This window comes from Burkholderia sp. R-40 (genome assembly GCF_049942845.1).
In the GTDB taxonomy this organism is placed as follows: domain Bacteria; phylum Pseudomonadota; class Gammaproteobacteria; order Burkholderiales; family Burkholderiaceae; genus Burkholderia; species Burkholderia ambifaria.
Genome location: NZ_CP187968.1, coordinates 56,160 through 512,973 on the forward strand (window position 1 = coordinate 56,160; position 456,814 = coordinate 512,973).

General features: G+C 65.2%; 406 protein-coding genes and 13 pseudogenes (2 of these 419 only partly in view). 218 read left to right on the forward strand and 201 right to left on the reverse strand.

What is annotated here, in order from left to right:
* The 4 genes and pseudogenes from ACP26O_RS16600 to ACP26O_RS16615 all read right to left on the reverse strand — a co-directional run.
* Positions 1-178, reverse strand: the 5' portion of a protein-coding gene (locus ACP26O_RS16600) for a hypothetical protein (protein ID WP_320206266.1). 476 nt of this gene lie to the left of the window's left edge; only the first 178 of its 654 coding nucleotides appear in the window; it begins with the start codon at positions 176-178; the stop codon falls past the left edge of the window.
* Between the two features lie 785 nt (positions 179-963).
* Positions 964-1,986: pseudogene (locus ACP26O_RS16605) on the reverse strand (AMP-binding protein); the annotation flags it as partial.
* Positions 1,985-2,551: pseudogene (locus tag ACP26O_RS16610) on the reverse strand (LLM class flavin-dependent oxidoreductase); the annotation flags it as partial. The pseudogenes ACP26O_RS16610 and ACP26O_RS16605, both read right to left, overlap by 2 nt.
* A 698-nt stretch (positions 2,552-3,249) precedes the next feature.
* Positions 3,250-4,119, reverse strand: a complete 870-nt coding sequence (locus ACP26O_RS16615; protein WP_175663753.1) for a LysR family transcriptional regulator — start codon at positions 4,117-4,119, stop codon at positions 3,250-3,252.
* A gap of 138 nt (positions 4,120-4,257) precedes the next feature.
* Between ACP26O_RS16615 and ACP26O_RS16620 the strand changes: the two genes are divergently transcribed.
* A complete protein-coding gene (locus ACP26O_RS16620; protein WP_175663752.1) occupies positions 4,258-5,646 on the forward strand; it encodes a DHA2 family efflux MFS transporter permease subunit in 1,389 nt (462 codons plus the stop codon).
* Between the two features lie 147 nt (positions 5,647-5,793).
* Here ACP26O_RS16620 and ACP26O_RS16625 read toward each other — a convergent pair whose 3' ends face one another.
* From ACP26O_RS16625 to ACP26O_RS16640, 4 genes are all read right to left on the reverse strand, one after another.
* The gene (locus tag ACP26O_RS16625) at positions 5,794-6,021 is read right to left on the reverse strand and encodes a type II toxin-antitoxin system RelE/ParE family toxin (RefSeq protein ID WP_244098954.1); all 228 of its coding nucleotides are present in this window, start codon (positions 6,019-6,021) and stop codon (positions 5,794-5,796) included.
* A gap of 49 nt (positions 6,022-6,070) precedes the next feature.
* Positions 6,071-6,349, reverse strand: a complete 279-nt coding sequence (locus tag ACP26O_RS16630) for a CopG family ribbon-helix-helix protein (protein WP_126225462.1) — start codon at positions 6,347-6,349, stop codon at positions 6,071-6,073.
* A 198-nt stretch (positions 6,350-6,547) separates the two neighbouring features.
* Positions 6,548-6,928, reverse strand: coding sequence for a DUF4377 domain-containing protein (locus ACP26O_RS16635; RefSeq protein WP_175663751.1), 381 nt, complete (start codon positions 6,926-6,928; stop codon positions 6,548-6,550).
* Positions 6,929-7,032: 104 nt separating this feature from the next.
* The gene (locus ACP26O_RS16640; protein ID WP_011658913.1) at positions 7,033-7,251 is read right to left on the reverse strand and encodes a YXWGXW repeat-containing protein; all 219 of its coding nucleotides are present in this window, start codon (positions 7,249-7,251) and stop codon (positions 7,033-7,035) included.
* A gap of 119 nt (positions 7,252-7,370) precedes the next feature.
* On the opposite strand from ACP26O_RS16640, the gene ACP26O_RS16645 reads away from it, so the two are divergent.
* Positions 7,371-8,423 carry an RNA-guided endonuclease InsQ/TnpB family protein gene (locus ACP26O_RS16645; RefSeq protein ID WP_175663750.1) on the forward strand — a complete coding sequence of 351 codons (1,053 nt, stop codon included), beginning with the start codon at positions 7,371-7,373 and terminating at the stop codon, positions 8,421-8,423.
* Between the two features lie 56 nt (positions 8,424-8,479).
* Here the strand turns inward: ACP26O_RS16645 and ACP26O_RS16650 are convergent, their stop codons facing one another.
* From ACP26O_RS16650 to ACP26O_RS16680, 7 genes are all read right to left on the reverse strand, one after another.
* Complete coding sequence (locus ACP26O_RS16650; protein ID WP_175663749.1) at positions 8,480-9,643, reverse strand: DUF1501 domain-containing protein; 1,164 nt, start codon at positions 9,641-9,643, stop codon at positions 8,480-8,482.
* 2 nt (positions 9,644-9,645) lie between these two features.
* Positions 9,646-11,040: a DUF1800 domain-containing protein gene (locus tag ACP26O_RS16655; RefSeq protein WP_175663748.1), complete on the reverse strand. Its 1,395-nt coding sequence runs from the start codon at positions 11,038-11,040 to the stop codon at positions 9,646-9,648.
* A gap of 202 nt (positions 11,041-11,242) precedes the next feature.
* Positions 11,243-12,088 carry a GNAT family N-acetyltransferase gene (locus tag ACP26O_RS16660; RefSeq protein WP_175663747.1) on the reverse strand — a complete coding sequence of 282 codons (846 nt, stop codon included), beginning with the start codon at positions 12,086-12,088 and terminating at the stop codon, positions 11,243-11,245.
* Between the two features lie 246 nt (positions 12,089-12,334).
* On the reverse strand, positions 12,335-12,817 hold the full coding sequence (locus ACP26O_RS16665; RefSeq protein ID WP_175663746.1) for a periplasmic heavy metal sensor: 483 nt from the start codon (positions 12,815-12,817) through the stop codon (positions 12,335-12,337).
* Positions 12,814-13,233, reverse strand: coding sequence for a hypothetical protein (locus tag ACP26O_RS16670; RefSeq protein ID WP_175663745.1), 420 nt, complete (start codon positions 13,231-13,233; stop codon positions 12,814-12,816). Before ACP26O_RS16670 ends, ACP26O_RS16665 begins: the two co-directional genes overlap by 4 nt.
* Positions 13,230-13,982, reverse strand: coding sequence for an RNA polymerase sigma factor (locus ACP26O_RS16675; protein WP_175663744.1), 753 nt, complete (start codon positions 13,980-13,982; stop codon positions 13,230-13,232). The genes ACP26O_RS16670 and ACP26O_RS16675 overlap by 4 nt, the downstream gene beginning before the upstream one ends.
* Before the next feature lie 216 nt (positions 13,983-14,198).
* Positions 14,199-14,498: a YXWGXW repeat-containing protein gene (locus tag ACP26O_RS16680; protein ID WP_105831124.1), complete on the reverse strand. Its 300-nt coding sequence runs from the start codon at positions 14,496-14,498 to the stop codon at positions 14,199-14,201.
* A 316-nt stretch (positions 14,499-14,814) separates the two neighbouring features.
* Between ACP26O_RS16680 and ACP26O_RS16685 the strand changes: the two genes are divergently transcribed.
* Positions 14,815-16,509: a purple acid phosphatase family protein gene (locus ACP26O_RS16685; RefSeq protein WP_175663743.1), complete on the forward strand. Its 1,695-nt coding sequence runs from the start codon at positions 14,815-14,817 to the stop codon at positions 16,507-16,509.
* 114 nt (positions 16,510-16,623) lie between these two features.
* Here the strand turns inward: ACP26O_RS16685 and ACP26O_RS16690 are convergent, their stop codons facing one another.
* Together ACP26O_RS16690 and ACP26O_RS16695 are read right to left on the reverse strand one after the other, a co-directional pair.
* Positions 16,624-17,256, reverse strand: coding sequence for a LysE family translocator (locus ACP26O_RS16690; protein ID WP_175663742.1), 633 nt, complete (start codon positions 17,254-17,256; stop codon positions 16,624-16,626).
* Positions 17,257-17,386: 130 nt separating this feature from the next.
* Positions 17,387-18,283, reverse strand: coding sequence for a LysR family transcriptional regulator (locus ACP26O_RS16695; protein ID WP_175663741.1), 897 nt, complete (start codon positions 18,281-18,283; stop codon positions 17,387-17,389).
* A 306-nt stretch (positions 18,284-18,589) separates the two neighbouring features.
* Here ACP26O_RS16695 and ACP26O_RS16700 point away from each other — a divergent pair, with 306 nt between their 5' ends.
* Positions 18,590-18,847 (forward strand): hypothetical protein, encoded by a 258-nt coding sequence (locus ACP26O_RS16700; protein WP_006478949.1) that lies wholly within the window; start codon positions 18,590-18,592, stop codon positions 18,845-18,847.
* Positions 18,848-19,121: 274 nt separating this feature from the next.
* Entirely contained in the window at positions 19,122-19,421 is a 300-nt protein-coding gene (locus tag ACP26O_RS16705) for a DUF4148 domain-containing protein (RefSeq protein WP_175663740.1), read from the forward strand.
* A gap of 101 nt (positions 19,422-19,522) precedes the next feature.
* Here ACP26O_RS16705 and ACP26O_RS16710 read toward each other — a convergent pair whose 3' ends face one another.
* The gene (locus tag ACP26O_RS16710) at positions 19,523-21,307 is read right to left on the reverse strand and encodes a sensor domain-containing diguanylate cyclase (protein ID WP_175663739.1); all 1,785 of its coding nucleotides are present in this window, start codon (positions 21,305-21,307) and stop codon (positions 19,523-19,525) included.
* Entirely contained in the window at positions 21,304-22,428 is a 1,125-nt protein-coding gene (locus ACP26O_RS16715; protein ID WP_175663738.1) for an extracellular solute-binding protein, read from the reverse strand. The genes ACP26O_RS16710 and ACP26O_RS16715 overlap by 4 nt, the downstream gene beginning before the upstream one ends.
* A 527-nt stretch (positions 22,429-22,955) precedes the next feature.
* On the opposite strand from ACP26O_RS16715, the gene ACP26O_RS16720 reads away from it, so the two are divergent.
* From ACP26O_RS16720 to ACP26O_RS16735, 4 genes are all read left to right on the forward strand, one after another.
* A complete protein-coding gene (locus ACP26O_RS16720) occupies positions 22,956-24,389 on the forward strand; it encodes a PLP-dependent aminotransferase family protein (RefSeq protein ID WP_175663737.1) in 1,434 nt (477 codons plus the stop codon).
* Positions 24,390-24,483: 94 nt separating this feature from the next.
* Positions 24,484-24,885: a hypothetical protein gene (locus tag ACP26O_RS16725; protein WP_175663736.1), complete on the forward strand. Its 402-nt coding sequence runs from the start codon at positions 24,484-24,486 to the stop codon at positions 24,883-24,885.
* A 194-nt stretch (positions 24,886-25,079) separates the two neighbouring features.
* Positions 25,080-26,864, forward strand: coding sequence for a nitrite/sulfite reductase (locus ACP26O_RS16730; RefSeq protein ID WP_175663735.1), 1,785 nt, complete (start codon positions 25,080-25,082; stop codon positions 26,862-26,864).
* Positions 26,861-27,310, forward strand: a complete 450-nt coding sequence (locus tag ACP26O_RS16735) for a DUF934 domain-containing protein (RefSeq protein ID WP_175663734.1) — start codon at positions 26,861-26,863, stop codon at positions 27,308-27,310. Before ACP26O_RS16730 ends, ACP26O_RS16735 begins: the two co-directional genes overlap by 4 nt.
* A gap of 74 nt (positions 27,311-27,384) precedes the next feature.
* Here ACP26O_RS16735 and ACP26O_RS16740 read toward each other — a convergent pair whose 3' ends face one another.
* The 4 genes from ACP26O_RS16740 to ACP26O_RS16755 all read right to left on the reverse strand — a co-directional run bounded on the left by ACP26O_RS16740 (position 27,385) and on the right by ACP26O_RS16755 (position 33,042).
* Positions 27,385-28,665, reverse strand: a complete 1,281-nt coding sequence (locus tag ACP26O_RS16740) for a virulence factor family protein (RefSeq protein ID WP_175663733.1) — start codon at positions 28,663-28,665, stop codon at positions 27,385-27,387.
* Positions 28,662-31,256, reverse strand: coding sequence for a bifunctional lysylphosphatidylglycerol flippase/synthetase MprF (mprF, locus tag ACP26O_RS16745; RefSeq protein ID WP_175663732.1), 2,595 nt, complete (start codon positions 31,254-31,256; stop codon positions 28,662-28,664). Before mprF ends, ACP26O_RS16740 begins: the two co-directional genes overlap by 4 nt.
* Before the next feature lie 371 nt (positions 31,257-31,627).
* Positions 31,628-32,062: a hypothetical protein gene (locus ACP26O_RS16750; RefSeq protein ID WP_175663731.1), complete on the reverse strand. Its 435-nt coding sequence runs from the start codon at positions 32,060-32,062 to the stop codon at positions 31,628-31,630.
* Between the two features lie 35 nt (positions 32,063-32,097).
* Positions 32,098-33,042, reverse strand: coding sequence for a LysR family transcriptional regulator (locus tag ACP26O_RS16755; protein ID WP_175659744.1), 945 nt, complete (start codon positions 33,040-33,042; stop codon positions 32,098-32,100).
* 99 nt (positions 33,043-33,141) lie between these two features.
* On the opposite strand from ACP26O_RS16755, the gene ACP26O_RS16760 reads away from it, so the two are divergent.
* Positions 33,142-33,579 (forward strand): GlcG/HbpS family heme-binding protein, encoded by a 438-nt coding sequence (locus ACP26O_RS16760; protein WP_175663730.1) that lies wholly within the window; start codon positions 33,142-33,144, stop codon positions 33,577-33,579.
* 4 nt (positions 33,580-33,583) lie between these two features.
* Positions 33,584-34,360, forward strand: coding sequence for an SDR family oxidoreductase (locus ACP26O_RS16765; protein WP_175663729.1), 777 nt, complete (start codon positions 33,584-33,586; stop codon positions 34,358-34,360).
* A 92-nt stretch (positions 34,361-34,452) separates the two neighbouring features.
* Here ACP26O_RS16765 and ACP26O_RS16770 read toward each other — a convergent pair whose 3' ends face one another.
* Genes ACP26O_RS16770 through ACP26O_RS16785 form a run of 4 tightly spaced genes read right to left on the reverse strand, consistent with a single transcriptional unit; the run spans position 34,453 to position 42,998 of the window.
* Positions 34,453-38,646: a bifunctional nitrate reductase/sulfite reductase flavoprotein subunit alpha gene (locus tag ACP26O_RS16770; RefSeq protein WP_175663728.1), complete on the reverse strand. Its 4,194-nt coding sequence runs from the start codon at positions 38,644-38,646 to the stop codon at positions 34,453-34,455.
* A 16-nt stretch (positions 38,647-38,662) separates the two neighbouring features.
* Positions 38,663-39,010, reverse strand: a complete 348-nt coding sequence (gene nirD / locus ACP26O_RS16775; protein ID WP_006761456.1) for a nitrite reductase small subunit NirD — start codon at positions 39,008-39,010, stop codon at positions 38,663-38,665.
* 38 nt (positions 39,011-39,048) lie between these two features.
* A complete protein-coding gene (nirB, locus tag ACP26O_RS16780) occupies positions 39,049-41,652 on the reverse strand; it encodes a nitrite reductase large subunit NirB (protein ID WP_175663727.1) in 2,604 nt (867 codons plus the stop codon).
* Between the two features lie 20 nt (positions 41,653-41,672).
* Entirely contained in the window at positions 41,673-42,998 is a 1,326-nt protein-coding gene (locus ACP26O_RS16785) for an MFS transporter (protein ID WP_175663726.1), read from the reverse strand.
* 675 nt (positions 42,999-43,673) lie between these two features.
* Here ACP26O_RS16785 and cobA point away from each other — a divergent pair.
* From cobA to ACP26O_RS16820, 7 genes are all read left to right on the forward strand, one after another.
* Complete coding sequence (gene cobA, locus ACP26O_RS16790; protein ID WP_138848951.1) at positions 43,674-44,444, forward strand: uroporphyrinogen-III C-methyltransferase; 771 nt, start codon at positions 43,674-43,676, stop codon at positions 44,442-44,444.
* A 165-nt stretch (positions 44,445-44,609) separates the two neighbouring features.
* Positions 44,610-45,206: an ANTAR domain-containing response regulator gene (locus ACP26O_RS16795; RefSeq protein WP_011658941.1), complete on the forward strand. Its 597-nt coding sequence runs from the start codon at positions 44,610-44,612 to the stop codon at positions 45,204-45,206.
* A gap of 5 nt (positions 45,207-45,211) precedes the next feature.
* Positions 45,212-46,255, forward strand: coding sequence for a CmpA/NrtA family ABC transporter substrate-binding protein (locus ACP26O_RS16800; protein WP_175663725.1), 1,044 nt, complete (start codon positions 45,212-45,214; stop codon positions 46,253-46,255).
* Between the two features lie 182 nt (positions 46,256-46,437).
* Positions 46,438-47,037, forward strand: coding sequence for a uracil-DNA glycosylase family protein (locus tag ACP26O_RS16805; protein ID WP_175663724.1), 600 nt, complete (start codon positions 46,438-46,440; stop codon positions 47,035-47,037).
* Positions 47,038-47,069: 32 nt separating this feature from the next.
* Positions 47,070-47,855, forward strand: a complete 786-nt coding sequence (locus ACP26O_RS16810; RefSeq protein WP_175663723.1) for a YkgJ family cysteine cluster protein — start codon at positions 47,070-47,072, stop codon at positions 47,853-47,855.
* A 125-nt stretch (positions 47,856-47,980) separates the two neighbouring features.
* Entirely contained in the window at positions 47,981-48,922 is a 942-nt protein-coding gene (locus ACP26O_RS16815; RefSeq protein WP_175663722.1) for a helix-turn-helix transcriptional regulator, read from the forward strand.
* A gap of 129 nt (positions 48,923-49,051) precedes the next feature.
* Positions 49,052-49,750, forward strand: a complete 699-nt coding sequence (locus ACP26O_RS16820; protein ID WP_175663721.1) for a fumarylacetoacetate hydrolase family protein — start codon at positions 49,052-49,054, stop codon at positions 49,748-49,750.
* Between the two features lie 118 nt (positions 49,751-49,868).
* Here ACP26O_RS16820 and ACP26O_RS16825 read toward each other — a convergent pair whose 3' ends face one another.
* The 3 genes from ACP26O_RS16825 to ACP26O_RS16835 form a co-directional block, all read right to left on the reverse strand.
* Complete coding sequence (locus ACP26O_RS16825; protein WP_175663720.1) at positions 49,869-51,080, reverse strand: MFS transporter; 1,212 nt, start codon at positions 51,078-51,080, stop codon at positions 49,869-49,871.
* Positions 51,081-51,306: 226 nt separating this feature from the next.
* A complete protein-coding gene (locus tag ACP26O_RS16830) occupies positions 51,307-52,941 on the reverse strand; it encodes a trypsin-like peptidase domain-containing protein (protein WP_175663822.1) in 1,635 nt (544 codons plus the stop codon).
* A 260-nt stretch (positions 52,942-53,201) separates the two neighbouring features.
* On the reverse strand, positions 53,202-54,077 hold the full coding sequence (locus ACP26O_RS16835) for a LysR family transcriptional regulator (protein ID WP_175663719.1): 876 nt from the start codon (positions 54,075-54,077) through the stop codon (positions 53,202-53,204).
* Positions 54,078-54,226: 149 nt separating this feature from the next.
* On the opposite strand from ACP26O_RS16835, the gene ACP26O_RS16840 reads away from it, so the two are divergent.
* On the forward strand, positions 54,227-55,480 hold the full coding sequence (locus ACP26O_RS16840) for an MFS transporter (protein WP_175663718.1): 1,254 nt from the start codon (positions 54,227-54,229) through the stop codon (positions 55,478-55,480).
* Between the two features lie 89 nt (positions 55,481-55,569).
* Positions 55,570-55,677: pseudogene (locus ACP26O_RS16845) on the forward strand (transcriptional regulator); the annotation flags it as partial.
* On the opposite strand, the gene ACP26O_RS16850 reads toward ACP26O_RS16845, so the two are convergent.
* Complete coding sequence (locus ACP26O_RS16850) at positions 55,673-57,145, reverse strand: PLP-dependent aminotransferase family protein (RefSeq protein WP_175663717.1); 1,473 nt, start codon at positions 57,143-57,145, stop codon at positions 55,673-55,675. The pseudogene ACP26O_RS16845 and the gene ACP26O_RS16850 overlap by 5 nt on opposite strands.
* A 313-nt stretch (positions 57,146-57,458) precedes the next feature.
* On the opposite strand from ACP26O_RS16850, the gene ACP26O_RS16855 reads away from it, so the two are divergent.
* Positions 57,459-58,658, forward strand: a complete 1,200-nt coding sequence (locus tag ACP26O_RS16855; RefSeq protein WP_175663716.1) for a GNAT family N-acetyltransferase — start codon at positions 57,459-57,461, stop codon at positions 58,656-58,658.
* Between the two features lie 23 nt (positions 58,659-58,681).
* Here the strand turns inward: ACP26O_RS16855 and ACP26O_RS16860 are convergent, their stop codons facing one another.
* Positions 58,682-59,134: a DUF3331 domain-containing protein gene (locus tag ACP26O_RS16860; RefSeq protein WP_175663821.1), complete on the reverse strand. Its 453-nt coding sequence runs from the start codon at positions 59,132-59,134 to the stop codon at positions 58,682-58,684.
* A 495-nt stretch (positions 59,135-59,629) separates the two neighbouring features.
* Here ACP26O_RS16860 and ACP26O_RS16865 point away from each other — a divergent pair, with 495 nt between their 5' ends.
* The 3 genes from ACP26O_RS16865 (at position 59,630) to ACP26O_RS16875 (ending at position 62,543) form a co-directional block, all read left to right on the forward strand.
* Positions 59,630-60,694: a 2,3-butanediol dehydrogenase gene (locus ACP26O_RS16865; RefSeq protein WP_175663820.1), complete on the forward strand. Its 1,065-nt coding sequence runs from the start codon at positions 59,630-59,632 to the stop codon at positions 60,692-60,694.
* 249 nt (positions 60,695-60,943) lie between these two features.
* Positions 60,944-61,600, forward strand: a complete 657-nt coding sequence (locus tag ACP26O_RS16870) for a VC0807 family protein (protein ID WP_105787853.1) — start codon at positions 60,944-60,946, stop codon at positions 61,598-61,600.
* A 76-nt stretch (positions 61,601-61,676) separates the two neighbouring features.
* Positions 61,677-62,543 (forward strand): CPBP family intramembrane glutamic endopeptidase, encoded by an 867-nt coding sequence (locus ACP26O_RS16875; protein ID WP_175663715.1) that lies wholly within the window; start codon positions 61,677-61,679, stop codon positions 62,541-62,543.
* Between the two features lie 45 nt (positions 62,544-62,588).
* On the opposite strand, the gene ACP26O_RS16880 is transcribed toward ACP26O_RS16875, so the two are convergent.
* From ACP26O_RS16880 to ACP26O_RS16900, 5 genes are all read right to left on the reverse strand, one after another.
* Positions 62,589-63,569 carry an aldo/keto reductase gene (locus ACP26O_RS16880; RefSeq protein ID WP_175663714.1) on the reverse strand — a complete coding sequence of 327 codons (981 nt, stop codon included), beginning with the start codon at positions 63,567-63,569 and terminating at the stop codon, positions 62,589-62,591.
* A 244-nt stretch (positions 63,570-63,813) separates the two neighbouring features.
* Entirely contained in the window at positions 63,814-64,485 is a 672-nt protein-coding gene (locus ACP26O_RS16885) for a MarC family protein (RefSeq protein WP_041491482.1), read from the reverse strand.
* 130 nt (positions 64,486-64,615) lie between these two features.
* The gene (locus ACP26O_RS16890; protein WP_175663713.1) at positions 64,616-65,416 is read right to left on the reverse strand and encodes an enoyl-CoA hydratase-related protein; all 801 of its coding nucleotides are present in this window, start codon (positions 65,414-65,416) and stop codon (positions 64,616-64,618) included.
* A 40-nt stretch (positions 65,417-65,456) separates the two neighbouring features.
* Positions 65,457-66,779 (reverse strand): phenylacetate--CoA ligase PaaK, encoded by a 1,323-nt coding sequence (gene paaK, locus ACP26O_RS16895; protein ID WP_165753208.1) that lies wholly within the window; start codon positions 66,777-66,779, stop codon positions 65,457-65,459.
* Between the two features lie 59 nt (positions 66,780-66,838).
* Positions 66,839-68,392 (reverse strand): 3-hydroxyacyl-CoA dehydrogenase, encoded by a 1,554-nt coding sequence (locus tag ACP26O_RS16900; protein ID WP_175663712.1) that lies wholly within the window; start codon positions 68,390-68,392, stop codon positions 66,839-66,841.
* A gap of 545 nt (positions 68,393-68,937) precedes the next feature.
* Between ACP26O_RS16900 and ACP26O_RS16905 the strand changes: the two genes are divergently transcribed.
* Entirely contained in the window at positions 68,938-70,026 is a 1,089-nt protein-coding gene (locus ACP26O_RS16905) for a calcium:proton antiporter (RefSeq protein WP_126225514.1), read from the forward strand.
* Positions 70,027-70,204: 178 nt separating this feature from the next.
* On the opposite strand, the gene ACP26O_RS16910 is transcribed toward ACP26O_RS16905, so the two are convergent.
* Entirely contained in the window at positions 70,205-71,113 is a 909-nt protein-coding gene (locus tag ACP26O_RS16910; protein ID WP_012366190.1) for a LysR substrate-binding domain-containing protein, read from the reverse strand.
* Between the two features lie 190 nt (positions 71,114-71,303).
* Entirely contained in the window at positions 71,304-72,272 is a 969-nt protein-coding gene (locus ACP26O_RS16915; protein WP_105831161.1) for a LysR family transcriptional regulator, read from the reverse strand.
* A gap of 364 nt (positions 72,273-72,636) precedes the next feature.
* On the opposite strand from ACP26O_RS16915, the gene ACP26O_RS16920 reads away from it, so the two are divergent.
* The 4 genes from ACP26O_RS16920 (at position 72,637) to ACP26O_RS16935 (ending at position 76,975) form a co-directional block, all read left to right on the forward strand.
* A complete protein-coding gene (locus ACP26O_RS16920; protein WP_175663711.1) occupies positions 72,637-73,812 on the forward strand; it encodes an HPP family protein in 1,176 nt (391 codons plus the stop codon).
* A gap of 117 nt (positions 73,813-73,929) precedes the next feature.
* Entirely contained in the window at positions 73,930-74,343 is a 414-nt protein-coding gene (locus ACP26O_RS16925) for a MarR family winged helix-turn-helix transcriptional regulator (RefSeq protein WP_006754165.1), read from the forward strand.
* Positions 74,344-74,373: 30 nt separating this feature from the next.
* On the forward strand, positions 74,374-76,161 hold the full coding sequence (locus ACP26O_RS16930) for a chloride channel protein (RefSeq protein ID WP_175663710.1): 1,788 nt from the start codon (positions 74,374-74,376) through the stop codon (positions 76,159-76,161).
* A gap of 487 nt (positions 76,162-76,648) precedes the next feature.
* Entirely contained in the window at positions 76,649-76,975 is a 327-nt protein-coding gene (locus ACP26O_RS16935) for a hypothetical protein (protein WP_011658969.1), read from the forward strand.
* A 111-nt stretch (positions 76,976-77,086) separates the two neighbouring features.
* Here the strand turns inward: ACP26O_RS16935 and ACP26O_RS16940 are convergent, their stop codons facing one another.
* Both ACP26O_RS16940 and ACP26O_RS16945 read right to left on the reverse strand, forming a co-directional pair.
* On the reverse strand, positions 77,087-77,407 hold the full coding sequence (locus ACP26O_RS16940; RefSeq protein ID WP_012366195.1) for a pyrimidine/purine nucleoside phosphorylase: 321 nt from the start codon (positions 77,405-77,407) through the stop codon (positions 77,087-77,089).
* Positions 77,408-77,584: 177 nt separating this feature from the next.
* Complete coding sequence (locus ACP26O_RS16945; protein ID WP_011658971.1) at positions 77,585-78,487, reverse strand: LysR substrate-binding domain-containing protein; 903 nt, start codon at positions 78,485-78,487, stop codon at positions 77,585-77,587.
* Positions 78,488-78,668: 181 nt separating this feature from the next.
* Here ACP26O_RS16945 and ACP26O_RS16950 point away from each other — a divergent pair, with 181 nt between their 5' ends.
* From ACP26O_RS16950 to tssF, 3 genes are all read left to right on the forward strand, one after another.
* Positions 78,669-79,853: a M20 aminoacylase family protein gene (locus ACP26O_RS16950; RefSeq protein ID WP_175663709.1), complete on the forward strand. Its 1,185-nt coding sequence runs from the start codon at positions 78,669-78,671 to the stop codon at positions 79,851-79,853.
* A 43-nt stretch (positions 79,854-79,896) separates the two neighbouring features.
* Positions 79,897-81,222 carry an MFS transporter gene (locus ACP26O_RS16955; RefSeq protein WP_175663708.1) on the forward strand — a complete coding sequence of 442 codons (1,326 nt, stop codon included), beginning with the start codon at positions 79,897-79,899 and terminating at the stop codon, positions 81,220-81,222.
* A gap of 563 nt (positions 81,223-81,785) precedes the next feature.
* Positions 81,786-83,579, forward strand: a complete 1,794-nt coding sequence (tssF, locus tag ACP26O_RS16960; RefSeq protein ID WP_175663707.1) for a type VI secretion system baseplate subunit TssF — start codon at positions 81,786-81,788, stop codon at positions 83,577-83,579.
* A gap of 2 nt (positions 83,580-83,581) precedes the next feature.
* On the opposite strand, the gene ACP26O_RS16965 is transcribed toward tssF, so the two are convergent.
* The 9 genes and pseudogenes from ACP26O_RS16965 to ACP26O_RS17005 all read right to left on the reverse strand — a co-directional run bounded on the left by ACP26O_RS16965 (position 83,582) and on the right by ACP26O_RS17005 (position 96,038).
* Positions 83,582-83,836 carry a PAAR domain-containing protein gene (locus tag ACP26O_RS16965; RefSeq protein WP_175663706.1) on the reverse strand — a complete coding sequence of 85 codons (255 nt, stop codon included), beginning with the start codon at positions 83,834-83,836 and terminating at the stop codon, positions 83,582-83,584.
* A gap of 51 nt (positions 83,837-83,887) precedes the next feature.
* Complete coding sequence (locus ACP26O_RS16970; protein ID WP_175663705.1) at positions 83,888-84,664, reverse strand: hypothetical protein; 777 nt, start codon at positions 84,662-84,664, stop codon at positions 83,888-83,890.
* Complete coding sequence (locus ACP26O_RS16975) at positions 84,657-87,665, reverse strand: glycoside hydrolase family 19 protein (RefSeq protein WP_244103671.1); 3,009 nt, start codon at positions 87,663-87,665, stop codon at positions 84,657-84,659. Before ACP26O_RS16975 ends, ACP26O_RS16970 begins: the two co-directional genes overlap by 8 nt.
* A 61-nt stretch (positions 87,666-87,726) precedes the next feature.
* Positions 87,727-90,247, reverse strand: a pseudogene (locus tag ACP26O_RS16980) (type VI secretion system Vgr family protein).
* A gap of 611 nt (positions 90,248-90,858) precedes the next feature.
* Complete coding sequence (locus ACP26O_RS16985) at positions 90,859-91,968, reverse strand: porin (RefSeq protein ID WP_175663704.1); 1,110 nt, start codon at positions 91,966-91,968, stop codon at positions 90,859-90,861.
* A gap of 57 nt (positions 91,969-92,025) precedes the next feature.
* Entirely contained in the window at positions 92,026-92,445 is a 420-nt protein-coding gene (locus tag ACP26O_RS16990; protein WP_012366203.1) for a DoxX family protein, read from the reverse strand.
* Positions 92,446-92,632: 187 nt separating this feature from the next.
* Positions 92,633-93,910, reverse strand: coding sequence for a cytochrome c (locus tag ACP26O_RS16995; protein ID WP_175663703.1), 1,278 nt, complete (start codon positions 93,908-93,910; stop codon positions 92,633-92,635).
* A 2-nt stretch (positions 93,911-93,912) separates the two neighbouring features.
* Positions 93,913-95,532 (reverse strand): GMC family oxidoreductase, encoded by a 1,620-nt coding sequence (locus ACP26O_RS17000; protein WP_011658979.1) that lies wholly within the window; start codon positions 95,530-95,532, stop codon positions 93,913-93,915.
* On the reverse strand, positions 95,532-96,038 hold the full coding sequence (locus tag ACP26O_RS17005) for a sugar dehydrogenase complex small subunit (RefSeq protein ID WP_012366206.1): 507 nt from the start codon (positions 96,036-96,038) through the stop codon (positions 95,532-95,534). The genes ACP26O_RS17000 and ACP26O_RS17005 overlap by 1 nt, the downstream gene beginning before the upstream one ends.
* 308 nt (positions 96,039-96,346) lie before the next feature.
* Between ACP26O_RS17005 and ACP26O_RS17010 the strand changes: the two genes are divergently transcribed.
* From ACP26O_RS17010 to ACP26O_RS17020, 3 genes are all read left to right on the forward strand, one after another.
* The gene (locus tag ACP26O_RS17010; RefSeq protein ID WP_175663702.1) at positions 96,347-102,388 is read left to right on the forward strand and encodes an alpha-2-macroglobulin family protein; all 6,042 of its coding nucleotides are present in this window, start codon (positions 96,347-96,349) and stop codon (positions 102,386-102,388) included.
* A gap of 7 nt (positions 102,389-102,395) precedes the next feature.
* A complete protein-coding gene (gene pbpC, locus ACP26O_RS17015; protein ID WP_175663701.1) occupies positions 102,396-104,633 on the forward strand; it encodes a penicillin-binding protein 1C in 2,238 nt (745 codons plus the stop codon).
* A gap of 186 nt (positions 104,634-104,819) precedes the next feature.
* Positions 104,820-105,512 (forward strand): hypothetical protein, encoded by a 693-nt coding sequence (locus tag ACP26O_RS17020; RefSeq protein WP_175663700.1) that lies wholly within the window; start codon positions 104,820-104,822, stop codon positions 105,510-105,512.
* A gap of 35 nt (positions 105,513-105,547) precedes the next feature.
* On the opposite strand, the gene ACP26O_RS17025 is transcribed toward ACP26O_RS17020, so the two are convergent.
* The gene (locus ACP26O_RS17025; RefSeq protein ID WP_105831178.1) at positions 105,548-106,795 is read right to left on the reverse strand and encodes a multidrug effflux MFS transporter; all 1,248 of its coding nucleotides are present in this window, start codon (positions 106,793-106,795) and stop codon (positions 105,548-105,550) included.
* A gap of 356 nt (positions 106,796-107,151) precedes the next feature.
* On the opposite strand from ACP26O_RS17025, the gene ACP26O_RS17030 reads away from it, so the two are divergent.
* The 3 genes from ACP26O_RS17030 to ACP26O_RS17040 all read left to right on the forward strand — a co-directional run bounded on the left by ACP26O_RS17030 (position 107,152) and on the right by ACP26O_RS17040 (position 109,597).
* Complete coding sequence (locus ACP26O_RS17030; protein ID WP_175663699.1) at positions 107,152-107,685, forward strand: hypothetical protein; 534 nt, start codon at positions 107,152-107,154, stop codon at positions 107,683-107,685.
* 291 nt (positions 107,686-107,976) lie between these two features.
* Positions 107,977-108,837: an urea carboxylase-associated family protein gene (locus ACP26O_RS17035; protein WP_105831180.1), complete on the forward strand. Its 861-nt coding sequence runs from the start codon at positions 107,977-107,979 to the stop codon at positions 108,835-108,837.
* An 85-nt stretch (positions 108,838-108,922) separates the two neighbouring features.
* The gene (locus ACP26O_RS17040) at positions 108,923-109,597 is read left to right on the forward strand and encodes a GntR family transcriptional regulator (RefSeq protein ID WP_105831181.1); all 675 of its coding nucleotides are present in this window, start codon (positions 108,923-108,925) and stop codon (positions 109,595-109,597) included.
* Between the two features lie 52 nt (positions 109,598-109,649).
* On the opposite strand, the gene ACP26O_RS17045 is transcribed toward ACP26O_RS17040, so the two are convergent.
* The 4 genes from ACP26O_RS17045 to ACP26O_RS17060 all read right to left on the reverse strand — a co-directional run bounded on the left by ACP26O_RS17045 (position 109,650) and on the right by ACP26O_RS17060 (position 113,909).
* Entirely contained in the window at positions 109,650-110,048 is a 399-nt protein-coding gene (locus ACP26O_RS17045) for an ectoine synthase (protein ID WP_175663698.1), read from the reverse strand.
* A 66-nt stretch (positions 110,049-110,114) separates the two neighbouring features.
* Positions 110,115-111,455, reverse strand: coding sequence for an amidase family protein (locus tag ACP26O_RS17050; protein ID WP_175663697.1), 1,341 nt, complete (start codon positions 111,453-111,455; stop codon positions 110,115-110,117).
* 23 nt (positions 111,456-111,478) lie between these two features.
* A complete protein-coding gene (locus tag ACP26O_RS17055) occupies positions 111,479-112,981 on the reverse strand; it encodes an amino acid ABC transporter permease/ATP-binding protein (RefSeq protein ID WP_175663696.1) in 1,503 nt (500 codons plus the stop codon).
* A gap of 85 nt (positions 112,982-113,066) precedes the next feature.
* Positions 113,067-113,909: an ABC transporter substrate-binding protein gene (locus tag ACP26O_RS17060; RefSeq protein ID WP_175663695.1), complete on the reverse strand. Its 843-nt coding sequence runs from the start codon at positions 113,907-113,909 to the stop codon at positions 113,067-113,069.
* Between ACP26O_RS17060 and ACP26O_RS17065 the strand changes: the two genes are divergently transcribed.
* Entirely contained in the window at positions 113,908-114,045 is a 138-nt protein-coding gene (locus ACP26O_RS17065; protein WP_158380540.1) for a hypothetical protein, read from the forward strand. The two genes, ACP26O_RS17060 and ACP26O_RS17065, sit on opposite strands and share 2 nt — an antisense overlap.
* A gap of 335 nt (positions 114,046-114,380) precedes the next feature.
* On the opposite strand, the gene ACP26O_RS17070 is transcribed toward ACP26O_RS17065, so the two are convergent.
* Positions 114,381-115,277: a glutamate/aspartate ABC transporter substrate-binding protein gene (locus tag ACP26O_RS17070; protein ID WP_105831185.1), complete on the reverse strand. Its 897-nt coding sequence runs from the start codon at positions 115,275-115,277 to the stop codon at positions 114,381-114,383.
* A gap of 413 nt (positions 115,278-115,690) precedes the next feature.
* Here ACP26O_RS17070 and ACP26O_RS17075 point away from each other — a divergent pair, with 413 nt between their 5' ends.
* The 3 genes from ACP26O_RS17075 (at position 115,691) to ACP26O_RS17085 (ending at position 121,679) form a co-directional block, all read left to right on the forward strand.
* On the forward strand, positions 115,691-117,358 hold the full coding sequence (locus ACP26O_RS17075) for a S8 family peptidase (protein WP_175663694.1): 1,668 nt from the start codon (positions 115,691-115,693) through the stop codon (positions 117,356-117,358).
* A gap of 728 nt (positions 117,359-118,086) precedes the next feature.
* Positions 118,087-120,867, forward strand: a complete 2,781-nt coding sequence (gene mgtA, locus ACP26O_RS17080; protein ID WP_175663693.1) for a magnesium-translocating P-type ATPase — start codon at positions 118,087-118,089, stop codon at positions 120,865-120,867.
* A gap of 68 nt (positions 120,868-120,935) precedes the next feature.
* Positions 120,936-121,679, forward strand: a complete 744-nt coding sequence (locus ACP26O_RS17085) for a transporter (protein ID WP_175663692.1) — start codon at positions 120,936-120,938, stop codon at positions 121,677-121,679.
* 72 nt (positions 121,680-121,751) lie between these two features.
* Here ACP26O_RS17085 and ACP26O_RS17090 read toward each other — a convergent pair whose 3' ends face one another.
* On the reverse strand, positions 121,752-122,036 hold the full coding sequence (locus ACP26O_RS17090; RefSeq protein ID WP_175701204.1) for a transcriptional regulator: 285 nt from the start codon (positions 122,034-122,036) through the stop codon (positions 121,752-121,754).
* 72 nt (positions 122,037-122,108) lie between these two features.
* The gene (locus ACP26O_RS17095; RefSeq protein ID WP_012366223.1) at positions 122,109-122,984 is read right to left on the reverse strand and encodes a LysR family transcriptional regulator; all 876 of its coding nucleotides are present in this window, start codon (positions 122,982-122,984) and stop codon (positions 122,109-122,111) included.
* A 93-nt stretch (positions 122,985-123,077) separates the two neighbouring features.
* On the opposite strand from ACP26O_RS17095, the gene ACP26O_RS17100 reads away from it, so the two are divergent.
* The 6 genes from ACP26O_RS17100 to ACP26O_RS17125 all read left to right on the forward strand — a co-directional run bounded on the left by ACP26O_RS17100 (position 123,078) and on the right by ACP26O_RS17125 (position 127,605).
* On the forward strand, positions 123,078-123,323 hold the full coding sequence (locus tag ACP26O_RS17100; protein ID WP_175663690.1) for a hypothetical protein: 246 nt from the start codon (positions 123,078-123,080) through the stop codon (positions 123,321-123,323).
* 205 nt (positions 123,324-123,528) lie between these two features.
* Complete coding sequence (locus ACP26O_RS17105) at positions 123,529-124,608, forward strand: serine hydrolase (protein WP_175663689.1); 1,080 nt, start codon at positions 123,529-123,531, stop codon at positions 124,606-124,608.
* A gap of 46 nt (positions 124,609-124,654) precedes the next feature.
* Entirely contained in the window at positions 124,655-124,897 is a 243-nt protein-coding gene (locus tag ACP26O_RS17110) for a DUF7661 family protein (protein WP_175663688.1), read from the forward strand.
* Between the two features lie 164 nt (positions 124,898-125,061).
* On the forward strand, positions 125,062-125,517 hold the full coding sequence (locus ACP26O_RS17115) for a MarR family winged helix-turn-helix transcriptional regulator (RefSeq protein WP_175663687.1): 456 nt from the start codon (positions 125,062-125,064) through the stop codon (positions 125,515-125,517).
* 70 nt (positions 125,518-125,587) lie between these two features.
* On the forward strand, positions 125,588-126,151 hold the full coding sequence (locus tag ACP26O_RS17120; protein ID WP_175663686.1) for an isochorismatase family protein: 564 nt from the start codon (positions 125,588-125,590) through the stop codon (positions 126,149-126,151).
* Positions 126,148-127,605 carry a DHA2 family efflux MFS transporter permease subunit gene (locus ACP26O_RS17125; RefSeq protein WP_175663685.1) on the forward strand — a complete coding sequence of 486 codons (1,458 nt, stop codon included), beginning with the start codon at positions 126,148-126,150 and terminating at the stop codon, positions 127,603-127,605. The genes ACP26O_RS17120 and ACP26O_RS17125 overlap by 4 nt, the downstream gene beginning before the upstream one ends.
* Positions 127,606-127,695: 90 nt before the next feature.
* Here the strand turns inward: ACP26O_RS17125 and ACP26O_RS17130 are convergent.
* Positions 127,696-127,879 (reverse strand): annotated as a pseudogene (locus ACP26O_RS17130) (SulP family inorganic anion transporter); the annotation flags it as partial.
* 70 nt (positions 127,880-127,949) lie between these two features.
* Between ACP26O_RS17130 and ACP26O_RS17135 the strand changes: the two are divergent.
* Positions 127,950-129,191: a mechanosensitive ion channel family protein gene (locus ACP26O_RS17135; RefSeq protein WP_175659088.1), complete on the forward strand. Its 1,242-nt coding sequence runs from the start codon at positions 127,950-127,952 to the stop codon at positions 129,189-129,191.
* 72 nt (positions 129,192-129,263) lie between these two features.
* Here ACP26O_RS17135 and ACP26O_RS17140 read toward each other — a convergent pair.
* Positions 129,264-130,690: pseudogene (locus tag ACP26O_RS17140) on the reverse strand (PLP-dependent aminotransferase family protein).
* A gap of 153 nt (positions 130,691-130,843) precedes the next feature.
* Here ACP26O_RS17140 and ACP26O_RS17145 point away from each other — a divergent pair.
* Positions 130,844-133,168: an FdhF/YdeP family oxidoreductase gene (locus ACP26O_RS17145; RefSeq protein WP_175663683.1), complete on the forward strand. Its 2,325-nt coding sequence runs from the start codon at positions 130,844-130,846 to the stop codon at positions 133,166-133,168.
* 12 nt (positions 133,169-133,180) lie between these two features.
* On the forward strand, positions 133,181-134,101 hold the full coding sequence (locus tag ACP26O_RS17150) for a bestrophin family protein (RefSeq protein WP_175663682.1): 921 nt from the start codon (positions 133,181-133,183) through the stop codon (positions 134,099-134,101).
* Positions 134,102-134,140: 39 nt separating this feature from the next.
* Here the strand turns inward: ACP26O_RS17150 and ACP26O_RS17155 are convergent, their stop codons facing one another.
* The gene (locus tag ACP26O_RS17155; RefSeq protein WP_175663818.1) at positions 134,141-136,171 is read right to left on the reverse strand and encodes an FUSC family protein; all 2,031 of its coding nucleotides are present in this window, start codon (positions 136,169-136,171) and stop codon (positions 134,141-134,143) included.
* A gap of 149 nt (positions 136,172-136,320) precedes the next feature.
* Between ACP26O_RS17155 and ACP26O_RS17160 the strand changes: the two genes are divergently transcribed.
* Positions 136,321-137,223 carry a LysR family transcriptional regulator gene (locus tag ACP26O_RS17160; protein ID WP_006753494.1) on the forward strand — a complete coding sequence of 301 codons (903 nt, stop codon included), beginning with the start codon at positions 136,321-136,323 and terminating at the stop codon, positions 137,221-137,223.
* 485 nt (positions 137,224-137,708) lie between these two features.
* Positions 137,709-139,192: pseudogene (locus ACP26O_RS17165) on the forward strand (DHA2 family efflux MFS transporter permease subunit).
* A gap of 46 nt (positions 139,193-139,238) precedes the next feature.
* Here ACP26O_RS17165 and ACP26O_RS17170 read toward each other — a convergent pair.
* Positions 139,239-139,541, reverse strand: coding sequence for a hypothetical protein (locus ACP26O_RS17170; RefSeq protein WP_175663680.1), 303 nt, complete (start codon positions 139,539-139,541; stop codon positions 139,239-139,241).
* A gap of 214 nt (positions 139,542-139,755) precedes the next feature.
* Here ACP26O_RS17170 and ACP26O_RS17175 point away from each other — a divergent pair, with 214 nt between their 5' ends.
* Positions 139,756-140,088, forward strand: a complete 333-nt coding sequence (locus ACP26O_RS17175) for a sugar ABC transporter ATPase (RefSeq protein ID WP_105831203.1) — start codon at positions 139,756-139,758, stop codon at positions 140,086-140,088.
* Positions 140,089-140,224: 136 nt separating this feature from the next.
* The gene (locus ACP26O_RS17180; protein ID WP_175663679.1) at positions 140,225-141,814 is read left to right on the forward strand and encodes an ABC transporter substrate-binding protein; all 1,590 of its coding nucleotides are present in this window, start codon (positions 140,225-140,227) and stop codon (positions 141,812-141,814) included.
* A gap of 76 nt (positions 141,815-141,890) precedes the next feature.
* On the opposite strand, the gene ACP26O_RS17185 is transcribed toward ACP26O_RS17180, so the two are convergent.
* Together ACP26O_RS17185 and ACP26O_RS17190 are read right to left on the reverse strand one after the other, a co-directional pair.
* The gene (locus ACP26O_RS17185) at positions 141,891-143,207 is read right to left on the reverse strand and encodes an Nramp family divalent metal transporter (RefSeq protein WP_175663678.1); all 1,317 of its coding nucleotides are present in this window, start codon (positions 143,205-143,207) and stop codon (positions 141,891-141,893) included.
* Positions 143,208-143,288: 81 nt separating this feature from the next.
* A complete protein-coding gene (locus tag ACP26O_RS17190; RefSeq protein WP_244103672.1) occupies positions 143,289-144,521 on the reverse strand; it encodes an oxalate decarboxylase family bicupin in 1,233 nt (410 codons plus the stop codon).
* On the opposite strand from ACP26O_RS17190, the gene ACP26O_RS17195 reads away from it, so the two are divergent.
* The 14 genes from ACP26O_RS17195 (at position 144,406) to ACP26O_RS17260 (ending at position 158,822) form a co-directional block, all read left to right on the forward strand.
* Positions 144,406-144,657, forward strand: a complete 252-nt coding sequence (locus tag ACP26O_RS17195) for a hypothetical protein (protein WP_244101334.1) — start codon at positions 144,406-144,408, stop codon at positions 144,655-144,657. The genes ACP26O_RS17190 and ACP26O_RS17195 overlap by 116 nt on opposite strands.
* A gap of 514 nt (positions 144,658-145,171) precedes the next feature.
* Positions 145,172-146,047, forward strand: a complete 876-nt coding sequence (gene sapR / locus ACP26O_RS17200; protein ID WP_175663676.1) for a sap1 transcriptional regulator SapR — start codon at positions 145,172-145,174, stop codon at positions 146,045-146,047.
* Positions 146,048-146,061: 14 nt separating this feature from the next.
* A complete protein-coding gene (gene ddpX / locus ACP26O_RS17205) occupies positions 146,062-146,625 on the forward strand; it encodes a D-alanyl-D-alanine dipeptidase (RefSeq protein WP_175663675.1) in 564 nt (187 codons plus the stop codon).
* A gap of 82 nt (positions 146,626-146,707) precedes the next feature.
* Positions 146,708-148,309, forward strand: coding sequence for an ABC transporter substrate-binding protein (locus tag ACP26O_RS17210; RefSeq protein WP_175663674.1), 1,602 nt, complete (start codon positions 146,708-146,710; stop codon positions 148,307-148,309).
* 10 nt (positions 148,310-148,319) lie between these two features.
* Entirely contained in the window at positions 148,320-149,390 is a 1,071-nt protein-coding gene (locus tag ACP26O_RS17215; protein ID WP_175663673.1) for an ABC transporter permease, read from the forward strand.
* A 66-nt stretch (positions 149,391-149,456) separates the two neighbouring features.
* Positions 149,457-150,371: a nickel transporter permease gene (nikC, locus tag ACP26O_RS17220; RefSeq protein ID WP_165753340.1), complete on the forward strand. Its 915-nt coding sequence runs from the start codon at positions 149,457-149,459 to the stop codon at positions 150,369-150,371.
* A gap of 1 nt (position 150,372) precedes the next feature.
* The gene (locus tag ACP26O_RS17225) at positions 150,373-151,287 is read left to right on the forward strand and encodes an ABC transporter ATP-binding protein (protein WP_175659077.1); all 915 of its coding nucleotides are present in this window, start codon (positions 150,373-150,375) and stop codon (positions 151,285-151,287) included.
* The gene (locus ACP26O_RS17230; protein WP_105831209.1) at positions 151,284-152,060 is read left to right on the forward strand and encodes an ABC transporter ATP-binding protein; all 777 of its coding nucleotides are present in this window, start codon (positions 151,284-151,286) and stop codon (positions 152,058-152,060) included. Before ACP26O_RS17225 ends, ACP26O_RS17230 begins: the two co-directional genes overlap by 4 nt.
* A 447-nt stretch (positions 152,061-152,507) precedes the next feature.
* Positions 152,508-153,059 (forward strand): fimbrial protein, encoded by a 552-nt coding sequence (locus tag ACP26O_RS17235; protein WP_175659075.1) that lies wholly within the window; start codon positions 152,508-152,510, stop codon positions 153,057-153,059.
* A gap of 112 nt (positions 153,060-153,171) precedes the next feature.
* Entirely contained in the window at positions 153,172-153,912 is a 741-nt protein-coding gene (locus ACP26O_RS17240) for a fimbrial biogenesis chaperone (RefSeq protein WP_175663672.1), read from the forward strand.
* Positions 153,913-154,108: 196 nt separating this feature from the next.
* A complete protein-coding gene (locus ACP26O_RS17245) occupies positions 154,109-156,709 on the forward strand; it encodes a fimbria/pilus outer membrane usher protein (protein ID WP_175663671.1) in 2,601 nt (866 codons plus the stop codon).
* Positions 156,710-156,718: 9 nt separating this feature from the next.
* Positions 156,719-157,723: a fimbrial protein gene (locus ACP26O_RS17250; RefSeq protein WP_175663670.1), complete on the forward strand. Its 1,005-nt coding sequence runs from the start codon at positions 156,719-156,721 to the stop codon at positions 157,721-157,723.
* Between the two features lie 155 nt (positions 157,724-157,878).
* Entirely contained in the window at positions 157,879-158,133 is a 255-nt protein-coding gene (locus ACP26O_RS17255) for a GlsB/YeaQ/YmgE family stress response membrane protein (protein WP_011659025.1), read from the forward strand.
* Between the two features lie 353 nt (positions 158,134-158,486).
* A complete protein-coding gene (locus ACP26O_RS17260) occupies positions 158,487-158,822 on the forward strand; it encodes a type 1 fimbrial protein (RefSeq protein ID WP_175663669.1) in 336 nt (111 codons plus the stop codon).
* A 23-nt stretch (positions 158,823-158,845) separates the two neighbouring features.
* Here the strand turns inward: ACP26O_RS17260 and ACP26O_RS17265 are convergent, their stop codons facing one another.
* The 3 genes from ACP26O_RS17265 to ACP26O_RS17275 all read right to left on the reverse strand — a co-directional run bounded on the left by ACP26O_RS17265 (position 158,846) and on the right by ACP26O_RS17275 (position 161,782).
* Positions 158,846-159,718, reverse strand: coding sequence for a LysR substrate-binding domain-containing protein (locus ACP26O_RS17265; RefSeq protein WP_138848998.1), 873 nt, complete (start codon positions 159,716-159,718; stop codon positions 158,846-158,848).
* 124 nt (positions 159,719-159,842) lie between these two features.
* A complete protein-coding gene (bla, locus tag ACP26O_RS17270; protein ID WP_175663668.1) occupies positions 159,843-160,742 on the reverse strand; it encodes a class A beta-lactamase in 900 nt (299 codons plus the stop codon).
* Between the two features lie 200 nt (positions 160,743-160,942).
* On the reverse strand, positions 160,943-161,782 hold the full coding sequence (locus ACP26O_RS17275) for a peptidoglycan DD-metalloendopeptidase family protein (RefSeq protein ID WP_175663667.1): 840 nt from the start codon (positions 161,780-161,782) through the stop codon (positions 160,943-160,945).
* Between the two features lie 536 nt (positions 161,783-162,318).
* Between ACP26O_RS17275 and ACP26O_RS17280 the strand changes: the two genes are divergently transcribed.
* Together ACP26O_RS17280 and ACP26O_RS17285 are read left to right on the forward strand one after the other, a co-directional pair.
* A complete protein-coding gene (locus ACP26O_RS17280; RefSeq protein ID WP_175663666.1) occupies positions 162,319-163,215 on the forward strand; it encodes a LysR substrate-binding domain-containing protein in 897 nt (298 codons plus the stop codon).
* A 60-nt stretch (positions 163,216-163,275) separates the two neighbouring features.
* A complete protein-coding gene (locus tag ACP26O_RS17285) occupies positions 163,276-163,662 on the forward strand; it encodes an ester cyclase (protein ID WP_175663665.1) in 387 nt (128 codons plus the stop codon).
* Between the two features lie 81 nt (positions 163,663-163,743).
* On the opposite strand, the gene ACP26O_RS17290 is transcribed toward ACP26O_RS17285, so the two are convergent.
* Together ACP26O_RS17290 and ACP26O_RS17295 are read right to left on the reverse strand one after the other, a co-directional pair.
* The gene (locus ACP26O_RS17290; RefSeq protein WP_175663664.1) at positions 163,744-164,484 is read right to left on the reverse strand and encodes a sulfite exporter TauE/SafE family protein; all 741 of its coding nucleotides are present in this window, start codon (positions 164,482-164,484) and stop codon (positions 163,744-163,746) included.
* Positions 164,485-164,615: 131 nt separating this feature from the next.
* Complete coding sequence (locus tag ACP26O_RS17295) at positions 164,616-165,632, reverse strand: aldo/keto reductase (protein ID WP_175663663.1); 1,017 nt, start codon at positions 165,630-165,632, stop codon at positions 164,616-164,618.
* Positions 165,633-165,768: 136 nt separating this feature from the next.
* Between ACP26O_RS17295 and ACP26O_RS17300 the strand changes: the two genes are divergently transcribed.
* A complete protein-coding gene (locus ACP26O_RS17300) occupies positions 165,769-166,680 on the forward strand; it encodes a LysR family transcriptional regulator (RefSeq protein WP_175663662.1) in 912 nt (303 codons plus the stop codon).
* Positions 166,681-166,727: 47 nt separating this feature from the next.
* On the opposite strand, the gene ACP26O_RS17305 is transcribed toward ACP26O_RS17300, so the two are convergent.
* Complete coding sequence (locus ACP26O_RS17305) at positions 166,728-167,882, reverse strand: porin (protein WP_175663661.1); 1,155 nt, start codon at positions 167,880-167,882, stop codon at positions 166,728-166,730.
* A 381-nt stretch (positions 167,883-168,263) separates the two neighbouring features.
* Here ACP26O_RS17305 and ACP26O_RS17310 point away from each other — a divergent pair, with 381 nt between their 5' ends.
* Together ACP26O_RS17310 and ACP26O_RS17315 are read left to right on the forward strand one after the other, a co-directional pair.
* Complete coding sequence (locus ACP26O_RS17310) at positions 168,264-169,367, forward strand: OpgC domain-containing protein (protein WP_175663660.1); 1,104 nt, start codon at positions 168,264-168,266, stop codon at positions 169,365-169,367.
* A gap of 61 nt (positions 169,368-169,428) precedes the next feature.
* Positions 169,429-170,367 carry an alpha/beta hydrolase gene (locus ACP26O_RS17315; RefSeq protein ID WP_175663659.1) on the forward strand — a complete coding sequence of 313 codons (939 nt, stop codon included), beginning with the start codon at positions 169,429-169,431 and terminating at the stop codon, positions 170,365-170,367.
* 240 nt (positions 170,368-170,607) lie between these two features.
* Here the strand turns inward: ACP26O_RS17315 and ACP26O_RS17320 are convergent, their stop codons facing one another.
* Positions 170,608-171,822, reverse strand: a complete 1,215-nt coding sequence (locus ACP26O_RS17320; protein ID WP_175663658.1) for an FAD-dependent monooxygenase — start codon at positions 171,820-171,822, stop codon at positions 170,608-170,610.
* Positions 171,823-172,005: 183 nt separating this feature from the next.
* Between ACP26O_RS17320 and ACP26O_RS17325 the strand changes: the two genes are divergently transcribed.
* The 3 genes from ACP26O_RS17325 to ACP26O_RS17335 all read left to right on the forward strand — a co-directional run bounded on the left by ACP26O_RS17325 (position 172,006) and on the right by ACP26O_RS17335 (position 174,951).
* Positions 172,006-172,950 carry a LysR family transcriptional regulator gene (locus ACP26O_RS17325; RefSeq protein ID WP_165753698.1) on the forward strand — a complete coding sequence of 315 codons (945 nt, stop codon included), beginning with the start codon at positions 172,006-172,008 and terminating at the stop codon, positions 172,948-172,950.
* A 116-nt stretch (positions 172,951-173,066) separates the two neighbouring features.
* Positions 173,067-173,825 carry an SDR family oxidoreductase gene (locus ACP26O_RS17330; RefSeq protein WP_175663657.1) on the forward strand — a complete coding sequence of 253 codons (759 nt, stop codon included), beginning with the start codon at positions 173,067-173,069 and terminating at the stop codon, positions 173,823-173,825.
* Between the two features lie 145 nt (positions 173,826-173,970).
* The gene (locus ACP26O_RS17335) at positions 173,971-174,951 is read left to right on the forward strand and encodes a bifunctional helix-turn-helix transcriptional regulator/GNAT family N-acetyltransferase (protein ID WP_175663656.1); all 981 of its coding nucleotides are present in this window, start codon (positions 173,971-173,973) and stop codon (positions 174,949-174,951) included.
* A gap of 29 nt (positions 174,952-174,980) precedes the next feature.
* Here ACP26O_RS17335 and ACP26O_RS17340 read toward each other — a convergent pair whose 3' ends face one another.
* From ACP26O_RS17340 to ACP26O_RS17350, 3 genes are all read right to left on the reverse strand, one after another.
* Positions 174,981-175,313, reverse strand: a complete 333-nt coding sequence (locus ACP26O_RS17340) for a cupin domain-containing protein (protein WP_006753233.1) — start codon at positions 175,311-175,313, stop codon at positions 174,981-174,983.
* Between the two features lie 226 nt (positions 175,314-175,539).
* Positions 175,540-177,018: a sensor domain-containing diguanylate cyclase gene (locus ACP26O_RS17345; RefSeq protein ID WP_175663655.1), complete on the reverse strand. Its 1,479-nt coding sequence runs from the start codon at positions 177,016-177,018 to the stop codon at positions 175,540-175,542.
* Between the two features lie 234 nt (positions 177,019-177,252).
* Entirely contained in the window at positions 177,253-178,236 is a 984-nt protein-coding gene (locus ACP26O_RS17350) for an NADPH:quinone reductase (RefSeq protein ID WP_175663654.1), read from the reverse strand.
* Positions 178,237-178,367: 131 nt separating this feature from the next.
* Here ACP26O_RS17350 and ACP26O_RS17355 point away from each other — a divergent pair, with 131 nt between their 5' ends.
* Positions 178,368-178,700: a winged helix-turn-helix transcriptional regulator gene (locus ACP26O_RS17355; protein ID WP_081467218.1), complete on the forward strand. Its 333-nt coding sequence runs from the start codon at positions 178,368-178,370 to the stop codon at positions 178,698-178,700.
* Positions 178,701-178,752: 52 nt separating this feature from the next.
* Here ACP26O_RS17355 and ACP26O_RS17360 read toward each other — a convergent pair whose 3' ends face one another.
* Complete coding sequence (locus ACP26O_RS17360) at positions 178,753-180,099, reverse strand: PLP-dependent aminotransferase family protein (protein WP_175663653.1); 1,347 nt, start codon at positions 180,097-180,099, stop codon at positions 178,753-178,755.
* Between the two features lie 133 nt (positions 180,100-180,232).
* Between ACP26O_RS17360 and ACP26O_RS17365 the strand changes: the two genes are divergently transcribed.
* The 4 genes from ACP26O_RS17365 to ACP26O_RS17380 are packed head-to-tail and all read left to right on the forward strand — an operon-like array spanning position 180,233 to position 182,837.
* A complete protein-coding gene (locus ACP26O_RS17365; RefSeq protein ID WP_006753229.1) occupies positions 180,233-180,637 on the forward strand; it encodes a VOC family protein in 405 nt (134 codons plus the stop codon).
* Positions 180,638-180,672: 35 nt separating this feature from the next.
* Positions 180,673-181,302 (forward strand): LysE family translocator, encoded by a 630-nt coding sequence (locus tag ACP26O_RS17370; protein ID WP_175663652.1) that lies wholly within the window; start codon positions 180,673-180,675, stop codon positions 181,300-181,302.
* Positions 181,303-181,356: 54 nt separating this feature from the next.
* Positions 181,357-182,202, forward strand: a complete 846-nt coding sequence (locus tag ACP26O_RS17375) for a PhzF family phenazine biosynthesis protein (RefSeq protein WP_175663651.1) — start codon at positions 181,357-181,359, stop codon at positions 182,200-182,202.
* Positions 182,203-182,261: 59 nt separating this feature from the next.
* Complete coding sequence (locus tag ACP26O_RS17380) at positions 182,262-182,837, forward strand: DinB family protein (protein ID WP_208446704.1); 576 nt, start codon at positions 182,262-182,264, stop codon at positions 182,835-182,837.
* A 142-nt stretch (positions 182,838-182,979) separates the two neighbouring features.
* Here ACP26O_RS17380 and ACP26O_RS17385 read toward each other — a convergent pair whose 3' ends face one another.
* Together ACP26O_RS17385 and ACP26O_RS17390 are read right to left on the reverse strand one after the other, a co-directional pair.
* Positions 182,980-184,074 (reverse strand): potassium channel family protein, encoded by a 1,095-nt coding sequence (locus ACP26O_RS17385; protein WP_165753356.1) that lies wholly within the window; start codon positions 184,072-184,074, stop codon positions 182,980-182,982.
* 126 nt (positions 184,075-184,200) lie between these two features.
* The gene (locus tag ACP26O_RS17390; protein WP_175663650.1) at positions 184,201-185,535 is read right to left on the reverse strand and encodes an NAD(P)/FAD-dependent oxidoreductase; all 1,335 of its coding nucleotides are present in this window, start codon (positions 185,533-185,535) and stop codon (positions 184,201-184,203) included.
* 249 nt (positions 185,536-185,784) lie between these two features.
* On the opposite strand from ACP26O_RS17390, the gene ACP26O_RS17395 reads away from it, so the two are divergent.
* Complete coding sequence (locus ACP26O_RS17395) at positions 185,785-186,432, forward strand: hypothetical protein (RefSeq protein ID WP_175655403.1); 648 nt, start codon at positions 185,785-185,787, stop codon at positions 186,430-186,432.
* 351 nt (positions 186,433-186,783) lie between these two features.
* Here the strand turns inward: ACP26O_RS17395 and ACP26O_RS17400 are convergent, their stop codons facing one another.
* Both ACP26O_RS17400 and ACP26O_RS17405 read right to left on the reverse strand, forming a co-directional pair.
* A complete protein-coding gene (locus tag ACP26O_RS17400; protein ID WP_126225594.1) occupies positions 186,784-187,059 on the reverse strand; it encodes a hypothetical protein in 276 nt (91 codons plus the stop codon).
* A gap of 283 nt (positions 187,060-187,342) precedes the next feature.
* Positions 187,343-187,552, reverse strand: coding sequence for a hypothetical protein (locus tag ACP26O_RS17405; protein WP_006759801.1), 210 nt, complete (start codon positions 187,550-187,552; stop codon positions 187,343-187,345).
* A 537-nt stretch (positions 187,553-188,089) separates the two neighbouring features.
* Between ACP26O_RS17405 and ACP26O_RS17410 the strand changes: the two genes are divergently transcribed.
* Both ACP26O_RS17410 and ACP26O_RS17415 read left to right on the forward strand, forming a co-directional pair.
* Entirely contained in the window at positions 188,090-188,944 is an 855-nt protein-coding gene (locus ACP26O_RS17410; RefSeq protein WP_011659048.1) for a helix-turn-helix domain-containing protein, read from the forward strand.
* Between the two features lie 120 nt (positions 188,945-189,064).
* Positions 189,065-190,732, forward strand: coding sequence for an ATP-binding domain-containing protein (locus ACP26O_RS17415; protein WP_175701202.1), 1,668 nt, complete (start codon positions 189,065-189,067; stop codon positions 190,730-190,732).
* Positions 190,733-190,786: 54 nt separating this feature from the next.
* Here the strand turns inward: ACP26O_RS17415 and ACP26O_RS17420 are convergent, their stop codons facing one another.
* Entirely contained in the window at positions 190,787-192,346 is a 1,560-nt protein-coding gene (locus ACP26O_RS17420; protein WP_175663649.1) for a methyl-accepting chemotaxis protein, read from the reverse strand.
* 228 nt (positions 192,347-192,574) lie between these two features.
* Here ACP26O_RS17420 and ACP26O_RS17425 point away from each other — a divergent pair, with 228 nt between their 5' ends.
* Positions 192,575-194,089, forward strand: coding sequence for an MDR family MFS transporter (locus ACP26O_RS17425; protein WP_175663648.1), 1,515 nt, complete (start codon positions 192,575-192,577; stop codon positions 194,087-194,089).
* Positions 194,090-194,182: 93 nt separating this feature from the next.
* Here ACP26O_RS17425 and ACP26O_RS17430 read toward each other — a convergent pair whose 3' ends face one another.
* Positions 194,183-195,181: a quinone oxidoreductase family protein gene (locus ACP26O_RS17430; protein WP_175663647.1), complete on the reverse strand. Its 999-nt coding sequence runs from the start codon at positions 195,179-195,181 to the stop codon at positions 194,183-194,185.
* Between the two features lie 125 nt (positions 195,182-195,306).
* Here ACP26O_RS17430 and ACP26O_RS17435 point away from each other — a divergent pair, with 125 nt between their 5' ends.
* The 4 genes from ACP26O_RS17435 to ACP26O_RS17450 all read left to right on the forward strand — a co-directional run bounded on the left by ACP26O_RS17435 (position 195,307) and on the right by ACP26O_RS17450 (position 198,846).
* Positions 195,307-196,221 (forward strand): LysR family transcriptional regulator, encoded by a 915-nt coding sequence (locus ACP26O_RS17435; protein WP_175663646.1) that lies wholly within the window; start codon positions 195,307-195,309, stop codon positions 196,219-196,221.
* A gap of 101 nt (positions 196,222-196,322) precedes the next feature.
* The gene (locus ACP26O_RS17440) at positions 196,323-196,883 is read left to right on the forward strand and encodes a GNAT family N-acetyltransferase (RefSeq protein WP_175663645.1); all 561 of its coding nucleotides are present in this window, start codon (positions 196,323-196,325) and stop codon (positions 196,881-196,883) included.
* Between the two features lie 9 nt (positions 196,884-196,892).
* The gene (locus ACP26O_RS17445; RefSeq protein ID WP_175654590.1) at positions 196,893-197,741 is read left to right on the forward strand and encodes a MerR family transcriptional regulator; all 849 of its coding nucleotides are present in this window, start codon (positions 196,893-196,895) and stop codon (positions 197,739-197,741) included.
* 124 nt (positions 197,742-197,865) lie between these two features.
* Positions 197,866-198,846, forward strand: a complete 981-nt coding sequence (locus ACP26O_RS17450) for a sulfonate ABC transporter substrate-binding protein (RefSeq protein ID WP_175663644.1) — start codon at positions 197,866-197,868, stop codon at positions 198,844-198,846.
* A gap of 92 nt (positions 198,847-198,938) precedes the next feature.
* Here the strand turns inward: ACP26O_RS17450 and ACP26O_RS17455 are convergent, their stop codons facing one another.
* Positions 198,939-199,844: a LysR family transcriptional regulator gene (locus tag ACP26O_RS17455; RefSeq protein WP_175663643.1), complete on the reverse strand. Its 906-nt coding sequence runs from the start codon at positions 199,842-199,844 to the stop codon at positions 198,939-198,941.
* Positions 199,845-199,962: 118 nt separating this feature from the next.
* Between ACP26O_RS17455 and ACP26O_RS17460 the strand changes: the two genes are divergently transcribed.
* The 3 genes from ACP26O_RS17460 (at position 199,963) to ACP26O_RS17470 (ending at position 201,576) form a co-directional block, all read left to right on the forward strand.
* Positions 199,963-200,553, forward strand: coding sequence for a flavodoxin family protein (locus tag ACP26O_RS17460; protein ID WP_175663642.1), 591 nt, complete (start codon positions 199,963-199,965; stop codon positions 200,551-200,553).
* Positions 200,554-200,879: 326 nt separating this feature from the next.
* Entirely contained in the window at positions 200,880-201,083 is a 204-nt protein-coding gene (locus ACP26O_RS17465) for a cold-shock protein (protein ID WP_006485974.1), read from the forward strand.
* A 283-nt stretch (positions 201,084-201,366) separates the two neighbouring features.
* Positions 201,367-201,576 carry a hypothetical protein gene (locus tag ACP26O_RS17470; RefSeq protein ID WP_006753082.1) on the forward strand — a complete coding sequence of 70 codons (210 nt, stop codon included), beginning with the start codon at positions 201,367-201,369 and terminating at the stop codon, positions 201,574-201,576.
* A 55-nt stretch (positions 201,577-201,631) separates the two neighbouring features.
* On the opposite strand, the gene speB is transcribed toward ACP26O_RS17470, so the two are convergent.
* Positions 201,632-202,600, reverse strand: a complete 969-nt coding sequence (speB, locus tag ACP26O_RS17475) for an agmatinase (RefSeq protein ID WP_126225604.1) — start codon at positions 202,598-202,600, stop codon at positions 201,632-201,634.
* Between the two features lie 358 nt (positions 202,601-202,958).
* Here speB and ACP26O_RS17480 point away from each other — a divergent pair, with 358 nt between their 5' ends.
* The 5 genes from ACP26O_RS17480 (at position 202,959) to ACP26O_RS17500 (ending at position 208,265) form a co-directional block, all read left to right on the forward strand.
* Entirely contained in the window at positions 202,959-203,630 is a 672-nt protein-coding gene (locus tag ACP26O_RS17480) for a lysoplasmalogenase (RefSeq protein ID WP_175663641.1), read from the forward strand.
* Between the two features lie 246 nt (positions 203,631-203,876).
* The gene (locus ACP26O_RS17485; RefSeq protein ID WP_175663640.1) at positions 203,877-205,466 is read left to right on the forward strand and encodes a flavin-containing monooxygenase; all 1,590 of its coding nucleotides are present in this window, start codon (positions 203,877-203,879) and stop codon (positions 205,464-205,466) included.
* A gap of 21 nt (positions 205,467-205,487) precedes the next feature.
* A complete protein-coding gene (locus tag ACP26O_RS17490) occupies positions 205,488-206,426 on the forward strand; it encodes an SDR family NAD(P)-dependent oxidoreductase (protein ID WP_175663639.1) in 939 nt (312 codons plus the stop codon).
* Positions 206,423-207,328, forward strand: a complete 906-nt coding sequence (locus tag ACP26O_RS17495; protein WP_175663638.1) for a metal-dependent hydrolase — start codon at positions 206,423-206,425, stop codon at positions 207,326-207,328. The genes ACP26O_RS17490 and ACP26O_RS17495 overlap by 4 nt, the downstream gene beginning before the upstream one ends.
* A 4-nt stretch (positions 207,329-207,332) precedes the next feature.
* Positions 207,333-208,265, forward strand: coding sequence for an alpha/beta fold hydrolase (locus ACP26O_RS17500; protein ID WP_426356355.1), 933 nt, complete (start codon positions 207,333-207,335; stop codon positions 208,263-208,265).
* Here ACP26O_RS17500 and ACP26O_RS17505 read toward each other — a convergent pair.
* Positions 208,226-208,780, reverse strand: a complete 555-nt coding sequence (locus ACP26O_RS17505) for a putative glycolipid-binding domain-containing protein (RefSeq protein WP_175659043.1) — start codon at positions 208,778-208,780, stop codon at positions 208,226-208,228. The two genes, ACP26O_RS17500 and ACP26O_RS17505, sit on opposite strands and share 40 nt — an antisense overlap.
* Positions 208,781-208,961: 181 nt before the next feature.
* Between ACP26O_RS17505 and ACP26O_RS17510 the strand changes: the two genes are divergently transcribed.
* From ACP26O_RS17510 to ACP26O_RS17555, 10 genes are all read left to right on the forward strand, one after another.
* Positions 208,962-209,852, forward strand: a complete 891-nt coding sequence (locus tag ACP26O_RS17510; RefSeq protein WP_175663636.1) for an urea transporter — start codon at positions 208,962-208,964, stop codon at positions 209,850-209,852.
* Positions 209,827-210,603 carry a class II aldolase/adducin family protein gene (locus tag ACP26O_RS17515; protein WP_175663635.1) on the forward strand — a complete coding sequence of 259 codons (777 nt, stop codon included), beginning with the start codon at positions 209,827-209,829 and terminating at the stop codon, positions 210,601-210,603. Before ACP26O_RS17510 ends, ACP26O_RS17515 begins: the two co-directional genes overlap by 26 nt.
* Positions 210,604-210,662: 59 nt before the next feature.
* Entirely contained in the window at positions 210,663-210,851 is a 189-nt protein-coding gene (locus ACP26O_RS17520) for a 4-oxalocrotonate tautomerase (RefSeq protein ID WP_012366292.1), read from the forward strand.
* A gap of 386 nt (positions 210,852-211,237) precedes the next feature.
* Positions 211,238-211,570 (forward strand): RNA recognition motif domain-containing protein, encoded by a 333-nt coding sequence (locus tag ACP26O_RS17525; protein WP_105831248.1) that lies wholly within the window; start codon positions 211,238-211,240, stop codon positions 211,568-211,570.
* A gap of 112 nt (positions 211,571-211,682) precedes the next feature.
* A complete protein-coding gene (gene arcD / locus ACP26O_RS17530; RefSeq protein ID WP_175663634.1) occupies positions 211,683-213,140 on the forward strand; it encodes an arginine-ornithine antiporter in 1,458 nt (485 codons plus the stop codon).
* A 17-nt stretch (positions 213,141-213,157) separates the two neighbouring features.
* Positions 213,158-214,414, forward strand: coding sequence for an arginine deiminase (gene arcA / locus ACP26O_RS17535; protein ID WP_175663633.1), 1,257 nt, complete (start codon positions 213,158-213,160; stop codon positions 214,412-214,414).
* Between the two features lie 47 nt (positions 214,415-214,461).
* Positions 214,462-215,472 carry an ornithine carbamoyltransferase gene (locus tag ACP26O_RS17540; protein WP_126225615.1) on the forward strand — a complete coding sequence of 337 codons (1,011 nt, stop codon included), beginning with the start codon at positions 214,462-214,464 and terminating at the stop codon, positions 215,470-215,472.
* 64 nt (positions 215,473-215,536) lie between these two features.
* The gene (gene arcC / locus ACP26O_RS17545; RefSeq protein WP_175663632.1) at positions 215,537-216,475 is read left to right on the forward strand and encodes a carbamate kinase; all 939 of its coding nucleotides are present in this window, start codon (positions 215,537-215,539) and stop codon (positions 216,473-216,475) included.
* Between the two features lie 195 nt (positions 216,476-216,670).
* Positions 216,671-216,892, forward strand: coding sequence for a hypothetical protein (locus ACP26O_RS17550; protein WP_012366298.1), 222 nt, complete (start codon positions 216,671-216,673; stop codon positions 216,890-216,892).
* 151 nt (positions 216,893-217,043) lie between these two features.
* Positions 217,044-221,885 (forward strand): NAD-glutamate dehydrogenase, encoded by a 4,842-nt coding sequence (locus tag ACP26O_RS17555; protein WP_175663631.1) that lies wholly within the window; start codon positions 217,044-217,046, stop codon positions 221,883-221,885.
* A 15-nt stretch (positions 221,886-221,900) separates the two neighbouring features.
* Here ACP26O_RS17555 and ACP26O_RS17560 read toward each other — a convergent pair whose 3' ends face one another.
* The 15 genes and pseudogenes from ACP26O_RS17560 to ACP26O_RS17630 all read right to left on the reverse strand — a co-directional run bounded on the left by ACP26O_RS17560 (position 221,901) and on the right by ACP26O_RS17630 (position 237,052).
* Positions 221,901-222,782 (reverse strand): class I SAM-dependent methyltransferase, encoded by an 882-nt coding sequence (locus tag ACP26O_RS17560; RefSeq protein ID WP_175663630.1) that lies wholly within the window; start codon positions 222,780-222,782, stop codon positions 221,901-221,903.
* Positions 222,783-222,792: 10 nt separating this feature from the next.
* Positions 222,793-223,143, reverse strand: coding sequence for a VOC family protein (locus ACP26O_RS17565; RefSeq protein WP_175663629.1), 351 nt, complete (start codon positions 223,141-223,143; stop codon positions 222,793-222,795).
* 1 nt (position 223,144) lies between these two features.
* Positions 223,145-223,321 (reverse strand): ribbon-helix-helix domain-containing protein, encoded by a 177-nt coding sequence (locus ACP26O_RS17570; RefSeq protein ID WP_041490059.1) that lies wholly within the window; start codon positions 223,319-223,321, stop codon positions 223,145-223,147.
* 107 nt (positions 223,322-223,428) lie between these two features.
* Positions 223,429-224,262 carry an arylamine N-acetyltransferase family protein gene (locus ACP26O_RS17575; RefSeq protein ID WP_011659076.1) on the reverse strand — a complete coding sequence of 278 codons (834 nt, stop codon included), beginning with the start codon at positions 224,260-224,262 and terminating at the stop codon, positions 223,429-223,431.
* 121 nt (positions 224,263-224,383) lie between these two features.
* Complete coding sequence (locus ACP26O_RS17580) at positions 224,384-225,076, reverse strand: hypothetical protein (protein ID WP_175663628.1); 693 nt, start codon at positions 225,074-225,076, stop codon at positions 224,384-224,386.
* Between the two features lie 246 nt (positions 225,077-225,322).
* Positions 225,323-226,807: an amidase gene (locus tag ACP26O_RS17585; RefSeq protein ID WP_175663627.1), complete on the reverse strand. Its 1,485-nt coding sequence runs from the start codon at positions 226,805-226,807 to the stop codon at positions 225,323-225,325.
* 181 nt (positions 226,808-226,988) lie between these two features.
* Positions 226,989-227,390 (reverse strand): hypothetical protein, encoded by a 402-nt coding sequence (locus tag ACP26O_RS17590; protein WP_175663626.1) that lies wholly within the window; start codon positions 227,388-227,390, stop codon positions 226,989-226,991.
* 12 nt (positions 227,391-227,402) lie between these two features.
* Positions 227,403-229,229, reverse strand: a complete 1,827-nt coding sequence (locus ACP26O_RS17595; RefSeq protein ID WP_175663625.1) for a TnsD family Tn7-like transposition protein — start codon at positions 229,227-229,229, stop codon at positions 227,403-227,405.
* A gap of 195 nt (positions 229,230-229,424) precedes the next feature.
* A pseudogene (locus tag ACP26O_RS17600) lies at positions 229,425-229,523 on the reverse strand (hypothetical protein); the annotation flags it as partial.
* 287 nt (positions 229,524-229,810) lie between these two features.
* On the reverse strand, positions 229,811-231,355 hold the full coding sequence (locus ACP26O_RS17605) for an ATP-binding protein (protein ID WP_175663624.1): 1,545 nt from the start codon (positions 231,353-231,355) through the stop codon (positions 229,811-229,813).
* A 9-nt stretch (positions 231,356-231,364) separates the two neighbouring features.
* Positions 231,365-233,791, reverse strand: a complete 2,427-nt coding sequence (locus tag ACP26O_RS17610; protein ID WP_426356356.1) for an integrase — start codon at positions 233,789-233,791, stop codon at positions 231,365-231,367.
* A gap of 33 nt (positions 233,792-233,824) precedes the next feature.
* Positions 233,825-234,589 carry a TnsA endonuclease C-terminal domain-containing protein gene (locus ACP26O_RS17615; protein ID WP_233410226.1) on the reverse strand — a complete coding sequence of 255 codons (765 nt, stop codon included), beginning with the start codon at positions 234,587-234,589 and terminating at the stop codon, positions 233,825-233,827.
* Between the two features lie 366 nt (positions 234,590-234,955).
* On the reverse strand, positions 234,956-235,870 hold the full coding sequence (locus tag ACP26O_RS17620) for a hypothetical protein (protein WP_175663621.1): 915 nt from the start codon (positions 235,868-235,870) through the stop codon (positions 234,956-234,958).
* Positions 235,871-236,430: 560 nt separating this feature from the next.
* On the reverse strand, positions 236,431-236,649 hold the full coding sequence (locus tag ACP26O_RS17625) for a hypothetical protein (RefSeq protein WP_175663620.1): 219 nt from the start codon (positions 236,647-236,649) through the stop codon (positions 236,431-236,433).
* 145 nt (positions 236,650-236,794) lie between these two features.
* Positions 236,795-237,052 carry a hypothetical protein gene (locus ACP26O_RS17630; protein ID WP_175663619.1) on the reverse strand — a complete coding sequence of 86 codons (258 nt, stop codon included), beginning with the start codon at positions 237,050-237,052 and terminating at the stop codon, positions 236,795-236,797.
* A 1,549-nt stretch (positions 237,053-238,601) separates the two neighbouring features.
* Here ACP26O_RS17630 and ACP26O_RS17635 point away from each other — a divergent pair.
* The 6 genes and pseudogenes from ACP26O_RS17635 to ACP26O_RS17660 all read left to right on the forward strand — a co-directional run bounded on the left by ACP26O_RS17635 (position 238,602) and on the right by ACP26O_RS17660 (position 243,303).
* Positions 238,602-239,252: a hypothetical protein gene (locus tag ACP26O_RS17635; RefSeq protein ID WP_175663618.1), complete on the forward strand. Its 651-nt coding sequence runs from the start codon at positions 238,602-238,604 to the stop codon at positions 239,250-239,252.
* Between the two features lie 402 nt (positions 239,253-239,654).
* Positions 239,655-239,876 carry a leucine-rich repeat domain-containing protein gene (locus tag ACP26O_RS17640; protein WP_233410225.1) on the forward strand — a complete coding sequence of 74 codons (222 nt, stop codon included), beginning with the start codon at positions 239,655-239,657 and terminating at the stop codon, positions 239,874-239,876.
* Positions 239,877-239,912: 36 nt separating this feature from the next.
* Positions 239,913-240,134 (forward strand): annotated as a pseudogene (locus ACP26O_RS17645) (pseudouridine-5'-phosphate glycosidase); the annotation flags it as partial.
* Between the two features lie 367 nt (positions 240,135-240,501).
* A complete protein-coding gene (locus ACP26O_RS17650) occupies positions 240,502-241,599 on the forward strand; it encodes a DUF6516 family protein (protein ID WP_175663617.1) in 1,098 nt (365 codons plus the stop codon).
* 32 nt (positions 241,600-241,631) lie between these two features.
* Complete coding sequence (locus ACP26O_RS17655; protein WP_175663616.1) at positions 241,632-242,309, forward strand: TauD/TfdA family dioxygenase; 678 nt, start codon at positions 241,632-241,634, stop codon at positions 242,307-242,309.
* A 4-nt stretch (positions 242,310-242,313) separates the two neighbouring features.
* On the forward strand, positions 242,314-243,303 hold the full coding sequence (locus ACP26O_RS17660; protein WP_175663615.1) for a hypothetical protein: 990 nt from the start codon (positions 242,314-242,316) through the stop codon (positions 243,301-243,303).
* A gap of 127 nt (positions 243,304-243,430) precedes the next feature.
* Here the strand turns inward: ACP26O_RS17660 and ACP26O_RS17665 are convergent, their stop codons facing one another.
* Entirely contained in the window at positions 243,431-243,907 is a 477-nt protein-coding gene (locus tag ACP26O_RS17665; RefSeq protein WP_199569589.1) for a hypothetical protein, read from the reverse strand.
* A gap of 92 nt (positions 243,908-243,999) precedes the next feature.
* Here ACP26O_RS17665 and ACP26O_RS17670 point away from each other — a divergent pair, with 92 nt between their 5' ends.
* The 6 genes from ACP26O_RS17670 (at position 244,000) to ACP26O_RS17695 (ending at position 252,511) form a co-directional block, all read left to right on the forward strand.
* The gene (locus ACP26O_RS17670) at positions 244,000-244,299 is read left to right on the forward strand and encodes an H-NS family nucleoid-associated regulatory protein (RefSeq protein WP_175663614.1); all 300 of its coding nucleotides are present in this window, start codon (positions 244,000-244,002) and stop codon (positions 244,297-244,299) included.
* A 490-nt stretch (positions 244,300-244,789) separates the two neighbouring features.
* Positions 244,790-246,484 carry a VPA1262 family N-terminal domain-containing protein gene (locus tag ACP26O_RS17675; RefSeq protein ID WP_175663613.1) on the forward strand — a complete coding sequence of 565 codons (1,695 nt, stop codon included), beginning with the start codon at positions 244,790-244,792 and terminating at the stop codon, positions 246,482-246,484.
* Complete coding sequence (locus tag ACP26O_RS17680) at positions 246,477-248,267, forward strand: hypothetical protein (protein WP_175663612.1); 1,791 nt, start codon at positions 246,477-246,479, stop codon at positions 248,265-248,267. The genes ACP26O_RS17675 and ACP26O_RS17680 overlap by 8 nt, the downstream gene beginning before the upstream one ends.
* A gap of 140 nt (positions 248,268-248,407) precedes the next feature.
* On the forward strand, positions 248,408-249,247 hold the full coding sequence (locus tag ACP26O_RS17685; RefSeq protein WP_175663611.1) for a DUF6216 family protein: 840 nt from the start codon (positions 248,408-248,410) through the stop codon (positions 249,245-249,247).
* Positions 249,248-250,269: 1,022 nt separating this feature from the next.
* Positions 250,270-252,027 carry a phage integrase family protein gene (locus ACP26O_RS17690; protein ID WP_425102782.1) on the forward strand — a complete coding sequence of 586 codons (1,758 nt, stop codon included), beginning with the start codon at positions 250,270-250,272 and terminating at the stop codon, positions 252,025-252,027.
* A gap of 361 nt (positions 252,028-252,388) precedes the next feature.
* Entirely contained in the window at positions 252,389-252,511 is a 123-nt protein-coding gene (locus ACP26O_RS17695) for a hypothetical protein (protein WP_175663609.1), read from the forward strand.
* Positions 252,512-252,549: 38 nt separating this feature from the next.
* Here the strand turns inward: ACP26O_RS17695 and ACP26O_RS17700 are convergent, their stop codons facing one another.
* Together ACP26O_RS17700 and ACP26O_RS17705 are read right to left on the reverse strand one after the other, a co-directional pair.
* Positions 252,550-252,996 carry a hypothetical protein gene (locus ACP26O_RS17700; protein WP_175663608.1) on the reverse strand — a complete coding sequence of 149 codons (447 nt, stop codon included), beginning with the start codon at positions 252,994-252,996 and terminating at the stop codon, positions 252,550-252,552.
* Positions 252,993-253,286 carry an SPFH domain-containing protein gene (locus ACP26O_RS17705; protein WP_407045216.1) on the reverse strand — a complete coding sequence of 98 codons (294 nt, stop codon included), beginning with the start codon at positions 253,284-253,286 and terminating at the stop codon, positions 252,993-252,995. Before ACP26O_RS17705 ends, ACP26O_RS17700 begins: the two co-directional genes overlap by 4 nt.
* 853 nt (positions 253,287-254,139) lie before the next feature.
* On the opposite strand from ACP26O_RS17705, the gene ACP26O_RS17710 reads away from it, so the two are divergent.
* The 4 genes from ACP26O_RS17710 (at position 254,140) to ACP26O_RS17725 (ending at position 257,703) form a co-directional block, all read left to right on the forward strand.
* Entirely contained in the window at positions 254,140-256,137 is a 1,998-nt protein-coding gene (locus tag ACP26O_RS17710) for an AI-2E family transporter (protein ID WP_175663607.1), read from the forward strand.
* Between the two features lie 130 nt (positions 256,138-256,267).
* Positions 256,268-256,507 (forward strand): hypothetical protein, encoded by a 240-nt coding sequence (locus ACP26O_RS17715; protein ID WP_228909707.1) that lies wholly within the window; start codon positions 256,268-256,270, stop codon positions 256,505-256,507.
* A gap of 73 nt (positions 256,508-256,580) precedes the next feature.
* Positions 256,581-256,880, forward strand: a complete 300-nt coding sequence (locus ACP26O_RS17720) for a hypothetical protein (protein WP_426356357.1) — start codon at positions 256,581-256,583, stop codon at positions 256,878-256,880.
* A 271-nt stretch (positions 256,881-257,151) separates the two neighbouring features.
* Positions 257,152-257,703, forward strand: coding sequence for a DUF1003 domain-containing protein (locus ACP26O_RS17725; RefSeq protein ID WP_012365732.1), 552 nt, complete (start codon positions 257,152-257,154; stop codon positions 257,701-257,703).
* Between the two features lie 227 nt (positions 257,704-257,930).
* Here the strand turns inward: ACP26O_RS17725 and ACP26O_RS17730 are convergent, their stop codons facing one another.
* From ACP26O_RS17730 to ACP26O_RS17740, 3 genes are all read right to left on the reverse strand, one after another.
* On the reverse strand, positions 257,931-260,306 hold the full coding sequence (locus tag ACP26O_RS17730; protein WP_426356358.1) for an EAL domain-containing protein: 2,376 nt from the start codon (positions 260,304-260,306) through the stop codon (positions 257,931-257,933).
* Positions 260,307-260,923: 617 nt separating this feature from the next.
* On the reverse strand, positions 260,924-261,160 hold the full coding sequence (locus ACP26O_RS17735; protein ID WP_175663605.1) for a hypothetical protein: 237 nt from the start codon (positions 261,158-261,160) through the stop codon (positions 260,924-260,926).
* Positions 261,161-261,430: 270 nt separating this feature from the next.
* A complete protein-coding gene (locus ACP26O_RS17740) occupies positions 261,431-261,673 on the reverse strand; it encodes a hypothetical protein (protein ID WP_175663604.1) in 243 nt (80 codons plus the stop codon).
* Positions 261,674-263,037: 1,364 nt separating this feature from the next.
* Here ACP26O_RS17740 and ACP26O_RS17745 point away from each other — a divergent pair.
* The 8 genes and pseudogenes from ACP26O_RS17745 to ACP26O_RS17780 all read left to right on the forward strand — a co-directional run bounded on the left by ACP26O_RS17745 (position 263,038) and on the right by ACP26O_RS17780 (position 269,979).
* On the forward strand, positions 263,038-263,382 hold the full coding sequence (locus tag ACP26O_RS17745; protein WP_175663603.1) for a carboxypeptidase regulatory-like domain-containing protein: 345 nt from the start codon (positions 263,038-263,040) through the stop codon (positions 263,380-263,382).
* A gap of 439 nt (positions 263,383-263,821) precedes the next feature.
* Positions 263,822-264,640: a PRC-barrel domain-containing protein gene (locus ACP26O_RS17750; protein ID WP_175663602.1), complete on the forward strand. Its 819-nt coding sequence runs from the start codon at positions 263,822-263,824 to the stop codon at positions 264,638-264,640.
* Between the two features lie 10 nt (positions 264,641-264,650).
* On the forward strand, positions 264,651-264,896 hold the full coding sequence (locus ACP26O_RS17755; RefSeq protein ID WP_175663601.1) for a hypothetical protein: 246 nt from the start codon (positions 264,651-264,653) through the stop codon (positions 264,894-264,896).
* A 434-nt stretch (positions 264,897-265,330) separates the two neighbouring features.
* Positions 265,331-266,050 (forward strand): Crp/Fnr family transcriptional regulator, encoded by a 720-nt coding sequence (locus tag ACP26O_RS17760; RefSeq protein WP_426356359.1) that lies wholly within the window; start codon positions 265,331-265,333, stop codon positions 266,048-266,050.
* A gap of 751 nt (positions 266,051-266,801) precedes the next feature.
* Positions 266,802-267,047: pseudogene (locus ACP26O_RS17765) on the forward strand (transposase); the annotation flags it as partial.
* Positions 267,048-267,325: 278 nt separating this feature from the next.
* Positions 267,326-268,615: a cation:proton antiporter gene (locus ACP26O_RS17770; RefSeq protein WP_175663599.1), complete on the forward strand. Its 1,290-nt coding sequence runs from the start codon at positions 267,326-267,328 to the stop codon at positions 268,613-268,615.
* 390 nt (positions 268,616-269,005) lie between these two features.
* Positions 269,006-269,185: a hypothetical protein gene (locus ACP26O_RS17775; protein ID WP_006755260.1), complete on the forward strand. Its 180-nt coding sequence runs from the start codon at positions 269,006-269,008 to the stop codon at positions 269,183-269,185.
* Positions 269,186-269,802: 617 nt separating this feature from the next.
* Positions 269,803-269,979: a CsbD family protein gene (locus tag ACP26O_RS17780; protein WP_006755261.1), complete on the forward strand. Its 177-nt coding sequence runs from the start codon at positions 269,803-269,805 to the stop codon at positions 269,977-269,979.
* Between the two features lie 112 nt (positions 269,980-270,091).
* Here ACP26O_RS17780 and ACP26O_RS17785 read toward each other — a convergent pair whose 3' ends face one another.
* Positions 270,092-270,427, reverse strand: coding sequence for a hypothetical protein (locus tag ACP26O_RS17785; protein WP_175663816.1), 336 nt, complete (start codon positions 270,425-270,427; stop codon positions 270,092-270,094).
* A gap of 535 nt (positions 270,428-270,962) precedes the next feature.
* Between ACP26O_RS17785 and ACP26O_RS17790 the strand changes: the two genes are divergently transcribed.
* Positions 270,963-271,235 carry a hypothetical protein gene (locus ACP26O_RS17790; RefSeq protein WP_175663598.1) on the forward strand — a complete coding sequence of 91 codons (273 nt, stop codon included), beginning with the start codon at positions 270,963-270,965 and terminating at the stop codon, positions 271,233-271,235.
* A 67-nt stretch (positions 271,236-271,302) separates the two neighbouring features.
* The gene (locus ACP26O_RS17795; protein WP_006755265.1) at positions 271,303-271,482 is read left to right on the forward strand and encodes a hypothetical protein; all 180 of its coding nucleotides are present in this window, start codon (positions 271,303-271,305) and stop codon (positions 271,480-271,482) included.
* 64 nt (positions 271,483-271,546) lie between these two features.
* Here the strand turns inward: ACP26O_RS17795 and ACP26O_RS17800 are convergent, their stop codons facing one another.
* From ACP26O_RS17800 to ACP26O_RS17815, 4 genes are all read right to left on the reverse strand, one after another.
* Positions 271,547-272,728: a DesA family fatty acid desaturase gene (locus ACP26O_RS17800; RefSeq protein WP_407045215.1), complete on the reverse strand. Its 1,182-nt coding sequence runs from the start codon at positions 272,726-272,728 to the stop codon at positions 271,547-271,549.
* A gap of 103 nt (positions 272,729-272,831) precedes the next feature.
* On the reverse strand, positions 272,832-273,050 hold the full coding sequence (locus tag ACP26O_RS17805) for a glycine zipper 2TM domain-containing protein (protein ID WP_012365720.1): 219 nt from the start codon (positions 273,048-273,050) through the stop codon (positions 272,832-272,834).
* Between the two features lie 181 nt (positions 273,051-273,231).
* Complete coding sequence (locus tag ACP26O_RS17810; protein WP_426356360.1) at positions 273,232-281,859, reverse strand: GH36-type glycosyl hydrolase domain-containing protein; 8,628 nt, start codon at positions 281,857-281,859, stop codon at positions 273,232-273,234.
* A gap of 61 nt (positions 281,860-281,920) precedes the next feature.
* On the reverse strand, positions 281,921-282,370 hold the full coding sequence (locus tag ACP26O_RS17815; protein ID WP_175663595.1) for a type II toxin-antitoxin system HicB family antitoxin: 450 nt from the start codon (positions 282,368-282,370) through the stop codon (positions 281,921-281,923).
* A 343-nt stretch (positions 282,371-282,713) separates the two neighbouring features.
* Here ACP26O_RS17815 and ACP26O_RS17820 point away from each other — a divergent pair, with 343 nt between their 5' ends.
* Entirely contained in the window at positions 282,714-282,917 is a 204-nt protein-coding gene (locus ACP26O_RS17820; RefSeq protein WP_175663594.1) for a hypothetical protein, read from the forward strand.
* A 390-nt stretch (positions 282,918-283,307) separates the two neighbouring features.
* Complete coding sequence (locus ACP26O_RS17825) at positions 283,308-284,180, forward strand: slipin family protein (RefSeq protein WP_175663593.1); 873 nt, start codon at positions 283,308-283,310, stop codon at positions 284,178-284,180.
* Between the two features lie 191 nt (positions 284,181-284,371).
* Here ACP26O_RS17825 and ACP26O_RS17830 read toward each other — a convergent pair whose 3' ends face one another.
* From ACP26O_RS17830 to istA, 3 genes and pseudogenes are all read right to left on the reverse strand, one after another.
* Complete coding sequence (locus ACP26O_RS17830) at positions 284,372-285,238, reverse strand: SDR family oxidoreductase (protein ID WP_228910071.1); 867 nt, start codon at positions 285,236-285,238, stop codon at positions 284,372-284,374.
* A gap of 347 nt (positions 285,239-285,585) precedes the next feature.
* Positions 285,586-286,383 (reverse strand): IS21-like element helper ATPase IstB, encoded by a 798-nt coding sequence (istB, locus tag ACP26O_RS17835; RefSeq protein ID WP_028201690.1) that lies wholly within the window; start codon positions 286,381-286,383, stop codon positions 285,586-285,588.
* Positions 286,376-287,855 (reverse strand): annotated as a pseudogene (istA, locus tag ACP26O_RS17840) (IS21 family transposase). Before istA ends, istB begins: the two are co-directional and overlap by 8 nt.
* Before the next feature lie 853 nt (positions 287,856-288,708).
* On the opposite strand from istA, the gene ACP26O_RS17845 reads away from it, so the two are divergent.
* The 4 genes from ACP26O_RS17845 to ACP26O_RS17860 all read left to right on the forward strand — a co-directional run bounded on the left by ACP26O_RS17845 (position 288,709) and on the right by ACP26O_RS17860 (position 293,110).
* Complete coding sequence (locus ACP26O_RS17845) at positions 288,709-289,143, forward strand: universal stress protein (protein ID WP_011659079.1); 435 nt, start codon at positions 288,709-288,711, stop codon at positions 289,141-289,143.
* Between the two features lie 673 nt (positions 289,144-289,816).
* Positions 289,817-290,065, forward strand: coding sequence for an adhesin (locus ACP26O_RS17850; protein ID WP_105831258.1), 249 nt, complete (start codon positions 289,817-289,819; stop codon positions 290,063-290,065).
* Positions 290,066-290,475: 410 nt separating this feature from the next.
* Positions 290,476-291,765: an NRAMP family divalent metal transporter gene (locus ACP26O_RS17855; RefSeq protein WP_175663591.1), complete on the forward strand. Its 1,290-nt coding sequence runs from the start codon at positions 290,476-290,478 to the stop codon at positions 291,763-291,765.
* Between the two features lie 82 nt (positions 291,766-291,847).
* Positions 291,848-293,110, forward strand: coding sequence for a DUF2252 family protein (locus tag ACP26O_RS17860; protein ID WP_175663590.1), 1,263 nt, complete (start codon positions 291,848-291,850; stop codon positions 293,108-293,110).
* A 39-nt stretch (positions 293,111-293,149) separates the two neighbouring features.
* Here the strand turns inward: ACP26O_RS17860 and ACP26O_RS17865 are convergent, their stop codons facing one another.
* From ACP26O_RS17865 to ACP26O_RS17950, 18 genes are all read right to left on the reverse strand, one after another.
* Positions 293,150-293,551, reverse strand: a complete 402-nt coding sequence (locus ACP26O_RS17865) for a PPC domain-containing DNA-binding protein (RefSeq protein WP_175663589.1) — start codon at positions 293,549-293,551, stop codon at positions 293,150-293,152.
* A gap of 115 nt (positions 293,552-293,666) precedes the next feature.
* On the reverse strand, positions 293,667-294,689 hold the full coding sequence (locus tag ACP26O_RS17870; protein WP_175663588.1) for a 2Fe-2S iron-sulfur cluster-binding protein: 1,023 nt from the start codon (positions 294,687-294,689) through the stop codon (positions 293,667-293,669).
* 13 nt (positions 294,690-294,702) lie between these two features.
* The gene (hcp, locus tag ACP26O_RS17875) at positions 294,703-296,370 is read right to left on the reverse strand and encodes a hydroxylamine reductase (RefSeq protein ID WP_175663587.1); all 1,668 of its coding nucleotides are present in this window, start codon (positions 296,368-296,370) and stop codon (positions 294,703-294,705) included.
* Positions 296,371-296,563: 193 nt separating this feature from the next.
* Positions 296,564-296,800 (reverse strand): DUF3079 domain-containing protein, encoded by a 237-nt coding sequence (locus ACP26O_RS17880; RefSeq protein WP_175663586.1) that lies wholly within the window; start codon positions 296,798-296,800, stop codon positions 296,564-296,566.
* Between the two features lie 176 nt (positions 296,801-296,976).
* The gene (locus ACP26O_RS17885) at positions 296,977-298,377 is read right to left on the reverse strand and encodes an MFS transporter (protein WP_175663585.1); all 1,401 of its coding nucleotides are present in this window, start codon (positions 298,375-298,377) and stop codon (positions 296,977-296,979) included.
* Between the two features lie 29 nt (positions 298,378-298,406).
* Positions 298,407-299,651 carry an NAD(P)/FAD-dependent oxidoreductase gene (locus ACP26O_RS17890; protein WP_175663584.1) on the reverse strand — a complete coding sequence of 415 codons (1,245 nt, stop codon included), beginning with the start codon at positions 299,649-299,651 and terminating at the stop codon, positions 298,407-298,409.
* On the reverse strand, positions 299,648-300,610 hold the full coding sequence (locus ACP26O_RS17895) for a VOC family protein (protein ID WP_175663583.1): 963 nt from the start codon (positions 300,608-300,610) through the stop codon (positions 299,648-299,650). Before ACP26O_RS17895 ends, ACP26O_RS17890 begins: the two co-directional genes overlap by 4 nt.
* Positions 300,611-300,628: 18 nt before the next feature.
* The gene (locus tag ACP26O_RS17900) at positions 300,629-302,119 is read right to left on the reverse strand and encodes an aldehyde dehydrogenase (RefSeq protein ID WP_175663582.1); all 1,491 of its coding nucleotides are present in this window, start codon (positions 302,117-302,119) and stop codon (positions 300,629-300,631) included.
* Between the two features lie 106 nt (positions 302,120-302,225).
* Positions 302,226-303,053, reverse strand: coding sequence for an aspartate dehydrogenase (locus ACP26O_RS17905; protein ID WP_175663581.1), 828 nt, complete (start codon positions 303,051-303,053; stop codon positions 302,226-302,228).
* Positions 303,046-304,713 carry a thiamine pyrophosphate-binding protein gene (locus ACP26O_RS17910; RefSeq protein WP_175654558.1) on the reverse strand — a complete coding sequence of 556 codons (1,668 nt, stop codon included), beginning with the start codon at positions 304,711-304,713 and terminating at the stop codon, positions 303,046-303,048. Before ACP26O_RS17910 ends, ACP26O_RS17905 begins: the two co-directional genes overlap by 8 nt.
* The gene (locus tag ACP26O_RS17915) at positions 304,706-305,503 is read right to left on the reverse strand and encodes an SDR family oxidoreductase (protein ID WP_175663580.1); all 798 of its coding nucleotides are present in this window, start codon (positions 305,501-305,503) and stop codon (positions 304,706-304,708) included. Before ACP26O_RS17915 ends, ACP26O_RS17910 begins: the two co-directional genes overlap by 8 nt.
* Positions 305,500-306,357 carry an IclR family transcriptional regulator gene (locus ACP26O_RS17920; protein WP_105833378.1) on the reverse strand — a complete coding sequence of 286 codons (858 nt, stop codon included), beginning with the start codon at positions 306,355-306,357 and terminating at the stop codon, positions 305,500-305,502. The genes ACP26O_RS17915 and ACP26O_RS17920 overlap by 4 nt, the downstream gene beginning before the upstream one ends.
* Entirely contained in the window at positions 306,354-307,250 is an 897-nt protein-coding gene (locus ACP26O_RS17925; RefSeq protein ID WP_175663579.1) for an alpha/beta fold hydrolase, read from the reverse strand. The genes ACP26O_RS17920 and ACP26O_RS17925 overlap by 4 nt, the downstream gene beginning before the upstream one ends.
* Positions 307,251-307,269: 19 nt before the next feature.
* Positions 307,270-307,797, reverse strand: a complete 528-nt coding sequence (locus ACP26O_RS17930; RefSeq protein WP_006751280.1) for a cupin domain-containing protein — start codon at positions 307,795-307,797, stop codon at positions 307,270-307,272.
* Positions 307,798-307,840: 43 nt separating this feature from the next.
* On the reverse strand, positions 307,841-308,611 hold the full coding sequence (locus ACP26O_RS17935; protein ID WP_105833376.1) for an SDR family oxidoreductase: 771 nt from the start codon (positions 308,609-308,611) through the stop codon (positions 307,841-307,843).
* Positions 308,604-309,674 (reverse strand): aromatic ring-hydroxylating oxygenase subunit alpha, encoded by a 1,071-nt coding sequence (locus ACP26O_RS17940; RefSeq protein ID WP_175663578.1) that lies wholly within the window; start codon positions 309,672-309,674, stop codon positions 308,604-308,606. The genes ACP26O_RS17935 and ACP26O_RS17940 overlap by 8 nt, the downstream gene beginning before the upstream one ends.
* A 54-nt stretch (positions 309,675-309,728) precedes the next feature.
* Entirely contained in the window at positions 309,729-310,040 is a 312-nt protein-coding gene (locus tag ACP26O_RS17945; RefSeq protein WP_011659098.1) for a recombinase-like helix-turn-helix domain-containing protein, read from the reverse strand.
* A gap of 1 nt (position 310,041) precedes the next feature.
* The gene (locus ACP26O_RS17950) at positions 310,042-310,359 is read right to left on the reverse strand and encodes a non-heme iron oxygenase ferredoxin subunit (RefSeq protein ID WP_006751284.1); all 318 of its coding nucleotides are present in this window, start codon (positions 310,357-310,359) and stop codon (positions 310,042-310,044) included.
* 72 nt (positions 310,360-310,431) lie between these two features.
* On the opposite strand from ACP26O_RS17950, the gene ACP26O_RS17955 reads away from it, so the two are divergent.
* The gene (locus ACP26O_RS17955) at positions 310,432-310,827 is read left to right on the forward strand and encodes a hypothetical protein (RefSeq protein WP_175663577.1); all 396 of its coding nucleotides are present in this window, start codon (positions 310,432-310,434) and stop codon (positions 310,825-310,827) included.
* Positions 310,809-311,888 carry a porin gene (locus ACP26O_RS17960; RefSeq protein ID WP_175663576.1) on the forward strand — a complete coding sequence of 360 codons (1,080 nt, stop codon included), beginning with the start codon at positions 310,809-310,811 and terminating at the stop codon, positions 311,886-311,888. The genes ACP26O_RS17955 and ACP26O_RS17960 overlap by 19 nt, the downstream gene beginning before the upstream one ends.
* Before the next feature lie 101 nt (positions 311,889-311,989).
* Here the strand turns inward: ACP26O_RS17960 and ACP26O_RS17965 are convergent, their stop codons facing one another.
* From ACP26O_RS17965 to ACP26O_RS17980, 4 genes are all read right to left on the reverse strand, one after another.
* Positions 311,990-312,934, reverse strand: coding sequence for an IclR family transcriptional regulator (locus tag ACP26O_RS17965; protein WP_175663575.1), 945 nt, complete (start codon positions 312,932-312,934; stop codon positions 311,990-311,992).
* 357 nt (positions 312,935-313,291) lie between these two features.
* Positions 313,292-313,498: a hypothetical protein gene (locus ACP26O_RS17970; protein WP_011659101.1), complete on the reverse strand. Its 207-nt coding sequence runs from the start codon at positions 313,496-313,498 to the stop codon at positions 313,292-313,294.
* A gap of 326 nt (positions 313,499-313,824) precedes the next feature.
* A complete protein-coding gene (locus tag ACP26O_RS17975) occupies positions 313,825-314,430 on the reverse strand; it encodes an alpha-ketoglutarate-dependent dioxygenase AlkB family protein (RefSeq protein ID WP_011659102.1) in 606 nt (201 codons plus the stop codon).
* A gap of 269 nt (positions 314,431-314,699) precedes the next feature.
* On the reverse strand, positions 314,700-315,851 hold the full coding sequence (locus ACP26O_RS17980) for a metallophosphoesterase (protein WP_175663574.1): 1,152 nt from the start codon (positions 315,849-315,851) through the stop codon (positions 314,700-314,702).
* Positions 315,852-316,312: 461 nt separating this feature from the next.
* Between ACP26O_RS17980 and ACP26O_RS17985 the strand changes: the two genes are divergently transcribed.
* The 5 genes from ACP26O_RS17985 to ACP26O_RS18005 all read left to right on the forward strand — a co-directional run bounded on the left by ACP26O_RS17985 (position 316,313) and on the right by ACP26O_RS18005 (position 322,336).
* Positions 316,313-316,606 (forward strand): hypothetical protein, encoded by a 294-nt coding sequence (locus tag ACP26O_RS17985; RefSeq protein ID WP_041491666.1) that lies wholly within the window; start codon positions 316,313-316,315, stop codon positions 316,604-316,606.
* Entirely contained in the window at positions 316,603-317,652 is a 1,050-nt protein-coding gene (gene mdtN, locus ACP26O_RS17990; RefSeq protein WP_175663573.1) for a multidrug transporter subunit MdtN, read from the forward strand. Before ACP26O_RS17985 ends, mdtN begins: the two co-directional genes overlap by 4 nt.
* Positions 317,633-319,729: an FUSC family protein gene (locus tag ACP26O_RS17995; RefSeq protein WP_175663572.1), complete on the forward strand. Its 2,097-nt coding sequence runs from the start codon at positions 317,633-317,635 to the stop codon at positions 319,727-319,729. Before mdtN ends, ACP26O_RS17995 begins: the two co-directional genes overlap by 20 nt.
* Positions 319,716-321,275 (forward strand): TolC family protein, encoded by a 1,560-nt coding sequence (locus tag ACP26O_RS18000; protein WP_175654548.1) that lies wholly within the window; start codon positions 319,716-319,718, stop codon positions 321,273-321,275. The genes ACP26O_RS17995 and ACP26O_RS18000 overlap by 14 nt, the downstream gene beginning before the upstream one ends.
* Positions 321,276-321,628: 353 nt before the next feature.
* A complete protein-coding gene (locus tag ACP26O_RS18005; RefSeq protein WP_011659108.1) occupies positions 321,629-322,336 on the forward strand; it encodes an MgtC/SapB family protein in 708 nt (235 codons plus the stop codon).
* 57 nt (positions 322,337-322,393) lie between these two features.
* Here ACP26O_RS18005 and ACP26O_RS18010 read toward each other — a convergent pair whose 3' ends face one another.
* Positions 322,394-323,113, reverse strand: a complete 720-nt coding sequence (locus ACP26O_RS18010; protein WP_105833366.1) for an autoinducer binding domain-containing protein — start codon at positions 323,111-323,113, stop codon at positions 322,394-322,396.
* A 73-nt stretch (positions 323,114-323,186) separates the two neighbouring features.
* Between ACP26O_RS18010 and ACP26O_RS18015 the strand changes: the two genes are divergently transcribed.
* The 4 genes from ACP26O_RS18015 to ACP26O_RS18030 all read left to right on the forward strand — a co-directional run bounded on the left by ACP26O_RS18015 (position 323,187) and on the right by ACP26O_RS18030 (position 326,015).
* Entirely contained in the window at positions 323,187-323,630 is a 444-nt protein-coding gene (locus tag ACP26O_RS18015; RefSeq protein WP_175663571.1) for a DUF4902 domain-containing protein, read from the forward strand.
* A gap of 206 nt (positions 323,631-323,836) precedes the next feature.
* Complete coding sequence (locus tag ACP26O_RS18020; protein ID WP_105833364.1) at positions 323,837-324,445, forward strand: acyl-homoserine-lactone synthase; 609 nt, start codon at positions 323,837-323,839, stop codon at positions 324,443-324,445.
* A 50-nt stretch (positions 324,446-324,495) separates the two neighbouring features.
* Entirely contained in the window at positions 324,496-325,257 is a 762-nt protein-coding gene (locus ACP26O_RS18025) for a hypothetical protein (RefSeq protein WP_175663570.1), read from the forward strand.
* Positions 325,258-325,628: 371 nt separating this feature from the next.
* A complete protein-coding gene (locus ACP26O_RS18030; RefSeq protein ID WP_175663569.1) occupies positions 325,629-326,015 on the forward strand; it encodes a VOC family protein in 387 nt (128 codons plus the stop codon).
* Positions 326,016-326,570: 555 nt separating this feature from the next.
* On the opposite strand, the gene ribA is transcribed toward ACP26O_RS18030, so the two are convergent.
* Complete coding sequence (gene ribA / locus ACP26O_RS18035; RefSeq protein WP_176307850.1) at positions 326,571-327,215, reverse strand: GTP cyclohydrolase II; 645 nt, start codon at positions 327,213-327,215, stop codon at positions 326,571-326,573.
* Positions 327,216-327,326: 111 nt separating this feature from the next.
* Positions 327,327-327,662 carry a hypothetical protein gene (locus ACP26O_RS18040; protein ID WP_426356361.1) on the reverse strand — a complete coding sequence of 112 codons (336 nt, stop codon included), beginning with the start codon at positions 327,660-327,662 and terminating at the stop codon, positions 327,327-327,329.
* Positions 327,663-327,949: 287 nt separating this feature from the next.
* Here ACP26O_RS18040 and ACP26O_RS18045 point away from each other — a divergent pair, with 287 nt between their 5' ends.
* Positions 327,950-328,768: a hypothetical protein gene (locus tag ACP26O_RS18045; protein WP_176307848.1), complete on the forward strand. Its 819-nt coding sequence runs from the start codon at positions 327,950-327,952 to the stop codon at positions 328,766-328,768.
* A gap of 159 nt (positions 328,769-328,927) precedes the next feature.
* Here ACP26O_RS18045 and ACP26O_RS18050 read toward each other — a convergent pair whose 3' ends face one another.
* Both ACP26O_RS18050 and ACP26O_RS18055 read right to left on the reverse strand, forming a co-directional pair.
* Entirely contained in the window at positions 328,928-329,692 is a 765-nt protein-coding gene (locus tag ACP26O_RS18050) for a DNA-methyltransferase (protein ID WP_176307847.1), read from the reverse strand.
* Positions 329,693-329,702: 10 nt separating this feature from the next.
* A complete protein-coding gene (locus tag ACP26O_RS18055) occupies positions 329,703-329,948 on the reverse strand; it encodes a hypothetical protein (RefSeq protein WP_176307846.1) in 246 nt (81 codons plus the stop codon).
* A gap of 422 nt (positions 329,949-330,370) precedes the next feature.
* On the opposite strand from ACP26O_RS18055, the gene ACP26O_RS18060 reads away from it, so the two are divergent.
* The 6 genes from ACP26O_RS18060 (at position 330,371) to ACP26O_RS18085 (ending at position 334,269) form a co-directional block, all read left to right on the forward strand.
* On the forward strand, positions 330,371-330,565 hold the full coding sequence (locus ACP26O_RS18060) for a hypothetical protein (RefSeq protein ID WP_176307845.1): 195 nt from the start codon (positions 330,371-330,373) through the stop codon (positions 330,563-330,565).
* Positions 330,566-330,616: 51 nt separating this feature from the next.
* Positions 330,617-331,816 carry a helicase RepA family protein gene (locus ACP26O_RS18065; protein ID WP_176307844.1) on the forward strand — a complete coding sequence of 400 codons (1,200 nt, stop codon included), beginning with the start codon at positions 330,617-330,619 and terminating at the stop codon, positions 331,814-331,816.
* A gap of 337 nt (positions 331,817-332,153) precedes the next feature.
* Positions 332,154-332,399: a hypothetical protein gene (locus ACP26O_RS18070; protein ID WP_426356362.1), complete on the forward strand. Its 246-nt coding sequence runs from the start codon at positions 332,154-332,156 to the stop codon at positions 332,397-332,399.
* 103 nt (positions 332,400-332,502) lie between these two features.
* Complete coding sequence (locus tag ACP26O_RS18075; RefSeq protein WP_426356363.1) at positions 332,503-332,769, forward strand: hypothetical protein; 267 nt, start codon at positions 332,503-332,505, stop codon at positions 332,767-332,769.
* A 250-nt stretch (positions 332,770-333,019) separates the two neighbouring features.
* A complete protein-coding gene (locus tag ACP26O_RS18080; protein WP_426356364.1) occupies positions 333,020-333,868 on the forward strand; it encodes a Rha family transcriptional regulator in 849 nt (282 codons plus the stop codon).
* A gap of 71 nt (positions 333,869-333,939) precedes the next feature.
* Entirely contained in the window at positions 333,940-334,269 is a 330-nt protein-coding gene (locus ACP26O_RS18085) for a hypothetical protein (RefSeq protein ID WP_426356365.1), read from the forward strand.
* Between the two features lie 28 nt (positions 334,270-334,297).
* Here the strand turns inward: ACP26O_RS18085 and ACP26O_RS18090 are convergent, their stop codons facing one another.
* From ACP26O_RS18090 to ACP26O_RS18100, 3 genes are all read right to left on the reverse strand, one after another.
* The gene (locus ACP26O_RS18090; protein ID WP_426356366.1) at positions 334,298-335,779 is read right to left on the reverse strand and encodes a DNA/RNA helicase domain-containing protein; all 1,482 of its coding nucleotides are present in this window, start codon (positions 335,777-335,779) and stop codon (positions 334,298-334,300) included.
* A 92-nt stretch (positions 335,780-335,871) separates the two neighbouring features.
* Complete coding sequence (locus ACP26O_RS18095; protein WP_426356367.1) at positions 335,872-337,257, reverse strand: hypothetical protein; 1,386 nt, start codon at positions 337,255-337,257, stop codon at positions 335,872-335,874.
* A gap of 163 nt (positions 337,258-337,420) precedes the next feature.
* Positions 337,421-338,125 (reverse strand): SOS response-associated peptidase family protein, encoded by a 705-nt coding sequence (locus ACP26O_RS18100; protein WP_426356368.1) that lies wholly within the window; start codon positions 338,123-338,125, stop codon positions 337,421-337,423.
* Positions 338,126-338,178: 53 nt separating this feature from the next.
* Here ACP26O_RS18100 and ACP26O_RS18105 point away from each other — a divergent pair, with 53 nt between their 5' ends.
* On the forward strand, positions 338,179-338,670 hold the full coding sequence (locus ACP26O_RS18105) for a hypothetical protein (RefSeq protein WP_426356369.1): 492 nt from the start codon (positions 338,179-338,181) through the stop codon (positions 338,668-338,670).
* 42 nt (positions 338,671-338,712) lie between these two features.
* Positions 338,713-339,153, forward strand: a complete 441-nt coding sequence (locus tag ACP26O_RS18110; protein ID WP_426356370.1) for a hypothetical protein — start codon at positions 338,713-338,715, stop codon at positions 339,151-339,153.
* 816 nt (positions 339,154-339,969) lie between these two features.
* On the opposite strand, the gene ACP26O_RS18115 is transcribed toward ACP26O_RS18110, so the two are convergent.
* Positions 339,970-340,272 carry an H-NS family nucleoid-associated regulatory protein gene (locus ACP26O_RS18115; protein WP_426356371.1) on the reverse strand — a complete coding sequence of 101 codons (303 nt, stop codon included), beginning with the start codon at positions 340,270-340,272 and terminating at the stop codon, positions 339,970-339,972.
* 160 nt (positions 340,273-340,432) lie between these two features.
* Here ACP26O_RS18115 and ACP26O_RS18120 point away from each other — a divergent pair, with 160 nt between their 5' ends.
* The 10 genes from ACP26O_RS18120 (at position 340,433) to ACP26O_RS18165 (ending at position 352,392) form a co-directional block, all read left to right on the forward strand.
* A complete protein-coding gene (locus tag ACP26O_RS18120; RefSeq protein ID WP_426356372.1) occupies positions 340,433-341,311 on the forward strand; it encodes an HNH endonuclease in 879 nt (292 codons plus the stop codon).
* Positions 341,312-341,403: 92 nt separating this feature from the next.
* Complete coding sequence (locus ACP26O_RS18125; protein WP_426356373.1) at positions 341,404-342,105, forward strand: hypothetical protein; 702 nt, start codon at positions 341,404-341,406, stop codon at positions 342,103-342,105.
* 1,004 nt (positions 342,106-343,109) lie between these two features.
* Entirely contained in the window at positions 343,110-344,534 is a 1,425-nt protein-coding gene (locus ACP26O_RS18130; RefSeq protein WP_426356374.1) for a DEAD/DEAH box helicase family protein, read from the forward strand.
* 93 nt (positions 344,535-344,627) lie between these two features.
* On the forward strand, positions 344,628-344,912 hold the full coding sequence (locus tag ACP26O_RS18135; protein ID WP_426356375.1) for a hypothetical protein: 285 nt from the start codon (positions 344,628-344,630) through the stop codon (positions 344,910-344,912).
* Positions 344,913-345,027: 115 nt separating this feature from the next.
* Complete coding sequence (locus tag ACP26O_RS18140; RefSeq protein ID WP_426356376.1) at positions 345,028-345,726, forward strand: portal protein; 699 nt, start codon at positions 345,028-345,030, stop codon at positions 345,724-345,726.
* 106 nt (positions 345,727-345,832) lie between these two features.
* Positions 345,833-346,990, forward strand: coding sequence for a tail fiber domain-containing protein (locus ACP26O_RS18145; protein ID WP_426356377.1), 1,158 nt, complete (start codon positions 345,833-345,835; stop codon positions 346,988-346,990).
* Positions 346,990-347,595 (forward strand): hypothetical protein, encoded by a 606-nt coding sequence (locus tag ACP26O_RS18150; RefSeq protein WP_426356378.1) that lies wholly within the window; start codon positions 346,990-346,992, stop codon positions 347,593-347,595. The genes ACP26O_RS18145 and ACP26O_RS18150 overlap by 1 nt, the downstream gene beginning before the upstream one ends.
* Before the next feature lies 1 nt (position 347,596).
* Positions 347,597-348,364: a hypothetical protein gene (locus tag ACP26O_RS18155; protein WP_426356379.1), complete on the forward strand. Its 768-nt coding sequence runs from the start codon at positions 347,597-347,599 to the stop codon at positions 348,362-348,364.
* Positions 348,364-350,208: a hypothetical protein gene (locus ACP26O_RS18160; RefSeq protein ID WP_426356380.1), complete on the forward strand. Its 1,845-nt coding sequence runs from the start codon at positions 348,364-348,366 to the stop codon at positions 350,206-350,208. Before ACP26O_RS18155 ends, ACP26O_RS18160 begins: the two co-directional genes overlap by 1 nt.
* Positions 350,209-350,217: 9 nt before the next feature.
* Positions 350,218-352,392, forward strand: coding sequence for a transglycosylase SLT domain-containing protein (locus ACP26O_RS18165; RefSeq protein ID WP_426356381.1), 2,175 nt, complete (start codon positions 350,218-350,220; stop codon positions 352,390-352,392).
* Between the two features lie 485 nt (positions 352,393-352,877).
* Here the strand turns inward: ACP26O_RS18165 and ACP26O_RS18170 are convergent, their stop codons facing one another.
* Both ACP26O_RS18170 and ACP26O_RS18175 read right to left on the reverse strand, forming a co-directional pair.
* Positions 352,878-354,128 (reverse strand): DUF6402 family protein, encoded by a 1,251-nt coding sequence (locus tag ACP26O_RS18170; RefSeq protein WP_426356382.1) that lies wholly within the window; start codon positions 354,126-354,128, stop codon positions 352,878-352,880.
* A 250-nt stretch (positions 354,129-354,378) separates the two neighbouring features.
* Positions 354,379-355,536, reverse strand: a complete 1,158-nt coding sequence (locus ACP26O_RS18175; protein ID WP_426356383.1) for a tyrosine-type recombinase/integrase — start codon at positions 355,534-355,536, stop codon at positions 354,379-354,381.
* A gap of 413 nt (positions 355,537-355,949) precedes the next feature.
* Between ACP26O_RS18175 and ACP26O_RS18180 the strand changes: the two genes are divergently transcribed.
* Positions 355,950-356,411, forward strand: a complete 462-nt coding sequence (locus ACP26O_RS18180; protein ID WP_175663568.1) for a CBS domain-containing protein — start codon at positions 355,950-355,952, stop codon at positions 356,409-356,411.
* 152 nt (positions 356,412-356,563) lie between these two features.
* Here the strand turns inward: ACP26O_RS18180 and ACP26O_RS18185 are convergent, their stop codons facing one another.
* Positions 356,564-356,893 carry a DUF4148 domain-containing protein gene (locus ACP26O_RS18185; protein WP_105833350.1) on the reverse strand — a complete coding sequence of 110 codons (330 nt, stop codon included), beginning with the start codon at positions 356,891-356,893 and terminating at the stop codon, positions 356,564-356,566.
* 513 nt (positions 356,894-357,406) lie between these two features.
* On the opposite strand from ACP26O_RS18185, the gene ACP26O_RS18190 reads away from it, so the two are divergent.
* Positions 357,407-357,805 (forward strand): GreA/GreB family elongation factor, encoded by a 399-nt coding sequence (locus ACP26O_RS18190; protein ID WP_006752579.1) that lies wholly within the window; start codon positions 357,407-357,409, stop codon positions 357,803-357,805.
* A 187-nt stretch (positions 357,806-357,992) separates the two neighbouring features.
* Here ACP26O_RS18190 and ACP26O_RS18195 read toward each other — a convergent pair whose 3' ends face one another.
* On the reverse strand, positions 357,993-359,111 hold the full coding sequence (locus tag ACP26O_RS18195; protein ID WP_011659117.1) for a porin: 1,119 nt from the start codon (positions 359,109-359,111) through the stop codon (positions 357,993-357,995).
* Between the two features lie 610 nt (positions 359,112-359,721).
* On the opposite strand from ACP26O_RS18195, the gene ACP26O_RS18200 reads away from it, so the two are divergent.
* Positions 359,722-360,096 carry a YXWGXW repeat-containing protein gene (locus tag ACP26O_RS18200; RefSeq protein WP_124604462.1) on the forward strand — a complete coding sequence of 125 codons (375 nt, stop codon included), beginning with the start codon at positions 359,722-359,724 and terminating at the stop codon, positions 360,094-360,096.
* A 678-nt stretch (positions 360,097-360,774) separates the two neighbouring features.
* Complete coding sequence (locus tag ACP26O_RS18205; RefSeq protein ID WP_175663567.1) at positions 360,775-361,530, forward strand: glucose 1-dehydrogenase; 756 nt, start codon at positions 360,775-360,777, stop codon at positions 361,528-361,530.
* Positions 361,531-361,739: 209 nt separating this feature from the next.
* On the opposite strand, the pseudogene ACP26O_RS18210 reads toward ACP26O_RS18205, so the two are convergent.
* The 4 genes and pseudogenes from ACP26O_RS18210 to ACP26O_RS18225 form a co-directional block, all read right to left on the reverse strand.
* Positions 361,740-361,955, reverse strand: a pseudogene (locus ACP26O_RS18210) (cytosine permease); the annotation flags it as partial.
* 449 nt (positions 361,956-362,404) lie between these two features.
* Positions 362,405-363,886, reverse strand: coding sequence for an efflux transporter outer membrane subunit (locus ACP26O_RS18215; RefSeq protein WP_426356384.1), 1,482 nt, complete (start codon positions 363,884-363,886; stop codon positions 362,405-362,407).
* Positions 363,883-367,056: an efflux RND transporter permease subunit gene (locus ACP26O_RS18220; protein WP_426356385.1), complete on the reverse strand. Its 3,174-nt coding sequence runs from the start codon at positions 367,054-367,056 to the stop codon at positions 363,883-363,885. The genes ACP26O_RS18215 and ACP26O_RS18220 overlap by 4 nt, the downstream gene beginning before the upstream one ends.
* A 13-nt stretch (positions 367,057-367,069) precedes the next feature.
* The gene (locus tag ACP26O_RS18225) at positions 367,070-368,284 is read right to left on the reverse strand and encodes an efflux RND transporter periplasmic adaptor subunit (RefSeq protein ID WP_426356386.1); all 1,215 of its coding nucleotides are present in this window, start codon (positions 368,282-368,284) and stop codon (positions 367,070-367,072) included.
* Between the two features lie 79 nt (positions 368,285-368,363).
* On the opposite strand from ACP26O_RS18225, the gene soxR reads away from it, so the two are divergent.
* Complete coding sequence (gene soxR / locus ACP26O_RS18230) at positions 368,364-368,840, forward strand: redox-sensitive transcriptional activator SoxR (RefSeq protein WP_175663563.1); 477 nt, start codon at positions 368,364-368,366, stop codon at positions 368,838-368,840.
* A 46-nt stretch (positions 368,841-368,886) separates the two neighbouring features.
* Here the strand turns inward: soxR and ACP26O_RS18235 are convergent, their stop codons facing one another.
* Positions 368,887-369,648, reverse strand: coding sequence for an SDR family NAD(P)-dependent oxidoreductase (locus ACP26O_RS18235; RefSeq protein ID WP_175663562.1), 762 nt, complete (start codon positions 369,646-369,648; stop codon positions 368,887-368,889).
* Between the two features lie 114 nt (positions 369,649-369,762).
* Between ACP26O_RS18235 and ACP26O_RS18240 the strand changes: the two genes are divergently transcribed.
* Positions 369,763-370,674, forward strand: a complete 912-nt coding sequence (locus ACP26O_RS18240) for a LysR family transcriptional regulator (protein ID WP_175663561.1) — start codon at positions 369,763-369,765, stop codon at positions 370,672-370,674.
* A 35-nt stretch (positions 370,675-370,709) separates the two neighbouring features.
* On the opposite strand, the gene ACP26O_RS18245 is transcribed toward ACP26O_RS18240, so the two are convergent.
* On the reverse strand, positions 370,710-371,363 hold the full coding sequence (locus tag ACP26O_RS18245; RefSeq protein WP_175663560.1) for a TetR/AcrR family transcriptional regulator: 654 nt from the start codon (positions 371,361-371,363) through the stop codon (positions 370,710-370,712).
* A 149-nt stretch (positions 371,364-371,512) separates the two neighbouring features.
* Between ACP26O_RS18245 and ACP26O_RS18250 the strand changes: the two genes are divergently transcribed.
* Together ACP26O_RS18250 and ACP26O_RS18255 are read left to right on the forward strand one after the other, a co-directional pair.
* Positions 371,513-372,814 carry an NAD(P)/FAD-dependent oxidoreductase gene (locus tag ACP26O_RS18250; RefSeq protein ID WP_175663559.1) on the forward strand — a complete coding sequence of 434 codons (1,302 nt, stop codon included), beginning with the start codon at positions 371,513-371,515 and terminating at the stop codon, positions 372,812-372,814.
* 31 nt (positions 372,815-372,845) lie between these two features.
* Positions 372,846-373,235 (forward strand): DUF3331 domain-containing protein, encoded by a 390-nt coding sequence (locus ACP26O_RS18255; RefSeq protein WP_006752593.1) that lies wholly within the window; start codon positions 372,846-372,848, stop codon positions 373,233-373,235.
* Here the strand turns inward: ACP26O_RS18255 and ACP26O_RS18260 are convergent.
* Both ACP26O_RS18260 and ggt read right to left on the reverse strand, forming a co-directional pair.
* Positions 373,232-374,560, reverse strand: a complete 1,329-nt coding sequence (locus ACP26O_RS18260; RefSeq protein WP_426356387.1) for a dicarboxylate/amino acid:cation symporter — start codon at positions 374,558-374,560, stop codon at positions 373,232-373,234. The genes ACP26O_RS18255 and ACP26O_RS18260 overlap by 4 nt on opposite strands.
* 176 nt (positions 374,561-374,736) lie before the next feature.
* Positions 374,737-376,488 (reverse strand): gamma-glutamyltransferase, encoded by a 1,752-nt coding sequence (gene ggt / locus ACP26O_RS18265; protein WP_175663557.1) that lies wholly within the window; start codon positions 376,486-376,488, stop codon positions 374,737-374,739.
* Between the two features lie 331 nt (positions 376,489-376,819).
* Between ggt and ACP26O_RS18270 the strand changes: the two genes are divergently transcribed.
* The gene (locus ACP26O_RS18270; protein ID WP_175663556.1) at positions 376,820-377,698 is read left to right on the forward strand and encodes a MurR/RpiR family transcriptional regulator; all 879 of its coding nucleotides are present in this window, start codon (positions 376,820-376,822) and stop codon (positions 377,696-377,698) included.
* Positions 377,699-377,772: 74 nt separating this feature from the next.
* Here ACP26O_RS18270 and ACP26O_RS18275 read toward each other — a convergent pair whose 3' ends face one another.
* The 3 genes from ACP26O_RS18275 to ACP26O_RS18285 are packed head-to-tail and all read right to left on the reverse strand — an operon-like array spanning position 377,773 to position 381,075.
* Positions 377,773-379,119 (reverse strand): AAA-associated domain-containing protein, encoded by a 1,347-nt coding sequence (locus tag ACP26O_RS18275; RefSeq protein WP_041491493.1) that lies wholly within the window; start codon positions 379,117-379,119, stop codon positions 377,773-377,775.
* A gap of 11 nt (positions 379,120-379,130) precedes the next feature.
* A complete protein-coding gene (locus tag ACP26O_RS18280) occupies positions 379,131-380,885 on the reverse strand; it encodes an ABC transporter permease (protein ID WP_175663555.1) in 1,755 nt (584 codons plus the stop codon).
* A gap of 52 nt (positions 380,886-380,937) precedes the next feature.
* Complete coding sequence (locus tag ACP26O_RS18285; RefSeq protein WP_175663554.1) at positions 380,938-381,075, reverse strand: hypothetical protein; 138 nt, start codon at positions 381,073-381,075, stop codon at positions 380,938-380,940.
* A gap of 254 nt (positions 381,076-381,329) precedes the next feature.
* On the opposite strand from ACP26O_RS18285, the gene ACP26O_RS18290 reads away from it, so the two are divergent.
* From ACP26O_RS18290 to ACP26O_RS18300, 3 genes are all read left to right on the forward strand, one after another.
* Positions 381,330-382,274: a metallophosphoesterase family protein gene (locus ACP26O_RS18290; RefSeq protein WP_175663553.1), complete on the forward strand. Its 945-nt coding sequence runs from the start codon at positions 381,330-381,332 to the stop codon at positions 382,272-382,274.
* Positions 382,275-382,297: 23 nt separating this feature from the next.
* Positions 382,298-382,639, forward strand: coding sequence for a cupredoxin domain-containing protein (locus ACP26O_RS18295; RefSeq protein WP_165753423.1), 342 nt, complete (start codon positions 382,298-382,300; stop codon positions 382,637-382,639).
* Between the two features lie 105 nt (positions 382,640-382,744).
* Positions 382,745-383,884, forward strand: a complete 1,140-nt coding sequence (locus tag ACP26O_RS18300) for a patatin-like phospholipase family protein (RefSeq protein ID WP_175663552.1) — start codon at positions 382,745-382,747, stop codon at positions 383,882-383,884.
* Between the two features lie 48 nt (positions 383,885-383,932).
* Here the strand turns inward: ACP26O_RS18300 and ACP26O_RS18305 are convergent, their stop codons facing one another.
* Positions 383,933-384,637: an SDR family oxidoreductase gene (locus ACP26O_RS18305; RefSeq protein ID WP_175658997.1), complete on the reverse strand. Its 705-nt coding sequence runs from the start codon at positions 384,635-384,637 to the stop codon at positions 383,933-383,935.
* Between the two features lie 121 nt (positions 384,638-384,758).
* On the opposite strand from ACP26O_RS18305, the gene gcvA reads away from it, so the two are divergent.
* Positions 384,759-385,658, forward strand: a complete 900-nt coding sequence (gene gcvA, locus ACP26O_RS18310) for a transcriptional regulator GcvA (protein WP_175663551.1) — start codon at positions 384,759-384,761, stop codon at positions 385,656-385,658.
* A gap of 88 nt (positions 385,659-385,746) precedes the next feature.
* On the opposite strand, the gene ACP26O_RS18315 is transcribed toward gcvA, so the two are convergent.
* Positions 385,747-386,634, reverse strand: a complete 888-nt coding sequence (locus tag ACP26O_RS18315) for a LysR family transcriptional regulator (protein WP_175663815.1) — start codon at positions 386,632-386,634, stop codon at positions 385,747-385,749.
* A 141-nt stretch (positions 386,635-386,775) separates the two neighbouring features.
* On the opposite strand from ACP26O_RS18315, the gene ACP26O_RS18320 reads away from it, so the two are divergent.
* From ACP26O_RS18320 to ACP26O_RS18335, 4 genes are all read left to right on the forward strand, one after another.
* Entirely contained in the window at positions 386,776-388,047 is a 1,272-nt protein-coding gene (locus ACP26O_RS18320) for an MFS transporter (RefSeq protein WP_175663814.1), read from the forward strand.
* Between the two features lie 64 nt (positions 388,048-388,111).
* Positions 388,112-389,005, forward strand: a complete 894-nt coding sequence (locus ACP26O_RS18325; RefSeq protein ID WP_175663550.1) for an amidohydrolase family protein — start codon at positions 388,112-388,114, stop codon at positions 389,003-389,005.
* A 249-nt stretch (positions 389,006-389,254) separates the two neighbouring features.
* Positions 389,255-389,563, forward strand: a complete 309-nt coding sequence (locus tag ACP26O_RS18330; RefSeq protein ID WP_011659140.1) for an ArsR/SmtB family transcription factor — start codon at positions 389,255-389,257, stop codon at positions 389,561-389,563.
* Between the two features lie 71 nt (positions 389,564-389,634).
* Positions 389,635-390,696 carry an alkene reductase gene (locus ACP26O_RS18335; RefSeq protein WP_175663549.1) on the forward strand — a complete coding sequence of 354 codons (1,062 nt, stop codon included), beginning with the start codon at positions 389,635-389,637 and terminating at the stop codon, positions 390,694-390,696.
* Between the two features lie 15 nt (positions 390,697-390,711).
* Here ACP26O_RS18335 and ACP26O_RS18340 read toward each other — a convergent pair whose 3' ends face one another.
* Positions 390,712-391,239: a GNAT family N-acetyltransferase gene (locus ACP26O_RS18340; protein ID WP_175663813.1), complete on the reverse strand. Its 528-nt coding sequence runs from the start codon at positions 391,237-391,239 to the stop codon at positions 390,712-390,714.
* Between the two features lie 82 nt (positions 391,240-391,321).
* Here ACP26O_RS18340 and ACP26O_RS18345 point away from each other — a divergent pair, with 82 nt between their 5' ends.
* Positions 391,322-391,933 carry a LysE family translocator gene (locus ACP26O_RS18345; protein ID WP_175663548.1) on the forward strand — a complete coding sequence of 204 codons (612 nt, stop codon included), beginning with the start codon at positions 391,322-391,324 and terminating at the stop codon, positions 391,931-391,933.
* A gap of 90 nt (positions 391,934-392,023) precedes the next feature.
* On the opposite strand, the gene ACP26O_RS18350 is transcribed toward ACP26O_RS18345, so the two are convergent.
* Entirely contained in the window at positions 392,024-392,452 is a 429-nt protein-coding gene (locus ACP26O_RS18350; RefSeq protein WP_011659144.1) for a hypothetical protein, read from the reverse strand.
* Positions 392,453-392,721: 269 nt separating this feature from the next.
* Positions 392,722-393,642: a phosphatidylinositol-specific phospholipase C gene (locus ACP26O_RS18355; protein WP_175663547.1), complete on the reverse strand. Its 921-nt coding sequence runs from the start codon at positions 393,640-393,642 to the stop codon at positions 392,722-392,724.
* Between the two features lie 6 nt (positions 393,643-393,648).
* On the opposite strand from ACP26O_RS18355, the gene ACP26O_RS18360 reads away from it, so the two are divergent.
* Complete coding sequence (locus ACP26O_RS18360; RefSeq protein ID WP_175663546.1) at positions 393,649-394,671, forward strand: LacI family DNA-binding transcriptional regulator; 1,023 nt, start codon at positions 393,649-393,651, stop codon at positions 394,669-394,671.
* 9 nt (positions 394,672-394,680) lie between these two features.
* On the opposite strand, the gene ACP26O_RS18365 is transcribed toward ACP26O_RS18360, so the two are convergent.
* The 12 genes from ACP26O_RS18365 to ypfJ form a co-directional block, all read right to left on the reverse strand.
* A complete protein-coding gene (locus tag ACP26O_RS18365; protein ID WP_175663545.1) occupies positions 394,681-395,541 on the reverse strand; it encodes a carbohydrate ABC transporter permease in 861 nt (286 codons plus the stop codon).
* Positions 395,538-396,407, reverse strand: coding sequence for a carbohydrate ABC transporter permease (locus ACP26O_RS18370; RefSeq protein WP_175663544.1), 870 nt, complete (start codon positions 396,405-396,407; stop codon positions 395,538-395,540). Before ACP26O_RS18370 ends, ACP26O_RS18365 begins: the two co-directional genes overlap by 4 nt.
* A 34-nt stretch (positions 396,408-396,441) precedes the next feature.
* The gene (locus ACP26O_RS18375; protein WP_175663543.1) at positions 396,442-397,680 is read right to left on the reverse strand and encodes an ABC transporter substrate-binding protein; all 1,239 of its coding nucleotides are present in this window, start codon (positions 397,678-397,680) and stop codon (positions 396,442-396,444) included.
* Between the two features lie 183 nt (positions 397,681-397,863).
* Positions 397,864-399,072: a porin gene (locus ACP26O_RS18380; protein WP_105786732.1), complete on the reverse strand. Its 1,209-nt coding sequence runs from the start codon at positions 399,070-399,072 to the stop codon at positions 397,864-397,866.
* A gap of 171 nt (positions 399,073-399,243) precedes the next feature.
* The gene (locus ACP26O_RS18385; protein WP_175654523.1) at positions 399,244-400,182 is read right to left on the reverse strand and encodes a helix-turn-helix domain-containing protein; all 939 of its coding nucleotides are present in this window, start codon (positions 400,180-400,182) and stop codon (positions 399,244-399,246) included.
* Between the two features lie 60 nt (positions 400,183-400,242).
* Positions 400,243-400,833, reverse strand: coding sequence for a DUF3156 family protein (locus tag ACP26O_RS18390; RefSeq protein ID WP_175663542.1), 591 nt, complete (start codon positions 400,831-400,833; stop codon positions 400,243-400,245).
* Complete coding sequence (locus ACP26O_RS18395; RefSeq protein ID WP_175663541.1) at positions 400,830-402,332, reverse strand: APC family permease; 1,503 nt, start codon at positions 402,330-402,332, stop codon at positions 400,830-400,832. Before ACP26O_RS18395 ends, ACP26O_RS18390 begins: the two co-directional genes overlap by 4 nt.
* A 273-nt stretch (positions 402,333-402,605) precedes the next feature.
* Complete coding sequence (locus tag ACP26O_RS18400) at positions 402,606-403,946, reverse strand: aspartate aminotransferase family protein (RefSeq protein WP_011659154.1); 1,341 nt, start codon at positions 403,944-403,946, stop codon at positions 402,606-402,608.
* A gap of 72 nt (positions 403,947-404,018) precedes the next feature.
* Entirely contained in the window at positions 404,019-405,521 is a 1,503-nt protein-coding gene (locus ACP26O_RS18405; protein WP_175663540.1) for an aldehyde dehydrogenase family protein, read from the reverse strand.
* 420 nt (positions 405,522-405,941) lie between these two features.
* On the reverse strand, positions 405,942-406,604 hold the full coding sequence (locus ACP26O_RS18410) for a hypothetical protein (RefSeq protein ID WP_175654519.1): 663 nt from the start codon (positions 406,602-406,604) through the stop codon (positions 405,942-405,944).
* A gap of 51 nt (positions 406,605-406,655) precedes the next feature.
* Positions 406,656-407,387, reverse strand: a complete 732-nt coding sequence (locus ACP26O_RS18415; RefSeq protein ID WP_175663539.1) for a helix-turn-helix transcriptional regulator — start codon at positions 407,385-407,387, stop codon at positions 406,656-406,658.
* Positions 407,388-407,544: 157 nt separating this feature from the next.
* A complete protein-coding gene (gene ypfJ / locus ACP26O_RS18420; protein ID WP_126225681.1) occupies positions 407,545-408,420 on the reverse strand; it encodes a KPN_02809 family neutral zinc metallopeptidase in 876 nt (291 codons plus the stop codon).
* 432 nt (positions 408,421-408,852) lie between these two features.
* Between ypfJ and ACP26O_RS18425 the strand changes: the two genes are divergently transcribed.
* From ACP26O_RS18425 to ACP26O_RS18445, 5 genes are all read left to right on the forward strand, one after another.
* Positions 408,853-409,644, forward strand: a complete 792-nt coding sequence (locus ACP26O_RS18425; protein WP_175663538.1) for an SDR family NAD(P)-dependent oxidoreductase — start codon at positions 408,853-408,855, stop codon at positions 409,642-409,644.
* A 201-nt stretch (positions 409,645-409,845) separates the two neighbouring features.
* Entirely contained in the window at positions 409,846-410,886 is a 1,041-nt protein-coding gene (locus ACP26O_RS18430) for a LysR family transcriptional regulator (protein WP_175663537.1), read from the forward strand.
* A gap of 99 nt (positions 410,887-410,985) precedes the next feature.
* Positions 410,986-411,663, forward strand: coding sequence for a DUF4286 family protein (locus tag ACP26O_RS18435; protein ID WP_175663536.1), 678 nt, complete (start codon positions 410,986-410,988; stop codon positions 411,661-411,663).
* 88 nt (positions 411,664-411,751) lie between these two features.
* The gene (locus ACP26O_RS18440; protein WP_175663535.1) at positions 411,752-413,071 is read left to right on the forward strand and encodes an MFS transporter; all 1,320 of its coding nucleotides are present in this window, start codon (positions 411,752-411,754) and stop codon (positions 413,069-413,071) included.
* A gap of 49 nt (positions 413,072-413,120) precedes the next feature.
* Positions 413,121-413,822 carry a DUF2848 domain-containing protein gene (locus tag ACP26O_RS18445; RefSeq protein WP_175663534.1) on the forward strand — a complete coding sequence of 234 codons (702 nt, stop codon included), beginning with the start codon at positions 413,121-413,123 and terminating at the stop codon, positions 413,820-413,822.
* A 76-nt stretch (positions 413,823-413,898) separates the two neighbouring features.
* Here ACP26O_RS18445 and ACP26O_RS18450 read toward each other — a convergent pair whose 3' ends face one another.
* Positions 413,899-414,879: an NAD-dependent epimerase/dehydratase family protein gene (locus ACP26O_RS18450; protein WP_175663533.1), complete on the reverse strand. Its 981-nt coding sequence runs from the start codon at positions 414,877-414,879 to the stop codon at positions 413,899-413,901.
* Positions 414,880-414,977: 98 nt separating this feature from the next.
* Here ACP26O_RS18450 and ACP26O_RS18455 point away from each other — a divergent pair, with 98 nt between their 5' ends.
* Complete coding sequence (locus tag ACP26O_RS18455) at positions 414,978-415,877, forward strand: LysR family transcriptional regulator (RefSeq protein WP_175663532.1); 900 nt, start codon at positions 414,978-414,980, stop codon at positions 415,875-415,877.
* A gap of 40 nt (positions 415,878-415,917) precedes the next feature.
* On the opposite strand, the gene ACP26O_RS18460 is transcribed toward ACP26O_RS18455, so the two are convergent.
* Positions 415,918-416,790, reverse strand: a complete 873-nt coding sequence (locus tag ACP26O_RS18460; protein WP_175663531.1) for a LysR family transcriptional regulator — start codon at positions 416,788-416,790, stop codon at positions 415,918-415,920.
* Between the two features lie 156 nt (positions 416,791-416,946).
* Between ACP26O_RS18460 and ACP26O_RS18465 the strand changes: the two genes are divergently transcribed.
* Positions 416,947-418,407 (forward strand): MFS transporter, encoded by a 1,461-nt coding sequence (locus ACP26O_RS18465; protein ID WP_175663530.1) that lies wholly within the window; start codon positions 416,947-416,949, stop codon positions 418,405-418,407.
* A 75-nt stretch (positions 418,408-418,482) separates the two neighbouring features.
* On the opposite strand, the gene ACP26O_RS18470 is transcribed toward ACP26O_RS18465, so the two are convergent.
* On the reverse strand, positions 418,483-418,680 hold the full coding sequence (locus tag ACP26O_RS18470; protein WP_041491497.1) for an oxidoreductase-like domain-containing protein: 198 nt from the start codon (positions 418,678-418,680) through the stop codon (positions 418,483-418,485).
* A 123-nt stretch (positions 418,681-418,803) separates the two neighbouring features.
* On the opposite strand from ACP26O_RS18470, the gene ACP26O_RS18475 reads away from it, so the two are divergent.
* Positions 418,804-419,214 carry a RidA family protein gene (locus ACP26O_RS18475; protein WP_175663529.1) on the forward strand — a complete coding sequence of 137 codons (411 nt, stop codon included), beginning with the start codon at positions 418,804-418,806 and terminating at the stop codon, positions 419,212-419,214.
* 32 nt (positions 419,215-419,246) lie between these two features.
* Here ACP26O_RS18475 and ACP26O_RS18480 read toward each other — a convergent pair whose 3' ends face one another.
* Positions 419,247-419,960 carry an SDR family NAD(P)-dependent oxidoreductase gene (locus ACP26O_RS18480; RefSeq protein WP_175663528.1) on the reverse strand — a complete coding sequence of 238 codons (714 nt, stop codon included), beginning with the start codon at positions 419,958-419,960 and terminating at the stop codon, positions 419,247-419,249.
* A gap of 309 nt (positions 419,961-420,269) precedes the next feature.
* Here ACP26O_RS18480 and ACP26O_RS18485 point away from each other — a divergent pair, with 309 nt between their 5' ends.
* A complete protein-coding gene (locus ACP26O_RS18485; protein WP_175663527.1) occupies positions 420,270-420,995 on the forward strand; it encodes a dihydrodipicolinate reductase C-terminal domain-containing protein in 726 nt (241 codons plus the stop codon).
* Between the two features lie 90 nt (positions 420,996-421,085).
* Here the strand turns inward: ACP26O_RS18485 and ACP26O_RS18490 are convergent, their stop codons facing one another.
* Together ACP26O_RS18490 and ACP26O_RS18495 are read right to left on the reverse strand one after the other, a co-directional pair.
* Positions 421,086-421,895, reverse strand: a complete 810-nt coding sequence (locus ACP26O_RS18490; protein ID WP_175663526.1) for an SDR family oxidoreductase — start codon at positions 421,893-421,895, stop codon at positions 421,086-421,088.
* Positions 421,892-422,725 carry a molybdenum cofactor biosynthesis F family protein gene (locus ACP26O_RS18495; protein WP_175663812.1) on the reverse strand — a complete coding sequence of 278 codons (834 nt, stop codon included), beginning with the start codon at positions 422,723-422,725 and terminating at the stop codon, positions 421,892-421,894. Before ACP26O_RS18495 ends, ACP26O_RS18490 begins: the two co-directional genes overlap by 4 nt.
* A gap of 170 nt (positions 422,726-422,895) precedes the next feature.
* Between ACP26O_RS18495 and ACP26O_RS18500 the strand changes: the two genes are divergently transcribed.
* The 3 genes from ACP26O_RS18500 to ACP26O_RS18510 all read left to right on the forward strand — a co-directional run bounded on the left by ACP26O_RS18500 (position 422,896) and on the right by ACP26O_RS18510 (position 425,741).
* Entirely contained in the window at positions 422,896-423,690 is a 795-nt protein-coding gene (locus ACP26O_RS18500) for a helix-turn-helix transcriptional regulator (protein WP_175663525.1), read from the forward strand.
* A gap of 393 nt (positions 423,691-424,083) precedes the next feature.
* Positions 424,084-425,043, forward strand: coding sequence for a DMT family transporter (locus ACP26O_RS18505; protein WP_175663524.1), 960 nt, complete (start codon positions 424,084-424,086; stop codon positions 425,041-425,043).
* A 125-nt stretch (positions 425,044-425,168) separates the two neighbouring features.
* Entirely contained in the window at positions 425,169-425,741 is a 573-nt protein-coding gene (locus ACP26O_RS18510; RefSeq protein ID WP_175663523.1) for a permease, read from the forward strand.
* A 99-nt stretch (positions 425,742-425,840) separates the two neighbouring features.
* Here the strand turns inward: ACP26O_RS18510 and ACP26O_RS18515 are convergent, their stop codons facing one another.
* The gene (locus ACP26O_RS18515) at positions 425,841-425,975 is read right to left on the reverse strand and encodes an entericidin A/B family lipoprotein (protein WP_011659177.1); all 135 of its coding nucleotides are present in this window, start codon (positions 425,973-425,975) and stop codon (positions 425,841-425,843) included.
* 236 nt (positions 425,976-426,211) lie between these two features.
* On the opposite strand from ACP26O_RS18515, the gene ACP26O_RS18520 reads away from it, so the two are divergent.
* Positions 426,212-427,507 (forward strand): aspartate carbamoyltransferase, encoded by a 1,296-nt coding sequence (locus tag ACP26O_RS18520; RefSeq protein WP_011659178.1) that lies wholly within the window; start codon positions 426,212-426,214, stop codon positions 427,505-427,507.
* A gap of 141 nt (positions 427,508-427,648) precedes the next feature.
* On the opposite strand, the gene ACP26O_RS18525 is transcribed toward ACP26O_RS18520, so the two are convergent.
* Both ACP26O_RS18525 and ACP26O_RS18530 read right to left on the reverse strand, forming a co-directional pair.
* Positions 427,649-428,068 (reverse strand): type II toxin-antitoxin system VapC family toxin, encoded by a 420-nt coding sequence (locus ACP26O_RS18525; protein WP_175663522.1) that lies wholly within the window; start codon positions 428,066-428,068, stop codon positions 427,649-427,651.
* Positions 428,065-428,304, reverse strand: coding sequence for a FitA-like ribbon-helix-helix domain-containing protein (locus tag ACP26O_RS18530; protein WP_165753705.1), 240 nt, complete (start codon positions 428,302-428,304; stop codon positions 428,065-428,067). The genes ACP26O_RS18525 and ACP26O_RS18530 overlap by 4 nt, the downstream gene beginning before the upstream one ends.
* A 320-nt stretch (positions 428,305-428,624) precedes the next feature.
* Here ACP26O_RS18530 and ACP26O_RS18535 point away from each other — a divergent pair, with 320 nt between their 5' ends.
* The 7 genes from ACP26O_RS18535 to ACP26O_RS18565 all read left to right on the forward strand — a co-directional run bounded on the left by ACP26O_RS18535 (position 428,625) and on the right by ACP26O_RS18565 (position 434,891).
* Positions 428,625-430,868 carry a TonB-dependent receptor gene (locus ACP26O_RS18535; RefSeq protein WP_175663521.1) on the forward strand — a complete coding sequence of 748 codons (2,244 nt, stop codon included), beginning with the start codon at positions 428,625-428,627 and terminating at the stop codon, positions 430,866-430,868.
* 3 nt (positions 430,869-430,871) lie between these two features.
* Entirely contained in the window at positions 430,872-431,627 is a 756-nt protein-coding gene (locus ACP26O_RS18540; protein ID WP_175663520.1) for a tetratricopeptide repeat protein, read from the forward strand.
* The gene (locus ACP26O_RS18545) at positions 431,624-432,307 is read left to right on the forward strand and encodes a Fe2+-dependent dioxygenase (protein WP_175663519.1); all 684 of its coding nucleotides are present in this window, start codon (positions 431,624-431,626) and stop codon (positions 432,305-432,307) included. Before ACP26O_RS18540 ends, ACP26O_RS18545 begins: the two co-directional genes overlap by 4 nt.
* A 159-nt stretch (positions 432,308-432,466) precedes the next feature.
* Positions 432,467-432,907 carry a hypothetical protein gene (locus ACP26O_RS18550; protein ID WP_175663518.1) on the forward strand — a complete coding sequence of 147 codons (441 nt, stop codon included), beginning with the start codon at positions 432,467-432,469 and terminating at the stop codon, positions 432,905-432,907.
* A gap of 934 nt (positions 432,908-433,841) precedes the next feature.
* The gene (locus tag ACP26O_RS18555; RefSeq protein ID WP_175701134.1) at positions 433,842-433,979 is read left to right on the forward strand and encodes a hypothetical protein; all 138 of its coding nucleotides are present in this window, start codon (positions 433,842-433,844) and stop codon (positions 433,977-433,979) included.
* A gap of 83 nt (positions 433,980-434,062) precedes the next feature.
* Positions 434,063-434,593, forward strand: coding sequence for a restriction endonuclease (locus tag ACP26O_RS18560; RefSeq protein ID WP_175701133.1), 531 nt, complete (start codon positions 434,063-434,065; stop codon positions 434,591-434,593).
* A 73-nt stretch (positions 434,594-434,666) separates the two neighbouring features.
* Entirely contained in the window at positions 434,667-434,891 is a 225-nt protein-coding gene (locus ACP26O_RS18565) for a hypothetical protein (protein ID WP_175663515.1), read from the forward strand.
* 25 nt (positions 434,892-434,916) lie between these two features.
* Here the strand turns inward: ACP26O_RS18565 and ACP26O_RS18570 are convergent, their stop codons facing one another.
* From ACP26O_RS18570 to ACP26O_RS18585, 4 genes are all read right to left on the reverse strand, one after another.
* On the reverse strand, positions 434,917-435,114 hold the full coding sequence (locus ACP26O_RS18570) for a hypothetical protein (protein WP_175701132.1): 198 nt from the start codon (positions 435,112-435,114) through the stop codon (positions 434,917-434,919).
* 130 nt (positions 435,115-435,244) lie between these two features.
* Positions 435,245-435,421 (reverse strand): hypothetical protein, encoded by a 177-nt coding sequence (locus ACP26O_RS18575; RefSeq protein WP_175701131.1) that lies wholly within the window; start codon positions 435,419-435,421, stop codon positions 435,245-435,247.
* Positions 435,357-435,599: an RtcB family protein gene (locus ACP26O_RS18580; protein WP_426356388.1), complete on the reverse strand. Its 243-nt coding sequence runs from the start codon at positions 435,597-435,599 to the stop codon at positions 435,357-435,359. The genes ACP26O_RS18575 and ACP26O_RS18580 overlap by 65 nt, the downstream gene beginning before the upstream one ends.
* 60 nt (positions 435,600-435,659) lie before the next feature.
* A complete protein-coding gene (locus ACP26O_RS18585; protein ID WP_175701130.1) occupies positions 435,660-436,046 on the reverse strand; it encodes an ATP cone domain-containing protein in 387 nt (128 codons plus the stop codon).
* Between the two features lie 169 nt (positions 436,047-436,215).
* Between ACP26O_RS18585 and ACP26O_RS18590 the strand changes: the two genes are divergently transcribed.
* Positions 436,216-437,358: a PIN domain-containing protein gene (locus ACP26O_RS18590; protein WP_208449572.1), complete on the forward strand. Its 1,143-nt coding sequence runs from the start codon at positions 436,216-436,218 to the stop codon at positions 437,356-437,358.
* A gap of 701 nt (positions 437,359-438,059) precedes the next feature.
* The gene (locus ACP26O_RS18595) at positions 438,060-439,061 is read left to right on the forward strand and encodes a hypothetical protein (RefSeq protein WP_175663517.1); all 1,002 of its coding nucleotides are present in this window, start codon (positions 438,060-438,062) and stop codon (positions 439,059-439,061) included.
* Between the two features lie 246 nt (positions 439,062-439,307).
* On the opposite strand, the gene ACP26O_RS18600 is transcribed toward ACP26O_RS18595, so the two are convergent.
* Both ACP26O_RS18600 and ACP26O_RS18605 read right to left on the reverse strand, forming a co-directional pair.
* Positions 439,308-439,640 (reverse strand): PAAR domain-containing protein, encoded by a 333-nt coding sequence (locus ACP26O_RS18600; RefSeq protein WP_175701129.1) that lies wholly within the window; start codon positions 439,638-439,640, stop codon positions 439,308-439,310.
* A 110-nt stretch (positions 439,641-439,750) separates the two neighbouring features.
* The gene (locus ACP26O_RS18605) at positions 439,751-439,996 is read right to left on the reverse strand and encodes a hypothetical protein (protein WP_175663513.1); all 246 of its coding nucleotides are present in this window, start codon (positions 439,994-439,996) and stop codon (positions 439,751-439,753) included.
* A gap of 204 nt (positions 439,997-440,200) precedes the next feature.
* Between ACP26O_RS18605 and ACP26O_RS18610 the strand changes: the two are divergent.
* The 5 genes and pseudogenes from ACP26O_RS18610 to ACP26O_RS18630 form a co-directional block, all read left to right on the forward strand.
* Positions 440,201-440,305 (forward strand): annotated as a pseudogene (locus ACP26O_RS18610) (PKHD-type hydroxylase); the annotation flags it as partial.
* 99 nt (positions 440,306-440,404) lie between these two features.
* The gene (locus tag ACP26O_RS18615) at positions 440,405-440,644 is read left to right on the forward strand and encodes a type II toxin-antitoxin system Phd/YefM family antitoxin (RefSeq protein ID WP_011659184.1); all 240 of its coding nucleotides are present in this window, start codon (positions 440,405-440,407) and stop codon (positions 440,642-440,644) included.
* A complete protein-coding gene (locus ACP26O_RS18620) occupies positions 440,641-441,036 on the forward strand; it encodes a type II toxin-antitoxin system VapC family toxin (RefSeq protein WP_012366464.1) in 396 nt (131 codons plus the stop codon). The genes ACP26O_RS18615 and ACP26O_RS18620 overlap by 4 nt, the downstream gene beginning before the upstream one ends.
* 374 nt (positions 441,037-441,410) lie before the next feature.
* Positions 441,411-441,995, forward strand: coding sequence for a nucleotidyltransferase family protein (locus ACP26O_RS18625; protein ID WP_105830427.1), 585 nt, complete (start codon positions 441,411-441,413; stop codon positions 441,993-441,995).
* A gap of 201 nt (positions 441,996-442,196) precedes the next feature.
* Positions 442,197-442,340 (forward strand): hypothetical protein, encoded by a 144-nt coding sequence (locus ACP26O_RS18630; protein WP_006752960.1) that lies wholly within the window; start codon positions 442,197-442,199, stop codon positions 442,338-442,340.
* A 131-nt stretch (positions 442,341-442,471) separates the two neighbouring features.
* Here ACP26O_RS18630 and ACP26O_RS18635 read toward each other — a convergent pair whose 3' ends face one another.
* The 8 genes from ACP26O_RS18635 to panE all read right to left on the reverse strand — a co-directional run bounded on the left by ACP26O_RS18635 (position 442,472) and on the right by panE (position 451,730).
* Complete coding sequence (locus tag ACP26O_RS18635) at positions 442,472-443,230, reverse strand: SDR family oxidoreductase (RefSeq protein ID WP_175701128.1); 759 nt, start codon at positions 443,228-443,230, stop codon at positions 442,472-442,474.
* A complete protein-coding gene (locus tag ACP26O_RS18640; protein WP_175663511.1) occupies positions 443,227-444,774 on the reverse strand; it encodes an FGGY-family carbohydrate kinase in 1,548 nt (515 codons plus the stop codon). Before ACP26O_RS18640 ends, ACP26O_RS18635 begins: the two co-directional genes overlap by 4 nt.
* Positions 444,775-444,787: 13 nt before the next feature.
* Complete coding sequence (locus ACP26O_RS18645) at positions 444,788-445,876, reverse strand: alcohol dehydrogenase catalytic domain-containing protein (protein WP_175663510.1); 1,089 nt, start codon at positions 445,874-445,876, stop codon at positions 444,788-444,790.
* 49 nt (positions 445,877-445,925) lie between these two features.
* Positions 445,926-446,933: an ABC transporter permease gene (locus ACP26O_RS18650; RefSeq protein WP_126225709.1), complete on the reverse strand. Its 1,008-nt coding sequence runs from the start codon at positions 446,931-446,933 to the stop codon at positions 445,926-445,928.
* Positions 446,920-448,440, reverse strand: coding sequence for a sugar ABC transporter ATP-binding protein (locus tag ACP26O_RS18655; protein WP_175663509.1), 1,521 nt, complete (start codon positions 448,438-448,440; stop codon positions 446,920-446,922). The genes ACP26O_RS18650 and ACP26O_RS18655 overlap by 14 nt, the downstream gene beginning before the upstream one ends.
* Positions 448,441-448,502: 62 nt before the next feature.
* Positions 448,503-449,456, reverse strand: a complete 954-nt coding sequence (locus ACP26O_RS18660; protein ID WP_126225711.1) for a substrate-binding domain-containing protein — start codon at positions 449,454-449,456, stop codon at positions 448,503-448,505.
* 116 nt (positions 449,457-449,572) lie between these two features.
* A complete protein-coding gene (locus ACP26O_RS18665; RefSeq protein ID WP_175658958.1) occupies positions 449,573-450,532 on the reverse strand; it encodes an AraC family transcriptional regulator in 960 nt (319 codons plus the stop codon).
* A 250-nt stretch (positions 450,533-450,782) separates the two neighbouring features.
* Entirely contained in the window at positions 450,783-451,730 is a 948-nt protein-coding gene (gene panE / locus ACP26O_RS18670) for a 2-dehydropantoate 2-reductase (RefSeq protein WP_175663508.1), read from the reverse strand.
* Between the two features lie 258 nt (positions 451,731-451,988).
* Here panE and ACP26O_RS18675 point away from each other — a divergent pair, with 258 nt between their 5' ends.
* Complete coding sequence (locus tag ACP26O_RS18675) at positions 451,989-453,542, forward strand: methyl-accepting chemotaxis protein (RefSeq protein WP_165753470.1); 1,554 nt, start codon at positions 451,989-451,991, stop codon at positions 453,540-453,542.
* Between the two features lie 329 nt (positions 453,543-453,871).
* Here the strand turns inward: ACP26O_RS18675 and ACP26O_RS18680 are convergent, their stop codons facing one another.
* Positions 453,872-454,549, reverse strand: coding sequence for a response regulator transcription factor (locus ACP26O_RS18680; protein WP_011659196.1), 678 nt, complete (start codon positions 454,547-454,549; stop codon positions 453,872-453,874).
* A gap of 359 nt (positions 454,550-454,908) precedes the next feature.
* Here ACP26O_RS18680 and ACP26O_RS18685 point away from each other — a divergent pair, with 359 nt between their 5' ends.
* Positions 454,909-455,400: a hypothetical protein gene (locus ACP26O_RS18685; protein WP_175663507.1), complete on the forward strand. Its 492-nt coding sequence runs from the start codon at positions 454,909-454,911 to the stop codon at positions 455,398-455,400.
* Positions 455,401-455,709: 309 nt separating this feature from the next.
* Here ACP26O_RS18685 and ACP26O_RS18690 read toward each other — a convergent pair whose 3' ends face one another.
* A protein-coding gene (locus tag ACP26O_RS18690; protein ID WP_244098971.1) for a sigma-54 dependent transcriptional regulator crosses the window boundary here: on the reverse strand, positions 455,710-456,814 show its 3' portion. 269 nt of this gene lie beyond the right edge of the window; only the last 1,105 of its 1,374 coding nucleotides appear in the window; the start codon falls outside the window, past its right edge; the stop codon is at positions 455,710-455,712.

Sequence of the window (456,814 nt, forward strand, 5' to 3'; positions counted from 1 at the left end):
CCGTGAAGTCATGCGTCAGATTGATCGCATTGAAATCCGCGTGCGCGCCGAGCATCGAATTGAAGCTGACGGCCGCACCGATGCCGACGCCCTGCGTGCCGCCCTGCAGGTAGATTTCCTGCGCGTGCGCGCCGGCCGCGAACACCACCGCCAGCGCTGCCCATTGGTTCATTGTCATTTTCACGGGCGTTCCCCCGACTGTGCCGGGCGCCTCGACCCGCCGCGAGCAGCGCATGCCGCCACGCGCAGCGGGTCCCCCGGCACGACACCTTGCAAGCAAGCTTGCTGTTTGACGGATCGAGCGTGCGGTGCCCGTTCGTGTCGCCGATACGACGCTGCTCGCGTCCGACACGTCGGGCCGCCATCCCGCGGCTCGAGCCGATCCCCGATGTTTCGATGTCGTTGCGTGCCGCTCCCGCGATTTATCGTAAATATCAGTCGCGTTGTCACGAGCGGCACGGGGCTCACCGCAAGGCGTGTGCCATGCGGCGCGAACCCGCGCGGGACAAGCGTCGCCGTCACCTGCCCGGCGTGACGCGTGGGGGAATCGACGGAAATGTTTCAGGAACGCATCTGTTTTCGCGATTCATCGTCGTTCGCGATACGGGTGAGCCACGCATCGCGCGCCGCGACGCGCGTCGGGCAAGCACGCGCGGCTGTGGACGCACGCGAATCGCGACGGCCGGAAAGCGCGTGCGAGTAGTCGGGGGAAGAAAAATGTTTCACTGACGTGACCTCGCGCGCGGCGCGCGAGGTCGGGATGCGGAATCGTGCATCGAGGCTCAGGGTGAATACCGAGGATGATGCGTACACAACCGATCGCGGCTGCGACGGCTGTTCATGCGCGTCGACGCATGCGATACGGGCAGACGATCCCGTGCTCGCTCGATGCGCAGATTCGGGATCGATTCGGCGACGTAAGCGTGTATCCCTCTCTTCGATCGTGCACCGAAGCGACGGCCTTCAGCCCGCCGCTTCAGCACCCGCGCGCAGCCGATACTTCAGCACCTTGCCGGCCGCGCTCGTCGGCAATTGCTCGACGAACGTGTAATGCCGCGGCACCTTGTAGTTCGCCATGTTGCTGCGCGCCCAGTCGTTCAATGCGTCGGCGTCGGCATGCGCGCCGGGGCGCAACACGACGTACGCATGTCCGACCTCGCCGAGCCGAGTATCGGGCACGCCGACCAGCGCGACCTGCGCGATCGCCGGATGCGCGGCCAGCAGCCGCTCGATCTCGGCCGGATAGCAGTTGAAGCCGCCGACGATGAACATGTCCTTGATCCGGTCGGTGATCTTCAGGTTGCCGTTCGCGTCCACGCAGCCGAGGTCGCCCGTGTGCAGCCACCCGGCCGCATCGACGGTGTCGCGCGTCGCCTCCGGCTGGTTGAAGTAGCCGCGCATCACGTTGTAGCCGCGCACCCAGATCTCGCCGGTCTCGTCCGGCCCGAGTGCTGCGCCGTCCGGCCCCACGATCCGCAGCTCGATGTCCGGCATCGGCCGGCCCGACGTATAGGCGACCGTCTCGGCGTCGTCGCCGTGCCGGCACAGCGTCGCGAAGCCGCACGATTCCGTGAGCCCGTAGCCGGTCAGCACGGTCTCGAAGCCGAGCTCCGCGCGTATCCGCTCGATCAGGCTCGGCGCGATCGCGGCCGCGCCGGTCACCGCGATCCGCAGCGACCACAGATCGCGCGCCGCGCGCTCGGGCGCATCGAGCAGCGCGTAGTACAGCGTCGGCGGCCCGGGCAGCACCGACACGCGCTCGTCGGCGACGCGCCGCAACACGTCGTCCGGCTGGAACACGAGATGCGGCAGCACGGTCGCGCCGCTCGACAGCGCGGCGAGCCAGCCGGCCTTGTAGCCGAACGTATGGAAAAACGGATTGACGATCAGGTAGCGGTCGTCCTGGCGCACGCCGGCGATCGTCGCCCATGCCTGCGCGGCGCGCAGGTTCTGTCCGTGCGCGGTCATCACGCCTTTCGGACGGCCCGGCGCGCAGCAGCGCGTCGGTGTTCGTGCACGCGAGGTACATCGGCGGATGCGGATCCTGGAACGGCTTCGGGTGGATCGGATGCTTCGGAATCCTGATGTATTGGCCGTCGTGCTCGATCTCGTCCTGCACGAACATCTTCGGCACCAGGTACATCGACTCGTCGATCATCGGCTGCAGCTCGTTGAGGTCGTAGCCGAACGCGCCTGCTTCCTGCTGGCTGCCACCCTTGCCGACGCCGAAACGCACGCGGCCGCCCGACAGGATGTCGAGCAGCGCGACGCGCTCGGCGACCTTGATCGGATGGTTCATCGCCGGCGGCAGGCACACGACGCCGTGACCGAGCCCGATGCGCGTCGTGCGCCCGGCCAGGTACGCAAGGAAGGTTTCCGGCGCGCTCATGTGCGCATAGTTGGTCAGCGACGTGTGCTCCACGCACCAGATCGTGTCGAAGCCGACCTGCTCGGCCAGCAGCGCCTGTTCGACCGTCTCCTTGAACACCCGGTGGTCGCCCTCGCGCGATGCGTCGGTGGTCTGGGCTTCGTAGATGAGGGAAAACTTCATTGTGTGCGTCTCCATGTATGTTGGACGAGTCGGGCTCGTGCAGCCGCCCGCACGGTACGGACGAATAGCGACGGTCCACGGATGGGAGTGTCGGCGCGCCGGCCCGCACGGGCATCGTCTGTTTGGAGTAACGGCCCGCCCGCGGGGACAGAGGGGCTTCACCGTCATCCGATCGGACTGCGTCGCGCCCGGCACCGCGCGCTAGCATCGAACGACGGTGCGGTGCGCGCCTCACGACAACGGAGAGAGGGAATGAAGGTATCGATGCTGCTGTACCCGGTCGACGACATCGACACGGCCTTGCCGTTGTTCGTCGATGGACTGGGCCTGAACGTGAAATTCCGCGACGGCGACCGCTACTGCGCGCTCGACGGCGGCCCGCTGACGATCGCGCTGGTGGCCGGCGACGAGCAGATCGTCGAGCGCGCGGCGCTCACGCTGCGCGTGGATGAAGGCGACGACCTGTACGCGGCGATGGCGCGGGTCGTGAAGGCCGGCGCGTCGGTGCGCGTGCCGGTGCAGGCCGGGCCGCACGAATTCCGCGCGGTGCTGGAGGACAAGAACGGCGCGCTGCTGGTGATTTCGCAGAAACGCGCGGCGTGAGGCGGCGATGCGTGGGGCGTGGCCCGGCCGGCAAGCGCCCGGCCGGATGCGGCGCGAACTGGCGGTTGTCTGCAGCTGTCAGGTAACGCAGTGCGCTACACGCCCTGATCGGCCGCGCCGGGTGCGCGCAGGTCGCTGGTTTCCAGCAGCTCGAGCAGCGTGCCGGCCGGCTGGCTGATCCGCTTCGCGGCGAGCGCGATGAATTCGACGTCGGGCAGCGCGGGCAGCCCGTCGCCGTTTACCGGCGTCGCCAGGCCGCGCGCCGACAGATACTGCGACGTCGCGGTGAGCCCGAGCCCGGCCCGCGCGGCCGCGATGCAGCCCGGCTGGCTGCTGCTCGAACACACGACTTCCCAGCCGATTCCCTTTTCCGCGAGCGCGTTCAGCACGACCGCGCGCGTGACGCTCGGCTCGGCCACCAGCACGAGCGGCAGCGGCCGCTCCAGGTCGACCACGGTGCCCGGCCGCGCGACCCACTCGAGCCGCGCGCGCAACAGCGGCGTGCCGCGCCGCTCGCCGAGCCGCCGCTTGCCGATCATCAGGTCCAGCGCGCCCGCATCCATCAGTTCGTAGAGCCGGCTCGTCATGCCGGTCGTGATTTCCAGCGCGACGTCGGGGTGCGCGGCGCGAAACGCCGCGAGCACGTCCGGCAGCGCGACCAGCGCGAGATCGTCCGACGCGCCGAGCCGCACGCGGCCCTGCAGCCGCGGCTTGCGAAACTGCGATTCCGCGCGGTTCAGCGCCTGCAGGATCACGTTCGCATGCACGAGCAGCGCCTCGCCGTCGGCCGTCATCGCGATCGAATGGGTATCGCGCACGAACAGCCGCCGGCCGACGCTCTCCTCGAGACGACGGATGTGTTCGCTGACGCTCGACTGGTTAAGCCCGAGCTGCCGGCCCGCTTCGGTGAAGCTGCGGCAGTTCGTGACGGTCGCGAACGTCTTGAGCCAGACGGGATTGAGCATTCCGCATTGTCATCGCCAATTACGATGACAGTCAATGCCATCAGGCAGCTTCCCGATAACCACCGGAATCGATACCATCCAGTGCTTGTAGGCCGGCGTGCACGTCGCCTCGCCGGTCGCCGCACTTCCCACTTCGTCATGTCCCGCGAACCTTCACATACCGCGCTGCTGTGGATCGTCGCCGCCGCGTTCTTCATGCAGTCCCTCGACACGACGATCGTCAACACCGCGCTGCCGTCGATCGCGCAAAGCCTGCATGCGTCGCCGCTCGCGATGCAGCCGGTCGTGGTCGTCTACACGCTGACGATGGCGATGCTCACGCCGGCGTCCGGCTGGTTCGCCGACCGGTTCGGCACGCGCCGCGTGTTTTCGCTCGCGATCCTGGTGTTTTCGCTTGCATCAATCGGCTGTGCCGCGTCGCACACGCTCGGCCAGCTCGTCGTCGCGCGTGCCGTGCAGGGCATCGGCGGCTCGATGCTGCTGCCGATCGGGCGGCTTGCGGTGTTGCGCCGCGTGCCGGGCGAACAGTACGTCGCGGCGATCGCGTTCGTCTCGATCGCCGGGCAGCTCGGCCCGATCGTCGGGCCGACGCTCGGCGGCTGGCTCACGCAGGCGATTTCCTGGCACTGGGTATTCATCGTCAACGTGCCGGTCGGCGTGGTCGGCTTCATCGCGGTGCAGCGCTTTCTGCCGCACGACCAGGCGACGCAGCCGCCGCCATTCGACTTCGTCGGCTGTGCGTTGCTGTCGGCCGCGATGCTCGCGCTGTCGCTCGCGATCGATCCGCCGATGCCCGCGCATCGCACCGGCTGGGCGATCGGGCTCGCCGTGCTCGGCGTGGCGAGTGCCCTTGCGTACCTGCCCCACGCGCGGCGCCGCGCGCAGCCGCTGTTCCGGCTCGGGTTGTTCCGCGAGCCGAACTTCGGCTCGGGGCTGCTCGGCAACCTGCTGTGCCGGATCGGCACAAGCGCGGTGCCGTTCATGCTGCCGCTGCTGATGCAGGTGCAGCTCAGCTATACGCCGCTGCAGTCGGGGATGATGATGCTGCCGGCCGCGATCGCCGGCGTGATCGCGAAGCGCTGGATCGCGCCGCTCGCGAAACGGTTCGGCTATGCGACGTTTCTGGTCGTGAACACGGGGATCGTCGGCTGCGCGATCGCGGGGTTCGCGCTGGTATCGGCGCGGCCCGCGCCGGCGCTGGAGATGGCGTTGCTGATCGTGTTCGGCGCCGCGAACTCGATGCAGTTCGCCGCGATGAACGCCGTGACGCTCAAGGGGCTGTCGCACGCCGACGCCGGCAGCGGCAACAGCCTGTTCACGATGATGCAGATGCTGGCGATGGGGCTCGGCGTGTCGATCGGCGGCGGGCTCGTGAACCTGTTCGCCGCGCATTGGGGCTCGATGGCGAACGGCTTCATGCTGTCGTTCGTCTGCATGGGCTCGGTCACGCTGCTGTCGTCGGTCGTGTTCCGGCGGATCGATACCGCGGGGCCGCCGAGGCCGGTTGTGCCGCGGGCGTCTGCGTAATATTCGCCCGTGTGGTGAAGATGGCAAGCGCCCGTAGTGGACCGAGCCCTACCGGTCCTGGCAGTCCGGTTTATTGTTCGGGGAGCGATTTATGCAGGCGCGTGGATAACGAACGGCGCTTTGGCCTCGTCGTCCGGTCCGTCATGGTCAATACCCCGCTTCCTTCTGGTGTCGGACAGCCAAGATCGTGACGGCATCGCCATCGAACCGGTACCGGGCCAGGTAACCGCTATCCCCGAAATCGATGGTCCACTCCCGATACTGCTCGGGGAAATCTTCTATCAGACGTCCCATTCGAGGGTGAGTACCGAGAGCCTGAACGCATCGTCTAATCGCTTCGCCAGCCCGCCTCGCGGCGTCGGGATTCTTCGACAACAGGAAATCGCGCAGCCGCTACAGTCTCGGATAACCGCCCGTGCGAAGATTACTTGTGGCGTTCCGGCGAGGGCAATTCCTTTTCAGTTCCCCAACTCGCGAGCCACTTGTCCACTTCCTCAGCGGTCGCGTGCAGGCCAGTCGCCTGAAATTCATCCCATGCCTTGAGCGTGTCCTGATTCAACGCCTCGCGCTTTTCCTCGCGTTCGACATACTGCTCAATGGCCTCACGCATGATCCAATGGGCGGTACGCCGACGGGCTTCAGCCAAGTGCTGAACCCGCCGTTTCAATTCATCATCCAGCTTGATGAACGTTGCCGTAACCATGACACGGCCTCCGTAGCAAAAGGTGATGCCTGAGACTGCTATCGATCCAAGAACGGCGCGAGTCCATGCCGCCCCAATATCCAAGCTGGCCCCGTTCCTTCCCCTCATCGCATGCTCGGATGTCGTGCCTCGTACGTCACCGTCGCTGTGGGCGTACATCGATACGTGGGCCCAAGCGGGACCGAGCTCCCTGCTACGTCAGTTCACCTGGCGGCGCTCGACGACACGCTTGAGCACCCAGCGGATCGACGAAGCGTCGGCCGGCGGCTGCGCGACGCGGTACTCATCGACTTCCAGCACGTATTGATAGCCGGGCTGATAGGCGAAGCCTTCGATTCCCGCGTACCACAAGCTCCACGGCTCGGCCGGGCTGCTGCGCACCTGCAGGCAATCCATCGGTGCGACGCCCGTACAGCGCGCTGCCTGCGGCGCGACATAAACCGTCTTGGTCACGGGACGGCCGTCCGCCGGGCGCGCCGCCCGTGGGTCCGTCGCGGTCGCGTTGGTCTGGCATCCGGCGAGCAGCGTGCTGCAGGCAAGCACGGCCGCGCCGAGCAGCGTTCTGGTCTTGCGAATCATCTGGAGGTCCTCAGGAAGCGTTGGCGGGCCGATTAGACGAGCGCCGCGCCGGGAAAGTTCACAAACGGCTTACAGCCGGTGTGCCGGCCCGCCGTTCGCCCGCTTCAATACACGGCCACCCAGTGGCCCGGCACCCACGCCCAGTGGTTGCCGGCCCAGCGGTAATGGCCTTTCACCCAGCGATAGCCGGGCGCGGGCGGCGGCGGCGCCACCTCGACGACCGGCGCGGGCTGCGGCGGCCGCGCCGGTTCGACCACGCACGCGGACATCAGCGCGGCGCTCGCGCTCACCAGTACGGCAAGCGATACGGATCGGATCTTCATCAGAATTTGCTCCGAGAAACCCCGCCATTTCCCCCAAGGGGACTTCCTTCGGGGCGGATGGCGGGAAGGAAAGGAGTGCTGTTGACAGGCAGCTTCTTCCACGGGTTAGGATCACCGGCATGATCCTTGTCTACCGCTACCGGGTGAAGTCGCTCAACGGACTGCTCAACAAGCAGAGCCGTGCGGTGACCTACGTCTGGAACTTCTGCAATGACACGCAGAAGCACGCGCTTAAGTGGAACAAGAAGTGGCCGACGGGTTTTGAACTGAACGTGTTGACCACCGGCAGTAGCAAAGAACTCGGCATCCACTCCGGCACTGTCAATGCAACGTGTGAGCAGTACGCGAAGTCGCGCAGCAAGAACCGACGTCCCTACCTGCGCTATCGCGGCAGGAAATCGCTGGGCTGGGTGCCGCTGAAGGGGCGTGACCTGAAGCGCGAGGGCGATGCGTTCCGTTTCGCCGGCAACACGTTTCGCGTGTTCAACAGCCGGCTGCTTCCCGAAGGCAAGATCAAGGACGGGACCAGCTTTGCGCAGGATGCATGCGGCAACTGGTTTCTGAACATCGTGATCGAGATGCCCGATGTGCAGGCTCGCCCAATCCGTTCCGGTGTTGGCATCGATCTCGGCCTGAAAGACTTCGCCACACTTTCGACGGGCGAGAAGCTGCCTAACGATCGGTTCGGTCGATGCGCGGCCGAGAAGCTTGCGAAAGCGCAACGGGCGCGAAAGCACAAGCGACATATCGCGAAGCTGCACGCCAAGGTGGCGAATGCCCGCGCCGATTTTCAGCACAAGCTCGCCCTCGATCTGGTGCGACGGTTCGATTACATCGCGGTCGGCAACGTGTCGGCCGCCAAACTTGCCAGAACCAGGATGGCGAAGAGCGTCTACGACGCGTCCTGGTCGTCCTTCCGAAACAAGCTCCGTTACAAAGCGATGGCGCACGGGGCCACGTTCGAGGAAGTCGACGAAAGCGGTTCTACCCAGTCCTGTTCGTCGTGCGGATCGAAAGACAGCACGACGCGGCCGAAAGGTATCGCGGGACTGCGAATAAGAGAATGGGCCTGCAGTGATTGTGGTGTCGAGCATGATCGTGATACCAACGCTGCGCTGAACATTCTCCGATGCGGACGTGCATCGCCAGGTGTGGGAATCACCTGCCTTTAGGCGGGTGAGGACGTCAAGTAATCGGTTGGCGGATGCGAACGCACGCACGGCGCGCGTCACGCCGTTGTACGAATGAGGCCCGTCATCGGCCGCGTCGTGCCGCTTTCCGCGAACAGCGTGGACGCGGTACGGCCGGGATCGAGCCGCAGGCTTTCGGCGGCCGCGCCCGCGATCAGCGCGTCGAGCGACGCGGTCGGTCTCAGGTCGCGCCCTTCGTACAGATCACCCGGCCGCAAGCCGGGCCAGTCGGCGATCACGCGGCCGCCCGCGACCGCCCCGCCCGCCAGCATCGCGACCGACGCCTGTCCATGATCGGTGCCGCCCGTGCCGTTCGCGGCGGCCGTGCGCCCGAACTCGGTCGCGACGAGCACCGTGGTCTGCTGCCACACGGGCCCGAGTCCGTCGCGCAACGCGGCGAGCATCGTGTCGAGCGCCTTCAACTGGTTCGCGAGCCGCGCGTTCTGTGCACTGTGCGTGTCCCAGCCGCCCGTCTCGATCATCGCGATCCGCGGGCCATCGTCGCGCGCGAGAAACGTCGCCGCGAGCTTGCCGACGCCTGCCGGGTCCTGACGCGCATGCGCATCCCCGGCGAGGCCGCGCGCGGCCATCGCCGACTGCCACAGCGGCCCGAGCTGCGCGTCGGCCTCGTAAAGCGCCGACACGCGCGCGAGCAGGTCGTCCGGCGCGGCCGGCAAACCGGACGCCGCATACGACGCCGCCTGCACGCCGCCGCGCAATGCGAGCGGCACCGTCGGCGCGAATGCGATCGCGCGCTCGCGCGTCGCCGGCAACATCGCGGCGAGGCGGTTCAGCCAGCCGTCCTTCACCTGGTATGGCGCGCGTCCGCCCGTCTCGAGCACGTTCTGGCCATCGAAATGCGAGCGGTCGCGATACGGCGATGCGATCGCGTGGACGAACAGCGCCTGTTTGTCGCGAACCATCTGTGCGGTCTGCACGAGCGACGGATGCAGCGCGAACGTGCCGTCGATGCGTATCGCCGTGGATGGATCGATCGCCAGCGGGCCGCGCAGCGACGCATACGCGGGTTCCGCATACGGGACGACGATGTTCAGCCCGTCGGCCGCGCCGCGCTGGATCACGAACACGAAGCGCCGGTCGGTTTCGACGTTCGCGAACACGATACGCGGCGCGACGAGCATCGCCCCGGCTCCGGCCGCGGCAATGCTCAGGAAATGCCGACGGGTAATGGATCGAGCCATGTTCATCTCCGTTGGAAATCGGGTGACACGAGCAGCAGCGCGAGCGACGTGGTCGCGCTTTCGGCGCGCGACAGCGCAGTCGCCGTCGGCTCGCTGAGCGAGCCCGCCAGCAGCGTGTTGCCGAGCGTGCGTGGATCGAGCCGGTCGCCCGTGCGTGCGGCGAGCCGCTGCGCGATTTCCACGCGTCGCACCAGCGCGTCGGGCGCGGCCCAGCTCGCGGCCAGATCGTCATAGCCGGCCGGCGACCCGGGCCGCCACACGGGCTGGCCGAGTTGCGCGAGCAGCGGCGCGGCCTTCAGGTCGCTGGCGTCGCGCCAGCCGAGCCCGCGCAGCGACGACACGGCCCACTCCCACGGCGTCTTGAACTTGCGATTGACCGGCGACCATGCGTCCGGCGCATCGACGAGCGCGCGGTAGACGGTCGGCAAATCGCCACCGCTCGTCTCGAATGCGCGGGCGAGCCGGTCGGTGAGCGCGGGCGGCGGGTTGTCGGCGACGAAATGGCGCGCGAGCTGGAACGCGATATGCCGGCCCGTTGCCGGCGAACGTGCGAGGTCACCGAGGATCGCGCGCGCCTGCGCTTCGCCAGGCTGGTCGTAGGTGCGGCCCATTACCGTGCGCGCGCCCGGTTCGTGCAGCTTCGGGCGAAACACGAACGCGCCGGGCGCCGCATCGCCGGGCTGCGGCCCGCGTCCGCCGGCGATGCTCCAGCCGGTCAGCGCACGCGCGAATTCCGTCACGTCCGCTTGCGTATAGCCGGTCCGTACGCCGAGCGTATGCAGCTCCATGATCTCGCGCGCGAGGTTCTCGTTGAGACCACGGCGCGCCGCCGGATCACGGGCTTCGGCGCGCATCGCGGCCGGACTGTCGGGGCCGACCGAGCGTGCCTGGTCGAGGAACAGCTGCATCGCGGGATGCTGCTCGACGGCGACGAGCATGTCCTCGAAGCGGCCGAGCACGTGCGGGCGGATCGCGTCGCGCTCGAATGCGCCCGCGTACGCGGCGACCTGCCCCTTGTCGACCGACACCGCGAAATGGTTCGCCCAGAAATGCACGAGTCGCTCGACGAACGGCGCGGACGTGGTGAGCGCGCTGTTCAACCGTGCGGCGACCGCACTGCGATACGCATCGTAGCCGTCGCGACGGATCGACTGTGCGGTCGCGCGCTTGGCTGCCGCGTCGTCGCTCGTCATCGCGTTGCGGGTGTTCGCGAAGCGCGTCGCGAGCGTGACCGCGTCCGGTTCAGCGGCCCATGCGGCCGGCCGCGCGTCGTAACGGTCGAATTGAGCGATGAGCGCCGCCTTCGGATCCGCAGGCGGCGCTTCGTCGGCCCGCGCGCCGAGACCAAAGCGGTTCAGCGCGATGGCGGCCGGTGAGATGTCGTTCGGATGGTCCATGACGGGGGTTCTCGCGATGCGTACCCGTGTTTAACGGGCGGCGGGGGGAAATCCGTCGGGGGATGTGAGAAATATTTTTTGGGGTGTCAGCGCGTGCGTCTTGCGATCGGCTTTCAAACGCCGGCGGGCAGTCGGGTCGTCGCGCGCTGAATTTTTGTCGTGGATGGCGAAACGATTGCCCTGCCCTGCGCACTCGCGGCTATCACCCCAACTCGAACGACGTCACGCCGAACACGCGATCGATCGCAATCGCGGGCACTTCTTTCGTATACATCCGCGCGGTCTCGAATACGCTCGACATGCCGTGCCGTTCCGCCAGCGCAACGGCCGCAGGATTCGTTTCCGGCACGTCGAGCGTGATCACCTCGCCGGGCATCTGCGCCGCCAGCGCATGAAACAGCTCCGTGGCGATGCCGGCATCATCGGCAAAGAGCGGGCCGATCTTGCAGCCCACCTTGCAGCGGCGTATGACACCATAGCCGGCGACACGGCCGCCATCGATCGTTGCGAGCGCAACGGCATCCGGTTGAGCAATCCAGACCGAGACGAAACGCTCGCGCGCTGCGGGGAAACACCGGCGATCGTAGGCAAGCAGCTGCTCGAACGGTACATCGGCCGCTGCCGCCACATGCGCGCACCCGATGCCGTCGACGCGCCCCTGATAGCGGATGTTGCGATACGCGAGCCGGAACCCGGACTTCGCGTAGCTCGCCTGCCGGGCAACGACACCGTCGAGACCGATGTTACGGTCTCCAAGGTAACGCACACCGTGCTGCCAGATGCGCAAACCGAAGCCTTGACCGCGAAACGCGGGCTTCACGATGTAGAGACCGATGAAGCCGAAGCGCTCGTCATAGGCGACAGCGGCGAGGCAAGCGACCGGCTCGCCACGACAGACGCCGACGAAAAAACCGGCCGGGTCCGCTTCCCTGAAACAATGTGGGTCGTGCAAGCCGGGGTTCCACCCTTCTGCAGCCGCCCATTCAACCGACATGGCCACCTCGTCGGCCGACATGGTGCGCACGATAAAGTCTTCAACTCGATTCATGGTTCGCCCCTGTCGCGGCCCTCGAGCTTGCCGCATCGCGTTGCGGTGGATATATCGGTGAGGCACCGGCCGGCCGACGGACCAGGCTGCAAACCCGGCCTGAACCAAGACGGGCCGGCGAAATCGGTCGCCCCGAAATTCGCATGTCCTCGGACCGCTGCTACCGATCGGGTCATCATAATCCCGCAGACGGGTATCTCGTGGAGCGTCGTCACGCAACGCCGCTCACTACCCCCCCACCGCCCCCTACTTCTTCTGCAACCTCGCCGGCAACCGCCAGTTCCCACTCCGCCGCAATCCGTCGACGAACTTCGCACGCTCATCCGGCGTCAACGTCGCCGCGAAATCGACCACGCTGCGCTCGACCTGCCCGCGCAACGCGCTGTCCGCCGCGCGAGTACGATCGAGCGCCGCATCGATCGCCGGACGATCGAGCTGCGGCGCGGCCAGCAAATCCAGCACCGTAATCCGCCCATCGCGCCCTTCCCGCGCGAAATCGCGACCGTCCTTGCGCGCCGCCTTCAGCGCCGCTTGAAACTCCTGCCGACGCGCATCGGACAATTCGTCCGCGGCGAACCGCAATGCCGTCCGTTGTCCAGGCATCCCGCCTGCATGCAGCTCGCGATGCGTCGAGAACCACTGATACACGCCGCCGCCAATCGCGCCGAGCATGAACACGTTCAGCACGACGGACCCGACGAGAATGAATTTCCAGCCACGTTCGCTCATTCGTCGCCTCCGTCGATGCTCGGGCCGCCGAAGGTCGTCGTCAGGTAGCCCGGTTCGTGTTGCGCGATCGGCGCGCTACCGAGCATCAGCACCGACACGGCCACCGCGCCCGCCAGCGCGCCGGCCAACCCGACGCCCGCGAACGCCGCGCCCGACCACCACACTTTTCCTCGCCGCCGCGCACGTTGCGGCGCGGGCGCCGACGCGACGATGCGTTCGACGAGCGCCGGCGCGAGCGGCGCGACCGTATCCTGCATGAGCCATGCATCGAGCTCGGCGGCATCGTCGAGCGCCGCGAGCGCATCGCTCGGATGCGCTTGCGCCCACGCTTCGGCCGCCGCGCGTTCGTCTTGCGGCCAGCGCCGCGCATCCGAGCCGTACGCGGCGACGATGGTACGGAATCGTTCGGGTGTCATCGCTTGTCCTCGCTAGGTGGGTCGCCGGCCAGTTGCGCGCGCAGGTTGCGCCTCGCGCGCGCGAGCAGGCTTTCCAGCGCATCGACGGTGATGCCCATCAGGTTGGCCGCTTCAACATTCGACATGTCCTGATAGTACTGGAGCACGAGCGCCTCCCGCTGCCGGGGCGGCAACGCGGCGAGCGCCTGACGCACGCGCGCGTCGCGTGAGCGCAACTCCGCTTGCGCGGCCGGCTCGGGTTGCGTGTCGGGCACGTCGGGCAGCATGTCGACCGGCTCCTCGCGTCGTCCGCGCAAGCGGTCGTAGCACAGGTTCAGCACGACGCGATGCAGCCACGTGTCGAAGCGCGCTTCGCCGTCACGCCACCGCGGCGCATGATTCCAGATCCGCAGGAAGGTTTCCTGCGCAACGTCTTCGGCTTCGGTCCGGTCGCCGAGCATGCGCGTCGCGAGCGCGAGCAATCGCGGCAGCTTGCGTGCGACGAGCACGCGCACGGCCGACGCGTCGCGCGCACCGACCCGCGCGACGAGTTCCGCGTCCGGATCGGCGTCGCTCAACGCAGGCCGCTCCGCAACGTGCCGTGCGAACGCCGCATGCTGCAGGCGGGTATCCCCGCCGTCCGGCTGAAGCTCATCGTCGTGCTCTCCTTGCATGCGTCGTGCCGGCACCGGACGGCGCCATGCCGACACGTCGGCAGCGCGTCCGAGATTGACCCGGCCGGTTTCGTCGACATCCGGTTCGAACGGCATATCGATCCTGTCGATCGCCCGCGGCCGGCGCGATCAATATACGACGACCGGCGCGGGCCGGTAATACACCGGACGCGCCGGCACCACGACACAGCCGGCCAGCACGATGGCCGCGGCTGCCAGGATCACGAGGGTTCGAAAAGGCATGGCTCGACGGATGAGATTACGTGGAAGTCCCGCCACACGGGCGCTGCGCGCCGCGCGACACGCTGCGCATCACGCCCAGTGACCCGGCACCCAGCGCCAGTTCGGGCCACGCGCGACCCAATGCCCGGGCACCCAGTGATAACCGGCGCGCACCCCTTGCCAGTGCCCGGGAATCCATACGTAGCGGCCATGCCGCCAGTGCCAGTGGCCCTGATCCCACACGTAGCCCGCGCGCGGCGCCGGCATCACTTCGACGCGCGGCGGCGGCGGTGCGACCGGCGCGACGATGACGGCCTGGGCGAATACGGCGGACGTCGCCAGCGCGGCTGCGCATGCTGCGGCAAACCGTAATGAAATGGAAAGTTTCATGCAAGACTCCGAAGCGTCATGTATCGACCGTTCATACCCGGAAGCGGCCGTTCATGCGTTAAACGACGCATTCGGCAAAATCCGTCGCGACACCGGCAAATAAATTTCCGCCGCGCCGGCAACGAACGAAACGAATGCCACGCCCACCTCGACGCATCGGTCCGTGCAGTGATTAGCGCCTGTCACAACCCGGCAAAACTGCGCTTCGACAATGCGTGTCACCGGGATCCCGCTCGTTTCCGGCCCACGCCCCCGACGCGCTCGCGCACGACCGGGCGGTTCCGCACTTCGCGTGTCATCCATCGAAAATACGATCATGTCGAACCAGGACAACTTCCCCGCCGAGTCGAACGAGTCGAACGAGCCGGCCGCTTCCGTATCGCGTCGCGGCTTCCTGAAACTGGCCGGCGTCTCCGGCCTCGCCACCGCCGCGGGCGGGCTCGCGGCCGCGCGTGCCGCCGCGTCGAACCCGCACGGCACACCCGAGCAGGTGCACCTGACGTGGGGCAACGACCCGGCGTCCGAAGTCGTGATCACGTGGGCGTCGCTCGCGCCGGCCGTCAATCCGCGCGCGCGCATCGTCGCCGACGGCGAGCCGGCACGCAGCGTGCATGGGGTTCAGCGCCTCTACACCGACGGCCTGAACGGCGAAACCGTGTTCACGTATCACGCCCGCGTGCATGGCTTGAAGCCGAACACGCGCTACCGCTACGAACTCACGGCCGACAACGACAGCAACGCCGCGCAGCCGTTTGCCGCCACCTTCACGACCGCGCCGCGCGGGCGCGCACCGTTTCGCTTCACGAGCTACGGCGACCTCGCGACGCCGAACGGCGCGTGGGTACTGTCGTCGCCGCAAAGCCGCTTCGCGGTGCAGGCGGTCGAGCAGTTCCAGCCGCTATTCCACCTGCTGAACGGCGACCTCTGCTATGCGAACCTGAACCCCGCGCATCAGCCGGAAGTGTGGCGCGACTTCGGCAACAACAACCAGACGTCGGCCGCGAATCGCCCGTGGATGCCGTGCCCCGGCAATCACGAGATCGAATTCCACAACGGCCCGCAGGGGCTCGACTCGTATCTCGCGCGCTATACGCTGCCCGAGAACGGCACGCGCTTTCCGGGCCGCTGGTACAGCTTCCGCGTGAGCTCGGTGCTGTTCATCTCGCTCGACGCCGACGATGTCGTGTACCAGGACGCGGCCGCCTTCGTCGGCGGCCCCGATCCGCTGGTGCCGGCCGCGAGCACCGGCCACGCGCCGATCGAACCGGGCACGTCGTTCTACGTGCGCGGCTACAGCAACGGCGAGCAGACGCGCTGGCTCGAACATACGCTGCGGCACGCGTCGCACGACGACGACATCGACTGGATCGTCGTGCAGATGCACCAGGACGCGCTGAGTTCATCGAAAACGGGCAACGGCTCGGACAAGGGCATCCGCGAGGCGTGGCTGCCGCTGTTCGACCGTTACGGCGTCGACCTCGTGCTGTGCGGTCACGATCACGACTACGAGCGCAGCTACCCGGTGCGCGGCTGCAATCACCGCGCGGGCGTCGATGCGTCGACCGGCGAAGTCGTCGAGACGCTGCAGCCGCGTCCGGTCGGGTCGACCGACCCCGACCGCACGACGTTCGACACGAGCCACGGCACGATCCACCTGATCCTCGGCGGCGGCGGCACCAGCGCGCCGCTCGACGTGTACGGCGCGAACCCGGCGACCGGCTATGTGCAGGCCAAGGTCTTCACGAAGCCGAATCGGCCGGTGCCGGGCACGGCGGCGAACACGTTCGTGCGCAAGCCGGCCGATGCGCTGGAGGATGCGATCTGGTCCGCGCGCCGCGATACGGGCACGGGCTACGGGATCGCGGTGTTCGATCACGATCCGGGCAAGCCGGGCGGCCACACGACGATCACGATGCGCTACTACCACGCACCGGGCGCGGATCAGCATCCGAGCGCGCAGTACGAGCTGTTCGAGACGATCGAGCTGAGCAAGAAGCGCGGCGAGCGCTGATGCGGATGCCGGCCGCCGCGCGTCATGGCGCGGCGGCCGGCGGAAAGTTCTGTCATGCGATGCAGCGCACTATCCGCTTGTCCGGTCCCCATCCACCGCAAGCCGCTCCGCGATCTAGCTTCGCGACTCGAGCGCGATGCGCACGGCCAGCCCCGCCAGCACGGTCCCCATCAACCAGCGCTGCCCCCGTGCCCAGGCCGGCCGATCGGCAAGAAACCCCGCGATCGAGCCGGCCATGCTCGCGATCAGCGCGTTGACGCAGACGCTGACCGCGATCTGCACGCAGCCCAGTGCCAGCGATTGCACGAGCACACTGCCGTGCCCCGGCGAAATGAACTGCGGCAGCAGCGACAGATACATCACCGCGATCTTCGGGTTCGCGAGGTTGGTGACGAAGCCCATCGTGAAGAGCCTCGCGTCGCTGTCGTGCGGCAATTGCCGGACCTGAAACGCCGAGCGGCCGCCCGGCTTGAGCGCCTGCCACGCGAGATACGCGAGGTACAGCGCGCCTGCGAAACGCAACGCGTCATACGCGTACGGCACGGTCAGCACCAGCGCGGTGATGCCGAATGCCGCGCAGAACATGTAGAACACGAACCCGAGCGCCACGCCGCCGAGCGACACCAGCCCCGCGCGGCGCCCCTGGCAGATCGAACGGGAAATCAGGTAGATCATGTTCGGGCCGGGCGTCAGGACCATGCCGAGCGACACGAGTCCGAAAGCAATCAGGGTGGGCAAGGCCGGCACAGTGGTCTCCTTCGACGCAATGAAGTCAGGGCGGGTGTCCAGCAATGTATTGCATGTCGATGGCTGCCGGCATGAATAAATTGCAAGCCGCCCATGAGCGCGCTTCATCGCGTCGTTGCCCGCCGATGCGCTAGCCGCCCTTTTTCGTCCGCGCCTGAAGCGCCTTTCCCACCTTCGCGCGTTGCGCGTCGACCAGCTTCACGAATGCGTCGGCGACCGCATTGCCGGTCGCGTTCCACGATAGCCGCACGCTGCGTTGCAGCCTCGGCGACAGCTCCAGCACCCGGCCGCCGAACCGTGTATAGGTGAGCGTGATGCGCGGGACGATCGACACGCCCATTCCCGCCTCGGCCATCGACAGGATGGTCCGCATCTCGACCACGTTGAACGCCGCGCGAAGCGACGCACCGTTGCGAGCGAAATAATCGGCGATGACCGGCCCGCACCCCGCCTTCGAGAAAATGAACGGCATCGCGGACAACAGCTTCGCCGACACGCGCTTGCGGCCGTCGAACATGCCGTCCGCCGCCACCGCGACGAAATCCTCGTCGAGCAGCGGCAGATTGTGCGCGAAGGTTTTCGTGCCGGCGACCACGCCGATGTCGGCGGTGCCGTCCTCGAGCCACCCTTCGACTTCCGCGTCCGTGCCTTCGAGCAGCACCGCCGTCACGCCCTCGTGCGCCGCTTTCAACGCCTCGAGCGCGCGGACGACGAACGCGAGCGATACGCTCGGCAGCGACGCGACGACCAGCCGCCCTTCGAGCTTGCCGCGCGCGAGGCCGAACTGCTGGCGCAGCGCCTGCGCTTCCCGGACGACGTTCTGCACGTATGGCCACAGACGTTCGCCGGCGGCGGTCAGGACGACCGGCTGGCGATCGCGCAACAGCAGCTTGACCTCGGTGAGGTCCTCCAGCTCGGTCAACGCGTGGCTGATCGCCGACTGGCTGCGACTGAGCCGATCGGCCGCGGCCGTGAGCGAGCCGAGTTCGACCACGGCCGCCAGGGCCTGCAATTGCGCGAGCGTCATCGCGCCTCCTTGTTTCGGGTCATGTATTTTTCACATGATAAGGTGACGCATCATGAATTAGTTCGAAGCAGGCTGAGGATCTTCGACGGCGCGCGGTTCCGCGCTCACGACCGATGCGCCGCGCCGCGCTCGGGCAAGAGTCGGCCTCGGATCGTGTCGAACGCGGTCGCCCTGGCTCGCGCCGGCGCGGCAAAGCGTGCTCCTCGGCACCCGATCCGATGCGCTCGCCCGCCTCGCACCCGCTAGTCCAGTCGCCGCACGCTCCCGCCCTCTGCCGCGATCCGCAAGACGCGTTAGACTGTCCGGATGGAACAATGCCGTTATTGCCAGAGAATCCGCGATGAATGGGATTGCCACGGGGACGAATGCCGCCGGGCAATCGCGAAGGCACTGCGCCGACAGCGCGCGGGCCTGCCGATGGTGCCCGATCGCATCCGAAACGAACTGCCGTCGGGCGCGCCGACCCAGCAGGTGATCGCGGTCCTGTCGCGCCAGCGCCTGCGCGCGCGTCGCGGCAACGAGGAACGCCGCGAGCGCAAGGAAATCGACGACGACGGCGTCTGATTCGGCAACGCCTCCATCCTGCCCCTCTTCTGGCGCCACGCCGCGGCCGTTCGCGCCTGCGTGGCATACTTTCTCCTCCCGTGCGCCGCCCCCTTTGCAATCCCCGCAACACACAATGGGGACGGAACGAATTTCCCTCGTGATTATTGCCGCGCCCGCAAGGATCTTTCGCTACAACCCGCGTTTACCGTCCATCCTCCGAAGCCTACGATGTAATCAATCGCTTAAGACATTGTGTCGACAGCGAAGTCAGTAGAGAACATCGGAGGTCATCATGAAATCGCTCGTTTCCGCAGTCGTTGCCGCTGTCGCCCTGTCCGCTTCGTTCGGCGCATTCGCTCAAAGCACCGTCACCCGCGCACAAGTGCGCAACGAACTCGTCCAGCTCGAAAAGGCCGGCTACAAGCCGAGCCAGGCGAGCCCGCACTACCCGAACGACCTCCTGGCAGCCGAAGCACGTGTTCGCGCCGCCGACGGGAGCGGCTACGGCGCGCAAGCGGCCCCGGTCGTCCAGGGTGGCGCACCGGTAGTCAAGCCGCAGAACGCGCGCGACTCGGTCTACTTCGGCCACTAAGCCCGCCGCTGCGCGCATCGCGCGCAGTCCGCGCAAGCTACAACGAGCCCGTCCCGCGACGGGCTCGTCGCGTTTGTGCCGCCCCAACGGCCGGCCTGCCGTCAGCGGCTGCCACCCGCCGCCATGCGGCCGGCCGCATCTGCATCGACGCCACCGACACCGCCACCCAGCAGTTCCTGATAACGCACGCACGCGCACTGCGCGGACGCCTTCGCCGCATACATCGCCGCGTCGGCCTTCACCAGCAGTTCCTCGGCGGACGCGCCGTCGGCCGGATATTCGCTGACGCCGATGCTCGCACCCACGGCCAGGTGCCGGTCGCCGAACTCCAGTTCCTCGGCCATCACGATCTGGATCCGCGACGCGATATCGCCGATCACAGCCGGCGCTCGCACGTCCGACAGCAGCACGATGAATTCGTCGCCGCCGAGCCGCGCGGCCATGTCGCCGCTACGCAGCACCTGGCTCAGCCGTTTCGCGACCGCGACGAGCGTGCGATCGCCGGCAGCGTGTCCATGCTGGTCGTTGATCTGCTTGAAGCGATCGAGATCGACGAACATCACCGCCAGCCCCTCGCCCACCGCGGCCGCATGCCGGATCGCGGCATCGAGATGCTCCATGAACAACAGGCGGTTCGGCAGACCAGTCAGCGGATCGTGACCGGCGAGGTGTGTGAGCTCCAGCTGCTTCGCGCGCAGCATCGCGACCTGCGTGCGGATCTCGACACGCATGCTGTCGAAACAGCGCGCCAGCACGCCGATCTCGTCGGCCCGTGCAACGGGCAGCCGTTCGGCGGCCGGATCGTCGAATACGTGGGTGGCCGCACGCGCGAGCATCTGCAACGGCCGCGTGATCGCGCGCGCGAACAGGATCGCGAGAATCACCGCCGCCACGCTCAGCAACAGCACCATCCGGATGATCCGTTCGCCGAGAATCGCGGCCGGCGCCAGCACGTCCGTGAGCGGACGCGCCATGCCGAGCACGACGAAGCGGTTGCCCTCGCTGTTGCCGAACGGCGTGCGCACGAACGCGAACATCTGGCCCGGCGCATCGTCGGGCTGCGTGAGACCGTCGAGCGTCACGTTCGTGCGCGCGCCGACGAACAGGAGCCGCGTGGCGGGAAAGCTGTCCTGCATCAGCACGCGCCGCCCGCGATCGAAGCCGAACGTCTGCGACGGATCGGGATGCACGATGAAATCGCCCCACTCGTTCGCGAGATACACCGCGTAGTCTTGCGGCAGATCGCGCTCGAGCCGGTCGAACACGCGCGACAGTTCGATGTCGACGACCAGCGCGCCGACGACCTGGCCGGCCGTGTCGACGACCGGCGTGCCCACGCGCAGGATCGGCAACCCTTCGGCCGCATGCGAGCCGGTCTCGTGATTGATTTCGATCGGCGACAGGTAGATATGACCGGGCGCCGTCGCGAGCGTATCGATCACGTAGGAAAACTGCCCCTTCTCCTGGAATGCATTCTCCGGCAGCACCACGATGCCGCGCGCGTCGCGATCGACACGGATTCGTTCGAGCCCGTAGTCGCCGCGTGCGATCAACCGAATCTGCAGATACTCGGGGTGATTCCTCATGAAGCTGCGATACACCTGCTCGAGCCGCGTGCGCGGCGCGCGATCGGCGCTGTCGCCGCCGGCAACGAACGCCGACGACGGCAATTGCGCGAGCACGAGTGCATCGTCGGCCACGTCGGACAGCGCGGTCGTGAAGCGCTGTCCGAGCAAGTGCGTCGACATCAGCAGGCTGTGCTGCGCTTCCTGCACGAGCATCGTCCGGTTCGCGCGGTACGTATAGTAGCCGGTGGTGCCGGACGCGATCACGCCGATGCATGCGAACAGCACCGACAGCTTCGACGTGAGCCCGAGCCTGATCATTTTTCGAACGACGCCGGCCGGTCGCCCGACACGATGCGGCTCCACAACGACTCGCGCCGCGCGATGTCCTCGACCGGCTGGAGCCACACGAGGTGCTGGTGGCCGGTCTGCAGACCGGGTGGCGGCGCGAGCGTATTCGCGAGCCCCTGACGCTCGGTCAGCAGCGCGCCGATCACCGGTTCGAGCATGTAATTGATCCATGCGAACGCGAGCTCGCGATGCTCGGCGCCGCGCGTGACGCCCCAGCAGTCGAGCCACGCGAGCGCGCCTTCGTCCGGAATCACGTAGCCCACATCCGCGCCGGCGCGCCGCAGCTGCTCGACCTGCTGCGTGCCGTAGTTGCCGAACATCAGCGCCGCGCGATGCCGGATGAACAGCGCGGTCGCTTCTTCGGGGAGCGTGTAATACGTGAGCAGGTTGCGTCGCAAGTCGATCAGCTTGTGCGCGACGGCGAGCGTTTGCGCGGGCGACAGGTGAAACGGATCGGCATAGCCGAGCGCGAGCGCGGTGAACGAAAAATTATGCTGCGCGCTGTTGAAGTCGAGCACCTTGCCGCGGTAGCGCGGGTTCCAGAGCTCGAGCATCGAGCGCGGCGGGGCCGGCACCTGCTTGCGATCGTAGATCAGCCCCATCGACGAATACGTGAACGGAATCGCGTAGGTCGAGCCGTTGCGCACGAGCCCGCCGATCGTCGCGAGCTGCTGGAAATTCGGCAGTTGCCGCCGGCGGTTCGGGATCTGCGACAGGTCGATCGGCGTGAGCAGGTCGTCGTGCGCGTAGCGCTGGATCTCGGCCGTGTTGGCCGCGAGCACGTCGTACGGCGGCGGCGATGCGCTGTGCATCCGCGTCCACAACGCTTCGTCGGAATCGACGAACGTCACTTCGACGCGTACATGAAAGTGCGTCTCAAATGCATTGACGACATCGCTGTCCGCATAGCCGGGCCACGCGAGCACACGCAGCACGTTGTCGCCGACGGTTTCGGGAGAAGCGGCACACGCAGGCAGGGCCGGCAGGCCGAGCGTCAAGACGACAAGCAACCGGCACACGGCACGGCGCGCACGCCGGCGCGCGCCGATTCGACTGATCAATCGGTCCCCGTCCGAATTCCCCGTATGCATTCGACTTTCCTTTTTTCGAGTCGATGCGCGATCGTGCAACAAGACCATAAAAAATATCGCCGCGCAATTGGAACAAGCCGCACGCAGATCGTGCCCGCCCATGCAGGAACGACCTGTATGCATGCGTTCGATTGCGTGTCGTCGCACGCAAACGATCCCGTATCGGCGAATGAAGAATGATCAGGAGAAAGTCGTTACACGACGGCGGGCGGTTGCAGTTGCAACGAGGGCGGCATACGGCATGCACGGCGCACGCATTCGGTGCGGTCGGCGTGCACCCGATGCGGATGTCCTCGCGCGAGTATGTTGATCGCATCGCCCACGTCGTCGTGATCATCGGCACGCCCGCACCCGACACAACCGAACGCGGCCTGAGTTGACGAAGCACAGGAAGCGCCACGCAAGCACGGCCGGCAGCCGCCGTCGCGCTTTCCTTTTCGGAGCGCCCGTCGGACAATGACCTCCCCCCGCCGGCGCGGCGTCGCACCCACCTCGCGCACGGCGGCCACGTGCTCCCGTCCGCACCGATGAAACGCTACGAAACCCTCGCTCACACGATCGCCGACGAAATCCGCAACGGCAACCTCGCGGTCGGCACGCGCCTGCCGTCGCTGCGGCAGATCATCGCGCAACATGGCGTGAGCCAGTCGACGGTGTTTCGCGCGTACTACCTGCTCGAACAGTGGGGGTTGATCCGCGCACGCGAGCGCTCCGGTTATTACGTCGCGCCGGGCGCGAGCCCCGCAGCGAACGCGCCCGCGAAACGCCGCGCGAGCCGCGCCGGCGCGACGCGCAAGGTCGACATCAGCGATCTCGTGTTCTCGGTGCTCGACGCCGCGACGCAGCCCGGCATCGTGCCGCTCGGCTCCGCATTTCCGTCGCCGCAGCTGTTTCCGCTGCAGCGCCTCGCGAAGTCGCTCGCGCAGGCGACGCGGCTCGTCAGCCCGTGGAGCACGGTCGTCGATCTGCCGCCCGGCAACGAGGCGCTGCGCCAGCAGATCGCGCGACGCTATCTGGCCACCGGCATCGCGCAACCCGTCGACGAGATCGTCGTCACGAACGGCGCGCTGGAAGCGCTGAACCTGTGCCTGATGGCCGTCACTCGGCCGGGCGACATCGTCGCGGTCGAGTCCCCCGGCTTCTATGCGGCGCTGCAGGCGATCGAGCGGCTCGACCTGCGTGCGGTCGAGATTCCCGTCGATCCGCGCACGGGCCTCGATCTCGATGCGCTCGCGAACGCGCTGGAGCGACACGACATCCGCGCGTGCTGGTTCATGACCAATTTCCAGAATCCGACCGGCGTCACGCTGTCGGCCGACAAGAAGCGCGCGCTCGTGGAGATGCTGGCCGCGCGCGAGGTGCCGCTGATCGAGGACGACGTGTACGGCGAGCTGCATTTTGGCGCCGACTACCCGCTACCCGCGCGCGCCTACGACCGGAACGGCCTCGTGATGCATTGCAGTTCGTTCTCGAAGACGCTCGCGCCCGGCTACCGGATCGGCTGGGCCGCCGCCGGCCGTTTCGCGGAAAAGGTGCAGCGGCTCAAGCTGATGACCACGCTGTCGGCGAGCATTCCCGCGCAGGCCGGCATCGCGAACTATCTGGAGCATGGCGGCTACGATCGTCACCTGCGCAAGCTGCGCGGTGCGCTGCAGACACAGCTCGCCCACATGGACGACGCGCTGCGGCGCTGGCTGCCGCCCGACGTGGAATGGGTGCGGCCGGACGGCGGATATTTTCTGTGGCTGTCGTTTCCCGACGCGATCGACGCGATGGAACTGCATCGCCAGGCGATCGCGCGCGGCATCAGCTTCGCGCCGGGGCCGCTGTTCTCGGCCGCGCACGGCTTCGAGCGCTGCGTGCGCGTGAACTTCGGCCATCCGTGGAGCCGCGACATCGAACGCGCGATCCGCGTGCTCGGCGAGCTGGTCGCCGAGCCGGCGGTACGCAAGGCCGGGTAAGCCCACGCACGGCGCAGCACACCGCCGCCGTGCAGCCGTCGCGCAACCGGGTTACATTGCGAACCCCTTCGCTCCTTCACACGAGTCCCATCTGATGAGCGCATTGCCCTACCTCGATCCCGCCGCGCTGCTGAAGCTCGCGGCCGAAGCCGCCGGCGTCACGCAGCCGTGCATCTGCACGAAGACGTCGCTGGCCGGCTGGACGAGCCTGCCGCTGTCGCTGCAGGACACGCAACTCGCCGAAATGGCGACGCTCGCGCCGCCCGACGAGCCCGAGCCGACCTACGACGAATACCATCCGGCCGGCACGCGCTACGCGTCCGACGACGCGCCGATCGCGCCGCGCCACTTCCCGTACAACCGCTGCAACGTCAGCCGCTGCGTGTCGTGTGGCCGGCTGTATCTGCGCTACCAGGAGGGCGGCGGCTACTTCATCGACCAGCGCATCCGCGCACTCGATCCGTCGTTGGTCGTCGACGCACCCGCGCAAGCCTGAATCTCATCCGGGCGTGCACCGCGCATGCCCGGCGTTCGCCGGCGCGGCATCGATCTGCTGCGCCCTTTTCGTCCCGATCTGCTGCTTGTCCCGCCGCCTCGCGTTCCCTACGCTGTCTCCGGTTGCCCGACACCCGTCGCAACGTCCCCTCCCGAGCGGCGCCCTGCGTTGCCGCTCATCTCGCGTATCACGTCATGTACCGATATACCGATTTCGACCGGGCGCTCGTGCACAGCCGCGCCGCCCAGTTCCGCGACCAGCTCGAGCGCTGGCAGCACGGCACGCTGAGCGAGGACGCGTTCCGGCCGTTGCGCCTGCAGAACGGCTGGTACGTGCAGCGCCATGCGCCGATGCTGCGCGTCGCCGTGCCGTACGGCGAACTGTCGAGCGCGCAGCTTCGCGTGCTCGCGCGGATCGCACGCGACTACGACGTGCCCGACGACGCCACCTATCGCGCCGCGTGCGACGCGCAGGCGTTGCTCGGCACGCTGCGCCTGCCGACCGGCAACGCGCACTTCACGACCCGCACCAACGTCCAGTTCAACTGGATTCCGCTCGCGAAGGCGGCCGACGTGATGGACCTGCTCGCGACCGTCGACATGCACGGGATCCAGACGAGCGGCAATTGCATCCGCAACATTTCGTGCGACGAACGCGCGGGCGTCGCGCCGGACGAGATCGCCGATCCGCGTCCGTTCGCCGAGGCGATGCGCCAGTGGACGACGCTGCATCCGGAATTCGCGTTCCTGCCGCGCAAGTTCAAGATCGCGATCACCGGCGCCGCCGAAGATCGTGCGGCGACGGACTGGCACGACGTCGGGTTGAAGCTCGTGCGCAACGACGCCGGCGAACTCGGGTTTCGCGTGAGCGTCGGCGGCGGCATGGGCCGCACGCCGCTGATTGCGACGCTGCTGCGCGCGTTCCTGCCGTGGCAGCACGTGATGAACTACATCGAGGCGATCGTCCGCGTGTACAACCGCTACGGGCGGCGCGACAACAAGTACAAGGCGCGCATCAAGATCCTCGTGAAGAGCGAGGGGCAGCGCTATATCGACGACGTCGAGGAAGAGTTCCGCCAGATCGTCGAGCATGACGGCGGCCCGCACACGATCGCGCAGGCCGAGTTCGACCGCATCGCGGCATCGTTCGTCCCGCCGCGGCTGACGTCGCGCACGCTCGACCTCGACGCCGCCGAAGCGCGCATGACCGCGCACGCCAATCGCCATCCGGCCTTCGCGCGCTGGCTCGCGCGCAATGTCGCCGCGCACCGCGACCGCGCGCTGCGCATCGTCACGCTGTCGTTCAAGCGCCGCCTGCAGGCGCCCGGCGACGCGTCGCCCGAGCAGCTCGACGCGCTCGCCGAGCTCGCCGACCGCTTCTCGGCCGGCGAGGCGCGCGTCACGCATGCGCAGAACGTGGTGCTGCCGTGGGTGCACGTCGACGATCTGTTCCTGCTGTGGGAACACGCGCGCGCGATCGGCCTGGCCAGCGCGAACGTCGGACTCCTGACCGACATGATCGCGTGCCCCGGCGGCGACTTCTGCGCGCTCGCGAACGCGCGCTCGATCCCGATCGCCGACGCGATCGCCGAACGGTTCCAGGATCTCGACATGCTGCACGACGTTGGCGACATCGACCTGCACATCAGCGGCTGCATCAACTCGTGCGGCCACCATCACAGCGGGCACATCGGCATCCTCGGCGTCGACAAGGACGGCGCGGAGTGGTACCAGGTGACGCTCGGCGGCTCGGACGGTTCGAGCGCAAGCGGCGCCGCCCGGCCGGGCAAGGTGATCGGACCGTCGTTCTCGGCGGACGAGATCGTCGATGTCGTGGATGCGCTCGTCAACGTGTATCTCGACGCGCGGCTCGACGCCGACGGACGCTGCGAGCGATTCATCGACACGGTGCGCCGCATCGGCGCCGAGCCCTTCAAGGCCGCGGCGAACGACGCACGTCACCACGCGGAGCATGCATGAACCCGACCGACGAACCCGCCGGCACGAACCCGCGCATCCGGCTGCTGACGCCGGCCGAACACGCCGACGATGCAAACGCGTCCGACACCGCTACCCTGACGATCGGCAACGACGAGGAACTGCCGCCGCTCGCCGCACGGATCGCGCAGGCCACGCGCATCGACCTGCATTTCCCGTCCTTCACCGACGGCCGCGCGTACAGCCAGGCGTACCTGCTGCGCAAGCGCTTCGGCTTCGCCGGCGACCTGCGCGCGACGGGCGACGTGCTGATCGATCAATTGCTGCTGATGGAGCGCACCGGGTTTTCGAGCGCGGTGCTGGGTGCCGATGCCGATCTCGCGGCCGCGCGGCGGCAGCTCGACCGGTTTCCCGGCTTCTATCAGCGCGACGCGAGAACGGCGACACCGCGGCAGGACGCCGCGACGCTAGCGGAAACGGAAAAGTAAAAACGGGCAGCCATGCAGGCCGCCCGTTCGATGAACCGCAAGCGCCGCGCCCGCCGCGAAGCAGGCGCCGGCGTTCAGCGCGCCGCCACCGGCTTGCCGAACGCGCCGAGGATCTTCTTCTCGAGCGCGATATAGTCGTGGCCGAAGTGGTGGTCGCCGCCCGTCTTGATCACGTCTGCGCCGGTATTCGCGAGCGCCGGGCACATCGTGTCCTGCTCTTCCGCGCCGTAGAAGCACTGCACGAGCGACGGCGGCACCTTCGCGATTTCCGGTGCAACCTTCATCGCCTTGTCGCTCGCCGGCATCCCGAGCCAGCCCGTCACGCGGATCTGGAAATCCGCCGCCGGCGCGAAACCGAGCAGCGACATCACCGCGACCTTGTCGCGCAGGTCGGCCGGCAGCCGGTTGTACGCGAACGGCATCACGTCCGCGCCGAACGAGTAGCCGACCAGCGCCACGCGGTTCGCATGCCAGCGCGCCATGTACGTGCGCATCACGCGCGCCAGGTCGCGGCTCACCTGTGCGGGCGGCTTCTCGCTCCAGAAGTAGCGCAGGCTGTCGATGCCGACCACCGACACGCCGTCGCGCTGCAGCGCCTCGGCGATCGTCTTGTCGAGATCACGCCAGCCGCCGTCGCCCGAGATCACGATCGCGAGGCGGTCGCTGCCGCCCTTGGCCGGCAGCTCGACGAGCGGCAGGTCCGACACGTCGAGCTCGTCGTTGCTGCTCGTGTCGTGCAGGTGCGACGTGACGAGCGACACGAGCTTCGCGGTGTCGCCGGCCGCGGCCGTTTCGACGAAGCCCGGCATCGCGCGGCGCACGATCGTCGGATCGGGCGGGCACGGCTTGAAGCGCGCATCGAGCTTCGCCGCCGGCTGGACCGACACGACGCCGGCGATCGTGTTCTCCGGCGCCATCGCCAGGATCTGCTTCGCGATCGCGCCGCCCTGGCCCACGCCCGCGACGATCGGCGTGTAGTAACGCGCCGATTGCGCGAGGCGTTCGAGCTGGTGGCTGACCGCCTCGGCGTCGCCGTCGAGGTGGTGACAGGTTTCCTGCTTCGCGGCGAGGTTCGCCGCATAGCGCGCCGAATCCACGCCGACCGTCATCGCGCCCGCTTTCGCGAGCGCGTCGGCCGCCTGCTGATCGGCGGCACCCCAGCCGCGCTCACGCGAGAACAGCACGACGAAGCCGCGCAGCGGACCGCTCGGCTTCGTCACGGTCACGGGGCCATAGCGGCCGCCCGACACGGTTTCCGGTTTCGTCGCCGCCGGCTGCGCCGCGAGCGCGGCGCCGGCCAGCATCATTCCCGCGCAGGCGACTGCCGCCTGCGCGATACCCTTCTTCAACATCATGAGCGCCGACCTCCAGCCAGCAGGGACAGATCCGCGAGCGTGACGAACACGCCGACCGAGCCCGAGGCCGCGAGATAGCGCGGCTCCCAGTGCGGCTCGAACTTGCTCTTGAATGCGCGCAAGCCACGGAAGTTGTAGAAGCGGCCGCCGAAGCGCCAGACCATCAGCCCGAACCGGTGCCACGGCGACGGCATCTTCGCCGCCCCCATCCCCGAGAACGGCGCGATACCCAGGCTCAGCTTGCGGAACCCCGCTTCCTTCAGATGCAGCGCGAGCTGCGTAAACAGATACTCCATCGCATACGGCGACGCTTCCGGCAGGTGACGCATCACGCCGACCGTCGCCTCGGTGTTGAGGTCGGTCGTCATGAACGTGACGAACGCGATCGGCTTGTCGGCCTGGCGCACCAGCATCACGGACTGCGTCGCGAGATAGCCGTCGTGGAACGCGGCCACCGAGAAGCTCTTCTCGCGCGCGTCGCGGCTGTCGAGCCAGCCGTCCGAGATGTCGCGCAGCGCCGGCAGCGCGGCCGGCACGTCGCACGGCGCGATCACCTCGACACTCAGCGCGTCCTTGTCGCCGCGGCGCAGCGCGTAGCGCAGGTGCGAACGATTCGAGCCCTTCAGATCGAACCGGTCGAGCGCGATGTGCGCTTCCTCCCCGAGCTTCATCAGCGTGAGCCCCGCGTCGAGGTACAGCGGCAGCGCGTTCGCGCGCACCTGGTAGAACGCCGCGCGGCCGCTGTGCGCGTGCGCCAGCGCAATGAACTTGCTGATCAGCGCCGGCCATTCCTCGCGCGGGCCGACCGGATCGTGCAGCGCGGCCCACGTGCGGCCGTTTTTCGCGTACATCAGGAACGCGCGGCGCGATTCGGAGAACAGGAACGACTTGTCGCCCATCAACGCGAGGCCCGCATCGCTGCATTCCTGCGCGCGGATGATCTGCTCGGCGTCGAGCAGGTCCTGCGCGACCGGCTTCACGAAACGGCCCGGTGCGGGGCGCAGCAGCTGCCACAGCGCGAACAGCGCGACGAACACGCCGGCCGCGAGCGTGGCGCGCAGCGCGCGCGGCGCGCGTGCGTCGAACGAGAAATGCGACCACAGATCGCGCGTGTACGGCACATCGCGGAACGCGAAGCACAGCACCCACACCGCGAGGATCAGCACCATCGTCACCGACACGAACCAGCTCACCGTGAAGCGCTCGGCGAGCAGCGACGAATGCCGGCTGAAGCGGCGGCGGCTGACGAGCAGCAGCACCAGCAGCGTGCCGAGCACGCCGGCCTCGACGAACGCGAGGCCCTTCGCCAGCGACAGCGCGAGGCTCGCGAGCGTCAGCGCGAAGGTCATCCACCACGCGCCGTCCAGCCGGCGCAGCAGCCCGCGCGCGACGAACAGCAACGCGACGCCCAGCACGCTGCAGATCACCTGCGAGCCTTCGAGCACCCACAGCGGCACGATGTTGCGCAGGATCGCGATCCGGTGCCAGAACGCGGGCGTCGCGCTCGAGATCACCAGCATCCCGCCGACCGCGAAGGTCACGAGGCTCAGGAACAGCGGCGCCAGTTGCGACACGCGCGCGGCCTGCCGCGACACGAGCCGGCCCCGCAGCGCGCGGCCCTCGAAGCCGGCCAGCAGGCCGGCCGACAGCACCAGCGGCACGCCGAAGTAGATCGCGCGATAGGCGATCAGCGCGGCGACCATCGCGTGCGCGGGCACCTCGCGGCCCAGCGTGAACACCATCGCGGCTTCGAATACGCCGATCCCGCCCGGCGTATGACCGATCATCCCGAGCAGCAGCGCGGCCGCGTAGACCGTGATGAAGGTCGGGAAGCCGACCGGCGCGACCGGCAGCAACACCCACAGCGTCAGGCCGGCGGCCACGACGTCGAGCACCGCGTAGACGACCTGCGCGACGAGGTCACGCCGTGCCGGCACGTCGAACGCGAGCCATTTGAAGCGCGTGACGACCGGACGCGCGGTCTTGCCGCACAGCGCGACCACGACGGCCAGCACCACGAGCAGCGCGGCGCCGCTCCACATGAGCACGCCCGGCGCGACATGCAGCATCGCGGCGAGCGTCTGCGGCACGCAGACCATGCCGACCGCCGTCATCAGCACCAGCGCGAGCGCGAGCGTGCCGCTCGTGAATACCGTCATCCGGCCGATCTGCGCGGGCGTGACGCCCGACACGCCGTACACGCGCGCGCGTACGGCGCCGCCCGTGAGCGCGCCGAAGCCGGTCGCGTTGCCGAGCGCGGAGCCGGCGATCGAGCCGATCCACAGCGCGGCGCGCGGCACCTTCGCGGCGACGTAGCGCAGGCCGACCGCATCGCGGGCGACGAGCGCGAGATAGCTGAGCGCCGTCGCGGCGAGCGACGCGCCCCATTCGCCGACGGACATGTGGCGCAGCTGGCGGATCACCGACCGGTAGTCGACGGATTCGGACAGGTGCTGGAAAACCACGATCAGCAGCAGGCCGATGCCGAGCGCGAGCAGCGGCGACAGCACGCGCTCGTTGCGGATCAGCGTCGACACACGGGCGATCGCCGCCGCGGCGCGGCCGGGCGGACCAGAGTGGCGGGAAGACATAGATTGTTCAGTGGCGGTGCATAGCTTGTCGCGGCGCGGGACGGCCGGGCGGCGACGAATCTTGGTTGTTGTGCGAGGGCGGCCGGCTTAGGTCCAAAGCACGGGCGCCTGAATCAGAACTGGCGAGTATACGGAATTTATATTACAGAATCTTTCGGTCTCGCACCGGGCGGTTGGGGCGCGGCAGGTGCATCAATGGCGCATCAAATCATGCGCACGGTGCGCATCATACCGGGAACCGCCGGGGATTTTTCGTCGGTTGACTGACGAATCGCGGATTCGGGAAGAATTCTCCCGGCCGCCCCGCCCGAACGAGCAAAAACCGCGAGCCCGCGCGGGTTCAGCAAAAGGGGACAGATCGTGGCGCGTTGTCATTTCGCCCGCTCATGCTCCGCCAGCCCGATCGCCTTGTAGTCGTAGGTCGGGTAGAACTCGGTGCGGTAAGCGCCCCACGCCGTGTCCTCGAGCACGCGATTGACCTCCCGCACGCGCGACGCTGGCAACCGCAACACGACGATCTGCCCGATCCCCATCGCCACGGTCCAGCTCACCACCTCGACGCCCGGCGGAGGAAACGCCTTGTAGAACCCCTGCTTCGCGAGTTGCGCGTTCAGCTCGGCGAGCGGGCGCGACTGGTCGTGCTTGAGAAAGACCGTCAGCAGCACCGCGTTGTCGGGCGTCGCGGCAGCCGTGCTCGTCGGCACGGTCGACGTCTGGGCAGCGGCCGGCGCGCAGCCCAGTGCGGCGGCGGCCAGCGATGCGGTAATCACGAGGGTTCGAAGCGGGAAATTCCGGCGTGCCGTCATGACGCGACTCCTGGGCTGCGTGAGTGAAGCCGCCATCATGCGCCGTCCGGCGCATCGCTGCAGGGCAGGCCCTCACCGGTTCCGGCCCGCTCGCGCAGCACGTCGATGAACGCACGCAGCTTCGCCGGCACGTGCTTGCGATTCACGTAATAGAGCCACATCGGCGGCAGCGTCCGGCACGCGCCCGGCAGCACCTCGACGAGCGTGCCGTCGCGCAGGTCCGGCTCGACGCGCTCGCGCATGAACGCGAACGCGATGCCGACGCCTTCCCGCGCGGCATCGATCACCGCATCCGCATCGTTGGTCACGTACACGCCTTCGGGATCGAGATCGACGTCGCGGCGACCGTCATGCAGCAGCCACTTGTGCAGGCGCCCGCTCTCCGAGAAGCGGAACCGGATGCACGCATGCCGCTCCAGCTCCGCGATCGACGCGGGCATGCCGTGCCGCGCCAGGTAGCCAGGCGATGCGACCAGCGCGCACGTCAGCGCGGGCGCGATCCGCACGCCGATCATGCCCGGCTGCAGCCGGTCGGCAAGACGAATCCCCGCGTCGAAGCCGTCCTTCGCGATATCGACCAGCTCGTTCTCGTAGCGGATCTCGAGCCGGACCTTCGGGTAGCGCGCGCGGAACGCGGCAAGAACCGGTGTGATCACGAGCGAACGTGCCAGCGGCAGCGCCGTGACGCGCAACAGCCCGCCCGGCTCGCTACGCACCTCCTTCAGCGCGTCGCGCGCCTGCATGACCTGCCGGTAAGCGGGCTCCGTCTGCTGCAGGTAATGCTGACCGGCTTCCGTCAGGCTCACGCCGCGCGTGCTGCGGTTGAACAGCTTCACGTTCAGCTCGCCCTCGAGCTGCCCGATCGCGAGGCTGACGGCGGCGGGCGTCAGACCCAGCGCGGCGGCCGCGCGCGTGAAGTTGCCGGCCGTCGCGACACTCATGAACACGTGCAGCCCGGCCATCGGATCGCGTCTGCTCATCATTAAAAAAACTTGAAACTCCTACGAGCGGAATGCCGATTCTCCCATATACCGGAACTGCCTACACTGCCCCTGTCGTTCCCCCCAACGGAGCATCGAATGAATCCGTATCGCCCCGCACTGCCGCTGGCAGCCGTCCGGCACACGCTCGAAGCCGCGCTCGCGCAAGCCGCGTCGCTGCAGGTCGCCGGCGTCTCCATCGCGATCGTCGACGCCGGCGCGAACCTGCTCGCGTTCATCCGCACCGACGACTGCTTTCTCGGCGCGATCGACCTGGCGCAACGCAAGGCGCTAACGGCGATCCGCTTTCGCGCGTCGACCGGCGCGCTCGGCACGATGTCCGGCGACGGCCCGCTGCGCGGGATCGAGCACAGCCACGGCGGGCTCATCACGTTCGGCGGCGGTGAACCGCTCGTCGACGGCAACGGCCGCTGCGTCGGCGCGATCGGCATATCGGGCGGCAGCGTCGAGCAAGACGACGCGATCGCCCGGCACTGCCGCGATCACTTTCAAGCAACCTTTCCCACCTCGAGGTAAGCACATGGCACAGAAACGCATCCTCATCACCGGCGCGGGCACCGGCTTCGGCCGCGAAGTCGCGCTGCGGCTCGCGCAACACGGTCACGCGGTCACGGCCGGTGTCCGCACGACTGTCGAGATCGACGCGCTGACGGACGCCGCCGCGCAGCGCGGCACCGCGTTGCGCGCGGTGAAGCTCGACGTCACGTCGGCCTACGATCGCGCCCACGCGGCCGACCTCGACTTCGACGTGCTCGTGAACAACGCGGGCGTCGGCGAAGCCGGCGCGCTGGTCGACCTGCCGCTCGAGATCGTGCGCGAGCTGTTCGACGTCAACGTGTTCGGGCCGCTCGAACTCACGCAGCGCATCGCTCGCGGGATGGTCGCGCGCGGGCACGGCAAGATCGTGTTCGTGTCGTCGATCGCCGGGCTGATCACCGGGCCGTTCACGGGCGCCTATTGCGCGTCGAAGCACGCGGTCGAATCGGTCGCCGAGGCGATGCACGCGGAGCTGGCGCCGCACGGCATCCGCGTCGCGGTCGTGAACCCGGGCCCGTACAGCACGGGCTTCAACGACCGGATGATGGAGACGCCGCGGCGCTGGCACGATCCGGCCGTCCACACCGTGACGCCCGAGCGGCTCACCTTCCCGCTCGAGCAGCACGATCCGGAGGAAATGATCGCGCTGATGGTCGACGTGATCGAACGCGACGGCGGCGCGTTCCGCAACCTGCTGCCGAAGTCGTCGGAAGCGTTCGTGCGCGCCGAACAGGCGCACGCATGGGACCGGCAGCAATAACGGCCCGCACAACGCCGGGCGCCGGATGGCAGCGCGCCGCTCATAAGGCTAGACAACGGCGGGCACCATACGGCAGCCCGCCGCTCATACGCTCAATACACGTCCCGCATGTAGCGCCGCGCCTTCGCGAGCCGCGCGACGTAATCGTTCGCGGCTTCGTCCGACATCCCGCCGTGCTCGGCCACGACCGCCTTCAGCGCGGTATCGACATCCTTCGCCATGCGCGCGGCGTCGCCGCACACGTAGAAGTGCGCGCCCTCCTCCAGCCACTTGTACAGCTCGGCGCCCTGCTCGCGCATCCGGTCCTGCACGTAGATCTTGTCGGCCTGGTCGCGCGAGAACGCGAGATCGAGCCGCGTCAGGAAGCCGCTGTCGCGCATCGCTTCGAGCTCGTCGCCGTAGTAGAAGTCGGTCTGCGCATGCTGCTCGCCGAAGAACAGCCAGTTGCGTCCGCGCGCGCCGCGCGCCTGCCGCTCGTGCAGGAAGCCGCGGAACGGCGCGACGCCCGTGCCGGGGCCAACCATCACGACCGGCACGTCGCCGTTCACCGGCGGCCGGAAATGCGCGGACTTCTGCACGAACACCGGCACGCGCCCGTCGTCCGCGCGATCGGCGAGAAACGTCGACGCGACGCCTTTGCGCGCGCGCCGGCCGTTGTGATAGCGCACGGCCGACACCGTCAGGTGGATCTCGCCCGGGTGCGCGCTCGGGCTCGACGCGATCGAATACAGGCGCGGCTGCAGCCGCTTCAGCATCGCGACCAGCTCGGCACCCGACAGCTCGACCGGAAACTCGTGCAGCACGTCCGCCAACTGTTGCCCCCACAACCATTGCTTCAGGTCGGCCTTGCGATCGTCGCCGAGCAGCGCCTTCAGCGCGCCGTTCGCGCTGCGCGACGCGATGAACGCGAGCGTGTCGGGGTGCGGGCGCGTGATGTCGAAGTGGCGCGCCAGCGCGTCGCCCAGGCGCATGTCGCCGACGCCGTCGATCGACACCGGCGCGTCGGCCTTCAGCGCGGTGACCGACAGCAACTCGTCGACCAGCTCGGGGCAGTTGGTCGGCCACACGCCGAGCGCGTCGCCGGCTTCATATTCGAGGTTCGCGCCTTCGGTCGACAGCGACACGTAGCGCGTGTCCTTGGCTGCGCCCGGCCGGTTGAGCCGCAGGTTCGCGACGAGCTTCGACGGCGCCGGACGCGCCTTGGTCGGCAGCAGCCCCGACGCGCTCAATCCGGCGGACGGCACCGCGTGCAGCGCCGCATCCGCGTCCTTGATCCGGGCGACCACGCGTTCGAGCCACTGGTCCGCATCGCGCTGGAACTCGACGTCGCAATCGACGCGTGCGCACAAGCGCACCGCACCCAGCTCCGCGAGCCGTGCATCGAGCCGGCGGCCGTGGCCGCAGAACTGGTCGTAGTTGCGATCGCCGAACGCAAGCACCGCGAAGTGCACGCCATCGAGGCGCGCGGTGCCGTCAGCCTGCAGCGCATCCCAGAACTCGCTGCCGTTGTCGGGCGCATCGCCGTCGCCGAACGTGCTCGTCATCAGCAGCACGTATTGCGCGCCGGCCAGCGACGCGACCGGATAGTCGGACATGCACGCGGTGCGGATCTCGAAACCCGCGTTCATCAGCTGCGTCGCGTAATCCTCGGTCAGCGATTCGATGTTGCCCGTCTGCGACGCCCACAGCAGCACGACCTTCGGACGCGTGCGCACGATCCGCACGCCGCCGGGCGCGGCGGCCTCGCCCGGCAGCGCGGGCGCTGCGCCCTCCGCCGGGTGCGCGGGCAGCGCGCGGCTGAACAGCCCCGCGAGCATCCCGTCGAGCCAGAACCGCACCGGCGGCGCGAGCGGCGCGCCGGCCGGCAGCACCGGCACGCCGCCTTCGCGCCGGCCGGCGCTCGCCTTCAGCCCGCTGACGAGGCCGGCCACGTACAGGCGCTCCGCCTCGGTGAGCGGCGGCGGCGCGAGATCGGCCACGCCGAGCGCCGCCGCGAAAGTGTCGAGGTCTGCCATTTCGGATTCCTGTGAAGCCGTGATCTGCACCGTCGCCGGCGCGGGCCGCGCATCGGCATCGGCCGCGGTGGCATCGGGCCGCGCCGTGTCGTCGTCGGCGGACGCGAACGCGTCCGTGTCGACGCGCGTCAGCGCGACCGCGCAGTATTTCAGTTCGGGTTGCTGCGATTCCGGATCGATCGCATCGTTCGTCACCGCGTTGATGCACAGGTCGTCGCCGTACACGTCGTTCCAGTGCATCGGCGCGAAGCAGTTGCCACGCTGCACGCGCTCGGTCACGACGGCCGGCAGCACCGCGCGGCCGCGCGCCGAACGGATCTCGACGCTGTCCTTCGTCGCGATGCCGAGTGCACCCGCGTCGTCCGGATGCAGTTCGACGAACGGGCGCGGATTGAGCTTGTTCAGCATCGGGACCTTGCCCGTCTTCGTCATCGTGTGCCATTGATGCTGCAGCCGCCCGGTGTTCAGCACGATCGGGAACGTGTCGTCCGGCAGTTCGGCCGGCGCGACGTGCGGCCGCGCGAAGAAGCGCGCCTTGCCCGACGGCGTCGGGAACGCGATGCGCGGCGCGTCGTGCCCGCTGTCGGCCGCGCGCCGCGTCTGGCTCACCCCGTCGTTCAGGTAGCGGATCGGGTGCCGCTCGCGCGCGGTGCCCGGCGCGACCGGCCATTGCACCGGGCCGTCGCGCAGCGCCGCATGGCTCGCGCCGCGCAGGTCGTAGCCGGTCGCCGGATTCGAAAAGCGCACGATCTCGTCGAACACGTCGGCCGCCGACGCATAGTCGAACGCATCGCCGAAGCCCATCGCGCGCGCGACCTCCGCGACGATGCGCCAGTCGGGCAGCGCGTCGCCGGGCGGCGCAATCGCGGCGCGCATCAGCGTCATGTTGCGCTCGGAATTGACCATCACGCCGTCGCCCTCGGCCCACAGCGCGCCGGGCAGCAGGATGTCCGCGTAGCGGTTGGTCTCGGTGTCGAGGAACGCGTCCTGCGCGATCACCAGCTCCGCGGCCTGCAGCCCCGCGATCACGTTCTGCCGGTTCGGCACGGTCGCGACCGGATTCGTGCAGACGATCCAGCACGCCTTGATGTCGCCGGCCGCCATCCGCTCGAACAGGTCGACCGTGCCGTTGCCGGTTTCCTTGCGCAGCGTGCCGGCCGGCACGCGCCACAGGTTCTCGACGAAGCGCCGGTCGTCGTCGGACAGCACCGAGCGCTGGCCCGGCAGGCCTGCGCCCATGTAGCCCATCTCGCGCCCGCCCATCGCGTTCGGCTGGCCCGTCAGCGAGAACGGCCCGCTGCCGGGGCGGCAGATCGTGCCCGTCGCGAGATGCAGGTTGCAGATCGCGTTGGTGTTCCACACGCCGTGCGTGCTCTGGTTGAGCCCCATGGTCCAGCAGCTCATCCACTCCGGGGCATCGCCGATCCATTGCGCGGCCGTGCGGATGTCGGCTTCGGCAAGGCCCGTGATCTCCGCGACGCGCGCCGGCGTGTAGTCGGCAAGGAACGCGGGCATCGCGTCCCAGCCTTCGGTGTACGCGTCGATGAACGCGGCATCGGTGCGGCCGTTCGCGTGCAGCAGGTGCAGCAGCCCGTTGGTCAGCGCGAGATCGGTGCCCGGCCGGATCTGCAGGAACAGGTCGGCCTTGTCGGCGGTGCCGGTGCGGCGCGGATCGACGACGATCAGCTTCGCGCCGGCCTTCACGCGATCCATCATCCGCAGGAACAGGATCGGGTGGCAGTCGGCCATGTTCGCGCCGATCACGAAGAACAGGTTCGCGCGATCGAAGTCCTGGTACGACCCGGGCGGGCCGTCCGCGCCGAGCGACTGCTTGTAGCCGGTGCTCGCGCTCGCCATGCACAGGCGCGAGTTCGACTCGATGTTGTTGGTGCCGACGAAGCCCTTCGCGAGCTTGTTCACGAGGTATTGCGCCTCGATCGACATCTGCCCCGACACGTAGAACGACAGCGCATCGGGCCCGTGCGCGTCGAGCACCGCGCGCAGCCGCCGCGCGGTTTCGGCGATCGCGTCGCGGGCCGGCAGCGGCACGAGATCGTCCTCCCGCGCGCGCCGCACGAACGCGCGATCGAGCCGCCCGGAGCGGCGCAACGCGACGTGCGCGGACGAGCCCTTCGTGCACAGTCGCCCGAAGTTGGTCGGATGCTCGGAGTCGCCGGACACCTTGACGACCTCGCCATCCTCGACGTGCAGCACCATTCCGCAGCCGACGCCGCAGTACGGGCACACGCTCTTGACGGGGGTGGCGCTCATGCGTGCTCCGGCGCGCTCAGGCGGCAATCCACACGAACCCGTCCTCGACCCGCGACGGATACGCGCTCACCGACTTCTCGGGCGCTTCCAGGCATTCGCCGGTACGCAGGTCGAAATGCTGCTTGTACAGCGGCGACGCGACGACGACGCGCTCGCCGAGGCTGCCGATCAGCCCGCGCGACATCACGGCCGCCTGCGACACCGGGTCGACGTTGTCGATCGCGAACACGCCGCCGGCTTCAGCATGCGCGACGTGAAACACCGCGACCTGCTCGCCGTTGACGAGCGCGCACACGCCGGTGTTCGGCACGATGTCGTCGAGCGGGCACACACGGGTCCAGGACAGGGGAAGACGATCGTTCATGATGGGCTCCTTGGAAAAGACGCGGGTGTCGGTCAGGGTCAAACGGTTGCCGATTCGGTTGCAGATTCGGTGGCGGATTCCGTGGCCGCTTCGGCGACGACGGGAATCCGGACCGGCCTGCCGCCCACGCGCTCGTCGGGCGTCGCCGGACGGATCTGGCCGCGCGTCTCGACGAATGCGATGGTCGCGTCGGGCGCGTCGCTGTTCACGAAGTGGCGGAAGCGCTTGCGCGTGTCCGGATCGGTGACGGCCTTCTTCCATTCGCATTCGTAGGTGTCGACCACGTGCTGCATGTCGGCCTCGAGTTCGGCCGCGATGCCGAGCTTGTCGTGCACGACGACGTCGGTCAGGTAGTCGAGCCCGCCTTCGAGGTTGTCGCGCCACACGCTGGTGCGCTGCAGCCGGTCGGCGGTGCGCACGTAGAACATCAGGAAGCGGTCGATGTAGCGGATCAGCGTGGCACGGTCGAGGTCGGACGCGATCAGTTCCGCGTGGCGCGGCTTCATCCCGCCGTTGCCGCACACGTACAGGTTCCAGCCCTTCTCGGTCGCGATGATCCCGATGTCCTTGCCCTGCGCTTCCGCGCACTCGCGCGTGCAGCCCGACACGCCGAACTTGATCTTGTGCGGCGCGCGCAAGCCCTTGTAGCGGTTCTCGATGTCGATCGCGAGGCCGACCGAATCGTCGACGCCGTAGCGGCACCACGTCGAGCCGACGCACGACTTCACGGTGCGCACCGACTTGCCGTATGCATGGCCCGATTCGAAGCCGGCGGCGATCAGCTCTTCCCAGATCGACGGCAACTGCTCGACGCGCGCGCCGAACAGGTCGACGCGCTGGCCGCCCGTGATCTTCGTGTAGAGGCCGTACTTGCGCGCGACCTGGCCGACCGCGATCAGCCCTTCCGGCGTCACCTCGCCGCCCGGCATGCGCGGCACGACCGAGTACGTGCCGTCGCGCTGGATGTTCGCGAGGTAGTAGTCGTTCGAGTCCTGCAGCCCCGCATGCTCCTTCTTCAGCACGAACTCGTTGAAGCACGACGCGAGGATGCCCGCGACGGCCGGCTTGCACACGTCGCAGCCCAGGCCGCGACCGTGCTTCGCGAGCAGCTCGTCGAAGGTCGTGATGCGCTCGACGCGGATCAGGTGGAACAGCTCCTGGCGCGAATGCGGGAAGTGCTCGCACAGGTGGTTGTTGACCGCGAGGCCCTGCTTCTTCATCTCGGCCTTCATGATCTGCGTGACGAGCGGCACGCAGCCGCCGCACGACGTGCCCGCGCCCGTGCACGACTTCAGTGCGCCGAGGCTCGTCGCGCCGTCGGCCACCGCCGCGCAGATCTGCGACTTCGACACGTTGTTGCACGAGCAGATCTGCGCGCCTTCCGGCAGCGCATCCACGCCGATCGCGGGCTTCGCCGCGCCGTCCGACGACGGCAGGATCAGGAATTCCGGCGATTCGGGCAGCTCGATCCGGTTCAGCATCATCTGCAGCAGCGTGCCGTATTCGGCCGCGTCGCCGACCATCACCGCGCCATGCAGGAACTTGCCGCAATCCGACACCACCAGCTTCTTGTAGACCTGGCGACGCTCGTCCGCGTACTGGTAGGTGCGGCTGCCGGCCGTCGTGCCGTGCGCGTCGCCAATGCTTGCAACGTCGACGCCCATCAGCTTGAGTTTCGTGCTCATGTCGGCGCCGGCGAACGCGGCCGCTTCGTCAGCGGCGCCGCCGAGCTGCTTCGCGACCACGCGCGCCATGTCGTAGCCCGGCGCGACGAGGCCGTACACCATCCCGTTCCAGGCCGCGCATTCGCCGATCGCGTAGATGTCGGCGTCGCTCGTGCGGCACGCGTCGTCGATCGCGACGCCGCCGCGCGGGCCGATGTCCAGACCGCACGCGCGTGCCAGTTCGTCGCGCGCGCGGATGCCGGCCGAGAACACGATCATGTCGGTGTCGAGATGCGAGCCGTCGGCAAACGCCATCCGGTGCGTCCCTTCGTCGCCATCGACGATCTCGAGCGTGTTCTTGCCCGTATGCACGGTCACGCCGAGCGCCTCGATCTTCGCGCGCAGCATGCGGCCGCCGCCGTCGTCGACCTGCACGGCCATCAGCCGCGGCGCGAATTCGACGACGTGCGTCTCGAGCCCCATGTCGCGCAGCGCCTTCGCGCATTCGAGGCCGAGCAGCCCGCCGCCGATCACCACGCCACGCTTCGCGTGCGCGCCGCACGCCTGCATCGCCTCGAGATCCTCGATCGTCCGGTACACGAAGCAGCCCGCGCGGTCGCGGCCCGGCACCGGCGGCACGAACGGACGCGAGCCCGTCGCGAGCACCAGCTTGTCGTACGCGAGCGTCTCGCCCGATGCGAGCGTGACCGTGTGCGCGGCGCGGTCGATCGACGCGACGCACGCGTTCAAGCGCAGGTCGAACTGCGGATGGCTTTCGAAGAAGCCGGGCTCGACGAGCGACAGGTCGTCCGCCGACTTGCCCGCGAAGAATTCCGACAGGTGCACGCGGTCGTACGCCGGACGCGGCTCCTCGCCGAGCACCGTGACCTGCAGCGCATCCGCCGCGCCGGCTTGCGCCGCGACGCATTCGAGGAGCTTGTGGCCGACCATCCCGTGGCCGATGACGATGAGTTTCATGATGGCGTTTCCTCGGTCGATCAGTTCGCGGCCTGGGCGGTGGCCAGCGCGCGATCGCGCAGCTCGGCCTCGCGTGCCTTGTGTTCTTCGCTGAAGCGCACGGCCATCGCACACAATGCGGTCGCGGTGACGGCAAGGCCGAGCAGGCTCAGCGTGTGCTGCACGTCGCCGACGCCCTTCAGCAGGAACGACGCGGCCACCGCGCCGACGTTGCCGCCCGCGCCGATGATCCCCGCGACGCCGCCGAGCGCCTTGCGGTCGATGAACGGCACGAGCGCATAGGTCGCGCCGCAGGCCATGTGCGTGAAGAGGCCGAAGGTCAGCATCGCGACGAGCGCCATGCCGATGCCTTGCGCATGCGAGAACCAGATCAGCCCGAGCCCTTCGCCGATGATCAGCGCGCACAGCAGCGCCGCGCGCACGTCGAGGCTGCGGCGCGTGGCGATCTTGTCCGACAGCCAGCCGCCGAGCGCGCGGGCGAACAGCGCGAGCATCCCGAACAGGCCGACCGCGAAGCCGGCATCCTTCAGCGACAGGTGGAAGTGGTCGACGTAGTACAGCGCGGCGATGTTGTGGATGAACACCTCGACGCCGAAGCACGCGCCGTACGTGACGAACAGCATCCACACGCGATAGTTGCCGCACGCCGCGAAGAAGCTCGCCCAGCCGCCCTTCTTGCCGCTGTCGACCGTCACGCCCTGCTTGCGCAGCGCGACGAAGTCGCCTTGCGGGCAGTCCTGCGTGAAGCGCCAGTACGCCCATGCCATCGCGAGCATCGCGACGCCCGGCACGATCAGCGCGATGCGCCACGACGCGCTGTCACCGAAGCCGAGGATCAGGCCGGCCGCGACGAGCAGCGGCATCATCGCCTGCGTCGCGCCCGCACCGGCGTTGCCCCAGCCGGCCGTCGTCGCGTTCGCGGTGCCGACCACGTTCGGCGCGAACATCACCGACGTGTGGTACTGCGTGATCACGAAGCCCGCGCCGATCGCGCCGATGCCCAGGCGGCAGATCAGGAACCACAGATAGTCGTGCGTGAACGACACCGCGAACACGGGAATCGCGCCGAGCACGAGCAGCCCGGCGTACACGCGACGCGGGCCGAAGCGGTCGCACAGCGGGCCGACCAGCAGCCGCACGGCGATCGTCGCGGCCACCGCGGCGATGTTGATGTTCGCGACCTGCGCCGCGGTGAGGTGGAATTCACGCGCGATCAGCGGCATCAGCGGCGCGCATGCGAACCATGCGAAGAAGCACACGAAGAACGCCATCCACGTCATGTGGAATGCGCGCATCGGCGCGGTGCGGAACGAGAAGAGATCGATACGGGTAGCTTTGTCGGTCATGTCATCCGCCAAACGAAAAACGGCGTCCTGCGCACCCGGTCTCGTCGAGAGACCCGATGCGTAGGACGCCGTTGCCCATGAAGAAGCCCGTTGCCGGGCGCGTTCAGTAATCTGTGCTGCGGACGAATCGCCGTTGATTCGCCCGGACCACCTAACGCAAGCGCCGTGCCATGTCGGCCCGAATCGCGCCGCAAGCCCCGCCGCACAACGCTCGCCGCCCGCCGCTCGCGTCTTTGCGGCGCGCCGCGCGCGATTCGTTGGAATGCATCGAGGCACAGATGTGGTGCGCTGCAGCACTGTCGCCGTGCGACATCGCGGTGCGCGCGGACGGGGCGTGATGCACGCCGATGCGTCATCGCGTGCGCCCTGACCCTTCGGCCGCATGCGTGTGCGGCACCGATGCAGCCATCGGGCCGCGCATGCCGGCACGCGCGCCGTACCGTTCGCGCAGGCTGGCCCGGATATTGCTGAATCGACTGCACACACCGGCAACGGAGCCGGTGGGCGGCCCCCCGCGATGCGGGCGCGCCGTCGCAGGCAGGTACAGCAGACCGGACAACGACGTCCCTCCCGTGCACGGCACGGCCGGATGCCGTGGTCGCTTCGACCGCCCGCCGCCGCCGCGCGCACCGATACGCTCTCGACCGCCGCACGCACGCGGTACAGGAACACGACATGACGACTGGCAAAGTCACGCTGCTGGGCGCCGGCCCCGGCGATCCCGATCTCCTCACGCTGAAGGCCGTGAAGGCGCTGGCGGCCGCCGACGTGCTGCTGCTCGACGATCTCGTCGCGCCCGGCATCGTCGAACTCGCGCCGCACGCACGCGTGATCCGCGTCGGCAAGCGCGGCGGCTGCCGCTCCACGCCGCAGGCGTTCATCGAGAAACTGATGCGCCGCTACGCGCTGCGCGGCGCGCACGTCGTGCGCGTCAAGGGCGGCGACGCGCTGCTGTTCGGCCGCGCCGGCGAAGAACTCGCGACGCTGCGCGCCGCCGCGATTCCGGTGGACATCATCAACGGCATCTCGTCGGGATTCGCGGCCGCCGCGAGCCTCGGCATCTCGCTCACGCACCGCGAGCACTGCCAGGGCGTCACGTTCGTCACCGCGCACCGCCAGGACCACGGCGAGCCCGACTGGGCGGCGCTCGCGGCCACCGGCACCACGCTCGCGATCTACATGGGGATGAGCCGCGTCGACAGCATCGCGGCCGGCCTGCTCGCTGCCTTGCCGGCGTCGACGCCGGCCGCCGCCGTGCAATGGGCCGGCACGCCGCACGAGCGCCGCTGGACCGGCACGCTCGGCGGCCTCGCACGCGGTGTGGCGGCAGCCGGGCTCGGCAGCCCGGCGGTGATCCTCGTCGGCGGCGCAATCGGCGAAGCGGCCGTGCAGCGCGTGCCGGATGCCGGCACCGCGATCGAAACGGCGTTCTCCCGTGCCGCGTAGCATGTTCGACGCCACGCGGCACCGACCGCCCACCTATCATGAAAACAGCGGTGCCGATTGCGCCGGCCGCCGGACCGCCGCGTGCTGCGGCGGCCCGGTTTCCGCACGAGGCCGCCGCGCCCGATCCGCGCATCGCACCACGATTTCGCCGCCGCCGTTCGCCTCATGAGTACGCCTGTTCCTCCCCTCCGCCTGCGCGTGCTGCTCGTCACCGACACCGACAAGCCGATCGGCGAGCTCGGTGACGCGCTCGCGCGCCTCGGCTACGAAATGCTCAACGACGTCGCGACGCCCGCGCGGCTGCCGGCCGCCGTCGAGGAGCAGCGCCCCGACGTCGTGATCATCGATACCGATTCGCCGTCGCGCGACACGCTCGAGCAACTCGCCGTGATGCACGCCACGGCCCCGCGCCCCGTGCTGATGTTCAGCCACGATGCCGATCAGGACCTGATTCACGCGGCGGTCGGCGCGGGCGTCAGCGCGTATCTCGTCGAAGGGCTGTCGGCCGAGCGTCTCGCGCCGATCCTCGAAGTCGCGCTCGCGCGCTTCTCGCACGACGATGCACTGCGCCGCCGGCTCGCCGACGTCGAACGCGAACTCGCCGAGCGCAAGCTGATCGACCGCGCGAAGCGACTGCTGATGGACCAGCGCAAGCTGTCCGAACACGATGCGTATGCGTTCCTGCGCAAACGCGCGATGGATCAGGGGCTGCGCATCGTCGACGTCGCCCGGCAACTGTACGACGCGTCATCCCAATCTTGAATGCCATGACACCTTCGCCTCCCGCCGCGCCGGAACGCGCGCATCTTCGTCTCGGGTTCGTCGCGCTGAGCGACGCGGCCCCGCTGATCGTCGCGCAGCAGCTGAATCTCGGCGCACGCCATGGCCTGACGCTGGAACTGAGCCGCCAGCCGTCGTGGGCCACCGTGCGCGACAAGCTGCTGACCGGCGAGCTCGACGCCGCGCATGCGCTGTACGGGCTCGTGTGCGGGCTGCAGCTCGGCATCGGCGGCCCGCAGACCGACATGGCCGCGCTGATGGTGCTGAACCGCAACGGCCAGGCCATCACGTTCGCGCGCGGCCTCGCCGACGCGTATCGCGAAACCGGCGACGTGCGCGCCGCGCTCGCGACGCTCGGCCGCAAGCCGCTGCTCGCGCAGACCTTCCCGACCGGCACGCACGCGATGTGGCTGAATCATTGGCTCGCGTCGCACGGCGTCGATCCGCTGCACGACGTGCGCAGCGTCGTGATTCCGCCGCCCGAGATGGTCGCGGCGCTCGCGAGCGGCGAGCTCGACGGCTTCTGCGCGGGCGAGCCGTGGCACGCGGTGGCCGAGGCCTGCGGCGCGGGCCGGACCGTGGCCGTCACGAGCGAGATCTGGCCCGATCATCCGGAGAAGGTGCTCGCCGCGCGCCGCGAATTCGTCGCGCTGTATCCGGCCACGGCGCGCGCGCTGATCCGCACGCTCGTCGATGCGTGCGCGTGGCTGGACGATCCCGCGCACCGCCGCGAGGCGGCCGGCTGGCTCGCGTCGCCCGACGCGCTCGGCGTGCCGGCCCGGCTGATCGCGCCGCGCCTGCTCGGCGACTACGGCGCGGGGCCGTTCGCGCAGCCGCCGCTGCCGATCCGCTTCCACGACGGCGGCGCCGTGAACCGGCCGGATCCGCGCGACGGCCAGTGGTTCCTGTCGCAATACCGGCGCTGGGGCATGCTCGACGGCGCGCACGACGACGCAGGGATCGCCGCGGCGATCGCGCAGACGGCGTTGTATGATGCTGCGGTCGCCGAAGGCGGTTCAGCGGGCGAGTGATCCCGATACGCGGGGTGGCAATACGCGGGGTGCCGGCCCTCCGGGACCGTACGGTCGACGCACCGCACGCCGCCGCGTCCTGCGGGAGCGCCTGACGCGATGCGCCGGGCGGCACAGGCGCCGGCGCCGCCCGGACGCCGTGATATCCGCGCCGCCCCTTCTTCCGTCCCCGTCCAGAATCGATGCCGAAACGAACGCGCACGCCGCTCGACGTGCTGCTCACTGAAATCCGCGCGTGCCGCGCCTGCGAAGCCGACCTGCCGCTCGGCCCGCGTCCGGTCGTGCGCGCCCATCGCGACGCGCGCATCCTGATCGTCGGGCAGGCGCCCGGCGCGCGCGTCCATGCGAGCGGGATCCCGTGGGACGATGCGAGCGGCAAGCGGCTGCGCGACTGGCTGGGCGTCGACGCCGACACCTTCTACGACGAGACGCGCTTCGCGATCGTGCCGATGGGCTTCTGCTATCCGGGCCGCGGCGCGAGCGGCGACAACCCGCCGCGCCCCGAATGCGCGCCACTGTGGATCGATCGGCTGATCGCCGAACTGCCGTCGATCCGGCTGACGCTGCTGATCGGCCAGTACGCGCAGTGGCATTTCCTGCGCGACACGCGCAAGGCGACGCTGACCGACACCGTGCAGGCGTGGCGCGACTACGGCCCCGACGTGCTGCCGCTGCCGCATCCGTCGCCGCGCAACCAGGCGTGGTTCAAGCATCATCCGTGGTTCGACGCCGAGGTCGTCCCCGAGCTGCGCCGGCGCGTCGCGCCGCTGGTGGCGGGCTGACGGCAGCCGCTCGCACCGCGCTTCCCATCGACATGAATCACCACGACATCGACTTTTCATGCACCGGCTGCGGCCGCTGCTGCCACGACCTGCGCATTCCGCTGACCATCGCCGAGGCCGTTGCGTGGCTGCGGCGCGGCGGCCACGTGGAGCTGCTGTGCGACGCCATGCCATGGCCCGTCGAACCGGCCGCCGACGATGCGTTCGCCGCGTACAAGCGGGCACGTTCGTCGCCCGCGCTCAGCGGCACGCTGCCGATACGGGTCACCGCCATCCTCACCGCGTCGCATGCGGGACCATGCCCGAATCTGCGCGACGATCTGCGCTGCGGCATCTACGACGAACGCCCGCTGGTGTGCCGGATCTACCCGGCCGAGGTCAATCCGTTCGTGCCGCTGGTGCCGGACGGCAAGCAGTGCCCGCCGGACGCGTGGCAGCACGCGCCGCTCGCCCGCCACGGAACGATCGTCGATGTGCAAACGCACGAGAACATCGCGCGCTCGCGGGAAGCAAGCGCGGCGGAGACGCCGCTGCGCGCGCGACTGTGCGCGGCGCTCGGCATCGATGCGGCGGCCGTCGCGAACGAAGGCTTCGCGATTCATGCGCCGCCCGCCGACACGCTGCTGTCCGAACTCAACGCGCTTGCCGATCCGTACACCGCGCCGGATGCCAACGATCGCGCGACTCCGGCCTGGACGCTGCTGACGAATCGCCCCGCGACTGCCGACACGCTCCGCTCGGTCGGCGCCTCCAGCCGGCTCGCGAACGACGAGGCCGACACGCGCTGCGGCTACCTAGGCTTTCATCCGGCAACGTAATTCGCCGTCGCCGAGCCGCGCGCCCCGCCATCCGATCAGCCCGCGCGGACCGCCAGCGGATTCCGGCCGCGCGCGGTTCGCTGTACCATCGCGGCTCAACCGCGTCACGAACAGCAGAATCCTTCATGCCCTCCACCGCCCCGCCGCGCCTGTACGGGATGCCCGAACGCAGCGACCGGCTCGATTTCTACATCCGCGACCAGACGTCGCGCCAGGCGATCACCGAGCCGCACCGTCACGCGTATTTCCAGATCCAGTTCAACCTCGGCGGCGACACCGAGCAGCGGATCGGCGGCGTCACGCGGCCGTTTCCGCGCGGCGCGCTCGCGTTCGTGCTGCCGCACCGCGAGCACCTGATTCCGCATCCGGACGGCGCGCACTTCATCGTGATCAACTTCAGCCAGGCGTTCCTGCGCGCCGATCTCGACGTCGATCCGCTCGATCTCGAGGATGTTCCCGCGCACCGCTTTCCCGAGCTGACGCCGTTCCGCTTCCAGGAGCATCTCGACTTCATCCTGACCGGCGACGCGTTCGACGAGGCGCGCCGCCTCGCGCTCTGCATGCTCGACGCCGACCGCGTGCGCACCTTCGGCTCGACCACGCTGCTGCGCGGCTACCTGCTGCAGCTGATCGGGCTCGTCTGCACGCAGTACGCGGGCGCGCTCGACAAGCTCGCGCAGCGCGGCGCCCAGCGCGCGGGCCGGCGCGACGCACTCGCGCGCGTGCTGCGCCACGTGCGCGCGAACCTGACCCGCGAGGACCTGACGCTCGCGGCCACCGCCGAGGCCGCGTTCCTGTCGCCGAACTACCTCGCACACCTCGTGCGCAAGGAAACCGGCAGCACCTTCACCGATCTCGTGACCGAGCGCCGGATCGCGCTCGCGCAATCGCTGCTCGCGCATACGAGCCGCCGCATCGCGGACATCGCGCGCTCGGTCGGCTTCCGCGACGAAGGGTATTTCGCGCGGCGCTTCCGCGCGCGGGTCGGCGTGTCGCCGAAGGCGTACCGGGACGCCAATGCCGCGTTGCCGGACGCCGACGCGGCACCGGTGGCCGGCGACGCGTAGATTTGTCCGGTTAAAACGCAGTTGCGTCGCATCCGGGCGCGCATGCGTCGGGTATCGTTCCATGCATGCCGGCCCGCGGCACATTGCGCGGGCGACGGCATCCGTCTTTCCATCGAACGAGGCCATCCGATGTCCGCATACGTCATCGACGCTTCCGAGCGTCCTTCCGTCGAAGTCGATCAGTCGTCCGCGCGCTTTCCGGTGCGCCGCGTGTTCTGCGTCGGCCGCAACTACGCCGATCACGCGCGCGAAATGGGCGCCGATCCCGACCGCGAACCGCCGTTCTTCTTCATGAAGCCGGCCGACGCGATCGTCCCCGCCGGCGGCACCGTCCCGTATCCGCCGCTGACCAGCGACCTGCATCACGAAATCGAGCTGGTCGTCGCGATCGGCAAGGACGGCCGGTCGATCGACCCGGCCGATGCGCTGTCGCACGTGTGGGGCTATGGCGTGGGCGTCGACCTCACGCGCCGCGACCTGCAGGCCGAGGCAAAGAAACTGAGCCGGCCGTGGGACTGGGCGAAGGGCTTCGACGCGTCGGGCCCCGTGACCGCGCTGCGCTCGGCGAGCGCCACCGGCCATCCGGCAAGCGGGCGGATCTGGCTCGCGGTAAACGGCGAAACGCGCCAGCAAGGCGATCTCGCCGACATGATCTGGGCCGTGCCGGACGTGATCGCGTACGTGTCGCGCTCGGTCGACCTGAAGGCCGGCGACCTGATCTTCACCGGCACGCCGGCGGGCGTCGGCGCAATTCAGCCGGGCGATCGCGTGACGGGCGGTGTCGATGGGGTCGCGACGTTCGAGTTCGTGATGGGGGCGAAGCCGTAAGGGGAACTCCAGGCCCACGCAAAGCGACGTCCATCCGACGGCCGTTGCGTCGATCCCAGCCGATCCGGGCGGCGAAGCCATCGCGCCGGATCGGCAGGCCGTTCATGCCTTACGTCGATCACGCATCCTGTTCGCGTGCGTCGAAGATTCGAATGCACCCCGCCGCCGCCAACGCGATTGCCGCGGACAGCAACATCACGACCAAAGGCGCATAACCCGCGTTGCGCACGGTCAGCACCGCGCCCGTCAGCGACGACAGCGCGGCTCCGCCCGCGATCGTCATCGCCCCGACCAGCCCCGATGCGCTACCGGCCAGGTCCGGCCGAACCGACATCGCGCCGGCATGCGCACCGGGATTCGACAGCCCGTTGCCGACGCCGATCAGCACGCACGGCCCGAACCATGCGATCGCATGCGTCGCACCGCCAAACAACAGCGCGAGCGCGATCACCGGCCCCATGCAGGCAATCACGCGTGCGCACAGGATCGTCGTGGCGAGCGGATAGCGGTGCGCGTGACGCGCGGCCAGAAAGCTGCCGCACACGAAGCCGGCCGTGATCGTCCCCATGTACAAACCGATTTCCGCCGGCGGGATGCCGAACTTCGCTTGCGCGGCGAGCGGCGCGCCGGCCAGGAACGCGTAGAACGCGCCGGTCGAAAATGCCATGCAAAGCGCATACGCCCAGAAGCGGCGCGCACGCAGCAGCGCCGGATACGCGCGAAGCTGATGCGCAAGCGTGGTGGCGCGCTTCGTATGGGTCTCCGCGAGATCGAACCCGCACCAGCCGAGCAGCGCGATACCGGCCGCGCCGAGCAGCCAGAAACTCGACCGCCAGCCGACCGTCTGATCGAGCGCGCCGCCGAGCGTCGGGCCGATCATCGGCGCGAACGCGGCCGCCATCGCCGCATAGCCGATGCGGCTCGCCGCGCGTTCGCCGCCGGCGGTGTCACGCAGCGTCGCCATCGACACCGGATAGACCGACGTGATCGCCGCCTGCATCAGCCGGCACGCAAGGAACATGCGGATATCGGTCGCCATCGCGCAACCCAGCGACCCGAGCGTGAAGACACCGAGGCTCGCCAGCATGATCGGCCGTCGCCCGAACCGGTCCGACAACGGCCCCATCACGAACTCGAGCGACGCGGCAACCGCCGCGTATCCGCCGAGCGCCAGCGCGACGAGGCCGTAGTCGGCGCGCAGGTCGCGCGCGATCGCGGGCAGCGACGGCAGCAACATGCTCAACGGCAGCACGGAGAACGCGCACAACAGGATCAGCGTCGCGTGTCGGGGCGAAGCCGGTTCGGAAGCAATCGGCAGGTTCGGTTGCAAGCGGATACCCTCCTCGCACGCGCCGCGGGGGCCGTGCGCGATGCAAAAAAACCCCCGAGCAAGTCGGGGGCGCATGGGTGCCGGCGCGGTGCCGCTACCGGACCCTGCGCCTGCGTACTACCACGTTGAAGTTTGCCGCTTTCATGCCGGATGGCTCCTGAACGCCCGAAACACGGGCAGCGATGTCGGACGATGGTAGGCGCACGCCCGCGCTCCCGTCAACGCCCTACCGCGCCCGCACGGACACGAACTTGCGCGCGTTCTCGCGCTGGATCAGCACCGCGATCACGCCGCCGCTCGCTTCGAGCGCCGGCACGTCTTCCGGCGTTTCGAGCAGCGTGTCGTTGAGTTCCAGCACGACGTCGCCTGGCCGGATGCCCGCGCGCGCGGCCGGCCCGTGCACCGCATCCACCATCATCCCGACCGCGAGCCCGGTCGAACGCCGTTCGGCATCGCTCAGCGGATGCATCGTCAGCCCGAGCCGATCGCCGCCATCGGCCGGCCGTGCGGCGGCCATCGCCACGCCGGCGGCGCCGGCCGTACCGACCGGCCCTGCGCTGCCCGTCGCGGGCGCGTTGTAGGTCGCGTTGTAAGCCGCGTTGTCGATCGCGTCACCGGTCGCCGCTCCCGTGACCGTCAGCCGCATCGGCGTGCGGTTGCGGATCAGCCGCAGCGGCACCTTGCCACCAGGCGGCAACGCGGCGGCCAGGTCGTTCAGCTCGGCAGCCTGGCCGATCGGCTTGTCGCCGAACTGCACGATCACGTCGCCGGGCCTCACGCCGGCCGCGGCGGCCGGCGAGCCGGGATCGACGCCGTTGACGAGCGCGCCCACCGGACGCGGCAGACCGAACGCGGCGGCCAACCCGGCGCCGACATCCTGTACGTCGACGCCCAGCGCGTTGCCGGACGACAAGGACGACATGCGCTGCGCCTGCGCGTTGGTCCGCATCTGCGCCTGCGCTTGCGCACGCACCTTCATGGCGAACGCGATCGGGATCGCGAACGTCGTGCTCGCGTAGCGGTCGGCGCCGGTGTAGACCTGCACCGCGATGCCGATCACCTCGCCCGCACGGTTGAACACCGGGCCGCCCGAGTTGTCGGGATTCACCGCGATGTCGGTCTGGAAGAACGGAAACGCGCTGCCGTCCGGCAGCGGATGCGCGGTCGCGCTGACGATGCCGGCCGTCACCGTATTACCGGAGCCGTCCGGCGCGCCGATCGTCATCACCGGTTCGCCGGCGCGCACCCGCGCCGAATCGCCGATGCGCACGAACGGCAGCTTCGTCGCGTCGACGCGCAGCACCGCGACGTCGCTCTGCGGATCGACCGCCAGCACCGTCGCCTTCAGGTCACGACGATCGGCCAGTCGCACCGTCACGTCGGTCGCGTCGGCGACGATATGCGCGGACGTCAGGATCAGCCCGTCGGGGCTGACGATGAAGCCCGAGCCGCTGCCCGCGATCGCGCGCGGCGATGTATCGGGCAACGGCGCCTGCGGGCCCTGCCCGGGCATGAGCGGAGGCGGAGGCGCAGGCGGCTGCGCGCCGCGGCGGAAGAACCCGGCGAGCGGATCGTCGGGTTCGAGGATCGCGAAGGCGGGGCCACCGGGCTGCTGGTCGGGGCCGGTGGTCATGATGGTCACGACCGCCGGGCCGTAGCGATCGACGATCGCCGGAAAGTCGACCGGCATCGAGTAAGCGCGTGTGGCGGGCGTGGCGGGCCTGCTTTTCATGACAGGCGGTGGGGCGGGTGTCGCGACGGTCCCGGCACGGGTGGGCGGCGACGACGACAAAATGCCGGCGAATACCCCCCCGATCAACGCGGTGCGAAGCACGGCGCGAGCAAGCGTCTGGCGAACCACGGTGCACCTCCCCCGGCAGTCGCGGCGACGTCTCGCGCGAGACACGCGGACGCCCGGCAGGCGCCGGTACACGCATCCATTTATAGTCCACACCGCGTCGGCCATATACGATTCGGAAACCCGCATGCCAGCGGTCGAATGGCGGCAAAACCGCCCCGGCGTTCGTTCCGGACAAGTTTCGCGGTTCGTCAATCGGAATATTCACCACACATTGCATGCAGTACGCGCGGCCGCGATAGATCCCGCGCCACCGTCCCGCGCTACCAGGCAAGCCCCAGAAAATTGCGCACCACCGCGGACGGATCATCGCGTCGCGACGCGATCGCGAGCCTCGCGCGCAACCCATTGCCCGCGACCGACCGATACACGACGCCCGCGACCTGCACCTGCGTGATCGCCTTCGGCACGATCGACACGCCGAGCCCGGCCGCGACGAGCGTCACCGCCGACGTGATCTGCGGCGCGGGCTGCGCCATGCGCGGTTGAAACCCGGCGGCATTGCACGCGGCGACGATGTCGTCGAACAGCGCGCTGCCGGCTTCGCGCGGCACCTGCACGAACGCTTCGTCGGTCAGTTCCGCCAGATCGATCCGACGCCGCTGCGCGAGCCGATGCGCGACCGGCAACGCGACGAACATCGGTTCCTCGTCCCAGTCCGCCGCCACCAACGTATCGGCGATACGCCGCTCGGGGCGCACGATCGCGACATCGAGCCGCCCGGCCTCCAGCGCCTCGAGCAGCACGCCGGAGGTCGCCTCCTGCAACGTCAGTTCCGCGTCCGGAAACGCTTCGCGAAAGCGGCGAATCAGGTCGGCCACTTTCGAATTGAAAGCGGCCGTGCCGGTGAAACCCACGCGAAGCTGCCCGATTTCCCCGCGCGCGGCCCGTTTTGCCGCGCGTGCCGCGCGCTCGGCATCGTCGAGCACGCGCCGCGCCTCTTCCGCGAACACCTCGCCGGCAACGGTCAATTCGGCGCCGCGTGCGGTCCGCTTGAACAGTTCCACGCCGAGTTCGCTTTCGAGCGCCTTGATTTGCTGGCTCAGCGGCGGCTGTCCCATGCCGAGCGTTTCCGCGGCCTTCGTGAAGTTCGACGTGGCGGCCACGGCCAGAAAGTATCGGAGATGCCGAAGTTCCATGTGCGAGGTGATCCCGGGGTGGATGGAAGCGCGACGTGCGCGTCCAGGTCAGTCGTAAAACGTATCGCTACGGTTTCTTTCATATATTGGACATATGTATGACCGTGCGCAAGAATTCGGGGTATTCCCTGGACAATCAGGTGCAAACCATGTCTTCCCCTGCGATTTCGCCTGCCGCGACCCGCATCCCCAACGCCACGCCTGATGCGCTGCCCGCGGGCGTGTCGCCGCGCTCGGCGGCCTACAAGCGCATCGCGCTGGCGCTGTTCCTGGCCGGCTTTTCCACCTTCTCGCTGCTGTACTGCGTGCAGCCTTTGCTGCCCGCGTTCGCGCGCGAATTCCATATCGGCGCGGCATCGAGCTCGCTGTCGTTGTCGCTGTCGACCGGGCTGCTGGCGGTTTCGATCCTGTGCGCCGGCGCGCTGTCCGAACGCGTCGGGCGGCGCGGGCTGATGTTCGCGTCGATGACGCTTGCCGCGCTGTTCAACGTGCTGGCGGCGATTTCACCGAACTGGAACCTGCTGCTGATCTGGCGCGCGCTCGAGGGTTTCGCGCTCGGCGGCGTCCCGGCCGTGGCGATGGCCTATCTTGCCGAGGAAATCGCGCCCGACGGGCTCGGGCTGTCGATGGGGCTCTATGTCGGCGGCACCGCGTTCGGCGGCATGATCGGGCGGATCGGGATGAGCGCGCTCGAAGAGTACTTCTCGTGGCGCACCGCGATGCTGACGATCGGCGTCGTCGACCTCGTCGCGGCGATCGCGTTCGTGATGCTGCTGCCGCAATCGCGGCGCTTCGTGAAGCGAACCGACCTGACGCTGCGCCATCACCTGCGGCTATGGAACGCGCAACTGCATCACGCGCGGCTTCCGTTCGTGTTCGCGATCGGCTTCCTCGTGATGGGCTCGTTCGTGACGGTGTACAACTACGCCGGGTTCCGGCTGACGGCCGCGCCGTTCAACCTGAGCGCGACCGCCTGCGGGCTGATCTTCGGCGCCTATCTGTTCGGGATGGTGTCGTCGTCGAGCGCGGGCGCCCTCGCCGATCGCCTTGGGCGCGCGCCCGTCCTGGTCAGCGGCATTCTCGTGTTCGCGGCCGGCCTCGCGCTGACGCTGTCGCATTCGCTCGTCGCGATCATCGTCGGGATCGTGCTGATCACGATCGGCTTCTTCGTCGCCCATGCGGTCGCGAGCGGCTGGGTCGGGCACCTAGCCGGATCGGCGAAGGGGCACGCCGCGTCGCTGTATCTGCTGGCCTATTACCTCGGGTCGAGCGTGCTGGGCTCGGCCGGCGGCACGGTCTGGCAGCACGGCGCGTGGGGTGCGGTGGTCGCATATGTCGCGGTGTTGCTCGCCTTGAGCCTGGTGGCCGCACGCCGGATCATTCGCGCGGAACGCGTGCGGTAAGCGGCATCACGTCACGCGCGGGCCGGCACACCGCCCGCGGGCCGCTTGCGGCTCGACTCCGCGATCTGCCGTTCGGCAATCCGCACCCTGTCGCGATCGCGACCGAGGCGATCGCCGACTACCAGGAACGCGTGTCGCTGCCCTGCTTCCAGTGGCATCACACGGCCGTGGTGCCGGCCGACCACCCGCTATTCAATCCCCCGCGACCCGATGCGCGATCGCCGACAAGGTCCGCAGCATCGGCGCGAACGCATCGGCCGACGTATTGCCGAACCCGAGCACGAGCCCGTTGGCCGCCGACGTCGCGTGGAGCGAAAACCCCGACAGCGGAAACGGCCCGATGCCATGCTCGCGTGCCGCTTCGACGATCGCGCGGTCGCGATAGCGCGCCGGCAGCCGCAGCGCCAGATGCAGCCCGCACGGCCCGCCCTCGACCTGATGCGGCGCGGTGAACGCATCGTCCAGCGCGGCGAGCAGCGCGCGCCGCCGGTCGCGATACAGCCGGCGCATCCGCCCGAGATGCCGCCCGTACTCTCCCGACTCGATGAAATCGGCGAGCGCGAGCTGCACGTGGCGCGTCCCGCCGCGCAGCATCTCCGGCAGCGCCGGCCGCACCGCGGCCAGCAGCGCGTCGGGCAGCACGAGAAAGCCGATCCGCAGCGCCGGAAACATCGTCTTGCTGAACGAGCCGAGATAGACGACCGGCGAATCGGCCGCGAGCCCCTGCAACGCGCCGATCGGCTCGCCGGTGTGACGAAACTCGCTGTCGTAGTCGTCCTCGATGATCCACGCGCGATGCCGGCGCGCGGCGTCGATCAGCGCGAGCCGGCGCGAGATCGACAGCACTGCGCCGGTCGGAAACTGGTTCGACGGCGTCGTATAGACGAGCCGCGGCGTCCGTTCGCGCCAGTCCGCGTCTTCCGCGCGCAGCCCCTCCGCGTCGACCGGCATCGGCACGACGTCGAGATCGGCCGCCTGCATCGCCGTGCGTGCGCCGCGATAGCCGGGCTCCTCGACCCAGACCGTATCGCCGGGATTCGTCAGCAGCTGCGCGCACAGCGCGATCGCGCCCTGTGCGCCTTCGGTGATCACGATCTGCTCGGGATCGCAGCGCACGCCGCGCGTCACGGCCAGATGGCGCGCGATCGACTCGCGCAGCGCGCGCTCGCCGAGCGGGTCGCCGTACGCGAGCAGGTCGCGGCCGGCGCGGCGCAGCGCGCGGTCGATCGCGTGCCGCCACGCATCGATCGGAAAATGCGACAGCGCGGGCACGCCCGGCCGAAAGGCGTCCGACTCGCCGGTGCCGATCAGGCTCGGACGCATCCGGCCGAGCCGTTGCGCAATGACCGGCGGCGCGGCCCGCCGACGCGGCGGCGCCGGCCGCGACAGGCCCACCACGCGCGTGCCGCGACGATCGGATTGCAGGAAGCCTTCGGCGACGAGTTGCTCGTAGACGGCCGCCGTCGTGTTGCGCGACACGCCGAGCGTCTCGGCCAGCGCGCGCGTGCCGGGCAGCCGCGTGCCGGCCGGCATCGCGCCGCCGAGAATCGCGTCGCGCACGCGGCGCAGCAATTGCCGCTGCAACGAAGGCGCACCGGCCGTGCGCGCGAGCGGCGCGTCGAGCGGCATTACCGGCGCGGTGCCGGAAGGAAGGGTTGTCGTCATCAGCGTATGGCGGCGTGGAGGTCTCGGTGCATGGCGCGGCAATCGGTGGCGCTATCACGGCGCCGTCGTGGGCACCAACGTGGCGCCCCCCTGGCACCATAAATCAGGGTATGGCGGCGGGGAGGTCTAATGCACGGCGCGTCGATCGCGGCGCAATCACGGCACCGTCGCGGACACCGACATGGCATCACTGCGGCACCCCCGTGGCACCATAAATTCATCGTCGCCTGGCGCTTCTCATGGTACCTCGCCGGGACTACGATCGTCTGCATGCCGGCATGTCGCCGGCCGCCAACCCGAAGCGAGATCGACCTTGCCCACGCTCACCAACGACTTCCAGCAGCCGATCGGCCGCCCCGTTCCCGACTGGTCCGCGCGCCCGCGCCCGGAGCGCATCGTGCTCGAGGGCCGCTACTGCCGCCTCGAACCGCTCGATGCCGACCGCCATGCCGCCGACCTGTACGCCGCATACGCGCAGGCGCCCGACGGCGCCGACTGGACCTATCTCGCGCACGGCCCGTACGCCGACGAGTCGAGCTACCGCGACTACGCGCGCGGCGCGGCGACGAGCGCCGATCCGCTGCACTACACGGTGATCGACCGCGCGACGAACCGCGCGGTCGGCACGCTCGCGCTGATGCGCATCGACCCAGCCAACGGCGTGATCGAGGTCGGCTCCGTCACGTTCTCGCCGCTGCTCAAGCGCACGCCGATTTCGACCGAAGCGCAGTACCTGCTGATGAAGTACGCATTCGACACGCTCGGCTACCGGCGCTACGAATGGAAGTGCGACGACCTGAACGAGCCGTCGCGCAAGGCCGCCGCGCGGCTCGGCTTCCGTTACGAAGGCACGTTCCGGCAGGCGATCATCTACAAGGGCCGCAATCGCGACACCGCCTGGTTCTCGATCGTCGACGGCGAATGGCCGGCCGTGCGCGCCGCGTTCGAAGCCTGGCTCGCGCCGGAGAACTTCGACGCCGGCGGCGCGCAGCGCGAGTCGCTCGTCGCGATCCGCCACGCGCAGGCGCGTGCCCGCGACGCGGCCGGCCGTGCGAACGACGCGACGCGCGTCACGGTCCGGCCGCTCGTCGCCGCCGACGAAGCCGCGTGGCGCCCGCTGTGGCAGGGTTATCAGAAGTTCTATGACACCGCGCTGAGCGACGCCGTATTCGCGACGACGTGGGCGCGCCTGATGGATCCCGCCGAACCGATGTTCGTGCTCGGCGCATTCGACGCGTCGGGCGCGTTGATCGGCATCGTGCACGCGATCTACCACCGCTCGTGCTGGACCGAAGGGCCGTACTGCTACCTGCAGGACCTGTTCACGGCGGCCGACGCGCGCGGGCAAGGCGCCGGCGGCGCGCTGATCGAGGCCGTGTACGAGCGGGCCCGCGAAGCCGGTGCGAGCCGCGTGTATTGGCTCACGCACGAAACCAATACGGCCGCCCGCGCGCTGTACGACAAGCTCGCGAACAACGCGGGGTTCATCCAGTACCGGAAGGATCTCAAGTAACGCGTGGATGCAACCGGCCGCGTTCAGCCGAGGACGTCGACCGGGTCCGCCGCCTCGCCGCAGGCCGGCGCAACGTGACGCACGATGCCGGCCGCGTCCGGCACAGACGCGGGGTGGATCATCTCGTCGCCGTTGACGGGCACCGGCCGCCGCACCGGCCGGTACACCGGCTCGCCCGGCTCGATCGGCTGCCCCGAGATCGCGCAGCGGCCCGCCTGCGATGCGGCGTGCAAGCGCCAGCGCTGCTCGCCGTAATGACAGCGCCCGCTTTCGCTCCAGCGCACCAGCAAGCCGTTGTCGCCGGCCTCCAGGACCGTGACGAACAGTTGCGGCCGCAACGGTGAAACGCCGGCCGCGACAGGCGTCGGCACCGGTACGCGCTCGTCGCTCGCCGACGGCATGACGTCCCGCTCGTCGGCTACCAGCATGTGATACGACACGTATTCGCAGATCAGGCTTTCGATGAAGTTCGGCATGCTTGACGACATTCCGTTGAAATTGACACGGGCCGCGCACCGCGCGCGATCGGGCTGCCGCAGATGATACAAATTGAAGTTAACTTCAAGTAAAGCCGGAATGTGCGCAACGATGCGTTTCGCTGATCGGCACAATGGGCTGGCATAACGGCATGCGACGGAGCCCGCCGCCGAGCCACGCGTCTCGCGTTTCGTCTCAAACCGCTGAGACGAATGTCCCGGCGTCTCATGCGAACCACGTCGTCGCAATTGCAGCAAATTCAGCGCGCAATTCATGCAATATCCCCGGATGCCAACGCAAGAGACACCTGCTGCACCGCACACCATCGCCCCGCCCCGCTCGCCACCCGAGCGCCGATTCAAGCTGGCCCCGTTCCTGCATATCGATCGCTCGCGCAATCGCGCGACGGACGCACCGGCCACTTGCCGCGCGTCCGACGACAACCTGACGGAGACACCAACGTGAGCACACCGGCACCGAACACCGCACCCAGCATGAAGGCCGCCGTCTGGCACGGCCGCAACGACATCCGCGTCGAAGAGGTTCCCGTTCCGGCGCACCCGCCGGCCGGCTGGGTCAAGATCCGCGTGCACTGGTGCGGAATCTGCGGCTCTGACCTGCACGAATACGTCGCCGGCCCCGTGTTCATCCCGGTCGACGCGCCGCACCCGCTGACGGGCCTGAAGGGCCAGTGCATCCTCGGCCACGAGTTCAGCGGCGAAATCGCGGCGCTCGGCGCGGGCGTGACGGGTTTCGCCGTCGGCGACCGCGTGACGGCCGACGCGTGCCAGCATTGCGGCACCTGCTGGTATTGCAAGCATGGGCTGTACAACATCTGCGAGAACCTCGCGTTCACCGGGCTGATGAACAACGGCGCGTTCGCCGAATACGTGAACGTGCCGGCCGAGCTGCTGTACAAGCTGCCCGAGAACTTCCCGACCGAGGCCGGCGCGCTGATCGAACCGCTCGCGGTCGGGCTGCACGCGGTGAAGAAGGCCGGCAACATCGTCGGCCAGACCGTCGTCGTGGTCGGCGCCGGCACGATCGGGCTGTGCACGATCATGTGCGCGAAGGCCGCGGGCGCCGGGCGCGTGATCGCGCTGGAAATGTCGGCCGCGCGCAAGCAGAAGGCGCTGGAGGTCGGCGCGACGGTCGTGATCGATCCGAAGGCGTCGGACGCGATCGCGGAAATCAAGGCGCTGACGGGCGGCTACGGCGCCGACGTGTCGTTCGAGTGCATCGGGCACACGGCCACCGCGCAACTCGCGATCGACGTGATCCGCAAGGCCGGCAAGTCGGTGATGGTCGGCATCTTCGAGGAGCCGACGTCGTTCAACTTCTTCGACATCGTGTCGACCGAGAAGGAAGTGATCGGCTCGCTCGCATACAACGGCGAATTCGCGGACGTGATCCGCTTCATCGCGGACGGCCGCATCGACGTGCAGCCGCTGATCACCGGGCGGATCGCGCTCGGCGACATCGTCACGCACGGCTTCCAGGAGCTGGTCAACCACAAGGACCGGAACGTGAAGATCATCGTCCAGCCCGCGACGGCCTGACGAACGCGAGACCGGGCAACCGGGCAAGCGGGCAAGCGGGCGATGATCGCCGCGTGACGGCCGGACGCGGTGGCGGGCGGCCGCAAGCGGCCCCCTCGGTAGCCTTGGCGCGGCCCGCCGTCCGCCCGGCCCGCGCGCGCGCCCGGATTCGGTGCATGCACAACGGCGCCGGGTGCGGCGCGCGGGGTCCGACTTCGATATACTCGAACCGACCTCACCGCCCCGCGCGCCACCCGCGCGCCCGCTTCCGTGAAACGACGAGCCGGCCTGATCCTCGAACTCTTCGTCAACCTGGCGCTGCCCTGGGTCGCCTACCGGGTCGCGCATCCGTATTTCGGCGAAACCGGCGCGCTGTACGCTTCCGCGATTCCGCCCATCGTCTGGTCCATCGTCGAATTCATCCGCTCGCGCCGCGTCGATGCGGTGGCCGCCGTCGTGCTGCTCGGCATCGCGCTGTCGATCGCCGGCATGGCGCTCGGCGGCAGCGCGCGCACGCTGCTGATGCGCGAATCGCTCGCGTCCGGCGCGATCGGCGTCGTGTTCCTGCTGTCGCTGTTCCGCGATCGCCCGCTGATCTTCTACCTCACCCGCGCGACGGTCGCCCGCGAGATGGCCGGCGGCGCCGCGCGTTTCGAGACGGTGTGGGCCGAGCAGCCGGGGCTGCGCCAGATGCTCCGGCTGATGACCTTCGTGTGGGGCGCATGCATGACGCTGGAGATGCTGCTGCGCCTGTGGATGGTCGTCGCGTGGCCCGTCGAGCGCGTGCTCGTCGTGTCGCCGATCATGGGCTACACCGTGTTCGGCACGCTGCTGCTGTGGACCTTCTGGTACCGGCGGCGGATGCGCGAGCGCAACAGCGTCGACATCCCGACCCGCGACGGCGTCACCGAGATCGCCGGCCGCTGAGCGCCGGCCTGCCCGGCCGCACGTCACGGTCGCTGGGGTATGATGCGCGGCGTCTCGTTCCACCATGCATCGCCCCATGTCTCTTTCGCTTCTCCCGTGTGCCACGATCTGCCTCGCCCTGTTCGCCGCCGCCGCATTCGCGTGGCTGCGTCCGTTGCACGGCCCGAGCATCGCTGTCGCGGCGCTCGGCTATGCCGGCGCGCTGGCAGTCGGCAAGCTCTCTCCGATCGTGCTCGCGCCGCTCGCGCTGCTCGTGGCCGCCGCCTGGGGCGTCGCGCCGAGCCGCCCGCTCGCGGTGCGGATCGCCGCGCACGTCGTGTTTGCCGCGCTCGCGATCGCGCTGAGCCTGCACCTGATTCCCGGCTTCCATAATCCGCGCGTGATCGAGCCGACGCGCTTCACGCCGGACGCCGTGCCGTTCACGATGTACCTGAATTTCGACAAGCCGCTGGTCGGCCTGTGGCTGCTGTGGGTGCTGCCGTGGGTCATGCCCGACGTCCCGCCGGCGCGCGCGCTGCGCACCGGTGCCGTGGCGTGCATCGCAACGGCCGCGGTCTGCCTCGTCGGCGCGCTCGCGTTCGGGATGGTCGGCTGGGCGCCGAAATGGCCGGCGTCGGGCTGGATGTGGCTCGTCAACAACGTGCTGCTCGTCACGCTCGCCGAGGAAGCGCTGTTCCGCGGCTACGTGCAAGGCGGGCTCACGCGCGTGCTCGGCCGCTTCGGCTGGGGGCCGTGGGTCGCGCTCGCGATCGGCGCGCTGCTGTTCGGCGCCGCGCACGCGGCCGCCGGCTGGCAGTGGATCGTGCTCGGCACGGTGGCCGGCATCGGTTACGGCCTGGCATGGCGGCGCGGCGGGCTGCTCGCGTCGGCGGTCGCGCATGCGGGGCTGAACGTGATCCACTTCGGGCTGTTCACGTACCCGATGCTCGCCGCCGCGCGCTGAGCGACGCGTACGGCGGCGGCGCCCGCCGGTTTCGCCCGATTGAACTCAGTTGAAACCGGCCACCGCGTGCGGCACGTACGGCCCTTCGAGCGCCGCGATTTCGTCGTCCGTCAGCTTCAGTTCCAATGCGCCGAGCGCATCGTCCAGATGATGCGGCTTCGAGATGCCGACGATCGGCGCGGTGATGCCGCGCTTGTGCGCGACCCACGCGAGCGCGACCTGCGCACGCGGCACGTTGCGCGCGGCGGCAATCGCCGCGACGGCCTCGACGATCGCGCGATCGGCATCGGCCGTCGCGTCATAGAGCCGCTGGCCGACGTCGTCGCTCTGCTGCCGGCCGGACGACTCGTCCCAGTTGCGCGTCAGCCGGCCGCGCGCGAGCGGGCTCCACGGAATCACCGCGATGCCCTCGGCCTCGCACAGCGGCAGCATCTCCCGCTCCTCCTCGCGATACAGCAGGTTCACGTGGTTCTGCATGCTGACGAAGCGAGTCCAGCCGTTCTGCGTCGACGTGTGTAGCGCCTTCGCGAACTGCCACGCGAACATCGACGACGCGCCGATGTAGCGCGCCTTGCCGACCTTCACGACGTCGTGCAGCGCCTCGAGCGTCTCCTCGATCGGCGTGCCGTAATCCCAGCGGTGGATCTGGTACAGGTCGACGTAGTCGGTGCCGAGCCGCTTCAGGCTCTGGTCGATGTCGGTCATGATCGCCTTGCGCGACAGCCCCGCGCCGTTCGGCCCCGGCCGCATCCGGTAGAACACCTTGGTCGCGATCACGACGTCGTCGCGTTTCGCGAAGTCGCGCAGCGCGCGGCCGACGATCTCTTCCGACGTGCCGTCCGAATACATGTTCGCGGTATCGAAGAAATTGATGCCGGCCTCGATCGCGCGCTGGAGGATCGGGCGGCTTTCCGCTTCCGGCAGTGTCCACGGATGCGTGCCGCGCGACGGCTCGCCGAACGTCATGCAGCCCAGCACCAGCTTCGACACGTCCATCCCGGTCGACCCGAATTTCACGTATTCCATCGCTCGCCTCGTCATTGAAGGGGGGTTGCGGCCGGATGCGCGCCGCGCGTCGGTGCACCGCGCACGAACGCCGGGGCGTGCATCCGCCGGACGTCGCATGGTATCGCGCGGCGCGCAAACGTGTGTCGGCGCACTCGCGCGCCGCCGCGCGGGATCGGGTCAAACAGACGAAAGACGAACGCGACCCGCGACCCGCACGCATCGCGCGGGGCCGGGCCCGGTCACACCTCGAAGAACGAACGGATTACTTGATCTGGTCGGCGAGCGGCCGCAGGAACTCGGAGAACCCGGTCAGCATGATCTGCACGCCGATGCACAGCAGCAGGAACGCGGACACGCGCTTCGCGACCTTGGTGCCTTCGATGCCGAGATAGCGCGACAGCAGCGCGGCGCGGCTGTAGGTCAGCCAGATCACGACCGCGACGAGCGCGGACACCGCGATCGACACGATGCTCGACAGCATGAATTCCGACAGCTTGTGCGTGCGGTTCGCGTTCAGCGCGATCGCGGTGGCGATCGAACCGGGGCCGACCGTCAGCGGCACGGTCAGCGGGAAGAATGCGCGGGTCATGATCGCGTTCGCGTCGATCGGCTTGACCGGCGTGTCGCCGCCGCCCGGGCCGTCCGGCTCGTTCAGCATCTGCCACCCCGCGACGGCGACCGCGAAGCCGCCGCCGATCCGCAGCGCTTCCATCGAGATCCCGAAGAAATGTAGCACCGGCGTGCCGGCGAAGAACGCGACCAGCAACACGATGAAGGCGTTGAACGCGACCTTCTTCGCGAGCAGGTTCCGTTCGTGCTCGGTCAGCGCCTCGGTGCGTTCGAGAAACAGGAACGCAATGCCGATCGGATTGATGATGCCGATCAGGCCGGTAAAGCCGAACAGGATCTCGGAGATAAGGCGGTCGACGATCATCGGGGCGAGGAAGCGATCAGGGCTGGGGCCGGCGGCGCGCCGGAGGTCACGCATTGTAGAGCAAGCGCCCGCGCGCGCGACGCAATTCGCGACCCGCGCCCCGCGGGCCGCGCCACAGCCTCGGTCGGCGTCAGTCGGTGCCAGCCTCCCACGCCGGCGGCCGCTTCGCGAAGAACGCGGCGAAGCCCTCCTTCGCTTCCGGCGTGGCCCGCACGCGCGAGATCGTCTGCGCGGTGAACGCCGCGCGTTCGTCCGACGGCGGGTACTCACCGATCGCGTCGAAAAAGCGCTTGATCTCCATCAGCGCATTCGGGCCGTTGCGGCTCAGCTCCGCGAGCGTCTTGTCGAGTGCTGCGTCGAGCGCGTCGAGCGGCACGGCCTGGTGGATCAGCCCGATCGCGACGGCTTCGCCGGCCGCGAACTGCGTCGCCGTCAGCGCGAGCCGGCGCGCCTGGCGCTGGCCGACCGCCTCGACCAGATACGGTCCGATCACCGACGGCAGGATCCCGAACCGTGCCTCGCTGACCGAAAAGCGCGCATGATCGCTCGCGATCACGATGTCGCAGGCCGCGCACAGGCCGACGCCGCCGCCGAACGCGTGGCCCTGCACGCGGGCGACCGTCGGCTTCGGGCACTGCCGGATCGCGCGCATCATCGCGGCGAACCGCTCGGCGTCGCGCAGGTTCGCGGTCGCGTCGTTCGCGCTCGCGCGCTGCATCCACTGCAGGTCGGCGCCCGCACAGAACGCGCGGCCGTCCGAGCGCAGCACGATCGCGCGCACGTCGTCGCGCCGGCCGAGCGTCGTGAACGCGTCAGTCAGCTCGGCGATCATCGTCTCGTCGAACGCGTTGAGCACGTCGCCGCGCTGCAGCGCGACGGTCGCGATGCCGCGCGCATCGACGGCAACGGCCAGGGTCTTCAATCCATCCATCGAACAGGTTTCCTCGCGGTAGAACAGGGAACGGCGAAATTCATGCGGCCTGCCGGCGGTCGATCACGCGCCGGGCCTTGCCGGTCGCGGTCGCGGGAATGCCGCCGGCGGCGAGCACCGTCACGCCGGCCGACACGCCGATCATCGTCTTGATCCGGTGCTGCAGCTCGCGCCCGATCGCCGCGCGCTCGCCGTCGGTCACGCATGCGGCGGCCTCGGAGCGCAGCTCGACCGCGAGGTCGAGCCGATCCATGTGGCCGTCGCGCGAGATCGTGACCTGGAACTGGCCCGACAGCTTCGGCTGCGCAACCACGATTTCCTCGATCTGGCTCGGGAACACGTTCACGCCGCGCACGATCAGCATGTCGTCGGAGCGGCCCGTGATCTTCGCGAGCCGGCGCATCGCGCGCGCGGTCGGCGGCAGCAGTGCGGTGAGGTCGCGCGTGCGGTAGCGGATCACCGGCATCGCTTCCTTCGTCAGCGACGTGAACACGAGCTCGCCCTCGCTGCCGTCCGGCAGCACTTCACCGGTCACGGGATCGATGATCTCCGGATAGAAGTGGTCTTCCCAGATCACCGGGCCGTCCTTCGTCTCGACGCATTCGCACGCGACGCCGGGGCCCATCACTTCCGACAGCCCGTAGATGTCGAGCGCGTCGATGCCCACGCGCGTCTCCACTTCCTCGCGCAACGCCTGCGTCCACGGCTCCGCGCCGAAGATGCCGATCTTCAGCGACGACGCGGCCGGGTCCATCCCCTGCCGCACCATCTCGTCGATCAGGTTCAGCATGTACGACGGCGTGACGAGGATGATCTTCGGCTCGAAATCGCGGATCAGCTGCACCTGCTTCTCGGTCTGCCCGCCCGACATCGGCACGACCATGCAGCCGAGCCGCTCCGCGCCGTAGTGAATCCCGAGGCCGCCCGTGAAGAGCCCGTAGCCGAACGCGTTGTGCAGCGTGTCGCCCGGGCGGCCGCCGGCCGCGCGGATCGAGCGCGCGGTCACGTTCGCCCAGGTGTCGATGTCGCGCGCCGTGTAGCCGACCACCGTCGGCTTGCCCGTCGTGCCGCTCGACGCATGCACGCGCACGACCTGCTCGCGCGGCACCGCGAACAGCCCGAACGGATAGTTGTCGCGCAGGTCGTTCTTGGTCGAGAACGGGAATTTCGCGAGATCGGCGAGCGTCTTCAGGTCGTCGGGGTGCACGCCCGCCGCGTCGAACGTCCGACGATAGTGCGGGACGTTGTCGTACGCGTGGCGCAGCGACCACTTGAGGCGCTCGAGCTGCAGCGCCTGCAGTTCGTCGCGGCTGGCGGTCTCGATCGGATCGAGGGCGGCGGCGGGATGCGTCGGGTGAGTCATCGGGGTGCTCCTCCAGTGGAGTGATGTCGTTATCGTGATCGGGGTGATGCGGCCGCCGGCTAGCGGAACGTGCGGCCGGCCGCGTGCAAGGCGGCGAGGCGCGGCGACACGCGATAGCGGTCCTCGCCGTAGCTCGCCGCGAGGTTCGACAGCACGCGATGCACGCGGCCGATGCCGATCGCATCGGCCCACGCGAGCGGGCCGCACGGGTAGTTCACGCCCTTCTCCATCGCGAGATCGAGATCGGCGGGCGAGCACACGCCCTGGTTGATCGTGTCGGCCGCCTCGTTCGCGAGCATCGCGACGGTGCGCATCGCAACCATGCCCGGCACGTCGGCGACGCCGACAACCCGGAAACCGGCTTGCTGGAACAGGCCGACCGCATCGGCGTAGGCGGCGTCGCCACACTGGAGCGCGCGCGTCAGCGCGACCAGCCCGGCCTGCGCGTAGTCGCGCGCGAGATCGACGAGCACGAGATCGGCCACGCCGGTTTGCGCGGCGCGCACCGTCGCGGTGCGGCCGTCGGTCAGCGCGATCGACGCGCGGCCGGCCACGGCGAGCAGTTCGTCCGCATGCGCGCCGTCGCGCCGCGCACCCGCGATGCGTTCGGCGAAGCGTGCATGCAGCGCGGCGGCCGGGCCGTCCTGCGCGAACAGCACGACGTCGGCCGGCGCGTCGCGTGGCGCTTCGAGTTCCGGCGCGGGCGGCGTCGCGCCGTCCGCATACGAATAGAAGCCGCGCCCCGACTTGCGCCCGAGGAAGCCCGCGTTCACGAGTTCCTGCTGGATCAGCGACGGCGTGTAGCGCGGATCGTTGAAGTACGCGCGGAACACCGACTCGGTCACCGCGAAATTCACGTCGTGGCCGATCAGGTCCATCAACTCGAACGGCCCCATGCGGAAGCCGCCGGCTTCGCGCATCACCGCGTCGATCGAGGCCGGCGTGCCGCCCTGCTCGTTCAGCACGCGCAGCGCCTCCGCGTAATACGGCCGCGCGACGCGGTTCACGATGAAGCCCGGTGTCGATTTCGCCATCACGGGCTGCTTGCCCCACGCGGCGGCGGTCGCATGGAGCGCCTGCGCGACTTCCGGCGCGGTCGCGAGCCCGCAGACCACCTCGACGAGCGCCATCAGCGGCGCCGGATTGAAGAAATGCAGGCCGGCCACGCGCTGCGGCGCGCGCAGCCCGGCCGCAATCGACGTGATCGAGATCGACGACGTGTTGGTCGCCAGCACACAGGTATCGTCGACATGGCGCTCGAGCGTCGCGAAGATCTCGCGCTTCACGTCGAGACGCTCGGCCGCCGCCTCGACGATCAGCGCGGCGCCGGCGAACTCGGCCAGCGCGCGCACCGCGCGAATCCGGTTGCCGGCCGCGTCGGCCTGCGCCCGCTCCATCCGCCCCTTCTCCGCGAGCCGCGCGAACTGCGCGCGGATGCCGGCGAGCGCCTTGTCGCATGCCGTGTCGTTCAGGTCGTACAGCAGCACGGTATGACCGGCGGCCGCCGCGACCTGCGCGATGCCCGCGCCCATCGCGCCCGCGCCGATCACGCCGACGACTGCCGACGGCGCCAGCGCGCCCGAATTCACCGAATGTGCAGAAGAACCAGCCATCGCTTGCGATCCGTCAATGAAGTGGAAGTGCGAGCGATTATAAACCGACCGGTCGGTAGATTTATGTCAGGGCGAGCCCGAATTTGTCGTGCAATAGAGCGTTACGCAAACTGCAAAAACAAAAAAATCGAACGATCGGGGCACTTTTTGTAAACCGAAAGGTCAATGAAAGAATTGGAATATGAGATAGCGACCCCCGAACGCCTGATAAAATTCGACAAATCGCCGGATTCCAGGGGAAACCGCGTGTCACACCGCTGCCCATCGCCCGCCGCCCTTTCGGGGCCGGTTCCGCACCGCAGGGCCGCCTGCCGGCACGTCCACGCGCCCCGCCATCGGCACCCGGTCGCATCGAACCGTTTCATCCAGCGACGGGCTTCGGCCCGCCCGCGCCCCTCGCCGCCTCAGCGCGGCGAACCGGAGGCAGCACCGTTGCGCGCTGCCGCCCATCAGCATCATCGTCCTCGTTCGGCGGATTATCCGGCCGGGCTTCGTCAATCCGTGACGGCGCGTTGCGCGCCGCCACTCGCATAGGGAAACCGTCCATGCCGATCTCGTCCAACCAGCTCCCGCGCTGGACCCTCTGGGCCCCGCTTGCCGCGTGGCTGGTACTCGCGCTGTCGCGCGTCGTGCCGGCCGAAGGCCTCGTCATCGCAGTGTTGGCCGCCGCGCTCGCCGGCGCCGTGTTCGCCGCCGTCCACCATGCCGAAGTCGTCGCGCACCGCGTCGGCGAGCCGTTCGGCACGCTCGTGCTCGCGGTCGCCGTGACCGTCATCGAAGTCGCGCTGATCGTGTCGGTGATGCTCGGCGCCGGTCCCGAGAAATCGGGCCTCGCGCGCGACACCGTGTTCGCCGCCGTGATGATCATCTGCAACGGCATCGTCGGCCTCTGCCTGCTGGTCGGTGCGTGGAAGCACGGCGAGCAGGACTTCCAGGGGCGCGGGGCGAGCAAGGCGCTCGCGGTGCTCGCGTCGCTGTCGGTGTTGTCGCTCGTGATGCCGAACTACCTGAACGCCGCGCCCGGTCCGTTCTTTTCGAAATCGCAGCTGGCGTTCGCCGGCGTGTCGTCGCTCGTGCTGTACGGCGCATTCGTATTCGTGCAGACCGTGCGTCACCGCGACTACTTCCTCACCGCGCACGACAGTGCGAATGAATCGGTGCATGCCGCGCCGCCCACCGGCCGTACCGCGCTGATCAGCCTCGTGCTGCTGTTCGCGAGCCTCGTCGCGGTCGTGCTGCTCGCGAAGCTGCTGTCGCCGGCCGTCGAGCATGCGGTGATGAAGCTCGGCGCGCCCGAAGCGGCGGTCGGCATCGTGATCGCCGCGCTCGTGCTGCTGCCCGAAGGGCTCGCGGCCGTCACCGCCGCACGCGCGAACCGCCTGCAGACCAGCATGAACCTCGCGCTCGGTTCGGCGCTCGCGAGCATCGGGCTCACGATCCCGACCGTCGCGGCCGTGTTCATCTGGGTCGGCCAGCCGCTCACGCTCGGCATCGGCGCGATGGAAACCGTGCTGCTGGCGCTCACGCTGCTCGTCAGCACGCTGACGCTCAGCCAGGGGCGCACGACGGTGCTGCACGGCGTCGTGCACCTGTCGCTGTTCGCGGCGTATCTGTTCCTGTCGATCACTCACTGATGTCCGACAGCGCGCGGCCCGGGGGATCGTTTCCGCCGGGCCGCGCCGCGCTTCATTTCCTCTGCTTCATCCTCCCCGCTTCACGGCCCGGCTAGCGGCCCCGAATCACCAGATGCTGGCTGACCAGGATTCGCTTCAGGTTCGCCACCTCGTTGCGGCGTCAGACTCGTGCCTTTGGCTATACGCCACCACCATCCGCCCCTTCCGTCAGAAACCGCTCGACCATCGCGTTGAATACCGGCAGCGCCGGATTGTCGTTGTCCGCGCGCCAGGCGAGATACAGCTCGGCCGCCACGTCGACGCCCGCGAGCGGCCGGAACACCACGCCGTCGACATGCAGCTCGCGCGCCGACGCCGGCACGAGCGCGGCGCCCAGCCCCGCGCGCACCAGGCCGAGGATCGTATGCGTCTGCCCGACGTAATGCAGGTAGTTCGGCAAGCGGCCGGCGCCAGCGAACATCCCCGAGATCATGTCGTGGAAGTACTTCCCCTCGTTCGGCGAATACGCGATGAACGGCTGCCGGTCGAGCTCGTCCGGGCCGATCCGTTCGTACGCGGCGAGCGCTGAGCCCTGCGCGACCGCGACGAGCATCGGCTCACGCTGCACGAGCCGGTATTCGAGCGGATGGCGCGCGGCGCGCTGGCGCACGAAGCCCGCATCGAGCATGCGCGACGCAAGCGCGTCGATCTGCACGGTCGACACCATTTCGCGCAATTCGACATCGACGTCCGGCAGCGCATGCGCCGCATGCGCGAGCAGCACCGGAATCATCCGGTACGCGCTGACCGCCGTGAAGCCGAGCGTGATGCGACCGGCCCCGCCGTGCGCGACGCGCTGCGCGGCCTGTTCGGCCCGCGCGGAAAACTCGAGGATGTGTCGCGCATCGCGCAGAAAGCGCTCGCCGGCCGCGGTCAGCCTGACCTGCCGGCTGCTGCGCTCGAGCAGCGCGATGCCGAGCGCGTGCTCGAGCAACTGGATCTGCCGGCTGAGCGGCGGCTGCGTCATGAACAGCCGCTTGGCCGCGCGCCCGAAATGCAGTTCCTCGGCGACGGCAACGAAGCAGCGAAGCTGGTTCAGTTCAATCATTCAAATCTTGAATCCATCGATCGTCTTTTGATGTTAGACCGATATCGATACGATTCCCATACTCGGTTGCCCCGGATCGAACGCCGTCGGGATCGCGCTGATGACGATCGTGTTCTTTGGCCTTCGCATCACGCCGGCCGCGTGACGCGCGGCGCCGCGCCGCCCGGCAAGCGAACCGACGTCCGCGGCGTCACGCGCGCTGGCGCTTGCCCGTCGTGTGCTCGACCGTGAGCCGGTCGAGTTCGCGCAAGTCGTTCTCAAGCGCCGGCGTGAGCGTCGTGCGCAGATGGTCGAGGAAGGTGCGGATCTTCGCGTCGAGATAGCGGCGCGTCGCATAGACGGCGTACACGCTGACCGTCTGCAGCCGGTAGTCGGGCAGCACGCGGATCAGCCGCCCTTCGCGAAGATCGTCCAGCACCGTGTACAGCGCGACGCACGCGATGCCGCGCCCCGCCCGCACCGCGACGCACAGCGCATCCGGCACGTTGACCTGGAACGGCGCCGGCTGCAGTTCGTAGACGGTCTCCTCGTCGTCGCCGCGCTCGAGCCGCCACTCGCTGGCCGGCGACGCGGGCGTATCAAGGCGCAGGCATACGTGGTTCGGCAGGTCGTCCGGCGTCGTCGGCGTGCCGTGCCGCGCGAGGTAGTCGCGCGATGCGACCAAAACGCTGCAGCTCGTGCCACAGGTCTGCGCGACGTAGCCGGAGTCGGGCAACTGCGACGCGGTCACGATCGACACGTCGTAGCCCTCCTCGACGAGGTTCGGCATCCGCTGCGCGAGCGTCAGCTCGACCGACACGTCCGGGTTGTCTTCCTGATACCGCACGATCGACGACACGACATGACTCTGCCCGAGCCCCGTCATCGCATGGATGCGCATCTTGCCGCTCGGCCGCAGCAGCGCGTTGCGCGCTTCGGCGTTCGCGTAGTCGATTTCGGCGAGGATCGATTTCGCCCGCTCGAAATAGCGCTCGCCGCTTTCGGTGAGACCGAGATGGCGCGTCGTGCGATGCAGCAGGCGCGTCTGTACGTGGGCTTCGAGATTCGAAACCGCGCGCGACACCTGCGCGGTGGTCGCGTCGATTTCTTTCGCGACCGCGGTGAAACTGCCGGCTTCGACAACGCGCACGAACAGGCGCATGTTTTCGAGCATGTCCATTGAATTGGCTTGGGGAGGGTCGGTGGGGAAACGTCGGCGGCGCTCGCGTCAGAGGGGAATCGACGCGTGCGCGCCAACGCAGCGCAAGCGATCGCCATGCCGGGGAATGGGCGGGAGAGCGGGCATCGCGTGCGTGGCTGTGGCATATCGGGGAATTCGGTGGCCGGAATTGTACGCCGCCGCACGCAAAATTGCGCGATCGCGCGGCCGCCACGCTTTCATCCGATGAAAGGTTCTTGCAAGCCCTGCGCGTCGCACACAGGCAACGCGTTGATGCGGCGCGACAATTTGTATCACAACGCGATATAATCCCGCTTTTCTTGCGCCGGATCATCCGCGCCGTCCTTTTTACCGCTTACCGTCCATGTCGTCAGGCTCCTCCCCGTCGCGCCGCACGTTCCGCCAATGGCTGCACAGCTTCATTCCCCATCCGATGACGCTCGGCTGGCGCGAACGCATGCGCTCGTGCGCGGGCGCGCTCGTCGGTATCGCGACGGTCGGCGTCACGATGCGGGTGCTGCCCGGCGTGCCGGGCCTGGTGCCGCTGCTCGTCGCGCCGATGGGCGCGTCGGCCGTGCTGCTGTTCGCGGTGCCTGCAAGCCCGCTCGCGCAGCCGTGGTCGATCATCGGCGGCAATCTGGTGGCGGCGAGCGTCGGCGTCGCGTGCGCGCAATGGATCGCCGATCCGATCACGGCCGCCGCGGTCGCGGTTGCCCTCGCGATCGGCGGCATGTTCGCGCTGCGCTGCGTGCACCCGCCGTCGGGCGCGGTCGCGCTGACGGCCGTGCTCGGCGGCCCGGCGATCCACGCGCTCGGCTTCGGCTTCGTGGTCGAGCCGATCGCGTTGCAGTCGGGCATCCTGCTGTCGGCCGCGCTCGTGTATCACGCGCTGACGGGCCATCGCTATCCGCACGGCGGCGTGCGTCCCGACGCGAAACCGCAAGCCGGCAGCGCCGCGCCTGCGCGTGGCGGCTTCACGCGCGCCGATCTCGACGCGGTGCTCAAGCGCCGCAGCGAATGGCTCGACGTCGATCCGGACGACCTCGAAATGCTGCTGCGCGAAACCGAGATGCAGGCGTATACGCGCACGTTCGGCCAACTCACGTGCGCCGACCTGATGACGAAGAATGCGATCGAAGTCGCGCCGTCCACGTCGGTGACGGCCGCGCTCACGCTGCTCGAGCGCCATCGCGTGAAGGCGCTGCCCGTGGTCGACGGCGACGCTCGCCTGATCGGCATCGTCACGCGCGCCGACCTCACGCGCCAGGCGCGCCGCCCGACGCCGCTGTGGCAACGGCTGTCCGCGCGGTTGCCGCAGTCGTTCGGCGGCCAGCCGCCGAGCGTCGCCACCGTGATGACCCGCGACGTCGCGTCCGTGCCGCAAACCATGCCGCTTACCGCGCTGGTGCCGCTGTTTACGCACTCGGGCCACCACCACATCCCGGTCGTCGACGCGTCGCGCCGGCTCGTCGGGATCATTACGCAGACCGATCTTGTCACCGGCCTGTACCGGCAAACGCAGATGCTGGAAGCCGCGTAACCGGAACGAACGGCACCGACGCACGACGCAATGCTGCTCATTCCGCCATAAATCGGCCACTTATATCACGTTGTGATATATTCAACGCTACCGAAACCGCTTGTCCAATCGACTGCAATGACCGATAACCGACGCTCGCTGACCAAAAGCGATTTCCAGCAACTGTCCGAGTTCCGCTATCAGATGCGCCGCTTCGAGCGCTTCTCCGAACGCGCCGCGCAAAGTGAAGGCGTAACGCCGCTGCAATACCTGCTGCTGCTGCACATCAAAGGCTACCCGCACCGTGAATGGGCAACCATCGGGGAAATCGCCGAACGCCTGCAGGCGCAGCATCACGGCGTCGTCGCGCTGGTGACGCGCTGCGAGGCGCTCGGGCTCGTGAAGCGCAAGACGAGCGAAGCGGACCGCCGGCAGGTCGAGGTACACCTCGAAGAGGCCGGCGAAACGCTGCTCGCGCGCCTCGCGGCCATGCATCGCGCCGAGCTGAAATCGCTCAAGGGCGCGTTCCAGGTTCCGCAGATCGATTACTGACCCACGCTTTACCGACCTTTCCTCACGCCGATGAACGCACCACACAAACGCGATTTCTCGACCAACGAACGCCTGCCCAGGATCGCGTTGCTCGCCGCCGGCATCGGCCTGCTCAGCACGCTGGCGGCATTCGTGCTGTTGAGCCTGATTCACCTGTTCACGAACCTGTTCTTCTTCCAGCAGTTTTCGTTCGCCGACCGCTCGCCCGCGAACCATACGCTCGGTGCATGGGTGATCGTCGTGCCGGTGATCGGCGGATTGATCGTCGGGCTGATGGCGCGCTTCGGTTCGGAGAAGATCCGCGGCCACGGCATTCCCGAGGCGATCGAGGCGATCCTGTTCGGCAAGAGCCGCATGTCGCCGAAGGTCGCGATCCTCAAGCCGCTGTCGTCGGGCGTCGTGATCGGCAGCGGCGGCCCGTTCGGCGCCGAAGGCCCGATCATCATGACGGGCGGCGCGCTCGGCTCGCTGATCGCGCAATGCGTGCACGTGACCGCCGCCGAGCGCAAGACGCTGCTCGTCGCGGGCGCAGCCGCCGGCATGACCGCCGTGTTCGGCACGCCGGTCGCCGCCGTGTTGCTCGCGGTCGAGCTGCTGCTGTTCGAATGGCGTCCGCGCAGTTTCCTGCCGGTCGCGCTCGCCTGTGCGGTCGCCGGTTTCGCACGCGCGGTGTTCTTCGGCGTCGAGCCGCTGTTTCCGCTGACCACCGCGTCGCCGACGCCCGTCGCGCTACTGTCGTGCATCGTCGCGGGCCTGCTGTCGGGCATGCTCGCGTGCGGGCTGTCGGCGGCGCTGTACCGCGTCGAGGACACCTTCGCGAAGCTGCCGGTCCACTGGATGTGGTGGCCGGCGCTCGGCGCGGTCGTGATCGGCATCGGCGGCTGGCTCGAGCCGCGCGCGCTCGGCGTCGGCTATGACGTGATCGGCGACCTGCTGCATCAGCACATCGCGCTGAAGATCGCGCTGGCGCTATTGATCGTGAAAGCCGTGATGTGGGTGATCGCGCTCGGCTCCGGCACGTCCGGCGGTGTGCTCGCCCCGCTGTTGATGCTCGGCGCGGGCCTCGGCACCGTGCTGTCGCCGGTGCTGCCCGGCGGCGATCCGGCGCTGTGGCCGCTCGTCTGCATGGCCGCCACACTCGGCGCCACGCTCGGTGCACCGCTCACCGCGATCGTGTTCGCGTTCGGCCTCACGCACGATGCAAACGCGCTGCTGCCGCTGCTCGCGGCGACGCTCGTCGCGCACGGCTTCGCGACCATCGTGATGAAGCGCTCGATCATGACGGAAAAGATCGCGCGCCGCGGTTATCACATCTATCGCGAATACGGCGTCGATCCGCTCGAACGTCACGACGTGGCTGAAGTGATGACGCCCGCCGACGCGCTCGTCGCGATCGACGGCGCCACGCCGCTCGACGCCGTCGAGTCGCAATACTTCGGCGCGAAGCAGATGCACCGTGCGTACCCGGTCGTGCAGAACGGCCGCCTGCTCGGCCTCGTCGATCGCGCGACGCTCGACGCGCACCGCGCGCAAGCCGGGCCCGACGCACCGCTCGCGAGCGCGTTCGCCGATCGCCCACCGGCCGTCGCGCAGGCACACGAGACCTGCCGCGTGGTCGCATCGCGACTCGCGATGCTCGGCCTCGAACGCCTGCCGGTCGTCGACGATCCGCAATCGCTGCGCCTCACCGGCATCGTGTCGCGCAGCGACCTGATCAAGCCCGCGCTCCAGCACTTCGACGACGAACAGAAGCGCGAGCGCTTCCGTCCGGTCGTGCCGGTCAACCTGCGCGATATCGGCGCCCGCAAGGCCGGCTGATTTTTGCAACGGTGCACGGCGCGCCGGCCGCGCACCGCTCTATTCGTCGTCTCCCGCGGTCCGAAACGGCGCGTTTGGCGTTTAAACTTCGTTGACAGTTCATCGGACGGAAGTTTGTCATCATGGTGCTCATGCGACGGGGCCACCATTCAGCCATTCCAATTCGTCATCCAATAAAGAAGCGTCGCGGCGCGACATGCAGACACATGCAGCACGCCGCGGCCGTCAATCCGCCACACCACAGGGCAGCGAGCCGACCTCACGAAGCATGACGTCGTTGCCGCGTCCCCGCCTCCATGCGGGCCGCACGCGACGTATGCCGCAGCGCCGCAGAACACACAGCATCCGGATCGCCGTTTGGCAAGCGCGTTAACAACTTGTTGCGGAATCGCCGGAACCGCATGTGTCGAATGCAATCTCACAGAAACGCAGTTCTGCTGCGCATCCCACTCAATCAATCACGACTCGAGGGAGATAAAACGTGAACATGAAATACTTACCGCTCATCGCATTGACCGTGGCAATTTCTGCTCATGCTGCCGATCCGGCCATGCAGAATGTGGGACAAAGCCAGAAATCCGCTCCGGACGTCTCGGCATGCATCGCCAAGACTTGGGCTGACAAGTCGCAGCAACAGGTCGTCTCGCAGAACGTGCTCGCCAACGGTCTCGCGACCGATGTCTACGTACCGGGCCAGCAACCGCCGAACGGCGCGGCCGCGATGGTTCGCCCGTCGGGGCAGCCGGGCGCGAAGACCTGGGTCGGCGTGCGCGGCGACGCCGCTTCCGCCGGCGACATCAGCGCCTGCCTGTAAGCCCCGCACCGCGCGGCATTGCGCCGTCCGCATGCGACGAGCCCCGCTTCGGCGGGGCTTTTGTTTTGGCGCGTCGGCCGCGCGCATGCGCGGCGGCCGAAGCCTGGACGCTTACAGGTAGCTGCAGACGTAGTCGAGTGTCTCGAGCACTTCGATGTCGAAGCGGCTCTTGCCCGGCACCGAGAACGATTCGCCGGCGCCATAGGTTTGCCATTCACTGCTGCCGTCGAGCTTCACGCGACACTTGCCTGCCTGCACTTCCATCAATTCGGCCGCGTCCGTGCCGAAGTTGAGCGCGCACGGCAGGATCACGCCGAGCGTCTTGCGCGTGCCGTCCGGGAAGAGCACGGTATGCGACACGCACTTGCCGTCGAAGTAGACGTTCGCGCGCTTGACGACCGATACGTTGTCGAATTGGGTTGCACTGGTCATGTGATGCCTCTGATTGCTGGATGCCGGATGGCGTGTTGTCGGAAGCCGGCCGTGGCGGCAGGCCGGCCGCTATGATACCGGCTCGCGGCGAGCGAGCCGCAAGCCGGCCATGCCGGGAATGCCCGGCAGATAGTCAGGATCACTACTTGATGCGACGCACGCCCTCGCCTGCACTGCTCATCCGAGCCCTTTGCGTCGCGCGGAATCGCGCAGGCAGTCGAGCAGCATCGCCGCGGCCGGCGTGAGCGGGCTGTCGCGGCGCGTGACGACCTGCACGGACACACCCGGCAGCCGCTCGCGGATCGGCAGCACCGCGAGCTGGTCGCGCGCCCACTCGCCGTGCAGCAGTTGCTCGGGCATCGACGCGATCAGGTCGCAGCGCGTCATCAGGCTGTGCGCGAGCCCGAAGCTCGGGCATTCGACGACCCGCTGCGGCACCGGCAGCCCATACGCGACGAACGAGTTGAACAGCACCTGGGTCGAGCTTTCGGGCGACGGATTCATCAGCCAGTCGGCGTCGACGAGATCGGCGAGCGACGTGGCCGACGCAAGCGGATGGCCCTTGCGCGCGACGATCAGCGATCGGCTCGCATAGAGTTCCGCGTGATCGAACTCGGCAGCGAGCAATTCGGGCACGACGACGGCCACCGCGAAATCGAGCGAGCCGTCGTGCAGCCGCGGCAGCGCGACGCCCGGAAACCCTTCGATGAGATTGACGCGCGCGACCGGAAAGCGCCGCCGGAACGCGCGAAACGCATCGGGCAGGATCGTCACCGCCGCCGCCGGCGTGATCGCCGCCGCGACCGAGCCGGTCATCGCGCCCTGCGCCTGCTCGATGTCGTCGCGCGCGCGCTGCATTTCCGCGACGATCAACCGCGCGCGCACCTGCAATTGCTGGCCGAACGCGGTGAGCTGCACGCCCCGCGCGGTGCGCACCACGAGCGATACGCCGAGCGCGATCTCCAGCTCCTTGACCGCCTTCGTCAGTGCCGCCGGCGACACGTTCAGGCGCCGCGCGGCCGCGCGGATGCTCCCTTCTTCCGCGACGGTGACGAACGCTTTCAGCTGATGGTATTTCATGGGGGCAATGCGTGATCCGTGGAAACCCTGTGCGCCGTGACGCTTGCCGGCCGAGGGTATTCCCGAGCGGCAACCAGTGGTGTGCACCAAAGCAATTTAGCAGCTTCTGGTACGCAAAAGAAGTTTATATGCTTGCTCGTCATATGCGCGTCAAACGCCCACCGGCCCCACAGGAGACACCATGCTGCAAGCCGTGAACCCCGTCATCCCCGGCATCGCCGCGATCGCGCCCGACCTGATCGACGTGCGCCGCCGCATCCACGCACACCCGGAACTCGCGTTCGAGGAAACGCTAACGAGCGATCTCGTCGCCGAGCTGCTCACCGGCTGGGGCTACGAAGTGCATCGCGGCATCGGCAAGACCGGCGTCGTCGGCGTGCTGCGCGAAGGCCAAGGCACGCGCACCGTCGGGCTGCGCGCCGACATGGATGCGTTGCCGATCGCCGAAGCCACCGGCCTGCCGTACACGAGCCGCCATGCGAACAAGATGCACGCGTGCGGCCACGACGGCCACACCGCGATGCTGCTGTGCGCGGCGCGTCACCTCGCAGCCACGCGCCAGTTCTCCGGCACGCTGAACCTGATCTTCCAGCCGGCCGAGGAAAATTTCGGCGGCGCGAAATCGATGATGGACGACGGCCTGTTCGACCGCTTCCCGTGCGACGCGATCTTCGCGATCCACAACATGCCGGGCCGCGCCGCCGGCGACATGGCGTTCCGCACCGGCGCCGCGATGGCGTCGGCCGACCGCGTGACGATCACGCTGCGCGGCGTCGGCGGTCACGGCGCGATGCCGCATTTCGCGCGCGACCCGATGTCGGCCGCGGGCAGCATCATGGTCGCGCTGCAGACCATCGTCGCGCGTGAGGTCGATGCGCAGCATGCGGCCGTCATCACGGTCGGCAGCGTGCAGGCCGGCGAGACCTTCAACATCATTCCGGAAACCGTCGTGATGAAGCTGTCGGTGCGCGCGCTGGACGCCGACGTGCGCGCGCTGCTCGCACGCCGCATCGAAGCGCTCGTGAAGGGCCAGGCGGAAAGCTTCGGCGTCGCGGCGGAAGTGGATTACGACTACGGCTATCCGGTGCTCGTCAACCATCCGGAACCGACCGCGTTCGCCGCCGACATCGCGCGCCAGATGCTCGGCGCCGAGCGCGTCGAAACCGACGCCGCGCCGCTGATGGGCAGCGAGGACTTCGCGTTCATGCTCGAGGCACGCCCCGGCTGCTATGCGTTCATCGGCAACGGGATCGGCAGCAAGGGTGGCTGCATGGTGCACAACCCTGGCTACGACTTCAACGACGACATCCTCGCGATTGGCGCGAGTTACTGGGTTCGCGTCGCCGAAGCCTGGCTCGCGGCCTGACGGCCCTTCATCACGCAGTCCCGCGCCTTAGCAGGGGAACCCCATGGAAACGTCCGCCCTTTCGTTCGCCGGCACGCCGGTCGATGCCCGCGCCGCCGCGAAGAAGCGCCGCCTGATCGCGGCCGCCGCGGTCGGTAACGCGCTCGAGTTCTACGACTTCACCGTCTACAGCTTCTTCGCGATCCTGATCGGCAAGCTGTTCTTTCCGGTGCACTCGTCGTTCGGGCAGTTGATGCTCGCGGTCGCGAGCTTCGGCGTCGGCTTCGTCACGCGTCCGCTCGGCGGGCTCGTGATCGGCATGTACGCCGACCGCGCCGGCCGCAAGAAGGCGATGATCCTCACGCTGCTGCTGATGGCGCTCGGCACCGCGACGATCGCGGTCGCGCCGACCTTCGCGCAGATCGGCCTCGTCGCGCCGCTGCTGCTCGTGCTCGCGCGGCTGCTGCAGGGGTTCGCGTCGGGCGGCGAAGTCGGCGCGTCGACGACACTGCTGCTCGAACAGGCGCCGCAGCACCGCCGCGGCTTCTACGCGTCGTTTCAGTTCTCGAGCCAGGGGCTCGCCGCGCTCGCGGGGGCGCTGACCGGCGTCGCGCTAACGTCGACGCTCAATGCCGCGCAACTCGAAAGCTGGGGCTGGCGCGTGCCGTTCATCATCGGCACGCTGTTCGTGCCGCTCGGCTACTGGCTGCGCCGCACCGTCGAGGAAGTGCCGCCTGCCGCGCCCGCTGCCGCCGCCACGCACGACGAGCCGGTCGCGTCGCTGCCGCTCGCCGCCGTGCTGCGCCATCACGGCAAGGCCGTGTTCGCGGGCCTCGGCGTGACGATCGGCGGCACGTCGATCCACTACATCATCGTGTTCTACATGGCGATCTACGGCGTGCAGGTGCTGCACCTGCCGACCTGGCTGTCGATGACGGCCGGCTGCGTCGCCGGCGCGATCCTGATGCTCGTGACGCCGATCGGCGGCCACCTCTCCGACGTCTACGGACGCAACCGGATCGTCTGGTGGACGCGCATCGCGCTGATGGCCGCGATCTATCCGGCGTTCATCGCGCTGAACCGCTGGCCGGGCGCCGCGTCCCTGCTGTCGATCATCGCGGCGCTGTCGATCGTGCACGCGATCAACATCGGCGCGACGGGTGCGATGCTCGGCGAGTTGTTCCCGCGGGCGGTGCGTGCCACCGGCGGTGCGCTGGTGTATAGCGTGGGCGTCGCGATCTTCGGCGGCTTCGCGCAGTTCTTCGTGACTTGGCTGATCGCGGCGACCGGGAATCCGAATGCGCCTGCGTGGTATGCGATCGGGTGTGGCGCGTTTACGCTGCTCGCGATTCGGTGCATGGATGAGAAGGCGGGGAAGGCGCTTGATTGAGGGCGGCGGCCGAGGCGCGGCACGCGATTGATGCGGCGCGTCCGCATCGCGCATGTGGCGCCATACGTCGCGGCCCCGTCAATCAGATTTCCTTTTGGGATATTCGGCCCGGAATGCATAACTACAGTGCGTCCGAGAAGCAATGGAAGTTTGCGTATCACGAGCCGGAATCGGAACGTCGGCTCTTAGCCGAATCCTCTCGGAGTTCACATTTCGAAACATCTCCACGTCGATATCGAAGAAGCGAAGATTGACTAAAAATCCATAAATATGGATCACTTACTATCAATCAATTTTTTTACAACCCTGGCCCGAAATACCCGCGAAAGCATGCACCTTTTCGCGTATTCATGGTCTGGTAGCGTCGAATTCCAGGTAAGTGCGTGCGAAAAAACATGCGCTTTCATGCGCGAAAAATGCACCTGTATGCAGCCTTATCAACCGCCATATTCCGGACTCGGCCGACCAGGCTACGGGTATCTCTGAGGACGAAGAGTCGGCTACGATGACCGCTGGACAATACGACGCACGTCGTAAACCGCAGAGGCCTTACGACGTTGGATATGCACGACAAGCTGCGCGGCTACTATGAACAGGAACTGGCAAAGCTGGAGAATCAGTTCGCTTCCTTCTCCAACGAGTATCCACGAATTGCCGCTCGCCTAGGCTTTACAGGCGGTCAAACGAACGATCCGCATGTCCAGCGCATGATGCAAGCGTTCTCGTTGATGGCGGCCGAAATCCGGGTCAATTTGGACAACGGCGCTCCGACGTTCTCTGAAGCGCTACTTCGTGTGCTGCATCCGCACTATCTGCGGCCGTTTCCGGCATGTTCCATTGCGCGCCTCGATCCCACGAAGGATTTGCCGGACAAGCCCGTTATTTTGCCCCGTGGGATGGGCCTCACGTCGCGCGGCGGGCAGGTCCGATTTCGGACAGCCTACAACGTCACGTTTGCACCAATCCGCATCGTGAGCGCCCAATTCTCGCCCACCGCAGTCGCGCCCGCACACGCCGCATTGCCGCCGGACACCACAAGCGTCATTTCCATCACGATTGAGTCCACAGCCACCGCACCACTTCAAGCGGTTTCGCCCGAAGTGCTTCGCATCCACCTCGCTGGAGAACGTCAGACGGTCGCGGCACTGCTCGATACTGTTCTACTGCGCGTTCCGGGCGCATTTGTTGAAGAAAACGGCAGTGGGCGCTGGACGCCACTTGCAGGAATTCCTGTTACACCAGTCGGGTTCGGCCCTGACGATACGCTGCTGCCGCCATCCCGAACCTCGCCGATGATTCAACCGCTGCTCGAATATGTCGCGTTTCCCGACAAGTTCGATTTCCTCGATATCCACTTGCGCCGATGCCTACAGCCGTCCCAAATGAACGGCGCGCGACGAATCACGCTGCACCTGGTTGTCGGTAGCGTGCACGCAGATTCACGCACCGCACGGGCGCTAGCGCCGCTGTCGGCCGGCAACCTCGTACCGTTCTGTACGCCTATCGTGAATCTGTTCGCGCATACGGGCGTCAGATCGTTACGCGGCGAAGTCGTCGCGAACTATCCGCTCGTACCGAAACCCGGCCGACCTGACATGCGCGGCATCTACTCGATTGACGCGGTACGCGATCCGTCAGGCGGGACCGTCATTCCGCCATTGAACGCGTGGAGCGCGGGGACTGGCGAGCGGTTCTGGCTCGCGCGTCATGATCCCTACGCGGAAGCCCATCGCCCCGGACGAGAAACATCACTCGTGCTGCTGCGCGCGGATGGGACGGCTGCGGCAGCGATGCCGCTGCAATTGAGCGTCGATCTGACGTGCACAAACCGCGACTGGCCATCGCGAATGCGAATTGGCTCACTCAACGGCGATCTAAAAAACGAAAGCGTCCAAGTGCCGTGCATTATCACGATGTTGAAGCAGCCGACGCCGACCTATCACGCGTCTCGTGAAGCGGACGCACAGTGGCGCGTAATCGCGTTGACGACGGCCAATCTGACGCAGTTGACGCGCGAGGGATGGACGGACTTCTTGAAGCTCATGCGTCAACTTGCACCGAACGACCGGTGCGCTAAACACATTGCAGCAATTTCGTTCGTGAAGCGAAACATTGTCGAACGGTTGCTGGTAATCAAGCCGCACGCGAAACTTGTGAGAGGCTTCGAAATCGTGATGGCGGCGGACGAGAACGCGTTCACCGAAAACAGCATGGGCGCGCTGATCCTTCTGCTCGACCTATACCTATCGCGCTACGCGCCGGCCAACAGCTTTACGCAACTCGTCGTGCTGTCGAAGAACGACGGCTCCGTGATCGTACGCTGTCCGATGCGGTCAGGCCTTGTGCCGCTGCTGTAGCGTTACACGAGGCTCGAAATCAGGTGACAGCCGCACGTCGCTCGATGGCCATGTCGCGCAATCGGAATACCATTGTCCCTCATCGCTTCATCACCTTCCTCGATGATGTTCGGTGACACGTCGGGATGCTGCGGGCACGATACACAGTCGCCTTTGCGAGCGACATAGCGGCCATCGAATTTCATGGCCGATGATCCAGTTTCAACTTTGCCGCCGTGGTCGGTATCGTCGCCGACTCTAATAAAATTGATTGACATTTCTACATTTAGATAAAATTAAATTGCCAACACTTCAATTAAATTCCTTAATTACGGCACAACATCAAGCGATTCGCACGCTAACCACATGTCTAGCGGCACCTTCCCAGACGAGTACTTTACTCGACACCACCCTGCAGATACATCCTCAACGACAGCTCGATCCCCCTTTATCAGATATTTATTTGTCTTATTTTTTATACTCGAATCATCGTAAAGATAGCTTTTCTTATTAAGAACTACCGGTATTTTATTTTCACCACCCATCAACGGCGCAAAGGGAGAAGCAATTCCACGCAAAACTTCAGCCTTCGATTGATATGGGAATTTATAAATTATTTTCCGCCCATCCGATAGCCAGCTATAATCCGCCCCAAACCATTCGGATGCCCGCTCGTCACGACGGAGATTTTTATCAATCAAATCAAAAACAGAAACCGAATAAAATTTTCCAGATGAATTTGGCTCCACGAGCGAACTTCTCACATCCATGGAGTGAATTACAAAAATACCTTCATTGCGATCTCGGCCAATGCTCGCCGAAAACACATCTACGATCTTTCCGGGCGTCGCATCATACAGAAGCCCTCGCCCCTCCGCCTTAACCGGGACACCTCCATTCGCGATGTAGTACAAAGAAATGGTATCGGCACCGATCGACTCCCTAGTCTTCGGATCTAGTACGGGCTCCTGGACAAAGCAAATCGTGCCACTCGTTATATTCAACGGCGGATAAATTTGTGGTCTACGGATATCGGCACATGTACTTCCCGCATATGCCGGACCACAAATAAGGATAGCTGCCAGAGCAACAATACTTTTAGTCATCGGTACACCCGGAAGAAAAATCTTGGTTGAATACGGAAGAAATTTCCCTATGAAACTGCTGCCGCTCGGAAAGAGCCATACATTTCGTATTTATCGGTTTAGTAACCTTCGCCACTCCTTCATCGCCTCTAGTAGCTGGATCATCCGCAATCGCGCCAATCCCTGTGCTACTCCAATACCATAGTCCGCTTTCGATGATAACGCGATTATTAGTTGAAACGAGTTCGGGCTGACTATCAACGGGATAACCAATCGCCTTTGCGCATCGCTGGTATGACTCATAAAACGTCAATTGTAGCAAACCACGACCACGGAAATCCTTCCCCGGCTGCTCATCCGCCCCAAAGCAATGCTCTCCATAGGCTGCATCATTCGCAACCAAATGATCCTGAATCCATGCTATTTTTTCATCGGGGGTTGCAAATTTCATATTCTTTCGAGAAAAGCCTTTGTCAATCGCCGTCGGAGCCATCCTATATAGGCTCCTCCCGGTGTAGCTCGCGTAATTTAGAGACTCCCGAAATGAAGTGAAGCGAGTTGTCTCCACCTTGGCTTGAGCTAGTATATGCTTCACTTGACGACAGCTATTTACCCCGTAATTTGAGAACAAGTCAGTTGACGCGCCAATTAACTCATCAACAAAATCAGCCTTTGCGGCAGGGGCAATTTTCCCTAAAAATTCTTTGGTTAATGTAATGACTGCTCCGCATTTCTTGCATACAAGATTTTTCCCAGAGAAATTCCCAATCAACCCAATCGGATGGAAGTGCCACGGCGAAAGATCCGTGAGGAAACCATCAACCCCCTTGATTTGCTCCCACCACTGAAGCTTCGCGAGCCGATCAAGCTCCGTCTTCCACATCTCGGTCTGCTTCTGCATGAGCGGGCTGAGTTCTTCCCACTTGCCGAGGCCGCCGCCCCATTCGGTTTCGTTACGCACCACAAAATGCGACACCGCTTCGGCCATCCACGGCGTTTCCAGTGCGTGTTTCAGTTCCTGCGCCGACACCTTCCCGTCTTGGTTCGTGTCGATCGCCTTTTCGAGTTTCGTGATGAGTTCACCGGCGTTGACCTTCGCCGCCGCTCCCATAAACTCCGTGCCGTCCTCATCCGCCAGATATTGCTCGGTCGTATGTATATGGCGTTTGAACATGTCAGCAGGGCTGACGCTGCCGTTGTCAACCAATTCGAAACCCGGCCATTCCCAAGGACTCCGGAACTGTACATGCGGGTGGTCGGTTTCACACACCCAGCCTTGCCGTTCAGACCCATCCTTCGAACCGATCGTGATATTCCACCAATGATGGCCCTTATCATCGATTGCGATGTTATCCGCGCCAAGCTTGTCGAGTTCAGCGCGACGAAGCACACGCCGGAAGTCTGCGCCGGGCCCTGTGGCTTTGGAAACGGCCAGCGGAAAGTTCTGCCACCCCGACACATTCGCCGTGCTGATCGTATTCGCGAGACTGCTTTCTACCCACATCGGTTTCCCGACGTCCTTGAAGCTCTGCGTCGCCTTCTGCTTACCCTTCGCCGGCACATTCGTCACGCTCTTCGGCTGCACCTTTACCCAACGTGAGCCTTTCGCGTCGCGTATCGGCACGAGCTTCAATCCCGCCTGCATCAATTTCTGATCGGACGCAGGAATTTCGCTGACCAACTTGGCCCCCGGCTCGATTTCCAGAAGCGGTTTGTTTTTATCGTTCAGTTCTTTGGCACGCGCGCGGCTTTGATCAATGAAATCCTTGAAATCCGCGCCCGCGAACACTTCGAGATGCAACATCGGGTAGTTCGGCTTCGGCGGTATCGGGCTCGCCTTCCTGGGCCATTGATACTGGCCGACATGCGCGACGACTTCGCCTGCTTTGATGCGCTTCGGCTCCTTCAGGATAACGACTGTATCGAGCGGCTTCGGATCGACAACGGCATCCAGTTCTCCTTTGAACACGTAGCCCCAAGGCGCTTGGGGGGATACCGGCTTACCCACTTCGGCGGACAAAACCGTGCCCGATTTGATGCCCCTGATCTTGATCCAGTCCGTGTGCGCGGGATCGCCTTCACCGGCAATCACTTCGGCCCCTGTCGGCAATATCCCGAGAATCTTGCTCGTTCCACTTGGCAATTCCCGAATGCGCAACCCCGTCTGCGGAGCCGGTGGGGCGACATCTTGATCGCTATCGGTCGGTATCGGTTCGTTCTGGCTGGTGTTGTTGATCGGCAGATCGTCGGCCGAATCCGTACGCGTAGCGGGAGGCTGCGCGGGCGCCTTCCGCTTCGGCACCGATTGTTGGTCCTTCGCCTTGTCCCCGACTCGATAATAGCGATCGCCTTCCCAGTACGACATCGGCGTTGGAAACGCCGGATCCGGTTTCGGGTTCGCCTTGGCCTGCTCAATCGCCTTCTGATAGGTCGCCCAATCCATCGTGTGCATGTACAGGCTGAAAAACACGAGGGATTTGTCGTTCGCCGGTTTGGTGTTGGGCGGCGCGTTATCGGCTGGAGCGGGTGTAGGAGGTGCCGCGTTGGTCGATGCTGGCGTGGGAGCCGATGCGGGGGCTGAAGCCGGTTTCGCAGGTTCCTTCGGTGCCGGTCTCGGCGGCAATTTCAGCTCATGCCGAACCAGTACAAAGCCTGTCGAGTAGTGCGCCAGACCAAGGTTGTTCGGATACGTCGTTTCCTCGTATTTCGTGTTCAGCCTATACGCAACAATCTTGCCGTCCGCGATCGCGCGCACACCGCTGTCCTGCTTCAACATTTCCGCGCTGCCTTCGGCGAAGTGCACACCCCCATGCCACATTCCGCTGACGCCCATCGGATAAAAGCCGTTCTCACACTTCGCCAGCGCCCGGAAATACGTCATCGGGTCTGTCGCGTCGACCTTACCTACGGGCGTGAACGGATACGCCCAGCTCAGCGTGGTATCCGCAGGTTCCGTTGGTTTCGGGGCCGAGTGCGGCGCGGTCGCTGGATGGTGCTTCTTGTTAGGGGTTGTCTTGCTCATGATTCCCGACTCGGATTCGGTTTCAGGATTTTTTGTGATTAGACTGTACCGGTCTCGCGGTTCAACCGGAGAACACGGTGAAACGCCCGCCCTCGGTCGATACCGGCGACGAATGCAGCGGATTTTGCAGCGCACCGCTTGCGGCACCGGCTTTCTCCCAATCCGCGCACTTCTCCACAATCTGTCCCGTCGTCACGTTCTCGATCATGTCCGCCGTTAATATGATATACGAGCCACCCGCGCCAATCCACACTTCCTCGGCCGTCAGAATCAGCTTCGTGCGCGCCGTAATCTTCACATCCTGCGAGGCTGCCAAGCTCATCGAATCGTTCTGGGCCTGAAGGTCTATCGGGCCGCTCGCCGCGTAGATCTTGACGCCAAGCTTTTCCGCAAACAGGCTAATCTGTTCCAGTACGCTGGCGAGCAACGCTCGTCCGGCTGCGAGGTTGATGTTCTCCCCGGCGACCAGGTTGGTTTGCTTGTTTGCCGTGATATGCGCCGATCCTTGCGTCGATGCGGCGATGCCTTCCGGACTCGACAGCAGCATGATCGGTTTCGCGAAGCCGTTCGCATTACCCGTACCGCCGCCTGCCGTGCGACCGCCCTTAGATGTGCCGGCCACCGGGTGCTGCGTTGCGTCCGTGAAAGTTTTCAGTGCGTCGTGGCCGTCTTGCTGACTCTGCGCCCGATTCGTTTCACTCGCCTTCGACACCGTCTCCAGCACGGCTTCCGCACCGGCGAGCGGCTCGGTGGCGGCCGTCGTACGTTCAGCGGCTGGGCGGTGGCTGGCTGCGTCGATACATACAGCCCTTGCTCGGCGCGTACCGCACCATAGCCCAAAGACTTGAGGTCGAAACCCTGCCCGATGAATGCACCGCGCGTATTGCCCGAATGCTGGATCAGGTAGCCCAGATGCAGATGAGAGCTATAGCTCGTCGAGTACAAGTGCACGCGGTTCTGCCCGCTGGCGTCGTCCATCATGAGTTGGTTGTAGCCGTCGCCGCCGTATTCACGCGACCACAATCCGGACAGCAGGCCATGCGTGTGCCATACCGGCATCGTTGCGCCACCATGCATTCTCGAGATGATCACCGGCCGGTCGCAATCGCCATTGACGAACCCCATCAACACATGATCGTTTTTGCGCAGTGGAAACATGCCGCCGCGCTTGTGGCCCGCGTCGGGCATCGCCGCACGTATCCACGCCGACACGTTCTGGTCACCGTCATTGAGTCGATTGGACGTCAGTCGGACCTTCGCTCGCAGCATCGCATCCGTATAAATCTCTTCGGCCTCCGGCCCGCCGACGATGCCCGTCTGAAGCTGCATGATCGGTTTCTTGTGTTCGAACGGACTACGAAACGGCGTCTTGCGGCGCCGTTGCGCCTCGATCTCGACGTGGAAAAATCCGACGCCGCCATCACCATGACTCACGGACGAACCCGTCCCAGCTCGCGTGCACCTGCTCGATCTCAGCTGCGCAAACTCCGCGAAAACCGCGTCAGCTCATCCAGGCCCGGCAGGTTGTTTTGAATCAGCCAGTTCGCTCGCGATAATCGACAATTCACGCTCTTCCTCCGGCAGCGCATCAAGAACCGGATGCCCCGTCACCATCAACCAGTAGCGGGTAGGCCATACGCAACGCAATGCGCCCACACCGTAGAAGCGTTGCGCGCGTGAGCGCCATTCTTCGGTGACAACGTTTGCCTGAGCCTCGCCCATGTCGCGATCCGGCCCACGTCTGTGACCCGGTATATACGTACTCCTCACCTTGCCCCGGAACATCCTCCAGATCGGCCGCCGGCATACTGACCTGCTTCTAAAGGTCCGGACGCTTGTAGTCGGCCGTGCCGAGTGTCGAGCGTCGCCGCTAATTGTGCGTCCTGCTGTTCGCTCAACTGGGTGAGTCCATCGAAATCCTCGTTCTGCACCGAGCGGCTAAACAAAATGGTCTTGTACTTCAACTCGGGAACCGAGAAAAGATCGTCCATGATGACGACCTTGTGCGACTTGCCGTCCTTTGCGAAATCGAAGCGCGGAAACACGCCGACTTCCTCCAGACTCCGGTGCACGAAATTCCAGTCGGTTTCCCACTGCACGCGGTGCGAATACGAGCGCAACGCCTGACGCAGTTGCCAAGTAAAGTTACCAGCCGCCTGCGGATACTTTCCCAGCACATCGGACACGGTTTGTTGCGCAGGGGTCTCGATCCAGTCGCGCCGGTCACTGCCGAGGCGCAGCAGCGCGAGGAACGAATTGAAGCGGAGTTGATAGTACGTATTGGCTCCGTCCCCGCCCAAGCGACTGAAGGCAGTCACGTAACCGTGAATCGGCATTTCGCTGCCGTCCGTTTGACGAATCCACAGCGTCACGGATTGCCGGATCAGCGCCTTCGCCTGAATCGTTTCGAGGCGCGTCGACGTTGCGTCGATCGTGAATTCGAAGTCTCGCCCAAGGCATGCGCGCCCACGGACATAAAGCGGGACCAACCAGTCTTCGCCAAGCGGCGTATCGAGGCGGACAATCCGCCCGTGTTGCACGTATTGCGTGCGCAGTGCCTTGTTCAGGAGATCGGAAACCATCAGGCTACCCCGTACCGTGTAGTAACAAAAACGGCCGCCGGGCAGCACCGGGCGGCGGATTGGTATCTCATCGAAATAGGAAAAGGCCCAGAATTTTTCGGTCACTGCTGACCTTCGGCGTAGACACGATTCAAGCCGCACATCTGACCGAACCGGGATTCATCATATCAAATCGAATTCGGATATGGCTTACGTCATGCTTTCGAGAAAAACGATATCGTCAGGCGGCACGGGCACGCAGCCCGTGCGGTCACTGCATTCGGCCGCGGTAGCGACAGCGCCCGCCGTAGCCCGGGCCAGCCAGATAGCGATAAATCGAATAACCGTCGTTTACTTTGAAACTTTCAGTCCATAAACGTCAGAAACTGTGAAGCCATCGAGCACGGACTCCCCGCAACGCAATGCTCGTGCAAGCCATGCGCCCTCTGCAGGCTAATGGATAGCCGAGCAACGTGCAGTTGGCTACATGAGAAATGCCGCGGCCGATGCGATGGCCTCCGATTCCGCCGGCCGACATCGGCATGCTTGCCACAACGCTTTGCAAGCGCCGTAAATGCAAAAAGGCACGGGTTCGATCACCCGTGCCTTTTGCGTATCTGGCGTGCCCGCACTCAGAACGTATGCATCATCCCCACATACGCCCCCGTCTGCGACTCACCGGTCATCGGACTCGTCCCCGACGTCGCATCGCGCGGCGACGCAATCAGCGAGAAGTTCGAATTCCCGCCATTCCGCACATAAGCAACCGTCCCATACAGGAACGTCCGCTTCGACAAGTTGTATGTGGTACCCAGCACATACATGATCGCGTGGCCTGACGGATCGTGCGATGCATCGCCGCCGCCATCGCCCACCTTCACGTAATACCCGCCGCCCGTCACGGCCCATTGCGGAGTGGCCGTATAAGTCGCACCGAGCCAGTAATGATCGGCGCGATCGGCGACACCAGCCGGGCTGTCAGGCGCCTGGTAATGCGTATACGCGCCCTGGATCTTGAACTTCGACACCTTCACGTTCGCGCCGACGAAATACTCGCGCGACGCGGTGAAGATGTTGCTGAACTTGCCGTTGTTGTCGCGCAGCTCGTCATAGATGCCGCGCACGTCGAGCACCGGCGAGTGGTACGAGATCATGATCCCGTCCGAGCGGCCGAAATCGTCGGCCGCGCCGTAGTTGAAGCCGCGCGACTGGTTGCCGAACGCATACTGCGCCTGCACGTCGAAGCCCCCGATCACCGGGCTGTGATACTCAATGTTGTTGCTGCTCTGCTGCCAGTTGCGCCCGCGCACGAGCGACGCCGACGAAAACGCCTGCTGCACGAACGGATCGAATTCCCACACGCCGTCGCTGTCGATGAACAGGTTGCGGCCGGCCTGCAGCTGGCCCCACGTGTCGCTCTTCAGCCCGACATACGCGCGGCGCGACCACAGGCGTCCACCGCCCGTCGTGCCGTTCATCACCTGGAACGCGGTTTCCAGGTTGAAGACGGTCGACATCCCGCCGCCGAGATCCTCGAAACCCTTCAGGCCGAACATGCTGGTGCCCCAGTCGCCGCCTTCCGCGCTCCAGCGCGTCGAGCTGCCGTTCGGCGTCGCGATGTGGTTCAGGTATTCGACGCCGCCGTCGATACGGCCGTACAGCGTCACGCTGGTTTGTGCGAATGCGGCCGCCGGTGCGGCGGCCGCGATTAGCCATCCTAGATGTTTGAGTCGCAAAGTCATGCCCCCTCGCAGTCTGGACCGTCCGACACGCGCCCCATGCGCGCGCCGGCGATCCGTTCACCCGCGATCGATCGAAAAACGTCCGGGGCCCGCCGCGCACAGCGCAAGCAAGCCGCCGGAGATCGCGATGTTCTTGTAGAAATGAATCATGTTGTTCATCTGCTCGCCGCCCGTCATCGTCCAGTAGTGGTGGCCGATGAGCGCGGTGCCGATGGTATACAGCGCAAGCAGCAGCGCAAGCGGCCGCGTCTGGAAGCCGATGAGGAGCGCGATGCCGACGAACAGCTCCATCACGACGGCGATCGCCGCCGAGATGATCGGCGCGGGCGCGCCCTCGCTTCCCATGAACGCGATCGTACCGGAGAAGTCGACGATCTTCTTCCAGCCGAACATCACGAACAGGATCACGAGCAGGATTCGGGACAGCAGCAGCAGCACATCGCGCTGGGACGCGAGAAACGGTTGATTCGGTGTCATGGTGTGATCAACGAAAGCGATGCGCGAACCGCGCGCACCGGATTGCCAACGAACCAGGACAGGCGGCCGCCAGTGCCGCCCGCCCCGCTCTGCAACAACCGGCATCGGGGCCCGCCCGATGTGCTGTGCTCCTCCTCTTTCAGAGTTGCGCTGCTAGATACCACTTCCTACCGCTTCGTGTCCGGCCTCAACGCGCCTTCGCGACGTCCTGCTCGGTCACCTTCGCGGCGGGATTGCCGAACTGCCCGGTCAGGTAGTTCGCCAGCGCGGCGATCTGCGCATCCGACAGCTCGTGGCGGAACGCCGGCATCCCGACGTCCTCGCTGCCGGCCTTGCGCTGCACGCCGTTCAGGATCACCTGCACGAGGTTCGTCGGATTGGACGCGCCCACCGTCGAGTTGTGGAACAGCGACGGGTAATAGCCGTCCGGCGTGCCCTTGCCCTGCATCTGGTGACAGCTCGCGCAGTTGCCGAGATACAGCCGCGCCGGATCGATGCCCGACGATGCGAGCGGCACGCCACGCAGCTTCAGGCCGTCTTCCGCCGGCTTGCCCCACGACGAACGCGACTGCTTCGCGTCGCCGCTGGCCACTGCCGGCACCGTGCGGATGTAGGTTGCGATCGCGCCGATGTCGGCGTCGGTCATCTTCGAGAAGCTGTGCTCGACCGCCTCGGCCATCGGACCGGCCGCCTGCGCGACGCCCGGCACGCTGCCGGTACGCAGATACTGGACGAGCTGCTGCTGCGTCCAGCCGCCGATCCCCGCGTGCGGGTCCGACGTGATGTTGTAGCCATCCCAGCCGGCCAGCACCGAGCCCGACAGGAAGCTGCCGCCGGTCTCGTCGAGCGACTTCTCCTGCATCGCGATGCCGCGCGGCGTGTGGCACGTGCTGCAGTGCGCGAGGCCCTGCACCAGGTACGCACCGCGGTTCCACTCGGCACTCTGCGACGGCTTCGGCTGGTACGCGCCGTCCTTCAGGAACAGCCAGTTCCAGATCTTCAGCGGCCAGCGCATGCTCAGCAGCGGCGGAATCTCGTTCTTCGGCGGCGTCTGCTTGACCGGCTCGACACCATGCATGAAGTACGCGTACAACGCCTGCACGTCGTCGTCGTTGATCTTCGCGTACGACACGTACGGCATCGCCGGGTACAGGTTCGCGCCGTTCTTCGACACGCCGTGACGCACCGCGCGCTCGAAGTCGTCGAACGTCCAGGTGCCGATGCCGGTGTCAGGGTCCGGCGTGATGTTGCTCGTATAGATCTTGCCGAGCATCGGCACCGGCATCGGGAGGCCGCCGGCGAACGGCTTGCCGCCCTTCGCGGTGTGACAGGCCATGCAGTCGCCCGCGACCGCGAGATATTCGCCGCGCTTGATCTGCGCGGGATCGGCCGAATCGGCCGCGCGCACGAGCCCCGGCAACGCGAGGCTGCCGGCGAGGAGGAAGGTGAGAGTAGATTTCCGCACGGTCAGACTTCCTTCTTCAGCGTGTCCGACATCCGCAGCGCCAGCGCCGCGATCGTCAGCGTCACGTTCACCGTACCGACGGTCGGCATCGTCGAGCTGCTCGAGATGAACAGGTTCGGATGGTCGAACGTGCGGCAGTCCTTGTCGACGACCGAGTCGCGTGCATCCGCGCCCATGATCGTCGAGCCCGTGATGTGGTTGTTCGGCGCGAACTCGTCGTTGAACACGACATCGGTACCGCCCAGCACCTTCGCGGCGGTCGCGTAGACCTCGCGCGTATGCACGGCGCCGCGCTTCACGTAGTCGTCGATCGCATACGTGATTTCCGGGCGCGGAATGCCGATCGCGTCGGTGGCCGTCTTGCTCGGCACGATGCGGTTCTCGGGCTGCGGCAGGATTTCGTGGAAGCAGTCGAACTGCACGTAGCGCGCGGAACGATCGCGGATCTGCGCGTCGAGCTCGTCGGACTTCATCAGCTTGCCGGCCTTGAAGATCTTCTGCGTCTCCTGGTTGATGCGCGACATGTTCGACAGGTGGATTTTCTTCGCGGCTTCGGTCGCCCGGAACGGGCCGTCGCGGAAACCGATCAGCGACGTCATCTCCTGCGGGCCGCGGCCCGGCCACAGCTTGTCGCTCGCGTAGAACGACACGCCCGTGCCCGGGTGGTCCATCAGGTTGCGCCCGACCATGTCGGAGCTGTTCGCGACACCGTTCGGGAAATCGCGGTTCGCCGACATCAGCAGGATCTTCGGCGTCTCGATGCCGTTCGCGGCCACCACGAAGTACTTGCCTTCGACGCGATGGTCGGCGCCCGTCTTGTCCTTGTAGATCGCGGCGACGATGCGCTTGTCCGGACCGGTCTCGAGCTTGTAGACGACCGCGCTGTCGATCAGCTTCGCGCCCGCCTGCTCGGCCTTCTCGACGTGCACGATGCCGTTGTACATCGCGCCGATCGGGCAAATCGGCATGCAATTGTTGTTCCCGCAACAAGTCGGCCGGCCGTCGTACGGGCGGCTGTTGCGCGCGACCGGCTCGGTCACGACGTGGAACTTCGGGTCATAGCCGTTGAGCGCGCTCTTGATCGTCTGTTCGTTGAACGACAACGGCAGCGGCGGCATCGGGTACGCCTGCTTGCGCGGCGAGTACAGGTCTTCCTCGGGGCCGGGGCCCCACACGCCGAGCTCTTCCTCGGCGCGCTGGTAGTAATGCTCGAGATCGTCGTACTGGATCGGCCAGTCGCGGCCGACGCCGTACACCGTCTTCATCTTGAAGTCGTTCGGGATGAAGCGCCACGCCGACGCGGCCCAGTGCCACGTCGTGCCGCCCACCGCACGGATGTACTGCGAGTTGAACTTGTGCTCGCCCTTCAGGACCAGGTAGTCGTTCGGCGGGCCGTATTCCGGATGCGGCGCCCACGGGCTCGACGGGTACGGCGCCATGAAGTCCGTCTTGTCGGGCTGGTTGCGGAAGCGCTCGACGATCTCGCCGCGCGGCATGCGCGGGCCTGCTTCGAGCAGGATCACCGACTTGCCCGCCATCGCGAGCTGATGCGCGACGATCGCGCCCGCGACACCGGACCCGACGACCACGACGTCGGCCTTTTGCGTATCGGTATCCGCCATCAGGCTTGCCTCTCGATCGGTTTTTCGGCCCAGAAGCCGGGTTTGTTGGGGCAATACGAAGGAATCACGAGCGTATCGGACACGACGCTGAACATTAATGCTTCTTCGTAAGTAATCACGACGTTGTCGACGATGCCGAGATACCACGCGCCGAGAATCGACAGCGCGGCGTTTTCCTGATCGGCATCCAGTGAACCGGACGCGAGCGCGCCGGCGAGTTGCGACAGACCGTCGGCCGTCTTGAACGAACCCTTCTGCAGCGCGTGCAGGAAGCGTTCGCCGAGCACGCGGCTCAGCCCTTTCTTGCCTGTCAGTGCTTCGGAGAGCGTCATGAACGTATCGAGCGGCGCGGTGCCGGGATTATCGGCCAGGGCCCGCAACGCCAGCGAGCCGGTGAGGCCGGCCGCCGTCAGCGCCAGTGCGCCCTGCAGCCATTGACGCCGCGTGATGCCGGATACGGATGCGTCGCTTGCGCGACGCGAGTGGGGGGTGTTGTCGTTGTGCATGTTTCCTTCTCTCGAACACCGGATTCGGGAAAACCACGCTTGATATTTCTCAAACTTTCGCGCGGCCCTGAAATGTACGCGCACAATTCGAATCGGACAATGCTTTTATAGTCGATTAAATGTTCCGCAAGCCGAGACAATCGACATTTCGCGGCATCTTTGTGTCGTCGGCGCGACAATTCTGCATCGTGGCGAAGTGTGTCGCAAGCCGACGACACGCGCCGCCCCGTCCCGCCATCCGCTCGCATGCGCGTCGGTTAGAATCCCGTGCAATCAAACAGAAAGCTTCCCTCCGAGGGCATCGAGCGATGAAGCAGCACAATAAACACAACAACACGCATCAATCCAATCACACCACACGGCTGCTCTGGCGCATCGGCGCGATCGCGGCGCTCGGCGCCGCCGCGGCACTGTCGCTGCATGCGCTCGCGGCGCGCACGGTGAGCGTATCGCCGCAAGGCACGGTCACCGAAGTCCGGCAAAGCGTCGTCAAGTTCGACGAGCCGATGGTCGCATTCGGCTCGGCGTCCGCGCCGAACCCCGCGCGCATGACCTGCAACGATTCCGCCGCCGCGCGCGGCCAGGGTCACTGGCTCGACGACAAGACGTGGGTCTACGATTTCGAGAACGACCTGCCGCCGGGCGTGCGCTGCTCGGTCGCGCTCAACGACACGCTGCGCTCGGTCGCCGGCAATGCGGTGAGCGGCCCGCACCGCTTCACGTTTCAAACCGGCGGCCCGTTCCCGGTGACGGTGCGCCCCGGCTCGCGCGAGATCGAGGAGCGCCAGGTCTTCGTGCTGAAGCTGAACGGCCCGGCCGAGCCGCGTTCCGCACTCGCGAACATCTGGTGCGAGGCGGCCGGCATCGGCAACCGCATCCCCGTCACGGCCGCCGACGACGAGACCCGCAACGCGCTGCTCGACCACTTCGGGCTGAAGAAGGACGCCGCGCGCGTGCTGACGCTGTCGTGCGCGCAGGCGCTGCCCGCGAGCGCGAAGATGCAGCTCGTCTACGGCAAGGGCGTCGCAAGCCCGAGCGGCATCGCGAACGACACGGAGCGCCGCTTCGACTTCACGGTGCGCGCCCCGTTCACCGCGAGTTTCTCGTGCGAACGCGAGAACGCGAAGGCACCCTGCACGCCGCTGCGCCCGCTGACGCTGTCGTTCAACGCGCCGATCTCGCGCAAGAACGCCGAGGCGATCAAGCTGCGCGGTCCTGACGGTTCGCTTTCACCGACCTTCGGGGCCGACGACCACAGCGACGAAGTGACCACCGTCACGTTCAACCCGCCGCTGCCCGCGCAGGCGAACCTGACGATCGAGCTGCCGTCCGGCCTGCGCGACGTGACCGACCGCTCGCTCGCGAATGCCGACCTGTTCCCGCTCGCGACGCGCACCGCGCCGATGCCGCCGCTCGCGAAATTCTCGTCGGGCACCTTCGGGATCGTCGAGCGTTTCGCCGAACCCGATACGCCGGCGCTCGTGCCGGTCACGCTGCGCAACGTCGAGGCCGACCTGCATATCGCGGGCCTCAACACGCGCGGCGCACAATTCGCGAACCTGAAGGTGGACGACGACACCGCGATCCGCCAATGGATGCGCACCGTCGATCAGTTCGACAACTGGGCGATGACGGCCGGCACGATCGACGCGCGCATGCCGGGCCTGCTCCGGCGCACGGGCCAGCACCCCGTCTATGTGCCGCTCGAGGCTGGTGAAAAGATGCCCGCGCCGCAGAATCGCCGCATCGACGTGCGCTCGCTGTCGCTGCTCACCGGCGAGCCGGGGGCCCAGGCGATGACGCTGCCGAAGGCCGATCCGAAGGCGCTGCGTCCGTTCGAGGTCGTCGGCGTGCCGATCGACAAGCCCGGTTTCTACGTGCTCGAACTCGCGTCGCCCGCGCTCGGCCGCTCGCTGCTCGCGAAGCCGTCGAGCATGTACGTGCGCACCACCGTGCTCGTCACGAACCTCGGCGTGCATCTGAAACAGGGCCGCGAGAACAACCTCGTGTGGGTCACGACGCTCGACAAGGGCAAGCCGGTGCCGAACGCGCGGATCCGCGTGTCGGATTGCAACGGCGACGAGATCGCGACCGGCAAGACCGATGCGCAAGGCCTGCTGAAGATCGACGGTCAATTCGAGCCGAAGCACGAATGCAGCCAGTCGGAACGCTTCGACGACTACTTTGTGTCGGCGCGCGTCGACGATCCGAAGACGGGCCCCGACATGGCGTTCGTCAGCTCGAACTGGAACCGCGGGATCGAATCGTGGCGCTTCAACGTGCCGACCGACACCGGCAGCGAACCGACCGTGCGTGCACATACCGTGTTCGACCGCACGCTGCTGCGTGCTGGCGAAACCGTGTCGATGAAGCACTTCCTGCGCACCGAGACGCTGCAGACCCTCGCGTTCCCGGCGCAATACCCGACGCGCGTGAAGATCCGCCATCTCGGCTCCGACCAGACCTACAAGCTGCCGCTCACGTGGTCGGCCGACCACAGCGCGGACACGCAATTCCCGCTGCCGCCCGCGGCCAAGCTCGGCGAATACAGCGTCACGCTCGAAGGCGGCCCGGACGATGCGCCGACATCTAGTTACTACAGCGGCAGCTTCCGCGTCGAGGCGTTCCGCCTGCCGGTGCTCAAAGGGTCGATCGGCGCGCGCGATGCGCAGAAGAGCCCGCTCGTCGCGGTCAAGGAAGCGCCGCTCGCGGTGCAGATCGACTACGTGTCGGGCGGCGGCGCATCGAACCTGCCCGTGCAGGTGTCGGCGCTGATGAAGTGGGCGTCGCCACCGTTCGCGGATCGCTTCGAGGACTTCAGCTTCACGCCCTATCGTCCGGAGCGCAGCGACGGCAACGCCGACGACGATGCGCAGGACGGCGACAACGCGTCGGCCGCGAACAACGACCCCGACGCGACCAAGCTGATCGCCGACAAGCTGCCGCTGACGCTCGACCGCAACGGTGCGGGCTCGGTCACGCTCAAGGGCCTGCCCGACGTCGACGCGCCGAAGCGCATCGCGCTCGAGGCCACGTTCGCGGACCCGAACGGCGAAGTGCAGACGATCCGCGGCGACACGATCCTGTGGCCGGCCGCGGTGGTGGCCGGCATCAAGGCCGGCCGCTGGGTGTCGGTCGGCCAGCGCGTGCCGGTGCAGGCGCTCGCGGTCGACCTGCAGGGCAAGCCGCGCGCGTCGGTGTCGATCGAGATCAAGGGCGTCGCGCACGTCACGACGTCGTCGCGCAAGCGAATGGTCGGCGGCTTCTACGCGTACGACAACAAGAGCGACACGCGCGACCTCGGCGTGCTGTGCTCGGGCAAGACCGACGACAAGGGCCGCATGGCCTGCGACGCGACGCTCGAACAGGCCGGCAACGTCCAGCTGATCGCGGTCGCGAAGGACGGCGACGGCCGCACGTCGAACGCGTCGACGTCCGTGTGGGTCACGCGCGAGGACGAACTGTGGTTCGGCGGCGACAACACCGACCGGATCGACGTGATTCCGGAAAAGACGTCCTACGAACCGGGCGAAACGGCCCGCTTCCAGGTGCGCATGCCGTTCCGCTATGCAACGGCGCTGGTCGCGGTCGAGCGCGGCGGCGTGATGGAAACGCACATCGTCGAATTGACCGGCAAGAATCCGACCGTCGACCTGAAGGTCGGCGAATCGTGGGGGCCGAACGTCTACGTGTCGGTGCTCGCGCTGCGCGGCCGGATTCGCGAGGTGCCGTGGTACTCGTTCTTCACGTGGGGCTGGAAGGCGCCGGTCGAATGGGCGCGCGCGTTCTGGCGCGAAGGCCGTCACCATGAAGCGCCGACCGCGTTCGTCGACCTGTCGAAGCCCGCGTTCCGCTACGGCCTCGGCGAGATCAAGGTCGGCACCGGCGTGCATCGTCTCGGCGTGACCGTGACGACCGACGCGACGCGCTACACGGTGCGCGGCAAGGCGCAGGCGCACGTGAAGGTCACGCTGCCGAACGGCCAGCCCGCGCCTGCCGGCACGCAGATCGCGGTCGCGGCCGTCGACGAGGCGCTGCTCGAACTGATGCCGAACAACAGCTGGGACCTGCTCGACGCGATGCTGCAGCGACGCGCGTACGGCGTCGAGACGGCCACCGCGCAGATGGAAATCGTCGGCCGCCGCCACTTCGGCCGCAAGGCCGTGCCGGCCGGCGGTGGCGGCGGCAGCGCGCCGACGCGCGAGCTGTTCGACACGCTGCTGCTGTGGAATCCGCGCGTGACGCTCGACGCGAACGGCAGCGCAACCGTCGAGGTGCCGCTGAACGACGCGCTCACGCGCTTCCGGATCGTCGCCGTCGCGGCGGTCGGCCCCGACCGCTTCGGCACCGGCAGCACGTCGATCCGCAGCACGCAGGATCTGCAGCTGATCTCCGGCCTGCCGCCGCTCGTGCGCGAAGGCGATGCGTTCCGCGCGCAGGTCACGCTGCGCAACACGACCGACCGCGCGATGCAGGTGGTCGTGACGCCGCGCGTGACGGGGCTCGACGTCGCGCCGCAAACCGTGTCGCTCGCGGCCAACGCGGCGACCGAGGTCGCATGGACGATCACCGTGCCCGAGCAGGCGCTCGACGCGGCCGGCGCGCTGAACTGGCGGATCGAAGCGGCCGAGCAAGGCGGCAAGCGCGCGTCCGATGCGCTGGCCGTCGCGCAGAAGGTCGTGCCCGCACTGCCGGTGACCGTGCAGCAGGCCACGCTCACGCAGGTCGACGGCACACTGACGTTGCCCGTGTCGGCCCCGGCCGGCGCCGTCAACAACGCGCAGGGCGCGCCGCGCGGCGGCATCGCCGTGTCGCTGCAGTCGAAGCTCGCGGACGGCCTGCCCGGCGTGCGGCGCTGGTTCGAGCGCTATCCGTACCGCTGTCTCGAACAGCAGACGTCGCGTGCGATCGGCCTGCACGACGCCGCGCAATGGCAGGCGCTGGTTGCGCGGATGCCCGTCTACCTCGACAGCGACGGGCTCGCGAGCTATTTCCCGCCGTCGTCCGACGACGCGCACTACGGCAGCCCGACGCTGTCGTCGTACCTGCTCGTGGTCGCCGACGAAGCCGGCCGCCTCGACCCGCGCTTCGCGCTGCCGGAAGACCTGCGCACGCAGCTCGAAGCCGGGCTCGCGCGGTTCATCGACGGCCGCATCGAGCGCAACGCATGGGCGCCGCGCCAGGATCGCGACCTGCGCAAGCTGGCCGCGATCGAGGCGCTGTCGCGTTACGGTGCCGCGCAAGGCCGCATGCTCGGCTCGATCGAGATCGCGCCGAACCAGTGGCCGACCTCGGCGGTGATCGACTATCACGCGATCCTCACGCGCGTGAAGGACGTCCCGCAGCGCGACGAGAAACGCGCGCAGGTCGAACAGATCCTGCGCGCGCGCCTCACGTACCAGGGCACGCAGCTCGTGTTCTCGACCGCGCGCGACGACGACCTGTGGTGGCTGATGACGAGCAACGAGACCAACGCCGCGCGCCTCGCGCTGGAATTCGCGGGCGACCCGGCGTGGAAGGACGAGATGCCGCGCGTGACGGCCGGCCTGCTCGCGCTGCAACGTCAGGGCGCATGGCAGACGACGACGTCGAACGCACTCGGCCAGCTCGCGGTGGAGCGCTTCTCGCGCACCTACGAGAGCGTGCCGGTGGCCGGCACGACGAAGGTCGCGCTCGGCGGCAACGAGCGTGCGATCGCGTGGTCGCAGGCAGGCTCGGCCGCGCCCGCCGATACGCCCGCGTCGGCCACGCCCGCGACCCGCGCCGCCGCCGCGCGCAGCGTGCTGATGCCGTGGCCGCGTGCGCCGCAGGCGCCGGCCACGCTGTCTGTCACGCAGGATGGCACGGGCCGTCCGTGGGCAACGGTCGAGAGTCTCGCGGCCGTGCCGCTGCGCTCGCCGTTCGCGGCCGGCTACCGGATCACGAAGACCGTCACGCCCGTGTCGCCCGCCGTCAAGGGCGTGCTGACGCGCGGCGACGTCGTGCGCGTGCATCTCGACATCGATGCGCAGAGCGACATGACGTGGGTCGTCGTCAACGATCCGATTCCGTCCGGCGCGACGATTCTCGGCTCGGGCCTCGGCCGCGACTCCGAGGCCGCAACGCAGGGCGAGAAGTCTCCGGACGGCGCATGGCCGGCGTTCATCGAACGCGACTTCGATGGCTACCGTGCGTATTACGACTATCTGCCGAAGGGCAAACTCTCGGTCGAGTACACGGTGCGGCTGAACAACGTCGGCACCTTCGGGCTGCCGCCGACGCGCGTCGAGGCGCTGTACGCGCCGTCCGTGTATGGCCTGTGGCCGAACCCGCCGATGACCGTGAAGCCGGCCGACGCGGGCAAGTCGTGAGTACGCGATGATCGATCTGGTTTTGCCGCGGCCGGCGCGCTTCGCCGGCCGCGTATTCGTCGCCGTCGTGCTGGCCGCGCCGCTCGTCGCGCACGCGCTGCCCGGCTACGACGACGTGCGGCGCAACTGGCGCAGTTCCGACTGGGTGCTGCTCGCGCGCGACGGCACGCCGTTGCAGCGCACGCGCGTCGATCTCACCGAACGGCGCGGCGACTGGGTGTCACTTGCCGACGTGTCGCCTGCGTTCCGCGAGGCGATCGTCGTGTCCGAGGACAAGCGTTTCTACGAACACAGCGGCGTCGACTGGCGCGGCATCGCCGGCGCGGCGTGGGGCAACCTGTGGAACGAGCGCACGCGCGGCGCGTCGACCGTGACGATGCAGCTCGCCGGGCTGCTCAGCGATTCGCCGCGCCGCTCGGGCCAGCGCTCGCTGCCGCAGAAGGCCACCCAGGCGATGAACGCGCTGCTGCTCGAACGCGGCTGGCGCAAGGACCAGATCCTCGAGGCCTACCTGAATCTCGTGCCGTTTCGCGGCGAGACGGTCGGGCTCGCCGCGCTGTCGCAGGTGCTGTTCGGCAAGGCGCCGTCCGGTCTCGACGCACGCGAAGCCGCGATCGCCGCGGCGCTGGTGCGCGCGCCGAACGCGTCGCCCGCGAAGGTCGCCGAGCGGGCCTGCCGGATCCTGCGCGACATGCATGCGGAACAGGCCTGCGCATCACTCGACGGCTACGTGCAGCTCGTGATCGCGCGCCCGGCCAACGCCGTGCGGGACGACGGCGCCGCCCTCGCCCCGCACTTCGCGCGCCGCATCGCGGCCGAGGTCCGACCCGCGGCCGGCGCGCAGGTGCGCACGACGCTCGACGCGCCGCTGCAGCGCTTCGCGCGCGACACGCTGACGCGCGCACTGACCGAGCTCAACGCGCCCGCGCACCGGCGCAACGTGCAGGACGGCGCGGTCGTCGTGATCGACAACGCGACCGGCGAGATTCGCGCGTGGGTCGGTTCGTCGGGGGCGTTGTCGAGCGCGCGCGACGTCGACGCCGTGCTCGCGCCGCGCCAGGCCGGCTCGACACTCAAGCCGTTCCTCTACGCGCAGGCGATCGACGAGAAGCGGCTGACGGCCGCATCGCTGCTCGACGACGCGCCGATCAACCTCGCGGCCGGCGGCGGCCTCTACATTCCGCAGAACTACGACAAGGATTTCAAGGGCTGGGTGAGCGTGCGCACCGCGCTCGGCGGCTCGCTGAACGTGCCGGCCGTGCGCACGCTCGTGCTCGTCACGCCGCACCGCTTCGCGCGCACGCTGACCGCGCTCGGCCTGCCGCTCGCGCAGGAAGGCGATTACTACGGCTTCAGCCTCGCGCTCGGCAGCGCGGACGTCACGCTGCTGTCGCTGACCAATGCGTATCGCGCGCTTGCAAATGGCGGCGTCGCGCGCAAGGTCGTCGACCTGCCGGCGCCGGCGCCTGCTTCCGGCGCATCGACACCGGGCCATGCGGACAACGGCACGCGCGTATTCAGCGAAGCGGCCAGCTTCGTCGTCACCGACATCCTCTCCGACAACAACGCGCGGGTGCGCACGTTCGGCTTCGACAACCCGCTCGCGACGCGCTTCTTCTCGGCAGTCAAGACCGGCACGAGCAAGGACATGCGCGACAACTGGACCGTCGGCTTCACGTCGCGCTATACGGTCGGCGTGTGGGTCGGCAATGCGGACGGCTCGCCGATGTGGGACGTGTCGGGGGTGACGGGCGCGTCGCCGGTGTGGTCGGCCGTCGTCGGCTACCTGCACCGCGACCTGCCGAGCCGTGCGCCGAAAGCGCCGGCCGGCGTCGAAACGCGCCGCATCGCGTTCGAGCGCGACGTCGAGCCGTCGCGCAACGAGTGGTTCGTCGCGGGCACGGCGCTCGACACGATCCGGCTCGCGGCGCCCGTCACGCCGGGCAAGGACGGCGCGCGCGCGCCGCTGGCGATCGGCGCGCCGACCGACGGCACGATCTTCGCGATCGATCCGGACATTCCACCGAAGAACCAGCGGATCTGGTTCGAGCGGTCGTCCGGGCATGCCGCGCGCTTCGCATGGCGGCTCGACGACAAGGTGATCGGGCACGCCGACCGCATCGCGTGGATGCCGTGGCCGGGCCGGCACCGGCTGGAGCTCGTCGACGCGCGCGGCAACGTCGCGGATGCGATCGGCTTCGAGGTGCGCGGCGCGTTCGCGAAGCCGGCCGCGCGCAAGCCCTGAGCGGGTGCGCCAGCCGCGTTCGCGTTCGGCGAGCGGCCGGGCGGGAACTCGATTGCCGGTGCGCCCGGTAAATTCGCTTCCCTGCGTCAAACGGGCAAGCAACGCGCCGATTCGGCACCTAGAATGTGAGCAAGGCCGTATCCCCTGCGCTCACCGGTTGTCTTCTTCCCCCGATCGCCCGCGACCATGAACATTCGCCCGCCGCACTTCACCCGCCCCGCGCTGGGCGCACTTTGCGTCGCCGCGCTCGCGACACTGGCGGGCTGCAACGGCGAGGCCTGCTTCGGCGTCGATGCCTGCTTCAACGACAACAACACGCAGACCGTCGCGCTGTCCGGCACGGCCGCCACCGGCGGCGCGCTCGCGAGCGCATCGGTAACGGTGAGTTGCGCGCGGGGCTCGGCGACGACGCTGACCGACGGCGGCGGCAACTACCGCGTGACCGTCAACGCCGTGCTGCCGTGCGTGATCAGCGTCGCGTCGGGCGGCACGAGCCTGCACTCGCTCGCGTATGCGGGCGGCACCTTCAACACGACGCCCGAAACCGAGCTGATGCTCGTCTATCTCGCCGCGCAGCTCGGTACGAACGCGGCCGGGTTGATCGGCAATTTCCAGGGAAGTCGGCACTTCCAGCAGGCGATGGGCGATCCGGGCATCGTGCAGGCCGCGCAGTCGGCCGTCGTGACGAATCTCCAGCAACGCTACTCGGTCACGCTCGCGACGCCGGCGTTTCTGACCACGCCGTTCGTGGTCGGGCAACCGGGCGTCGACGCAGACCTTGGGATGCTGGCCAAGGCCGGCGCGATCGATTCGAACGGGATGCCGGATCCGGTTGCCGTTTCGCTGCTGACGCAGGCCGGCGCCGCGCATCCGCTATAAACGCAAGGCTCCCGCGCGGTACCGGTTGATTCGGCTTACGCCGCCTCCCCGCTCCCGCAAGCGACGCTCGCGGCCTGCTGCTGGCTCAGGTAGCGCAGCAGCTTCGTCACCATCCATACGACGATGAACGACAGCGCGACGAAGAACACCGCGAGCGGCGTCAGCACCTGCACCGACACGAAACCGGCCAGCCCCATCATCGCGGACGATACGAGCAGCAGCGCGCACCCGAGGATCGCGCTCGTCAGCCCCGCGATATGCGGAAACAGCGAATTGCCCTTCGCCATCAGCGTCGGATACATCGCGCCCGCGCAGAGGCCCATCACGAGCACCGGCGTCGCGAGCGTCCACACGCGCAGGCCGACGGTCAGCGCCAGCACGAGCATCACGACCGCCGCGACCGCCATCACGCGCGCGCCGATGCGCAGCCGCTGCTCCGCGCTCGGCAGCCCGCGCCCGTGGATCCGGTTCGACAGCCCGCCGAGGAAATACATCAGCCCGATCCCGAGCGCGAGATAACCGAAGAAGGTCGGCGGCTTGTGCAGCGTCGTCTGCACCATGAACGGCCCGACGATGTTGAACACCAGCAGGATGCTGTAGCACAGCCCCTGGGCGAGGAAGCAGCTCTGGAACACCGGGCTCGCGAGCACCTTGCCCGCGTTCGCGATCAGCGTGCGCGGCTCGAGATGGACCGGTTTCGGCAAGGTTTCCCGGTAATGCCACCACAGCGCCCACATCACCAGCGAATAGACCAGCAGGAACACGAGGCACGCGCGCCAGCCGAACCATTCCTGCAGGTGCGCGCCGATCACCGGCGCGATGATCGGCGCGAGCCCCCACGCGATCGACATGTACGTGAACGCATGCATCAGCGCCTGGCCCGAGAACGAATCGGTGATGATCGCCTTCGCGAGCAGGTTCGTGGTCGCGATCCCGAAGCCCTGCAGGCAGCGCGCCAGTATGAACGTCTCCAGGTTCGGCGCGCCGAGCGACAGCAGGCAGCCGATCGTATAGATGACGAGCCCGAACGCGAGCACGCGCTTGCGTCCGTACGCATCGGCCACCGGGCCGAAGATCAACTGGCCGAGCGCATAGGCGGCCATGTAGCCCGACACGCTCGACTGGATCGCCTGCGGCGTGGTCGCGAACGAGCGCGCCATGTCGGGCAGCGCGGGCACGTAGATGTCGATCGCGAGCTGGCCGGCGGACGAGAACAGGCAAATCAGAAACAGCAGGAAGCGCGGCGAGTTCGATTCGCGCGCGGGAGTGAGCGAGGCGTTCATGACAACCGGGAAGGATTTCGACAGCGGGGACACGCGCCCGCTTGTTCGAATCTCGAACAGCGGTGCGCGGCGAAGCGAAGCGCGTATTGTGCCTGTTGTGGCGCGGCGCGACGGCAATACCATGGCGCGGGCGAGGTTGAAATGCCGATTGCGGCATATCTCGAAACGCGCAAAACGGGCTGTTGACAGGCGTCGGCGAATCGCCCGAGCACCCCACCCAGCCCCGCTCCGCGGTCCCGCCCCGGTTTTAAGCCAGATTTAAGCCGGCGCTCGCATAGTCCTTCGTGGCTCAGTCCGTGAGCCGCACGATTCGTGCATTGTTGATTCGATCAGTCTCGTTTGATGGAGATCCGAACATGCGATTCCGTTCGTATATGGCGGCGGGCACGCTGGCGTTGATGCCCGTGCTCGCCCTGGCCGGGCAGGCCGACGCCGCTCCGGCAGCACAACCGATGTTCGTCAATGTCAATGGGCAGGCCGTGCCCATGAAAACCGATACGCGCGTCGTCCAGACGGCCGTCGGCCCGATGCAGGTCCGCACGTGGAGCTGGCACAGCCCGCATGGCGGCGCGAGCTTCGAGATGCAGACGTCGTCGTCGGGCAGCATGCCGCCCGCGGCCGCGTTGCGGCAGATGCAGGCGGCGCAGTATCAGATGCAGGCGGCCCAGGCGCAGATGATCGCCATGCAGCAGCAGATGATGGCGCTGCAGCACGTCGCGCTCGCCAACGCGTTCGCGATGCCGCAACCGGTCGGGTTCGCGATGCCGATGTGGGCCATGCCGGAACCGGTCGTGGTGATCGTGCCCGCGCAGCCGTCTACGCGGGCGCTCGCGCCGGCACCGTCGACACCGGCCCGGCCGGCCGCACGCGGGCCGGAAATCAAGGCCTGACGCGCGGTTCCGTCGCGCGAGCGACCGGGCCGAAAACCGAAACCGCCGGCATGTGCCGGCGGTTTTTTCATTTGCGGCGCCGAACGTTCGCCCGCGCCGCCGCGATCGCGCCGCCTCCCCGACACTCGGTGCTTTCCACCGATTGACACACCGCCCCGCCTTCACCCTATACTCCGCGAAGCGCCAATATATTGTTGAACAATCCAGCATGAACATTGACGCGTGAGCGGCCACCACAAAGGGCTACGGCCGGATCGCCGCACCTGACAACCTTCCCGAGAGTATCGCGTCATGTCGAACTATCCCGCCGCCTACCAGGTCACCAAGGGTTCCGTCCTGAATGTCGACAAAGCCTTTTATTCCGCGATCGCCCGGCGTCACGACGCGCGCGAACGGATCGCGTCGCACGTCGTGCCGATCCGCAGCGGCTTCGCGTGGACGGTGCCGGCCGGTCACGTGTTCCGGATCGTCACGCTCGAAGGCCCGCAAGTGGCCGACTTCAACATGTGGAACCTGCACAATCCGCGCGAACGCATGTGGGCATCGCGCACGCGCCAGTTGCAGGCCGCCCACGTGACGACGTTCGACCGGCTCTGGTCGACCTTGCCGTACCTCCGTCCTATGGTCACGATCACCGACGACACACTCGCGGGCTACGGCGTCGACGGCGACGGCGGCCGCGTGCACGACCTGCTCGGCACGCGCTGCGATCCGTACGTGAACAAGCTGCTGACCGGCGAGGATTTTCATTTCCACTGTCATTCGAACCTCGTGCGCGCGGTCGCGCCGTACGGGCTGACCGAATTCGACGTACACGACGTGCTCAACGTATTCCAGTGCACGGGCCTGAACGACGACGACAAGTACTTCATGAAGGCCTGCCCCGCGCAACCGGGCGACTACCTCGAGTTCTTCGCGGAAATCGACGTGCTGTGCGCGATGTCCACGTGTCCGGGCGGCGATCTGTCCGTCCCGATGTGGGGGCCCGACGCACGCGACCCGATCGACGTGTGCCGGCCGCTCGGCGTCGAGGTGTACCGGCTCGACCCGAGCCTGCTCGAAGGCTGGGCGTCGCCGCCCGTCGCGCCGTACCGCGGCCTGCACGGGATGCAGCCGCCGCACGCCGATTGGCAGCACGACAAGACGGCGTAACGACGCCCATAGCCCGTAGAATGGCGAAACGCCGCCGGCCGGCCACGCCGGCGGCGCACGATCAGGAGAGGAGCGAACGAAAGGAATGGCAAGCGAAAAAGCGAGAGGACAGTCGGTCGCCGACCGGATCAGCCATCAACTGCGCGAACACATCATCAGCGGCAAGCTGCCGCCCGGCACCGCGCTGATCGAGATGGACCTCGCGGCCGAATACGACACGTCGCGCAACTCGCTTCGCGAAGTCCTGCATCAGCTCGGCCGTGAAGGGCTCGTCACGTTCGTGCGACACAAGGGCGTGGTCGTGCGCACGCTGAATCGCCAGGACGTGCGCGATCTCTACGTCGCGCGCCGCACGCTCGAACTGCATGCGTTGAACACGGCGGAACTCGCGCAGCCGGCACTGCTCGAGAAAATGCAGAGCGCGATTCGCGCGGCCGAACGCGAGCTCGCCAAGGAAAACTGGCAGGCCGTCGGCACGCACAGCCTGCGATTCCACCAGCACATCGTCGCGCTGCAGAAGTCGGCGCTGCTCGACGAGTTCTTCCGGACCATCTCGGCACAGCTGCGCCTCGTCTTCGCCGCCGATCCCGACGAGAAGCGCGTGCAAACGCCCGACTGGATCCAGCGCGAATACCAGATCTACGACCTGCTCACGCAGAACCGTCGCAGCGAAGCCGTTACCGCCCTCGCGCGCTATCTCGACGATTCCGAGCGGATGCTCGTCGACGCGATCAAGCGCAGCCACCGCGAGGCGGCCTGAACCCGAACACGGTGCCCCCAACGCGCCGCATGATGCGGCGCGCAACGGCCCGTCACGCTTGCTGTTCCGTCGGCAGCGCGTAACTGCCGTCTTCCCGATGTGTCTCGAGCCCCGTCAACGGCGGGTTGAACACGCATACGAGATGCAGGTCGCCGCGCGTCGCGCGCAGGATATGCGGATCGTTCAGGTTCAGCGCATAGATCGTGCCGGGCGTGATCGGGTGCACGTCGCCGGTGGCCGTATCGACGACTTCCCCTTCGCCAGCGACGCAGTAGTTGGTCTCGAAGTGATTCTTGTAGTGCAGATGCAGTTCCGCGCCTTCACGCACCCGCGTCTCGTGGACGGAATAGCCGACGCCGTCCTGCTTCACGATCATGCGCTTGCTGTCCCAGCCCGGGCCTCGCGCATGGCGTTCGGTATTGGCGATATCGGCCGATTTCACGACGATCATAAGCACCTCTGATTAGTAATGAGTAATGGCGAAAATGGCAAGGCGATCCCTGCCGCGGGAAACTTGTCATGTGGAATCGGTCAGCGCGCGCTCGACCATCGCCGCGACGTCGAGCAGCCGCGCGTCTTCGTATCGACGCCCGGTGATCAGCAAGCCGACGGGTTGCCGGTTGCGCAGGTCGCCCGGCACGCTGATGCTCGGCAGGTCGAGCCGGTTCGCGAACTCGGTCAGCCGGAACGCACGCGCATTCTGCTCGAGGTACGCGGCTTCGTCGGCCAGATCGGCCACGCGCGGCGGCAGCATCGGCACCGTCGGCGTCAGCACCGCGTCCGCGTCGCCGAGCTCGGCGTGATAGGTGTCGGCCAGTGCAGCCAGACGCAGCCGCGCCGCCGCGTAATCGTGCGCGCGCACCTGCTCGCCCGCGGCAATGCGCGCGCCGACCAGCGGATCGTAACGGTCGGCCGCCGTCGCCAGCCGCGCACGATGCAGCATGAACGCCTCAGCCGCGATGATGCCGCCCGCGCGGGCGACCGCGCCGGCCTCGGCCACGCAATCGAGCCGCTTGCGCCGGATGCGCGCGCCGTCCGCGGACAGTCGGGACAGCCATGCGTCGAATGCGCGTCCGACGACCGGATCCACGTCGTCGGTGGCGAATGGTTCGGGCACGACGAACTGCAGATCGCGGATCGTCGCCGGTCGTCGTCGCTGCGCATCGCGGCCATGCAACGCAACGTCGGCCCGCCGGCAAAGCTCGACCGTCGCGGCCAGCAGGCCCGGCACGTCGAAGCTCGTCGACAGGAGCTGCATGCCGTCGCTCGCATAGCGCCCACGCGACGGCTTGAAGCCGGTCACCCCGCAGAATGCGGCCGGAATGCGTGCCGACCCGCTCGTATCGGAACCCAGCGACAGGTCGGCCGCACCGAGCGCTACCGACACCGCCGCGCCCGAACTCGATCCGCCGGCCACCCGCTCGCGCCGCGCGTCGAGCGGTGTCGTCGGCGTACCGTACGCACGATTCATGCCGAGCGCGCCATACGCGAACTCGGTCATCGCCGTCTGCGCGACCAGCACCGTGCCGGCCCGGCGCAGCATCGACACCATCGCGGCGTCGGCGGGTGCCGGCGGTTCATCGGCCAGCACACGCGAGCCCGCATGCGTGACCCAGCCTTCGCAATCGAAACAGGCCTTCACCGTCAGCACGGCGCCGACCAGCGGCGCATCGACCGCACCGCCGCGCAGCGACGCATCCCATGCACGCGCGTCGGCAAGCGCGGCGGCGTCGCGCCGCGCGAGCCACGCGGTTCCGATGTCGCCGGGATACGCATCCGCTCGTGCGAGACACGCGCTCAGCCGCTCCACACACGAGCGTGCGTTCATGTCGCTCAGCCGAAAGCCCGTCGGGTCCATTCGTGCTCCGGTCCAGTCGTTCGTCATGCGATGTGAACGTGTTTCAGAAAATCCTTCACGCGCGCGTCGCCGCTGCCGCGAATCCGCTCCGGCGGCACGTCGTACAGGATGCGCCCGCTTTCCATGAACACGATCCGGTCGGAGACCTTGAACGCGAAGTTCATTTCATGGGTCACGATGATCATCGTCATCCCTTCCTTCGCCAGCGTCTCGACGACCTTCAGCACTTCGCCGACGAGTTCGGGATCGAGCGCCGACGTCGGCTCGTCGAACAGCATGATCGACGGCCGCGTCGCGAGTGCGCGCGCGATGGCCACACGCTGCTGCTGGCCGCCGGAAAGCTGGTGCGGATACTTGTTCGCATGTTCGAGCATCCCGACCTTCGAGAGCAGCGACAGCGCCTGCAGCCGGATCGCCGCCGCATCGGCCTGCCGGTGATAGCACGGCGCCATCATCACGTTCTGCAGCGCGGTGCGGTGCGGGAACAGGTTGAAGCTCTGGAACACCATGCCGATATCGAGGATGCGCTCGTGCGACACGCGCGGCGGATGCGAACCCGACGCGCGGATGAACGGCTCGCCGTACAGGTCGATCTCGCCCGCGTTCACCGGCGCGAGCCCGTTGATGGTGCGGATCAGCGACGTCTTGCCCGAGCCGGACGGGCCGATGATCGACACGACCTGCCCCGGCACGACGTCGAGATGAATATCCTTCAACACTTCGTGGCGGCCGTAGCGCTGCTGCACGCCTTTCAGGCGAAGCGCGAATTCGGCGTTCGCCCGCTGTCTCGGCGCGACGGCCGGCGCCGACGGCGGCAGCGCGAGATCGATCTCGTCGGCCTGGACGGGCGTGCGCCGACTGACGTCGAGGTGCCGCTCGAGATAGCCGAGCAGCCGGCTGAACACGGTCACGATCAACACGTAGTAGAACGCCACGGCCAGCATCGTTTCGAACACGAGGAAGTTCTGCGTGTACAGCCGCTGTCCGACGAGCAGAATCTCGGCCAGCGAAATCACCGACACCAGCGACGTGAGCTTCACGATCGTGATGAACTCGTTCGCGAGCGCGGGCAGCGCGATGCGGATCGCCTGCGGCATCACGATCAACCGCTGGATGCCGGCGAAGCGGATACCCAGCGCGCGGCCGGCCTCGATCTGCCCGCGCGGCACCGACAGGATCCCCCCGCGATGGATTTCCGCGAAATACGCGGTCTCGCTCAGCACCATCGCGATCAGGCCGGCCGTGAACGGATCGGACAGCACCGCGCTGGTCGCGGGAAAGACTTGCGGCAGGTTGTAGATGAAGACCAGCAGCACGAGCAGCGGCAGGCTGCGGAAGAACCAGATGTAGACGGCCGCCGCCCGCTTCAGCAGCGGCCGGTGCGACTGTCTCGCGAGCGCCACCGGAAACCCGAGCAACACGCCGAGCAGCCACGCGACGACGCTGAGTTCGACGACCACGACGCAGGCGCGCCAGAAATCCTTGTCCCACAAGAGCTGAAACGCATAGTGCCAATCGAACTGCATCGATGACTCCTCAACCGCGGATGGAGATGCGGCCGCGCGGTGCGCGCGGTGGTCGGGTCGTGCTTGCTACAGGCTTGCTGCGTGCCTACTTCGCAGTACCGAGCGCATTGGCGACGTCGGCGGCCGTCGGCTCCTGCAATCCGTATTTCTTCACGAGGCTGCCGTACTCGCCGCTGCGCTTCGCATCGTTCAATGCGCGCTCGAGCGCACCCTGCAGGCCGCTATCGCCCTTCGTCATGCCGAGGCCGATGACGATCGGATACAACAGCGTCGTCGAACTGATGTCGACACGTCCGTTCGTCTGCTTCGGAATCCCCTGCGCGACGGCCGCGTCCTCGATCTGGACATCGACCGCCTTCGACATCAGCGCCGACGTCGCTTCCGGCGACGTCGGGAACTCGAGGATCGCGATCTCGCCGTGCCCGGCCGCCTTGCACGTGTCCTGCGACACCGCACGCAGCTTCGGCGTCCACGACGCACCCTTGATCGAGCCGACCCGCTTGCCGCACAGGTCCTGCGGCGTCTTCGGCAGGAACGCGCTGCCCTTCGCGACGAGCAGCGATGCGCCCGTCTTCAGGTACGGCACGAAATCGACCTGCTTCACGCGATCGGGCGTCACGTACAGCGCGGATGCAACGACGTCGAAGCGGCGCGCCTTCATGCCGAGGATCAGGTCCGGAAAGCGCGTATCGAGGAACACCGGCTCAAGCTTCAGGTGACGCGCGAGCAGCCGCGCGAACTCGGCGTCGAAGCCGGCGGGCTTGCCGGCTTCCAGGTACGCGTAAGGCGGATACGTGAGGTCGGAGCCCACCAGCAAGGTGCCGGGCCGCACCGTCTGCAGCGGCGCCGCGGCCGCGAGCGAGCACGCGAATGCGAACGGCACGAGCGCGCCGCGGAGGAAATGTCGAAGCGGGAAACGGGCGGACATGGCGAAGCTCCTGGGTTATTCGGCTCCCGCGCTGAAACGTCGCAACGCCTCCCGCGGGCCGCCCTATGCGGCTTTCCGGGATTTTCCGCCGAAAATTGTTGAACAATTTCGGCCGATTCTGACCAGTTCAAATTGAAATCTGAATTCGGGTTTACGCGGCAGACGACATCACCGGACGCGAGTCGGCACGCACACGCGCACCACGCGTCGGCACGAGCATGCGTTTGGGGAAGGAGGGAAAAGACCGGTGGAGACGGGCCCCGGATCGAGGCCCTTCGAAGTGCGGCACGGCACGCGCGACGCGTGCGGTGAGGGATCAGAGGACGGGTTTCAGCATCCGGCGCGATGCGCACGGACCCCACTACGGCCGCAGGATGCGCGCCGCGACGCCGGCCCGCAGGCCGGACGGATTCGATCGTGGAGGCCGAGCACGCTACGTGTCGGCCCGCACGCTGACTCGACGCTTTCCGCTCAGTACTGCGCTTGATCCGTCGGATTCCTGAACAGCTGCTTCATCTCCGGCGACAGCGGATAGTTGAGGCTCACGCCCTTCGGCGGAATCGGCTGCATGAACCACTGGTCGTAGAGCTTCTCGGCCGCGCCGGAAGTCTGCAGCTTCGCGATCACGCCGTCGACCACGTGCTTGAACGCAGGATCGTCCTTGCGCATCATGCATGCGTAGTTTTCATGGACGAGCGGCGTGCCCGCTACCGTGTACGCGCCCGGGTTGCGGTCCTTCGCGATCTCGCCGTACAGCAGCGGCTCATCCATCACGAACGCGACCGCGCGCCCCGTCGTGACGTTCATGAACGCTTCGGCGTGGTCCTTCGCGCTGATGATCGTCATGTTCATCCCCTTCTCCTCGTTGAGCTTGCGCAGCAGGCGCTCGTCCGACGTGCCGGCCGTCGTCGCGACCGTCTTGCCGGCCAGGTCCGCGAAGTCCTTCACGCCCGAGTCCTTGCGCGTGCTGAAGCGGATCCCGTACAGGAAGATGCTGTTGGAGAACGCGGCCTGCTTCTGCCGCTCCAGCGTGTTGGTCGTCGACCCGCACTCGAAGTCGATCGTGCCGTTCTGCAGCAGCGGAATCCGGTTCTGCGACGTGATCGGGATTTCCTTCACCGTCAGGTTCGGCGCCTTCAGCTCCGCCTTGAGCGCGTCGATGATGCGCGCCGCGATGTCGCGCGAGTAGCCGATGTTCTTCTGCTGGTTGTCCGAATACGAGAACGGCACCGACGATTCGCGGATACCCAGCGACACGATGCCCGTGTCCTTGATCTTCTTCAGCGTGCCGGTGAGCGCCTGCGCGTGCGCGGTGCCTGCCAGTGCGCAGGTCAGCGCGACGGCCAGCCAACGGAAGCGGCGATCCATGCTTTTCTCCTGACGAAACGTTTGATCGAATCGCGATCGTACGCCCGACAAAATTCGCGTCGCATCAGGGAAAGCGTAAGGAGCCGGCGCCCGCGGCAGCTGCATTTGCCGTGGCGCGCAAACGCGCGTCGCTCCGCCCTCGCGCCCGATCGGCGGCATGCGGTCGCGTCCTGCCTGCCGGCTTATGGCCATCCGACCCGCAATATTGCTGCAACGCACCATCGCAATCGTTTGCGGTTATCTCATTTTTTCTCCTACAACGACTCAAGAAGCGCCCGCAGTAGCCGTTACCCAATCCATGGCGCGTCGCAGCAACCTCGCGGCAGACGTCAGACAAAAACGACATTGTCCGGTGTTCCTCCGGACCAGGTACGACCGCCGGCACGACGGTTATCTACGAGGATCGCTTCACCATGAGAGCCACACGTTTCAATATCGCGCTGGCCCGCTCCGCTCACGCGCGCATGCTTGCCGGCATGCTCTCCGCCGCGGCCCTGCTTCCCCTCGCCGGCTGCGGCGGCGGTGGCGGCGACGGCAGCAAACCGTCTTCGTCCAATGAAGCGCCGGCCCCCGCGCCGTCGCCCGCTCCGACGCCGACTCCCGCCCCTCCGACGACCCCGCCCGCCCCCAGCGGCGGCAACGCGTGCACGACGCAGCAGGCCACCGCGCAGATGGCCGCCCAGACCACCGCACCGGCCGAGCCGCCGGTCGATCACCTGATCGTGAAGCTGAAGACGCTGACGGCGACGCGCGCGATGGCGGCCCTAGACACCGGCACGCGGCTCGACGCGGTGATCCAGCGCTCGATCACGCGCTGGTCGGCGCCGACGGCGACGAGCGCCGCCCGTGCGTATGCCGCCGTGACGGCGTCGCAGGCATCGCTGAACGTGCAGGTCGAGCGGACGCTGTCGGATGGCGCGGCCGTGCTGTCGATCGGCCAGCGTATCGCGTCCGGCGACGCCGCGGCGCTCGCGCAGGCATTCGCGGCCGACGGCGACGTCGACTACGCGGAACCCGATCATCCGATGCGAATCCGCGACACGCCGAGCGACCCCTCATACAGCCAGCAGTGGTATCTGTCCGATGCGAGCGTCGGCATCAACACGCCGCCCGCCTGGACGCGCACCAAGGGTTCACCGACGGTCGTCACGGCCGTGCTCGATACCGGCTACCGCCCGCACCCCGACCTCGTCGGCAACCTGCTGCCCGGCTACAACTTCATCTCGAACATCAACACGAGCAACAACGGCCAGACGCGCGGCACCGATGCCACCGATCCGGGCGACTGGGTCACGCAACAGGAACTCGACGATGTCAACGGCCCGTACTATCACTGCGCAAGCGAACCGAGCACCAGCAGCTGGCACGGCACACGCGTGATGGGCGTGATCGGCGCGAACGCCAACAACGGTATCGGCGTCGCCGGCGTGTCGTGGCTCGGCCGGATCCTGCCGGTGCGCGTGCTCGGCAAGTGCGGCGGCAAGACGAGCGACATCGCCGACGCGATGCGCTGGGCGGCCGGCATTCCGGTCGTCGGCGTGGCGACCAACCCGAATCCCGCGAAGGTCATCAACCTGAGCCTGGGTGGTGTCGGCGCATGCAGCGCGACGTTCCAGCAGGCAATCGACGACGTGAACGCGAAGGGTGTGACCGTCGTCGTCGCCGCCGGCAACGACGGCCTGTCGACCGCGTTCGACCAGCCCGCGAACTGCCGCGGCGTGATCAGCGTCGGCGCGACCGACGCGACCGGCCGCCGCGCATCGTTCAGCAACTTCGGTTCCGACGTCGCGCTGAGCGCACCGGGCGTCAGCATCCTGTCGACGGCCAACGGCGGCACGACGACGCCGGGCGCGGACACGTACGGCACCGCGAGCGGCACGAGTCTCGCGACGCCGCAGGTATCGGGCATCGTCGGGCTGATGTTGTCGATGAACGGCAACCTCACGCCCGCGCAGATCCAGCAGAAGCTGCAAGGCGGCGCGCGTGCGGCGATGCTGCCGGCCAGCACGTCGTGCACCGCGCTGCCGGCGGGCGCCGGCATCGCCGATGCAGGCGCCGCCGTCATGGCTGCCATCCAGTAAGCCGCACGCTGCGTCGACGCGACCGCGCGCATGCATTGCCATGCGCGCGTTTTTTTCATGCGCGCAGCCGATCTCGTCGCGTTAAGTCGCGCTAACGTTCTGCAAGAATTGCCGGAAAATAAAGGGCGGAAAAAAGGTTGACGCTTCGCATGACGAGCCATTACCATCGCCCCGTCTGATTACATGGAGTGTTCTGTGAACACCGATGCGAGTTGTAGTTGGTCCTCGACCAACTTGACTGCTGCCTGAGGAAACCGCGCAGAGCCTCGTCTTCTGCCGCATCCCGGGAAGCAGGATGCGGCGTCCTTCCGGCCTGATTACCGGCCAGAATCCCCCGCCAAATTTTTTCGATCGCCGAATGCCCGCGCTGCGTAACCGTACGCTGCCGCGCGTGTGTTCGTGCTGCGCGCCGCGCGAGCTGCGCGCGTGTTCCGTTCGCGTGCCATCGCGCCGCGCGCCTTCGTGCGTGCGCGGCTGCCGATCGCCCGTGCCCGCTACCCGCAACCGACAGGAGTGCAGATGAACTCGGACGACAGTAGTCGATTATCGCTCGCCGGTGCGCCGCTGCGCATCGATCCTCCGACCGCAACACTGCGCGCGCCGGCGAGCGTTCCCCCCTTCACCGATCCACACCCGATCGCGCCTGACGCGACGCGGCGGGGAGCGCTCGTGCGTCGATAACGTCACGGTCGCTCCCCGCCCGCCGCCTCGTGCGCAAGGAGCGACTCATGACACAACGCAAAACCACGCAAAAGAAACAGCGCGGCTTCATCAATGCCGGCCCCGGTCAGCAGAACGAACCGCGCATCATGCGCGCCGCGCAGGAAGCGGCCCGCCCGCTCGAAGAAACCTTCAAGTCGCTGCGCACCAGCACGCGCGGCCTGACCTACGACCAGGCCGCCGATCGTCTTCAGCACCACGGTCCGAACGAAATCGCGCACGACAAGCCGCCGCACTGGACCCGCCAGCTGCTGCACGCGTTCCACAATCCGTTCGTCTATGTGCTGCTGGTGCTGGCCGCGATCAGCTTCTGCACCGACGTCTACTTCGCGGCGCCCGGCGAGCGCGACTACGTCGGCATGACGATCCTGCTGACGATGGTCACGATCAGCGCGCTGCTGCGCTTCGTGCAGGAATTCCGTTCGCTGCGTGCGGCCGAAAAGCTCAAGGCGATGGTGCGCACGACGGCGACCGTGCAGCGCGCGGTGACCGACACGTCCGAGCCGGCGCGCCGCGAGGTGCCGATGCGCGAGGTGGTGGTCGGCGACATCGTGCACCTGTCGGCCGGCGACATGATTCCCGCCGACGTACGCCTGCTCGCATCGCGCGACCTGTTCATCAGCCAGGCCGTGCTGACCGGCGAAGCGCTGCCGGTCGAGAAGTACGACACGCTCGGCGCGGTCGCCGGCAAGTCGGCGCACACGGGCATGGCGGGCATGGCCGGCACGCCGGGCGCGGCGAACGACGCGTCGACGTCGCTGCTCGATCTCGAAAATGTGTGCTTCATGGGCACCAACGTGGTAAGCGGCACCGCGACGGCCGTCGTCGTCGCGACCGGCGAGGACACCTACTTCGGTTCGCTCGCGCGCAACGTCGTGAGCCACAAGCGGATCGAGACGAGCTTCGATCGCGGCGTCGCGAGCGTGAGCTGGCTGCTGATCAAGTTCATGTTCGTGATGGTGCCGATCGTGTTCATGATCAACGGCCTGACCAAGGGCGACTGGCTGAGCGCGCTCACGTTCGCGCTCGCGGTGGCCGTCGGCCTCACGCCCGAGATGCTGCCGATGATCGTCAGCGCGAACCTCGCGCGCGGCGCGATCGCGATGGCGCGCCGCAAGGTCGTCGTGAAGCGGCTGAACTCCGTGCAGAACTTCGGCGCGATGGACGTGCTGTGCACCGACAAGACCGGCACGCTCACGCAGGACAAGATCATCCTCGAACACCATCTCGACCTGTCCGGCCACAAGAACGAGGACATCCTGCGGCTCGGCTGGCTGAACAGCTTCCATCAGAGCGGCCAGAAGAACCTGATCGACATCGCCGTGGTCGCGCGCGCCGACGAGATCGGCGAGCGCGTGAAGCCGCAAGGCTACAAGAAGATCGACGAGCTGCCGTTCGATTTCGTGCGCCGCCGCCTCTCGGTCGTCGTCGAGGACACGCACGGCACGCACCAGCTGATCTGCAAGGGCGCGGTCGAGGAAATGCTTGCGGTGTCGACCCATGTGCAGGACGAGGACGGCGTGCGCCCGCTCGACTTCGTCGCGCGCAAGCGGCTGCTCGAACAGGCGAACGCGTACAACGAGGACGGCTTCCGCGTGCTGGTGCTCGCGACGCGCACGATCCCGCGCGGCGACGAACGCGAACAGTACCGCACCGCCGACGAGCGCGACCTCGTCGTGCGCGGCTTCCTGACCTTCCTCGATCCGCCGAAGGAATCGGCCGCGCCGGCGCTCGCCGCGCTGCGCGAGAACGGTGTGTCGGTGAAGGTGCTGACGGGCGACAACCCGACCGTCACGATGAAGGTCTGCCGCCAGGTCGGCCTCCAGCCGGGCAAGCCGGTGCTCGGCGCCGAAATCGAGGCGCTCGACGACGCGACGCTCGCGCAGGTCGTCGAACGCACGACGGTGTTCGCGAAGCTCACGCCGCTGCAGAAGGCACGCATCGTGAAGGCTCTGCAGGCGAACGGCCACACGGTCGGCTTCCTCGGCGACGGCATCAACGACGCGCCCGCGCTGCGCGACGCCGACGTCGGCATTTCGGTCGACAGCGGCGCCGACATCGCGAAGGAAACCGCCGACATCATCCTGCTCGAAAAGAGCCTGATGGTGCTCGAGGAAGGCGTGATCAAGGGCCGCGAGACGTTCGGCAACATCCTGAAGTACCTGAACATGACGGCCAGCTCGAACTTCGGCAACGTGTTCTCGGTGCTCGTCGCCAGCGCGTTCCTGCCGTGGGAGCCGATGCTCGCGACGCAGCTGCTGGTGCTGAACCTGATCTACGACACGTCGCAGATGCTGCTGCCGTGGGACCGGATGGATCCGGAATTCCTGAAGAAGCCGCGCAAGTGGGAAGCCGGCAACATCGGCCGCTTCATGCTGTGGGTGGGGCCGACGTCGTCGGTGTTCGACATCACGACGTACATCCTGATGTGGACCGTGTTCGGCGCGGGTGCGATGTATCACCTGCACGGCGGCACGGGCGGCCAGGTCGTGATGAACTCGGGCTGGTTCATAGAGAGCCTCGTGTCGCAGACGCTCGTCGTGCATCTGCTGCGCACGCAGAAGATCCCGTTCCTGCAGAGCACGGCCGCACTGCCGGTGCTGCTGTCGACGTTCACCGCGATCGCCATCGGCTGCTGGCTGCCGTTCTCGCCGTTCGCGGATTCGCTCGGCTTCATGCACCTGCCGGGCACCTACTGGCTGTGGCTCGCGGCGACGATGGTCGGCTACATCCTGCTCGCGCAGATCGTCAAGACGATCTATGTGCGTCGCTACAAGCAGTGGTTCTGATTTCCTCCGGACGACGGCGTGCCGGCCCGCGCGGGGCCGGCCGCCGCCGACGCACCAAGGGTAACGTGATGAAAAGAATGCTCCCGCTCGCGGCCGCGAGCGCCCTGCTCGCGCCACTCGACGCCTTTGCCGCCCACCCGCTCGTCAGCGACGACCCGGGCACCCAAGGCAACGCGAACTGGCAGTTCGAGCTCAATGCCGAGGAAACCTCGAAACAGGACGAAAACGGCCACCACCAGATGTGGAACGCGACGCTCACGCGCGGCTTCGGCGAACGCGTCGATGTCTACGTCAACGCGCCCTACACGCATCTGCAAACGCGCACCGACGAGAATGGCGCCGGGTTCGGCGATGTCGAGATCGGCATGAAGTGGCGGTTTGTCGAACGCGGGCCGCTGTCGCTCGCGCTGAAGCCGATGGCGACGATGCCAACAGGTAACGACCGGCGCGGGCTCGGCACCGGCCGCGTCGGAACCGGCGCGACGCTGCTCGCGCAAATCGACGTGTCGCGGTTCTCGTTTCTCGCGAACGCCGGAATGACGTACCAGCCGAATCGCCAGGGCGACCTGACCGCGATCTGGGCCTTCTCGGGCGCGGCGATCTACAAGGCGACCGACACGCTGCAGATCGTGGCGGACATCGGCACGTCGCGCAACGCGGAAAGCGGCGCCGGCGCGAATCCGGCGTTCGTGATCGCCGGTGCGATCTATTCGCCGAAGCCCTGGCTCGATCTCGACATCGGCTACCGGCACGGACTGAACGACCAGACCTACCGTCACTCCGTGATGGGCGGGCTGACGGTGCGGTGGTGATACCGCGGTGATGCGGCCGATGCCGCATGTCGAACCGTCATGCGACGGACCGCCTTCGGGCGGTCCGTTTTTTCATTCGGCGTCGTTCGCGCCGAACAGCTGCGCGCACACGGCGCGCCCCTCTTCGGTCAATGCGGCGCTGCCGGTGCCGTCGTCGCTCAGCGTCGTCGCGCTCAGCCCGGCGGCGTCGAGTTGCGTCAGCACGCGACGCAGCGTGCTCATCGGCAATTGCGTGCGCTTCGCGATCTTCGGCAGCGACCAGGTCTTGCCGGACGGATCGGTCGCGGCTTCGTGCAGCGTCGCGAGCGTCGCGACGAGTGCGGGGTCGAGCGGAGCGTCGTCGGATGCTGAAGTCATCGGTTCGGATTCGTGAGCCGGCGCCGGGCCGGAATGCAGGAAGGATGCCATCGCGAGCACTATACGCCGCCGTCACGCGCCCTTGATCGCCGCGCGCATGAACGACACGAAACGCGTGGTCACCGGATCGTCGCGCTCGGACAGCCACGCGAGTCCGACGCGCCATTTCGCGTCCCTGCCGTCGAGCGGCAGGACGGTCGCATCGCGCAGCAGGTACTGCGCGCCCGACGGAATGAACGCGACGCCCACCCCGGCCGCGACCGACGTGAGCACCGATTGCACGTCCTCCGCCTGCTGCGTGACCTGCGGCACGAAGCGCCGCTCGACGCACCACCGGTCGATCTGCGCGGCGAGCCCCGGGCCGCGCGCGCGCTGCAGCGCGATGAAGCCGATCTCGTTAAGCACGTCGAGATCGGCCGGCACGCGCTTGAAGCCGAGATGCGGCGGCACCGCGAGCGCGAGCGCCTCGTCGATCACCTTGAACGATGACAGCCCTTCATCGGACGGCAGACGCAGGAAGCCGGCGTCGAGCTTGCCGGCGCGCAGCCGGCGTGTTTGCTCGGACGACGACAGGTCGCTCAGCGTGACCGCGATACCCGGATTGCGGCGACGGAATTCCGCGACGAGTTTCGGCACGAGCGTCAGCACCGACAGGCAGATGCCGAGCCGCAGATGCCCGCGTTGTCCGCTGGTCGCCTCCCGCGCACGCGCGAGGATCTCGTCGGCATCGCGCACGAGCGCCTGCGCATCGGGCAGGAAGCGTTCGCCGAACGGCGTCAGTTCCGCGCCGTGCCGGCCGCGCTCGAACAGCTTGCCGCCGAGGCTCGCCTCGAGCGCGCCGATCTGCTTGCTCAGCGCCGGCTGGCTCATGTGCAGTGCGTCGGCCGCGCGGCTGAAATGGCTGAGCTCGGTGACCGTCAGGAAGGTGCGCAGCAGTTTCAATTCCATTCTTTAAAGGAATCGTATCGATCGAAACATTCATTTTACTGATCGAACGGCGTGACGTTCAATACGGACATGCCCTCTTCTGGAATTCACTTTATGTCCGTTGATCATGCGGCCGAATGCCCGACCGATATCTCGTGCGACACGGTGGCCGCCGACGCAAGCCGTGTCGAGCCCGATGCGCCGGCGCCCGAGCGTCGTGCCGAACGTGCTGCACATGTGGACGGACGCAGCCGCCGCTTTCGCTTCGGCGATGCGCTGGACGACGCGCCGCCGCGCGCCATCACGGGTTCGATCGCGATCAGCTTCGCGGTCGTGTCGCGGCGGAACTGGCCGCGCTGAGCGCTGAGCCTGCTCGTCGCGCGCATTGCGCTGGACGCGCATCTTCGATCACCCGCAAAAAAAACAGCAGGAATCCGCCCGCATCACGCATCATTGCGTGCACATCGATCGTCATCGCCGCGCGATCGACCTTATAATTTCCCGCACCCGCTCACCGCCCATGCATTTCGCGCCGCCGCAACGCGCGTGAAAAGGAGACTTTCGCTTGACCGGCCTCATCGCGCGCCTGCCTCGCGCCCGGACCTTCCTGATCCTCGCCCTCTCGTTCCTGACACTCGCGTTCGCAACGAACGCGTCCGCGCAGCGCGCGCAGCCGCATCGCACCGCGGCGCCGCATGCGCATACGAAAGTCGTCAAGAAAGCCCCCGCCCACCGCAAGCACAAGGCCGTCAAGCACCGCCGTCCGCGCGTCAAGCATCACTCGGTCAAGCGTCACGCCGCGCCCGCGCCGCAGCACCGGCGCGCGAAACGCACGAACGCGGTTCGCCCGCGCCCCCCCGCGAAGCCGCGCCTGCTCGCGAGCTGCGGCTACAGCCCGCGCGCGGTGCGCTCGCTGCACTCACGCGCGGCCTACGTGCTCGACGTCGATTCCGGCACGCCGCTGCTGGCCCGCAACGCACGCACCGTGCGGCCGATCGCGTCGATCTCGAAGCTGATGACCGCCGTGGTCGCGCGTGACGCGGACCGGCCGCTGAACGGCGTGCTGCGCGTCACGTCACGCGACCGCGACACGATCAAGTTCACCGGTTCGCGGCTGCCGATCGGCGCCGAACTGTCGCGCCGCCAGATGTTCCATATCGCGCTGATGTCGTCGGAAAATCGTGCGGCCGCCGCGCTGAGCCGCGACTATCCGGGCGGCCGTACCGCGTTCGTGAAGGCGATGAACCGCGAGGCCCGCCGGCTCGGGATGCGTCAAACGCACTTCCGCGAACCGACCGGGTTGTCGCCGCACAACGTGTCCACCGCCGAGGATCTCGCGCGGCTCGTCGGCGCGGCCGCGCAAGATCCGCTGATACGCTACTTCTCGACGGACACGTCGACCACCGTGCAGGCCGGCGACGGCGAGCTGCTGTACGTGAACTCCGATCCGCTCGTCCGCAGCGGCAGCCTGCCTATCCGGCTGCAGAAAACCGGCTTCATCAACGAATCGGGGCACGGCGTCGTGATGCGCATGCGCGTGAAGGGCCGCCGCGAAACGATCGTGCTGCTCGGCGCACCGACGCGCGCCGGCGTGTCGAGCGATGCGGTGAAGATCCATCGCTGGCTGAACTGCTCGATCCAGTAAGCACGGTGCGCGCGGCCGGCGCGCTCATTCACGAAGGAGCGGCGCCATGCAGGACGAATACCGTTTCAACGCATTCGGGCGCCTGCTCAGCGTCGTGCGCTCGAACGGCCACTGGGCCGTGTTCGATCTCGGCGCCGAAGGCAAGCGGCGGCCGGCCAATCTGCAGATTCCGTCCGCGCTCACCGCGGACGAACTCGCGCAATATCTCGGCGACCTGCTGCACGAGAATGCGTCGCCGAAGTACCACGACGTCGTGCCGGTTCCGGTTCCGTCGCCCCGCCGGGCGTAGCGCCAGGCTGCGCTGCTCGCCCCCGCTCACCCGCTCGTTCAGCGGACCGGCCGCTGCCGCACCGACGCTCGCCGTTCCCCCCACCCGATCGCGCCAACGCACCGCACATCCCGGCCTCATACTCAATTCGACAGCTAAACTTGCAAGTTTAGCTGTCGTGTTCTATGCTCCGCCACATGACACCACCCCGCACACCCGGCGTTTCCGCCGACACCGTCGCCAGCGACCTGACCCTCGCGGTCGGCCAGCTGATCCGCCGGCTGCGCTCCGAGATCGACTCCGAAGGGCTCGGCATGTCGCAGACGAGCGCGCTCGCGCGGCTCGAACGACAGGGCCCTATGACGACCGCCGACCTCGCCCGCGCCGAGGCGATGAAGCCGCAGTCGATGAAGGCGATCCTCGCGAGCCTCGAGGAAGACGGGCTCGTCGAACGCCAGCCGCACCCGACCGACGGCCGCCAGATCCTGTTCCTGCTGACCGCGGCCGGCCGGGAAGGACGACGCAAGCGCGACACCGCGAAGCACAAGTGGCTCGGCGCCGCGATCGAGAAACTCGACCCTGAAGAGATCCGCACGCTCGCCGCCGCGATTCCGCTGATCCGGCGCATCGGCGAGCAATGACCGCCGCCCGCGTGCGGCGCGGCATCCGCGCGCACGCGTTCCTTTGCCCAATTCACGGAGCATCAGCACCATGAGCACAACCCGTCTCGACACGAACACGGCGCTCGTCGTCATTGACCTGCAAAAAGGCATCGTCGCGCTGCCCACGTCCCACCCCGTCGCCCCGGTGATCGATCGCACGCGCGAACTGCTCGACGCATTCCGCGAGCGCGGGCTGCCGGTCGTACTCGTCAACGTCGCCGGCGGCGCGCCGGGCCGCACGCAGCAGCAGGCACGTCTGGATGCCCTTCCTGCCGACTGGACCGACCTCGTACCCGAACTGAACCGCCAGCCGGGCGACCACGTCGTGACGAAGAAGACCTGGGGTGCGTTCACCGCGACCGATCTCGACGCGTACCTGAAAGCAGCTGGCGTCACGCAGATCGTGCTGACCGGCGTCGCGACCAGCATCGGCGTCGAATCGACGGCACGCCAGGCGCACGAACTCGGCTACAACGTGACGCTGGCGGTCGACGCGATGACGGACCTCAACGCGGACGCGCACACGAACAGCGTCGAACGGGTGTTCCCGCGTCTCGGTGAGACCGGTTCGACGCAAGAGATCCTCGCGCTGCTCGACCGGCGCGGCGCATGAACGACACGCGCACTCGGCCGGCGCCGGGCCATCCGGCCGGCCGGCTCGATCCGGCGATCTGGAAAGTCAGCGCGGTCGCGACGCTCGGCGGGCTGCTGTCGCAACTCGACGCGACGATCGTCAACGTATCGCTGTCGAGCCTCGCGACCGACCTGCACGCGAGCCTGTCGACGATCCAGTGGGTGACGAGCGGCTACCTGCTCGCGCTCACGCTGGTGTTGCCGCTGAACGGCTGGCTCGTCGACCGCATCGGTGCGAAGGCGCTGTACCTGTGGTGTTTCTCCGCGTTCACGCTGACGTCGGCGCTGTGCGGGCTCGCGTGGTCGGCGCCGTCGCTGATCGCGTTCCGTGTGCTGCAAGGCATCAGCGGCGGGTTGCTCGCGCCGATGGCGCAGATGATGATCGCGCGCGTGGCCGGCCAACAGATGGCGCGCGTGATCGGTTATGCGGCGGTGCCCGTGCTGATCGCACCGATCCTCGGCCCGGTCGTCGCCGGCGCGATCCTGCAGCACGCGTCGTGGCGCTGGCTCTTTCTCGTGAACCTGCCGGTCGGCGCGCTGGCGCTTGCGCTGGCCGTGTGGTTCCTGCCCGGCGATCGCGACGAAACGCAGCGACGCGAACTCGACTGGGTCGGCCTCGCGCTGCTGTCGCCCGCGCTCGTGCTGTTCCTGTATGGCGCGGAGCGGATCGACGCCGTGCCGGGTATCGCGGCAATCGCTGTTTCTGTGCTGCTGCTCGCGGCGTTCCTGCGCGTCGAGCGACGCAAAGGCGCGCGTGCGCTGATCGACGTCGCGCTGTTTCGCGCGCGCGTGTTCGGCGCGGCCGCCGCCACGCAATTTCTGTCGAACGGCGCGATCTACGCAGGCCAAATGTTGATTCCGGTATTCCTGATCCAGGCGTGCGGCCGCTCGCCCGGCGAGATGGGCTGGCTGCTGGCTCCGCTCGGGCTCGGCATGCTCGTCACGTATCCGTTGATGGGCGCGCTGACGAGCCGGTTCGGCGTGCGCCGGCTGGCCGCCGCCGGCGCGATGCTCGCGCTCGTCGCGACGCTGCCGATCGTGTATCTCGCGCTGGCCGGCTACGATCCCTACGTGCTGGTGCCCGCGCTGTTCGTGCGCGGAATGGGCCAGAGCGCGATCGGCATCCCGTCGATGTCTGCCGCGTATGCATCGGTCGAACGGCGCAACCTGCCGATGGCGACGACGTCGCTCAATATCGTCCAGCGCCTCGGCGGCCCGACGTTCACGACGCTCTGCACGCTGTTTCTCGCGTGGCGGTTGCAGGCCGAATCGGTGTCGACGGGCGGCACGCATGGGGTCGCCTACGCGTGGGCGTTCGGCTTGCTTTGCGCGCTGCATGCGGCGAGCTTCGTGACGACGCTGCGGCTGCCGCGATGGTCGAGTGGCGCGGGCGCACGGGCGACGGGGGCGCGCGAGTCGGTTCGCACTGAATGACGGGGCGTGCCGTTACACGGCATGTGGCACTTGCTGTGCCAGCGTCATGCCTGCCGCTTCCAGCGTCTGATGCAGTGTCGGGAAGATGGACGACGCGCCGAAGCACGCGCACGCGATCAGCGGCAGGAACACGGTATAGAGAGAGGCCCGTCACGACCGGCATGCCGGCGATGCACGCATAACCGAGCACCTGCGGGATATCCATCGACGCGAGCACGTCATGCATTCGCCACGTCCGCCCGGAACCCGATGGCACAATCACGGTCCCTTTCATATGCCCTTCACCGGGCGCGCGCCGCATGGCGGCGCAGATTCAACGCACGAGAAGGACCCTGCCTGCCCTTATGACCCTAAACGAATCCTGGTTTGCGCCGCTCGTCGGCCTCCTCATTCTGCTCGCCGCCGCCGGCGCGATCACGGCCGCCGTCCATTTCCTGTTGTTCCGCGTGGTCGCGCGCCTCGCGCGGCTGTCGGCCACGCGCATCGACGACGCGCTGTTCGAGTTCGGCGCATTCAAGTGGCTGAACCGCATCGTGCCGTTCGTCGTGATCAAGCTCGGGCTCGCGGCAGTGCCCGGGATCCCGGCCGCGGCCGCGCAGGCCGCCGACAAGGTGCTGTTCGCGCTGATCGTGTTGGTGGTGTCGATGACGATCAGCGCGACGCTGTCCGCGCTCGAACACACGCATCGCATGAGCCATCGCGACCAGCCGCGCCTGTCGCTCAAAGGCGCGATGCAGCTCGTCAAGCTCGTGATGTACATCACGGCCGCGCTCGTCGTGATCGGCGACGCGACCGGCAAGCAGATCGGCTTGCTGCTGTCGGGCATCGGCGCGATGTCGGCAGTGCTGATGCTGATCTTCAAGGACACGCTGCTCGGCCTCGTGGCCGGCGTGCAGCTGTCGTCGAACGACATGCTGCGGATCGGCGACTGGATCACGATGCCGTCGGCCGGCGCGGACGGCACCGTCATCGACATCACGCTGAACACGGTGAAGGTCGCGAACTTCGATCACACGATCATCACGGTGCCGACATGGAAGCTGATCACCGAGAGCTACCAGAACTGGCGCGGGATGACCGAAGCCGGCGGGCGCCGCATCAAGCGCGCGCTGTTCATCGATGCGACGAGCGTCCGCTTTCTCGACAACGACGAGATCGCACGGCTCGAACGCCTGACGCTGCTGAAGGACTACCTGGAAGACAAGGTCGACGCGATCGCGCAATGGAACGGCACGCTCGGCACGGCGGGCGAATGCCCGGCGAACCGCCGCCAGCTGACGAATCTCGGCACGTTCCGCGCGTACGTCGCGAACTACCTGAAGGGCCATCCGCGAATCCGCCGCGACATGACGTGCATGGCGCGCCAGCTGCCGCTGACGGCCGAAGGCATTCCGCTCGAACTGTACTGCTTCACCGACACGACGAGCTGGGTCGACTACGAGACGATCCAGGCCGACCTGTTCGATCACCTGATCGCGGTGCTGCCGGAATTCGGGCTGCGCGTGTACCAGCACCCGTCGGGCTTCGACATGCGCCGGATGGCCGGCGCGGCGCAAGGCGAACTGCAGGCGCCGCACGCGCTGTAATGCTTGACGCGACGGTCCGCAACGGGCCGCCGCGCGCCACCGCGCAGCGCAGCGCGGCGCCCCGTGCGCCGCTCACCGCCCCGCGCACTCGGACGCGAGCCGCCCCACCACCTTCAGCGCGTCCTCGATCTGCCGCGACCACGGATAGCTGTAGTTGAGCCGGATGAAATGCCGGTAATCGGCGCTCGCCGAGAACATGTGGCCGGGCCCGATCGTGATGCCCTGCGCGAGCGCGAGCGCATACAGCTTCATCGCGTCGACCCGCGGCGGCAACTCGACCCACAGCACGTATCCGCCCGCCGGGCTCGAAATGCGCGTGCCTTCCGGGAAGAAACGCCGCACCATCGCGCTCATCAGGCTCGCCTGCTGCGCATACTGCTTGCGCATCCGCCGCAGGTGGAAATCGTAGCCGTCGTGCTTCAGGTATTCGGCGATCGCGAGCTGCTCGATCGCGGGCGTCGCGAGCGTGTTCAGGAATTTCAGCTTCTCGACCTGATCGCGATAGCGGCCCGGCATCGCCCAGCCGATCCGGTAGCGCGGCGACAGGCTCTTCGTGAACGACGCGCAATGCAGCACGAGCCCGTCGCGATCGTACGACTTCAGCGCGCTCGGCGTCGTGTCGCCGAAATGCAGCTCGTGGTAGACGTCGTTCTCGATCGCCGGCACGCCGTGCTTCGCGAGCAGCTCGACGAGCACGCGCTTGCGCGCATCGGGCATCTGAAAGCCGAGCGGATTCTGAAAATTCGGCATGACCATGCACGCGGCGATGCGCTCGCGCTCGAGGATCTGTTCGAGCGCCTCGATGTCGATTCCGTATTCCGGATGCGTCGCCACCTCGAGCGCGCGCATGCCCATCCGCTCGATCGCGTGGAGCATCGCGTAGAACGTCGGCGACTCGACGGCGATCGTGTCGCCCGGCCGCGCGACGGCCTGCAGACACAGGTTGATCGCCTCGGTCGCGCCGATCGTCACGATGATCTCGTTCGGATCGACCGACATCCCGTTTTCCAGATAGCGTCGCGCGATCTGGCGGATCAGGCGCGGATGGCCGGGCGGCAGGCCGTCGGTCACGCCCCAGCGACTTGCCGCGCCGCCCGCTCGCCTACGCATAGCGGTTCAAGACGCTTCACGAACGGAAACAGCCTCGGGTCGGGATACGGCGAGCCGAGCGGCACCGCATCGTCACGCGCGATCGAGCGCAGCGTCGACAGCACGAGCCGGCTGACGTCCACCGCCGACGGCTCGGCCGCCGGCGCCGACGTGTTCAGCTCGGCCGCGGGCGGCTCGGTGACCCGCGCCCGCACGAAATAACCCGACTGCGGCCGGCTCTCGATCAGCCCGCGGCTCTCCAGCACGAGATACGCGCGCAGCACGGTCGTCACGCTGAGTTGCTGCTGCCGGCTCGCCTGCCGCACCGACGGAATCCGCTCGCCCGGCCGGTATACGCCGCGCTCGATCTGCGTCTGCAGCTCGTCGGCCAGTTGTTCGTAACGCTTCACGCGCCTCCCTTTCAACTTCCCTTCAAAAACACAGTTACGGCCCGCACTCCCTGAATGGCCGAAACTGTACTCTTTTTTGAAGATAAGAGGTGTACACACAGCAGCCCCGGCGCCGCGCGTACTCTCGCTGCATCAACCCTGAGCACCCGCATCATGAAAAAGAAATCCGCCGCCCCGCGCATCGAACCGTACCACCACCCGGCCGCCGGCTGGGGCGCGCTGAAAGCCGTCGCGATCAACCTGATCAAGGAAAAGGTCACCGGCGGCAACTACCGCACGCTGCTGCGCCAGAACCAGCCGGACGGCTTCGACTGCCCGGGCTGCGCGTGGCCCGACCGCCAGCATGCGTCGACGTTCGAATTCTGCGAAAACGGCGTGAAGGCCGTGGCCGCCGAAGCGACGAGCAAGCGCGTGACGCCCGAATTCTTCGCCGCGCACACGGTCACCGAACTGCTCGAACAGACGGATTTCGAACTCGAACAGCACGGCCGCCTGACCGACCCGATGGTGTACGACGCCCGCACCGACCGCTACGTGCCGATCGCGTGGGACGACGCGTTCGAGCTGATCGCGCGCCACCTGCGTGCGCTGCCGGATCCGAACCAGGCCGCGTTCTACACGTCGGGCCGCGCGAGCAACGAGGCGGCGTTCCTGTATCAGCTGCTGGTGCGGCGGTACGGCACGAACAACTTCCCCGACTGCTCGAACATGTGCCACGAGGCGACGAGCCGCGGGCTGCCCGATTCGGTCGGCGTCGGCAAGGGCACCGTCACGCTCGACGATTTCGAGCACGCGGACATGCTGCTGATCTTCGGCCAGAACCCGGCGACCAACCATCCGCGGATGATGGGCGAGCTGCGCGAATGCGCGAAGCGCGGCGCGACGATCGTGTCGATCAACCCGCTGAAGGAACGCGGGCTCGAGCGCTTCGCCGATCCGCAAAGCCCGCTCGAGATGCTGACGATGTCCGGCACCGCGATCGCGTCGACGTTCATCCAGCCGACGATCGGCGGCGATTTCGCTTTGATCAAGGGGATGGCCAAGCGCGTGCTCGAACTCGACGACGCCGCGCGCGCCGCCGGTGCGCCGCGCGTGCTCGACACCGCGTTCATCGACGAACACACGGCCGGCTTCGACGCGTTCGCCGACGATCTGCGCAACGAAAGCTGGCCGGCGCTGACGGCCGAAAGCGGTGTGTCGTACGACCAGATCGACGCGCTCGCGCAGCGCTATGCACGCAGCGAGCGCGTGATCGCGACATGGGGCATGGGCATCACGCAGCACAAGCATTCGGTCGCGACCGTGCAGATGCTGACGAACCTGATGCTGATGCGCGGCAACATCGGCCGCCCCGGCGCCGGCCTGTGTCCGGTCCGCGGCCACTCGAACGTACAGGGCAATCGCACGGTCGGCATCGAGGAAAAGCCGTCGCAGGCGTTCCTGGACCGGCTCGGCCACGTGTTCGACTTCGAGCCGCCGCGCCATCACGGCTACGACGTCGTCGAGACGATCGAAGGCATGCTCGAAGGCCGCGTGAAGGTGCTGATCGGCCTCGGCGGCAACTTCGCGATGGCGACGCCCGACACGCCGCGCACGTGGGAAGGCCTGCGCCGCTGCGCGCTCTCCGTGCACATCACGACGAAGCTGAACCGCAGCCACCTGATCCACGGCCGCGACGCGCTGATCCTCCCGACGCTCGGCCGCACCGAGATCGACCTGCAGGACAACGTGCCGCAAGGCGTGACGGTCGAGGATTCGATGAGCATGGTCCACGTGTCGTACGGGATGAACAAGCCGGCTTCCGCGAACCTGATGTCGGAGCCGGCGATCGTCGCGCACATGGGCCATGCGCTGTTCGGCAGCGGCACGATCGACTGGCTCGCGTACAAGGACGACTACGCGAAGATCCGCGATGCGATCGAGGCGACTCTCGACGACTTCTACGACTACAACGCGCGCATCGCGCGGCCCGGCGGGTTCCACCTGCGCGTCGCGTCGCGCGATCGCGAATGGCTGACGCCGACGGGCAAGGCGAACTTCATCGCGCACGCGCTGCCGACCGACACGCCGATCCAGCGCGCCCGCGCGCTGCACGGCGAGCGCCTGATGACGCTGATGACGACGCGTTCGCACGATCAGTACAACACGACCGTCTACGGGCTCGACGACCGCTATCGCGGCGTGTTCGGCCAGCGCCGCGTGGTGTTCGTCAACCGCGACGATCTGGCAATGCTCGGCCTGAAGGCCGGCGAATGGGTCGACATGGAAACCGTGTGGCACGACGGCATCGAGCGGCGCGCGAACGGCTTCCTGCTCGTCGAATACGACATCCCGCGCGGCTGCATCGGCGCGTACTACCCGGAAACGAACCCGCTGGTGCCGCTCGACAGCGTGGGCGACGTATGCAACACGCCGACGTCGAAGTCGGTGCCGGTCCTGCTGCATCGCGCGGCCGCGCCGGCGTCGGCTGCCGCCTGACGGAGCGCTGCGATGATCGTTCGGCCGCGCGAGCACTGGCTGCGGATGCTGCTCGTCTGGAACGGATCGGTGCTGCCGACCATCCTGCCGCAACTCGTGCTGACGCTCGCGATCAGCCTCGTCGCGGTGTGGGGTGGCGGCCGCGTGCTCGGCGAGAAGGTGCCGCTGAACCCGACGCCGTTCACGCTGATCGGCCTCACGCTCGCGATCTTCGCGGGGTTTCGCAACAACGCGAGCTACGAGCGCTACCGCGAAGGCCGGCAGCTGTGGGGCGGCGTGCTGACCGCCACGCGCACGCTGGTGTCGCAAGCACTCTGCTACGGCGCGATCGATGACGACGACGCCGCGCGGCACGCGTTCGTGCGCAAGGTCATCGCGTTCGTCCATGCGCTGAAGCATCAGCTGCGCGGCACCGATCCGGCGGCGGACCTGCGCGCGCTGCTCGATGACGGGACCCATGCGCGCATCGTCGCCGCCCGGTATGCGCCGATCGCGATCGTTCATGAACTGCGCGAGGCATTCGCCGCGCGCGCCGACGCCGGGCATCTCGCCGATACGCGTCTCTGGATGCTCGACGCGCGCCTCGACGATCTCGTGTCGATGGTGAGCGGCTGCGAGCGCATCGCATCGACGCCGATCCCGTTCTCGTACGACGTGCTGCTGCACCGGACCATCTACGCATACTGCGTGCTGCTGCCGTTCGGTCTGGTCGACTCGATCGGCGCGGCGACGCCGTTCGTCACCGTGTTCGTCGCCTATACGCTGATCGCGCTCGACGCGATCGCCCATGCGATCGCCGAGCCGTTCGGCGACGGGCCGAACCAGCTCGCGCTCGATGCGATGACGCGGATGATCGAGCGCACGCTGCTCGAACTGAACCGCGAGCCGCTGCCGGCGGAAGTGACGCCCGGCCCGGCGTATCGACTCACCTGACGGGCCGCGCACCTTCGACGCCCCGTCGCCGCGGCTCGTTCAGTCGCGACGGCCGCGCAGGAAGTGGCCGTGCCCGGCCACCGCATCCGCGATCCGCCTCAGCAACACGACGCCGCGCAGCAGCGCGCGTGCCCCGTCGCTGTCGAGATCGGCCACGCGCCGCCGCAGCAACCGCGCAGCCATATCGCAACTGCGCTCGAGCCGGGCGAAATCCGCGAGCGCGGCGCGGCCGCGCACCACGGCCACCGCGCGACGCGCGGCCGGCTCCCGGGCCGCCAGTTCCGCGAGCGCCAGCAGGCTGTCGCCGATGCCCCAGATCGCCAGCAAATCGCGCATGTCGCGCTCGATCAGCGTTTGCGGCAGGCTGCCCGCGAACCCGAGTTCGCGCCCGAGCCGGTCGGCCGTGCGACTGAGCCACGCGCTTGCCGACCAGCCGCGCGGGTTGCGCGCGATAGCCGCCAGGTCGCGGCGCACCGCGCGATGCAGCCGCCGCCGGCTCGTGCCCGGATCGCCCGGAAACACGAGCGCGAACACCAGCACGCCGAACGCGATGCCGAGCAGCGTCGACAGTGCGCTGTTCAGGAACGCCGCATCGCCGATGCGCGCGGTGTTGTCGGGCGACGTGAAATTCCAGAAGAAGATCGCGAACGCGCTGCCGAGCGCGGCGGTGCGCGGATGGCGCATCGCGAGGCCGGTGCCGATCATGAACACGCCGATGATGTACGCGAGCGTCTCGAAGCCCGACACCGCCGGCAGCAGGATGAAATTGCAGACGACCCCCGCCACCGCCGCGCACGCCGTGCCCTTGAGGAACCCGATCGCGGCCCGGGCCGAATTCGGCCGGGTGGAGAACAGCGCGCCGACCACGGCCGTGATCGCAACGAAACCGGCGCCCGACGGCCATGCGGTGACGATCCAGATCGCCGACGCGACCAGCACCGCGATGAACGCACGAATGCCGTTGTGACACGCGAGCACCGCATCGCGATGAAACGCATAGCGGACCCGCGACGGCGGCGGAGCCGGCAGGTCGACCCGCGCCTTGTTGGCAAACGCGTCGTCGAATCCGGCAAGCAGCGTGCTCAGCCGGTCGAGCGTGAGCAGGCGCGAGTCATCCGAGCCGGTCGGCTCGGCGGCCTCGGCGTGCAACGCGTCGTCCACCCGCGCACGCAGCACCGCCATCTCGGGTCCCGCTTCGCCCGATGCCGCGACGCCGTCGAGCACCCGCGCCGCCTCGGCGACCAGCGGGTCCGGCGCGTCGCCGCTGCGCGCCGCATGCGCTTCGATCGCCTGCGCGGCCGCATGCGCGGACAGCACGCCGAGCGCCGCCGCGCGCAGATGGCCGATCGCGTTGCGCACCGGCGGCGCGCCGGCGGCCGCATACTCGGCCGCGGTGTCGAGATCGAGCGCCTCCGCGAACAGCCGGTGAACCGCCGCGGCGTTCGGCTCGCGACGCAGCGCGGCCGCGCCGACCGCCACCGCGCGTCCGAGATAGCGCGCGAGCCGCGTGCGGACGTCGCGCAGCGGCGAACCCGGCGCGAACACCGTTTCGAACGCGGCGGCGCACAGGATGCCCACCATCACGTAAAGGAACCGCGCGGTCGCGATATCGAACGCGTGCAGCGGCGCGGACGCCGCATCCATTGAGACGATCGCGGCCGTATAGCCGGCGAGCACCGCCGCGTATGCACGGAAATTCCGCAGGAACGTCGCAACGCCCGCGCACAGGCCGATCCAGGCGGCGAGCGCGGTCAGGAACAGCTCGGGCGTCTGCGCGAATGCGCCGGTCAGCGCGAGCGCGACGGCCGCGCCGATCGCGGTGCCGAGGATCCGGTACTGGCTCTTCGACAGCCCCATTCCGCGTGTGCCCTGCGCGACGATCCACACGGTCGACGCGGCCCATTTCGGGTCGTCGAGGTTCATCCGGAAAGCGATGTAGAGCGCGAGCAGCGAGGCGGCCGTGTTGCGCAACGCGAACCCGAGCGCGCCGGGCGGCAAGGTGGGCCATGCGTCGCGCAGCGCGGTGCGCACGACCGCGAACGGCGGCAGGCTGGGAAAAGCGAATTTCATGCGGCGAGCATACGATCGCGCCACGGCCGCCACTACCGGCCCTACGGGATGCGTTATTGCAGCGGGCGGGATAATCGGGATGACCGACACGCAGCCATTCCACTGGCGACGGTAAGATGCGCGCAGGCCAAGCACTGAAAACAACCTGTATGGACTTCGAGAGCATCCGGATATTCTTGCGCGTGGTGGAACGCGGCAGCTTCACGGCCGCGTCCGTGCAACTCGACATGCCGCTCAGCCGCGTGAGCCGCAAGGTCAAGCAACTCGAGGACGATCTCGGCGTGCAACTGCTGTACCGGACCACGCGCCGCGTGTCCGTCACCGAAGGCGGGCGCGACTATTACGAGCGCTGCCTGCGCGCGGAGGAAATCCTGCTCGACGCGGACCGCCAGGCCCGCGCGCTGCGCACCGATCCCGAAGGCACGCTGCGCGTGCTGGTGCCCTACTCGATCGGCCTGTTCGAACTGGAGCCGGCGCTCGCGGAGTTTCACCGGCGCTACCCGCGCGTGCAGCTCGTGCTGATCTACGACAACAGCCCGCTCGACCTCGTCGAGCACGGCTTCGACGTCGCGCTGCGCGCGGGCATGCTGACCGATTCCGGCTACGTCGCGCGCTCGCTCGGCTGGTCGCACGCGAAGCTCGCCGCGAGCCCCGCGTACCTCGAGCGCGTCGGGCGCCCGCAGACACCGCATGAACTCGCGCAGCACGACATCCTGTACGTGGGGCGCGACGCGCCCGGCCTGACGCTGCGGCTCACCAACGCGGCCGGCGACGTGGCCGACGTGCCGATCCGCCCCGTGCTGATCTCGAACGAATCGATCACCGTGCTGCGCCAGGCCGCGAGCGGCGGCGGCATCGCGCTGATCTCCACGCACTACATCGCGCGGCGGCTCGAGAAGAACGAACTCGAGATCGTCCTGCCCGACTGGCACCGTACCGACGACGTCGAACTGCACGCGCTCTATCCGCGCCGCGCGACGCTCGACAGCAAGGTGCGGATCTTCGTCGAGTTCCTGACAGAAGTCTTCACCGGTTGGCGGAACGCGCCGTAACCGGCATCGCACGACCGGCAATCGGCGCGTACCGTCCGGATTATTGCGGCACACGAAAGGAATTAATGAGTAGGCGAGCGTTGATCGCCGCTCGTCGCATCGTTAGCCTGTTGCGATGCAAAACCACGCCGCACACACCACACGCTACGGCAGCCATGGGCCGGCTGCGCGCCGACGCGTCACGCGCGTCGCGCCTTCCTGACCGGTACTAGCCCGCCTGCCGGAGCCCGTCACGGCTTCGCGCCTCCGATTCAACGCCTGAACCGCACGCTGCAACGCGTCGCCGCCGCCTGGCGGGCGGCGCGCGGGCAGCGTGTGTCCGTCCGCTTCGTGGTGCTCCCGCGCAGGCGTCGCGCGCGTACGCGTGTGCGACGCGCAGCGCGGACCACCCTTCATCACGCAGGAAGCCCATGTCCGCTTCATCCCCTCCAGGCCCGCTGACGGGCGCCCGCCTCGCGATCGGCACGATCGCGGTTTCGCTCGCGATGTTCATGAACGTGCTCGACTCGTCGATCGCGAACGTCGCGATCCCGACGATCTCGGGCGACCTCGGCGTGTCGGTCGACGAAGGCACGTGGGTGATCACGATCTTCGCGGCCGCCAACGCCGTGTCGATTCCGCTGACGGGTTGGCTCACGCATCGCTTCGGACAGGTTCGCCTGTTCGTCGCGTCGATCCTCCTGTTCGTCATCTCGTCGTGGATGTGCGGGCTGGCGCCGAACCTGCCGTTCCTGCTCGCCTCGCGCGTCCTCCAGGGCGCGGTCGCGGGGCCGCTGATTCCGCTGTCGCAATCGCTGCTGCTCGTCGATGGCCGCGGCAGAAATCGGCGACGGCGCTTGCGCTGTGGTCGATGACCGCGCTCGTCGGCCCGATCGCGGGGCCGTCGCTCGGCGGCTGGATCACCTACGACTACAACTGGTCGTGGATCTTCTACATCAACATTCCGGTCGGCTTCTTCGCGGCGGCGGTCACGTGGTTCGTGTTCCGCGATCGCGAATCGCCGGTGCGCCGCCTGCCGATCGACACGGTCGGCCTCCTGCTGCTCGTGCTGTGGGTCGCGTCGCTGCAGATCATGCTCGACAAGGGCAAGGATCTCGACTGGTTCAATTCGCCCGTCATCGTCGCGCTCGGCATCGTCGCACTGGTCGGCTTCGCGTTCTTTCTGGTGTGGGAGCTGACCGAAGCCAATCCGATCGTCGACCTGCGGCTCTTCACGCAGCGCAATTTCGCGGGCGGCACGATCGCGATCTCGGTCGCGTACGGAATGTTCTTCGGCACGCTGGTGCTGCTGCCGCAGTGGATGCAGGGCTATCTCGGCTATCGCGCGATCGACTCCGGGCTCGCCACCGCGCCGCTCGGGATCTTCGCGATCCTGCTGACGCCGGTGATGGGACGCATCCTGCCGCGCACCGATCCGCGCTACCTCGCGACGCTCGCCTTCGTCGGCTTCGCGGTCGTGTTCATGATGCGCACGACGTTCTATTCCGACGTGTCGCACTGGGATCTCGTGCTGCCGACGCTGCTGCAGGGCATTCCGATGGCGATGTTCTTCGTGCCGCTCACGGCGATCATCCTGTCGGGGCTGCCGCCGGAGAAGATTCCCGCGGCCGCCGGCCTGTCGAATTTCGGCCGCACGTTCTGCGGCGCGGTCGGCACGTCGTTGATCAGCAATGCGTGGAACGACCGGACGATCCTGCATCACGTGCGGCTCACCGAACAGGCGAGCCCGGGCAACCCGATCTTCGCGCAGCAGCTCGACGGCGCGCGTTCGCTGCTGCACCTGAGCCCCGATTCGGCGCTCGCGTTCTTCAATACGTCGGTCGACTCGCAGGCGGCCGTGATGGGGCTGAACGACATCTTCTACGTGTCGGCGATCATCTTCATCGCGATCATTCCGCTGATCTGGATCACCAGGCCGTCGCGCTCGGGCGGTGACGACGCGGGCGCGGCGGCGGCGGGCGCGCATTGATCGCGCGCCGTTATCGTTGGCTCGATCGCCGGCTTGCTCGCCGGCGTCATCGCTGTTCGAGGATGTAATAAAGACTTGCAATCGATACAGGCGGAAACGTCAACAGCCGGGGCCCGCACAGCGTTGTTTCGACAAGCGCCGACGATTCGCGCGCAACGACAGGAGAAAGTCGCACGTCCGGGCCGCGCGCCTGCACCGTGACGACCGCAGGATCCGCCAGGAAGAGCGGGACAGGGCCGCTGAGGATCGCGGCCACATTACGCAGAGCGAAAAGCACGTGCTGAACCGGCAGGACAACGCGGTCAGCCACAAGATCGGCCAGTAACGCCGGCAAGCGTCGATTCGCCATCCTTTGAAACGCCCGCTGCCGCCGCGCGACAGCGGGCGCTTATGTATCGAATCGTTTCAGCATGCCGTATGCGTCAAGTGCCGCGGGTATACTCCGACGTCAGCCGCCGCCCGTATCTCAAAAACGGCACGATCCCGGCGGTTTCGTCGCGAAGCTCCGCGTTTCGCGTATCCCGCGCCCCAGCCTCGACACGACACCCACGACGATTCCGATCATGAAACGATTCCTGCTGCTCCTTCCCGCCGCCCTGCTCGCCGCCTGCGGTTCCGCGCCCTCGTCCGACTCGGCCGCGTCCGGCTCCGCGCCGATGATCTACGTGTCGTCGGCGCGCCCCGCACACGCGATCGCCAACTGCCTCGACAGCCGCCTGTCCGGCACCGAGCAGTCGCAGCACAACGGCGTGACCGACATCACCGTCGGCTCGCGCTCGTACTTCGTCACGCTCACGCCGTCGGGCGGCGGCTCGGTCGTCAAGGTCGTGCGCGGCTCGGGCAGCGAGCCGGCCGAGGAAGCGATGCGCTTCGCGATCGCGCGCTGCGTGATCTGAGCGCCGCCGGCGCCGGGCACCGCGCCCGGCCCGCAAGCCGTACCGCGGGCGCCGTCATGCGCGCCCGTCGAATATTTTCATCCGGGCCGCCGCCGATGAGAGAATCGCACCACGATTCCCTTTCCACGGAGCCCGCATGAAGCATCTGCTGTCCCGGCTGTTCGTCAGCGCCGCGCTCGTCGCGCTTGTTCCGGCGTTGCCGGCGCAGGCCGCGACGCCGCCCGGCATCTTCGTCGTCGCCACCCAGCTCGGCGAATTCACGACCCTCGACCCGAGCGAAATCTACGAGCTCGTGCCGTCCGAATACGTCGCGAACACCTACGAACGGCTCGTGCGGGTCGACCTGAAGGACCCGACGCGCTTCGACGGGCAGATCGCACAATCCTGGACGGTCGGCGCCGACGGCGTCACCTACACATTCAAGCTGCGCCCCGGCCTCACGTTCCATTCCGGCAACCCGGTCACCGCCGACGACGTCGCATGGTCGCTGCAGCGCACCATCCAGCTCGACAAGGGCCCGGCCGGCGTGCTCGCCGATCTCGGCCTCACGAAGGCGAACGTGATGCAGAAGGTGCGCGCGATCGATCCGCAGACCTTCGTGCTCGAAACCGACCGCAAGTACGCGCCGAGCTTCGTGCTCAACGTGCTGAGCGCGTGCCCGGCGTCGGTGCTCGACAAGAAGCTGCTGATGTCGCACCAGCAGGGCAACGATTTCGGCAGCGGCTGGCTGAAGACCAACGATGCGGGCTCCGGTCCGTACCAGCTCGTCAAGTGGTCGCCGAACGAGAGCATCGTGCTGCAGCGTTTCGACAAGTACCGCGCGCCGTACGCGATGAAACGCATCGTGCTGCGCCACGTGCCCGAGGCGTCCGCGCAGCGGCTGCTGCTCGAGAACGGCGACGTCGACGCCGCGCGCAACCTGAGCCCCGACAGCCTCGCCGCGCTGAGCAAGGCCGGCAAGATCAAGGTCGCGTCGTGGCCCGTGTCCGCGCTGCTGTACCTGAGCCTGAACACGAAGAACCCGAATCTCGCGAAGCCGGACGTGCAGCAGGCGATGAAGTGGCTCGTCGATTACGACGGCATCCAGCGCAACATCGTCAGCACGACCTACAAGGTGCACGAGACCTTCCTGCCCGAAGGTTTCCTCGGCACGCTGAATTCGAACCCGTACAAGCTCGACGTCGCGAAGGCGAAGGCGCTGCTCGCGAAGGCCGGCTTGCCGAACGGCTTCGACGTGACGATGGACATGCCGAACGATTATCCGTACATCGAGATCGCACAGGCGCTGCAGGCGAACTTCGCGCAGGCCGGCATTCGCGTGAAGCTGATCCCGGGCGATGCGAAGCAGGCGATCGGCAAGTACCGCGCGCGCCAGCACGACATCTTCATCGGCGAATGGTCGCCCGACTACATGGATCCGAACAGCAACGCGCGCGGGTTCGCATGGAATCCTGACAATTCCGATCAGTCGAAGACGAAGATGCTCGCGTGGCGCAACAGCTGGGACATCCCGCAGCTGACGAAGGATACCGAGGCCGCGCTCGTCGAGCCGTCGTCCGCGAAGCGCGCGCAGCGCTACGAGGCGCTGCAGAAGTCCGTGCTCGCGAACTCGCCGTTCATCATCATGTTCGAGAAGGTCGTGCAGGTCGCCACGCGCCCCGGCACGACCGGGCCGGAGATCGGGCCGATCAACGATCTGGTGTCCTACCGGACGTTGAAAAAATAGGTTCACGGCATTGCCCGCGCGGCCGCTCGGAGCCGCCGCGCGGGCGCCGTCGCCCCGCCAGCGGCGCGCGCGGCGTTCAGTTGAACGCCGCCCACACCAGATACGCGTTCAGCCCGACGATCACGACCGTGGCCGTGCCCGCGACGATCCGCAACGGCATCCGCATCGCATAGCGCCCCATCACGTCGTTGCGCGCCGACAGGATCAGCAGCGCGATCATCGGCATCGGCAGCACGAAGCTCAGCACCACCTGACTCGCGACCATCGCGCGTGTGACGTCGCAGCCGCACGCGACCACCGCGAACGCGGGCGCGATCGTCACCGCGCGCCGGATCCAGACCGACAGGCGGCGCCGCATGAAGCCCTGCATCACGACCTGCCCGGCCATCGTGCCGACCACCGAGCTCGACACCCCCGACGTCAGCAGCGCGACGAGAAACAGTACGCCGGCCGCCGGCCCGAGCACGGGGATCAGCGTGTGATACGCGTCGCCGATATCGGCCATGCCCGGCGCGCTGGCGTGGAACGCCGACGACGCCATCATCACCATCGCGAGATTCACGAACCCGGCGAGGCCGAGCGCGACGACGACCTCGCGGTTCGAGAAGCGCATGAGCCGGCGCCGTTCCGTGTCGTCGCGCGGCGCGATGCGATCCTGCGTGAGGCCAGAATGCAGATACAGCGTATGCGGCATGATCGTCGCGCCGATGATCCCGACCGCGATCGTCAGCGCCGCCTGATCGGGAATCTGCGGGACGACCAGATGGAACGCGGCCGCCTGCCAGTCCTGCGGCGCGATCATCAGCTCGCCGAGATAGCATGCGCCGATCACGCCGACCAGCGCCGCGATCGCGGCTTCCAGCGGGCGGAAGCCGTGCTTCTCGAGCGCGAGGATCGCGCAGGTCGCGAGCGCCGTCGCGATCATCCCCGCGAACAGCGGCAGATGGCACAGCAGCGCGAACGCGAGCGCGCCGCCGAGGAATTCGGCCAGATCGGTCGCCATCGCGGCGATTTCCGACGCGATCCACATGCCCCACACGATCGGCGCGGGGAAATGGTCGCGGCACAGCTCCGCGAGATTGCGACCTGTCACGATGCCGAGCTTCGCCGACATCGCCTGGAACAGCATCGCGATCGCGTTCGCGGCGAGCACGACCCACAGCAGGCGGTAGCCGTACGCGGCACCGGCCTGGATGTTGGTCGCGAAGTTGCCGGGGTCCATATAGCCGATCGATGCGATCACGGCCGGGCCGACGAACGGCAACAGCGCGGCGATGCCGGTGCGACGCCCTTCCAGCGCGGCGCGTGCCGCGCCCTCGGCGCGATCGGCGCGATCGTTGGACAGATCGGGCAGCGCGAAGCCGCTGCTGGATTTGCTCGTGACGGGAATCATGGTCGGGTTCCGTTCGAATGAGGAAGGCTGGCCCTGGAGCGGGCCCGGCGGCCGGCCTGCCGCTTGCCGGCCGCTGCGGCGTTACAGCGGCACGACATCCGGACGGTTGCGCGGAAACCGCGCGAGCACGTCAGGCGCGATATTCAGGTGTGCCTCGACGAGCTTCGGCGGTGTGTGCGCGAGCCAGTCGGACAGCGACACCTCCGCATAGCGGTCGGTCTTGAAGATTTCGAGGAACACGAGATCGGTGTTGCCGGTGTTCTGCACGTAGTGTCCGAGGCTCTTTTTCACGTAACCGACGTCGCCCGCGCGGAAGTCCGCCGTCTGCGCCTTCGGCCCCGTGTCGAACACGGTCATCCGCGCTTCGCCCTGCAGGTAGTACTGCCATTCGTCGGCATTCGGATGCCAGTGCAGCTCGCGCATGCCGCCCGGATGCACGGTGACGAGCGCCGCCGCAATCGTTTGCGATACGTTGAAGTTCGTGCTGTCGGCAATTCGCACCTCGCCGCCGCGCGTCTTCTTGAACGGCTTCATCGCGCCGAGCGAGAAGATGAACGGGTGCGGCGGCGCACCGGCCGAAGACGCGGACGCACGCTGGGCGTCCGCGAGCGGCCCCGGCTCGTCGCCCTGAAAGATCCACAGGTTGTCGAGCGGAATGTTCTTGAACGCGTCGGCCGGCACGCCGAAGTTGAGCGCGAGCACGTCCGGTGGCGTATGCGCGACCCAGTCGGTCAGCAGCAGCGTGTTGAATTCGGACGCGCGGCCGTTGTCGAAGGCGAGCATGAATTCGGCGCCATCGGTGCCGATTCCCTGCAGCGAGTGCGGCAGGCCGGGCGGGAAATACCACAGGTCGCCGGTTTTCACGTCCTGCACCGACGGGCGTCCCAGTTCGTCGAGCACGGTGATCCGGCAGCGGCCGTCGAGCATGATTGCCCATTCGGCCTGCTGGTGCCAATGCATCTCGCGAATGCCGCCGCGCGTCAATCGCATGTTTACGCCGGAAATGGTTTCCGAAATCGCGAAATCGTCCTGCGTGACTTCGCGTGCCCATCCGCCGTTTTGAATGCGTTTATGCGCGTTATTGAATGACGCCCAGAATAACGGCATGCCGTTGATATCGGTGGCCGGCGGATCCTGAAAAGACGGGAATTGATTCGCCAATGCGGGATTCTTCGGCCCCGGGTCGGTCAATCCCTGCTTGTTGCGCACGTTTATCGCCCCTTCCGGCGGGCTGTCCGGATTGCCGAACGAAGCCGCCTTGGCCGTTACGGCAATGCCCGCGGCGGCAATCGCGCCGGCCGTACTCGTCAACATCCTGCGTCGAGAAAGATTCGTCATGTTTCCCTCTTCATCATTTCAATTAATCGAATATTCGCTACCGACGTTCACCGCTTTTTCATTTTTCGAAAATCGGCATGCCGTGACGCAAGTTAAATACAAGTCGACTTAAAAATTAAATGAATTATTAAGCTGGATTAATGAGTTAAGGTGATCGAGTCGGGGTTTTGTAATTGTTGCGGTGCAAGGACGTATGCTGCGATGTCAGTCGGGTGCAGGGGAGCCAGCCGGTTTGCTGTGCACACGACGGGCGCGGGCCGCGGCGCAGTCCGATTTCGGCGAGATCGAACTCACCAGTACTGCCATCTATTCGCATCACTTATCAACTGAGCAGACGAGATACACGCAAGACGACGCGCAAGCATTTCAATTGCCACAGCATGCGTCGGCCTGCGGTTCAGTTGCGGGGCATGTCGATGAACCACCACCGTGCGGCGAATGTCGGGCCGCTAGAGAAGTTGCAAGCGCCCCATCAACCGGCAAATGGCTAGGCCGGCGCGGCGCGCACATCCGTGGACAGGCTATTCGCAGCGCCGATCGCATAGCTTTTTTTATCTGGCGCCGCTTTTTTTGGATCTGTCAGATAGATGACATTCGTTCAGCAAACGACAAAGATCTAACAGCCGATGACCTGCGCCTTCGCCCGTACCGTCGAATCCCGCTTTGCCGAGCTGACGCCGACGGCGAAGCGCATCGCGAGCTACATGCTCGCGAACCTCGACCGGCTGGGGCTCGAGACGGCCGACCAGATCGCGCAGCAGGCCGGCACCAGCGGGATTTCGGTCGGGCGCTTCCTGCGCAGCGTCGGCTACCGCAACCTCGACGACCTGAAACGCGAGCTGCGCGGCGGCGCCGACCGGCCGTGGATGATCACCGACCGCCTCGACGAATACCGCCGCGCCAACGGCACCCAGGCGGCCGACAGCAACAGCGGCGACCGCGCGCTCGCGTCGTCGCTCGATCGCGAGCTCGACGCGATCCGCCACGTGTACCGCCTCGCCGAGGAACCGGTGTTCGCACAAGTCGCGGACCGGATCGCGCATGCCGACGCGGTGTTCATCCTCGGCATCCAGTCGACCCGCGGCATCAGCAATGCGTTCAGCAGCTATCTCGAGTACTTGCGCCCGCGCGTGTTCTATTCGGACGGTCAATCGGGCTCGTACGTCGACTCGCTGAATTCCGAGTTCGAGCGGCCGTATTGCATCGTCACCGACGTGCGCGCGTATTCGCGCAGCGCGCGCCGCTATTGCCAGGCGGCCGCGGAGCGCGCCCAGCCGTTCGCGCTGGTCACCGATCTCTATTGCCCGTGGGCGCGTGAATGGCCGGCCGACCTGCTGCAGGTGAAAACGGACGTCGGCCAGTTCTGGGATTCGCTCGCGCCGCTCACCTGCCTGTTCAACCTGCTGATTACCGCCGTGGTCGACCGCCTCGGTCCCGCGATCGACCGGCGCGTCGCGCGCAACCGCGAACTGCAGCACACGTTCGACCAATTCGAATCCTGAGCACCCGACTGCCGATGAACCCGCCCCGCCTCGTCGAAATCACGCCCGCCACGCATCGCGTCGAGATCGATCTCGTCTACGCGACCGAGCGCAACCTGACCGGCAAGCCGATCTATCGCCGCGCGCACTGCCTGCTGCTCGAACCGGCCGAGGCCGCGCTGCGCCGCGCGGTCGACGTCGCCGCGCAGGCCGGCTTCACGCTGCGCATCTACGACGCGTACCGGCCGCCGCAAGCGCAGCAGGTGCTGTGGGATTTCCTGCCCGATCCGAACTTCATCGCCGATCTCGGCCGCGGCTCGAATCACAGCCGCGGCACCGCGCTCGACCTGACGCTCGTCGGCGCGCGCGGCGAGCCGCTCGACATGGGCACCGGCTTCGACGAGATGGTGGCCGCGTCGGGCCACTTCCACGCGGGCTTGCCCGAGCCAGTGCAACGCAACCGGCTGCTGTTGCTCGGCGTGATGCATGCGGCCGGCTTCGCGCATATCGACAGCGAATGGTGGCACTACGAACTACCCGGCTCGCATGCGTTGCCGCCGATCGACAACGCGGCGAGCGGCCCGTGGCAGCTGATGTGATGACGATGCACGTTCCCCTCACCGTTCACGCTCGACAACTTCGACAACCTCAACGATTTCAACGACAGACGGAGAAGCGCCCATGAAACTCCCGACCTCCCGGCTCGTCGCGGCACTGGCCGCCGCGTCCGTTCTCGCCACCGTTCCGCTTCGCGCCGCGCACGCGGAAACGCCGAAGGACATGTTCGTGATGGCCACGCTGCTCGACGAATTCACGACGCTCGATCCCGGCGAGATCTACGAGCTGGTGCCGGAGGAATACGTCGCGAACACCTACGACCGGCTCGTGCGCGTCGACCTGCGGGATCCGTCGAAATTCAACGGCGATGTCGCGCAGTCGTGGACAGTGAGCCCCGACGGGCTGACCTATACGTTCAAGCTGCGCCCGGGGCTCAAGTTCCATTCGGGCCACCCGCTGACGGCCGACGACGTCGCGTGGTCGATCCAGCGCGCGGTGCTGCTCGACAAGGGCCCGGCCGCCGTGCTGACGGGCATCGGCCTCACGAAGGCGAACGTCGCGGCGAACGTGAAGAAGCTCGACGACCAGACGGTATCGATCACGACCGACCACAAATACGCGCCGACCTTCGTGCTGAACGTGCTCGGCTCGTGGCCCGCGTCGGTGGTCGACAGGAAGCTGCTGCTGTCGCACCAGCAGGGCAACGACTTCGGCAACGCCTGGCTGAAGACCAACGAGGCCGGCTCCGGCGCCTACAAGCTGGTCAAGTGGAGCGCCGGCGACAGCATCGTGCTGCAGCGCTTCGACGGCTACCGGCTGCCGCTCGCGATGAAGCGCATCGTGCTGCGCCATGTGCCCGAAGCGGCGAGCCAGCGCCTGCTGCTGGAAAACGGTGATGTGGACGCGGCACGCGACCTGAGCCCGGACGATCTCGCGGCGGTCGTGAAATCCGGCAAGGCGAAGGTCGCGGCATCGCCGCAGGCGACGCTGCTGTATCTCGGCCTGAACACGAAGAACCCGACGCTCGCGAAGCCCGACGTGCAGGAAGCGCTGAAGTGGCTGGTCGACTATTCCGGTATCCAGTCCAACGTCGTGAAGACGACCTACAAGGTGCACCAGACCTTCCTGCCCGAAGGCTTCCTCGGCACGCTGAATGCGAACCCGTACAAGCTCGACGTCGCGAAGGCGAAGGCGCTGCTCGCGAAGGCCGGCGTGCCGAACGGCTTCTCGGTGACGATGGACGTGCGCAACGACTATCCGTACACGGAGATCGCGCAGGCCGTGCAGGCGAACTTCGCGCAGGCAGGCGTCAAGGTGCAGCTGATCCCCGGCGACAACAAGCAGACGCTCGCGAAATACCGCGCGCGCCAGCACGACATCTACATCGGCGAATGGTCGGCCGACTACATCGACCCGCACAGCAACGCGCAGGGTTTTGCATGGAACCCCGACAACTCCGACAAGTCGAGCTATAAAATGCTCGCCTGGCGCAACAGCTGGGACATTCCGCAATTCACGAAGGAGACCGACGCCGCCCTCGCCGAGCCGACCGCCGCGCAACGCGCGCAACGGTATCAGGCGATGCAGAAGGAGATGCTCGCGCGCTCGCCGTTCGTGATCATGTTCGAGAAAGTCGCGCAGGTCGCGACGCGGCCCGGCGTGAGCGGGCTCGAAGTCGGACCGATCAACGATCTCGTGTCGTACCGTAACCTGAAGAAGCCTTAAGATTCGCCGCATGTCGACTCCCGCCTCCTCCCTCGAAGCACTGCGCACGCTGCCCGCGCGGCGCCCGGCCGTGCGCTGGGCGCTGCGCGTGCTGCGCTGGGCGCTCACGCTCGCCGTCACGTTCGCCGGCCTGCTCGCGCTGACGTTCGTGATCGGCCGCAAGGTGCCGATCGATCCCGTGCTCGCGATCCTCGGCGATCGCGCGTCGGCCGAGGCGTACGCGGCCGAGCGCATCGCGCTCGGTCTCGACAAGCCGCTCGTCACGCAATTCCTGATCTACGCGCGCGACGTGCTGCACGGCAATCTCGGCATGTCGCTGCTGACGTCGAACCCGGTGCTCGACGACATCAGGCGCGTCTTCCCCGCCACGCTCGAACTCGCGACGATCGCGACCCTGATCGGCATCGCGCTCGGCGTGCCGCTCGGTGTCGCGGCCGCGGTGAGGCACAACCGGCCGATCGACCACATCGCGCGCTTCGTCGGCCTGATCGGCAATTCGGTGCCGGTGTTCTGGCTCGGGCTGATGGGGCTGCTGCTGTTCTATGCGCGGCTGCACTGGGTCGGCGGCCCCGGCCGGCTCGATCCCGTGTACGACGGCATGGTCGACCCGCGCACCGGCAGCCTGCTGCTCGACTCGGCGATCGCGGGCGAGTGGGACGTGTTCCGCAACGCGGTGTCGCACATCGCGCTGCCGGCCGCGATCCTCGGCTACTACTCGGTTGCGTACCTGAGCCGGATGACGCGCTCGTTCATGCTCGACCAGCTGAGCCAGGAATACATCGTCACCGCGCGCGCGAAGGGCCTGTCCGAGCGCCGCGTGATCTGGCGGCATGCGTTCGGCAACATCGCGGTGCCGCTGCTCACCGTGATCGCGCTCACGTACAGCAACCTGCTCGAAGGCTCGGTGCTGACCGAGATCGTGTTCGCGTGGCCGGGGCTCGGCTCGTACCTCACAGGCGCGCTGCTGAACGCCGACATGAACGCGGTGCTCGGCGCGACGCTCGTGATCGGCGTGATGTTCATCACCGTCAACCTGCTGACCGACGCGCTGTATCGCGTGTTCGATCCGCGTGCGCGCTGAGGGCCGCTTCGACATGACCGCATCCACCCTGCTTCTTTCCCCGTCCATGCCGAAGGTCGTCCGATCATGAATGCCGAGCGTCTCACGCTGCGCGCGTGGCTTCTCTCCGATGCGCCCGCGTCGCGCTCGCAGGCCGCGTTCGGCCTCGCGTACCGCCGCTGGCGCCGCTTCGCGGGCAATCCGCTCAACCTGTTCGGACTCGCGATCCTGGTCGTGCTGATCGTCGTCGCGATCGTCGGCCCGCTGATCATGCCGCACGATCCGCTGCGCCAGGTACTGTCCGACCGCCTGCTGCCGCCCGGCTCGGCATCGCACTGGCTCGGCACCGACCAGCTCGGCCGCGACATACTCTCGCGGCTGATCGGCGGCTCGCGCCTCACGCTCGGCATCGCGGTGCTCGTCGTCGTGATCGTCGTGCCGATCGGCCTGATGATCGGCACGACGGCCGGCTATTGCGGCGGCTTCACCGACAGCGTGCTGATGCGCATCACCGACATCGCGCTCGCGTTCCCGAAGATCGTGCTCGCGCTCGCGTTCGCGGCCGCGCTCGGGCCGGGCGTGATCAACGCGGTCGTCGCGATCTCGATCACCGCGTGGCCCGCGTATGCGCGGCTCGCGCGCGCCGAAACGATCCGCATCGCGCAGGCTGACTACATCCACGCGGCGCGGCTGCAAGGCGCATCGGGCCCGCGGATCCTGCTGCGCTACATCGTGCCGCTGTGCATGTCGTCGGTGATCGTGCGCGCGACGCTCGACATGGCCGGCATCATCCTGACCGTCGCGGGCTTGGGCTTCCTCGGCCTCGGCGCGCAGCCGCCGAGCCCCGAATGGGGTTTCATGGTCGCGTCGGGCCGCAACGTGCTGCTCGACGCGTGGTGGGTCGCGACGCTGCCCGGCGCGGCGATCCTGCTCGTCAGCCTCGCGTTCAACCTGCTCGGCGACGGGCTGCGCGACGTCTTCGATCCGCGTCACGGAGCATGACATGCCACTGAATTCCACCGACGCCGCCGCGCCGCTCTGCGAGATCGACGGCCTGAAGATCGGATTTCGCGGGCACGACGGCGTCGTGTCCGACGCGGTACGCGACCTGTCGCTGACGCTCGCGCCGGGCGAACGGCTCGGCATCGTCGGCGAGTCGGGTTCCGGCAAATCGCTGACGGGCCGCGCACTGCTCGGCCTGCTGCCCGACGCCGCACGCTGGTCGGCCCGCACGATGCGCTTCGCGGGCCACGACCTGCTCGCGATGTCGGCCGGCGAGCGGCGGCGCCTGTGCGGCAGCCAGATGGGGATGATCCTGCAGGATCCGAAGTATTCGCTGAACCCGGTGATGACCGTCGCGAAGCAGATGGGCGAGGCGTTCCGGCGGCACGAGCCGAAGTTGCGCGGCCGCGCGCTGCGCGAGCGGATCGTCGATGCGCTCGCGGCCGTGCAGATTCGCGATCCGGCGCGCGTGGCCGATGCGTATCCGCACGAGCTGTCGGGCGGCATGGGCCAGCGCGTGATGATCGCGATGATGGTGTCGACCGGCCCGCGCCTGCTGATCGCCGACGAACCGACCTCCGCGCTCGACGTCGCGGTGTCGATGCAGGTGCTCGCGGTGCTCGACGCGATGATCGCGCGGCACGGCACCGGCCTGATGTTCATCAGCCACGACCTGCCGCTCGTGATGTCGTTCTGCGATCGCGTCGCGGTGATGTATGCGGGCCGCGTCGTCGAAACCTGCGCCGCGCGCGACCTGCGCGATGCGACCCATCCGTACACGCGCGGGCTGCTCGCGGCGAATCCGCCGCTCGCGAACCCGCCCGACGAACTGCCGGTGCTGCGTCGCGATCCGGCGTGGCTGAACGCGGCTTCGTCCGCGCCATCTTCGAATCAATCCCGGGAGGCCGCACGATGATCGATGTCGACCACGCGTCGATCCGTTTTCCGACCCGCACGGGTCATGTCGACGCCGTGCGCGATGCGAGCTTCGCGGTACGCGACGGCGAGGTGTTCGGGCTCGTCGGCGAATCGGGCTCCGGCAAGTCGACGCTGCTGCGCGCGCTGACCGGCCTCGTGCCGCTCGCGGGCGGCAGCCTGTCGATCGACGGCCGGCCGGTCGGCGGCACGCCCGAACGCGCATTCCGCCGCCAGGTGCAGATGGTGTTCCAGGATCCGTACGCGTCGCTGCATCCGCGCTTCACGGTCGACCAGACGCTGCGCGAGCCGCTGTCGATTCACGGGATCGGCGACGCCGATGCGCGTATCGCTCGCGCGCTGTCGGAGGTCGGGCTCGGTCCGGCATTCCGCTTCCGCTATCCGCATCAGTTGTCCGGCGGCCAGCGCCAGCGCGTCGCGATCGCGCGCGCACTGATCGTCGAGCCGCGCGTGCTGCTGCTCGACGAGCCGACCTCCGCGCTCGACGTGTCGGTGCAGGCCGAAATCCTGAACCTGCTGCGCCGCCTGCATCGCGAACGCAACCTGACGATGATCCTCGTGAGCCACAACCTCGCTGTGATCGGCTTCCTGTGCCAGCGCGTCGCGGTGATGCAGCACGGCGAGATCGTCGAGCAGCTGCGGATCGAGGACGTGCGCGCCGGCCAGGTCGCTCGCGACTACACGCGCACGCTGCTGCGCGCGACCGAAGGCTATCGCCGCCTGGATCCGGCGATCGACGCGCCGGCGGCCTGACGAGCGGCGCTCGGCTGCTCGGCTGCTCGGCTGCTCGACTGCTCGACTGCTCGACTGCTCGAGGATAGTGCGACGCGGCGCGCGCAGCCGCGCGCGTCGCATCGCATGACCCGGGCGCGGCACGCTATGCCGGCCGCCCCCATGCTCCGTCGGCCGGTTATTCCAATCCCGCTTCGCTTCGAATAGCGCCCCGCCGAAATCGGCCCCGCGACCGGTTTCCGGTATCGCATGCTCGCCCACGCGAGCCCTTCCTGCCGTCCCCCCTCCGCCTGCCAACTCCGGCAAAAAAAAAATTAGTACGAGTACTAGATCAAATCGACATCTATTAGTACCTGTCAAATTACAAACGCCTTACATAGATCACATAATTTGATCCGAAACGCGCCATTCTGAGATTTAAATTCAATCGGCGCCTTCAAAAACCGAAGTTTATTTGGAGATTTAACTATGCGAATCATCAAGCGCAGCGCCCTCCCGTTCCTGCTCATCGCCGCCGGCGCGGCCTTTTCGTCGGCCGCCCACGCGGCGGACGGCACCGTCACCTTCCGCGGCAACATCATCGCGTCGACGTGCAGCGTCGATGGCGGATCGGATCTCACCGTCCCGCTGCCGCCGGTCAGCACCACCGCGCTCGCCGATGTCGGCTCCGTCGCCGGTCGCAGCGCGTTCTCGCTGGCGCTGACCGGCTGCACGGTCGGCGACGACAACCCGGTGAAGGTCGGCGTCGTGTTCGAGAACGGCACGAACGTCGATCAGGCAACCGGTCGACTGACGATCGACTCGGGCGCCAAGGCCGCCGAAGGCGTCCAGATCAACGTGCTGGATTCGCAGCAGAACCACATCCCGGTCGGCGCGCAAACCGGCGCGAACACCGAGATGGTCGCGATCGATGCCGACGGCAAGGCGAAAGTGAACTACTTCGCCGAGTACTACGCCGCAGGCGCCGTGAAGGCCGGCGACGTCACGTCGCGTGTCGAGTACTCGCTCATCTATCAGTAAGGGCCGCGCGTGGAGATCGCCGCTCCGGCGATCTCCGCCCGTCACGCCGCGCGACGCGGAACCCGCTGTTTCCGCCCGCTCCCTGCCCCCAAACGATCCGATTCTCACGCCCATGAAACTGTTGAAGCTCTTCCGTACGTTGACCCTCGCGGTCACAGCGTTCGCGTCGCAGGCCGACGCGAGCGTCGTGATCGCCGGCACACGCGTGATCTTCCCGTCCACGGAGCGCGAAGTCACGATCCAGCTCACGAACGACAGCAAGCGTCCGGCGCTGGTGCAGGCATGGCTCGACGACGGCGACAGCCGCGCGTTGCCGGAGAACATCGACGTACCGTTCACGCTCACGCCGTCGATGTTCCGGATGGAAGCCGGCAACGGGCAGACGCTGCGTCTCGTGCATACCGGCGAACCGCTGCCTGCCGATCGGGAATCGCTGTTCTGGCTGAACGTGCTCGAAGTGCCGCCGAAGGCCGCCGCGACCGAGAACCGCAACCGCATCCAGCTGGCGTTCCGCTCACGCATCAAGCTCATGTATCGCCCCGCCGGGTTGGCCGGCAACGCGGACGACGCCCCGATGCAAGTCGACTGGCGCGTGGTTCGCGGCGACGGCGGCTATGCACTCGAGGCCAGCAATCCGACACCGTATGTCGTCAATTTCGGCAACGTGCAACTGAAGTCCGGCGGCCGCAAGCACGACGCCGGCATGGGCTACGTGCTGCCCCGAAGCACGCAGCGTTTCCCGATCAAGGATCTCGCCGGCGCACCCGCCGCGGGTGCAACCGTCGAGTTCGGCAGCATCAACGACTGGGGCCGGGCAACCGACATCGAACGTCCGGTCAGCGTCGAACCGTAACGCGACCGAGGCCGGCAGCGCCTGGCAACGGCGCGCGCCGAGCGTTCTCGCCGTTTCGTGCGCCGTCGCTTCGGCCGTTCCGACCGACCGCCACGAAAACCCCTGATTCGCCATTCGCCGCCGCGCGGTGCGGCACCGTCGCGCCTGGGCCGACGAAACGCGCCCGCTCGCCCCGAACCTTTGTGGAGTATTGCGCATGACCCCGACCCGACTGCCTCGCCGCGGCGCGGCCGACATGCCGCACGTCAAGCCGATCCATCTGCTGGTGGCGGCCTGCGTCGCCGCGTGGTCCGCCCATGGCCGCGCGACGACGCAGGCCGCCGCCGAAAGCACGCTCGCGCAAGTCGAGTTCGACGGCGCGTTCCTGCAGAGCCGCCTGGGCAAGCATGTCGACGTGTCGCGCTTCGCGCAGCGCAACGTGACGGCGCCCGGCGTGTACACCACCGACATCCATGTCGGTCCCAACTGGATCGGCCGCTACGACGTGCGCTTCGTGGCCGCGCCGGATTCGGGCGACGCGCGGCCGTGCTTCGACCGCACGCAGCTCGAGCGCGTTGGCGTCGATTTCGGCAAGCTCGCGCCGGAAGTGCTCGCGCGACTGGACGGCGACGGCGCCTGCCTGCAACTCGACCAAGTCGTGCCGGGCGCCAGCGCGGCATTCGACTTTCCGCGGCAGACCCTGCGGCTGTCGATCCCGCAGGCGTCGCTCGTACGCAAGGCGCGCGGCTACGTGAGCCCCGATCAATGGACCTCCGGCGAAACCGTCGGCCTGCTCGGCTACAACTTCAATCTTTACACGTCGAAGGCCAGCGGCCACACCACGCAGACGCAAGGCTATCTCGGCCTGAACGGCGGCGTGAACCTCGGCAACTGGCGCTTTCGCCACGAAGGCTCGTATTCATGGTCGTCGCGCGGCGAGAGCCGGTATCAGGACATCGCGACCTATCTCCAGCGCGACTTGCCGTCGCTGTCGTCGCAGCTCGTCGTCGGCGAAAGCTACACGTCGGGCGAACTGTTCGACTCGACGCAGTTCCGCGGCGTGCGCCTGTCGACCGATGACCGGATGCTGCCCGACTCGCTGCGCGGCTATGCGCCCGTGGTGCGCGGCATCGCGAACAGCAACGCAAAGGTGACGATCCGCCAGAACGACGTGACGATCTACGAGACGACGGTCGCGCCCGGCAATTTCGAAATCGACGACCTCTATCCGACCGGGTACGGCGGCGACCTGCAAGTATCGGTTGCCGAAGCCGACGGCTCCGTGCACTCGTTCTCGGTACCCTACGCCGCCGTGCCGATGTCGCTGCGGCCGGGCATCGGCCGCTACAGCTTCGTCGCGGGCACGCTGCGCAATCCCCACGGATCGAGCCAGCCGCTGTTCACGCAGGCGACCTACCAGCGCGGCCTGACCAACCTGCTGACGGCCTACGGCGGCGTCACGCTCGCGGGTGGTTACGCGTCGGCGATGCTGGGCGGCGCGTTCAACACGTCGTTCGGCGCGTTCGGCGCGGACGTCACGCATGCGCTGACCTCGATCCCGGGCGCGAAGCGCTACAGCGGTTCGAGCGTGCGCGTCAGCTATGCGAAGTCGGTCGATGCGACCGGCACCGATATCGCACTCGCCGCGTATCGCTATTCGACCGACGGCTATTTCGGCCTCAACGACGCGATGCAGGCGCGCGATGCCGCGCGCGACGGCCGCTCGGCGCAGTCGGTCTGGCGCCAGCGCAATCGCGCGTCGCTGGCGCTCACGCAGCGGCTGGGCGCGACCGGCGGCCGCATCAATACGACGGCATCGGCCGTCAACTACTGGAACCGCCCCGGCTCGGACGTCAATTACTCGGTGGGTTACACGAACCAGTTCCGCAATATTTCGTACAGCCTGACGGCCACGCGGCAGCGCAATGCCGGTGGCGACATGGGCACGCTCTATTACGCCAGCGTCACGATCCCGTTCGGCCGGGAGCGCCCGATGACCGTGTCGGGCAACGTGTCGCGCGACACGCTGGGCCGCACCCGGTTGCAATCGACGCTGTCCGGATCGCTCGGCGAGGACCACGCGCTGTCGTACAGCGTCAGCGCGAACCACGCGTCCGGTCCGAACTCGGGCACGGACGGCAGCGCCAACGTCACGTACCGCACGCGCGTCGCGGAAGTCAACGCCAGCGCGGGCGCGAGCACGGACTTCCAGCAGGGCTCGCTCGCCGTGCGCGGCGCGCTGGTCGCACATCGCGGCGGCATCACGTTCTCGCAGCCGGTATCCGAGACGTTCGCGATCGTCGAGGCGCCCGGCGCGGCCGGCGCGCGCGTCACGAACGCGGCAGGCGTCAAGGTCGACCGCAACGGCTACGCGGTCGTGCCGTACCTGACGCCATACAGCCTCAATACGGTCGCACTCGATCCGAAGGGCATCCCGATGGATGTGGAACTGAAGGAAACCAGCCGACAGATCGCGCCGCGCGCCGGCGCGGTGCCGCTCATCCGGTTTGCGACCGACACCGGCCGCGCGGCCCTCGTTCAGGCGCGCCAGGCCGACGGTACGCCGTTGCCGTTCGGCGCCGCCGTGCACGACGAGACCGGCAAGGAAGTAGGCGTCGTCGGTCAGGCAAGCAGGATCTTCGCGCGCGGGCTCGCCGACAGCGGTTCCCTGACGGTTCAATGGGGCGCCGACGACCATCGCTCGATCTGTCGAATCGCATACGAGCTGCCTGTCGCGGAACATCGCCGGCCATCGTCGGGCATTCGGATCGTCAAGAGCATCTGCCAGCCCGACGCCACGGCCGCCGGCATTCAATAAGGAATCCCCATGTTCAATTTCCGTCCGTCGTTCGCATCGCCCCAAGTGACGAGCCCGGCACGCATCGCGCACACGCGCGATGCACGCAGCGGCACGGCCCGACGCTGCGCCCGCATGAGCGCGGTTGCCGCGGCGGCTCTGCTCGCATGCATCACATTCGCGGCCGACGCGAGCGCCGCCTCCCTCTATGCATTCGGGCAGGCCACCGTTTCGAGCCCCGGCAACGCCACGCCGGGCACGGTCGTCGCGCGTCATTACTTCACGCCGCAGGACGTGTGCGGCGCGAGCACCTGCCAGATCACGAGCGTCTCGATGTACGCCAAAGGCGGCGTGTGGGTATCCGACGGTCCCGATCTGGAAACCAACGTGTCCGGCCTGTCGACGCGCATGATCGTCGACGGTAACGTCGCCGTCTCGTCGACGAAGACGACACTGCGCAACACGCTCGAAATCATGCTGTTTCGCGACAGCCGGCTGCCACAGGACGGGTCGCTCAATTCCGGCATGCTCGGCGCCTATTTCACGATCAATTACAAGTCCGGCATCTTCGGCGCGTCGTCCCCGGTCTACCTCGCCGCGAAGGTCAGCTTCATCAACGGAACGTGCTCGATTGCCGACCAGACCGTCACGATGCCGTCCGTGCAGCACAACGTGTTCAACGGCATCGGTTCGACCGCCGGCGCGACGGATTTCCAGGTGCAGTTGAACAACTGCCCGGCCGGTTACAACCGCATCGGCTATCAAGTTGCTCCGCTGGACGACGTGGTCGCCGGCACGCCGGGCGCGATGCAGTTGCGCCCGGATGCGACGGCCAGCGGCATCGGCATCCAGGTCGCCGATGCCACGACCGGCCAGCCGCTGACGCTGGGGAAGTCGCATACGGTGACGAGCTACAACCCGGCCACCGGCGGATCGCCGACGATCCGGCTGCGTGCGTCCTACCTGCAGACAGGCGCGAAGGTCGGCGGCGGTTCGGTTCATGCGGCCGCGCAGGTTTTGCTCGACTACCAATGAACGATGGGCCGCTGTGGCGGCCCTGACATCCGCACGACGCGGGCGGCATGCGATACTCGGCACGCCCGCACCGGTTCGACTCCACGGGGAACCCCGGTGCGCCAGGCGAGTCCATCTCCTTTCGTCAACAACTCAACAGCATTAGGGAGGCGTTCATGCTGCAATTCATCGAAACCCTGGTAGTCGGGCTCATCGTCGGCCTCCTCGCCCGCGCGCTCAAGCCCGGCGACGACAAGATGGGCATCCTGATGACCGTCGTGCTCGGCGTCGTCGGCTCGCTCGCCGCAGGCTACATCGGCCGCGCCGCCGGCTGGTATGCGCCGGGTCAGGGCGCAGGCTGGATCGCGTCGATCATCGGCGCGATCGTGCTGCTCGTGGTCGTCGGCGCGGTGCGCAAGCGCGCCGGCTGATCGCCACATTTCGCTGCGATGCGATACGGCCGCTCGTCATGAGCGGCCGTTTTCGTTTGGCATCGCGAATCACCGGATCGGCGGCTCGTTGAGTCCTCAACGATCGAGCTGCCTCCGCAACCATCTCCGCTCTTCCCGCCAGCCTACGCCCCCGGCAATACCCTGCCTTGCGCCCCCACAAATTTGAGATAAATTGATTGGAGGAATACGGCGTCGTTTGCCTATGTCCGTTATTTCCGATTTTTCATTCAAGAGGTCCGATGGATTTGCCGTTTACGCATACAGCATCGCAGCGTTGACGGACTGCCATTCGAGCGGCCCGGCTGCGACGCGCTTGCCCTCTGGAGCCCGTCATGAAGCATCGCCCGTTTGCCGCCTCGGTTGCCCTGGCTGTCTCGCTTCTGGCCTCGTCCTCATCATTTGCCGCCGGCACGGGCGGCATCATCCACTTTACCGGCATGATCGTCGAACCGCCGTGCTCGTTCGCACTCGACACGGCCGACGCCGCGCGTGCGCACGTGCGCCCCAACTGCCCGCGCCCGGCCACGGGCCAGGTCGCATTCGTCGACGCGGCCAGCCTGCGCACGATCAAGACCACGAACTTTACGCAAGCCTCGCGCGCAATCGTTTTACCTGACCGTCCGGGCAACGCGCATGCGCCGATGATCGCGGTCGTCACCTACCAGTAACGTGTGCTGCCGGAGCGGTCGTATCAGTCGCGATGGCGGGCGATCCAGTCGCTGAACGCGCGGATCTTCTGCTGGCTGGCGAGGTTCTCCGGATAGACGAAAAAGTAGCGGGCGCCGGTCTCGAGCACGATGTCGAACGGCCGTTCGAGCCGGCGCGCGCTAACGTCGTCGTCGACGAGCGTCACGTCGCCGATCGCGACGCCGAAGCCCTGCGTCGCCGCGTTGGTCGCGAGGTCGAGCGTATCGAAGGTCGGCCCGCGCTCCGCATCGACTGCGCGCTCGCCGGCGTAATCGAGCCACGCGCGCCAGTCGCGATGGTCACGCGTCGGATGCAGCAGCGTATGGCGCGCGAGATCGCCGACCGCATCGAGCGGTGCGGCCTGCCGCAACTCGGGCGCGCACACCGGCGTCAACCGCTCGTCGAACAGCGGCAGCGCGCACACGCCGGCGCCCGGCGACGTGCCGTAGACGACCGCCGCATCGAACGGCTCGGTCGAGAAATCGACGACGTGCTGCCACGCGGTCGTGATCTGCACATGGAGATCGGGATGCTCGCCCTGGAAGCGCATGATCCGCGGCAGCATCCAGCGCATCACGCAGGTCGGCACCTTCAGCGCGAGATCGGTGCGCTGCCGCGTGAGCTTCATCGAGATGTCCTCGATTCGCGAAAAGCTCTCGTCGACCACCGGCAGCAATTGCTCGCCCTCCGCCGTCAGCGTGAGGCCCTTCGCGTGCCGCTTGAACAACGGAAAACCGTAATGCGCCTCGAGCGTCTGGATCTGCCGGCTGACCGCGCCTTGCGTGAGACACAGCTGCTCGGCCGCGCGCGTGAAGCTGCGGTGACGGGCCACAGTCGAGAAGATCTGCAGCGCGTGCAGGGGCGGAAGTCGGCGCATGACGAGGCGGGTAGACGAAACATCCGCGCCGAAGCACGGCGCGGCAAGGCCGCGCGCCGGCACCGGCGCGCGCTGATCGACACGATAAGCCAAACGCCCGCTTTACGCGAGGTGCGTCGGACGCTCAGGCCGTTGCGGTGAGCGCGCCCGTCGCGATGCGCACCGCCGACGCGACGACATCCGCGCGGGCCGCCGCGTCGGCACGCGGCTGCGTGAACGACACGGCCAGCACGATCGGCGCGCGCGACGGCGGCCACAGCACCGCGACGTCGGTCGTCGTGCCGTAGCCGCCGGAGCCGGCCTTGTCCGCGACACGCCAGCCGGGCGGCACGCCGGCCGCGATCCCGGTCGTGCCGCGCGTGCCGCCGGTCATCCACTCGGTGAGCTGCGCACGCTGCGGCACGCGCAGCGTATCGCCGAGCAGCAGTTGCTGCACCATGTCGACCATCGCAACCGGCGTCGACGTATCGCGCTCGTCGCCGGGCGCGGCCAGGTTCAGTTCGGGTTCCCAGCGGTCGAGCCGGAACACGGTGTCGCCGCTTTCATGCGCGAACGACGTGACGGCCTGCGGGCCGCCGAGCACGCGCATCAGCAGGTTGCCGGCGCCCTTGTCGCCCGACTGCAGCATCGCCGCGCACAGCTGCGCGATCGTCATCCCCGTGTCGACATGACTTTCCGTCACCGGCGAGCCGGCCACGACTTCATAGCGGCGATACAGGATGCGGCGCGGCAGCAGCGATGCGTCGAGCGAACCGCGCGCGAGGATCGCGGCGGCCGCAACGACCGCATAGGTGCCGCACACCGGGAAGCGCTCGCGCGCGTGATGCGCGATGCGCGTGCCGTTCGACGTATCGAGTACGGCGATACCGAGCCGGCCGTTCGATGCCTTTTCGAGCGCGGCGAGTTCGGCCTGGGCGGCATGGGCGTGCACCTGGTCGGCGACGGGCGCCGACGAGCACGCGGCGACGAACGGCGCGGCGACGGCGGCGAGCAACAGCGAGCGGCGTGTCGGAGAATATTCCATGGATGAGTGGTGTTCTGTCGGAAACGGTGGCACGGAGCAACGTACGCATCATCGATACGCACGCGTTCACGCCGACGGCCGGCTCGCGACGGCATCTGCCGCGCATCCCCAAAGACGCCCGTCGGCCCCGCGGAGGCGGGACTCGCATGAGGCCCTAGCGTAACAGCGAGCGCGGCCGCGTTCCAGCGGCGCGGCCCGCTTCAGCCTTGCGACGAAGGCAGGTACGGCATCGGATTGACGGGCTTGCCGTCGCGCCGCACCTCGAACAGCAACGCGACACGCGAGTTGTCGAGGTCGCCCATCTCGGCGATCTCGTCGCCCTGGCGCACGATGTCGCCGGTCTTCACGAGCAGCTTGCGGTTGTGCGCATAGGCGGTCAGGAAATCCGCGTTGTGCTGGACGATGATCAGGCTGCCGTAATCGTTCAGGCCGGTGCCCGCATACATCACGCGGCCGTCGGCCGCCGCGCGGACCGGGTCGCCGGGGCGGCCGGCGATCTGGATCCCGCGGTTCTGCCCCGGCCGGAACGCGTCGACGATCTTGCCCTGCGCGGGCCATCTGAGCGCCACCCCGCCCGCATGCCGCTTGGTTTCCTTCACGACCTGCCGGTCGCTCGCCGTCGACGCGCTCGCCGGGCCCGCGCTGGTCGAACCGTTCGCGGCGACCTGCGTGCCGGCGTTCGCCGCCGGCGCCTGCAACGGTTGCGGCCGGACAATGCGCAGCACCTGCCCCATGCGCAGCTTGCCGCGACCGTCGAGCTTGTTCCAGGTGCGCAGGTCGGCGACGCTGCAATCGTTCGCGGACGCGATGCTCGTCAACGAGTCGCCGCGTTTCACCACGTACTTCTGTGCGACGAGAATCGGCGCAGGCGGCGGCGTCGCGGGCGTGGCCGCACGCGCGGCGGCAGGCTGGCCCGATGGCGCGCCCGCCAGCGTGTCGCTCGGCGGGACGGGCGGCGCGCTGGCACAACCGGCCATCACGAGCACCGCGGCCAGGCCAGACAGCCACGCCGACTTGCGGCAAATCTCGTGCAGTTTCATGGACGATCGACTCCGGTTTGACAATCTTTCAAGCATCTCAAAAACGGAACGGCCGACGTGTAACCGGATGCAAACAATGATGACAAACGATCACGCGCCGGGCGTCGGCAGACGCTTGTTACCGGTAATACGGTCGAATTCGGAAAAACTTGACGGCTTTGGGCGCACGATGCGGCAAAAATTTCGCATCACGCCATTATTTCGAACGGCTTTCGATGCGCGCGTGGCCGTAGCGGACAGACGAGCCGGCCTGCGCCGCCCGCCCGCTCAGCGCAGCCAGTCGACCAGCTCCGCGCACGCCCACGCGACACCGATGCACAGGAACAGCACGTGCAATGCGATCTTGAACGACACGCCCCACGACGAATCGATTCGCATGACTGTCTCCTCCGGTGATATGCGGCCATCATCCCACTTCGATCCCGCCCCGAAAATGCGGAAGCGGCGAACGGGGCCTCAAGCCCAGCCTGAGACCGGCGCGGCGGTTCCTGCTAACGTATCGGCCATTCCAATCGTTACGCGCCCCCACTCTCCCCATGCGCTTCGACCTGACCGACCTGCGGCTCTTCCTGAACATCTGCGAGGCCGGCACGATCACGGGCGGCGCCGAGCGCACCCACATCACGCTGCAGGCCGCGAGCGAGCGCATCCGCGGGATGGAGGACGAGCTCGGCGTGCCGCTGCTGCACCGGGCCAAGTCGGGCACCCAGGTGACCGACGCCGGCCGCGCGCTCGAGCACCACGCGCGCACGGTGCTGCAGCAGATCGACCACATGCGGGGCGAGCTGCAGCAATACGGCCAGGGGCTGCGCGGGCATATCCGGCTGCTGTGCAACACGGCGTCGCTGAGCGAATACCTGCCGGACGCGCTCGCCGCGTATCTGCCGCATCACCCGAAACTGTCGATCAGCGTCGAGGAGCGCTCGAGCCAGGAGATCGTCCATGCGATCCGCAACAAGACGGCCGAGGTCGGCATCGTCGCCGACTCGGTCGGGCTCGGCGGGCTCGAACAGAAGCCGTTCCGCGAGGACTGGCTGATCGCGGTCGTGCCGGCCGGGCATCCGCTCGCCGCGCGCAGCAAGGTCGCGTTCGACGAGATCGCCGACGCGGATTTCATCGGGCTGACCGACGGCAGCGCGCTGCAGGTCCATCTCGCGGACCAGGCACGTGCGCTCGGCAAGCGGATTCGCTACCGTGTGCAGTTGAAGAGTTTCGATGCGATCTGCCGCGTGATCGAAAGCGGCGTGGGCATCGGCATCGTGTCGCGCCATGCGGCCGAGCGCGCGATGCAGACCATGGACGTGCGGCTCGTCGAGTTGTCCGACGCGTGGAGCCACCGCAAGCTGACGCTCTGCGCGCGATCGTTCGATGCGCTGCCGAAATACACGCAGGCGTTCGTGTCGTATCTGTCGGGCGAGACACCGCCGCGCTGAACGGCGCGCGCCATCACCATCCGGAACCACCGCGCGAAACACGAGGAGGAAACCGCAGCCATGACCGCAACTGACCTCGCGATGCGCTACCGCGCATACATCGACTGCCTGAACCGGCAGGACTGGGCGGCACTCGATCAGTACGTCGCCGACAACGTGATCCACAACGACCGGCCGCTCGGCCTGGCCGGGTACCGCGCGATGCTGGAGCAGGATTTCCGCGACATTCCGGATCTCCATTTCGAAATCCGGCTGCTCGTGTGCGAACCGCCGCGCGTCGCCTGCCGGCTTCGCTTCGCCTGTGCACCGAAGGGGACCTTCATGGGGCTCGCCGTGGACGGCACGCGCGTCACGTTCGCCGAGAACGTGGTCTACGAATTTCACGACGGCAGGATCCGGCAGGTCTGGTCCGTGATCGACAAGGCCGCGATCGAAGCGCAGCTGTGACGATGCGGGCCGTCCCGACCCGGGCCGGCCCCATCCGCGCCGGGCCCATCCGGGCCGGGCCGATCCTGGCCGGGCCGATCCTCACCGCGATCCGGTCACGGCCATGTAAGCACCGAGCGCGATCATCCCGACGAAGAAGCAGTGCTTGAACGCCTGCTCGCTCATCACGCGCCGCGCGTATTGCCCGCCGACCATCCCCGCGAGCGCCGGCACGAGCGTCAGCGCCGATACGCCGAGATCGACGGTCTGCAGCGCGCCCGTCACGCGCAACTGCAGGCCGAGCGCGATCGTCGACGCGGTAAACGACAGCCCGAGCGCCTGGATCAGGTCGTCCTTCGACAGGCGCAGCGCCTGCAGGTACGGCACGGCCGGCACGACGAACACGCCGGTCGCGGCCGTCACGACGCCCGTCAGGTAGCCGACCACGGCCGACAACCACTTCTCGTGACGCCCCGGCGCGGGCAGCCGCGCGGCGGCAAGCCCCCAGCAGCCGTATGCGACCAGCACGATGCCGAGCGCCGCGTGCGTCCACGTGCTGCCGGCCGCGAGCGCGGGCAGCCCGCCCGTCAGCGTGCCGATCGTCAGCCCGGCGAGCAGCGGCCACAGACGTCGCAGCAACGGCCCGAACGACGGACCGAGCCACAACTGCCACACATTGGTGATGAACGACGGCACCAGCAGCAGGCTCGCGGCGGCCGATGGCGGCATCGCGAGCGTCAGCAGCCCCATCGCGATCGTCGGCAGCCCGAGGCCGATCACGCCCTTGACCGCGCCGGCCAGCAGAAAGACCAGCACGATGATCGTCAGCGTATGAATTTGCATGGAAGGCGTTCCGTCCGGTCGAATAAGGCGCCGATGGTGAACCACCATCCCGCCGCCCGCCATCTGGTTTTGCCTGAGGCTGGCTCGGGCCCGTCCACCCGGGACCCCCGCCATGCGCGCCGCCCGGGCGTTCATGCACCGTGTGCCGGCCCCCGTCCCTGCTCGCTGTCGAGGTGCGCCATCTGGGAGGCCGGATAACGCTCGCCGGCAGCCGCCCCGGCGGGAACCGCCGCTTCGATGCGAGCGAGATCATCGACCGTTAGTTGCAACTCAGAGGCGAGCACTGCGTCCTGAAGCTGGGTGCGCTTGCGCGCGCCGACCAGCGGCACGATGTCGTCGCCGCGCGACAGCACCCATGCGATCGCGACCTGCGCCGGATTGCTGCCCTTCTCGTTCGCGATCGCGCGCAGTGCGTCGACCAGCGCGAGGTTGTGCGCGAGGTTCTCGCCCTGAAAACGCGGGCTGGCCGCGCGGAAATCGCGCTCGCCCTGCCGTGCCGCGCTCCAGCCGCCGCCGAGCAGCCCGCGCGACAGCACGCCGTACGCCGTCACGCCAATCCCGAGTTCGCGGCACACGGGCAGGATGTCCGCCTCGATCCCGCGCGACAGCAGCGAGTACTCGATCTGCAGGTCGGCGATCGGCGCGACGGCCGCCGCGCGGCGGATCGTGTCGGCGCCGAGCTCCGACAGGCCGATATGGCGCACATAGCCGGCCTTCACGAGATCGGCGATCGCACCGACCGTCTCCTCGATCGGCACCGCCGGATCGACGCGCGCCGGCCGGTAGATATCGATATGGTCGATGCCGAGCCGCTTCAGCGAATACGCGACGAAGTTCCGGATCGCCTGCGGACGCGCGTCGTAGCCGGCGAACGCACCGGCCGGATCGCGCAGCGCGCCGAACTTCACGCTGATCAGCACCTGGTCGCGCGTCCGGCCGCGCAGCGCGTCGCGGATCAGCATCTCGTTGTCGCCCATCCCGTAGAAGTCGCCGGTATCGAGCAACGTGATCCCGTGGTCGAGCGCCGCGTGCAGCGTCGCGATGCTTTCGTCGCGATCGGCCGGCCCGTAGAAATCCGACATCCCCATGCAGCCGAGTGCGATCGCCGAAACCTGCGGGCCCGTGCGGCCCAGTTGACGCTTGTCCATGTCCGTTTCCTTGCGGAGGTGAGTGAATGAACCGGATTCTCGGCGCATTGCGGCGCGCGATAAACGCGAAACCCGCAACCAAATCATTCGACACTGATTAACAATGGAGGCTATTCCCCCTCCGTACCCATCCCGCATGGACCATCTGCATGCAATGCGCATCTTTGCGCGTGTCGCCCACCTCGGCAGCTTCACGAAAGCGGCCGAGCAGCTGCAATTGCCGCGCCCGACGGTCAGCAATGCCGTCCAGTATCTGGAGAAACACCTGCGCGTGCGGCTGCTGCAACGGACCACCCGGCGCGTCGCGCTGACCGCCGAGGGCGCCACGTACTACGAGCGCTGTACACGGCTGCTGGCCGATCTCGACGATGCCGAGACGCTGTTCGACGACGCCGGTGCGGCGCCGCGCGGCGCGATCCGCGTCGACCTGCCCGAACGCTTCGCGCTGAACAAGGTGATTCCGGCGCTGCAGGATTTCCACGCACGCTATCCCGACCTGCGCGTGGTGCTCAGCACGACCGACCGCTTCGTCGATCTCGTCGCCGACGGCATCGACTGCGCGGTGCGGGTCGGCGTGCTGTCCGACACGTCGCTGGTCGCACGGCGCATCGGCGAGCTCTCGCAGATCAACTGCGCGTCGCCCGCGTATCTCGCGCGGCACGGCACGCCGCGCTCGCCGGACGATCTGCCCGACCACGTCGCGGTCGGCTATTTCTCGAGCCGCACGGGCCGCGAGCTGGACTGGGAATATGCGGACATGGATACGGGCGCGCTGCAGACCGTGAAGATGCGCAGCGTCGTCGCGGTGAACAGCTCGCAGGCGTATCTCGCGTGCTGTCTCGCGGGCCTCGGGATGATCCAGGCGCCGCGCGAGGGGCTCGCACCGCTGCTCGAGGACGGCTCGCTGGTCGAGGTGCTGCCGGAATGGCATGTCGAGCCGCTGCCGGTGTCGGTCGTGTTCCCGAACAGCCGGCATCTGGCGCCGCGGGTGCGGATCTTCGTCGACTGGCTCGCGGACACGCTCGGCGACCTGCACCGGGACGAATGACGGCAGCCGGCGCCGGGGCGATCAGCCGCCGGCCCGGTGTCGCGCGCTCAGAACTTGTGGCGGATCGCGGCGCGCACCGCGAACTGGTTCGACGACGACGACGGGCCATCCGTCCCGACCACGTAGCCGCCGTCGGCCGCGGTGCCCGTCTTGTCGCCGGCGACTTTCTGCCACGCGCCCTGCAGATAGACGTCGGTGCGCTTGGACAGGCTGTAGTCGGCCATCAGTCCGACGGTGTGGTATTTCGGCTTGAACGAGCCGGTCGCGGCGTCGAACTTGCCGTCCGTGTACACGTACTGCGCGCCGAGATAGAAATCGGACGTGAGCTGGTACTTGCCGTTGATCTCGAAGTTCTGGAACTTGGTCGCGGTCAGCCCGAGGCCCGAGAACGTCGACGCCGGCAGGTAGACGGTCGACACCGGGTTCTTCACGTCGGTCTTCGTATAGACGAAGCCGACCGTCGCCGGGCCGAACGTATAGTTGATGCCGCCGCCGAAGATGCGCAGGCGGTCGGCGACGAAATTCGCGTCGTCGGCCGCGATCGCGCCCGCGTTGCCGACGCCCGGGCTGTTCGCCTGCAGATACGCGGCCGCGACCTGCAGCCCGGCGAGCGAATACTGCGCGCCGAGGCTGTACTGGCGGTTGGTCGAGAAGCCCGTGCTGTTGCTGAAGCTGTAGGTGCCGCCGAACGACAGCCCATTCCAGTCGGGGCTCGCGTACTTGACCGTGTTGTTGACGCGGAACGAGTTGTCCGTGTTGTCGTTGTCGAACGGGTGCGAGAACAGCGTGCCGCCCCAGTTGCCGTTCGCGGTCAGCGGCGCGAGATAGTCGACGACGGAATCGTACTGGCGGCCGAAGGTCAGCGTGCCGAAACGCGATGCGCTCAGCCCGACGAACGCCTGGCGGCCGAACATCCGGCCGCCCTGGTTGAACCGACCGTTGTTCACGTCGAAGCCGTTTTCCAGCGTGAAGATCGCCTTCAGGCCGCCGCCCAGTTCCTCGCTGCCCTTCAGGCCCCAGCGGCTGCCCTGCGCATAGCCGCTCGCGAGCTGGTAATCCGTTTTTCCGACCCCATGCACATTCACGTTGTTCGTGTAGTTGAAGCCTTCGTCGATCAGGCCGTACAGCGTCACGCTGTCCTGCGCGAAGGCCGGCGCGGCGAACGCTGCCAGCGCGGCGGCAAAAATGACGTGCTTCTTCATGACGGATTCTCCGGAGCCGTTGCCGGGCAGGCGTTGCGCCCGGCGCTTGTTTCGTCTGTTTTATAGAGGTGGCCCGCAGGGCGGACTGCGCGGTGTGCGGCCGCGAGGACAAAATGGTGTCACGTCGGAAACCACCCGTCCATCGGGGCGTGGGCGCGGCGCACAAAGCGTTGCGCTCGTCCAACTGCCCCGTTCCGCACGCTCCCCGATCGGGCTTGCCGGCAGCGGCAGATCGGCCCGCCATTCGCGTAAACCCGGACGGCGTCGCATCGGTGGCACAATGCGCATCCATTCGTCATTTCTTCACGAAGTCATGCTTCACCCCGATTCATGCGCGGCCGGTGCCGGGCGCGCACGCGGCACGCGCCGGCAGGCGGCCCGATGACCGCCGCAGCCCGGGCCGGCCGCTACGCCGAGCTCGATTTCTTCCGCGGCCTCGTGCTGCTCGTGATCGTCGTCGACCACATCGGCGGCAGCATCCTGTCGCGCGTGACGCTGCATGCATACGCGCTGTGCGATGCGGCCGAGGTGTTCGTGTTCCTCGGCGGCTTCGCCACCGCCATCGCGTACAACTCGCTCGCCGAGCGGCACGACGAGGCCGCCGCGCGCCAGCGATTCATCCGTCGCGCGTTCGAGATCTACCGCGCCTTCCTCGTCACGGCCGGCCTGATGCTGCTGATCACCGCCGTGCTCAACGCGTTCTCGATCGACGGTCCGAACATGCCGACCAACGATCTCGACGGCCTCCTTCACAAGCCGCTCGCCGCGCTGCGCGACATCCTGCTGTTCCGCCGCCAGCCGTATCTCGCGTCGGTGCTGCCGATGTATGCGTTCTTCGCGCTGCTCGTCCCGCTCGCGCTGCCGCTCGCGCGCACGCAGCCGTGGCTGATGCTCGCGTTCAGCGGGTCGCTCTGGTACGCGGCGCCGCACGTCGCGCGTTTCCTGCCGACCGTCGAAGGCGCGCCGTGGGACTTCAACCCGTTCGCGTGGCAGTTCCTGTTCGTGCTCGGCGTGATCGCGCGCTGCCAGCCCGTGTACCAGACGCTCGCGCCGAAGCCGCAGGGCTGGCTGCTGACAGCCGCGTCGCTCGCGATCGTCGCGGCCGGCGCGTACTACCGGCTGCGCATCGAGCCGTTCCCGACCGATCCGTCGATCAAGCAGAACCTCGGCGCGCTGCGGCTCGTGAACTTCCTCGCGATCGCGTGGCTCGCGGCCAAGCTCGTGCACCTCGGGTGGATGAAGAAGGTCGCGCATGCGATGCCGTGGATCGGCACGATCGGCCGCCAGGGGCTGCTGTGCTTCGTCGCCGGCACCTGCATCTCGCTCGCGGTCGACTCGCTGCTCTACCAGGCGACCGAAGGCTATCTGAACGTGCCGCTCGGCCTGACCGCCGACGTCGTCGCGACGGGGCTGCTGTATCTCGTCGCAAAACTCTACGGGCCGCTGGTGTCGCGGCTGCCGTTCCCGTTCCGTTCGCGGCCATGACGCGCCGCGCCGTCATGCGCCGCTGCTACGATAGCGGGCGCCTTTCCTGAAACGATTCGCCATGCGCCGACTCGCCCTTCCGTTCGCCGTCGCCCTGCTCGCCGGCTGCCTCGCCACCGCCCACGCCACGCCGGGCGGGCCCGCGGTTTCGCCGGGGTCGTCCGCGCCCGCGATCGTCCCGCCCGCAACCATCGGGCCGGCCGCCCAGGAGCCGCCGGTCAACCCGGGCAGCAGCGTCGTGCTGCGCGCGTTCCGCTCGGCGTCGCTCAAGCGCGACTGGTCATACACGGTCTATCTGCCGCCCGGCTACAACCCGGAAGGCGCGCGTTATCCGGTCATGTATCTGCTGCACGGCAATGCCGGCAACGCGAACGACTGGATCACGCAGGGCCGGCTGCAGGCCACGGCCGACACGCTGATCGAGCGCCACGAGATCCCGCCCGTCGTGATCGTGATGCCGCAAGGCGGCACCGACTGGTACGTCGACCGCAAGGAGAAGATGCAGAGCGCGTTCCTGAACGAGCTGTTGCCGGAAGTCGAAGCGCACTTCGCGGTGTCGAACCAGCGCGCGGGCCGCGCGATCGGCGGCGTATCGATGGGCGGTTTCGGCGCGCTGCGTTTCTCGCTGCTCGAGCCGGGCCTGTTCTGCGGCGCGATGCTGCTGAGCCCCGCGATCTACGCGAACGAGCCGCCGCTCAATTCCGCCGCGCGCTATGTCGGTGTGTTCGGCGACCGGCAGTTCGATCCGCGCGTGTGGCACGAGCTCAACTATCCGGCGCTGATGCGCGGCTATTTCGCGCGCAACTGGCGCGTGCCGATGTTCATCGCGGCCGGCGACGACGACCTGACGATCCAGGCCGAGTCGAGCGTGCTGTACACGCACCTGCGCCGCGCGCAGAACGCGGCCGAGCTGCGTATCGTCGACGGCGGGCATACGTGGGAAGTGTGGCGCGGGTTGCTCGGGCAGGGGTTGAAGTATGCGTTGGAGTGCGTGAAGTAACGGAGGCGGATACTTCCACCGCACCGGATCGTGCAGCGTATGCGTGCGCGCATCCGGTCGCGCGGTGTCGCGACATCGAATGGGTCAAGCGCGATGCGGAACGGGTGGCCGACCACGCGTAAGCGCGATACGTGCTGGCCGGCACGCACGGAGGCCGGCGTTCCCGACGAGCAGCTGACGACCGCCCTCCCCCCCGATCGATAACCCAACACGACCGCCGATCGCACCGCGTCTTTCAACTCAAAGCCACGTCCCACCCTGCCGCTCATCCGGCTCATCGGCGAGCGCGTCGAAATCGTGAATCCAGTCCAGGTGATGCAGCACGCTGTCGCGCTCGCCGAGACGCGCATTGCGCGCCTGCGCGGCCGGCCCGTCGGGCAGATGCAGCACGTCGGCCGCGGAGATCGACGCGTATTGCACCTTGCGCGTGCGGCCGCGCCGCAGCCGCTCGTACCCTTCCTGCGCGTCGCGCCAGTTGCCGGACCCGGCCTTCGCCAGTTGCGCGGCCAGCACCATCGTATCCTCGATCGACTGATTCGCGCCCTGCCCGTGATGCGGCACGAGCGCATGCGCGGCATCACCGATGAGCGTCACGCGCCCGCGGCTCCAGCGGCCGAGCGGCGGCCGGTGAAACAGCCCCCAGCGCTGGCTGATCGGCACCGCCGTGATCATCTGCACCACCGCCGGATGCCAGTCCCTGAACAGGCGCAGCTGTTCGCCCTCCTGCGCCGGCATGACCCAGTCGCGTGACGGCCACGGCGACGGATGACGCTCGACCAGCAAGAAGTTCTGGTCGCCGTTGTCGCCGATCGGATAGTGGAGCAGATGCCCGTGCGGCCCGACCCAGAACTGAATGGTCTCGGGATCGGGCAGCAGGTTCATCCGCTCGGCCGGCACCACGCCGCGAAAGCCCGAGCAACCCGAATACAGCACGTCGTCGTAGCCGAGCATCCAGCGCCGCGTGAGCGAACGCGCGCCGTCCGCGCCGATCACGAGATCGGCGTCGACGCGCTCGCCGTTCTCGAAGGTCAGCGTGACGCGCTCCGGATCTTGCGCGAGTTCGACCAACCGATGGCCGAGATGAATCTGCTCGACCCCGACCGCCTTCGACAGGATCGCCTGCAAGTCCGCGCGGTGCACGCCCCAGTACGAGCCGCCGAACTGCCGGCGATAGTCGGGCTCGCCGCGATGATGGCCGATCACCGCGCCGCTGCGCCCGTCGCGATAGACGAGGCCCGGAATCTCCGCGCACACCGCATCGAAAGCCGGACGCAATCCCATCCGTTCGTAGAAGCGCGTCGCGTTGGCCGACAGCGCAACGGCCGCCCCCACCTCGCGCAGCACGTCGGTCTGCTCGTACAGCTGCGCGTCGATGCCCTGCTCGCGCAACGCAAGCGCTAGTGTCAGGCCGCCGATGCCGGCACCGACGATCGCGATCCTCAAGTTCGTCCGCATGATGAAGATGTCTCCGATATTCAAATGATGAGTGGTCGAGGCCACGGCGCGCGTGACCTGCCCGGCGCGCCGGTCGAATGCAGGCGCCGTATCGGTATTTTCAGCAGCGCACCCTTATCCCACAATAAAATGCCGGGAATCTGCTTCATCACTGAACGCAATGATGGGAGGCAACGCCGAATCATGGAGCTGAGCGAGATCGACCTCAACCTGCTGTTGCTGTTCCAGCGGTTGATGCAGGAGCGGCGCGTGTCGACCGTCGCCGAGCAGATGAACATGAGCCAGCCGGGCGTCAGCAACGCGCTCGCGAAGCTGCGCCGCCGGCTCGGCGATCCGCTGTTCGTGCGCGGGCCGGGCGGCGTGGTCCCGACACCCTTCGCATTGCGCCTGGCCGAACCGGTTGCGCAGGCGCTGTCGACGCTGCATGCCGCGCTCAATCCGGAGACCGGTTTCGATCCGCTGCGCGCGTCGCGCACGATGACGATCGGCATGACCGATATCGGCGAAGTCGTGTTCCTGCCCGCGTTGCTCGAACATCTAGCGCGCACGGCGCCGGGCATCGCGCTCAACACGGTGCGCAACACGAGCGTCAACCTCAGCGACGAGATGGCCGACGGCCGCGTCGACCTCGCGATCGGGCTGCTGCCGCAACTGCAGGGCGGGTTCTATCAGCGCCGGCTGTTCGATCAGCGGTACGTGTGCCTGTTCCGGCGCGGGCATCCGCTCGAAGACGCGCCGCTGACGGTCGACGCATGGCGGGATGCCGAGCATCTGGTCGTGGTGTCAGCCGGCACCGGTCACGGGCAGGTGGACGACTGGCTGAAGCGGCGCCGCGTGAAGCGCCGCGTGCGGCTGACGGTGCCGCATTTCATGAGCGTCGGCTATATCCTGCAGCGCACCGACCTGATCGCGACCGTGCCGGAACATCTTGCGCTGCAACTGGCGGCTCCGTTTTCGCTCGGCTGGCGCGCGTTGCCGGTCACGCTGCCGGGCGCGCCGATTCACATGCTGTGGCATGCGCGCGTGAATCAGGACGAAGGCAACCGGTGGCTACGGGAGGTCGTCGTCAGCCTGTTCGCGGACACCGGGACACGCGCGCGAAAGGCCGCGCCGGCCCGCAGAAAATAGCGGCGCGAGCGGCGCAACCCGCGGTGCGCGGTACGATGGCGCTTCACCCGGCGCACGATGTGTACACCGCGCACCTGCCGCCTCTCTCCTCACCTCAACCCGCAGGGAATCAAGCCATGTCTGCCTCGAAGAAGTTCGCCGCCGTCACGGGCGCGGGATCCGGCATCGGTCGTGCCGCCGCCATCGCACTCGCGAACGCCGGCTTTACCGTCGCGCTGATCGGACGCAACGAAGCATCGTTGCGTGAAACGAAAGAGGCAATCGCCGCCGGCCATGGCGACGCACATGCGTTTCCGGCCGACGTCACCGACGAAGCGTCGGTCGAACATGCGTTCTCGCGGATCGCGCGCGAGTTCGGCCGGCTGGATGTCCTCTTCAACAACGCCGGCCGCAACGCGCCGGCCGTTCCGCTCGACGAATACGAACTCGACGTGTGGAACGACGTCGTCGCGACCAACCTGACGGGCGTCTTCCTGTGCGCGCGGGCAGCATGGCGCCTGATGAAGGCGCAAACGCCGCAGGGTGGCCGGATCATCAACAACGGCTCGATCTCCGCCTATACGCCGCGCCCGAACACCATCGCGTACACGGCCACCAAGCATGCGGTGGCCGGCATCACGAAGTCGCTCGCGCTCGACGGCCGTGCGTACAACATCGCGTGCAGTCAGATCGACATCGGCAACGCGGCGACGTCGCTCACCGACCGGATGACGGACGGCGTGCTGCAGGCCGACGGACGCATGGCGCCGGAGGCGCGCATGGACGTCACGCATGTCGCGAACGCGGTCGTTCAGATGGCAAGCCTTCCGCTGGATACGAACATCCTGAACATGACGATCATGGCGACCACGATGCCGTTCGTGGGGCGCGGATAAGTCGGGGCGCCCGCGAGCTGCTTCGGCGGGCCTGCCTGCGCTACAGGTCCGCTTGCCGCGCTCCGGCGAAACGTAAATCATCCTTGACAAGTTGCGAGGCGCAACTAATATTGCTTGCGACTCGCAACTTTTTTGCGGACTGATCATGGACCTCATCGATATTCCGGCGAAGCCTCGCGACGCGACGATTCTCGAGCTGCGCGATTTTTCCCGCAAGCTGGTTCGCGAACTGGGTTTCATGCGCGCGACATTGGCCGACAGCGATCTGGCGCCCTCCGCGGTTCATGCCGTTCTTGAAATCGGAATGGCGCCCGGCATCAGCGCGAAGGATCTGGGCAGCATTCTGCGGCTGGACAAATCGAATACGAGCAGGCAGCTTTCCCGGCTCGAAACGGCCGGCTTCGTGACGCGCCGCATCTCACCCGACGATGCGCGTGCGACCGAGTTGTACCTGACTGCCGACGGGCAAAAGCTTCGCAAGAAGATCGACCAGTTTGCGACACGTCAGGTGTCGAATGCGTTACGCCGGATGGTGCCGGCGGACCAGCAAACCCTCGTCCGCGCGCTCGCGCTGTATAGCGATGCGCTCGCGCAAGACAACAGCGCCGAGGCACCACCCGCACCGAATCCGGACGCCGGGCACATTGTCGACGGCTACCGGCCCGGCTGTATCGGTGACATAGCAAGCCTTCACGCGCGGTTCTATTCGGAACACTGGGGATTTGGCGCTTTCTTCGAGAAAAAAGTGGCGACCGAACTCGCGGAATTTGCCGGCACGCTACCCGCCGAAGGCAAGGCTCTGTGGCTCCATGCCGAAAACGGCCGCGCGCTCGCCTCTGTCGCAATAGACGGGAATAAGGCCACGGGAATCGCACACCTGCGATGGTTCATCGTCGACGACGCATTGCGCGGTGCCGGTATCGGGCGGCAACTGATGACGCGCGCGATGCAGTTCGTCGACGAGCAGCGGTTCGACGAGACCTATCTATGGACGTTCAAGGGCCTGGATTCGGCACGTCACTTGTACGAATCGTTCGGCTTTACGCTGACCAGCGAATCGGAGGGTGCGCAATGGGGAACCCACGTCATCGAGCAGCGCTTCAGCCGGTGCCGACCGGGCCGATAAGGGGATGAGCGGATAAGCCGCCGCACGATTCATCGATCGTGATAGATCGCGAGCCAGACCGACGGTTCTTCCGGATGCGTCCACGCGACGCGATGCCGGCAATGCGGTTCGATCAGCACATGGTCGCCGGGGCGCATGTCGTGCAGCGTCGCGTCCGCTTCGAATTCGAGCACGGCCGCGCCTGACAGCAGCACGACCCATTCGGCACGGGGATCGTCATACCAGAATCCGTCGGGACTCGCGTGCCCCATCGACACGATGCGCTCGACGTTCAGGCGCGGGCCCGCGACGAGTATGTCGATCCGTTCGTCGTCGCCGCGCGCCGCTTCGGTGCTGAACAGGTTGCCGGTTTGAAGTTGCATGGTTGGACCCTCGCGTCGCCCGTCGTTCGACGGCGGTTGACGTCCACTGTAGCGCGGCGGCCGGCATTGCGGCGAACTCGTTTGCACGCGCCGGCAAGACCGACACTCAGGCGGCCGCCTCGTCATCGATATCGCGCTCCGTCGGTTCATCACGCACGATCGGATGAGGGGTACCCGTCAGCGGGAGCAACGCTGCAATGCTGCGATGCTGCGATGCGTCACGCCGTCACGGCGGCGGCTGAAACGCGGCGACCTTGTTGCGGCCCGTTGCCTTCGCGTAGTACAGCGCCTCGTCGGCGGCCTTGATCACGCTGCCGGCCTCCACGTCGTCGTCGGGCGTCCAGCTCGCGAGGCCGATACTGGCAGTGACGTGCCCATGTTCGCTGCCCGCGTGCTCGAGCGCCAGCTCGTCGATCGCCGCGCGAATTCGCTCGGCGATCTGGGCGGCGCCCGTCTCGGGCGTATCGGGGAGCAGCACGACGAATTCCTCCCCGCCGTAGCGCGCCGCGGTATCGGCGGGCCGGCGGATGTTCTCCCCGATGCAGCGCGCAACCGCGGCCAGTGCGTCGTCTCCGGCCTGGTGCCCGTAGGTGTCGTTATAGGCCTTGAAGCGGTCGACATCGACGAACAACAACGAGAAAACCGAGCGCGATCGACGTGCGCGACGCCATTCGCGATCCAGCACTTCGCCGAAGGTGCGGCGATTGTTCAGCCCGGTGAGACCGTCGGTGCGGGCGAGCAACACGAGTTCCGACTCGGCGCGCATCCGCCGCCGCAGTTGCGTGCCGAGCATGACTGACACCGCGATGAAGGCGGCACCGAACGTCGCCACCAACGCGCCGATCGTCGCGGCCCGGTGCCGCCACGCCGCATAAATGTCCTCTTCCGCTTCGGCGACCATGATCATCAGCGGCAGCTTCGGCAGATGCCTGAAGTAGTAGAGCCGGCGCACCCCGTCGAGCGACGAGGTTTCCGAGAACACGCCTTCCCGCGCGGTCTGAAACCGCTTGAAGGTCGCGGCGTGGCTGATGTCGCGGCCGATCGTGTGGGCGTCGTACGGCTGACGCATCACCATGACGCCGTCGCTGCCGATCAGCGAGATTGAACCGCGCTGCCCCAGCGACAGGCCGGCAAACAGATTGTGGAAATACTCGAGGTTGACCGCGATGAGCACGACGCCGCCGAACGAGCCGTCCGGGTTCGAGATTCGCCGCGTGAGCCCGATGCTGGGCGCCCCGCCACGCAGGCGCGACGTGAACGGGTCGCTGATAAAGAGTCCCGCATTCGGATTGTCACGATGGACGGTGAAGTATTTACGGTCGGCGAAATTGCCGCGGCGCGGCACGTCGTTGGCCGAATCCAGCACGATGTTGCCGCCGGCATCGAGCACCAGCATCGAGCCGAGAAATTCCGCCGTCATCGCATTGTCGAACAGCACCGAGCGCCGCAGGCTCGCGGGCGCATTCATCACGTCGGAACGTTTGAGGCCGTTGATGACCGCCTGCAGCGAAAGGTCATAGAGCTCGAAGTTGCGTTCGATGTCGCGCTCGGCGATGAGCCCGAGATTGCGGGAGGTTTCGCTCGCCCGCTCCCGCGCGTCGTTGCGGCTCTGGAACAGCTGCAGCACGCACAGACCCATCAGCGCGCAGGCGATCACGATACCGACCACGACGATGGTATAGGGAGCCGCCGACCTGGATTGCATGTGTCTCCTCGATGATCAAGCGTGTGCGCGGGCGCGGGCGCACCACATGATTACTTCATACTAAAAAAGGCGCAGCGGCATGGCAAGCGGGGGATGCACCGAGGGCGGCGCGGCAGCGGTGCGTCGGTGCGTCGATAGCGGGTCGTTTCGCACCCGAGCGTCACGCATCCGGATCCGGAATCCGAAAGTCAATCGATTCGTCGACGAATCGATTACCCAAAGACAACCGTCGAATCAGTTATGCACGAGAACCTTCCCTATGACTTGACCGGACTCCAGTGTCTCGTGAGCGTAAGCAATCTGATCCAATGGAACCTTCAATCCGATTCGTGGCGAATAAGCGCCTGCCTCAAGGCAAGCGTTAATGTCGCTGATGGCGGCTTGCTTTGCCTCGATGGGGACGCGATAGATGTATACGAAACGGAGAACACACCCGTGCATCATGGCTTTCAATAATGGAACGGCCAGTTCGTCCGATGCACTGGCCATCGCATAGGCGCTTATTACTCCACCTTGAGAAAGGAGCGCCAAATTGACATTGAGGTTGGATCTCAGATCAACGTCAACGACACGATCAACCCCAAGCCCGGCTGTCGCCTCGAGGACATGATCTGCCAAGTTGTCCGCCTTTCGGTCGATCACCAGGTCCGCGCCGTTCGCCTTTGCGACAGTGGCCTGTTCGGCGTTCATCACCGTTGCCGAAACCCATGCACCAGCCCATTTAGCCAACAGGATTGCAGCAGTGCCGACCACACCCGCGCCTCCGTGGACGAGTACGCGTTGGCCCTTAAGACTGCCGTCGGAAAACAGGCAGCGGTGTGCCGTCAACGCAGGAATACCAAGCGCTGCCCCTACGTCAAATGACACGTTGTCAGGCAAGTGGACAGCATGGCTTGATGGAATTACAACGAATTCCGCCGCCGTGCCCGTAGCTCGACCATGCTGTGCCTCATAAATCCAGACCCGCTCACCCAGCCTGTCAGGAGATACGTTTATGCCAACAGCGTCGATGACCCCCGCCCCGTCCTGATGAGGAATGACGCGAGGATATGGCATGAGAGCGGAGAATCCTGTACGTGCCTTGACATCTGTCGGATTCAATCCAGATACATGGATTCGTACTCGCACTTCATCTGGCGCCGGTTCTGGCATCGGCAGTTCCCCCATAATCAACACGTCCCGGGCGACCCCTTGACGCTCATAGAAAGCTGCTTTCATCAATTTTGCTCCGTCGTTCCAAATATGCGGCGTGTCTTGATCACCGTACCGATGCAGTTTGGACCCTAAGTTCACTAATGAACAGTAAGCACAACATTGATATATAGGGTTAATTTTTATACTATTGAGATATGAAGATACCGAATCCTCAAGGGTACCGATGCACGGTTGAGGCTACCGTCGAGGTCGCAGGCGGAAAGTGGAAGCCACTTATCGTGTACTACTTGCTCAGCGGCACAAAACGCTTTGGGGAACTTCGCACGCTTATTGGCGGAGTCACACAACGGTCACTGACCTTGCAGCTTCGAGAGCTGGAGTCGCACGGCATAATTTCCCGCGAGGTATTTGCAGAAGTTCCGCCTCGGGTTGAATATTCGCTCACCGAATTCGGGCGGACCCTCGCACCTGTGCTCAACGCGATGAAGGATTGGGGAGATAGCTACCTTTCCCGGCGCGGATCGTAGAAAGTGCCTTGGTATTAAGACTTTCCGGCTCCGCGGTGCTCGCCCGGTGGCGTCAAGCACGCTGCTTCAGCAGCCCTGCCAGGAGCGTCAGTGCTTCTGTCAGATCTTCGAACGACGGGCCGCCGAGGCACAGTCGAATCCCGCTCGCCCGATCTTCCGGGTTCACCATCATGGATTCCGGAGGGGTCAACTTGATACGCATCGCTGCAGCGACGGATGTGAAACGATTGGCAGCGTCACGCTCCATCGGCAGCCAGGCGTTGTAGGCGCCGGGATGCGAGACCAGTTCGCTCGCGCCGAGTAGAGAGATTGCCAGATTGGATCGACGCCGCGCCTCATGGTACAGATCCCGCTGGATCGAGGAGATGACATCGGTGGCCAGCCATTCCTCAACCACTGCGCAAGAGAGCGGCGACGGCGCCATCGGCAGATCCCGCAGCGCATCTTCCGCTGCGTCGTTGAGTCCGGGCGGCACCGCGAGCACGCCGATCTGCAAACCGGGGCCAAGAGATTTGGACAGCCCGTTCACATGAAAGACGATCTCGGGCGCCAACGCCGCAAGCGGTGGCGAAGCCGGCACTGCCGACGCATAGACGCCGTCCTCGATGATCCACGCGCCCGCCTGGCGGCAAATATCCACGATGGCCTGCCTTCGTTCCGTGCCCATCGTTGCGGTGGTCGGGTTGTGCAGCGTCGGCGTGAGATAGACCGCTTGGCTGCCGGTCGATGCGGTGCCGTCGAGTGCGTGCGCCAGTGCCACCGGCACCATCCCTTGCGCGTCGGTCTCGACGCCTTGCATCCGATATCCCTTGCGCCTAGCCAGCGCAATCGCGCCAGGATAGGTGATCTGCTCGGTCAGAAGCAGCCCTTGCGAGCCGCAGGCAAGATCGAAGGCCAATGACAGCGCCTGGCGTGCGCCGCTCGTCAGCACCAGATGCGACGGTTCCACCGTCAGGCCCAGCGTTTCAAGCCAGCGAGCCAGCACACGTCGGTGCTCCATATGCCCGGCGGGCGGGGCATACAGATTGAGATGGTCCGCATCGATCTTGCGTGCGATCCCGGTCAATGTTCGCGCCAGCAGGCGAGCGTTGAGCATGGCTGGCGGCACATTGGACGAAAGGTCGATCTGACGATCATGGTGCGCCTGGCGGATCGCCACGAAGGTTCCCCGGCCCTTGACGCTGCGGGTCAGGCCTCGCCGTTCGAGCGCGGCATAGGCTTTCGTCACCGTCCCAAGGCCAATCCCCAGTTTCAACGCGAGATCGCGATGAGCGGGCAGACGGTCGCCTCCCGTCAGCCGCCCCTCGATGATGTCGTCAGCCAGGGCGAGGACCAACCGCTCGGTGGTATTCGCCTCGATGTCGGCAAGCCGTGGCGACCACGGGGATTGCAGGAGCATGTTAGCCGCCTAGATATTAGTGTCACGTGACACTATTTATATAAACAACAAGCGTAACATGCACGATGGGATTGGATGAAGTCATGCATTTCTGGAAGCGCCCGATCGCCATGACGGGCGCGTGGAGAGTCAAATGTTCAGCCATGTAACTGTTGGGGCGCGTGATCTTGGGCGGGCGGGTTGTTTCTATGACGCGGTGCTCGCTCCGCTCGGACTGAAACGCCGCGTCGTCATGTCCGATGGCGGGCCGCCGGCGCTTTGCTGGGTAACCGGTCAAACGCTGCTGCCGCGCTTCTATGTCTACATCCCCTACGACGGCGGGCCGGCGACCATCGGCAACGGCAGCATGGTCGCCTTTCTGGCCCCCTCGCAAGAAGCCGTGAACACGGCCTACGCGAATGGTCTTGAGCACGGTGGAACGGACGACGGCGCACCCGGGTTACGCCCCCACTACGGTGACGGCTACTTCGGCGCGTATCTACGCGATCCTGATGGGAACAAGGTCCATATCGTTCATCGCGGAGACCTCCAGCCATAGCGCTGGAGTAGCCCCGCATCTCTGGAGAAACTCGAATGCTCGCCAGTCAGATCGCACTCGCCTACGGCACCTATCTCATCGCCACCGCCAGTCCCGGGCCGAGCAACATGGCGATCATGGGAACGGCAATGCGTGACGGCCGTCTGCCGGCCCTCGTTCTCGCGGCTGGCGTCATCACGGGCTCACTCTTCTGGGCGATCCTGGCGGCGACCGGCATTTCCGCCGTGCTGGCGGCTTATGCCGACGCGCTGTTCGTCATAAAGATGGTCGGTGGTGTCTATTTGCTCTATCTGGCGTTCCGCACGGGCAGGTCGGCGCTGAAGCCGGGCTCCGGCTTCGCGAAGATGGACCCGCGACGCTCGACACCTCGCTATCGGTGGCTCTACCGCCAGGGCATTCTCATGCATATCGGAAACCCGAAGGCGGTTCTGGCCTGGATGGCCATCATGTCCCTTGGGCTTCGGGAAAACGCCGCTGGCGGTACCTTTCCGGCGATCATCGGCGGTTGCGCGTTCCTCGGCGTCATCGTGTTCGGTGGTTATGCGGTCCTCTTCTCGACCGCTCGGATGATTGCCCTGTATGCCAGACTCCGGCGCTGGATTGAAGGCACGCTATCCGCGGTGTTCGCCGTTGCGGGAGTCAAGCTGCTTGCCTGGCAACGCTGATATCCCGGCTTGTCGGCGCCCTCACCCACTGATCTGAATTGAAAGAGCAATGACATGGCCTTTGCGATCCACATGATCGATGTCTTCGGCGCCGGACCGCTTTCGGGCAATCCGTTGGCGGTCGTCATCGGTGCCGATGCCCTGACAACGGATGACATGCAGCGGCTGACGCGTTGGTTCAACCTGTCCGAGACCGCTTTTCTCTTGCCACCCACGCATCCTGATGCTGACTACCGGGTCAGGATCTTCACGCTGGACAGGGAGATGCCTTTTGCCGGACACCCGACGCTCGGCAGCTGTCATGCGTGGCTCTCGACGGGCTGCGTGCCGAAGAACGAAGCGGAAATCCTCCAGGAATGCGGAGCCGGGCTGGTTCCGATCCGACGCGCTCACGAGCGGCTTTACTTCGCCGCCCCGCCGCTGATCCGCTCCGGCGCGCCGACACAGGATGAATTGGACCAGGCTCGGCGACTACTGCAAATCGAATCGGGCGATATCCTCGATGCCGCCTGGATCGACAACGGCCCCGGATGGCTGGGCATCAGGCTGGTATCGGCGGATACGGTGCTTGCCCTCGATCCGCTCCGCAGTTGGCCAGATCGGATCGACGTCGGCGTTATTGGCCCTCATGCAACAGGCGGCGATCCCGCCTTCGAGGTTCGCGCCTTCTTCAGCAACCATCTGGGCACGATCGTCGAAGACCCGGTCACCGGGAGCCTCAATGCATCAATGGCGCAGTGGCTGTTCACGACAGGTGTGGTTGAAGACGACTATGTCGCCGCCCAGGGGACACGCCTCGGCCGCCATGGCCGCATTCATCTCACCCGCGATGAGGCCGGCCAAATCTGGGTCGGCGGCAAGACGCGCACGCATGTCGAAGGCCGGCTCGGCGGCCTTTGAAAAGGCAAACGGATCAACCCGATCGTTCTGACGTTCGAAAACACGCAAGGAGTTTCAGCATGCCTGCCTCCCCTCCGCACCAGATTGCTCCATCCGTAACCACCGATCGCATCACACTGCCCGCCTCGGCAGCAGGCACATTAAGAATGCTGGTGCGCTACAAGTGCTGGGCGAATGGACTGACGCTCAAGAGCGTGATGGATCTGCCGGCTGGCGAAGCCTTTCGGCAGAGACCAACGCGGTTCGGAAACATGGTGCATACCTTGAATCATGTCTACGTGGTAGACGACATTTTCAGACATCATCTGCAGGGAAAGAAACACACCTACACCTCGCGCAACACCGACCATACGCCTGCAGTTTCCGATCTTTGGAAAGCGGTTCAGGAAATGGACCGCTGGTACATCGATCTTGTCGACACCTGGTCGGACGCGGATCTCGCGAAAGCCGTTCATTTCGAGTTTGTTGGCGGAGGAGAAGGCGTCATGACCCGCGAGCAAATCGTGCTGCATGTCGTCAATCACGCCACCTATCACCGCGGTTTTGTCGGCGACATGATGTATCAGGTGCCCTTTGCGCCACCGTCAAATGATCTTCCGGTATTCATCAGGGATCACTATCGCGACGCTCGATGAGCGCCTGTTCGTCTCGACGTGGATCGATGTTGCTTCCGGGCGCCTACATGGCGCCTGCACACAAAGGAGAAGATAGCAATCCAATTGAAATGAAAACACTCAACCCGTTGAATTATATGAATTTACAAAATTCAAAGCGCCTTTACGCATCCGGATCCGGAATCCGGGCCGACTGAATCACGACCAGCGTATCGCCCGTCTCGATCCGGCACGGCGGATCCTCGTAGAACGACTGAATCTTCCCGCAGCGATCGAGCCCGACGACGATCGCGCCCGGCACGACGTTCGTCATGCAGCCGATCTCGTGCGGCAACGCCTCGCGCTCGACCAGCGTCGCCCGCCCGCGCGTCGACAGCATGTCGTTCACGAACGGCACGATGTAGCGGCTATGCACCGCATCGGCGAGCAGCAGCGCGCCGATCTTCGTCGACGACACGATCACGTCCGCGCCCGCCTGCCGCAACTGCCGCTGATACAGGTTCTCCTGGATCCGCACGACGATCTTCGTCTCGGGCGCGATGCTGCGCACCGAGAGCGTCAGCAGGATCGCGGTCGGATCGTCGGTCACCGAGATGATCACGGCCTTCGCCGCCCGCACCTGCGCCTGCTGGAGCAGGTCTTCATGCGCGGGATCGCCGAGCAGCCCCGTCACGCCGAGCGCCGTCGCGGCCTCGAGCGCCTGCTGCTGCGCATCGATCACGATGATCGTCGACGGATCGACGCCGCTCTCCAGCAGCTCGCGCACGGCGATCGACCCCGACAGGCCGTAGCCGCACACGACGATGTGATCGGACAGCTGCTTCTGCAGGCGTTTCATGCGGAATTCCTCGATGACGCGCTGGATCACGAACTGATATGCCGTGCCCAGGAAGATGAACCAGATGCCGATACGGATCGGCACGATGAAGAACGCATCGATCAGACGCGCGCGCGCCGTGACCGGCACGATGTCGCCATAGCCGACCGTCGCGACTGTGACCATCGTGAAGTACACGAGATCGGCGACGTTCATCGGCGTGCTCTTGGTCGAATCGCGCAGGCCGTCGCGATCGAGATACAGCACGAGAAACGCGAGCATGCACAGCGCAACGACCGCGCCGAGACGGAACAGCAGCGTGTGGTGCGGCGACGTCGCGGGGCGCGTGAACAGCGTGCGTGCACGCGGCGCCCGCCACGGATCACGGGTACGACGCAGGCGTGAGCGCAACGGGCGACGTTTGGCGGAAGGCGTTGCCAACGGGGGATTCTCCTGAAGGATGCGGGCTCGATTCTACGACGGGAAGATGCGGGCGCGTCCGTAAGCGGTCCTCCGCTACCGGCCGTCCGCTACCGGCCCTCCGCTACCGCCCCTCCGCAACGGCCGCTACAGCATGCTGCGCGGCCGGACCATCGTTCCGTCGACAAAACGCCGGGCACGGAACGCCGACAGATCGAGCGACGGCTCGCCCGTATCGACCCATTCGGCCAGCAGCCGCCCGACGATCGGCCCCATCGCGAAGCCGTGCCCGCAGAAGCCGGTGGCGATCGCGAGCCCGGACGGCGTGCCGGGCGCGTCGATCACCGGAATCCCGTCCGGCAGCACGTCGATCAGGCCGCCCCATGCCTCGACGATCTGCGCGTCCTTCAGCGCGGGAAAGATCGCCGTGAGCTTCGCGAGCGCGCGCGGCGCATGCGTGCGATTCGGCTGCGGCTGCGGATCGCGCGGCTCGATCGGCCCGGCCGCGCCGCCGATGCGCGCGCAGGCATCGCGCAACGCCGCCGCATTCAGATGCAGCCGGAATTTCTCGCGCTGCGACCAGAACTGCGGCCAGAACAGGCTCAAGCCGCGCAGATGGCCGAGCGTCAGGTCGACGTCGACCTGCATGTCGTCGGCGAGATTGATCGTGCCGTTCCTGCGTTGCCGAATGCCGAGGCCGTGCCCCCAGATCGTCGACGCGGACACGTCGGGCAACACGTTGGTACGCATGCAGGTGCCGCGCACGGCCTGCTGCGGCAGCCGGATGCCGATGCCGTCGAGCAGCCGGAAACTGGTCGCGCCGGCCGCGCAGATCACGCGCCGCGTACGGATCGTGCCGCGCTCGGTCACGACGCCGACGACCGCGCCGCCGGCCGTCTCGATCGCCGTCACACCGCAGCCTTCGAAGAAACGCGCGCCGGCTTCGGTTGCGCGCGCCGCGAACGCGGCGGCCACGCGACGCGGCTCGGCCTGCCCGTCGGTCGCGGTATACAGCCCGCCGAGCGTACGCGCCTGCGTCGACAGGCCGCGCACGCGCTCGTCGATTTCCGCGCGCGTGAGCGTGCGCGTGTCGAGCCCGTGTTCGCGCGCGACGGCGAGCCACGCCTGGAACGACGCCCAGTCGTCTTCGTTGTCCGCCATGTAGAGGCAACCGCCCTGCCGCCACTCGAGGTCGAAGCCGAGCGCCTGCTCGAGCCCTTCCCAGATCCGCATGCCGGCCATCATCAGCGGCACTTCGGCCGACTCGCGGCCCTGCTGCCGCACGAAGCCCCACGCACGAGTCGATTGCTGGCCGGCGATGCGCGACTTGTCGAGCACGACGGCCTTCAGGCCGCGCAGGCCGAGGTAGTACGCGGCCGCGCAGCCCATGATGCCGGCGCCGGCGATCACGATGTCGGCTTCGGCCGGAAACGCCGTGTCGGCGTGCGTCAATGCATCGTGCAGCGGATAAGTTGTCGTCATTGTTCTCTGTTGGCGTCGATCCATCCGGCGCATCCATCGACGTAGGCGATGGTCGGCACCAGATCATGCTGTCGGGTTCCGGGTGTGGCTTGGGCGAATACGCGGGAAGGCCGGCGAGCGGTTCAGCCCGCCGGCCGCGGCCCGGCCGACGGTCATTGTCGCCGATCGGCCGTCCCCATTTTTTCGCCTTGACGGCGCTATGTTACCGCGCGATAAACTGTATATCCATACAGTGTCGCTGCAACAGAAATGATCCTCCCCCCATTCGATCCCCCGAAGCTGAACGATCTCACCGGGTGGTGGACGAAGTGCACCTATGCAGACGTGCAGCGCCTGATACTCGAGGTGCAGCATCTTCGCCTGACGCTGTGGGAACTGAAGGCTCATGTCGCGGACGCCTCGCGCCGGATCCGCGTGCTCGATCCGGGCATGCTCGCGCATGGCTCGGCGCTACGGCGGCTGAATTACCTGCTCGAAAAGGAAATCGCGCGCGCGAATCCGATCGGTCGCTCACGTGACGTGTATGCGCCGTTTTCAGACGAGTGGCGCGCGCGCGAGGCCCTGCGCTGTGCATTGCGCGCCGAGCCGGAGCCCGCGGAAGCGGGCACGCTCCCGCGCACGATTCCGGAATTTCAGCGCGTTACCTGGGCCGAGCTTCGCGATCGCTGGCGTCACCTGAGCGACAAGCAATCGAACCGTCAGAACATCGAGCAACGCATGGTGCTCGAGATCGCGCGTCAGCGATCCGTGATTCTCGCGCGGGCGAGGAAACTGGTCGATGCCGCGATAGCCGAAGCGGCGGCGGAAGGAAAGCAGTTGTTCGCGCTCGATCAACTCCAGCGGCTGCTTTCCGTGGAGCGGGAGGACGGCGAGCCGTTCATGTATATGCCGGCGTAAGGCGATCGCATTCGGCCGCAATGGATCAATGATCGCGATGGAGCGCAATGCGCATCTCATTAGTACTTCACAACATAAAAGATCCGGCGCTCGCCATGTAATCAAGGCCCTTACGTCATTGCCGTCACGAGACGCCGGCCGCAACGTATCGACGATCGCCGACTACGATTCAAAGCGCGCGGTCACCGCGTATCGGCTCGCGGACGAAATGCTGAAGGCGCGATAAGCGCAACGCCACGTGGGCACGATCGCGCTCACGCGCAGCCCGTTGCAAATCGCAACCCGAGATCGATACGGAAGGAATGCGCGGCTCGCGTCGGGGCAGCCCCCGCACCACCGGCATCGGTGCGATCAGTGTGAATAGTGCATTCGTGCGCGTGCTGCGCGGTCGAACGGCTGGAGCCGAGCAAGCTGCTCGAGCGACATCGCGACGACTTCCAGCACATGCCGGGCGATTTCGTCGTCCGCCATACCGGCTTTGATGTACTGTTCGATGCTCATCGTGCGGGGCGGATGGCTGCCCGCGTCGCCATCGACGATGTCGATCCTGGCGGTACGACGTTCCAGCGACAACATGACCCGCACAGTTTTACCGTGAACGACGGTCTGCATGCACAACGTGCTCATTCGCAGTCTCCCATTGCGTTGCCGTCAATCGATCGTCAAACGATACCTCACAGTGTGGGGAATGAATCTCCAAACTTGCCCGAATATTGACAACCGTCAGAGATGAATCGAAGACGGTCACGCGCCGCCATCCACGAACGGCGCGCGCCGTCCACGCCGCGCAATCGGTGGCGTTCGTCGTGGTTTCGCTGTGAATGGGGCCGCCCGCGCGGGGGCCGCGGGACTCAACGCGCAGGCACGCGCCGGTCAGGCCGACGCCCGTCTTGCACGGGCGAACATCGCGCTACGCGTAGCGGCTCAGCCACTCTTCGGAGAATTTTTTCGCATAGGCGACGGCTTCGGCTTCGGTATCGAATTCGCCCAGCTTGCGGAAGGCCGCCTCGCGGCTGAAACCCAGCTTCGTGACCTCGACCTGGGCGGCGTACTTGCCGTCCTCCGTCACGCGCGGTTCGCAGTTCATCTCGTACCCGCGCATCACAAATTTCTTCTGCATCGCATCAACGCTTTTTTGAGACGGCGAAATCGTAGCATGGCGCCCCGCCGCGTTCATGCACGCACGCTCCCGAAACGGTATCCGCAGGGAATTCATTAGACTAAACCATCAAACGATCCGCGTATAAGATGCGGTTCCGCCCGACCGCGTGACGCGCAAAGTGATGTAAATATTTGTCGACGGGAAGCGACCTGAGCGCGCGCTCCGGACCGCGAAACGCCCTGCGCTGGTGCATCCCGCGGGCCGCGTCGTAAGATTAGGCGCCGCCCTGCGAGGAATCGTGTCCCGGCACCGCGCGATCCGCGCCCGACGGTTGCGAACGGGCCATTGGCGCGCGACGGAAGCTGCCGGGCCGCCGTAACGTCGTGACACACCTTTCACACAAACGCACCTTTCGCGACATGGAATGGCCGTCGTTTTGCGGTAAAGTTATCTTTTCCGCGCGTGGCCGGTCGGCTCGCCACTGGACGTCGTCAAGACTGTCCGCCGAGACTGCCGCAAGGCGTCGTTCTGAACGTCAAGATCCGTTCCCGTAGCATGACCACTGAAGCAATCACCACGGATTCCCTCGCGGTTGCCGAGCGCGTGCGCGAGCTAATGACCCGCAACGGCATCGGCAAGCGCCAGCAGACCACCGAGCTGTGCCGCATCCTCGACCTGAGCTTTTCGCAAGGTCACCGCAAACTGCGCGGCAGCAGCCCCTGGACGCTCGCGCAAATCAAGAAAGTCGCCGAAGCCTACGGCGAGCCCGCCGCACAACTGTTCGGCGCGCAAACGCTCGACCCCGGCATGGTCGGCGCCTATTCGCAGGAGGCGGTGCTGTACGCCGGCGTCGCCGAAATTCCGTGCACCGCATGGATCGGTGCGCCGCTCGAAGCCGGCGCGCGCCCCGAGTTCGTCGCCTATGAACAGAACGGTCGCTGGCGCGTGCTGCGCCACACGGGCGTGCTGTACCAGAACGCCTACGACGTGCACAAGATCGAGATCTATCCGCGCCGCGCGGAGAGCGACAAGCTCGTCGTCGCAGTGATCGATCCCGATCGCGTCAGCGCGACCGAGCTGTGCCGCTATCTCGAACGGCAGGGTTTCGCGACGGCCGCGTTCGACGGCCTCGCGCCGTTCGTCGATGCGCTGCAGGGCCAGGCGTTCGACGCGGTCGTCACCGAATGGCTGTTCGACGGCAGCACGGCCGCCACCGCGATCAAGGCGGTGCGCACGTCCGACAATCCGGGCGCGCCGATCTTCGTGCTGACGGGCGACCTGCTCACCGGCCGCGCGAGCGAAGCGGACATCAGCGAAGTGATCCGCGCGTTCGACGTCGTCTGCTACGAAAAACCCGCGCGCATGGCGATCCTCAGCGCCGATCTCGCAAAACGGCTCGCACGCGGGTAACGCCCGCCCACTGCGCCGCCCGCCTTCGCATGGCCGGCGCCCGCGCGGCGCAGCGGTCGCGAACAGGTTCCTCAGTACAATAGCCGGACCCTGTTCACGACCGGCATCCGCCGCCCCTTCATGGCCCGCCTCATTCCCGACGACTGGAAAAGCCTCGCCGCCACCGGCGCGGCCGAACGCGAGCGCGAGACGCTCGCCGCCCTCGAACACGCGCTGCCGGACACCTACACCGTCTATCACGGCGTGCACTGGACGCGTGCCGATCAAGGCTTTTCGGTGTTCGGCGAAGCGGCGTTCGTCGTCGTCAGCCCGGCCGGCCGCGTGCTGCTGATCGAGCAGAAGGCCGGCTTCCTGCGCGAAACGCCGAAGGGGCTCGTGAAGGTCTACCTGCAGAAGGAGCGCAATGTCCCGATCCAGCTCGCGCGCACGCAGGAGACGCTGCACCGGCGGCTGACCGCCGCGCTCGGCGCGGGCGTCTACGGCGTCGAGGCGCTGCTGTACTGCCCAGACTACTCGATTCGGGAGACGGCGATTGCCGGTGTCGCGGCCGATCGGATCGTCGACGCGTCGCGCAAGACGCAGCTCGCGCAGGTGATCCTGCAGATCCTGCCCGAGCACGACGAAACGTTGCCGAACGCGGCGAAGCTCCATCATTTCCTCGCGGACGAGCTGGCGCTCACGCCCGACACGAGTGCGCTCGTCGGGCAGGCCGGCACGCTCGTCACGCGGCTGTCGGGCGGCCTCGCCGAATGGGCGCGGCAGCTCGAGTTCACGCCGTTCCGCTTGCGCGTGACGGGCACCGCGGGTTCGGGCAAGACGCAGCTCGCGGTGCAGGCGATGCGCGACGCGGTCGCGGCCGGCAAGCGCGTGCTCTACGTCTGTTTCAACCGGCCGCTCGCCGACTACATCGCACGCATCGCGCCGCCCGGCGCGAAGATCGCGAACTACCATCAGCTGTGCGACTGGGTGGCGCGCGACGGCGGCTATACGCCCGACTTCGACGTGCCGGGTGCGTTCGAACGTCTCGAGGCACGCTTTGCGGAAGCGCCGATTCCGGAACGCTGGCGCTTCGACGTGCTGATCGTCGACGAAGGCCAGGATTTCCACCCGCCGTGGGCGACGGCGCTCGAGCGCCTGCTCGCGCCGGAAGGGGCCTGGTGGTGGCTGGAAGACCCGCTGCAGAACCTTTATTTGCGCGAGCCCGTCGCGCTGCCCGGCTGGGTCACGCTGAAGGCGCTGACGAACTACCGCAGCCCGCGCGACCTGCTCGAATTCGTGCGCGACATCGTCGGCCGCGTCGAGCCGCTCGCGCTGGAACTGCGCTCGGGCAGCCCGTTCGACGGTTCCGATCCGTCGGTGTCGTCATACGGTGAAGACGGCGCATCGGGCGATGCGCTCGCCGAAGCGTGCATCGACGCGACCAAGCGCGCGATCACGCACGCGCTGTCGCTCGGCTTTCGCAAGCAGGACATCGCGGTGTTGTCGTATCGCGGCCGCGAAAGCTCGGTGCTCGCGCCGCTCGACCAGCTCGGCCCGCACCGCGTCAAGCGCTTCACCGGCAAGTACGATCTGTTCGGCAACCCTGAATATCGCGAAGGCGACGTGCTGCTCGATTCGATCTACCGCTTCAAAGGGCAATCCGCGCCGTGCGTGATCCTCACCGAGATCGATTTCGACACGCTCGATGCGCGTGCGGCCCGCAAGCTGTTCGTCGGCGCGACGCGCGCGACGATGAAGCTGCTGCTCGTCGCGTCGGCGCGCTCGGCCGCGCAGCTCACGGGCGGTTGACGCGGCGGGTGGCGGGCATGACGTTGAACTGACGCCCTCCCGCGACTCCCCCCGTCACGCGACCCGAAACGCCCCCACCGCCCGCCGCAACCCATCAGCCTGCTCCTCGAGCGACGCAGCCGCTGCCGCCGCCTGCTCGACCAGCGCCGCGTTCTGCTGCGACACCTGGTCCATCTGCGACACCGCGCGGTTCACTTGCTCGATCCCGTCACGCTGCTCGTTCGACGCGGCCGCGATCTCGGTCATGATGCCCGTCACGCGGCCGATCGCCTGCTGGATGTCCTGCATCGTCGCGCCAGCCACGCCGACCAGCCGCGACCCCGTCGCGACACGCTCGACCGACTCGCCGATCAGCGTGCGGATTTCCTTCGCCGCCGAGGCCGAGCGCTGCGCGAGCGTGCGCACTTCCCCCGCGACCACCGCGAAGCCACGGCCCTGCTCGCCCGCGCGCGCGGCTTCGACCGCCGCATTCAGCGCGAGGATGTTGGTCTGGAACGCGATGCCCTCGATCGTGCCGATGATGTCGGCCACCTTCTGCGAACTCTGGTCGATCTCGTTCATCGTGCCGATCACTTCGCCGACGACGGTCGCGCCGCGCGTCGCGATCTCGCTCGCGCTGTCCGCGCAAGCCTGCGCCTCGACCGCGTGATCGGCGTTCTGCTTCACGGTCGCCGTCAGCTGCTCCATGCTCGCGGCCGTCTCCTGCAGCGCGGAGGCCTGCTCCTCAGTGCGCTGCGACAGGTCGGTATTGCCAGCCGCGATCTGGTGCGTCGCGGTCGAGATCGCTTCGGAACCCTGGCTGACCTGGCGCACCGTATCGGCGAGGCTGCGCTGCATGCCCGTCACGCCCTTGACCAGTTCGGCCATCTCGTCGCGCGACGACCAGCGCACTTCCGACGTCAGGTCGCCTTCCGACAGGCGGCGGAAATGCGACAGCAGCCGATTCACCGGTTGCGTGATCGCGAAATGCAGGCCGACCGCGCAGCCGAAACACGCGGCGAGCCCGAACGCAATGCCGGCGAGCGCGCCCACGCGCATCCAGCCGTAGTAGGTCTGGGCGGTGTCGTAGACCTCCTTGCCACGCGCCGCCTGATACGCGTCAAGCGCATCGGTCGCCTGCGTGAGCGCGACAGACAGCGGCGGTGCGACCGTCATCAGCAGCCGGTCGGCATCGTCGCGACGTCCCTCGCGGATCGCGTCCATCAGCGGCTTCAGCCCCTGCCCGATCAGCGCCTGGCGCGCGGCGTCGAGACGGGTCGCGAGCGGACCTTCGTCGCCGTCATGCGGCATGCCCGCGTAGGTGCGCCACGCGGCGTCGGCCTTCGCGAGGTAGCTGTCGGCCTTCTTGACGAGATCCGGCACGTCCGGCGCCTCCGGATGCAGCAGCGCGCGGTCGAGCGTGGTCCGCACGATCGTCAGGTTCAGGCTCGCGGCGGACAGCGCGGTCTTCGCGGCCAGTTGGCGCGTATAGGCCTCGTCGAGCGCACGGTTCGAGCTCTGCATGCCGGCGAGGCCGATCAGGCCCGACACGACGAGCAGCACGGCGACCAGGCCGAGCGTGGAAAAAATCCGCGTACGGATCGAGAAACGGGAAAACAGGGCGTTCAGGTTCATGACGGCACGTGAGCGGTGAAAGGTGCCGCGGCATTCGGTGCGCGGCACTCTGGATTACGGTTTGCCTGCAAAAAACTTGAGTCCGGCCCTCTTTCGGGCTGATCGCGATCAAATTTCCGCCCCGCAATCTTCTGTTACCGGTGCAACAAATCGAGCTCGGGCAGAAATTGACCAGTCAATCAATTGCCTCTATATTCCGGTCAATTCCCTGCCTTGGCAGATATCTCGATGAGAACCGATACCCTTCTTGCTCCGCCGGCCGCCGAAGCGGCCCGCCGCGACACGCCGACCGGGCTGGTGATCGCCGCGCTGCTGCTCGTCATGCTGCTGTCCGCGCTCGACCAGACGATCGTGTCGACCGCGCTGCCGACGATCGTCGGCGAGCTCGGCGGCCTCGACCAGTTGTCGTGGGTCGTCACCGCGTACCTGCTGTCGTCGACGGTCGTGCTGCCGCTGTACGGCAAGCTCGGCGACCTGTACGGCCGCAAGATCGTGCTGCAGGCCGCGATCGTGCTGTTTCTCGCCGGCTCCGCGCTGTGCGGCATCGCGCAGGACATGACGCAGCTGATCGTGCTGCGCGCGCTGCAAGGGCTCGGCGGCGGCGGGCTGATGGTCGTGGCGATGGCCGCGATCGGCGACCTGGTGCCGCCCGACCGCCGTGCGCGCTACCAGGGGATGTTCGGCGGCGTGTATGGCCTCGCGACGATCGTCGGGCCGCTGCTCGGCGGCTTCCTGGTCGAACACCTGTCGTGGCGCTGGATCTTCACGATCAACCTGCCGCTCGGCGCGCTCGCGCTCGCGGTGATCGGCATCGTGTTCCGGCCGCATACCGCGCACGTGAAGCACCGGATCGACTACATGGGCGCCGCGTTCCTCGCGACGGCCCTCACCTGCGTGATCCTGTTCACCAGCGAAGGCGGTTCGCTGCTGCCGTGGTCGTCGCCGCAGCTGTGGATGACGCTCGTGCTCGGGCTGGTCGCGCTCGGCGGCTTCGTCTACGAGGAGCGGCTCGCGGCCGAGCCGATCATGCCGCTCGACCTGTTCCGCCAGCGCACCTTCGTGCTGATGAGCCTGATCGGCTTCGTCGTCGGCATCGCGCTGTTCGGGTCGGTCACGTTCATTCCGCTCTATCTGCAGGTCGTGAAGGGCTCGACGCCGTCGCAGGCCGGGATGCAGCTGCTGCCGATGATGGGCGGGATGCTCGCGATGTCGATCGCGAGCGGCCGGCTGATCTCGCGGTTCGGCACGTATCGCCCGTTTCCGATCGCGGGGACGCTGATCGGCGGCATCGCGATGGCGCTGCTGTCGACGCTGTCGATCGACACGCCGCTGCACACCATGTACGCGTACATGGCGCTGCTCGGGATCGGGCTCGGCATGGTGATGCCGGTGCTGACGCTCGCCGTGCAGAACACGGTCGAATTCCGGCACATGGGTGTCGCGACGTCGGGTGCGACGCTGTTCCGCTCGATCGGCGGCTCGCTCGGCGTCGCCGCGTTCGGCGCGCTGTTCTCGCACGGGCTGCAGTCGCGCCTCGGGCAGGCGCTGCCGACCGGCACGGAGCTGCCGCCCGCGCTCGGGCCGGCGGCCGTGCACCAGTTGCCGGAGGCGGTGCGCAGTGCGTACCTGCACGCGTTCGCCGGGTCGCTGCATGTGGTGTATCTGTCGGCGGCGGGCGTGATCGCGATCGCCTTCGTGCTCGCGTGGTTCGTCCAGAGTGCGCCGCTGCGCACGCATCACTGATCGGCGGGCGGCGGCGTGGCACCACCGCGTGCCCGCCGGTCGACACCGCGAGGCGACCCTCGTCACGACTTTCGGTGGCCGCCCCCTCCGACGTCATGGCACCAGCACCACCCCGCCCGTCGTCTGGCGCGACTCCAGCAACCGATGCGCGTCGGCCGCCCGTTCGAGCGGCAGCCGCGCGCCGATCTCCACGTGCATCCCGTTCGCGAGCCGGTCGAGCGTCGCGCGCGCCGCTTCCCGATACCCGGCGACGTCACGTGCAATGAAGCCGAGCACGCTCGGCCGCGCCAGCGCGATCGAGCGGGCCGGGCCCAGTTCATCGAGATCGATCGTCTGCCGCGCGCCGATCGCGGCAACCTGCCCGATGCTCGCGACCATCCCGAACGGCCGGACCGCGCCGAGCGTACGCGTGAGCACGTCGCCGCCAATCCCGTCGATCGCATAGTCGACGCCCGCGCCGCCGCCGAACGCGCGGGCCGCCGCGACGAAATCCTCCTCGCGATAGTCGACCACCGCTTCCGCCCCATGCGCGCGCACCAGTGCGGCCTTCGCGGCCGAGCCGACCGTACCGATCACCCGCGCGCCGAGCGCGCGCGCCCACTGCGTCGCCAGCAGCCCGACACCGCCGGCCGCCGCGTGCACGAGCACGGTGTCGCCGGCGCCGACCTGCCGGACGCGGTGCAGCAGCATGTAGACGGTAATCCCTTTCAGCAGCCCGGCCGCGGCCGCGTCGTCGCTCACGCCGTCGGGCACGGGCACCACGCGCTCGGCGGGCAGCGTGCGCAGGCTCGCGTAGCTGCCGGTCGGCAGCCCCGCATACGCGACGCGCTGGCCTGGGACGAGCGCCGTCACGCCGGGGCCGACCGCGTCGATCACGCCGGCCGCCTCGACGCCGAGCGCGTCCGGCAGCGCCGGCAACGGATGCGCGCCGGTCCTGAAATAGATGTCGACGAAATTCACGCCGACGGCGGTCTGGCGAATCCGCACCTCGCCGGCGCCGGGCGGCGCGACGGGCGCATCGACGCGGCGCAGCACGCCGGCGTCGCCGTAGCGGTCGATCCCGATCCGGGTGGCGGTGACAACTTGGGTCATGACGTTCCTCGCAATCGAATGAAGTGGCACGATCATCCCATCGTGCATAATCGAGCGGAATTCCTGTTATGCGCCCATCTACTGTGCAAAATTCGACCGATCCGACGCCGGCATCCCCGTTGCCGATGAGCTGGGACGACCTCCGCTATTTCCTCGCGGTGATGCGCGGCGGCAGCCTGTCGGCCGCCGCGCGGGCGCTGCAGGTCCAGCATTCGACGGTCGCCCGGCGCATCGATGCGCTGGAATCCGCGCTCGGCATCCGGCTGTTCGACCGGCTGCCGCGCGGCTGGCCGCCGACCGACGAAGGGCTGCATCTCGCCGAGCATGCAGCCCGCGTCGAAGCCGACGTGCATGCGTTCGCGCGCGCCGCGCAGGGGGCGGCGGCGCTCGATGGCGTCGTACGCGTGTCGGCGTCGCCGGTATTTGCGAGCCACTTCCTCGCGCCGCGGCTCGCCCGCGCGCAACGCGCGTGGCCCGCGCTGCGGATCGACCTGATGGGCGAGATGCACGCGGCCAACCTGTACGCACGCGAAGCCGACCTCGCGGTGCGCCTGTCGCGACCGAGCGAGCCGGGGCTGGCCGCGCGCCGGCTCGGCACGATGCGCTTCGCGCTGTGCGCGTCGCCCGAACGGGCCGCCGAGCCGCCCGACACCTGGGCATTCCTCGGCTACGACGACGCACTCGCGCAGATGCCGCAACAGCAGTGGCTCGAACGCTTCGCGGCCGGCCGCCGCTTCGCGTTCGTCGCCAACGATCTGGCCGCGCTGCATCGTGCGTGCGTGGCCGGCGCGGGGATCGCGTTGCTGCCGCGCTTTCTCGTCGACGCACCGGTAACGGACGCGGACGCGGGCGGGCCGGCCTCGGCCGATCCGTCGCTGCCCGCCACCGCGGCGCTCGTCGAACTCACGGCGGCGCCGCGTTGCGATGTCGAGCGCGAGATCTGGCTCGTCGTCCACCCGGACGTGCGGCGCTCGCCGCGCGTGCAGCGCGTCGCGGACGCGATCGCCGACGCGGTGCGCGCTGCGGACGGCCACCTGTAGACCGGTACGCGCGGCATGCCAAGCGCGCGACGACGCCGATACCTTTACCGCCCCGCCCAGCGGCCGGCATAGTAGCGGTTTCGTCCGCCCGCTCCGCCACCATGTCCGCTGCTGCCGCCTGCGTCGTCCGCGACGCGACCGAGTCCGATCTCGCCGCCATTCAAGCGATCTACGCGCACCACGTGCGCCACAGCGTCGCGTCGTTCGAGGAGACGCCGCCCGACGTCGACGAACTGCGCGCGCGCCGCGACGCGGTGCTGCGTCACGGGTTGCCCTATCTCGTCGCGGAATGCGACGGCCGCATCGCCGGCTACGCGTATGCGACGCCGTATCGCACGCGCAGCGCATACCGCCACACGATCGAGGACTCGATCTACATCGACGACGCCCAGCGCGGCCGCGGCATCGGCCGCGCGCTGCTCGCGGCGCTGATCGCGCGGTGCGAGACCGGCCCGTGGCGCCAGATGATCGCGGTGATCGCCGACGGCGGCACCGGCGGCTCGACGTCGCTGCATCGCGCATTCGGTTTCGAGCCGGCGGGCGTGCTGAAGGCGGTCGGTTTCAAGCACGGCCGCTGGATCGATACCGCGCTGATGCAGCGCGCGCTCGGCGACGGCGCACACACGCTCCCCGCCTCGCCCGAGCCTGTCGCGTCGCGCTAGAATGGCCGCATGTCAAAACAGACTCCCCCCATGCCGGACGAGGCCGCCGCGAATTCCCGCAACGAGTATACGGTCGACGAACTCGCGCGCGTGTCCGACACGACCGTGCGCAACGTGCGTGCGTACCAGGATCGCGGGCTGCTCGCGCCGCCCGAGAAGCGCGGGCGCGTCGGCATCTACGACGACACGCACGTCGCCCGCCTGAAGCTGATCAACCATCTGCTCGCACGCGGCTACACGCTGTCGAACATCCAGGATCTGATCAAGGCGATCGACGAAGGTCACGACCTGCGCTCGATCCTCGGCCTGGAAAACGCGATCGGCGGCCGCTGGTCGCACGAACTGCCGAAAACCTATTCGCTCGCCACCCTCGCGCAGATGTTCGGCCCGCAGACGGCGTCGCAACTGTCGCGCGTGACCGAACTCGGGCTGCTCGAACGGCACGGCCTGTCGTTCGTCGCGAAAAGCCCCGCGCTGCTCGAGGCCGCGGCCGCGATGGCGAAGGAAGGCATCCCGCCGCGCGAACTGCTCGATGTGATCAGCCTCGCGCGGCCGCACTTCGACGCGATCGCGCGACTGCTCGTCGATCTCGTCGTGAAGCGGCTCGACCGCTACGACGAAGGCACGCTGCCGCCGGTGACCGACGTGCCCGCGCTCGTCGATGCGATCTGGCGCCTGCGCCCGCTCGCGGCCGTGTTCGTCGAAGGCGAGACGAACCGCGCGCTCGAGAACGCGGCAAGCGCCTATCTCGGCGGGCGCGTCGCGACGATCCTCGACAAGAAGCTCAGCGACGAGGCGGCGCGACAATCCGGCGCGACCGATACGTCCGATCCGCAACGCGACGGCGACAAAGCATAGGGCCGTCGCCGTCATATTCATATCGGCAATGCTTCGTTTGCGGGCGCGATCGCCCATGCGACGATTCTTCCAACCGGGCGGCACCGGCCGCTCGCCAGAAGACGTTTCGCATGGAGTTCGTTCGATGATTCGTTTCACCCGCTGGATCACCCGCACCGCCGCCGTCGCGCTCGTTGCGCTCTCCGCCACGTCGACCTTTGCGCAGGGCGGCGCCGACAAGGTCATGCGCATCGGCTACCAGAAGGCCGGCCTGCTATCGATCATCAAGGCACAAGGCTCGCTCGAAGCACGGCTCAAGCCGCTCGGCTATGGCGTGCAGTGGTTCGAATTCCCCGCCGGCCCGCAACTGCTCGAAGCGCTGAACGCGAACAGCATCGACTTCGGCTATACGGGCGCGCCGCCGCCCGTGTTCGCGCAGGCGGCCGGCGTGCGGTTCGTCTATGTCGGCGCGGAGCCGCCGGCCCCGCACAACGAAGCCGTGTTCGTGAAGGCCGATTCGCCGATCCGTTCGGTCGCCGAGCTGCGCGGCAAGAAGGTCGCGCTGCAGAAAGGCTCGAGCGCGAACTACCTGCTGCTCGAAGCGCTGAAGAAGGCCGGCGTGCGCTACGATGAAATTCACCCCGTGTATCTCCCGCCGGCCGACGCGCGCGCCGCGTTCGAGAGCGGCAACGTCGACGCGTGGGTCGTATGGGATCCATACTATGCGGCCGCGCAGAATGCGCTGAAGGTACGCACGCTGTCCGACTACACGGGGCTCGCGGCGACCAACAACTTCTACGAAGCGACGCGCGACTTCGCGCAGCAGCATCCGGACGTGGTCGGCGCGATCCTGAAACAGGCGCGCGAAACGGGCCAGTGGGTCAACGGGCATCCGGCCGACACGGCCGCGCTGCTCGCGCCGAAGGTCGGCCTGCCGCAACCGCTCGTCGAGACGTGGATCAAGCGCGTGCCGTTCGGCGCGGTGCCGCTCGACGACCGGATCGTCGCGGCGCAGCAGCGGGTTGCCGATGCGTTCCATACCGCGAAGTTGATTCCGCAAAAGCTGAGCGTCTCGGACAATGCGTGGATCGACACGAACGTCGCGAGTGCGCTCGCCGCGAAGTAACGTCAACGCACTCGCACGAGGCCGACGGACGCCCTGCCCGTCGGCCTTTTTTCTTCTCGAATTGGCGGGAAACGCAGCCGCTCCCCTCGCGACTAATCCAGATAGGGCGCCAAGACGCCCTCGATCCAGTCCATGAACGCCCGCACGCGCGGCGACAGATTGCGCCGATGGGCCACCACGAGCGACGCGGCGAGCGGCTCGGGACGCAGGTCGGGTAGAACCTCGACCAGCGCGCCGCTTTCAATGTGATGCGCGAGCGCCGAATATCCCGCCTGGATCAACCCGATGCCGGCGAGCCCGGCTGCGTGATAAGTCTGCACGCTGTTGACCTGCATCGCGCTGGGCAACGGCAGCGACGCATAGCCGTCACCATTCGGATATTCCCATCCGGGATGCCGGGCGCCGAGCGTCAGCGTGTAGTGGACCATCCGGTGCCCCTGGGTGCGCAGATCGTCGAGCGTGTGCGGTATGCCGTGCCGCGCCAGATAGGCCGGGCTTGCCGCATTCGTCATGCGCAGCTTGCCCAGCGGTCGGGCAATCAGCGTGTCGTCGGTGATCGGACCCAGCCGGATCACGCAATCGAACCCTTCCTGGACGAGATCGACGCGTCGATCGGTGCTCGACAGTTCGAGTTCGAGCTCGGGATGCGCGGCCATCAATTGCGGCAGTGCCGGAACCACGACGCTGCGCGCCAGCTCGGTCGGCATGTCGACGCGCAATCTTCCGCGCAGTCGCGTGCCGTTACCCGAGAACATCGATTGCAATTCCTGCACTTCGGCCAGCAGGTCGCGGGCGCGGGAATAGAACGCGCGGCCGTCCTCGGTCAACTGCACACTCCTCGTGGTCCGATGCAGGAGCGCAACCCCCACGTCGCGCTCGAGCTTGCGGATCACCATCGACACACGCCCTTTCTGGATGCCCAGGCTTTCGGCCGCCCGCGTGAAGCTCGTCATTTCGGCGACACGGGCAAAGATCAGGAGCGCGTCGAGGTTTTGCATTGTTCACCCTGGAAGTAACAGCACGTTCAATCGATCATCATTTATAACCCGGTTGCGACTCAGTAGAGTGCTTTCCCATGTCGTCGCCCGACGACAACCTGAACGAAAGGGAACAATCATGACGCAACACACTTCTTCGGTTAAAGCGGTCGTCGTCTACCACTCCGGTTACGGGCATACCGCACGTATGGCAACGGCGGTCGCCGAAGGGGCCGGCGCCGAACTCGTCGCCATCGACGCCGACGGAAATATTGCAGCGCACGCGTGGGACATGCTCGCCGGCGCCGATGCGATCCTGTTCGGCTCGCCGACCTACATGGGCGGCCCGAGCTGGCAGTTCAAGAAGTTCGCCGATGCATCGTCGAAGGTCTGGTTCGACGCCGGGTGGCGCGACAAGATCTTTGGCGGCTTCACCAACAGCGCAAGCATCAACGGCGACAAGCTCAATACGCTCGAATACTTCGTCCTGCTCGCCGGCCAGCACGGCGGGATCTGGGCGAGCATGGACATCAAGCCGGCGAACGTGAAGGCCTCGCTGCGTGACGACCTGAATCGCATGGGCTCCTATATCGCGCCGATGGCGCAGACGCCGGCCGACGCGTCGCCCGACGAGATGTCGCCGGGGGATCTCGAGACGGCACGCCGGTATGGCGAACGCGTCGCAACGATCGCCGGGCAGTTTCGGGCAGGACGCGCTCGAATCGGCTGAAATCCGGGGTGGGCGGCGCGGCCGGCCTGCATGTCTCGCGGCTGGAGCGAGGTATGATGACGCCTGCGCACCACGCCGGATCGGCCGCGCCGCCCCGCAGGGTCACATCGTTTCATCTGACAAACGGATGGCTCAATGAAACAGTTACAACATAACGATTGACGGCGGCACGGGCGGCGCGTAGTGTGTCGCCAGAAGTTCAAGAAGTTCGATTGCTGTTCATCAATTGTCGCTACCCAGCGATATTCGTGGTCCTCTCCCTCCTTGACGCTTCAAACGCTCTCTCGCAGAGCACATCTTTCTATTTTTTTCATCAAGGATTCTTCATGGATACCGGTATCGTCAAGTGGTTCAACGACAGCAAAGGCTTTGGCTTCATCACCCCGGACAACGGCGGCGACGACCTGTTCGCGCATTTCTCGGAAATTCGCGCCGACGGCTTCAAGACGCTGGCTGAAAACCAGAAGGTGAGCTTCGAAACGAAGCAAGGCCCGAAGGGTCTGCAAGCGGCCAACATCAAGCCGCTGTAAAGTTTGAAGGACCCGGCCTCCGGTAACGGACGCCGGGTTGCAGCGACATCCTCGCGGAGCTTCGACTCCCAAAGTTGGCGCGACTGCTCTTAGCTGCATCTGATTGATCAGCAGCTTGCCGAGCGCCACACGCCTCGTTGCACTTCATTCCCCCTCTGGCTGCAAGGCCCCTTTTCTGCTTTTCGACTGCTTCGGATTCAGCTCGCAATGGCTTTGAATCGGCGCACCTGTGCACATTCGCACGGCACGCGCGCACTCGAACATCATTAAAATTAAAACGCAAATGCAAAACCAACGAATTCAACAGTACAACGGCTATGCCGTTCAACCCTCGGCACATCGTTTGCCCGACGGTAGTTTTTCCTCCAACCTGCTGCTCGAACGCGCCGAAGGCCGTTACCAGTTCTATTCGCTCGATTATTTCGTGAGCGAAGAACAGGCACTACAGCACTCGAGCCGCTGGGCACGCAACTGGATCGACACGCGCGGCTGAAGCCAGCGCCCGGCCATCGTTCCAGCGACGCGCCGGCGCCCTGCGCCGGCCCGCTTTACTTCAACGCACCCGCCACCTTCTTCTGCCGCCACAGACACAGCAGATCGCACGCGACATGCGCGGCCGCGATCGCGGTGATGTCGGCGTGATCATAGGCTGGCGCCACCTCGACGACATCCGCCCCGATCAGGTTCACCGCACCGAGCCCGCGCACGATCGCGAGCGCCTGCGCTGACGACAATCCGCCCGCGACCGGCGTGCCCGTACCGGGCGCGAACGCCGGATCGAGGCAATCGATGTCGAACGTCAGGTACGCGGGCCGCGCCCCGACGATATCGACGATCCGCTCGACCGCCGCGCGCGAGCCATGCTCGTGCACCCACGCGGCATCGAGCCGCTCGATCCCGAGAAAGTCGTCGTTCCACGTACGGATCCCAACCTGCACCGACGTCGCGGGATCGATCAGCCCTTCCTTCACGGCCTTGTAGAACATCGTGCCGTGATTGAGGCTGTCCGGTTCGTCGTCGGCCCACGTATCGCAGTGCGCGTCGAAATGAATCAGCGACAGCGGCTTGCCGTAGCGCTCCGCGTGCGCGATCAGCAACGGATACGTGATGTAGTGGTCGCCGCCGAGCGTCAGCATCTTCGCGCCCGAGCGCAGGATCGTGCGCGCATGCTCGACGATCGCCGGCTTGATCGACAGCGGATTGTGCGCGTCGAACCAGCAGTCGCCATAGTCGACGGCCGCGAGATCATCGAACGGATCGAAGCCCCACGGATACGGATTGAGCTCCGCGAGTTGCACGCTCGCCGCGCGGATCGCGGCCGGCCCGAGCCTTGCGCCCGAGCGATAGGTCGTCGCGAGATCGAGCGGCACGCCGGAGATCGCGACGTCGACACCGTCGAGCGCACGCGAATAGTTGCGGCGCATGAACGACAGCACACCCGCATAAGTATTTTCGATCGAGGCGCCGTACGGCGTCGTGCGACGGATCGCACCGTCGCCGTGAAGAAGTTCGGTCATGGTCGGAGCTGTAGTCATGGCGGCCGGGCCGCCCGTTTCGCCTGGCATGGGCGCGCGGGTTGGACACGGCATGGATTCATCGGGCACGCACCGGCGTGCGCCTCGTCGCGCAACCGGACGGGACAACGACATCGACAACGGCAATACCGCGGCGATCATAGCAAGCCGAATGGAAGGCGTTGCCCCGGTTCAGCCGGGGCAACGCGCGGAAAATCCGGCGGCGGCATCGCCGCCCATCGCTTCCCTTCGCCTCCGTTTCCTAGAAGGATTCGCCGGTTCTTGCGCGCCCGTTCTTCCGGATAATGGCCGGCAGCCGTGCGCCGTCCGCCACAAAAACCACAAACCGGAGATACTCGCCTTGATCGCCACGCTTCCCGCCGCCTATCGCCGGCTCTGGCCGCTCGCCATTGCCGCCGCGTTGTTGTACGGGCTGTCGCTCGCCGCCGCGCCCTATCCGGGCCAGGCCGCCGCGAAAGCCGCGATGGGCGTCCTGCTGCTCGCGGCCGGCAGCACGTGCGGCGCGCCGCGCGAACGTGCGTGGCTGGGCGCGGCGCTCGCGACCGCCGTGCTCGGCGACGTGCTGCTTGCACTGCCCGACTGGCCGCTGTCGTTCGTGTTCGGCCTCGGCGCGTTCCTGCTCACGCACGTGTGTTATTGCGTGGTCTTCTTCCGATGGCGCGCGCGGCCGCACGGCTGGCGCATCGGCGCGCTCGTCGCGCTGTGGATCGCCGCGCCGGCGTTCTACGTGGCGTTCTTCCCGCACCTCGGCGAGCTGCTGGCGCCGGTCGCCGTCTACATGCTCGTGCTGTGCGTGATGGCGAGCTTCGCGCTCGCCGCGCGCACGCGCGGCGCGCTGGTCGCCGTCGGCAGCCTGATCTTCGTCGGCTCCGATACGCTGATCGGCGTCGGCCGGTTCCTCGGCGGCTTTCCCGGCATCGACTACCTGATCTGGGGCCTCTACGCGCTCGCGCAGGTCCTGATCGTGGCGGGGGTTTTCCATGAGACGGCCGCCCGCTCGATCCGTCCCTGATACTGTTTCAAACAGACCGTCGCGCACCGGCGGTTTCGCTCACCGCCGGTCCCGCCCTGCCGACGGCCCTTTCCGCGCCTCCCGCAATGCGGAAAGCACCCCGTTCCAAACCCCGCTCAGCCTTTTCCCGCTTGGCTTCCTGCCGTTAGAGCGCCCCTTCTAGCCGCTTGCGGTTTCCGGGCTCACCCACTATCGTTACATCAACCAATGTAACATTAAAAAATGAGCCAAATCGGAGACGCCCGGATGAATGCTCGCACGTTGCCTTTCGGCCCGCCCGGCCACGATGGCCCGGACGAAACCATCGACATCGCCATCATCGGCACCGGCTTCGCCGGGCTGGGGATGGCGATCCGCCTGCGGCAAACAGGCGTGACCGACTTCGTCGTCCTCGAGAAGGCCGCCTCGGTCGGCGGCACGTGGCGCGACAATCATTACCCCGGGTGTGCATGCGACGTGCAATCGCACGTCTATTCGTTCTCGTTCGCGCCGAACCCGCGCTGGACGCGCATGTTCGCGCCGCAGCCGGAGATTCGCGCGTATCTGGAAGACTGCGTGCAGCGCTTCGGCGTCGGCCCGCACCTGCGCATGAACCACGAACTGCGGCGCGCCGAGTACGACGAAACCGCGCAGCGCTGGCGCCTCACGTTCGCGAACGGCAAGCGGTTGTCGGCGCGCGTGCTCGTGTCGGGCATGGGCGGGCTGTCGCGCGCCGCGCTGCCGGCGATCCCCGGCGTCGAAACGTTCCAGGGCCGCGCCTTCCATTCGCAGCAGTGGGATCACGACTATCCGCTCGACGGCAAGCGCGTCGCGGTGATCGGCACCGGCGCGAGCGCGATCCAGTTCGTGCCGCAGATCGCACCGCGCGTGAAGGCACTCGCGCTGTTCCAGCGCACGCCGCCGTGGATCATGCCGAAGCCCGACCGCAACCTGACCGGCTTCGAGAAATGGCTGTTCCGCACGCTGCCCTTCACGCAGAAGGCCGTGCGCAGCGGCATCTACTGGATGCTCGAATCGCGCGTGCTCGGCTTTGCGATCCATCCGTCGCTGATGAAGAACGTGCAGAAGCTCGCGCTGCGTCACATCCGCAAGCAGATCCCCGATCCGGAATTGCGCAAGGCCGTCACGCCGAACTACACGCTCGGCTGCAAGCGCGTGCTGATCTCGAACGACTACTACCCGGCGCTGTCGCGCAAGAACGTCGATGTGATCACGACCGGCATCGACCACATCGAAGCCGACGCGGTCGTGACGACCGACGGCAAGCGTCATGAAGTCGACTGCCTGATCTACGGCACCGGCTTCCAGGTGTCGGACCCGTTTCCGCGCGGCGCGATCGTCGGCCGCGGCGGCCTCGACATCGTCGACGCGTGGCGCGACGGTGCGCACGCGTACCTCGGCACGACGCTGCCGGGCTACCCGAACCTCTTCATGATCGTCGGCCCGAACACGGGCCTCGGCCACAACTCGATGGTGTTCATGATCGAGTCGCAGATCGAATACATCCTCGGCGCGCTGCAGGCGATGCAGCGCGAACGCGCGGATGCGATCGAGGTGCGCCCGCTCGTCGAGGCGCAGTTCAACAACGACCTGCAGGGCAAGCTCAAGAAGGCGATCTGGTCGACGGGCGGCTGCAAGAGCTGGTACCTCGACCCGCGCACCGGCAAGAACACGACGCTGTGGCCGGGCTTCACATGGCGCTTCCGCCAGGCGACCGCACGCTTCTCGATCGCCGATTACCACGCGTATGGCGCGTCGCGGCATGACACGACCGCACAACCAGTCGCCGCGTCAGCGGCTTCCGCTTCAACTTCCCGTTCCGCCGAAGCGGCCTGAGCCAGACAAGGAGCCACCGACATGAGAGATTTCGCCAACAAGGTCGCCGCGATCACAGGCGCCGGCTCGGGCATGGGCCGCGCGCTCGCGGTCCAGCTCGCGCGGGCCGGCTGCCACGTGTCGCTCGCCGACAAGAACGGCGTCGGCCTCGCCGAAACCGAGCGGATCGTCCGCGCGATCGCGCCGAACGTGCGCGTGTCGACGCGCATGCTGGACGTCGGCGACCGCGACGCGATGTTCGCGTGGGCCGACGACACCGCGAACGAGCACGGCAAGGTCAACCTGATCTTCAACAATGCGGGCGTCGCGCTGTCGAGCACGATCGAAGGGATGGAATACAGCGATCTCGAGTGGATCGTGAACATCAACTTCTGGGGCGTCGTGCACGGCACAAAGGCGTTCCTGCCGCACCTGAAGGCATCGGGCGACGGCCACGTGATCAACACGTCGAGCATCTTCGGGATCTTCGCGCAGCCGGGCATGAGCGGCTACAACGCGACCAAGTTCGCGGTGCGCGGCTTCACCGAATCGCTGCGCCAGGAACTCGACATGATGAAGTGCGGCGTGTCGGCGACCTGCGTGCATCCGGGCGGTGTCCGCACGAACATCGCGCAGTCGAGCTGCGTCGCGAAGAACATGATCGGCTTCCTGATCCAGAGCGAGCAGCAAGGCAAGGACAACTTCGAGAAGTTCTTCATCACGAGCGCCGACGATGCCGCGCGCACGATCCTCGCCGGCGTGCGCAAGAACAAGCGCCGCGTGCTGATCGGCCGCGATGCGAAGGGCGCCGACTGGATGGCGCGCATCATGCCGGCCGCCTACCAGGCGATCGTGGTGCTCGTATCGCGCCGCGAGGCCGCGAAGGCCCGCCGCGAGGCCGCCCGCTACGGCGCGCCGGCGGCCGCTCCGCTTCACGCCCCCTACAACAACGCAGGCAATCAGGCAGGAGAACAATCATGACGAACCCGAACATGATGCCGGTGCGGCGCGACATCCGTTTCGCGCTGCCGCCCGAACGCGCGAAGGACTGGCACGTCCAGGGCGTGCCGGTCACGCATTTCATGAACGCGCTGTCGCTGCTGTTTCCGGCGGGCGAGCGCTTTTTCATGGATTCGGTGCGCTACTACCGCGACCGCATCGAGGATCCGGAGCTGAAGAAGCAGGTGCTCGGCTTCATCGGCCAGGAAGCGATGCACACGCGCGAGCACATCGAGTACAACGACCTGCTGCAATCGGCCGGCCTGCCCGCGCACAAGCTCGACAAGCGGCTGTGGACGATCCTCGGCTTCTTCAGAAAGACGATGCCGCATTCGATGCAGCTCGCGGCGACCATCGCGCTCGAGCACTACACGGCGATCCTCGCGAACCAGCTGCTGTCGGGCCTCGAGCACCGGATCGACGGATCGGTCGAAGGCTATCGGCAGATGTGGATGTGGCACGCGATGGAGGAAACCGAGCACAAGGCGGTGTCGTACGACGTATGGAACGCCGTGATGAAGCCGGGCCTCGGCAGCTATCTGCTGCGCACCGGCACGATGCTGCTGACGACCGTGATGTTCTGGACGATCGTGTTCGACTTCCACGTGCGGCTGATGCTCGCGCACCGTCGCAAGCACGGCAGGTTCGGCGGCATGTGGCGCCTCGTGAAGTATCTGTACAGCCCGAAGAACGGCGTGTTGCCGAGCATCGCCGGCGAATGGCTCGACTACTTCCGCCCGGGCTTCCATCCGTGGGACCACGACAACCATCAATACCTGGAGGGCCTCGACACGCTGCTCGCGAACATCGACGCGACCAACGCGCGCTACGCGGCGCAGGCCGCCCCGCGCCGCGTGCCGCTGCATCCGGTTGCGCAGGCATGACGTCATGGCGCACGCGCACGAGATGCTGACCGTCCGCTCCGGCGACGTGAAACTCGCCGTGTATGTCAGCGGCCCGCGGCGCGCGCCGCCGCTGATCCTCGTGCACGGCTATCCCGATTCGGCGGCCGTGTGGGCGCCGGTGCGCGCGCGGCTCGCGAAGCGCTACCGCGTGATCGCCTACGACGTGCGCGGCGCCGGGGCGTCCGATGCGCCGCGCCGCCGCGCCGATTACGCGCTCGCGCGGCTCGCGGAGGACCTGAAGGCCGTCGCCGACGCGACCTGCGGCAACCGGCCGTTTCATCTGGTCGGCCACGACTGGGGGTCGATCCAGTGCTGGGAGGCCGTGACCGACCCCGCGTTCCGCGGCCGGATCGCGTCGTACACGTCGATCTCCGGGCCGTGCCTCGACCACGTGTTTCGCGCGAAGATGCGGCTCAAGCAGAGCCTGAAGTCGTGGTACATCGCGTTCTTCCACCTGCCGGTCGTGCCGTCGCTGGTGTGGCGGCTCGGCGGCGCCGCGCTGTGGCCGCGTTGGTTGCAGTTGACCGAGCGCGTGCGGCCCGAGCGCGATCCCGCGCAGTTGAAGAACGCGCTGAACGGCTTGCAGCTTTACCGCGCGAATTTCCTCGCCCGGGCGAGACGGCCGCGCGAGCGGTATGCGCAGGCGCCGGTCCAGATCCTCGTGCCGGTGCGCGACCGCTACGTGACGCCCGAGATGTCGGTCGGTCTCGACCGCTGGCTCGGCGAGCATGTGCGCGAGGAAATCGACGGCGCGCACTGGATCGTGGTGCGCGATCCGGAACTGATCGCCGCGCGGATCGACCGGTTTGCCGCGGCATATGAAAGACCGGCCGCGGCGACCCTGGCGGCGGCCCCCGCGACGGCGAGCGCCCCGGCTCAGCGCAACGCCGGCAGGCGCTTGAACAGCGTTTCGTAGTCGATCACGAGCCCGTCGGCATCGATGTCCATCTCCGCCGTGAAATTCCGGAAGATCCCTTCGTAGCGGTAGCGCCGGCCGGGCTCGATGCACGCGTAGGCCTGCTTGACCGGCGCGACGGTCAAATCCGGCGTCGAGATGTACGCGACGTCGATCGGCCGCCGCTCGCCGCGCGCGAGACGGAGGCGGCCGATCGGCAGCGAATTCGTGAACGGCGTCGCCGCGATGTCGATGTCGACACAGCCATCCAGTTCCGGCAGCGCGCTGCCCGAACCGTCGCGCCAGTGGCCGGCGCCGTCGCCATGCAGTTCGAGCGTGCCGCCGCCCATCACCCGAAGCACCGCATATCTGACCCGCCACTGCGGATCGCACTCGACCCGGTACGCAAGCCCGTACGCGCGGCCGTACCGCTGGCCGACCACGGCACTTTCGACGACGATGCCGGTTTCAGCACGGTCGAACGTCAGGTGCTCGATTCCGTCGCCCTCGAGCGACGCCCAGCGGACTTCTCGCATCGTTCCTCCGAAAACGCTAACGAGAGCGCAAATTTACTACCAGAACCCGCAAATGTCGCGAAAACGCTAACGTCCGCCCCAATTCGGGGCACCCGACTCAAATCCCAAGTATCCAGAATTCCCTATTCCGGTGCACGGGAAAGTGTCCTATGCTCGCGGCTCGTCCTGCTCCAGCGCCGCCATGCCTACCGCCCGCACTGCCTCGCCGTCGATCGACCTGCGCATCCTGCTGCGCAGCATCGGACAGATCGTGCTGCAGGCGAACGCGTTCACCGGCGCGATGCTGGTCGCCGCACTCGCGCTGACCGACCTGCGGCTCGCGTGCGCGGCGCTGGTCGGCGCGGCCGCCGCGAACGTGACCGCAGTGCTGACCGGCGCGGAACGCCGCGCCGTCGAACAGGGTCTGCACGGCTTCAACGGCGCGCTCGCCGCGCTGGTGGCCGTCGTCTTTGCGCCCGCCCCGCTGGCGCTCGTGTTCGCACCGCTCGCCGCGATCGGCGCCGCGCTCGTGCAGCGCGCAATGCGCACCCCGCTTGCGAAATGGCGCCAATGCCCGTATTCGAGTCCGTGCCTGGCAGCCACCGCGCTGTGGCTGCCATTCGTCGCGATGCAGCATGCGAGCGGTGCCGCGACGGACGCGGCGCCGACGCTGTCCTCGATCGCCGCCGCGCTGCTGTCGGGCGTCGCGCAAACCGCTTTCGCACAAGGCCCGTGGGCCGGTATGCTGATCGTTGCCGGCCTCGCGGTCGCATCGCGCCGCGCGGCCGCGTTCGCAGTCGGCGGCGCGATCGTGTCGACCGTGCTGCTGGTCGCACTCGGCGCAGGCGATACCGGATTCACCGACGGCCTGCTCGGCTTCAACGGCGCACTCGCCGCGCTTGCGCTGATGTCGCGCGGCACGCGCACGGCGCTCGCGGCGGCCGCACTGGCCGCGCTGATCCAGTGGCTCGCGATGCACGCGGGCGTCCCGGCGCTCACGGCGCCGTTCGCTCTGGCGTCGTGGATCACGGTGGCCGTCGCCCGCCGCTTTACCCTCGGAGAACCCGATGTCGTCATTCGCACACCGTCCTGACGCCGTGAAGCCCGGCGGCCCGGTCTCGGACGCCGAACGCCGGATGCGCGTCGATCTCGCCGCCGCGTATCGCCTCGTCGCGCTGAACGGCTGGGACGACCTGATCTACACGCATCTGTCCGCGACGGTGCCGGGCGAACCCGGCCATTTCCTGATCAATCCGTTCGGCCTCACGTTCGACGAAGTCCGTGCATCGAATCTCGTGAAGATCGACCTGACCGGCAACCGGATCGGCGACAGCGAGCATGCGGTCAACGTGACGGGCTTCGCACTTCATGCGGCCGTCCATGCCGCGCGGCCGGATGCCGTGTGCGTGATGCATCTGCACAATACGGCCGGCATCGCCGTGTCGATCCAGCGCGACGGGCTGCTGCCGGCATCGCAGCACGCGCTGCGGTTTTACGGCGACCTCGCGTATCACGACTACGAGGCGCTCGCCTTCTCGCCGGCCGAAGGCGCGCGACTGACCGCCAGTCTCGGCGCGAACTCCGCGATGCTGCTGCGCAATCACGGCACGCTGACGGTCGGCCGGACCGTCGCCGAAGCGTATGTGCTGATGGATACGCTGATCAAGGCGTGCGACATCCAGGTGCGCGCGCAGGCAGGCGGCGGACCGCTCGTGCTGCCCGAGCCGGCCGTCGCCGCGCGCACCGCCGAGCAACTGCGCGACGGCGGCGCGATCGAGGGCGAACTGGAATGGCCGGCGCTGCTGCGCCGCCTCGACCGCATCGATCCGTCGTATCGCGACTGACGCCGCCGGCGTACCGACGAACACGAACCGATTCACCCCAACCATCGGAGCATCCAGTCATGCCGACTTTCAATATCCAGTTGTTCGAAGGCCGCACGGTCGAGCAGAAGCGTGCATTCGTCGAAGCGATCACGCGCGTCACGTGCGAGACGCTCGGCTGCGACCCGGGCTCGGTCGACATCATCCTCGCCGACGTGAAGAAGGAGAACTGGGCGACGGCCGGGAAGCTGTGGAGCGAGCGCGAATAAGCCGCTGCCGCGAACCGTTCGAATCCACCGCTTGAAGGGACGCAACGCGTCCCAGCCCCGCCCGCTCTCCCCCGCTCTCCCCGCTTCCCCGCCACATCGGCAAGCCCGTCGGCCTGCCGCCTGCCGTCAAACACCTGCGTCTTATCCCGAAAATTACCCATTGACGTCGATCAAAATCGATTGCAGCGCATGACGGACAATTGCGCTTGAATTCAATTCGTTCGAGCAATACCGAAAAGAGAGAACCGAGGGAAAACGCTGGACCTGCCGCGCACCGCCGCTCAATGGATTCGCGCGATTTTCATTTCGATTTTCCGATGTCCGGTTTGGCACCCGATGATCGAAATCGACTCACTTCGGTTTCAAGCACCCACGCTGGAGAAACAATGAGAATGCTCGTCGACAATCTCAACCCGGACACCACGCGGAACGAGCTTCAGGGTTTTCTTCACAAATACACCGGAGAGACTTTCACGCACATCCTGTTCATCGGGCAAGCAAGCTCGAGGCCGGGTGCGTTGATCGACGTCGAAGGAGCCAACCGCGGTGCGCTCGGGGAAATCCGCAAACGCCTGAACGGCATGTACTGGAAGCGCCGCCGGATTCGCATCTGGATCTTTTCATTCTGGGATTACAGCGACGCCGCCGAAGCCCGGCGTCAACGGGAAAGCCGGAACGAGTCGTCACGCGAAACGCCGGCCATCACGCTGCACCGATAACGGTCGCCCCCAGCAGTAAAAACCCATCCCCGCGCCGTACGCACCGCCGTACGCGCGGCGGCCACGTGCGCGCGACGACTTCACGCACGCTCGTCGATTACAAGGAAGCCTCATGGCTGAACTGATTCACACCGATACTACTGCGCGACCCGCCACGCGCAAGCTGCCGCTCGGCGCGCTGACCGCCCTCGTCGTCGGCTCGATGATCGGCGGCGGCATCTTCTCGCTGCCGCAGAACATGGCTGCCGCAGCCGACGCCGGCGCGATCCTGATCGGGTGGGGCATCACCGCGGTCGGCATGCTTGCCCTCGCGTTCGTCTTCCAGACACTCGCGAACCGCAAGCCGCTGCTCGACGGCGGTGTCTACGCGTATGCGCAGGCCGGGTTCGGCGATTACATGGGCTTCTCGTCCGCATGGGGCTACTGGATCAGCGCGTGGGTCGGTAACGTCGGCTACTTCGTGCTGTTGTTCTCGACGCTCGGCTACTTCTTCCCGATGTTCGGCGAAGGCAACACGCGCGCCGCGATCGCGGCCGCTTCGGTGCTGCTGTGGGCCGTCCATTTCCTCGTATTGCGCGGCATCCGGGAAGCGGCGTTCGTCAACCTCGTCACGACCATCGCGAAGATCGTCCCGCTCGTGGTGTTCATCGTGATCGCCTTCTTCGCGTTCCGGCTCGACGTGTTCCGAGCCGACATATGGGGCCACGCGAATCCGTCGCTCGGCTCGGTGACGAACCAGGTCCGCAACATGATGCTCGCCACCGTCTGGGTGTTCATCGGCATCGAGGGCGCCAGCATCTACTCGGCGCGCGCCGAGAAGCGCAGCGATGTCGGCCGTGCGACCGTGATCGGCTTCGCCGGCGTGCTGCTCGCGCTCGTGCTCGTCAATCTGCTGTCGCTCGGCATCATGACGCAGCCGCAGCTCGCGAAGCTTCAGAACCCGTCGATGGCCGCCGTGCTCGAGCATGTGGTCGGACATTGGGGCGCCGTCGTCATCGGCGTCGGCCTCGTGGTGTCGCTCGTCGGCGCGCTGTTGTCGTGGGTGCTGCTCTGCGCGGAGATCCTGTTCTCGGCCGCAAAGGACCGCACGATGCCCGCGTTCCTGCGCAAGGAGAACGCGAACCACGTGCCGGCCAACGCGCTGTGGCTCACGAACGTGATGGTCCAGATTTTCCTGATCATCACGCTGTTCGCCCAGGGCACCTATCTGTCGCTGATCTATCTGTCGACGTCGATGATCCTGATCCCGTACTTCTGGTCGGCCGCCTACGCGCTCCTGCTCGTCGTGCGCGGCGAAACCTATGGAGCCGACGCCCGCGCACGCCGCAAGGACGGCTGCATCGCCGCGCTCGCGGTGACGTACACGGTGTGGCTGCTCTACGCGGCAGGCGTCAAGTACCTGCTGCTGTCTGCCCTGCTCTACGTGCCGGGCGCGCTGCTGTTCGCGAAGGCGAAGCGCGAACTCGGCAAGCCGGTGTTCACGACCGCCGAAAAAATCGTCTTTGCGGCGGCCGCCGTCGCGGCCGTTGTCGCGGCCTATGCGCTCCATCGCGGTCTCATCTCCCTTTGATCGAACAGGTAACGAACATGACCCATGTCACGCCTCAATTCGGTGTCCACTCCGAAGTCGGCAAGCTGCGCAAGGTGATCGTCTGCTCGCCGGGGCTCGCCCACCATCGCCTCACGCCCAGCAATTGCAACGAATTGCTGTTCGACGACGTGATGTGGGTGAACCAGGCCAAGCGCGACCATTTCGACTTCGTATCGAAGATGCGCGAGCGCGGCGTCGAGGTGCTCGAGATGCACAATCTGCTGACCGACACCGTCGCGAACCCGGCCGCACGCACGTGGATTCTCGATCGCAAGATCACGCCCGACACCGTCGGCATCGGTCTCGTCGACGAAGTGCGCGCATGGCTCGACGGCCTCGCACCGCGCACGCTCGCCGAATTCCTGATCGGCGGCGTCGCGGCGAGCGACGTGCCGGGCGGCAGCCAGTCGAAGGCGCTCACGTTGTTTCGCGACTACCTCGGGCGGTCGTCGTTCGTGCTGCCGCCGCTGCCGAACATGATGTTTACGCGCGACACGTCGTGCTGGATCTACGGCGGCGTCACGCTGAATCCGATGCACTGGCCGGCCCGCCGGCAGGAAACGCTGCTCGTCGCCGCGGTCTACAGGTTCCATCCCCAGTTCGCCGACGAGACATTCGACGTGTGGTACGGCGATCCCGACCGCGACCACGGGATGGCGACGCTCGAAGGCGGCGACGTGATGCCGATCGGTCGCGGCGTCGTGCTCGTCGGGATGGGCGAACGCACCACCCACCAGGCGATCGGCCAGCTCGCGCAGTCGCTGTTCGCGAAGGGCGCGGCCGAACGCGTGATCGTCGCGGGTCTGCCGAACTCGCGTGCGTCGATGCATCTCGACACCGTGTTCAGTTTTTGCGATCGCGATCTCGTGACCGTATTCCCCGACGTCGTGAACCGCATCGTCCCGTTCACGTTGCGCCCGCGCGACGACGCGCGCAACGGCATCGACATCGAGCGGGAAGACAAGGCATTCGTCGACGTCGTCGCGCAGGCGCTGGGTCTGAAATCGCTGCGCGTCGTCGAGACGGGCGGCAACGATTTCGCGGCCGAACGCGAACAATGGGACGACGGCAACAACATGATCTGCCTCGAACCGGGCACCGTCGTCGGCTACGACCGCAATACCTATACAAACACGCAGTTGCGCAAGGCGGGGGTCGAGGTGATCACGATCGGCTCCAGCGAGCTCGGCCGCGGGCGCGGCGGCGGCCATTGCATGACCTGTCCGGTCCTGCGCGATCCGGTCGATTTCTGAAACGGCGCGCACCGCGACGCACCTCCACTTTTTCACGGAGTAACCCGATGAGCCTCAATCTGCACAACCGCAATCTGCTGAGCCTGATCCACCACAACGCGCGCGAACTGCGCTACCTGCTCGATCTCGCCCGCGACCTGAAGCGTGCGAAGTACAGCGGCACCGAACAGCCGCGCCTGATGCGCAAGAACATCGCGCTGATCTTCGAAAAGACCTCGACCCGCACGCGTTGCGCATTCGAGGTCGCCGCATACGACCAGGGCGCCAACGTGACCTATATCGATCCGACGTCGTCGCAGATCGGTCACAAGGAAAGCATGAAGGACACGGCGCGCGTGCTGGGCCGGATGTACGACGCCATCGAGTATCGCGGCTTCCGCCAGGAGATCGTCGAAGACCTGGCGCGCTACGCGGGCGTGCCCGTGTTCAACGGACTCACCGACGAATACCATCCGACGCAGATGCTGGCCGACGTGATGACGATGCGCGAGCACAGCGACAAGGCGTTGCACGACATCAGTTACGCGTATCTCGGCGATGCGCGCAACAACATGGGCAATTCGTTGCTCCTGATCGGCGCGAAGCTCGGGATGGATGTGCGGATCGGCGCACCGAAGTCGCTGTGGCCGGCCGCGGAGCTGATCGCGCAATGCGAGGCGTTCGCGGCCGAAAGCGGCGCGCGGATACTGTTGACCGAAGATCCGCATGCGGCAGTCGAGGGCGTCGACTTCATTCACACCGACGTGTGGGTGTCGATGGGCGAGCCGGTCGAAGCATGGGACGAGCGGATCGCGGCGCTGCTGCCGTATCAGGTCAATCGCACGCTGCTCGAATCGACGGGCAACGCGCGCACGCGGTTCATGCACTGCCTGCCGGCCTTCCACAACAGCGACACGACAGTCGGCCGGCAGATCGCCGAACGCTATCCGCACCTGAAAGACGGCATCGAGGTTACCGACGAGGTGTTCGAATCGCCGCGCTGCATTGCGTTCGAACAGGCCGAAAACCGCATGCACACGATCAAGGCCGTCCTCGTCTCGACACTCGGCGGCATCTGACGACCCGCACGCGCAACCGGATGGTGCGTCGCATCGCACCGTCCGCACTTCAAGGAGAAACACGATGCGCATCGTCATCGCATTGGGCGGCAACGCGCTTTTGCAACGCAATCAGCCGATGTCCGAGGCCCGGCAACGACAGAACGTGAGAATCGCCGCCGCCGAGATCGCCCGGATCGCCCCCGGCAACGAACTGGTGATCGCGCATGGCAACGGCCCGCAAGTCGGGCTCCTCGCGCTGCAGGCTGCCGCCTACGCACCGGTCGAGCCGTACCCGCTCGACGTGCTCGGCGCCCAGACGGAAGGGATGATCGGGTATCTGATCGAGCAGGAACTCGGCAACCTGCTGCCCGCCGACATGCCGTTCGCCACGCTGCTGACGCAAGTCGAAGTGGACCCTGCCGACCCGGCGTTCGACCGGCCGACCAAGCCGATCGGCCCGGTCTATTCGCGCGCGGAGGCCGAGCGGCTCGCGCATGAAAATGGCTGGCACATCGCGCCCGACGGCGACGCGTTTCGCCGGGTCGTACCAAGCCCTCGACCGCACCGCATCTTCGAGATCCGTCCGATCAAATGGCTGCTGGAAAAAGGCGCGATCGTGATCTGCGCGGGCGGTGGGGGCATCCCGACGCGCTACGATGCGAACGGCAAGCTCGCGGGTGTCGAAGCCGTCATCGACAAGGATCTGTGCGCGTCGCTGCTGGCGCGCGAATTGCAGGCGGACTTGCTGCTGATCGTCACCGACGTCGACGGCGCATACGTGGACTGGCGCCTGCCGACCCAGTCGCTGATCGAAGCCGCCCATCCGGACGCGCTCGATGAGCTCGGCTTCGCGGCCGGCTCGATGGGGCCGAAGGTGCAGGCCGCCATCGAGTTCGTACGACAGACGGGCCGGGACGCGGCCATCGGCTCGCTCGCCGATATCGCCGCGATCGTCGCGGGTCGAGCCGGCACGCGCGTGACCACGAAGGTGAACGGCGTCCGTTGCAGGAAACCGCAATAGCGGGGATGTGCGGCGCCGCAATATCCGTGCCGATGCGTTCGGCCGGCGTGCCGTCGATCAGTGCAATGCGTCACGGACACATCGATCACGCGCGTCACGGTTCGGCGTCGCCGGAACCTCCCGCGCGATACGCGCTCGAACCGCGGTAACACCCGACCGAACGCGCCGCACGCCGCGGCGCCAGAAGGAGACCGCATGATCGACGACAAACGTATCGCCACCGCACTGAACGACATGATCGTGTCGATGGGCGGGCAACTGGATCAATCGCTGCGGCGGGTCGAAGAGACCTGCCCGCCCCATGAATTCGTCGCCTATCGCGAATTCGTGTCGCAAGTATTGACCACGATGCTGCTCGACTTCATGAACCCGCTCTACGCGCGGCACCCCGACCTGAAGCCGCCGGACCTCGCCTGACCCGCCCGCGCAGCGCCGCGCACGCGCGCTGCGTGCGCCTCTTCCTTCCCTGCTGCCTGTTGTGCGCCCGCACATCGCTCCGTCACGCAATCGGCGCATAATGCCGAACACACAACGCAGCAGCCAATGGCCAGCCGATCAGGAGACCGCCATGGAAGCGAAGAACGAAGAAGTCGTCGCACACCTGCTCTCGGATGTCGTCGAATTCGCGCGCGGGCGCCTGCCCGAAGCCACGTTCCGGATCGTCGAACCGTTCCTGCGTCATTACTACGACTTCGTCGACGCCGACGATCTGCAGGATCGCAGCATCGCCGACCTGTACGGCGCCGCGATGGCGCACTGGCAGACCGCCCAGAAATTCGTGCCCGGCAGCGAGCGGCTGCGCGTGTACAACCCGATCGTCGAGCAGCACGGCTGGCACTCGGACCACACGGTGATCGAGATCGTCAACGACGACATGCCGTTCCTCGTCGACTCGGTGACGATGGCGGTGAACCGCCTCGGGCTCGCGCTGCACTCCGCGCTGCACCCGGTGTTCCGCATCTGGCGCGGCGGCAACGGCGGGATCGAGCGTGTCGACGCCGGCGGCGCGACGGCCCCCGACGGCCAGTCGCAACTCGCCTCGTTCATCCATTTCGAAGTCGACCGCTGCGGCGACGCCGCGTTGCTCGACACGCTGCGCGACGACATCGCGCGCGTGCTCGGCGACGTGCGCGCGTCGGTCGAGGACTGGCCGAAGATCGTCGACATCGCGCGCGCGACGATCAAGGACATGAAAGCCCGCGAATCCACCGCGGAAGACATCGAGGCGCGCGCCTTCCTCGAATGGATGGCCGCCGACCACTTCACGTTCCTCGGCCAGCGCGACTACTCGCTGGTATCGGATGCGTCGGGCTTCGGGCTGCGCGGCGTCGAGGGGTCCGGCTTCGGCCTGCTGCGCGAATCGCTGCGGCCGTCCGGCGCGCCGGACGTGACGCCGCTGCCGCCGGCGGCCGCCGAGATCATCACCGGCCCCTGGCCGATCTTCCTGACCAAGGCGAACTCGCGCGCGACCGTGCACCGGCCCGGCTACCTCGACTACGTCGGCGTGAAACTGGTCGGCGCCGACGGCAAGGTGACCGGCGAGCGCCGCTTCATCGGGCTCTACACGTCGACCGCGTATATGGTGTCGAGCGCCGAGATCCCGATCGTGCGCCGCAAGTGCGCAAACATCGTGCGGCGCGCGGGCTTCCTGCCGAAGGGCCATCTCGGCAAGTCGCTGGTGACGGTGCTCGAGACCTATCCGCGCGACGAACTGTTCCAGGCCGACGAAGACCAGCTCTACGACATCGCGCTCGGCATCCTGCGCCTGCAGGAACACCAGCGCACGCGCCTGTTCGTGCGGCGCGACCGCTTCGACCGCTTCGTATCGTGCCTCGCGTTCGTGCCGCGCGACAAGTACAACACCGACCTGCGCCGCCGCATCGCGAAGCTGCTCGTCGACGCATACAACGGCGTGAACGTCGAATTCACGCCGCTGCTGTCGGAATCGGCGATCGCGCGGATTCATTTCGTCGTCCATGCCGAACCGGGCACGATGCCGGACGTCGACACGCGCGAGCTCGAAGCGCGGCTCGTGCAGGTCGCGCGCCGCTGGCAGGACGATCTCGCGGACGCATTGCTCGACGCGTTCGGCGAGGAGCAAGGCAACCGGCTGCTGCAGCGCTATGCGGAATCGTTTCCGGCCGGCTATCGCGACGACTATCCGGCGCGCACGGCCGTGCGCGACATCGAGCTGATCGAGCGCGTGAAGGAGTCGGGCCAGCTCGCGATGAACCTGTACCGCCCGATCGAGGCCGGCCCGCGCGCGTTCCGCTTCAAGGTGTATCGCGCGGGCGACCCGATCGCGCTGTCGCGCAGCCTGCCGATGCTGGAGCATCTGGGCGTGCGCGTCGACGAGGAGCGGCCGTACCGGATCCAGACGCAGGATGCCGCGCCCGCATGGGTACACGACTTCGGCCTTGAACTCGCCGACGACACCGAATTCGACATCGAGCGCGTGAAGGGCTTGTTCGAGGATGCGTTCGACCGGATCTGGAGCGGCCGGATCGAGAACGACGACTTCAACCGCCTGGTGTTGCGCGCCCACCTGAGCGCCCGTGAGGTCACGATCCTGCGGGCGTATGCGAAATATCTGCGGCAGGTCGGCTCGACGTTCAGCGACGCGTACATCGAGCGCGCGCTGACCGGCAATCCGGCGATCGCACGGCAGCTCGTCGAGCTGTTCCTGCTGCGCTTCGACCCGGCCATCGGCGGCACGCGCGACGTGCAGGCCGAACACCTGCTGAAGGCCATCGAGACGGCGCTCGACCAGGTGCCGAACCTCGATGAAGACCGGATCCTGCGCCAGTTCCTCGGCGTGATCAACGCGACCGAGCGCACCAACTATTTCCTGCTCGACGCGAACGGCGAATCGAAGCCGTACCTGTCGTTCAAGTTCAATCCGGCGAAGGTGCCCGGCCTGCCCGAGCCGAAGCCGATGTTCGAGATCTGGGTGTACTCGCCACGCGTCGAGGGCGTGCACCTGCGCGGCGGGCGCGTCGCGCGCGGCGGGCTGCGCTGGTCCGACCGCCGCGAGGATTTCCGCACCGAGGTGCTCGGGCTGATGAAGGCGCAGATGGTGAAGAACGTCGTGATCGTGCCGGTCGGCTCGAAAGGCGGCTTCGTCGTGAAGAACCCGCCGCCGCCGAGCGATCGCGAAGCGTGGATGCGGGAAGGCATCGCGTGCTATCAGACGTTCCTGCGCGGCCTGCTCGACCTGACCGACAATCTCGCCGGCAACACGATCGTGCCGCCGCCCGACGTGGTGCGCCACGATCCCGACGATCCGTATCTCGTCGTCGCGGCCGACAAGGGCACGGCCACCTTCTCCGATTACGCGAATGCGATCTCGCACGAATACGGCTTCTGGCTCGACGATGCGTTCGCGTCCGGCGGCTCGGTCGGCTACGACCACAAGAAAATGGCGATCACCGCGCGCGGCGCGTGGGAATCGGTGAAGCGGCACTTCCGCGAGATGGGCGTCGATACGCAGACGACCGACTTCACCGTGGTCGGCGTCGGCGACATGTCGGGCGACGTGTTCGGTAACGGGATGCTGCTGTCGCCGCATATCCGGCTCGTCGCGGCCTTCGATCACCGGCACGTGTTCCTCGATCCGAACCCCGACCCGGCGACGAGCTTCACGGAGCGCGAGCGGATGTTCGCGCTCGAACGCTCGAGCTGGGCCGACTACGACACCTCCGTGATCTCGCAGGGCGGCGGCGTATACCCGCGCACCGCGAAGACGATCCCGCTGTCGCCGGCCGTGCAGGCCGCGCTCGGCATCGACGCGCACGCGCTGCCGCCGACCGAGCTGATCCGCGCGATCCTGCAGGCGCCGGTCGACCTGCTGTACAACGGCGGCATCGGTACCTACGTGAAGGCCGCGCACGAAACCCACCAGCAAGTCGGCGATCGGGCGAACGACGCCGTGCGCGTGAACGGCGCGGACTTGCGCTGCAAGGTCGTCGGCGAAGGCGGCAACCTCGGCTGCACGCAGTTCGGCCGCATCGAGTTCGCGCAGCGCGGCGGGCGCATCAACACCGACGCGATCGACAACTCGGCGGGCGTCGATTGTTCGGATCACGAAGTCAACATCAAGATCCTGCTCGGCCTCGTCGTCACCGACGGCGAGATGACCGAGAAGCAGCGCAACGCACTGCTCGCGGAAATGACCGACGAAGTCGGGCTGCTGGTGCTGCGCGACAACTACTACCAGACGCAGGCGCTGTCGATCGCCGGCCGCTACAGCGTCGAGCTGCTCGACGCCGAGGCGCGCCTGATGCGCTGGCTCGAACGCGCGGGCCGCCTGAACCGCGTGATCGAGTTCCTGCCGACCGACGATGAGATCGCCGAACGGCAAACCGCGAAACAGGGCCTGACGTCGCCGGAGCGCGCGGTGCTGCTCGCGTACAGCAAGATGTGGCTGTACGACGCGCTGCTCGACTCCGACGTACCGGAAGATCCGCTCGTCGCCGCGATGCTCGTCGACTATTTCCCGACGCCGCTGCAACAGCGCTTCAACGAACCGATGCAGCGCCATCCGCTGCGTCGCGAGATTCTCGCGACGCACCTGACCAACGCGCTCGTCAACCGCGTCGGCTGCGCGTTCGTGCACCGGCTGATGGAGGAAACCGACGCGAAGCCGGGCGACATCGTGCGCGCGTGCATCATGGCGCGCGACGTGTTCGATCTCGATGCGGTGTGGCGCGACATCGACGCGCTCGACAACCGTGTCGCCGACGACGTGCAGGCGCGCATGTTCGTCGACGTCGCACGGCTGCTGGAGCGCGCGGCGCTGTGGTTCCTGCGGCAGCTGCAATCGGGCGCGGTCGCCAACGGCGGCGTCGCCGGCTTGATCGCGCGCTGCCGCGACGCGGTGCAGCGCCTCGCGCCGCAATTGCCGTCGCTGCTGCCGACGAGCGATCTCGAGGCGTTGTCCGAGCGGCAGCGCGTGCTGGTGGACGCCGGCGTCGACAGCGCGCTCGCCGGGCGCGTCGCGAACGGCGACATCTCCGCCGCGCTGCTCGACATCGCCGAAGTGGCCGCGACCTGCGATCGCAGCCTCGAGCTGGTCGCGGGCGTGTACTTCTCGCTCGGCACGCTGCTGAACTACCGGTGGATCGGCGAACGCGCGGCCACGCTGCCGGCGCCGACGCACTGGGACATGCTGGCGCGCGCGGCCGCGCTCGCGGAAATCGCGCGGCTCAAGCGCACGCTTGCGACCAGCGCGCTGGCGGAATCGGCCGACTCGACGGCGCCGGAGACGATCGTCCACGCGTGGCGCGAACGCCGCGAAGCCGCGCTGGAGCGCTACGAGCATCTGCTCGCCGACTTGCGCGCGTCGGGTGGCGCAAGCCTCGCGGTGCTGCTCGTGATCGTGCGCGAGATGGCCGTGCTGGAACGCGCGTGACGCATGAGCGCGGCGTTACACCGTCGCGACCAGCAGCTCTTCCGCGTTGTTCGGCGGACGCAGGCCGTCGGGTCGATCGGCGAAGTAGCGGCGCGTAAGCTCGGCGGCCGACACATGCTCGGCCCGCGCGAAGCCGGCCTGCGCCGCGAGCGCGCGGATCTCCGCCGGCATGAAGAAGCTGATGAACGGCGTGCCGCTCGCGGCCGCGCCCTTCGCGGCCATCTCGAGCGCCGGGCGCACGTCCGGATCCGCATGCTCGAGCGGCAGCAGGAAGGTCATCGCGAACGTCGAACCCGGCGCGAGCGACGCGACTTCGCGCAGCGACGCCGCGTTCGCGTCGCGCGTCAGGTACATGCTGACGCCGGTGGACACCACGACCGCCGGTTTGCCCGCATCGAAGCCCGCGCCAACCAGCGCGTCGCGCCACGACTGCTGCGCCTCGAAATCGACCGGCACGAACCGCAGCCAGTCCGGCACGCCGAAACCGAGCTCGGTCAGGCGGCGCCGCTTCCACGCCTGCGGCGCGGGCGGATCGACTTCGAAGACGGTCAGGCGCGACGCCATCTCGGGCCGGCGCTGCACGAAGCTGTCGAGTCCCGCGCCGAGAATCACGTACTGGCTCACGCCCTGCGCGGCCTGCTCGACGACGAGATCCTCGATGAAGCGCGCCCGCGCGACGATCGATGCGCGAAACGGCCGTGTGAACCGCGGATCCATGTCGCCGCGCTGCCGCCAGCCGGGCGCCGGTGCGAGCAGGCGCAGGCCGACTTCATCGGCGAGCACGTGCGGCGGCGCATCGAGTTCGACGTGCAGCGCGCGCCACAGCGCGACGCGGGCGGCGGTGCTGTCGGGGGCGTCCTGATGGTCCTGCGGCTGGTCCTGATGGAGGCCTGTCATCGCCGCGGCCTCATGCAGCCGATGTGCCCGGCGCCTGCAGGCGCCACACGCGACCGTCGGGATCTCGCACGGTCATGTCCCGCGTGCCCCAGTGCGTATCCTCGAACGGCGTGACCACGTCGACGACCGGCTGCGGCCGGACCGACTGTTCGTCGGGCACCGTCAGCACGACCTGCATGTCCGGCGTCTCGCTCGTCGGCACTTCGGCGATGAACAGATACGGGCCGTCGCCGCGCCTCAACTGGCCCGACGCGTGATCGGTTTCGAATTCCAGCGTGAAGCCCAGCGCCTGGAAGAACTTCGCCGACTTGCCCCAGTTGTGCGTCGTCAGGTACACGGCTTCGATTCGCCCGGATGACATGTCATTCCTCCTTGATGGACGGCCCGGCTCCCGGTGGCGGAGCGGCCAGATACGCGCGCAATGCGTCGGCCACCAGCGCGGACAGCGACTGCTCCGTTTCGATGGCGCGATGCTTGACCTGCCGGATCAGGCTCAGCGGCAGGTACACGTTGAACTGCTTCACTTCCTCGTCGCTCATGATTACTAGTATGCTAGCAAAATAGCAAAAGTCCAACAGGGAACGGAATCGGCGGCGTGGCGTGCGGCCTGCGGCCGCCGCCGGCCATGCCGCCGCTCGCTACGCGGTCACGTCATGTTGGCCCGCGCCGCCACCCGCGCGAACAGCGCGTCGAGATCGAAGCCGGTCGTATCGATGCCGATCGTGTCGCGCAGGCATGCGCCCCACGCCGCCGCGTCGTCGAACGTGACGGTGCGCCCCGCGCCCGCCGCGTCGCGCAGCGTCAGCACGGTGTTGAACAGCGCCGCGCGGCCGTCCGGCAGCACGCGGCATGCGATCAGGTCGTTCACGAAGATCGATTCGGGATACGTCGACGTGAACCAGTTCGCGGCCTCGTAATCGATCCACTCGGCCCGCTTCAGCGAGAAGCGATAGGTCGTCTGCCAGCCGTCGGGAATCTCGAACTGCATGTCGAACTCGCCGTCGACCGGCGCGCCGACCACGCGAAACGCGCCGTGCGGCGTCAGTTGCCGCTCGTCGGGCACGAAGCGCAGCGGCGCGGTGAGTGTCGCGCTGCCGAAGCCGATGTCCGCGAGCCACGTCGCGCCGTCGAGATCGATGCGCAGCAGCATGTGCGTCTGCGCGGTGACGACGTCGGGCGGCCGCATCCAGCGCACGCGCGCGATCAACGGCGTCACGCGGAAACCGATGTGGGTGAGCGCGGTGTAGAACAGCTTGTTGAGTTCGAAGCAGTAGCCGCCGCGGCGGTGCGCGACCACCTTGTCGACGATCGCCGGCACGTCGAGCGCGACACGCGCGCCGGTCAGCGGATTGAGGTTTTCGAACGGGATCGCCTGCGGGTGCAGCAGATGCAGCCGGCGCAGCACGTCGAGCGTCGGCTCGGCCGGGCCGTCGTAGCCGATGCGGGCGAAATAGCGCGGAAGGTCGAACGAGTCAGTCATGAACCGGCACCGGAAACGGGGAACACGCACGATAGCATCGAGCGCAATCCCCATGTTGCGCGGGGCCTTCCCGGTGCGCCGCGCGCGGCTACCAGCACCGCGGCGCGCGGCGCCGATAACGTTACGGCAGCAGCTTCAGCGCGGACGACGCGACCGCCGGCACCGAGATGCCCTGGCTCGTCGCGAACTGCACGGCCTGGCTGAGCGTCGACGCGAGCGACTGCAACTGGCTAGGCGCGCTTTGCGCGATATACGACGCTGCCTGCATGTTCTGCGGATTCAGGCCCGCCTGCAGCAGCGACGCGGCGCTGGTCGAACCGAGACTGCCGAGCCCCGGCTGCAGCTGCGAGTACTGCGTGAGGCCCTGGCCGAGCGATGCGAGGCCGTTGCTGAACGCCTGCTTGTCGACCGGGCCGTGCGTCGCACCGCCGCTCGCGAACGCCTGGCCGAGCGCCTGCGACACCGACTGCTGCGCGCCGCCCATCTGCGACAGCGCGGCCGGCGTCAATGCGTTGCCGCCGCCGAGCAGGCCGGCGGCCTGCTGCGCCTGCCCGGCCGCGCCGGTGAGCCCCATCGCCGACGCGAGCGACGACTGGCCGGCCAGCACCTGCTGGTTCGCGCCGACGTACGCCTGCACCAACTGCGCGACGCCGCCCTGCGACGGTGCGGCCTGCTGCTGCCCGCCGCCGAGCAGCGACGATCCGATCGCCTGCAGGTCGAGTTGCGCATGCGCGCTGCCGTTGACGCCCAGCAGGATGCCGAATGCGATGCCCGCCGATGCGAGGTGCTTGCCCGTCGCGCGAATCTGCTTCATCTGTTTCCCTCGTGCCCGAATTATTGATGCGGATATTGTCGAAGCGCGTCGCGCGCCGCCGCAACGACTGAAACACATCGAAACGAAATCGCGCGCCGCGGCCGCTTGCAATTCCGCCGCCGTCCGGGCTCGCCGCGCGCATTCGTCCGCATTTGCCGCGCGATCTCGGCGGCGCATCGGGATTCGTTCCTTGCCTGCATCAATATTGCTGGTCGCGGGCGCCCGGGATCGGAGCCGCCGCGTGCGTCACGCAGCCATCCAGGCCGGCAGCCGTCGGCCGACCCAGTCGGCCGCCTGCTCGTAGCCGCGCGCGAGCTGCAGCACCGCGAGATCCGCGCGCGGCCGGCCGATCAGCTGCATCCCCATTGGTAGCCCCGCGTCGTTGAAGCCGACCGGCACGCTGATCACCGGGCAGCCGGCCAGCGTCCACGGCACGACCGTTTCCATCCAGCGGTGGTAGGTATCCATCGCGCGGCCCGCGATTTCCTTCGGCCAGCGCTGTTCGACGTCGAACGGGAACACCTGCGCGGTCGGCGCCGCGATGAAGTCGTATCGATCGAAGAAGCTCAGCACGGCCTGATGCCACGCGGTGCGCTCGATGCTCGCGTCGAACACGTCGGCAGCCTGCATCGCGAGCAGCCCTTCGACCTCGTAGATCGCCTCGGGCTTGAGCAGCGCACGCCGTGCCGGGTCGCGATAGTGCGCGAGCAGCCCGCCGCCGGACAGCAGATGCCGATGCGTGAGCCAGAGGCGCCAGATCCGCTCGGGCGCGAACGCCGGCAGCGCCGCATCGACGTCGCAGCCGATCTCGCGCAGCGTCGCGAGCCCCTTTTCGCACTGCGCGAGCACGCCCGGCTCGGTCGCGAGATAACCGTTCCAGTCGCCGACCCACGCGATGCGCTCGCCGCGCAGGTCCTTGTCGAGCGACTTCGTGAACACCACGGGATCGTCCGCGAGCGACAGCGGATCGTTCGGGTCGTAGCCGGCCTGGATCGACAGCAGGTGCGCGACGTCGCCGACCGTACGGCCCATCGGCCCTTCGATGCCGAGCTGCTGCATGAACACGTCGACGGCCGGCCAGCGCGGCACGCGGCCCTGCGACGGACGCAAGCCGTAGATGTTGCAGAACGCGGCCGGATTGCGCAGCGAGCCGCCGAAGTCGCTGCCGTCCGCGACCGGCAGCATGCGCGCGGCGAGCGCCGCCGCCGTGCCGCCGCTGCTGCCGCCCGCGCTCTTCGTCAGGTCGTACGGATTGCGCGTCGCGCCGTGGACTTCGTTGAACGTATGCGAGCCGAGACCGAACTCCGGCGTGTTGGTCTTGCCGATGAAGATCGCACCCGCCGCGCGCATCCGCCCGACGCCGACCGAGTCGGCCTGCGGCACGTTATCGCGGAAGATCGGCGAGCCGTAGGTCGTCCGCAACCCTTTCGTCATCGCGATATCCTTCGGCGCCTGCGGCATCCCGTGCAGCCAGCCGTGATATTCGCCGCGGGCGAGCGCCGCGTCCTTTTCCGCGGCTTCGGCGAGCAGCGTCGCGCGATCGCGCAGCGAGACCAGCGCGTTCACCGCGCCGTTCACGCGCTCGATGTGATCGAGATACGCACGCATCGTCTCGACGCAGGAGACCGCCTTGCTGCGGATCGCCGATGCGAGCTCGCCGGCCGACAGGCGCACGATCGGGTCGACGGTGATGGAAGCGGGGGCGAGAAGCTGCGGGGCGCCGTGCGGCATGCGAGGTCTCCTGGAACTGGAAGGGAATGGCGAGCCGCGTGGTGGGCCGCACTCCGTCCCGAGCGGCCGGCAATGGGCCTGGAATGGGTTGGAGGGGCCGCGCCGCGACCGATGCCCTACTCTACGCGACGCCCGATGGCCGACCTTCGATATTTTCCGCCGCGATTCATTGAGGATCCGACTAAATCGGCATGCCGCATGGCAGCAGGTATTTGGAGACAACAAAGTCCGCTGCAAAAAGCGATCGAAACGCCGCAGCGATCCTTGCGCCAATAATCTGAGGAAATTCACAAAGTCTGCGCATTGCTCGCCAAGGATGAGCTAACCTTTGCTTCCACATCCACAAAGTCTGCTGCAGCCGCGTTCCGGCGAACTCGGCGGCGACACATAAAAAACGGGGTGGGATGGAAATCCTCGCGCGTCGCGTCAAGTGAAAGACTGCTAAAGGCTCACCGAGCTTATAAAACAAGCGCGCCGCAAGCCAGCTGACTTTTTCGGCACGCCCTCTCTCTGAAGCCATGAGAAGGACAGACGACGTCATGAATTTCCCTCCGATATATCCTCTTGAAAGGAAATCGTTCACTACGGCTCGTCCCTAACGAAAACCTCCATCGTCAGCATTCAATGATAGAAATTCTCGAATCCGCACTCTCTGCTCTTTTGTAAACCTGTGAAGCTGCAATCGAGCAAACCGAACAGCCTCGCCAGAATTGCGGAAATTTTGTCTCGTTGCCTGAACGGCAAGCCAGGAAATGACCCGTTCAAGATACGTCTGTCGCGTCTCGCTCAATTCCGCCAAAAGCATTGAACGAGACTCATTTCTTTTATTTGGTTTTGACACCACCCCTGCTTTTTCGAGAATAGCAGCCTGCGTCGCCCGTATCGGAGGCTCTGCCTTCATGAGTGCAAGCCAGGCCTCTCGAATCTGGTCACACGTTATTTTTCTTCCTTCTCGGAAGGACCGATGTTTCATGTTAAAGGTGAGCAACCACGCGTGATCGTCTCGATACAATGCATTGAACAAATGTGGGTTGGCTCGATGCGCCGAAGTAATCCGACGCACTGACGGCGCGCTCTCGACCAAGCGGCGCCACTCCGAGCGCAACCTCCAGATTTCCGCCCGAGACAGGGTCGCAGCGTTCTTATATCCCTCTTTTCGCCTCCAGCGTTTTGCGGTTTCTACGCCGATATGCAACTCGCGTCCGGCATTCTTGGCGCTAGCACCTTTTGCTATCAGCGAACGAAAGCGTCGGCGATATCGCGCCCCATATATTACTGGGACCAGTTGAGGCGAGCCATGTTGGGACTCGTCTAACACTCGATACGTTATTCCACAGGAACAGAGCAGTTTCCAACTACCTGAACTTCCAAAGCGGGTGGTAAATTTCCAATCATCACCAGCACGATGCAAAACTCCATCGCACGCTAGCGACTCCAACGTCACGGCGGTCAATCCCAACTCACCTGACGTCGTCACATTCTCCCGTACCTTCGAGCCATTTCGAGTGGCGGGCACAAATGATCGAGGCAATGCGCTGCGATTTTCAAGAAATGACTCCGCCGCGATGAACATGAATGGATTCAAAAATTCGCCTGCGTTTGTAAAGTTCGAGATGTTGACCAGCCACGTTGTAATTTTACTTGCGCTTATACCAGTCAGGTAACAATACTCTGGTCCGAAATAGGCTAACCACTCCGAGATTAATGCTTCACGCTTCAACGTCGCATCTGGTCGAAGGAAGCCTGCGCTCCGCAGCAGATCGCGATACTTTTGCAACGTTGCGACCTTGTCCCCCATCGCTTCTTGCCGGGCACTTCGTTTAGCAATGTCCTCTGCAGCGTTTTTTTCGGACAACGAAACCCGCTGCAAAATGAGTTCATCAGAACGGTCTCTCAAACTTACGACCGTTGCGTCTAAACGACTCTCTACAGGTTGCTTCACCGCCCTCAATACACTAGAATGCAGGACACAGGTGTATACGCCCGGAAATTGGTGGGAAATTTTCCAATATGGCGTTATCTTTCCCTCTCTCCACTCTGCCAAACATTCTTCACAGTATCGAAATCTCGTGACACGCTCGCCTACAGGGCGACAAATGTTGGCTGGCAAGCCCTTTATCGAGGGCGGATTGAGCATATCCGATAGTAGTGTCTCTCTCATCACCGGCGATACCATCATGGTTGTGTATCGGTATTCGGTATGGTCCCTTACTACCGTCTCCCCCTTCATTCCCCAATAGTCGCGCGTTTGTTCGACGAGGTGAGAGATTCCGCTCGGCAGTCGCGTACCCGGTACACAGGCATAGCCAAAAAGCCGCCGCCTCAGAAGCAACGTAGATTTGAGACCAACAAAATCCGCATAGCGCCCGATGTTGCTCCCAATGGTCTCGCCTTCACTAAGTGGAAACAGCGCAATTGCCATCGCATTGCTCCTTGCCGTCTATAGTCATATTACTGGACCGTGCAACTTCGACGTCCGCAACTCTTTCCGTTCGTGAAACTACTGGCGTGTCTCAATGCCCTCCTTCTGTACCCTCCTGAACTTCGGTAGTTTCTTACGTTGGTTCCGTGTGCCTTTCGGCACTCCAGCGACCATCAACATGCTGATTCCGCTTACCTACCTTGGCGGTGTTTCGGAACGAATTGCCTCCGCAATTGCTCGCAGCATAATTACGCACAAGCTGTCGCGAGGCGTCCAGTCGACCCTTTGCGAAAATGAACGTGCTACATTCGTGCGACGGCTATCAAGCCATTCCCGGTCGTACCTGAGAAGCGCTCGTTTTTCTGGCCATCCGGCGCGCCGATGTCAAGGAACCACAGCCAAGCAACGACCGCAGGAATTGGTCCCGGTGAGCAACCTTTTCGTCCGCCAGATATTCGACGATGAGCGTAGCCAGCAATTCGTCAGCATACGGTCGTCTCAACGCAATCGCCATCTTCCCCCCCACTTCCAGATTCCATCTGCATATTTCGGCCACCAGACCACCACAAATGTCATGCGCTCTATCCCACCGTTTCCGCCTTCCTTTCACGCTCCCTTATCGAGGTTCGCTGCAACCTCTTTCCGTAGTAGCGTCTTGCCGCTTCGCCACTCAACTCCTCCCTGGATGCGGAAGGGAAGTCCTTCTGTACCTCGTCGACGAGTGAGGATGCGACGTCCTCAGGAACACCAAGCAACAGTAACCTGGACGTAGCATCGATAGCAGACTCCGCCTTGTCGTGTTCCATCGCAGTCTCTTGGTACTTGTGGCGCTTCGCCTCCGACTCCATGGATTCCTTAACATCCTTGATCGTGTCACTCAGCAAATCATCGTATTGACCCATTCGGGCCTTATCTCCAGAACGAATCGCGGCCAGGAGCGGCCTCAAACATTCCATCTTCTCGTCAAAGGTATCGCGGAAGATCTGTCGCGAAAGTGTCTCGACACCGGTGTAAATCGCGTTGTATTGAGCGAGCTGGTAGAGCGGGATTGCAATTCCCGGCAGTCCTTGCGTCAGCGTATATAGATACTGTCGAATACTTGCAGAGAGCCGGACCGCATTCGCCAGCCATTGATATTTCTCCAACTGACCACAGAACCGATTCCAGTCCCGTGTATCTTTCATGCCACTCCAGGTGATCACACCAAAGCTGCTGATGCGTCGCCCTGACCGCAGGGTCTTGCGAAAGAGCCCAGCGGCCTTCGGCGTTCCGCTTACGATGACCGGTATCCCAACCACGTTGGTGAGATTGACGAAAAATTCGAAAAGCGGATCGTTCCTCGCCACCGCGTGTAGTGCATTCTGTAGCTCATCGAGAACGATGAGTCCGGTGTAGTGGCGCTGCGCAACACTGTGCAGTTTGTTCGCGTAATCCGCCAAGGTTGCCCGAGTGGCAAGCTCCCTCAAGTAGTCCGTACCGAGCAAGTCGTCGTACGTGAGCAATAGCAGCTTGATAGTGTCCTTCAGGCTCGCGCTAGGAGGGCAGTCGATCTTGATCCACACTACCTGGTTGATGCCATACCTGCTATGGTGGATCACTTTCGGTAGCAACCTCAATGCAGCTTCTAACGCAGTAGTTTTGCCGGATCCGGACAATCCAAAAATTCCAGCACAATATGCATGAGACCGCTTGTGTGGGTATATGGGGACAAGCTTACCATCCTGCGCACATTTGTATCTTTTGAAAAATTCCTGGGCGCTGCCATCCGACACCCTCTGATCAACGTAGTGCTGACGTACGATCATCTGCACAATATTGGCAATTTCAAGATGGGCAGGCAACGGAACTACCAAACGAGAAAGGCGGCCAATTATATTCAGGCGAAATTCCTCCGATCGCGAGCGCTCCGCCTCAGAATAGGCGACTGGAACCGAGAGCGCGCGCATAATCGATTTACTGTCCCACAACGGCCCCAATGCAGAAATAAGCGGATTGTCCGTGTACTCTTGCGGCAGGTCGCCTTGATAGTATTGCGCCTCCACAGCTTGCTCGCATTGCCTGACAGGCGCCTGCCGGGCGAGTGTTCCGCCCGTTCGCTCCTTTTTTCGTAAGGTCGTGGCACTCATTTTCTGCTCCTATTCTTCAAGCGACTCAAGCAACTCGCGGGCACGTTGCTCCCGGAGTTCCCTTGTGGACAACTGAACATCCGCACTGGCGGGTGCCCCCCTGTTGCAGGCCGGGTTCTTGTTGATGTCTCCTTCTTCGTCGTAAATCTCCCCTTCTCCAACCACCGGAGGTGCCGGCATGCCCGAACTTCCTCTGCTGAAATCGACTTTGGCGTTGCGATCCCTCTTGGATCGCTTTCCCGTTGAACCGGACAGGATTCGCGTGCGTTCTTCAACCCCCCGCTCCATCTGGCGGCTTTCGTCCATGCTGGAGATGTCGAGACGAGTCATTCCCGAAGCAGCCAACGCTGATTTGGTCTCTGCTACGGCGTCTCGGCCCATCTTCGCAATGTTGTATGTGGTCATGGCACGGTACGACTCTCCCTCTTCCAGGGCCACGCCAACGTTCGTCGAATTGAGCTCCCTGTATATCGCCAATTCCTGCTCCGTCAGGCCAGCGAACTGATCCCGCTCGCCCTCGATCAGCGAACACGAGATCGGCGCGCCCAACCCGAGAAGTTCGATGCTGCTGCTATCGGCAGAGTCGTAACAGATTTCAACGGACGAATTACCCATTCTCTTGCTGCGATACATAGCCTGCCGTTCAACAAGCGACAGCCCCGGGCACTCGTAATGCAGGCCATTATGAAGAATGCCGTATGCATCGATAGGCACCGTTGCGGTTGGCATCACCTTCGAGCGAAAATCCGCAACATCGATATGCCTTCCGCAGCCATTGACTCCCGTACCATAGGCCCACAGATTCGATGGCGTCGGTGCGTATCCCGCCTCCACCATCTCAGGTGGCGTCGGATAGCCGCGGATAACCCGTCGGTTGTAACTCAATACGGCAAGGAGAACGACCCGCCGGATCTCCTCGATGTTCAGTGCCGCATGATATGCGGGGTGTTCGTGACCGCGGGCAAATGAGTCCTTCTCGACAATTCCCGGCAACAGCGAATTCCAGATGGCAGGGATGATGCCAAAGCGCCGCTCCATCACGGCGCGCAGGTCCGGCCGATACGCGGGCGGATTCTGAAACTCAACCCGAAAATCCATGATGAGCGGATGCGCCTTGTGAACGCTGCTCAATTCCCCCTGGTCGCCGTAAAGTACCGCACACAGACGATGCGATGACCACTGGTTCTCGGTAATTTCCACCCCAAGTGTGCGGCAAAACGCCACCTTCGGAGTTATTGCATTGACAAGCGCCATCATGGCGCCATTCCAACTTGGCGGGTCAAAGGTCACATAAAAGCCTACAACCATTGCAGACCAGTCATCAATGACCAAATAGAGTACGGGTCGTCCGATTACCCTAGTTCGCAGAATTCGGCCGACAAGGTAAACATCCATTATCGTCGCGTCGATGTGGTACTTCTCGCCGGGGCCACGCGAATTTCTAAGATGTCCGGTCAGAGGACGCTCATGAAGTAGATACGTTTTCAGTCCAATTTCGCGAATACGTCGCTCTTCGTACGTGTAGTTCTGGTAGATATAGTACTGGAGCTGTCGACGCGTGAGAACGATGCGTCTGTTCAGCTCAAGTTCGACCATCTCCTTCCTTTCGTTGTAGACCACCCTGTCGTGGAGAAATTTGGCTCGTACCCAGTCCAACGCGACATCCATCGTTTTCCGGGATCGCTTGCCTTTTGTATATTCGAATGAAAAGTAGTAGTCGGCGGCCAACTGGAGCAGGCACCTAACCTCGTCGTTCCTGGCAGACGCACTGAGGGTTCTTCTCGTGGCTTTTCTCCCCGGATGATTTGTCCATTTACGCTGCTTACCCCGCCCACCACAACGGTCGTAGTCGTCCGATGCCGCAGCGGGTGTCATTCCCTGCTGACAGAATCGCCGAAAGGTGCGGTAAACGTTGGACTCTGAAATTCCGGCGACTTCGCAAAAGCGTTTGATCCGCTTGGCCCGCGTTTCACGATGTAGCAATTCCTCAAAGGCGTCGCCGTAAATAGAGGGTATCGCTGGCGAACCAGCTTTGCCGAGCGGCTGGTCAAAGGTTAGTAACGCGGTGATCACCTCCCATCCTTTCGATTTCGCGGGGTCGAGAGCTATCTGCCGGTATTTTTCCGCGCGTCGTGAATGGACAAACGCTGGGAGACGCCGTCGTTCGGAGACGCTAACCGGCAACGCTTCGAGTTTCTCGAGAGCAAGTTCCGCTTCCACGTTCGGCGACAGTCTGAGCAGCACCTCATCGGTCTTTAGCTTTAACGGCTGAGCGTGACGGTTCGCCGCCGATTTCACCTCATGCTCAATGTCGATGAGGTGGGTCCAGCGTTGCCCAGCGCCGGTCTTCAGAACAATGTATATACGGCTTCCGTCGCACTCTTTAAGCACATCTCCGACTGCTAATTGCGTCGGCCATGTCGCTTTCTTTAGCATGATCACCTCCAAAATCGCTGTTGATACGTTGTCTCAGCGTGCCTTACGCGCTGAGCAGCACCAAACGTCGTCGAGGCGGAGCTGGAGCGGGTCCGCAACATTCAGGTCGAATCGAATGCGCTTCTCTCCTGCCAGTTGCCGAAACGCTCTTATCCCTGAACCAGCCGGCAAACCGAGCAATCGCTCGACATAGCGGCAGGCTTCTATCACGGACACAGGTCGACGTTGACGAATTGCGCTTTGGATCCCTCGCCGGGCTTTCACTTCTTCGCCCCCCAAATCCCGCCCCACCGTCTCATTGGCAGCCCGAAATATCCACGCCAAATTCTTTGACCGGTTCGCGTGCATGCCATGTGCCGTCACAGCCTTGTAGGAGGCCCCCTCGTCCTCCCATGTCCTGCGCTCGATTTCCTGCGAACGCGTCAGCGGAGCGGTTCCATCTGGAGCAGTCGACTTGACGGACCATGCCTCGCGACCGTACAAATTGCCCCTTCGGGTGACAAGAACCAGATCCGTACTGAGCACCGCGGGTTCACTGGTACCGCCGTATGTGGGATGGTCAAGATTGAGCGACGCCGCCGCCCGTCGTGTTTTCTTCCTGTCGAGAGCATACTGGTCAAATATCGTAACGACATCGGAGCGCCACCACGCCTCCAGAAGGGCAGCATGCTCCGCCTCAGACATCAGATGCAGCTCGGCTGCAGCGCCCTTTTCGCATACCAGCCGGGTCTTAATGCCCGATCCCGGCATATCTCTTGTGTGATACCAGCGAGCATAACCACCAGTCTTCTTTGCCATTTCCTGCTCAGCAAGCTTTCGTGCAAGCGTCCTTTTGTGCATCCGCAGAGTTCGCGTAGTCACAATGAACCTCCAATAAGATCAAGCCACGATCGATCTTGTCACAAATAAATAATAAAAATTATATATAGGATACCTATATTCAATCGAATTTCGCTTTGACTATCACGATCACCTCTACCATAACCACCCGCATATGAATTCGCGTCCCAATACGTGCACTTTCACCGTTCAATGAACTGCTCCAGCGATCGGACTAGCGCCTCGTTTTCATTCAAGCGTCGCGCTTCACAGCGGTGCAAGCACCCCTGTGTAACCAGCACTGGGATGCTTTGGCAGTTCGGCGTTGAGGTAATTCACTCCTGCCTAAGGAGTTTGCCACTCGCGCAAGAGACGATTCACGGAAAACTCGTTCCGATATGCATGTGCATGCTCTGCGCGCTCGAACTCCGCGATAGCGAAACGCGCTGCACCTTCGCAGAGCCAGCATCGCTTCGATTCCGGCTTCTTGTCAGGCACTGTGCGGTCGGCGACGTCATTCTGCGTAAATGGTCCGGCATGCTTTCGAGACACGTAAGCGGTCAGCGCCGGGGTGTGGACGGTGGGAAATTTCCGCGGAGTTACGCTAATTCCCGTTACAGAAGAGGAGCACAGACTCTCGCGAACCACCGTGATACCAAGGGTGCGGAGATGAAACGTCAGCAAATGAGCGTCGCTATATCTACCATCGACGGCGCAGACGATTGTCGCACCGACATTTACTAAAGTTGTCAGCTGATACGCGACGGAACTCGGCGATGTGAGTCGCTGATCGATTCCGTCAATGCCGATAAAGATCGATCGCTCTGGAAATTGAGCGCGCAGCGCTGCGGCCCAGGTCGCGGCGCGACGAAGCTGGGCGCCCAGCTCGTCCTGCCTGCGGAGCGCCAGAAGCGTGTGACAACATCCCGCTGCGAGTTCGGCCAAGCGAGCGTGCAGCCGTTCCAATCTTATAGGCGAGTCGGGTCCATTCAGGAATCGAACAATTCGCGGTTCATAGTCGCTGCACGCTACATGCGGTCCTGTGGGCGGAAGGCCTTGGTCGTCCGGTCCGTTTTCATCAGACAACACCTGCTTTGACGCTATCGGAAATGGAGCGGGTGCGCGACATAGTGTCCCCAACATTGAGGATCGAGTGACATCTGACACCACTTCCGCGTCGACGAGCGCGCCGATCTTGGCGCAGATAGTTTGGCGTACCGCCGATATTCCATTGCTGACAAAATGCATAGACGTGTTCATACCTGCCTCCGCTCACGGCTCTTGACAAACGGGCCGATTAGGCAGAGCATGACTTCACAGTTAGTGAGTTCACCCCGCTCTGCCAATCAGGCCGAGACGAACGGGCTCCCGGTGGGCAAACCGGGAGCCCGTTTAGTTTCAAGCAATCAATTTCCTCAGCCGTTTCTCACGGCCCTCTCTCATAGTTGGCGCCTCCTCTGCTCGATCAGCAGCAGAAAACAGCTGGTTGAGATGCAACCGCAAGACTCTAAACTTGGGCCAATGCCCTTTCCACCGGTCGGAGTCTATGTGCATCTGGGTGCATTTCAAGTCCAAAAATTGCTGCATAGGCGTTAAAGATGACGACGCGCGATGCGCACCTTAAATCAACGACCTTGTTCAGTCAAAACGAATAGAGAACTCATGGTTTGCTAATCCAGCCGACTTCTTCGGGTGATGTTTAGGCCACGCATGGCATTTGAAGACGCTCCAGTCCGCAATTCGCTTCATATATACTTACTTGTCGCAATTGCGTCAATGCATCGCCACGCGCACCGACTTCTGACCATAGCAGAAACGTGTCAGCCCACCAGGAACCGCGTGGGCTCGGTCGCCAAAAGGAATTCGTCGATCGGGGTTTTAACTTCAGCGCCAATTGAGCTGTGAATATTATAGACCGATTGCGGTAAGTGATGACGCAACTGGTGTGCAATGGCATTTCCAATGCGGCGACGACGTGCGCATTGCTTTTTGAGCACATCACTCAAGCGATCGACCTTGCCGTTGTGAAATTTCGGCACACGGCATAGCTGCGCACCAGGCAGCTTGCACGCTGCTCGTCAGTCCCCGTCCTTCGTCACTTCTTGACCGGAATCGCTTCGCTCGCGTCCTATACTTCGATCGGAGCGATCAGGGCATGTTTTCGGCACCCGAATGCGCGCTTGACTATCGGCGCGTAAATCGCGATTGTTCTTTTACTTCCCAGTGAGAAGCATTTATCTCCAAAATCTCCAACTCGCGATTAAATTCGATATCCTGATTTTTATTTACGTGGCATACCATTATTTCTGCGCTCAACCGCCCTGTCAACTTCAAAACGTTGCAGATGTCGTTTCGTCGAATTTCACGCATCGTCGCGTTACCCGGATGACCTGCAATACGAACGTGCTTTTTCGCATTACCTCCCAATTTTGAAATTTTCATTCATTGGTTTTTTCCGTACGACGTGATCAGGAAATCACTGTCAATTTCAGAGATGCATCCGAGGAATAAACTTAACGCTGAAGACAGCGACAGCAACGCCGCACATACTCACGCGCAGCAATACTCAGCATACGATGGGGTTCTGTCTGTCGCGTCAATTCATAATCGAACAAGTCCGCGCGTCGGCTTCACGACAAGGCAAACGATGACCGGCGAGAAGTATTCCAGGATCGCAGATCGGTCTCCGGCGAGGATGGTACTCGGCTGCCTTGTTGCATCGCGGAAACCTAGAAGAGAATTTTACTCCAGCAACATTTTTTTTAAGCAACCAGCGAACTGTGTCGCCAGGATGGCGTATCCCCAAGGGACGACTTCAGTTGATCTACACTGCGACGAAACCGGCACTGAAAACGCTCCAGGCTTAACAAGCGAACTGAGCGTAATGTCGTGGAGGGGCACCCCCATGATGGCGAGCTCAGATGGACTCGCACCGAACGAAGTGTAGACCAGAACATCCGGGATTCCGTTCGAACCGCGTGTTCCCTCCTGGGACAACGTCATCGCTACATCGTCGCGTCGCTGAATACTTTACGCGTGACCAGACGGGGGCATTGGCTCACATACCCAGCAACACGCCCGGTCAGAGCTGGGGGGATCGACGAGGCCGGAACCCGAGGCTCCGATTGACCCCCTTATTAGCCAGCGACGCCCAGACGATCGACCAGCACAAAAGCGAGAGGACTTGGCCGACGGAAGTCACCTCAACAGCTGAAAATGTCGTTTCCGTACTGCCCCGGACCGTGTCGGTCGCACGCACGACGCACCGTATGACGCCTCGGTCTGCATCGGATGCAAGGGCCGAAGTACGATATGGGAACAGAGGGTTTGCCGCGTTTATCGACTTCATTGCCGCGGTAATTGCAGATTCCGTCACACAGCGGATCCTGCCGAGCTCCATCGGACTCGCCTCAGTTTTGGTATTCGCGGTGGTGTTCGTGTGGCAGTTCATTGTTCTGATAAGGCAGTTTGCTACCGATGCGCGGAGCGACCGGCGGCTACCGGCATCGAATCTGAGCCCTACCGAATCGCACCACCGTCGTATACTGACATGAATAATCCGAAGCGCTGTCGCGAGGATCGCAACGGTGAGCTATCCAAAGATTCCTGAGGATTTTCCTCGAGAGTCCGCCCGAGGCGCCATTGGCGGATACCGGCCGAAACTCTTACTCCGGCGAGCCGGTGGCCAGCTTATCTCAAGGCCGACCGATGAAGAGCTATTCACGCGATACGATGCGTGTGAAGACCTCGCCAAACAACTCGCGACGTACACTCGCAGGAAACTCGCCGAAAACCCGTTGCAGTCACTGTGCAATTCGCTTTCCAAGGTCGAAACCGACGTAACCAGGAAGGTATCCTTGGGACAGTGGGATATTTCCTCGGCCGAGATCACGTGGATCATGAAGCGTGTTCGCGAGTTGTTGGCAGAGCACCGGTAGGATGACAGCACCCCCGAAATACCCGAGGCTGCAAGTAATCAACTGAGGCAACCATGATTCGAGTCCAAGACCAAAAGACCACGGTTATCCCGACTGCGGATCTTGTGCTCAACCTAAGGCTGCCGGCCGGCACCGATCCAGCGATCGTTTCGTCCCTGAAACGAGGCTTGGAGGATCTGGTGGCAGCCGTGCTGACGACAACACCTTTCGAGGAAGTGGTTATCCAGCGGGCGGACGATCTTGCCGCCGCGATCACCGGACTGTGGGCGCCGGCCGCGCCCCTGATCGAGGAACGCATTCGGCGTCAGGAGACCATGCGCGCGGTCTTTGCGCGAGGCGACTGGCTCGCCGCAGAGCAGATCAATGCGCTCCAGACCAAGTCCCCCGCTAACAGGGCGCAGCCAGCCAGCGACTGGAGGCGCCGCGGTCGCATTTTCAGCGTGTCCATCGGCGGCAAGGAATACTTTGCCGCCTACCAATTCGACGCAACATGCCAGCCGCTGCCGATCATCAAGGAAATTCTGGAAGCACTCGGCCCCGTCGCCGACCCGTGGAAAATCGCTGCCTGGTTCCATTTCCAGAATGGATGGATCTCGGCCACCGGGGACCGTGAAGGTCAGCCAGTTGCTCCGATGGATGCACTCGATCGACGCGAAATCCTGATTAACGCAGCCAAGCAGATGCAGGGCACGCACACAGCCTAACGCGTCAAACAAACGAAAATCGGTTGTTGAGGGCCCGAATGATCATATCGCTCAGTCCAATCGTCCCCTTTCTCCTCCTGGTCTGCCCCTTGACGCGAATACGTCAGCCCTAGGGTTCGGATCACCGATTGATCAGCCGACAAGTTGCGCGACCATCTCCCGCTCCCAGTGAAACGCCGTCATGAACCCACCGAGGTCGCCCACGATTCTGTCCCAGATCGCGAGTCGAATCGGGTCGGTAATCGACTCGCGACTTGAGTCGAATAAGGCCCGCAATCGCTTAGCATCACGTTCCCCGGGGGCCGCGCACAAACGTCTGCGGAATTGCGCGACGAACCCAAATTTGGCCCGGAGATGCTGTCGTAGCCAAAAGTTCTGCGATGGATTTCGTACACGATATCATTGACCTCGGACGCGATCGACGCCCTGCTGGAAGCGTACGAGGACGCGACCGAGGGCTTGAGCGGTCTGCAAGAACTCTATCTCGCAAACAACACGCCGGTCCAGGACATCGAAGTACTGAAGGGCCTGACAGGACTCCGAGAACTGGTTCTCTACGGCACCAGGGCCAAGAACGTCGATGAGCTCAAGGCGGCCCTGCCAAACACTCGGGTTGTCTGGTGACCATTCGAATCGAATCGCAGCGTTGAAAGGATCCAAATGGCTGCCGACCTCGCCCAATCCTGGTTGAACTTCAGCACGCCTGTGGCCGCCGCACGGGCCGCCGGCCGCCCACTCGTGGCGCTGGAATCGTCGACCATCATTGCCCACGGCATGCCCTACCCGGAGAACGTCAACACTGCGCGCGAAGTGGAGGCCTTGATCGGCGATTTGGGAGCGGAGCCCGCGACTATCGCGCTGATTGGCGGGCGCATAACGATTTTGAGTGGGGAATGATCAATGCCAAGCTATCGGCCATCCGATGGATGCTCGGCGACGACTGGGGACATGCTCGACACATGAGTGTGTTCTGACTGCTCGGGACAGATGACCCCGCCCTATCCCGGGCACATCGCGTCGCAAGCGGTCACGGGCGACACCGACCCGGTGTAGTCTTTTGCAGCGTAAACGCTGGCGTGATCGGTGGGGGAATCCGATGACCCTGCCATGACTCACCGCCACTGCCCCTCGAAGGGATGCGTTACCATGCAAACAGAATTAACCGAAACAGCGGCAATTTTTGACCAAGTATGCGAGTGTATTTGGCGCAGTTGACGATCTCAAATTTCAGGAAGAAACAAAACGCAGAATGTCTGCCCTGCCGCCCTTGATGAACATCGATCGCTTCATTGAAAAATACGACCTGGACTGCACCGAAGGTCGTGCGATTGACTCGTTCTTTGTCTGCTTGGTGCTCAATGTCCTGCATGTACCGCGTCGCTTTGCCAACGCGTTGGACATGGTCACGTACAACCCGTTGTTATGGCTCGCACTGGCCAAGGATGCAGCACACCTGCACGATGTGCCAACCGAACAGAGGGTCGTGGCCGAATTCGCCCCAGATGCCGACTGTCCCTTTCATCGCCTCTACAGCTACCGCTACGACCAACCACAGGCCGTAGCGAAGGAAGCTCTAGTCGCATGCATTGAATGCGCCATGCCCGCTACCACGACGGCGCAAATGGCGAACCGATATAGCAACCACGCCGATGTTGCACGATCGCAAGCATGGGTGAAGGCGTGCCAGGAAGCCTTCGCGCCGAGCACGCTCATCGCGGAAGGACGGGTCGAAAATACCACGGTTGAACAGGTCATTGTCCTCGCGCGTAAAGGCGCCGGCTGCGTTCTTTGCGGGACGCCCGCGACAGGATATGTCGGTTCGACGGTGGGATATCCTGCATCGATTTTGTACATCGCCAATACGTGTCATGAGCACCAAGAGGTCGCCAAGCGGTCCCCCACGATGTTGCATTTCATCATGGAGCTGTTTGCAATCGGCCTCGATCTGGGACGCTTGCTCAAAACCCCGGCGATTCCACCCGAAGCCATGACGCTGCTCGAGACCACACTAAGTAATGAACTGGAGGCCGTGCTGGTGAACAAAACCGCAAAGGGAGATCAAACTACCCTCACCTTCCGTCGCCACTCGGGCTTCAAGATCATCCTGCGACTGAAAACGCTGATGAACTATGGCTACATGATCGATACGCCTGACGGCATCCCTTACCGGCGCATCGACGCGGCGCCCGATCATCCGGATATTCCGTTCTTTCCGGACCACATTCACCTGGCGCCGAAAAAGGACAACGCCGACGTTGTGTCCAGCTTTACTTACGGTTTTCCCCTACTGGATCTACCCGTGATCAAGCGCCTGCTGCAGGAAGGTGAGAAGGCGTTCGCGAAATAAATGAGACTTAACGAGCGACCCGCGCGCGGCTCATGCCCCTCGTGTCCATGAATGATGACCACAATTGCCTCATCCTGGAGGCGTTGCTACGCGACGGCTGGGTTGAGACCGACATCGATCCGGTGACGCCAGAGCGTCACGCCGTCGCGGTGATCGCCACCGCCCGCGCCTTAGGCACCGTCACGGCTGTGCGTGGCCTTCACGCCATCGAGACGCTACGCCCGCGCACGCGGCCCCAAGCTCGTCAGGGTTGCATGAGCGCCGTGTTTGGCTGCGGCGTGCAGCCTTGGCACATGGACATGGCCCATCGCCCGTCACCCGCACGCTTCATCCTCTTGTCCTGTATGGATCCTGGCGAGCGACCCTGCGCGACCGAGCTACTGAATTGGCGCCAGCTTCTCAGCAGTGAACAATTAACGTTATCAAGCGAAGCACCGGTACTCGTACGGTCCGGTCGCGCCTCGTTCTACACGACGATGCTCGACGGTCAGCAACGGTTTTTGCGCCACGACCCGACGTGCATCACGGCACTGACTGACGAGGGGCGCGCACTCCAGGCCCAGATCGCCGCCGCCAGTGAACGCGTCCATGCCGCCCACTGGCAGGCAGGACGGACCTTAATTTTCGACAACTGGCGTTTCCTACACCGTCGCTCGGATGCATCTCACAGTCCGTCTCGAGCGTTGCTACGTATCACGATCATGGAGTGAGCCCATGACGAGCCCGCCGCACGCTCCGAAGGCGCGCCAAGTTCCGGCCGCTTTGCTGTCCGAGTCCCTGATGCAAAAATCCAAGCGGTACGCCAAGCGTGCCCTTGCCGGCAAACATGACGCGAACAATGACGATTATCAGCTCTATGCCGCGCTAGCCCTGGAATTGCTGGCCAAGAGCGCCTTGGCGGCCATTCACCCGAGCCTGGTGGTCAAGCCCGACAATTTGAACAGCTTGCTCGAAGCCAACGGGATTGCGACGGGGACAGCCGTCCGTACCATCGATGCCAGCGAGGCCTACACCCGCCTGCGGCACACCGTGCCCGGTTACACCACACCGGACTTGGAGGCGTGCCGAAAACTGGGGGAACGTCGCAATGCTGAGTTGCACTCCGGTGAAGCCGCATTTGCCGCGTTTCCACCCGCGCTGTGGGAGAGCGAATTCTGGCATGCAGCCGAACTGGTCCTCAAATCCATGGGACTGACCCTGGACGACTGGTTAGGCGCCGATGCGAAGACGCCGAAGGAGCTGCTAGCCGCCCTGCGCAAGGCGAAGCAGGCGGCAGTCAAGCAACGTATCGAGCGCGCTAAAACGGCCTTCGAAGAATTCAAACCCGATGGCAAACGAAAGCGCTCCGCCAAGGACATCACGCAGTTGCTCGAAGCATCCAAGCAGTTCCAGCCCTACGCGTACGGAGGTCTGTTCACCTATGTGGTCGACAAGTATTGGCTAGAGGTATGCCCGGCGTGCGGTGCGCATGGCGTCATTGGCGGCGAAGAGGCCTACGAGGAACTGGCCGACGATCAGTCCGGTGTCGAGCCCGGCTTCGAGATGATCGAAACCGGCTACTACTCGCTAGAATTTCACTGTCCGACCTGCGGCTTGGCACTTGAAGGCAACGATGAAGTCGCCCTGGCCGGCCTGGACGTTGACACCCATTACGAACTCGAAGAACGCGAAATCGAGTACGAACCGGATTACGGCAACGACTGAGACCGTCCTGCGAGAATATGTCAGGCGAGGCGACGTTGCTGCGTCTGATGCTCACGCTCGATCTGCCGGCAGGCCTCATCGTGAAACAGGTCCGTGGTCGTGATGATCGAGTACGCGCCGTAATCATTCACCAGCTTGTCCGCGTTGACACGGACGTCGGCTTCCGGCCGAAAAATGACTCATCCATGTCAGCAATGAAGGCTAGATCCGTGCGCTGGATGATCTGATCCACAAGATACCCGGCGCTCTCTTCCTCCGTCGTGATCTCTAGCCAGACACGTCCAGGCACTTGAACGATCCTGACCGCACCGATACCGGAGCGCAGGTACGCGGGATATTTTTCCCGAGGCCGTTGCGTCACGTCTTCCGCCACGTACTGTGCCGCCGGGCTCTGGGAGGGTTCGGCCAAATCGAGCAGTAGTGCAATGGCTTTGGCGAGCGGATAGCGAAAGAACTCGCGCGCCGCATCGACACGAAAATCGGTCAGCGCCCGATGTGCTTTGTGCCTTCGATCGAACGATCGCCCAGTGAAATTACCAGCCGATAACATGTCGCGATACCACGGTGTAACGGCTGCCAGGGCCCCCTGCTCGCGGTGCTGCATCTCTACATCCGATTCAACGCAAGAGCCCAATAAAAGGCGATCTTCCGTACCAAAGCAACTATCATATGCGTAGCATAACCAACGGAGGATACATGGCGACTTACAAAGAACTGAAAGCCCAAATGGACGCGCTGGCCGAAAAAACGGAGACTGCCCGCCTTGCAGAGCTCCAAGCTGTCATCGACGACATCCGCGCGAAAGTTGCGGAGTTCGGGATTACAGAGAAGGACATCTTCGGCGTACGTCGCGGTCGGACGATGAAAGCAGCGACGACGCCACTTGAAGCAAAGTATCGCGATCCCAAGACCGGTGCAACTTGGTCCGGCCGCGGCCGCGCGCCGGCGTGGATCAAGGATGCAAAAAACCGCAATCGATTCCTTATCAAAGAGTAAAACCGCTCACGCTGGGTTTGGCCAATCGCGAAGCGTTGATGATTCGTAGTTGCCCAAGTGAGCACCAATAGCTAAATTGATGCGTTGTCATCCTCGATCCTGATTCGCGAATTGCGATGACTTGGCAACGCGAATACCCGTACGCATGGCACCCAGGAGGAGTTCATCCTCCTTGCCGCACGGCGCGCACGATTATCTCGGTATACACCCCGTTATAAGCGACAGAAAAAGAGGGCTTGGGTGTCGTCATGTTCGAATGTTGCTATTGCGTCGTCCACTGGTTTATCTGGTGGACAACAAGTCCCATCGATTTTCGCACCGCTCAAGCATCGTCCAATGGATTTAAGGTATCGATGTGAGTAGCATAATCGGATTGCGTCATCGGGCCAAATTTTGAATCGTCGATTTATGAACTCAGCCGTACTGGCTTCTCTATCGTGTCGTGGAAGGTTCGCGAGATTGATTTAGGTAAATCATAAGGTTTGGCACAATGCAAGAAATGATTTCCGACGTGCTGGAACCAGTATCGAGAGAATGGCCGACCGTCATTGAGGGTGATTACTCCGTTGGAGTTGTTCGTCTCGTTACCCTCATTCGAGAGCGGGTCAATCACCTACTGTTTGCCTCCGTTGAACTCCTGCCTACCGAGATGCCCGTTCCCCCGCCTCCCCCAGACGGTGGATGGTGGCAAAACTTCGGACTTGATCGCCTCTGTGTCGGTCGAACCGTTCTGCCGCTAGTGGACGCAATCGCATGGTACGAGACGCTCAAGCGAGGTCAAGCCGTCGTCCCAGGCAAAACTTTCCGGATCGCGGCCCCTCCCTTGTCGCCTGAGCCCGATTACAATGGGTTCACGGTCTTATCTGACCCGCCGCCTTTTTCTCCATCTTGGCATGGTAGGCCCCGGTTGCATCGTCTCGTGCCGATGGCGGCACTATCCGAGCCTGTGGTGGCAATGCGGGACGGTTCCACCGAAATCGAAGCCTTCGTCCGTGCCCGGGAATGGTTGCGCCAGAAAATCCACTTTGACTTACTGGCCTACGACGACTGGCTTGGCTCAGGCGTACTGATCGCTCCGAATCCGCTTCTGCGCTACTGCGGCACCCGCATCGCGGAGCGGTCGGCGGCGGGCGAAACTATCGAAGTTGGCGGAACTCCACGTCGCGGCGCCGATCTATCGACCCTTCGACTTATCGTCGAAGAGGTGCGCGCGGGCGCGCCGGCCTGGCGTGCCGAAGGTGCTCCCAATGCTCTGGGCCGCTTTCGTGCTCCAGCGCACTCTCAGGTTGCGACCGTCCGTCATGATGTATCTTGTCAACTTCGCGGCCTCCTTGATCACGAAGCGCCGGCTTCCTTCATTCGCGGTATCAGCTTCGGACACACCGCACAAGGGCCCACGCGGGAGGTTGCCCCCCCGAGGCGTACACCATCCGCACAAACGCGAATAGTCCACGTTCGCCCTTCTCATACGCCGTCAGCCACACCACCGCCGACGGCACTCCGTCAACTAGAGGAGCTACAGCGAGCTCGCGCTGACCGTTTCGGCGATTTTCGACCGACTGAAGCACGTCTAGTCCGACGCAACGTCCATCTCCTCGAAAACAATCGAGAAGGGACGGTTTTATGGATTCGCGAGCTCATTGCATCAGCTCGATCTCAAGTCCTCTTCGTCGATCCTTATCTCGACGCGGACGATCTTCAAGAGTTCGCAACGGCCGCGTCGTACCAAGGTGTCGCCATCCGCGGTCTGATCAATCCACGGCCAAACCGCAGCCGCCACGCTGATGAAAGCGGCAAGTTATTCGGTGACGAGATGCTCGAAAAAATTGCTGAGCTGCGAGACCCCGCACAGGAGTTTGGGAATATCGATATCCGGGTCTCGAAGATCCGCCGTCTGCATGATCGCTTCCTGCAGGTCGACGATGTTGTTTGGCACTCCGGCCACTCGTTCAACCAGATGGGCAAAGGCGAGATCAGCCTGATGACACTAGTCGCTGAACCTGCCGAAACACGCGAGGTGCTCGCGGAGGCTTTTGCCGAAGCCGAACCCTTCGAAAACTATTGGGCGAATCGTCCCGTACCACCGTGGTCACTAAGGCGAGAGGTTGGTTATCTGCTGCGCCGCCTTGCAAAGTGGCTCGAACGGTCCCGCAACGCACAGCCTCAGGAGGCGGCTAATGAGTAACAACGGTATGGCATTTCCGCCTCCAGTCGACGGCACTGCAGCTCTGGTCATAACGCTCGATTGGCTTCGCCTGCCGGATCGGACAAATGAATTCGGGGACCTCGAGCCAAAGCCTATTGACGGATCAGGCACACCCGATACTTTGGCAGAGCACTTGGCCGCCGCAGGTCTCATGGACTGGCGCGATGCCATCGTCACCGCGGCGGGTCCAGGGCAACCTCTTCATTTAGACCCTCGCTTGCAGTGGCTCATGGGCCAAGCCGCAATTGAGATCGCCGTCGACACCAATCGGCGCAGCATCTTCCCCGCAGTCCAGGAATTGCAGTTTCTTGGTGAAGTTAGCGACGCCGAATTGGTATCCACGATCTGCAGCCGCGTAGCGAGTGAGACCGACAATTACCCACTACTGGAATTCCTCCGCTCGCGCCTGCAGTCCGCATGGAACTCCCGCTTTAACGAGCGGCTCCGGGGTTATGTTGAAGCGACCGCTACTCAACCGTTGACGTCGCGAAACCTCTGGCCTGGACATAACAGTATGCCGATAGGTGACCGGTGGGCCCATCGCGTTGCCGCAACACTGTGGCCAGATCGCTACATGGAGATGCTGGCTAGCTTTCCTGCACTATTTCAGCATGCTTTTGGCATGCCCCTGTCGCAAATCGATCTTGGTTTAGTCGCGGCGCTCGTGCGCGCTTCCCCCGACGTTTTCTCTAGCGACGGGGTTCCCATCGGGCCCGTCGTCGTCTTCGTCTTACTGGATGTGGCCGAGTCACGGCTCGCAATGGTCAGCGCGCAGGACATGGACAGCGTAGAGATCGGAGTGAGCAGCGTCCTCGGGAGCGTGTTCTCACGTAGCGACGGGAACTGGATCGGTCGAGCATGGTTGCAGCGGATCATCTGGCAAGACACTCCGCGGCGAGCAGGCCGCGCACAGGCCGACGTGACTACACAAAGCACCCTACGGGATACGCTACTCGTTCAACTATCCAGTCGCATCACGCCTCTTGGCGAAGCTGCATTTGACTGGGTACGTCAGGAAGAGCCGCTCTGGGGAGTTGATCGCGTCTTGACGGAAGCCTCGATTTTGGAGGCCCACGGTGACGCGGACGGGGCGGCCGAAATTCTCGCAGGAGCGGTTCGGCAAGGGTTGGTGAATGCCACAGGTCGACCCGCAGGGCTCGCTACAAGTTCACCGGAAGCGACGGTCATCGGCCGCGTGCTTTCTCATCTGCCCGACGTGAATCAGTGGTTTCAGACTCTGTGGCACGACACTTACGAACTACGAGAGCAGTTGAGCTACCCTGCGCACCGTGGTCTCGACAATCCAGCGTATCCCGTCCTTGTCTGGAGCCTGATTGGACTGAATTCCTCGCAGACAACGCATGTCGACGCCGCGAACCTCTGGTGTGCGATTGCGGCCGCAGTGTTCGAGACGCAGCGCATTGACCCCAACGCGAGCATATTCAACGGTGCGATGCCAGCGATAACTCGCGTCACGGTTCAATTGGGCGCGGCACTTGTCGAGCGCGGCACCCTTCCGGTCAACGACCTCACCAACTTCCTGGCCGATCAGTTAGAGCCGACGGTTGAATATGCGCGTCTCTGGCAAATCGCCAGGTCCGAAGCATCGGACGCTACCACCTTAGACGCAGGACACTTGGTGGGTACGGACCTGCTGCGCCAAGCGCTCGAGGCCGGGCTCACACAAAATCTTCCGATGTGGGATGCAGCGCTCGATCATTCCGCACGGGACGACTTGGCTGATTTCTTGCGCCGCCTTTGAGTGGAGGTGATATTCATTGCGGACCACTGAAAAAATAGCCCTCGGATACACGAATACTTTGCAGCCCCCGTTCCACCATCGCGATGCCGGCCACCGTCGCGCTCGCTAGACACACTGCCCGATATCTACAACACTTTGCCATGAATGCCATCTTGGGAGCGGCAATCGTTCCGCTTATTACCTATTTTCTATCCATCCTTGGTCTCGTTGGCTTCGTCGGCTATGCAATCTTCCGACTGAACTCCACCCAGATCATTCGAGAAAAGGTGTGGAGCACTTTCGTAGGGGACAAAGATTTTAACGACGAGAAACTGAAGTCCTTTGGACAGAATCAGCTTGACTTGACACGCTTTCGTTTGGTCTATGGGGTGACGGCCAGATCAATCCAAGATCTGCATCGATTGCTGTCCTGGATGGAACGTCATCACCTCACTCCAATAGAGGTTAAGCGCGTTCGCGCGTGTATCGATCCATCCAAAGACGAGCCGCTCGAAGTCCCGCAGACGCGGCATCTCGTCGCGCGCGCTGTCCTGCTCTTGCTCATAATGGCCGGCTTAATGATTACCTTCGACAAGGCGAGCACCTCGAAATCAACGTTACTCACCATGCATGTTTCAAAGACGTGGTTATGGAGCGACGGCGCGAGCGTTGAGGGGGTTCTGGGAAATTCGTGGCGGCTCGATGCTCAGTCCTGTGCAAAACCCCCGCTACCCGATATCACCCTCTCCGGCTTAACCGATGATGAGACGATAGCCATTTGCAAGGGCATTGCAGACGGCGCGCTCGAGGAAACGGTAAGCGAAGGGATAAAGTATCAACGCCGAGCCATCGCTGTGTTCTTGCTCTTCGCCCTCCTCTTCGAGACAAGCGTCGCCTTTGGTTTCGGCATCGCCCTACGCGCACGCGGGCTGGCCCGTCGACTACACACCAGGAGCAACCCCTCGACGCCACCGGGAACCGCAAATCCAATCGAGCAATAATGTGACATTGGCGCGGTGACGCGCCTCTAGGTACCCAATGGATATTGGCGAACCACGAGCCGATTCATATCGGGAAGACACACTTGCTTGCCCGCAAGATCCTCAGGCCATCCCAGCGTCTGATAAAGAGGGGGTAGACCGTGCTCGAATATCGAAAGACGATAACGCAGGCCGTTTCGGCGTGCACGTGCGATCGCTGCGGCCGACGTATGAGCCCTGACTCCGCAGACTTAGAGTGGCAAGAATGACTGTCGGTCGCGTACCGAGGCGGCTTCGGCTCCATTTTTGGGGACGGATGCGAAATCAGCATCGATCTCTGCCAACACTGTGTCCGGGACACCTTGGGTGCATGGTTGCGGATTGAGCCCCCCAAATTCTAGCCCCGAGCCGGTCGGTGTCTACTGCGCATCAGCCCAGGAGCACCTCATTCATTGCCGAGCTCGGTAGAAATGCGCGGGAAGCAGGGCTTCAATGACATGGCACTTTAGATCTAGCGCGCAAATTTCGGCTGCGTCGGCGGCTATGTTGGTGAGATCATGGACTTATAAATGGGGTTACATCAAAGTAGATAAGTGCCGCAAGTCAAAGCAAAATCCCGCCCAATTACGCTAAATTTAGCGCAATACCACTGAATCAGCCTCTCCGGCACCTTCAAGGAGGTACCGGCGTGGATGAGCGATGCGAACCGCAATCCACTCCAACTCCAAGAGCAGGGCTTTCCTGAGCGAAAATCGGCACGTTAGCTGTGCAGCTAACGTGCCGATTTTCGCTAAGGAAGCTGCATATTTCAAGCTCAGGTGGCCGACGGCTTCTGGATCGGCTACTGCAACCGAGCACGACAACAGCGACGTCCCGACCAGCCAAAGGCAGGGAGAGCGGAGCGCCGACGCGGTCGCTCGATTCCCGCGATGCGGCGAAAATCGACGCGGTCCGGTGAATGCCCGTTCGGGCTGCTTGCGATAAATAGTCTTATCACCTGTGCTCTCACAGCGACCTAAACTGGTTGCATGGGTACTGCATCGATCTCCTCCGCAGGGTCGGACGGCGGAAAATTCGCCGCGACAGCCCTGCCTGACCTCGCTTCGTTGGCCGCCTTGCGCGCCTGGCATGAAGGGCTCACCGCGCGCGCGGCCGTCGGACGCTACCTCGACCACGCGCGCGACGACGGCCAGTCGTCACGCGGCCTGCTGGGCCGCATCCGCCGCCAACTCGTCGCATGCGCGCTCGCCCGCCAGCGCGACGACCTGATCCCGCTCTTCACGCACCCGGCGGCAGACCGCACCCGCCACGCGGCGCAGGTCGCCGCGGCACTCGATGTCCTGCGCGCCACCCCCATCCCCGCGCCGCAGCCGGCCGATTCTATTAACCGCTGGCTGCCGGCGCGCATCGCACGGGCGCTGGCAGCCGCTGGCATCGCCTCGTGCGCCGATCTGCTGGTGCGGATCTCCCACCGCCGGCGCTGGTGGCGGCCGATCCCGGGACTCGGGCGCCAGGGCGCGCACCGCGTCGCCGCCTTCGTCGCCGCGCACCCCAACCTGAGCCGGCGCGCCGCCGCGCTGATGCCCTACGCTGCCGCCGCGGCTCAGTTGGTCCCACGGGGGTCCTTGGACGCCCTGCCCGCCGCCCTCGATGGCTCGCAGGGCCGCTTCCGGGCCCCGCGCGACACCTGCGGCCTCGCCGCCGCCAACGACTACCAGGCGATCGAGGCGTGGCTCGCGCTGCACGAGTCGCCCCACACCGCCCGCGCGTACCGGCGCGAGGCTGAACGGCTGCTGCTGTGGGCGATCGTGGCGCGCCGCCAGCCGCTGTCGTCACTCACCACCGACGACGCGATCGGGTATCGAGCGTTCCTGCGGCATCCGACGCCCGCCGCGCGCTGGACCGGGCCGCCGTGCCCGCGCGCGGCGCCCGCCTGGCGTCCGTTCGCGGGGGCCCTCACGCCGCGCTCGGCCGCCTACGCGCTGGCGGTGCTGCGCACGCTGTTCGGGTGGCTCGTGGGCCAGCACTATGTCGTCCTCAACCCGTTTGCGGGGGTCACGGTGCGCGGCGGCGCCGCCCGTGCGCCGTTCGATACGGGACGGGCGCTGACCGATCGCGAGTGGAAGGCCGTGCGCGCGCTCGCCGACTCGCTCGAGCGGACCGGCTGGACGGGGCCGGCCGCGCAGCGGCTGCGTTTTGTGCTGGACTTCGGCTACGCGACCGGATTGCGTGCGCAGGAACTGGTGGCCGCGACACTGGGCGACATCACGGCGGACGCGCGCGGCGCGCTATGGCTGCAGGTGACGGGCAAGGGGGCGAAGGCCGGGCGCGTGGCGCTGCCGCCGCTCGCGCGCGACGCCCTGCGGAGCGCGCTGAAGGCGCGCGGCTTGCCGATCCGGCGCGCCCGCTGGCAGCCGGCCATCCCGTTGGTCGCCGCCCTGGATACCGAACAGCACGCAGTTCACCCGGGCGGGGCCTGCATCAGCGCGGCACGGTTGCGGCAGGTGTTAGGTGAGTTTTTTCGGGAGGCGGCCGAGCGCGTGGCCACATGCAATCCTGCGCTCGCCGCGAAGCTGCAGCGCGCCAGCCCCCACTGGCTGCGGCATACGCACGCCACGCACGCGCTGGACGCCGGCGTGGAGCTGGTGGTCGTGCGCGACAATCTGCGTCACGCCTCAGTGGCCACCACCTCGACCTATCTCCATGGAGAAGAGGCAAAACGCGCGCGTCAAGTCAGCGCGGCCTTCCAGCGGCAGCCCCGCCGATCGCCTCGCCCGGACACGTCCCGTCCGGCCCAGTAGACGCCCGGAACAGACTGACCCAAACAGCCCGGCACAATCAACAGTGATGCGCTCGATCTACGCTCAGTCGCGAGCGCGCCTGTCCCGTTTTGATGCCACGACGCGGCGGCGCACGTCGTCGCCCATTGATCGTTTGACGAACCACGGGTCCCGACACGACCGTAACGCATTTATTAAAAAAGCGTCAGTGTTAATTATGTAAAATCGATGAGTAATGCAAACCATGTGGCTCCATGACGCGCCGTATGGGACTCGGGCATTGACACCGGCAACCAGATCTCGGTGAACAATCTCTCGTGGACAGATCGCACGTCGTTGACGCTGTCGATTGTACCGTCCCACGACCCACCGGCGTGTTCTGGTGCGCGTTTCGCTCGACGACGATGGCCGAGTTTGCGATCTAAAGTTTCAGCGCAGTTGCGGCGACCCCGCGCGTGACGGACGGGTGCTCCATGCAATCGCCGTCAAGCGTTTCCCCACGTGACATCAAGCACCGTTAGCGCGGCTTGTGCGGCGCTAGTCTCAGGGCCTTGCGCAGACGATGGCGGTGAGAATGAACGGAATGACCTGATGCGCGACGGCCTTGCTGCCCGCAAGCCGAGAATGCTCCTCGACCGACTCGATCGGCGCCTTGACGACGACGCCGTAAATCGAGCCCGGCAGAGGGTGGCCGCTTCCTTGCCTGAACAGCGCGTCATACTGCTCATAGGCGAAAACGGCATAGACGTTGAAGCCGAACACCGTGAGCGCGGCGTCCCTTGTAGGCCGGAATGCGTTGATCGAATTCTCTTCGACCCGCATCGGATCGCGATCGATATAGCCGTGATTCAACAGGCGCACGATGAACGCGTGCGCGTTGGTTTTACAGTCGAACTGAGCGTCTAGCGCATACGCGTGGCTCGGCGCGGGGGCAAGCCAGACTCCGCCCGCAAAGAATGCGGCCAGTGCATTGAGGAGGATTTTTCTCATGGCAGTTTGCGCGAACCTGATAGGTCCGCCGTGCTAGTCATCCGTACCACATGCCCCGGTTGGACAGGCACGCTCCAATCCGCGATCATTCTACCGATCTTGTCGCGCAGGTGCATGCCGACCGTCTTGCGATCCGACAACAGCGAGGCTGACATCGACGCCCCGATCATCTTTCGCACCGAGGCTTGCGCAACGCGCTCGATGGCTTGCCGGTAGTCGGTAATGGCGAGCGTGGCCTTCTGCGCGTCATGGACGTGCCAGAAGATGGCGGCGTCGACATTGACGGGCACGTGTCCTTGGTCGGCGCTTGTTCGGTGTTGAAGGAGGTGGTTTGAATGCGTTCTTCGGTGGCCGCGTCTACATTGTCGGGGATCGTGATGCGCATGAAAAAACCGGCACCCTCGACGCTCTGCCGCTTTCCGATCCGCAGGATCACGAATTTTTCCCACACGTTGGCGCCCCGCACGGACAGCGCGATGACGACGGCGATGATGAAGAGGAGGACCGCGGGGGTACAGGTTGTCCCACGCGCCGACAGCGAATGCCGCGGCGACAAGCGCGGCGCATAGAACCCGTGTGGTGGCATTCACGGTGGCGTTCCGTTTCGGTGACGACGGCCCGGCCGCAAGCGATGTAACGCGTCGCATCCCGAGTCGTCCTGCGCGCTCTGGCCACTGGGACCCCGGCGCTTGATCCGAACGTGCGCCCGATCGCCGGGCAAATCGGTACGCTGCCGTACCCGGATCGTGCGTGTGAACGACGGGGCGTCACGAAACGCGTTCCGAAGACTGTTTCCTCCCGTACCCACTCACCGGGCTCCGCGATGCACGAAGCATCGCTGCACCGTTCAGTATCTTCACCGGGCACGCGAATGCCGCACGGCAACTAAACCCGACCCAGCCCGGCCACAGATTGCGGGGCTCCGCAACCGGCCAGCCGTCGAGCACGGCTCCCGGGTGCCCCATCGTGCCGGGGGGCTAACGAGAAGTGGCACTGCCCGAAGCGGGTACGGCACCGTACCGACTTCAAGCCAGGCTGCGAGCAACGTATGCCGTACGCTTCGATTTTCGGCCTGCATGGGGTGCATTCGCACCGGTCCGAAAGCACCCACCGGAATGGACTATATCGCGGGCATTAGCCGTCATGTTCGATTTCAAGGAGTCGCGCCCCGCGAGACCATCGGCGCGCATCAAGCCTCCTGAGACACCAGGCGTGGAGGGCTTGATTACGCTCGCCGTTGGCGTCACGGTCGTCGCTGCGCTCTATTTCGCGCGCGAGATCCTGATCCCGGTCACGCTAGCGATTCTGCTCAGCTTCCTGGTCGCTCCGCTGGCCAATCTTCTTGGCCGCATCAGGCTTGGCCATGTGGTCTCGGTTCTCCTTGCGGTGACGATGTCGCTCTCGGTGATCGTCGTGATCGGGGCGGTGATCGCCGCCCAGATCACGGATCTCGCTGTTGATATCCCCCGTTATCAGGCGAGTATCGACAAAAAGATCGATGCCGTGCATGGACTCACGGTTGAAAAATTGAACCGGCTGGCAAGTGCTGCTGGCCAGGCGCTTCAACGGGCAACCGTTGACCCGCCGAAAGCGATACGCGAATCTGCTTCATCATCCGCCGGCTCCCAACCGCCTATGGCGCTTCCCGTCGAGGTGCGCGAGCCAGCCCAGACACCATTCCAGCTTGCACGGCGCATACTGTCTCCCGTCGTCAGTCCACTTGAGACGGCCTTCATCGTATTTATCGTCACGATCGTCATTCTGTTGCAACGTGATGATCTTCGGGATCGCACTATCCGGTTGTTTGGCTCGAGAGATCTGCATCGGACCACCACCGCAATGGACGAGGCCGCACGGCGCCTCAGCCGATATTTCGTTTCGCAACTCGGCGTAAACGCAGGCGTGGGCATCGTAATCGGGATCGGGCTGTCCATTATTGGCGTACCGGGCCCAGTGCTGTGGGGGATTCTGGCCGCGCTGTTGCGTCTTGTTCCCTACGTCGGAATCTGGATCTCCGCCATTCTGGCTACCGCGCTCGCCGCGGCCGTCAGTCCGGAGTGGTCGATGGCGATCTGGTCGCTGGTGCTTTTCCTGATCGTCGAGTTGCTGGTCGGTCAGGTCGTCGAGCCGCTGCTGTACGGCCATAGCACTGGCCTTTCCCCATTTTCGGTCGTCGTAGCTGCGATTTTCTGGAGCTGGATATGGGGGCCAATTGGGCTCATTCTGTCCACTCCGCTGACACTTTGCCTGCTGGTCCTCGGTCGCCACGTTACGCGGCTCGAATTTCTCGACGTGCTGCTTGGCGACCAGCCCGCGCTGACTCCGGTCGAAAACTTTTACCAGCGAGCGCTCGCCGGCGACCCGGATGACGCAATAGAGCAAGCCAGGATACTGCTTCGCGACCGGCCGCTCTCTTCCTATTACGATGAAATCGTCCTCAAGGGTTTGCAGCTTGCGGCCGACGACGTCTCGCGTGGCGGCGTATCGCCGGCACAACTGGCGCGAATCGAGACCACCGTCAACGACATCATCGAGGGTCTGGAAGGCTTCGCGGACACCGATCCGGGTACCAACGCAGCGGCGGGCAACCGGGGCGCGCTGGCGCCAGCCGCTGGCGGACAAAAGGTATCGTGCGAACCCGCGCCACATGCTGTTTCGCCCAGCATCGAAGGTCCCCCGGTTCCGCGCGCCGGCAAACAGATTCTTTGCATAGCCGGCCGGGGACCGCTCGACGAGTTGGCATCGGCCATGCTCGTCCAGCTTCTCGGCAAGCACGATCTCGATTGCCGGGCGGTCAGCCATGACGCAGCCTCGCGCGTCCGGATCGGCGGTTTGGACGTCACCGAGGTGACCGTGGTGTGTATTTTTTATCTAGGTATCGATGGAATCCCGTCCCACCTCCGTTACCTGTTGCGACGTGTACGACAACGCCTGCCGGACGCGTTGATCGTCGTTGGTCTCTGGCCGGCAGGCGATACCGATCAGTGGAGCAAGGATCTCCAGAGTGCGATCGGTGCCGATCACTATGCTACTTCGATCCGGGATATGGTCAAGGCATGCCTTGTCTCGACCTGCACGGCAAGCGCGCTCGGCCCTGAGCCACAACTTGACGGCCGTTGCAGCGTAAGGGGAATGCAGTGACAAGGGCACATGGCTGCTTGCCTTTGCAGCACAGGCACCACGATCGAATCGATACGCGCATCAATGACCTTCACGACAGGCTCAGATCACCGCGGCGCAAGAAGAACTTTGGCACAAGGTCGCGCGGGTCATGCGCGACAATGCGGGCACGATGGACGCGCTCAGACGGGCGAGAACGAGTCATGCCAACACTATGAGCGCGGTCGACGACCTCAAGTCCTATGGCCAGGTTGCCGACGTTCATGCGGACGGCATCAGAAGGCTCACCCCTGCGTTTCAGATGTTATACGACAGCATGTCCGATGCCCAGAAGAGGAATGCCGATCTGATTTTCCGGACTCACCATCGACACTCCGCGAGGAAGGGGTGATCGCGAGACACCCGCAGCGGGAAGCGGACCGGTGCCCACGTTCGGCGCTCCAGATCTCAGACAGGAGAACATCATGAAAACTCCAGAAGTACGCGTCGCGTCGGTCGGCTCGATGATGACCAGAAGCATGACGGCGGTTGGCCTGGCCTTGGCGATTGGCGGCATGTCCATGGCGTCGGCGCTCGGCGCGGACTACGGCGACTACGACGGTCAGCAGCATGGCCCGTATGACGGCTATCAGCATGATCAAAGCCAGCTACAGCAGCACTGCATGGACAACGGGTACCGGCCGCACCATGGACACCGATGGGATCACCGCGATCGGCATGCCTATCAACATCCGGACAATGTCTACCGTCGCGGCGACTACTAGGACTCCCAGGACTATGTGTACGCGCCGCCCCCTGTCGTTTATGCCCCTCAGCCCGCGCCGGGCGTCAGCCTGTTCATACCGCTCCGATTCCGGTAGCGTGCGGAATCGCACGGGACGTTGTCCGCTGAGCCGAATGGCAACGGAACCGGGACAGAACGCCGTTCGGTCTCGTTCGGTTTCCGTGCTTTCCGATTGCTGCGCCGGCAACATTTTTCCATGACGTTATTGCGGTTCCATTCCGTCCGGATTGTGCGACCGCGCGGAGGGCGACATGCACAAACCTGCCGAGCTTGCCGAAAAATTCTTCGGCATACCCTATGAATCGTTGGACGAGCGCACGAAAAATGTTGCACGCCTCATCGCGGAACGAAAGCACATAGCGAGAGACTCCACGCAAACGCTCGATGCAACGGCAACGCGCGGCCAGCGCGCAGCGGATGCCGTTGCGGCCTTCGGTGGGTCGTGGATATTCATCACGTGCTTTATTGTGGTCATGGTCGTCTGGGTCAGCCTGAATTCGCTGATTCTGGCAACGTACAGCAAGGCCTTCGACCCTTACCCGTATATCCTGCTCAACCTGTTTCTGTCGATGCTGGCAGCAATCCAGGCGCCCATTATCCTGATGGCCCAGAACCGGCAGTCATACAAGGATCGGGTGTCGGCCGAACACGATTATGAAATCAATCTGAAGGCCGAACTCGAGATCATGTTGCTCCATGAAAAATTGGACGGGTTGCGCGAGGAGCAATGGACTGAATTGCTGAACATGCAGAAGGAACAGCTGGCTGCGCTGAAGAACCTGCTCGAACCTGGCAGGACGTGAGCGATCGCACATCAGGATCGGCGGCTTCGCGACGCCCCTTCTTCTTTTCCGGCAATCGGGACGTCGATGCAAGCAATTCTTCGCGGATTGCCGCGGGTGTCGCTTGACGACCCGAACCGGCCGAACCAGCCAGTCGGCTCCAGCACCATCGATTCGCTATGCGTATCGGTTTTCGATTCTTGTCAACGGGTACCCGTGCGAAACGTGCAGCCGCGACCATCGAATGCCTACCCTTCCGGACAAGGCGCCGCGCATGGCGCGATGTGGCCTTGGCGCAGGAGTTCGCTGGCGCGAGCGGCCCCCACCGCTTCGCTGAAACGGAAGCCTTGCGCACTTGTCGCCCGATTCGTCGCAGCCAGCAGCGCACGCTGTTGCTCCGTCTCCACGCCTTGGGCAATGACTCCGATCCCGATACTGTGCGCAAAGGTGACGATGGCATGTATCGTCGCCGCACTCTCTGGATCGCTGGTTGACCGGTGGATAAGGGATCGCGCGATCTTGAGATGGTTCACGCGATAAGCCTTGACATACTCAAATGACGCGTAATTGCTACCGAAATCATCGATGGCAAGCTTCGCGCCGAGCGCATGCAGCTGCGGGAGTATGTCGCTTTGTGCCCACGACAGCCTGGCCAGTGTCGCCTCGGTCACGTCGAATTCCAGATCGGAGAGGGCAAGGTGCCACTTCGCGGCAGCTTCAGCGACATCGCGCACGAACGTTTGAGCACTCCAGAGCTCGAAGAGAGACAGATTGATCGCGATCATCAGCGGGGCCACCCCCTCGTCGCGCCACGCTCTCATTTGCCGGCACGCCTGATCCAGCACCCAGCGACCAAGCGCTGCCATGGAGCCTTCCCTCTCGGCGATCGGAATGAACACACCGGGAGCAATGAGGCCTCGCGTCGGGTGATGCCAGCGAACCAGCCCTTCCATTCCGAGAATGTTTCCGGAGGACAACTCAACCTCGGGTTGGTACTGGAGTTCCAGTTCGCCGCGATCCATCGCTCCTTTCAAGTCGTCGGCGAGTGCGACACGTTCGCGTACTTCGTGGTCCAGTTCGTCGGAATGAAAGCGGTACCGGTTGCCGCCGTGATGCTTCGCGCGGTGGAGCGCCAAATCGGTCTGCATCAGCATGGCGTCTGCTCCACTGTCGCCCTGGACGTACGCCCGGATGCCGATGCTCACCGAAATCCGCACATCGTTACCATCAAGCACATAGGGAGCCGCCAGCGCCGCCTGGAGCTTCGCAGCCAGTGCCCCGGCGTCCGCCGGCTCGATGATCTCGCCCTGCACCACGGCAAACGCATCGCCGCCCAACCGTGCAACCAGGTCGCTTTCCTGAACGCAATTCCCGAGGCGCTCCGCCACCTCCCGAAGCAACGGGTCGCCGATCGGATAACCCAGCCTGTCGTTGACCGGCCTGAAGCGGTCGAGAGCGACAAACAAGATCGCAAACGGCATGGTGCCATGTCGGGCCGCGGCGAAAGCGTGGCGCACCCGCGCGAGGAAGCCGGCACGATTCGCCGTTCCCGTGAGCGCGTCGGTATGAGCGAGCCGCGCGATCTTTTCCTCCGCCGCCTTGCGCTCGGCAATGTCGATGATGATCCCTTCGACTTCGATTAGCCGTCCATCCTTGTCGCGAACCGGAACATAGCGATTCTCGACACAACGGTAAGCGCCGTCGCCAGTGCGCAAGCGGAACTCGATCGAGACCCCTTCGGTGTCCTTGTCCAGTATTCGCGCCAGCGCCGCATCGACTCTGGCCTGGTCGTCCTGCGCGACAAGCTCGTTGGCCCAGACTGGCGAATCGAGCAAGGTAGCGCGGTCGTGGCCGAACCTGGCGATGTCATGCGATATGTAGATGAGCGGAAACGATGGCACGCCGCGCAGACGGTAAAGAATGACCGGACTGTTCTGGACGATGACGTTGGCTTCGGCAAGCGCATTGATTCTTTCCTCGACGAGCTCTTCCAGGTCGCCCGTCTTGAAGGCCGCCTCTTTCGTCATTTGCCACTTCGTGGTCAGCACGCTGGCCGTCTGACGGACCTCGATGTTGTTCAATGGCATCTTGAGAATGAGCAGCCGGTCGTCTGCGCCCAGGCGCCTGGCCAGGGTGCCCCAAGGGGTATCGGAATGCGGGCTGCATAGGGCAAACTGCAGCTTCGGATCCACTTGCCAGAGTCGCTCGATGGTCTGAAGGCAGTCCCAACCGTGCAGCATGTGCGTGTCGACAAAGGCCATCGCATAGGGTTTGTCCTCCTCCAGCGCACGCACGACCCGCTCCAGCGCGTCCCGGCCCTGATAGGCGCAATCGATCTGAAACGCCGCTCGACCGGCTGGAACCTCGCCGAACAACGGCGCCCGGGTTGCGGCCAGCGCAGTTTCGCCGTCCAGTGGGCGAGCGAGGATCTTGCGGAAATTCTGGTGCGCCGCAACGTTGTCGTTGATCACGAGGACGCGACGATTGACCGAATCGCTCTGCGCGCTCACGCAGGACCCTTGACGGTGCCAGTGGTGGGTCGAGGGCAACGGTTTCGCCTTTGCAGGCGTCATCGCACCGTGTCTGCCGGAGCGCACGCGCCTGGGCAGCCAGTGCGGTTCCATGTAAGCCCCGGCGTGAGGCCCAGACCGTGCCTCCCCCTGTCCGTGGTGAAGCCTAGATTGAAAACGCATGCCAGGTTCTCCCCGCAATCCCGGTAACGGTTGCCGCTGAATCGAACGGATCTCAAGTGTTGCGCCGACAAAAAGTGCGCCGAACACGGATAGGGACGCATCGATCTCGCCCAGCGCGATCGCATTCGTATCGAGCCGATTGGCGGCGTGGGGTCGGTCGAAGCCTCACGGTGACGGGTCGGGCCGCAGATACACGATTGCTTAGGACAGTTGGACGATTCCGGCCGCTCCACGCTTGCAGCGATGTTGATTCAATACGTCAACGTCGACTCACCGCGGCACCGCTGTACGTCTGGCCCCGCATGTGTTGGGTCGAACTCAGCCCCAAAGATTGGCCCAATTTCGTCAGACGATCGAAGTATAGTCGCGCGCATCGATCTGACAAACTTTCGTGACCGCGAATCTCATTCGCGCTTGACGGCGAATCGACGGTCGGACGCGGTATGGTCAGGTTGGGGGGCGGGTAGCCGCGCACCTGATAGACGCCGGGCACATCGCAGCAGCCGACGAAACGATGGCCACCACTTTCCGCTGGGACGCACATGCAATCAATCAGCGGGGCCGAGCAGAACGTCAATCGCTGCCTGCCCAGCGATCTCGGCAACAAGGTATGCCCAGCGTCGGGTAAATGGGCCGTTTCGAAGCGGTATCCGATGCCCATGCGCGCCAAGTATGCCGAGATTGTCGCGCCCCTTTATCTGGAACGTGACATCGAACATATCTGGAGCGGATGCGATCAGTTGGATATCAATTTCAAATCCGCGGTACTTGATCGTGCGCTGCATGACAACCTCCGCTACTTGGAAGGAGCCTAGCATGAATGAAATACGCTTGAGATCGCCGGCGTGTGGTCAAGCACCTGCAGGACATCAGCGAGGATGATGTGGAGGACTAAGACACGTTCGCTGGAGCGTACCAGTACGATAACGGCGAAGGCACTCAGACGGCGCGCGAGTCGTATCAGTGACTGTGGGACAGCTGACCGCCGCGCGGAGCAATAGCAGGGACGCAAATCCGTGGGTCTGGGTCGCCGAATTCAGGAGGGTGTCTTGACACTACTCATCCCCGAAACTTCCCTCGTCGATGAGCAAGTGGCAGTAGGCGTTAGAGGCGTCGAGGGCCAGGCTCTCAGAAATGAACATGCCAGGCACATTCATCTGCGAAATCACGGTTTCGGTTGTACCGTTCCAATGACGCCGAAGAACATCAATCGTGCTGCACCACTGGCCATTGTCGCCAAATTTTGCAGAGACTCGATAGAAATAGCCGCGATATGGCTTGAATCCGTCCAGATTCATTGCAGCCCCCTGCTCGGCCAGTGGTCATCGTAGCACGCGCCGGATACTGAGATTGCAGGAAGCGGCGCACCGAATGTTTAAATTTGACGGGGAGCTTTGGCGGGCATGGCGTCAAATTTACAACAGCCACCATTGTATCCGGATCACGCTTGATCGCCCCAATCTCGACGTCGTAGCCACGATAGGCCGCGTGCTTGCCGTCTTCGGTCACGCGCGGCTCGCAGTTCATCTCCTAACCCGTCACAAATTTTTCTGCATTGCATCAACGTACCTTTTGAGACAGGAGGGTTCGTAGCATGGACCTATCCAAAGGCAAGCGCGCAACTGCGAAGGAGGCCGCCGCTTTCCCCGGCGTTGCCTACCAAACATCAGTTGCATCGATCGCGGCTGCACTGTGATTCAGCGATTCAGGCTGGGAAATAAAACGCTTGTCTACGACCTCGACTCGCTATACAGGTCTCTCGCGTCATGCACATCGAAACCATCACAAAAAATGGCCGCAGGCGGGTTCGCTGGACGTTCGAGCGCGTCATCGAAGGCGCGCGTATCCGTAAAACCAAAGGCATTCCCTGCGGGACTTTCTGTGCGCGAAGTTGGCGAGTTAGGCCGCCAGTGGGATGCAGAGGTGTATGCACTCGCAACTGGGTGCGCGAATACCGACCGTAACAATTGGCGAATGCGTACAGATCCACGTATGGACAAAGGGTCCGAGTAGAAGGATCGCAAGACCCGGCTTCAAATTCTCACGAAGTATTCGCCCGAATTTGAGGATCAAGCGGCGCTGATTCTGTACGACTGTTCGATTCGATTTGCGGGTTCATGCGCTCGAACGTTGACCGCCAGCGCGGCTGGATGCAACGGTCGAACGCGGTGCCATGCCCCCCGAACGGAGACCGAGTGGACACGCAGCAAGACGGTTCGACCGGCATGTCGCCGTCCAGGTACGCCCGCCGTCGAGTGCGCCCATGGCCGATCTTAGGAGCTGCTTTCAATCGATTGTCAGTAGGAGCGAAAAACACATAGCGTAACGGGGCCCCTCTTCGCCCGACGGTGAAGGGAACCGTCCGCAGAGCATGCGAACGGGTCCTTCGACAACAAGCGGCACGCAATCGAATGAAGAGCAAGCGTCCGGCACGAACGGACATGCGACACGAATAACCGCATTTGTGAGCGCCGGGCCTGCTCTGTCAGTCAGACCGTGCCCCCACACCTCGACTCCCCCGCCTGATTCTCTAGGAGATCCCTCATGAAAACCCCTGAGCCCTCAATGCTCGCGCTTCTTCTCAGCGCCATGTTCGCCGGAATCGCCCCAGCCGCAGCCCCCGGCAACCTGCCTCCGATACAGCGCGCCAATCAGGTCCTACTTGTCAGGCGGCATTGGACTGGATCAATCGATCGCCATCAGGGGGGCCATGCGCGGCTACGTTCTCGTGCTCACCTTCATCCGCCGCACCCGAGGCGGGAACGAATATTTGTCCGACGTACTGGTGACGATCACGGGTATGAAAGGAAATACGGTTCCGGAGACGCCGTCCGATGGCCGCCCGTTCATGCTGGCCAATCTGAGAATCGGACGTTGTGCGATCAATGCCAGCTATAAGGGCCGATCCGAACGATACATCGTGGATGCATACGTTCATCTGGTTCATGTAAGCATGAGAACCCGTTTTTTCTTCACACACGCGGCTGTCGGTCCAACGACCTGTTGAGCCTACACGGCCGCGTCTATCCGCCGAGGCACGGCGTCCCGTTGTAATCGACGATGAAGCAACAATCCGCACTGCGAGTTCGCCGTCGGCAGCCAATTCGCATTGTCGAATGCCTGCATCCTCGGCTTCACGTCACATCCGCGTAACTCGCCAACGCTTGAAACGCATCGGCCTTTCCATTCGAGTCGATTCGACACCCTGATCTGCATCGATTGGCACGCACTCTGTACGCTTTCGTACCGCGTTGATTGCGCATTGCGGGTACCGTGTAAAGCATGCCGGTTATCCGTTACGACGTCGCGCCAGACTGCGAACCGCGTGAATGAAAGGGATCGGCACGAATCGCCCTTCATCCGCGGGCGAGTGACTGGACGCCACCGCACGGCTCGCGATTCAGCCGGATCATCGGCATGCCGCGCATCGATCTGAAGAGAACGTCATGTTACGAAGCACCAAGGCATTACACGGAAGTGCGGTGCGTGCAAAGGACGGAGACATCGGACACGTCAATCAAGCCTACTTCGACAACGACTGGTGCATCCGTTACCTCGTCGTCAAGACGGAGGACTGGCTGCACGAGAGGCAGGTGCTCATCTCGCCCTACTGCATCAAGCACACCGACTCCCGGTCCAGAACGCTGCATGTCGACCTCACGCGCCAGCAAGTGGGAGACAGCCCGGATCTGGACACACACCAACCCGTATCCCGCCAACACGAGATCGAATACCTGAGCTACTACCATTATCCGCGCTACTGGGATGGCCCGAACCGGTGGGGCATGACCGGATACCCTACGTCCGGTTCTGCCACCCTGTCGCGAGAACTCGAGGCCGGAAATCCACTCCCCTCCCTCACAATGCCCCGCGATGTGCCGGCCGATGTGCCGACGGATACGCATCTGCACGGCACCAGCAGAGTCAAGGGCTATCGGCTCGAAGCCACGGCTGGACGCATCGGCCACGTGTCTGACTTCGTCTACGACGATGAAGCCTGGGTGATCCGCTATCTCGCAATCAGTACGCGGAACTGGTGGTTGACCAACAAGGAAATTCTGATCGCAACGCACTGGCTCGACCGGGTGAACTGGGCCACGGAAACGGTATCAACCGCGCTCAACCGCGACTCGATTCGCCACAGTCCCGAATACGACGATTCACAGCCCGTCTACCGAAGCGACGAGATTGCGTTGTATCAGTTTTACGGCAAGCATGGCTACTGGCTGAATGCCGAATCATCCTCGGCCCGCGGGACGCTTTGATGCCACCAGCATGACCGCTGCGGCCCTCAGGGTCGTCCATCGCGAACTCTTTATCGGTTCGTATCGAAAAAGCTACGTGTTCGCGTTCATGCCCGTCATCTCGGCCGCAGAATTCATCGAACTGGTCAATCCGCGCCTGCCGTCGCATCACGTATTCAAGGCCGGGAAGCGCGTGTTTCTCGTGACGCCTGCATCTGCCGATACCGGTGCGACCAAGTTCGACTTTTCGCCAAGACGCGCCGGGCGAGCGGCGTAGTCATCTATCTACGTTCGTCTCGTCCGTCGGTCAATCGCCGTCGCGCACTTCGATTAGATCCATCACCTCGACCTACCTCCCCACCTGGGCGCCGAGTACCGACGCACCCGAGTCATCGCGGCACACCGTTCCGCGGTCGACGCCGGGCAAGCCAGGCGACCGCGATTTCCCTTCAAACGCTCAGTGAAATATCGGTTCCGTATCGGGCGCACGTGATTGCGCGCACCTTGATGAGACATGTGCCAACACTATAATTTTTTTGAAGGTAAGTTCGCATTCGAACGACATTCCGAACTCATAGAAAAAAGGACGCATTGCCGCCATCCTGTCCGGTCGTCGGATCGGTAAAGTATGATGGGTGTCTCGTCCCGCCGATTTCTGCTGCGCCCATATCGGCCGGATTCACCATCGTCAGCCGCGCGCAGGAGCCTCGCATGCAGGACAACCCGCCCATTACCGAAAATCACCTGCTTGCCGCGCTGCCCGAAAACGAACGCGCTCACCTCGCCGCTTACCTGGCCCTTGTCGACATGCCGTTGGGAAAAGTGCTGTACGAGTCGGGGGGCCAGCTTCATCACGTCTTTTTTCCGACCACGTCGATCGTTTCGTTGCTGTATGTGATGGAGGACGGCTCGTCCGCTGAAATCGCGATCGTCGGCCATGAGGGCATGATCGGCGTGTCGCTGTTCATGGGCGGCGAAACGACGCCGAGTCGCGCCGTCGTGCAAAGCGCGGGGCAGGCCTACCGGCTCGACGCGCGCATTCTGAAAGAAGAATTCCGGCGCGGCAATGCGATGCAACGCCTGTTGTTGCGCTATACCCAGGCGCTCATCACGCAGATGGCTCAGACCGCAGTATGCAACCGGCATCACTCGATCGACCAGCAACTTTGCCGCTGGCTGCTGCTCAGCCTCGACCGCCTGCCTTCGAACCAGTTGCGCATGACGCAGGAGCTGATCGCCAACATGCTGGGCGTGCGCAGGTCGGGCGTGACAGAAGCTGCATTGAAGCTGCAAGACGCAGGCCTCATCCGCTACAACTACGGCCATATCGAAGTGCTGGACCGCCCGGGGCTCGAAAAACGCGTGTGCGAATGCTATGGGGTGGTCAAACGCGAATTCGATCGCCTGCTTCCCGATCTGAAGCGACTCTAGCCGCTACTGCACCGCGAATGTCCGTGACGCTCCCGAAGGGCGTGAAACCGGAGCATCGACACGTTCGCGCTCTCGACGAGACGGATTAGCTACCTTCCGACTACCCAGTACGGAGTCCGGTTGTAGTACTGGTGAAGCGACAATCCCCACTGTGATTGCATCATCACCGGCCAATGCTCGTCGTCGAAGTTCGGGCTGCCTTTGACATGCGCGCCGCGCAACCTGCACTAACGGTGCTTGATGTGCGGCGACTTCCGGTGATGCTTTCGATGGGCCGGGCGCGAAATCATCCTGGTGACACCGCCGATCGATGGCGGATCGCTGGCGGGGAATGTCCCCTCGACCGCCTCGTCGACATTGCGTTCGCTCTTGCCACCGTTCGTATGCTGCTCTCGATACCTGCTGCGCATATCCACCTCCATGGAACTGAGTGCCGGACGAGGCCGGCCCGGATTCGACGCGCTGCGTGTCGGCGACACGCCAGCGTGGAATGCCGCCGGTCACAACGCCAGCATAGGCCCGATCCGAATATTCCGCCGGGAACGCGCGTGTTTCGCCGCAACGCGCCGGACATGCCGGTCCGCACACGCTCGGGGGCCGCTCCGGTTCCGCTCGTCACCCGCACCGACAAACCGTCCGGCATCGGACATACTGAGCCCGCGCGTCGAGCGTATAGCGCGTATGACCTGAGCCGTTTCTTGTAGCATTTGGCAAGTGAGTTCTCTTTTATCCTGGTGGCAAGGAGAACTCGATGAAGAAGCGATTTACCGACGAGCAGATCATCCGCAACTTGCGGGAGGCCGAGAACCGGGACGAGCCGGTGAAGGATCGGTGCAAGCGCCACAACATCTAGGAACAGACGTTCTATCGTTGGCGCAACAAGTTGACTCGGCGGGGTCTCTCGCAACGCAAGGCATGTGGTTATCTGGGGTTGAGCTGCCGGGTGGCCACTTGTACGCTCAAGCAACCGGAGAAAGATCGGATCTACAACGAGCGCCGGCCTCATAGCGCGCATCGCTATCAACCTCCTGCCACGGTCCGTCGAGCCTGGCTGGATTCCGATAATATCGACGCGAGACTCACTACTTGATCGGTCACGAAATTCCGCCTCAGGTTAGGTACGACCAGCGCGATATCGTGCGACGAATGCGAGGCATCGACGCCCATCCCGGTGTGTGCCGTCCCGCGCGTGCCGCGTGCAGTCTCGACGACACCGCATGGCGACCTGCGCTCGACGCGCGGCGAGCGCGACGTTATCCATGCAGGACATTCAAAGTGACCGAAACGATTGGATGCCTCATCTTCGGGGCCCTACTGATTTTCATGGGACTCATCGGATCGTCGCTTAAGCGCTTGCCGCTGAGCGCGGCCATGGTGTATCTCGGCATCGGCTTTCTGATCGGGCCGTCCGGTATCGGTTTCCTGGCGATGACATTGCCTGATGACGTCACGCGCTTGCGCATCGCTGCCGAAATCGGCTTGCTGATCTCGCTGTTCGCGATCGGCCTGAGGTTGCGTGTCCCGCCCGCCGATCGCCGCTGGATGCTGCCGCTGCGGCTTGGCGTCGTCGCGATGATCTTCACCGTCGCGTCGATCGCCGCGCTTGGCATGCTGGTGCTGCATTTGAGTCTCGGCGTCGCGGTGCTGCTGGGTGCGATGATCGCGCCGACGGATCCCGTGCTCGCTCATGACGTCGGCGTGCGCGACGCGGGTGATGTCGAACTGGTGCGCTTTTCGTTGTCTGGCGAAGGCGGGATCAACGACGGCACGGCCTATCCGTGCGCGGTGCTCGGCCTGCTATTGTGCGATTCCAGCACGACGTCGGCGCTTCACTGGAACATGGTCGGCGGCGTTGCATGGGGTATCGCCTCCGGTGTGGGCGTCGGCTGGTTGCTTGGCTTGGCCACCGCCCGGCTCGTCGCATTTCTGCGCAGCCGTCACGGACAGGCGCTCGGCCTCGAAGGGTTTTTCGCGCTGGGCCTGATCATGCTGTCATATGGCGCGGCGCTCGCCGTTCACGGCTACGGGTTCCTGGCCGTGTTCGCTGCGGGCGTCGCGATGCGACGCGTCGAGCATCGCACGAGCGGCCGGAAGACGTCGAAGGAGACGGTCGGCGTCGTGGACAGCGAGGATGTCGAAGCCACCTCCACCAACCCCGACAAAGCTCATGCCTTCGTCGCTGAATCGGTCATGGGATTCACGATCGAGCTGGAACACATCGCCGAAGCCGTGCTGATCCTGCTGATTGGCGCGCTCGTCTCCCGCTATTGGGCCGATATGCTCACCTGGACAGGCGCGGCCGTGGTTGCGTCACTGCTGCTCGTCATCCGGCCGACCGCTACCTGGCTTGCGCTGATCGGTTCCCGGGCGTCGCGCCACCAGCGCCGGCTGATCGGCTGGTTCGGCATCCGTGGCGTGGGTTCCCTGTATTACCTGATGCTGTCCCTCGAGCAAGGGCCGCGCGCGGAACTGTTGCCGCTGGTTCCGCAAGTACTGGCCATCATCGCCGTGTCGATCGTGCTGCACGGCATTTCGGCCACGCCGCTTATGCGCCGCTATGCGTAAGACTCAGGCGGACGCTGTGGCGCGCTGCGCGCCAGCGTCGAGCGGTCCAGTGCGATGCCGCCGGCACGCAAGTGCCGGGTGGCCGGACGCAAGTCGCCCTTCTCCTTCATGCAGGACACGTGCTCGATGCACCCGGTTCGGAACGTGCATCGAATCTTTCGATATCAAAGTAGCCGAACGCTGGCGCGGAGCCTGGCCGGCAAGGTACCGGGCGCACGCGGGTCATGGCGGACATCGCCGGAAAGCATCTGCATGACGATTTGAAGCGACGCCAACCACCACTGCACGGCATCGTACCGACTCCCCCCTTTTTCTCGCCCATTCTGTGTCTGCACACATTTGCGGCAGTGGTCGATATTGATACACGGTACGCTCCAATCAGGAGGATCCATGAAACATCATTTAGGCACACCACTTGATCAACGCGATCAGGCGACCCGACAGAAGCAGCGGGAAGATTTCGACCGCGCCGACATCGAGCGGTCCGAAAAGCGCATCCGGCAGGATGCCGGCATCAATTCCAATGCGACCAAGTGGCGTTATTCGCGTCCCGACAATCGGGCGAGATGAGCTATGCAAGGCGCCTTATGGCTTCCACGAGGCCGACCGGTGTTCAGCCGTCATATCGCGATGGAGCGTGGCCAGCGAGTTCGCGGCTAGACTGGCGGGCCTCTGGGCCGACGCATTTGACTGGGTACAGGCACGCTCCAATCTGCGCTTGCCGCGGTGTGCAGGGTCAACGGTGTCGAGTCCCGTCGCTACCTCGTCATGTAGGGCAGCACATCGCCGTTCGCCACAATCGCCGAGCCGACGATCACGAGGCACGGATGCCATGACGGTGCGATCTCATGTGAAAAGCGCTTGCCGACCCATGACAGCCAGCGGGCTGGCAGGCCGCACTCATTGTGCTTCGGAGCGTGAAGATGATGCTGTCGGCACAGGCCTGTGTCCGGCCAGTATCTCTCATAAGCCGGCGATCGATCCGATCGCCACCCGCATGCATACGCTGGCTTGCCGCCTCCGATTCGCGTACGGCAGTACGGCATCGTACCGACTTCCATCACGACGGCGCACAGCATGTGTCGGGGTGCCTTGGTTGTCGCGCGCCAAAACGCCCGATACGAGGCTTCGATCGGTTCGTGGTTTCGTATCGGTGAGACAGGCGACCCATGCCAAGGAGCAATGTGATGAACAGGGATCAAGTGAAAGGCCGCATCGATGAAGCAAAAGGCAAACTGAAGGAAATGATCGGCAGGATCCTGGGGAATCGAACGACCAGAATGCAGGGTACGGTCGAGCAGGTCGTCGGAAAGACACAAGCCTCATTCGGTGACGCGAAAGCGCAATTCAAGAAGCGACCGTAGGGTGTGCGCGCGGCTCGTTCCGACGCGCCGCGCGATCGTGCAAATTGCGGTTGACTCGCCGGGTGCCGATAACACACGTCTGCACCCGGCGAATTCCGTTTCCAGCCGGCCGTCACGATGCCGCAGTGTGTCGGGTGTGATCGCTGTGCGCGGCGGCAAGTGGTGTGTGCTGCTCGTCTCCCACGCCGGGAAAGAATGCGTTCCACACGTCTCGGACACCTTTCGCTACGGTCGCATCCGCGGCAATCGTCTCCTGGTCGCCCGACTTGTCCGGATCGGAGCGCAAGCCTCGCCAACGCGTAAAGGCGAGCATCGGCTTTTCCGTCCATTCGCCATCACCAAACTTCGCAAACGCCGTGTCGCCGCTCACCAGTCGCACTTCATACCATCCGTCGCGAACAGGCGCATACCGGTTCAGCGTAAACCATCGTGTAGATTGGATTTTCATCATTGCCTCACTTGTCCATGGAGTGTTGTACGCGACAAAACTCCCATCTCGTCCGGTCGACGCGTGCGCGCTTCCTAATAATCGGCGCACCGATTCAGCCACATCCGGCCTGCTGACGTCATATTGATGGAGCCGCCGGTGCGCGACTCGTATGCGAGCCCGTGAGTCAATAGTTCATTGGCTATGGAGCGTGGAATATCGGCTTGGGAATCCGGAATTCGATCAAGCGATTTGAGGGTCTCGACGACCTCGGGTGAAAGTGGGATGCACATGGCAGCCTCCTCGGTGTTGATTTTATCGTGAACCGGACGACACGCGTTGGTCTGTACGGTATCGACTATTTTGAAGCGAATTCTTCCGCAACCGCACCGCAACCCGGTGATTTATCCGTATCGAAAATATGATTCGGCATCCGATATTTTTATTGCGAAACCATTGTCAAGCGCGCACACTGAAGATACCTGCCGGTTTTTTGTCAAGGCATCGGCGCCCTTGAATCCTTCGGCGCCAACGGTTGCTCTGTCAGGAGCAAATCATGACCATCCCCACTCTCGAATATCGCGGACGTGAACTCCGCGTCTATTCACAAATGCTTTTCCCGCCGTTCGGCGATCCCCACGCCCCCGGCCCGAAGCGTTTCACTTCAATCGTGCGCATCGATACGATTCCGGCGACCTCGGCAACGGCACCGCGTTACTCGACCATTTTCGAACATGGCGCTCCGCAAACGGCGGCGCTCGCACTCGACCTGGCGATGCAATTCGGCAAGGACATCGTGGACGGCAAGATCGCCCCCACAGCGATCTGATCCGTCCGCCGCATCCCGCTCGACGCGGCGTCTCGCGAGGCGGGCACACCTCACTCAGGAGCGATTCATGAAATATTACTCAGGCCCCGCAATTGATCGGCGCGATGACGCGACCCGGCAAAAGCAGCGGGACGATCTGGTCCGCGCCGACATCGAGCGGTCCGAAAAGCGCATCCGTCAAGATGCCGGCATCAATTCCAATGCGAGCAAGTGGCGTTATTTGCGTCCCGACAGTCGGGCGAGATGAGCGGGGCTTGCTCCGCGAACCGTTGCAGGCCGGTCCCGCATGGCAGGGCACCGGCGTGTCGCGATCACGCATACAGGCGCAGACGCATCGAGAAATCGGCGACCGCCTTGATGCCGCTCTGCTCCGCGCAACGGCACCAATCCTGCAACTGAACCAGCAATTGCTCGTGCGATGCGTGTGACCGCGTCCATAGCTCCAGCAACGCCTCGTACATATCCACGTACACGCGTATTCGCCGGTTCGCATTGGGGCTCGTCAACGCACGCAGATCGGGCTTGTCCCGATGGCCCCAGGCCTGGCGCAGCCAGCGTTTCATGCCGAGCGCGAACGCGCGCTTGTCGTCGCGGCTCATGTCCTTGATGCGGCGCAGTTCCCGTCGGCAGGCGAGTTCGAGCATGCGCGCATAGGCGGCCATCACCGCATGCCGATTGCGGATGATCGCTTGCAGCGTTGCGTCGTCGACCACTGCCTTGTTCGGCAGCGGGCGCGGCTTCGTTGCGACTCGCCGAACGGTCGCCAGTCTCAATGCTGCCAGCAGGCGGATGTACAGCCAGCCGATGTCGAACTCGAACCAGCGGTTCGACAGCCTGGCGGACGTCACGTATGCGTGGTGATTGTTATGCAGTTCTTCCCCGCCGATCAGGATGCCCAGCGGGAAAAGGTTGGTACTCGCATCAAGCGTCGCGAAATTCCGATAACCGCTGAAGTGGCCGCAACCGTTGACCACGCCGCCAGCCCAGAACGGAATCCACATCATCTGGATCGCCCACGCCGCCACGCCGGGCAGCCCGAACAGCCCGACGTCGATCACGGCCAGCAGCCCGACGCCGAGGTTCGGATAGCGGGCATAGACGTGGCGTTCGAGCCAGTCGTCCGGCGTACCCAATCCATACCGGCGCAGCGTTTCCTCGTTCCGCACCTCCTCCCGGTACAGTTCCGCGCCGCGAAGCAGCACGGTCGCGAGGCCGCGGGTTCGCGGGCTATGCGGGTCTTCCTGCGTCTCGCTCTTCGCGTGATGCTTGCGATGCACCGCGACCCACTGCGGCGTCAACATACCGGTCGTCAACCACAGCCAGAACCGGAAGAAGTGGCTGACGCAGGGGTGCAGATCCAACGCGCGGTGCGCCTGACAGCGGTGCAGGTACACCGTCACGCCGATGATGGTGACATGCGTGAGCGCGAGCACGACCCACGCAAGCTGCCACCAGGACAGCCTCAGCTCACCGTTCAGAAGAAATGCCGACATATCGGTCACACTCCGAGCCATTCTCGTATAGTGCACGCTTCGCCGTGACGGCGAGTGCGCCTGCCGATTCCCTTCCCTTCATCCGGCCGGCCTGTTTCCCGATCTATTTCCCGACCTGATTGCCGACAACCCCGCCGACGGCCGCGCCGCCAACCGTACCCAACGCGCTGCCGCCCGTCAGGACCGCACCGGCGACGCCGCCGACACCGGCCCCGATCACGGTATCCGTTCCACGGCGAGACATACCGCCGCAACCGGTCAGCACGACCATCGTCATGGTGACTATCGCCATCTCGACCGCCACGGAATGTAGCTTTCTCATGATTATCTCCTCGGGTTGCCGCTGCGTCGTCCGATCCGGCTCGAAGCACGGAAGCCCATGCGCTGACGTCTCGATGGAATTCGAAACATCGGTTCATGATGGGAGGTAAATCGCGCACAGTCCGTCCGCTAACGTACCGGCCCGAATGCCAACCTGCCGACTTCCACGTCCGCCTGCCGCTTCACAGGAGCACCGCCTGCGCGGCCCCCAGCGTCACGACCACGCTATGACGCCGACCGTCGTCCACGAGCCGTACCGCTGCTTCGCCGGCGGCAAGCCGCACGCCATCCACGACGACGCGGGACACGCCGCCGCAGACGTCGTCCGGATTCTCGACGACGATGTCGTAGTGCGACGCCCCGTGACGCAGCGTTGCCCTGAAGCCCGGCCAGGATCGCGGTATGCACGGTTGAATCGACAGCAGGTCGCCCTGCCTGCGCAGGCCGAGCAGGCCTTCGACGCCCGCGCGATACAGCCAGCCCGCCGAGCCGGTGTACCAGGTCCATCCGCCGCGACCGACATGCGGCGCGACCGAATAGACGTCGGCCGCGACCACGTACGGCTCCACCCGATAGCGATTCGCGCCGCTGCGCGTGCGACTGCGATTGACCGGATTGAGCAGCGCGAACAGCTTCGCCGCGCGATCGCCGTCGCCCATTTGCGCGAACGCGAGCACCGACCACGTGGCCGCATGCGTGTACTGGCCGCCGTTTTCCCGGATGCCCGGCGGGTAGCCCTTGATATAACCGGGATCGACCGACGAACGATCGAACGGCGGCGCGAACAGCAGCGCCAGGCCATCGTCGCGGCGGATCAGCCGCGCGTCCAGCGCGTCCATCGCCTGCGCGGCGCGCGCCGGGTCCGCCGCGCCCGACAGCACGCTCCACGACTGCGCGATCGCGTCGATCGAACATTCGGCGTTGCCGGCCGAGCCGAGCGGCGTACCGTCGTCGAAGTAGCCGCGCCGATACCACTCGCCATCCCATCCCGCATCGGCAAGCGCGTCGCGCAACGCGCCGGCGCGCGTCAGCCAGCGCGCCGCCAGCTCGCCCGAGCCGCGCGCCGTGGCGAGCGGCGCGAACGCCGTGAGCGTCGCATGCAGGAACCACCCGAGCCACACGCTTTCGCCCCGCCCGGCCTCGCCGACCCGGGTCATCCCGTCGTTCCAGTCGCCGGTGCCGATCAGCGGCAGGCCATGCTCGCCGAAATGCGCCAGACTGGACTCCAACCCGAGCGCGCAATGCTCGAACAGCGACGCGCTCGTTTCCGAGATGCGCGGAATGAAGAACGCGTCCTGCTCGTCGGCGGCCAGCGCCCGCCCGTCGATGAACGGGATCGACGCATCGAGAATCGCCCGGTCGCCGCTGACGTCGACGTAGTGCGCAACCGCATGGGCGAGCCAGACGCGGTCGTCGGAGATTCGCGTGCGTACGCCGCTGCCGCTTTCGGGCAGCCACCAGTGCTGCGTGTCGCCCTCGGGAAACTGGCGCGCCGCCGCCCGCAGCAGATGCTCGCGCGTCAGGGCCGGGCGGGCGACCGCGAGCGCCATGCCGTCCTGCAACTGGTCGCGAAAACCGTACGCGCCGCTCGCCTGATAAAAGCCCGCACGCCCCCAGATCCGGCACGACAGCGTCTGGTACAGCAGCCAGCGGTTCAACATCAGATCCATCGCACGATCAGGCGTTTCGACCTGAACGGCGCCGAGCGTCTCGTCCCAGAACGCCGTCACGGCGGCGAATATCGCGTCGAGATCGGCCTGACGGTAATGCACGATCAACTGCCGTGCCGCCGGCGCATCGGCGCCTTCGCCGAGCAGCAAGACGATTTCGACGCTGCCGCCGGGTTCGAGATCGACCGTGGTCTGCAACGCGGCACACGGGTCGAGCCCGGCGCCGACGCGGCCCGACAACGGCGACGCGCCGGTCTTGCCCGGAAAACCGGCGGGATCGCTCAGGACTCCATTGCGGCCGATGAACTCGCGCCGGTCCGCGCTCCACGAGGTTTGCAGGCCGCATAGATCGGCGAACGCCACTCTGCCGCGATACACCTGACTCCAGTCGTTGCGGGCAAACAGCGCGCCGGTGGGCGGATCGATCTCGCTCGCGGTGTGCGGCGCCGAGGCGCTGCGCGGCGCACCCAGCGCCCACTCCGCATAGATTGCGACGGACAGCCGGCGGGGCCGGTCCGACAGGTTGCGCAGACTCAGGCGGGAAATCTTGACAGGATCGGCCAGCGGCACGAACTGCAGCAACTCGACGGCGACATCGGCCGCGGAATGCGCAAACCGGCTGTAGCCCTGGCCATGACTCGCCACGAAAGCGGTCGCGCTCGGCGCGTCGTCGCCGATCGAACCCGCCTGCGGCCCCCAGCGCACGCCAGTCTCGTCGTCGCGGATGTAGAACACTTCGCTCGGCGGATCGGTAACCGGGTCGTTTGACCACGGCGTCAGCGGATGCTCGCGGCTGTTCGTCACCCAGGTATAGCCGCCCCCCTCCGCCGACGTCAGGAAGCCGCACGACGGATTCGCGACGACGTTGACCCACGGCATCGGCGTGCATTGGCCGGGCTGCAGGATCACGACGTATTCGCGGCCGCCGTGCGCGAAACCGCCGATGCCGTTGAAGTATTCGAGACGCTCGCCGGCCTGTGCGCCTTTCGGCGGCGGGATCACGGGGGGCGGCAGCGGCGCGCGCGCGGCATCCGGGCGCGCGGGCAGCGGCGAACCCGCGAGGCGCCGCAACTGGTCCACCAGCCGGCCGTTGCGCGCGGCGAGCACGGCCCGCGCAACGGCCGGAAACAATGCGCGCGCCGCCACCGCCATCAGGTCCTCGCGCAGGACGAAAATACTGCCGCGTCCGGCTTCGCCAGGGGGCTGTCGGGGCCGCACCAGCCCCTCGAGCGCCACCTGCAAATCCTGCACATACGACGCCGCGCGCTCGTTGATAATGACCAGATCGACCTCGAGCCGCTTCATCCGCCAGTACTCGTGCGCGCGAATCAACTGCCGCACCATGGCGATGTGCTCGATGTCGTCGATCCGGACAAGCAGTATCGGCAGATCCCCCGATACGCCATGCGTCCATAACGGCGACGCGCCCATTCCGCCCGCCGCTGATACCGTCGCCGCATGGCGCAGCAGTGCGGCGGAGCCCGGCCGCATCGACGCATCGCTGTAGAGCATGTATCCGGCCAGCTGCTGGAACAACGCGGCCTCGTCGAGGCTCACCGCGCTGTGCCGCAGTTGCACCTGCGCCTGCGTCCACGCGAGCATCGCCGCACGCGCGAACGATTCGCCGTCGCGATGCTTGTCGACCAGATCGAGCAGCTGCGCGCGCGAATCCGCGACGATGGTCCAGTAAACGATGCTCGCCTTCGCGCCCGGCTCGATGCGCAGCCGATGCCGCAACGTGAACACCGCGTCCAGCACCGCGCCTTCGGAAGTACTCAGCGCACGCCGTTCGGTCAGCGCAAGCGGCAGGCGAACGCTGCGTCCGCGTCCGATGACACGCAGGCGATCGGTATCGAATTCTTCCGCGCCGACGATTTCGCCGGCAGTCACCGCCAGATGAGCGGCCCAAACTTCCGCCTCGCTCGGCGCGCGCTTGCGGCGCGTCGCCAGAATTGCGCCGGACGCCGGCATGTACTCGGTCTCGATGAACAGCTTCGAGAATGCGGGATGCGCGTGATCGGCGGTTGCGGGCGCGAGCACGATTTCCGCGTACGACGTGAATTCGATCATGCGCGGCCGGGTGCCCGTATTGGCCACCGACACCCGACGCACCTCTGCGTCGTCCTCGGCTGACACCACCACCTCGACCGACGTCGTCAAGGTGCCGTCGCGACGCACGAACTCGGCGCGATCCTCGGTGAACGTCACCTCGTAGCTGTCCGGTACCACGCCGGTGGGTTGCCACGTGGCCGACCAGACGTCGCCGTTCTCCGCGTCTCGCAGATACAGATAGCTGCCCCAATCGTCGCGCGTCGCGTCCTCCCGCCAGCGCGTAACGGCCAGATCGTCGCGACGGCTGTAGCCGGACCCCGCGGCCGTGAGCATCACCGCATAGCGGCCGTTGGACAGCAGATGCGTGACGGGAGCGGGATCGTTCGCGGACAGCAGGCGCCGCGCGACGCCGGCATCGATCCCATGCATCCTGCCGGCGGGGCGTGCGTCGACCCGCGGCCGCCCTGCCGCGACCCGGCCCGGCACCCGCTCCTGCAACAGCAGCTCGGTGGCGCGAACGGCCGGTTCCGCATGGAAGAAGGTGCGAATGCGCCCGCCCAGCAACGCATTGGCGATCGACACGATCGACATGCCCTGGTGATGCGCCATGAATGCCCGCACGATGGCAACCGGCATGCCTTCCGGCACGCGCGCAGGCGTGTAGTCGAGCGCTTCGTAGAAGCCGAAGCGTCCGCACGCGCCGGCCGCGCGCAACCGCTCGAAGTTGCGCGCGGCGGCGTCCGGCGCGACCATCGCCGCGAGCGCGGTCGCATAGGGCGCGACCACCAGGTTCTTGTCGAGATCGCGCTTGAGCCCCAACTCCGGCACGCCGAAGCTCGAATACTGATAGGTCAGCTCGATGTCGCGCGTGTTGTACGCCGACTCGGACATGCCCCACGGCAGCCGCAGCCCGTCGCCATAGGCGATCTGCCGTCGCACCACCAGGTGATTGGTACGCGCGAGCAGGCTGCTGTCCGGCGCGCGCATCACGAGCGACGGCATCAGGTATTCGAACATCGATCCCGACCACGATATCAGCGCCGCGCCATGCCCGATCGGCGTCGCCAGGCGGCCTAGCCGGAACCAGTGGCGCGCCGGGACATCCCCTTTCGCGATCGCGACGAAACTCGCCAGGCGAGCCTCCGACGCCAGCAGGTCGTAGTTGCCCGGATCGAGCTGCCCGTCGGCCACGGCGTAGCCGATCGAAAGCAGGTTCCGCACCGGGTCGAGCAGAAAGCCGAACTCCATCGCATAGGCCATCTGCAACGCGGAATCGGCCAACACCTGAAGACGCTTGTTCAGCACGTCCGCTTCGTCCGGCGTGCGCGTCGCGTCACTGCAATGCCCTTGCACCACGTGCTCCAGCGCCTGCGCCCAGAACAGCACGTCGTCGACGTCGTCGCCCCGCACCCGGCCGATCTCGTCCATCAGCGCACGCGCGACATCGGCGACCGTCGCGGCGAGGATCGTGATCGCGGGCCATTCCGGTGCAGCGCCCTCCCCGGCCGGCGCGGCGAGCGTCTCCTCCAGCTCGGTCGCGGCCCGCTCGAACTCGCCGTGCAAGGCCGTCCGGGCGTCGCCATCTCGGCACACGGCCTTGCACAACAGCGCCAGCGTATCGCCGATCCCTTCATGCGCGGCCTGTCGTCCCACGCCAGCGGGCTGCTTCGCCCACGCTCGGCAACAATTGCCGAGCGCGATCAGGTGCCCGGCGAGATTGCCGCTGTCGACCGACGACACATACCGCGGCTCGAGAGGCCGCAGGTCGCGCGTGTCGTACCAGTTGTAGAAATGGCCACGATAGCGCGACATCAGCCGCATCGTCGCGAGAGTCGCCTCCAGCCGCGACACCGCGTCCAGCGTGCCAAGCCAGCCGAACTCGCGGGCGCTGACGGCGGACAACAGGTACAGCCCGATATTGGTGGGCGAAGTCCGGTGCGCCTCGACGGGCTTCGGGTCCTCCTGGAAATTGTCCAGCGGCAGCATCTGATCGTCGGCCGTCACGAAAGTCTCGAAATAGCGCCAGGTCCGGCGCGCGTCGCGCCGTAGCTGGCGCGCACCGTGCGGAGCCACCGCCAGCTCGCCCGCCGGCCGCGGCGCGCAACTCAGCCAGTAGGCGATCGCGGGCGCCGCGAGCCAGACCAGCGCGAACGGAGCGGCCAGCCAGCCCGCATGACGATCGAAGCGCCAGCCCACCAGCATGCTGGTGACCGCGGCAAGCAGTGCGAGCGTCACGCCGCCGCGCATTTGCAGATAGGTGAGCGTCAGGGTCCGCCGGTCGCGCGCGCCGGCTTCGGCCGCCGTGGTCCATTCGAGCAGGTGGCGACGGCTGATCCCCACGCGAAACAGCGTGCGCGCGATCGCGTCGCCCATCGACCATGCCTGCTGCGGCAGCATGACGACCGACAGGCCGAACCGCGTCAACGCGAACTGCAGCTCCTCCGACCACGCATGGAGCACGCTGCGCGTGGTCATCTTGACGTGCGTGCGCCGCCAGCGCGGCACCAGCCCGCTCAAGACGGGCAACAGGAACGGCAGCGCGATCGTCACCAGCACGAACGCGCTCCAGGCAAACGACACGGGCAGCGGCAGCATCCATCCGGCCAGCAGCGCGACCAGCATGGCGGGCGCAGTGAGTGTACGGCGCAGGTTGTCCAGCATCTTCCAGCGGCCGACCGCCGTCAGCGGTTCGTGGCCAAAAATCAACCACGGCAGAAGCTGCCAGTCCCCGCGTGCCCATCGGTGCAGGCGTCCCGCCGCGACGTCGTAGCGGGACGGCGACGCCTCGACGACCTCGACATCCGACGCCAGCCCGGCCCGCGCGAAAATACCTTCGAACAGATCGTGACTGAGCACCGTGTTCTCCGGCACGCGGCCGGCGAGCACCGCCTCGAACGCATCGACGTCGTAGATGCCCTTACCCGCATAGGAGCCTTCGTCGAACAGATCCTGATAGACATCCGATACGGCCGATACGTAAGGATCGATGCCGTGCGCGCTCGACGACACACGCTGGAACAGCGACCCCTCGTCGCCGCTCGCGAGGGACGACGTGACACGCGGCTGAAGGACGCCGTAGCCTTCGACAATGCGCCGGCTCGCCGAATCGAATATCGGCCGGTTGAGCGGGTGCGCCATCTTGCCGATCAGGCGGCGCACGGTATCGCGCAGCAGCCGCGTATCGGCATCGAGCGTGATCACGTAGCGCACGTCAGACGGCACGCGCGGCGGCCCGCCTGCATGCGAGATGAACGTCGTGTCCGATGCACCGCGCAACAATCGGTTCAGCTCGTGCAGTTTGCCGCGCTTGCGCTCCCAGCCCATCCAGCATCGTTCGCCGTCGTTCCACACGCGCTTGCGGTGCAGCAGCAGGAAGCGCTCGCCTTCGCCCAGCGCCGCCGGATAACGGCGATTCAAGCGGTCGATACCCGCCGCCGCGGATGCCAGCAGCTCGTCGTCGCTGTCGGCGTGCGGCGTGGGCGCGTCCATCCAGTCGGAGAGCAATGCGAAGTAAAGCGCACCATCGGGGCTCGCCAGGTGATGAATTTCCAGTTGCTCGATCTGCTCGCCGAGCGCCGCTTCCGTCGTCAGCAGCACCGGCACGGCGACCATCGTGCGCAGGCCCGGCGGAATACCGTCGAGCAAGGCGAGCCCGGGCAGGATCTTCGCGCCGACATCGCGCATCACGCTGCGATTGACGAGCGCGACGGCAGCATCGAGCACGGGCAGCAGGCCGGCGAGGCCGAGCCAGATCAGCCAGTGGCCGGGCGGTTCGACGCGCGCGAGCCACACCAACATGCCCGCCAGCAGCAGCGCGACAATCAGCCCGATACGGCCGAGATAACCGCCGAGACCTGCGTGACGTGTCAGGCGCCGCAACCATAGCGCAACGGGCGGCCGATAGCCGATCTCCGCTTCAAGTGCGGCGCGCCCTTCCGCCAGCAGGTAGTAACCGGGGTCCGTCTCGCGACCCGGCGCCGCGCCGGCGGCCGACGCGCGGTTCGCGCCCTGCGCCGCCGCAGCGGCGACGACGCGGCGCGCGATCTCCCGCTCGCTGACGGGCGCGCCGCGCGCAAGCGTTTCAACCGCATCGCGATACAGGTTGCGCGTGGGGAAATCCATTTCCGCGAAGCCCGGGTGGCTGCGCAGCACCTGATCGACGAGGCTGATGCGCTCGAACAGATCGGTCCAGTCCACCTCCGAAATCAGCCGCATGCTGGTGATCACGTTGCGTACCGTCAGGCTGGCTGCGCCCTGCTGGTGGTTGACGGACGCGACGATCTGATCCGGCGTCGCGCCGCGCGCCGCGAGGTGCCGATGTAGCCATGCCAATACCGGTGCCATGGCCGGATCGTGATCGTGCAGCCGCTGAATCAACTGTACGGCGAATGCATCGTGCAATACGGCCTGCTCATAACGGGCGACGAGCGGCTCCGTCTCCTCCCGTGCCTGCCCGCGTTCGCCGAGCAGGCGATCCGCGAGCGCGTCGGCGTCGAGCCGCGCGCGCCGGTCGTCGATGATCTGATCCGCGAGCCGCCGCAGGTTTTCGATCAGCACGATCCGCAACGTGATCGCCACCGCCCACAGTTCGCCGATCGTCAGCGGTTCCACGGCCTGATACGCAAGCATGAAACGGCATAGCGCGTCGGGATCGAAACGGCTGTCGGTATGGGCGACGAATGACCAGTTGATCCCGAACACGCGCGGATATCCCGCAAACGGGCCGTTGCCGAGCTTGGGCAGTTGCCGGTAATAGCGCGGGGAAAGATCGTCACGGATCTGCCGCACCTGCTCCCCGACGAGATAGTAGTTGTCGAGCAGCCACTCTGCCGCGGGGGTGATTTCCTCGCCGCGGGCGTCCGCCGCTACCGTGTTCCGGTACGCCTTCAGCAGATGATCGGCGTTGTCCTTCAGCCGTGTGGCGAGCGACGGGCCAGAGGCCCCGGCGGGCAGCACCTTCTGCCCGCGAGCCAGGCTGCCCGCAAGCTGCGCCAGCCGCTCCTCGCCGAAGAACTCCTCGCGAATCGGGCGTGCATTGCTCCATGGCGATGTCCGGCGTCGCGAAACACGCGCAACGTGAATCTTCAACGCACCTTCTCCCGAATGACCACTCCATCCGCCCAGGCTTCACGTCCAAAGCGTCTCACCGTCAAGCCGCTTCCGACAGCGATTTCACGGTGGGTTCGGAACGCACCGCGACGTGCTGCGCTGATTGGTCGGCGTTCGCACACGCCATCGACACGAATGCATCGCGAGTCGTGTGCAGCGCGCTCGCCTTCAGGTCGATGTCACGCACAATGCATTTCGGTAGGCACAGCTCGATCCTCACGGAACTCGAGGTCATCCCGGTCAGGTCGATATCGAAGAACCGCCAGATTCCGTTACCCACGTCGACATCCGACGCCTGCAATATCGACATATCCGTGGTCGGCGGCGGTACAAGACGCGCGGAGCGGTCGTAGCAGGCCATGACCTGTTGCGCCGCAGCCACCAGCAACTCGTCATACGAGTCACCCGCCACATCGATTTCCGGAAAATCCGGAAGCGCGCCGCGATAGCGGGGATTCCCGTGCCGCGTGATATAGACCGGATATTTCATGACTCGCTCCTGACGGAAAATGCAACGAAAGTCATCATGCATTGCGGGGCTCGACGAATCTGTACGCTGAAGAACAGTCTGCGCGGCATGCTCAATCGCGCTTGAAGCGCAGGGAGCCTGTATTCCCCATCGGTCATGTACGGCAGCGTACCGACTGCCGAAGCCTGCAGACGCATGGTGGTACTTCACGCGCAGATTGGCGATGGATCGTAGACTTCATGACGAGGGGTACGTCGTGACGAACGTAGGCCGTTGCGCCCCCTATCGCCTGCGCGGTTTGATTCGATTCAAGCAGTACAAGCCTGAACCGTGACGCAACGCGATTTCCTGACGGAGCCGTTTGATGAACGATCACCCGAAGCGAGAAAAAAATTTCCAGGACAACCAACAAGAACAGGCGGAGGCGCGTGCGACCGACGACGGCATGCCGGTCGTGGGTCCGCAGCGAAAAAACCGGCATCCCCTTTCGTGGAAAGCCGTTACGCGCAGACGATATATTTCCGATGCAAGGAAACGTCTCGGCATGAGTTTTCTATTGACCCGGTAACGTACCCCGTAGTCCACCTCCTCGCGCTCAAGCAGAACGAGGAGCCGCCCCAGCAAGGCGGATTGCGAAGCCGGCCAAACGCCGGCTTTTTACTTTGGCACGTCGCCCGTCAGGATAAACGGCGCGCGTGATGCCGCCCTATCAGCTGGCGGGCCGACAGCATGGACGATACCGTGCGCAGCGCTTGCCGGTCTTGCGCATTGCTCGCGACGAGTCGCGGCTCCGTCGCCGCGTCCCGGTACGTCATCGTACAGATTCGCATCGCGATCGGGCGCATCTTTCGAATGAGCGCCCAAATCTCCGGTGCCCGGGCGCAAGGACAATCGCGCGGACAGTTATCGTGCTTCGTGGCGCTTGCCGCAGGTCGGCATCATCGAATGGAGCGCCACCATGAACCCCGTCACGCTATTTCTGTCCGCCGTCGTAATACTTGCGGCGTTTGCCGTCGGTGCCCTGGTCAATCCGTATCTCGCATTACCCATCTTCATCGTCGCCATCCTGATCGCACTCTCCGTGAAAGTGGCGAACGTGTGGGAAAAGTTCGTGATCCTGCGCGTCGGGAAACTGCAGAGCGTCAAGGGCGCCGGATTCTTTTTGATTGTTCCGATACTGGACAACGTCGTCGCAGTGATCGATGAGCGCATTCAAACGACGGCATTCAATGCTCAAGAGGCGCTTACCAGGGATACCGTGCCGGTCAACGTCGACGCCATCATTTTCTGGCACGTACACGACGCCCAAAAAGCGGCACTGGCCATCACTGACTACCGGCAGGCCATCGATCGTGTCGCGCAAACCTCGCTGCGGGAGATGATTGGTTCATCGATGCTGGCCACGCTGCTCTCCGATCGAAAGGCGGCCGATGAACACCTGGCAGAGGAAATCGGCAGAAAAACCGCGGATTGGGGTATCACGGTGAGGTCCGTGGAAACGCGAGACGTCGCAATCCCCGTCGCGCTGCAGGATTCGATGTCGCGGCAGGCACAAGCCGAACGCGAGAAGCAGGCGCGTGTGATACTCGGTTCCGCGGAGGCAGAAGTGGCGGCGAAATTCGTCGAGGCATCGAAAGTCTATGAGAATCATCCGTCCGCACTTCAATTGCGAGCGATGAACATCATCTATGAAACGACGAAGGAGCGCGGTGCCACGATTCTGATTCCGAGTTCGATGGTGGACAGCCTGAACCCCGTTCTGGCATTGGCAATTGCCGGGCACGGCGTGACCGATTCGGCTTCGGTGCCGACGCTCAAGACAGCGGCATAGAGGTGCGACAGCATGTCGATGACGGCAGTAATTGCAGACCGCAGTTCCTCGAACGAGTCGATGCATTCGGCGGTCTGCTTTCGGATAAACGTCTAATCAGGATCTGTGCGGATTCTGGAGTGACAGAATTATTTCGCTTTACGGGAAATCCATTCGTGGAACTCGGTCGGATGGCGACGCAATGCTGCCACTCAATGCATCGCCTGAACGTCAGTGCGCGAAATAATGCATGCCCCCATCCACCGGAATGACTGCCCCCGTGATATATCGCGCAAGCGGTGGAGCAGGAGTGCGACCAGATGCCCGATATCCTGGGGCTCACCGAAATAGCCCGCGGGAATGTTGTTCGCGACGAACGCCTGGCGTGCGTCCTCGCTCGGATGCAGTTTCGTCAGCGTCTGCTCGCTGTTGATGCGGCCCGGCGGAATCGTGTTGACGGTCACGCCGTCGGCGGCGACGTCGCAGGAGAGCCCTCTCGTCCACAGATGAAGGGCGGCCTTCGCCGCACTGGCCGCGTTGAGCGTGCGCGGCTCCATCAACCCGCTGATGTTGATGACGCGGCCCCAGCAGCGCGCGCGCATTCTCGGGAGTACTGCTTCGGCGAGCCGGCGCGCAACAGAGAAATTCAGCGCGAATGCCTCTTCCCATGTCGTTTCCGGCGCGATCACCGGCACCTGCCGCGAGCCGCCGGCATTGCTGACGAGGATGTCAATGCTTGGAGTGTCGAACGCGAATGCCATCGTTTCGCAAAATCGGGGGCGGGGACAGATTTTGAATTCGGGCAGCCCGTTTAGCATCACGATTCGTCGATGTCCAAGGTTCAATAGAAGCGAAGCCGACTTGAAGAAGACGGCTTCGTTGTCGATATCGACGAATGCATAGTCCTCACACGTGTGCGTGCGACCGTGAACAACGAAAGGGATGCCCAGCGATTTGAGTAGCGGAACCCGCGGGACATCAACCCGCGCGCGGGTGATGATGATCCCGTCAATTGAACGCGCTGCGGCAAGACGGCGAATGACTGCCTCCTCGCCTTCTTCGTCAAATGGAGCAAACACCAAAGCCAACGCCGCTACCCATACTTCGCGCGGAAATTGTGTGGGACGCGAGGGGAAGCCGCACGCATGCCGTTACCCACAAATCGCGTTGAAATCAGCGACCTGCGACGCGTTCACAGAAGCCGCCGGAATGTCCGGGAACCCTTGACTGGCGGAAGGCAGCCGACTCCACCAACCGCTCGCATAGGTCCGCCAGGTAAGACTCTCTCAGTCACGGATGGCTTCCTACCCACGATCCTACCCATAAATGCTCCATCGGCAATCAAATACCGACCTGTTGATTTCCACCGAGTCTTAACCCACCGATTTCATCTAAATCTGACCCACCCCGAGACAGCGTAGTACATCTATTCCGGTGTGGATAACTCTTCGTTACCCGCTGGTTTTGCCGCTCTTTTTCTTGTTGTCTTTGCCTTGGCAGAACTGGTCCTGAAGCGCCACGATTCATTGCCCGTTTCGACGATGTGGCAGTGATGGGTGACGCGGTCCAGCAGCGCTGTCGTCATCTTTGCATCCCCGAACACGCTCGCCCACTCGCCGAAGCTGAGATTGGTCGTGATCGCGACGCTCGTGTGCTCGTATAGCTTTGAGAGCAGATGGAACAGTAATGCACCGCCGGTCTGGCTGAACGGCAGATAGCCCAGTTCGTCGAGGATCACCAGATCGACGTACATCAGCTTGTGGGCAATCTGGCCTTGTTTGCCGATGGACTTCTCCTGCTCCAGGGCGTTGGTCAGCTCGACGGTCGAGAAGTAGCGCACACGCTTGCCGTGGCGCTGTACGGCTTCGATTCCGATCGCTGAGGCGAGGTGCGTCTTGCCAGTGCCCGGACCACCGATGAACACGACGTTGTGCGCGCTTGCGAGGAACGACAGCTCGCTCAGTTCGCGCACCAGCGCTTCGTCGACGTGTGCCTGCGCGAAGTCGAAGCCCTTCAGGTCGCGGTGTGCCGGGAAGCGCGCAGCGGTCATTTGATAGGCGATCGAGCGCACCTGCCGTTCGGCGGTTTCAGCCATCAGCAGCTGCTTCATGAAGCGCTCCGGCTCGAAGTCAGTGTGACGCGACTGCGCGAGCAGCTCCGGCCACGTGCTCGCCATGCCGTGCAGTTTAAGACCCTTGAACTGGGCCGCGATATCGTTAGACATGACGATCCTCCGGTGGGTTGGCGCGCAGCGTCTCGTAACGGCTCACGTCGGCCGCGGGCTCTTCCTTGAGCTGGAGTTTCGTCGTGGCGAGGCTGCCATTCGTGACGGGCGCCTTCAGCCGGCTCAGCACGTTCAGGACGTGCTCTGCGCTGGGGCGTCCTGAATCCAGCGCAGCCTGTACGGCGAGCAGCACCGCATCGAGCCCGTGTTCGCGCACCGCAGCGAGCACCTGCGTCATGACGCGATCGCCGCCCGGGTGTTTCAGCAGATGCCGCTGCAGCAGTTGCAGCGGCTGCGGCATCGTGATGAACGGTGCGCCGTTGCGCAGTGCGCCGGGTTTGCGCTCGACCAGCGTGACGTAGTGGCGCCAATCGTAGAAGGTCATGTGCCGCTCGAAGCTGCGTTCGTGGCGTGCGATCTCCTGGGCGTTGGCGACGACGCTGAGATATGCCGGATAGCAGCGCACGCTCACCAACTGGTTCGTGTACTCGGTGGGCACGCTGTAGCGGTTGCGTTGGAAGTGAATCAGGCTGGTCGACGAGACTCGCAGGGTCTGCTCGATGTAGCCGTCGAACGGCCGTGGATTGGGCATCAGCCGGGTACGCTCGTCCTGCAGCACATCCTCGACTGTCAGCTCAGGCCACTGCGGGTGCCGCATGTGCCACGCCTCACGACACTGACCAGCGACCCATTCGTTTAGGATCTCCAGCGTTTCCCAGCGCCGTAGCGCTGCTTCGTGCCAGATCTGACGTCGCCGGTCCTGAACGTTCTTCTCGACGATGCCTTTCTCCCAACCTGCCGCCCGATTGCAGAACTCTGGCTCGAACAGGTAGTGACTGCACATTGCTTCGAAGCGCGCGTTGACCGCACGCTCCTTGCCGCGGCCAACCTTGTCCACAGCGGTCTTCATGTTGTCGTAGATGCCGCGCCGGGGCACGCCGCCGAACGCGGCGAATGCGCGGGCGTGTGCGTCGAACAGCATCTCGTGACTCTGGGTGGGATAGGCGACGAGCCAGAACGCGCGGCTAGAGTTAAGTTTGACGTGGGCGAACCTCCAGGCGTCGCCGTAGCCCGCCAACAAACGCGTATTCGCAGCTCCAGTCAAACTGGAAGGCTTCGCCGGGTTCGAAGGCGAGCGGCACGAAGGCCTTCCTGCGAGGCGCCTCAGCCTGCTCCTCGTGCCAACGCCTCACGAACGCGCTCACGCGGCCGTAGCTGCCGGCGTAACCCTCGGCGCGGATCGCCTCGAACATGAACCGGGCGGTGCGCCGGTCACGCTTCGGGCGATGACTGTCGGCACGCAGCCAACCTGTCAGCTGTGCGGCCCAGTCGTCGATGACGCTCGGGCTGACGCGCTTCGGATACTTCGGCTCGACGGCATCAGTCTGCCGCAGCCAGCGGCGCACCGTGTTTCGGGACAGGCCCGTACGCCGCGCAATCTCGCGCAGCGGGACCTTCTCGCGGAAATACATCCGCCTGATCTTGGCCAATATGCCCACCGTGATCACCTTTGTATCCCCTGCTCAAAGATTGAGCAGGGCATTCAATCACGTGGGTCAAAATTCGATGAAAATTTGCAGCTCTAGTGGGTCAGTTCTGTGCGGACATCAACAGCCGAAGCCGCAATCGCCGCGCGCACCGATAATTTGTTTGCTTATCCGCCCGACGCACCACAGGTACACATTCGGCTGAGTTCGATCCATGCTGTGAAGGGCGAGACGCACACGGCGACGCTCGTCCTCGACAGTTTCTACCACGCGCATCATCTAAGCGAACTCAAGCCATGGTTGCTAGGCACGAAGTCGGGCGGCTTTTCGACAAATGCCAGGGGCCGGCAGGTCCCTGAAGGCACGCGAATGCTTGGGCGGCTCAGGCTCCATTACGTCGCCATGACTCGCCCGACCCATCTGCTGTGCTTGGCGATGCGGAAGGATGCGTTTGGGCATGGGGAACTCGACATGCTGATGGGTCGGGGTTGGACTGTCATTGATTGCTGCGCAGATGCGCAGGTACAAGCCTAGCGAAACGCACCCGAAATGGTGCGCTGAACCATACTTTTCCCCGATGCTGCATACTTTGATGTCTCTGAAACCCCGCTTCCTAGTTGCTGCAGACTTTGTTGTGCGCCGATAGCAGGAGGGGGTTTGCCGACCGGCTGATGAAAACGTTTATGCGCATAAACTTAAATTTCTTATATTTCTAATAGGCGCAACACAACGCGACGGCCGGCGTTGACGGCATTTTTACGTGGCCGCCCGATTTCTTTAGATCGAGCGATCCGGCGGCGCGCTACGCTGGAAACATCTCGACTTCGGAGCATCGTCCATGCTCAAGCTGCTGGTTCCTGTCGGTCATTCGCCCCGTTCGCTGCAGGCGGTCCGCCATGCGACCTTCCTGTATCACGAACGCTGCGCATCGGAGATCGTGCTGATCAACGTACAGCCGCCGCTCGAAGCGACGCGGCTCGAGGCGTTTCACCCGCTGTCGCGGCTGCGCTCGATCGAGGACAAGTTCGCGTGCGAGGATCTGGCGATGGCCGAGCGGGTGCTGCGGGAAGCCGGAGTCCGGTACAGCGTCGTGAAGAAGGTCGGGCCGGTGGCCGACACGATCGCGGCCGTCGCGGCCGAGATGGGCTGCGACGAAATCGTCGTCGTCGCGCCGCGGCTCGATCCGGTTCATACGATGCTGTCGATGTTCCGCCGCAGCGTGATGAGCCGGCTCGTGCGGATTTCGAATGTGCCGGTGACGGCGGTGCGATAAGCGGCTGATCGCCGCCGCGTCGCCGTCGTGTTGGGCGGCACCGCGTCGTCGGGCTCGATGCGCGCACCGGCGGGACGAGGCCGCCATGGACCCGCTCAGGCGGGTCGTTTCATTCGCGTCGATTCAAGGACGCGCATAGCACGGCGCAAAAGCCGTCGTGCGCCATGTACCGATACTGCGACGCACACGCGTGCGTTGTCACGCAGCATCGACCGGCTTACTTGATCGCCTTGCGCCAGAACACGAGATAGGCCGCCGCGGAAGACGCGCCCAGCAGAATGACCCACAACGGCGCCATGCTGATCAGGACCGAAGAGACGTTAAGCATTTGGATTCCTCACTATTTCGATAGCGATGTTCAACACGTACCCGCTGCATTCGGAACCGCCGCGCCCATCGCTTTGCCGCGCATCGCGTTCCGCCAGAACATGCATTCATGCTATCGCTTCGCCCCATAGCCCGACCGTCTCGCCCTGCCCGCATCCTGACATTCGTCAAACTCGCATCGATTGCGTGCCGGTCCGGCCGCCGGCCGCCACTTTCCCCGCCACGATGGGCAAAAAGGGACGTCATTACGTCGGCCGACGGGCGTTTCAGCAGACGATTACCCGGGGAAGCCCCAATGCTTCGCACCACGTGTCCGCGTTACGCTTCAGCGACGAGGAGACGAATCATGAGACGAGTGGTACACATCGCTTTTTTCGCGCTGCTGGCCTACCTGATCGGCGATCGGGCGCTGCTGCATGCGCAAGGCCGCGACGCCAGTCCGACCGCGTGCTCGCAAGGCGCCGAGCAGGTGAAATACGACGCACTCAGCCGCGGCTTCGGCAACGCGGCAGCCAGCAGCCAGAGCGAGGCATTCATGTCCGGTTGCCTCGTGAGCGGACGTGGCAATCAGGATGCCGCGATGGCCGCGCGTTGAGGTCGAACGGGCGCCGCCGTGTCGGCTGCGCCCGTGTCGCGCCGCGGGGCCCAGAGCGGTCGCGCCCGGCGCTTTCCGTCCTTTGTGCTCCGCGTGACCGGCCCTGACCTGCCGGTAGCCGCCAACACGCCGTCAATGCAGCGCTCGACGAATCGATGAGCGGCCTGCGCGCCACTTCAAGCAAGTCCATCCTTTAGCGGCCGGGGCAAAATCGCCGGGCAACCCCGTCGATGTCCCGATTCGGACGCGCCCGGTCACGCGCGCGCCGTCCACCCAACTTCCCCTATCCCCGCTTCCCGCGCGCCGCCCGTAGCGGCTTTCTGCTGCGCTGGGCTGCGCGACCGAAAACCCATTCCGCCCGGGCACGCCGATTGCGACTTCCCTGTCCTTCATCACGGGCCGCCGCCAACATGAACGACCAAGAGTCCATCGATTCCGCACAACAACCTCGCCCTCGCGCGACCACGTGGCTCCGCCGCCTCGGGCCCGGGCTCGTCACCGGCGCCGCCGACGACGATCCTTCCGGCATCGGTACCTATTCGCAAGCGGGTGCGCAGTTCGGCTTCGAACTGCTGTGGTCGCTGCTGCTGACCTATCCGCTGATGACGGCCATCCAGCTGATCAGTGCGCGCATCGGCCGCGTGACCGGCAAGGGCCTCGCGTCGAACATGCGCACGCACTATCCGCCGTGGCTGCTCTATTCGACCGTCGCGCTGCTGACCATTGCGAACGTGATCAACATCGCGGCCGACCTGTCCGCGATGGGCGCGGCGGTCAAGCTGCTGCTGCACGGCCCGCAAGAGCTCTATGTCGTCTGCCTGGGCGGCGTGTCGGTCGTGCTGCAGATCTTCGTGCCGTACGACCGCTACGCCCGCCTGCTCAAATGGACCGCGCTGACCCTGCTCGCCTATGTCGCGGTCGCGCTGATCGTGCCCGTCCCGTGGCACGAGGTCGGCCGTGCGATCGTGCTGCCGCAGATCCAGTTGAACGCCGCGTACCTGACGACGGTCATCGCCGTGCTCGGCACCACGATCAGCCCTTATCTGTTTTTCTGGCAGGCGTCGCAGGAAGTCGAGGAATTGCGCGCGGCGCCGAACCAGCGACCGCTGCGAATCATGCCTCACCAGGCGCCCGCGCAGTTGCGCCGGATCAGCGTCGATACCTGGGTCGGCATGGGCGTGTCGAACATCATCGCGTTCTTCATCACGCTGACGGCCGCGGCGACGCTCCACATGCATCACATCGACGTGAAGACGTCGGCCGATGCCGCACGGGCACTCGAGCCCGTCGCCGGGCACTTCGCATACGTGCTGTTCGCGCTCGGGATCATCGGCACCGGCCTGCTGGCGCTGCCGGTTCTCGCGGGATCCGCCGCGTATGCGGCCGCGGGCACCTTCCGCTGGCGCAACAGCCTCGCGTTGCGACTGGGTGTCGCGCCCGAGTTCTATGGCGTGATCGCATTGGCGACCATCGGCGGCGTCGCGATCACGTTCATGCATTTCGACCCGATCCGGGCGCTTTACTGGAGTGCGGTCATCAACGGCGTGACGGCGGTGCCGATCATGTTCGTGATGATGCTGATGGCCGGCAGCAGACGCATCATGGGCGAATTCGCCGTCAGGGGCGTGCTGGCATGGGGCGGCTGGCTCGCGACGTCCGCGATGGTGATCGCGGCGATGGGCGTGCTCGTGCCGGACTGAGCGGCCCCGCCGCGCCGCCGTGTCGGCGCTTCGCCTCGCCGGAATAAACCGGCATCGCGCGGTGCTCACGCACCGGGAACGCATGCCGCGGATGGAAGGAGGACGCATCGTGGCCAAGAAAACCGCCGGGTCGGCCAAGCTGCCGGCCTGCGACCAGCGCGCGCCCATTCTCGCCAACCTGCGCAGCCGCAAGATGGCGCGCTCGATCCACACCTATACGCGCGGCAGCGCCGAGCGCTTTTACGCATGGCTGGCGGACCATCGATCCGGCACCGTGCCCGACGGACCCGCGATATGGATCGGCGGCGATTGTCATCTCGGCAATCTGGGGCCCGTCGCGTCGAAGACGGGTGAAGTCGCCGTGCAGATTCGCGATCTCGACCAGAGCGTGATCGGCAATCCGGTCCACGATGTGCTGCGTCTGGGGTTCTCGCTCGCCACCGCGGCGCGCAGCTCCGATCTGCCCGGCATCATCACGTGGCGGATGATCGAGGCGCTCGCCGACGGATACGAGCAGGCGTTCGACAGCCGGCGCCGCGACGAACTCAGCCACATGCAACGCCCTCACGAAGTGCAGATCGCGATGAAGGCGGCGCTGCATCGCTCGTGGCGCAAACTCGACCGGCAGACGATCATGAACACCGCGCCGCACATCCCGTTGGGCAAACGCTTCTGGCCGCTGTCGGAACGGGAGCGCAGCGCCATCCTCACGCTGTTCGAAACCGCGCCGGTTTCGACGATCGGCGCGGCGCTCAGCCGCACGGCACATTGCGACGCCGGCATGAAGGTGCTCGACGCCGCGTTCTGGGTGAAGGGCTGCAGCTCGCTGGGCCGACGGCGCTACGCGGTGATGCTCGATATCGACGACGCATGTTCCGACGGACATCCGCCCTACCTGATCGACATCAAGGAAGCCAGGGCCGCCAAGGCGCCGAAATACCCCGGGGTACGCATGCCGGGCGATGCCGCACAACGCGTGCTCGAAGGCGCGCGGCACGTGTCGCCGATGCTGGGCAGCCGGATGTGCGCGGCACGCCTCGACGGGCGCGCCGTCGTCATGCGCGAATTGATGCCGCAGGATCTGAAACTGGAAGCAGAACGGCTGTCGGAGGCCGACGCGGTGAAAGTCGCCCGCTACCTTGCGCTGGTGATCGGCCGCGCGCATGCCGCGCAGATGGACGACGCGACGCAGCGCGCGTGGCGCGCCGAGTTGCGTCGCCAGCGGCCGAAGACCCTCGACGCGCCTTCATGGCTGTGGAAAAGCATCATCGAACTGATGGCCGCGCATGAGCAAGCGTATCTCGAGCATTGCCGGCGCCATGTGCTCGGCAAGGCGGTCCGCTGAATCGACGCACCGGTCATGCGCCGCGAAGGATCCGCGCGATCAGCGTGTGTCCGGGCGAATCACCAGCTCGTTGAATCCGGTGCCCGCGTCGGGTTCACGCGAGAAACGATGCGCGGGCAACAGTACGAGCAGTATCTCGGCGGTCGTGCGTACCACGCAGCCGCTCGCGACGTGCCCGCCCGATACGCGGCCTTGCGCGTCGGAAACCGACATGTGCAGGTGCGCGCCGTCCGGCGAGACCGAACCGGCCAGCGTCAGGATTTCGAGGTCGCCGCGCAGTTCGGTCGGCGAGTCGACGCCGGCATAGCGCAACTGCGCGACGTTCAGGCTGCCGATGCCCTGGATCACGAATGCGGCGTGTGCGCGAAGCCCGCGCAACGCGTGTTCGATGGCAGCGCGCAGATCGTCGCCGGGGGAAAGACGCAGAGGATGGGCTTGCATGTTCGATCACCTGCTGGTGGGCCTGGGTGTCGACAAAGCGTACGTTCGACCAGGCAATCCGGCAAGCCTGCGCCTGCCGGATGGAACCTCGTCGCAGCAACATCCGGCGCTCACGTTACACGGTGAACCGCTCGCTCGCGAACTGCGCGTCCGGCACGCCGGCGGCGATCGCGACTTCCCGCGCACCTTCGACGAGCGGCGGCGGCCCGCAAACGTAGACCTCCGGCAGCACCGGCGCGTGCGCCAGCGCCGCGCGCAACGCGTCGACCGGCGTGCCGCGCAGCCCGGTCCATTCCACGCCGGGCCGCCATACGCACACATCGACCCGCAACTGCGGCAACTCGGCCCGCAAGCGTTCCAGTTCGTCGAGCATGAACAGTTCGCTTTCCTCATTGACGCCGAAGAACAGCCGCGCGTCGCCCATCTCCTGATACTCGGCCATGCGCCGCAGCATCGACAGGATCGGCGCGAGGCCCGTGCCGCCCGCGACGAACCAGCGCGGCCGCAGGCTGTCGGCGAAGAGGCCGAACCCACCCATCGGCACACGCACGGTCAGCCGATCGCCGGGCCGCGCGCGTTCGCGCAGATAGGTCGAGAACCAGCCGCCCGCCCGCAGCCGGATCAGGAACTCCAGCCGGCCATCCCAGTTGCTCGTGTTCGCGAGCGAATAGGGCCGGCGCAGGCCGCTGCCCGGCACTTCCAGCTCCGCGAACTGGCCGGCTTCGAACTCCGCCGCCACGCCGAACGCATCGTCGGGCTCGATCTGCAGCTCGACGCGCATCGTGTCGCGCGCGATCGCGTCGAGCTCGGCGATCCGCGCCGTGCGCACGGGCACCGGCTGCAGCAGCACCTTGGCGCGGTCGTACGGCGCCGCAACCCGCAGGTCGCCGAGCGGCGTCGTCCGGCACAGCAATACCGCGCCGCGCTGGCCGGCCGGCAACGCGTCGGCGCTGTGCGCCTGCATCTCGTACGGGCCGTCGACGACGGTCGCCTGGCATGCGCCGCAGCTCCCGCGCCGGCATTGCGACGGCAGCGTGATGTCGGCTTGCGCCGCCGCCGCGAGCAGATCCTGGCCGGGCTCGCAGTCGAAGCCGAACGGCGCGCCGTCACGCGTCGTGATCTCGATCCGGTAGCTCATCGAACGATCCTGCTCACGCCGCCCGGCGCGCGAGCGCCGCGGCGAGGTCCGCGCCGGCGTCGCCGATCGGCTGGATTCCGAACTGATCGACCAGCACCGCGAGCACGCCCGGCGTGACGAACGCGGGCAGCGTCGGCCCGAGCCGGATGTTGCGGATGCCGAGCGCGAGCAGCGTCAGCAGCACGGCCGCTGCCTTCTGTTCGAACCACGAGATGACGAGCGACAGCGGCAGGTCGTTCACGCCGCATTCGAACGCATCGGCGAGCGCGGTCGCGATCCGGATCGCCGAATAGCTGTCGTTGCACTGCCCGATGTCGAGCAGGCGCGGGATGCCGCCGATATCGCCGAACGCGTGCCGGTTGAACCGGTACTTGTTGCAACCAAGCGTCATCACCACCGTATCGTCGGGCGCCTGCTCCGCGAACTCGGTGTAGTAATTGCGCCCCGGCGCCGCGCCGTCGCAGCCGCCGATCAGGAAGAAGTGGCGGATCTGCCCGGCCTTCACCGCGTCGATCACCTTGTCCGCGACGCCCAGCACCGCATGCCGGCCGAACCCGACGGTGATGGTCTCCTCCGGCGCCGTGGCCTGAAAGCCCGGCAGCGCCTGGGCGGCACGGATCAGCGTCGGGAAATCGTGATGTTCGAGATGGCGCACGCCCCGCCAGCCGACCGGCCCCGTCGTGAAGATGCGCTGCCGGTATTGCGGCAGCGGCTCGATGATGCAGTTGGACGTCATCAGGATCGGCCCGGGGAAACGCGCGAAGTCGCTCTGCTGGTCCTGCCATGCGCCGCCGTAGTTGCCGGCCAGATGCGGGAAAGCCTTGAGCGACGGATACGCGTGAGCCGGCAGCATTTCACCGTGCGTGTAGACCTGGATGCCGGTGCCCGCCGTCTGTTCGAGCAGCGCGTGCAGATCGCCGAGATCGTGGCCCGACACGAGGATCGCCTTGCCCGCCACCGGCGACACGCGCACGGCGCTCGGCTGTTGCGCGCCGAAGCGGCCGGTGTTCGCGTTGTCGAGCAGTTCCATCACCGTCAGGTTCAGTCGGCCGAGATCGAGCGCGTGCGCGAGCAGTGCGTCGACGTCGGCGGGATTGCCCGCGAGGAACGCGAGCGCCGCGTCGACGCCTTCGTAGATGTCGTCGCGCTCGTAGCCGAGCACCTGCGCATGATGCGCATACGCGCACACGCCCTTCAGGCCGTACAGCACCAGCGCGCGCAGCCCGACGATATCCGCGCCCACCGTGTCGAGGCCCGCGTCGATGCCGACGCTCGCCGCCTGCTTCAGCAAGCCCGCCAGATCGTCCGCCGGCTGCCACTCGGCCGGCCCGTGCAGCACCGGCGGCGCCGTGCCCGCGGCGCGTGCGTGCGCTTCGCAGGCGGCCTTCACGCGATCGCGCGTCTGCGCGGCTTCACGCAGCAGCGCGACGAAGCGCGCCGCATGGAAGTTCACGTTGGTCAGCGTGGTGAACATCGCGTACAGCACGAAGCGCTCGGCTTCGCGGTCGGGCACGCCCATCGTGCGCGCGATCGCGCCGTACTGCGCAATGCCCTTCACCGCATGAACCAGCAGGTCCTGCAGGTCGGCCGTCGTCGAATCCTTGCCGCAATTGCCTTTCGCCGATGCACAGCCGGGCCGCGCGCCGGTCCGGTCGGTCTGTTCGCATTGATAGCAAAACACGGTGTTCTCCTTTGTCGATCATGGGGGCGCGGGTCGGTGCGAACGGCGCCCGGACGCGTGTTCCGGGCCGCCGGGCTGCTCGCCCGCTTCAAGATGCTTCTCTGATGCATCTTTTTCATGATGTTTCGGCACGCGCTTCGCGACCGTGATGCAGATCAACAAACGGGATGCCGGCCGGTGAGGCAACTTGTCGCTAGGATTGCCCGCCGACTTCAGGCGACGGTGCGGACGGTGCGCTTGCGTCGTCGGCATCCGCGCCCGCGATGCCCCAGTCGCCGTATCGATACCAGTCGTCGCCGAGCAGCTCGCTCGGGTGCTGGGTCCGGCTGGAGCCGTTGCCGCAACGCATCGACTGCGTCGGGCAATAGTTGTCGCATCCCCAGCAGATCCGCTCCGGATGCACGGGATGCAGCGGAAATTTCTTGGCCATGATGCGTGGTCGTCCCGGTGTCGGTTCATTCGCTACCGTTCGACTCTAGTGCACGGGAAAGCGCCGCCGATGCGGCATTCGTTCGCACCGTCGCCGGTGTCGCCCGAAAACGAAAAAACCCGGACATCGTCCGGGCCTTCCGTATCAGCGGTTGCCGCCGTTGCAGCCGGCCGCGCTTATGCCTCCAGCGCCTCCAGCACCTTGCCCTTCGTCTCGATCCCGACGAAGTGGACGGTCAGCGCCGCGATCAGCGGCACGATACCGATCAGGTAGAACGCCGGCGCGAGGTTGCCGCCGATGATCGCGTGCGGCACGATCATCGGCGCGGCGAACGATGCGATCTTCAGCCATGCGCTGCCGAGCCCGCAGCCGGACGCGCGGATGCTCGTCGGATACTGCTCCGGCGTATAGACGTACGCGGTGATGAAGCCCGATGCCATCAGCCCCAGCGACAGCGAGCAGAAGAACGCGACGACATACACCGACGACGCGTGATAGACGCCTGCAAGCGCCAGCGACAGCGCGCACAGCACGAACGACCAGACGATCACCGGCTTGCGGCCGAGCTTGTCGACGAGCAGCGCCGACGCGAGCGAACCGAGCACGCCCATCACCGAGCCGATCACCGCGAGATTCAGCGCGAGCTGCAGCGGCGCATGATAGAAGTTCTTGTAGATCGTCGGCAGCCACGTCGACAACCCGTACTGGATGAACCCGCAGGTCGCCCACAGCGTCGCCACCGCGAGCGTGCGCTTGCGATACGCGGCGCTGAACAGGTCGCTCATCCGGCGCTTCGGGTGCTGGCGCACCATCTCGTCGAACGCAGCCGCTTGCGTGGCCGGCGGCAGCTCGCCGCGCACCGACGCTTCGAACACGCCCACCGCCTGCCCCGCTTCCGCGAGCCGCCCGCGCGACGCGAGCCAGCGCGGCGATTCCGGCACGAGGCGCGTGAGCACCAGCGCGAGGATCAGCGGCAGCCCGCCGACGAAGTACATGATTTCCCAGCCGAACCGCGGCACGAGCCACGCACCGAGCGCCATCGACACCAGCAGGCCGATCGGGAACACGATCTCGTACAGCAGCACGAAGCGGCCGCGGCCGTGCGCACGCGTGATCTCGTTGATGTAGGTCGCGGCGACCGGCAGCTCGCCGCCCAGCCCGAGCCCCTGCAGAATCCGCAGCAGCACGAAGATCTCGAACGTCGGCGCGAAGCCGCACGCGATGCTGGTGATGCCGATCACGGCGGAACTCCACGCGATCGCCTTCACGCGGCCATGCTTCTCCGCGAGCGCGGGAAACAGGAAAGCGCCGATCAGCTGGCCGATCGCGCCGGACGCGATCAGCATGCCGATCTGCGTCGGCGACAGCCCCCACTTGTGAATCAGCAGCGGCAGCGTCGCCGCGATCGTGATCACGTCGAAGCCGTCGAAGAACGTCGCGGTGCCGATCAGCACGCGCGCGCGGATCTGCATCCCGTTGGCCGGAAGCCGCTCGAGCCGCGCGATGATCGCGCCGGGCGTGGAGGCGGCAGCTTCCATCGTGGCCCTGCCGGCCACGACGTTGTCGAAAGTGCTCATGCGGGGAGTCTCCTGGATCGTGTCGCCGGTCAGGCAAGCGCTTTGGTCGTGTCCGCCAGGGCTTCCGTATCCACTGCCCGGCCCTGGTTCATCCACTTGCGTGCGAGCTTCAGCTCGCGTGCGTTGTTGATGGCGATGACACCTCTCACATGCCCATCGCCCAAGAAAAACAGCGTCGCGCGGCGCGCGGCGAGATCGCCGCGCACGACGAGCTGCGCATCGGCCGGCAGATCACCGAGAATCTGCAGGTTCACGTCGTACTGATCGGACCAGAACCACGGAATTTCCGCGTACGGCGCACGCACGCCGAGCACGGCCTTCGCGGCCGCGATCGCCTGGTTCTGCGCGTTCGCCCACGATTCGAGCCGCACGCGCCGCTTCAGCCAGCCGTTGTGATGATTCGCGACGTCGCCGCACGCGAAGATCGCCGGGTCGCTGGTCGCGCCGAATTCGTCGACGACGATGCCGTCGTCGAGCGCCAGCCCCGCGTCGCTCGCGAGCGACGCATTCAGCGCGAGGCCGATGCCGGCCACCGCGAAATCGGCGTCGATCGTCGTGCCGTCGGCAAGCGTCGCGCGCACCTTCGATGCGTCGTCCGGCTGCGCGTCGAGCGACGCGAGCGCCGCGCCGAGGCGCACGTCGACGCCGTTCGAACGATGCAGATCGAGCAGGAAGTCCGACACGATCTGCGGCACCGAGCGCCCGCACAGACGCGGCGCGCCTTCGACGACGACGGCCTCGACACCGAGCTTGCGCGCGGTCGCCGCGACCTCGAGGCCGATCCAGCCGCCGCCGATCACGAGCACGCGCCGACTCGCACGCAGCTTCTCGCCGAGCGCGGCCGCTTCGTCGAGCGTGCGCAGGTAGTGCAGGTTCGACGTGTTGACGATCGCTTCGGGCAAGCGGCGCGACGTGCCGCCGGTCGCGATCACGAGACGGTCGTATTCGATCTCGCGGCCGCTTTCGGTTTTCACCACGCGGCGCGCACGATCGATCGACGCCGCACGCTCCGGCTGCCAAGCCTCGACGTTCAGCGTGTCGAATTCGTCCGGGCGCACGACGCGCACGGTCTCGATGTCGGCGTCGCCGGCCAGCACGGCCTTCGACAGCGGCGGGCGCTCGTACGGCAGGTGCGGCTCGTCGGCGATCATGACGAGGCGGCCCGCGAACCCTTCCGCGCGCAGCGTCTTGAGCACCCAGCCGGCGGCCTGGCCGCCGCCGATCACGACGACCGTGCCGGGCGCGGGCTGCTCCTGTGTGTTCGCTTCGGTCATGGTTTGCGCTCCGTCATGAACTTGCCTTCCGGCGCCTTCGCGTTCTTCTGCCGGCGCGTGTTGCCGTCGAGGCCGCCGTCGACGGCCCATTCGGCGAACACGGTCGGGCCCGGTTCGAATTCGCGCGGCTGCCATTGCGGTGTCAGCACGTCTTCATCCGCGTAGTACTCGATCAGCGCGCCGGCCGGATTCTGGAAGTACCAGAAGTACGCGGACGACACCGGGTGACGCCCCGGGCCGAGCTGCGTTTCCCAGCCGCAACGGTCGATGTGCATGCCGCCGCCGAACACTTCGTGGATGTCACGCACGGTGAACGCGACGTGGTTCAGGCCGCGCTTGCCATTCGGCAGCGCGAGCAGGAACAGGTCGTGGTGGCCGCCGTGCGGTGCGCAGCGCATGAACGCGCCGCGGCCCGGATAGCGGTCCGACGTCTCGAAGCCGAGCAGCTCGTGATAGAACGTTTCCTGCGCGTCGAGGCAGTTCGTGAAGAACACGACGTGCCCGACCTCCACCGGCTCCGCGCGCGCATAGATCGGGCTTGGCTGATCGATGCGCGCCGTCCGGCCCCACACGTTCGACGGCGAGCCGGTGATGTCGAGCACGCGCTTGCGCGTCACCTCGATGCGGATCGCCATCCCGTTCGGATCGATGCAGCCCACCGCATCGTCCTGTGCGTAATAGCCGGGCTGGCCGGCCAGCGTCGTGCGCAGCGCGTCGAGTTCCTGCCGCGTCGCGACGCCCCACGTGACTTCACGCAGCGTCGGCCCCGCTTCGAACGCGGGCGGCAGCGACGGATCGTCGGCCTTCACGACCAGCACGGTGCAGCCGTTCATCGTCTCGAAACGTCCGCGCGTGTCGTCGTGCGCGACTTCCTTCAGCCCCCAGTCGGCGAAAAAGCGCCGGCACGTCGCGAGGTCGTCGACACCATACGTGATCTGCTCGATACCCAAGATGCTCATTGCGTCATTCCCCTTCGCTCAGTTCGCCCACGGCAGCGGCGCGTCGTTCAAGCCCCAGTAGAGGCTCTTCTGCTGCATGTACTCGCGGATCCCGAGACGTCCCTTCTCGCGGCCCATCCCGCTCTCCTTCCATCCCGAGAACGGCGTGGAGATCGAGAACAGCTTGTACGTGTTGATCCAGACGGTGCCCGTCTCGAGCGCGCGCGCGAGGCGCCACGCGCGCTTGTAGTCGCGCGTCCAGATGCCGGCGGCGAGGCCGAACACGCTGTCGTTCGCCTGCGCGATCAGCGATGCTTCGTCGTCGAACGGCATCGCGACGAGCACCGGCCCGAAGATTTCTTCCTGGCAGATGCGTGCGCTGTTCGGCAAGCCTTCGAGAATGGTCGGCTGGTAGAAGAAGCCGTCCTCGCGCCCGTCGCCCGACGGCCGCTCGCCGCCGCACAGCAGGCGCCCGCCTTCCTCCAGCCCGAGCGCGACGTAGCGCTCCACCGATTCGCGATGCTTCGCGCTGATCAGCGGGCCCATCTGCGTGTCGGGCCGCGTCGGGTCGCCCACGCGCAGCTTGCGTGCGCCGGCCACCAGCCGCTGCATGAATTCGTCGTACACCGCGCGCTGCACGAACACCCGCGAACCCGCGATGCAAGCCTCGCCCGACGAGCTGAAGATGCCGTACAGCACGCCGTTGACCGCGTGATCGAGATCCGCGTCGTCGCATACGATCGTCGGCGACTTGCCGCCGAGTTCCAGCGACACGGGCATCAGCTTTTCCGCCGCGATGCGCGCGATGCCGCGGCCCACTTCGGTGCCGCCGGTAAACGACACCTTCTTCACGAGCGGATGACGAACCAGCACGTCGCCGATCACCGAGCCCTTGCCCGGCAGCACGCTCAGCACGCCCTTCGGCACGCCGGCTTCCTCGCAGATGCGGGCCAGCGCGAGCGACACGAGCGGCGTCACCTCGGCCGGCTTGAGCACCACCGCGTTGCCGCCGGCGAGCGCCGGGGCCAGCTTCTGCGCGTCGGACGCGATCGGCGAGTTCCACGGCGTGATCGCCGCGATCACGCCGATCGGCTCGTGCACGCTCATCGTCAGGTAGTCGCCGCGTGACGGCGTCAGTTCCTCGTCGAGCGTCTCGAGGCATGCCGCGAAATAGCGGAACGTGTTGGCCGCGCTCGCGACGAGCACGCGCGTCTCGCCGATCGGCTTGCCGTTGTCGCGGCGCTGCAGGTTCGCGAGCGCCTCGTGACGCTGCATGATCAGCTCGGCAATCCGGTACAGCACCAGCGCGCGTTGATGCGGCTTGAGTCCGGCCCAGTCGGCGCGACGCCAGGCGGCGTCGGCGGCCACGACGGCGTCGGCCGCGTCGTCCGCGTTCGCCGTCGATACTTCCAGGTTCAGCGACTGGTCGGCCGGATAGATGCTCGTGTAAGGCGCGCCGCGGCCGCGCCGCCACTCGCCGCCGATCAGGATGTCGCCGTTGGGTACGAGGCTCGTATCGAATGGAGTCATGTCACAAGTCCCACAAATCTGTCTCTGCCAGCCGCCCGCGCCGTGGCGCAGGCGGCCGTTCTATGGCCCGAATGGCCCGAATGACCGGAATGGCCGCGTCGTCCGCTCAGATCACGCAGCGGGCCGCGCGGTTGCGCAGCGCGCGGATCGCGCAGTACGCGGTCAACGCGGACGTCTTCGGGTTGTCGGGCAACGGCTTGCCGCTCATTTCAAGCGACATCTCGCCGAATGCGCCGCGTGCGGTGATGCGGTGCACGTTGCGCGTGACGGCCGGGTCGGCGATCAGGCGCACGCGCGTCGCGTCGAGGCCGAGGCCGGCGAGCGCGACGGTCGCCGCGACGTTCGCGTTCTTCGGATACAGCCGCGCGGCGTCGCGTGCGGTGCCTTCGAAGATCACCTTCTCTTCGGTCATCGCACGCAGGTCGCACAGCTCCTCGGCGGGTGTGCCGAGCCAGCCGAGCGGCGGCTTGCGGCCGACGTACAGCACCTCGTCGAGGCCGCCCTGCTTCGCCGACGCCAGCGCATCGATCCCGCCGATCGCGCCGGACAGCAGCGTCAGCGTCGCGTCGCCTTCGTCGGCGGCCTGCGACAGCACGTCGAGCAGCGCGAGATCGGACAACGCGCCGATCGACGCGACCGCGCAGTCGGTGCCGGCCTTCAGCAGCGGCACGACGTGATCGACGAGCGCGCTGTGACCCGCGCATTCGAGCGCGAACTCGGGGCGGCGGGCCAGCGCGTCGACCGACGACACGACCTCCACCGCACCGCCGAGCTCACGCTGCACCGCGTCGCGCTGGTGCTCCGGCACGATCACGTGCGCGACGCGCAACGATGCATCGTGCTCGACCGCGTGATACACGGCCGCACCGATCGCGCCGAAGCCGATCATCGCGACGTCGACGGGCGCATGCCCGTGTGCGTGTCCGTTACGCATATTGCCGCTCCGACGGCTCTTCCTTCTTCACCGGCGGGCCCGCGAAGTTCGATGCGAACGCGCCGACCGACAGCATGTCGACCTCGACCATCACCGGGCCTTCCTTCGCGATCCCTTCGCGCACGATCGCTTCGGCCTGGTCGAGCGACGTGATCCGGTAGTGCGTGAGGCCGAAGCTCGCGCAGAACTGCGCGAAATCGGGCTGGTGCAGCTGCACGAAGCAGCGGCGGCCGCCGTACTGCGCATCCTGGATGTTGCGGATCACGCCGTAGCACTGGTCGTTCATCAGCACGATCATCACGTTCGCGTTTTCCTGCACGGCCGTCACGAGCTCGCCGACGTTGACCATCAGGCCGCCGTCGCCGACCAGGCAGACCGTCTTCGCGGCCGAGCCGGCCAGCGCCGCGCCGATGCCCATCTGGATGCCCTGGCCGATGCCGCCGCCGAGCGCATGCACGCCCGCGCGCGGCTCGAAGATCTTCAGCAGGCGGTTGCCCCACGTGCTGTTCGAGATCGTCACGTCGCGCACCCAGTTGTAGTCGCGGCCGACCGCCGCTTGCAGCGTATCGACGAGCTTCTTGTAGGGCCCAAGGCCTTCCGCCACGCTGGCGACGGCCTGCTCGCGCGCCGCAGCCAGATCGAGCGCGAACTGCGGATCGACGGACAGGCGACCCTCGAGGCGATCGGCCAGTTCGGCCAGCACGCGCTTCGAATCGCCGTGCACGAACAGCTCGTTGCGATAGCCGCGGTTGTCGGCGAGCGCATCGGCGTCGACGCGGAACAGCGGCTGCGGCAGCGCGAGCTTGTACTTCAGCGTCTCGTTGCCGCGCAAACGCGAGCCGACCACGACGAGTGCGTCGCAGGTCTTGTAGAACGCCTCGACGCACGCATGCACGTTGAACGCGCCGAGCGTCGCCGGGTGATCTTCCGGCAGCACGCCGCGGCCCTGCACGCTCGTCACGACGCCGAAGCCGAGCTTCACCAGGCGTTCGACTTCCGCCCGCGCATGGCGCGCACCGCCGCCCAGCCACAGCAGCGGACGGCGCTTGGCCGCCAGCGCGTCGGCGAGCTTCGCGACGCGTGCATCGTCGTGCTCGCGCACCGCGACGTGCGCCGGCGCGAGGTCTTCCGGCCATTCGATTTCGGCGGCCTGGATGTCGATCGGAATCTCGACCGACACGGGGCCCGTCGGCGCGGTCTGCGCGATACGCACCGCTTCGCGGATCGTCGGCAGCACGGTTTCGACGGTGCGTACGCGGAACGCGGCCTTCGAGATCGCGTCGAGCATCGTGAGCTGGTCCGGCGCTTCGTGGATGTAGGCCAGGTCCTGGTCGAGGTACGGCGTCTCGATCTGCCCCGTGATGTGCAGTAGCGCGGTGCCTGCCGTCAGCGCCTCGACCATCGCGCCGGCCGCGTTGCCCGCCGCCGTGCCGGTGCTCGTGAACGCGACGCCGAGGCCGCCCGACACGCGGGCCAGGCCGTCGGCCATGTTCACCGCGCCCGCTTCACCGCGCGCGCCGACATACCGGATGTTGCCGCGCGAGTTGATCGCGTCGAGGATCGGCATGTTGTGGATCGAGATGACACCGAATGCGGTTTTGACGTCGCACTGCTCGAGAAAGGCGGCAATCAGCTCGCCAACCGTGGTTTTTTTAGACATGGCGTGCAAAGCCTCCAGAAACGTCGATATGGCTGCCCGTCGTGTAGGACGACAGATGCGTTGCGAGATAAAAAAGTGCCCAGGCTGCCTCGTCGGGCTTGCCGAAGCGGTTCAGCGGAATGTTCTTCTTGCGGGCGAGCGCGCCCGTCCAGTCTTCCCAGCTTTCGCCGGCCTGCGCCTGCGTGTCGTAGCGGCGGCGCCACTGACCCGACTCGACGATGCCGATCAGGATCGAGTTCACGCGGATGCGCTGCGGCGCCAGTTCTGTCGCGAGCGACTTCACGAGGCTCAGCACGCCCGCACGCGCCGACGACGTCGCGACCATGTGCGGCTCCGGCTGCAGCGCGAGCAGCGAGTTCACGCAGGTGATCGTCGGCGCCTGCGCGTCGCGCAGCAGCGGCAAAAACGCGCGCGTCGGGCGGATGATGCTGAAGTACTTCAGTTCGAGCTCTTCGCGCCATGCGTCGTCGGTCGTGTCGGCGAAGGTCGACACGCGGCCCTGGCCCGCGTTGTTGACCAGCATGTCGGCGCGGCCGAAGCGCTCGGACACGGCCTGCGCGAACGCGGCCACGTCGGCTTCGTCGAGCACGTTGCAACGCACGGCGAGCAGCTGAGCGCCCGGGTATTTCTCGCCGAGCATCGCTTCGGCGCGCACGAGGCGTTCGCCGTCGCGGCCGCAAATCGCGACCGACGCGCCGGCCTGCAGGAACCGTTCGGCAGTCGCGAGGCCGATGCCGGACGAACCGCCCGTCACCACCGCCACCTGCCCGGTCAGATCGATCTGGATCATCGGAGTCCTAAAGCTTTGAGAAACGTGTGCTCGTCATCCGAGCGGTAATTGAGCCGCCGCGACAGTTCCGCCGCCGCGCGCTGCACCTTGTCGAACAGGCCGTCGGCGATCAGCGCCTCGTCGATCTCCGGCCGCGGCACCGTCACCGTGATGCACGCGACGATCTTCTGCGTGTCGTTGCGCACCGGCGCCGTGACCACCGAGATACCGCGCTCGAACGACGAATTGCTGATGCCGTAGCCGCGCAGCGCATCCTCGCGGATCACTTCGTACAGCGCGTCGACCGTTTCCGGCGTCGCGCTCGTCATCCGGCTCAGCGTGCCTTCCGGATACAGCGCACGCAGCTCCTTCAGCGACAGGTCGCCCATCAGCACGTGGCCGTGGGTCGTCGCATGCGCGGGCAGCCGCGTGCCGACGTTCACGCGAATCGCGCTGAACACCGGCGACTGGCACTGCGCCTTCGCGACGAACACCACGTCGCGGCCGTCGCGGATCACGATGTGCGTCGTGAAGCCGGTCGCGTCGCGCAGGCTCTCGATCACCGGCAGGCCGAGATCGGTCAATTCCAGCGAGCTCAGGTACTCGAAGCCGAGCCGCAGCACGGCGATACCCAGCTTGTAGTTGCGATCCTTGTCCGCACGCTCGAGAAAGCCGAGCGATTCGAGCGTCTGCAGCAGACGGAACACCGTCGTGCGCGGAATGCCGAGGCGCTTGGACAGCTCCGGCGCGCCGAGCACCGGCTCGCGCGGCGAGAATTCGGCGAGGATCCGCAGCCCGCGTTCGAGGCCCGGCACCACGTAGCCGGCGTCGGCCTTGGTGCTGTCGGATTCTGGTTGTTGCAGCGGTTCGCTCATGCCATGCCTCGCTGCGTGTCGCACTGACGACAGAACGTGTCGATGAGCGATGAATAGACGGCCGGCGCTTCCACGTAGCCGGCATGACCGGCCTGCGGAATCACCTGCAGCTCGACCTGCGCGGCCGCGGCGATGCGCTCGCACGCGGCGGGCGGCGTGATCGCGTCGTTCGCGCCGACGGCCACGGCCGTGCGGCCGCGAAAGCCGGCGAGATCGGTCGCGAGATCGGCGTTCGCGAGCAGATGCGTGGCCTGCGCATAGCCGGCCGGCACGATGCGCGCCATGTTCCAGCGCACCCACGCACGCGCATCCTCGCTCGCAAAACCCGACAGCATGTTGCCGCTGCGCTGCTCGGCGAGCCCGGCCGGGCCGAGTTCGTCGAGCATCGCGAGGCGCGCGTCGCGGCGCGTGTCGCGCGTTTCGGCGGGCGCCCTACCGTAGCCGCCCGCGGGCGAGATCAGCAGCAGGCCGGCGATTCGCGCGGGCATCAGGCGGCACAGGCCGCCCGCGATGATCGCGCCGAGCGAATGCCCGACCAGCACGCAGCGTTCGATGCCGAGTGCCTCGAGCCACGCATTCAGCGACGCCGCGTAATAGGCGGCGGTCGGCGACGCACCGTGCACGGGGGTCGACACGCCGTAGCCGGGCGCATCCCACGCGAGCACGCGTCGCGACGCGCCGAGCGTGTCGAGCTGGCACACCCACGATGCGGCGCCCGAGCCGATCCCGTGCAGCAGCACGACGGGCAGTGCGTGGCCCGCATGCTGCGCGCCGGCCTCGCGATAACCTATCGTGCCCGCCGCGCCGGCTGCACAGCGCTGTTCGGGAAACTGCCCGAGCAGCGCGGCGAATGCCGCGGTGCGGTCGCGTTCACGTTTGTCGATGACACTCATTGCTTGGCTCCGCCCCGTCTCAGCGCTTGATCTTCGCGAGCGGCGAATCCGGCGGATAGGTCGGCGTGATGGGCTTCGCCGAACCGAGCATCACGCACATCAGCGCGTCTTCCTCGCCGATGTTGATTTCCGTGCGATACACGCCCGGCGGCACCGAGATCAGGTCGCGCTCGCCGAGGATCGCTTCCCAGGTCTCGCCGTCGCGCTCGCAGATCACCTTCATCTTGCCGCGCAGCACGAAGAAGATTTCCTCGACGTCGGTGTGGATGTGGCTCGGGCCAATGTTGCCGGCCGGGATGACCATCGTCGAAAACGTGAAGTTGCCGGCCGGCACCGTGTTGACGTCCTTCGCGACGCCCGTGCCGCCCGTGCCGACGTAGCGCATCTGCGCACGGCGGTACTTCGGGTCGTAGTCGGCCTGGAACTTCAGCGCGTCCCAGTCGTAGCGCCGCGTCGCGTAGCGCGCGACGCGCCCTTCCATCCAGTCGCCGAAGCTTGCGTCATCCGGCTGGTCCCACGACTTGCGTTCGAGATCTGCGTCCGCCATCGTCCTCTCCTTCATTCAGAGTGAAAACTTCAATTCGTTCAAATCAATTCATCACGAAGCCGCCGTTCACCGGCAGCAGCTGACCCGTCACGAAGCGCGCGCCGTCCGACAGCAGGAACAGCACGGGGCCCGTCACGTCGTCGGGCACCTGCGCGCGCGTGAGCGCACGGCCCTGCATGTAGAACGCATGCCGTTCTGCCGGCACGTAGGCCGTCGCCTCGACTTCGGTGAGCCCCGGCGCGATCGCATTGACCGTCACGCCGTGCGCGCCGAACTCGCGTGCCAGCGCATGCGTCATCGCGATCACCGCGCCCTTGCTGGCGACGTACGCGAGCAGCTTCGGCGCACCCCACAGCGCGGTGTCCGATGCGAGGTTCACGATCGCGCCGCGGCCCGAGCGCGCGAGGTGCGGCAGCGCCGCATTGCTGACGAGCCACACGCCGCGCACGTTCACGTTCATCACGGCATCCCAGGTCGGCACGTCGAGTTCCGTCGACAGCCTGCCGCCCGAGTTCGTGATCGCCGCGTTGTTGATCAGCGCGTCGATGCCGCCGAGCGCCGCCGCACTCTGCGCGACGAATGCGTCGACGCTCGCCGGATCGGCCAGATCGAGCGCGAAGAAATGCGCGGTATGGCCGGCTTGCGTGAGTTCCGCAGCCAGCGCGCGGCCCTCTTCGGCGAGCACGTCGCCGAACGCGACCTGCGCACCCGCGGCGACCAGCGCCTTCACGAACGCCGCGCCGAGACCGCGGGCGCCGCCCGTGACGAGCACGCGGCGCCCCGGCAGCGACACGACCGGAGCGAACTCAGCCATTCGCGGGCTCCGCCGCGGCGTGCGCCGCACGGTGCGCGTCGAGCGCGGACAGGTGTTCCTGCGCGCGCTGGCGCAGCATCCGGCGCACGCGCGTGATGCCGACGTCGTGCTGGTACAGGTATTCGTGATCGCGTGCATGCGGCGCGAGGCTTTCGAGGACGTAGCGGTCCTGCTCGAGCACGTCCCAGTGCAGGCCCTCGAGGCGGTTGCGGTACATGAAGCGCCACACGTCGCGCTGCCAGCCGCTGACCTTGCGGGTGCGCCAGAAGTAGACCTGGCAGTTGTCGCCGTCGACCGGCGTCGCGAAGCCGATGATCCCGAAGTTGCCGCCCGGGCCGAACTTCTGCTTGTACGGAATCGCGAGGCGCATCCACAGGCAGCCGGTTTCGCCGAGCTCGACCCAGTCGAAGTTCACGTCGCGCTGGCCGATCTTCTCGAACATCAGGCCCGTTTCCGTCTTGCGCACGCGCATGTCGGCCTGCTTGTCGCCTTCGGCCATCGAGTGCGACGTCGCGTGCAGGTACGCGCCGTGCATCGGGTCCATCACGTTGTCGATCGCGTACTGGTAATTGCACTTCCAGTTCGACACGCACAGGAAGTGGCCGTACTCGGCGTCGACCAGTTCTTCCGGCAGGTTCAGCGGCGCCGGCTCGCCGTGCGCTTCGTCGCCGAACCACAGGAAGATCGCGCCGGCCTTCTCCTCGACCGGATACGACTTCACGCACTTCATCCCTTCGAGCGGACAGTTCGACACCGCCGGCACGCGGTTGACCGTGCCGCCGCCGTCGATTTCGACGCCGTGATACCAGCACGCGATGTTGCCGCCGAGGTTCCAGCCGAGCGACAGGCGCGCGCCGCGGTGCGGGCAGCGATCCTCCAGCGCGTGGACCTTCCCCTCGTGATCGCGCCACAGCACGATCTGCTCGGACAGGCGCGTGAGGCCGACGGGCGCGTTCGACACCTGCCAGCTCGGGGCGACGGGATACCAGTAGTTCTTGATGCCGCGGTCGAGATAGGCGCGGACCGGGTCGTGTTGGACTTCGTGTTGTGCGGGGGATGTCATCAATGTGCTCCGGATGCGGTTGTCGTCGGGTCGGCGGTCACGCGGCTCGCGCGCTCATTCCGCCAGCGCGGCCATTTCGGCGCGGAAGCGCTCGGGTGTCCACGCCGTGCCGTCCGGCGCACGGAAGCCGATGCGGTTCAGGCCCGCGACGACATCGTCCAGCTCGGTCGCGCCGCTCTCGAACACGCGTTCGAGCGCATCGCCGAGATCGTTCTCGTACTGGGTCGGCGCGGCCTTGCGGTTCTGCCAGACCTGGTTCTCGACCTGGCCGGGGATCTCGATCTGCCCCTTGCCGGCGACGTTGTTCGGCTGCGGCGCCACCCACGGCTTCAGGAAGGGATTGAAGTTGACGGTCGCTTCTTTCATGTCATTCCACCTTGATCTGGATTTCCTCGCCGGCCAGGCGCACCGCGTACTGCTTCAGCGCGCGCCCGCCCGGGCCCTTCAGGCATTCGCCCGTCTTGATGTCGAACACGGCCTCGTGCAGCGGGCATTCGACCGTGCCCTCGTCGACGAAGCCCTGCGTCAGCAGCGCGTACGCATGCGGGCACACGTTCTCGAGCGCATACACCTCGTCGCCGACGCGGTAGATCCCGATTTCAACGCCGTCGGTCCGCTTGAACTCGATCGGCGCGTCTTCCGACAGCGCGCCGGCGTGTCCGGCGCAAATCCATTGTTCAGACATCTCAAACCCTTCCTTCTGATCGACTCTCGATTCGCTCCGGAATTGTTCCATATCCGGAACAGCAGTTTATGGATGGTGATTATAGAAGCGACTTTCCACGAGCAAAACAAAAAGCTGCATGTCCTAGGGAAAACACTGACCGTTGAGTCGACGCTCTCCGCCGCAACGCCCGTTCTGTGTAATTTTTTGTTTGGTGACGGGGATTTAAGTCTGTTTTTCTGGATTCTCGACTCCGTGTTGCGGATCGCCGTCATCGCCATCCGGCCCGATAAATTTATTTTTGATACGGCGCACGACACCTCTATACTCCATTCCATCAGAGGCACGTTGTTCCTTATATGGAACACAAAAGAATGCCCGCCCGGTGGCAGAAACGCGCGACGGCCGGCCGTCCCCGCGCCCGCCGCCACGGCATGTTTTCCGTCAGGTTTGGAGAGTCAGGAGATCAAATGGTCAAGCAAGCGGTAGCAGCAGCAGTCATCGGAATGAGCACCGTGTCCGGCGCGTGGGCGCAGAGCAGCGTGGTGCTGTACGGCAGCATGGATGCGGGCGTCGCGTACGTGAACAACGTCGGCGGCCATGCGAAGTGGGCAATGATCCAGGGCAACACGCAGCCCGACCGGTGGGGCCTGAAAGGCAAGGAAGACCTCGGCGGCGGCCTGTCGGCGATCTTCCAGCTGGAAAACGGCTTCTATACGAACAACGGCCAGTTCGCGACCGCGAACACGATCTGGAACCGCGCGGCATTCGTCGGGCTCAGTTCGGACCGCTACGGCACGCTGACGCTCGGCCGCCAGACGCCGCTGACGTTCGACTATCTCGATCCGCTCAGCACCGCGTATCTCGCGATGAGCTGGTATGCGTTCCACCCCGGCAACATCGACGGGCTCGCCGCGACCGGCAACGTGCCGTACAACAATGCGGTCAAGTACCGTTCGCCGAGCTTCGGCGGCTTCTCGGCCGCGGCGACGATGGCGCTCGGCAACACGACGAACTTCTCGACCGGCAAGTCGGTCGGCGTCGCGCTGAACTATGCGAACGGGCCGTTCAAGGCGTCGGCCGTCTACTCGAACGAGCACGACCGCGCGATCCTGATCAGCCAGACGGGGATCACGTCGTTCCAGGGGCAAAATACCGCGAATGGCTATCTGGCGAACAAGGTCGAGAACATCGGCGCGGGCGCGTCGTACCAGATCGGCGACTTCCTCGTGCACGGCCTCTACACGCGCGTGAAGATGCAGTCGAACGGGTTTTCCGACACGTTCCAGAGCTATGACGCGGGCGTGAACTATCGCAGCAGCGCGTTCAACACGATCGCGGGCGGCGCGGCGACAACGACACTCGCCGGCCGACGCTGGACGCAGGTCGAGCTCGGCGACATCTATTCGCTGTCCAAGCGCACGCAGCTCTATGCGAACGTGCTGTTCGAGCACGGCTCGGGCGGTGCGAAGGCCGCGTTCTTCACGGCCGGCGCGTCGAGCACCGCGAACCAGGTGGTCGTGCTGACCGGCATTCATCACTCGTTCTGAGCGACGACGGGCGCACGCGCCCGATAACGAAAACGAAAAGAGCAGCCCGTGGGCTGCTCTTTTTTGCTGGCAAAGCCGCGTGACGCGGCCTGCTCGACGGGTCAGAACATCGCGACCCGATGGCGCGCGTGCGCGAATGTCGGGTCGCTTTCGAGCGGCCGGTAGTTCAGGCGCTGCGACAGGTCGACCGCCGCGCCGCATACCGCTTCGACGAGCCGCTCCTTCTCGCCGGCCTCGCCGATTTCCGAGCGCGGCACCGTCGCCGTGATGGCCGAGACGATCGCGCCCGAATGGTCGCGCACGGGCGCGGTCACCGCCGAGATGCCGCTCTCGAACGCGGCCTCGCTCACCGCATAGCCAAGCCGCGCGTAATGACGCACGCGCTCGTACAGCTCGTCGACGGTGCCCGGCGTGCGCTCGGTGAACTGCTCGAGCCGCTTTTCCGGATACAGCTGGCGCAGCGCGTCGCGCGTGAGGTCGCCCATCAGCACGTGGCCGTGCACGGTCGCGTGCGCGGGCAGCCGCGTGCCGACGTGCACCTTCACCGAACCGAACATCGACGTGTTGCTCTGGGCCTTCGCGACGAACACGACATCGCGCTGGTCGCGGATCAACAGGTGCGTCGACAGGCCCGTCGCGTCGCGCAGCCGTTCGAGCACGGGCGCGCCGAGGTCGGTCAGTTCCAGCGAATTCAGGTATTCGAAGCCAAGCCGCATCACGCCGACACCGAGCCGGAAATAGCGGTCGCCGTTCACGCGCTCGAGAAAGCCGAGCGCTTCGAGCGTCTGCAGCAGACGGAAGGTGGTCGTGCGCGGGATGCCGATGCGCTTCGACAGCTCGGGCGCGCCGAGCACCGGCTCGCGCGCGGAGAATTCGGAGAGGATCCGCAGCCCGCGTTCGAGGCCCGGAACCAGATACGACGACGTGCCGCCGGACGGTTCATCGTCGCCCGCGGCCGGTTTCGACGCGTCGTGGTCGGCGTCGTCGCTCGCTGTCGCGCGCGGTGCGCTTGCCGGCTTCGCCGGCGGTTTCGGTGCACCGCTCATCGTTGGATTGACCCTGTGCACATGGACGGAATGGAAGCGTTCACGAAAGACCCGCAATGCTTGATTATGGATTTTCGACCGAGTCGGATCAACACGATCCGGCGCAGGCGGCCGACGGCCCGGCGCGCACGATCGGACAGCCGACTGTCATATAGGCTGATGCGATCGAAAGGATAACAGTGATAGACAGGACTGCCCATCGGAACGTCGCCGGGTGCGGCGGGCGAACGCGAGCGCACCGCACGCGATGTCGCATACGGATGGATTCGGGCAAGTCGGAAAGGAGGGAAAAGGAACAAGAAGACGCGTGAAAACGGACGACCACGCCGATCCGCGAACGGGATCGGCGCGACGGCGTCAGGCCGTCACGGTGTCGGCATACTCGGCGCGCGCGCGCTGACCGGCGGCATAGGCGTCGGCTTCACCGCGAAAGCCGTCCGTGCTGAATGCGACGACTTTCACGCCAACGCCGGACGCCCGTTTTACCGTCAGCGCCCATTGCCATCCGCCGTCTTGTTCAAAGACGTGCAGCGAGGATTCGAGGGATGAGTCCAGTACGGTCACGGGTTATGCTCCTGCCTTACGCGTCCCATTGGCCACGCGTCGGGCATGTCGAAAAAATGCGCCGGTTCGCGGCGCGTTTCAGCTATTCGACAGTCTAGTCAAGGAATGTTGCGACGCACCATCAGGGCTTACACTCGCCTATCGGAACCAAGCGGTCGATCGAATCCGCCTGAAACCCTTATGGCACGGGCCTCTCCGGCACATTGGCGCGGTCCGATATACCACTCGTGCGGCAACGTGCCGCATGGACGACTGCTCGATCGTATCGGTCGAAAAACGGGTCACGATCGAACGCGACCGCGGAGCCGGGCCCCCATAGCCGGCGACTAACGAGTCGCCGCCGCCGACACAACCCGCCGGAACGTCAGATTGATGCGCTCGCCCTGCACGGCCGGCGCCTTCGGCACGCGATGCTGCCATTCGGCCTGCGTGCGGCCGCGCATCACGAGCAGGCTGCCGTGCGTCAGCCGGTACGCATGCACGACGCCGGTCGCGCGATGACGAAGATCGAACACGCGCATCGCACCCAGGCTGACCGACGCGATCACCGGGGCGTCGCCGAGTTCCGGCTCGTTGTCCGCATGCCAGCCGAGGCTGTCCTGTCCGTTGCGGTAACGATTGAGCAGCACGCTGTTGAAAGTCTCGCCGCACGTGAGCTCGACTGCACGCTTCAGATCGAGCACGGCCGCCGTCCACGGCGCGGGCACGTTGCGGATTCCCGAATACACGTAGACGGCGTCCGGTTCGCCCTGCCACGCGGTGAGCCGCGGCAGCGGAATGCGGCCGCGCGGCGTGCGGATCGTGTCCTGTTGCCATGCGACTTCATCGATCAGCGCGGCCAACACGCGATCGGCGTCGGACGGTGCCAGCCAGTCCGGGTACCAGTCCACGTCGGGCGCGGGCGCATCGGCGAAAAGATCGGGCGTCGACATGTCGGGATCAGGCGGAAAGTGGACGGTGCGGATGGACCATGTCTGCATGGTAGACAACGGCGACACGCGCCGCCATGCGCTGTCATTCCGCCGCGTGACGCGGACGCCCGCGCGAGCGGCGAGCGGCGAGCGGCGAACGGCGAACGGCGAACGGCGAACGGCGAACGGCGAAGCATTTGCAGCGTGTCATACCGTCATCGCGGCGCACGTCGATTTCGACGCTATCGCGCGCCGGTCACCCTGTCGCGCCGGTCACCCAGTCGCGCCCGTCACCCAGTCGCGCGCGTCAACCGGATCAGCGTGATTTCGGACGGCACGCCGAAGCGGTTCGGCGGCCCCCAGTAGCCGGTGCCGCGGCTCGTATAGAGCCACATCGCGCCGAACCGGTTCAGCCCGCCGATCACCGGCTGCTGCAGACGCACGAACGGCGGCCACGGCAGGAACTGGCCGCCGTGCGTATGGCCCGACAGCTGCACGGTGAAGCCGGCGCGGCTCGCCGCTTCCGCGCTGCGCGGCTGGTGCGCGAGCAGGATCTTCGTCGCGACGTCGCGTGGCGCGCCCGCCAGCGCCTGCTCGGGGTCGCTGCGATGCGCGGGATCGAACCCGCCCGCCGTGAAATCGGTGACGCCCGCGAGCACCGCGCGCGCACCATCATGCTCGATCAGCACGTGCTCGTTGAGCAGCACCGTCAACCCGATTCGCCGGAATTCGTCGATCCACGCGTGCGCGCCGGCGTAGTACTCGTGGTTGCCCGTCACGAGGAAGCTGCCGTGCCGCGACTGCATGCGGCCGAGCGGCGCCGTGTGTTCGCGCAGCCGCTTGACCGAGCCGTCGACCACGTCGCCGGTGATGACGACGAGATCCGCATCGAGCGCATTGACCGCCCGCACGATCCGCTCGATATAAGGCCGCTTGATCGTCGGCCCGACGTGAATGTCCGACAGTTGCACGATCGTCAGCCCGTCGAGCGCGGCCGGCAGCCCGTCGAGCGGAATCGACACGCGCTTGACCGCCGCCGTGCGGCGCGCGCCGACGAATCCGATCGCCGTGACCAGCACCGCGGCCACCAGCACGCCGAGCGCCGTGTCGGCGCTCGCGCCGCTCCACGCGCCGTCGTGCCCGAGATGCCGCCACGCGACGACGCCGAGCAGCACCAGCTCGCGCAGGAACGTCAGCACCAGCAGGGACGAGAAGAAGCCCATCGCGAGCGCGCCGGCCCAGCCGACGAGCGTCGCGGCCCAGCCTTCGTCGAAGCGGCGCGAGAACATGCCGACCGGGATCAGCACGACGAAGCTCGCCAGGACCAGCGCCGCGATCGTGCGCGCGAGCGGCGACGCGAATGCGCCGGGAATGATCCGCATCCCGACATACAAATGGAACAGCACGCCGATTGCGATGAACCGGACAAAGAAACTTCGCATGGAACACTCATCCTCGTTGCGCTACCACCGTCGCGCGGCGCGTCGGCCGGGATCGTGACGTCAAGTCTCGTCATGCCCCGCGCCACGCACCGCGTCCTTCGCACGATGGTACACAGATACCGGCCGGCTCGACCGGACGCGGATTCGCAACCGCTCGCGCAGCAATCCGGCGATCCCTGCCGCGATTCCTGCCCATCGGCGAACAACCGTCGCCGGCGCGGTTTCGTCTGACGATCCTTTACAGTCCGTCAGCAACCCTGCGCAAGCATGCGCTGGCAGAATCGCGGACCGCGCCACGACCGGACCCGAACGCCCGCCGGGCGCCCCGGCGCACGCCGCATCGCTGGCGGTCCGCACCGCGCTGATTTATGATCGGCTCCGTATCGCGGAATCGTCGTCGCGGCAACGAACCGCATTGCGCCGTGCCCGGCATCAACCCCAACGTCGAGCTCGTCCACACCATGAGAAAAACAACGCCGCGCGTACCCCTGCGCGCCGCCGCCGTCCTGGTGCCAGCCCTGCCGCTCGCGGGCTGCACGTCGCGCGGCGCACCGTCGTACGTCCTGTTCGGCGCGTATTTCCCGCTCTGGCTCGTCAGCGCGATCGTCGGCATCGTCGGCGCGATCGTCGCGCACCGCGTGTTCGTCGCGACCGGCTGGGCCGCCACGGTGCCCTACCAGCTCGCCGTCTGCACCGCGATCGGGCTCGTGGTCGCCGTGATCGTATGGCTCACCGGCACGGGGCCGTTTGCATGAAGGCCGCCGGCATCACCCGCCCGTCCACGAAAGGCCGCGCGATCGCGCTGGCGATCGTCGCGCTCGGCATCGCCGCGCTCGCGTACGCGTACCACCGCACATCGGCCTACCCGTCCACCGACGACGCGTCGATCGACGCGGATCTCGTCCACGTCGCGTCGCCCGTCGGCGGCCGCATCGTGCGGCTCGCCGTGCACGAGAACCAGCGCGTCGCGAAAGGCGACCTGCTGTATGAAATCGACCCGGTGCCGTACCGGCTGACGGTCGCGCAAGCGCAGGCCGATGTCGAGCTCGCGCGCGCATCGCTCGACACGCGCCGCCGGTCGCTGATCGGCGAGCATTCGAACGCGGCGGTCGCCGCCGAGCAGGTCAAGCGCGCGACGCAGAATTACGACCTCGCGACGCGCGACGTGAACCGCCTCGCACCGCTCGCCGCGCAGGGCTACGTGAGCGCGCAGCAGTTCGACCAGGCGAAGGTGCGGCAGCGCGATGCGGCCGTGTCGCTCGCGCAGGCCAAGGAACAGCAGCGATCGTCCGCGCAGACGATCGGCGACGATGCCGACGCGATCGCGACGCTCCATGCGCGCGAAGCCGCACTCGCCCGCGCGCAGCACGCGCTCGACGATACGGTCGTGCGCGCGCCGCATGACGGGCTCGTGACGGGGCTGACCGTGCTCGCCGGCGAAACCCTCGCGCCGAACCAGTCGATCTTCACGCTGATCGACGCAAGCGAATGGTTCGCGGTCGGCAATTTCCGCGAGACGTCGCTGAATCGCATCGCGGTCGGCGATTGCGCGACCGTCTATTCGATGATCGACCGCAGCCGTGCGCTGACGGGCAAGGTGGTCGGCATCGGCGCGGGGATCGCGGACAGCGATCGCATCAACCTGCCGCGCGCGCTGCCGATCGTGCAGCGTTCGGTGAACTGGGTGCATGTCGCGCAGCGCTTCCCCGTGCGCGTGAAGCTCGACGAACCCGACGGCAAGCTCGTGCGTGTCGGCGCGAGCGCGATCGTCGAGGTCCGGCATGGCTCGGCCTGCCGCTGACGTCCGCGCGCCGGGCCCGCGCGAAATCCTGCGACTGCTCGCGCCGTTTCCGGGGCGCACGTCGATCGCCGTGCGGGTCGCGCTGATCTGCGCGCTGACCGTGCTCGTGACGAGCGCGTACGGTACGCCCGAAGCCGCGCTGTCCGCCTACGTCGTGTTCTTCATGATCCGCGCCGACCGCGTGACGAGCATCGTGCTCGCGGCGGCGCTGCTGCTGATCGTCACGATCGTGATCGGGCTCGTGCTCGGCATCGCGATCTTCAGCATCGACTATTCGATCCTGCGGGTCGCGTGCATGGCCGTGCTGTCGGTCGGGCTGCTGTACCTGACGTCGGCCAGCAAGCTTCGCCCCGTGGGCGCGATCCTCGCGATGATCGTCGGCTTCGGGCTCGACCAGCTCGGCCTCGCACCGTTTGGCGAAGCCGCGACCCGCGCGCTGCTGTATATCTGGCTGACGGTCGCGATTCCGGTCGGCGTTGCGATCGGCGTCAACTTGCTGATCGCGCCATCGCCGCGCCGGCTCGCGCTCGCGCAGATCGCGAAGGGCCTGCGGCTCGCCGCGCGGCGGCTGCGCGGCGACGACGACGCGCGCGCAGCATTCGACGCCAGCCTGCGCGAAGGCGACAAGCAGTTGCTGACGTGGCTCAAGCTGTCGAAACTCGAAGGCTCGTCGAGCGCCGCCGACGTTGCGGCACTGCGCCAGGCGATTGCGTCGAGCACGGCGCTGATGGTCGGCGTCGCGCTGGCCGATCGCGAACCCGAAGCACGGCTGCCCGACGCGTTCGCCTCACCGATCGCGGCCACGCTCGACGAGATGGCGGCCATTCTCGAGCGCGGCGGCTATCCGGTCGACGTGACGCTCGCGCTGCCGCCGGTCGATACACTGCCGCCGCTCGCGCGCGTTGCCGCGACGGATCTTCATGCAGCGATCACGCGCTTCGCGGAACCGGGCGCGGCGGCCGATACGACAGCACCCGCGCCGGCCGCGCCCGTCGGCGCGTCCGCTGCCGCCCGCCCCGAGCCCGAGCCCCTCGCATCGCCCGCGCCTGCGCCGCGCGGCGGCTTCTTCCTGCCGGATGCGCGCAGCAATCCCGATCACATCCGCTATGCGCTGAAGACGACCGCCGCGGCCATCTTCTGCTATCTGCTGTATTCGCAGCTCGACTGGTCGGGCATCCATACGTGCGTCGTCACCTGCTACATCGTGTCGCTCGGCTCGACCGCCGAGACGGTCGAGAAGCTCACGCTGCGGATCGTCGGCTGCATCGTCGGTGCGCTGCTCGGCACCGCGGCGCTCGTGTTCGTCGTTCCGGCGCTGTCGTCGGTCGGTGAGTTGATGGCGCTGGTGTTCGCCGGCGCGTGGCTGTCCGCGTGGGTCGCGTTCGGCTCGCCGCGCATCGGGTACGCGGGCTTCCAGATCGCGTTCGCGTTTTTCCTGTGCGTGATCCAGGGCGCCGGCCCCGGCTTCGACCTGACGATCGCGCGCGATCGCACGATCGGCATCCTGCTCGGCAACGTCGTCGTGTATCTCGTATTCACGCGCATCTGGCCCGTCAGCATCGGCAAGCAGATCGACGTCGCGCTCGCCGCGCTGCTCGAGCAATGGCGCCGCGTCGTGCAGATCGCGCAGCCGGCCGAACGCCGCACGCTCGCCGCCGAAGCCTTCGCGCGCCACGGCGCGATCGCGCAGGAACTCGGCCTCGTCCACTACGAACCGTCGTGGGTACGCCCCGCCGCGACGTGGCTCGCCACCCGGCGCCGCGCACTCGCGGAACTCGGCGCGCTCGAGGGCCCGCTGTTCCTGCTCGCGGAGCGCGCGCCGGGCGACGCGGCGATCGGCGCGCGGCTCGCGCGCGTGGTCGCGCTGCGTGACGGCGACCCGGCTGGCGACCCCGCTGCGCCGGCGCCACCGTCGACAGCAAGCGCGGCAACCATGCCGGCCGCGCCACCGGCCGCCGCACCCGCCGACCCTGCACGCGACGCGCTGCTGAACCTGATCGACACGCGGCTCGCGCACATCGCCGACGCCGCGCGTCAAGCCACCCCGAAGGAGCCTGCCCCTCATGCGCGTCCCTGAACCGCCGGCCGCGTCGATCGCCGCCGCCGCGCTCGCGACTGCCGTCGCGCTGGCCGGTTGCGCAACGTCGTCGATCGATCTGGCGCCGGACGCACCCGATCGCCCGTGGCAGCCGCAAACGTCGGCCGCGGGCGACATCGTGCCGGCCCCGCCGCTCGCGTCCGCGCAACGCGCACCGCACGACTACACGCTGCCGGCCTCGCCCGCGCTCGCATCGGTGTCGCCGCCCGCCGCGCTCGATACCGCGCATCCGTACACGCTGCCCGAGCTGATCGATCTCGCCGAATCGACGAACCCGCTGACCCGCATCGCGTGGAACGACGCACGCAACGCGGCGCTCGCGGTCGGCATCGCGAAGGCCGCGTACCTGCCGAATTTGTCCGCGACCGCGATGGGCGCGTACCAGACGAGCCACGGCTCGACATCCACGATCCTCGGCGACGCGTCGAGCAACACGACCGTGCACGGCACGATCTCGGCGCTGTCGCTGCAATGGCTGCTGTTCGATTTCGGCGGCCGTGCGGCGCGCGTCGAGGCGGCCGAGCAGGCGTCGGTCGCGTCGAACGTCGCATTCACGGCCGTGCATCAGCAGGTGATCCACGACGTGACGGTCGCGTACTACCGCTACGAAGCCGCCCGCTCGCGCGCGGCCAGCGCGCAGCAGGGCCTGACGAACGCCGATGCGATCCTCGCGGCGTCCCGCGCACGGCTCAAACAAGGCGTCGGCACCGTCGTCGAACTCGCTCAGTCGACGCAGAACCGCGCGCAGGCGAATCTCGCGCTGGTGCAGGCAAACGGCGCGCAAAGCGACAGCTACCTCGCACTGGTGTCCGCGCTCGGCATCTCGCCGCTGTCGAAGCCGTCGATCGCCGCGCTGCCGAAGCGGCCGCTGCCGCCCGCGCTCGCTTCGTCGGTCGACGCGATCGTGTCGGATGCGATCGCGCGCCGTCCCGACCTGCAGGGCGCGTATGCGCTGGAGCAGGCCAACCGCGCGAAGATCAAGGCCGCGGAAGCCGCGTTCATGCCGAAGGTCTTCCTGTCCGCGTCGACGTCCTATGCCAGCGGCGGCACGGCGATCACCGCGCTGCCCGCGATCGGCGACCAGGCGCCGACCGTCAACCTGAACGGCAGCCGCTACGGCGGCGGCGTGTTCCTCGGCGTGACGATCCCGCTATACGATGGCGGCCTGCGCTCGGCAGTGCTGATGCAGGCACGCAACGATGCGCAGAGCGCGTCCGCGCGCCTCACGCGGACCAAGGAGGAAGCCGTCCGCCAGGTCGTCGCCGCGCAGAATGCGGTGCAGACGAGCCTCGCGTCGCACGATGCGGCAAAGGCGCTCGTCGATGCCGCGCAGACCAGCTACGACGCGGCGCTGACCGCGTACCGGAACGGCGTGGGCTCGGTCACCGATGCGACGATCGCGCAAAGCCAGCTGCTCGCAGCCCGCAACGCGGAGGTCGACAGCTACGCCGGCGCGCTGTCGGCCGCCGCCGCGCTCGCGCTCGCGACGGGGACGATCGGGTCGTCGCAGGCACCGTCGCAGTAACCGGCGCGGTAGCGTGCAGTCACCGTCGCAGTGAGGCGCCGGCCGTGCGCGGCCGGCCGCCCAGCCGGTTGACGGGTGCGCGGGCGGCCGACTAGAATGCCGCCCATTCTTCCTTCAGGAACCATCGTGGACAGTTGCAGCACTCCGTTGCGTGCGCCGCTTGCCGCCTGAACGCCTGTCCGACGCAGTTCTCCTGCCGCGGCTCGCGTTCCGCGAGCCCGCACGCCTCCCGTTTCACACTGAATGACGCATTCGCGCGGTACAGTGCCGCGCGATGACGGCCATCGTGCCGCGTTCGGCATCGCGCCGACGCGACGCGGGCCGGCATGCGCTCATTGCACGGCAGGACACTCATGACTCTCGATTTCGCACTCCGTCTTTTCGTCGCGTTCGCCTGCGGCGTCGCGATCGGCCTCGAACGCCAGATGCGGCAACGCACGGCGGGCCTGCGCACGATCACGCTCGTCGCGAGCGGCGCGTGCCTGTTCGTCACGCTCGGCGTGCTGACCGGCAACGGCGTGGCCGGCGTCACGCAGATCGCTGCCTACGTCGTGTCGGGCGTCGGCTTTCTCGGCGGCGGCGTGATCATGCGCGACAAGGGTTCGATCCAGGGCATCAACACGGCCGCGACGCTGTGGTGCTCGGCCGCCGTCGGCGTGCTGGCCGGCTCCGGCCACTTCGTGCCGGCACTGGCCGGCACGGGCGTCGTGCTGCTCACCAACACGGTGCTGCGCGGCGTCAGCCAGGCGATCAACGCGACTCCCGTATCGAATGCCGATCTCGTGCGCGAATACCAGATCACCGTGATCTGCCTCACCGCGGACGAAGTGCACATCCGCACACTGCTGTCGAATTCGATGTATGCGAAACCGCTGTCGTTCCAGAGCCTGACCAGCGAGGACGTGCCCGAGCAGCCGGATCGGCTGAAGGTGACCGCGACGCTGAAACTGCATCCGAAGGATCAGCAGAAGCTCGAGCAGATCGCGAGCCGGATGAGCATGGAGAAGAGCATTTCCAGCGTGAGCTGGACCGCGAAGGAAGCGGAGCCGCTGATGGAGTGAGCGGCCGTGGCCGCGCGTGCGATCCGGCGACAGGACTGCCCCGCCGCCGGTGTCGCGTCAGGGCGTGTCGATGAGTCCGGCCCCGATCGCCTTGACGACCGCCTGGACCTTGTTCGTCGCGCCGAGCTTCTCGAGGATGTTGTTCACGTGGAAGTTGACCGTGCGCTCCGAGATGCTGAGGATCTGGCCGATCTCGCACGCGGTCTTGCCTTCGGCCGTCCAGCGCAGCACCTCGCGCTCGCGTGCGGTCAGCGTGACGCTCGACTCCGGCGACAGCTTCGGCACCATGAAGCGGCTCATCAGCGAATGCGACAGGTTCGCGAGCCAGTTCGTCTGCAGCGTCAGCATGTTGATCTCGGCCGGCGTGAGCCGGTCCGCATGACGGGCGATGCTCAGCAGCCCGAACGCGCCGCGCGCCGCCCAGCTCGACTGCGCAACGCCCACTGACAGCCCGTAGTCGCGCGCGTCCTGCCACAACGGGCACGGGTCGATCCGGTCGACGTCCGGCCACACGATCATGTTGGTGCTCATCGCGCCGTCGCGGACCGTCGAATCGATCTCGATGTAGTTCTGCGCCTGGTAGCGCGCCATCCAGCCGTCCGGATAGGTATTGAAGATCGCGACGGCCGGCTTCGATACGGGCAGCGGCACGCGAATGCCGTAACAGCAATATTCGAAGCCGAGGCGTTTAGAATAGGCAGCGATCCGCTGGAAGAGCTGCTGCTCGTCTTCCGCGGCACTGAATTGTTGGTAGGCATCCTGCCAGCGTAATTCCATTATTTCTCCGACAACGTCACGCTGTCATACCTGTCAGGTGCCAGCGCCGGTTCGGGGCTGATACATTCCGCGCATGACTTCACCTTTGTTGCACCCGGTCCGCGGCGCGTCTCCGGACGGCTACGTACGGCTGTCCGAAAACGCACTGGCCGCGCTCGCGCTCGACCATGTCGCCAGCGACCTCGATGCATCGCTGCTCGCGGAACTGCGCGACAGCGCCATCGACGCGCGCCTGGCCGGCTATACCGAATGGCACCGCCCGGCCAGTGCCGGCGTCGCATACCTGACGGTCGGCTGGGACTGGTATCTCGAACGTGCAACGGGCACGTTCGTGATCGCGGGCGGCGACGTCCGCAGCAACATCATGGCCGTGGACGCCAACGGCGCCGACCTCGGCATGTTCCGCACCGCCGCCGCGCTCGTCGCGCGGCTCGCTGGCATCGACTGGCCCGCCGCCGTCGCATCGTCGCTGCTCGGCCGCAATGACACCTATCATGCCGGTCCCACGCTCCAGTGACAATCTGCCACGCTTTCCTCTGACATTTCCTCAAGACTGGCGCTCTTTATAAGCAAAAGCCGCCCGTATTTCAATCCCGCCGATCAAGAAACCGTTACCACCGGTCAAATCGCGTCGGCGCACGTCTACCTGTAAGAGTTACCAGTTACCGCCTCCTCGGGACGCGCGCTGTAATGCGTGCATACAAAGATCAATCCGAGGACACCATGCGAACCTTCGTTCACGAGGAAGGGCGGTTGCCGCACGAACTTGCAGCGGATTTAGGGCGCTATCGGCGCCGTGTATTCGTCGAACAGCTCGGTTGGGCGCTTCCGTCGGCGAACGAGAGTTTCGAGCGCGATCAGTTCGATCGCGACGATACCGTCTACGTGTTCGCGAGAAACGCCGGCGGCGACGTGTGCGGATGTGCGCGCCTGTTGCCGACCACCCGCCCGTATCTGCTGAAGTCGCTGTTCGCCGACCTGATCGCCGAAGACGTCCCGCTGCCGCAATCGGCCGCCGTCTGGGAGCTGTCGCGGTTCGCGGCGACCGGCGACGAAGGCGGTCCGGGCAATGCCGAGTGGGCCGTCCGCCCGATGCTCGCCGCGGTCGTCGAATGCGCGGCGCAGCTGGGCGCGCGGCAGTTGATCGGCGTGACATTCGCGAGCATGGAGCGGCTGTTCCGCCGGATCGGCGTGCACGCGCACCGGGCAGGCCCGCCGAAGCAGGTGGACGGTCGTCTGGTTGTCGCATGCTGGATCGACATCGATCCGCAAACGTTTGCTGCACTTGGAATCGAGCCGGGACGGGCCGCCCGGCAAGCCATCGCCGCCTGAGCCGGAACGCGCGTAGTCCGGCCGCGGCATCGTAACGAAGGAGAACCACCTTGGACCAGTCTCAGGTCTTTCGCGCGATGATGCCCGGCTTGACGGGTGCCGGCGGCGCCCGCATCGCAGTCGCCTACCCGTCGTTCCCGCGGCCGCTGCCGCTCGTGCGGCTCGATCGCCGCGGCCTCGTGTTCCGGGCGGCCGGCGCCGCGCCGCTCGTCTGCGGGCTGCCGCGCGCGGCGACGCTGCTGGTCGCCGACGAGCCGCTCTGTTCGCTGCGCCTCGTGATCCGCGACATCGCCGCTGTCGGCGACGGCCGGCACGACCTCACGATGCAGCCGTCGGGTGCCGCCGGCGACGAACTGCTGTGGCACGCGCTACGCGAGCGCGAACCGTACCGGCAGATCGGGCAGCCGCTCGCGCCCGTCGATGCGGCGATCGCACCGATCGGCAAGCCGCAGGCTGCGGGCGACACCGCGCAGCGTCCGTCGCGCAGCGCGGCGTTCCGTCTGCGCAGCCACAGCGATGCGCTGTTCTTCGCCGACTGGCTCGAATATCACTTCGACGAGCTGCGCGCGCTGTCGCAGCGGCATGGGCCACAACTGCAGCTCAACCAGTTGCAGCGGCAGGTCGCCGACGACGAGGTCGGCGTGCGCTTCCTCTATGACATCGACGGACACGCGACGCGACACGCGCTGACCGATTGCGCGCGCGAGGCCTGCGCGTGGATCGAGATGGAAATGCGCGACAAGTACGCGGTGCCGGTTGCGCAGGAGCGGTTCGGCGCATTTGCTGCGCACGCGCGGGCTGGCGGCATGTGAGCAGGTGAGAGTGGCGGGAGCCCACGGATACGCGACGATCGGTGGGTTGAACGGCGAATGTGCCGGGCAGGACATGGCGGAATGTCGGATCGCGGGAAGAGCCGCGATACGCAGTGCTCTCCTCTTGCCCGGAAAGCAGTTCGCGCTGCGTTGCACAATTACAACTAGGGCTTGCCATCCCTCGGGTTTTCCCTTAAAGTTACATCTGTCTCCTCCATGTCTCCAAACATGGATTCAGCCCGCTCCCAGGAGCGGGCTTTTTCTTGCCTGCGCGGTTTAGCGGGGACACATCAAAATTCCGTGCTTTCGGCACATTTCCCGTGGCCCGGCGGCTTATCATCGGCGAACCGTCACGCACAGCCGACGTCGTCATGCACGCCCACCTGCGCATCGCCCGTCCCGTCGCCGATCTCGCCCGAACCGAGCGCATGTATCGCGACGCGTTCGAATTGTCGGTACTCGCGCGCTTCGCCGATCACGACGGCTTCTCCGGCATCATGCTCGGATGCGAAGGGCTCGACTACCACTTCGAATTCACGCACTGCCCAGCGCATCCGGTCGCACCCTCCCCCACGCCCGAAGACTTGATCGTCTTCTATCTGCCCGACCACGGTGCCTGGGAAGCCGCATGCGCACGCGCAGCCGCGCACGGCTTCATGCGCGTGGCGTCGTTCAATCCGTATTGGGATGCCTCCGGACAGACTTTCGAGGACCCCGATGGCTACCGGATCGTCCTGCAGAACGCGGAATGGCGTTGACGGGCAGGCATGCCAGAACCGTTACGCGCTGAGATCACCGCCGCGACGAAGAGTCATCGCATGCGACAAACAGCATATGCCGTGGGAGCGCATGTCCTCGCGGCTACGCAGGATGACTACCGAGATTGCTTGCGTGCGTCGGATTGCCCTTCGAAGCGTGCGATGGTTGCCCGTGCATCGGCAGGCAACCCACATCGGCCACGCGCGAGCCATGCGGTCACGGCGGGATCTGAACGCATCGCCACCAGTGCGCCGGCATCGTCCGGGCGCCGGCGACGCAACGTCAAACGTTCGGTTTCGATCTTCGATAGCGTGGTCAACCGTGATCGGGATGTACAGGGAGCACGGGATGCGTCAGCCCGCACGTATGCGCTTTCGATAGCGCGGTAACGAGCCCGAATGCAAAGTGAAGGAGTGAGGCGCCTGAACCGGCAAGAAGCGTCGACGGCCACCAGCACCGGCGACGAGAAATGAATGCAGCGGGACGCATCGCCCCGCCCGGCGTTCGCCGAATGCGCGCGGTGCCCGTTCGGGGCGCCCGCGCGTCGAACGCGCTTACTCGTTCTCTTCGAAGTAATGCCCGAACTTCACCTGCTTGGTCCGGATATAACGCTCGTTTTCCTCGCGCATGGGCACCGCGAGCGCCACGCGTTCGCAGACGGGAATGCCGTGCTTCACGAGCGTGTCGAACTTCTTCGGGTTGTTGCTCATCAGTCGCACCGAGGTCACGCCGAGGATCCGCAGGATCGCGGCGGCCGAGTCGTATTCGCGGGCGTCGTCAGGCAGGCCGAGGTCGAGATTGGCCTCGACGGTATCGCGCCCCTGCTCCTGCAGCGCGTATGCGCGGATCTTGTTGCTCAGGCCGATGCCCCGCCCTTCGTGGCCGCGCAGATACAGCAGCACGCCGCGGTCTTCCGCCGCGATGTAGCGCAGCGCGAGATCGAGCTGCTCGCCGCAATCGCAGCGGTAGGAGCCGAATACGTCGCCCGTCAGGCACTCGGAATGCAGCCGCGCCAGCACGGACTGCTCGCCGGTGACGTCACCCATCACGAGCGCGAGATGTTCGGCATCGCTGCCCGATACGCGGAAAGCGTACGACGTGAACGTACCGTAGCGCGTGGGCAGCGACGCGGTGGCGACGAGCGTCACGCACTCGTCGGCCTGGCCATTGCCCGGCGTGGGCAAACCTGAATCTTTCATAAGCAATTGATTTCGTGGAGTTTCTTCGGTCCGCCGCGTAAGTTGTCGCGTAAGTACAACAAAACAGACTTCTATCCAGCGAGTTTACCGCACTGCTCCCCGGCAGGTACTTTACTTCCCAAGACGCCGAAGGATGCCGCGCGCCACTTCCCGAATCTCGTTCGGGCTGGCATGAATCAGACTCCACCGCGTGCGCGCGCCCTGCTTCACGACGCTCGCTGCAAGGTCGATTAGGGCCTGTCTGATCGCGGGGTGTACCGGCGCATTGAGCACGCTTGGAGCGCGCCGCGCAAGTTCGGTCACGATGGCGAGGTCGCGTTGCAGGATCGTAACGATATGCGCCACAAGGTCCGGCCGCTCGCGTGTGGAGCGTTTAATCTGATCAATCGGAATTGCGCGTAACGCGATGGGTGCGAGCGCGTCGGGGGACAGATGGTCGGAATTCATAGACCAGCAGTTTACCCTGCAACAGTAGAGGCTTTGTTACCTCCAGATTACGCCGGGGTCGCCATGCCACTGCATGAAATTCATCCACGAAGGCGGCTTTCCTTGGTGCGTTTATCCGTAATGGTCAATGCCGCTCCGACCACGAAGGAAACGAGCCCCCCAAGCGGTCAAGGCGTGCCGGGATCAGGGTCATATAAGAATGAGGCCCCCAAAAAGCATTGAGGAACGAATATCGCGCATAATCGCATAGCAAACCCGCTGAACATGGAGCCCAGAGCCGTACAGATATGCAGACCGACACTCTTTTTTTACTTGATCGCAACGTGGTGGACGTCATCAAAGAGGCGAATGCAGGAAACGAGCAAAAAGGCGATAAGCAAAAGCGCATGCTTACGTTCCTCAAGTCAATCGATAACCCCAAATATTCTATAAGCCCTTTGCTTTCTCTTATCGAGGGTGAACACGGGCGAGAAGATAGCGCTGATGAAAAAATCGCACAGCTTCATAAGGAAACCAGTGCCGTCGCATCCTTTTTTCGTCATGCAAACACAGACGAAGATTATCTGAAGTCGGAACAAGAACAGTTCAGCAAGGTGTTCACCCGATTTCGAGAAGGGAACTTCGATGCCAGAGCCGCGTTCCGCTTGCGTGCTATTCCACTGGTCCGTGAAATCGTTTCGCCTAAGAATCGCCGCAAGGTGGAAGACCAACTCTTGGAACTTGCCCGCTCGGCTGGGTTAGATCATGACGACGGAGTGGTTGTTATGTTTCTCGCCTGCTTATATGGAAACGATGCGGTGCGAGACATGTTGAAACTGAAAGACCCAGAAAAGACTTACAACGTCCTGAGTGATATCCACCTACTTCCGCGTATTGGCCTAATTAAAACCGTCGCAAAAAGCAAAGCACCAAATCTGAAAGTCCGCCTCCTGACTTTGGATAAAGGATTAGAAGCAGCATTAAACAACATCCGGATTTCTGCTGGCGACATAGTAAACGAAACCATAGAGAATATTGGAGTTCGATATCTACCCCCATTATTCATTGGCCTATCCGAATTTCAAGCACGTGCAATGCTCAACCGATTAAGGTCACATAAAAATTAAGTTGCACATCCACATCAATCACACCAACGCACCATCACCGCCCCTCTGCAATGATAGCCGCGCATGCTGCGACAAAAACGACTGCAAACTGATTCGAAGACCGTTTTAATCGGTCAAAAATAAGCAGGCCCCGCCAGATCAATCTGAGCGAGGCCTTTTCTATTTGACGGGATTGAAAATCCGCGCCTCAGCCGCTTCGAAGAATTCAGAGTCCCTTTCACAGCCGATGAAATGCCGACCGGTCTGGATCGCGGCTACGCCCGTAGTTCCCGATCCTGCGTAGCAATCGAGTACGGTATCTCCCGGATTGGTGTACAGGCGGATAAGCTCTTTGAAGAGTTCCAGCGGCTTCTGTGTGGGGTGCAGTCGTGCGCTCCGCACGATATCCGCGTAGAACAGCCCATCATGGCAATAGCCGTTGAACGTGGCATTCCCTCCCTTTACGGCCGTCGCAGCCATTTCAGCGGTTCCAGCAAGGGTGTTCAGTGCGGCCCCGACAGGCATCGGATTTTCCTTCAGCCACTGGATACGGCGCAGTTGCTTGAATCCGTTCCTTAGCAGCATGTCGCGAAGAGGCGTGATTTTCCAGAAGTCGTAAAAACAGACTATCCGACCGCCCGGTACGAGGATACGTTTAGCGTGTTCGATGGTTCCCGGTAGCGACTCGTCCTTATGATCCCACTCACCGAAGTTGCGGCGGGCGTCAAGGTCTTTGAACGTGCCTGTATCGCGTTCGTTCGGGTCGCTGATCAGATATGGCGGATCGATCAGGACGAGATTAACGGATGCGTCAGGGACGGTCGGAAGGAATTTCGTACAGCACGCATTCTGGAAATTCACCTGTGACGTGATCAGTGATTCACGGGACAGGTTGTCAGCATATTGGAAAGCCTGCCTTTCGCGGCTTGTCAGGGGTTGATTCACGATTACAGACTCATTGCGGATATGAGATTTGTTCGTGTGCTTTCAGGACGCCCATTTCCCGCGCCCATGCGTCAAGGTCCGAACCCGACCATTCAAGACGGTTCGTATATGTGTCAGAGACGTAATAGCGGCCAAATTCGGCTATCTGTCGTTCGCTCCGGGAGACATGCATTGTCAGACCTTCGCGAGCCAGAGCACGCTTCAAGCGTTTCTCTACGGCTTGTTCAGATACGGTGATGACGATTTGTTTATCCATATAGACTCCAAGGTAGATTAATTTAGACCTTACTCCGTGCGGCGGAGTGGAAGCACTATATCGAAGCGGGATATGTTCCGCAAGAAATTAAAGGTCTGAATTAATGTGCTCTGGGCGGTCGGTTATTCTCCACTTTTACAGACCCAATGCTGACGGCATCGCGAAAATCCATCTACTACTAGGTAGATTATTACCACTTCAATACCAGTTGGAACCTATGAAAAGTCTTTATTTTTGTGTGCCTCATTGAGCGTGCTTTCCTTGCCCCATCTTCGAAAGCCTTACGTGACAAGGGTTTGCGACTATTTTCGTGAGCGAAAGGAAAATTCCGAAAAATCGTCAATTTGATAGCAGGCGGAAATTTTCTACACATTTTCCCCAAGCCCCCGTAAATAGGGTTCACACAAATACAGGAGTGTTCCATGAATACCTTAGAAGAAAGACTAAAAAAGAATCCACCTGACGTTGAGCGGTTCAATCTTGACTTGCCGACGCAGATGAAAGCAGACCTCAAGGCATATGCCAAAGCGCGTGGAATTACGGCTTCCCGAGTCATTCGCACTTTGATTGAATTGAATATCTACCAGCAAAGTGCAAAAGCACAAAATGCAGACTAACAAAAAAATGCCCCGCAGCGCTGGAACGCATACGGGGCGGGAGTACAGAACATGAATAACTACAATGAAATTGATGAATTCTCGGAAGATATGTCGCCAGATATTTTCCCCTATGAAGCTACGCCGGAAAAGCGCTCTCATAGCAGTTACGAGAGGCGCATATCTGCCTATGACAACTGGATTAATCACATCAAAAATCAAGAACGAAAAAATTCACAAGAAGCTAAAAAACGTCAACACGTCCACGACGAGCAGAACGAAAAACCCCGCCGCACTTCCTTAAACGTCGTCATGGCCGACGAACTGTCCGACGAGTACGAATGCCCGGACGAGCTAGTAGAGGGGCTGTTGACGACGGGTGCCGGATCGATCCTGTACGGCGATTCGAACGCGGGTAAGACGTTCTTTGCTATTGATATCGCGTGTGCCGTCGCACGTGGCGAGCCGTGGATGGACCGCCGGGTACAGCAAGGGTTGGTCATCTATCTGGCGTCAGAAAGCCCGCAATCTGTCCGTAGCCGCCTTCAGGCGTACAAGCAATACCATGAATGCACCGTCCCGAATTTTGCCGTCGTCCAAGAGCCGGTGAACCTGTGGGTATCGGATGAAGATACGGATCTACTCATCAGTCAGATTCAGGAATTGGCCGAAGCAACCCGAAAGCAACCGGCGTTGATCGTAGGTGACACGCTGGCCCGTATTTCTGCCGGGGGTAACGAGAACTCCGGCGAAGACATGGGAACGGTTATCGAGCGATTCGACCGTATCCGACGTGAGACGGGCGCGCACTTCATGATGATTCACCACAGCGGGAAGGATCAAGCCAAGGGTGCACGGGGGCATTCCAGCTTGCGCGCAGCAGTCGATACCGAAATCGAAGTGCAGGACACACAAGCCGGGAAGTTCGCACGGGTTACCAAACAGCGGGACTTGGCAGGCAAAGGCGAACAAATCGGATTCAAGCTACACCCTATCGAACTTGGCCGTAATAAGTGGGGCAGTCCCGCAAGCATGTGCGTTGTCTTGCCTGCCGAGGCCCCCGTGAAAGGGCCGAAGCTTGGCCCCGCAGAAACAAAGATTCTTGAATTGATTGGCGCTGAAGGTGCCTTAACTCGGAGCGAGATTGCAGCAAAGATCGCTCCGGGCAAAGCCCCGCAATCTATCTACAACACCGTAAAGCGATTGGAAGATAAAAAGCTCGTAGTGGCAGACGGCGACAAATACAAATTGCCGTCGCTCGGTGGTCTGTAAAGCCATTCATTCACGCGCGGGCTTATATCTGAAAACCTTGGGCGCTACGCCCAATCATCCGGGTTTCATCTTTCACTTCTCACTCCCCCTATAGGGGGAAGTGAAGTGAATGAAAGATAAAAATAAGACCTTTCTTTCACTTCTACTCAAAAGTGAAAGAACGTGAACGCGTTAAAAATGCACGCCACTCGCCAAGCAATAGGTCCAAGTAATAATCCAGAACAACAATCTTTGCCTCCCCTCTCCTTTTTCGCTCCGAAAACGTCAATTTTAGGAGTGAAACGATAAGACGCACAGTAAATAGAGTGCGCGGAAATTAATTAAGGAAACTCTCATCATGACAGAAAAGAAATCGAGGGGTCGCCAGATTCACGTTGAAATGCCCGCAGACGAATATGACGCGTTCCGGGCGCTCGCCAAGGAACTTGATTTATCCATGCAGCAACTTGCACGCCGTTGCATTCGGGCATATATGGACGGCGTGACCGCAGCATCCAGAAACGTCGCGTTCGTGACGATCGACGGAGAATTGACTGCGCTCCGGTCGGAATTCAAAGCCTCGGCAGACAAGGAACAACCATGAAAGTCTTAAAACGAATTCACGCCCATCCTGTCGGAAATCTGCTTTTGGCTGTCGCGATGGCTGCTGTCCTATTCTCCGCAATCCTGCCGGTCTTGACGAAACTATGATTTTCAAAAACGAAACCATAATTCCCAATCGCAATACAAACCTGCGCGCCGTCCGTCGATCAGCAGCGGACGGACTAACGGACTTCCCCATCATTGCATGGCGCATCACCAAGGACGGGAATATCCCAATCCTCGCGGGCGGTTTGCAGGTTGATGGAAGCGACGATTGGGCGATTGTCGATATCGAGCCGGATGAAGCGCACTTCCACCCGCTCAAGCCGGGAAGCTTTCCATGCACGGCTGAAGAATTTAAGAAAGCTTAGAATCGCAAGTACGGTGAAATGCCGTACTTCAATCAAATCAATGACTTAGAGGTTTTCCACAGATTCGTGGAAAACCCAAAGTCCCGCAGTAAATATAAATTGTATCGAAAGACTTGGCAGTCGGACGGTACGAACAAATTCCCAACAAGGTCTATCAAGCTCAGTGCGCATTGTTGGGTGCGTCTGCCAACGCCCATAGAAATATGGGTGACTGAGCTTGATAGACCTTTTTTATTTTCAAGGTCTTAAAATGACTAACAACCTGATGAATTTTGATCCGGCCGCAAGGACTGTAACTATGACGAGCCGCGACATTGCGGACTTGACCGGTAAGCGACACGACAACGTTATGCGCGATATCCGCTCAATGCTCGTTGATTTGCATGGCGTGGGGGGTGTCCTCAGTTTTGAGGACACATATAGAAACCCCCAAAACGGACAGAGTTATACTGTCTACAGACTCCCAAAGCGTGAGACTCTAATTCTGGTATCCGGGTATAGCGTTCAGATGCGCGCACGAATCATTGACCGATGGCAGGAACTGGAAGCCACGCCAGCTAACAGACTCCCAACCCGAACAGAAGCGCTCCGGCTCGCATTGGAACAATCAGAACGTGCCGATGCGGCCGAAATAGAAGCCGAAAAACAACGTGTGCTGAAACAAGAGTGGAAAGGATACGCGAAAGAGCTTGAGGACGACGTGGAACAAAAGGCGGCTGTGATCCAAAGCCAAGCTCCCGCAGTAGCGTTTCACACAACCTATACCGCGAATGGCGAAGATATGGGGTTCCGGGAGGTTGTGAAGTTCATTCGCATGGCTGATCCAGAAATTACCGAACCCTCGTTTCGCAAGTTCCTTAAGGATGGACGAATCGTCTACAAGCTCAATGGGAAGGATACGCCGTATGCGTCTTATGACGCACCCGCGCGTGGCCTGTTCCGCATGACGATGAATTGCGCAGGGCAACAGGACTGGAAATTCACAGCAAAAGGCGCCGAATGGATTAAAGACCTCTGGCTCAAGGATCAGTCGCATACGCGCCCCGCAAATAGCTTCGCCGAAGGATTCGCTAAAGCACTATCAAAGAATTTGCACTGATTGAACCCACAGCAAAGGATGGCTCAGTCCTGAGTCATCCATTAGATCAAGCATTTACCTGATTATCTAACATGACCGAACATCAATTTTACGACTCGCTGCCCGCCGCTCCGGAATGGGACGAATTGCCGCTCGATATCGATCCTGAACAGGAAGCCACCGAAGCGAAGAAAGACGCGCTCCGGGACAGTTTCAAGAGCTTCCAACGCGGCCCCTACTACAACCTTCAACGGAACATGATTGCTGGCAACGCGACGCCCGTAATGCTGCGCGACGCCGTACGCCGTCTGTCAACTATGCTTGAGATTGCAGGCGAAACGGGCGACTATCGTTCTGAGGCGGAAATCGTGCATACACTCACCAATCTAACGCTGGTCGCGCAGCAAGCAATCTATAGATAAAACCCTATTTGTCCAGCGACTCTACGTACTATTTCACTTGCAAGATCGAAATACATCTATTAAGAACCTGCTCGTTGTTTATGATGACCAGATTCAACCTCTTTCTGGATCGCGTTATATTTTGAAATAACATCTTCGCGGGCTGATAGTATGCCTTACCCATATAAATCAGATGGCCATCATCGTTATATGAGAAATATTGATCAATCGTTACAGCCACGCCGTCGAATTCTTGACCTATTACCTGATGCGATGTTTTGTAGATGAAACCGCCATACTTTTCGTGATGCTCATTGTAGTACTGTGATGGAGTAAATCTTAGAACTTCCCACTTTTTCTCATCCAATCCATCCAGATAGTTTTTTGCGTCCTCCGCTGTGTCAAAATAATTTATCTCAACATTATCATTTTTTGATATCGGAACGTTCTTTTTGGAAAAGAACAACATTTTTATGAAATCTGCTATCTCCTTGTTTGTCCTTATCTTCTCCGACAATGTGTATTGGACGATTGGCTCGATTGAGTTAATCTTCTCGCTTATCCCATCCCTCGCCTCCCAATCCGCGAGAGTTTGCTGTTTATCATGCGAAAATATGCAAAATCCGTTCGCCGCTCTGACCTTCTCGGCAATATCCACCAATTGAACACCTTTGATGCGCTGCGCCTCATCAACAATAATCAGATCGTGATTGGCAAAATCGCGTTTCGCGTAGTCTTTTATTGCCGTAATCTTCCAGCCCCGCCGCATCAACTCCATATGTCCGGCATTCAATTGCCCACAATGAATAACAAGCGGCTTCCCATCCGCACTCAACATTCGCTTCGCAATATCGTATATGAGTAGAGTCTTCCCCGTCCCCGCACCACCCATTATGGAAACAAATGTGGCCGTCTTTTTCTCACAAAACAAGTTGACGATTTGGTCCTTTATATCCTCTTGCTGATGCGTCAAAAAATACTGCCCATTGATAAATTTTTCGGTAGAGTTAAACGGGGATACCAAAAAATCAGATGGGTTGAATAAATTGTCTGGAATTTCCGAATCATTGACCTCTTGACTAAGAAGCAGCTTGACCACTTCGTACGCGTCAACCTGCCCCAAACCTCCATCCTCTTGCAAAGAATAAAATTTCTTCGAATCCGAGACAAAAGTGACAGAGTAAGCAGGTCTTCCAATAAATCCCAGATAATACCCGTTTCTCTGAAGTTGCCTTGTGATTTTTTCCTCAGGACAGGATTTCTTTATTTCTATGTTTACGATGAATTCGCTGCCAAATCGTAACAAATCAAACTCTTTTCCTATTTGCGGAATCTTGTAACCCACATAGAATTTATCAAAGATACCCGTACCTTTCACAAGAGCGCCCAAAACCCCTACGAGAACACGGAGGTCTTCAATTTCTGCAGCCTTGATTTGTATCCCGTAGTACTGCAAAAAACCCTTGAAACCTTCCACAGACAATGATTTGTTTGCCTGCAACAAGGACTGAATGTTTATGCGCTTTGACATTTCTATTTTTATCCGCAAAAGGTAGCTTCAAAGCAATTGAATGAAGCCGCTCAAATCATACAAATATCCCCGAATCACTGCTGAGCCGGCCGTTATAAATCATCAAGGTCAGCCACTCCGTTTGCACTCACCACCCACTTCAGAACTTGGTCTGCCGTTACGTCATTTGTAAGAAATCTATCGAAAGCATGGAACAAATCGACTGTCGAAACCAATGAGATGCCGAACTGCTTAGCGCGCGCAACAACGTTGTTGGGAAATATCGGCCTGTCGTTTGTGTCCCGCTGATCGGGATGAAGTTCTCGCCACGCGTTACCAAACAGAATTCCCTTTCCATCCACACCTTCGTCTTCCTCGTATTTCAGCACATAGTCCTGCACTTGGCGCAGGTGCGCCATCGAAATACTTTTCGTTACACCTTTACATTCGGCTAGATAAACACCATTATTCCAATGCATTACAAACTCCTCCTGTGAATAACGCGCAGGACGAATTTCGGCTCCCAGACGAGAAAGACATTCGGCGACCAAATCCTCTAGCTCGAAACTCGATATGTAAAGGAGGCGTTTATAATGCTCGATGCCAGCCTTTACCTCACTTTCCTTATTGACTTCGGCTTTCAATCTTGCGATTTCTTCTTCAAGGCGCAAAATCCGCTCATCAATTGGCTTCACGGATTCCATCGAAATTCGATCGAGCCACTCCGGCGCTCCCTCTCGCTGCGGCATCCCCAAAATATCCGTCAGGGCTGCCGCTATAATTTGCCTCTCTTCTTGATTCGCGAAGTATGGAAGCGTAGTGATGGAACCGGGCCAAATATGCTCATTACCATTCTGCGATCTTGAGAAACAGAGCCACTTGCCAGCGATAATTTCCCCGGCTCTATTGGTCGCATGCGCCTCACAACCAAATTGCAGAGCATGCAGAGCAGCTCGTCCTCCAGATAATGCGAGATTCAATAAATGAGAATTCCCATGTGGATGGGTTAAATAAACGCCCTCCCAAGACTTCAATTTCCCTAGCAACTCCGGAAATTTTTTATCTTTCAAATCTATTGTGTCACCCCTGCGTTTTTGTTGCATCAAGGGCATTGGACACCATATGAAAGGCTGATTGTCGGATGCAGCCTCGCCGCCGAGCACAAAAATATCTCCATCTGAACTCAGAAAATGCGCCAACTTTTGCTGAATCCTAAACAGAACATCCCCGCGCAACTCCTCGACCCCATTACTATTTAGGGCAGGCAAATACAGAACAACAATATGGAAATCGAGAATATTCTCATCAAGCAAGTCATGCCAATCAATACATGTGACATGATCGTACCGACGAGCCCCCACCAAGAGCGTCTTCTTATTATTCACAGGCTTCCCCTCTCCGACATTTGAGTATTCTGCAACAATCTTATTGCGCCGGTCAGACAGATCTTCTTTGCCCCGATTTTTCCCGTGCGCCGCTCTTTTCAGAAAATTTAGCATTCTGTGTCGTAGAAATTAATCAGCGCATACTGACATATTGAGAGTCGTCATGTCTATATTGTCACACTAATCGCCACCGACTGCATTGCTCACTGCCCCCACACTTCATCGACGCCGACGACATGTAGCTGGTGCCTCATCCGCGAGTTTGGCGTAACGCTAATCACTTCACTTCCGCCGTCATTTCGTCGGCCGGGTATAGCTGAAGCATCGCACGCGCGGCCTCGACGTTCGACGTTGTCAGCCATTCCTCCCAGTCGTCCGGGCGCAGGATCACGACTGAGCGCTTCTCCTCGCCCGGCTTATGCATGCGCGACATGATCGGATGGTCGTCTGCATTAACCGTAATCATCGACATTGCATGACGCACGGTCCCGCCCGGGCCCTTCAACGTCCGCCAGATACCGGCCACGCACATCGTCGGACGGCCGGCCACGCCGACCTTTTGCCACACGCACGGGCCGAGGACCAACCTTCCGTCGCCTGCCTGCCGCGCGTCCGGGTACGACGGCTCGATCACATACTGCGCTGGAATCAGACAGCGGCTACCTGATCGCCATGCAGGGCCGTAGAGGGCCGATTTGCCAAGATTGTCGTCGCGCACATTCATCGTGCTACGCATCGGAGGCGGCTTCCGCCCCTGCTCTTTCGCCTTCTCGATGTTCGCTTTCTGCAGTTGCCGGGGCCAGAACCCAAATCCCGCAATCAGCGGTCTGAATTGTCCGTCAATGCTCGCGACGATAGGCGCGTCATAGTCTTGGTAGATCTCCGGCTTCCACGGGGTCCAGCGATACAGGTCTCTGAAGCTGTCGATCTTCAGTTCGCTCAATCCCGGATCCTCGCCGGGAGCCACGTAGTTGGTGCACATCCGCTGTCCCCGCTTTCCGTGCTTGACCAAACCATCTTACCGCGCGATACACTGTGTTTTTATACAGTGTCTCAGCCGTGATCAAGCCACAGTGGGCCTACATCTGGGAGTACGGATTCCAAGGCGACAAGGCGCGCCTGAGGACACCGATCGAGCTCACGAAACGCGAATTTGAGTCGTGGGTCGACAAGGATCCGAGGTCGGCGTTCCTTGGCACATGCGCGCCGATCGAGTCGACCAGGATCGACCGCAACCGCGTTCCGCTCACGGATCCGCGATTCAAGTTGCGGCCAGTGGTACCGGAATTCGACGCGCCAACCGAGGACGAACTTCGCGCGCTGTGGCGCGAGTACACCGACCTTCAAGTCCGATGGTTGATTCTGGAGATCCGCGCCCTACGAAAATCGCTCGAGCGCATCGAGGCGTGGTACGCGTACACCGACAAGAACGTCACGAACAAGGGCGATCTAGCCGGCGCACAGGGGCAGTTGTATCGACTCATGCACCTCTTGCGAGATGAGATGCGGCGCGCCGGGATGAAGTGACGGGCCTGTGGCATCCTGAACGCTCTGGAACAGGAGGCGACCATGTCCACGATCGATGAAGAGTTTCGCACATCAACTGATGACTGGCACGGGGTTGCATACGCTCACGAACGCGAAGCTGACGGTTCTTTCCGGGCCTACCTGCAACGAATTGCGCCGGACATTCCGCCCCATCACGTGATCACGAATGTGCAGATCGTGCTGTGCACGACGTACGCAAAGGAAGGACGCACCCCATTTCTCAGGATCTCGCACTTCGATGCTGGGGAGACGTCCGATCCGGTCGCCGCGTTCCATGAGCGTGTCGCAACCAACACCATCGATTCGAAATTCACTGTAGTGAAGTGCGACTTCGACTTGTTCGAGGCATTCAGCGATTTCGAGATCAGCCTGACGGCACGCGGCTACGACATAGTACCGATCGACGAACCCGGCGCCATCTATCGCAACCAGGACGACATAGACGACGGCCCCGAAAACTGAATGTCGTCATGGCGCGGGCTTCATCGACTAGATCTAGTAGCGTTCGGGTGGATGGGCGAGGTGCCGCAGCGAAAACGCATTCGGGATTCTCCGTAAGGGCGTGGCGAAAAAAAATTTGTAACGGCCAACCACGCGTGGCGACGCAAATGCCATTCGGAGCGCGTGCGGTTGCATGCTTTCCTTGTCGCGACGGGCAATGCCGGGCGCCGACTACAACGCAACCCTGCGGCGGAACTGGTAACGGGCGTCCAATTTTAGAACATAGAAACAACCTGTCCAAGCCGCATTGTCGAGAATGACGAACTCCATACGAAGAGTTCGTGAAAAAAAATATGAAAGGGTTTAGGATGAATTCGTGTAGCAGGCAGCACCGCTACATAAAACGAAGCCGCCAAACTCCCCCGAGTCGGCAGCTTGTTCAAACCTGAGCAAGGAGGTGCGATATGCACCCGCTTCATCCGTCGTTCTTGTACTTCGCAATCGCTGTGAACTACATGCTCTTGGCGTGGCTTCATCTGCGGTAAGCAGACTAGGGCGAAAGCTGTGAGAGGTGGATCGCCCTAGGCCAAGCATCGTTACAAGCTTTTCTTGTAATGACGCTTGCAGTCTAGCACTGTGATGCTAGGCGTCAAGTGAACTAAACGGGCCTGCGAAGTTTTGGCCCCCGGCAAATTGCGCCTGTGCGTGATGAGCCTCAGCCGCTCACCTAGAAATAGGTGGCGGCTTTGTCACGTCTGTACTCTTGTCAGCGCTGCATCGGGCTACACACTAGGAGGTAAGGACTCCTTGTTGTCGAACCCCGTAGCTTGCTTTGACTTATTCCGCGATCAGGAACCGGTCACGGTTCTTTGCTTCCTTGATCCATGCCGGCGCACGACCGCGACCGCTCCACGTTTCACCGGTCTTAGGGTTGTGGTACTTCGCGGCAACCGGTGCAGCAGCCTTGCGATTGGCTCCACGTTGACGGCCAAAGATATCCTCTGCCGTGATCCCGTACTCCGCTACTTTCTCCCGAATGTCGGCAACCACCGACGCCAATTCGGCGACACGGGCTGCTTCGGTTTCCTGTTCGAGCTTCGCGAGTTGTTCCTTTAAATCCTTGTATCCCTTCGTTGCCATAGACCGACCTCCACTAGTTGTTGGTCGCGAAGTGCGACCGGCGAATTATGTCACCTATCGAGGCTCGGGAACAGATGCACGAAGGAAAACGCATTCCGTAACAAGGATAAGCGACCTAGTTTTACGCAATTTTAGCTTATCCAAAGCTACGGAATACATCATGAAGCACATCAAACTATCCCAAGACGATATTGAACGTCTACGAAAAGAATTCACCTATGCCCCAGACACGGGCGCACTCGCCCGCAAGGGAACGCCTGTCAAAGCCAAACAATTCAATATTCAGGCGAACGGCAAGAAACGCGGAATTCAGACCGGCCGCCTTGTCTATGCCCTGCACACGGGCGAAGACGTTCCAGAATATTCCGTTGTCGTGCACAAGAATCGGGATAAGTATGACCGTCGATGGGAAAACCTTGCCGTTCTAAAATACTCACAATTGGACAAATCAAACCAGAAAACGAAACAACCGCTCGCCCCGCACTACCATTTCCTGCACGAATGCTTTGAGTACCAACCAGACACCGGGCGGCTATTCTGGCGTAACAGACCGATCCACCACTTCAAAACCACCTCAGCACAAAAGGCATTCAATAGCAAACTTGCCGGGAAACCTGCCGGAACCATCAATACCAGAGACGGACGCCGTATCGTGCACATGGTGTCCGGGCAAACAGAGCTTCACGCGTACACAAGCCTGATTATTTGGGTAATGCACTACGGCACCGACGCGCCCCACGGGATGCTGATCGACCATGCAGACAGGAACCCACTGAACGACAGGCTCGATAACCTGCGCGTAGCAACGGAAGGTGACAACCACGCCAACCACAGTCGCAAGCCGGGTAAATCAGGCGTCCGGGGCGTCAATGAAACCGAATGGGGTTATCAGGCACAAATCAGGCTGAACCGCAAGGACGCCATTGTGTCGGAGTCGAAGTCTTTCCTAACACTCGAACAGGCCGCTCTATGGCGTCAGCAGAAAGAGAAAGAACATTTCGGAGCGTTCGCGGTGTTGGGGATCAACCTGAACAAATAATTTCAAGCGTTCACGTGTTTTACGTGAGTTCACATCAATTTTAGAATTGAAACGCCGTAACGACGAAAGAATATCAATAATAACGTCAATTTATGGCAACGCGTTCGCCCGGTCATCGCGTTAAATCAAAACCGGGCACCAACAACGTATCACAGAGGTTTTATATGGCTGGATCACCCATCAAGCGGGCCAAGCTTGAGGAACTGGACGCCCAAGAGGAACTGATCTTCGCGTTGATCGAGGATGGTAAAAGCCTGATCGAAGTCGCTACCAAGGCCGGTTGCTCACGATCCTTCCTCATGAAATGGCTCAAACGCACATCAGACAGAGAACAACGGTTCAACCAAGCGCGCATCACAGCAGGCGACGCACTCGCAGACGACATTCAAGCCAGTGCAGACAACATACTCCAGCGCGCTATGGACGGTCGAGCAAACAAGACCGAGGTAGCAGCCGCGAAGCTGGCAGGCGACACAAAGCGATGGCTGGCTGGCGCGTGGAACCCAAAGTATCGGGACGACAAAGGCAACAGCGTGAGTGTCAACGTGGACATGGGCGCAATGTTCCTACAGGCACTCAGGGCAGGACCGCCAGCTAGAAACCAGCTTGAGCGGGCCGTAGAACCTGTAACCGAGGTGGCAAGCCACGTTCCGAAAGCAAATGCTCTGCCCGATCAATCAAACCATATCGAAGACGTGATTGGCGTAACTCATTCCAATCTAATCCCAATCGATTACGACAGCGAGCCAGTAAAGAAGCGTCCGCCGCTTGACTTAAGCTTGGACGATGATTGACTGAGTTACGCAGTAACAGGTTCTCAGGTTCGTCCCGTTCAAGACATAGAAACGGACAGAAGCCAAAGAAACAATCAGAGATGAGATAAAGCCAGATGCGCCCTTTCGTTCCAATTCCGTCCGAAGGACATTACGGAACGGGATGGGCGGTTCCGGGTAGAGAACCCAACACCGAATCACTGTCGCGCATACACCCGCGCATGGGTTTCACAATATGAAATGCATTTCGGCCCACATAATTTCATATTGCGGAACGCCCGGTGAGGAAACCAATAGTTGCACAGTCCATCATCTGTCCGTCTGGTCGGATGCAGCCCGCCTGCTGCTGATAGCCGAACCTTACAGCGTCGGACGCCCATAACGGCACGCAACCTTACAACGCGTTGAATGCATCCGCGCTCTTCCCTGTCGCGTATGGCCTTCGCAGCTTCTTACAGTTATTACGCGCTTTACATAATGGCGGCTAACGAATTTTGGCCCTATTTATGGCCTGAAATCGCGCTCTACATGCTGCCAATGGCATGACTTTCACGGACGACTGCATTACAGGCGTATATAAGAAAATAATTGCCTAGTCCACTATACCCAATCGCGAACGCGGCCCATTATCACCCGCAATCGCGAATCATTCGCATCCTGCCGCGCAGTCCGAGCGGGCCGCAGAAGGCCCCCCTTAAGAAATGGCCGGGGGCGATTTTTCGGGGAGGGGGACACCCACCTGAAAAATTTTTTGAAATAACTCCAAAAACAACTTTGGTCTAAAAAACGGAGTCTCTATGGATATCAGCCTAATTGCGCTGATGCTTACCTGCGCCCTAATGCTCGCCTGTATTGGCCTACTCGTCAAGCTATTGGCGCTATGCACGGGCCGCTGCAATGCGCCGAAGTTTAATACGGACGCGATCCGATGTGCGCGGTACTGCGATAAAACGATTCCGGAAGTACCGGACGAATTCTACCGCCCAAAGCGCCCTTCTACACCCCATAAATGGCCAGAGTGATGTATGGGGGCAGAACTACAACAACAAAACCCCTTCCTCCATTTCCGTTCCCGATATTATCGCGATCCAATTTTATTTGTGCAGGAAGTATTGGGCGCAGAACCGGACGATTGGCAAAAGACGTTTCTAACGGCTCTGGCTGACGGAAAACGAAAAATCAGCGTTCGAAGCGGGCACGGTGTCGGTAAGTCTACTACGACAAGTTGGGCGGCAATCTGGCATTTCTATACGCGCTTTCCCCAAAAGACGGTTATCACGGCCCCCACCTCTGCGCAGCTTTACGACGCGCTCTATTCCGAGCTTAAGGCTTGGATGAAGAAAATGCCGGACGTGCTCCGCGACATGGCCGACATCAAGACGGACCGTATCGAGTTCAAGCCCGCGCCGGAAGAAAGCTTTATTTCGCTTCGTACGAGCCGACAGGAGCAGCCGGAAGCGTTGCAAGGGGTGCACTCCGAAAACGTGATGCTGATTGGTGACGAGGCGTCGGGTATCCCTGAAGCTGTCTTTGAGGCGGCGTCCGGCTCTATGTCGGGGCATAACGCCTGCACGATCCTACTCGGCAACCCTACCCGCTCCAGTGGCTACTTCTACGACACGCACAACGTGCTTGCCAACGAGTGGTTCACGCTCAAAGTTTCGTGCGTTGATAGCCCGCGCGTTTCGAAGGAATACGTGCAGGAACAGGCTATCCGGTTCGGAGAGGACAGCAACGCGTTCCGTATCCGCGTCTTGGGTGAGTTCCCGCTAGGCGATGACGATACGGTCATTCCGATGCACCTACTCGATGCCGCGATCAACCGCGACATTCGGGAAGTGCCTGGACAGCGATGTGTATGGGGGCTGGACGTTGCCCGGTTCGGTACTGACCGGACGGCGATTTGTATCCGGCACGGGAACATCGTCAAGGAAAAGGTTCAATGGTGGTCAGGCTTGGACCTCATGCAGACGGTCGGAAAGGTCAAGGCCATGTATGACGCCTGCCCGTTCGAGGATCGCCCTGTAGAGATTCTGGTGGACGTGATCGGCATGGGTGCGGGCGTCGTGGATCGTGGCCGGGAAATGGGCCTACCAATGCGCGGCATCAACGTTTCCGAGGCTCCGGCGTTGGGCGGCGATAAGTACCTGAATCTGCGCGCAGAGCTTTGGTACAAGGCGCGGGAGTGGCTCGAAGCACGGGATTGCAAACTTGCGAACGATCAGCAGCTAAAGGCCGAACTCGCGACGATCCGCTATCAATTCCAGTCCACCGGGAAAATCAAGATTGAGTCGAAAGACGATATCAAGAAACGCGGCGTGCGCTCCCCCGATATTGCGGACGCGTTTGTACTGACGTTCGCGAGTGATGCCGCGACGGCAGGTAGCGCGAAGTCGTACTTGTGGAATTCAAACAAACCGCTTCGCCGGAATGTTCCGCGCGTCTGCTAAACCGTTCAAACCCACTGAGATTTATTCATTTTAATTCGCGAAGGTGCTTTATGCACTTCGCACACTCACGCCTATTCCTCAAGGAACACAAAAATGGCACTTAAAAACTGGCTCAAAGATAGCTATGCAACGCATGGCAATTCGACAAGCAAATCTACCCCAAAAAGCGGGACAAGCTTCGACGACGACAGCAAGCGCGCGGAATCAATCTCAAAGCGAGTTTCAGATATGGAAACCGTGAAGCGACAGGGCAATAGCTCGGGCGGTGGCCGTAGCTCTATCTCGAAGGATACCCCGCCGACCGATAGCAAGACGAGCTATCAAAACGGCCTTATGAACGGACCTAACAAGGGTTCTGGAACAAAGAGCAAGAAGTAATGCGCATGGGGGCGTTTGCGAATACGCAGACGCCCCGCCCGCTTTAATGCGGCTTTTGGAGAATAATAATATGGCTAAAGGCCGAACTAAAGCGCCAGTCGAAGGCGGAAAAGACATGTTCACAACGCCGGTAACGGCAATGATGAATGGTTCTCAGCCTTGGACGCAGCGCGGTATTGAACAACCAGACTCCGACGAGCAGCACAACGCGTCAAACTACTTCGCCGGATCGGATAAGGCACAACAAGGCTCTGTCCGCTCGGACAAATTCCGCGACGCCGTACCCCTCAGCGATGAGGAATTGGGCGCGATTATCCAGCAGCAGCTTACAGACGCCAGAACATTCATCGATTTGGAAGTTGGCCCGATGCGGGCAGCGGCTATCGAAGCCTACCGCGGTCGGATGGACTATTCCGACCCAGATCAGGGCGATACCGGCTATCTAGATCAAGCACTAGCCCCTGCCGGACGTTCAGAAATCGCCTCACGCGATGTTCGAGACACTATCTCGGCAATGATGGGCGATCTAATGCGCATGTTCACGTCGTCGGATGAGATTGTCGAATTCGAACCGGTCAGTCCGAAGGACGTAGATTTTGCGGAACAGGCGACGGATTACGCGAACTACGTTTTCCAGAAGGATAACGACGGTTTCGACGTTCTCTATTCAGCGTTCAAAGATGCGCTGTTGCAGAAAACCGGCATCGTCAAGGTCTGGTGGGACGACGCTGAAACCGTCCGAACAGAAACGTACTCTGGCCTAGATCCAGCCGGCCTGTATGCGCTGGAATCTGCGCCCGCCCCGGCTGGATAAAACTACTAAAAGAAGCGGGTTATGGATCACGCCATATTCTGCTGACAAAAGAACTATAAGAATAAGAGGTGGTGTAATGTCTTCGGGCGGCGGCGGAACAAATACCGTGCAACAGTCCTTGCCGGATTGGATGCAAAAATATGTGCAAAACAACTATGAGAAAGCGCAGCAAGTAGCACAAAACCCGTACACCCCTTATCAGGGTGAAGGTGTTGCGCCTCTCAACCAACAACAACTTTCCGGCCTTAATCAGCTATACCAAAACGGCGCGAACAATACCGGCGCAGCGGCGGTTAATCAGGGCGTACAAACGGCGACGGGCGCAGCGAACTACAACCCCAATCAGGTCAGCTATAACGCGCCCACAGCTGGGGATATCCAAGGTCAGCTAAATCCATATCTGAAGAATGTTATGGATACGACCAACCAACAAATCCAGCAACAAGGCGCGATTGCGAACCAGCAGACGAACGCGAGCGCGACCGGTGCCGGTGCTTTTGGTGGCGCACGTCAGGCAGTACAGAACGCGCTCAACTCGAAGTACACGCAGCAGAACATCGCGAACGCTGATGCCAACATTATGAATCAAGGCTATCAGCAAGCGGTGGCGCAAGCGAACGCGAATGCTCAGGGCGGAATGAGTGCGGCACTCGCCAATCAGAACGCAGGGTTGCAAGGCAACGCGCAGCGGTTGCAAGCGGCCGGACAGCTTGGCGCATTGGGTCAGACGCAGCAAGGCATCGGAATGGGTAACGCTCAGAACATGATTCAGGCGGGCACCGTTCAGCAGCAACAACAGCAGACCTTGGACAGCTACCTCGCTGGCCTCTACGGTCAACAACAAGGCGCGGGCGAACGTCAGCTACAGAACCTTATGGCTGGAACGTACGGCGGCAATCCCGGAAGCACGCAGACAAACCCTGTTCAGAGCAACGGCCTTGGTTCCACGCTCGGTCTGCTCGGCGGCCTTGGTTCGTTGGCAATGTCGTTTTTCTCGGACGAAAACTTTAAGCAAGACATTAAGGAAATCGACCCGCAGGAGGCAGCAGCCAAATACAAGGATATGCCCGTCAGTACATGGCGGTATAAGCCGGGTATTGGACTTGGGGACGCAATGCATATTGGTCCGATGGCACAAGACTTCGCGGCGGCGTTTGGCGGCGACGGTCATACGATCAAGGTTCAGGACGCTATCGGATCACAGGCAGCAGCGATTAAGGGATTGGCGCAGCAAGTGGCCGAACTTAAGCGGGGGCGCAAGTAATGGCATACGATCCGAATCTCGCCTATAACATGCGTGTCCAGCAAGCACAGGATGCAGCGGACCAAGCGTATCGACAACAGCTTTCCCAACTGTATCAAGAGGCGCAGGGGAGCGGTAACTACTCGGACGTTTATAACCTGTTGCAGCAAGGCGGCAACCAACTACCGGCACAGGCTCAGCAACAACAGTCGAATCCGCAACAGGCAAGTGGTCTACTTGGCATGCTATTGCAAGGATCACGGCAGCAACAAAACAGCGTTGACCCGTTCGCGAATCGAGGCATTACCGGATTGAATCTCGGCCTAATGGGATTGCTCGGGCCTAACGCTGCTGCTAATGCTCAGTTTGGACAGTATCACGCTGCGCCGGTCAACGTCCCTCACCTACAGGGTGCGGTTCAACCGACCGGCAGCTTGGTAGGAACGTTCAACGATCCTTCGCAAAACCTCCAAGGGTTCAACAATCCGGCTGCGAATTTGCAGGGCTTCAACAATCCGGCGATGAACTATCAGGGTGCCAATAACTCCGCTTTGAATATGACGGGCGGTTCTGCCGTAGCCGCGCAAAAACAATCGATTCAGACCGGAATCAGTATGGGGAAATAACATGCTTGGAAATATCGGAGATTTTGTTTCCTCAACGTTCAAGGAAATCGGACACCATCCATTACAAGCGCTCGGCGCGGCGTTTGGTGTACCGGGCTATGACCCGGCTATCGGTGGCACGTTCAACAACCACAAGGGCGGCGCACTACTCAGCCCTACCGGAAACTTCACGTCATCAGCATGGAATGAAATGTATCAAGACAACCCGGACAAAACGTCGGGCCTCGATATGTTCCACGGCATCAACAAGGTTGCGGACGTTATCGCACCAATGATTGCCGGTGGTTATGCGATGGGTTCGGGGATCGGTACAGGTTCCGGAACGTTTGGCGGCGGCTTGCTCGGTGGCCCTGCATCGGTCACGGGTGCCGGGTCCAGTGGCAGCGGTGGATTGCTTGGTTCAACGCCGCAGTTCGCAATGCCTGGCGGAACGTCGGGTGTCTCGATGGGTGGACTTGGGGAATCGGGCTTTGCCGGTAGTTCCGGACCCATGACGGGCTTGTTTAGCGGTCTTAGCCCTACTGCTTCGTCGGGTGCCTTCTCATCGGGCGCAGCAGCCGCGCCAATGGGCGGTATCACGTCGGGCGGCGGAATGGATTGGGCCAATCTGGCTACTCAGGGTTTCGGCCTCATGTCCAAGATGGGACAAGAAAATCAACAACAGCAGCAACAGACGCCGCCCCCGGTCCCGCTTGGTGGAGATAGTGGAGGCGCAGCGGCATTGCAAGCTATGGCGCAACGCCTCAACAAACTATACGGGGGCCAGTAATGGCAGCAATCGATTGGAGCAATACGTCAGGATTACTAGGTAACGATCAGGGTACGGGCTTCGCGGACAAGCTTTCTCAAGGCGTAGGCAATCTATTCGGCGGTGGTAGCACGCCGTTTATGGACCCATCGCAACAACGAGCGGCAGCGAATAACGCGTTGCTCAACTTCAGCGTTGGACTGCTGAAAGGTAGTGCACCCTCTTTCGATCCGTCGCACCGCTCATTCGCCAACGCGCTTGGTGAGGGATTGTCGGGCGCTCAGTCGGGCTATCAACAGTTCACGCAGAATCAAATGCTGAACGCTCAGAACGCAATCAAGCTAAACCAGATGCGCCAGCAAATGGCGATTGTTAACGGCCTGATGGGCGGTCAACCTTCCGGTGGTGCGCCAGTTACGGCGGGTCCGGGGGCGGTCCCTTCTACCGCGTCGGCAGGCAGTTCAGATTCGCCGGTTGCGGCCGGTACAAGCACGGCTCCGGGTTCGGATACAGCATCCGCTGGACAACCAGCCAGCGCAACGGCACCACAAGCGCACGGCGGTTCCCTTTACGATCAATTCGTTATCCCGAACATGACGCGTGAGCAGTCCGCAATGCTCTATGTCCAAAATCCAGATGCGTACTGGAAAGCGATGGGCGCGGCGCACGAACCAACCGAAGTGCAAAAGCTCGCATTGGCCGCGTATCCGAATGATCCGGACAAGCAGAGCGCGGCCATTAGAGGCGCACTCACGGCGAAGACGATTACCCCGCTTCATCCGGGCGGCGGTTATATCGGCGCAGATGGTCAGGTCCACTACACGCCGGGTAAGGCTCCGGTCGGCTTCACCTACCAGTCGGACGAGAATGGCAATCCGGTAATGGTGGCGATTCCGGGCGGTACGCAAGCCGTTACAGCGAGCGAAGCGGCTAAGGGTGCCGGTGAAGCGCAGAACCAGATTCAAACTATCCAACTATCGGACGGTTCGCAGATCAGCGGAACGCGTGCGCAGATTGCGCAGTATCTCCGGCAGAACCCGCAAGGCCCCCTTTCTGGTGGCGCTACAGCACCCCAAGGCGGCGGACGCGGTGCCGGCGTAATCGACAATGCTATCGGTGGTGGACAACCAAGTGTGCCAACCGCTAACGCCCCACAAGGCGGCATCCAATCGCCGTATACGTTCAAGGAACCGCCCAAGCTGGCGGCTCCGACGATCGGCGGAATGTCTCCGGGCGCGCAAGCGGCGCAATCTGCGGTAGGTGCAGCGGCCGGTAAGCAATGGGCCGGTGACTTGGAGCAAGCAGGAAGCTACCAACAGGCTCAACAGCCGATTGTGAATGCACTGCACGCGCTCCAAGCAGCGGAAACCGGACCACTCGCGGCACGAAAGCAGAATATTCAATCCGCGCTGAACGAAGTCATTCCGACCATTGCGCAAGTGGTGGGCGTGGCCGATCCGTCAAAGGTTACGGCGACCGATCTGTTCAAAAAGTACACAGCGCAAATCGGTATGGGTCAAATGGCGTCGGCCGGTGGTCCGTCTGATGCTCGCTTGAATTCTGCTATCGCGGGAAGCCCAAATATCGGCATGGACAAGATGGCTAACTCGCAAGTGCTACAAAAGATGGCAGCACTTAACGACATGAATAACTTTTTGGTTAATCAGTTTCAGAATTCAGGCCGTGACCCGCAGCAATGGCCCGCTTACAAGGCACAAGTTGCAAAGCAGATGGATCCCGCAGTATTTGCGATTGACTATATGACACCCCAACAAAAGGCGGCATTGCAGAAAACAATGACGCCCGCGCAATTGACCAAGTTCCGCCGCGAATACACATATTACAAACAAAATAATCAACAATAAGGTGAAGTCGTGGCGGATTATTCTGATTTATTTGCAGCGTCAGGGACGCAATACGCGGTTCCGCCACAGCTATTAGCAGCGGTACAACGAACCGAATCCGGCAGCGGCGACAATCCCTCCATAGTAGGCCCCAAGCCCGCTATCGGTGGGGATGATCGCGCGCAAGGCATCATGCAGATCATGGGTGCGAACGCGAAAGCGGCCGGAATTGATCCGACTGACCCTGTCCAGGCGGTCAATTGGGCGGCTCAAAACATGGCGCAGCTTTACAAGCATTATGGAAATTGGGACGACGTTGTGCGCGCCTATCACGGCGGAACGAACACCAAAAATTGGGGACCCCGTACGAACGCGTACTACCAAAAGGTATCTGCCAATTTCCAACCGGGACAACAGGCCATGCCAAAAAACACACAAGACGCGGGCTTGATGGACCCATTCGCGGACGCTGCACCGGCCCCGCATGCTCCTGTGCGTCAAGCTACCGCGCAGGCTCCAGCTCAACCGCAAACGCAATTGCTTGACCCGTTCGTGGATGCTGCGCCGGCTAGTGCGCAGATTGCCCCAGCTCAACCGAGCACCTCACAGAGCCACGGCAGTATCGCGGCATTCGGTGCGGGCCTCGGTCACGGGTTTGGGTCGACCGTGCTCGGCGCGCAGCAATTGATTGGTAAAGGTTTGCAGCAATTCGACGCAACCAAAGGCGCGGGTGATTGGCTTGTGAATGATGCGACGCAAGGCGCTAAGAACCTTGATGCGGACTACAACGGATACCAGCAAACGAACCCGATTGCGGCCGGTGCCGGCAACATCGGTGGACAGGTCGCGCCGGCCCTTCTGCTTCCGGGCGGACAGGCTCAAATCGCGCGTATCGGCTCGGGCGTCGGTCGCCTTGCTGTGCGGTCTGTAGTCGGTGCCGGTCAAGGTGCTGTTATGGGCGCTGTGCAGCCCGTCGTAAACGACGATCAGGACTTTGCACAACAGAAGCTTAGTCAGATCGGCGCGGGTGCGGCTGGCGGCGCTTTGGGTGCTCCGGTTGGTGCAGCGCTCGGCCGCGTACTGGCTCCTGTCGGAAGTGCGGCGGTAACAGCGCTGCGCAACGCGGGAATCACGCCGACTATCGGTCAGATGCTTGGCCCCGTTGCTTCGAACCTCGAACAGAAGGCTACGAGTCTACCGCTCGTCGGCAACCTGATTAACTCCGGTCGTCAGCAAGCCGTGCAGCAATTCAACCGTGCGGTTGGTAACGATGCACTCGCCCCTATTGGCGAAACGTTGCCGAACAACGTTCGCGCGGGTGCCGACATGGTGCAGCACGTGCAGCAGACGATTGGACAGCGTTACCAAGATATCGCCCGCAATGGCCGTGTTGTGATGGACACCCCGCTACAGAACGATATCGCGACGTTGCAAGCCGGTATTGCACAAGACGCGCCCGCCTTGGCAGGACGTTTCAACAATATCGTCAACAACCAGTTGACCGCGAAGAATGGCGGCAATCTGACAGGCGATCAATGGGCGAATACACGCTCCATGATCAACCAACAGATTCGCAATCACAGCGGATTCAATGCGAGCAGCGATGATCGCGTCATGGCTGACTACCTGCAACAGCTTCAAGACTCGATCACGTCTAACGCTGAACACTACAGCGCTCAGTCGGTACAGCAGCAATTGGCACAGGCTAACGCTGCGTGGGCGCGGTATAAGGCATTGGAAAAGGCGGCAGGCATGAAAGGCGCACAGACGGCTGATAACGTCTTTACGCCCAATCAATACCTGAGCGCGTCACGTGCGGGTCAAACGGCAGCACAGCGCGCCACGTCATCAAGCGGTCAGGGTTTCCCGGCGCAGAACTTGGCACAAACTGCACAGTCTGTATTGGGTAATACCGTTCCAGACAGTGGCACGGCTGGCCGCTTGGGCGTAATGGACTTGCTTGCTGGTGGTGGTGCTTTGGCGAATCCTGCAACGGCGCTTAAGGTCGGCGCGCTGGCGCTTCCATACGCCCCGGGCGTTCGGAATATGGTCCCTGCATTGGTGAGTAGCCGTCCGGCCGCTGTGCGGGCCGCTGCGCCCGTCGCACGTCATGTAATGCCGCTGCTCGGTGGAATGCTCGGGTCCAGCGGTCAGCAACAGCCCCCGCAGGATCAGGGAGCATTGAGCGGACTACTGAGCTACTAACCATAAGGGCGGCATTCTAAGGAGAGTCACCTTTTATCGTCACAAATAAAAAGCCCCCGGCCTGTGAAGGTTCGGGGGCCAAAATAAGCACAATTAAAATAAAGGGAGTCTTGCTCGAATCCAGTCCCATTTAGTTGGCGGAATCGAAACAGACCTCATTACCTCGTCGCTCGAATTGTCGTAATAGATGATAGCGTCCGCACCATCAGTCAAATCTCGCTCCGATGCCGAGTTCAGATAATACGAAAAATACCTTTGCGCGCGCAATACTCCAGCATCATCGAAAAGCTGAAACCTCACCTCATAGCCGTTCTTTATATCGGCCCCACACAATTTCGCAAGATATACGGAGCCCCCGAAATTCTTCCGGCCGCCATTCAATTCTTTTGTGAAGAAATCACATCGCCCGTAATCCGGCCTAGCCGAATGGACAGCGAAACCAACCCCAACAAAAGAAGCGACGATCAAGCCGATAATTAAAACAATTATTTTGATTGCTCTTGTCTGCATATTTCACCAAGTTTAATATCAATTGGCTTCTTCAACTTCATGTAGACCGGCTTCGAATATATCATAAAATCGCCGCCTCGCTTATGCTTGTCGCGCCAACGGCTGTAATCAGAATTATAGACCGGATAAAATACATCGGGTTCCTTGAACTTCCCGAACAAGCTTTTTCGCGTGTCCACTGGCTTATCAATGCTTTTCACCCAAATATCTACGTCAGTGTCTCGCTTTGGCTCGCTCGAATCTGCTCCGCTTATCACTGGTCCCGGTGCAATAATCACACCGTGCTTATTCCAATGTCCCAAGTATTGCAGTCCGTTGAACGAGTAATTATCTTTTACATAGACGTAGACGTGCGTGATTTGCGCAGCAGCATCAACGCAGTAGAAGTTGCTCGACGGTTCATATCTGTAGTATTTTTCGCCGGAAATCTCAACATTTCCTATTGCCACGTAAATATTGAAATTTGCCAACGCCCCCGTCAAGTCTGTCGGGGTAATATTCTCGAAGGTATCCCAATTGCTAATCGAGGCAAGTTGAAATTGCCAATCGATATGGAATTGACGGATATCGGACAAGAATTGAGTGGTGTTGAAACTTAGATTTGCGCCTCTGTCTTGCTCAAATCTCTTTTTGATATAGGCAAGAACCTTTCCCTTTGCCAAGGCCACCGCCGCCTCACGATAAATATCATTGGCGAGAAGATTCTCATATTTCTTGCGGACACTGCCAAACTTCAATGTCCAATCGAGAGTAACACTGTCAGTATCCAATGGCTGAACTGACTTTGGATTATTGTCGTAGACGTTAGCAGGAGTCGCGAACCAAAGCCGTGCAAGCCTAGCCGATACTTTCCAGCCTAGGTTATCCATAGCGATAGGCACGTCTTGTAGATCAAAAGGCGGCGGATTCTCGCAAACTTCGGCTTCAAGTTGCTTCGGCGGCTCTGCGGTCTTCGGTGGTTCGGCTTTAGGCTGTGGCTTAGGCGGCGGAACCTCTGGGGCTTTAGCAGCCGCTTTGGGAGGCGGTGGGGGCGGTGGTGGTGGTTTTTCGCCCGGTGCAAGCCTGTCAATTGATACGCGTTTTTGAGTATCAAGGGGGATACAGCCTTTGGCCCCCTTGTACTCTTTCAACTCCGGCCCAAGCAAACCGTTTTGCGGCTTATAGTAAGGAATCTTTTTAACGTCAGGCATAGTTATTTCATCAACAAATCCATCGATTGTTTCCACTTGAGCAATAATCGACGGCGATGAAATCCAGCCCTCGTATTAACCCCTACCGAGCACTGTATCGCACCTACTCTGTTCTGTGAAGGTTCAGGGGACTATCTACCACTTGCGCACGTAAATCACGTCGAGAAATGCGCGCTTGCGCGTCCGCCGGTTCGTCAGGTCATGCTCAGATCGTACAGACCAGCCAAAAACAAAACGGGGGCGAGAAAGTCTGAGAATTCGACTCTCGCCCCCGCCCCTTCCGAAATCAAAGAATCGCGATGCGGTTAATTCTGTCCTGCCCTTCTTTGGTCAAATGCCCATAATTCTTATCTACGTGCTTGACCGAAGTTCCGGTAAATTTAGCCACATCATGTATTGGCACACCCTTCGTGAGCAGTTCGCTAATGAAACTATGCCTAGCAAAATACAGAACCGCGTTCGGCATTTCCGCCTTATCTCGCGCCTTTACAAATCGACTGTGCCATGCATCAACTGTCCATTTTTTATGTCGATCAGTCATAAACAACGGAGCGCCGCCACCTCTATTTTTCACTTGCTCGTTAAACAACTCCTGCGCCTTCGTAGACAACGATATAACACGTGATTTTGTTTTACTTGGACGCAAGATAAGCGTCCCAGTGTGCTGGTTGTAGTGGGACACAAGAGCCTTAGCCAACTCTCCCGGACGGCAACCAAGCAGCATCAACGCAGTCGAGAACAAACGCAAATCATCGGGCATGCAACCGAGCAAATGATTGCGTTGTTCGATTGTTAGAAATCCGTCTCGATTAACGTCTACTTTTTCGAAATAGCTAACCACCTTCCACTCTACGTCACTGGCAACCCATTTATTCTTTCTCGCAAAATTGAGCGCAGCTTTTAGACTCTTGAGATTGCGGTTAGCTGAATCGCGGGCCTTACGGATATCATCATCGCCGACAGCCTCCACCGTTTGATCATTAAGCCATTTCTCAATGCTCTTCGTCTCCAACAGGGCGAGCAGAGTCTTTCCAATCGGCTTACCGTACACCAAACGTTCGAATCGATTGGAGGCGTCGTAAGCGCTCTTTTTGCCCTTGCGAACCTCCAAATTCTCAACGTACTTCTTACAAGCATCCTCTACGGTCAGAGGCGTATCGGGGCTGTCCGCTTTCTTCGCGGTGCCCTTAGTCAGCTCGTCCGCCCATTGCTCCACGCGCTTGCGGGCTTCGTCAAATTCGGGCTGTCCGTCGAGGGTGACATGGTGATAGCGCTTGTCGTAATACAGGCGTCCAACCCATGTGCCGGGACCGACCGATGACGTTCTGTAACCGACGTGCAGACCGCGCCGGATGCTTTCCCAGTACGGCTCATTCTGATGCCTGAGCTTCGCGCGTGCCGTGCGCGAACGGATGTTCGCCTTTGTCGTACTTTCCTTCGCCATGATTCCCCCGTGCCGCGTCCAGATCGTGAGTTTACGGAATCAAGTATACCGCGTCGCGTAACTTCCGCGTAAGTACGGCATTTTTAGACCACTTTCCGGAAGACCACGCCACGCGCCAATGTCTGACAAATTTCCTTGTAAATCAAGGTCTTAAAATGTGCAAAAGGACGATGGGAATGATCCTATGGCACTTATTATTTGCCCGGCGTGGGCGATTGGGGACGCGAAGACATCATGAATTGAGTCGAAACGATCAGGAATGTAGGAGTTGTGTGGATAGTGCGTGACCGGAGTTTACCGCTAATCTGGAAACGTCACGCGACTGCCTCAGTCGGCCCGGCTATACTGGGCCCATCGGGTGCCGCGCATCACGCCCTGCCTTCCCTGCATCGTCCCGCACACGGAGAAAGCAAATGAGCACGACTGTCGCGCAAATTCTCAAGGCCAAGCCGGATTCCGGCCGCACGATCTACACCGTCACGAAAAACGATTTCGTCTACGACGCCATCAAGCTGATGGCCGAAAAGGGAATCGGCGCACTGCTGGTCGTCGACGGTGACGACATCGCCGGCATCGTTACCGAGCGCGACTACGCGCGCAAGGTCGTGCTGCAGGACCGTTCGTCGAAAGCCACCCGCGTCGAGGAAATCATGACGGCCAAGGTGCGCTACGTCGAACCATCGCAATCCACCGACGAGTGCATGGCGCTGATGACCGAACACCGGATGCGCCACCTGCCCGTTCTGGACGGCGGCAAGCTGATCGGCCTGATCTCGATCGGCGACCTCGTGAAGAGCGTGATTGCCGACCAGCAATTCACGATCAGCCAGCTGGAACACTATATCCACGGCACCCCGTCGGTCACGTCCGTCTGATCCACTCCAGCGAAAAAGGCCCAAACGCGCGAGCGTCTGGGCGGGAAAGCCGCCGGAGTGCGGCGACGGAGGTTCTGTTCTGCTGACGCGGATGCGCGCTAGCGGCGCGCGCCCCGTCGGTCACATGCTGTGCTCGGGCAGACCCGGGATATTCAGTTGCCGAAGTAGACGGAGTTCACCGGATTCGGGGCTTCACGCGTGACGCGGCGGCCCGACTGGCCTGCGCTCATCGCCACCGCACCGTAGCCGCTCGTATCGGCTTGGGCGAGCATCGGCTGGCTCGGCTGAATCCGTCGTTCCGCGGCCTGGATGTCCTGCGGATATTGCGAATCGCTCGCGACCGGCTTGTAGCCGTTCTGTTCGAGTTGCACGAGATCGGCCCGGACCTGCTCACGGGTCAACCCCTGCTCGGACTGTGCGAACGATGCGATCGGGGCGGCAAGGACGGATGCAGCGATCGCTGCGTAGATGATCGACTTCATGATGGACCTCCGAAATATGTTCTCTTTTGGCGTCGCTCCCGGCAGGACTGTCTGAAGCGACGGAAACAAGTGTAGTGCTCGCGATACCAAGGGGAAACCCTTGGTTTGAACATACAGCGTTGCGTTTTTGGAAAAAATCCATCGAGGTCGCGTCACTGCATCGCCATCACTTAAAGCATTTCCACAACAATGCCTGACGGATGGCCGACAGCCGAATCGCCGATCCGGAAGGTTATGTTGTAGAATCGTAAGGCTTTATTCAACCGTCGGTACCCTATCCACCATGCACGCGCCCACGCCTCTTTCGGCTTCGCCGTCCGGCCCCGCCGGCGTGTGCATGCGCGCCGGTCATCCGGCGCCCACCTGCGCTCGACGCACGGCCCAGGCACCGCTCGCCCCTGCCCGGCGCCTGATCTGACGGCACGGTCTCCTCCCGGAGCCAGGTCAGACAGGCTCCGGGCGATCCTCATAGGCATGCCACGCCTGCCCCCGCTGATCATTTGGAGAACTGCCATGAAACAACGCCTTTACCAGCTGAGCGAAGTCGACGTCGCTCGCCTCGAGAAGCACGCCGAACACAACCCGCGCTTCCAGGCGATGCTCGACACGCTGCTCGAGCGCGCGGACATCGTCCAGCCCGACGCCATCAAGGCGAACGTCGTCACGATGAACTCGCAGATCACGCTGCTCGACGAAGCGTCCCAGGAACAAGCCACCTGGACGATTGTTTATCCGGATGCCGCCAATCTCGAGCTCGGGCGCCTGAACGTGTTTTCGCCGGTCGGCATGGCGCTGCTGGGCACGCAACGCGGTCAACTGGTGAAGGTGCTGCAACCGAGCGGCGCCGAAAAGCTGATGAAGGTCGCGGCGATCGTGTTCCAGCCGGAAGCCAACGGCGAATACACGCGCTGACGCCGCTGCCGGCCGGCAGCGTACCTCGGCCATATCAAACAAAAAGCGAGGCCCTGAGCCTCGTTTTTTTGCGTCCGGATGAGATGCACCGTCGTCGCGACCTTTATCGCCGTATTCGACAGGCAAAAAAAAGGCGCCCGAAGGCGCCTTTTCGATACTGCGAAGCGGGTTACCCCGCTTGTCACGCTTAGAAGCGGTGACGCAGACCAACCGTTGCTGCGGTTTGGTTGATCGACGAGCTCGGCAGGTTGTTGCTGAAGCTGTCGCCGTTGTAGATCGATGCGCCAATGCCGTTCTTCGCTGCACGCTGGTACACAGCTTGTGCGTAGACGTCCGTGCGCTTCGACAGCGAGTAGTCAGCTTGCAGGCCGAACTGGTTCCAGTGCGTGCTGCCGTTGTTGATCTTCGCGTTCGTGTACGTGTAAGCAGCACCCAGGCCGAGAGCCGGCGTCAGGTTGTACTTTGCGTTGACTTCGTAGTTGTCGGTGCGCAGCGTGCCCAGACCAACTGCGTTGTTGTCGAGACGTGCTTGCGTCCATGCAGCGCCGACTTGTGCCGGGCCGAATGCGTAACCAGCAGCAGCACCGTACGTGCGGACGCGGCCTTGGCTAGCAACGCCACCGATTGCCGACGACGTCGCGCCGTTTGCGTTCGTACCGTCACCCAGGTTCGCTTGCGAGTATGCACCCGCCAGCTTCAGGCCTTGGAACTGGTATGCAACGCCAGCGCTGTACGCACGGTTGTTACCGAAGTTCGTGTTGTTCGAGAACGAGTACGTGCCGCCGAATTGCAGGCCAGCGTAGTTCGCGCTCGTGAACTTGATGGTGTTGTTCGCTGCGACGTCACCGGTCGTGCTCAGACGGTCGAGGTTCAGCGGGTGCGCGAAGTACGTGCCGCCCCACGAGCCCGTTGCCGTCAGCGGCGCCAGGTAGTCTTGCGTTGCGTCATACTGCTTACCCAGCGTGACCGTGCCGTACTGGCTCGACAGACCGACAAATGCTTGACGGTTGAACATGCCGCCGTTGTTGCCCAGCTTGCCGTTACCGATGCCGAAGCCGCTTTCCAACGTGAAGATTGCCTTCAGGCCGCCACCCAGGTCTTCCGAGCCACGCAGGCCGAAACGGCTCTGGTCAATGCCCGAACCCATCGCCCAACGCGACTTGCCAGCTTGGCCGAGTGCCGGCTGGACGTTGCTCGTGTAGGTGATGCCTGCGTCCAGCACGCCGTACAGCGTGACGCTGCTTTGCGCGTGAGCGACGGTAGCGAACGATGCTGCAGCTGCTGCAACGATCAGAGTCTTGTTCATTCGTGGAGCTCCCTTCTAAAAAGAGGCAGGTCTCGCGACCTTGTTCATAAACGGTCTGCAACCGCCCGGGAGCGCCATCGGTCCTGCTGGCGGCGCCCGGATAGTTGCCCGTTTGGGAACCGTGAGTTTAGGGGTGTACCCTAGGGGCGCGATCTGCAAATAAAGAAATAAGCTTTTCCAGAACTAGAAATAATGAAAGTGGGGACGAGTTATAAGTATTTGTTTTGACGTATTTTTTTGACTTCTTGACGACGGTTTTTTGGACCCTTCTATCCCACCATTCCTTCGTGTCAGCGTCTTGACGGTTGCATAGAAACAACAAGCGGAATCCGCAAATCACCCGAAATCGGTAATTTTTACCCAAAAAAATCTCAAATACCGGGCCGCGCCGCCTAAAAACCAACCGGCCACACGGCAAACACACATCCGCGCGGCCGTTGCTGGTGCCTGCACCGTCGGCACCGAGCTGCAACGCGGGAGATCGGCCGGCCCACGGACGACCAACGGGCCATCGTGACATGCGGTAACAGCCTTAACGGCCTGCGTAACCCGGCCACGAGACCGGCAGGCTAATGTACGGCAGACCCGAGTACATATAAGAGGACCCGCGATGAATCGACGCTCGTTGTTGCGCGCCATCGGACTGACCGCCGCCGTCGCGGCCACCGGCGGCTGGCTGCGTACCGCTTCGGCCCAGCCAGCACCGCCGGGATACCGGCCGCCCGGACCGAACCACGGGCCCGGCAGGCCGCCTTATCCCGATCGCCCGGGCTTCGCGCCGCCGGCACCGCGGCACGATCGCCGTCCGCCGCCGCCGCGGCCGCACGGCTATGTCTGGACCGACGGCTACTGGCGCTGGCAGCGCGGCCACTATATATGGGTGTCCGGCCGCTGGGTCGCGCGGCGCCCGGGGCGTCGGTGGGTGCCCGGCTACTGGCGGCGCCAGGGGCCGGTGTGGGTCTACGTCGACGGCACCTGGCGATAGGCGGTCGCCCGCGCCGGCTCTCGGTCGGCGCAACGGCGTGCGGCGAACGGCCCGGCGGCGGTCGACGGTAGAAGGACGGCGCGCCGGCGTGCGAGGCGGCTAATCGGCACCCGAATCGGCCCCGGACCGCAGCCGATCGCAGCTGCCCGATCACGGCGGATCGCTCGCCTCAAGCCGCGATTGTCCCGCCTACGTTGCGCCCTTCGCAACAACACGCGCGCGAGCAGTACGCTCCAAACGTTCGGATAACGAAGTCATCCGATGCCGCCGCGGCACATATATGCAGCCGGAATCGGGCACGGGATAACTCGCGGATCGCCCCTCCCTTCTGCCCCTTTCCGGCCTTTACCTCTCCCCACGCATCGTCGCTGCGCCGTACGACAGTCGGCGCATTCCGGACCCCGCAATTAATCCGTTTGGGTGGCGCGCAGCGCCGCCTTTGTTGCCATCATGGCCGTCATTCATCGCGCGCCGCGTCCCGCACCGAACGGCGCCGCGCGCATTCGCGCACCCCGCCACGAAGTGAACGACGGCACCGGCATGCACGCCATGATCGCGCACGGCATCGCCGAAGCGCACGCATGGGACGGCGCCGATCAGGGGTCCGCATCATCGACACATCGGCCGCCGCATGAGCGGCCCCGAGCGCATCCCCCTTCACTCAAAGGAGCAAACACGATGAAACGACTCGAAGGCAAGGTGGCGTTGATCACGGGCGGCGCCCGCGGTCAGGGCGAGGCGGAGGCGCGCCGGTTCGTCGCCGAAGGCGCACGCGTGGTGATCGCCGACGTGCTGGACGACGCCGGCCACCGCGTCGCGGCCGATCTCGGCGACGCCGCGCGCTACCAGCATCTCGACGTGACGAACGAAGACGACTGGCACACCGCCGTGCATGCAACGCTCGCGCATTTCGGGCGGCTGGACATCCTCGTGAACAACGCGGCGATCCTGAAGCTGGTGCCGATCGAATCCTGTTCGCTCGACGACTATCGCAAGGTGATCGACGTGAACCAGATCGGCTGCTGGCTCGGCATGAAATCGGCGCTGGCGGCGCTGAAGGATGCGGGCGGCGGCTCGATCGTCAACGTATCGTCGACGGCCGGGATGGAAGGCGTGGCCGGCGGCAGCGCGTATGTGTCGAGCAAGTTCGCGGTGCGCGGGATGACGAAGGCCGCCGCGCTCGAGTTCGGCCGCTACGGAATCCCCGTGAATTCGGTCCACCCGGGCGGCATCGACACCGTGATGGCGCGCCCGCCGGAATACGCGGATTTCGACCCGTCGTCGATCTATAGCGGGCTGCCGATTGCACGTATCGGCAAACCCGACGAAGTCGCGAGCCTCGTGCTGTTCCTCGCATCCGACGAATCCGCGTACTGCACGGGCGCGGAATTCATCGTCGACGGCGGGATGCTCGCGGGCAGCACCTTCCACTGATCCGCATCGCAGCCGACACGCGACGCGGTGCTCGGTACCCCTCGGCTGGATCACCGGGGTGCCGAGACCGCGCGCCGCTTGCTTGCCACCGAGCACGAGGAAGCGGCCGCGCGGACCATACACGCACTCCGCTTCCGGATACATCGTCAGCAGCACGAAATACAGCAGCCCGCCGACCGCCAGCGAACCGGCACGCTGAGATCGAGCCCGCCCGCGAGGTTGCCGAGCGGCCCGACGAACTGGCACCGCAGGTTCACAAACGACAGCCCGACCAGCACGGGAAAGCTGCCGAGCACCGACGTGGAAAACGTATTTCAGCAGCCGAACAGCAGCCGGAACAGATCGATCGGACGCGCATAGCGCGACGCGTCGGGAATGCGCTCGAAACCGAACGATTCGACTTGCGTCATTCTGCCTTCAGCCATTTGTCTCCAGCTCCTCTGGTGCGTCGGTACGGCCCGCGACCGCAGCCATACGACACATCGTCATCGATTTGCCGCCACTCTAAACCGGATCAGGCGGCGCAAATATCGCGCATTCGAGACGTTTACGACGAAGGAGAACAATGTTTCGCGACGGGGAATCGGCCGGCGGCGCGAGCGATGCGAGGCAGGTGCGACGGCGATGCGCCGGGCTGTCGCCGCCGGGCGGCAGGCGGACGAACCGGCCCCGTTGAACGGCCATCTGGCATCGATGCGAGGCCGGCGCATTGCGCGTCATGCCGATCAGCGCGATCGGCGCCGCATCGACTGCAATCAATCCATGCGGCGGCCCGGGGGGCTGGCATAAGGGTGCGTGAGCGCCGAGCCCACGATGCGGAGTCAGCCGCGCGGCGGGCGGACGCAACGCCCCACCCGCCCCGCAGCCGCGCGTACTACCGGCCCGGGCCCGCAAGCGGACCCGCCTCAGCCTGCGCCAGTCCCGACGGCCAGCCACCCGCCAGCGCCTTGTACAGCGCGACCGTCGACGTCGCGCTGCGCATCCGCGCGTCGGCTGCCGCGTCCTGCGCCTGCAGCAGCGTTCGCTGCGCGTCGAGCACTTCGTAGTAGTCGATCGCACCGGCCGAGAAACGCGTCTGCGCGAGTTGCGCGGCGCGCGCGCTGTCGTCCGCGGCACGTACCAGATGGGCGGTCTCGTCCCGCGTGCGCGCGACGCGCAGCAGCGCATTCTCCGTGTCCTCCAGCGCACCGAGCACGGTCTGCCGGTACTGCGCGAGCTGGCCCGCCGCTTCCGCGTCGCTCGCCGCGATCCGCGCGCGCACGCGGCCGACGTCGAGGAACGACCAGTCGATGCCGAGCGCGATCAGGTTCGTGTCGCTACCCGCACGGAAGAACCCGTAGCTGCTGGTCGCGCTGCCGAGCAGCCCCGCCAGCGTGAAGCGCGGAAACAGGTCGGCCGTCGCGACGCCGACCCGCGCGGTCGCCGCATGCAGCCGCGCTTGCGCGGCGGCGACGTCCGGGCGCCGCAGCAGCAGGTCGCCCGGGGTGCCTGGATCGATGTCCGCGGCAAGCGCCGGCAGCGGCGCCGGCGCGCCCTTCGGCGTATCGAAACGACCGATCAGCGCGTCCGGCGTCTGCCCCGTCAGCACCGCGAGCCGGTGCTCGTCGACGCCGATCGCGGCTTCGTACACGGCGATCCGCGACGTCGTCGATTCGTACTGCGCGCGCGCACGCGCCGCGTCGAGTTCGGAGCCACGCCCCGCGCCGACACGCGCATTGATCAGCGCGAGCGTCTGCTTCTGGTTCTCGGCGTTCTCGCGGGCGATCCGCAATCGCTCCTGCGAGCCGCGCAGATCCACATAGGTGCGAGCGACTTCGCCCGCGATCGCGACACGCACCGCGCGCACGTCGGCCGCGCTCGCGGCCGTTTCCGCACGCTGCGACTCGATCGAGCGGCGCACGCGGCCGAACAGGTCGAGCTCCCACGCCGCGTTGATCCCGACGCTGGAAATCGGCGTATCGCGCTGGCTGCGCGGCGCGCCGAACGCCTGATCCTTGCTCGTCAGCTGATGGCCGATCTGGCCGCTCGCGGTGATCGTCGGATAACGGTCGAACGTCGCTTGCGACAACAACGCGTTCGATGCGTCGTAGCGCGAAACGGCAACCTGCAGGTCCTGGTTCGCCGCGAGCGCCGCATCAATCAACTGCGTGAGCGCCGGATCGCCGAAGCCGCGCCAGAACACGGCGTCGGCATCGGCCGACGCATCGGGCGGCGCCGCATCCTGCGTGGCCGGATGCGCGTCGCGCGCGAACCGCGCGGCGCTCGCCGTGTCGGGCCGCTTGAAATCGGGGCCGACCGCGCACGCGGCGAGCGTCACCGACATCGCGAGCGCGGAAAGACGGAAAGCGGCGCTCATCGGTTTTCTCCTTCGAGGGTGGCGTGCTGTTCGCTCCAGACGGCCGGCGTGCCGCCCGCGAGCTTGCGGATCGCCACATAGAACACGGGCGTGAGGAACAGGCCGAACAACGTGACGCCGAGCATCCCCGCGAACACGGTGACACCAGTGGCCGCACGCACTTCGCTGCCCGCGCCGCAGCCGATCATCAGCGGCACCGAGCCCGCGATGAACGCGACCGACGTCATCACGATCGGGCGCAGCCGCAGCTTGCATGCCTCGAGCGCCGCTTCGATCACGCCCTTGCCCTGGATTTCAAGCTCGCGCGCGAATTCGACGATCAGGATCGCGTTCTTGCACGCGAGCCCCATCAGCACGACGAGCCCGACCTGCACGAACACGTTGTTGTCGCCGCCCGACAGCCATACGCCGAACAGCGCCGCGCACATGCACACCGGCACGATCAGGATCACCGCAAGCGGCAGCGTCCAGCTCTCGTACAACGCCGCCAAAACCAGGAACACGAGCATCACCGCGAGCGGGAACACGACGATCGCCGCGTTGCTCTGCGTGACCTGCTGGTAGCTGAGGTCGGTCCATTCGAGTGTAATGCCCGGCGGCAGCACGTCCTTCGCTATTTGCTGCAGCTTCGCGATCGCCTGCGACGACGACATGATTTTCGGATCGGCGTCGCCGATCAGGTCCGCGGCCGGATAGCCGTTGTAACGCACGACGGGGTCCGGACCGTACGCCGGCGCGACCGTCACCATCGAGCCGATCGGCACCATCTCGCCCTTCGCGTTGCGCGTGCGCAGGTTCGCGATGTCGGCGGCAGTCTGCCGGTGCCCGGAGTCGGCCTGTGCCATCACGCGGTACACGCGGCCGAATGCGTTGAAGTCGTTCACGTACATCGAGCCGAGATAGACCTGCAGCGTGTTGAAGAGGTCGGTCAGCGCGACGCCCTGCGCCTTCGCCTTCAGCCGATCAACCTTCACCTCGAGCTGCGGGATGTTCGCCTGGTACGCGCTGACGGGATAGCTCATCCCGGGCGTCTTCGCGACCGCCGCCTGGAACGCGCTCAGTGCGTTCTGCAACGCGCCGTAGCCGAGCCCGCCGCGATCCTCGAGGTACAGCGAGTAGCCCGAACCGTTGCCGAGGCCCTGGATCGGCGGCGGCATCAGCGCATAGGTGATGCCGCCGCCGATCGCCGCGAAGCGCGCGTTCAGGTCCGCGTTGATCTGCGCGGCGCTGCGGTGTCGCTGGTCGAACGGCTTCAGGATCACGTACGAGTTCGTGACGTTCGGCGTGTTCACGCCCTGCAGCGCGTTCAGCCCCGCGAACGCCGGCACCATCTCGACGCCGTCGGTGCCGAGCGCGATCTTCGTCATCTGCTCGGTCACCGCGCTGGTGCGAGCAAGCGACGCGCCTTCCGGCAGCTTCGCGCCGGCGAACAGGTACAGCTTGTCCTGCACGGGGATGAAGCCGCCCGGCACAGCGTTGAACAGCAGCGCGGTCGCCACGAGCAGGGCGGCGTAGACCGCGAACACCATGCCGCGCCGCTTCAGGGTGCGTCCGACGACCCCGTGATAGCGATCGGAGCTGCGCTCGAAGAAGCGGTTGAACGGATGGAACAGCCAGCCGAATGCGCGGTCGAGTGCGCGCGTGAGCGCATCCTTCGGCGCGCCGTGCGGACGCAGGAGCTTGGCGGCGAGCGCGGGCGACAGCGTCAGCGAGTTGATCGCGGAGATCACCGTCGAGATCGCGATCGTCACCGCGAACTGCTTGTAGAACTGGCCCGTGACGCCCGACATGAACGCCATCGGCACGAATACTGCGCACAGCACGAGCGCGATCGCGACGATCGGGCCCGATACCTCGCGCATCGCCTGGTGCGCGGCATCGCGCGGGCTCAGCCCCCGTGCGATGTTGCGCTCGACGTTCTCGACCACCACGATCGCATCGTCGACGACGATGCCGATCGCGAGCACGAGCCCGAACAGCGTCAGCGTGTTGATCGAATAGCCGAGCAGATAGAGCCACGCGAACGTGCCGACCACCGACACGGGCACCGCGACGAGCGGAATGATCGATGCGCGCCAGGTCTGCAGGAACAGTATCACGACGAGCACGACCAGCACGACGGCCTCGATCAGCGTGTGCTGCACCGCGCGGATCGATTCGCGCACGAACACGGTCGGATCCCATACCGGTCGATACGCGATACCGGGCGGGAAGCGCTTCGACAGTTCGTCGAGCTTCGCATACACGGCCTTCGCGACCTCGAGCGCGTTCGCGCCCGGCGACAGGAAGATGCCGACCACGGCCGAATGCTTGTCGTTGAAATACGAGCGCAGCGTGTAGTCGCCCGCGCCGAGCTCGATGCGCGCGACGTCGGACAGCTTCACGACCTGGCCATCGTCGCCGTTGCGCAGCACGATGTCGCCGAATTCCTGCACCGTGCGCAGCCGGCCGCGCACGTTGATCGACATGAGGAAGTCGTTCTTGTTCGGCGACGGCTCCGCGCCGAGCTGGCCGGCCGACACCTGCACGTTCTGCTCACGCACCGCGGCGATCACGTCGCTCGCGGTCAGCCCGCGCGACGCCAGCCGGTTCGGGTCGAGCCAGAGCCGCATCGCATAGTCGCCGGAGCCGTACACGCCGACGTCGCCGATACCGGTCAGGCGCGACAATTCATCCTTCACATGCAGCGTCAGGTAGTTGCGCAGGTACAGCGAATCGCGGCTGTTGTCCGGCGAATAGAGGCTCACGTACATCAGCGGCGTCGGCGACTGCTTCTGCGTGGTCACGCCATACTGGCGCACCTCGTCGGGCAGACGCGACAGTGCCTGGCTCACGCGGTTCTGCACGCGCACGGCGGCCGTATCGGGATCGACGCCCTGCAGGAACGTGACGACGACCTGCAGGCTGCCGTCCGAGCCCGCGACCGACTTCATGTACATGATGCCTTCGACGCCGTTGATCGCCTCTTCGAGCGGCTCGGCGACCGATTCGGCGATTTCCTTCGGGTTCGCGCCCGGGTACGTCGCACGCACGACGACGCTCGGCGGCACGACTTCCGGATATTCGCCGGCCGGCAGCATCGGAATCGAGATCAGGCCGATCGCGAAGATGACGATCGACAGCACGACCGCGAAGATCGGCCGGTCGATGAAGAATCGGGAGAAATCCATCGCATGTCTCCCGTTACCGCGCGGCCGGCGCACCGGCATCGGCCACGGCCACGGCCTGCGTGCCGTTGCCGGGGCCAGTGCCTGCATCCGCGCGCGCGGGCAGCGCCTTCGGTTTCACCTGCGCGCCCGGGTAGTAGATCCGCTGCAAGCCGTCGACGACCACGCGATCGCCCGACTGCAGCCCCTTCTCGACGATCCGCTCGCCGTCCAGCTCGCGGCCGATCGTCACGTCGCGACGCAGCGCCTTGTCGCCGGCGCCGATTACGTAGACGTACTTACGATCCTGGTCGGTGAGCACGGCCTTGTCGTCGACGAGCAGCGCATCCTGGGCGCGGCCGCTGACGAGCTGCACGCGTGCATAAAGGCCCGGCGTGAACGTATGGTCCGCGTTCGACAGCCGCACCCGCGCACGGATCGTGCCGGTTTGCGGATCGAGCCGGTTGTCGAGGAAATCGACGGTGCCCGCGTGCGGAAAGCCCGTCTCGTTCGCGAGGCCCACGCGCACCGGATCGGCGCCGATCGCACGATGCTTCGGATCGGCGCGCCGCGCGTTGTAGCGCAGGTAGCTCTGCTCGTCGCAGTCGAAATACACGTAGACGGGATCCTGCGACACGACGGTCGTCAGCAGCGTGTCGTCCGCGCGCGCGAGGTTGCCCGTCGTTGCGACCGCGCGGCCGACGCGGCCCGCGATCGGTGCACGCACTTCGGTGAAGCCGAGATTGAGCTTCGCGTCGGCGACGGCCGCGTCGGCCGCCTGCAGATCGGCGCGCGCCTGCTCGGCGCTTGCGCGCGCGTTGTCGAGCTCCTCCTGGGAGGTCGCATGCGCATCGATCAGCGTCTGCACGCGCTTGAGCTGCACGTTCGCGAGGCTTGCGGCCGCGCGCGCCCGCTGCTGCTGCGCATTCGCGCGGTCCAGCGCGATCCGGTACGGACGCGGATCGATCTCGAACAGCACGGCGCCCTGCGCGACGAGGTCGCCCTCCTTGTACGCGACGCGTTGCAGATAGCCGCTCACGCGCGGCCGCAGCTCGACCGCGTCGACCGCTTCGACGCGTCCGTTGAATTCGTCCGCGAGGCGGATCGTGCGCGGCGCGACGGTCGTCACGCCGACTTCGGGAAGGGGATGAGCCGACGATTCGCCTTTGCCGTCGTGACAGCCCGACAACGCCAGCAGCAGTGCGCAGGCCGCGCCCAAAGGCGACGTCCTGCGTAGGGATAAGGGGAGCATGATGCCTCGCGACGGGTTAAACTGCCGCTTAGCATAAAAGTTGAAGTTAACTTGAAGTCAAGCTTTCCCGGAGGGCATCATGGGTATCGACGAAACCCCGCAGTGGCCGCTGATGTCGATCCGCGAAGTGGCCGCGCGCAGCGGCGTGCCGGCGTCGACGCTGCGCTTCTACGAGATGCGCGGGCTGATCAAGTCGCACCGCAACGGCTCGAGCCATCGCCACTATTCGCGCGCGGTGCTGCGGCTGATCGCATTCATCGTGTTCGCGCAGAAGATCGGCTACTCGCTCGACGAGATCGCCGAGCAGCTCGTGAGCCTGCCGGAAGACACCGCGCCGACCAACAAGGACTGGCAGCGGCTGTCACGCGGCTGGAAGCAGCGCGTCGCGAACCGGATCGAGGAGCTGCAGCGGCTCTACATCAACCTCGACGAATGCATCGGCTGCGGCTGCCTGTCGCTGAAGCGCTGCAAGTTGACCAATCCCGAGGATCGCGCGGGGCGCAACGGCCCCGGCGCGCGGCGCTGGCTCGGCGATACGCCGCCCGATCTCGGCTGACGCACGCGGCCGGCGCGACGCCCCGCCGCCGCGCTGCCGTTCCGCGTCATCCGACGCGCCAGCCGCCGTTCACCGCGATCGTCGCGCCGGTGACGAACGACGCGCGCGGCCCGGCGAGCCACGCGACCGCATCCGCGATGTCGTCCGGATGGCCGGCGCGGCCGACCGGCGTCTGCTCGCGGATCGTCGCCGCGATGGCCGGTGCGACGCCGGTATCGCCGAACAAGCGCGTATCGGCGATATAGCCGGGCGCGACCGTATTGACCGTGACACCGCGCGGCCCGAGCTCGCGCGCCAGCGCGACGGTGAACCCTTCGACGCCCGCCTTCGCCGCCGCATACGCGAGGCCGCCCGGCAGGAGGCTGCCGGCGCGCGCCGCGATCGATCCGATGTTCACGATCCGCGCGGCGCGCTCGGCCAGGTGCGGCAGCACGGCCAGCGTCGTGATGAACGTGCTTTTGAGATTGGCATCGAGGACGGCATCCCATACGGTTTCGGCGTCGCCCGCTTCGCTGTCCGCGCCGCCCCGCCCCGTCTGCCCCGCGTTGTTGACCAGCACGTCGATGCGCGGCCACCGCGCGACGATCGCCGCGACCGCCGACGCCGCGTCGCGCCGCACGCTCAGGTCGGCCGCCTGCCCGATCGCCGCGTTGCCGAGCCGGGCGACGGCCGCCTCCAGGCGCCCCGCGTCGCGCCCGACGATCGCGACGCGATACCCGTCCTCCACCAGCCGGCGCGCGATCGCGAAGCCGATTCCGCTCGACCCGCCCGTGACGATCGCCGTACGTTGCCGTTCGCTGCCTGTCATGACCTGCCCTCCTTTCTTCGGTGTTGACGATTGATGACATTGGCAGTCTGGACAAGGCACGGCGATAGGTAAAATACGAATTCAATGACCATCCGATACGCGAAAGGTATCGCAATGATCGATTTGCGCCAGTTCCGGCAATTCATTGCCGTCGCCGAAACGCTCAGCTTCCGGCGCGCCGCCGAGCGCCTGCACATGGCGCAGCCGCCGCTCAGCGCGGCCATCCGCAAGCTCGAGGAAGAGTTGGGCGTCGCGCTGTTCGAACGCGACAACCGCGGCGCGACGCTCACGCCAGCCGGCGATGCCTTCCTGCTCGAAGCGCGCCGCGCACTCGAGCAGGCCGAGCGGGCGGTCGCCGTGGCGCGACGCGCCGGCGCCGGCCTGGGCGGCACGCTGCGGCTGCGGTTCGTCGACAGCACGGTCAACGCGCTGCTGCCGCTGATCCTCCGCGCGTTCCAGGAACGGCATCCGGACGTCGATTTCCAGCTGGACGAAGGCACGACCGCCGAGCAGGTGCTCGCGCTGCGTCAGGACCGCACGGATGTCGGCCTCGTCGTGCTGCCGGTGGCCGATGCCGGCGACGTGCACGTCGAGCCGCTGCTGCACGACCGGATGGTCGCCGCGCTGCCCGACGGCCACCGGCTCGCGCGCCGCCGCCGCATCGCGCTGGCCGAGCTGGCGGACGAACCGTGGGTGCTGTTTGCAGCGCATCACGGGCCCGGCATGCATGCGCGGATCGTGACGGCGTGCGCGCAGGCCGGCTTCGCGCCGCGGGTAGTCCAGCAGCCGCGCCAGATGCAGACGACGGCCGGACTCGTCGCGGGCGGCATCGGTGTCGCGCTGATGCCGCGCCTGTTCGTGCCGATGCAGCCGCAAGGCATTACGTTCTGCGAACTGACGGGTGCGGGCAGCCCGCTCGCGTACGAACTGGCGATCGCGTACCGGACGCCGTCGCCGCTCGTCGACGCGCTGCGCGACACTGCGCGGCACGCGGTTGGCACGCTGGGGCTGGTGGCTGCGACGTGACGGCGACGTGATCGCGCGCGTCGCGCGCACGGCGCTCAGTCGAGCAGGAAGTTGAGCGCGACGTCGAGCACGGCCTGCCGGAACGCATCCTGCCGCGTGGGCAACGACGTGAACTCGAGAATCAGGTGGCTATACGACACCGTCGTGCCGACCGCGCTCGCGATCATGAAGAACAGCACATCCGGATCGACCGGGCGGATCGCGCCGGCGTCGACAGCCTCCGCCAGCAGCGGAAACATCGCGTCGTGATACGGCCGCACGAGCCGCTCCCGCAGCCGGTCGAGCCGCGCGCCCTCCTCGGTCGCCGCCGTCGAGAAGAACATGCCGATGTCCGGCTCGTCGAATTCGTGATCGACGCACAGCTCGATCGCGCGCCGCATGCGCTCGCGATGCGGCAATGACGACGCGCGCAGCGCACGCAATGCATCGAACATCGGCTCGGCCAGCTCGGCGATCTGCTCGACGACCGCCAGCCACAGCGTTTCCTTCGTGCCGAAATGATGGGCGATCAGCGCCGCGTCGATGCCCAGCTCGCGCGCGACCTCACGCACGCTCGTCGCATCGTAGCCGCGCTTCGCGAACGTGCGGCGCGCGGCTCGCAATATCACGTCCGGACCGACGGACGCGTCCGCCAGCGGCCGCCCGCGCGTGCGCCGCTTCGACGGCGCGCACTCAGTGACTTCAGCCACGTATTCCTGCTCCTGTTGATTGATTCGAACGCCCGTATTCGTGCCCCGATTTCGCGTCGCCGGAGCCGGGCCGCCCTGCCCCGCTCCGTTGACACGCGAAGCCGGGAAGCGCTAGGATCATACCTTATTCATCACGTGATGATTTATCCATGACAACCCTTACTCGCCCTGCCCGCATCGTCATCGTCGGCGGCGGAATCGCCGGCTTGCAGCTCGCGACCCGCCTCGGTGAACGCCTCGGCCGTAGCGGGCGCGCGCAGGTCACCGTCGTCGACCGCAGCCCGACCCACGTGTGGAAGCCGATGCTGCACACGATCGCGGCCGGCACACGCGACGTGCAGCAACAGCAGGTGATCTTCCTCGCCCACGCGCGCGACCACGGCTACACGTACCAGCCCGGCGAACTGAAGGGGCTCGATCGCGCGCGCCGCCGCGTGCAGCTCGCCGAGATCCGCTCGCCGGACGGCGAACTCCTGCTCGACGCGCGCGAGCTCGAATACGACGTGCTGATCCTCGCGCTCGGCAGCCAGGCCAACGATTTCGCCGTGCCGGGCGTGCGCGAGCACTGCTACTTCATCGACAGCCAGCAGCAGGCCGAAACCTTCAACGAAGCGCTGCGGATGCGCGTGTTCCGCAGCATCGCGCGCGACGAGCCGTTTCGCGTCGCGATCGTCGGTGCGGGCGCGACGGGCGTGGAACTGGCAGCGGAGCTGAGCCGGCTGCTGGAAATCGCGCAGGCGTATGGCGATGAGACGGTGCGCGAGCGGCTGCAGCTGACGCTGCTCGAAAGCGGCCCGCGCATCCTCGCCGCGTTTCCGCCGAGGATTTCCGCGTCCGCGCAGCGCCGGCTCGAACAGATCGGCATTCACGTGCTGACGTCGACGCGCGTCACGTCGGCCGATGCGAACGGCTTCCACTATGGAGACGGTTCGTTTGCCGAAGCGGATTTGATGGTGTGGGCGGCCGGCGTGAAGGCGTCCGATTTCATGCAGGCGCTGGGCGGGCTCGATACGAACCGTGCGAACCAGATCATGGTCGGACCCACGTTGCAGGCCACGGCCGACGAACACGTGTTCGCGATCGGCGATTGCGCGAGCCTCCAACCCGACGGCCAGGAGCGGCCGCTGCCGCCGACCGCGCAGGTCGCGACCCAGCAGGCCGAGCATCTCGCGAAACACCTGCCCGCGTGGCTCGACGGCAAGCCGTTGCCGCCGTTCGCGTTCCACGATTTCGGCGCGCTCGTGTCGATCAGCGACTACGACGCATTCGGCACGCTCGGGCAATTCGGGTTCTTCCGAGGCGGCTTCATCCAGGGGCGTTTCGCCCAGTTCAGCCATCTGATGCTGTACCGGCGGCACCAGCAGGCGCTGCACGGATTCTCCAAGGCGACGCTGCTGTGGATCGCCGAACGGATCAACGGCTGCGTGCAGCCGCGCATCCGCCTGTCTTGATACATTGCGTAACGTTTCGAGGAAAGCAGACATGAGCAACAGTGCAGCCGCCTGGCTCAGGACCGTCGCCGCGATCGGCAGCTTCGACATGCCGTCCGTCTCATGGGCCGCGCCGCGCCGGCGCAGCGTCACGCGCGACCGCTTGCCGTCGTGGGACGCGACGAGCCAGCCGACCATCAGCGTGCTCGAGCGGCCTACCGCCGACACCGTGATGATTTCGTGGCGCGACGCGTGCACCGGCCACTACGGTTACCAGAAGTGGAGGCTGTTCACGACGCGCAAGCGCGGCGTCTGCGCGCTGTCGGGGCGGCCGATCGCGCCCGGCGACAGCGTCTATGCGCCGCAACTGCTCGGCTCGGCGCCGGGCAACGCCGCCGCGATGGTGCTGGCGGCGTCTCTCGACGAGGCGTGCGCCGCTTAAGCGGACGTCGCCCGACCGGCGCCATAGGCCGGATCACCGTTCTGCCGTTCCAGTTCCGCGTCGAGATGCGCGGCATGCGCCTTCGCTTCGGACTCCGACATCAGCTCGCCTTCCCACTTCGCGACCACCGCGCTGGCGATCGAGTTGCCCACCGCATTGGTGGCCGAGCGCCCCATGTCGAGGAACGTGTCGACGCCGAGGATCAGCAGCAGCCCCGCTTCCGGAATGTCGAACTGATGCAGCGTCGCCGCGATCACGACGAGCGATGCGCGCGGCACGCCGGCCATCCCCTTCGACGTCAGCATCAGCACCAGCAGCATCGTGATCTGCGTGCCGAGCGACAGATGGATGTTGTACGCCTGCGCGATGAACAGCGACGCGAACGTGCAGTACATCATCGAGCCGTCGAGGTTGAACGAATAGCCCATCGGCATCACGAAGCTCGAGATCTTGCGCCGCACGCCGAATCGGTCGAGCGCATCGAGGATCTTCGGGTACGCGGCTTCGGAGCTCGCGGTCGCGAACGACAGCATGAACGCTTCCTTGATCAGCGCCAGCAGCTTGAACACACGACGGCCGAGGAACAACAGGCCGGCGGCCACGAGCGTGCTCCACAGCAGGAACAGGCTCACGTAGAAGTCGCCCATGAACACCGCGAACTTCAGCAGGATCGACAGCCCGTTGATCGCGACGGTCGACGCCATCGCGGCCAGCACCGCGAGCGGCGCGAGCTTCATCACGTAGCCGGTGATCTTCAGCATCACGTGCGCCAGCTGGTCGATCGCGGCGACGAGGATCTTGCCGCGCTCGCCGAGCGCCGACAGCGCCACGCCGAAGAACATCGAGAACACGACGATCTGCAGGATTTCGTTGTTGCTCATTGCCTCGGCGAACGACTTCGGCACCATGTGGCTGACGAAATCCTTCAACGTGAACTTGGACGTCGCGAGATGCGCGGATGCGCCAACATCCGGCAGCGGCAGGCCGAGGTTTTCCCCCGGGTGCAGCAGGTTCGCCATCAGCAGCCCGAGCAGCAGCGAAACCAGCGATGCGGTGACGAACCAGCCGAACGCCTTCACGAACACACGCCCCACCGACGATGCGTCGCCCATGTGCGCGATGCCGACGACCAGCGTCGAGAACACCAGCGGCCCGATCACCATCTTGATCAAGCGCAGGAACACGTCGGACACGAGCGAGATGTAGCCGGCGATTTCCGTCGCGGACTGCTTGTCCGGAAACTGCGTATAGATCATGTAGCCGATGAAGATACCGGCCGCCATTGCGAGCAGGATCCAGACTGCCGCGGACATTCGTTTGTTCATAACGGTACTCGACGCACGGTGCAGGAATGGAAGAAAAACGCCGCGCCGATGCCGTGCCACGGTGCGCGTTGCGGGCCAGTCGTGCGCCCTGTCGCTGCTCCGGCGCTCGCGCGATGGCGAACGCCGGTTGCAACGGTTCGATGTGATGCGATCAAACCGGATCGGTGAGTACCCGATCAGTAGCCGATCGCCGACCCGGCCGGGCGGCGCGGATCGTTGACGCCATAGATGTAGCCGACGCGTACATTGCCGGATACCGACGAGTCGTTACCGGAACTCTGGTGGCTCGTCGCTTCGGTGCCGGGCAGGCCGACCATGATCAGCTCGGCGGCGCCCCACGGCGTCTGCTCGACCATCTTGTAGCCCATCTTGTGCAGGATCGCGAGCGTGTCCGGCGACAGGCCGCGGGTCTCGTAATAGACCTCGTCCGGCAGCCATTGATGATGGACGCGCGGCGCGCCGACCGCATCCTGCGGCGTCATCCCGTAGTCGATCACGTTCAGCACGGTCTGCAGCGTGATCGTGATGATGCGCGAGCCGCCCGGCGAACCGACCACCATGAACACCTTGCCGTCCTTCTTCACGATCGTCGGCGCCATCGACGACAGCGGACGCTTGCCCGGTGCGATCGAGTTGCGCGTGCCCTGCACGAGGCCGAACAGGTTCTGCGCGCCGACCTTCACGGTGAAGTCGTCCATCTCGTCGTTCAGGAAGAAGCCCGTGCCCGGCGCGATCACCACGGCGCCGAAGCGGCCGTTGACGGTGTATGTCGTCGACACTGCGTTGCCGTCGTGATCGACGATCGAATAGTGGGTCGTCTCCGGCTTCTCGTGCACGCCGACGCCCGGCTGCACGTCGACCGACGCCGTCGCCATCTCGCCGCTGATCTGCTTGCGGATCTCGGCCGCATACGCCTTGCTCGTCAGCTTCGCGACGGGATTGTCGATGAAGTTCGGATCGCCCAGCAGCGTGTTGCGATCCTCGTAGGCATGACGCATCGCCTCGGTCATGTAGTGGACCACCGACGCCGACTGGTAGCCCATCTTGCGCAGGTCATAGCCTTCGAGGACGTTCAGCGTCTCGCACATCGTCACGCCGCCCGAGCTCGGCGGCGGCGCCGACACGAACTCGTAGCCGCGATACGTGCAGGTCAGCGGCGCGACGTCCTGCGCGCGATACGACGCGAAATCGGCTGCCGTGATCAGGCCGCCGCCGCGCTTCGCGGCCGCTTCGACGATCTTCGGGATCTCGCCGTGATAGAACGCCTCGGGGCCCTGCTCCGCGATGCGCTCGAGCGTGCGCGCCAGGTCCTTCTGCACCAGACGGTCGCCCGGCTGCAGCGGCGTGCCGTCCGAGCGCAGGAAGATGCGCGCGGCTTCCGGATCCTTCTTGAAGCGCTCGATCGTCGTGTCGAGGATGTCGGTATCGCCGCGCGTCAGCACGAAGCCGTCGCGCGCGAGCCGGATCGCCGGCTCCATCACCTGCTTGCGCGTCAGCTTGCCGTACTTGCGCTGCGCGAGGTCGAGACCGGCGACCGTGCCCGGCACGCCGACCGCGCGATAGCCGTACAGGCTGTCGTCCGGAATGACGTTGCCCTTCGCATCGAGATACATGTTCGCCGACGCCGCGGCCGGCGCCGTCTCGCGGAAATTGATGAAGCGGTCGCGGCCATCGGCCAGGTGCACGGTCATGAAGCCGCCGCCGCCGATGTTGCCGCAGCACGGATTGGTCACCGCCTGCGCGTAGCCGACCGCCACCGCGGCGTCCACCGCGTTGCCGCCCTTCTTCAGGATGTCGACGCCGATCTGTGACGCGTAATGCTGCGACGACACGACCATGCCGTTCTTCGCTTCCACCGCGGGTTCCGAAGCGGCGAGCACGCACGCGCTCATGGCAGACAACAGGGTGAGTACTACGAGCCGCCTCATGACGGAATCCTCCAGACAATAACCGGGCCATGCGGATGCGATCCGACATGTAATGAACAGTACATTCCAGCGAGGCCGCGATCATATCACCGGGGTTTTTATTCAAAAACCTAGGGTTATCACTGAACTATTCCGCTCTATCTGATGGATCCGCCGTCGCTTTGAATGTTTGTTTTATTACACATGTGAATGATCAGAGCGGAGGCGATGCGGCCCTCTAATCTGGAGTCGCACACGGCCCGCGGGCCGTCGATCGGCTAACATGCGTGGAGTCGCCGGCAGACACAGGTCTGCCGTTTGTCATTCAGATACGAGCAAGCCGGAGTGCCCGATGGGGACAAGCATCAGGGCGTTGCTGCTATCCCAGATGGATAGCTTCACGCCGTCGGAACAGAAGGTCGCGCATGCGTTGCTGGATCGCTATCCGAGCCTCGGTCTCGGGCCGATCGCGAGCTTCGCGAAGCAAGCCGAAGTCAGCGACCCGACCGTGTTTCGCTTCGTCGTGCGGATCGGCTTTCCGAACTACTCCTCGTTCCAGCAGGCGTTGCACGACGAGATCGATACCGCGATGAATTCGCCGCTCGCGCGGATGGATGCGTTCCACTCGGAATCGGGAATGCGCGACAGTCATTCGGCGATCTTCCAGCGGCTCTCGCAAGCGCTCGCCACGACGATCGACGAGCTCGACGCGGCGGCGTTCGACGAAGCGGTGACGCTGCTGGCCGATCCGGATCTTCGCGTGTTCTGCGGCGGCGGGCGTTACACCGCGCCGCTCGCGTCGCTGTTTTCCTTCGCGCTCGCGTATGCGCGTCCGCATGTGCAGTACGTCGAGCTGAACGTGAATCTCGCATCGGTCACGCTGACGGACATGGGGCCTGCCGACGTGCTGGTCATCTTCGATTTTCGCCGCTATCAGAAGGACAGCATCCGGTTCGCGCAGGCTGCGCATCAGCTCGGCGTGCGGGTGCTGCTGATTACCGACGAATGGCGCTCGCCGATCAGCGCGTTCGCCGAGATCGTGTTGCGGATCCAGGGACGCCCGTTCGCGATGCTGCAGACGAACGTGCCCGCACTCGCGCTCGCCGAAGCGCTGGTGATCGGCGTGACGAACCGGCTTCCCGAACTGGCGCGGCAGCGGATGGAGAAGATCGAGCGGCTGAGCACGGGTGGGGTCGAGCGCGATGCGAATCAGTGGGATTTGCCGGAGTGACGGTGATCGTCATTCGGGCATGAGCTTTCAGTTATTGACGTCGTGGGGCGCCCGTACGTGTCTAATTGCACACTTCACGACTCCACATCCTCAAGACTGAACACCTCCGTCTTGTCGTTATACGAAAAGACTTCGCCGTAACGCCCCCAGTCGATCACCGCGTCGAGCGTTTCCTCGGCCGCGCCGTCCGACAGAAAATCCTCCAGCTCCTGCTCGAAGCGCACGCGCGGCGCGCGATGGCCCGGACGTTCGTTCAGCACCTTCTTGATCCGCGCGGCGAGCGGTACGTGCTTGAGCAGGTGATCGGCGAACATCAGCTTGCGCTCCTGCGTGCCGAACTCCGCGAACACGCGTGCAGGCGGCGTCAGGAACACGTCCCCTTCCCGCACATCCGCAAAACCAAGGTACTGCAGCACTTCGGCGATCGGGAACAGCTCGTCCACTTCCAGATGCAACGTACGCGCGATTTCCGGCATGTCCGCGCGGCCGTGGTACGGCGCCATCGCGAGCGTCTCGATCAGGCCGGCCATCAGGTTGGTCGACACCTGCGGCAGCCAGCTGCCGAGCTCCAGCCCCTTTTTCGTCGCCTCGCCGGTCTGGCGCGCGGTCATCTTCGCGTAGATGTCGTCGACCAGCTTGCGGAAGGCCGGGTCGAGCCGATTGCGCGGATGCTTGAACGGCACCTTGATCTCGGCGATCACGCGGCCCGGGTTCGACGACAGCACGAGGATCCGGTCGCACATGAACACCGCTTCCTCGATGTTGTGCGTGACGATCAGCACCGACTTGATCGGCATCCGGCCTTGCGTCCACAGATCCAGCAGGTCGGTACGCAGCGTTTCAGCCGTCAGCACGTCGAGTGCGGAAAACGGCTCGTCCATCAGCAGAATCGTCGGATCGACGACGAGCGCACGCGCGAAACCGACGCGCTGGCGCATGCCGCCCGACAACTCGCGCGGATACGCGTTCTCGAAGCCGTCGAGACCGATCAGGTCGATCGCGGCGAGCGCGCGTTCGCGCCGCTCGCGTGCGCCGACGCCAAGCGCTTCCAGCCCGGCTTCCACGTTCTGCAGCACGGTCAGCCACGGGAACAGCGCGAAGGTCTGGAACACCATCGCGACGCCTTCCGCCGGGCCGCGCAGCGGCTTGCCGAGATACGTCACTTCACCGCCGGTCGGCTCGATCAGCCCGGCGATGATTCGCAGCAGCGTCGACTTGCCCGACCCTGAACGGCCGAGCAGCCCGACGATCTCGCCTTCGCGCAGCGACAGGTTCGCGTCGTCGAGCACGAGCAATTCGCCCTGCGTCTTGTTGAAGCCGCGACAGACGTGATCGACACGCAGGATTTCCTCGCCGAGGCGCGGCGGCTGCAACGGCTGGGACGTCTTGACGGGGGCGTTGATAACGGTCGAATTTTGCATCGCGCTTACTCTCAATCGAGACGGAGCCGGGATTCCGCATAGGCGTACATCGGACGCCACAGCAGACGGTTGAACAAGGTAACGAACAGGGACATCACGGCGATGCCCAGAATGATCTTCGGGAAGTCGCCGGCGGCGGTAGTCTGCGCGATGTACGAGCCGAGGCCGTGCGCGACGACCTTCGTGTCACCCCACTGCACGAACTCGGACACGATGCTCGCGTTCCACGCGCCACCCGACGCGGTGATCGCGCCGGTCACGTAGTACGGGAAGATGCCGGGCAGGATCGCCTGGCGCCACCACTGCCAGCCGCGGATGCGGAAATTCTTCGTCGCTTCCTTGTAGTCGTTCGGATAGGACATCGCGCCGGCGATCACGTTGAACAGGATGTACCACTGCGTGCCGAGCACAATCAGCGGCGACAGCCAGATGTCCGCGTTCAGGTGGAAGTGGACAATCGCGATCACGAACACCGGAAACAGCAGGTTGGCCGGGAACGCGGCGAGGAACTGCGCGAGCGGCTGGATCTTCTCGGCGAGCGCGGGGCGCAGCCCGATCAGCACGCCGAGCGGCACCCAGACCACCGACGCGATCGCGATCAGCACCAGCACGCGCAACAGCGTGATGAGACCGAGCACGAGTACGTGGCCGACGTCGGCCATCGTCACGCCGGTCGCGACGAAACTGACGACGCGCCATGCGACGTACACAGTGATCAGGATCACGAACGTTCCCCACACGATATCGCCGATGCGCGACGAACCACCCGCCGACGCAGCGCGCGAGCGACTGTCCGCGAGCGACGGCGCGCGCAACGGAATCCGCGCGGCCTGCGACAGCAGCCAGCCGGCGGGCACCAGCAACTGATGGATCAGGTGCGTACGACGCATCATGTCGAGCAGCCACGATTGCGGCGCATCGCCCGACGCGGTGTTCTCCATCCGGAACTTGTCGGCCCACGCGACGAGCGGACGGAACAGGAACTGGTCGTACGCGAGAATCACGACCGACATCGCGACGATCACCCAGCCCACCGCGCCGAGGTTCTTGTCCGAGATCGCCTGCGCGAGATATGCGCCAATTCCCGGCAGCGTGATCGTCTGGTTGCCGACGGTGATGGCCTCCGATGCGACGACGAAGAACCAGCCGCCCGACATCGACATCATCATGTTCCAGATCAGCCCCGGCATCGAGAACGGCACTTCGAGCTTCCAGAAGCGCTGCCACGACGTCAGGTGAAAGCCGCGCGACACTTCGCTCAGGTCGCGCGGCACCGTGCGCAGCGACTGGTAGAAGCTGAATGTCATGTTCCACGCCTGGCTCGTGAAGATCGCGAAGATCGCCGCGAGCTCGGCGCCGAGCACGCGGCCCGGGAACAGCGCGAGGAAGAACGTGACCGTAAACGAGATGTAGCCGAGCACCGGCACCGACTGCAGGATGTCGAGGATCGGGATCAACACCATGCCGATACGGCGGCTCTTCGCGGCGAGCGTGCCGTAGACCAGCGTGAACACGAGCGACGCGACCATCGCGGCGAGCATGCGCAGCGTCGTGCGCAACGCGTATTCGGGCAGGTTCGACGGATCGAGCGAGATCTTCTGGGTCTGAAGGGTCCCGATCGGCGCCAGCGTCTGATGGAAGCCGACGATCGCCATCGCGAGTATGCCGATGATCAACGGAAATGCGACCGCGTCCCAGCGATTGGGGAGCACGCGCCACGCGGATGCATTGGCGGTGCGATTCGGGTCGAAGAAACGGATATCCATCGGTAGCGTCTTGGTCGAATTGAAAATCGATGGGGGGCGGCCGATCGCCGCGTCAGCGGGTGCGGCCCGGAACACATTCCCAGGCGTCGGGCGGACGATTGCCGGCAACCTGACAAGGCAGCGCCAGGCCGATGATGCGCGTGCGATGACTGGCCGCACCGCTGGCTTCCGTTGCCGCGAGATTCAGCATGAGGGGCTCCGGAGAAGGTGATTCGGTGTCGCAGGCTATCGGGCGCGGATGACGCAACTGTGACGTGTCACTTACAGGACATTGACACGTCATGCGCCGGCGCTTCGTCATCGCACCGCAAGCCGCGAACAGCGGGCCCAACTTCGTAATACGAGGGAATAAATCCGTCGTCTCGCCGGTATGGCATGCGAATACGCCGGCTTATTCCAGGACGATCCGGCCGTCCCGTTACGTCATACGATTGCGAGGCTCCCATGTCTTCATCGACCCCTACCCGCCCGTCGCGCCGCAAGGCCCTGCAATGCATGGCGTTCGGCGGACTCGGCACGCTGTTTACGCTATCGGGCGGCATCCTGACGCCGTTCGATCTCGCGCTTGCGCAAAGCGGCGCCGCCGTCCCCGCGAAGGCGGGGCGGCCGCTGTTCGTGCAGATCAGCGACACGCATATCGGCTTCAACAAGGACGCGAATCCCGACGTCGCGGCCACGCTGCGGCAGACCATCGACCTCGTCAACGGAATGTCCACCGCGCCCCCGCTCACGATCCATACCGGCGACATCACGCACTTGTCCAAACCGGAGGAATTCGACCACGCGTCGCAGCTGCTGTCCGGGCTGCGCGTGCCGGAACTGCACACGGTGCCCGGCGAACACGACGTGACCGACGGTTCGGGCGCCGAATATTTCAGCCGGTTCGGCAAGGCGTCGGACAACCGCGGCTACTACAGCTTCGATCATGCGGGCGTGCACTTCGTCGCGCTCGTCAACGTGATGCACTTCAAGCCGAACGGCCTCGGCAGTTTCGGCGACGAACAACTCTCATGGCTCGCGCAGGACCTGAAGGGGCAGTCGTCGAGCACGCCGATCGTCGTGTTCTCGCACATGCCGATGTGGACCATCTACGAGCCGTGGGGCTGGGGCACCGGCGATGCGCCGCAGACGATGGCGCTGCTGCGCCGCTTCGGCTCGGTCACCGTGCTGAACGGGCACATCCACCAGATCGTGTCGAAGGTCGAGGGCAACGTGACGTTCCATACCGCGCGCTCCACCGCGTTCCCGCAGCCGACCGCCGGCAACGGCCCGGGCCCGGTGCCGCTCACGGTGCCGCGCGACCGGCTGCCCGCGATGCTCGGCGTGACGACGGTCGATTTCGCCGGCCATCCCACGACAGCGTCGTTGCGCGACACGACGCTCGCCTGATCCGGATACGCAAGGAGACCGACATGACCTTCTTCAAGCCCTCGATGCTGCCGGCCGCGCTGATCCTGTGCGCGGCCGCCGCCGGCACGCCGCTCGCCGCGTTCGCGCAAACCCCGGCCGGCCCGCTCGTGACGATCCGCAATTTCATGTTTTCGCCGATGTCGACCACGATCAAGGCCGGCGCGACGATCACGTGGAAGAACCTTGACGCGGAACCGCACACCGTCGTCAACGACGCGGGCATCTTTCGTTCGAAAGCGCTCGACCAGGACGAGACCTACTCGTTCCGCTTCGACAAGCCGGGTGTCTACAAGGTGTTCTGCGGGATTCATCCGTACATGAAGGAGACCATCACCGTGGAATGACACGGCACGCGCCACGATCGGGCATGACGGACGGTGCGCGTCGATCGCCTACACTGGTTCCATTCGGCCGGAACCCGCCGGCCGTCACCGACTGCGAGGAAAGCGATGACGGCAAGTCAACCCGCACATCCGAAACTGCCGGGCCAGGTCGTGCTCGTGCTTCAGGGCGGCGGCGCGCTGGGCGCATACCAGCTCGGCGTATTCGAGGCGCTGGACGCGTCGGGCATCCAGCCCGACTGGGTCATCGGCACGTCGATCGGCGCGATCAACGCGGCGCTGATCGCCGGCAACGCGCCCGGACACCGCGCGCAGCGGATGGCCGAATTCTGGCGCCATGTGACCGAACGGCCCGCCGTGAACGTGCCGGGCTTCCCGACGACCTGGGACAAGATCGGCGCCGAGCTCGCGGTCATCGGCGCCGGGATCCCGGGCTTCTTCCGGCCGAATCCCGCCGCATGGCTCGGGCCGCTCGCGCGCGTCGGCGTCGAGCATGCGTCCTACTATCTGGTCGAGCCGCTGCGCGACACGCTCGCGTCGCTGGTCGATCTCGACCTGCTGAACGCGCGCCGGCCACGGCTGACCGTCGGCGCGGTCAACGCGTGCACCGGCACGATGCGCTATTTCGATTCGCGCGACCGGCCGCTCGACCTCGATCACGTGATGAGCTCGGGTGCGCTGCCGCCCGCGTTCCCCGCCGTGCGGGTCGACGGCGCGCCCTACTGGGACGGCGGCATCTATTCGAATACGCCGGTCGAAGTCGTGCTGGACGACGCGCCGCGCCGCAGCTCGATCATCTTCTCGGTGCAGATGTGGAATCCGGTCGGGCCGGAGCCGCAAAGCATCTGGCAGGTGTCGGAACGGCAGAAGGACATCCAGTATGCGAGCCGCACGGACAGCAACATCGCGCGGCAACAGCAGATTCACGGGCTGCGCCATGTGATCAGGGAACTGGTGATGCGGCTGCCGGAGGCCGAGCGCAAGTCGCCCGACGTGCAGGCGCTCGCCGCGTGGGGCTGCCAGACCACGATGCACGTGATCAAGCTCGCGGCGCCGCGCCTCGACGGCGACGATCAGTGGAAGGACATCGATTTCACGCCGGACGGCATCGCGGCGCGCCGTCAGGCCGGGTTCGACGCGACGATGCAGGCGATCGCCGCGCGCCCGTGGGAGCTGCCGCTGGACCCGACGCAAGGGCTCAGCGTCTGGAGTCCGGAAGAGAACAGGATCGGCGAACGGCACAACTGATGCCGCGGGCGGCCATCTGCCCGCGCATCGTCCTGCCCTGGATCCGGCTTACAGCGCGCGCACGATGCCACCGTCGACCCGAATGTTCTGCCCGGTGATGTAGCCGGCGCCGTCCGACAGCAGGAACCTCACGGTCTGCGCGATCTCCTGCGTCTTGCCGAAACGGCCGACCGGAATGCGGGCAACGATCTCGGGCGTCTCCGGCCAGCTGTCGATGAAGCCCGGCAGCACCGAATTGATGCGAATGTTGTCCTTCGCATACCGGTCGGCGTACAGGCGCGTGACCGAACTCAGCGCCGCGCGCAGCGCGGACGACACCGGCATCGCCTGCTCGGGTGCGTCGGCCGCGAAGCTCGAAATATTGACCACCGCGCCGCCGCCCTGCTTCAGGAAGACGGGCGTCACGCGGCGCAGCACGCGAAGGACGTTGAGCACGATCAGGTCGAGCCCTTCGTGCCACTTGTCGTCCTCGATGGCGAGCAAGTCGCCCTTCGGCGGATGTCCGGTGTTGTTGACGACCGCGTCGATCCGGCCATACTTCGCGAGCGTCTCGTTGACGAAACGCTCGATGTCGGCGTCGTCGGTAACGGAGCCTGCAACGCCGAAACCACCCAGTTCCTGCGCCAGCTCGACCGCGCTGCCGGACGGCGACATCAGCGCGACGCGATAACCGTTGTTCGCGAGGTCGCGCGCGATTGCGGCGCCCATGCCCTTGCCCGCCGCCGTCACCAAAGCTACTTTCTCTACAGTCATGCCGCTCTCCCGGATAGGTCGGCTCAGCGCCGCGATCGTCGATCCAAAGCGCCACTGTAGGACTCTATAATCGCCTTGTCGAACGATGATTTCTCCATCCACCCTGTAGAATTTCTACTGCATGAATGCTTTGTCGCGTGCCCGCCGGTTCCCGCCGCTCAATGCGCTTCGCGCGTTCGAGGCCGCTGCGCGCCACCTCAATTTCCGGCTGGCCGCCGACGAACTCGGCGTGACGCAGGGTGCGGTCGCGCAGCAGGTCAGGCATCTGGAGGACGTCGTGGAGGTTCAGCTGTTTCGGCGCTTGCCCAGGGGGCTGGCGCTGACGCGCGAAGGGCTCGAGTATTTTTCGTCGGTCCAGCGCGCGCTGCAGATCATCTCCGACGCCACGGACGCCCTCGGCCAGCGCCCCACGGTGCTGGCGGTCAGCACGACGCCGTCGTTCGCGTCGAAATGGCTGATTCCCCGCCTGGCGGACTTCGGCCGGCTGCACCCCGACATCGAGGTTCGCGTCATCGCCGACGAAAGGCTTGCGTCGTTTCGGGCTGACGGCGTCGACATCGCGATTCGACTGAGCAAGCCGCCATTCCCGGCCGGCCTCGCCGCCGAGTTGCTGGCTCCGCTCGACATCTTCGCCGTCGCCAGCCCGAAGCTGCTCGACAGCGGCCCGCCGATCCGCACGCCCGCGGACTTGTCGATGCATGCGCTGTTGCACGACGCGCACGATCTGTGGCCCGAGTTCATCGAGAAGCTCGGTGGAAAGGGCCGGGCCGATCCGACGAAAGGGCCGAGATTCAGCCAGTCGCTGCTTGCGATCGACGCCGCGGTCGCGGGTCAAGGCATCGCGCTGACCAGCGAGCCGCTCGTCGAGCGCGACATCGCGGAAGGCAGACTGCGCCGCGTATTCGATTTTTCGTTTCCGATGTCGCTCGGGTTTTACCTCGTCTTCCCGCAGGCCAATGCGCATTCGGAAGCGTTGCAGGCCATGCGGCGCTGGCTGTTTGTGCAGTACGCGAAAGCGTGATCGGCGGGCACCCGCAGCGATTGACGAACGACAAGGAAGCATCGCATGCGATAGCGCCGATCCCGCGCCTTCCGGCCGCGAGCCTGCATCAACCGCTGTTCAGCAGCGCCGCAAACTTGTCGGCCAGTGTCGGACGCGAACGATGCGGCCAGATCGCGCTGAGTTCGAAGAGCGGCAGCGCGTCGCCTTCGCGCACTTCGCACACGCGCACGCCCGCGAACTGAATCGCGTTGACGGATCGCGGCAACAGTGACGCGCCGCAACCGGCGGCCACGCACGCGAGCACCGTCAGCGATCGATTGGCATCCTGAACGACATTGGCTTCGCAACCGAACTTGCGAAACGCACTGAGGATGCCGGCTCGCACCACCGGCAGCTGTCCGTGAGGAAACCATACCAAACCCATGCTCGCCAGTTCCGCGAGGCCGAGCTTGCCATCGTCGCCCAGCGGATGCGACGCCGGCACGACCGCGTGCAAGCGTTCGCGGACGATCAGCTTTTCGCGCATCCGGCCGCGGACCGCAACAGGCGTATGCAGCAACCCGATATCTATTTCGCCGGATTCCAGCGCGCTGGCCTGCTCCGCGTTGCTCATTTCCCGCAACGTCAGCTCGACATCGGGAATCGCGTCACGCAATGCGGCGATCGCGCGGGGCAGGACCTCGAACAGCGCCGCTGACGCGAAACCGATGGTCAGCCTGCCGCCACGTTGCGCGCCGATATCGCGGGCCCGCTTTTCCGCCGCCTCGATCCTCGACACACTCAGGCGAATGTCCTCCGCGATCGCTTCGCCCGCGGGCGTCAGCGCCGCGCCGCGACGCGTGCGCGCGAGCAGCTTCGTGCCGAGATCCTTCTCCAGCCGCGTCATGGCCTGACTGAGCGCTGGCTGCGCTATCCCGAGCTGCGCCGCCGCGCCGGTGACGCTTCCCGCATCGACGATCGCGAGAAAGTATTTGAGCGTGCGAATCGATTCCATGATTGCCTTCCATATCACGATGCTATGAATGAACAACGTTTTCATAGTATGCACGCGTACCTCACGTTCATAGAATGGCGTCAAATCGATCAACAGCGGCCGCCCGTCCGATTTCGCAGCGGCCTGCACCAGGAGACGACCATGCGCTGGTATGAGGACATCACGCCCAACGAGCGGCGAACCCTGTGGAGCTGCTTCGGCGGATGGGCGCTCGACGCCGTCGATACGCAGGTCTTTTCCCTCGTGATCCCGGCGCTTCTCGCCACGTGGGGCATCAGCAAAGGTCAGGCAGGATTGATCGGCGGTGCCACGCTCGTGGCCGGCGCGCTCGGCGGATTGCTCGCCGGCATCCTGTCCGATCGCGTCGGCCGGGTGCGCGCACTGCAGATCACGGTGATCTGGTTCTCGCTCTTCACGTTTCTGAGTGCGTTCGCGCAGACCTTCGAGCAATTGCTTGTGCTGAAGGCGCTGCAAGGCATCGGCTTCGGCGGCGAATGGACGGCGGGCGCCGTCCTGCTCAGCGAAACGATGAACCCGCAGCATCGCGGCAAGGCCATGGGCATCGTGCAGAGCGCGTGGGGATTCGGCTGGGGCGCCGCTGTGCTGCTCTATATGGCCGTGTTCTCGCTCGTTTCGTCGCAATGGGCCTGGCGCGTTCTGTTCGCGATCGGTCTCGTCCCGGCCCTGCTCGTTCTCTACCTGCGCCGCAACGTGGCCGAGCCGCCGCGCGAGCCGCACACTGAAACCGACGATTCCGCGCGCCGCGGCGTATTCAGCATTGCCGCCGGCATTTTCGATCCTGCGGTGATACGCACCACGATCGTCGGCGGCCTGATCGGACTGGGCGCGCACGGCGGCTACCATGCGATCACGACGTGGCTGCCGACGTATCTGAAGACCGAGCGCCATCTGTCGATCCTGGGCACCGGCGGTTATCTCGCGGTCGTCATCGTCGCATTCATCATCGGATGTTTCGTGAGCGCCTGGTTGCAGGACCGCATCGGGCGACGCTGGAACGTGATCCTGTTTGCCGTCTGCTGTGCGGTGATGGTCAACGTCTACACGTTGCTGCCGATCAGCGACACCACGATGCTGCTGCTGAGCTTTCCGCTCGGCCTCTTTTCAGCCGGCATTCCCGCGACGCTCGGCGCGCTCTTCAACGAGTTGTATCCGCAAGGCGTGCGCGGCACCGGTGTCGGCTTCTGCTACAACTTCGGCCGCATCGCATCGGCGGCATTTCCGGTGCTGATCGGTCACATGAGCGGATCGATGTCGCTCGGTGCGGCGCTGGGCATCGACGCGGGCGCCGCGTACGGCCTGGTCGTCGTCGCCGCGCTGATGTTGCCCGACACTCGGCGCCGGCTCGTCGCGTCGCCGCACGAGAACGGCGCGCAGGCCATCTCGCGCCACTGAGCGCGCGGCACGCGTACATCGAGGCATCGCTCCAACGTCAATTTGATTTCACGCACCCGACACGATGGACCGCTTCCCGCCCGCAACTCCGGCCGCCCCCTTCGACGGCCTGTCCCCCACGTCCCTGGCTTGGCTCGACGAAACCGCGACACGCATCACCGGCGTCGACGCGCACGCGCACATCTTCGTGCAAGGCCTGCCGCTCGCGGCACACCGCCGTCACGCGCCCGACTACGATGCAACGCTCGATCAATATGTCGCGCAGCTCGCGGCGCACGGTCTCTCCCAAGGCGTGCTGGTGCAGCCGAGCTTTCTCGGCACCGACAACGGGTTCCTGCGCGCGGTATGCGAGCGTTATCCGCGACGCTTTCGCGGTGTTGCCGTTGTCGCGCCAGAGGTCACGGATGCCGAGCTGGAAGCGCTGGACGCCGCACATATCGTCGGTGCGCGGCTGAATTTGATAGGGGTTGCACTGCCGGATTTCCGCGACGGCCGATGGTCCGCGCTCCTCGCACGCTTGAACGCACTACGTTGGCATGTCGAAGTTCAAGCGAATGCGGATGCTCTGCCGGTCGTGCTCGATGCGCTGCTTCGACACGATTGCACGGTCGTCGTCGATCACTTCGGGCGGCCCGATGCGCAGCTGCGCGCCGCGGATGCCGGCTTTCGCCATTTGCAGTCGACGGCCGCCTCGGGCAACGTTTGGGTCAAGCTCTCCGCCGCCTATCGCAGCGCCGAAAATTCGAACGGCATCGAGCACGGACGGGCGCTTGCCACCGCCCTGCTCGATTCGTTCGGCCCCGAGCGCATGGTCTGGGGTAGCGACTGGCCTCACACGCAGCATCGTCATCTGATCGACTATGACGGGGCCCTGAGCGCATTGGAATACTGGATTCCCGACCGTGCCGCCAGAGACAGAGTGATGACAACCTCCGCGGCGGAGCTTTTCAGGTTTTAGCGTGGATTTGCATTGGCTGTAGTGTGCCAATTGCCCTGCGCCGACCGGCGGAGCAGCCAAACGGCGCACGAATACGCACCCGGCAGTACAAGGACGCCGCTCGATGGGCCGTGGTCGGAGATCGATAAACAACCCCACACTCGTCAGTGTCTTCGCACATATCGTCTTTTTACGATATATGATTCGCCCATCGACGATACCTGTTTGCACCGGTTTCCCGACCGAACGCCGAAACACCACGCCCTTTCCATGCCGACCGAACTCGACATCGACGCGATCCTGAAAGCGCTTTCGAACCCGCTGCGCCGGGAAATCCTCGTCTGGCTGAAAACGCCGGGCGTGCATTTTCCCGAGCAGACGCTGCCGTACGACCACGGCGTCTGCGCCGGGCAGATCGACGCGCGCTGCGGGCTGTCGCAGTCGACCGTCTCCGCGCACCTCGCGACGCTGCAGCGCGCGGGGCTCGTGACGTCGACGCGGATCGGCCAGTGGGCGTTCTTCCGGCGCAACGAGGCCGTCATCGACGCATTTCTCGACGCTCTGCGCCGCGAACTCTGACCCAGGCCATGCGGGCCACCGCCGCGCACGACGCGACGGCCATCCCGTCTTTCGTGAAAAGGTTATCTGCCATGCCCACTCTGTTCGACCCCGTTACCCTCGGCGACCTGACCCTGCCGAATCGCATCGTGATGGCACCGCTCACCCGCTCCCGCGCGGGCGCGACGCGCGTGCCGAACGACCTGATGGCCCACTATTACGCCGAGCGCGCATCGGCCGGCCTGATCATCAGCGAAGCGACCTCGGTCACGCCGCAGGGCGTCGGCTATGCGGACACCCCCGGCATCTGGTCCGACGAGCAGGTCGAAGGCTGGAAGCGCGTGACCCAGGCCGTCCACGCGGCCGGCGGCCGCATGGTGCTGCAGCTGTGGCACGTCGGCCGGATCTCCGATCCGGTGTTCCTGAATGGCGACCTGCCGGTCGCGCCGAGCCCGATCGCCGCGGGCGGCCACGTCAGCCTCGTGCGCCCGCAGCGTCCGTACGTGACGCCGCGCGCGCTCGAACTCGACGAAATTCCGGGCATCGTCGCCGCATACCGCAAGGGCGCGGAGAACGCGAAGAAGGCCGGTTTCGACGGCGTCGAAATCCACGGCGCGAACGGCTATCTGCTCGACCAGTTCCTGCAGGACAGCACCAATCACCGCACCGACGCGTACGGCGGCCCGATCGAAAATCGCGCGCGCCTGCTGCTCGAAGTGGTCGACGCGGCGATCGACGTGTGGGGCGCGGGCCGTGTCGGCGTGCACCTCGCACCGCGCGGCGATGCGCACACGATGGGCGACTCCGATCCGGCTGCAACGTTCGGCTATGTCGCGCGCGAACTCGGGCGCCGCAAGATCGCGTTCATCTTCACGCGCGAGTCGTATTCGGGCGACCATCTGAGCCCGCGGCTGAAGGAAGCGTTCGGCGGCCCGCTGATCGCGAACGAGCAGTTCACGCTCGAATCCGCGCAGGACGCGCTCGCGAGCGGCAACGCCGATGCGATCGCGTGGGGCAAGCTGTTCATCGCGAACCCGGACCTGCCGCGCCGCCTCGAAATCGGCGCACCGCTGAACAAGCCGGTGCCGGAGACGTTCTACGCCGAAGGCGAAACGGGTTACACCGACTACCCGGCGCTCAGCGACGCTGCCTGACGGCCGGCGACACGTTCATGCGCGCACGTCGGCGCGCATGAACACGCGCCGCGTCTCGTCGAGGCCGCGTGCAACGTGATGTGCGCGAATCGCGTGCAGTGTGTGGTCGAGCGCTGCGTCGTCGACGATGTGGAAACCGAGGCGCGCGTAGTACGGCGCATTCCACGGTGCATCGCGGAACGTCGACAGCACGACCTCGGCAATGCCGTCTTGCGCGGCGCGCGTCATGATCCGTTCGATCAGGCGCGCGCCGATCCGCTGCCCCGCATGCGACGGCGCGACATCCAGTTCCTCCAGATACAGCCGCCGCGCATCGAGCAGCCGGTAGAACGCGAAGCCCACGCACGTCCCTTCATCGTCCGTCGCGACATACGCGCGACCGTCGTCGATGCGCACGAGCACGTCGGCCGCGTCGGTCGGTTCGCCTTCGGCGATGTCGACCATACCGATGGCGCGAAAGCGCTGGGCGGCGGCCACTTCCACGGCGGCCATGGCGGCCGCGTCTTCCCGCGTGGCGGGACGAATCCGGATCGATGCTGGCATCACGACGAGATAGGCGGGGGAAACGGCCGTCACTATAATCGAAACTTCATACCTTTCGAACGCCCTGCCCACGAGGTTCGTCATGACGCTGTCCGCGCTTGCCGTGTTCGCCATCGCCCTGCTCGTCACCGCCGGCACGCCCGGCCCGAGCGTCGCCGCGCTCGTCGCGCGCGTGCTGACGAACGGCGTGCGCGACGTGCTGCCGTTCCTCGCCGCGATGTGGATCGGCGAGGCGCTGTGGCTCACGCTGGCCGTCGCCGGGCTGTCCGCGTTCGCGCGCACGTTCGCGACGGGCCTGCTCGTGCTGAAGCTGCTCGGCGTCGCGTATCTGCTGTTCCTCGCGTGGAAGATGTGGACCGCGCCGACCGACACGCAGGCCGACGACCTGCCGCGCGGCCAGTCGCCGTGGCGCATGTTCGTCGCGGGCACGCTAGTCACGCTCGGCAACCCGAAGATCATGCTGTTCTATCTCGCACTGCTGCCGACGATCGTCGACCTCACGCATGTCGGGGTCGTCGCGTGGGCCGAGCTCGTCGGCACGATGCTCGCGATCCTGATCCTCGCCGACTGCTTCTGGTCGCTGCTCGCTTCACGTGCGCGCACGTTTCTCACTTCGGCACGCGCGAAGCGGATCGCGAACCGCACGAGCGCGACCGCGATGGCGGGTGCGGCGGTGGCGATCGCGACGCGTTGAGCGGCGCATTCGCACGACATTTCGTCGTCGCGGAACGGGCCGGGCGGGCGGCGAGCCGCCACGCCCGCCGCCGCCGCACACCACAGCACGTTACGGCGTTCCGGCGCTGCAGCAATAGGCCAGCAGGAACGTCGCGGTGCCCGCGTCGCCCTGCACGATCGCGCGCATGTCACCGTTCAGCTTCGCCATCGCTGCGGTCACGTAATCCGGCGCGGGCAGCTTGGCCGTATTGAAGTCGTGCACCGCAACCGCGACCGGCCTGTTGTCCTTCGTCTTCGGCGAGGCCAGCGCCCGGTCTTCCGCGGCGAATCGCTGATCTCGCGTGGCGACCGCGCCGACCTGCCCCGCGCAATAGCCGTGCGTTCCCGACATGATGTGAATCGTGTGCCCATCGCCGCTCAGCCCGGCCGCGATGGTATTGAGTGCCGCTGCGACGTCCCTGACGGTGCAGGGGTCGTGAAAGCCCCAGATCTGCACCGCATTCGGGGTGTCCTTCGTGATGTTGACGAGCGTTGCCATGACCTCTCTCCTTGCAGTCTGCGTGGCGGAAGGTTCGCGTAGCCGCCGGCGCGGCTTTCCACGAAGCCATTCCCGAGCCGGCGCGAGCCTGGCACGCGGTGCCCGTCGCGCCCCGCCGAGTTGAAAAACATGCGGATATCCGCCGACGGGCTCGATCGAACCGCGCACGCCCACGGACGGTTCAACCTTATCCGTCGGCATCGGTTCGCAACATGGACCGCGCGTCACACATTCGGCAACGGGCCGATCTTCACGGGAGCCGGTCGGTACTAGCAGCCCATCGACCTGCACCGCTCGCCCGACGCGGGCGCGTGATCGTTGCACGCCACCAGCGCCCGCACCAACGCCCAATCATCGTCGTCGCAGAAATCGAGCAGCACCGCGCCACACGGGCCACGCAGCTCGCGCAACCGCTCCGCGAGCCGCGCGTGAATCCCCTGCACCCTGCCATCGCCGCGCGCGACCACCGAGGGATTCGCGCCCATCCCCGTACCGCTGCAGAAATTGATCGCCCAGCGGCCGCTCTCCGGCGACGGCATGCCGGTCAGCAGCGCGTCGATCACGCGCCACTTGTAGTGGATCGACCCGGCGACGGGCACACGGTATTCATCCTGGATCACGAACGCCGAATCGGGATGATCGATCGTGAAAGTCGCGTTGTCGGGCCATGCGGTCAGGTCGATGCCGAGCGGTCGGCGGCTGCGAAACCGCCGCAACAACACCACCGCGCCGCGCACGGCGCCGAGCGTCGGCAGCGTGCCGCCCGCATGCCAGCGCAGCCGCGGATGCCGCGCGCAATGCGCATCGAACGTCGCCTCGAAACCGCGCGTACATGCGTGCGCGGGCCACTCGTCCTTCACCGACATCACGATGCATTCGCGCGGATGCGCATCGAGAAAGCGCGTGCAATCCGCGAGCACGTCGTCGAACGACATGCCGAGCGCGATCCCGCCGTGATGAATGTCGAACGTATCGCACCGATGCCGGCACCGGATGTCGAGCAGGCGCACGCCGTGCGCAAGCTGCGCGTCGAGCGGCGCACGCTGCGTGCGCACGAGCGGATCGTCGACGGTATACGCACAGGTGTCATGGCTGCCCGGTAGGGTCAGCGTAGGCAGCGGCCGCGCGTCGTCGAGCGCCGACATCCAGTCGGCCAGCGGCGTGGGGGCTTCGAGTCGCGAAGGGATCATGAATCGATGACTGACAAGGAAAGAAAAACGTGGGTGACGGCGTCGGATGTCGCCGTGCGGGCCGGCGTGTCGCGCTCGGCGGTATCGCGCGCGTTCTCGCCGACGGCAAGCATCGCGCCCGAAACGCGCGAACGCGTGATGGTGGCCGCGCGCGCGCTCGGCTACCAGGTCAACCTGATCGCGCGCGACATGATCACGCAGCGCAGCAGCATGATCGGCGTCGTGACGGCCGGGTTCGAGAATCCGTTCCGTGCGCGGCTGCTGTCGGACCTGATGGCGGCGCTCGGCCAGCGCGCGTTCACGCCGCTCGTGACCAACGCCGACGACCCGCATCAGGTCCGCCAATCGCTCGAACGTTTGCTCAGCTACCGGATCGCGGGCCTCGTGATGACGTCCGCGTCGCCGCCATTGTCGGTCGCGCGGCAGTATCTCGACCACCGGATTCCCGTCGTGATGATCAATCGCGAAGCGAACCTGCCGGGCGCGGATGTCGTCGTCAGCGACAACGCGGCGGGGGCCGCCCACGCCGCGCAACGGCTCGTGCGGGCCGGCGCGCGCCGGCTCGCGTTCGTCGGGCCGCGTACCACGAGCTACAGCGCGCGCTCGCGCGCGGATGCGTTCGCGCAGGGGCTGCAACGCGGTGACGCATTCGATGCGGCGCTCGTCCGCATGATCGATACGCACTCCGACACGCATGCGTGCGGCATCGATGCCGCACGGCAACTGTTCGCATCCGGCGAGCGCCCGGACGGCGTGTTCTGCTCGTCCGACCTGCTCGCGCTCGGCGTGGTCGACGCCGCACGCGACGCATTCGGCCTGCGCGTGCCCGACGACCTGCGCGTGATCGGCTTCGACGACATCCCCGCCGCCGCATACGACGCCTATCGGCTCACGACATTGCGCCAGGATACGCAAGGCCTCGCGCACGCGGCCGTCGACCTGCTCGCCGACCGGATCCAGACGTTCGACGGTGTGTCGCGCACGTGTGTCGTCCCGGTTACGCACGTGGTCCGGCATAGCTGCGCGTAACGCGCCGGGTCACTTCAGCCCGCCGGCGAAGCCGCGCAGCAGATAGCGCTGCACGTAGCCGGCCACGGCGAGCGTCGGCAGCGACGCCAGCAGCCCCGCGCTCATCAGGTCGCCCCAGTCGATGCCGTTCTCCGTCACGTAACCGGCAATCGCGAGCGGCAGCGTGAAGCGGCTCGGCGTCGACACGAACAGCAGCGCGATCAGGAATTCGTTCCACGCGGCGATGAACACGAAGATCGCGGTCGCGATCAGCCCCGGCGCGCACAGCGGCAGCACGATCTGCACGAGCCGCCGCGCGAGGCCCGCGCCGTCGATGCACGCGGCTTCCTCGTATTCGACCGGCACGTCGCGCACGAACGCGAGCAGCATCCAGATCGCCATCGGCAGCGCGTAGATCTGGTAAGCGAGCATCAGCCCGAGCGTCGAGTCGAGCAGATGCAGCCGCTTCGCGAGCGCGAACAGCGGTACGGCGATCGTGATCGGCGGCATCAGCTTCAGTGCCAGCACGAGCATCAGGAACAGCAGGTCGAGCCGCGCCGGAAACCGCAGCCGCACGAGTGCATACGCGGCCGGAAACGCGAGCGTCAGCGCGAGCAGCGTCGTGCCGAACCCGACCAGCAGCGAATTGGCGAGCGGCGCGCCGATGCCGTTCGACCACACCGACACGAAATGATCGAGCATCGGCGCGGCCGGCCAGATCCGCAGCGGATGATCGAGGCGTTCGAGCGTCGGCATGAACGCCGCGCCGGCCATCCACAGGCACGGCAACAGCAACAGCGCGAGCGCGACGAAGCGCAGCCCCCATGGCGCCGCGCGACCGAATGCGGCGCCCGCTCGCGCGTGCGCGATGCCTGCGGAGCACGCCGTCATGCGCGCCGCTTGCGAACCGTTTGCCATACGTACCCCGAAACGAGCAGCGCGGACGCCGCAAGCATCAGCACCGACGCGGCACTCGCCGGCCCGACGTTGAAGAAGCGAAAGCCCGTGTCGTAGATGTAGGTCGACAGCGTCTGCGTTGCGTTGCCGGGGCCGCCGCCCGTCAGCGCATAGACCTTGTCGAACAGCTTGAACGTGTCGATCGAGCGCAGCAGCAGCGCGAGGCCGATCTGCGGCGCTGCAAGCGGCAGCGTGATGTCGCGCAGGCACTGCCATTCGCTCGCGCCGTCGGTGCGAGCGGCTTCGTACAGTTCCTGCGGGATCGATTGCAGCCCCGCCAGCACGATCAGGAACGCCATCGGCGTCCACTGCCATACGTCGACGAGCGCGAGCGACCACAACGCAAGATGCGGATCGGACAGCCAGCGCACGCCCTCGACGCCGAACGCGGCGAGCAGCGCGTTCAGGAAGCCGTCGAAGTTGAGCCAGTTGCGCCAGATCGCCGAGCACACGAGCGTGGACAGCATCATCGGCAGGATCGCGAGCGGCAGCGCGATGCGCCGCCCCGGAAACGCGCGCACGAACAGCAGCGCGAGGCCGAAGCCGAGCGCGACTTCGGCGAGCGAGGCCACGATCGTGAAGCGCAGCGTGTTGCCGAAGCCGGCTGTGAACGCATCGTCGCCAAGCACCGCGCGATAGTTCGCGAGCCCGGCGAACGTGCGTCGGCCGGCCGCATAGTCGACCCGGCAGAACGAATCGACCAGCACCTGCGCGACCGGGTACAGCGCGAGCGCGGCCAGCACCAGCAGCGCGGGCCCGAGCAGCGCGACGAACGGCAGGCTGCGGCCGAGGGCTTTCATGCGCGGATTCCGGGCGATGCGCGACGGCGGGCCGTCACTTGCCGGCCGCGGCCATCGCCTGCGCGATCTTCTGCTGCGCCTGACGCAGCGCGGCGTCGGGTGCGGCCTGCCCGGTCAGCGCGAGCTGCAGCAGGTCGCCGAGAATGCTCTCGACCTGCTGCCAGTCCTTCACGCGCGGCCGCGCACGGCCGGCCTCGAGCGCCTTCAGCTGATCGGGATACCAGCGGTATTGGCGCACCAGCGCAGGATCGGCGAACACGCTGCGGCGCGTCGGCGGAATGCCGATTCCGGCGAGGCGCGCCTGCGTGTCGCGCGAGCTCAGGTAGCTCAGGAATTCCTGCGCGAGCTTCGCGTGCGGCGCATCCTTCGGAATGCCCATCTGCCAGATGCCGAGCATCGGTGCGGGGCCCGCCGTCTGCCCGGGCGGCGGCTGCAGCGCGATCTGCCCGACCACGCGCGACTGCTTCGGATCGTCGAGCGCCGGAATCCACGCCGGCCACACTTCGATCGACTGCGCGGCGGTGCCGCGCTGCAGCGCGTCGCGCACTTCGGCGGCGCCGTACACGTCGACGTCCTTCGGCGCGGACGCCTTCAGCGCGAGGAAGGTCTTCAGCGCGGCCTGCGCCTCGCGCGAATCGATCGTTACGTTGCCGGCACGGTCGAACACGTCGCCGCCGTAGGCCCACAGGATCGGCAGGAAACCCGTCACGACCGGGTTGCCCTTCGTGCCGCGGAACACGACGCCCGACACGCTCTTGTCCGCACCGCCGACGGTCTGCGCGATCTTCAGCACGTCGTCCCAGTTGCGCGGCGGCTGCAGCTTGTACTTCGCGAGCAGATCCTTCCGGTAAGCGAACATCTCGACGTTGCCGACGATCGGCAGCGCGTACAGCGCGCCCGCCGCGTTGCGGCCGAGCGCGACCGCGGACGGCACGAGATCGGCATCGGCGAGCGACGCCGGCAGCGGCTTCAGCCAGCCGTTGCCGATGAATTCGGGCGCCCACGTGTCGTCCATCATCACGAGGTCGTATGTGCCGGTGCCTTCGCGCATCGACAGCTTCAGCTTCTGGTACAGGTTCGCGTTCGGCAGCTTGAGCAGCTCGATGTCGGTGCCCGGATGCAGTTTGGTGAAGCCGGCGACGGCGTCGGCCAGCCCCTTGCCGTAGATGTCGTCGCGGCCCGCGATGACGAGATCCGCCGCGAAGGCGTGCGAGGCGGCAAAGGACAGCGCAACGGCGGCGGACAGCGCGCGCAGGCGGCTCAACAGGGTCATGAGGTCTCTCTCGATCGACGTGGTGGCGGGTCGGCCTCGCGTTGCACACGTGTGCAACGCGGGCGACGCTTCGGGCGGCCTGAAGCGAACGCCATTGTTCACGTCGATCGTTAAGAATTTGTGGCACGCGGCGGGATCGGCCCCCGGCGCGGCCCGCCGCCCCGCCGGGGCCGGCGCGCGCCGTCAGAAGTTCACGCGGATCCCGGCCATCACCGCGAGCTGGCGGCTCGAATTGCTGTTCGCGAGCACCGGGATTTGCGCGTAGTTCGCCGCGTTGCCGTTCGCGTCGGTGCCGAGCCCCGCGCCGCTCGCGATCTGGCCGATCGCCACCGCGTACAGCGCGGTGCGCTTCGACAGGCTGTAGTTGGTGCCGACGTTGACCTGGTGGAAGCGCGTCGTGCCGCGCCCGTCGGTGTGCGCGGCGTTGAAGATATACGCGACGCCGCCCTGCAGCGCCGGCGTGAACATGTACGTGACGTTCAGCTCGCCGATGTCGAACGTGAACGCCTGCGTGCGCGGCTGCGCGTCGGTCGAGAAATAGCGGCTGTCGCCGAGGCGCGTGTGCGTATAGGTCAGCGCGAGCGTCGCCGCGCCGAGCGTCACCGAGCCGCCCGCGCCGAATGCGCGCATCGAGCCGGCGTCCTGCAACAGGCAGTACATCGCGCCCGGGTTGCTGCACGCGAAGTCGCCGATATAGCCGCTCGCGCCGCCGAGCGCCGCGTCGAGCGGCTGGTGCAGGTCGAGATAGCCGACCGAGAACGCGATCGGCGCGCGGGTGTAGGTCGCCGCGACCGCATAGCCGCGCTTCGCGGAAAAGTCGCCGGCCTGCCCGCCGAAGCTGAACGTGCCGCCGACCGTCAGGCCGTGGAAGTCCGCGCTGGTGAACTTCACCGCGTTGTTGAAGTTGAACGCGGCATTCAGGTTGTCGACGTCGCCGAGATGCGAGCCGTACGGCGTCGCCCAGTTGTTGCTGGAGACATAGGCGCCGAGCATGTCGGTGTACGAGTCGTATTGCCGGCCGAGGCCGAGCGTGCCGATCCCGTCCTGGCGCAGCCCGACCCATGCCTGCCGGCTAAACGCGGTGCCGCCCTGCAGCGCCTGCCCGTTCGCGGACAGGAACTGCTGCTCGAGCGAAAACACCGCATCGAGCCCGCCGCCGAGCGGTTCGGCGCCCTGGAAGCCGAAGCGGGACGGCACCAGGTTGCCGCCGCCCATCTGCCACGCATGGCCGCCGCCCGTGCTGCCGTCGGCCCGCGTGAACTGCTGGTTCGTCGAATAGATGATGCCGGTGTCCACGGTGCCGTACAGCGTCACGCTGCCGGAGGTCTGCGCGTGCGCATGCATGCAACCCAGCGTGGCCGCGGCCGCGGCCAGTCGTCGTCCGATCTTCATGTCCCGCCCCTCTGTTGTCATCGATTCGCAGTGCAGATCGATGGAGTTGTCGATATGGGTGACAGGACTCTATCCAGCGAAAATTCGGGACCTCTATCCCAAATCAGCAAACGGTGAAGCGATCGGGTATCCCACGAGGGCGCGCGGCGTCACCGTCGCGGCACGAAGACGTCATTCGGGACGCAAGGTCTGCGACGGCAGCTCGCCGAACAGGTCGCGATACTCGCGCGCGAAATAACCCAGATGCGTGAAGCCCCAGCTCGCGGCGGCCTCGCCCACGCCGAGCTGGTGCGCGCACGTGGTGCGCAGCAGGCGCCGCACCGCGTTCAGCCGGATCGTGCGCAGATAGCCGACGGGCGTGACGTCGGCGACGCGCTGGAAGCTCGTCTGCAGCGTACGGCGGCTGCAGCGCAGCGCGCGGCACAGTTCGAGCACGGTCACGGGTTCCTCGGGCCGGTCGCGCAGATGCTTCTCGCAACGGCTGACGATATCGCTGTAGGTGGCGTGCGTGATGTCGCGACGCTCGACGCCGATGCCCTGGTCGAGCGCATCGAGGAACATGCCGAGCATCGCGTCGCGGAACATCTTGCGGGTGGCCGCGTATTCGAGGCAGCCGGGATTGCGCTGCGCGTCGTCGATCAGCGACGACAGCCGCGCGCCGAGCGCGACGCCCTGCTCGTCCGACAGCCGCGTGACGTGCCGCAGCTTGCGCGCGCCGGCCGCGCCGAACTCGGCTTCGCACAGCTCGTCGATCATGTCCGATGCGGCGCTGATCCCGACCAACCCCATCCCTTCCGGCGTATGGAATTCGAAATCCTCGCCGGCGCGCAGCGCGAGCAGCGCATAGCCGTCGATCGGCTGGCCCTGGAACGTGCCGGCGAGCGGCACCGACAACGGCACCGCGAGCGACGTGCGCCGGGCCGGCGCGAGGCCGGTTTGCGCGACACGCCGGTTGGTCGTCTCGCGGAAGAAATGAAAGTCGTCGTACAGCACCTGCGTGACGGTGCCCCTGAACCGGCCCGGCGTCATCTGGCGATAGACCTGATGCCAACCGGCGATCGCGAGCCCGTGGTCATGCACGTCTTCGTGTGAGCGTGACTGGAACAGCATCGGCGTCTCCGGTAAAACCCTGAATCCACGTTGCGGCCGCGCGGCTCGCAACGGCACAGCTTACCCCCGCAAAATTCCGCGCAGTGCGGCTTCGAATGCAAGACAGGCTGCCGACAGCGCGGCGGCCTGCTCGCCGGTGAGACGGACATAGCGGCGAAACGAAGGCATCCGGTTCACGACTTCGCTGCCGCCGAACGGCACGACGGCGAGTGTCCAGCGTCCGTCGTGCGCGGCGATCGTGCAGTCGGTCAGGTGCAGCGGGCGCAGCGCGTCGGCGAGCGACGGCTGCGCGACGACTGCGGCCACCGCGCGCGCGAATCCGGGGTCGCATCCCGGCTCGGGTTCGGCCGCGACGCCGGTGCGCCGCAGCCAGCCGGTCTGGAGCACGCGTGCGCGGCCTTCCCCGGCCTGACCGTGCGCGGCGACCGTCACCTGCACGCTGACCGTATGCATCAGGAACTGACGCTCGACGCGCTCGTCGACGCGCACGCGCACGCCGTTGGGCAGCCGGGCCGTGGTGTCGGCCGCGGCGCCGTTCGCGTCGCGCACCGCGCCGAGGTCGGCCAGCACGCGCGCGGCGATCGCGCCGGGGCGGTGGCCCGGCGGCGGTGTGTCCGGCGCCGTGCGCCACCGGGCGAAGGCGAGCTTCACGACGCGACGTGCTCGCGGTGCAGCACTTCCTCGACCGGCACCGGCTTGAACGGATGCCGGCGCTGCACGACGACCGTCCAGAACAGCGCATACAGCGCGGTGAGCCCGAGCATCGCGCCGAACGGCACGTAGATGTCGCGCGCGTTCATGCCCGGCGGCGTGATGTACCAGATCGCGAGCACGATGCCGACGCTCGACACGATCTGCGGCAGCGGGAATAGCGGCGAACGGTACGGGCGCGGCAGGTCTGGACGGCGGATGCGCAGCATCACGACCGACGCGGTGACGAGCAGGTACGCGGTGCCCCATGCGCAGGTCGCGGCGAGCACGAGGTGCAGGATGCTGTCGAGGTTGCCGTGGATCAGCCATGCGTGCGCGATCGGCACGATCGCCGCCGCGACGATGCCGACCACCGGCGTCTTGAAGCGCGGATGCAGATACGCGAAGCAGCGCGGCAGCGCGCCGTCGATCGCCATCCCGTACAGGATGCGCGGCAGCCCGGCCATCAGCGTGTTGATCGTCGCGGCGCCCGCGCACAGGAATGCGATGCCGAACCACACGCGGCCGAAGGGCCCAAGCACCTGCAGCGCGAACGCGGGAATCGCGCCCGGCGTGTCGAGCAGGTGCGTCAGTCCGTCCGGGCTGACCGGCACGTTCGCGACCTGGCGGCGGATCGCCGCGCCGTACAGGAACATGCAGATCGCGACGCCGACGAGGCCGAGCGCCATCGCGCGCGGAATCGTGCGGCCCGGCGCCTTCATTTCCGGCGCGAGCGGCGTGACGAACTCGCAGCCGACGAACATGAACATCGCCATCCCCACCAGTGACAGCACGGCCGGCACCGACGTGCCGACTGCCGAGCCGCCGAACCAGCCGTCGAGATGCACGGCGGGCGCCGCGGCGAGGCCGAGGATCCCGAAGATCATCAGCGACAGCCACATGCCGGCCGTCAGCACGATCTCGAGCTTGCTGAATACCTTGATGCCGATGATGTTGGTGATCGCGAACGTGACCACCAGGCCGACGCCGACGAGCCACGAACTGTTGTGCTTCTCGAGCGCGGCGTTCAGCGACTCGAAGTTCACGAGCGCCATGATGCCGCTCAGGATCGTCTCCGCCGTGCCGGCGAACACGTGGACGAGGAAATACGCGGAAATCGTGCCGGTGATCGCCCAGAAGCGGCCGAGCCCGCACGACAGGTAATCGTAAACCGAGCCGGCCGTCGGCAGCATCGCGGCGGCTTCGGAGAACGTCGTCGCCTGCGCCTGCATCATCACGAACGCGATGATCATCGCGACCGCGAACGCCCAGCCGCCCATCCCGAAGCCCGACGTCGCGGTGAGGATCACCGGGCTCGCCATGATGAGGCCGACGGCACTCGCCAGCGCGGTCGGAAAACCGACCGCGCCCGCCGTCAGCACCGTGCCGCCGCCCGCTTCAGCCGACGCACCGGCGGGCGTTTCGCCCGCGGCGCCCGTCACTCCAGACCATCCCGACATCGTCGTCTCCTTCCTGTTTCGGCCGGCGCCGCCGCTGCGGCGCCCGTTCCGTGCTTCGCGGCCGGCCCGGGGCAGCGCGTCAGCGCTTCGACCCCGGGCCACTGTCGATCAAACTCGATCCGATGTCGAAAAAATACGCAGGCAAAATAATTCGGTCATAGCGCAAATCGGCAAAACGGCGGTGGGGAGCGGGTTATCCCGCCCTCCACCGCCGGTTCGTCGTCGCGCGCTCACGCGGTCACGACATCACGCCCTTACAGGGCCCTTACGTCCTCACGCGAACGGCACGCCCTCGAAGCCCGCCGCGAGCGCGTCGACGATCCGGTCGAGCGGCTCGCGCTGGATCACGAGCGGCGGCGACAGGATGATCTTCGTGCCGACCGGACGCACCAGCACGCCGTGCTCGCGCGCCACTTCGGCGACCGCGTTCGCATAGCCGGACAGCGGGTCGATCGGCTCGCGGGTCTGCTTGTTCGCGACGAGATCGAGCGCGAGCATCAGCCCCTTGCCGCGCACCTCGCCGACCGCCGCGAAGCGTTCCGGAAACGACCGCAGCGCTTCGAGCAGATACGCGCCCTGCTTCGCCGCGTTCGCCGGCAGATCTTCCTTCACGACGATGTCGAGGCTCGCGATCGCGGCCGCGCATGCAACCGGGTGCCCGGCGTACGTGTAGCCGTGCATGATCGCGCCGCCGAAGTCCGCGTTTGCGGCGAATGCGTCCTCGATCCGCGCGTTCACGGCCGTCGCGCCGAGCGGCACGTAACCGGACGAGATCCCCTTCGCGAGACACATGATGTCAGGGCGCACGCCCCAGCCGCGGCTGCCGAACATGCTGCCGCTGCGGCCGAAGCCCGTCACGACTTCGTCGGCGATCAGCAGCACGCCGTAGCGGTCGCACACCTCGCGCACGAGCGGCCAGTAGTTCGCCGGCGGCACGATCACGCCGCCCGCGCCCTGCACCGGTTCGGCGATGAACGCGGCAACCGTGTCGGGGCTCTGGAACTGGATCTCGCGCTCCAGCATTTCCGCGCAGATCCGGCCGAGTTCCTCCGGATCCTGCGTGAACGGGTTGCGGTACAGCCACGGCGTCTCGACGTGGAAGCAGCCGGGCAGGTTCGGTTCGTAGTTGCGGCGAAACACCGTATTGCCGTTCACCGACGCGCCGCCGAAGTGCGTGCCGTGATAGCCCTGCTTCAGCGAGATGAACTTCGTACGGTCGGCCTGGCCGCGCACCTTCCAGTACTGGCGCGCGATCTTCAACGCGGTCTCGATCGAGTCGGAGCCGCCCGAGCTGTACAGCACGCGGCGCATCCCTTCCGGCTCGAGCATGTCGATCAGCTTCTTCGACAGCTCTTCCGCGCGCGGATGCGAGATGCCGTCGAACAGCTGGAAGTATTCGAGTTCGTCGAGCTGACGCACGATCGCGTCCTTCACTTCCTGGCGGTTGTGCCCGACGTTCACGTTCCACAGGCCCGCGACGCCGTCGACAAGCTTGCGCCCCTCTTCGTCGAACACGTAGCAGCCGTCGCCGCGCACGATGCGGATCGGCTTGCGCTGTTTCATTTCGTTCGGGTGCAGCATCGGGTGCCAGAACTTCGCTTCGTTGTAGCTCATTGCAATCTCCACTTTCGGATCGGTTGAACCTCGATCGCTCGGGTTCGAGGTTGTCGGCGTTGGCGCCGCGCGTCAGTGCGCGATGCAGACGGATTTGGTTTCGGTGAAGCCTTCGATCGCGTATTGCCCGAACTCGCGGCCGATGCCCGACTGCTTGTAGCCGCCGAACGGCATCGACGGATCGAGCGGGATGTGACAGTTCACCCACACGGTGCCGGCCTCGATCTGCGGCACGAGGTTCATCACGCGCTTCAGGTCGTTGCTCCAGATGCTCGCGGCGAGGCCGTACGGCGACGCATTCGCGAGCCGCACCGCGTCGGCCGCGTCGTCGAACGGCACGACGACGATCACCGGGCCGAACACCTCGTCGCGCACGATCGCGCTGTCCAGATGCGGATCGGCGATCACGGCCGGCTTCACGTAGTAGCCGGGCAGATCGTCGGCCGGCGTGCCGCCCGCGAGGAACGTGAGGCCCGCGCGGCGCGCGCCTTCGATGTGCTCGACGACCTTGTCGCGATGGTGCGCGGAGACCAGCGGGTTGATCTGCGCGGTCGTGTCGAGGCCCGCGCCGAGCTTCATCGACTGCGCGACGCCCGCGAGGCCGTCCGCGAGCTGTGCGAACTTGCTGCGATGCACGTAGATGCGTGATGCGGCCGCGCACACCTGCCCCTGGTTGAAGAACGCGCCGGCGGCGACGCCGTCGAGCGCCTGCGCGACGTCCACGTCGTCGAGCATCACGATCGGATTCTTGCCGCCGAGTTCGAGCGAGAAGCGCGTCATGTTCTGCACGGCCGCCGCGCCGACCAGCTTGCCGGTCGCGGTCGAGCCGGTGAACGAGATCTTCGCGATCCACGGGTGGCTCGACAGCGCGGCGCCGCAGGTGCGCCCGCCGGTGACGACGTTGAACGCGCCGGGCGGCACGCCGGCCTCGCGGGCGAGTTCGGCGAGGCGCAGCGCGGTGAGCGGCGTTTCCGGCGACGGCTTCAGCACGATCGTGCAGCCGGCGGCGAGCGCCGGAATCAGCTTCCACACCGCGATCATCAGCGGGAAATTCCACGGCACGATCGCGGCGACCACGCCGACGGGCTCCTTGCGCGTATAGGCCGTATAGCGCGCGCCGGGCGGGAACGGGATCGACACGTCGAGCGTCTGGCCGGTGATCTTGGTCGCCCAGCCGGCCATGTAGCGCACGTATTCGACGCTCGCGCCGACCTCGATCGCGCGCGACACGTGGATCGACTTGCCCTGGTTCAGCGTTTCGAGCTGCGCGAGGGTTTCGGCGTCGGCTTCGATCAGGTCGGCGAGCTTCAGCAGGATGCGTTCGCGGTCGGCCGGCCGCAGCCCGCTCCATATGCGGGTGTCGAACGCGTGTTTCGCGCTCGCGACCGCGCGATCGACGTCGTGCGCGTCGGCATCCGCCACCGTCGCGAGCCGCTCGCCGGTGGCCGGGTCGTGCACGTCGAGCCGCGCGGCCGAGTGCGCGGGCTGCATCGCGCCGTCGATGAAAAGGCCGAAGTCGCGTGCGATGAAGGTGCGCACGGTGTCGCTGACGGCAACGAAGTTCGTGGTGCTCATGGGCGTCTTCTCGATGTTTATCGTGGCTGTGCCGCGTGCGCGCGGGCATGCGGGCGTCGAACCACTGTATCGACGGGGGATCGCGCCCGGTGAGCGCAAATTGGCAGCGCGTTGGGGGCAAGCGGCGGGTTCGAACCGCGGAAGGTCTGACGGCGCGAGGCAGAAAGCCGGTCCGTAATTGGTGCAGGCCGCTGCCTGTTTTGGCGCCGGACCAAAGTCCGGCCATTGAATCGTCAGTTTCTGAAACCGGCGCCATCGACGCAAGGAAGTCGTACGCCTGGTAGCCCCAGCCAATAAACGCCGAGCGCAAGCGGGATCAGGAAGTACAGCGAGTCGTAGGTCCCGCTTCTTGCGGTTCTGATTCGGTGCGGTTCGACAAGTCAAGCTTGCGATAGATGCGCGGCAGGTTCGTCTTGCCGATCAGCCACTGACGTCCATGCAGTTCCCCGGCCCGACCATTTCGTTTTCCTTGGCATTGCCCGATGTGAACAGGCAGAAGTTCGTGCCGATCTCGCTTCCAAATTCCATCAGGAAATCGGGCCGGCCGTCGCGATCGAGGTCGCCCGCCCATATCAGCGTCGCGCGGAACGGCGGCGTGCTGCCGCCGAAGTCATGCAGGGCCGATCGCTTGCCATCGCCTTCGACAATCACCACACCGGATGTGGTGTAACGCAACGCGTACCGGCGGTCGTGAAACGCGAACCGCAGCGGTTCGACGCCGGGCTCGACCGTCCTCCCGCCGTTCGAGAACGTCAGATTCGCCGCGTCGACCCCGCCCTGCCTGAGCATTTTGCAATGCAACAGCGCAACGGCTTTTTTCACGTCGGGCGTGATTTCGACGACTGTGCCGTCCGGTTGCGCCGGTTCGAACCGAATGCGTGCCGGCGCGAGCGTCCAGTGGTTGCCGTCCGGCGCCAAGCCGAGCCACCCGTCGCCGAGATCGGCACCGGCCTCGCCGATGTCGTCGGCCAGCATCCGGGTCGGTTGCAGCACGAGACAGGCGTCACTGCCACCGTCCTGCGCGAAGGCCGTGGAGGAACCCAACAAGACAAGCAGCACGGCCAGCAGCGGTTTGATGTTCATGAATCGGCGATCGCGAAAGGTTCGAGGCCCGGATCGCAATTATGTGCCGGATTACAGAAACAGCGTCCCGACCAGTTCCGTGCGGTTCGACACGCCGAGCTTCCGGTACATGCGCATCAGATGCGTCTTGATGGTCGGCTGCCCGAGAGCGAGATCGCGTGCAATCTCCTTGTTCGAGCGGCCGTCGCGCACGAGGCGTGCGATCTGCTCTTCGCGGTAGGTCAGCCGCTCCCCGCAGTCGATGCGGTGGATCCCGCGCCGCGCACGCAGCAGCGGAGCGAGCGCCGCTTCGGCGACGGGCTGCAGCCGCGCCAGCGCGTCGACCTCGCCCGGCGCGAACCGGCCCGCCGTGCTGTTGCCTTCCGCGTCGCCTTTCCCGAAGCGCAGCAGCGAAAACGCGCCGACGGTGCGGCCCGCGTCGTCGCGCAGCCAGATCTCGACGACGTCGGCGACATCGTGCCGCCGCAGGAAACGCATCCAGTACGCGGACGCGGCACGTCTTTCGTCAGGCAATTGGGAAGCGAGCGTCACGACCGCGCGAACGCCCGCCGCGCAGCGCGACGGATGCAGCGGATCGAGCATCCGGTAGCGCGCGAGGTACGTGCGATGCATCGACTCCGGCATCCCGAATAGCTCGAAATCGGCCGGCTCGCCGCTCAGGTCGAGCCGGTAGAACACGATCGCGGACGGGCTCGCGAATGCATCGAACGCAGCGACGCACGCATGCAGCGCGCGCTGCCAGTCGGCGGCTTCGTGGTCGGCGGAAACGGATGGGGTCGGCATGATGGGAGCGGCCGGCGGCCGAACGCGTCGAAGTTCGGGCCAGCCTACCGGCGCCGAAAAGCGCCGGTGAGCACAAATCGGCAAATCGTCCCGGTTCGGCTGGTTCAGCCGATTCGACCGGGACGATGCGCTCGCGCGACGGGGCGCGCGCCGACTTTCAGTGCGCGTTCGCGGCGAACGTGTCGCAGGCGCTCACTTCACCGGCTTCCATCCCGCGCCGCAGCCAGTACATCCGCTGTTCGCTCGTGCCATGCGTGAAGCTTTCCGGCACGACGTAGCCCTGGCCTTGCTGCTGCAGCCGATCGTCGCCGATCGCGGCCGCCGCCTTCAGCCCCTCCTCGAAATCGCCGGGTTCCATCAGCCGCTGGTTCGCGCGCTCCGCGTTGTTCGCCCATACGCCGGCGAAGCAGTCGGCCTGCAGTTCCATCCGCACCGACAACGCGTTCGAGCGCGCCTGGCTCGAACGGCGGCGCGCGGCATCGACCTTGTCGGAAATGCCGAGCAGGTTCTGCACGTGATGGCCGACTTCGTGCGCGATCACGTAGGCCTGCGCGAAATCGCCGCCCGCGCCGAACCGCTTGCGCAATTCGTCATAGAAACCGAGATCGATATACACCTTGTGGTCGGCCGGACAGTAGAACGGCCCCATCGCGGTCTGGCCGGTGCCGCATGCGGTCGGCGTCGAGTTCGTGAACATCACGAGCTTCGGCGCCTCGTACTGCGCATGCAACTGGGTGTTGAACACGCCCGTCCATGTGCGCTCGATATTGCCGAGCACCTTGCGCGTGAACACCGCGCCGGGATCGTTCGCCGGCGCGCCCTGGTGCTGCGTGGGCGCGGGTTGCGCCTGCTGCTGGCGGCCCTGCAGCGCCGACGCGCCTTCGAGCACGACGCGCGGGTCGATCCCGAAGAAATACGATGCGGCCAGCGCCACCACGATCGTGCCGATGCCGATCGTCGCGCGGCCGCCAAACCCGCCGCCACCGCGTCGATCCTCGACGTTCGCGCTTTCTGTTTCGTCGTCCAGCCTCATTGCCGGCTCCTCCCTGCTCTTGTCGATGATCCGGCCGCGATGCGCAACCGGGCGATCCGCCGTCGCGCCACGCGCGATCGGCGGACGCGGTGGATCCGTATTCGTATCTGGCGCACGCTCGCGCCGATATCGCCGCGTGCCCTTCCGCTTGTACGACGGAATCGGCCGGCGCGCCGCGCCGGTGCGCGGGCTCGCCCGCGCTACGCCCGTACTATTTTGCCGGGCTTTTGCGACTTATCGCAAAAATACGGAGGATAGAGCGATTCGGCGCCGACGATCGTCAGCCATTGCAAAATGGCCGGGATCCTGCCGGCTGGCCTGGTGCCGCACCCCCCGGCCGTCCGGCCGATAGATGTTCATCCTTTCGGCGGATACCGGCGTGCGTCGACGCCACTTAAAGTGACCGGAAACGACACCCTTCCGGAGAACGACATGACGCACCCGCAACCCCGAACGATCGCGATCACCGGTGCAGGCACCGGCATCGGCGCCGCGTGCGCGCGCCGCTTCGCCGCCCGCGGCGAGCGCGTCGTGTTGATCGGACGACGCCGGCCACCGCTCGACGCGCTCGCCGCCGAGACGGGCGGGCTCGCCCTCGCCGGCGACGCCGCGAGCACGGCCGACTGGGCCCGCTTCCTGCCGGAGATCGCCGGACGGTTCGGCCCCGTCGACGCGCTCGTCGCGTGCGCGGGCGGCCACGGCCTCGGCCGTGCTGACGAAACCGACGACGCGCAATGGCGCGACGCGATGCACGCGAATCTCGACACCGCATTCGTCAGCGCACGCGCGTGCCTGCCTGACCTGATCGCGCGGCGCGGCAGTATCGTGCTGGTCGCGTCGATCGCCGCGCTCGCGGCCGGGCCGGGCGTGTGCGGCTATACGGTCGGCAAGCATGCGCTGCTCGGGCTCGCGCGTTCGCTCGCACGCGACTACGGGCCGCACGGCGTGCGTGCGAACGCGGTGTGCCCGGGCTGGGTCCGCACGCCGATGGCCGATGCGGAAATGGCGCCGCTGATGTCCGCGCATGGCGACACGCTCGACGGCGCGTATGCGCGCGTGAGCGCCGACGTGCCGCTGCGGCGCGCGGCCGACGCGGACGAAATCGCGGCCGTGTGCGCATTCCTCGCGTCGCCCGACGCGTCGTTCGTAACGGGCGCGACGCTCGTCGCCGACGGCGGCGCGATGGTCGTCGATGTGCCGACGCTCGCGTTCGACAAGCTTTGACGCCAGGCGGCGAAGCGTCCGCACGATGCGTGCTCGAGTGCGAGCGCGCGACGTGCCGCACATGTGGTCCGGCACTGCGTCGGCCGCGCCCGGCCCTGCACACGCCCCGCACGTGCCCCGCTCGTTTCCCGCCCCGGAAATCCGCTAACATCGACCGATCCCGCCGCCTTCGTGCGGCACCGCCTCACCGCTCGGAATTCGATGAACATCCGGTTTCTTGAAACCTTCGTCTGGCTCGCGAAGCTGGAGAACTTCCGGCTCACGGCCGAGAAACTGCACACGACGCAGGCGGCCGTGTCGAGCCGCATCGCGTCGCTCGAAGAGGCGTTCGACGTGCGGCTGTTCGACCGCAACACGCGCTCGGCCACGCTCACGCCCGCAGGCCGGCGCATGCTCGCGTACGCGGAGCGGATCGTGCGGCTCGACGGCGAGATGCGGCGCGACATCGACGCGGCGAGCGACGCGGGCCTGATCCGGATCGGCGTGATCGAGTCGATCGTGCACAGCTGGTTTCCGGCGCTGATGGCGCAATTGCGCGAGCGCTATCCGCGCCTCGACGTCGAGATCACGAGCGACACGACGCTGCACCTGATCCGCCTGCTCAGCACCGACGGCGTCGACCTGATCCTGCAGACCGACCCGGTGCCCGGCCCCGACTTCACGAACCTGCCGCTGTGCGAATTCCCGGTGCGCTGGGCGGCGAGCCCGCGCCTCGGGCTCGGCGGCGAACGGCTCGACGTCGCGCGGCTCGCCGCGTACCCGATCATCAGCTTCTCGCGCCACTCGGGGCCGCACGCGACAATCGAGCGGCTGTTCGCCGCCGTCGAGCGGCCGGCCAGCATCAACTGCATCACGTCGGTCGCCGCGATGATCCGGCTCGTCGCCGACGGTTTCGGCGTGGCCGCGCTGCCGCCCGCGATCATCGGGCGCGAACTGCAGGAAGGCGCACTCGAACTGCTCGACGTGGAACCCGAATTCCCCGCGCTGCCGATCGTCGCGTCGTATCGCACGCAAGGCCTACCGGTCGCCGCGCGCATCGCGGAGCTGGCGAGCGAAGTCGCGCGCGCGATACCGGCCGCCGCGAGTCATGCGAAGCCGGCCGCATCGGCAAAGGCCGAGGCCGATTCCGTCGCCAAGACCGCTGCCCGGCCGGCGACAAAGACCGGAACCGCGGCGGCAAAACGCACGCCGAAATCCGCGCCGCCCGCCGCTGCGGCGAAACGCCGTCCGCGCCGCTCATAAGAAAACCTGTTCACCGCGAATTTGTTTTCTTGTTGGACGGGCGCGGCCCGTCTTCGGGACACTGCGGTTCCTGACACACCCCGTCACAAGGAACCCGCAATGACCCGCCTTTCCCTTCCGCACGGCCAGCTCTGCGTCTGGACGGATATCGACCCCGCGCACGAAGCCGATTTCAACGCGTGGTACGACCGCGAGCACATGCAGGAGCGTGTCGCGATTCCCGGCTTCACGCATGCGCGGCGGTTTCGCGCGACCGACGGCGGCCCGCGCAAGTATCTCGCGCTGTACGTGACGGACACGCTCGACGTGTTCCGCGGCGACGCCTACCGGCGCGCGTTCACGCAGCAGACCGCATGGTCGCTCGCGAACTTCGAGCGCATGACGGGCACGCAGCGGCGGGTCGGCGACCTGACGATCGAGGCCGGCGATGGCGAAGGCGTGCATCTCGCGCTGTTCGTGCTGCCGCCCGAACGCATCGACGTGCCGCACCTGCGCGAGCGCTTCGACGCGGCGCTGCGCGAACCCGGCATCCATGCGGCACGGCTGTTCCGCACCGCGCCGGACTTGTCCGCGCCGATCGGCGCCGATGCGGCCGCGCGTCCGGCCGCCGACGCGCTCGTGCTGATCGAAGGCAGCGACGCCACGGCCACGCGCCGGGTCGCCGCCGCCATCGCCGGTCACGACGACGTGCGCACCTTCGATCTGATGTGGCGCGCCGCCGCGCCGCTGTCGGTCGCACGCGCCGAAACGCAATCGGCCGCCGCCCTGCCGGCCTGAACGCCGGCTTCGCCACCGGCCGCGGCGTCAGTCATCCGCACGCGGCCGGCGCATCGGCCCGCACGCGTCCCCCGTCATCCTTCACGACATGCCCGACACCATGAGCACTCTCGCCCAGCCCGCCGCCCACGCGCCCCGCCGTGTCCGCAACAGCCGACTCGCGTCCGCGAGCATGATCGGCACGTCGCTCGAGTGGTACGACTTCACGATCTACAACACGCTCGCCGCGCTCGTCTTCAATCATCTGTTCTTTCCGTCGGTCGACCCGCTGGCCGGCACGATCCTCGCGTTCTCGACCTATGCGGTCGGCTACGTGTCGCGTCCGCTCGGCGGCTTCGTGTTCGGCAACCTCGGCGACCGCATCGGCCGCCGCGCGGTGCTGATGCTCACGCTCGTGCTGATGGGGATCACGACCGCGCTGATGGGCGCGCTGCCGACCTATGCGCAGGCGGGCATCCTGAGCCCGATCCTGCTCGTCGCGCTGCGCTTCGTGCAGGGCGTCGCGCTTGGCGGCGAATGGGCCGGCGCGGTGCTGCTGTCGGTCGAGCACGGCGACCAGAAGCGGCGCGGGCTGTCCGCGTCGTGGACGCAAATGGGCCCGTCGTTCGGCACGCTGCTCGGCACCGGCTGCATCGCGCTCGTGACGCTGTCCACCACGTCCGACACCTTCCTGTCGTGGGGCTGGCGCGTGCCGTTCGCGGCCAGCGCGCTGCTCGTCGTGTTCGGCTTCTGGCTGCGTCGCGGCGTCGACGAAACGCCGCAGTTCGAGCAGCTCGCCGAGTCGCACGCGACCGCCGAAGTGCCCGTCGCCGAAGTGCTGAAATGCCACTGGCGGCGCCTGCTGATCGCCGGCGGCTCGCGCATCGGCTCCGACGTGCTGTATGCGCTGATCGTCGTGTTCACGCTGACCTACGTGACGACCGTGCTGCATCTGTCGCGCCCCGTCGCGCTGACGGCGGTGATGGTCGGCACGGCCTGCAACGCCCTCGCGGTGCCGTTCTTCGGCGCGCTGTCGGACCGCTTCGGGCGCCGTCCGGTGTACCTCGCCGGCGCGATCGCCGGCATCGTGTGGGCGTTCGTGTTCTTCACGATGCTCAACACGGCGCGGCCGGGCGCGATCGTCGCGGCCGTCGCGATCGGCCTCGTGATCCATGCGGTGATGTACGGCCCGCAAGGCGCGTTCGTCACCGAGCAGTTTCCGACGCGCGTCCGTTATGCGGGCTCGTCACTGGCGTACACGCTCGCCGGCATCGTCGGCGGCGGCTTCGCGCCGCTCGTGATCGCGACGCTGTTCCGCCAGACGGGGACGACGACGGCCGTGTCGCTGTACGTGACCGCGGCGCTCGTCGTGACCTCGATCGCGCTGCTCGCCGCGCGCGAGACCGCGCACCGTCCGCTCGCGGACTGAGCTCTCCTGGCGACCACCTCATTCATTCGCACTTCAAACGGATACCCGCATGCAAGCCCTGTCGTTCAACGTGATGTCCCTGCAAGGTGCGCCGGCACAGGTCGACGTCGAGATCGAACGCGTCGTGATCGCCGGCTGGGCAGGCCGCGATCCGGAAGCGATCCGCGCGCACATCGACGAACTCGCGGCGCTCGGCGTCGCGCCGCCGTCGACCACGCCGTGTTTCTATCGCGTAGCGTCCGCGCTGCTCACGCAGACGCCGTCGATCGGCGTGCTCGGCGCGCGCTCGGGCGGCGAGATCGAGTGCGTGCTGATCGACAGCCCGGCCGGCACGCTGGTGACGGTCGGTTCCGATCATACGGATCGGGAAGTCGAGGCTTACGGCGTCGCGGTGTCGAAACAGGTGTGCGCGAAGCCGCTCGGCCGCGATGCGTGGCGGCATGCGGACATCGCCGATCACTGGGACGCGATCGAAATGCGTTCGTGGCTGGTCGGGCCCGGCGGCGAACGCGTCGCGTATCAGCATGGCGCGCTCAACGGACTGCTCGCGCCGGAGGTGCTGTGGCAGCGCTTCGACGACCGGCGCACGATGCCCGCACGCTGCGCGATGTTCGGCGGTACCGTCGCCGTGCACGGCGCGATCGCGGCGATGGGCGACGGTGACACGTTCGAGATGGAACTGCACGATCCCGTGCTCGGACGCAGCCTGCGGCACCGATATGCGGTCGAGGCGTTGCCGGTCGTGGCGTGACGAAGCGTGGCGAGTGCGCCGGCAATGAAGGGCATCAACCGCATGCGGGCCTGCCAATCGCCTTCGCCGCCCGCCGTCATCGCAAGCACCCGAGCCCCGCGAGCGCCGCCTCCACCGCCGTATCGAGCGGCGTCACCGGCTCGCGGCCCAGTACCGCCGTCACGCGCGCGTTGTCCATCCGGAGCGGCTCGCGCCACAGATAACGCATCTCGATCATTTCGCGCATCGTCGTGACGAACGGCGCGGCGACCCACACGAGCCACCACGGGAAACGCCGCACCGTCGGCCGCATCCCGTGCCGCTGCGCGGCGCGGCGCACGGCCTGCGCCATCTGCGTGCCGTCCGCGTCCCAGTGACCGCCGAGATGAAAGCGCGCGAACGGCTCCAGCGTGTCGCGCCGCTCGATCAGTTCGACCATCGTGCGCGCGACGTCCGGCACGTACGCCCATTGATGGCCGACGCCCGGCCGGCCCGGCACGCTGATGGATGCAACCGGCCGCCCTGCCTTGACGAGCCCCTGCCCGAACCAGTTGTTGCCCGCGTGCGCGCCGAAGAAATCGCCGGCCCGCACGATGATCGTGCGCACGCCCTGCGCGGTCGCCGCCTGCAACCGCTGCTCCAGCTCGACGCGGATCGCGCCCTTGCGCGTCGTCGGATGCTGCGGGGCCTCTTCGCGCAACATCGGAAACGCGTCGGGACCGTAGTTGTAGATGGTTCCCGGCAGCACGACGGTCGCCTGCGCCGCCGTCGCCGCCGCGATCGTGTTGTCGATCATCGGCAGCACCTGCCCGCTCCAGTTCCGGTAGCCGGGCGGGTTCACCGCATGCACGATCACGCTGCAGCCGCGCGCCGCGCGGACCACCGCCTCGCGGTCGAGCGCGTCGCCGCACATCCATGCGATCCCGTCGCGCTCCACCGTCGCGACGTCGAGCCCGCGCTTGAGCGCGCGCACCTGCCAGCCGGCATCGCGCAGCTGACGCGCGACCTCGCCGCCGATGCCTCCGCTCGCGCCGAGCACGAGTGCCGTTCGTTGCGTCCCGCCTGCGTTCGCCGTCATTGCCGTTCTCCGTGTATGAACCGTTGACAGCACGCATTCTGGCGCCCGGCCGCCTAACAAGGAATTGCCGAACCCGTGGATCGGCTATACATTTATGCATGACCATCGATCTGAACTGGGAACGCTACCGCACCTTCCTCGCCGTGCTGACGGAAGGCTCGCTGTCGGGCGCGGCGCGCGCGCTCGGCATCACGCAGCCGACGGCCGGCCGCCACGTCGCGGCGCTCGAGGCCGCATTCGGCCAGACGCTGTTCACGCGCTCGCCGTCGGGGCTGCTGCCGACCGAGGCGGCCCTCGCGCTGCGCGGCCATGCCGAGGCGCTGCGCAGCGCGGCGGCCGCGTTCGAGCGGGCGGCCGCGAGCCACGGCGCGGGCGTGCGCGGCACCGTGCGAATCTCGGCCAGCGACGTGATCGCGGTCGAGGTGCTGCCGCCGATGCTCGCGCAATTGCGGCGCGACCATCCGGGGCTCGTGATCGAACTGGTACCGACCGACCGCATCCAGGACGTACTGAACCGCGAGGCCGACATCGCGGTGCGGATGACGCCGCCCGCGCAGGACGCGCTCGTCGCGCGGCGCGTCGGCGAGATCGACATCGGGCTGTATGCGCGCGACGACTACCTGGCACGCAACGGCACACCGTCGACCATCAGCGAACTCGCCCATCACGCGCTGATCGGGTTCGATACGGTCACGCCGTTCATCCGCTCGGCCGCGCGCGGGATGCCGTTGTGGAAGCGCGATGCGTTCGCGCTGCGCACCGACAGCAATCTCGCGCAACTCGCGATGATCCGCGCGGGCTACGGGATCGGCTTCTGCCAGAACGGGCTTGCGAAACGCGATGCGCGACTCGTGCGCGTGCTGCCGGACGGGCCCACGATGAAACTGGAAACCTGGGTGGTCATGCACGAGGATCTGCGCACGAGCCCGCGTTGCCGGGCCGTGTTCGATGCACTGGCGAACGGGCTGCACGCGTATGCCGACGGGACGGCCGACTAGGCCGTTCAAGCCCGCCGCCGCGCACGCCGCGCTTCACGCTTCACATCAGCAACTGCCGCGACAGCACCTCGCGCGCCTGCGTGACCGTCTCGCGCTCGCCCGGCATCGGCGGCGTCAACGAGAACACCGCGTCGGGCAGCGCCGGCAGCCGGTATTTCGCGCCGAGCCGCACGAGGCCCTCGCCGATCGCCGACGCGCACAGGCAGCCGACACCGAGCCCCGCCGCGAGCATCGACTGCAACCCCGCGACACCTGACGCGCTGTGCACGAGCACGTACGGCGCGTGCTGCTCGTCGAGCGAGCGCACCGCGATCTGATGCATCATGCAGTCGTCCGGCAGCAGCACGAGCGGTAACGGTTCGGGCAACTGCTCGGCGAGCGCCGGCGACGTGACCCACGACAGCGGCTCGCGCCGCAGCACCCAGCGCGTATCGGCCGACGCGGGCCGGAACGGACCGCTCGACAGGTTCATCACGACGCCGAGATCGATCTGCCCGCGCGCATGCGCGGCTTCGATCTCCGCGCTCTTCATCGCGCTCACGTGCAGGCTCAGTTGCGGGTAGCACTCTCGCAGCCTCGCGAGCAGGCCCGCGACTTCATGCGTGCGGTAGTAGTCGGTGATCGCGACGCGCAACTCGCCCTTGATCGCCTGTCCGCGCAGCTCGTCGAACGCGGCCTCGTTCAGCGCGACGATGCGCCGCGCATGCTGCAACAGGCGCGTGCCGGCCGGCGTCGGCTCGACGCCGCGCTTGCTGCGCACGAACAGCGGCACGCCGGCGCGCGATTCGAGCTTGCGCACCTGCTCGCTGACCGTCGACTGCGACAGGTGCAGCAGCGGCGCGGCGGCCGTCAGGCTGCCGGCGTCCGCCACCGCCGCGAAGGTACGTAGCTGATCCAGGTCGAAACCGCGCATCGCCCTCTCCATCCATCGGATAACCCGATGGATGCTACCACCAATTCCCGCTTTTCCGAATCATCGACGGTCCCCAGAATATCGGTTCACGGGCGCGCCTGAATACCGTTTCGACCGGATTCAGCATGCGGCCCTCATTCTTCCGGACTTGCGTTCATGACCGACAACACCCTCGCCCCTTGCGCACCGGCCGGCGCGGCCGCCGCGGCATCGCCGCGCAGCCATCACGGCTGGGCGCTCGTGGTCCTGCTGGTCGGCGCCATTCTGCCGCCGCTCGACTACTTCATCGTGAATCTCGCGCTGCCGGCCATCCGCGACGGCATCGGTGCGCGCCCGGCCGAGCTGCAGCTCGTCGTGTCGGCCTACGCGTGCGCGAACGCGGTCGTGCAGATCACCGGCGGGCGGCTCGGCGACCTGTACGGCCGCAAGCGGATGTTCATGGTCGGGATGGCCGGCTTCGTCGTCGCATCGGCGTTGTGCGGGCTCGCCGGCAGCGGCGCGGTGCTGGTCGGCGGCCGCGTGCTGCAGGGCCTGTTCGCCGCGATTCTCGCGCCGCAGGTGCTCGCGACGATTCGCAGCGTGTTTACGCCGCAGGAGCAGGTGCGCGTGATGGGCTTCTACGGTTTCGTGTTCGGGCTCGCGGCCGTGATCGGCCAGCTCGGCGGCGGTGCGCTGATCAGCCTGCATCCGTTCGGGCTCGGCTGGCGCGCGATCTTCCTGGTCAATGTGCCGATCGGCATCCTCGCGCTGCTCGGCAGCTCGCGCTTCATCCCGGAGAGTCGGCCGCCGCGCGGCCAGCGCATCGACGTGCCCGGCACGGTGCTGCTGTCGCTGTTCCTGCTGATGCTCGTCTATCCGCTCACGCACGGGCGCGAGGCGGGCTGGCCGCTGTGGATGGTCGCGTGCATCGTTGGCGCGCTGCCGATGCTCGGCGCGCTGCTGGCGGTCGAAGCGCGCCGGCTCGCCGGCGGCCGCGATGCGCTGCTCGACGTGCGCCTGCTGCGCAACCCGGTCGTCGCGCTCGGGCTCACGCTCGCGTTCCTGTTCTACATGCTGAGCGCGTTCTTCCTGAGCTACGGGATCTATCTGCAGGGCTGCCTGAACTGGTCGCCGCTTGCGTCGGGGCTCGCGATCCTGCCGCTCGGCATCGGCTTCCTCGCCAGCCCGTTGCTGATGCCGCGGCTCGTCGCCCGGTTCGGCGGCTATCGCGTGCTCACGCTCGGCTTCGCGATGCTCACGGCCGGCGTCGCGACCGCCGCCGCGCTCGCCGGCGAACATGCGCCCGGCGCGGGCTTCTATGCGGGCATCGCGGCGATCGGCGTCGGGCAAGGGCTCGTGCTGCCGTCGGTCGTACGGATCGTGCTCGCGGAAGTCGACGCGGCGCGCGCCGGGGTCGCGTCCGGCATGGTCACCGCGATGCTGCAGATCGGCGCGGCCGTCGGTGCAGCGACGCTCGGCGGGTTGTTCTTCGCGCGGCTCGGCGCGCAGCCGGCGGCGCTCGACTACGTGCAGGGATTCAGGACGGCGATGTGGGCGCTGACGGTCGTGCTGCTCGTATGCGTCGCGCTGTCGGCCGCGTTGGGGCCGATGCATCGGCGGGCGCATGCCGGCGCGTGACGGCGGCGGGCGCGTCGCCCATCGCCGGCCGCGACACGGAAACGGTGCATGCGCGACCGCTCGCCGGCATCGGGCTCACGGGTGATGCTTGCGCGACGCGTGGCGCGCTTCCCATTCGGCCAGTTCGACGCGATAGCGCGCCAGCGCTTCGTCGTACAGGTCGAAAACGCACGGCGAGCAGCCGCTGTTGCAGCAGTCTTCCAGTTCAGGTTGTTCGGGCGGGGTGGGACGCGGATCGTCGTCCGGCGTATCCGCGGTGGCAGGCTTGGTCACGTCTTCATTCGGTCACATGATGCTGAACGAACAGTATACGGTGATGGACTGCGACATGCAGGCACCCCGCCCGCGCGGGACCCTGCGTTCGCGCGTCGACGACCGACCAACAGGAGCCGCGTCATGGCCGAAGCAGTGAATCCGCCGGAACTCTGGGCGCCGTTCGGCGCGTTCTCGATGGCCGTGGTCCAGGGTGACGGCCGGATCGTCCACCTGAAGGGACAGATCGCACTCGACAGGGACGGACACGTCGTGGGTGCCGCCGACATGCGCGCGCAGGTCCGGCAAACGCTCGGCAACATTCGCGACGTGCTCGCCGCGATCGGCGGACAGATGCAGGATGTGATCTCGCTGGTTCACTACGCGACCGACATCGACGCTTTCATGCAGGCCGGCGACATCCGCGAGACGTTCTTCGCCGAACCCTATCCCGTGACGACAACCGTCCAGGTCGAACGTCTCTACCGACCCGACCTGCTGATCGAAATCGCGGCGATCGCGGAAATTCCGCGCGCGCGATTCCGCATGCGTTGACGTCGTGCGCGGGCGCGACAGCCTGCCACCCGCTACGCCACGCGCCCACTCACCGGAATCGAGGCGCCGGTAATCGCCTGCGCATCGGCCGACAGCAGGAACCCGATCGTCGCCGCGAGCTGCTCGGGCCGGACCCAGCGCGAGAAGTCCGCGTCCGGCATGTCCGCACGGTTCGGCGGCGTGTCGATGATGCTCGGCAGCAGCGCGTTCACGGTCACGCCGCGATCGAGCAGTTCCGCCGCCAGCGCCTCGGTGAGCCGCGCGACGCCCGCCTTCGCCGCCGCATACGCGCCCATTCCCGCGCCGGCCTTGAACGCCGCGCCGGCGCCGATGTTGACGATACGGCCGGCCGGACTCGCCACCAGATACGGCAGCGCGGCCTTCGACGCATTCAGCGCCGTCTTCACGTTCAGTTCGTACATGCGGTCCCACGTGGCTGCGTCGCCGTCGGCGATCGTCTGCCAAGTGAACGCGCCCGCGATGTTCAGCAGCGCATCGACCCGGCCGAATTCGCGATTCACGGTGTCGAGCGCGCGCGCGGCCGCCTGCGGATCGACGAGGTCGATACCGCCGATGCGCAGCGCATCGGCCGGCACGCCGGGCAACGCCTGCGCGTCCGGCGCCGCGCCCCGGCCGATCAGCGCGACGCGGGCGCCGCGTTGGCCGAGCCATGCGGCCGTGGCGACGCCGAGATGACCGAATCCGCCGGTGATCGCGACTGCCTTGCCTTTCAGGTCGTGTTCCATCGATGTGCTCTCCTTGAGTCCAGGGGTGTTTGATGATGCGTGGTTCGTGGGCAATGCCGGCGCGATACGGACGCGCCCGGCCGGCGTTTCGACAGCGTAGCGCCGTTCACGCTTGCGTGGGCACTACGACGCATGCGTAGATACGGGCCACGTCGGCGAGCCGACACGCCGGCACTTCATGCATGCGCCGCGCTCGGGCGGCATAATGCCCGATCACGGTCCGCCGCGCGATGAATCATGATCGCGTCGGCCCGTTGAGCGGCCTGCGCCGTTTCCGTATCGAAACCCGAACCTCAATCCGTCTATCCCATGCAAGTAATCGTCGTTGGCACCGGCAAGCTGGCAACCGAACTGCTCGGCTCGCACCGTCTCGATCCGTCGACCTGCCACGTGATGGCCTGGTCCGAGCACGCACGCACCGAGCTGCAACGTAGCGATGACGCCGGACGTAGCGACGCCCGGCGTATCGACGCGCGATCGATCGTCGTGCACGCCGGGTCTGGCCGCGAATTGCCCGACGCGATCGCATTCTGCCAGGCAACCGGTTCGCCGCTCGTCGAGCTGTCCACCGGCTCCGACCTCGAAACCGGATCGCACGACTTCCCCATCGTGCTCTGTCCGAATACGAACATCCTGATGCTCAAGTTCATGAGCATGCTGGAAACGAGCGGCCACCTGTTTCGCGACTGCCGCATCAGCGTGACGGAGTCGCACCAGGCCAGCAAGACATCCGTGCCCGGCACCGCGGTCGGCATCGGTCAATCGCTCGGCATTCCAGCGCAGGAGATCCGCTCCGTACGCGACCCGAGCGAGCAGCGCGACGCATTGCAAATTCCCGACGATCAGCTCGGCCGCCATGCGTTCCACCGGATCCGCATCGAGGACGACGCGAGCAGCCTGCAGTTCGAATCCCGCGTGTACGGCGCGGCGCCTTACGCGGACGGCGTGTCGCGGATCATCGAGGCCGTCCGGCAGCACGCGCTCGAACCCCGCCGGTATTCGATCGTCGAGTTCATTCACAACGGCTGGCTGTAGGCGCAGCACGCGCGACGATGCGCAGGCCGACCGTCGACGCGCCTGCCGGCCCGCGCGACGGCCGCAATCGCGCCATCGTCGACGCTCGCGTTACGCGTCCCCCAGCACGACCCCGCTCTCGGGCAACGTCGCGCCGCCATCGACGACGATCGTCTGCCCGGTGATGTACGCCGCGTCGGCCGACGCGAGAAACAGCATCGCATTCGCGATGTCCTCCGGCTCGCCCATCCGCGCGAGCGGAATGTCGCGCGCGATCTGGGCGGCGACCGACGCATCGCCGAGATTGCCGGCCGCCGGCGTGCGGATCATTCCCGGCTCGACGCCGTTGACCGTCACGTTGCGGCGCGCGAGTTCAAGCGCCGCCGCGCGGATGAAGCCGTTCACGCCGGCCTTCGACGCCGCGTAGTGCGCGAGCCCCGGATAGACGACGCGCGGCCCAGTCACCGACGACGTGGCGAGCAGCCGCCCCGCCCCCGCGCGCTCGAATGCCGGCAGCGCGGCCTGCGCGAGCCAGAACAGCGCCGACAGGTTGACCGACAGCGTCCGCGCAAGCGTCGGCTCGTCGATCTGCGCAAACGGCGTGAGCGGAAAATACGCGGCGTTGTGGACAACGACGTCGAGCCGGCCGCCATCGCGTTCGACCGCCGCGACGAGTGCGCAGAGCTCGTCGCGACTCGCGGCGTCGACGCGATACGCGCGCGCGTTGCCGCCCATGCAGACGAGCGCGTCTGCCTGCGCGGCAGCCGCATCGGCGTTGAGATCGGCGAGCGCGACGAACGCATCGGATTGCGCGAAACGACGCGCGATCGCGGCGCCGATTCCCTGCGCGGCGCCCGTGACCAGCACGACGCGTCCGCTGAAATCGGCACGCAGGCGGCCGCTGCCCGGCACGGGGTTCATCGCTGCGCCTCGCCGCCGAGCGGATGCACGGTTTCGTTCAGAACCTGCGCATGCGCGCCGACGGGGAAGTTCGACAGCGTGCCGAAATCGCCGCCCTGATAGCCGAAGATCTTGCCGTCGGTCTTGCGTTGCGCGAGATCGATCAGCACGACGCCGAGCGTCGGCACCACCTTCTCGCGCCATACGAACAGATACAGCTCATCGGCGATCCTGAAGTAATGGCAGCGGTCTACGTCGGCGAGCCCGTCTTCGACGCCCTGCAGGCATTGCCATGCGTAGAAATTCTCGTTCAGGTAGATGTGCTCGTAGCATTCGGTCGGGCTGTAGCGATACATCGTCCGCTTGCCGATCAGTTCGCGCGTGGGGCCGTGCAGCGGGCCCGGCTGCGCGTGGCCGCCGAGCGTGCCGTGCCGGAACGCCGCGTCGACGCCCGTGAGCGGCAGCCCGCGGGCGACGCGCGTGAACGCGTCGATATGCGTGTCGGCGTCGGTCGGCAGCGTGCCGACCACCGACGTCCACACGCCATTGCCGACATCGATCACGAGGCTGACCGATGTCGCGCGGGCTGCCGGATCGATGTAGTCGACGAAATACAGCCCGTCGCGCAACCGCGTCACGCGGCACGGTGCGCGGCCGCCCGTATCGGTCGCCGCGTCGCGCCATTGCAACGCGCCCGCCTCGAACGTATAGACGCGCCATGCACCGGCTGCGTCGCCGAGGGCCAGCGAGCGTCCGGCGAGTGCGTTCACGGGTGCGAGGATGTGCGCGTCGGGCGCGAAACCGTCCGCGAGCGCGCCAACCTGAATGAATACCGGATCCTGTCGTTCCACCTGCCGTCTCCCGCGCAGCTTCAGGCCCGGCGGGCCATGTACGCTGCTCATGTGCACATGGTGCGGGCTGCGCGCGCCGCGCGGTATCGGCCAAAAGGATGAAGGGCGCGCGGCGCCGGAACGCGCTAGAGTGCACGTGACCCGCGCCGCTGCCGGCGCAAGGAGCGCACATGCATCGCATCACCCATTACCGACGGACCGACGAAGGAATCGAGGCGATCAGCCTCGAGTCCGATCGCGCGTTTCCGCGGCACGCGCATGATGAATTCGGGGTCGGCGTGATCGTCAGCGGCGCGCATCGGTCGTGGAGCGGCCGCGGGCACGTCGACGCGCTGGCCGGCGACGCGATCATGGTCAATCCGGGCGAAATGCACGACGGGATGCCGATCGATGCGGGCACGGGCCGGCGCTGGCGGATGCTGTACCTCGCGCCCGCGCTGGTGGCGGCGGTCGCGAGCGAAGAAGGTCTTGAAGGCGTCGAGCTCACGCATCCGGCCGTGCGCGACGCACGGCTCGCCGCAGCCTTCGGCCGGTTGCATGCGCGGATCGTCGCGGGGGAAACACTGCCGCTCGCCCGCGACGAGGCCCTCGTGACGCTGGTCGCCGGGCTACTCGCGCGGCATTCGAACCGCGCGCTGCCGGCCGCCGGCGTCGCGCCGGCGATCCGCATGGCCCGCGAGCGGCTCGACGCGGCACCCGCCGCACCCGTTTCGCTTGCCGAGTTGGCCAGCCTGAGCGGCGTGAGCCGCTTCCAGCTGCTGCGCGGGTTCGCGCGCGAGCTCGGCATCACGCCGCACGCGTATCTGCTGCAATCGCGCACGCGACTGGCTCGCGCGCTGCTTGCAAGTGGCCGGCCGATCGCGGATGCCGCGGCCGAAGCCGGGTTCGCCGATCAGAGCCACCTGACGCGCGCCTTCGCGCGCCAGTTCGGCATCACGCCGGGGCGATTCATGCAGGCCGGCTGACGGGGTTGGTTGTCCCGAGGGAACAGTTACGGGGCGATGCTGGCTGCGGCGCCGCTCGGCGCGAAACGGCGCGGCGCGGCACGACGCGGCGCGGCACGGCACGGCATGGCACGATGCGACGCGACGCGACACGCCACGCCACGGCACGGCACGGCACGACGCGACGCGACGCGACACGCCACGCCACGGCACGGCACGATGCGATGCGATGCGATGCGATGCGGCACGGACCGCTCCCGTTCCGCGGCATTCCCCAGCGGCAGCGCTCGATGTCTGCGTGACCGCCCACCGCGAAACCGTAGACGCAGCCCCCCACCCCGCGCCCTCCCCCTCGCCAGCCTCCCTGCAATTTCGTTCAAGACGCCCGCGCCACCGCACGGCACGATGCGGCGCATGAAGACACGACTGATCGGCTATCTCTATCTCGCCGCCGCGATGGCGGGCGTCGGCAGCACCGTCATCGCGAGCCGTCTCGCGGCCGGCGGCCTGCCGCCGTTCGCGGCCACCGCGCTGCGCTTCCTGATCGCAACGCCGCTGCTGTACGCGCTGATGCGGGCGCAGCGGATGCGATGGCCGCGTATCTGCGCGCGCGACGCCGTCCTGCTGGTGGTCCAGGCGGCGGCGGGCGGAGTCGGCTATACCGTGCTGCTGATCAGCGGCACGAAGCTGTCGTCGCCGATCGATGCCGGCGTGATGCTCGGCACGCTGCCGGCGATGTCGACGCTGATCGCGGCGCTCGTGCTGCGCGAGCGGCAGACGCCGCGCGACTGGGGCGCGGCCGCGCTCGCCACCGCCGGCGTGCTGTTCGTCACGTTCGCGCCCGGCCAGGCCATGCCGTCGCTGCGGACGCTCACCGGCGACGCGCTGGTGCTCGCCGCCGTCGCATGCGAAGCCGTGTTCATCCTGCTCAACCGGCGGCTATCGACGCCGTTGCCGCCGCTCGCGCTGTCGACGGCGATGTCGGGCCTCGGCTTCATGCTAGCGCTGGTGCCGGCCGCGTTCGAATGGCACGCGCTGGCGGCCGGCTGGACCATCAGCGCGATATCGGCGATCGCCTACTATGCGCTGGTCCCGACCGTGCTCGGCTATCTCTGCTGGTATGCGGGCTCGGCCCGCACGAGCGGCACCGAAGCCGCGCTGTTCACGGCGGTCGCGCCGGTCTCGGCCGTGCTGTTCGCCGTCGCGCTGTTCGGCGAGACGCTCGGCGGCACGCGGCTGCTCGGCATCGCGCTGGTCGTCACGGGGATGCTGGTCGGTGCGACGCGGCGACGTGAACCGCCACCACGCGAAACGGACACACGGCCGACGTTGCCGCCGAGGCCGGCGGCATCCACGTCGACCGCCAGCGATTGATCCGCGCGAGCGACGACTGTAGGAATGTGTCCGCGCGCGGCAAAACCGTTGCGCACCGTCACGCAAGATGCAATATTCGCGGGGCCGGGCCATTTGACAACCCTCGAACAATAATTCGCATCGCCATGAACAAGAAGGAAGCCAGAACGAGAATCGCCGCGCTGCTGTCAGCGGGCGCAAGGAAGGCCGACGTGCTGGCCGAGCTGGCCGGACAGGGCCTCAAGGATCAAGTACTCGCGCGCCTGATCGCGTCACGGCCCGACCCCGAGCTGTGCAAAAAGAACAAGGTGCACACCTGGATCCTGATCGTGCTCGGCATCGCGCAGTTGGTGATCAGCCTCGCACTCGGCTATTTCATCGCGGCCGCCGCCAGCGAATCCGGCGACACCGGCATGCTCGGCAACGGCCTTGCGGTGCTGTTCCTCGCGCTGACCGTGCCGCTGTCGCTGCTGTTCATCTGGGGCTTCGCGACCCATCGTGTCGGCGCGTATCACGCGTTCATCGCGCTTTCGCTGCTGCAACTGCCGAAGACCATCGCCGATCTCGCACACGATCCGTCGTCGGCGCTGCCGAGCCTCGGGGTGACGGTCATCCTGATGGGCTACGTCTGGTTCGTCCGCAACCGGATGTTCCCCGACTTCGGCTGGTTCACGCCCCGCAAGATCGACGGCCGCTACGCCTTCGTGGAAAGCGCCTGACGCCGCGTCCGCCGGCATTGCAAACCATGAAAAAAGGCGCCGGGCCGCCCCGCAATCGCGGGACGGCCCGGCGCCTTCTGCATTCCGGAACCCGGTGGCTTACTTCGCCTTTTCAGCCGAGTCGCTGATCGCCTGGCCACCCTTCGAAATGTCCTGCCCCACGCCCGCAACGGTATTGCAACCGGCGAGCGCGGCAGTCACCACCAGCAGCACTGCAGCAATCGTACGCGTCATTCTCATTCTCCTTCGAATCAACAAGCCCGACCGGGCGAATCGTATGCGGCGTGGCGCCCTGCGGCGCGCAGGACACGGGGCCTGACCTGATTATACGGAGACGGCCGCCGCACGCCAGTAGTGGCTCCGGCCGCTGTAATGCGGGGCCACACAGCGGTAGCGCGCAGATTTTCCTTGACTTCGCCGGCTCGCAAACTAATATACGCACCGCGTACATTTTCCATCAGGTGCTGCCGATGACCGTTCCCCAGCAAGCCTTCCTGCGCGACGCGATGCGCCGCCTCAACATGACCCGCGAGGCGTTCGCGAATCGCATCGGCGTAAGCCGTCGCGCGCTCGATACGTGGCTATTACCCGACGACTCGCAGGAATCGCGCGGAATGCCCGAGATCGTCGAGCGCTTCGTGTCGGAAATCGTCGAACGCTCGGCCCCGGACGGTGGCGAATATACGCAAAGCGTAGACAAGCAAGGGCTCTCGAAGCAATTCCTGTTCGAAGGCAAGCCGCAGCTGATCTCGGTGGACCAGTTCTCGCGGGATTCGGTCGAGGCGCTGTTCCGCGTCGCCGACGTGATGCAGCCGATCGCGCGCCGCCACAAGATTTCGCGTGTGCTCGAAGGCGCCGTGCTCGGCAACCTGTTCTTCGAAGCCAGCACGCGCACCCGCGTGTCGTTCGGCGCGGCCTTCTGCCGGCTCGGCGGCTCGGTATGCGACACAACCGGCTTCACGTTCTCGTCGATGGCCAAGGGCGAATCGATCTACGACACGAGCCGCGTGATGGCCGGCTATGTCGATGCACTCGTGATCCGCCACCCGGAGAAAGGCTCGGTTGCCGAATTCGCCCGCGCGACCAACCTGCCGGTGATCAACGGCGGCGACGGCCCGGGCGAACACCCGAGCCAGGCGCTGCTGGACCTCTATACGATCCAGCGCGAATTCTCGCGACTCGGCAAGATCGTCGACGGCGCGCACATCGCGCTCGTCGGCGATCTGAAATACGGCCGCACTGTGCATTCGCTCGTCAAGCTGCTCGCGCTGTACCGCGGGCTGAAGTTCACGCTCGTATCGCCACCGACGCTCGAAATGCCGGCGTACATCATCGAGCAGATCGCGACGAACGGCCACGCGATCGAGCAGACCAACGACCTCGCGGCCGGGCTGCGCGGCGCGGATGTCGTCTACGCGACGCGGATCCAGAAGGAGCGCTTCACCGACGAGTCGTTCGAAGGCTACACGCCGGATTTCCAGATCAACCAGGCACTCGTCGATTCCGTGTGCAAGCCCGATACGCTGATCATGCATCCGCTGCCGCGCGACAGCCGGCCCGGCGCGAACGACCTGTCGGTCGACCTGAACCGCGATCCGCGTCTCGCGATTTTCCGGCAGACCGACAACGGCATTCCGGTGCGAATGGCGATCTTCGCGGTGCTGCTCGGCGTCGAGAATCTCGTCCAGCACTCGATGCGCGACGCGACATGGCGCCCGCCGGCGTACCTTGGGCCGGAAGATGCGGTGTTTCACGGAATCGATTGAACCGCACCCGATGCCACGCGGCCGCCCTTGATCGCTTCAGTTCAGTTCAGGCGCCGCGCGCCGGCATGACGCACAACGCGCCGCCTTGCACGGCGCGTTTTCATTTTCGGCGCGGGGAACGCGCGAGCGGCCGGCACGGCGTTACCGTGCCCACGGGTCAATCACGCGCAAGCCCGCCGCTTCGAACGGCGCGACGTCACGCGTCGCCACGATCAAGCCGTTCGCCGCGGCTGTTGCAGCGATAAATCCATCGGCAGACGCCATCGCGTTGCCCGTGGCCCGAGCCTTCGCGCGAAGGCTCGCATAGGCTTTACTGGCCGCATCGTCGAACGGCAGGATCCGGCCGCGAAACAGCGGCACGACGCGCTGCTCGATGCTTTGGTGCAGCCAGTCCCGCCTTTTCCCTTCCGGCAACGCGGCCACGCCGAAACGCATTTCCGCGAGGCTAATTGCGGCAAGAAACAGCGTCTCGACATTCTGCGCATCGAGCCATTCGATCACGGCCGCACTCGGCTCGCGCCGCAGCGGCTCGGAAATGACGTTGGTATCGACGAGGATCATTCGAAGCTCATCGGAGCGGTTGGCGAGCTCTCGCGCGGATTCTCGAAATCGACACCGCCCGCCTCCCGCCCGATTTCGGCCAGCAGCGACCCCAGCTTCGCCCGCCCGCCGGGCCGAACGGCCTCCTCGAGGATGGCGCGCACCTCCGCTTCGGTACTCCGACCATGTTGCGCCGCACGGATGCGAAGCGCGCGATGCACCTCGTCGGGCAAATTTCGAACGGTAATAACCGGCATGATGCACCCCCCACAATTGCTTTCAATGCATTCATATTATCACCTTGCTGTCACGATGGACGAATGAAAATGCAACCACTGTAGCCCGGTCGACATGCCCTGCACATTCGGCCATTCGGCCATCTTCCCCGCCCAGCAAGCCCCGCCGGCCTCCGTGACATTCGTCAACGTTCTCCCCGCAAATGCGAACAAGAACGCTTCTCATTCACCCAAAAATTACATAGAATGCCCGGCTGAAAACAAATCGTAATAATTCCGGGCAGCATGCACGTTTGAGTAACGCGCCGTTCCCGGGCCACACCGCGAGGTCGAAGCGCACCATGAAGTCCCGTCCTGACGAGCTGAAGCTCGGCAAATTCACCACCCTGTGCAGCGTGCTCGCCGCGAGCCCCGCGTTCGCCGACGGCACGCCGTCGCCCGCCCCGGTCAGCACCGAAGGCCATCTCGCGCCGATCGAGATCCAGGGCAAGACCGAGCACAGCTACAAGGCCGACTTTTCCGCCTCCGCGAAATTCACCGCGCCGCTCGTCGACACGCCGAAGTCGGTGACCGTGATCCCACAGGAACTGATTCAGAACAGCGGTGCGGCGACGCTGACCGAAGCGCTGCGCACCGTGCCCGGCATCACGTTCGGCGCGGGCGAAGGCGGCAACCCGCTCGGCGATCGTCCGTTCATCCGCGGCTACGACTCGCAGGGCAGCATGTTCGTCGACGGGATGCGCGACACGGGCGCGACCACCCGCGAGATCTTCAACACCGAGCGCGTCGAGATCACCAAGGGTTCCGACGGCGCGTACGGCGGCCGCGGCGGCGCGGGCGGCAGCATCAACCTGATCACCAAGGCCCCGCACCTCGGCACGACGGCTGCCGCGAGCGCGGGCTTCGGCACCGACCGCTATCGCCGCTTCACGGCCGACGGCAACTGGCAATTCGCCGATCACGCCGCGTTCCGCCTGAACCTGATGAGCCACAACAACGACGTCGCCGGCCGCGACGTCGTCAACAACGAGCGCTGGGGCGTCGCGCCGTCGATCGCGTTCGGTCTCGGCACGCCGACGCGCGTGACTGCGAGCTACTACCACCTGTCGACCGACGACATGCCCGACGGCGGCATTCCGTACTTCTACACGACGTCGAACAAGCCCGCGAACGTCGACACGATCTATCCGGCGCCCGTCGACCGCCACAACTTCTACGGCCTGATCGACCGCGACTTCCGCAAGACCACGTCCGACATCAGCACGATCCGGATCGAGCACGACATCACGCCGGGGCTGACGGTGCGCAACACGACGCGCTATACGGAATCGACGCAGGACTACATCTGGACGCAGCCCGACGACAGCCAGGGCAACGTGGTGAACGGCAAGGTCTGGCGCCGCAACAACAACCGCGACAGCTCGATCAACAGCCTCGCGAACCTGACCGAATTGTTCGGCGAATTCCGTACCGGCCCCTTCAAGCACAGTTTCACGACCGGCATCGAACTGTCGCGCGAATGGGGCAAGCGCGATTCGTACACGGTGGCGACCGACACCGGCAAGATCTGCCAGAAGGGCATCGGCGCCGCATCGGGCTACAACTGCACGAGCCTGTGGTCGCCGAACCCGAACGATCCGTGGGCCGGCTCGGTCACGCGCAACAACGACTACGCACATGCCCGCACCACCACGAAGTCGATCTACGGCTTCGACACGATCGAGATCACGCCGCGCTGGCAGGTGAACGCCGGCGTGCGCGTCGACGACTACTCGACCCGCTTCACCGACACCAAGGCCAACGGCGGCAAGACCTACACGCGCGACGACACGCTCTTCAACTGGCAGGCCGGCCTCGTGTTCAAGCCCGCGCAAAACGGCAGCATCTACGCGTCGTATGCGACGTCGTCGACGCCGGCCGGCATGCTGCTCGGCGAAGGCAGCGAAACGCAGTCGCTCACGCCGGGCCGCGGCGGCGTCGGGCCGAACGCCGACCAGATGGCGCCGGAAAAGAACCGCAGCATCGAGCTCGGCACGAAGTGGAACGTGCTGAACGACCAGCTCGCGCTCACCGCCGCGCTGTTCCAGATCGATACGACGAATGCACGCGTGACGCTGCCGAACAACCAGTACGCGATGGTCGGCAACAAGCGCGTGCAGGGTCTCGAGCTTGGCGTCGCCGGGCAGATCACGAAGCAATGGCAGGTGTTCGGCGGCTACACGTACATGAAGAGCGAGCTGCGCGACAACGGCAAGGACGCCGCGAACGACGGCCACCGCTTCCCGAACACCCCGAAGCACAGCCTGACGATGTGGTCGAACTACGACGTGACGCCGAAGTTCACCGTCGGCGGCGGCGCGTTCTACATGTCGGAAGTGTTCGGCGATCCGGCGAACCTGCGCGCGGTGCCGTCGTACTGGCGCTTCGACGCGATGGCGCAGTACCGGATCAACAAGAAGCTCGACCTGCAGTTGAACGTGAACAACCTGTTCAACCGCACGTACTTCGATCAGGCGTATCCGGCGCACTACGCGTCGATCGCGCCGGGCCGCTCGGCGTTCATCACGCTGAATGCGCGCTACTGATCGATGGAAGCCGTCTCGCTGAAGGCGCTCGCGTCGGTGTCGCCGCGCGCGTTCGCCGACATCCTGGCCGGGCCGCCCGAGCGCGCCGCCGCGTGGGTCGCGGCGGCGGCCGATCATGGGATCGTCGACGCGCAGGCCGTCTACGGACAGTATCTGCTCGACGGACACGGCGTCGCGCGCGATCCTGCCGCCGCGTTCGGCTGGTTCGGGCATGCGGCGCGGGCCGGCCATCCGATGGCGATGAACATGCTCGGGCGCTGCTACGAGTTCGGCTGGGGCACGGCCGCGTGCGCGCCGGTGGCCGTGTACTGGTACCGGCTCGCCGCGCAGGCAGGCCTCGACTGGGGCATGTACAACTACGCGACGGCGCTCGCGCTCGGCAACGGCATCGACGAGAACCGCGCCGACGCGCTCGACTGGTTTCGCCGCGCGGCCGCGCTCGGCCATGCGAAGTCGATCAACCTGATCGGCGGTTTCTACGAGGACGGCTGGGTCGTGCCCGCCGATGTCGACACCGCGTTCGATCACTATCGCCGCGCCGCCGAGGCCGGCGACTTCCGCGGCCAGTTCAACTATGCGCGGCTGCTCGCCGAGCGCGGGCGCATCGACGACGCACTCGTCTGGCTCGCGCGCGTGCCGGCCACCGCTACGCCGGCGTTCGTCGCGAAGATGCGTGCGTATCTTGCGTCGTCGCCGCTCGTTGCGTTGCGCGCGGCGGCGCTGCAACTGCCGTCTCACGGCATGGAATTCGAATCATGATGCTTCATATCCCCGGCGTGCTGACCAAGGAGCAAGTCGCGCAATGCCGCGAGCTGCTCGATGCTGCCGACTGGGTCGACGGCAACGCAACGTCCGGCGCGCAGTCGGCGCTCGCGAAACGCAACCGGCAGTTACCGGAAGGATCGCCCGTCGCGCGGGCGGTCGGCGATGCGATCCAGGATGCGCTGGCGCGGCATGCGCTGTTCTTTTCCGCAGCGTTGCCGCTGAAGGTGTTTCCGCCGCTGTTCAATCGCTATGCAGGCGGCGAGACGTTCGGCACGCATGTGGACAACGCGATCCGGCTGCTGCGCGGCACGGATTTCCGCGTGCGCAGCGATCTGTCGGCGACGCTGTTTCTCGAGGAACCCGATGCGTACGACGGCGGCGAGCTGTGCGTGGAAGATACGTACGGCGTGCATCGCGCGAAGCTGCCGGCCGGCGATCTCGTGCTGTATCCGGCGTCGAGCCTGCATCACGTGACGCCCGTTACCCGTGGCGAGCGCGTTGCCTCGTTCTTCTGGATTCAGAGCATGGTGCGCGACGACGGCGATCGCACGCTGCTGTTTCAGCTCGATACGCAGATTCAGGCATTGTCCGCGGAAAAAGGCGCGAAGGATCCGGCGGTCATTGCGTTGACGGGGATTTATCACAACCTGTTGAGGAAGTGGGCGGATGCGTAGGGTGGGTGGGTAAGCATCTGAATTCCCCTTCAAGCCAAAACCACAGCTTAGGTTTTAGCGTAGGTTTTTTGGAGTGGAAAATTGAAGTTTGACGCAAATGAGATAAGGAGAATGCCTCCTGGAACTGACGAGGGTATTGACGGCTTTGTTGGACTTCGGATGGCTGCAACCATCAAGCGCAGGACGTGGATCGATCGCTACAGGTCGCCCCTCGACGGCAAGATGAAGCAGATCAAGCTCGGCGAGTGGCCGGCTCTACCCTTTGCCGCGGCAATCGCCGCTTGGGAGGAACAATGCCGCATTCGGAGCTCAGGACTCGACGTCGCCCTCAACCGAAAGTTGGAAAGGCAACGCTTGCTCGAACAGCAGTTTGAGGCGTCAAGACCACCCTACACCGTCAGGATGGCGTGCCCCGACTACTACAATGAGCACATACGCAAGGCCCGGAAGACCAAGGGCGCCGAGCTCGTTAAATATATGTTCGAGCAGTATCTCGCACCTATCGAGAATATCGAAGTCAAGAATGCGCCGAGTGCTTCGAGCTGCTTCAGTCGCTTGCCCACATTCCCGCGATGGCAAGCAAGCTTCGCTGCGAACTGAACCTCGCTTGGATTCATGCGATGGACGCCGGCCGCGTTCTGGAACCACGCCGGACTGATGGCAGAACATCATGCGAGGCAAGCTGCGCAGCAAAGGGGAACGACAAGGCGGCACTCTCCGTAAAGCGAAGCGCGTGCTGTCCTCGCCTGAACTCATCGAACTGTTCCGCTGGTTCCCCGCTGTTCACTCCTGCTACACGACACCCTGACTCTCTACTCATGGACTGGTAAGCGTGGCAGCGAAATCTGCTCGATGGAGGTCGGGGAAATTTCGGAGGAGTCAGACGGTTGGTGGTGGACTATACCGAAAGCCAAGACCACGAATCACAACGTCGATAGTGCTACCGACATGCGTGTTCCACTTGTAGGTCGGTCAAAGGAGATTGTCCTCACAAGGCTGCAGCGCTTCGGGAACGGCTTCCTCTTTCCCAATAAGAAAGGGGAAGCGACAAGTCAGCTCGTCGTTCAAAGCGCCGTCTACCACTGGCAACCCTACAGCAAGAGCCGAGGTTTTCACCCAAGGCTAACCGTAACTCACGGGTCCCCACATGATCTGCGATCCGCACCGTTCGCACTATCTTGGCGTCGCTAGGCTGCCCACGGGACGTGGGCGAGTTGATGCTGGGACACGTTCTGGGTGGGGTCAAAGGCACATACAACCGCCACAGCTACGATAAGGAACGCCGATACTGGATTGCCAAACTCGACACGAGTCTTGAGCAGTTTGCTGTTGTATCAGTGGAGCATCTGGAGGATGCAGGAAATGGAGGACGCCGCATAATGAGAACCGTGACCGCCCCCTAAACCTTCCAAGCAACATGCCGTAAACCGGTCATGACGAAATTTTTCGATAAGGAATTAGACGACGCAATCGGCTATGGGGGGCCACGCATGTAGCCGCACTGGCCTCAGATCTTCAAGCCGATATCGATCGTATGAGCGCTATGCATAAGGCCGAGGGCTGGCCGACGATCAAGGAAGAAGAGGAAGCTGAAAAGGCTTGGTTCCGCGAGCAGATGGAAGCTGGCGTGCGTTTCGATCCTGATTTCGAAGGCTGGACACGTAGGGAGTAGTTTGCGGAATGACTGGCTTTCGTTTTCTGTCAGCCGTCACCTGTCAACGTATAGATCTAGACTTGATCCACCAAGGAGAAGAAATGGCGAAGAAAAAAGCCGATCCCACTTGGAAAAGTTACGAGCAAATCGCGGAATTCGTCCTGAATCAATGCGCAAATGAATTCGGTCTATCGAGGTTTGAGGGAAAGCAGGACGTAGCGGGTAAGAGTGGAACCGATTGGGAAGTTGACGCTCGCGGTTGGACAGAGGGCGACAGTGCGCATTTCGTAGTCGAGTGCAAGAAGCATTCGAATACCGCGATCAGCCAAGCCATTACTGGCTCTCTGTTCTGCACGATCCGGGACACTGATGCCGCAGGCGGTTTCCTCGTGTCCCCTCACGGGCTGCAATCGGGTGCCAAGAAGCTGGCTGCCTCGACCAACATTCACGAGATTAAGCTGGACCCGAGATCGACCACAGCAGCCTACTTCGGGGAATGGCTCGGAAAGCTGCGAATTGGGCTGAGCGAAACGATCAGCTTCTCCGAGCGCATTTTGATCAAGAAAATTGATGAGAACGGCAACGAGACGGTAGTGCACGACTCCGATGAAAACAATACCGCCGGGGTGTAACGAAGAGCAGGGCCCCATATCCAGATACCGTCGCAATAAACCGGTGTAATATTTGGTGAAAACGGAGGGGACCATGTCGCAATATCGAACTGAGCAAGCTGGGCGCTTTAGCATTCACATTCGCGTCTATCAACCCGTGCCACAAATCCCAGGCTGCAAATGGGTGTTTGAGTTTACCCCCACTGACGAGAACGGTAACGAGCTGCCGCTCATCGCCCCAAACGATGGTGATCCCAGCGATACCGCTACTGACGCGTTCGCGGCGGCAGTCCAATACGCGAAAGCGAACCTGCGCTGACTTCGCAAGCGCCCCCTGGCGCGCTTCAGGTGACACCGGCCTCCTTCGCCAGAAATCGGAGGAGGTCGCGCAGTTCCTCCTTCGTCGAAAGGTTGTCGATCTTTTCGTCGATGACTTCTAGGCGTGCACGCTGCATCACACGATCGTCAACGCTGCCACCCTCGTGAAACACGACCCCATTCGCGTGCTGCTCAATCTCGTTGTGGAAGATCCAGTTGATCAATCGCTCGGCTTAGTGGCGGCCAGCGCACGTTCTGCCTGAGCCTTCATGCGCGCAAGAACATCAACCTGCTTTTTCCAGTATGCGGCGTTGTCAGCGTTCGTCGCTTCAGCGCGCATCACCTCGCAAGCGTTCACGAAGTCATGGTGATAGCTACCAGCCCGAGCCGCTGCGAATAATCGAGATAGTTGGCCACCTTCGCGCGTTTCTGGTCCATCGCACCTTCGTCGGGAACGAAATGAAATTCACCACCCGACACGCTTCTCAACCGGCGCACCATCGCCAACAGATCGTTGAGCTCCGCATACATCCCCTACGCGTTCGACTCTTGACGGCCAGGCTGGACCTCGCTGAGCCCGAACTGCTGCGCCTTCACCATCGGGCAGGTTGATGAAGTGCAACTCCATGCGCTTCTTCGCCTTCTCGATGAAGTAGCTGCCGATCATGTTCCCGATGGCGCGCCAGCCCGAGTGGAGCATCACCCACATGTCCTGGTTCTCATCGATGCAGAGCTCGATGAAGTGGTTGCCCGAGCCGAGCGTGCCGAGTTAGCTCCCTGCCTTCGCTTCGATGTCAAAACGGCCGTGGACCAACTCAGGGCTCAGCTTTTGCGCATACACTGCCGCAGCGAGGTAGCTTGCAAGATGCGCGTAGTAGATCGAGTTGTGCGATTCCTTCAAGATTTGCTGCTTCAACAGGCGGGCCGCGACGAACGTGTAGTCCGGGGCATCCATGCTGATGAGGCCGGCTGCGGCGAGGATCGTCGGGCGGTGAATTTCTGCGGTCGAGATACCATCGAAGAACATCTGGCCGATGCTGGTTTCCAGCTCCAACTGCGAGACGTTCAAGCCGGCGCAGGCCCAAGCAGTTGCTTTCTGGATCTTCTCGATCTGGAGCGGCTCACGCGAGCCATCACGCTTTACGACTTCTTGCATGCTGTGTTTGTTCGGTTGTGAAGAGAGAGAGAGCACGCGCATAAGTCACTATATACTTATAATATGGAGCAAAAAAGATAGCGCCTTGTTCGACGCTCAATTTGAAGTATAGTCACGCAAAGTCGAAATCTGCACAGCAGTGACCGTTGCGCATCTATTCGGGGAAGTCATGCCAAAGCTGCACCTCTTCATTGACACGAACATCTTACTGAACTTCTATTCTTTCCCAGAGGATCAATTGGGTGTTATTGACGAGCTTGTCGAGCACATCGGCGACGACAAGATTGCATTCCATCTTCCGAAGCACGTCGAGAACGAGTTCGAGCGAAATCGCGAGTCTAAGCTCCGAGCGGCCATCATTGATTTCAAGAACCTCCAGCTCCCAACAGCGATTCCTGCTGTGATGCGTGGAACGGAAACCGCAAACCAATACGAAGACGCTCTTAAGAAAGCGCAAGCGGCAAAGAAAACACTCATCGCCAACATCACAGGCCTCGCTCACGAACGCGAGTTGGAAGTTGACAAAAAAATCTCCGCTCTGTTCGAAAGGGCCACCCGATACGATGAAGACGACGAGTGCTTTGCCCGCGCAGTTGCTCGCATGCATAAGGGTAACCCTCCCGGAAAGGACAATAGCCTAGGCGACAGATACAACTGGGAAGTGCTTCTCGAGCACATTCCCATCGGTGACCTCTATATCGTCTCCAATGACGGCGACTACGCCTCCATGCTGAGCGACATCGACAAGAAAGCGGCGCGGCCAATGGCATTTCTTGCGAACGAATGGGCGGAGAACAAGAATGGCGCAAGTCTGCACATTGCTACGAAAATCAAGGCCGTTGTCGATCGCTTCAAGGAGCTAGAGGCACAACCAGATGCCCCCCTCGTCGAACAAGATCAGCCGGTGGAGCAACCGCAGGACGAGCCTGTTGATGAGGCGACTGATGAGGACCTTGAGCACCCTGAGGTCCGAGAGGCACTGCTCGAAGAGGAAAAGAACCGACTTGTCGATGAATTGTGTAACAGTCGATCCTTCTCCTCTACGCATCATTCCATCCGCAATCTCACAAGCTTTCGGCCGTTCCTTAAGAACGCCGATGCAGAGAAGCTGTTCGTAGCCGCACTCGAAAACACGCAGATCGGCGGCATCATCACGGATGGGGACGTATTTGACTTCTACGTTGGTGTGTTGAATGATCATATTTCGGGTGTCGATGGCGGACTACTTGATGCCGTGATCGAACTTCTGGGCCTTGAGGGTCCAGACGAGGAAAGTCAGCATCCTTTTGCAGACGGCTGGGAACTCCTCTAAGCTGCAAGCAGCGATCGGCGCATCGCGATCATCTGTTCGAACTCCCGCGTCTCGATGCCCGCGTGAATCGCGGCAACCACACCCGTCGACACAACTCTGTTATTGGCCGACAATAGAGCAATTGCTAAGTCATCGGCACCTAGGCGCGCCACCAAGACACTACACCTTGCGGACCATAATGGATGCAATCGAGAAGCATTATCGCGATCGACCAAGAAATCGAATAGCCGTCAGACATTTTATAAAATCACTACTAGATGACGATCATTTACTCGAAGCCTCATTTTACTTCAATCAACTGATAAAAATTGACCCGAAATCTATTGAAACAAACAAACTCGGCTATCTCTTAGCGATAAAAAGATTTGACAATAACGTGGCAGATTTTGATAGAAATCTCTACGAAGCCGGAGCTGATCTGGCAACAATTTACTCGCTGCAGTTAGCTTACTACCTAGCATTCGATTCGAAGAATAATATTTTAAATTGCGCCAATGCATTAGTAGACATAGAACTGAAAGATTCGTTTGGATTAAACACACTTGTCCAAGCGGTCGAGACAGCCTCTGACTATAAGCTAGCAAGTCAATTCATCAACAACTACTACAAGAACATTAATCACACACCACACCTCGACCGGATGTTAAAGGAAATTTTGGTTTCAAGACTGACCGCGACCCTGAAATCTTTGCGAGAAAAAAATGACCAATTTCTACGTGACAAAGGTATTAGATGGCGGAGGAATTGTTCGACCCGACACCGGAATCTATGGAGACGTAGAGCTACGCTCCGCCAAAAGCGATCGAAAAGATGAAGCCGAGGCTATAACCACATCATCCAGCTCATCAAAAACGAAAATTGATTTCGAAATCGCCAGCCGCATATGTACTATTGTGTCAGCCCAAACGACAGACGAGGCCATACAATTGGCCGATGAGCGATTTGTCCCGGTGCTAGATTTGTTGTCAGCGGAGCACGCCCTCGCTCATTGTTCCGCGACATCCTGCGGGTATTTAAAGAATCTAGACTCTGGAGAAATCGTCCCCATCCAGTCGAACACATTTAACCCATCACTTTCATTTCTAGTGCAACAAGGGTTCATTAATAAATTCAACTTCAATCAATGGATATTAAAACAAAATACCGATCTAGCAAGTAGATACATGCGCTCCCTCCACTGGAGCAGGAGTGCAAAATGGGAAAAGAGCGTCCAAGCCAGTATATTGTATCGATGGTTTGCGATCGAAGCCCTATTCAAACGAGATGTAAACGACGACATCACAAGCTTGCTATTATTGTTCTTAGGATTCCCGGGTGGAACCCACTCTAGAGATATATCACGCGACCTTCTTCACAGACTAGCGAACAACGAAAAGCATAAACAATGGAAAAAACGACTTCAAGATATTGTCGATAAAATGCGAATTTTTCGAAACAACTCAGTCCACTCCGGCTTTCGGAGCGTGGATTATCCACTCGCAGACTTACGCCTTTACGAAAGAGTCATTTCTTTAAGCTCTGCCCGCTGCCAGTCTGCCGTAGCAAATGCATTGATATCAAACATTGATACGATTGATGAATTCAAAAATCAAGCCGGAAGCATCTTTGAACGTCACGTCAATGTAGAGAATGATATCGTAGGCAACGTCATATTTTCATTGGAGAATCCCGCAACGTACGCCCCTCGAAATCCATACGTGTAACATTACAAAAATTCTCGACTATGCGGTGCTCTCAATGGTTGACTGCCGTGGCGGTGAAGACGGGAAAATGATGATGGGCCGAAACCCACCCTATTCGTCAGACAGCTGTCAACAGCTTTTCAGCGCGCATCCGTATGCCACTTAATCTCACACCCAGATCTCTGCGCTAGCGGAAGGCGAAGCACACAACTTCGTCGATGGCGTACGTCGCAAAAAAGCCCTAAGAGGGTTGCGGTGTGCCTGGATTTAGCGCTCTTTGCTCCCCCGTGAAGTGAAGCCCATGCTGCTCCAAGCTTCCGACTCGAACGACACAAACATGGACTCTTGCGATGCGAGCATTGTCGGCAGTGGACTGCACCTACAAGCGACCTGGTCGCCCTCAAGGGCCGGCTGCACCCCCATCATCGAGCCCGGCCAACGCGGCCCGTTGGCAACGATGATGCCCATTTGTTTGCAAGCCGGGCAGACGAACTTTGCGCCGACGTAGGTCATCTCGCGCCCCAGACATTCCGTCGTCGGAATGCCGTCCGTGCCGCCGGTAGACGAATGATCGCCAACCAGGAGATAGTTCCGTTTCAACTGGTGGCCCTCTCAATTTCTATTTGTCAGACTATTACCTAAGAACCGGGGAATTTGTCGAGAGGGCCATGATGACTTAACCAAATGTGACAATTCAGCCGAAGACCGAACTACCAGCTCCCCGCGATATCGGCCACTTCCTCCTCCGTGCCGCGTGTGTCGACCGCATCGGGCGGCGGTAGAACCAGAATGTTCCCGCGCTCGACGAACTGACGGCCGCCCTGACCGTCCGACAATGGCAGCCATTCGCAGCCCGCGTAACGGACCAAAATGTCCTCGTAGGCGTCGATCAGCTCTTGTTCGCTGCGAAACTCGCGAGACGCTGTCGGATCTGGAATCCAAACCGGCTTCTCCATCGGGCGCCCCTATCAGCCGTGACGATGTTCATCACCGATAGGACAAAAGGCTTCCAGTGCTGCTTGGGAATGTTCATTCCATTCTTGATTACGCCAGACCACTCGGCCGTGACGTTGATTCGTTCGTTCTCGAATTCGCGGACGATTGTGTATTCGCGACCCTGGCGAAGCTTCGACCATTCCCGCGGTCCACTGCCATGACTGACGCAAATTCAGGCGCTGTCTGCGAAGAAAGGCGCGAAGGATCCGGTGGTCATTTCGTTGACGGGGATTTATCACAACCTGTTGCGGAAGTGGGCGGATGCGTAGGGTGATGCGTTCGCTCTGCCGATCGCGCCCCGCCCGTCGCTTGCATCAAGTCCCCACGCCGATCTAAAATGACCATCGTCAAATGACCATGCTCATATCATGATGCCGCACGCTCCCGTATCGAAATCCGAATTCAAGGCTCGCGCACTCGAATACTTCCGGCTCGTCGAGGCGTCGGGCGAAAGCCTCATCGTCACCGACCACGGCAAGCCGACGCTCGAAATCCGGCCGTACCACGCGCGCGAAGCCCAGCCATTGGACATATTGCGCGGCTCGGTCATGCGCTACGACAATCCTCTCGATCCGATTGCGGAAGATGATTGGGAGGCGTCGCGGTGATCGTGCTGGATACGCATGCATTGGTGTGGTGGGTGGCGGGCGATCCGTCACTCAGCAAGAAGGCCCGCAGCGCGATCGATCGCGCGCGCGGCGAGGGCGCGCTCGCGGCTTCCGCGATCTCCGCATGGGAAATCGCGATGCTCGTGCGCAACGAACGCCTCGCGCTGACGATGGACGTCGATGCGTGGCTCGCGACGGTCGCGCAAATCGACGGCATGCGCTTCGTGCCCGTCGATGCCGACATCGCCGCGAAGTCCACCGCCCTGCCCGGCACGTTTCACAAGGATCCGGCCGACCGCATGATCGTCGCCACCGCGCGGCGGCTCGGCGCGCCGCTCGTCACCCGGGACGAAAAGATTCGTGCGTATGCGCACGTGAAGACGCTTTGGTGACCGTCATCCACCTGTCGGCCGAATCACGACACCGACGGAGCCGGTCTGCGGTCGACAAGCGATTCGTCTGACCGAACCGATCGCGACGCTCGCGCGAAACCGTCCACTATCGATCAACGCGCCGCCCCATACCTGTTTCACGCATTGCCCATGCGAAGGGTGGCATTGGCAGCGCTACGACCGCCATTGCGTCGTGATGCAAAGCGAATCGCTCGCCTTCGCCTTATCCGGCCCTGTCGAGCAAACTGCTCGACGAAACAGCCCAAGGACATTCTTTCCGGCGACAATGCGCACGTTGTCGGTAACATCGGCACTTGCCGATCCCCGCCCGCTCCCGCACAATCGGCCCACCTGCCTTCCTCCTCCCCGCGCCGATGTCCTATGCGTCACTCGCCACCGGCGTCCTGCTCGCCGGCGGTCTCGGTCAACGCTTCGACCCAAGCGGTCTGCACAGCAAGCTGCTCGCGCTGCTTCCCGACGGCACGCCGGTTGCGGTCGCGGCCGCCCGTCGTCTCGCCGCTGCCACGGCCGACGTGATCGCCGTCGTGCGCCCCGGCGCCGAAAAACTCGCGATTCTGCTGAACGAAGCCGGCTGCCAGGTCGTCTACGCGCCCGACGCGATGCGCGGCATGGGCGCGAGCCTCGCGGTCGGTGTCCGCACGACACCCGAAGCGACCGGCTGGCTGGTCGCGCTCGCCGATATGCCGTGGATCGCGTCGTCCACCTACGAAATGCTCACGCGCGCGCTCGACGCCGACGACGCGTCGATCGTCGCCCCCATGCATCGCGGCATGCGCGGCCATCCGGTCGGTTTCGCCGCGCACCATTACGATGCACTCGCCGCGCTCGACGGCGATACGGGCGCCCGTGCGCTGTTCGCCAGCGCGCCGGTGAACCTGCTCGACGTCGACGATCCCGGCATCCTGCGCGACGTCGATACGCCGGCGGATCTGCGCTGATACAGACGCGCGCCGGCCGCGCAGTGCATTGCCCATACGTGCCACCGCGAGATCCGGGCGCGATATCTGCAGACACTCGACTATCGCCGGCAATCGGGATGCCGCCGCGAGAATCCCGCTGCAAACGCTCGCCCGATTGCCTATAACGAAGACGAGGCGCGCCCGCCGCGCCACCGTCGTCACGCATTGCACGAGCGTTCCATGGACCACACGACCCCGATGCCCGAGCCCCCGGCCGATCCGAACCGCGATCCGGAAGACGACCCGCTGTCGCCACCGCCGCCGGGACATCCGCACGACAACCCGCAGCAGCCCGACGGGCCGCCGAGCAAGGATCCCGTTTAGCCGGCATCGACCCGCGCAGCGCATTCGGCCGCATCATGTCATGCGGCCTGTGCCGGCATGCGCGACGACGTGCGACGACATCGCGACGACGAACGGCAACCCTTTGTCGCGCATCGTCGCCCGAGCACGTGCTACCGCGCCGTATACCCCCCATCGATCGCCAGCGACACCCCGCTAATCATCGACGCCGCGTCGCTCAGCAGGAACAGGATCGGCTCGACCACCTCGTCCGGCTCCGCGAAGCGCCCGAGCGGAATCGCCGCGAGCATCGGCGCGCGCTTTTCCGGTTCGCTCCATGCGAATTGCGCCATCGGCGTGAGCGTGACGGTCGGGTTCACACTGTTCACACGAATCCCGTGCGCGCCGAGTTCGATGCACAGCACACGCGTAATCGCGTCAAGCGCCGCCTTCGACGCGCAATAGCTCAGATGCTCAGGCAAGCCGACGAGCGCGGCCTGGCTCGATACGTTGACGATGCTGCCCCGCGCACACACGGCGCCACGCCCGTCGCGCGCGATCATCTTCCGCGCGACGGCCCGTGCGACGAGCGCCGCGCCACGCGCATTGACGGCCATCACGCGATCGAAGTGCTCGGCGCTGACCTCGAGCGCCAGCTCGAGCGATGCGATGCCCGCGCAATTGACGAGCGCATCGAACGCGTCGTACGCGGCAAGCGCCGCATCGATCGCCTGTTCATCGCCGCCGATATCGACGCGCAAGGTCTCGCAGGCAATTTCGCCCGCCAGCACGTCGAGCGCGGCCGCATCGCGCCCCGCCGCGACGACCCGTGCGCCGGCATGCGCCAGCGCAACCGCGCATGCGCGCCCGATCCCGCTCGATGCGCCGGTGACGAGCACCCTTGAACCGCTGAAATCGAATCGCGTCTTCATGATGACGTGCGCAGCTCGTGCATGATCGGTTTGAGTGCCGGATACAGCGCCGTATAGAGCGCGAAACGCGCCGCATACGCATTCGCGCGCGCCGCATCGGGCCGTGCGCGTTCGACGAGCGTGACCCAGCCGCCCTGCGCGTCGTCGTGCGACACGAGCCCCACCCCGACGCCCGCGAGCAGCGCCGCACCCATCGCGGCTTCGACGTCCTGCTCGATCGTCCATACCGGAAAACCTGTCACGTCCGCGATGATCTGCATCCACAGCGCCGAATGCGCGGCCCCGCCGACGACGATCAACCGGTCGTCGAGCGCCACCGTGCCGCGCCGGCCGGCCTCGATGTTGTGCCGCAGCGCGAACGCGACGCCTTCGAGCACGGCGCGATACAGGTGCGCACGCGTATGCGCGAGACTCAGCCCGACGAACGCACCGCTCGCCTGCGCATCCCACACGGGGCTGCGTTCGCCCATCAGGTACGGCAGGAACAGCACGCCATCCGCGCCGGGCGGCACGCTCTCGGCCGCCTGCTCGAGCAGCACGTGCGGATCGCCGTGCGGCAACAACCTCGCCGCATCGATCTCCGCATGGCAGAACTGGTCGCGAAACCACGCGACCGACGCGCCGGCCGTGATCGCGCCACCGAACACGTACAGGTCGCGCTGCCCGTTGAACACGTGCGGCATGCTGACGAGCCCGTGTCGCGCATCGACGTGCCGGTTCACGTAGCCCCAGCACATGCTCGTACCGATCATCGCGACATGCTGCCCGCCGCGCGTCGCGCCGGCCGCGAAAATCGCGACGGCCGCGTCGACACCGCCCGCGACGACCGGCGTGCCGGCCGGCAAGCCGAGCTGCTCCGTCCATTGCGACAGCAGCCCGCCGACGATATCGGTCGACTGGACGAGCCGCTCGGGCATCATCGTCGCCGGGATGCCGAGCATGTCGAGCGCGTCGTCGGACCACTCGCGGCGCGCGACGTCATACACGCCGCCAATGTTGCCGGCCGAACTGTGATCGACCGCGACCTCGCCGGTCAGCAGGTAGATCACGTAGGCATTCGGCGGCAGGAAGTAGCGCACGTTCGCCCACACGTCCGGGCGCTGTTCGCGCAGCCACAGCATCTTGGTGAACCCGTAGTAGCTGTCGACGCCGTTGCCCGTGATCACGCGCAGCCGCTCGACGTTCACGTTGGCGTTCACCCAGTCGACTTCCGCGGTCGCGCGCCGGTCCATCCAGATCAGGCACGGATGGAGCGGCCGCATGTCGCTGTCGACCGGCACGCCGGAACCGCCGTACAGGCTGCTCACGCACACGGCGCGGATCGCATCGGCCGGCACGCCGTGCGCGCGCGCGTCGCTCACGCAGCCCGCGATGCAGTCGAGCACAGCGTCGAACCACACCTGCGGCCACTGCTCGGCCCACAGCGGGCGCGGCGTGTCGGGCTGGTAGCCGGCCGAGCGCCGCGCGACGATCGTGCCGTGCCGGTCGACAAGCAGCGCCTTGGTGCTCTGCGTGCCAATGTCGACGCCTATGACGTATTCCATGATGTCTCCGCCTTCAACGGGCCGGCTTCAGCAGCACCTTGATCGATTCGGGCGACTTCGCGACGCGGATCGCGTCGTCCCAGTCCTCCAGCGCGAAGCCGTGCGTGACGATCCCTTTCGACGTGACGAGCCCGCGCGCGAGCAGGTCGATCGCGATCGGATAACAGTACGGCCCCAGGTGCGCGCCGCGCACGTCGAGCTCCTTGCGATCGCCGATGATCGACCAGTCGACGGTCGTGTCCTCGCCGAACACGCTGAATTCGACGAAGCGGCCGAGCTTGCGGATCAGTTCCAGCCCCTGGTTCACGCCGACCGGCGCACCGGTCGTCTCGATGTACACGTCGCAGCCGTAGCCGTTGGTCAGCGCGCGGACGATCTCGCGCGCATCGTCGCGCGTCGGGTTGATCGTCACGTCGGCGCCGTATTGCCGCGCAAGGTCGAGCCGTTCGTCGAGCAGGTCGATCACGACGAGCTTCTTCGGCGTCTTCAGGTGCGCGACCTGCGTCATCATCAGTCCGAGCGGGCCTGCGCCAGCGATCACGACGACATCGTCGAGCTGGAGGTCGCCGCGGTTCACGGTATGGATCGCGCACGACAGCGGCTCGATGATCGCGGCATCCTCGAGCGACACGCCGAGCGGTATCTTGTGGACGATCGCGGTCGGTGGAATGCGCATGTACTCGGCCATCCCGCCGTCGGCGACTTCGCGCTGGAAACCGAAGATGTTGTGCACCTCGCACATCCAGTACTGGCCCGACTTGCAGTAGCGGCACTTGCCGCACGGCACGATCTGCTCGGCGATCACGCGGTCGCCCGCCGCGACGCCGAAATGCTCCGCGGCGCCGTCGCCGAGCGCTTCCACGTAGCCGAAGAATTCATGGCCGGGAATCACAGGCGCCTTCACCCAAGGGTTCGGGCCGCCCCAGAACATCTTCGCGCCGGTATAGCACTTGCAGTCGCTCGCGCAGATCCCGCACGCGGCGATGCGGATCACGAGTTCGTTCGCGCCCGCATGCGGCTTCGCGACCTGTTCGACGCGGTAATCCTCGGGGCCGTGGCAAACCACCGCGGTCATGCGCGGCTGGGCTTCGGGTGTCGTCATGAGTTGTCTCTTCCGTTAGTGATGATTCGGATTTCTGATGAATAGCTGGTTACCGCGATCGTTCGCGGCTGATATAGATCGCGAGCAGGATGATTCCGCCCTTGATCACGTTCTGCACATACGGGTTCACGCCGATCATGTTCAGTCCGTTGTTGAGCACGCCGAGCAGCAGCGCGCCGACGAGCGTGCCGAGAATCGCGCCGCGCCCGCCGGAGATCGACGTGCCGCCCATCACGACGGCCGCGATCGCATCGAGCTCGAAGCCCACGCCCGCGTTCGGCTGGCCGCTCATCAGGCGCCCGGTCAGCACGATCGCGGCGAGCGCGGACGTGAGCCCGGCCAGCGTGTAAACGATCAGCTTCACGCGCGCGACGCGCACGCCGGTCAGCCGCGTCGCCTGCTCGTTGCCGCCGATCGCATACACATAGCGGCCGAACGGCATCCGATCGAGCAGCAGCCACGCGATCGCATAGACGATCAGCATGATCAGCACGGGCGCCTGGATACCGAGCACCTTGCCGCTGCCGAAGAACGCGACCCAGTCGGGCAGCCCGTCGATCGGATAGCCGCCCGTATAGATGAGCGCGAGGCCGCGCGCGATGCCCATCGTCGCGAGCGTGACGATGATCGGCGGCATCCCCGCGAACGCGACGAACACGCCGTTCAGGAAGCCGAACCCGAAGCCCACCGCGATACCGATCGCGAGCGCGGCGACAGCGTTGACGCCCGCTACCATCAGCCCGGCCGCGAGCGTCCCGGACAACGCCATCACCGAGCCGACCGACAGGTCGATCCCGCCCGTGAGGATCACGCAGGTCATGCCAACGGCGATGATCGCGTTGATCGACACCTGGCGCAGCACGTTTTCCAGGTTCGCCGCCGACAGGAAGCTCGGGCTCGCGATCATCATCGCGATGCACACGACGATCAGCCCGACGAGCGGATAGAACAGCGTCGAGCGCCGCAGCTGCGTCCACATCGCGCGCGGCGGCGGCGCATCGACGGCAGCCGCCGCAAGCGTCGTGGAAGGCGTGGAAGAAGATTCAGGCAGGTTCATGGGTCGCTCCTCGCGTGCCGGCCGTGGCATGGGTCATGACCGTGTCGGGATCGATCTCGTCGCCTTCGAGCGTCGCCTCGATGCGGCCCTGCCGGAACACGGCGACGCGATCGCACATGCCGACGATCTCCGGCAGTTCGGACGAGATCATGATGATGGCGTAGCCGCGCGCGGTGAGTTCGCGCATCAGCCCGTAGATTTCCGCTTTGGCGCCGACGTCGATGCCGCGCGTCGGCTCGTCGAAGATCAGCACGCTCGCGTGATGGTTCAGCCAGCGCGCGATCACGACCTTCTGCTGATTGCCGCCGGACAGCGTGGCCACCTCGGTATGGATCGACGGCGCCTTCACGCCGACGCGCCGCATCACGTCGTGCGTCGTGCGGGCCTCGCCGCGGTGGTCGATCAGCCAGCGCATCGATCGATACTTGCCGAGGTTGTTCAGCGAGATGTTGTCGCGAATCGAAAACGACGTGACGAGCCCTTCCGTCTTGCGGCTTTCCGGCAGGAGACCGATGCCCGCACGCAGCGCGTCGGCCGGATCGGCAAGCTTCGCCGGCGTGCCGCGCACGCGTACCGTCTTGCGATGCGCGCGCGTCGCACCGATCACCGCGAGCGCGGTCTCGGTGCGGCCCGAGCCGACTAAGCCGGCGAAACCGAGGATCTCGCCCGCATGCAGCGCGAAACGGTTCACCGGGCCGTCGCGTTCGATCTGCAGCGCGTCGACTTCGAGCACGGCCGGCGCATCGACAGCCCGCACCGGCTTCGGCGGAAAGCTGCTCTCGATGCGCCGCCCGACCATCATCCGGACCAGCTGCTCGACGTCCGTGCGCGCGACGTCGGTCGTCGCGACATACTGGCCATCGCGCAACACCGTGATGCGATCGCACACGGCGAAGATTTCGTCGAGATGATGCGAGATGAAGATCATCGCGACACCCTGCCGCTTCAGTTCGCGCATGATCGCGAACAGGTGTTCGGCCTCGGCCGGCGTGAGCGTGGCGGTCGGCTCGTCGAGGATCAGGATGCGCGCATCGAGCGACAGCGCCTTGCCGATCTCGACAAACTGCTGCTGCGCGACCGACAGCGTGCGCAGCGGCGCATCGAGATCGATCGACACGCCGAGCCGCGCGAAGATGCCGGCCGCCGCGCGGCGCATCCGCGCGCGGTCGCGCACGCCCCAGCGGGTACGCAGCTCACGACCGAGGAACAGGTTGTCGACGGCATCGAGGTGCGGAATCAGGCTGAATTCCTGGAACACGATGCCGACACCGGCCGCGACCGCGTCGTGATAATTCGTGAAATGCCGCGCGGTGCCGTCGATCTCGATCGTGCCCGTGTCCGGTTGATAGATCCCGCAGAGGATCTTCATCAGCGTCGACTTGCCGGCGCCGTTCTCGCCGAGCAGCGCGTGAATCTCGCCGCGCGCGATCTCGAGATGAATGTCCGACAGCGCCTTCACGCCCGGAAAGCTTTTCGTGATGTGGCTGAGCCTGAGTATCGTGTCCATCGGCTTCTCCGTGCGAAGGGCAGCGGCCAGGCCATCGCCCTTCGCGTCGCGTCGCTCGTCGCTCACCAGCTGAACCCCTTCGCGTTGCCGCGATCGACGACCTTCACGTCGACCGGAATCGCCTTCGGCACCGTCGCCCCCCACTTGCGCGCGATCGCGATGCCGAGCGCGATGCGCACCTGGTCGGCCGGAAACTGCGCGGTCGTCTCGATGAACTTCGAGTTCGGCTTCTGGATCGCGGCGATCGCTTCAGGCGCGCCGTCGACGCTCGTCAGCTTGATGTCCTTGCCGGAACCCTCGATCGCGGCGAGCGCGCCCATCGAGCCGCCGTCGTTCACGCTGAAGATGCCTTTCAGGTTCGGATGCGCGGAGATCATGTTCTCGGTCACCGACAACGCGGTCGCGCGCTCCTGCTTGCCGTTCTGCGTGTCGACGAGCTTCACGTTCGGGAATTTGGCGAGCCCGGCCTTGCAGCCGCGCACGCGTTCGAGAATCGGCACGACCGGAATGCCGTCGAGGATCGCCACCTCGCCGCTGCCGCCGATCGCCTTCGCGAGGTATTCGCACGACATCACGCCCGCGTCGTAGTTCTTCGAGCCGACGAACGAATCGACCGGGCCGTTCGCGTTCGCATCGACGGCCACGACCACCGCGCCGGCCTTCTTCGCCTGCGTGATCGCGGACTGGATGCCGGTCGAGTCGGTCGGGTTCACGAGCAGGATGTCGATCTTCTTCTGCAGCATGTCCTCGACGTCGCTCACCTGCTTGCTGACGTCGTGATGCGCGTCGGTGACGACGACCTGCGCGCCGATCGACGCGGCCGCATCGTTCAGCGCCTTCTGCATTGTCACGAAATACGGATTGTTCAGCTCCTGGAACGTCATGCCGATGCGCAGCGGCGCGGCGTGCGCGACGGCCGGCAGCACGGCCGCGACGGCGAGCGTGATGAGGGCCGCGAGGCGGGCGCCGCGGCGCGGGGAAGAAGCGGGCAATGCGGTAGGCGATGCGTGCGTCATGACGGTGTCTCCGGTTGTGTGTGCAGCTTTTTCGTGGGTAAGCAAGCCCCTCGCGACGCGAACGGCGCGATCGGCTGGGTAAAACGGCGAGAAAAGGTCGGGCGAGCGCCCGGCGATCATCCGGGCTGCGGTACGAGCCCGGGCGCGATGGGCGTCACCACGCGCGGCGGCATCGGGTTGCCGGTGGGCGCGGCGTGCAGCGCGAGTTCGCGGCTGCGCGCGTTCAGGCGCTGGAGCGCGCGAAACTCGGACGGCGCCATCCCCTTCACCGCGCGGAACTGGCGGTTGAAGTTGGACACGTTGTTGAAGCCGGCCTGGAAGCAGATGTCGGTGATGTTCGCGTCGTCGGCGAGCAGCATCTGGCACGCGGATTCGATGCGCAGGCGGTTCACGTACTGGACGAACGGCATGCCCGTATGACGGTGGAACGCGCGCGAGAACGCGCTGACGCTCTGCCCGGTCAATTGCGCGAGATCCGATTCGCGCAGCTCCGACGCGAGGTTCTTGCCGATGTACGACAGCGCGTGGCTGAGCCGCGTGGGCGTCACGTGCGCCTGGTCGTAGGCCGGGCTCGCGAGCAGCGTGCGTTGCGCCGCGCCGCACAACCGCTCGAGGATCGTCATGAACAGCGCGATGCGGCGCATGCCGCGCGCGCCCAGCAGCTCGTCGAACAGCGGCGCGATCGCCGCGCTCGTGGCGTCATCGAAGCCAACGCCACGCCGCGCGTCGTCGAGCAGCGCCTGCGCGTCGCGGCATTCGGGAAACGCGTCCATGCAGCGGCGCACGAACGACGGATCGAACTGGATTACCAGATTGCGGCGCTCGACGGTTTCGCCTTCCGCCATGTCGCTGACCCAGTTGTGCGGCAGGTTCGGGCCGAGCAGCACGAGATGGCCCGGGCCGAACGAGCCGATATGGTCGCCGACGAAATACTTGCCGCGCGTCGCGACGATCAGATGCAGCTCGAATTCGGGATGAAAATGCCAGCGGATCGTGCGATACGGATAGCCATGCGACCAGACCTTGAACGACTCGTCGCGTCGCACTTCGACCACTTCCAGATCGGGGTGCATCATCCTGGCGTCTCCATTCCCATGTGTCGCTGGCCGGGCCGTTCTGCATCGCGACCGGTCGCATGGAAAGCAATGTAGGTCGATCGCGCGCGCGGCTCCACCAACTTTACGCCTGATTTTCGATACTTTTTTGCGGTTTGCGGGTGGAAACGACGCCGGATAGCAAAATTGTGCAGCGCGGAATGCGCGCGGGCCGGCGGCCGCAACGAACGGCCGCCGATCGTATCCGGCAACGCGGCTCGCCCCCGGACGGCTACCGCGACGACGCAGCCGCGCTTTCCCGTGCGACGCGCACTTCGTACGTCTTCAGGTGGTTGTAGGCGATGCGCAGCAGCGACAACGCATCCGCCGCCTGCGGGTCACGGCGCGCGAGCAGGTCGCCGATCACGTGGTCGGCTTCGACCCGCGCGCGGTTCTCGACATCGCGCAGCATCGACGCGGTCAGCGGCGATGGCGTCAGCACCATCCGCTGCATCCGCTCGATCGCGGCCGGATCGGGCCGGTAACTGTTGTGCGCGGCGATCGCGCTGCATTCGTCGAGCATAGTCTCGAGCAGACGGCGGCCGTCCGGCGCGGCGAGAATGTCGCCGACCGACCCGCGAAACAGCGACGTGCTCGCCGCGAGCGTCGCGAGGAACACCCACTTGTCCCACATCCGTGCGGCGATGTCGTCGCTGAGCGTCGCATCGAAGCCCGCGCCGCCGAGCACGTCGGCCAGCGCGCGCACCCGCGCCGATTCGCCGCCGGCGAGTTCGCCGAACGACAGCCCGTGCGTATCGTTCAGATGCACGATCCGCTGCTCGCGATCGAGCGTCGCCGCGATCACGCACAGCCCGCCCAGCACCTGCGCGGCACCAAACCGGTCGCGCAGCACGTCGAGATGGCGCATCCCGTTGAGCATCGGCAGGATCAGCGTCGACGGCCCGACGAACGGCGCGAACGACGCGATCGCATCGTCGAGGCTGTAGGCCTTGCAGCTCAGCAGCACCAGGTCGAACGGCGCGGCCGTATCGCCCGCGCGCACCGTCTGCACGTTCGCGAGCGTCAGGTCGCCGCGCGGGCTGCGGATCACGAGCCCGTCGCGCGCGAGCGCGGCCGCGCGGCCGTCGCGCACCAGGAACGTCACGTCGCGCCCCGCCGCCGCGAGCCGGCCGCCGAAGTATCCGCCGACCGCGCCGGCGCCCACTACCAGAATTCGCATCCGTTGCCTCCTTTCAGGTTCGTTCGACGCCGCCGCTCCGCCCGACCATCCGGGCACGACACGCCACCGTCATCGCCCGACAGTATAGCGACGGGGAATATGTATATGCATAGATGACCGCACCGCGCTCGCTGGTATCGAGCGGTTGCCGTTTCTAAGGGATTTCCCGCCTACGGTCATGCGCGTGGCGTGCCGTCAAAGACTTATCCCGTCACGCCGTTACGGCGCGCTTGTTCGATCGACCGACCTCACTTACCCATGCGCACCCTTTCCCTGAATCAGAAACTCGCCTCGATGATCGTCATTCTGTGGCTCGGCCTGCTCGTGATCGCCGGCATCGGCGCGTGGCAGACACGCGCGTCGATGATCACGGACCGCCGCGACCAGCTGGCGTCGCTGGTCGCGCAGGCGACGAGCGTGACCGACCACTACTACAAGCTGTCGCAACAGAACGCGTTGCCGGAGGCCGACGCGAAGCAGAAGGCGCTCGAGGCGATCGCCGCGATGCGCCACGGCACCGACGGCTATATCTCGGTCAACGACTCGAAGCCGGTGATCGTGATGCATCCGATCAAGGCCGAACTCAACGGCAAGGACGTGTCGAATTTCGCGGATCCGAACGGCAAGCACCTGTTCGTCGAGATCGTGAAGGCCGGCAACGCGGAAGGCGGCAAGGGCTTCGTCGAGTATCTGTGGCCGAAGCCGGGCGCCGACAAGCCGCAGGACAAGACCAGCGCGGTGCAGCGCTTCGCGCCGTGGGACTGGTATCTCGTGACCGGCATGTACATGGACGACGTGCGTTCGGCGGTGCTCGCGAGCGTCGGCCGCTGGCTCGCGATGACGGCCGTGCTCGGCGCAATCGCGACCGTCGTGATGGTGATGGTGCTGAAAAGCGTGCGCGCGAACCTCGGCGGCGAGCTCGAGGTCGCGCTCGACGCCGCGCAGCGTATCGCCCAGGGCGACCTGACCGCGCGCGTGAACGTCAAACGTGACGACCGCGGCAGCCTGATGCATGCACTGCATACGATGCAGAGCGGGTTGATCGACATGGTGTCGCGCGTGCGGATGGGCACGGAGAACATCAACGTCGGCGCGGGCGAGATCGCGTCGGGCAACACCGACCTGTCGCAGCGCACCGAGGAGCAGGCAGCCGCGCTGGTGCAGACCGCGTCGAGCATGGACCAGATGACCGCGAACGTGAAGCAGAACGCGGACAGCGCCGCGCAGGCCGCGACGCTTGCCGGCCAGGCCGCGCAAGTCGCGTCGCGCGGCAGCGAGGTCGTCGACAATGTCGTGCGCACGATGAACGAAATCACCGACCGCTCGCACAAGATCGGCGACATCATCGGCGTGATCGACGGGATCGCGTTCCAGACCAACATCCTCGCGCTGAACGCGGCCGTCGAGGCGGCGCGCGCCGGTGAACAGGGCCGCGGCTTCGCGGTGGTCGCCGCCGAGGTGCGCTCGCTCGCGCAACGCTCGGCGACGGCCGCGAAGGAGATCAAGTCGCTGATCGTGTCGTCGAACGAAACCGTCGAGCATGGCGCGACGCTGGTCACGCACGCGGGCGAGACGATGGCTGAGATCGTGCAGTCGGTGCGGCGCGTGAACGAAATCCTCGACGAGATCAGCCATGCGTCGCGCGAGCAGAGCGCGGGGATCGAGCAGGTCAACCGCGCGGTGGGCGAGATGGACCAGGTCACGCAGCAGAACGCGGCGCTCGTCGAGCAGGCCGCGGCCGCCGCGCATTCGCTGCGCGACCAGGCCGAAGCGCTGCGCGACGCGGTCACGCGATTCGCATTGCCGGCCTGAGGGGGGTGGAAGCGGGCGGAATCGGGGCGATTTCGGCGATTTCGGCGATTTCGGCGATTTCGGCGGTTCCGTCGATTCGGTCGATTCCGTCGATTCGGTCGATTCGGTCGATTCGGTCGATTCGGTCGATTCGGTCGATTCGGTCGATTCGGTCGATTCGGTCGATTCGGTCGATTCCAGCGATTCCAGCGATTCCGGCGATTCCAGCGGTTCCGGCGGTTCCGGCCGTTCCGGGCGATTCCGCGGGTTCCGGCGATTCCCAGCGGTTCCCCCTGACGGCCTGGCGCCCCCGCGGTGCCGGCCCTGCCCGGCCCGCACCGCTTTCGCGCTTACCCCGCGCCGACCGGCTGGCTCGCGCCCCCGCCGCCGCCGAACCCCAGCCCGGCCGCCCGCTGGACCAGCTCGATGTCGTTGGTCACGCCGAGTTTCTTCATCGCGCTGATCTTCTGCGCGCTGACCGTCTGCTTCCCCTTGTTCAACCGCTGCGCGATCGTCTTGATCGGCACGCCGGCCAGATAGAGGCGAATCACCTCGATTTCGCGCGTCGACAGCTTCACCGGTGGCTGGTCGTGTTCGGCGAGCGCCTCGAGCGCGCGCCGCACGAGCGGCGACAGGTAACGCCCGCCGCTGTAGCTCGAATGGATCGCGGTGACGATATGGCCGACATCGTCGAACTTGCTGACGAGGCTCGCGCCGCCTTGCGCGAGAATCGAGCGGAAAATCACCGGATTCTCGTTCCCGACCAGCGCGACGATGCCGACGTTCGGGCGCGAGCGGCGCAGCCAGTCGAACAGCGCGAGGCCGTCCATCCGCGCGTCCTGGCCGATCGCATAGTCGACCAGCACGATGTCGCAGTCGATGCGGCCGAGCGCGTCGACCAGTTCGTCCGGGGTCCGGGAGACGCCGACGAGATCGATCGCGCACGCGTCGCCGGCAATATGCTCCATGCCCGCGAGCGTCAGCGGCCAGTCGTACGCGAAAACAGTGCGAATACTGAATTTCCCCATGCGCAATTCCAGAAGGTTCGCCGGGCCGCGCGACGCGGAATGCGTGCGCGGTCGAATCGGCGTTGAATGACGTGCGAGATATTTTTATCTCGAACGTCATTCTAGGAAGCGGCGCGCGGCCGGGATATCGGACGCTGTATAGATTGGCCTGCGGGAACGTAATACGAGTTTGATATTTGCGTCGGTCCGGCCATTCGGCGGCAGGCTGAGTCGGCCGAATGGCCGACATTGCGGGCGGCGCGGGCCGCACGGACGGCCCGCAGGGTAAAATTGCGGCCTTTGCATGCCACTCCGGGCGACCGGCCGCGGGCAGCGCGCCGCTCCCGGCCGCGCGCCCGCCCGTTCGCCGCGCTTCCTCCATGACCGAATCCGATCTGCAATCCGACGACACCGCCATCCACCAGGACGGCCTCTGGCACGACAACGGCTGGACCGCCCGCATCATCAAGAACGAGGACGACGACGGCTGGGCCGTCGAGATGATCAAGGACGGCGAAGCCGAGCCCGCGCTGGTCGGCCCGTGGACGATGGGCCGCGACAAGAAGAACCCGAAGCCGATGGACGCGAACGCGTTCCGCACGCTGGTGAAGACCGCGACCGAGGTGCTGATGCGTCACGAGCAGCAGCGCCGCGCGATGCTGCACAAGGAGGTGACGGTCCAGGGCGACGACGGGCAGGATGTGTCGGTGACGCTCGACATCGTGCCGGACGAGTTCGAGCCGTATGCGCAACTGAAGGCATTCGACCCGTACGGCGAGCTGCTGGCCGACACGAAGGTGTCCGCCGGGTTCAAGCTCAACAAGGCCAGCGCCGCGCGTTGGGTCGAATCGGGCTTCGAACGGCCGGCTTGATGCGCACGGACGGGCGCTGATGGGCTGATGGGCTGATGGGCTGATGGGCTGAGGGACTGAGGGGCTGCCGGGCTGTCGAGCTGATGGGCTGGTGGGCTGGTGGGCTGGTGGGCTGGTGGGCTGGTGGGCTGGTGGGCTGGTGGGCTGACGGGCTGACGGGCTGACGGGCTGACGGGCTGACGGGCGGGCGACCCGACGGGCTTAGCGAGCCGACGTGCTAGCGCGCCGATGAGGTAGCGGGCGATAAGCTAGAGAGCCTACGGCCGCGCGACGCCGCACCGCGCCGCCCCGGACCGGGCCCAACCCGCATCAACCATGCAGGCTATGCAGCCCGTGCGCGATCATCAGGCGGTACAGCGTCGCGCGCGAAATCCCCAATTCCGCCGCGACGTCGGCATGCTGGTGCCGATGCCGCAACAGCGTTTCCTCGATCGTGCGGCGCTCGGCCTGCCGGCGCGCCTCGGCGAGCGTCGGCGGCCGGTGCGACGTGTACTGGCTCAGCTCGAGATCGACGGCCGAGATCAGCGGGCCGTTCGTCATCACGACCGCGAAGCGGATCCGGTTGATCAGTTCGCGCACGTTGCCCGGCCACGCATGATTGTGGATCGCCTCGATCGCGCATGGCGTGAAGCCGCGAATCCGGTGCGCGCCGTCGTCGCGATAGCGCCGCAGCACATGATCGGCGAGCAGCATGATGTCGCGGCCGCGCGCGCGCAGCGGCGGTTCGTCGATGCGCAGCACGCACAGGCGGTAATACAGGTCCGCACGGAACCGCCCCGCCTGCACCGCGGCCTCGAGATCGACATGGGTCGCGGACACGATCCGCACGTCCACCGGAATCGACACGCGCCCGCCCAGCCGCTCGATCTTGCCCTCCTGCAGGAACCGCAGCAGGCTCGTCTGGCTCTCGAACGGCATGTCGCCGATTTCGTCGAGAAACAGCGTGCCGCCGTGCGCGGCCTCGATGCGGCCGATCTTGCGCTGGTGCGCGCCGGTGAACGCGCCGCGTTCATGGCCGAACAGCTCGGCCTGCAGCAGCGTCGACGGGATGGCCGCGCAATTCACGGCGATGAACGGCGCGTCGACGCGCGACGAATGCTGGTGAATCGCCGCCGCGGTCAACTCCTTGCCGGTCCCGGATTCGCCGGCGATGAACACGGCGGCCTCGGTGTTCGCGACCTTGCGGATCGTCGCGAACAGCCGGCGCATCGCGCCGCATGCGCCGATCATCGCCCCGCCCGGCGGCGCGGCATCGACGGCCGGTTTTTCGCTGTCCACCAGTTTCAGCATTCCGTACGCATGGCCGACGAGATAGCCGATCGTCCTGCAGGCGGTCGCATTGCCCACGTAGTCGAAGCAGCACTGGCGGATCAGGCGCGCGACGGTGGCGTCACGCAGCCGCTCGTCGTCGGCG

Excerpts from the sequence above, each read along its gene's own strand:
- ACP26O_RS16615 (WP_175663753.1), bottom strand. The coding sequence starts at position 4,119 with ATGCTCAATCCCGTCTGGCTCAAGACGTTCGCGACCGTCACGAACTGC.
- ACP26O_RS16620 (WP_175663752.1), top strand. The coding sequence starts at position 4,258 with ATGTCCCGCGAACCTTCACATACCGCGCTGCTGTGGATCGTCGCCGCC.
- ACP26O_RS16630 (WP_126225462.1), bottom strand. The coding sequence starts at position 6,349 with ATGGTTACGGCAACGTTCATCAAGCTGGATGATGAATTGAAACGGCGG.
- ACP26O_RS16635 (WP_175663751.1), bottom strand. The coding sequence starts at position 6,928 with ATGATTCGCAAGACCAGAACGCTGCTCGGCGCGGCCGTGCTTGCCTGC.
- ACP26O_RS16640 (WP_011658913.1), bottom strand. The coding sequence starts at position 7,251 with ATGAAGATCCGATCCGTATCGCTTGCCGTACTGGTGAGCGCGAGCGCC.
- ACP26O_RS16645 (WP_175663750.1), top strand. The coding sequence starts at position 7,371 with ATGATCCTTGTCTACCGCTACCGGGTGAAGTCGCTCAACGGACTGCTC.
- ACP26O_RS16650 (WP_175663749.1), bottom strand. The coding sequence starts at position 9,643 with ATGGCTCGATCCATTACCCGTCGGCATTTCCTGAGCATTGCCGCGGCC.
- ACP26O_RS16655 (WP_175663748.1), bottom strand. The coding sequence starts at position 11,040 with ATGGACCATCCGAACGACATCTCACCGGCCGCCATCGCGCTGAACCGC.
- ACP26O_RS16660 (WP_175663747.1), bottom strand. The coding sequence starts at position 12,088 with ATGAATCGAGTTGAAGACTTTATCGTGCGCACCATGTCGGCCGACGAG.
- ACP26O_RS16665 (WP_175663746.1), bottom strand. The coding sequence starts at position 12,817 with ATGAGCGAACGTGGCTGGAAATTCATTCTCGTCGGGTCCGTCGTGCTG.
- ACP26O_RS16670 (WP_175663745.1), bottom strand. The coding sequence starts at position 13,233 with ATGACACCCGAACGATTCCGTACCATCGTCGCCGCGTACGGCTCGGAT.
- ACP26O_RS16675 (WP_175663744.1), bottom strand. The coding sequence starts at position 13,982 with ATGCCGTTCGAACCGGATGTCGACGAAACCGGCCGGGTCAATCTCGGA.
- ACP26O_RS16680 (WP_105831124.1), bottom strand. The coding sequence starts at position 14,498 with ATGAAACTTTCCATTTCATTACGGTTTGCCGCAGCATGCGCAGCCGCG.
- ACP26O_RS16685 (WP_175663743.1), top strand. The coding sequence starts at position 14,815 with ATGTCGAACCAGGACAACTTCCCCGCCGAGTCGAACGAGTCGAACGAG.
- ACP26O_RS16695 (WP_175663741.1), bottom strand. The coding sequence starts at position 18,283 with ATGACGCTCGCGCAATTGCAGGCCCTGGCGGCCGTGGTCGAACTCGGC.
- ACP26O_RS16700 (WP_006478949.1), top strand. The coding sequence starts at position 18,590 with ATGGAACAATGCCGTTATTGCCAGAGAATCCGCGATGAATGGGATTGC.
- ACP26O_RS16705 (WP_175663740.1), top strand. The coding sequence starts at position 19,122 with ATGAAATCGCTCGTTTCCGCAGTCGTTGCCGCTGTCGCCCTGTCCGCT.
- ACP26O_RS16710 (WP_175663739.1), bottom strand. The coding sequence starts at position 21,307 with ATGATCAGGCTCGGGCTCACGTCGAAGCTGTCGGTGCTGTTCGCATGC.
- ACP26O_RS16715 (WP_175663738.1), bottom strand. The coding sequence starts at position 22,428 with ATGCATACGGGGAATTCGGACGGGGACCGATTGATCAGTCGAATCGGC.
- ACP26O_RS16720 (WP_175663737.1), top strand. The coding sequence starts at position 22,956 with ATGAAACGCTACGAAACCCTCGCTCACACGATCGCCGACGAAATCCGC.
- ACP26O_RS16725 (WP_175663736.1), top strand. The coding sequence starts at position 24,484 with ATGAGCGCATTGCCCTACCTCGATCCCGCCGCGCTGCTGAAGCTCGCG.
- ACP26O_RS16730 (WP_175663735.1), top strand. The coding sequence starts at position 25,080 with ATGTACCGATATACCGATTTCGACCGGGCGCTCGTGCACAGCCGCGCC.
- ACP26O_RS16735 (WP_175663734.1), top strand. The coding sequence starts at position 26,861 with ATGAACCCGACCGACGAACCCGCCGGCACGAACCCGCGCATCCGGCTG.
- ACP26O_RS16740 (WP_175663733.1), bottom strand. The coding sequence starts at position 28,665 with ATGATGTTGAAGAAGGGTATCGCGCAGGCGGCAGTCGCCTGCGCGGGA.
- mprF (WP_175663732.1), bottom strand. The coding sequence starts at position 31,256 with ATGTCTTCCCGCCACTCTGGTCCGCCCGGCCGCGCCGCGGCGGCGATC.
- ACP26O_RS16750 (WP_175663731.1), bottom strand. The coding sequence starts at position 32,062 with ATGACGGCACGCCGGAATTTCCCGCTTCGAACCCTCGTGATTACCGCA.
- ACP26O_RS16755 (WP_175659744.1), bottom strand. The coding sequence starts at position 33,042 with ATGAGCAGACGCGATCCGATGGCCGGGCTGCACGTGTTCATGAGTGTC.
- ACP26O_RS16760 (WP_175663730.1), top strand. The coding sequence starts at position 33,142 with ATGAATCCGTATCGCCCCGCACTGCCGCTGGCAGCCGTCCGGCACACG.
- ACP26O_RS16765 (WP_175663729.1), top strand. The coding sequence starts at position 33,584 with ATGGCACAGAAACGCATCCTCATCACCGGCGCGGGCACCGGCTTCGGC.
- ACP26O_RS16770 (WP_175663728.1), bottom strand. The coding sequence starts at position 38,646 with ATGAGCGCCACCCCCGTCAAGAGCGTGTGCCCGTACTGCGGCGTCGGC.
- nirD (WP_006761456.1), bottom strand. The coding sequence starts at position 39,010 with ATGAACGATCGTCTTCCCCTGTCCTGGACCCGTGTGTGCCCGCTCGAC.
- nirB (WP_175663727.1), bottom strand. The coding sequence starts at position 41,652 with ATGAAACTCATCGTCATCGGCCACGGGATGGTCGGCCACAAGCTCCTC.
- ACP26O_RS16785 (WP_175663726.1), bottom strand. The coding sequence starts at position 42,998 with ATGACCGACAAAGCTACCCGTATCGATCTCTTCTCGTTCCGCACCGCG.
- cobA (WP_138848951.1), top strand. The coding sequence starts at position 43,674 with ATGACGACTGGCAAAGTCACGCTGCTGGGCGCCGGCCCCGGCGATCCC.
- ACP26O_RS16795 (WP_011658941.1), top strand. The coding sequence starts at position 44,610 with ATGAGTACGCCTGTTCCTCCCCTCCGCCTGCGCGTGCTGCTCGTCACC.
- ACP26O_RS16800 (WP_175663725.1), top strand. The coding sequence starts at position 45,212 with ATGACACCTTCGCCTCCCGCCGCGCCGGAACGCGCGCATCTTCGTCTC.
- ACP26O_RS16805 (WP_175663724.1), top strand. The coding sequence starts at position 46,438 with ATGCCGAAACGAACGCGCACGCCGCTCGACGTGCTGCTCACTGAAATC.
- ACP26O_RS16810 (WP_175663723.1), top strand. The coding sequence starts at position 47,070 with ATGAATCACCACGACATCGACTTTTCATGCACCGGCTGCGGCCGCTGC.
- ACP26O_RS16815 (WP_175663722.1), top strand. The coding sequence starts at position 47,981 with ATGCCCTCCACCGCCCCGCCGCGCCTGTACGGGATGCCCGAACGCAGC.
- ACP26O_RS16820 (WP_175663721.1), top strand. The coding sequence starts at position 49,052 with ATGTCCGCATACGTCATCGACGCTTCCGAGCGTCCTTCCGTCGAAGTC.
- ACP26O_RS16835 (WP_175663719.1), bottom strand. The coding sequence starts at position 54,077 with ATGGAACTTCGGCATCTCCGATACTTTCTGGCCGTGGCCGCCACGTCG.
- ACP26O_RS16840 (WP_175663718.1), top strand. The coding sequence starts at position 54,227 with ATGTCTTCCCCTGCGATTTCGCCTGCCGCGACCCGCATCCCCAACGCC.
- ACP26O_RS16850 (WP_175663717.1), bottom strand. The coding sequence starts at position 57,145 with ATGACGACAACCCTTCCTTCCGGCACCGCGCCGGTAATGCCGCTCGAC.
- ACP26O_RS16860 (WP_175663821.1), bottom strand. The coding sequence starts at position 59,134 with ATGCCGAACTTCATCGAAAGCCTGATCTGCGAATACGTGTCGTATCAC.
- ACP26O_RS16865 (WP_175663820.1), top strand. The coding sequence starts at position 59,630 with ATGAAGGCCGCCGTCTGGCACGGCCGCAACGACATCCGCGTCGAAGAG.
- ACP26O_RS16875 (WP_175663715.1), top strand. The coding sequence starts at position 61,677 with ATGTCTCTTTCGCTTCTCCCGTGTGCCACGATCTGCCTCGCCCTGTTC.
- ACP26O_RS16880 (WP_175663714.1), bottom strand. The coding sequence starts at position 63,569 with ATGGAATACGTGAAATTCGGGTCGACCGGGATGGACGTGTCGAAGCTG.
- ACP26O_RS16885 (WP_041491482.1), bottom strand. The coding sequence starts at position 64,485 with ATGATCGTCGACCGCCTTATCTCCGAGATCCTGTTCGGCTTTACCGGC.
- ACP26O_RS16890 (WP_175663713.1), bottom strand. The coding sequence starts at position 65,416 with ATGGATGGATTGAAGACCCTGGCCGTTGCCGTCGATGCGCGCGGCATC.
- paaK (WP_165753208.1), bottom strand. The coding sequence starts at position 66,779 with ATGACTCACCCGACGCATCCCGCCGCCGCCCTCGATCCGATCGAGACC.
- ACP26O_RS16900 (WP_175663712.1), bottom strand. The coding sequence starts at position 68,392 with ATGGCTGGTTCTTCTGCACATTCGGTGAATTCGGGCGCGCTGGCGCCG.
- ACP26O_RS16905 (WP_126225514.1), top strand. The coding sequence starts at position 68,938 with ATGCCGATCTCGTCCAACCAGCTCCCGCGCTGGACCCTCTGGGCCCCG.
- ACP26O_RS16910 (WP_012366190.1), bottom strand. The coding sequence starts at position 71,113 with ATGATTGAACTGAACCAGCTTCGCTGCTTCGTTGCCGTCGCCGAGGAA.
- ACP26O_RS16915 (WP_105831161.1), bottom strand. The coding sequence starts at position 72,272 with ATGGACATGCTCGAAAACATGCGCCTGTTCGTGCGCGTTGTCGAAGCC.
- ACP26O_RS16920 (WP_175663711.1), top strand. The coding sequence starts at position 72,637 with ATGTCGTCAGGCTCCTCCCCGTCGCGCCGCACGTTCCGCCAATGGCTG.
- ACP26O_RS16925 (WP_006754165.1), top strand. The coding sequence starts at position 73,930 with ATGACCGATAACCGACGCTCGCTGACCAAAAGCGATTTCCAGCAACTG.
- ACP26O_RS16930 (WP_175663710.1), top strand. The coding sequence starts at position 74,374 with ATGAACGCACCACACAAACGCGATTTCTCGACCAACGAACGCCTGCCC.
- ACP26O_RS16935 (WP_011658969.1), top strand. The coding sequence starts at position 76,649 with ATGAAATACTTACCGCTCATCGCATTGACCGTGGCAATTTCTGCTCAT.
- ACP26O_RS16940 (WP_012366195.1), bottom strand. The coding sequence starts at position 77,407 with ATGACCAGTGCAACCCAATTCGACAACGTATCGGTCGTCAAGCGCGCG.
- ACP26O_RS16945 (WP_011658971.1), bottom strand. The coding sequence starts at position 78,487 with ATGAAATACCATCAGCTGAAAGCGTTCGTCACCGTCGCGGAAGAAGGG.
- ACP26O_RS16950 (WP_175663709.1), top strand. The coding sequence starts at position 78,669 with ATGCTGCAAGCCGTGAACCCCGTCATCCCCGGCATCGCCGCGATCGCG.
- ACP26O_RS16955 (WP_175663708.1), top strand. The coding sequence starts at position 79,897 with ATGGAAACGTCCGCCCTTTCGTTCGCCGGCACGCCGGTCGATGCCCGC.
- tssF (WP_175663707.1), top strand. The coding sequence starts at position 81,786 with ATGCACGACAAGCTGCGCGGCTACTATGAACAGGAACTGGCAAAGCTG.
- ACP26O_RS16965 (WP_175663706.1), bottom strand. The coding sequence starts at position 83,836 with ATGTCAATCAATTTTATTAGAGTCGGCGACGATACCGACCACGGCGGC.
- ACP26O_RS16970 (WP_175663705.1), bottom strand. The coding sequence starts at position 84,664 with ATGACTAAAAGTATTGTTGCTCTGGCAGCTATCCTTATTTGTGGTCCG.
- ACP26O_RS16975 (WP_244103671.1), bottom strand. The coding sequence starts at position 87,665 with ATGAGCAAGACAACCCCTAACAAGAAGCACCATCCAGCGACCGCGCCG.
- ACP26O_RS16985 (WP_175663704.1), bottom strand. The coding sequence starts at position 91,968 with ATGACTTTGCGACTCAAACATCTAGGATGGCTAATCGCGGCCGCCGCA.
- ACP26O_RS16990 (WP_012366203.1), bottom strand. The coding sequence starts at position 92,445 with ATGACACCGAATCAACCGTTTCTCGCGTCCCAGCGCGATGTGCTGCTG.
- ACP26O_RS17000 (WP_011658979.1), bottom strand. The coding sequence starts at position 95,532 with ATGGCGGATACCGATACGCAAAAGGCCGACGTCGTGGTCGTCGGGTCC.
- ACP26O_RS17005 (WP_012366206.1), bottom strand. The coding sequence starts at position 96,038 with ATGCACAACGACAACACCCCCCACTCGCGTCGCGCAAGCGACGCATCC.
- ACP26O_RS17010 (WP_175663702.1), top strand. The coding sequence starts at position 96,347 with ATGAAGCAGCACAATAAACACAACAACACGCATCAATCCAATCACACC.
- pbpC (WP_175663701.1), top strand. The coding sequence starts at position 102,396 with ATGATCGATCTGGTTTTGCCGCGGCCGGCGCGCTTCGCCGGCCGCGTA.
- ACP26O_RS17020 (WP_175663700.1), top strand. The coding sequence starts at position 104,820 with ATGAACATTCGCCCGCCGCACTTCACCCGCCCCGCGCTGGGCGCACTT.
- ACP26O_RS17025 (WP_105831178.1), bottom strand. The coding sequence starts at position 106,795 with ATGAACGCCTCGCTCACTCCCGCGCGCGAATCGAACTCGCCGCGCTTC.
- ACP26O_RS17030 (WP_175663699.1), top strand. The coding sequence starts at position 107,152 with ATGCGATTCCGTTCGTATATGGCGGCGGGCACGCTGGCGTTGATGCCC.
- ACP26O_RS17035 (WP_105831180.1), top strand. The coding sequence starts at position 107,977 with ATGTCGAACTATCCCGCCGCCTACCAGGTCACCAAGGGTTCCGTCCTG.
- ACP26O_RS17040 (WP_105831181.1), top strand. The coding sequence starts at position 108,923 with ATGGCAAGCGAAAAAGCGAGAGGACAGTCGGTCGCCGACCGGATCAGC.
- ACP26O_RS17045 (WP_175663698.1), bottom strand. The coding sequence starts at position 110,048 with ATGATCGTCGTGAAATCGGCCGATATCGCCAATACCGAACGCCATGCG.
- ACP26O_RS17050 (WP_175663697.1), bottom strand. The coding sequence starts at position 111,455 with ATGGACCCGACGGGCTTTCGGCTGAGCGACATGAACGCACGCTCGTGT.
- ACP26O_RS17055 (WP_175663696.1), bottom strand. The coding sequence starts at position 112,981 with ATGCAGTTCGATTGGCACTATGCGTTTCAGCTCTTGTGGGACAAGGAT.
- ACP26O_RS17065 (WP_158380540.1), top strand. The coding sequence starts at position 113,908 with ATGGCGAAGCTCCTGGGTTATTCGGCTCCCGCGCTGAAACGTCGCAAC.
- ACP26O_RS17060 (WP_175663695.1), bottom strand. The coding sequence starts at position 113,909 with ATGTCCGCCCGTTTCCCGCTTCGACATTTCCTCCGCGGCGCGCTCGTG.
- ACP26O_RS17070 (WP_105831185.1), bottom strand. The coding sequence starts at position 115,277 with ATGGATCGCCGCTTCCGTTGGCTGGCCGTCGCGCTGACCTGCGCACTG.
- ACP26O_RS17075 (WP_175663694.1), top strand. The coding sequence starts at position 115,691 with ATGAGAGCCACACGTTTCAATATCGCGCTGGCCCGCTCCGCTCACGCG.
- mgtA (WP_175663693.1), top strand. The coding sequence starts at position 118,087 with ATGACACAACGCAAAACCACGCAAAAGAAACAGCGCGGCTTCATCAAT.
- ACP26O_RS17085 (WP_175663692.1), top strand. The coding sequence starts at position 120,936 with ATGAAAAGAATGCTCCCGCTCGCGGCCGCGAGCGCCCTGCTCGCGCCA.
- ACP26O_RS17090 (WP_175701204.1), bottom strand. The coding sequence starts at position 122,036 with ATGACTTCAGCATCCGACGACGCTCCGCTCGACCCCGCACTCGTCGCG.
- ACP26O_RS17095 (WP_012366223.1), bottom strand. The coding sequence starts at position 122,984 with ATGGAATTGAAACTGCTGCGCACCTTCCTGACGGTCACCGAGCTCAGC.
- ACP26O_RS17100 (WP_175663690.1), top strand. The coding sequence starts at position 123,078 with ATGTCCGTTGATCATGCGGCCGAATGCCCGACCGATATCTCGTGCGAC.
- ACP26O_RS17110 (WP_175663688.1), top strand. The coding sequence starts at position 124,655 with ATGCAGGACGAATACCGTTTCAACGCATTCGGGCGCCTGCTCAGCGTC.
- ACP26O_RS17115 (WP_175663687.1), top strand. The coding sequence starts at position 125,062 with ATGCTCCGCCACATGACACCACCCCGCACACCCGGCGTTTCCGCCGAC.
- ACP26O_RS17120 (WP_175663686.1), top strand. The coding sequence starts at position 125,588 with ATGAGCACAACCCGTCTCGACACGAACACGGCGCTCGTCGTCATTGAC.
- ACP26O_RS17125 (WP_175663685.1), top strand. The coding sequence starts at position 126,148 with ATGAACGACACGCGCACTCGGCCGGCGCCGGGCCATCCGGCCGGCCGG.
- ACP26O_RS17135 (WP_175659088.1), top strand. The coding sequence starts at position 127,950 with ATGACCCTAAACGAATCCTGGTTTGCGCCGCTCGTCGGCCTCCTCATT.
- ACP26O_RS17145 (WP_175663683.1), top strand. The coding sequence starts at position 130,844 with ATGAAAAAGAAATCCGCCGCCCCGCGCATCGAACCGTACCACCACCCG.
- ACP26O_RS17150 (WP_175663682.1), top strand. The coding sequence starts at position 133,181 with ATGATCGTTCGGCCGCGCGAGCACTGGCTGCGGATGCTGCTCGTCTGG.
- ACP26O_RS17155 (WP_175663818.1), bottom strand. The coding sequence starts at position 136,171 with ATGAAATTCGCTTTTCCCAGCCTGCCGCCGTTCGCGGTCGTGCGCACC.
- ACP26O_RS17160 (WP_006753494.1), top strand. The coding sequence starts at position 136,321 with ATGGACTTCGAGAGCATCCGGATATTCTTGCGCGTGGTGGAACGCGGC.
- ACP26O_RS17170 (WP_175663680.1), bottom strand. The coding sequence starts at position 139,541 with ATGGCGAATCGACGCTTGCCGGCGTTACTGGCCGATCTTGTGGCTGAC.
- ACP26O_RS17175 (WP_105831203.1), top strand. The coding sequence starts at position 139,756 with ATGAAACGATTCCTGCTGCTCCTTCCCGCCGCCCTGCTCGCCGCCTGC.
- ACP26O_RS17180 (WP_175663679.1), top strand. The coding sequence starts at position 140,225 with ATGAAGCATCTGCTGTCCCGGCTGTTCGTCAGCGCCGCGCTCGTCGCG.
- ACP26O_RS17185 (WP_175663678.1), bottom strand. The coding sequence starts at position 143,207 with ATGATTCCCGTCACGAGCAAATCCAGCAGCGGCTTCGCGCTGCCCGAT.
- ACP26O_RS17190 (WP_244103672.1), bottom strand. The coding sequence starts at position 144,521 with ATGTTGACGAGTACGGCCGGCGCGATTGCCGCCGCGGGCATTGCCGTA.
- sapR (WP_175663676.1), top strand. The coding sequence starts at position 145,172 with ATGACCTGCGCCTTCGCCCGTACCGTCGAATCCCGCTTTGCCGAGCTG.
- ddpX (WP_175663675.1), top strand. The coding sequence starts at position 146,062 with ATGAACCCGCCCCGCCTCGTCGAAATCACGCCCGCCACGCATCGCGTC.
- ACP26O_RS17210 (WP_175663674.1), top strand. The coding sequence starts at position 146,708 with ATGAAACTCCCGACCTCCCGGCTCGTCGCGGCACTGGCCGCCGCGTCC.
- ACP26O_RS17215 (WP_175663673.1), top strand. The coding sequence starts at position 148,320 with ATGTCGACTCCCGCCTCCTCCCTCGAAGCACTGCGCACGCTGCCCGCG.
- nikC (WP_165753340.1), top strand. The coding sequence starts at position 149,457 with ATGAATGCCGAGCGTCTCACGCTGCGCGCGTGGCTTCTCTCCGATGCG.
- ACP26O_RS17225 (WP_175659077.1), top strand. The coding sequence starts at position 150,373 with ATGCCACTGAATTCCACCGACGCCGCCGCGCCGCTCTGCGAGATCGAC.
- ACP26O_RS17230 (WP_105831209.1), top strand. The coding sequence starts at position 151,284 with ATGATCGATGTCGACCACGCGTCGATCCGTTTTCCGACCCGCACGGGT.
- ACP26O_RS17235 (WP_175659075.1), top strand. The coding sequence starts at position 152,508 with ATGCGAATCATCAAGCGCAGCGCCCTCCCGTTCCTGCTCATCGCCGCC.
- ACP26O_RS17240 (WP_175663672.1), top strand. The coding sequence starts at position 153,172 with ATGAAACTGTTGAAGCTCTTCCGTACGTTGACCCTCGCGGTCACAGCG.
- ACP26O_RS17245 (WP_175663671.1), top strand. The coding sequence starts at position 154,109 with ATGACCCCGACCCGACTGCCTCGCCGCGGCGCGGCCGACATGCCGCAC.
- ACP26O_RS17250 (WP_175663670.1), top strand. The coding sequence starts at position 156,719 with ATGTTCAATTTCCGTCCGTCGTTCGCATCGCCCCAAGTGACGAGCCCG.
- ACP26O_RS17255 (WP_011659025.1), top strand. The coding sequence starts at position 157,879 with ATGCTGCAATTCATCGAAACCCTGGTAGTCGGGCTCATCGTCGGCCTC.
- ACP26O_RS17260 (WP_175663669.1), top strand. The coding sequence starts at position 158,487 with ATGAAGCATCGCCCGTTTGCCGCCTCGGTTGCCCTGGCTGTCTCGCTT.
- ACP26O_RS17265 (WP_138848998.1), bottom strand. The coding sequence starts at position 159,718 with ATGCGCCGACTTCCGCCCCTGCACGCGCTGCAGATCTTCTCGACTGTG.
- bla (WP_175663668.1), bottom strand. The coding sequence starts at position 160,742 with ATGGAATATTCTCCGACACGCCGCTCGCTGTTGCTCGCCGCCGTCGCC.
- ACP26O_RS17275 (WP_175663667.1), bottom strand. The coding sequence starts at position 161,782 with ATGAAACTGCACGAGATTTGCCGCAAGTCGGCGTGGCTGTCTGGCCTG.
- ACP26O_RS17280 (WP_175663666.1), top strand. The coding sequence starts at position 162,319 with ATGCGCTTCGACCTGACCGACCTGCGGCTCTTCCTGAACATCTGCGAG.
- ACP26O_RS17285 (WP_175663665.1), top strand. The coding sequence starts at position 163,276 with ATGACCGCAACTGACCTCGCGATGCGCTACCGCGCATACATCGACTGC.
- ACP26O_RS17290 (WP_175663664.1), bottom strand. The coding sequence starts at position 164,484 with ATGCAAATTCATACGCTGACGATCATCGTGCTGGTCTTTCTGCTGGCC.
- ACP26O_RS17295 (WP_175663663.1), bottom strand. The coding sequence starts at position 165,632 with ATGGACAAGCGTCAACTGGGCCGCACGGGCCCGCAGGTTTCGGCGATC.
- ACP26O_RS17300 (WP_175663662.1), top strand. The coding sequence starts at position 165,769 with ATGGACCATCTGCATGCAATGCGCATCTTTGCGCGTGTCGCCCACCTC.
- ACP26O_RS17305 (WP_175663661.1), bottom strand. The coding sequence starts at position 167,882 with ATGAAGAAGCACGTCATTTTTGCCGCCGCGCTGGCAGCGTTCGCCGCG.
- ACP26O_RS17310 (WP_175663660.1), top strand. The coding sequence starts at position 168,264 with ATGACCGCCGCAGCCCGGGCCGGCCGCTACGCCGAGCTCGATTTCTTC.
- ACP26O_RS17315 (WP_175663659.1), top strand. The coding sequence starts at position 169,429 with ATGCGCCGACTCGCCCTTCCGTTCGCCGTCGCCCTGCTCGCCGGCTGC.
- ACP26O_RS17320 (WP_175663658.1), bottom strand. The coding sequence starts at position 171,822 with ATGCGGACGAACTTGAGGATCGCGATCGTCGGTGCCGGCATCGGCGGC.
- ACP26O_RS17325 (WP_165753698.1), top strand. The coding sequence starts at position 172,006 with ATGGAGCTGAGCGAGATCGACCTCAACCTGCTGTTGCTGTTCCAGCGG.
- ACP26O_RS17330 (WP_175663657.1), top strand. The coding sequence starts at position 173,067 with ATGTCTGCCTCGAAGAAGTTCGCCGCCGTCACGGGCGCGGGATCCGGC.
- ACP26O_RS17335 (WP_175663656.1), top strand. The coding sequence starts at position 173,971 with ATGGACCTCATCGATATTCCGGCGAAGCCTCGCGACGCGACGATTCTC.
- ACP26O_RS17340 (WP_006753233.1), bottom strand. The coding sequence starts at position 175,313 with ATGCAACTTCAAACCGGCAACCTGTTCAGCACCGAAGCGGCGCGCGGC.
- ACP26O_RS17345 (WP_175663655.1), bottom strand. The coding sequence starts at position 177,018 with ATGCAATCCAGGTCGGCGGCTCCCTATACCATCGTCGTGGTCGGTATC.
- ACP26O_RS17350 (WP_175663654.1), bottom strand. The coding sequence starts at position 178,236 with ATGAAAGCAGCTTTCTATGAGCGTCAAGGGGTCGCCCGGGACGTGTTG.
- ACP26O_RS17355 (WP_081467218.1), top strand. The coding sequence starts at position 178,368 with ATGAAGATACCGAATCCTCAAGGGTACCGATGCACGGTTGAGGCTACC.
- ACP26O_RS17360 (WP_175663653.1), bottom strand. The coding sequence starts at position 180,099 with ATGCTCCTGCAATCCCCGTGGTCGCCACGGCTTGCCGACATCGAGGCG.
- ACP26O_RS17365 (WP_006753229.1), top strand. The coding sequence starts at position 180,233 with ATGTTCAGCCATGTAACTGTTGGGGCGCGTGATCTTGGGCGGGCGGGT.
- ACP26O_RS17370 (WP_175663652.1), top strand. The coding sequence starts at position 180,673 with ATGCTCGCCAGTCAGATCGCACTCGCCTACGGCACCTATCTCATCGCC.
- ACP26O_RS17375 (WP_175663651.1), top strand. The coding sequence starts at position 181,357 with ATGGCCTTTGCGATCCACATGATCGATGTCTTCGGCGCCGGACCGCTT.
- ACP26O_RS17380 (WP_208446704.1), top strand. The coding sequence starts at position 182,262 with ATGCCTGCCTCCCCTCCGCACCAGATTGCTCCATCCGTAACCACCGAT.
- ACP26O_RS17390 (WP_175663650.1), bottom strand. The coding sequence starts at position 185,535 with ATGACGACAACTTATCCGCTGCACGATGCATTGACGCACGCCGACACG.
- ACP26O_RS17395 (WP_175655403.1), top strand. The coding sequence starts at position 185,785 with ATGATCCTCCCCCCATTCGATCCCCCGAAGCTGAACGATCTCACCGGG.
- ACP26O_RS17400 (WP_126225594.1), bottom strand. The coding sequence starts at position 187,059 with ATGAGCACGTTGTGCATGCAGACCGTCGTTCACGGTAAAACTGTGCGG.
- ACP26O_RS17405 (WP_006759801.1), bottom strand. The coding sequence starts at position 187,552 with ATGCAGAAGAAATTTGTGATGCGCGGGTACGAGATGAACTGCGAACCG.
- ACP26O_RS17410 (WP_011659048.1), top strand. The coding sequence starts at position 188,090 with ATGACCACTGAAGCAATCACCACGGATTCCCTCGCGGTTGCCGAGCGC.
- ACP26O_RS17415 (WP_175701202.1), top strand. The coding sequence starts at position 189,065 with ATGGCCCGCCTCATTCCCGACGACTGGAAAAGCCTCGCCGCCACCGGC.
- ACP26O_RS17420 (WP_175663649.1), bottom strand. The coding sequence starts at position 192,346 with ATGAACCTGAACGCCCTGTTTTCCCGTTTCTCGATCCGTACGCGGATT.
- ACP26O_RS17425 (WP_175663648.1), top strand. The coding sequence starts at position 192,575 with ATGAGAACCGATACCCTTCTTGCTCCGCCGGCCGCCGAAGCGGCCCGC.
- ACP26O_RS17430 (WP_175663647.1), bottom strand. The coding sequence starts at position 195,181 with ATGACCCAAGTTGTCACCGCCACCCGGATCGGGATCGACCGCTACGGC.
- ACP26O_RS17435 (WP_175663646.1), top strand. The coding sequence starts at position 195,307 with ATGAGCTGGGACGACCTCCGCTATTTCCTCGCGGTGATGCGCGGCGGC.
- ACP26O_RS17440 (WP_175663645.1), top strand. The coding sequence starts at position 196,323 with ATGTCCGCTGCTGCCGCCTGCGTCGTCCGCGACGCGACCGAGTCCGAT.
- ACP26O_RS17445 (WP_175654590.1), top strand. The coding sequence starts at position 196,893 with ATGTCAAAACAGACTCCCCCCATGCCGGACGAGGCCGCCGCGAATTCC.
- ACP26O_RS17450 (WP_175663644.1), top strand. The coding sequence starts at position 197,866 with ATGATTCGTTTCACCCGCTGGATCACCCGCACCGCCGCCGTCGCGCTC.
- ACP26O_RS17455 (WP_175663643.1), bottom strand. The coding sequence starts at position 199,844 with ATGCAAAACCTCGACGCGCTCCTGATCTTTGCCCGTGTCGCCGAAATG.
- ACP26O_RS17460 (WP_175663642.1), top strand. The coding sequence starts at position 199,963 with ATGACGCAACACACTTCTTCGGTTAAAGCGGTCGTCGTCTACCACTCC.
- ACP26O_RS17465 (WP_006485974.1), top strand. The coding sequence starts at position 200,880 with ATGGATACCGGTATCGTCAAGTGGTTCAACGACAGCAAAGGCTTTGGC.
- ACP26O_RS17470 (WP_006753082.1), top strand. The coding sequence starts at position 201,367 with ATGCAAAACCAACGAATTCAACAGTACAACGGCTATGCCGTTCAACCC.
- speB (WP_126225604.1), bottom strand. The coding sequence starts at position 202,600 with ATGACCGAACTTCTTCACGGCGACGGTGCGATCCGTCGCACGACGCCG.
- ACP26O_RS17485 (WP_175663640.1), top strand. The coding sequence starts at position 203,877 with ATGAATGCTCGCACGTTGCCTTTCGGCCCGCCCGGCCACGATGGCCCG.
- ACP26O_RS17490 (WP_175663639.1), top strand. The coding sequence starts at position 205,488 with ATGAGAGATTTCGCCAACAAGGTCGCCGCGATCACAGGCGCCGGCTCG.
- ACP26O_RS17495 (WP_175663638.1), top strand. The coding sequence starts at position 206,423 with ATGACGAACCCGAACATGATGCCGGTGCGGCGCGACATCCGTTTCGCG.
- ACP26O_RS17500 (WP_426356355.1), top strand. The coding sequence starts at position 207,333 with ATGGCGCACGCGCACGAGATGCTGACCGTCCGCTCCGGCGACGTGAAA.
- ACP26O_RS17505 (WP_175659043.1), bottom strand. The coding sequence starts at position 208,780 with ATGCGAGAAGTCCGCTGGGCGTCGCTCGAGGGCGACGGAATCGAGCAC.
- ACP26O_RS17510 (WP_175663636.1), top strand. The coding sequence starts at position 208,962 with ATGCCTACCGCCCGCACTGCCTCGCCGTCGATCGACCTGCGCATCCTG.
- ACP26O_RS17515 (WP_175663635.1), top strand. The coding sequence starts at position 209,827 with ATGTCGTCATTCGCACACCGTCCTGACGCCGTGAAGCCCGGCGGCCCG.
- ACP26O_RS17520 (WP_012366292.1), top strand. The coding sequence starts at position 210,663 with ATGCCGACTTTCAATATCCAGTTGTTCGAAGGCCGCACGGTCGAGCAG.
- ACP26O_RS17525 (WP_105831248.1), top strand. The coding sequence starts at position 211,238 with ATGAGAATGCTCGTCGACAATCTCAACCCGGACACCACGCGGAACGAG.
- arcD (WP_175663634.1), top strand. The coding sequence starts at position 211,683 with ATGGCTGAACTGATTCACACCGATACTACTGCGCGACCCGCCACGCGC.
- arcA (WP_175663633.1), top strand. The coding sequence starts at position 213,158 with ATGACCCATGTCACGCCTCAATTCGGTGTCCACTCCGAAGTCGGCAAG.
- ACP26O_RS17540 (WP_126225615.1), top strand. The coding sequence starts at position 214,462 with ATGAGCCTCAATCTGCACAACCGCAATCTGCTGAGCCTGATCCACCAC.
- arcC (WP_175663632.1), top strand. The coding sequence starts at position 215,537 with ATGCGCATCGTCATCGCATTGGGCGGCAACGCGCTTTTGCAACGCAAT.
- ACP26O_RS17550 (WP_012366298.1), top strand. The coding sequence starts at position 216,671 with ATGATCGACGACAAACGTATCGCCACCGCACTGAACGACATGATCGTG.
- ACP26O_RS17555 (WP_175663631.1), top strand. The coding sequence starts at position 217,044 with ATGGAAGCGAAGAACGAAGAAGTCGTCGCACACCTGCTCTCGGATGTC.
- ACP26O_RS17560 (WP_175663630.1), bottom strand. The coding sequence starts at position 222,782 with ATGACAGGCCTCCATCAGGACCAGCCGCAGGACCATCAGGACGCCCCC.
- ACP26O_RS17565 (WP_175663629.1), bottom strand. The coding sequence starts at position 223,143 with ATGTCATCCGGGCGAATCGAAGCCGTGTACCTGACGACGCACAACTGG.
- ACP26O_RS17570 (WP_041490059.1), bottom strand. The coding sequence starts at position 223,321 with ATGAGCGACGAGGAAGTGAAGCAGTTCAACGTGTACCTGCCGCTGAGC.
- ACP26O_RS17575 (WP_011659076.1), bottom strand. The coding sequence starts at position 224,262 with ATGACTGACTCGTTCGACCTTCCGCGCTATTTCGCCCGCATCGGCTAC.
- ACP26O_RS17580 (WP_175663628.1), bottom strand. The coding sequence starts at position 225,076 with ATGAAGCAGATTCGCGCGACGGGCAAGCACCTCGCATCGGCGGGCATC.
- ACP26O_RS17585 (WP_175663627.1), bottom strand. The coding sequence starts at position 226,807 with ATGCCGCACGGCGCCCCGCAGCTTCTCGCCCCCGCTTCCATCACCGTC.
- ACP26O_RS17595 (WP_175663625.1), bottom strand. The coding sequence starts at position 229,229 with ATGGCAATTGCGCTGTTTCCACTTAGTGAAGGCGAGACCATTGGGAGC.
- ACP26O_RS17605 (WP_175663624.1), bottom strand. The coding sequence starts at position 231,355 with ATGAGTGCCACGACCTTACGAAAAAAGGAGCGAACGGGCGGAACACTC.
- ACP26O_RS17610 (WP_426356356.1), bottom strand. The coding sequence starts at position 233,791 with ATGCTAAAGAAAGCGACATGGCCGACGCAATTAGCAGTCGGAGATGTG.
- ACP26O_RS17615 (WP_233410226.1), bottom strand. The coding sequence starts at position 234,589 with ATGGCAAAGAAGACTGGTGGTTATGCTCGCTGGTATCACACAAGAGAT.
- ACP26O_RS17620 (WP_175663621.1), bottom strand. The coding sequence starts at position 235,870 with ATGAACACGTCTATGCATTTTGTCAGCAATGGAATATCGGCGGTACGC.
- ACP26O_RS17630 (WP_175663619.1), bottom strand. The coding sequence starts at position 237,052 with ATGAAAATTTCAAAATTGGGAGGTAATGCGAAAAAGCACGTTCGTATT.
- ACP26O_RS17635 (WP_175663618.1), top strand. The coding sequence starts at position 238,602 with ATGATTCGAGTCCAAGACCAAAAGACCACGGTTATCCCGACTGCGGAT.
- ACP26O_RS17650 (WP_175663617.1), top strand. The coding sequence starts at position 240,502 with ATGTCTGCCCTGCCGCCCTTGATGAACATCGATCGCTTCATTGAAAAA.
- ACP26O_RS17655 (WP_175663616.1), top strand. The coding sequence starts at position 241,632 with ATGCCCCTCGTGTCCATGAATGATGACCACAATTGCCTCATCCTGGAG.
- ACP26O_RS17660 (WP_175663615.1), top strand. The coding sequence starts at position 242,314 with ATGACGAGCCCGCCGCACGCTCCGAAGGCGCGCCAAGTTCCGGCCGCT.
- ACP26O_RS17665 (WP_199569589.1), bottom strand. The coding sequence starts at position 243,907 with ATGCAGCACCGCGAGCAGGGGGCCCTGGCAGCCGTTACACCGTGGTAT.
- ACP26O_RS17670 (WP_175663614.1), top strand. The coding sequence starts at position 244,000 with ATGGCGACTTACAAAGAACTGAAAGCCCAAATGGACGCGCTGGCCGAA.
- ACP26O_RS17675 (WP_175663613.1), top strand. The coding sequence starts at position 244,790 with ATGCAAGAAATGATTTCCGACGTGCTGGAACCAGTATCGAGAGAATGG.
- ACP26O_RS17680 (WP_175663612.1), top strand. The coding sequence starts at position 246,477 with ATGAGTAACAACGGTATGGCATTTCCGCCTCCAGTCGACGGCACTGCA.
- ACP26O_RS17685 (WP_175663611.1), top strand. The coding sequence starts at position 248,408 with ATGAATGCCATCTTGGGAGCGGCAATCGTTCCGCTTATTACCTATTTT.
- ACP26O_RS17700 (WP_175663608.1), bottom strand. The coding sequence starts at position 252,996 with ATGAGAAAAATCCTCCTCAATGCACTGGCCGCATTCTTTGCGGGCGGA.
- ACP26O_RS17710 (WP_175663607.1), top strand. The coding sequence starts at position 254,140 with ATGTTCGATTTCAAGGAGTCGCGCCCCGCGAGACCATCGGCGCGCATC.
- ACP26O_RS17715 (WP_228909707.1), top strand. The coding sequence starts at position 256,268 with ATGCGCGACAATGCGGGCACGATGGACGCGCTCAGACGGGCGAGAACG.
- ACP26O_RS17720 (WP_426356357.1), top strand. The coding sequence starts at position 256,581 with ATGAAAACTCCAGAAGTACGCGTCGCGTCGGTCGGCTCGATGATGACC.
- ACP26O_RS17725 (WP_012365732.1), top strand. The coding sequence starts at position 257,152 with ATGCACAAACCTGCCGAGCTTGCCGAAAAATTCTTCGGCATACCCTAT.
- ACP26O_RS17730 (WP_426356358.1), bottom strand. The coding sequence starts at position 260,306 with ATGGAACCGCACTGGCTGCCCAGGCGCGTGCGCTCCGGCAGACACGGT.
- ACP26O_RS17735 (WP_175663605.1), bottom strand. The coding sequence starts at position 261,160 with ATGCAGCGCACGATCAAGTACCGCGGATTTGAAATTGATATCCAACTG.
- ACP26O_RS17740 (WP_175663604.1), bottom strand. The coding sequence starts at position 261,673 with ATGAATCTGGACGGATTCAAGCCATATCGCGGCTATTTCTATCGAGTC.
- ACP26O_RS17750 (WP_175663602.1), top strand. The coding sequence starts at position 263,822 with ATGTTACGAAGCACCAAGGCATTACACGGAAGTGCGGTGCGTGCAAAG.
- ACP26O_RS17755 (WP_175663601.1), top strand. The coding sequence starts at position 264,651 with ATGACCGCTGCGGCCCTCAGGGTCGTCCATCGCGAACTCTTTATCGGT.
- ACP26O_RS17760 (WP_426356359.1), top strand. The coding sequence starts at position 265,331 with ATGCAGGACAACCCGCCCATTACCGAAAATCACCTGCTTGCCGCGCTG.
- ACP26O_RS17775 (WP_006755260.1), top strand. The coding sequence starts at position 269,006 with ATGAAACATCATTTAGGCACACCACTTGATCAACGCGATCAGGCGACC.
- ACP26O_RS17780 (WP_006755261.1), top strand. The coding sequence starts at position 269,803 with ATGAACAGGGATCAAGTGAAAGGCCGCATCGATGAAGCAAAAGGCAAA.
- ACP26O_RS17785 (WP_175663816.1), bottom strand. The coding sequence starts at position 270,427 with ATGAAAATCCAATCTACACGATGGTTTACGCTGAACCGGTATGCGCCT.
- ACP26O_RS17790 (WP_175663598.1), top strand. The coding sequence starts at position 270,963 with ATGACCATCCCCACTCTCGAATATCGCGGACGTGAACTCCGCGTCTAT.
- ACP26O_RS17795 (WP_006755265.1), top strand. The coding sequence starts at position 271,303 with ATGAAATATTACTCAGGCCCCGCAATTGATCGGCGCGATGACGCGACC.
- ACP26O_RS17800 (WP_407045215.1), bottom strand. The coding sequence starts at position 272,728 with ATGTCGGCATTTCTTCTGAACGGTGAGCTGAGGCTGTCCTGGTGGCAG.
- ACP26O_RS17805 (WP_012365720.1), bottom strand. The coding sequence starts at position 273,050 with ATGAGAAAGCTACATTCCGTGGCGGTCGAGATGGCGATAGTCACCATG.
- ACP26O_RS17815 (WP_175663595.1), bottom strand. The coding sequence starts at position 282,370 with ATGAAATATCCGGTCTATATCACGCGGCACGGGAATCCCCGCTATCGC.
- ACP26O_RS17820 (WP_175663594.1), top strand. The coding sequence starts at position 282,714 with ATGAACGATCACCCGAAGCGAGAAAAAAATTTCCAGGACAACCAACAA.
- ACP26O_RS17825 (WP_175663593.1), top strand. The coding sequence starts at position 283,308 with ATGAACCCCGTCACGCTATTTCTGTCCGCCGTCGTAATACTTGCGGCG.
- istB (WP_028201690.1), bottom strand. The coding sequence starts at position 286,383 with ATGTCTAACGATATCGCGGCCCAGTTCAAGGGTCTTAAACTGCACGGC.
- ACP26O_RS17845 (WP_011659079.1), top strand. The coding sequence starts at position 288,709 with ATGCTCAAGCTGCTGGTTCCTGTCGGTCATTCGCCCCGTTCGCTGCAG.
- ACP26O_RS17850 (WP_105831258.1), top strand. The coding sequence starts at position 289,817 with ATGAGACGAGTGGTACACATCGCTTTTTTCGCGCTGCTGGCCTACCTG.
- ACP26O_RS17855 (WP_175663591.1), top strand. The coding sequence starts at position 290,476 with ATGAACGACCAAGAGTCCATCGATTCCGCACAACAACCTCGCCCTCGC.
- ACP26O_RS17860 (WP_175663590.1), top strand. The coding sequence starts at position 291,848 with ATGCCGCGGATGGAAGGAGGACGCATCGTGGCCAAGAAAACCGCCGGG.
- ACP26O_RS17865 (WP_175663589.1), bottom strand. The coding sequence starts at position 293,551 with ATGCAAGCCCATCCTCTGCGTCTTTCCCCCGGCGACGATCTGCGCGCT.
- ACP26O_RS17870 (WP_175663588.1), bottom strand. The coding sequence starts at position 294,689 with ATGAGCTACCGGATCGAGATCACGACGCGTGACGGCGCGCCGTTCGGC.
- ACP26O_RS17880 (WP_175663586.1), bottom strand. The coding sequence starts at position 296,800 with ATGGCCAAGAAATTTCCGCTGCATCCCGTGCATCCGGAGCGGATCTGC.
- ACP26O_RS17885 (WP_175663585.1), bottom strand. The coding sequence starts at position 298,377 with ATGAGCACTTTCGACAACGTCGTGGCCGGCAGGGCCACGATGGAAGCT.
- ACP26O_RS17890 (WP_175663584.1), bottom strand. The coding sequence starts at position 299,651 with ATGACCGAAGCGAACACACAGGAGCAGCCCGCGCCCGGCACGGTCGTC.
- ACP26O_RS17895 (WP_175663583.1), bottom strand. The coding sequence starts at position 300,610 with ATGAGCATCTTGGGTATCGAGCAGATCACGTATGGTGTCGACGACCTC.
- ACP26O_RS17900 (WP_175663582.1), bottom strand. The coding sequence starts at position 302,119 with ATGACTCCATTCGATACGAGCCTCGTACCCAACGGCGACATCCTGATC.
- ACP26O_RS17905 (WP_175663581.1), bottom strand. The coding sequence starts at position 303,053 with ATGCGTAACGGACACGCACACGGGCATGCGCCCGTCGACGTCGCGATG.
- ACP26O_RS17910 (WP_175654558.1), bottom strand. The coding sequence starts at position 304,713 with ATGTCTAAAAAAACCACGGTTGGCGAGCTGATTGCCGCCTTTCTCGAG.
- ACP26O_RS17915 (WP_175663580.1), bottom strand. The coding sequence starts at position 305,503 with ATGATCCAGATCGATCTGACCGGGCAGGTGGCGGTGGTGACGGGCGGT.
- ACP26O_RS17920 (WP_105833378.1), bottom strand. The coding sequence starts at position 306,357 with ATGAGCGAACCGCTGCAACAACCAGAATCCGACAGCACCAAGGCCGAC.
- ACP26O_RS17925 (WP_175663579.1), bottom strand. The coding sequence starts at position 307,250 with ATGAGTGTCATCGACAAACGTGAACGCGACCGCACCGCGGCATTCGCC.
- ACP26O_RS17930 (WP_006751280.1), bottom strand. The coding sequence starts at position 307,797 with ATGGCGGACGCAGATCTCGAACGCAAGTCGTGGGACCAGCCGGATGAC.
- ACP26O_RS17935 (WP_105833376.1), bottom strand. The coding sequence starts at position 308,611 with ATGGCTGAGTTCGCTCCGGTCGTGTCGCTGCCGGGGCGCCGCGTGCTC.
- ACP26O_RS17940 (WP_175663578.1), bottom strand. The coding sequence starts at position 309,674 with ATGACATCCCCCGCACAACACGAAGTCCAACACGACCCGGTCCGCGCC.
- ACP26O_RS17945 (WP_011659098.1), bottom strand. The coding sequence starts at position 310,040 with ATGAAAGAAGCGACCGTCAACTTCAATCCCTTCCTGAAGCCGTGGGTG.
- ACP26O_RS17950 (WP_006751284.1), bottom strand. The coding sequence starts at position 310,359 with ATGTCTGAACAATGGATTTGCGCCGGACACGCCGGCGCGCTGTCGGAA.
- ACP26O_RS17955 (WP_175663577.1), top strand. The coding sequence starts at position 310,432 with ATGGTGATTATAGAAGCGACTTTCCACGAGCAAAACAAAAAGCTGCAT.
- ACP26O_RS17960 (WP_175663576.1), top strand. The coding sequence starts at position 310,809 with ATGGTCAAGCAAGCGGTAGCAGCAGCAGTCATCGGAATGAGCACCGTG.
- ACP26O_RS17965 (WP_175663575.1), bottom strand. The coding sequence starts at position 312,934 with ATGAGCGGTGCACCGAAACCGCCGGCGAAGCCGGCAAGCGCACCGCGC.
- ACP26O_RS17975 (WP_011659102.1), bottom strand. The coding sequence starts at position 314,430 with ATGTCGACGCCCGATCTTTTCGCCGATGCGCCCGCGCCCGACGTGGAC.
- ACP26O_RS17980 (WP_175663574.1), bottom strand. The coding sequence starts at position 315,851 with ATGCGAAGTTTCTTTGTCCGGTTCATCGCAATCGGCGTGCTGTTCCAT.
- ACP26O_RS17985 (WP_041491666.1), top strand. The coding sequence starts at position 316,313 with ATGAGAAAAACAACGCCGCGCGTACCCCTGCGCGCCGCCGCCGTCCTG.
- mdtN (WP_175663573.1), top strand. The coding sequence starts at position 316,603 with ATGAAGGCCGCCGGCATCACCCGCCCGTCCACGAAAGGCCGCGCGATC.
- ACP26O_RS17995 (WP_175663572.1), top strand. The coding sequence starts at position 317,633 with ATGGCTCGGCCTGCCGCTGACGTCCGCGCGCCGGGCCCGCGCGAAATC.
- ACP26O_RS18000 (WP_175654548.1), top strand. The coding sequence starts at position 319,716 with ATGCGCGTCCCTGAACCGCCGGCCGCGTCGATCGCCGCCGCCGCGCTC.
- ACP26O_RS18005 (WP_011659108.1), top strand. The coding sequence starts at position 321,629 with ATGACTCTCGATTTCGCACTCCGTCTTTTCGTCGCGTTCGCCTGCGGC.
- ACP26O_RS18010 (WP_105833366.1), bottom strand. The coding sequence starts at position 323,113 with ATGGAATTACGCTGGCAGGATGCCTACCAACAATTCAGTGCCGCGGAA.
- ACP26O_RS18015 (WP_175663571.1), top strand. The coding sequence starts at position 323,187 with ATGACTTCACCTTTGTTGCACCCGGTCCGCGGCGCGTCTCCGGACGGC.
- ACP26O_RS18020 (WP_105833364.1), top strand. The coding sequence starts at position 323,837 with ATGCGAACCTTCGTTCACGAGGAAGGGCGGTTGCCGCACGAACTTGCA.
- ACP26O_RS18030 (WP_175663569.1), top strand. The coding sequence starts at position 325,629 with ATGCACGCCCACCTGCGCATCGCCCGTCCCGTCGCCGATCTCGCCCGA.
- ribA (WP_176307850.1), bottom strand. The coding sequence starts at position 327,215 with ATGAAAGATTCAGGTTTGCCCACGCCGGGCAATGGCCAGGCCGACGAG.
- ACP26O_RS18040 (WP_426356361.1), bottom strand. The coding sequence starts at position 327,662 with ATGAATTCCGACCATCTGTCCCCCGACGCGCTCGCACCCATCGCGTTA.
- ACP26O_RS18045 (WP_176307848.1), top strand. The coding sequence starts at position 327,950 with ATGCAGACCGACACTCTTTTTTTACTTGATCGCAACGTGGTGGACGTC.
- ACP26O_RS18055 (WP_176307846.1), bottom strand. The coding sequence starts at position 329,948 with ATGGATAAACAAATCGTCATCACCGTATCTGAACAAGCCGTAGAGAAA.
- ACP26O_RS18060 (WP_176307845.1), top strand. The coding sequence starts at position 330,371 with ATGAATACCTTAGAAGAAAGACTAAAAAAGAATCCACCTGACGTTGAG.
- ACP26O_RS18065 (WP_176307844.1), top strand. The coding sequence starts at position 330,617 with ATGAATAACTACAATGAAATTGATGAATTCTCGGAAGATATGTCGCCA.
- ACP26O_RS18070 (WP_426356362.1), top strand. The coding sequence starts at position 332,154 with ATGACAGAAAAGAAATCGAGGGGTCGCCAGATTCACGTTGAAATGCCC.
- ACP26O_RS18075 (WP_426356363.1), top strand. The coding sequence starts at position 332,503 with ATGATTTTCAAAAACGAAACCATAATTCCCAATCGCAATACAAACCTG.
- ACP26O_RS18080 (WP_426356364.1), top strand. The coding sequence starts at position 333,020 with ATGACTAACAACCTGATGAATTTTGATCCGGCCGCAAGGACTGTAACT.
- ACP26O_RS18085 (WP_426356365.1), top strand. The coding sequence starts at position 333,940 with ATGACCGAACATCAATTTTACGACTCGCTGCCCGCCGCTCCGGAATGG.
- ACP26O_RS18090 (WP_426356366.1), bottom strand. The coding sequence starts at position 335,779 with ATGTCAAAGCGCATAAACATTCAGTCCTTGTTGCAGGCAAACAAATCA.
- ACP26O_RS18095 (WP_426356367.1), bottom strand. The coding sequence starts at position 337,257 with ATGCTAAATTTTCTGAAAAGAGCGGCGCACGGGAAAAATCGGGGCAAA.
- ACP26O_RS18100 (WP_426356368.1), bottom strand. The coding sequence starts at position 338,125 with ATGTGCACCAACTACGTGGCTCCCGGCGAGGATCCGGGATTGAGCGAA.
- ACP26O_RS18110 (WP_426356370.1), top strand. The coding sequence starts at position 338,713 with ATGTCCACGATCGATGAAGAGTTTCGCACATCAACTGATGACTGGCAC.
- ACP26O_RS18115 (WP_426356371.1), bottom strand. The coding sequence starts at position 340,272 with ATGGCAACGAAGGGATACAAGGATTTAAAGGAACAACTCGCGAAGCTC.
- ACP26O_RS18120 (WP_426356372.1), top strand. The coding sequence starts at position 340,433 with ATGAAGCACATCAAACTATCCCAAGACGATATTGAACGTCTACGAAAA.
- ACP26O_RS18125 (WP_426356373.1), top strand. The coding sequence starts at position 341,404 with ATGGCAACGCGTTCGCCCGGTCATCGCGTTAAATCAAAACCGGGCACC.
- ACP26O_RS18130 (WP_426356374.1), top strand. The coding sequence starts at position 343,110 with ATGGGGGCAGAACTACAACAACAAAACCCCTTCCTCCATTTCCGTTCC.
- ACP26O_RS18135 (WP_426356375.1), top strand. The coding sequence starts at position 344,628 with ATGGCACTTAAAAACTGGCTCAAAGATAGCTATGCAACGCATGGCAAT.
- ACP26O_RS18140 (WP_426356376.1), top strand. The coding sequence starts at position 345,028 with ATGTTCACAACGCCGGTAACGGCAATGATGAATGGTTCTCAGCCTTGG.
- ACP26O_RS18150 (WP_426356378.1), top strand. The coding sequence starts at position 346,990 with ATGGCATACGATCCGAATCTCGCCTATAACATGCGTGTCCAGCAAGCA.
- ACP26O_RS18155 (WP_426356379.1), top strand. The coding sequence starts at position 347,597 with ATGCTTGGAAATATCGGAGATTTTGTTTCCTCAACGTTCAAGGAAATC.
- ACP26O_RS18160 (WP_426356380.1), top strand. The coding sequence starts at position 348,364 with ATGGCAGCAATCGATTGGAGCAATACGTCAGGATTACTAGGTAACGAT.
- ACP26O_RS18175 (WP_426356383.1), bottom strand. The coding sequence starts at position 355,536 with ATGGCGAAGGAAAGTACGACAAAGGCGAACATCCGTTCGCGCACGGCA.
- ACP26O_RS18180 (WP_175663568.1), top strand. The coding sequence starts at position 355,950 with ATGAGCACGACTGTCGCGCAAATTCTCAAGGCCAAGCCGGATTCCGGC.
- ACP26O_RS18185 (WP_105833350.1), bottom strand. The coding sequence starts at position 356,893 with ATGAAGTCGATCATCTACGCAGCGATCGCTGCATCCGTCCTTGCCGCC.
- ACP26O_RS18190 (WP_006752579.1), top strand. The coding sequence starts at position 357,407 with ATGAAACAACGCCTTTACCAGCTGAGCGAAGTCGACGTCGCTCGCCTC.
- ACP26O_RS18195 (WP_011659117.1), bottom strand. The coding sequence starts at position 359,111 with ATGAACAAGACTCTGATCGTTGCAGCAGCTGCAGCATCGTTCGCTACC.
- ACP26O_RS18200 (WP_124604462.1), top strand. The coding sequence starts at position 359,722 with ATGAATCGACGCTCGTTGTTGCGCGCCATCGGACTGACCGCCGCCGTC.
- ACP26O_RS18205 (WP_175663567.1), top strand. The coding sequence starts at position 360,775 with ATGAAACGACTCGAAGGCAAGGTGGCGTTGATCACGGGCGGCGCCCGC.
- ACP26O_RS18215 (WP_426356384.1), bottom strand. The coding sequence starts at position 363,886 with ATGAGCGCCGCTTTCCGTCTTTCCGCGCTCGCGATGTCGGTGACGCTC.
- ACP26O_RS18220 (WP_426356385.1), bottom strand. The coding sequence starts at position 367,056 with ATGGATTTCTCCCGATTCTTCATCGACCGGCCGATCTTCGCGGTCGTG.
- ACP26O_RS18225 (WP_426356386.1), bottom strand. The coding sequence starts at position 368,284 with ATGCTCCCCTTATCCCTACGCAGGACGTCGCCTTTGGGCGCGGCCTGC.
- soxR (WP_175663563.1), top strand. The coding sequence starts at position 368,364 with ATGGGTATCGACGAAACCCCGCAGTGGCCGCTGATGTCGATCCGCGAA.
- ACP26O_RS18235 (WP_175663562.1), bottom strand. The coding sequence starts at position 369,648 with ATGACAGGCAGCGAACGGCAACGTACGGCGATCGTCACGGGCGGGTCG.
- ACP26O_RS18240 (WP_175663561.1), top strand. The coding sequence starts at position 369,763 with ATGATCGATTTGCGCCAGTTCCGGCAATTCATTGCCGTCGCCGAAACG.
- ACP26O_RS18250 (WP_175663559.1), top strand. The coding sequence starts at position 371,513 with ATGACAACCCTTACTCGCCCTGCCCGCATCGTCATCGTCGGCGGCGGA.
- ACP26O_RS18255 (WP_006752593.1), top strand. The coding sequence starts at position 372,846 with ATGAGCAACAGTGCAGCCGCCTGGCTCAGGACCGTCGCCGCGATCGGC.
- ACP26O_RS18260 (WP_426356387.1), bottom strand. The coding sequence starts at position 374,560 with ATGAACAAACGAATGTCCGCGGCAGTCTGGATCCTGCTCGCAATGGCG.
- ggt (WP_175663557.1), bottom strand. The coding sequence starts at position 376,488 with ATGAGGCGGCTCGTAGTACTCACCCTGTTGTCTGCCATGAGCGCGTGC.
- ACP26O_RS18270 (WP_175663556.1), top strand. The coding sequence starts at position 376,820 with ATGGGGACAAGCATCAGGGCGTTGCTGCTATCCCAGATGGATAGCTTC.
- ACP26O_RS18275 (WP_041491493.1), bottom strand. The coding sequence starts at position 379,119 with ATGCAAAATTCGACCGTTATCAACGCCCCCGTCAAGACGTCCCAGCCG.
- ACP26O_RS18280 (WP_175663555.1), bottom strand. The coding sequence starts at position 380,885 with ATGGATATCCGTTTCTTCGACCCGAATCGCACCGCCAATGCATCCGCG.
- ACP26O_RS18285 (WP_175663554.1), bottom strand. The coding sequence starts at position 381,075 with ATGCTGAATCTCGCGGCAACGGAAGCCAGCGGTGCGGCCAGTCATCGC.
- ACP26O_RS18290 (WP_175663553.1), top strand. The coding sequence starts at position 381,330 with ATGTCTTCATCGACCCCTACCCGCCCGTCGCGCCGCAAGGCCCTGCAA.
- ACP26O_RS18295 (WP_165753423.1), top strand. The coding sequence starts at position 382,298 with ATGACCTTCTTCAAGCCCTCGATGCTGCCGGCCGCGCTGATCCTGTGC.
- ACP26O_RS18300 (WP_175663552.1), top strand. The coding sequence starts at position 382,745 with ATGACGGCAAGTCAACCCGCACATCCGAAACTGCCGGGCCAGGTCGTG.
- ACP26O_RS18305 (WP_175658997.1), bottom strand. The coding sequence starts at position 384,637 with ATGACTGTAGAGAAAGTAGCTTTGGTGACGGCGGCGGGCAAGGGCATG.
- gcvA (WP_175663551.1), top strand. The coding sequence starts at position 384,759 with ATGAATGCTTTGTCGCGTGCCCGCCGGTTCCCGCCGCTCAATGCGCTT.
- ACP26O_RS18315 (WP_175663815.1), bottom strand. The coding sequence starts at position 386,634 with ATGGAATCGATTCGCACGCTCAAATACTTTCTCGCGATCGTCGATGCG.
- ACP26O_RS18320 (WP_175663814.1), top strand. The coding sequence starts at position 386,776 with ATGCGCTGGTATGAGGACATCACGCCCAACGAGCGGCGAACCCTGTGG.
- ACP26O_RS18325 (WP_175663550.1), top strand. The coding sequence starts at position 388,112 with ATGGACCGCTTCCCGCCCGCAACTCCGGCCGCCCCCTTCGACGGCCTG.
- ACP26O_RS18330 (WP_011659140.1), top strand. The coding sequence starts at position 389,255 with ATGCCGACCGAACTCGACATCGACGCGATCCTGAAAGCGCTTTCGAAC.
- ACP26O_RS18335 (WP_175663549.1), top strand. The coding sequence starts at position 389,635 with ATGCCCACTCTGTTCGACCCCGTTACCCTCGGCGACCTGACCCTGCCG.
- ACP26O_RS18340 (WP_175663813.1), bottom strand. The coding sequence starts at position 391,239 with ATGCCAGCATCGATCCGGATTCGTCCCGCCACGCGGGAAGACGCGGCC.
- ACP26O_RS18345 (WP_175663548.1), top strand. The coding sequence starts at position 391,322 with ATGACGCTGTCCGCGCTTGCCGTGTTCGCCATCGCCCTGCTCGTCACC.
- ACP26O_RS18350 (WP_011659144.1), bottom strand. The coding sequence starts at position 392,452 with ATGGCAACGCTCGTCAACATCACGAAGGACACCCCGAATGCGGTGCAG.
- ACP26O_RS18355 (WP_175663547.1), bottom strand. The coding sequence starts at position 393,642 with ATGATCCCTTCGCGACTCGAAGCCCCCACGCCGCTGGCCGACTGGATG.
- ACP26O_RS18360 (WP_175663546.1), top strand. The coding sequence starts at position 393,649 with ATGACTGACAAGGAAAGAAAAACGTGGGTGACGGCGTCGGATGTCGCC.
- ACP26O_RS18365 (WP_175663545.1), bottom strand. The coding sequence starts at position 395,541 with ATGACGGCGTGCTCCGCAGGCATCGCGCACGCGCGAGCGGGCGCCGCA.
- ACP26O_RS18370 (WP_175663544.1), bottom strand. The coding sequence starts at position 396,407 with ATGAAAGCCCTCGGCCGCAGCCTGCCGTTCGTCGCGCTGCTCGGGCCC.
- ACP26O_RS18375 (WP_175663543.1), bottom strand. The coding sequence starts at position 397,680 with ATGACCCTGTTGAGCCGCCTGCGCGCGCTGTCCGCCGCCGTTGCGCTG.
- ACP26O_RS18380 (WP_105786732.1), bottom strand. The coding sequence starts at position 399,072 with ATGAAGATCGGACGACGACTGGCCGCGGCCGCGGCCACGCTGGGTTGC.
- ACP26O_RS18385 (WP_175654523.1), bottom strand. The coding sequence starts at position 400,182 with ATGCTGTTCCAGTCACGCTCACACGAAGACGTGCATGACCACGGGCTC.
- ACP26O_RS18395 (WP_175663541.1), bottom strand. The coding sequence starts at position 402,332 with ATGTCGGGATGGTCTGGAGTGACGGGCGCCGCGGGCGAAACGCCCGCC.
- ACP26O_RS18400 (WP_011659154.1), bottom strand. The coding sequence starts at position 403,946 with ATGAGCTACAACGAAGCGAAGTTCTGGCACCCGATGCTGCACCCGAAC.
- ACP26O_RS18405 (WP_175663540.1), bottom strand. The coding sequence starts at position 405,521 with ATGAGCACCACGAACTTCGTTGCCGTCAGCGACACCGTGCGCACCTTC.
- ACP26O_RS18410 (WP_175654519.1), bottom strand. The coding sequence starts at position 406,604 with ATGAACATCAAACCGCTGCTGGCCGTGCTGCTTGTCTTGTTGGGTTCC.
- ACP26O_RS18415 (WP_175663539.1), bottom strand. The coding sequence starts at position 407,387 with ATGCCGACCCCATCCGTTTCCGCCGACCACGAAGCCGCCGACTGGCAG.
- ypfJ (WP_126225681.1), bottom strand. The coding sequence starts at position 408,420 with ATGAGGCTGGACGACGAAACAGAAAGCGCGAACGTCGAGGATCGACGC.
- ACP26O_RS18425 (WP_175663538.1), top strand. The coding sequence starts at position 408,853 with ATGACGCACCCGCAACCCCGAACGATCGCGATCACCGGTGCAGGCACC.
- ACP26O_RS18430 (WP_175663537.1), top strand. The coding sequence starts at position 409,846 with ATGAACATCCGGTTTCTTGAAACCTTCGTCTGGCTCGCGAAGCTGGAG.
- ACP26O_RS18435 (WP_175663536.1), top strand. The coding sequence starts at position 410,986 with ATGACCCGCCTTTCCCTTCCGCACGGCCAGCTCTGCGTCTGGACGGAT.
- ACP26O_RS18440 (WP_175663535.1), top strand. The coding sequence starts at position 411,752 with ATGCCCGACACCATGAGCACTCTCGCCCAGCCCGCCGCCCACGCGCCC.
- ACP26O_RS18445 (WP_175663534.1), top strand. The coding sequence starts at position 413,121 with ATGCAAGCCCTGTCGTTCAACGTGATGTCCCTGCAAGGTGCGCCGGCA.
- ACP26O_RS18450 (WP_175663533.1), bottom strand. The coding sequence starts at position 414,879 with ATGACGGCGAACGCAGGCGGGACGCAACGAACGGCACTCGTGCTCGGC.
- ACP26O_RS18455 (WP_175663532.1), top strand. The coding sequence starts at position 414,978 with ATGACCATCGATCTGAACTGGGAACGCTACCGCACCTTCCTCGCCGTG.
- ACP26O_RS18460 (WP_175663531.1), bottom strand. The coding sequence starts at position 416,790 with ATGCGCGGTTTCGACCTGGATCAGCTACGTACCTTCGCGGCGGTGGCG.
- ACP26O_RS18465 (WP_175663530.1), top strand. The coding sequence starts at position 416,947 with ATGACCGACAACACCCTCGCCCCTTGCGCACCGGCCGGCGCGGCCGCC.
- ACP26O_RS18475 (WP_175663529.1), top strand. The coding sequence starts at position 418,804 with ATGGCCGAAGCAGTGAATCCGCCGGAACTCTGGGCGCCGTTCGGCGCG.
- ACP26O_RS18480 (WP_175663528.1), bottom strand. The coding sequence starts at position 419,960 with ATGGAACACGACCTGAAAGGCAAGGCAGTCGCGATCACCGGCGGATTC.
- ACP26O_RS18485 (WP_175663527.1), top strand. The coding sequence starts at position 420,270 with ATGCAAGTAATCGTCGTTGGCACCGGCAAGCTGGCAACCGAACTGCTC.
- ACP26O_RS18490 (WP_175663526.1), bottom strand. The coding sequence starts at position 421,895 with ATGAACCCCGTGCCGGGCAGCGGCCGCCTGCGTGCCGATTTCAGCGGA.
- ACP26O_RS18500 (WP_175663525.1), top strand. The coding sequence starts at position 422,896 with ATGCATCGCATCACCCATTACCGACGGACCGACGAAGGAATCGAGGCG.
- ACP26O_RS18505 (WP_175663524.1), top strand. The coding sequence starts at position 424,084 with ATGAAGACACGACTGATCGGCTATCTCTATCTCGCCGCCGCGATGGCG.
- ACP26O_RS18510 (WP_175663523.1), top strand. The coding sequence starts at position 425,169 with ATGAACAAGAAGGAAGCCAGAACGAGAATCGCCGCGCTGCTGTCAGCG.
- ACP26O_RS18515 (WP_011659177.1), bottom strand. The coding sequence starts at position 425,975 with ATGACGCGTACGATTGCTGCAGTGCTGCTGGTGGTGACTGCCGCGCTC.
- ACP26O_RS18520 (WP_011659178.1), top strand. The coding sequence starts at position 426,212 with ATGACCGTTCCCCAGCAAGCCTTCCTGCGCGACGCGATGCGCCGCCTC.
- ACP26O_RS18525 (WP_175663522.1), bottom strand. The coding sequence starts at position 428,068 with ATGATCCTCGTCGATACCAACGTCATTTCCGAGCCGCTGCGGCGCGAG.
- ACP26O_RS18530 (WP_165753705.1), bottom strand. The coding sequence starts at position 428,304 with ATGCCGGTTATTACCGTTCGAAATTTGCCCGACGAGGTGCATCGCGCG.
- ACP26O_RS18535 (WP_175663521.1), top strand. The coding sequence starts at position 428,625 with ATGAAGTCCCGTCCTGACGAGCTGAAGCTCGGCAAATTCACCACCCTG.
- ACP26O_RS18540 (WP_175663520.1), top strand. The coding sequence starts at position 430,872 with ATGGAAGCCGTCTCGCTGAAGGCGCTCGCGTCGGTGTCGCCGCGCGCG.
- ACP26O_RS18545 (WP_175663519.1), top strand. The coding sequence starts at position 431,624 with ATGATGCTTCATATCCCCGGCGTGCTGACCAAGGAGCAAGTCGCGCAA.
- ACP26O_RS18550 (WP_175663518.1), top strand. The coding sequence starts at position 432,467 with ATGGCTGCAACCATCAAGCGCAGGACGTGGATCGATCGCTACAGGTCG.
- ACP26O_RS18555 (WP_175701134.1), top strand. The coding sequence starts at position 433,842 with ATGAGCGCTATGCATAAGGCCGAGGGCTGGCCGACGATCAAGGAAGAA.
- ACP26O_RS18560 (WP_175701133.1), top strand. The coding sequence starts at position 434,063 with ATGGCGAAGAAAAAAGCCGATCCCACTTGGAAAAGTTACGAGCAAATC.
- ACP26O_RS18565 (WP_175663515.1), top strand. The coding sequence starts at position 434,667 with ATGTCGCAATATCGAACTGAGCAAGCTGGGCGCTTTAGCATTCACATT.
- ACP26O_RS18575 (WP_175701131.1), bottom strand. The coding sequence starts at position 435,421 with ATGTATGCGGAGCTCAACGATCTGTTGGCGATGGTGCGCCGGTTGAGA.
- ACP26O_RS18580 (WP_426356388.1), bottom strand. The coding sequence starts at position 435,599 with ATGTGGGTGATGCTCCACTCGGGCTGGCGCGCCATCGGGAACATGATC.
- ACP26O_RS18585 (WP_175701130.1), bottom strand. The coding sequence starts at position 436,046 with ATGCAAGAAGTCGTAAAGCGTGATGGCTCGCGTGAGCCGCTCCAGATC.
- ACP26O_RS18590 (WP_208449572.1), top strand. The coding sequence starts at position 436,216 with ATGCCAAAGCTGCACCTCTTCATTGACACGAACATCTTACTGAACTTC.
- ACP26O_RS18595 (WP_175663517.1), top strand. The coding sequence starts at position 438,060 with ATGACCAATTTCTACGTGACAAAGGTATTAGATGGCGGAGGAATTGTT.
- ACP26O_RS18605 (WP_175663513.1), bottom strand. The coding sequence starts at position 439,996 with ATGGAGAAGCCGGTTTGGATTCCAGATCCGACAGCGTCTCGCGAGTTT.
- ACP26O_RS18615 (WP_011659184.1), top strand. The coding sequence starts at position 440,405 with ATGATGCCGCACGCTCCCGTATCGAAATCCGAATTCAAGGCTCGCGCA.
- ACP26O_RS18625 (WP_105830427.1), top strand. The coding sequence starts at position 441,411 with ATGTCCTATGCGTCACTCGCCACCGGCGTCCTGCTCGCCGGCGGTCTC.
- ACP26O_RS18630 (WP_006752960.1), top strand. The coding sequence starts at position 442,197 with ATGGACCACACGACCCCGATGCCCGAGCCCCCGGCCGATCCGAACCGC.
- ACP26O_RS18635 (WP_175701128.1), bottom strand. The coding sequence starts at position 443,230 with ATGAAGACGCGATTCGATTTCAGCGGTTCAAGGGTGCTCGTCACCGGC.
- ACP26O_RS18640 (WP_175663511.1), bottom strand. The coding sequence starts at position 444,774 with ATGGAATACGTCATAGGCGTCGACATTGGCACGCAGAGCACCAAGGCG.
- ACP26O_RS18645 (WP_175663510.1), bottom strand. The coding sequence starts at position 445,876 with ATGACGACACCCGAAGCCCAGCCGCGCATGACCGCGGTGGTTTGCCAC.
- ACP26O_RS18650 (WP_126225709.1), bottom strand. The coding sequence starts at position 446,933 with ATGAACCTGCCTGAATCTTCTTCCACGCCTTCCACGACGCTTGCGGCG.
- ACP26O_RS18655 (WP_175663509.1), bottom strand. The coding sequence starts at position 448,440 with ATGGACACGATACTCAGGCTCAGCCACATCACGAAAAGCTTTCCGGGC.
- ACP26O_RS18660 (WP_126225711.1), bottom strand. The coding sequence starts at position 449,456 with ATGACGCACGCATCGCCTACCGCATTGCCCGCTTCTTCCCCGCGCCGC.
- ACP26O_RS18665 (WP_175658958.1), bottom strand. The coding sequence starts at position 450,532 with ATGATGCACCCCGATCTGGAAGTGGTCGAAGTGCGACGCGACGAGTCG.
- panE (WP_175663508.1), bottom strand. The coding sequence starts at position 451,730 with ATGCGAATTCTGGTAGTGGGCGCCGGCGCGGTCGGCGGATACTTCGGC.
- ACP26O_RS18675 (WP_165753470.1), top strand. The coding sequence starts at position 451,989 with ATGCGCACCCTTTCCCTGAATCAGAAACTCGCCTCGATGATCGTCATT.
- ACP26O_RS18680 (WP_011659196.1), bottom strand. The coding sequence starts at position 454,549 with ATGGGGAAATTCAGTATTCGCACTGTTTTCGCGTACGACTGGCCGCTG.
- ACP26O_RS18685 (WP_175663507.1), top strand. The coding sequence starts at position 454,909 with ATGACCGAATCCGATCTGCAATCCGACGACACCGCCATCCACCAGGAC.